The organism is Streptomyces sp. NPDC044063 (assembly GCF_056434285.1).
In genome coordinates this window covers 347,961-700,874 of record NZ_JBWKFM010000001.1, presented here as the reverse complement: position 1 = coordinate 700,874, position 352,914 = coordinate 347,961, and the positions used below count along the sequence as shown (strand labels likewise).

Here is a 352,914-nt window from a genome sequence, read left to right as displayed (position 1 = left end):
GGCGTGGGTGGGCGGGAGATGCGAGCGGCGCCGCAGCCGCCTTCGAAGAGCTGCTTGCTGACCAGGAGCGGGTGCTGGGGCTGGACCATCCTGACACCCTCACCACCCGCCACAACCTCGCTCGCTGGCGTGGGTGCGCGGGAGACGCGGCTGGCGCCGCAGCCGTCTGCGAAAGGCTCATCCCCGACCTGGTGCGGGTACTGGGCCCAGATCACCTCCGCACCCTCACCATCCGGAGCAACCTCGCCCACTGGCGTGGAGAGGCGGGGGACGCGAGCGGCGCCGCAGCCGCCTACGAGCAGCTACTGGTCAGCGAGGAGCGGGCGCTGGGGCCGGACCACCCCAACACCCTCACCACCCGGAGCAACCTCGCCCACTGGCGTGGAGAGGCGGGGGATGCGAGCGGCGCCGCAGCCGCCTACGAGGAGCTACTGGCCGGCCAGGAGCGGGTGCTGAGGTCGGGCCACCCCGCCACCCTCACCACTCGGCGTTTCGTCGCCCGGTGGCGGTGGGAGGCGGGGGACGTGGCCGGCGCCGCCGGGGTCTACGAGAGGCTCGTCCCCGCTCTGGTGCGGGTGCTCGGTGAAGGCCACCCCGATACCCTGATCGCCCGGGCCAACCTCGCCAACTGCCATGGAGCGGCGGGGGACGCGGCCGGCGCCGCAGCCGTCTGCGAGGAGATCGTCCCCGCTCTGGTGCGGGTGCTCGGCGAAGACCACCCCGACACCCTCACTGTCAGGGCCAACCTTGCCCTCTGGCGTGGTGAGGCGGGGGACGCAGTAGGGGCCGCCTACGAGCAGTCGCTGGCCGGCCAGGAGCGGGCGCTGGGGTCGGACCATCCCGACACCCTGATCGCCCGGGCCGACCTCGCCAACTGCCATGGGGTGGCGGGGGACGCGGCCGGCGCCGCAGCCGTCTGCGAAAGGCTCATCCCCGACTTGGTGCGGGTGCTCGGCGAAGACCACCCCGACACCCTCGCCGCCTGGAGGAATCTCGCTCGCTGGCGTGGGGAGTCGGGGGACGCGGTAGGCGCCGCAGCTGCCTACGAGCAGCTCCTGGCCGACCAGGAGCGGGTGCTGGCGCCGGACCACCCCGCCACCCTCACCACCCGGCGATTCGTCGCCCGGTGGCGTGGGGAGGCCGGGGACGCGAGCGGTGCGGCCGCCGCCTACGAGCAGCTGCTGGCCGGCCAGGAGCGCGTGCTGGGGGCGGACCACCCCACAACCCTCACCACCCGGCGTTACGTCGCTCGGTGGCGTTGGGAGGCGGGGGACGCGGCCGGCGCCGCCGAGGTCTACGAGAAGCTCGTCCCCGCTCTGGTGCGGGTGCTTGGCGAAGGCCACCCCGATACCCTGATCGCCCGGGCCAACCTCGCCAACTGCCACGAGGAGACGGGGGGCGCGGCCGGCGCCGCCGGGGTCTAGGAGGAGATCATCCCCGCTCTGGTGCGGGTGCTCGGCGGAGATCACCCCGACACCCTCACTGTCAGGGCCAACTTTGCCCACTGGCGTAAGGAGGCGGGGGACGCGGTAGGCGCCGCAGCCGCCTACGAGCAGTTGCTTGCCGACCAGGAGCGGGTACTCGGCAAAGGCCACCCCGACACTCTCACCACCCGCCACCACCTCGCCACGTGGCGTGGGCATGTCGCTCATCAGTGAACCTCTTTCATCCTGAATAGTCGCGGGTCAAGAGTGTCTGGATGGCCCTGGACCGTGCGGCTGATGCGGTTGGTGGAGCATCTGGCCCGGCGGAGGATTCGCCAGGACTTGAGGCGGGCGAAGGCGCGTTCGCCGGGGGCGTGCGGGCGGGTGTGGTCCCGGTTGAATTCCTGGTAGTGCTCGGGTTGTTCACGGTGACGGTAGTAGGGGGTGCGGACGGTGGCGCCGGCGCCCTGGTAGGCCCGGTCGGCCAGGACGAGGATTTCCCTGGTGGGGCAGGCCTGGACGATGCCGTGGGCGCGGGCCGCGGTCAGGTCGTGGGTCCGGCCCGGCGTTGCGCGGGAGAACCAGAGCGCAGTGCCGTCCGGTCTTGCGATGACCTGCACGTGCATGCCATGCCGCCGGTGTTTTTGGCTGTAGTACGGCTCGTCCGCCTTGATGCGGTCGGTGGGGACCAAGGTGCCGTCAGCGACAACGAAGTCTCCTTCACCCAGCCCGACGAGCGTCTCGCGCAGACCCGGTGCCCACGCCGCGAGGATCTCGAGGGTCTCGTCGACGTACCGCCAGGCCGTGGACTGCGACACCGCGAAACCGGCACCTACCTGCGCGGACGTCTCGTTCTTCCGTAGATGTGCCAACACGAGCAGGGCCTGCTTGAAGCAGCCCAGCCTCCTCCATGGTGACCTCAGCTCATGCCTGCGGGCGTGGATCAGCCAGGAGACATGCTCGACCAGCTCGTGCGGGACATCGAGCACGGCAGGATACGGAACCAACAGAGCCCCTTGGCGCCGGTGTCGAGTGAGATCAACACCCCAACGACAAGGGGCTCTGCCATGTCACCAACACCCCAACCGACAGACCACTTCACCCCTGCGGAACAGGCTGAAAGAGGTTCATTGACGGCGAAGGAGAAGGTCGACGTCACCCGGGACCTCGCGGCCGATGAGACGGTGGCGGCCTTGGCGGCCGTGGCGCAGTCCTGGGAATTCAGGAAATCCCGCAATGAGCGCTGCCTGCGGTCGGCAGGATGAGCGTATGGGGCATGGGGAAATGAGTCCGGATTGGATGCGGCCGATCGTGGTCAGGTATCCGCAGGGTCCGGTGGAGGCGGTCGTGGAGGCCGACGCGCTCGACGCCGCGCTGGATGTGACCACGGTGCTGGTGCGGGGGCCGCTGTTCGGGGTGGCCGCACAGGATGACAGCGAGGCACCGCGGTGGCGGGTGGTGGTCGCGGTGAAGGCCTGCTGTCCGCAGGAGGCACGGGACAGCCTCAACTCGCTGTTGTGGTTCCGAGCCAAGGACGAGGCACAGGGCGCGGCGGAGCGGCGTGCCCTGCTGGCGGCGGTGGCCCGGCTGGAGGGCGAACGCGTTGATGAGCTCACCGTGCTCCAGACCCGCTACCGGGTGGTGCGTGCCGAGGAGTACGCCGGGCTGGGGCGGGACGGCATCGAGCAGCCCCGGCCGACCGACCCCGAGCCCGCCGTCCCCGACTGGGACCGCGGGACCAGGCAGTCGCGGATCGATGACGGGCTGGTCCTGGACCCCGAAACGCCCATCACGCCCGCCGCGGCCGCGGAGCGGCTGGCGCTGCGCGATCTGCACTACGACGGGGACCGTTTCCCCGAGGAGGTGCGCAGGGACTCCCAGCAGGCGCTTACCACCCATCCGGACGTCATGCTGCTGCCTGCGGTGTTCAGGGTCGTGGAACAGGACGGTCTCGGGTGGAGGGTCGGCGGCGGTGCGAACGCCAGTGCCCACGACGCCCGCAAGTCGCTGGACTTCACCCTGACCTGGTTCGAGCCCCGCCGGCAGGGCCTGATCCCCTGGGAAACCGACGACAGAACGGTCGACGCCCGCACCGTGGCCGCGGAAAGAACCGATCCCGCGGCCGGAGAACTGGCCGAGTACGCGCAGGCAGCCGACCGGCTGCGGACCGAACGCGCGAACCAGCTCGAGGTCGGAGGCACCCTCTACCGGATCTGCCGCGCCCGCCGACTGCTGCGCTGGGGCCCCGACGGGCCCGAAGGACCACGCCCGTCCGACACCAACAGCCACCCTCCCTCCCCGCTTCACCCCCACCTCGATGAAGACGGAAACATCTACTACGACCACGAGAACGACGAAGCCTGACATCACCGGCCTGGACGACGCACAGGGTGGACGTCGTTCGAAAACTGGCTCTGGATCACTTTCCAATGCCGGAGCCACTGTTCAGACGTCGCCGGACAGGCTCTGCTCGAGCGGAGATGGCTGCGCTTCTCCCGCCCGAAGAAGGCCCCGCCCTCGCCCAGTCCCACAGCTCGCCCGCTGTTCGGGGTGACTTCTCGTTGGAGAGCGCTACGCATCGGTCGGCGCAGAATCGATCGCGGGGGGCCAGGGGCCGCTCCGCGTGCTCGATTCCGGCATGAGCCGGGGATGCGAAGCCGCCTGCGCCGTACGCAGGCTGACAAGTGGGCGATGAACACGAGGCCGCCGCCACGCTGATGCCTCGCTGCACAACAGCGCGGCCGTACCCGAGGGCACGCCGGGACGGACGCTGCCCCCGTTGCGTGCCGGGGGGGGCAGCCGGTGAGGGCGACAGCTACGACGAGTCGATCCTGGTGGACCTCACCAAGGTGCCGGCCGCCCGCGACAAGATCGCCTCCCCGTTTTCCATCCATGACGTGGTGGCCGAGGTGGTGGCCACATCTGTGATCACGTTCGCGCCGCCGGTCGCACAGATCTCGGTGAGATGCGCGGCGAACCCCATCCACCGGGTGGCCTGCCCTCGGCGGGCATAGCGGACTGTCAGTTCGTAGAGCGAAACGATCAATAGGAGAGGAGGGCGGCAGCCCGCCGCCAATCGGCGATGCACCAGCGCAGGCGGCCCAAGGCAGGGGCGGCACTACATTGACACCATGATCACCGTCGCAATCCTGGCCCTTGATCAGGTGGTGCCCTTCGACCTGGCCACACCGCTGGAGGTCTTCACCCGTACCTACCAGGCAGATGGCAGTCCCGGCTACCACGTCCGCATCTGCGCCGAGAAGCCGAAGACGGACATCGAAGCAGGTCCCTTCACCCTGCGCGCGAGTTGGGGTCTGGACGGCCTCGGCGACGCCCACACGGTAATCGTGCCAGGCACCACCAGCTTCGCTCCCTTACCGCCGGCCACCCGCGACGCCTTGAAGGCAGCCGCCACCCGCGGCGCCCGGATCGCCTCCATCTGCATCGGCACCTTCCCTCTTGCGTCCACAGGACTGCTCGATGGCCTGCGCGCCACCACACACTGGTCCTGCGCCGATCTGCTGGCCAGCACCTACCCCGCCGTCGAAGTCGACCCTCGCGTCCTCTATGTCGACAACGGGCAGATCCTCACCTCCGCGGGCGCCGCCGCTGGACTCGACCTGTGTCTGCACATGGTCCGCCGCGACTACGGCTCCGCCACAGCGGCCAATACCGCGCGTATGGCCGTGATGCCCCTGGAGAGAGAAGGTGGCCAGGCCCAGTTCATTGACCCCTGCCATACTCCGGCACCCTGTGGCTCGGCACTCGAACCCCTCCTGGCCTGGCTGCAGGAGAACCTCGCGCGTGACCTCACGGTCTCCGACATTGCCGCTCACGCCGGTACCAGCCCCCGTACCCTCATGCGCCGCTTTCGCGAGCAGACCGGCACCAGCCCCCTTCAGTGGCTGCACCGTGCCCGCGTCCGCCAAGCGCAGCACTTGCTTGAGACCACTGACCACACCGTCGAGCGCATAGGTCACCAGACTGGATTCGGCTCCAGTACGACGTTTCGGGACCGTTTCAAGCAGGTAGTCGGCGTAAGCCCTCAGACCTACCGACGGGCATTCAGCACACGCACGGGTGACTGAGGTCCTGAGGCGATTCGCGAAGGACTGTCGTTATCCCGTTGAACACTGTCGCGAACACGGCTGCCCGCATGGGGGTCAACTTCCTTAATTAGCGATTGCAGACCGGAGGCGGCCGGGTAAGCGGCCAGGCAGAGTGTGGACACAGGGGCGGCAGACATGCCTTGCCGAAAAAAATTGATGCCCGAGAGCCGTCAGGCGCAGCTGCTGGCCCGTCAGTCTGTCCGAGGTCAAGCAGGGCCTGCCTGGGTGGTGTCGCCGTCGGGGAGCGGGCATCGCTCGCAGTAGGGCCGTCCGCGGCAATCACGGGCCCGGACCGCGCGTACCTGCCTGCACCAGGCGCACTTCACGGGCTTGTTGAAGCAGGATCCGTGGCCCCAGTCGCGGGCGCGTTTGTGCAGGTACTTCACCAGTTCCCGTCCGCCCGGCCGGGCTCGAACTCCTGCCGGTGGTCGGCAAATGCCTGACCGGCCCGGCCTTCCACCGCTACGTCGCCGCCCTGCAGCGCGCCCTTGCCAAAACCCTTGATGCCGGCGACGTCGGGGTGGTGTACCTGCAGCATTTCGCCTTCGGCACCACCCCCGCACTGCTGCGAACCTTCCCCCACCGCCCCGCTATCGCACTCATGCACAGCTCGGACTACTATGCGCCGATGCGCAACCCGACCAGCACCACGTCCTGATGGAGACCACCAGGCGGGCTGCGTCCATCGTTGCGCCGACCGCAGCCATGGCCGACCGGCTGCTGCGCACCGGACACCGGCCACCGGCCACCGGCCACCGGCCACCGACCGGGATGTGTGGTCAGTGACGGTGGCCGCGCGCAGCCCATCGTCTGGCCGCGCATCGGCGGGCAGGACATCTTCACCAGGCCGTCACGCGCCCACGAACGGCGACTGCCGGACCCCCTCCAGCCGTCGCTCCGGGGAGTTTTCTGACGCTGCTGGGCGGCGGTACCGGCGACTATGCTGATCATCCGCTCGGACAGCGAGGAGGCAGCATGATCGACGTCGACGGATATTTGGCCGTGTTAGGGGTGGCCCGGCCGGCGGCCCCGACCGCCGAGGCACTGCGGGCACTGCACCGGGCGCAGGTGGAACGGGTCGCCTACGAGAATCTCGACATCCATCTGGGGAGACCGGCCAGCATCGACGCCGCGGAATCCGTGGCCCGGATCATGCGCGGGCGCGGCGGCTACTGCTTCCACCTCAACGGGGCCTTCAGCGCGCTGCTGACGGCCCTGGGCTATGACGTCACCTTGCACCGGGCCGGCGTGCAGTCAACCCCTGAGGACCCCGCGGGCGCGACCGGCAACCATCTCGCGCTCACCGTACGGCTCGACGGCGAGCGGTGGCTGGTCGACACCGGGCTCGCCGACGCGATGCACGAGCCGCTGCCGTTGCGCGAAGGCAGCTACATCCAGGGGCCGTTCACCTTCGCGCTGACCTCGTCGGTGGCGGAGCCCGGCGGCTGGCGGCTCACCCATGACCCCCGCGGCGCGTTCATGGCGATGGACTTCGCCCCGGACCCCGTGGAGCTGTCCTCTTTCGCCACGGACCATACCTGGCTGTCCACCTCCCCCGAGTCCCCCTTCGTCCGGGTCTTCACCGCCTTCCTCCGCGACGCCAAGGGCGTGGACATGCTGCGGGGCTGTGTGCTGCAACGGATCGACGCCGGGGGCATGGACGAGCGGACCATCGACTCGGCCGGCGACTGGTACGACGTACTGACCGGCGTGTTCCGGCTGGACCTGACCGACATCGACGCCCCCGCGCGGGCGGAGCTGTGGCACCGCGTCCACACCGGGCACCAGGAGTGGGAGGCCGCGGGGCGGCGGTGAGGGGTGCCCCCTGCCGGAAATCTCCCCGGACCGACGCCGACGACAGCAGCGGCATCAACAACATGGTCATCTTCTGCTTCGACCTGACCCCTTATTCACAGCGTCTCTACGAGGGCGTCGACGAACGGCGCACGAGCCCTCAAGGCCGTCAGGCGGGGATGGCGAGGACCGCGGGGCCGTGAGGGCCGGCCGGAACGCGTGGTGGCGTGTTCCAGCCAGCCCCTGGGGCTTCAGGCCGTCGGGCGCTTGGCGCGGGCGGTGAGGCGTTCCCAGTTGCGGTGGCCGATGTCGGCCTTCTGCTCGTCGGTGAAGGGCGAGTTCTCCAGGAAGGAGCGGGCTTCGCCGTTGCTGGTGTCGACGTAGGGGAAACCGCCGGGGCGGAAGCCGTAGGTGAAGGGGTAGTCGGTGGAGTACAGCATTCGGTCGGTGCCCATCACTTCGGCGGTCCAGCGCAGGTAGCGGGGGCTGTTGGTGCCGCTGCCGGCGACCCAGAAGTTGTGCTTGAAGTAGTCCGCCAGGGGCTGGCGCAGGCGGCCTGCTTCGCCGAAGAAGCCGGTGTGGTCGAGGTAGAACAGCGCGATCTCGCCCCAGTGCCCGGCGATCACCTGCAGGTCGGGGAACCGGTCGAAGACCCCTGAGAAGATCATGCGCAGGTACTGGACACCGAGGTCGTAGTACCAGCCGAGCCCGGCTCCGGCCAGAACGGGGCCCATGGGCTCGGGGAGGTTGGAGTAGTAGGCGTCGATGACGGGCTGGACCGGTGTCTGCGGGTGGAAGTGCAGCGGCACGGCCAGACGCTCGGCCATCGCGTACAGCTCGTCGTTGTCCGGGTGGTCGGCCAGCTTGTTCCCGGTGCGGCCGTACAGCATGGCGCCGGGGAAGCCCAGCTCACACACGGCGCGCTCCAGTTCGGCCGCGGCCGCGGCAGGTGACTGGGTGGGAATCGCGGCGAACGCCTGGAAGCGGTCGGGCCGGGAGGCGACGATCTCGGCGAGCTGGTCATTGGCCTCGCGCGCCACCGCGACGGCGTCGGCCTCGGGCAGGTCCTGCACGCCTGGAGACGACAGGGACAGCACGGCGACGTCGATGCCCTGGTCGTCCATGTGGGCCAGCCGCTGCTCGCCGGCATCGTGCAGGTTCTTCGCGATCGGGCTGTCCCCGAAGCCACGCGAGAAGATCTGCGGTGATCCGGCCCGCTGGTACGCCTCGTAGACGGCCGGTACGACGACGGTCTCTTCCACCCCGATGATCCGTAAACGGTCGGACATGACGGTTCTCCCCACACTGACGTTTCCAGTGAAACTCATTCAACGTTACCGTCGACAATTTCGACGGTAACATGAGATCGATAACAGCGATAGCGCCCCAGCCCCGATGACGCTACCGTTGCTTCCATGCCTGTTGAACCGACCCTCACCCAACGCGCCGCGGAGTCCGGCGCCGCCGTGCGAGAGCAGACGCGCCGCCGGATCATCGACGCCGCGACGGGCCTGCTGGAGGGCGGAGGCCGCGACGCGGTCACCACCCGGGCAGTCGCCGACGCCGCCGGACTGCAGCCGCCGGCCCTCTACCGGCTGTTCGGCGACAAGAAGGGGCTGCTGGACGCAGTGGCTGAGCACGGCTTCACCCGGTTCCTGGCAGCCAAACAGCAGATCGAACCCGCACCGCAAGATCCGGTCAAGGAACTGCGCGACGGCTGGGACACCGTGGTCGAGTTCGGACTGACCAACCCCGCGCTGTACACACTGATGTACGGCGAACCCGCCCGGTCCACGACAGTGTTCCGGATCGGCCTCGAACACCTCATGGATCGAATCCGCCGCATCGCCGCCGCGGGGCTCCTGCGCATGGAAGAGGGACTCGCAGCCCAGATCGTCCACGCCACCGCCAGCGGCGCCGTCCTGACCTGGCAGTCCGTCCCCGAGCCCGAGCGAGACCCCGCGCTCCTTGCCACCCTGCGCGAATCGATGATCACCACCATCACCACCCAGGAACCGGCTGTGGAGGAACCGGGACCGGGCGGTGCTGCCCGCGCCCTGCGCGCAGCACTGCCCGGCCAGAACGCCCTCAGCCAAGCCGAACAGCAACTTCTGACGGAATGGCTCCAGCGACTGTCCTCATAGTCGCTCACCACGACCGGCCTCAAGTCCATGATCGTCGGCTTGGCGTCAACCGCTGTACCGCAAGGCCGATTCCGAAACCACCGCAAACGGCGGTGCCTTGCGTGGGTGTCACTCGTATGGTGAATCCCGGTCCCGGGTCGTAGAGCTGCGCGAGATGAGCCCCGAGAGGACGATCGACAACCGTGGCCGATCATGCATGCAGAACTGACTTCGTCCCTGCGTGGTTCGCGTATACCCCGCCCAGGCACCTGGGCAGGGTGCGGAAAGTCTGTCCAGGAGGTGTGTGATGCGAGTTTCCGTGATCGGAGCCGGTCTGGGAGGTCTGGCTCTCGCGCAGGGTCTGCATAGCGCCGGGATCGAGGCCGACATACACGAGCGCGACCCGGGGATCACCGCACGGTTCCAGGGCTACCGGCTCGTGCTGAACCCGATCGGTTTCCAGGCTGTGCGCGACTGCCTGCCGACGCGCTGGCACCCGCTGCTGGAGGAGATCGCCATGGACGCCTCGGCCGAGCAACTGATCCTGGACCCGCAGCTGAACGAGATCGGCAGGCTCGGCGCGGGCCGGACCGGCATCGTGGTCGACCGGCAGGTGCTGCGCCACCTGCTGCTGACCGGCCTGACCGTGCACACCGATGCCGCGCTGACCGGCTACGACGTGCTGGACGACGGCAAGGTCCGAGCCCAGTTCGCCCGCCGTGACCCGGCCACCGCCGATCTGCTCGTCGGCGCGGACGGCATCGCCTCCGCGGTCCGCCGGGTGTTGTCGCCACAGACCACCCCAACCGACACCGGCGTCCGGTTCGTCATCGGCCGCACCCCGCTGACCGACGAGTTCGCCGGCCTGTCCAAGGCCTACGGCTCGAAGATCGCGGGCGACGACGTCAGCCTGCTGCTCGGTGCGATGCGCTTCCGTACCCCGCCGAAGCAAGCCGCCGAACAACTGGCCCCCGAAGTCACGCTGCCCGACATCGGCGACTACATACGCTGGGCCATGATCCTTCCGGCGAACGGCTTGCCCGGCGCCCCGACCGCGCAGGAGGCCGTGCTGTCCAGGATGGAGGGCTGGCATCCGGACCTGCAGGCGCTCATCGAGCAGGCCGACCCGGACAACAGCACCTTACTGTCCATCCGGGTGGTCGAGCCCCGGGAGCGCTGGGCGCCCGGTCCGGTCACGCTGCTCGGAGACGCCATCCACGCCACCTCCCCGACCGGAGGCAACGGTGCGAACACCGCCTTGCGCGACGCCGACCTGCTGCGCCGCTGCCTGATCGGGGCCGTCGAGTGCCGCCAAGACCTCATCAGCGCGGTCGGCGACTACGAGCGGCAGATGTTCGAGTACGGTGGCGAGGCCGTGCGCCACAGCCTCGCCACGCTACCCGCCTTCGTCCCGCACCCGGAACGACCCGAGCCGGCATAGGTTCATAACCTCCAAGCCACGCCCCCAAGGCCGAACCGCACGTGTCCGGAGTGTTCCGGCTGGCCTCCCTGAAGATGGTCGCCAGCCGGGGTTCCCCCGGCGTGCCGCCTGTCGTCAAACGAATGAATGACGGCAGGCATCGTACGCGTCCGATGAACCAGGACTTTTCGGGGCTCGACGGCGGCGCCGATCCAATCAGATCCGATGGCGGATCATGACAGGGTTTGCTGACAGCTAGGGTCGAATGCGACCACCACAACGGGAGCGGTATGGCCAACCTGGTCCACAAACGGGTGTCAACCGACCAGCAGTCCACCGACCGTCAGAACCTCGTCCTGGACGAGGCCGGGATCGAGGACCCGGTCGTCTTCGAGGAACAGGCCGGCACCTCCAGCCGCCTCCACCCGCTGGAGCGCCCGAAATTCCGCGAAACGCTCGCCTACGCGCGACCGGGCGACACCGTGCACATCTCCGAGATGTTCCGCCTCGTACGCGACACCGGGCACATCCTCGACGTGCTCGACGTGCTGCACCGCGACCATCTCGCCCTGCGCATCCATGACGGCGCTTTTACCGCGATGGACCTCGCCGCCCGTCACCCGCGCACCGGAGGGTTGCTGTCCGCCGTGAAGTTCATGGTGCAGACCCTCGCCGCCGCCGGCGAACCTTAACGCGACCTTCAGCGCGAGCTGACCTACGACGGACTGCGCGCCGCCGAGGCCAAGGGCAGCAAGGGCAGGCGCTGCCCGCCGTCCCGGCCGACTCGACCGACGCCGTGCGCACCGCGTACCTGGAGGGCCGCTCCATCGCCGCCCTCGCCCGCGATCACGGCGTCAGCCGCGCCATCCGCACGGCCGTGGTGGCGGACCTTCTGCCCCAGCACACGGCCGCCGACCCGTTCGCTCCGGCCCTGGAACACTTCGATCGCCCTGGCCGAGGGCGACGATGCGGACCCCATCCGCTCCCTCGGTGTCACTCGATGCGGCGCACGCCGTCACGCACGCCGTCGCGGACGTGGCCGGGGACCGGCTGGTCGCCGACTGCCCGTAGCGTGGGCACGCCCCGCGCCAGGTCTGGCCGTGAGGAGCGTCATTTCCAGGGTTCGAGGTATCCGTGCTGGGTGTACCAGGGGTTGTCGACCAGAGCCCGGTACAGCGCGGCCTGCCAGGAGTTGGGGCCTTCGATGGCCGTCCAGTCCTCGGCGCGTTCACGCAGGTGCTCATTGATCGCCGTAGTCGGCAGGCGGCGCAGGCTGCGGCTGAGGTAGCGCAGTTCGGGCCCGGCCTGCGGGTTGTAGAGCCGGGCGAGTTTGAGGGTAGTGAAGTGGTGGCGGACCCGGGCGGCGAGCAGGGGCGGCATCTCGGGCGGCGGGGAGACGCAGAAGCTGACGGCGGGGGTGGGAGGCCCGACGATCCGTGCGACCAGCCACACGTGCTCGTGGACCTGGCTGTCGTAGTAGGGGTGGAGGGTCTGCTTCTCAGCGTCGACCGGTGCTTGTTCGCCTTTGTAGAAGTTGCAGTCGCGGCAGGCGGGGACGAGGTTGGCGGGGGTGACGGCCAGCAGCGGATAGTGGGTTTTGGGCAGTTGGTGGTCGAGGGTGTCGGCGATCCCCTGCCCGCACAGTGCGCAGCGCCCGTCGGGCGCCGCGGCGAGGAGCTGGTCGTAGACATCCCTTCCGGGGCTCTTCTTGCGGACCATCCGGCTGGTGTAGGTCTTCTTCAGCTGCTTGTTGATGCCGCGGGTCTTCTTCGGCTTGCCGTCGGGCTGATCTTGGAGATGGGTCAGGTCGTGCAGGGCGTGTTCGGTGGCGGCGGTGTCGTACTGGTCCGCTGCTTCGGCGACGGTGTCCTTCAGTGCCTGGAGTTTGATGCGGGCGGTGAGGGGTTTGGCGGTGGCGGTGCAGGTGTCGAAGACCGACCGGGCATCCAGGGCCGGCTTGGGTACAGGGAGCATCAGCGGCCGTCCTCGAAACCGGTGGTGCCGTCGGTGCCGTCGGTGCCGTCGGTGCCGTCGAAGTCGCGGGCGGCGATCAGGGAGCGGGCGATGATGCGTGCCTCTCCTCCGAGCCGACCGCCGAAGCGGCCGAGGATGGCCTCGTAGGAGAGTCCTTCGTCAACGAGGAGGCTCAGGTCTCGGTGGAAGCCGGTGTCAGTGACTTCCAGGCCGAAGACCTCGTGGGTGAGGACGCCGACGTTCTCACCGAAGGTTTCGATGGTGGGCCGGTCGGCGGCGAGGTGGTCGCCGTAGCGGCGCAGCTTCCACACGCAGTGGGAAGGGACTTCCTGCAGGACGACCGGGGAGTGGGTAGCGACGATCGCGAGCCCGTTGCGGTCGGTCAGCAGGTCGGACAGGACTCGTATGAACGCCGACAACAGCGGCGGGTGCAGGTGGGTCTCAGGCTCGTCGATCAGTACCAGGGTGCGCTCACCGACGTGCTCGACAAGCCGCGTCACGCTCAGCAGGACGACCTTGTGGCCGGAGCTGAGGGAGGCGAACAGCTTGCGCGCGGCCGTACGGCGGCGGGCCGTGCTGCCGATGGCGGCGAAGGAGGCCAGCCAGTCCTCCTCCAGCAGCCCGCTGCCGGAGTACGACAGGGTCCGCAGGGCGTTGGTCCAGCGCACGGCCTGCTCACCGTTCAGGCAGGCTTCGATGCTGTCGGCGAAGTCCCGCTTGAGCTGGGACGGCGACTTCATCCGGTGCGTCCCCGTCGAGGAGGGGATGCGCAGGCCGACGTGGACGGTGGGGAAGGTGTCGCTGTCGGGGAGGTGGGGCAGGTCGTCGAAGGCGCTGAAGGAGACGCTGACGAGGTTGGCGAAGGAACGTCGGCTCCCGCGGCCTTCCTCCAGGATCCGCCCCACCTCGGCGGGGTGGGCTTCGAGGTCGGCGACGGCGCGGGCGAGGCGGTTGACCAGCACGGACTTGCCTGCGCCGTTGCGGCCGGTCAGAACGTGGATGTTGCTGGGCGGCAGCACGTCGCGGGTGACCCTGAAGGACAGCGCAAGGCCGTCGCCTCTGCCGAAGGCGGGCGTGAGGTAGGTGATGTCGAACGAGGTCGTGCGGGCGCCGCCGCGGGCGATGCGGCGGAACTGCTCCTCGATCGCGGCCGGCCGCAAAAACCGCCATAGCGCGGTGCGGGTGACCTCCTCGTCCTGGGCGAGCCGAAAGACATCCTCGTCGAAGGCCATGTCGTTGAGGCCCGCGAGGACGGCGATGCGCAGGCCGTCGCCGAGGCGGGCGAGGCGCTCGTAGTAGGTGTCGTCCTGCCCGACGGAGAAATACTCCCCCGGAATCCTGATGAACTCTTCCGGGGGCTGGACGACCGTCGCGGCTCGGCGGCTCATGCCCAGCGCGCCGATCTTCACCGGGCCGATCTCGTGGCGGCCGCGGGCGTCGATGACCCACAGGTGGAACATGGTGCGCCACCCGAAGTCGTCCCATGCATCCCGCACCAGGACCGCGACCGGTCCAGGCTCGTCCGGCATGCGGTCGTCACGTTCGATGATCATGAACCGCACGGCGGCCCCCCTCTTCACGCTGCTGCACCCGCCCTGTAGCCGGACGGCTACGCCGATCCTACGGGCGGCTTTTCAGGACCCGTTCGTGGAGGTCAGGGTCCCGGTGAGGCGGGCGGCGAGGGGCGATGTCGTTGTCGGCGGAGGTGGGGACCAGGTGTCCGGCCCGGCCCGGCGCCGACGCGCGGGGGTGACTCCAGGCTGACGGACCCCAGTCGTATATGCCAGGACCCGCCCGGCAGGCCTTCGGTGCCGGGTGCGATGGTGATCGGATGCATGAGACAGCCGCCGCTCTGGCGACCGCGCGCTGGCCCCTCGCCGCGTCCGGGGAAACCAAATGGCTGCGAGGCCTGACCTCCGATGACGGGCTCACTGGATTCATGCCGCCGGCACTGCCGGACGCGGCCTGGGTGCTCCACTCCATGTACGAGCACGAGATCGGGCCGACCGGCACGTCGTTCGTCGAGTACCAGCGGGCGGTGCTGATGGGTGGTGAATCTGAGATCATCCCGGGCCTTGACCCCGCGGATGGACTCGCCGGCACTCCCGGCGAGCCCCCCGGCCCCCGCTGGCGCCGGCTGCGATGGGCTGAACTGGCGCGTCGGACCGGTGATCCGACGGTTCCCGAGGGACGGCTGCCGGGCCACAGGTGCTTCCCTTCGATCGGGCCGGGCGCGTGGCCGGCCGGCATCCTGGCACCGTCCGAAGGCAGCCTGGACCGGACTGACTGGAACCGCCTGATCGACATCCTCACCGAGCACAGCCCGCAGGGCGCCGACACACCTTGCCTGGCCTACTACAGCCCGTTGCTGCGCGGGGCCGAGGACTTCGACAACCCGCACGTCCGAGCCGGCGCGCTCGCGGACGCCAAGGTGCTGTACGACCACCCCGAAGAGGACTACTGGAGTCCGTCCAACCTCTGGGCCCAGGACCGGTCCTGGGTTCTCTGCACGGACTACGACCTCTGGGCCACCAAAGTGTCCGGCCCCGCACCCCTCGTCGAAGCCCTCCTCAACGACACGGACCTCGAGGCCCTACGACTGCCCTGGGGCACCTGACCCAGCCCACCGGCCGATGGCCAGCATTCCGTACTTGCAACTGGGCACCGTAGTGACCCGTACGGATGCCTACCGTATCGAGTAGGGGCCCATCCTTCGGGTGTTCCAACCGCATGCTGGTGATCACCACATGCCGAAAGCAGTGGGGCCGCTCTGGACAGCCCTGCGTGTACGTTCCAGGCCGCGATCGAGGGCGGTGATTTCCCCTTGGCATTGAGGCTTGGCTCGGTGAGGTTGTGGATGGCTCCATCAGCCTGGACCGCTGCCGGGAAGGGACCCGCTTCCTGTACGGGTACGCGTCCGTACCCTTGGTGGTTGTGGGAAAGAGCATGACGATGCCTGACTCCAACATCCGCCTCCCCGAGGAGGCCAGGACCGCCTCGCCGCGCTCGCGGCCACCGAGGGCCTGCCGCTGCGCGCCTACCTCGCCCATCTGGCCGAAACCCTGCTTGCCCCCGGCCGAGCGTGCCGAGCGCGCCGAGAAGGCCCGCGCAGCGCTGCAGGCATGGAACGGCTACGCGCCCTCAGCCGCCGACGAGCGCGATCTCGACGAGCTGGACCGGCGCCTGGCTCAGGCGACCTGCCGGTGACCGGCCGCACGCACATCCTCCTGGACAGCATCGCAATGACAGCGGCCAGCCAGGGCAACGTTCGCAGACGCAGGCCCGTGAGCGGGGGGGTGGCGCTTGCCGATGCGCCGTTTTGGGCCGACGACGTGGTGGTGAGCCTGCTGCGCCGGGGGCGAGGACACATGCCCCCTGGTCCTGGTCACCAACGCGACCCTGGAGCTGGAGCGTGACCTTGAGTTGATGGGGCTGACTGATCTCGCCGACCACGTCGTCAGCAGTGCCCAGGTGGGGGTGGCCAAGCCCGATCGGGAAATCCATGAAATCGCCGCCGAGCGAGCCGGAGTCGCCGCTCACCGATGCCTGTTCGTGGACAACCTGCTGGAAAACGCCGAAGCCGCCACCACGCTCGGGATGACCGGTGTGCACTACCAGGGGCCTGCCGACCTCCGGAAAGTGCTGGGCTTTTCTCCCCGGCAGCTGAGGAGGTCTCTCCTCTCTCTCACTGCAAAAGCCAAGGTGCGCTCAGAGGACCTGCGTTTCCTCCTGTACCTGCTGAGTGGCCGTTCCCTCTGTCGAGGTGTGCGCGCCATCGGCCGACGGCCTCCGGTTGGCCGCCCAAACGATCAGTCCGCAGGCCGCGAAGCCGGCTCCGAGGAGGCTGGAGCCCGCCCAGCCGTGGGAGGTGTAGACGGAGGTGGTCGCGGCTGCGCCGAGGGCGGAGCCGAGTGAGTAGAAGACCATGTAGCTGCCGATGACGGTGCTGAGGCGGTCCGCGTGCGCGGAGGTGAGTATGTGCTGGTTGCTCACGTGTACGGCCTGGACGGCGAAGTCGAGGGCGATGATTCCGATGACGAGGAGCCACAGGGCCCATGTCAGCTGCCCGATCGCCGCCCAGGAGGCGATCAGCAGGACGAGCGCGAAACCGCTGACCGGGATCGTCCGTCCCGCGTCCGCCCACCGTCCCGCGCGGGCCGCGCCGAGCGCACCGGCGAGGCCTGCGATGCCGAAGAGACCGATCTGGCTCTCGTTCAGGTGCCAGGGCGCGTCCGCCAGGGGCAGAGCCACTCCGCTCCACAGAGTTCCGAACGATGCGAAGAGGAAGAATGTGATGAGCCCGCGTGTCAGGAAGAGGCGCTCTGTGAACACTGCGCCGAGTGAGGCGAGGGTCTCCTTGTATCCCGGGCCCACGTGTCCGCTGGGGCGCTCGTCCGGCGGCAGTACGGCGAGGACGAGGGCCGCGAGCCCGACCGACAGCGCCGCGAGCACGGCGTAGATGCTGCGCCAGCTCCAGACGTCGGCCAGCGCGCCAGTGACGACCCACGCGCCCAGGATGCCGATGACGACACCCGAGGTCACGACACCGATATTGCGTCCGCGTTCGGTCGGCGGTGAGACCGACGCGGCGTAGGCCACCGTGGTCTGTACCACCACCGCGAACACTCCGGCTGCCGCGAGCCCGAGGAAGGCCATCCACGCGGCCGTTGCCGTGGCCGTGAGGATCAGGCCCGCCGCGGTGACGACCAGGTGCACGGCCATGAGCCGGCGCCTGTCGGCCACCACATCGCCGAGCGGCACCAGCAGCAACAGCCCCGCGATATAGCCGAACTGGCCGGTCGAGACGATCCACCCGGAGAGATCCGCCGACAGGCCGAGATCGTGTCCCATCGGCTCCAGAACCGGCTGGGCGGCATAGATGCTCGCCACCGCGACACCGCCTACCACCGCGAGCAGTAAACGCCGCCACACGTTCATTGCGCCCCATCCCCAATTAGTAGCAAATTGCAACCGTTTTGACGGTACGGCATGATGGTTTCAATCCGCAACCCATCGGGAGGTGCAATGTCGCGTACCACCGCGTACGCCCCGGACTCCGGCTGGACCGACCCCGACTGTCCCGTCGCCCGAACGCTCGACCTCGTCGGCGACAGATGGAGCCTGCTCGTCATCCGTGACGCGATGGACGGGGCACGGTCGTTCACCGAGTTCCAGCGACGCACCGGCATCGCCCGCAACATCCTCACGGACCGGCTCCGCAAGCTCACCGCCCACGGGCTCCTCGCCCAGCGCACCGCGCCGTCGGGCCGCCGCCAGGAATACGTGCTCACCGAGGCCGGACGCGACCTCTTCGCGGTCATCCTCACCCTGCGGCAGTGGGGGGAACGCCACGCCTTCAACCCGGGCGAGACCCATTCCACCCTTGTCGACCAGCACGGCACGCCTGTGCCGGGCATCGCGCCGACCGGCGCCGACGGCGCCCTCGTCGACGTCGACAGCACCCATGTGCAAAGGACCCGCTAGAAACCGATAAAAGGCGGTCAGTCACGGTGGCATGCCCGCGCACCATGACCGAATCGCTCGTCGCGCCGCCGGACCAGCCGGCCAGTCCGGCTCACAGCAGGTCCAAGCCCATCGGCCTCACCCTGCATGGTCGCGGCTCTGGCCCTGCCCACAGGCTACGGAAGTGACAGCTCGTTTCCGGACAATCGGGAGCGGAAGAGTGAAAGCTGCCCGACAAGGCAGCCAACCGGATCGCACCCTCCGTCACCGCAGCGCCGCAGGCCGCGAAAGAGGTGCGCTCCGCGCGAGCGGGAGTGAGCTGCACAGCAAGCTCGGTCGGCCGGCCGGGCCGGCTCACGCCAGCGAGGTAGGAGGCCGCTCCTATCCCCGGTGAGGACACACCCGTCGCTGATGAACGTGGCCGGCTGCTGCGCGTGGCCGAGACGCTGCACCACCCGCTGGTGCCCGCGGCCCCGCACGCCTGCCGTCAGACGACGGACCCCGCCGTGCCCTGACCAGGACCAGGACCAGACCGACCAGCGAGCGCCTCGGTCAGACACCACGCGAACATCACAGCGCCAGCGTCCGCACGACGCCCGACCGAGACATCGCGATAGTGTCCCAACACCGCAAAGGATCAACGCAGTTCTTCCGGCTCTAACAACAACGCGGACACCAAAGTCCGCCGAGTGGGGGTTTCATGCGACGAGCAGTTGTCATAGGTGGAAGCTTCGCCGGCTTAATGGCCGCTCGCGTGCTGAGCGACCATGCCGACGAAGTCGTCGTCCTCGAACAAGACGAGATATCCGAGAACGGACTGGGGCAAGGAGCGCCCCACCGGGCCCAGCTCCACGCGCTCCTCGCCATGGGGCACATGCAGCTCGAGCGCTGGTTCCCCGGCATCGTCAAGGAGCTCATCGCGGACGGCGCGCAGCTGGGGACCGGTACAGCCATCCGGTTCTATGTCGACAACCTTCTCAAGGTCCCCATACCGGACACCGAGATGATCGGCGTCACCCGCCCCTTTCTCGAGGCTCATCTCCGAAGCCGCGTTGCGGGGCTGCCCAATGTGGAGTTCAGGACGGCTCAGGCACGCGATCTGATCATCAGCGGTGATCAGGTGCGCGGAGTGCTCTTCTCCTTGGCATCCGACGGCCGGCGTTCCGCCGTGCCCGACGGTGAGCTGGCGGCCGATCTGGTGGTCGACGCCATGGGGCGCTCCAGTCGGCTGGGCAGCTGGCTGGAGCGGCAGGGCTGGGAGCAGCCCGCGCTGCAGCGTGTGCGGGTGGACCTCGGCTATGCGACGGCTTTCTTCGAGCGAGGTGATGAGCTGCCTGGCATCAGGATGGCGCATTCCACTCCGGGCCCGGCGAGTGGCTACCGTCCCCAGGTCACCGAGCCTGGAGCCCTGGCCGCGGTCGAGGGTGACCGGTGGAGCGTCGTTCTGGCCGGTTACACCGACTACCGCCCCGGCCGTGATCCCGAAGAGTTCCTGACCCGCATGCGCCGATGCGTACCCCCTCTGCAAGAGGTCGCGGACAACTGCGTCATGGTGGACAACGAGGTGAGAACCCACCACTACAGGGAGAGCCTCAAGCGTGACTTCACCGGCCTCGCCCGTTTCCCCCGGGGCCTGATGGCCATCGGTGACGCACTCGCCTCGGTGAACCCCATCTACGGCCAGGGCCTCACCCTCGCCACACTGCAGGCCTCATGCCTCTCCGCCCATCTCCAAGCCGGAGGCCGGCCCCAGGACAGCATGTGGGGATACTTCAGACGAGCCAGAGCGGTCATCGACGCCGCCTGGCAGCTGTCCTTGACCGCCGACCTCGCCCAGCCTCACGTCACCGGTCCCTACCCACGGGGCTACCGCCTCCTCCGCTGGGCAGGCGACAAACTCATGGTCGCCTCGATCTTCGACCCGATCGTGAACCAGGCCTACATGGACGTCCTCCACATGAAGGCACACCCCAGAACCCTTACCAATCCACGCCTGCTCAAGCGCGCCGCACGAGCCTTCGCCATATCCGCCGCTTGACGAAACGCTCGCGCTGCTTGCCCTGTACCGAGCACGGCTGCCGGTAAAGCCCTGCCCCTGGCCGGCACCAGGGACGGGGCTCATGGCAAACGGCTCTGCCTAGGGCCTGTCCGGCGGATCATGTGACCGTTTCGGGTCCAGCTCATTGCCATGGACATGGGGCAGGGGGATCTGTCGAACTCGGAATGGGCTCGACTGCGCCCCCATCTGCCGAAGTCCGGTCAGCGAGGCGGACATTGGGCAAGCCATCGCAGGGTGATAAATGGGATCTTCTTCCGGCAGCGCACCGGGGTGCCGTGGCGGGATCTGCCTGCGCGCTTCGGCAAGTGGAAGACCGTGTACGAGAGGCATAGACGCTGGTCGGCGGACGGCACGTGGGACAGGGTCTTCGCGGCCGTCCTGGCCGACGCCGACGCGGAGGGTCGTATCGACTGGTCGATGGTGAGCGTGGACTCCACCTCCTGCCGGGTCCCACCAGCATGCGGCCGGAGCGCGCAGGAGATCGCCGCGGGTGCCAGGAAAAGAGCAACGCCCCGGCAGCACCGCCCCGACGAGGGGCTGGGACGCTCCCGGGGCGGCCTGACCTGCAAGATCCACCTTGCCGGGGAAGGCGGACGCCGGCCCCTGGCGCTGCTGGTCACTCCGGGCCAGTGGGGCGATGCCCCGCAGCTCATCCCTGTCATGGAGCGCATCCGGGTCAGCCGGCCCGGTGGTGGACGCCCGCGCACCCGGCCGGACCATCTCGGCGGCGATAAGGCGTATTCCTCCCGCCGCAACCGCCGCTACCTGCGACGACGGCAGATCAAGCACACCATCCCCGAGCCGAAAAGCCAGCGGGCCAACCGCAAGCGCCGCGGGAGCCATGACGGGCGGCCCACCGGCTTCGACAAGACGATCTACAAGCGCAGGAACGAAGTGGAGCGGACGATTAACGCCCTCAAGAACTTCCGGGCTGTGGCCACGAGATTCGACAAGCGTGCCTACGTCTTCCAGAGCACCGTGACCGTCGCAGCGATCCGGCTCTGGCTCCGGGCATAGATCCATTATCCGGGTTCGGAGAGGCGCCTGTCACCGTTCTCCGGAATGATCTTTACGCCTGATTTGCGCCTTTAGGATTGCGGTCGACGAGCACAACGCACCGACGCAACCAGGGAGTCGAGAGTGGAGCACGACGTTGCCGCACTGGCGGTGGAACTCGCCGACATGGCCGTGGCAGATCACCAGTCCGCAGTCCGCGCGAACAGCGATGACCCGGCCGAGCAGCTGGCGTGGCGGCGGCTGACCGCACGGCACGGCGACCGACTCGGCGAGATCATGGATGAGTACGGCTGGCCGACGGCAGAAATGGTCGGCGATGAGGCCGCACGCGCGGCGTGGCTGATCGCCCAGCACGCCGACCGGCAGCTTGACGTCCAGCGGCGCGCCCTCCAGCTGATGGAGCAGGCGGTGTCGGCAGGCTCGGCCAGCCCGCGCGAGCTGGCCTTTCTACGCGACCGTACGCTGGTCAATGAGGGCCGCAAGCAGGTCTACGGCACTCAGATCGCCGGCGTGAAGGACGGGTCACCCATTCCGTGGCCTTGTGAAGAGCCCGAGCGCATGGACGCACTCCGTGCGGAAGTCGGCATCGAGCCCTTCGATGAGTACGTCGCCAAGTTCGCGATGACCTGATAACCAATCCCCAGTCGCGTCCCGCGGATCATCAATCAAGGCTGACCTGCCGTGACAATGATCCGCCGGACGGGCTCTAGGCTTTCCCCGGTGGCTCACCTCCACCTGCGCCGAGCGAACATGACGATGCCGCCGATCACTGTCGTTTACGGCTTCCAAAGGCAACCGGGGCGGCCGGGTGCAGACGGCCCAAATGTCGTCCCATGGCAGGGGGGCGGTGTAACCGAGCACGGCGGTGGCGGTCCGCGTCCGTCGATTCGTTCCTCGGCGGCTGCAGCGTAACGGACACGGGAGCGGTTACTTCCCCCTCCTCCTCGGAAGCGGGATGGTGCCGCGCCGTCCGCTGGCTCGTCATCGAAGAACCAGGCAAACTCCGCGTCAGATGTTCAGTTCGCTGAACAACACCCAGTGGGGGGCAGCGTTTGATGCGTCCGCGTACGGCAGGGACGGCGAGGACCTCGCGGCTATGGAGCAGTGGCTGGCCGGGCACCGGTGGAAAGTCGACCCGACGGTGTTCGTGGCCAGCGCCCGTGGTCCGGCTGTCCAGGTTCGCCGGATTGGCGCGGACTGCTGATGCGGGGAAGCGGGCCTGGTGATTTTGCCGGGCGAGACAGTGCGGTACGACGGCGCCCGGATGCGCATCGCACCGTGCTCGGTTGCGGCCGCCGCCAATGCCGATACCTAGGCCGGTCCGCGCCGTGTCAGCTACCCGGTGCACGGCTTCATGCACCGTCAACCGCCTGGGCGGCGGAAACAGATCTCCTGTTGGCTGGCGCGGGACCGAGCACAGTGTGGCCATGAGTTACGACCTGGCTGTCTGGGAAGGAGCGCGGCCGGTCGACGACGCAGCCGCACTCACGGTCCTCGAGGACCTCTATGACCGGTTCATGGGGAACCGCGACCTGCCACCGACCCCAGGTATCACGCGATACGTCGATGCACTCCTGGCGCGCTGGCCTGACCTCAGTCCCGATAACGAGGACGAGGACGGCAGTCCCTGGGCGGACGGGCCTTTGATCGACAACGCAAGCGGCCCCCTGTTACCGATCCTGTTCAGGAACCGTTCATGAGAGCCGCAGTCCCTGAAGGAGCAGTTCGATCAGCCTTCGAGGGTCGTAGCGGGGGTCGCTGTCGCGCCCGATGCAGAGGTTGCCGATGCCGCGCATGAGTTCGTAGGGCTGCATGCCCGGCCTGATCTCGTTGGCGCCTACGGCGGCATCGAGCAACTGGGCGCAGACAGGCAGCAGCCGGTCGAGGAAGTGGGTGTGCAGTGTGGCGAAGCGGTCGCTGTCGGACTGGAGGGCGTCGGCGAGTCCGTGCTTGGTGACCAGGAAGTCGGTGAAGAGGTCGACCCACTGGTGCAGCGCGTCGAATGGGGAGGCGGCGTCTGCCAGCAGCTTCGGGCCGGCTTCGGCGCAGGCCTCGATCTGATGGTGGTAGACGGCGGTGACCAGGTCCGCCCGGGTGGGGAAGTGGCGGTAGAGCGTCCCCAGCCCGACACCCGCCCGGGCCGCGATCTGGCGGATCGGTGCGTCGATCCCCGAGGTCACGAACACCTCGGCGGCGGCGTCGAGCAGCGTCTGCTGGTTGCGTACCGCGTCTGCTCGCTTGCTGCGGGCGGACGCTCCCTTGGCTGGGCCTGCTGTGGGCACCACGCTCTCCTTCCGGCGACCGTTGACGAAACGGATCAGCGTTCCATATTTTAAATGGAACAACGATCCGCTTTCAGGTTAGCTGACTGCGGGCACTCCGCCATACCCGCCGCCGCCGTACGCGGCCAGCGGCGGGGGTCATCGAAGGGCATGCTCCTCATGAGTGAACCTGCTTACACAGCCGACATCCTCCACTCGCCCGCCCCTGTCCTTTCGGTCAGTCCGGTGGTGCTGCCGGCCCCCGGCCGCGCCGTGGACCTCCAGGTACGCATCTCCGCGCCGGTGACCGGCAGCGAACTGCCGGTCATCCTTCTCTCGCATGGTCTCGGCTTCTCCAACAACCTCTCCTCGCTGAACGGCTACGCCCCGCTCGCGAACTTCTGGGCCGCACGCGGCTTCGTCGTGATCCAGCCCACCCACTTGGACTCCAGGACGTTGAACCTGGCCCCCGACGCCCCCGGGACGGCCGCGCATTGGCGCACCCGGGCCGAGGACATGACGCGCGTCCTCGACCAGCTCGACGTGATCGAGGACGCCGTCCCGCAGCTCGCCGGCCGCCTCGACCGGAGCCGGGTCGCCGTCGCCGGTCACTCGATGGGCGGGCACACCGCGAGCCTGCTGCTCGGCGCCCGGCTCACCGACCCCCACGACGGAACCACAGCGAACCTGGCCGATCCCCGGATCAAGGCAGGCGTCTTGCTCGCCGCGCCCGGCCGGGGCGGCGAGGCCCTCACCGAGTTCACCGTCGAGAACTACCCCTTCTTCCTGACCACCGACTTCTCCACGATGACGACGCCCGCGCTCGTGGTCGCCGGCGACAAGGACGACTCCGCCTTCCTGACCGTCAGCGGCCCGGACTGGCACACCGACCCCTACGTCCTCTCCCCGAGCCCCAAGTCCCTGCTCACCCTCTTCGACGCGGAGCACGGGCTCGGAGGAGTCTCCGGATACGACGTCGCCGAAACCACGGACGAGAACCCTGAACGGGTCGCCGCCCTCGCCCAGCTCGCCTGGGCCTACCTGCGCAGCGAGCTCTACCCCGGGGACTCCGCCTGGCAGACAGCCCGCGACGCGGTGACGTCCGGTCCCGACCCGCTCGGACGGGTCGAATCCAAGTAGGTCCGTGCGGGTCGGCTCCACAGGATGACCCCGCTTGCTGGTCCCCCGCGCCCGTGCTGGAGTGGGGGCCTGGGCCGACGGCTTCGCCGAGGGATGGCGCACCCCATTGGCTGCTCCGGCGGCCGATGCACTGGCGCACCATGTGGACGATGACCCGCCTCAACCGCCCGCCCATGGCCTGCCACCGGCCCGCAGGCGGGGTCAGCCCAGCAGGGTCAGCAGCCGTACGGCCTGCCATTGCACGGCGCCCGCGGGATTGCGGGCACCGGGCCGGTCGAGCAGCAGCATGACCAGCCACAGCAGCGCGAGCAGCCGCCGCAGCTCCCGCAGCCGCATGGCTTCCTCCGCACCCAGGTCGAAGTGTTCGGGCAGTGCGGGAACGTCCAGGATGCTGTCCACCCAGCCAGACGGATGCTCGGCAAGCTCGGCGAGCTCGAAAGCGCGGTCGCTGCGGCCCGAGTCCTCGGAATCGACCATCCGTACCCGCACGCCGTCGAACAGGTAGTTCGCCAGGTTCCCGTCCGTCAGGCCGAACACCGGCACCAGCTCGGCTTCGACAAGATCATCCAAAGAGGCTGCCGCCAGCCACCGCCGAGCCTCCGCGAACGCCTGCTCCACCGCCGGGTCCGGGCCGAACCGCTGCGGCTGCCCGCACCAGTCCCTCGCCTTCTTCACAGCCTCGACCGCGTTCCACGCGCCCTCAGGCACCGTCTCCAGGACCGGGCGGGGAACCGCGGTGTGCAAGGTGGCCAGGGACTTGCTGCTCTGTACTACCGCTGGTGTTCCATGCGGCTCGGCCGGGGGGCGCCTCGATCGGCTGGTCCGCCACCACTTCATGCTACGAGTTCCCCCCTGGCTCTCCCCGCCCCTTGCTGTCGGCGCGGCACGTTCACCGGGGTGCGTTGCGCCGTGCGGCGGGGCCAGCGACGTGTCGGGCGACCGCGTCGACGCCGGGGCGGACGTAGCGCTTCAGGGAACGGACGAAGGCGTGGCGGGAGCGGGCTGGCAACACCGGGGTGGAGGTCACAAGAACCGGGGCAGGTAGGAGTGTGCCGCGGCCGGCTGGCAATACGAGCAGCGGGATGCACGGGGCGGGCCTCCCCGCTCAGGTGACTCCCAAGGCTGAGGCGCCACCCCGTAGCCTGTAAATAGGTGACGCAAGGCTGCGGCAGTCGCCGACGGTTTGCTAGCTTGGGCTCATGCCGGGCTCGCCCGGTACAGGTGAGGCCCCCGCCACGGCGGTAACCGTGCCGAGGGCCTCGGACCGAAGACGGCCTACCCGTCGGTCCCCACCAGGTATGGGGATCGGCGGGTCACCGGCCGCACAACCACCTCCCGAACTCGCGGATCATCGCGATGATGCGTTCGTGAAGTGGCTTCCTCCGGTGACGCCCCACGGCGCCTCCCTCCAGACCGGCCGCCAGTATTTCCCGGCCGACGGCTGCTCCTTGGATTCGGGCCGGGCCCCGAAGGCAGGGTCCGGAACGGTCCGTGGAGGGAGGCGCAACAAGTACGCCAGAGAGAACAATACCCGTGTGGGGCCGATGAGTTGGGTGCTTGGCTCAGGAACCACCGAACCGGCGGGTTCACCGCAACGCTTGGTGCATGCACAGATCCTTGAGCTGCTGGTGCTCCTGGCGCGGATACGGCGGTTCAGAGCTCGTGGGAGCAGTCGGCTGCGTGGCCTGGCACATGCAACAGTGCCGCTCTGATTGGGCGCGGACCTTCGCCCAGGCGTTCTGGCCGGCCTTCTCGACCCGAAGCGGACGCGAACGGCCGGGAGCCGGCCCGGTGCCTCATCGCCGCAGGTCAGCTCGGAATCGTGCACGAGACCGTTCTGAGGTACTGGCGGGATGATGCAGCACCGGGTCAGCGCTTTGCACCGTGGGTGCGGGCTGGGGAAGCGAATGGGTGAACCAGGAAGCCGCTCCCACGACCGGTTAACGGCACTTGGTACGACCCAGCGCGTACCCCAGCGCGGCCATCCCGCGCCGCACTCGCCCGCGGCGCCCGCCTCGGCCGCTCACCCACCATGACCGACGAACAGGTACGCCACGCCCGGGACCTCCTCACCCGGCCCGAGAGCACGGTCACCGCGATCGCCCGCCTCCTCGGCGTCAGCCCTGTCGAATGCCTGTGGCGTTAGCCATGTGTTGCGAGCGAACATCACACCGTCATGCAGGTTCCTGCGCCGCTTGGTCGGACGAGACGAGAAGCATGTGCGTCCTCAATCGGACCGTTGCGCCACACGGACAGCACGATCCCGTGGGCGGCTGCCCACAGGAGCCCCTCGGGGGAGTTGAAGGCGCCCATCTCATCGAGCTTCCGCCGCCCCCATGTCAGCCTTTCTTGAATCTCTTCAACTGCCACAACGGCATCTCCTCTACTTCAGGCCTGCCCAATACAGGAGATGAGAGTGGCCCCCGGGAAGCGACGATCTGGCGCATACCTGGAGTGAGCTGCCCAGGCGGCGCAGAAACTCGTCTTCATCCAGGACCTCAATTTGGGTCGCCCGCTGGGCGACCAATCTCGTGAACAGTTCGATCCGGTACACGGCGGCTCCTGCCTCCCAAGCCGGTGAACAAGTGCTGCCCATTCTGGGACTCTGTCGTGTGGCTGAAACCAGTGCCATGCTGAAGCAGCGGCGATCTCCCGTCTCCTCCGGCAGAGAGATCTCCATCGGCCCCGTCCACGCGCCCGCATGGACGGGGCCGCGCCGTCCCTCCCGGCCTCCCCGCGGGAGAGCCGGCCCGGGCCCGGAGAGGGGCCCGGCCGATGCAGGTGCAGCTACTGGTCTCCGCCGAGGATGCCGTTGAGGGCATTGTTGAGCTGGCTGGTGAGGCCGCCGACAGTGCCGGTGACGGTGCCGGGCAGGCTGGTGACGGTGCCGGTGACGGTATCGACAGCGCCGTTCACGGTGTCGGTGATGGGGTCGGCTTGAGCGGGGGCCGCGAGGGCGACGGTGAGCAGGGTGAGCAGGGCGGCGGTCGTGAGGGTGCGGCGAATGTACGACAAGGCAGGCCCTTTCTGTCCATGAGCGGGCGGGCGCCCTGAGGTGCGGTGGACCGATCCGCTAAGAGGCTTTCCTGCTTGCCGTACGGGCTAACGCCGTGTCACTCGTACGTGACGCCCGTCGACGGGCAGGGTCTCGGCAGCCCGCAGCCCGCAGCCCGCAGCCCGCAGCCGACATATCGATCTCTCAGGCCCGGCGGACCAGGCGGTTGTCATGGGCGAAGACCACGGCCTGTATCCGGTCGCGGAGTTCGAGCTTGTGCAGGATCCGCCCCAGATGGGACTTCACGGTCGCCTCCGCGAGGTACAGTGCGGCCGCGATCTCGGTGTTGGACAGGCCGCGGCCGACCTCGACGAGCACCTCGCGCTCACGGGTGCTCAACCGGTCAAGCCGCTCGTCGCGGACGACTTCGGCGCCGCCGCCGGGTAGGTGCGGACGGAAGTCTTCCAGCAGGCGCCGGGTGATCCGCGGGGAGAGCACCGCGTCGCCCGCCGCGACGTTTCGGATCGCGGTGAGCAGCTCCTCCGGCCTGGTGTTCTTCAGCAGGAAGCCCGAGGCTCCGGCGGCGAGACCGGCGAAGGCGTACGCGTCCAGGTCGAAGGTGGTCAGGATCAGCACTCTGCTCCGCGGGGACGCCTCGACGACCTGTCGGGTCGCCTCGATCCCGTCCGTCCCGGGCATCCGGACGTCCATGAGGACGACATCGGGCCGCAGCTCCCGGGCGAGGCGGACGGCCTGGGCGCCGTCCGCGGCCTCGCCGACCGGTGTCATGTCGGGCTGGGCCTCCAGGACCGTGCCGAAGGCCATCCGGAGCAGTGCCTCGTCGTCGGCGATCAGGATGCGGATCGTCATGCGGAGGCCGTCCCGCCGCCGCCCAGGAGGAGTCGGGTACGGACGCCCCAGCCGCCGCCCGGGAGCGGTCCGGCCTGCAGCGTCCCCCCGTAGGCGGCCGCGCGCTCGCGCATGCCGGGGATTCCGTGGCCGGGCGGTGCGGTGGCGGGAAGCGCCGGGCGGGGGCCGCTGTCGGTGACGTCCACGCCGATGGCCTGGGCCGAGCACTCGACCAGGACCGTCGCGCGGGTGCCGGCGGGGGTGTGCTTGAGGGTGTTGGTCAAGGCTTCCTGCACCAGACGGTAGACGGTGAGTTGTGCGGTGGCGGGGACCTGGGTGTGGCCGCCGCGGACCTCCAGGTGGGTCGGCAGCCCGGCGGCGGCCATCTGGTTGGCGAGCGCCTCCAGCTGGGCGATGCCGGGCGGCGGGTGGCGCTCCGCGTCCGGCTCGTCGGCGCGCAGGAGGCCCAGCGAGCGCCGCATGTCGGTCAGAGCCTGCCGGCCCGTCTCGGAGATCTGCAGCATCGCGGCGGTGGCCCGGTCCGGGGACCTGTGCTGGGCGTAGACGGCGGCGTCGGTGAGCGCGACCATGACGGACAGGTTGTGGGTGACGATGTCGTGCATCTCGCGGGTGATCCGGGCCCGCTCCTCGGCGACGGCCAGCCGTGCCTGCTGCTCCTGGTGCAGCGCCAGCCGTTCGGCCCGTTCCTGCACGGCGGCGAGGTAGGCCCGGCTGGTCCGCACGTTCACCCCGAGGATGGCGGCGGCGACGACCGTCGCGGAGAGCGCGACGAAGGGGGTCAGGAACGCGCCGTCCGGTGTCCAGCGCAGGCAGGCCAGCACGGCTCCGCCCTCCACTACGGCACCGGCGAGGAGCGTGCCGCGCCGACCTGTGTGCGCGGCCGCCGTGTAGAGGGCCACCAGCAGGGCGATGTCCGCGGGCAGTTGGACGTCCATAAGCCACTGGACGAACGCCGCGGCCGCCACTGCGCCGAACACCGCGAGCGGGGCCCGGCGCCGCCACAGCAGGGGAAGCGCCAGGGCGGCGGTGAGCGCCGCGGCCACCGGCAGCTCCCGCGCCGGGTAGGCGGTCACGACGTTGAGGAGGAGAAGGACCGGCAGCGCCGCGTCCCACACCAGGGGCGGTACCCGGTCCCGGTGGCGCACCGTCACATCTCCCTGTCGATCGGTTGTCGTGGCGGCCCGACCGGGACCGTCAGCGCGTACAGCCGGAGCCTAGGCCGCGGGGGCGGCGGCGCGCATGAGCCCGTCGTCCGACCGCATCCTGCCGGGGTACGACCGCAGGAGGAGACCCACCACCTCCTGCGGTCGCAGACCGGCCGGCGGTCCGGGGGTGCCCGGTTGCCACTGCGGTCGCAACCGCGCCCGCCCAGGTTGCGACCCCGGTCGCAGTCGGCGGCGACCCGGGACCGATGCGGCGGCGCGGACCCGGCGTCGAGCATGGCCGGGTGACCGAAACCATCACGGGGCTGTCGATGTCCCTTCCGGAAGTCCTCGTCCTGCTGGGCGCCGTCGCACTCGTGGCGGCGCGCTGGCTCCCCCCGGCCGCCCGCCGGCTCGTCACGATCGGGGCGGGGGCGGTGCTCGTGGCGTCCGCGAGCGTGCTGGGCGTGGTGGGGATCCGCTGGCAGCTGCTGCCGGTCCTGGCCGGCGCCGCCCTGGCGTCGGCGTTCGCCCTCCCGCCCCTGCTGCGACGCCGTACCGGCCGGCCGGCATGGCGGGCCCGCTGGTGGCTGGCCCTGCCGGGATCACTGGCCTGCGCCGGCCTGATCGCCATTGGCCCGGTGGCGGCCTGGGCCTTCCCCGTGCCCGTCTTCCCCGAGCCGTCGGGCGGCTTCGCGGTCGGCACCCGGGTGGTGCAGTGGACCGACCCGCTCCGCCCCGAGAGCTTCACCGCCGATCCGGACGACCGGCGCACGGTCGTGGCCCAGCTCTGGTACCCCGCGCGGAAGAGCCCCGCCGGCACCCAGCGGGCCCAGTACCTGGGACGCACGGAGCAGGAGGCGCGCACCGTCGCCGAGGCCCTCGCCGACGGGGTCGGCCTGCCCGGCCTCCTGGTCGACGGCGTCCCCCGGGCCCGCAGCCGCGCGGTCGTCGACGCCCCGGTGGCCGGTCGGGGAGAACGGTTCCCGGTCGTCCTGTTCTCCCCGGGGTCGGGCGGGGTGCGGACCCAGAACACCGCCTGGGCGGAGGAGCTGGCCAGCCACGGCTACCTGGTCGCCGCCCTCGACCACCCGTACGACTCCGCCGTCGTGGTACTCGCCGACGGCCGCACGATCCGCGCCACGACCGCCTCCAGCGGGGACCGGGGCCGGGACGAGGAGCTGGCGGCGGGCTGGACCGCCGTCCGGGCCGCCGACCTCGGCTTCGTCCTCACCCAACTGGAACGGTTGGACCGGGGCGAGAGTGCCGACCCGCTGACCGGACGCCTGGACACCGGCCGCGCCGCGGTGGCCGGCCACTCCCTGGGCGGTGCCGCCGCCCTGCAGGCGGCCCGGCAGGACCACCGGTTCGACGCCGTCATCGACCTGGACGGCTACCCCCACGGCCCCACAGCGCCCGCCCTCGAGCAGCCGGCGCTCGCGCTCACCCAGGAGATCACCGCCGGCACCGACTCGCGCTACCTGCCCCGCCTCACCAACGCCCTCGAGCACACCACTGCGACGAGCTACCGGCTCGCCGTCCCCGGCGCCGGGCACCTCACCTTCATGGACGGCCCGCTCTACCTGCCGCCGCTGCCCTCGATCGTCGGCACCCTGGGCCGCACCGAGAGCCCGCGCGTCGTCGCCGGAGCCACCCTCGCCTTCCTGGACGCCGTCCTGCGAGGCCGCCCCGGCGACCCGGCCGAAACCCTCCGGTCCTACGGGAAGGTCTACACGGTCTCACCATCAGGGGCTCGAGGAACTGAGAGGCCGACCCCGTGACTGGCCGAACATGCGCGCCCTGGCCGTAGAGGCCGCCACTACCCTGTGGCCCTTCTACATCGAGCGCGTCCGCACCTGGCTCACCACGCCCCAACTGTCCATCACCGCGCGCGGAGCCCGATTTGACCGATACCCATCAACGGCTCGTCCGCTGGATCACCAACGAGACCACTCTCCAGGAGATGACCCCGTGAACACGACCTCCGCCTTCCAAGCGTTCGCGCTCGAGCCCTTCCCCGAGATCAAGGAAGGCGCCTCGATCTCGAAGGCCATCGCCAAAACACTCCACGACCAGGACCAGGTCCTGCACTCCGGTGACATCGTGGTCATCGCTTCCAAGCCGGTCTCCGTCGCCGAGGGCCGCCACGTCAGCCTCGACACCGTCACGCCCACGCAGGAGGCACTCGAGCTCTCAGCCCGTACGGGGAAACCGGCCGAGGTCATCCAGCTCATCCTCGACGAATCCACCAGCCACTTCCTCGCCACCGACCGCGGCCCGATCATCGCCCAGCACCACCTCGGCTACCAGCTCACTTCCGCCAGCGTCGATCGCGCCGACCCCAGCGGCGCCGGAGCATCCCCGCATCGAGCTGATGCAGTAGCCGACGGGGGCCTGTCCGACGGGTCGTCTTTACGGCCCCCTGGCACCGATGTCACTGCCTCGGCGGGCCTCTCACACCCTTTACCCGCCCCTCCGCCTGCCCCCCAACTCCTGTGATGGCACAAGATTGAGCCGCCCGATCGCCTCGTTGACATCCTTCGGCCAGAACCACAGTCGGTATACCGGTGGTACCCGGAAGTAGTCCTCGGGCCCGAAGAGTTCTCTGGTGCGCAGGTCAGCGCAGTAGCGCTCGCGCCAGGAGAAGGATTCGCCGGGGCGAAGAGGCTTGCCTTCGACGATCTTCTGGGTGACCTTATGCAGCCTCTCCAGGGACCGGTACTCGTACGCCAGCAGGGTCGCCGGCTCCTTCCAGATGCCCTTTTTCCCGTTCACGGCCTTGTCGGCGTCTTTCAGGAGCAGTGGAAGGTCGAGTTCTCCGGGAATGGAGGGATAGATGATGAATGTTGCGGCCCAGCCGGAGGCGATGAGATCGAGGTTGAAGGTGGAGCGCTGCTGCCGCGTGAGGACGGCCCGTTCCTCCTTCGAGTAGTCAGGGGCGACGTAAGCCAGCAGCCGGTGGTGGTCGTCGAAAGGTGAGTCGGCCGTACGGATGAAGATCTTCCGTGGCTTGTCGCGCGGAGGGGTGCCCTCCGGCACTCCCTCGATCAGCCGCTTGTTGATGTTGGCCGTGTTGAACTTGGCCGCTGCGGTGCCCTGCTCGAATTGCAGAGTGCCGGCGTGGCCGGTCCGGACCTTCGGCAGCAGGAATTCGGCGAGCTCGGACGAGATAGGCGCCTTGCCCTCCTCGATCCACCCGGCGAGCTGCTTGAACTTCTCGTCCACATGAGCGGCGCCCTTGGCGGATTTCGCCGTCACCTCGGGGGTGTCGACGGACAGCATGCGGACGGGCATACGGATGTTCGGCGTGTCGCCGTCGTGTACATCGACCAGAGCGTCGGAGCCCAGGCTGGGCATGGACTCCCCGGCCGGTGACCACAGCACCTGTACAGGGTCGATCACGACTTCGGTCCTTTCGGAGCTCCACGCCACCGCCTCCGCACAGAGCGTCACATCGCTCTCACGGCTCCGCAACCAGAGGATCCCTTCATCACGGGCGAATGGGGCGCCGTTCTGCTGGGACCGACTGTGCGTCGACGGTGACTGCTCACCGTCGCATGGCGTCCGGCCGCTCCCTCTACGACGAGGCCCTGGCCGCCGCCCGCCTGGCAGCAGACGTCGGTCTCGAAGGTCACGCCTTTGACTGCCTCACACTGCTCACCAAAGCCTCCGGCCGACCGCAGGAGGCCATCCCAGCGGCCCAGGCGGCGCAGAGCGCTGTCCGTACCGTCGACTCCCCCACGCATGCTCGCCCTGCTCGCGATCCGCGAGGCCGGCGGCTGGGCCTTGCCGGGCGACCGCGCCGCCACCGACGCTGCCGTGGTGCGCGCCCAGCACCTCTACGTCGAGGGACCGCGCGCCGCCGATCCGGTCTGGCTGGAGTTCTTGCCTCCACCGAGCTGGCCGACCTCGAAGCCCTCTCATCCGATCGAGACGTTGCTCAGCGAACCCAGTCGTGCAAGGCGAAGCGGGGGGAAGTTCGAGCGGGCGGGTCCCGGAAGTGTGCCGCCAACGAACACGCGGAGCCACTCCTTACAACCTTTCGCCGGGGTACCCGCCGCGGCAAGCCCTTCCCCACCCGCTCGCCCACCCTACGAGGTCTCGCACAGCGCCGCGTCGGCCACTTTGTACATCTTCTTGATGGCGGAGGCTTGCGAGTTGTAGGCCCCCGAGTTGGTCATGATCGACGCATGGCGGCCGTCGGCGGTTACCACGGTCAGCGACATGTAACCGTTGACTATGCCGTTGTGCCCCAGGGCCAGGCCGCCGCAGGACAGAGGGGCGGCTTGCAGACCGAGGCCCACGCCGGTGCCCGGTCCCTGGCCGACGTCCCACATCTTCTTCATCTCGGCCAGGCTCGTCTGCGACATGACCTTCCCGCCGATGAGCGCCTGGTAGAACGTGGTGAGGTCCTGTTCGGTCGAGACCACCGCCCCCGCACTACTGAAGAAGGACGGTTCGAAATCGGACGTGACGTCGGTCCAGAAGATGGTCGGGCCGATGCGGAGAACCCTGTAGCCGCGCACGTACGGGTCGGGGAGGGTGCGGGCTCCTGCCACGGGGAAGAAGGTCCGGTTCAGGCCTAGCGGCCCGATGATCCGGATCGTGATCGCCTCGCCGACCTGGACCCTCGTGATGCGCTCGATGAGCATGCCGAGGATCTGGTAGTTCGCGTTGGAGTAGATGAGAGTGGTTCCCGGTGCGGCGGCCGGGGGGTGGGCCAGCCCCTGGCGTACCAGCTCGGCGAGCGTGTACGTGGACTGCTGGGGCACGCTGAGCAGACTTTCCGGGATGCCGCTGGTGTGCTGCAGGAGGTGTCGTACGGTGATGGTGTTGCCGTCGTAGCCGTTGCCGGCGACCACGCCGGGCAGGTACCGCTCGATCGGGGTGTCGAGAGAGACCTTCCCCTCGTCGACGAGTTGCATGACCACGGCCGCGGTGAAGGTCTTGGTCTGGCTGCCGGCGCGGAAGTGGTCGGTGGGCTGGATGGGCCGGTTGGCGTTGGCGAGGCCCGTGCCGGCGGTGAGGTTCCACGAACCGGTGCTGTCCCCGGCGTAGACCCCGGCACCTGGGCCGGTCTCGGCCTGGAAGGCATTCAACGCGGACTGTGTGACCGCGTGGCCGTCGGCGGCGGGCCGGGCCTGTGCCGGGGACGGCGACACCAGCATCGCCGCGAACACCGCGCCGAGCGCGGCCGCCAGTCTCCGTCTGCGTCTGTTCTTCGCCACTGGGCCTCCTCGATGTATGCGCTCTGCTCGCCATCCTGGGTACGACTCCGCGAGCCGCGACCGCCTCGGCACATGCCGGAGGCGGGGGAAGACCCGGCGTTCCGTCGGTCCCAGAACAGCTTCATGGGCCGAGTATGGGGCGGACGAATACTCGTTGTAGAGACTGTTTCTAGATAATTTCTCTAGATCGGCTCCGGGCCGGCGGGCGCCCACCGGCCTTCGACAAGGCCAAGTACCGCCGTCGCAGTGCCGTCGAGCGACGCGTCAGCAAGTGGAAGCAGCACCGCGCTGTCGCCACGCGATTCGACCAACGCGACTACATCTTCAATGGCACCCTGACCGTCACCGCGATCGTCATCTGGCTCCGCGACTTCGTCCAAGAGTCATCAGAAACTGCCTAGCCGGCCATGACCGTTCTCGGCGCCAACGGCTGTACCGGTGTTCCCCCGAGGCCGTGGAAGCGCACACCTATCGAAGCCGAAGGCACGTGGGCCTGATACTCCCCCGGCGACCACACACGGTGACACTCAGACCGGTCTTACCGAGGAATTCGCGACACCTCAGCATCCGGGCCCACCAGTCCGAGGGCCGACTTCACCGGCGGCGACGGCATGAACGACGACCAAGCCGTCCTCATCCTGACCGCCACCGCCCACGCATCGGCACCAGCCTCCGAGTGAGTCCCCCTGGGACCGTGTCCTACGTATCGACCCAGCCCAAGGCGGGGGTGGCCGGGAGTGCGTCACATCAGGCGCTGCGCCCGGAGGTCAGACACATACTTGGTGATCAGGGTCGGTGACAGACGAGGGATGTCGTTCTCCTCGTCGAGGGCAGCGGCCCGTATCGCCGCACGAAACCGTTCCGCCGGCAGGGCGGACCCGGGCAGTGGCTTCTCCGGCTCGGTGAAGGCGTGCAGCAGAGGGAGCAGCGAATGCTGTTTCTGGTGGTCGGGCAGGCCTCGCAGGGCGGTCTCGAAACGGTCGAGCCACTCGGCGTGGTCCTGGACACGTGTCAGGGGGTGCCCGGCTGTGACCAGCCAGTCGACGAACGTGTCGAGGGAGATGCCGTCCTCGTGAGGGTTGACAACGTTGTAGGTCCGGTGGCCTTCTCGTGCATCGTCACCCAGGAAGGTGATGGCCCGCGCGGTGAAGTCCACGGGGAGGGCGTTATAGTGTGCGCTGCCGTCCCCGGTTCCCCGGGCGTAGAAGCTGCCGGGTGCGATGCCTGTCGCCAGCAGGCTCAGCAGGAGGCGGGTGAAGACGTCCGGGATGTTGAGCTGGCCGCGGTAGCGCGGGTGCGCGAGGATCAGGTTCGAACGGAAGACGGCCACCGGCAGCCCGAACGTTTCGTGCGCTTCGCGCAGCAGCACCTCGCCGGCCCATTTGCTGGCCGCGTAACCGTCGGCGTATTCACCCTCGAGGTCGCGTGTCCGGCAGGCGGTGCGGATGTCCGCCGACTCGTCGGCCGCTGCCTCGTTCCCGAAGACTACGGCGACCGTCGACAGGTAGGTGAACTGCTTGATTCGGGAGGTGACCGCGAGCCTGATCAGTTCGGCTGTTCCCCGTACGTTGGGACCGAACAACTGGTCGTAGGGCAGGACGTGGTTGACCAGTGCCGCCGGGTGGACGATCAAGTCGACGGTGTCGGCCAGTCGCTGCCAGGTGTTGTCATCGAGTCCGAGGTTCGGTTCCCCGATGTCGCCGGCGATCACGTGGAGATGCCGGGCGGCGGACTTGCGGTAGCGCTCCATGAGTTCCGGGTCGCCGCTGTCGAAGGCCGCGTCGAGCCGTGCCCGGGCTGTCTCGGCGGAGGAGCCGCGGACCACACACACCAGCGTTCCACCGCGCTCTGCCACGCGCTCCAGCCATTCGAGGCACAGGAAACGGCCCAGGTAGCCGTTGGCGCCAGTCAGCAGTACGGTCCGGGCCTCGGGCAGCGGACCGGCCGGCCTTTCGGCCCGCGCGATGGTCCGCGCGTCGAGGAACGCGTCCAGCCGTAGGTCGGCCGCCTCGAGTCGTGTCGCGTCAGGGCCGTGGAGGCTGTCGGCGGTAGGGCGGCGGTGTTCCGAGGCGAGCGCCCGCTCGATGTGGCCGGCCACCCGCCGCAGCGTGTTGACCGGGTTGATGACCACGTCGACAGGAACATCGACGCGGTAGATCTCTTTCAACAGCTGGGAGAACGACAGTGCCGTGAGGCTGTCGCCGCCGAGGTCGAGGAAACGTGCGCCGGGTTCCACGTCACCCTTTCGCTGCCCGAGAAGCGCCTGTGCGGCCCGGAGCACGGTCTCCGGTACCGGCTGGTCGGGGCCGAGCCGGCGCAGTGCCCGCAGTTCGTGGGCCTCGCGGTCGGACAATTCGGTGTACAGCGCTTCGAGATGCTCGCCGTAGCGCTTCGTCAGGGCGGGCCGCAACGGCTTGCGTACTCCGGAGAGCAGTCCGTTCTCCTGTGTGAACGGCTCGCTCTCGATGAGGAAGTCTCGTGGGATCTCGTAGGAGTTCAGTTGCGCCTCGGTGGCGAGTTTCCGCAGGGACTCCCGCAGGACCGGCCTGATGCGCCGGGGGTCCCCGTCGGCGCGGTCGAGGGCGTCCTTCGTCGGCACGACGACCGCGAGCAGGTAGGCACGGGCGCTGTTGCCGTACAGGAAGATCTGCCGGACGCATGGACTGCCGCTGAAGAGCGCCTCCAGGCGGGAGACGGTGACGAATTCGCCCTGTGACAGCTTGAGGACGTTGGAGCGGCGGTCGACATATCTCAGTGCGTCAGGGCCGACGCGGGCCATGATGTCGCCCGTGCGGTAGAAGCCGTCCTCGTCGAAGGCCTCGGCGGTGGCGTCCGGGCACCGGAAGTAGCCGGGCACGAGCCTGTCGGACCTGATCAGCAGTTCGCCCCTGGGGTGCGGGGAGTCGGTCGCAAAGTATCCCAGCTCGGGGACGTCGGCCAGCTTGTGGTCGGTCACCGGCGGGCGCAGCACCCGGCCGTCGAGGGAGACGATCCCGGCTTCGGTCGACCCGTAGCCGTCGAACAGTCTGACGTGGAGGCAGTTCTCGACGAACGCTGTCAGCTCGTCGCTCGGCGGAGCGGAGGCGCTGACGGCCCACAGGAGGCGGCCGCCCATGACCTTCTCCCGCAACTCCTCCATCACCTGCTCTGTCGCATCGCCCTCCGGCTCGACCCAGCGGGACAACTCGGCCCGGTAGTACTGGAAGAGCATGTCGCAGATACGGGGAACCATGAGGAACTCGGTGGGCCGGACCAGCGAGAGGTCTTCGAAGAGCGTCGACAGGTCGCTGGACGCCGTGAAGCAGGCGAGGCCTCCCTTGGCGAGCGTGCCGAAGAGTACGCCCCTGCCCATCATGTGACTCAAGGGCAGGTAGTTCAGCACGATGGAGGGCCGAACCGCTGGGCCGGGTACGAAATCGATCCAGAACTGCCTGACCAAGCGCTCGGTGTATAGGGCGCCCTTGGGGATGCCGGAACTGCCCGAGGTGTAGACCAGTGCGCTGAGCGCGTCGGCTGCCGACCCTTCGGGAACCTCGGCGAGCGACGGCAGCGTCCTTCCCCGGTCGATGACCGATGCCAAGGTGTCCAGGGTGACGCCCCGGTCCTGCGCCGCGAGCCGGCCGCGCGCGGAGTCCAGCTCCTCCTGGTGGGCGGTGATCTCGGAGCGGTGGCCGATGACGATGATCCGGCCCAGCGAGGGTGCGTTCTGCGCGACCTCGGTCGCGACCTCCAAGTGGTGGACGTCCACCACCAGCAGGCGCGGTCCGGTCTGCTCGACGATGGGGGCCAGCTGTAACGCCGAGGCACCGGCCTGGAGGGGAACGGACACCACGCCGGAGCGGATGCAGGCCAGCTCCACCACGGTGTATTCGGCGCTCGTGGACCCGAGAACGGCGACGAGGTCACCCGGTCCCATCGCGTGTTCGGGGTGGTGCCGCCACTCGGAGGCCACCGCACCCACCCGCTCCCAGAGTTCGCCGTAGGTCAGTGTGTCGAACCTCTTCAGCAGGCGCAGCGTGGTGCGGCCCGTCCGCGGGTCGGTGACCGGTTCCGTGGCGCGCTCGCCCAAGGCGGGACGGTCCGCGTATCCCTTCATCACCGTGGCCACCAGGGCGGCGAGCGGCAGTCCGGGCCGCCGGATCGCCTCGGTGATGGTGTCCAGGGGCGCGGTGTCGCGAAACTGCGCGTCGGTCGCGTACAGGTGGGCGTTTCGCCGGTCGGTACGTGCGTCGAGTTCGACGGCTGGGGGTCGGGAGTGGGACACGATTGTTCTCCTTTGTGGTCGTGAAATCCCGTTCGGGTGGGCGGCGTTGCCGTGTGGGCGGGGTGCTCGTGTCAGCGGGAGGGCTGACGCGGGTGGTGGTCCTGTCCCCGCCGTGTCGGGCGACGGTCGTGGCGGTGCCGAGGACAGCCCCGTACGGTGAGCGGAAGCGTTCAGCTGTGCGCGGTGTCGTGCAGGATGCCGAGGAGTAGGGGCCGGCCGCCGCCAGGGGGTAGTCGATGGACTGCCCCATGCCTGCCGGCGTGGCGGCGCTGCCGGCGGGCTGGCTCTGGAACGTCAGCGCGAGGACGAGGCACGTGCTGCCGCCGAGCCCGAGCAGGGCGCACGCCAGGACGGACAGCGCGGGAGCGGCGATCAGTACGGTGAAGCCGGCTGCCACGAGGAGCGCGGCCCCGGCCGCGGTCCAGCGCTGGTCGTGTCGGCTCCGGGTGAGGAGGGGCAGGAGGGGCAGGAGGCTGCTGGTCGCCAGAGACACGACCTGGTAGGAGAACAGCGTCCATCCGGCTGCGGTGCTGCTGCTCGTACCGCGGTCGGTCAGGATGCCGGGCAGCCACTCGACGGTGGTGTGGAAAGCCAGGAACTACAGGCCCATGAAGAGGGTGATCTGCCAGGCGAGCTGGGACCGTCACGGCACTGGGCTGCAGGTCCCGCCGATGGAGGCCTGCCGCCGGTCACCCCGTATCCGGGGCGCAGCCAGGCGAGGAACGCCGCGGCGGTGAAAGCGACGTCCCAGGCCAGCACGGTGCGGTGCGGTGTGGTGCGCCAGGACCCGGCACGGTGTGGGCCAGCGGAGCGGAGATCCTGGAGGAGACCGCGGCCATGAGGCCCATGACGGTCACGTAGAGAGCGCTGATGCCCTGGACGCGGTGTGCGGGCACGCTCCTTCTGATCAGAGCGGGCAGCAGCACTTTACCGAACGCGATGGCCGTGGAGAGGATCGCCGTTCCGGCGGACAGGCAGATCACGGAGGGACGGGAGCGGATCACCGTTCCGATGGCCAGCACACCGAGCGTCGCCACCAGTGGGCGAGCGCTGCCGAACCGGTGGGGAGCCTGGGCGACCAGGGCCGACGTCGCGGCGAACGTCAGCGGCGGGAGAGTGCTCAGCAGCCCGCCCCAGCTCGATGTCAGGCCGCTGCCGTGTTCGGTCTCCGGCTAGCAGTGCCGCCGACACCGGTGAGAGTGGTGCGCAGGTTCGCCGCCACGACGCGGACGCGATGACGAACCCGGCCGACACGGCGGGGCGGGCCGGTGGCCGGCGGCCCGGAGGCGGAGTGCTGACGGGAGATGGAAGCCGGCCGCGCATTCACTGGTCCTCCGCTGCTCGTGGTGTGCCGGTCTCGTGGTCGCGCGTGAGCTGGACGATCGCGGCCGCCGCGGCACGGGCGCCGCCCGCGTCCCGGGCCTCGATCGCGTCGACGAGCCGCCGGTGCAGGCGGGCGTGCTCCTCGGCGTGGACGGCGTCCCAGGGCAGGCCCCCCAGGGACGAGGTGAGTGCCGTACCGAGGTAGTCGTACACCTCGATCAGCAGGTCGTTCCCGCTCGCCCGGACCACGGCCCGGTGGAACAGCGCGTCGACGTTCGTGGCCGCGGACGTGTCCTCACCGGCGCAGGCCGCGTCGGCGTCGGCCAGCAGCTCCCGCAGCTGCTGCAACTGGCTCTCGTCGCGGCGCAGGGACGCGGCTCCGGAGGCGTACTCCTCCAGAACGGTCCGCAGCTCCAGCACCTTGTCCCGCTGCGCGGAACTCGCCCGCCGCACCATGACCGACTGAAGCTCGCTCGATGAGCGGACATAGGTGCCGTCGCCGGCTCGGGGCTCCAGCAGACCCAGGTGCACCAGCGCACCGATCGCCTCCCGCAGCGTGCTGCGTCCGACGCCGAGTTCCTCGATGAGGGCCTGTTCCGGCGGGATCCGCGTCCCCACCGGCCACCCGCCCGACTCGATGTGGGAGCGGAGACTGTCCACGAGCTGAGCGGAGAGGCTGGCGGTCCGCCGCGGTGCGCTGATGCGTTTCATGGAAGCACTCTACACAAACATCAGACATTTGAACATCATGTAATTCCTCGTCAGACCGCCACGTCCACACGCCGTTTGGCCGGCTCCCTCGCCGCGGAAGCACCAGCCGACGCCCTCCCTCACCGGACTCACCACGCCCGGTCAGGGCAGACGACGGATGTCACCCCGGACCCGGTAGAAGCCGCCTGCCGGCGAGTGGAGGGCATCCACGACGGAACGGGCACCGGGCCTCGCATATTGCGCGAGGGAACTGGACGTTCCAGGAGGCGTCGCGGCCCTCGCAGACGACGTGGACACGTAGCCGACCGGCGTCCTGGACGCACTTGACGACGATCGATCCGGCCGGGACCGCGTGCACCGCGGCCACCACCGTCGGTGCGGTCGCCGGCGTGTACGTGATCAGGGCGGCGGCGAGCTCAACCTCACGGGCAGGCGGCACGATGCCCTGCTCGGCCGCCGTGACGGCCCCCTCGCCCACGTCCACGCACACCAGCGAGCCGTCCGTGGTCACCACATGCAGGCGCTCGTCGCGGTACCGCTCGACAGCGCCGAGCCACCGCCCGTGCCGAGTTTCCGCAGCCACGTGCCGTCCCGAGGGTTCCCGGCACCGCCGGCCCTCGAGTTCCGCCAGTCTCCTCTTGGCGTCGGCGAGCTGGGGACCGTAGGTGGCGGAATCCGAGGCGTTGAGCGCCGTGTGGAGGGCGCCGGCGGGGCCGAGTCCGGGCGCTCCAGGCGGAGGATCGGACGAGCGGGGCAATTCGGCGCCGGGCGAAATCACGCTTATCAGCCCCACGATCGCACATATGATCCCCATCGCTTTCTATTCGTCAGATCTTCAATGGGGGACTCTGCCCAGTGGGCACATCTCTGCGCGCCCTACGGGCTCTCACCCTGCTGGCCGGGCTCCATCTGCTCACGCCGGCCGTGCGCAGCAGCCCGCTGTGGGGCGTGCTCGCGCCCGCGGGGAGTGACACTGTCACCGGCCTACGGGCCGGGCGCCGACGATCCGGCGGAGTTCCTCGACGCCGTCGGCTGCAGGCGACTGCGGTAAATCGCCGGCCACCTGCCCAAGGCCTTGGAGACCGCGCGGGCAACGAGCCGGGCCGCCTGCGAGCACCTGCGCCCGGCGCTGTACCCCGGGCTGTACCACCTCACCGAGCCGGCCCTGGTCGAAACTGCGCCGGCCCGGCAGGAACTGCTCCGGTCCGAGTCCGCCCGCCTGCCGCCATCGGCCACCCGGACGGATGCGGCGGTGGCGCCACTGCCGGCCGTCGCCAACGTCCCCTGCACGGCTTCGCCGCGCGGACTGCTGCGTAGATCCCGCTCACTGTCCCTTACCACTGAAACCCGATCGGATTCCTTCCCGCATGCTGTTGTCCATCATCGTCATTGCCGTCTCCGTCTTCCTCTGGTTCAGAAGGAAGCGGCGCGCCGCGCCATCCGCCGCCCAGCTGGCCGCCGAGGGCTGGCTGCCGCCGGAGCAGCAGAACACGGACCGGTCCTTCGCGGACCATGAGGCGATAGCCCTGGTGGCGGCCCTTGAGCGGGGCGACTGGCAGCCCGCTGCCCAGGCGCTCGAGGCGACGGGCACCGACTGGGAACGGCGTTCGGCGCTGGCCGGCATCATCGCCCACGAGGCGGCCAAGGACGACGTCTGGCTGCGGGCCTGGCAGGCCGCGCGCCCCGACGACCCGGCCGCGGCCCTCGTCAAGGCCAAGGCGAAGGTGACCGCGGCCGGGCAGGCCCGCGGCACGGCCTGGGCCAAGGACACCACGGCCGAGCAGTTCGCGGGCTTCCACCGGTTGCTGGAGGAGGCGCGGGAGGACTTCACCCGCGCCTTCGCCCTGGCCGCGCCCGAGGACCCCACCCCGTACATCGCCAAGATCCCGCTGTACACGGGCACGGGCGCGTCACACGAGCAGATGCGCGAACTGTGGGCCGAGATCACCTCCCGCACCCCCTACCACTTCGGGGCCCACTCGAGCGCGCTGTGGTACTGGTTCCCCCGGTGGCACGGCTCCGAGGAACTGGCCCAGGAGTTCGCGTGGACCGCGGCGCGCACGGCCCCGCCCGGCAACCTGATGACCATGCTGCCGCTGCACTACTGGTACCACCACCTGGACGACGACGCCCCGGACGTCGCCTACCGCTCGGTCGACCTCACCACCATGATCAACGCCGCACTGATGGACGTGGCGGCGTGCCGCCCCGGCCACCCCTGGCTGGCGGACGCCCGTCATCTGCTGGCATACCTGCTGACGAAGCAGGAACGGTACATGGAGGCGGTGGAGCAGTTCCGCCTGCTGGACGGCTGGATAGCGGCCACACCCTGGACCCACTACACCAATCCCGCGCTGGCCTACTGCGCGCACCGTAACAAGGCCATCGGTGGCGCACGCCGGGCGAGCCGCTGACGGAGGGCGGGGCGAAGCCCGGGGTACGGGCTGACCCGGCATTCTGCCGATCCCCGGCATCTGGTCAGCCCTTGGTCCACGAAACTTCGCACCAGGTGGCCATCCTCACGCTGGGCCGCAAAGAGGTCGGCGGCGCCGACGAATCCAACTACTTCGAGGACTGGCGCGGTCACGTGACTGAGCGTTCCGGGGACCCGGCCGTCGTACGGTGTCGGCGACGCGCGAATCGTTTTCAGACGACGCCCACAGTACGGCCGGGCCCCGGCACATTAGCGAGGGCTGATCACCCGCGACGGTCGGCGTATCGTACGCGAGGCCGCCGGTCGCCGCACACAAGGGCTATCGGGTCCTGAAGTGGCGGAAGAGGTTTCGGGCGACGTACACGCCCGGGCCGCCGAAGCCGACGATGTCGACGCGTCCGTCACCGGTGACGTCGGCGAGGAAGCGGGGGTGACGGTCGACCCGCCAGGCGCCCGCGTCGTCGTTGTACCCGAACCCGCGGCACACCAACTGGGCCTGGTCGAACCGGCCGTCGCCGCGGTTGTGCGACACCCAGACCCCTTCGTCGCCGAAGCCGACGATGTCGGGGTTGCCGTCGCCGGTGACGTCGGCGAGGAAGCGAAGGTGCTTCTTGCTCGTCCACCCCTGGGCGAGCCCGAAGTCGTTCAGGAGAAGCTTCGAAGCCTCGAACGTGCCGTCGCCGCGCCCGCGTGAGACGACGACCCCCTGCGGGCCGAAGCCGACGATGTCCAGTGCTCCGTCACCGGTGGTCCTGACCAGGAACCGGGGGTGTTCCTCGACCGAGGTCCACCCCTGGTCGGCCCCGAAGTCGTCGAGGACGTACAGGGGCTCGGCGAATGTGCCTTCCTCGTCCTGGAGTGACACCCAGACGCCGTCGTCGTGACACCCGACGATGTCGAGCCTGCCGTCACCAGTAGTGTCGACGAGAAAACGGGGATGCTTGTCGGCAAACCACCCACCCGCCTTCTCGTCATGGCCGAACGCCCGGAGAACGGGTTCGTCGGCCAGTGGTGCGAACTTCCCTTCCTCGTCCTGGAGTGACACCCAGACGCCGTCGTCGTGGCAGCCGACGATGTCGAGCCTGCCGTCACCGGTGGTGTCGGCGAGAAAACGAGGGTGCTTGTCGGCATGCCACCCGCCGGCCTGCTGTCCGTGTCCGAACGCCTTGAGGACCGGCGCGCTACCCACGGGCGCGAACGTCCCGCCCTTGTCCTGCAAGGACACGCGGACACCGTCGGCGGCCAGCACGACGACGCCGGGCCTGCCGTCGCCCGTCGTGTCCGCGAGAGTCCACAGGTCCGCGGGGCTCGGAGAGGGCGCGAGCTGATACAGGACGCGCTCGTCGTCGTCGAACGTGCCGTCGCCTCGGCTGGACGACGTCACAGCCCCTTTCGCGGGTTTGAGCCCTACGATGTCCGCCCGTCCAGCTCCCGTGACGTCGGCGAGGAACCGTTCGCCGAGCCCGGCCCACCGGCCCGGTTGCCCGCTGCACGAGCGGTTGGTTCCGGCGATCTTCCATCCGCCGGCGTCCTGGTCGCTCCCGAAGCGCTCGAGGACCAGCAGCATGTCGCTGAAGGAAGGCGCCGCGCCGGGTACCGGCCGCAGTGCGGTCGAGCGGGCCAGCCGCCAGGACCGACGGCCGTTCCAGTGGTCCAGCGATGCCCAGCGCAGCACGGGGTCGCTGGTGCGCTCAGGCTCGGCCGGGACGAACCGCCACCGCTGGCTCTCCGCGCCGTCGTCGTACTCGCGCAGGACGACCCGGGTGTCGTCCGGGCCGGGGTCGGCGAGGTCGAGTACGGCGCTGTCGGTCACGCCCTCGATGAAGTAGAGGCCCGCTTCGCCCTCGACGGGGACGACGCGCCACTGCTGGCCCTTCTTGCCAGCGGCGGCGTCCCATTGACGGACGCCACGGTCCGAGGCGGCGGGATCATCGAGCACCTTGCCGCTGACCGCGTTGCGGATCACATATGCCTGGTCGCCCTGCGCGGGCTGCACGGGGGTGAGCTGCCACTGCTCCGGGCTCGGGCCGCCGTCGGGGAAGTCGCGGACGACGAGCGCCCCGTCCGTGCTCGGCGCGGCCCTGGCGCCGAGAGTTTTCCCCGTGGCGGCGTTGACGATCTCCAGCTTCAGTTCTTCCATGGGCACGGGCATCGTGGTGCCTCTTCCGGACGGTGCGGGCGTCGGCTCGGGACGGGTGTGGCGTGGTGGTGGCCGCGGATCACGTGAAGACGTGGTGGTAGGGGACGCTCCACTCGTTGGGCAGCCGTGGGTAGAACGTGTTGATGACCGTCCCGGTGAAGTCCCCGCCCCAGTTGTAGGTGACACGCGCCTCGGCGTCGGTCGCCACCGCGTAGTCCTTGAACCCGAGGATGGCGTCGGGGTGGGTGATCGGCACGAAGGTGATCCCGCCCCATGGCGTCACGGTGACGACCCAGAGCTGGGTGTCCTCGGGTGCGCCGTTCTTGCCGCGCCACTTGTCGCCGACCTTGTCGGGGAGGCCGAGCTGGACGGTGTCGGCCGTGCTCTTGGGGGCCTCCTGGTGGACGGTGATGCGCCGGCGCTGCGGCTTCGGCGCGCCGTCGTCACCGCGCCCGTCGTCGGCTCCTCCCGCACCGGAGGGCTTGGGCGGCGGCACCTGGCCCGCGGCGCTCTCGATGAAGTACAACGGTCGTTGCCCGAAGAATCCTGCGGGGGTGATGTGCCAGAGGTGGCCTTGCGCCTCCTTGGTGGCCGGATCGAGCGCGGTGGCCAGTTTGACCCCCTTGTCGTGGCTGTCCTCCTTCAGTTCGGCGGGTCGCAGGTAGCCGCCGTTGAAGGCGTGGACGAGCATGACCGGCCGATTCTCGAGCAGCGCTGCCACGATGGCGTTGTCGTAGCTGTTCACCGCCACCGGGCCGCCGACCACCAGATTCGCCATCGCTGTGCGTTCTTGGGTGTACATCGCGGAAACCTCACCTGTTCTGGATGTGGAGAACAATGGGCCGGACGCTCAGTGCAGTGCTCCGGCACGCGGAAGCACCTCAAGCTCCCGTTGGATCGGGAGAGTTGAGCAGCCACCGACCTTGGCGACTCGATTGAGCGCGATGAGGGGCGGCCTCGCCCCGACGCCTCGGAACCCGTGCGTCAGCTGGAACGAGGTGGGGCCTCGGCGGCCGCCTTGGGAGCCTTGGCGGCCTCCGCCTTGGGGGTCTCCGGGGCCTTGGGGGCCTTGGCGTAGTCGCTCTTCTTCGGCTTGTCCTCCAGGTCCTCGTTCTTTTGCAGGCCGTCGGTCTTCTTCACCGTCGTACTCGACTCCTTCATGCCGGCAGCTGCTGCCGTGGACACCGAGCTGGGGTCCTGCGCGTACTGCGCCTGCGCACCGGCCGACGCCTGGGTTGTCTGGATGAAGGAGCCGAGGAAACCCAGGATGGCGCGCGCTTCGGGTGACTGTTCCTGCACGACCTTCGCCCGGGAGGAAGCCCCGTGGATCGCGTTGCTGAACAGGCTCGTGCTCGTGTCGTCGTACGTGTCGTCGTCGGCGTCCTCGAAGTCGACGCCCGCGCCCGGCTGCGGCTTCGCGCCGTCGGTGGTCACCGAGAAGAGTCCGGCGCCCTTGCTCGCGAAGCCGAAGACGTTGTCGAACACCATGGTCGTCACTCCTCGTCATCCGGTGAAGGGTGCTTGTGCAGCGCTCGGTCGCTGTCGATCAGGCTCTCGCCGTCGAACATCGTGTGGTGCACGTCGAGGGCGGAGACGACCTCGGCCCACCCGTGCATCAGGAAGCCGCCGCCGAACAGATCGATGTCGCTGATGGGACGGGCGACCACCTGGTCGAGACCGGGGTGGTTCCCGGGCTGAGGAGGAGAGAGGACCGCGACCGGCACGTCGTACTTCACCGCGAGAAACCCGGAGAAAGTCACTGGAATCTCGTACCTGTAATGCTTACAGCAACGCCGCTGCGTGACGATGGTCTCCACGCGGGAACCCGGCGGGACCTGGCCGGAGATCTGCGATTTCGAGGCCCAGCTGGTGGTCAGGGAGCCGCCGACGGACGCCGTGATGCCCAGCATCAACTGGGCGGTGAGCGTCGCGGTGCCGGTGGCACTGCCCTGCGTCGTGAAGGCGACCGAGTTCGTCACCGAGTTCGCGGCGGAGTTCGTCGCCGCGTTCCTCGTGGCCGTCTCGGTGGCGTTGGCGTTGTCGACCCCGACGTTGTCCTTGCTGTTCTTGTTGGTCACCGTGTTCGCGTTCTTGTTCGACACCTCGTTCTGGCACTGCGTCTGGAGCTGTGTCTGGAGGTCCATCTTGAGCTGGTTCTGCAGCTGCAACTGGAGCTGTGCGCTGACACTGCCACCGAAGGTGAGCTGGGCCGTCCCTTGGAGCGACCACGTGACCCCGTTCGACACGGTGAAATCGACCGAGTCGGTGAAGGTCATCGAGGACGTCTGGCTGCGGTTGACGTAGGCGCGGCAGGAGAACGTGTCGGGCGGGGGCTGGTCGACGTCGCACCGCTCCTCGATCAGCGGCTCCCCGAGGTTCATGTAGGCGAGCCAGCCCAGTTGGAACGCGGAGCCGGGAAAATCACCGAAGCTCGACTTGTTCACGGAGAACCCGACGGGCTTGTGCCGCACGCCGTAGTCGTCGACGTAGACCAGGTTGGGGTGGTCCAGGATGGACTGCCAGGTCTGCGCGATTTTCAGTTCCCGCAGGTTCTTCTTCGTCAGCGGCTGACGCTTGGTCCGGGCCAGGTTGTACGCGTTGGAAGGCATTCACCGTCCTTGACTGATCCGGTCGGACCGCGCCCGGCGAAAACGAAACAGGCATCTGCGCGCGTTCCGACACATCGAAGTTGTTGCGGGGCTCCATTGCCCGGGAAGGCGTTTCCGTGGACCACTCGTGCGTCACACGGGGAGCAGTTGCCACTGCCGGTCCCGGTGGTCGCCCTCCGCCTGCTGCTGCTTGATCACCGTGCGGGCGTTGGTGTCGACCCGCAGGAGCAGACCGCTGTTCCGGTTCGCGATCTCGTACACCCGCGGGGTGTCGGTCACGGAGCCCACCGGGATCAGCCGCCAGTGCTGGTGGTGCGCGTCAACCCCCTCGTAGGCGCGCTGTGCGACCACCGCCCCGGCGGCCTCCTGCGCTCCGACGACTTCCAGGACCTTGCCGCTGCGCACGTTCTCGATCCTGTACAGGACATCGCCGTTGGCCTGGCCCGCCGCGACCAGCCGCCACCGCTGGTGATCCCTGGCGACGGCGAGCGACTGGTGGATCTCGGCCCCGTCCTTGGTGGACTCACGAACGACCGCCATCCGCAACCTGCTCCGGACGTTGGCCCAGGAGACCACCGTGCCCGAATCGGGCAGCCCGGCCATCCTCGCCGACGCGACCTTCCGAACACGGTTGTTGGCATGGTCGGCGATATAGAGGGTGTCGACGCAGTCCACAGCGAGCCCGAACGGGTAGTTCACCTGGGCGGAAGCAGCCGGGCCACCGTCACCGCCGAAGTTCGCGGCGCCCGTGCCGGCGACCGTACTGATCTTCCCGTCGACCGCGACCTTCCGGACCCGGTGGCCACTGTAGTCGGAGATGTAGAGGTTGCCGGCGCTGTCCACCACCACCCCCACTGGGTTCAGCTGGGCCGAAGTTGCTGGGCCACCGTCACCACTGGAGTTCGCGGCGCCCGTGCCGGCGACCGTACTGATCTTCCCGTCGGCCGCGACCTTCCGGACCCGATTGTTACCGTGGTCGGCGATGTAGAGGGCGCCCGCGCCGTCCACCGCCAGTCCGTGCGGGCCTTTCAGCCAGGCGGCGGTGGCGGGCCCGCCGTCACCGCCGAAGTTCGCGGCGCCCGTGCCGGCGACCGTACTGATCTTCCCGTCGACCGCGACCTTCCGGACCCGATTGTTGGAGTAGTCGGAGATGTAAAGGTTGCCGGCGCTGTCCACCGCCACCCCCGTCGGGAGGTTCAGCCAGGCGGCGGTGGCGGGCCCACCGTCACCGCCGAAGTTCGCGGCGCCCCTACCGGCGACCGTACTGATCTTCCCATCGGCCGCGACCTTCCGGACCCGATGGTTGCCGGCATCGACGATGTAGAGGTTGCCGGCGCTGTCCACCGCCACCTCACGCGGGCAGTTCAGCTGTGCCGAGACGGCAGGTCCACCGTCTCCCCCGGGTCCAGCGGTTCCGGTGCCCGCGACCGTGCTGATCTTCCCGTCAGTCGCGACCTTCCGGACACGGTGGCCACTGTAGTCGGAGATGTAAAGGTTGCCGGCGCTGTCCGCCGCGACCCCGTACGGACGGTTCAACTGGGCCGAGACAGCAGGCCCGTTGTCTCCTTGGGATCCCGCGGCTCCGGTTCCTGCGACTGTACTGATCGGAGGGGCGGAGTGCTCGTCACCGGTGGCTGTTGCCTGGGCAGTGCTCATCGCCATCCCTTCACCATTCACCCGACCGTCAACTACAGACAGTTTCCGGGCGACTCCAGAAAGCCATGATGGCGTAAGGGTGGGCAAGGGTCACTTCTAAGCCATTCCCGTGGAGCGCATGACGAGACATCGAGGCGTCGGCCCAGGTGGGCTGGACGAGGTGATCTGATGCCGATCGCCGTCGACATCGACATCGACATCGACATCGACGTGATGCCGGCCAGGCGGAAGATGTCCGTGGGCGAGCTCGCGGACCGCGTAGGGATCACGCCCGCCAACCTGGCGGTACTCAAGAACGGCCGCGCCAAGGCGGTGCGCTTCGCGACGCTCGCCGCGCTCTGCGAGGTACTCAAGTGCCAGCCGGGCGACCTGCTGCGCTGGGAGGCAGAGGCAGAGGACACCGCGGGCGAATGAACCGTACCGGCCGACACGTCATCGCCGATCCCGCCCGTCTTTGACCAACTCCGCGAGCATCCCAGGGCCGTACCGACGACACCGAGCTGTACTACCGCGTCCTGCTGCACGGCCAGTACGACAAGCGGTGCCGCCGCGAGTTCCCCGCCCACCGGGCGCCGGTGATGCGGATCAGCTGGTCCAGGGTGGTGGTGCGGGTGGGGCAGAGTAGGCGATACAGCAGGAGACCTCGTACGACCGGCTCACGCTGCGGCGGGCGATCACCCAGGGCTGCCGGTCCTCCCGGTGCCAGGGACGGACCTCGACGCGGGCCCAGTCGAAGACACGGGGTCCGTGGGCACCCGTCCCGCACGAGCGTCGCTTCCATTTCTACCGCGGCAGGCCGTGGAACAGATGAACGGGATGGTCCACGGCCCAGCGGGTCACGACCGTGTCATGCCGCATGATGCCCATGACATGGAAGACATCGGCCCGCTCCAGCTCAGTGCGCCAGCTCTTGGAGAAGCCGTAGGCGGCGTCAGCGGTCACCCACTTCAAAACGGGATCCTCTCCTCGATCGCCCGGCGGACCATGGCCTTGGCGATGGCCATCCCGGTGGCGAAGCCGACCTCATCGTCGATACCGGCCTGGTTGCACCGTCCGCGATCACCGGTCCACGACGCCGGGAGATACAACCTGCGGTCGATGAGGGTGCGGCCGCGGTCGATGGCGTACGCGATGAACGCCCCGGCCTGGTAGTTCTCCGTCCGGCCGGCCGTCCCGGAGTACTGACGCTGGACCCCGGCCGAACGATCGCCCTTCTTCAAAAACCCGATGTCGTCCACGATCAGGACCGCCCCCGGATCACCGAGATGCTCCATCACATGGCCCCGCACACCGTCCAGGACCTCGTCCGCGTCCCAGTCGGTCCAGTTCAGCAACCGGCGCATCCGGTCCGGACCGGCATGCCCGGCCTCCTCTGCAAGCGTCCAGCCGTCCTTACGCCCCAGCGGAGCGAGCAGCCCCCGCATATACGCAAGCGTCGGCTCACGCGGCTCCGACCTGGAGAAACGATGCAGGCCGGGCATCCCTCCGGGTGATCCACCGTGCCAGAATTGATCGCCATGAGCGACTGGTTCTTGCAGCAGAAGCACGGCATCCGGTTTGAATGGGGTCCCACCGGAGCCCGGCGGATGGCGGCGGACGCCGCCTGCCTGGTGGTGGTCGACGTACTGTCGTTCACAACTTCGGTGACCGTCGCCGTCGAGGCAGGAACCCAGGTCTTTCCCTATGCCTGGCGTGATGAGACGGCGGCCGCCTTTGCCAAGGACAAGACGGCGGCGCTGGCCGTGGGGCGGCGGGCTGCCACCCCAGCCTCACCGTGGTCGCTGTCTCCGGCGGCCCTCCGGCAGGCCCCCTTCACACCCCGGCTCGTCCTGCCCTCACCCAACGGTTCCGCCATCACCGCGGCGGCCGGCGTTTCGACGGTGGTGGCGGGCTGTCTGCGAAACGCCCCGGCTGTCGGGCGATGGCTGGCCCAGCACGGTTACGGGAGGGCCGAACGTCCCGTCGTGGTGATCGCTGCTGGTGAGCGATGGCCGGACCAAAGCCTGAGGCCGGCGCTGGAGGACTTGTTGGGGGCCGGAGCGATCATCGCCGCACTGGAGTCGCAGGGCGGAGGCCCGCTGTCTCCCGAGGCATCTGCCGCAAGGGCCTGCTTTATGCAGACTCCTGATGTCGTCAGTGCCGTGACTGCCTGTTCCTCGGGCATTGAACTGGCCCGCAGCGGGTTCGCCGACGACGTCGCCATCGCAAGCGAACTCGACACCAGCACGATGGTGCCCGTCCTCACCGACGGAGCCTTCAACCACAACGCCGCGCCCCAGCCGAACCCGTGAAGTCTCGTGCCGCTCGGCACGGGTGTGTCAATTTAACGACTGACCTTGGTTGTTGAGGTGTCAATGGCCGGCGGGGGTCAGACGTCCTTCGAATGCTCTGTCCCGCGTCCGAAAAGCGACTGCGCGCACTCGGAGGATCTCGTCGTGACCCGCACCTCGCCCTCGACGGACACCCAGGGAGTACGCCCTACTTCGGTGCCTGGAAGCCGCCGATCTTCTGCTCAAGCAGTTCGGCCAGCCGCAGCGGGGTGCGGTCCTCGAACATCGGCCCGATGAGCTGCACTCCCACCGGCAGACCCTCGGGCGACCGGCCCGCTGGTACAGCGGTGGCGGGTAGACCGGGCATAGTGGCCAGACCGGCCCAGACGAGCTGGTCGAAGTACGGGTATTCGGCGCCGTCGATGTCGATCCGGCGTTCCCTCGGATCGGGGTTGTGATCGTGCGGGAACGCGGGAGTGGGCGTGATGGGACACACCACGGCGTCGAACTCGGCGAAGAATCGGCGCCAGCCGTGGCGGTGGAGCTCACGACGGCTGTTCGCCTCGATCCAATCGCGGTGGCTGGACACCATGCCGCGCAGCAGCGCCGCATCGAGACTCTGGTCGTCTGCGCTCAGTGCGGCGGCGCGGGTCCGCAGCTGCTCGTACGCTTCGACAGGAAATCGTGCGACGGAGCCCGAAAACAGCAACTGCCTGTAGAGCATCGCGGCTTCGGTCAGATCGGGCAGCAGCGGACTGTGCCATTCGACGCGGGCGCCGCTGTCGACAAGCGCGTCGGCCACTTGGTTCACACCCGCCCGAACGGCGGAACTGGTCGGAATGAGCGGATGCTCGTCGAGGACCAGTACCCGGAAGTCGCGGAGCCGTTCGTGACGCGCGGACGGCAGCGTCAGGTGGTACGCCATACCGAGCGTCAGCGGGTCCGGGCCGGCCATGACGTCGAGCAGGAGCGTGAGGTCGCGAGCGGTGCGCGCCATCGGACCGACGACGGCGAGGTCGTGCTCGACCGGCAGGGCCGGCCCGGGCGGCGGGACCATGCCGCGGGTCGCCGCCAACCCGAGTGTCGGCTTGTGCGCGTAAATGCCGCAGAAATGCGCGGGGGTGCGCAACGAACCGGCGAGGTCGGAGCCGATGGACAGCGCGCCGAATCCGGACGCCAGGGCCGCCGCCGAGCCGCCGGAGGATCCGCCCGACGTACGACGGTGGTCCCACGGGTTGTTGGTGGTGCCGTAGATCTCGTTGAAGCTCTGTATGTCTTGCAGCCCAAAGGGCACATTCGTCTTGCCGAGCACCACCGCGCCGGCGGCCTTGAGCCGTGACACCTGTACCGCGTCCTCGGCCGGCACGAAGTTCCGGTGCGGCGGCATACCCCAGGTCGTGGGCAGCCCCGCAATGTCGAACGACTCCTTGACCGTCACCGGAATGCCCAGCAGGGGCCGGTCCTCACCGCGGGCGCGCGCCTGGTCGGCATCGTGCGCGGCGGCCCGTGCACGGTCGAAGTCCGGCACACAGATCGCGTTGATCGCATCGTCGTCCCGTTCAATAAGGGCGATCGCGTCGTCGGTCAGTTCCGCCGAGGTCACTTCACCGGCACGCAAGGCAGCAGCGAGTTGTTCGGCCGTCGAAAAATTCCACTCCATGAATCGGACCGTATGGGCATGTGGAAGTAGGCACAAAACGCCGCTTCACACAACAGGGTGGATGTCTCAATACTCGTCTTCCTGCCGGCCCTCGACCCGATGGTCGTAGTGCTGGCGGGACTCGTTCGTGCTGCCCACCACGCTCTTCGGCCTGCCCGTCATCGCGCCCTTGGTTCCCTGTGAAGGGAGGCGGGTGACACGGCTTGAGGCGTCAGCAGCCCCGCGAAGGTGGGCGCCGCTGCTTTCCTCGTCGTTCTCCGATGTGCTTCCGAAAAGGAGATCCGCAGCCGACGAGAGACCAGGTCTCCTCCCCTCACGGTGAACGAAGCCCGGAAGATCCGGAACCGCATCGTGCAACACCGAAGACACCCCCACAACAGGCAGAAGTGGTCGATCTGTAGCTCGCATGGGGGAGGCGGATCCTCCGCGCGGATGACACACGGCCGTCGCGGTGCGGACCATGATCGAGTCATGTCAGTCATGCATTCCCTGGACGACACCGCGCCTCCCGTCCCGCTCCAGACAATCCGCCTCCGCCTGGACAAATGGCCTGGATACGCCGCTGCGGCTTGGGGAGCCCTGTTCGCGGTACCCAGTTTCGTCTGGGCGACGGGCAGTACGCTCGGCGCGCGGTCGACGGTGTCGCCGTCGTTGGTGAAACTCGCTCGCGACGGCGTGCCATGGTTCGTGGCCGTCCTGGTGGTGACCGGCTTGCTGAAGCTCTTCGGGGCACTGGTCGGCATCGGCCTGACGCGACCGCGGGGCTCGCGGATCAGCCGATTCGTAGTGTTCTGCGGCGGCGGCGCGGCGACCCTGCTCACGTGGCATGGCGGCCTCTTCGTCATCCACGGCGTGCTGGTCAAGGCCGGGGCCGTCTCTGTTGAGCCGGATCTGGCTGCGCTGACCGGTTGGTACCTCTACCTGTGGGGGCCGTGGTTCATCATCGGTGGGCTGGCCTTCGCCGCGGCCACGGCGCTGCATGTCCGCCAACGCGATGACCAGTGCCGGCTGCGCCTCCACGGCGCTGTGGGCGCACTCGGAGCCCTGGTCCTTTCGCTGGCCTCGACGGCTACCGGAATGGGCTGAGAACTGTCACGCAACCGCTGGTCACGAGCGAGATGATCCCGCAGTGGCTGGTGCGATCACCGCGTCGGAACCGTCCTGGACAACCACGTTCACAGGGCTCAGCCCGCGCCGGTTCCGCAAGCTGGTGACCGCGCTGCGGCGTGAGGAAGCCGACAGGGTCCGCCCGGGCGGCTGCGGCTTCTGCGTGGAGGACCGACCGCAACTCGTCGCGGCTGTGGCGTTGAGTGATAGATGGCCAGCAGTCTTCGCTTCTCCGCACATCAGCCGGCAGGGTGGATCCGTGGTTGGCCAGTTTGTAGCGGGATAGTTGACCGCTCACCATTCGAGTCTTCTCAGGCCACCACGGGGCTCAAGCCGCCGCGGACCCCCGGATCGCACGGTTCATGAGCTCGGTGCGCCGGTCGGGCGGTCCGCATAGTGACGGCGGAGGTGGGCGATCAGGGTGGGCGATCAGGACGACGCGGTGGCGGACGACGCGGTGGCGGAGGAGTGGGACGCCGGCGCGTCCTGCCATGAGGCTTTTTTTGTAGTTTGACGTCGGTGATGCGGCCTTCGTTGACACCGGCGTTGCAGGAGGTGGCGATTCCCTGGGCGACGGCATGCCGGCCTTCGCGCAGGGCTCCGGCAAGGGCGCGGCATCACGGTGGTCGAGCATGGCGGCGAACCGGCGGACAAGCTCGTGGGTGAGCCTGAGTTCTGGGCAGTGCTCGAGGAGCCGGGGGCAGGCGGTGGTTGATGTGCGGGCTGCGGCGGTCCGGTTGAGTGGTGATCCAGCGGGCGGCCTCGTGTGGGGAGGGCGGACGTTCGCGTGGCTGGTCCAGGGGCAAGTTCAACAGGGCCCACCGGAAGGCTGCCCACTATGCGGACCGGCCGACCGGCGCACCGAGCTGATCTCCGGCTACGAAATCTTGCCAGGACCAGCCGAAAGCAATACGCCGACACCTGCACCAGAGCGGCGGCGTCCGCGTCGCCCCGCAGCAGCGATCCGTGGCCTGCTTGGGCCGGCGCCCACGCGCGTAGGCGGCCGCATCGGCGAACGTGGCACGGTAGTGGTCCCGGCCGCCGTTGCGGGCGATCTCGCGGGAGACCGTCGAAGGCGATCTGCCCATCCGCCTGGCCAACTGCCGGGCGGATTTTCCGGCAGCGATGCCGCGGGATATCTCTTCGCGCTCGCTTCCGGTCAGATGCCGTTCAGCGGTGATGCGCCGACCGCTTGAGCTCACCATCGTTTGACCGCATGATCAGATGCTTCCCCCTATGGATCAACGCCCATCTCACCTACGGGCCTCAGACGTGGAGCTCCTGCGGGAAGCCGGTCCAGCGGAGCTCGGCGGGGAGGTGGCCGGTGTCATTGAACAGGAGGACCGCCGGGGGGCGGCCGGGTGCGTAGCGGATGACGGTGAGGGCCGCGTTGGCATGGTTGATGCCCATCCAGCGCCACTTCGGTGCGTCGAGGGCGGCTCGGACGAGCCAACCGACGAGGAAGTTGTGGGTGACGACGAGTTCGTGGCGCGGCTCGTCGCCGGGGACAGGTCCGGTGAACTGCGCGAACGCCGCCGCCGCGAGCCGGGGTCCGTCCTCGCGCTCCTGGGCCGGGAACTGGTCCAGGAACCCGAGCATGGCGTCAGCCGTCTCGGGCGGCAGCTCCTCACGTGCCGGCAGGTACGGGATGTAGTCGCCGGCCGCAGCGGAGAGCTGAAGGGGGACGCCGTCGAGCTGTTCGCCGACCAGCCGGGCGGTCTGTTCGGCACGGGCGAGTGGTCCGTGGTGGATCGCCGCCAGCGGAATCCCACGGAGCCGCTCCCCCAGCAGGGCGGCCTGGCGGCGGCCCGCATCCGTCAGTTCGCTCTCGTCCGGGGATGCCTCGCCGTGGCGGGTGAGATAGAGATAGCGGGCGGCCGTACCGGTCATGGGTGAGCCCTCCAGTGCAGTTGATCTTGCGGGCTGATGGAGGGACGCCGACACGCGCGGACTGGTTCCACGAGGGGTGAAGTCGGGCATCATGCCGGATCAGCGCGTCGCCAGGTTTGGACGACGGGTCCTAAAGCGGTCTTGGTGATGTGTGATGTGTGATGTGGTTTGGTTTTCTGTGATGCTGGGAGGGGGTTGGCATGGCGGGACCGTTGTGGGTGGAGCTCTCCTCGAAGCAAGAAGCCGAGCTGGTGCGGCGGTTAAGGGTCCGGGACCTGACGCTGAACGAGCGCAGGCGGCTGGAGTGTGTGCGTCTGTCGGCGCAGGGCTGGACGGCAGCTGAGATCGACTCGATCACCGACCGGCATGTCGTCACCGTGCGCAAGGCACTGCACCGGTTTCTCAATGGTGGCCTGCCGGCCTTGGCGGATGCACCGCGTGCGGGGCGTCCGCCACGCTGGACGTACGAGGACCTGGACGCGCTGGAAGGAATGCTGGATGTCTCCGCGGCAGAGGGGGTCACCTGCTGCCGGCACTGACCAAGTGGTTGCGGCGTGAGCGTGATGTGGACCTCGACTCCTCGCGGCTGTCAGTCCTGCTGCACCGCGACGGCTTCCGCTGGAAACGTACCCGCGACAGCCTCCGACACAAGGCCGACCCGGACCTCCATGCTGCCGTGTGGGAACGGCTGGAGGGCCTGCGGCACTGCGGCTGAGGGCCGAAGCGGGTACGGAAGACCTGTCCTACCTGGACGAATCCGGGTTCTCCCGGACCCCCTGCTCTACCTCCCTCCCAGGTCCTCTGAGGAGCTGAACCGCATCGAATGCGTGTGGCGCTCGGTCAAATACCAGGACATGCCCGTCCGCTCCTACACCAGCACCCAGGAACTCCACACCGTCGTCGACTACGCGATGACACGACGAGCCACGGCCCTGACAACCACAGCCGACTTACTCAAGACCGCTTGGCTAGGGCACGGTGAAGAGGACCTTGTCCCCGTCCGCGGAGGGGTCCGCCCGTTTGAGCGTGGCCCTGACGCTGGATCCGAGCTGGAGGTCCAGGCCGTTGGTCGACTCGACCTTGGCCAGCACGGCGGGGTCGGCCAGGAACACCTTGCCCTCGCGCGGCTTGCCCCGCTCGGCGTCGGTGTCGACAACCGCGGCGTCGAACACCTCGCCCACGCGGTGCATGAGCACCGCGGCCTCGGCCAGGTCCACGGTCTGCCGGTCCGCCAGGCCGCTCTTTCCCCGTGCCGTGTCGCACGGGATGCAGTACAGGGCGTCGAGCACCCAGCTCGGCGGGGCCTTGTCCGAGCACGCCGCCACGCACAGCTCACCGGTGTACCGATCGACCAGGCGCCGCAGCGGAGCCGTGCAATGGGTGTACGGGGCCGCGATCGCCGCGTGCATGGTGTACGCCGGCTTCTGGTTGTCGCGGAAGACGGTGTACTCCGCCTTGAGCATCGTGCTGGTGGCCTCGCTGAGGAAGGCCATGTGGGTCTGCTGGTCGGGATCGAGCTTGCGGGCCAGCGTCGCGTACGAGATACCGGGCCGCCAGACGATTCCCAGGGCCTTCGCGATGTCGTGCAGGCGCTTGATCACGTTCTGATCGGCCTGCTCCTTCTGGGTCCGCAGGATCCCGGTACCGGTGTCGAGCATGATCTGGGCCGCGGACATGCCGGTCATGAGGGAGACCTGCTCGTTCCAGCCCTCCACCGGAAGCGTCGCCACATAACTCAGCCGGAACGATCCGTCTTCGGGGGTGACCTCCTGGTCCGGCAGGTTCACCGAGATGCCGCCGCGCGCGATCTCGACGGCCTCCCGCAGCTTGCCGATCTCACGCAGCAGGGCGAGGGACTCCTCAGCCGTGCCGTTCTCGATGGCCTGCTGGGCGGCCGCGTAGTCGTACTGGGTCTGGCTGCGGACCATGGCCCGGCTCACGGACGAGTCGGTCAGGTTGCCGTAGGCGTCGAGGTCGTGCTGCCACAGCAGGGCGGGTCGGTCCTGGTTCGGCAGCAGGCTGGCCGCGCCCTCGGAGAGGACGGGTGGGTGCAGGGGCACCTTGAGGTCGGGGAAGTACAGCGTCTCGATCCGGTCGTGCGCCTCGACGTCCAGCGGGCTGCCGGGCCTGACGAACGCCGCCACGTCCGCGATCGCGTAGTACACGCGGTAGCCGCCGCCGGGCCGCCGCTCCAGGTGCATGGCCTGGTCGAGGTCCTTCGAGGTCGGCGGGTCGATCGTGAAGAACGGCAGGTGCCTGGCGTCCTTGTCGGGCAGGTTCGGCTCGGCCGCGGCCTTGTCGGCCGCTTTGAGTACGCGCTTGGGGAAGGCAAGGGGGACCTTCAGTTCCGTCCGAAGTTCCACCAGCGCGGTACGCAGGGTGTCCAGAGCCTCGTCAGACATGTGCATCGGGCGGCGTCTCATGCCCCGAGCGTAGGGCGGCGGTCACGGACCGGCTCGGTGAGCGGGTCAGGGTGGGGGAGGCGGATTACGGAGAAGCACCTGATCACGATGATCCACCCGCTACCCTGCCGGCCAACTATCGCGCTCAGTCACAGCGAGCACCTCCGGGAGGCCATCCGGTCGGGTGAGCGTGGGCCTCAACCGATGCGGCGCTGCCGCGCGGCTTCCACGTGGCGTACGTAGGATATGGCGCCGGGGCCACAGGTGGTGCCGCGTTGACCGAGCCGGGTGGGATACGGGCACGGCAGGCGTCCGCCGCTGGGTACGTGGGGACATCGCTGCCCCGGCCGACCAGTTCCACGCTCTCGCACCCGCCGTACGCCGCTCGCGGGTGACCCCCCGCTATATCAGCTGGCTGCGCCGACTTCAGCTGTGGCGCGCCTTCGCAGGTCACGACGTGCTGGTCATGCCGTCGACCACGCTCGAGGCCATGAGCCTGGTCGCCCTCGAAGCACAAGCCTGTGGTCTGCCCGTCCTCTGCCGGCCCGTCCCGGGCCTGACCCAGGCCCTGGACGGCTCCGCAACGGCGACCGACTTCACCCGCCCCGCGGTCCTGGTCCGTGACATCGAGCGCCTGCGTACCACCGACGGCCTCCTGGCAGCCCTGGCGAGCGGGAGGGGGCGAACGCGCCCTGCTATCGGCTGAGCGCCAACGCCGTGGCGCTGACCGAGCTCGGTCACCGGATCGGCTGCCCCGACCGCCACGTTCTCCGCCCCGGCCGCATGCTCTTACTACGCTGACGGCCGGGGCCCCACACCGCGAAAATCGGGGATGTTCATGGACGACCACACCGAGGAGGTCACCCAGCTCGTCGCGGACGGCGCCCGCTAGGACGTCTACCCCAGCGCCGCGTGGGCGATGCCACCGGCACCACCGCTTCAGGCACCGCCGGCTTCCTCGGCCCCGACCGGCCCCAGGAGGCGATGCGTGTGGACAGCATCTTCGCCGCGCTTACGTCGTAGCTCCTATACACCGAGAGTTGCGTGACTTATTCACCCTTTCGGGTGACCTTAAATCAAGTCATTCCAAAATGACCCCATTCGAGGGAATCCTTTCCTTGGGACGTCGACTCGTTGAGAATCGGCGCCCGAGCAGGAAGGGGGACCTCTCTCATGCCCGCACTCGCCCGCCTGATCAGGATCGGCCTGGCATCCGGCACTGCAGCAACGCTGATCACTGGCCTTGCCACCAGCGCGCAGGCCGCCACGGGAACAATCCGGTACTTCGACGTCAACCAACGGGAGTTCCGGATCGACAGCCCGCCGGACAACGTCTGCATCAACCTCCAGGCCCGGGCAGATGAGATCGTCAACGAGACGAACAAGACGGTGCGCATCTACCTCAACGCGGACTGCGTCACCCGCGTCACGGACGTGCCCCCTGACGGGGCACGGTCCCACATCGGGGGCCCTCGATCGGTTCGGGTCCTCCCCTGATCAGGCGATAGGAGCCGGCCTTCCGGCGCATCACCGAGCAGAGGCCGCCCCTGACTTCCCGAACCTCAGCCGACGCACGGTAGTTGTCACATAGGCAGGTTTGTGGTCACTGAGCCTGGACGTCGACGGCTCCACGACAGCGCCGCCGGGCCGACGACATCCCGACCGCTGTGGCTGGGACGGCGACGGTTCGGGCTCCCCCAGCGGTGAGGTCATCGGGACAACGTACCGCTCATCCTCTCCGTCGACGGCGGAGCGAACAAAGGACCGGCGGGAGGCACCTGGTGGCACACCTTCCACTCCCAGTACTCGGAACTTCGCGCTGCCGGCTTCTCGCCGGCCGGTCGCACCCTGGCAGTCGCCACCAGCAGCGACCTCGCCCTCTGGACTCGCCCAGAACGCCCCATCCAGGGCTGAGCGCGCCTACCGGCTGATGGCGGGGGCGACGTCGGCGAAGAGCCCACCTGGCACTACGGCTATCCCGGCGTCCTGGCTCTCATCGTCGTCATCCGTTCCGTGGTCCACCACGCCCTGTGTCGGAACAAGTGGCGCTGACCAGCCACCTGTCGTGAGCCGGAGGAGTGGAATCCTGATGGTTCCGTTCCTCGCCGCGATCATCACCAACGCCCGCCCGACCACCTTTCCGCCGTGGCGTCTGCCGTGCGATCGCCGCCACGAACGTGTGGGCGGTTCTGCGCGCCCGCAGCATCGCGATGGGCACATTCGTTCCTATCGGGAGCCGTAAGGGATCAGGGCCATCTCCCGGGCGTTCTTGATGGCTCGGGCGATCTGCCGCTGCTGCCGGCTCGTCACATGGGTGACACGGCCGCTGCGGATCTTGCCGCGGTCGGAAATGAACTTCCGCAGCAGGTCGGTGTCCTTGTAGTCGACATACGTGATGCCCGCGGCCTCCAGAGGGTTGGAGCGGTTGCGCTTGGCCGGCTTGCGCCGGGGATTGATGCGAGGGGACATGGTGGGGGTCCTTCCTTACGGTCAAGGGGTCCGCGGGCGTTCAGGCGACCGGGTCGAGCAGTTCATCGAAGGCGTGGGAGAGGTCCTTCCACGCCTCCGGTCCGGCCTCGTATTCGGCGTCGGTGAGCAGGCAGGAGTCGAGCAGGTTCAGCAGACCGTCGCGGTCGAGGCCGGGTGAGGTGAAGGTGAGGTACTGGCAGCGGTCACCGTGGTCCGGGTGCCAGTCCAGGGAGGCGGCGACGCGGCGCTCGGCGGGCACCATCTCCCAGGCGGCGTCCGGTAGTGCGGCCAGCCAGGGGCCGGCGGACTCCACGCACAGCGCACCGCCGGCGGCGTCCCAGGACAGCAGCGTGTCGGGACGGTCCGCGAGCCAGAACCGGCCCCGGCCGCGGGCGGCGGCGCAGGTCAGGTCCTCCAGTGCCGCGTACAGCCGCCCGGGGTGGAAGGGCCGGTCGCGCTGCCACACCAGGGTGCTCACACCGTGTTCGTCGGCGTCCTGGGGCAGCAGCGCGCACGAGGGATGCTGTCGTGCCGCGGCGGCATGAAGGTCGAAGCCGGCCAGCATGACCTCGGCGAACGCGCCCTCGCCCAGCTTCACATGCCGTGCGGCGGGGGTGAGTTGGGCGAGCAGCGCGAAGTCGCTGTCGTGCGAGGGCTCGTCGCTTTCGGCGAGGGCGAGCACGGTGGGGTACTCGATCTGCCGGGCGAAGGTGTCACCGATCGTGCGCTGGTCGGTCGGGGCGGCGCTCAGGCCGGCATCGGCGAGGTCGTCGCCGTTGGCCAGGCAAGCCAGGACGAGCGCCGGGTCGACCGCCGTGGCCACCCCCATCAGCTCCAGGGCTTCCTCTGCCGCGATGACCGTGACCATGGCCTGGGGTTCGACCGAGTCCCACAGTTCCACGACGGCGAGCCGGTACGTTCCGGTATCGGCGAGCCGCAGCAGTTCGGGGACGAGGTCATCGCGCAGGGCGCAGCACGCGCAGTCGTTCACCAGGGGCGTGTCGCCGCTGGAGAGGAGGCCGCCGGCGTCTCGTGCGGTGCGGTGCACGGCGCTGTCGGTCGCGGCCGACAGGTCGTGATGGAGGACGACGGTGCCGGCAACGGTTCGCAGGATCTCCTCTACGGCGCTCCGGCGGGCATCGGCATGCAGTCCGGCGATGACTGCTACGGGCAATCGCGCCTGGCCGCCGCTCATGCGTTCCTCTCTCCGCGCCCGTAACGCCGTTCGAAGCGCTCGACGCGGCCCGCGGTGTCCAGGACCCGCTGAGTGCCGGTGTAGAAGGGGTGGCTTTCCGAGGAGATCTCGACGTCGATCACGGGGTAGGTGTGGCCGTCCTCCCAGTCGATCGTCTTGTCGCTGGTGGCCGTGGAGCGGGTGAGGAAGGCGAAGCCGGCGGCTCGGTCACGAAAGACGACCGGCTGGTACGTGGGGTGGATTCCGGGCTTCATGGGTCAGCGCTCCTCGCGGAAGTCGACGTGGCGGCCGGCGACGGGGTCGTACTTGCGGAGGGTCAGCCGGTCGGGGTTGTTACGGCGGTTCTTGCGGGTCACATAGGTGTAGCCGGTTCCGGCGGTGGACCTCAGCTTGATGATCGGGCGCAGTTCGTTACGGGCCATGACCTCACTATACACAAATGGTTTTCATTTTCATCAAGCTGGTACGGTGGTCACCGCCGCAACCACGACACTCACAGGAGGAGCCATGTCCGCCTACTGCCAACTCACCGGTCGGCAACCGGGCTTCGGCAACACCATCTCCCACTCGCACCGCCGCACCAAGCGCCGGTTCGACCCCAACATCCAGCGCAAGCGCTACTGGCTGCCCAGCGAGGGCCGGCACGTCCGGCTCACGCTCAGCACCAAGGGCATCAAGACCGTCGACACGATCGGCATCGAGGCCGCGGTGGCCCGCATCCGCGCCCGAGGAGGAAAGATCTGATGGCGAAGAAGAGCAAGATCGCCAAAAACGAGCAGCGGCGCGCGATCGTCGCGCGCTACGCCGAGCGCCGCGCCGAACTCAAGGCCATCGCCGCCTCCGCCGACGCCACCGACGACGAGCGCGCCGCCGCCCAGCGGGAGCTGCGCCGTCAACCGCGCGACGCCAGCGCCACACGCGTGCGCAACCGCGACTCCGTCGACGGCCGCCCCCGCGGCCACCTGCGCGCCTTCGGTCTCTCCCGCATCCGTATGCGCGAGATGGCCCACGCGGGCGAACTCCCCGGCGTGACCAAGAGCAGCTGGTGACCTTCACCAAACCCGCCTGACGCCCGGGCGCGCACCCGCTTCCGACGAAGCGGGGACCCGGCTCGGATGCGGACCCCGTGCCGTCCGGGCGTGCCGGCCCGCGTACATGACCCCGGTCCCGGTAGAACACGCGGGAATCGCACAGGGTGCCGCCCGTGACGTCGGCGTAGCTGGAGGCGTGCTTCCCCCGGTCGGGATCTGCACACGGGTGACCGCGACGGGGAAGAGCCTGAGACCGTCGGCCCCGGACTTCCCTGCTCCGGCCGGACAGGGCTCGGCTCCGCCGAAGTCCTCGTAGCCTGCCCGGCTCCCTCACGGACGCCGGCCTTGCACCGCCGCGCCGGCACCTCGGCGAAAGCAACGAGGAGCTCCAGGCCCCGGACGCCTACCCCCCTGCTTTCCGCCCGGGGACCCGCACAGCGGATCGCAGGAACACTCATCGGCGACAGCTGAGGTTCAGCCGTCCGCCGCCGCCCAACCCCGCCCGGGCCGGGCGACAATCCACTCCCCCAAGCCGCTGACCGGTCCTCCATCCGTCCGCTGACCGACTCGCCCTGTCGGCGAACGTTCGCTTGACGACATACGCCGGACGCATCCGATGGACCCGACATTCCGGGGCGCCTGGGCGGCTGTCCCGTCGGACCACCGTCATGACCGATCACGCTGAGCCTCCCACCAGTGACGGAACCCCAGGTCACAAGGTGAGACGGACAAATGTCCCGATCACCTACCGGACACGGCCTACGTAGCACGGTGACCGCATGGGTTCGCCGGTTCAGTGGTCGCTTGGTTCAGCCTGGGAACAAGCCGTGCATCTCTTTCCGCGTGGCGACGTCAACCTGAGGAAAGGGATTGCCTCGGGGCCATAGCTCACGTTGGCTGGGCAGCATGACTGAACTACGCACCGATCGCCTCACCCTCCGTCGATGGCGTGCCTCTGACCTTGAACCCTGGGCGGCGATGAATGCCGATCCTGAGGTTCGGGAGCACTTGGGCGACCTGCTTACCCGCGATCAGAGCGATGCCTCCGTGGCACGGTTCCAGACCGAATTCGACCAGCGAGGTTACGGGTGGTGGGCGGTCGAGGTGCAGGCCACGGGTGAGTTCATCGGCTTCGCGGGCTTGGACCAGGTGGATGACGGTATGCCGTTCACTGGAGTGGAGATCGGCTGGCGGCTCGCCCGCTCGGCCTGGGGCCAGGGCTACGCCACCGAGGCCGCGCTGACAGTCCTGGCGTACGGCTTCGACTCGCTTGACCTTCCCGAGATCCTCGCCGTGACAACGGCCGACAACCTCCGCTCACAGGCGGTGATGCGCCGAATCGGCATGACCCGGGATCCGGCCGGCGACTTCGACGATCCGACCGCGCCCGAAGGGCCACTGCGTCCGAACGCGCTCTACCGCATCCCCCGCAGTGCGACGATCCGGCTATTCCGCTGCAGCGCTTGATCAGGCCGCGGCGACGAGGCCCAAAGAGCGTTCGGCTCCGCCGGCGGGCCGACTCCATGACGCATCATTCCGTGGGGCCGGCCGCCACACCGTAGGCCGGCCGGTGTGCTCAGACCGTCCGGCGCGCCGCAGGCACACCCTTGAGGTAAGCGGAGAAAAATTGGACTGCCGGCAAGGCCGCGCACCGTCACCCACTCCCGTTGGGAAGCGTGTACGACGGAGATTGTGTACGACGCCATCAATGGTGGCGGGCTTTCGCCCTGTCGACGACCCCAACACCTATTGCCGCGAGGGCGATCTGGATCAGCCACTCGATCCAGTCGATGCCGCCCGTGACCGACACGTGCAGTGCCCGCGCGATCGCGGTTCCGGCGAGAGCCGCGGCGATGCCGATGAGGATCATCAGCCATACGGGGACATGCTGGCGTCCCGGGAGCACCAGCCGACCGAGCAGGCCGATGACCAGTCCGATCACCAGCGCGCTGAGGATGCCCGATATTTCCATGGGACTCACTTCCACCCGTGGTGCGGTGCCTGGGAAGCCCGCGCCCAATTAAATAGCGTAATACCGTTCGGCCCGCATTTACGGCTTCCCCACTCAGGGGATGGGAGGGATAATTGCGATTGAAAGCGTGAGGAAGTGAAGATCACGAACGACCGTGAGCCGAAGGCTGCCAAGACCCCGCGCGAGCACGGAGCCCCGAGGGACCGCGTGTCCGCGACGGAAGCGCTGCGCAGCGCGGCCGAGCAGCTGACCGAGCTGCTGGGGCGCCCGCCGGAGTCCGTCTCCGCGCTCAAACCCACCGAGAACGGCTGGGAGGCTCGGATCGAGGTGGTGGAGGTGGAGCGGATTCCCGAGACGACCAGTGTGATGGCCAGCTACGAGGTCGTTCTGGACCCGGCCGGCCAGCTCCTGGCCTACGAACGTGGGCACCGCTACACGCGGGCCCAGACGGACAGGGACGACCGCGACCGGTAGCCGTGGCCTTCGTCGCGGTACAACCGCGTCACGACGTGACGTCGTGAAGGGAAGAGATCATGACTGTCACTCCGCAGGGCGGTGGGCTGCCGGTCGGAGGCGGCGGCCGGTCGGGGAACCTCTATGACGTACTGGATCTGGTCCTTGACCGCGGCTTGGTGATCGACGTCTTCGCCCGTGTCTCCCTCGTGGGCATCGAAATACTCAAAGTGGACGCCCGCGTCGTCGTGGCCAGCGTCGACACCTACCTCCGCTTCGCCGAGGCGTGCAACCGGCTCGACCTCGAGTCCGGCCGAAAGGCCCCGGCGCAGCTTCCCGACATGGTGCAGGGAGCCGTCGAAGGGGGTGCCAGGAGCAAGAGCAAGGGGGTGCTGACGGGCGCGGTCGAGGCCATCACGGACTCGCTGCACAAGGGTGACGACGAGGACGCGGAACGTGAGCGGGCCCCGCGCGAAGCCGCTCACCGCGGAGAAGCGGAGCGCAAGCCCCGCCGCTCGTCACGGCCGAGGGAGGAATGAGCGATGCCGGTCTACGTCTACGCCATCACCTCGGAGTCCCACCCCCTGCGCTTCGACGACGTAGGCGGCGTCGGCGAACCGCCGGCGAGGCTCTACACCATCGGTGACGGTTCATTGCGCGCAGTGGTGAGCGATGCCCCCGAAGACCTCGCGGCGGGGCGGCGCGACCTGGAGGCCCATCACACCGTCCAGGGACGTCTGTGGGCCGAGGGCACTACGCTCCCCTTGAGCTTCGGCTTCGTCGCTCCCGACGAGGACACCGTGCTCGCGGTGCTGCAGGAGCGCGGCGAGGAGTTCAGCCGTGCCCTCGAGGAGCTGTCCGGGCGGGTGGAGTTCAACGTCAAGGCCGTCCAGAACGAGGAGGCGCTGCTGCGCGAGGTTCTGGCCGGCTCCGAGCAGGCTCGCAGGCTCAACGAGGCCACGCGCGACGGCGGCGGCGCCTACGAGGACCGGCTGGCCCTCGGCCAGCTCGTCGCCGAGGAGGTACAGGCGCGGCAGGAGTCCCTGGCGGCTGAGATCGTCGAGGCGCTGCGCCCGCTCACCCGCTCCGAACAGCTCTCGCCGCCGTCACAGCAGTACTTCCTCAACGCCTCGTTCCTCGTCGACGACGACAAGGCCGAGGAGTTCTCACAGGCCGGTACCGAACTCGCCGAACAGTACGGCGAGCTGGCCGAGCTGCGCGTGCGCGGCCCCCTGCCCCCGTACAGCTTCGCCTGAACAATCCGAGAGGAGCAGCCGTGGGACTGGTCATGGAGATTCTGACACTGCCGCTCGCTCCGGTGAGGGGCGTCGGATGGGTGGTGGACAAAATCCGCCTCGCGGCGGAGCAGGAACTCAACGACCCGACGGCCGTTCAGGAGGAACTCGCCTCCCTGGAGCGGGCGCGCGAGGAGGGCCGCATCGAGGAGGAGGAGTTCAGGCAGCGGGAGGACGCCCTGCTGGCACGGCTGATGGCGGCACGGCAGCCATGACCCCCGCACGGCATCTGACGGGAAGGCGGAGACGATGAACAACGCCAAGATGGGCGCTGCTGTTCTTGGGGGGTACGTGCTGGGGCGTACCAAGAAGGCGAAACTCGCGATCGGGCTCGGCACCCTGCTGGCAGGCTCCCGCATCAAACCCGGACAGCTCGGCAAGACCCTCGCCCAGTCCCCCTTCCTCAGCAACGTCAACGATCAGGTGCGCAAGGAGCTGCTGTCCGCGGGCAAGGCCGCGGCGACGTCCGTTCTGACGGCCAAGGCCGAGCACTTGGCCGATTCCCTGCACGAGCGGACCACCGGCATGCGGGAGAAGGCGGCCGTCACGAGCGAGAGCGGGGAGAAGGAGAAGGAGAAGAAGGCTCCCGCGGCACGCGGGTCCGGGCACGGGACCTCTTCGCATTCCCGGGGCGGGACCGCGGCTTCCGCCCACCGCACGTCCCGGTCCGGTGGGACGTCCGGCCAGCAGGAGGCCAAGCACCAGGAGGAGACGCACGAGGAGAGCGCTCACGGCTCGGCTCGTGGCCGTTCCTCCGGCGGCGCCCACAGGACGAGGAGGTCGGACGATGGCTGAGCGCAGGGCGACGGAGCGCGGCGCCGAGGTGGCCGGCGGCCTGCGGGAGCGGGTACAGGCCAATCCGGGCGCGAACCGGCTGGTGGAGGAGGCCGAAGCCTACGTCGAGGCGCGGCTTGAGCGTGTCCTGCAGGAGATGGTGCACCGCGTGGAGGAATCGGCGACCCGCCTCGGCGAGGCCCACATGGGGCCGCACGAGCTGGCCAACGCCGTCGCGAAGGGCGGCGAAAAGTTGAAGGCCGGGGCCTCTCCCAGCGCGGCCGTGCTCTCCGCCGCCGCCTCGCACGCCAAGGACGTGCTGTGGGCGAAGGTCAAGGAGGCCACCGGCAAGCGGCGTGACCAGAAGCGGTCGGGTGGGCCGGCCGGCGGCAAGAGCCTGACAGTAATCGAGGACGTGGAGGTCGGCGTCCCTGTGCGCGAGGCGTACGACCAGTGGACGCAGTTCCAGGACTTCGGTCGCTTCGCCAAGGGCGTGGTGAACGTGGAGCGGGAGGACGAAACGACGTCCCAGTGGCACGTCAAGATCGCCAAGGCGAACCGCCACTGGCAGGGCACGGTCACCGAGATGGTGCCCGACGAACGCATCGCGTGGACGTCCGAGGGCGCCAAGGGAACCACCAAGGGCGTGGTCACCTTCCACGCGCTCGACAAGAACCTGACCAAGGTGCTGCTGGTGATGCAGTACTTCCCCCAGGGGCTGGTCGAGAAGACCGGTGCGCTGATGCGGGCCCAGGGCCGCCGTGCCCGGCTCGATCTCAAGCTCTACCGTGCGTTCCTGACCGTTCGGGGCGAGGCCACCGGCGGATGGCGTGGGGAGATCCGCGACGGCGAGGTGGTCGCCGAGCCCGAGGACGAAGCCCAGGCGGGGGACGCCGGCGATCGGGAAAGGGGCCGGGAGCGGGAGCGGGAAGAGGACGAAGAGGTGCGCCCCGGCGATCCCGAGTACGCGGAGTACGAGGACTCGGAAGAGGGCCTCTACGACGAGGACGACCGGGACGAGGGGCGACGCGAGCGCGGGCGCGTGGGTGAGGCCGAGGAGCCGTACGAGGACGAGGAGCTGTACGAGGACGAAGGTGACACCCGGTACGCCGAGGACAGGGCATGGGAGGACGAGGAGGAACCCGAGGGCACGGCATCACGCGGCGAGGAGCCCCGCCGCTCCAGGCGGTGACCCCCGAACGATGACCGGAGACGACCCGAGGCCGAGGAGGAGGTCGAACCCGCCATGACCGAACCCGTTCTCCCCTCCGCCGGCCCGGCCCGCTCGCTCTCCGCATACGGGCAGCAGGGCAGCAGCGCGAACCTCGCCGACATCCTGGAGCGTGTCCTGGACAAGGGAATCGTCATCGTCGGCGACATCAAGATCAACCTGCTCGACATCGAGCTGCTCACCATCAAGCTCCGGCTGCTGGTCGCCTCCGTGGACAAGGCGAAGGAGATCGGCATCGACTGGTGGGAACACGACCCCGCCTTGTCGTCCCGTGCCGGCGACCGGCGCGAGCTCGAAGAGCAGAACGAGCGTCTGCGGGCCGAGGTGCGGTCGTTGCGGCAGAAGGCCGCCCAGTCCTCGACGAGGGACCTGACCGAAGCGCCAAAGGGCCTGGCCGAGGGCCGGTTGGAAGAAGCCAACCGCCCGCGGCGCACCGACACCGAGCGGTCCCACGCCCCGGTGCGCTCCCGCGAGACGGAACGCTCACGCACCACGGGGCGCGCCCGCGGCGCCGAGCCCGCCCGCGGAAGGCGGCGGCCCGGCGATGAAGAGGACCGCGGCTGACGGGACGGCGAGAAGGAGGAGCGATGCCCGGCAACCTCAGCTACGCCTATGCCGTGGTGCCGTTCTCCTCGTCCCTGGAACGCACCGCGCTGGCGGGTGTACATGGCGTGGCGGGCAACCCCGTCACCCTCGTTCGCTCCGGCGAGGTGGCGGCGGCGGTCAGCGCCGTCCCGGAGGCCGACTTCTCCCAGTCAGCGCTCACCGCACACCTGGAGGACCTCGATTGGCTGGAGCCGACGGCCCGTGCGCACCACTTGGTCGTCGAGTCGCTCGCCGCCCACACCACCGTCCTGCCACTCCGTCTCGCCACCGTGTACCTCGACGACACGCGCGTCGCGGAGATGCTGCACGAGGGACATCCGGTGTTCGCCGCCTCGCTCGCCCGGCTGTCCGGTCACGCGGAATGGGGTGTGAAGGTCTACGTGGACGCGGCCGCCGCGCCGCCCCCACCGGCCGCCGCACCGCCTGACGCACCCGATGCGGGCCGCGCCTACCTGCGCCAACGCCGCCATCAACACCAGACACGCCGGGACGCCTGGCGGCTGGCGGAGGAAGTGGTCCGCCGGATCGACGCCGAGACCCGTGACCTGGCAGCCGAACGCGCCCGCCACCGCCCGCAGCAGGGCCGCCTGGCCCAGGCGCCCGGCGAGAACGTCGCCAACGACGCCTACCTCGTCCCCCACGACCTGGCCGAGGAGTTCCGTCGCCGCGTCCTCCGTGCCGCCGAGGGCTCCTCGGGCGTCCGCGTGGACATCACCGGCCCCTGGGCCCCCTACTCCTTCGCCGACCCCCGTGCGCGGGAGGGAGCACCCCCGTGACGGCCCCCTACGCGGACGAGGACCGTCCGCTGGCACAACGGCAGGTGGCCTTGATCGACCTCCTCGACCGTCTGCTGAGTGGTGGTGTCGTCCTCACCGGCGATCTCGTCCTGTCGATCGCCGACATCGACTTGGTGCGCATATCTCTGCGCGCCGTGGTGGTCGCCATCCGCGAACAGACCGAAGAGCAGTGGGGAGTCGTGGTACCGGGTAACGCGCATCCACCGGTCGAGGGCGGTGACAACCATGCCGAACCATGGTGACCCGCCCCGCCCCGACCGCCTGCAAGAGGTCGCCCGGGCGGCGGCCTGCGCCCTGTCGGTGGCCCCGGCCCACCCCGACGAGCTCCCTCCCCCACTCGGCACGGCCCGCCGCACCGCCGCCGAACGCCTGCACACCGATCCCGACACGGTCGAACGGGACCTCGTCCGCCTGGTGCTGACCATCGTCGAACTCCTGCGCCAGCTCATGGAACGCCAGGCGCTCCACCGCGTCGACGAAGGAGACCTCACCGAAGAGCAGGAGGAACGGCTCGGCCTCACCCTGATGATCCTGCATGACCGGATGACCGAACTCTGCGAGCAGTACGGGCTGACGTTGGACGACCTCAACCTCGACCTCGGTCCTCTCGGCACGCTCCTCTGACCCGGCCGGAGAGGACGTTACGTGCTCCGTCGTGGTCGCGGCCGTGCACGGTGGCGCACTCGCCCGTGGGCGTCGATGAGGGCCCCGAGCGCGGGGGGGGCACAGTGCCGACATGTATTGCCGCGTCGACCGGCGACTCAGCGCAGGGGGACCGCCGCGCCCGTTCGCTCGGTGGCGATCCTGACGGCGAAGCCCGCCAGTGCGGTGCCCATCACATAGCGGTGCAGGCGCTGCCAGAGCGGGTGCCGGCCGAAGAACCCGGCGACGGAGCCGGCCGTTACGATGAAGAACGCATTGCCCGCGACGCCCACCGCAATCTGGGTCAGGCCCAACAGCACCCCCTGCAGGCCCACATGGCCGCGCTCCGGGTCGACGAACTGCGGCAGCAGCGAGATGTAGAGGATGGCCACCTTGGGATTGAGCAGGCAGGTGAGGAAGCCCATCAGGAAGAGCTTGCGTGACCCGTCCTGCGCCAACTCCTCCGTCGCAAAAGCGGATCGGCCGCCCGGCCGGACGGCCTTCCAGGCCAGCCAGAGCAGGTAGCCCGCTCCGGCCAGCTTGATGGCCAGATAGATCTCCGGTACCAGCGCGAAGACGGTGGCGATCCCGGCGGACACCGCGAAGAGGTAGATCAGGAAGCCGAGGGCGACCCCGGCCAGCGAGATCAGCCCCGCCCTGCGGCCCTGGGCGATCGAGCGCGAGACCAAGTAGATCATGTTCGGCCCCGGCGTCAGCACCATGCCGAGCTCCACCAGTGCGATCCCCGCTATTGCTCCCAGCCCGATCACAGCACTACCCCCGTACACACGTTCGCCTGGCTGCAACCTAGCAGCCCACGGCCATGTGCCAGGCAGCGAGGAGGAGGCACCCATGTCCGCTCCATCGCCGCTCACTGAGGAGGTCGCGGGGAAAGGAACCGCCGTGGCTTGTGCCGGACGGCCCGCGGGGCCGGGTCGAGCCGTTGCTGCCGGTCGGGGCAGCAACGGCTTCGCGAGCTCGGCCGTCCACCGCTCGACGAACGGGATGCCTGCAGGGCCCTGTCCGTGCTGCACGGGGATTCATTGGGAGTGGCTGTCGCAGGAGCTCGGCTCGGGCATGACCTGCCGGCGCCGGCTGGGGGACTGGCACCGGGGTGTGGGACCGGCTGCGCCAAACGGGGCGGAGCCCGGTCGACCGCGCCCGGCCCGACTCGATGCGCCACATGATCACAGACCGCCGGGGAACCCCTCTGACCCTCGAGCTGACCGGCGGCAATCGCCACGACGTCACACGCATTCCGTCGGCCCCCGTGGCCGCTACCGCGTCGATGCCGGCCGCTTGGCGCACCTCGCTGCGGGTGCCGTCACAGCCCACCACCCAGCGGGCTCGCACGGTCCGGTGGGTGCCGCCGTCCCGGATCACCGTCTCGACGGCGTCCGGCCCCTGGGTGAGGTAGACGGCCTCCTGCCCGCGCAGCACTCGGGTGCCCGCGGCGACCGCGTGCTCCTCCAGGAGCTGCTCGGTGACGGACTGGCAGAGCGCCAGCATGAAGGGTGCACCGCCCCGACGGTGACCGGGCCGGCCCCGGCGATGAGCGCGTCTGGCACGACAACCGCTTCCGCTCACTTTTTGGATGATGCGCCATGACGGGATGGTGCGCCCATGCGGACCGGGGCGGCCTCGTGGCGTCAGGTGGGCGATGGCGATGTGGCTCAGCGGGCGCTGCCGAGGTTCCGGTCGGCGTCGGCGCCTTCGAGCATGAGGGTGGTCTCCTCGATGCGGCGGAAGCGGCCGTCGGGGGCGAACTCGGCGAAGAGGTAGACCTCCATGCGGACGGTGGAGCCGTCGGTCTTGATGACCTCCATCGTGTGGCGGTCGGCGTAGTGGTCGCCGGACGAGAGCTCGTCGTGGACCTCGACCGAGCCGCCGGCGACGACCGTGCGCAGGTGGGCGATGTGGGCGAGGAACTCGGTGCGGTCGTCCCAGCGTCCGTCGGTGCGCTGGCGGTAGTCGGGGGCGAAGTGCCGGTCGGCGGCCTCGTCGAGGTCGAGCCCGGGGGTGAGGAGCAGGTCGGTGATGGCGGCGCGGATGTCAGTGGGATTCATGAGGATTCCTTCGGTTGGGTGCGGGAATGGCCCGCCGTACGTCGACGAGAGATGCGTGCCTGGAGCACGCTTATGACCGTACAGCAAAAGCGTGCGCTGCGCACGCTAATCTGGAGGTGTGAAGAACTCGACGGGACACGACATCGCCGACGCACTGGGCCTGCTCCTGCGGCGGAGCACCCGCGCACGCCTCTACCACCAGCTGACCGAGGGGCTGGGGGAAGCGGTCGACGACCTCACTTACCCGCTCCTCAGCGGCCTGGCCCGGACCGGGGCACGCAGCGCCGCCGACCTCGGCCGCGAGATCGGACTGGACCGCACCACCGTGACCCGCCGCGCCGACCGACTGGAGCAGGCCGGCCTGCTCCAGCGTCAGCCCGACCCGACCGACGGCCGCGCGACCCTCCTCGCACTCACCGGGCAAGGGCACGACATCGTGTCGGTCACCCGCGAGCGACTGGCGGCCGGCATCGAGTCCTCACTCGCCACTTGGCCCCAGGCGGAGGCCCAGGCCTTCGCACGCCAGCTGCGCCGCTTCGTCGACGAGGGCCCGTTCGCCGCCGAACACCCCTGACGGCCGCCGCCGTCCGGGCTGAAGACCGCCGCTGCGTGGCGACCGGTCCGGCGCGGCGCCGTGCCGGCGGGGCGTGTGGCGCTGCGAGGTTCCGTGACGAACAGAGCCCCGTGGCCTGGTCGACCCAGACGCAACTTCTTCGCATTAAGCTGTGGGCATGAGTGCCCGAGCGACCACACGCCCCGGCGGGCGCAGCGCCCGCGTCCAGCAGTCCGTCCATCAGGCCGTCCGCGATCTGGAGGCGGAGGTGGGGCGGGACGCGCTCACCGTGCCGCTGATCGCCGCCCGCGCGGGAGTGACGCCGTCCACCGTCTACCGGCGCTGGGGAGACCTGCGGGAACTGCTGTCCGACGTGGCCGTCGAGCGGTTGCGCCCCGATGGGGCGCCGGCCGACCACGGCAGCCTGCGGGCGGACCTGGAGGCGTGGGCGGTGCAGTTCGCGGAGGAGATGTCCTCGACGGCGGGCCACACGTACATCCGCGACGCCCTCCTGGGCGACCCCGAGCAGGGCAATGCGGTTCGCTGCTCCGATTACGCCGTCGAGCAGTTGAAGGCCATCGGTGTGCGCGCGGCCGGGCGCGGGGAGGCCGTGCCCGATGTGGAGACCCTGCTGGACATGGTCGTCGCCCCCCTGATGTATCGCATCCTGTTCCGACCCTCCGAGCTGTCGGAGGCCTACACCGACCGCCTCGTGGCGACGGCGCTCGGCCAGAGGCCCGCCCCCTCCGAACCTAAAAGCTAAATGTTTGCGTTTTGACTCGCGTAGGGCCTACTCTGCCTAAAGCAAAACGTTTGCCTTTAGGCATGAGAGGTACTCCATGCTCAGCGTCTTAGCCCCGCCGTCCCCTCCCCGCCGCCTGCCCGTGCTGGGCCGCCGCAGCGCCTTCCCCCTCCACGCCTCCGTCCTCGTCGCCCTGTTGGCCGCCTCAAGCGCGCCGACCCCTCTCTACACCCTCTACCAGGCCGAATGGCACTTCTCGGCGATGACGCTCACCGTCGTGTTCAGCGCCTACGCGCTCACCCTGCTCGGGGCACTGCTGACGGCGGGCACGCTCTCGGACCACCTGGGCCGGCGCCCGGTCCTCACCGGTGCGCTGCTCGTGGAGGCCGCCGCGATGGCCGTCTTCGCCACCGCTCAGGGCGTGACGGCGCTGATAGCCGCCCGGATCCTTCAGGGCCTGGCCACCGGCGTGGCCACCAGCGCCGCCGGAGCCGCCCTGCTCGACTTCGAGGACCCCGACCGCCCCGGACGGGCGACGCTCGCCAACGGCATCACCCCCGTGGCCGGCATGGCGGCCGGCGTGCTGGCGGCCACTGCCCTCGTGCAGTACGCCCCGGCTCCCACCCGCACCGTCTACCTCCTGCTGCTCCTGCTGTTCGCCGCGCAGGCGGCCGCAGTGCTCCTCACCACCGAGACCGCACACCCCCACCCCGGCGCGTGGCGCTCCCTGCGTCCCGGCATCGCCGTCGCCCCGGCCTCCCGCCCGGCCATGAGACTTCTCGCCCCCGGCGTCGTCGCCGCCTGGGCACTGGGCGGCTTCTACTCCTCCCTCGGTCCCTCGCTCGCCCGGCTCACCGCCCCGCACACGTCCCGGGCCACCGGCGGCCTGGTCTTCTTCACCCTGACGGCCGCCGCCGGCCTCGCCGTCCACGCCTCGCGGCGACTGCCCGCCCGCACCGCGAGCTCCGCCGGCACCGCGGTCCTGATCCCGGGGGCCCTGCTGACCCTGAGCGGGCCCCACCTGCACAGCCTGCTCGCCCTGTTCGCCGGCACCACCCTGGCGGGCATCGGCTTCGGCGCCATCACCCAAGGCGCCCTGCGCCTGCTGCTGTCCCCGGCCGCCCCGGACGAACGCGCCGGCACGCTCGCCGCCTACTACGTCCTCAGCTACCTGGCCATGAGCGTCCCCGCGGTCCTCGCCGGTCTGCTGACCAACCTGTACGGCCTGCAGAGGGCCGTCTCGCTCTACGCCATGACGGTCATCCTGCTGGCCCTGACCGGCCTCGCCCGCGCGGTGCGGCGGCCGAACACCGGCTGACCGAGTCCTGCCTTCCCGCACCGCACCGCCCGGCCCCGCCCCATCCGAAAGGTTCCACCGATGAGCACCGCCACGCCCCGTCAGGCCACTTTCTCCACCAGCACGGGATGGAGCCTCGGCGACATCACCGTACGCCGCGTCGACGAGATCGAACTACCGCGCCAGACCGGACCCTGGCTGCTGCCGGACGCCACCAAGGAGGTGCTGGACGAGGCATCGTGGCTGCGCCCCGACTTCGCCGACGCCGACGTCCCCCGCCTGGCGAGCCACAGCTTCGCGGTGGAGGCGGGCGGGCTGCGGATCGTCGTCGACACCGGAATCGGCAACGACAAGCCGCGCGCCAACCCCGCCTGGAACGGTCTCGACACCGACTTCCCGCAGCGCCTGGCGGCGGCCGGCTTCCCGCCCGAGTCCGTGGACCTGGTGATCACCACCCACCTGCACACCGACCACGTCGGCTGGAACACCCGCCTCGCCGGTGAGGACTGGGTCCCCACCTTCCCCAACGCCCGCTACCTCACCAGCCGCACCGAATGGGACCACTGGGCCGCCACCGACCTGGAGGAGGCCCGCACCCAGATGTTCCGCGACTCCGTCACCCCGGTCCGCGCCGCCGGACAGTACGACCTCGTGGACGTGCCCGAGCAGGGGCACGAGGTGGCGCCGGGCGTCATCCTGATCCCTGCCCCGGGCCACACCCCCGGGCAGGTCGCCGTGGAACTGCGCGGCAGCGACCGCCGCGCGCTGATCACCGGCGACAGCATCCACCACCCCGTGCAGCTGTCCCACCCCCACGTGAACAGCTGTGTCGACATCGACCCCGCGCAGGCCGTCCGCACCCGCTCCCGGCTGCTCGACGCCCTGGCGGACACCGGTGCACTGCTCCTGGGCACCCACTTCCCGCAGCCCACGGCCGGCACCGTCCGCCGGGAGAACGGCCGTTACCGGCTGCTTGCCGAGCACGGCAGTGAGATCCCGGCCACCGCGGCCTGACCACGCGACCGGCCCCGCCCGACCGCCCCCACGGCCATCGAGCAGACGCGGCGCCCGCAGTCACCTCAAGCAAACCCTTGGCCTTTAGGAGCCTCGGCCACTCCGATGCTCCAAGCCCCACCGAAAGGGAGAACATCCATGTCCGCCGTCGAACTCACACCGCCGGAGGCCGCCCGCTGGGCCGCCCGCGCCGGACTTGCGCTACCTGCCGAGCGCCACGCCGCGGTCGCCGCGGTCGCCAACCACATCCACAGCGTCGTCTCCGTCCTCCGCGAGCTGGACTTCGCCGACGTCCCGCCCGCCGCCGCCTACCGCGCCGGAGAGGAGAAGCACGATGCGGCCGTATGAGCTGTCCCTCGCCGCCGCCGCGGACGCGATTCGTACCCGGCGACTGTCCCCCGTCGAACTGGTCGACTCCGTCCTCGATCGCATCGAGAAGGCGGATCCGCACCTCGGCGCCTACGTCACGGTCACCGCGGAGCAGGCGCGCCGGGCGGCGGCCGAAGCCGAACACGAAGTGGCGCAAGGCCACTACCGGGGACCGCTGCACGGCATCCCGATGGGGCTCAAGGACCTGATCGATGTCCGCGGGATGGCCACCACGGCCAGCTCCCGGGTCCGCGCCGACCACCGCGCGACGGCGGACAGCACGGTCGCCGCGCGCCTGAGCGCGGCCGGCGCGATCCTGCTCGGCAAGACCCACACCCACGAATTCGCCTTCGGCCTGACCACCCCGCAGACCCGCAACGCCTGGGACCACGGCCGGGTCGCCGGTGGCTCCAGCGGCGGCTCCGCGGTCGCCGTCGCGTCGGGCACCGCGACCTTCGCCCTGGGCACCGACACCGGCGGGTCGATCCGGGTGCCCGCCGCGCTCAACGGGGTCGTCGGCCTCAAACCGACCTACGGTCTCGTCCCCCGTCACGGCGTCACCTCCCTGTCCTGGTCGCTGGACCACGTCGGCCCGATCACCCGCACCGTCGAGGACGCGGCCCTGGTCCTGACCGCGCTGGCCGGACACGATCCGCGCGACCCCGCCTCGCTGTCCGTGCCCGCCACGGACTACCGGCCCGGTGCCGGCACGGACCTGACGGGGCTGCGCATCGGCCTGCCGCGCACCTTTTACTTCGACAACGTCCACCCGCAGGTGGCGACCGCCGTCCGGCACGCCATCGAGCAGCTGGAAGCCCTGGGCGCACGGCTCGTCGAGGTCGACATCCCGATGACCCGCTACATCCAGGCCACCCAGTGGGGCCTGATGGTCCCGGAGGCCGGCGCCTACCACGAAGGCAGCCTGCGCACGGTCCCCGAGCTGTACCAGGAAGACGTCCGCATCCTCCTGGAGGCAAGCGAGTTGATGAGCGCGGGTGACTACATGCGCGCTCAACGCTCCCGCACGCTCATGCGCGCCGAGTGGGCACGGATGCTGGAGGAGGTCGACGTGATCGCCGCCCCGAGCGTCCCGATGCCCGCGGCCGGGGCCGACGAGGAGACGGTCACCTGGCCCGACGGCACGACCGAGAGCGTCTCCGACGCCTACGTGCGCCTCTGCGCCCCCGCCAACATCACCGGAGTGCCCGCCCTGACCGTTCCGGTCGGCCATGACACGGCAGGCATGCCCATCGGCATGCAGCTGCTCGGGCGGCCCCTCGGTGAACCCGCGCTCCTGCGGGTCGGCCACGCCTACGAGCAGACCCAGCCCGCCCTGTGGTCATGGAGGTAGCGTTGCACCCGGACAGCGATCCGCTACGGCGCATGGGGTATTCATGAACCAACAGGTGAACCTGGTGACCTTGGGTGTCCAGGACGTGAAGGTGAGCCGTCAGTTCTACAGCCAGGGCCTGGGCTGGACACCGCTGCTTGACATGGAAGAGGTCGTCTTCTACCAGATCGGCAACGGGCTGGCCCTGGCACTGTTCCCTCTGGCTGACCTCGGCACCGACATCGGACATCCGGCAACAGGCGGCACTCCTTTCACCCTCGCCCAGAACCTCGGCTCGCCCTGCGAAGTCGACGAGGCAATGCGGCAGGCCAGTGCGGCGGGAGCGACTGTCCTCAAAGAGGCGCAGCGCGCGGCGTTCGGCGGCTACCACGGCTACTTCGCCGACCCCGACGGCCACCGCTGGGAGGTGTGCCACAACCCCGGCTGGTTGGTCGCAGACGACGGGACCGTGACACTGGTAGCTGTGGAGAAACCCGACGTCGAGGATTGACACCGCTTGCTGGATTACATCCAGGTCGAAGAGGTTCGGGCCGCGTTGGAACGAGGTGCCCAGGCCAACGGGTTCGAGGCCGACCTGTGGACCCTGGAAGGGGTCCTGGCGGTTCCGCTGTAGCGCAGGCGCATCGACATGACCAGTTCGCCACGGGCCGTATTGCCCCTCCGAGGCCAGCCGCGCATCCTGCTGGGATGCGCTTCTCCATCAACATCCCCAACTTCGGTGATTTCGCCGACCCCCGCAACGTCGCGATCGTCGCGGCTGCCGCCGAACAGGCCGGCTGGGACGGGTTGTTCGTCTGGGACCACGTCCTGCATCGACAACACCAGAGGCGTCCGTTCGCAGACCCCTGGATGCTGCTGACCGCGGCCGCGCTGGCGACCTCCCGGATCCGACTGGGTACCCTGCTGACGCCGGTCCCCCGTTACCACCCACAGCAACTCGCCCGCCAGGTGGCCACCCTGGACCACCTCAGCGGTGGCCGGGTGATCTTCGCTGCCGGCTTGGGTGGTCCGATCAAGGACGAATACCGCAGCTTCGGCGACGCCGCCGAGCCGCGCCTCCTGGCCGAGCGGCTGGACGAGGGCCTGGAGCTGTTGAGGCGCTTCTGGTCCGGCGAGCCGGTGAACCACCACGGCCGGCACTACGAGGTCCGGGACGTGACACTGCTGCCCGCCACCGTACAGCGGCCCCGTCCGCCGGTGTGGATCGGCGGGTACTGGCCGCGTCGCCGGCCCATGCGGCGGGCGGCCCGGTGGGACGGCGCGGTGCCGCTCTTCGAGACAGCCCCGCATGGTCACGTACCGGATGCGGCAGAGGTGCGGGATCTGGTCGGCTATGTACGCAAGCACCGCACAGCCGGGGCCGAGCGTCCCTTCGAGTTCGTGCTCGGCGGCGCCACACCTCCGGCCGTGGCGAAGGCGAAGGACGTGATCGGTCCGCTGTACGACGCCGGCGCCACGTGGTGGGACGAGCGACAGGTCCAGACCGGACCCGACCTGGACCGGCTGCCGCCAGTACTTCGCCGCATCGAGGCGGGGCCGCCGCCGATGGCCTGATTGGCCGTTCGAAGATGAGATCGTGGGGATTTGCGTGACCTCTGACAGCAAGACGATGGGCTCGTGCTCGCCGCGATGCAGTTCCTCGGGCGGGTCTATCGCCGCCCCCATCCAGCCCGAACGGGGTCACCGGCGGCCTGCCAGCTGAGGCAAGCCGGCCACGATGCCACCCGCTGCAACAGAAGACCGGGGCGGGCAAGATGTCACCTACTGCGGAGACAGGCCGAGGATTCGGCTGCTCATCAATCGACTGGGCCCGTTGACGGGGCGATCAGACCATCGGCCATGGCCTGGTGGGTGTGACCCACGTGACCCCTTCGGGTGATTATCACCGATTGTCGCGATGAGGTGATTTCCTGCCGCTACGGTGATCGGGTCAATGGGGGCCGGGGTCGGGGGGTGGGTATGGACCTGGAGTACTGGCTCGGGCGGGGCGCCGAGGCCTTCCGGGAATGGGCGTGCACGTACGGCGAGTTCCAAGCGCATACCTCGATGACGGTCGACGAAGCAGCCTATGAGGTGGCGTTCAAGGAGCTGACCGCCCGGCTGCGTGGCAGTTACCCCTTCTTCCACCCCTGCTACGCGGGGCAGATGCTCAAGCCACCGCACCCGGTCGCGGTCGCCGGCTATGTGGCCGCCATGCTGGTCAACTCCAACAACCACGCGCTGGACGGCGGTCCGGCGACCTCCGTCATGGAGGAGGAGGTGGTGGAGCAGCTCGCCGAGATGGCCGGTTTCGCGGCTCACCTGGGGCATCTGACCAGCAGCGGCACTCAGGCGAACCTTGAAGCCCTGTTCGTCGCCCGCGAGAGCCGCCCCGGCTCGGGGGTCGCCGTCAGCGGTGAGGCGCACTACACGCACGCCCGGATGTGCCATCTGCTGGGCGTGCCCGTATTCACGGTGCCGATGGATGCTCGCGGACGCATGGACATGGGCGAGCTGGATCGGCTGCTGTCCGCCGGGACCGTCGGGACGGTCGTCGTCACCTTGGGCACGACGGCGCTGGGTGCCGTCGATCCGCTGCACCGCATCGTCCCGCTGGCGCGCCGGTACGGGACGCGCGTCCATGCCGACGCCGCCTACGGGGGTTTCTTCCGGCTGCTGACGGATGGTGGACAGGCGCCCGTCGCGCCGGAGACCGGCGATGCTCTGCGGGCGATCGCGCAGTGTGATTCGGTGGCGATCGATCCGCACAAGCACGGCCTGCAGCCGTACGGTTGCGGAGCGGTGCTGTTCGGGGACCCTGACGTCGCCCGGTTCTTCCGGCACGACTCGCCCTACACCTATTTCACGTCCCGCCGACCTCATCTGGGCGAGATCAGCCTCGAGTGCTCCCGCTCCGGCGCGGCCGCCGCAGCTCTGTGGCTGACGCTGAAACTGCTGCCGCTCACCCCTGACGGGCTCGGCGCGGTGCTCGCCGCCGGACGGCGGGCCGCCGTCCGCTGGGCCGAGCTGATCGGCGCCTCTCCCTATCTGGAGCTGTACCAGCCTCCCGAACTCGACATCGTGACCTACTACCCGGCTGCTCAGGGGGGTTCGCCACCGTTCCTGTCCCGTATCGGCGTGGCGAGCGAGGAGGTGATGCACCGGGGGATGAACGCCAAGGAGGACCCCGTCTTCCTCAGCACCGCCCGTGTCACCGCCGGCGCGTTCACTGCCCGCCACGCCAATGCTGTTGCGGACAGCGACGCCACGCAGGTGCTGCGCAGCGTGCTGATGAAGCCGGAGAGCGAGCTGAATCTGGAGCGCCTGCACCAGCGGGTGGAGCAGCTGGCCAAAGCATCGTGGCCTGTTCCTCGGAGGTACGGTCCATGACCAGCGGGATGCCGCCGAGGCCCGCACCGTCGTCCCCGCTGCCCCTGGCCACCGACTCGCGCATCCCCGTCCGGGCGGTGGCCTGTGCGACGACCGCCGATTACGACCGTTACTTCCACCTCGAGCGTCACACGCCGGACCTGGCGTCCTGGACGTGCGGCGTGCTGCGACTCCAGGCGGCCGTCCTCGCCGATCTTCCGCACACCGGTCTGGACGACTCCCAACGTGCCTCGGTCCTGACCGGCCTGTTGCACGCCTCCCACGCCACACTGGCCGCGTGGCTACCGTCCGCGCCGGGATCCGCACCGAGCGATGACAGCCCGGGTGACGCACTGCGCCGCTGGAAGCTCGGCCATCAGCTCTTCCATCTCCTGCTGACCACCATGAACAGCGCCTTCGACGACACCTTGGCCGCGGTCGACGAAGCGCGGTGGACGTCCGTCCGCCACGGCCTGGAGCGGCTGCGGACGCTGTACGACGCGGCCACCGCCGCCATGGCCTACGCCTCGGACTTCCCCGCCTCCGCCTACACGGACGACGTACGCCCCACGATGGAACCACCGCTCACCGCACCGGGCTTCTCCGGAACCCTCAATCAGGAGCACCGCGTCATGACCGAGCGGGCGCACACCCTAAGGGCGGCGCTCGGAAACCTGTCGGCGCCGGCGCCTGCCCTCGCCGCGATCCGCCGCGAGGAGGCCCTGCTACGGGCAGCACAGCGGCAGAACCGTAAGGCGCACGCGGCGATCTGCGTGCGCTGCGTACCGGACGGCGTCTCGCTCCTGCTGGCGGCACACCAATCAGCACAGGAGCGGCAGTGCGGCAGGTGAGTGAGCGCTTGAGCCCTGCCTCGCGAGGGGCCCTGGGGGACATCGAGGGAATCGACGCGGGGACCGGTCTGCGGCTGCTGGCCGGCCTGGTCGACGAGGTCGTGTGGCTCGACCACTGCCCCGCCGTGAGCGCCTCGTTCCAGCCGGCACCCGCCTGGCTCCGGCACGAACCGGTCTCCGCCTGGCAGCCCGTACCGGAACCCCCGCCCGGCCTCCAGCCGAGCCCGCCCGATCCACGCCGCGTCTGCGTCTCCTTCGCTCCCGAGCACGGGGACAACGCCCGTACCTGGGCTCGTACGCACGGCTACCGGCTCCTGGCCCCGGACGCCGGTGTCACCGCGTGGGCCGCCGACAAGATCAGCGCCACTCGGCTGTTCGCCGAGGCCGGGGTTCCCGTCCCGCCCTTCCTGGTGATCCCCGCGACGGGTCGCGAGCGGGCGGAGGCGTACTGGAGCGGCCGGTGGCGGCGGGCCGTCGCCCAGCGGGCGGACAACAACCTCATCGGCCGCGGGACCGTACTCGTCGACGGGCCGTCGGGGCTGCGCGCCTGCCTGGACGCCTGGCCGGACGAGCCCGTCAGGCTCAGCCGCTTCGCTTCCGGGATCTCCCTGACCGTCACCGCGTGCGCCGGGCCGGACCGGACCGTCGTCTCGGCGGTCTCCCACCAGCTCGTCGGGCTGCCCGAGCTGGCCGCCTCCTGGGGCGCGCACTGCGGCAACCAGCTCGTCGGCCCGGACGACCTGCCCGAGGGGCTGTACGGGCAGGCCCGAGTAGCCGCGTACCGTGTGGGCGAGGTCCTGCGGGGGCGCGGCTTCCGCGGTGTCTTCGGCCTGGACCTGGTGGAGGAGGGTGGCCGGCCGCTGGCCGTCGAGGTCAATCCGCGGTTCCAGACGGTGGTGTCCCTGGTGCAGGCCGCCGAGGGCGCGGCCGGACTTCTGCCGTCCCTGGGCCTGCACGTGCTGTCCTTCCTCCTCCCCGCCCTGCCCCGGTCGGCCGCCGGGTCGGTGCCTCCCGGGATGCGCCACAGCCAGCTCGTGGTGCACGCCCGTGCCGACGCCGTGGCGCACCGCCTCTCCCCCACGGGGCGCTATCGCCGGGACGGTCGCACGGTGACCGGGCCTCTTCACGGGCCGCCCGTGGTGTCCCGGCTGGCCGAGGACGAGACCTTGTGGTGGGCTGTCGCCGGCTCCGGGGCGGTCACCGCGGGCCAGGAGCTGGCGCTCGTCCAGTTCCCGCGGCCCGTCGCCGGGCTGCTGCCTCGTCCACGACTGCGGCCCGGCGCGGCGGCCTGGATCGAGGCCCTCGCCCCGGACGCGGCCGAGACGGTCTCGCACGCCGAGGAGGAGCCGCCGCCGCTACGGATGGACGAGCGGCGGATGCGTGAGGCCGGGCGCCACGCCGTCGATCTCATCATCGACCGGATGACCACCCCCGGCTCCCGGCCGCCCTGCCACGTCCCCTCGCCCGGTACTCTCCAGGCCGTCCTCGACGAGCCCCTCCCCGAGCACGGCACCCACGACCTGCCCGGCCTCCTCGACCACGTCACCGAGCGGGCACTCGCCGAGGCGACCCGGCTGGACCACCCGCGCTGCTTCGCCTTCGTGCCCTCCACCGGCAACTTTCCGGCCGTCCTCGCCGACGCTCTGGCCTCCGCGTACCTCTCCGTCCCCGGCGCCTGGCTCGTCGGAGCGGGCCCCACCCAGATCGAACTGACCACCCTGCGCTGGCTGAAGACTCTCCTCGGCCTCCCGGACAGCCACGGCGGCCTGTTCGTCAGCGGCGGTTCCCTGGCCAACCTCACCTGCCTGGCCGTCGCCCGCGACCACCTGCTCGACGGCGGAGCGCAGCCGCATGCCCGGCTGTACTGCTCCTCCCAGGCCCATCCCTCCGTCGCCCAGGCGGCACATCTGCTGGGCCTCGCCCGCGAACAGCTCACCGTCCTGCCCCCGGACGAGGACCTGCGCCTGGACGCCGGCGCGCTGGCCGAGCGCGTCGGCCGTGACCGCCGCGCGGGACTGCGCCCCTTCGCCGTCGTCGCCACACTCGGTACGACCGGCACGGGGGCCGTCGACCCCCTCGACCGCGTGGCCGGCCTGTGCGGCGAGGAAGGCCTGTGGCTGCACATCGACGGTGCCCACGGCGCGGCCGTCGCCGCCACCTCACGCGGCCGACATCTGCGCGGCGCCCTCGGCCGGGCCGACTCCCTCACCGTCGACCCGCACAAATGGCTGTTCCAGCCCTACGAGATCGGCTGTGTCCTGCTACGGCGTCCCGAGCTGCTCCCGGAGACCTTCGGCGTGGCGCGCCACGCACTGGACCAGGGGTACCTTCGGCCGGCCCACCCCGCCGCCCCGGCATCCAGGGAGATCAACCTCTCCGACTACGGTCCTCAGCAGAGCCGCGGTCTGCGTGCCCTGAAGCTCTGGCTCTCCCTGAAGGCCTTCGGCGCCGGAGCCGTCCGGCAGGCCATCGAGCGGGGAGCGGACCTGGCCGAGTACGCGGCCGGACTCATCACGGCCCACCCCGAGCTGGAGCTGGTCACACCGCCCAGTCTCGCCATCCTCACCTTCCGCTACCGGCCTCGGGACACGCCCGCCTCCTGGGACGCCGACGCGGCGCAGGCGCACATCAGCCGGAGGGTGTGCGCCGACGGCGGGGCCGTCCTCCTCACCACCACCGTGCGGGGCGCCACCGTGCTACGCATGTGCACCATCAACCCCACCAGCACTCGTGCCGACGTCGCGTACGTGTTGGACCTGGTCGCCCGCTACGGCCGCGACACCTGACCCTCAGCCGCCTCCCCATCAGACGATCACCAGCGTCGACGGTCCGGTGATCAGCTCCACCCCGCGCTTCGACGCACACGTCAGCGGATCGGCGGTGACTTGAAGCCCCGGCGAAGCCACCGTTCGACCCTTGAACCTGCCCTCCACCACCCGGCCCATGACCAGGACGACCGCCTGCCCGGCCACCTGCTGCACGTTCCCCAAGTGGTAGATGACCGTGGTCCGCTCCCCCGTGTTCCAGGTGATCCGCTCGATGGTGGTCGCATCGGAGAAGAAGCAGCCGTTCCGCCCGCCGCCGCTGATCGTGGACGTCCCCGAGCGCAGCGCCGGATCCGTGGAAAGACAGCTGTACGCGCCACTGCCGCTGATCCGGGTCGGCTGTGCCGTCAACGACAGACCGGGCGAGAACGAGATGGTGTTGCTCCCCGCACAGCTCACGGAAGCAGGCAAGTCGTGCGCCGACGCCTCAGGCGCCGCGTGCATCAGGGCGGCCAGCGACGCCGCCACCATGCACCCGAGCCTCCTGCCCCACAAAAACCGTCCGCCCATGCCTGCCCAACCCCTCCCCGCAAAGCCACCCCGCACCGACGGCCGACATCCTCCCGTCCCGGACCGGGCCATGTCCCGCGGCACCACGGAATCGGACGACCAGCGGCAGCACGGGGTTACCAGGAGGCGCGGGAACCCCCGAACGCGCCCGGCGCCGCGCCTCTCACCAGGCGGAGCGGCTTTGACCTGTCCATCAGTCAGAACGAACACCGTTGCAGTACTAACGCGCTCCCGTGAGGTTGTACTGGGCGTCCAGAGTCAGGGTGAGGGTGTATGAGGGCGAGCCCGTGGTGCCGTTCTTGATGTCTCCGCTCAGCGTGTACGGGCCCGTCCTGGTGGTTCCGCCCGGGTTGGTGTCGGTGTCCGTCGTGGTGCCGGAGCCCCGGATCCGTCCGTCATGGAAGAGAGATGCGTCCATGGGGCCGAGAGTTTCGTTCAGCTTGCTGGCCACCCCGGTGATGGCCGGAGTGTAGTTCACCTCGGTAATGGTGACCGTGATGTGCCCGGCCTGATCGGAACCCGGACCGGACGGGTCACTCTGTTTCGCGATGGTGACGAAGCATTCCGGCGCGCGCCCAGCCGCTGGGTGTCCGCTCGATGACCTGCACTTGCTCCAGGGGAAAGGTGACGACAACGACGGCACTCGCGGGGAAGCTGCCCTTCCGCCTACTCGTCGATATGCGCGGCCACAGGGGTACAAGAGCACGAAAGGGCGCACTGCAACAAGAGTGATCCCTCTCCACGTGCCCGCGCCGGGCCGCCGGGGGTCCCAGCGAGCCGCCGAGCAGATCCAGCCCGATCTGATCCCCCACTGTGGGAGCCCCACCCCCAGGTTTTCATCAAGGAATGCAGCAAGCCCCGTCTGCGGGGCAGTATCCGGGGATGCCGAACCTCGGCTTGCAGCGACCTCCGCCGAGCACGGGCAACCTGATACAGCCATCAGCTGAGTTGGCATTGCCAGCCTCGGAGAGCTTGAGCGAGCCTGGGCCGGACACCCGTTGCGGCGATCCTTGGAGGCAACCATGCGGAAATACACCCGCGGTACGGCCAGATACGCCGTCCTCGCCCTGCTGTCCCTGGCCGCCCTGACCGTCTCACCGGCGGCGCAGGCCGAGGAGAAAGTGACCACCAACGGCTTCGAAGGCTACGACATCGACAGATGGGACCGTCTGACGGGCGGTGACGGCGTGAGCGGATTTGAGATCGGCGCCGGAACCGCCCGATCCGGCCGGGTCAACGGCTGGCTGAGCACCACCCGAGGATGGGCTCGCGAGGGCACCTGGGCGTCGTTCGGCACGAACATCTGGCCCAAGACGGTGTGCACGGCCGAGATCTACGTCAAGCCCGTCCAGGACCTCCAGTTCGAGCTCAGGGTCTGGAACCCCCAGGGCACCAAGCTTGCCACCAACGCGCCCTGGCTCGTGGCCAACGGCAATTACCAGACCGTCCAGGTCACTTGGCTCGCGGAGTACCGCAATGATTCCTTCGTCGAGGCGATCCTCGGCTCCGACGGGACACCCAGGGCCGTACGCCTTGACGACCTGGTGGTCCGCTGCAACAGCTGACCTGCTCGGCGACCACGGCGAAATGCGTCGCCACTCCCCCGCCACTCGGCCCGGCCATGAGCCCAAGCACCGAAGACGATCAGCAGTCGCCTTCGCCGTACCCGCCGACATGCCGTAAGGGGTAGCCGTAGCACCACCCCCACGGGAACGATCCTGCCTCAGCCGGCCTGGCCGTCCAGCCGGTGTGGCGGGCCGTCCGCCACGGTGCGGACTATCGGCCCGGCCGGGCTGCCAAAGCACGGTGAGCACCCGGGGGCCTGGGCTTCCGGCCAGGCCCCCGCTGCCGTGTCCTCGCAGGCCAACAGCTAGCTGCTGGTTGCTTGCAGGACAGACTTCATCGCTGTGTTCCGCGGATCTCTACATCGTAGTCGTAGCTGCTGAAAGGCGGGGCGTAGAACTGCAGCGTCACGAAGTCGGACCCGACACCACCTTCGACCACGGTTGCCATGGAGTAGGAGTTGTCGAGATTGTCAGCGATATTGATGTGGCTGATGGGCACGGGGTACCCCCCAACAGCCGGATACCTGACCTTCTTCGACTGCCACATCCCTTGCCAGGCGGACTTGGAGAACAGGTTCCCCGTGTTGAGGACGACACCGTCGGGGGTGCCCGCTTCGTGTACGACTGTTGTCTGCGTGCTGGCAGTGGTCTTGGCAGTGGGCGGGACGGCGGCGGAGGCCGTGACGGGCGCCAGAGCGGTAACAGCCAAGGCCACGGCGGCGATGAACGGCAGGCCGGTACGAATACCTCGCATCAGAACTTCCTCCTTCATGATCACATCAAGATCAGCTGGAGGGTACAGCGGTCGGCCGCGCCGCGTAACGGTGAAATCGCGTCACGTCGCGAACCCTTGGCGGGTCGTCCTCGTTGCCCTCGGACATGCAGGCCTGTGGCCCGCCTTCCTGGCCACCAAGGCGGCTTCGGGCAAGCTGCCGGGCGTCAACTCGCCTCTTGTCCCCGAGCAAACGGCAGCGCCACCACCTGCGGCAAGAGTCCTGTTCGGCGATCTCGAAGCCCGGCCGCCTGCCTGCTGCTTCCCGGGTCCGCCTCGAGTTGCGGGCGCCGACGCACGGGCGAAGGGTGGGCGGGGTGATGTGGCCGTCAGGCCGACCGACGCGAGTGGAAGGAGGGTGGGAAGGACACGACGCCCGGCTCTCCCGTGATCGAATCCCTTCCAAACGCACCCTCGACCAGCCGCGCCAATACCACGGAGGTTCAAACTCGAACTGACAGACGTTATGCGCCGCCCCAGCCTGCCGCCTATGAGCACGGCCCGCTCGTCGCCGTAGAGGCGCACGGGCGATCAGGGCGCTGTGCCGGTCGCGGCTGCGCAGTTCCGGGGTCCACCCCGGCCAGTGGCGTCAGCGCCTGCCCCGCGCGGACCGCGGCGGGGGCGTCGACCTGCTCCTTCGCCGCGGCAAGTAGCAGTAGGTGCGGCGGTCCGGCACCGAAGTGAGCCGCGAGGAAGGCGGCGGCCCGGGTGGACTGCGCGTCGGCCGGGGGCCGGCTGCCGGAGGGCCAGCCGCTCACCGACCCCGTACCCGCCCGCAATGGCCGCCAGGACCAGCAGGAGCAGGGAGGGCGAGGGCGCGGCGGGACGTTCCGTAGACCGTTCCCGCCAGGAACCTTCGGCGTGACGGCGGCTAGCCGGGCACTCGCGAGACAGTGACGGTATGACCACTTGGGCCATCACTGAACTCGGGCCACACGACCGGCAGGCCGTAGCGGACGCCATCCGCTTGACCGACGCCATTTTGGGGCGCGGCACGTTCACCGTCGAACAAGTCCTTGAAGGCCTCCGCGACGAGGACCTGCTCCTCCTGACCGCATACGCAGGAAAGCCGCCCGTTCTGGTGGGCGTGGCGACCGCCCGTGTGCTGGACGACGACGGCTACCGCGATCTCATCGCCCCCATGCCACCCAGCACCCTCCCCGCCACCCTGCCCTCAGCCGGCGGCCGCCGGATCGGCCGACTGAACACTTCGGTCGTGACTGCGCCGATGCGCGGGCGTGGCCTTGGCAGTGCCTTTGCCGCACACCGCACCGAATGGTTGCGGGAACGATGCAGCGAGGCGTACACGATTTCCTGGCTGCACAACCGACAGGGCCGCAGCGAAGGCCTGCTCAGGGCGCTCGGCTGGCAACCGGTCACCATCCTCCACGACTACTGGCTGCAGGCCACAACGACCGGCGAGCAGTCCTGCCCCCAGTGTGGCCGCCTCTGTCGGTGCGCCGGCCTGCTGCTACGCCTGCCCATCCCTTCGTCGGGGGGCTGACGTACGGAAGAACGCGCCGGGTAAAAGTCACGCTGAGCTCCTTCGGAACGACGCGCCGACGGTGCCCGTTACTCGAAGGCCTTAAAGCCCGCCAGGTGGCCTTGTTGGGGCAAACGAGTGAGCGTTCGGAACTTCCTTGGCGGCACCGAGTTACTCAGGTGACTTCTCTCCAGGACATTCGAAAGGCCGGGACGTGTTCAAGAAGGTTCTCGCGACAGCTGCCCTCACGGCATCGGCAGTGGGTTTCGTCGCCAGCCCCGCGGTCGCGATCGGCAACGAGCGGGATACCGCCAACGGCAACGACTCGACGTCCTCGTACGGCAGGACCGAGACGGGCGGCCAGGAGAGCCCGCAGATGACCGCCATTCAGGGCTCGCTCGACAAGCTGTGCATCGGCGTCGGGAAGATCAACGCCCAGTCCCTGCTCGGCTTGCTGCTCGACGTCGGTGTCCAGGACGTTCCGGTACTCACCTCGCAGCAGCAGCAACAGTGCACCGACAACTCCACGATCAATGATGGCGACGACCCACTGTCGCACATCCTGAACGACCTCGAGCTCATCGCCGGGAACGGTTCTGGGAACGAGGGCGGCCATCACTGAGTGATGCCCTGAATGGGGACTGCAAGGAGAACGACCCCGTCCCACATTCGGTGGTGACAGAGAGTAGCGAGGCGTTGTTGACACCTGTTTGACGGGTGTCAACACGCTTGCATGGACCATGTTTCCGGGGCTGAGTTCGTCGAGGCCGCGGACGAAGAGCAGCCGACCAAGACCATGGTTTGTTGCGGCTGAAAAGCCCAGGCAGACAAATCAGCAAGCTGATGGCCAGGCCAGGCGGTCCGATCAGTCGTCATCGAAGGCCGCGGTCGACGTGAGGCCCTCGATGAACGTCCTGAAGTCCGCAGCCAGGGTGAGCTCTGTGCCCGAGTCCGTGTCGAACCACGTCACCGACGGCTCACCCTGCCGACCGGACAGCCGGTAATCGAGGGCGATCCAGTAATGCCCATCACCAGAGATGAGCACGACCAGGGATGGCAGGCCCCACTCCTTCACCAGATAAGGCGTGTCCAGCAGCGACAACTGGCTCTCGCAGCGGCCGATGCCCATCAGTGCGTCCAACGGCACATGGCTCTCACTCCACGATGTCGGCGCTTCGGTTGGGAAGGCGTCCCAGTCGGACGCCACCGGGCCACCGTTCTGCAGCTGCAAGATCTCCAGCAGTGAGGCCGGGATACGCACCCCGAGCTGACGCTCGGCATCCTCGACAGCCACGTCGGTCAACGGCTCGTGCACTCCATAGGGGCCCTCGCCCCAGAACGTCGCCTTGATGTCATCGAACCGCGTCACCCCACGCATCCTACGGCCCTCCATCCTCAGATCCGGGGCCCATCAAACTGATGGGCGACATCAAATGTCAGGCTCTGGTCCACTTCTCGTGGTCGCGTACGTGCGACTGCCGATCTTCGCGTGACGGGGGTCGAGGTCGCCCGAAAATCCCCCGGCTGTTACGCGCTGGTGGGGCGATCGTACTGCGCCGTGAACGACACGCGACCGCAGCTGCATGAGTCGGTTTCGGTCCGTCCGGATGGTCAACCGTGCCCGGCCGGTCGCGCACCGGGCTCCGGAGCGTCACTCTCGATGGCACTGGCCAGGACGGGCGGGGCCGGTCGCCGGGCTGGTAAACGCCCATTGCTTCTTCTCCCCATGCCGGGCTTACTTGAGCAGGGAGTCCGAAAGTTCGCCGCCGTGACACGGCCATCACCGGTCAAGGGGAGTTGCTGTGGACGAGACACGCTTCACCGGCAAGGTCGTCATCGTCACCGGCGGCGGGTCCGGTATCGGCGCCGCCACCGCGTACCGCTTCGCGCGTGAAGGCGCCACGGTGATCGCCGCCGGACGGACCGAGGACACACTCAAGCACGCTGCCGCTGCCGCACCCGCCGGTTCGACCATGGTCACGCGGGTCGCGGACGTCTCCGACGAGTCCGCGGTCAACGCGCTGATCGCGGCTGTGGCCGAGGAATACGGCCGACTGGACGTGCTCGTCAACAATGTGGGCGTCGGTGCGCCCGGAACCGTCGAGCACACCGACACCGCCACGTGGCGCCATGTGATGGCCATCGACGTCGACAGTGTCTTCTTCGCCTCGCGAGCCGCGCTGCCCCATCTGCGTCGCGTCGGTGGCTGCATCGTCAACGTCGGCTCGGTGTCCGGGCTGGGTGGGGACTGGGGTCTGGCCGCGTACAACGCCGCCAAGGGGGCGTTGGCCAACCTGACCAACGCCATGGCACTCGACCACGGCCACGAGGGAGTACGGGTCAACGCCGTGCACCCGAGTCTCACCCGTACCCCGGTGGCCGCGCCCGTCATCGAGAACGCAGACTTGATCGCCGCATTCCGGCAGCGCATCCCCATGCGGCGCCCCGCCGAGCCGGACGAAGTGGCCGACGTCATCGCCTTCCTGGCCGGCCCCGACGCTCGCTTCGTCAACGGTGCCCACATTCCCGTGGACGGCGGGCTCAGCGCGTCCAACGGTCAACCGCGTATGTTCTGACGCGCATGTTCTGAGCACTTGCATGCGGTTGTCCGTTTCCGGCCTCGACCGCCCCGCTGGTCGACTGTGCCGCGCGCCAGTCACGTCCGCGCCGACAAGGCCCTCGCACCCGGCGGCCTCCTTCCGCCCCGCCGGCCACGCCACTACCGTGACCTTCCGCACCATCGCACCGCTGCTACGACCAAATGCTGAACGCACGGGGAGGCGGCGATGACGACCGTGGAAGGTAGCGACACGGGAGCCGGATTGCGGCGGGATGCCGTGGGCGGGACCGAGGTGCTGTTCCAGAGCGTGACGGCGATGGCGCCCGCGGCGGCTGTGGTGGCCTCGATCCCGGGCGGAGCGGTCTTCGCCGGAGGCAGCCTGCCGCTGTCCGTCCTCCTCGCCCTCGCCGCGTCGCTGCTCACAGCCTCCGCCCTGGGCGAACTCGCCCGGCATCTGCCGGCCGCCGGCTCGGTGGCGACCTACACCGCCCGGGGCCTGCACCCCGCGGCCGGCTTCCTGGTCGCCTGGGGGTACGTCTTCGCCGAGGTGCTCGTCCCACCGCTGGTGCTGCTCCAGCTCGGATTCACCATGGCGGGCACGCTGCACCGCCAGTGGGCCGCATACCCGGCGAACCTGTGGTGGCCGTGGATCCTGGCCGGTGCGGCGGCCGTCGCCGCCACCGGGTACCGGGGCATCCGGGCCTCCGCACGGCTCGGCACCGTTCTGGGCGCCTTCGAGGTCGCCGTCCTCGTCGTGTTCGCGGCACTGCTGATCGTCCAGGCGGGGAAGGCCAACACCTTGTCCGTCTTCACCCCTTCGCATACCGCCCCCGGCCAGTCCCCCGCCGGAGGGGTGCTCGCCGGATCGGTCTACTGCATGCTCGCCTTCGCAGGGTTCGAGGCCGCCGCCCCGCTGGCCGAGGAAGCCCGCCGGCCCCGGCGGACAGTACGGCGAGCCGTGGTCGGCGCGGCCCTGGGCGTGGGCGCGTTCTACGTCCTGACCACTTACGCCATGACCGTCTACTACGGGCCCGGCCGGTTCGCGGGCTTCGGCGCGGACGGTGACGCGTCGTGGGACGGGGTGGCCCGCGGAGCCTTCGGCCTGATGTGGATCCCCGTATTCCTGGCGGTGGTCAACTCCTGCGTCGCCAACGCCAATGCCGGCGCCAACGCGGCGACGCGCACGGCCTACGCGTTCGGCCGTGCCGGACTCTTCCCGCGGTTCCTGGCCACCGTCCACGCCCGGCACCGTTCCCCGGTGACGGCCCTCGCAGCACAGACCGTCGTGACCATCGCGGTGGCCCTGGTGCTGGGCTTCGCGTATGGCCCGGTCACGGCCTTCTACCTGATCGCCACGGGGGTCGTCATCGTGGTCGTCGGCGTGTACATCGCCGCCAACCTCGCCTGCGCGGGATACTTCCTGCGCCATCCGGGGCTCCTCCGGCCCGTACGCCACCTCCTCGTCCCCGCCCTGGCGAGCGCCGCCCTCGTACCGGCCCTGCTCACCGCCGCCGGGCTGCCGGTGTTCTCCTTCGTCACCCAGCTCAAGCCACCGGTCTCGTACGCCGGCGCGGCCGTGGGCGCGTGGGTGCTACTGGGGGTCGGCGTACTGCTGGTGCTGCGACGACGGCATCCGGATCGGCTGACCGGATCAGCCTTTCAGGGCGTAGAAATGGATGGGTGAGTTCGGTTTGAGCCCGATGCGCGGGTCCACCGGGGCCCCGGATGCGGTCGCCGGCGTCGAGCCGCTACCCGCACCCGGCCGCCCCGGCACCCGAAGGGCTCACGCCATGTGAGGCCGCCGACGGGACGGTGGGATACCCGGTCCCGCTGGAGCGCCTGGACGCGCACGCCGCGCACGCGGTGCCGTTGGGCTGGCGTGGAGACGCAGGGCTGCGTACGGCGAAGCCACGCGCGGTTCGGATCCGCGCCTCTCAAACCGCCCCGGCACCTGCCCTTCTTCGGTGCGTTCCGGCAATGTTCCAGGGCACGGGCTGGGCTCTGCCCCGACCGGCGCTTGATGCCGCCCTACTCGTTGATCTTGATCTTCTTCATCGTCAGGTGGGATTCAAGGCGGAGTACAGCGGGCAGGCCGCTGAGCTTCCCGGTGAGGAAGGCTTCGTACGCGGCGTGGTCGGCGACCGCGACGCGGATGAAGTAGTCGGGGCGCCCGTACATGCGGCGGAACTCGATGACCTCCTCGTAGGAGGCCACGGTGTCCTCGAACTCCTGGAAGCTCTTGCGGTCCTGAGCGTAGATCTCCACGTCGATGAGCACCTCCAGGCCGCGGCCCAGGGCCTCTGGGCTGATGTCGGCCCGGTACCCGGTGATGACGCCGGCATCTTCCAGGCGCTTGACCCGCCGCAGGCAGGGCGGCGGGGTCAGGCCGATCCGCTTGGCCAGCTCGACGTTGGTCAGCCGCCCGTCCTGACGCAGATGAAACAGAATTTCGCGATCGACGGCATCGAGGGTGATTTCATTGCGCATACCCCGATCATACGGCGCCAAGTGGCAACCATATGAGGTGAGATCCTTTCTAAGATTTCCCCATGGAAATAACCTCTGCCGTCACGGCGGGCCGGCCCCGTCCCGCCCCCGCCCTTCCGCCCCCGTCACGGTCCGAGGCACGCGCGGCGTTGAAGGACTCCGCCGGCGTGGGCCTGGGATTCCTCCCGCTCGGGCTCGCCTACGGGGCGCTCGTGACGCAGTCGGGCCTGGACTGGTGGTGGGCGGGGCTGTCCGCGGCGCTCATCTTCGCCGGATCGTTGGAGTTCCTGCTCATCGGCATGGTCACCGCTTCCGCCCCGCTCGCGGCGATCGCGGTCTCCGCGCTCCTGGTGAACGTCCGGCACGTCTTCTACGCGCTGTCCTTCCCTCTGCACCGCGTGAGTGGCCGTCTCGGCAAGATGTACAGCACCTACACGATGTGCGACGAGGCCTACGCGCTGATCACCGGTGAGCAGGCCCGCACCTGGTCCGGCCGCCGCATCCTGTGGCTCCAGCTCTTCCTGCAGCTGTACTGGGTGGGCAGCTCGACCGCCGGAGCGCTGCTCGGCTCCCTCATCCCCGACAGCGTCACCGGCCTGGACTTCGCCCTGACCGCCCTCTTCGCCGTCCTCGCCCTCGACGCCGTCCGAGACCTGCGGGGCGACCTGCCCACCCCCGTCCTGGCCGTGCTCAGCGCCCTGGCCGCCCGACTCCTCTTCCCCGGCCAGATGCTCATGGCCGCCTTCACCCTGTTCACCGCTGCCCTCCTGGCCCGCCACCTCACCACCTCCAGGAAGCCCCACCATGCCTGACACCGGCTACACCATCGCCGCCGTCCTCGTGGCCGCCGCCGTCACCTGGGGCCTGCGCGTCCTGCCCTTCGCCGCCCTCACCCCCCTGCGCGAAAGCGGCACCGTCCAGTACCTCAGCACCCGCATGCCCACCGGCGTCATGGTGATCCTGCTCGTCTACTGCCTGCGCGACCTACCGGTGACCGAGGCCCGCGCCGCGGCCCCGCTCGCCGCCCTGGCCGTCACCACCGGCCTGCACCTGTGGCGCCACAACGCACTGCTGAGCATCCTCGGCGGCACCGCCACCCACGTGATCCTGGCCAGCACGGTCTTCGCCCGCTGACCCTGCCTGACACGGAGCCGGTGCTGTCGCTTCTCGCGGACAACGCCTGCGAGCCCCTGAACGGAACCTGATGGGGCACGATTCGCGAACTGCCGCCCTCGGTCACAGCCGGGTAGCCGGGGACCAGCAATGGGCTCCGGCCACCCGACCACACCCCCTCCGTGCAGACCCCGTGGTGGCTGAGCGCCGTAGGTGACCCCGGCGGGCAGGCACACGCTCATCGACCGCTCGGCAGACGCAGCTCTCGGCGTACCGAGGTCGTGACACCGGCGAGCGGCCACGTGGGCCGGGTTCCGCTACGTGCCTTCGCCCAGCCTGCCCACTCGCCTACGAGCCCCGGCCGGCTCTCCAGTAACGTCCGTTCCATGATCACCCTCGATGCGCTCGTCCGTCTCTGCCCGCCGCCCGCCGATCCGCCACCCGCAGTGGACTGGGCCCGGGCCGAGCGCGCCCTCGGTACGGCACTGCCCGCCGACTACAAGCAGCTCGTCGAGACATACGGCGACGGCATCTTCGACGAGACGATCTGGCTGCTCGTCCCCGGCTCCGCCTACGCCGACTGCGACCTGCACGCGCAGACGACGGAACGCGATGAGATCCTGCGCGACCTGTGGGAGTTCGAGGACAAGCCCGCCGGCCTCCAGGAGGCAGGAGCGAAGATCTTGCCGTGGGCATTCGAGGAGGGCACGGGGGCGTTCCTGTACTGGCTGGCGCGGCCCGGTCAGCACCCCGACGAGTGGACCGTGCTCTACAACGAGGGGCGCGGACCCCTGTGGGAGCACCATGACATGGGGTGCCTGGCCTTCCTGTCCGCGGTGCTCACGGGAACGGCGAAGACGGACTACTTCGGCTACCTCTACGAAGTGCTGAAGCCGACGAAGCACCACTTCGCAACGGCCGATCAGACCCTGGCATCGGCATGATGCCCCCGGCATCGACATCCCCCTGCCCGGCCGCCATATCTGCCAAGGGCGTGCCCTCACCGGCACCGTGATGGGCTCCGTCCGCACCCGCGCCGATGTCCCCGGCTACGCCCAGATGCTGCAGCCGGCGCATGCGGCCAGCTCCACACCGCCCCACTGATCACCGCATCGCTGCCGCTCAAGGACATCAGCGAAGCGATCCGCCACGCCCAGACCCGCCAGGGCGCACGAACCGTGATCACCTTCCAGGCGTCGGTGAAGGCGCCTTGGACCTCGTCGAGATGCCTCGTCCACCAGTCGAGAAGCCGGGACGCCGGGACGCCGGGACGCCGGGACGCCGGGACGGACAAGTGATCGCATGAATGGTCACTCCGGTCATAGTGGAACACCAGGTGCCAGAAATCGCACATGCGCTTCCACCACAGCCGGTGCACCGAGTCCGCCAGATAACCCGTCCTCACGTCCACGACAGACCGGTAGCCACGAACAAACGCTCCGTCTCGGCAGACAACCTTGGCTCCGCGATACTCCCGCAGCCAGGCGGTGACCGTCTCCATCCTCCGGTCGGGTTAGACCTCTACGCGCTTCCCGCTCTCCGCGTCGATCAGAATCATCGCGTAGCGGTGGCCCCTGAGCAGGGCGAATTCGTCGATCCTCAGCATCCGCGGCACCGGCCGCTGTGGCAGGGGGATCCGTAGCAGGCAGGTCAGTACGGTGGCCCAGCTGATTACCTGATGCAGATGCAGCAGCAAGCGGGACGGCCTTGCCCGCCAACGCCGTCCCGCCACCTCAGCGATGTTCTGCAGAGCAGGTGTCCGGCGTTGATAGCGCACCGTCAGGCCCTCGACCTGCTCGACGAACGTCTGCTTCGCGCAGGCCGGGTTCTCACCGTACAGTCGCCGCACCGACAGATCGATCACGACCGGACAGCTGCCGACGGCCTCGTCCGCGATATGCCGCACGTACCGCCTGTGTTCCCAGCTCGACGCCAGCCCGTATCCCGGGCAAACGGCCGGAACCTCGCCATGCGTCCGTGCCGTGATCCGTACCAGCTCTTCATCGCCCTCAACTCCGCTCGACCTGCACCGCGGCCAGCTGCGCTTACTGCTCCCGGCGCAGCCGCCACGGGAACCGGTACGCGGCACGCTACGCAGGCCTGCTCAGGGCACCACATGCAACAGGGAACTCCAATGCGTCGTCCATGGCGCCAAGGATGCTCCGCCGCCGACATCGCGCACGCCGCGTACGGCGGCACGACCGAAACGCATCCGTCTGCGGCTTCCGGTGGTGCCGGTGGCACCGATGACCAGAGTGGTGCCGGCGGTGGTCATCGGCTGCTCCCGGTGAAGTGGGCGCCGGGCTCCTGGACGGCGAGGGGGTTCCAGTAGTCGCGGTAGGAGGTGATGCGCCCGTCTCGAACGGTCACGACGGCGATGTAGGTCATATCGAAGGGAGCGTCAGTCTCCACCAGGCGGCCGACGCCGCGCATCTCGACCACGATGGTCTGTGGATCGGCGGTCTGGTGGATCCGTAGGTCGGGGAAGTCGTGCAGATCGATGCGGTCGGGGTAATGGCGCATGTAGGCGGCGACGGCCTCCTTGCCCTCCAGACGCCGGGGCCAGCCCTCGGGGGCGAAGGGGAACTGCATGAGGCCGTCCTCGGCCCACAGAGCGACCCACGCGGGAATGTCCTTGTCCAGCAGCAGTCGCAGGCTGTGGCGGTAGAGATCCGCCGGGGAGATCGGTGCGGACATGAGTATCCTCCAGTCACAGAATCCGGACCCTGGGTCCGATTCAACGATATGGACCACGGGTCCGTTTTACAAGTGGAGGGAGCGGCATGCCCGGACGCCAGTCGTCTCGCAAGGACGCCATTGGCGACCGGGAGGCCGTGCTCGCGGCTGCCGACGAGCTACTGCACAGTACTGAGCTGTCGATCGAGCTGGGCGAGGAAGGACCGGACGCCGGTGGCGCGCGGAGCGTGTTCTTCGAGGTCTCCGCGCAGGCGCCACAGGAGTCCGGTGGCCCGGGAGGAGGTGACGGAGGGGAACCGGTCGAGGGCGCGTTCGCCGAAGGTGATGGCCTGCTCGAATTGGCCGCGCTGGGTGTGGGCCAGAGCGAGCCAGGCACTGTGGCGCAGGGCTGAGCGCTGGAAGGCCGGGTCGTCCTCCAGGGCACGGGCGTGCAGCAGCTCTTCGGCTTGAGGGAGGAGGCGGTCCTGGCGGGCGGGGACGCGGCGGGCGAGGATGACCAGGCTGCGGCCGGCGATGGCGTCGAGCTCGGCGGGGCTGACGTAGTAGGCCCCAGCGTGGTCCGGGTTCGGTGGGGTGGCGGGCGATGGTGTCGAGCTGGGTGAGGGTGTCATCGCGGGTGTGGCGGAAGGCTCCGATGTCGCCGGCGGCGGCGTGGGCGAGTCCGCCGCGGGCGTGGACGAGGGCCTGGACATCGGGGCGACGAAGGTCGCTCTGGGAACTCTGGCCGAATCCGGGGCGCAGGTGCGGGCGACAGTAGCCACGCCGCTGTCGCCGGAGGGGCTGCTCCCGTGACTTCGCTCGCAGCTTCCGCGCCGGCTCGACGGGCTGGGGGGCGTTCCCGGCGGGCTGGACGGTCACGAGCGGGTGACGTCGTGGCCCAACCGTCCGGCCTGGGACGGATTCCCGCTCGGCGAAGAGCTCGGGCAGCTCGTCTCCGCGGTCGTGATCCGCGACGACGGGCGACGCCGCAGCGCTGGGCGAATGCCGGCAGGGCTTCACGGCCGGGCGCAGGGACGTGATGGTCGTCGTCCTGGGCACGGATATCGGGGGCGCGGTGGCCATCGATGACCGTCCGGGCCGGGGCAGCGGGTGATCCCCCGCACCTTGGGGCACGTACGCATCCTGGACAGCAACGGGTGCGTGTGCGGGGGGGACGGGCTGTGCGCAGACGGCGTTGCGGTCGCTGCCACACGATGACGGCCTGGGTCCACGGCTGGCCGCGTGGCCGGACGGTCAGCGCCTGACCGACTTCGTGGTCGACCTGGCCCGGCTGACGGACGTACAGGTTGTGCTGACCGGCGGGCCGATGGAGCGCCCGGTCCTGCGCTACGAGACGGTCGCCCGGCTCAACTCGCTCGGCCTCATTCCCCTGGTGCCGGAGCACCCGGGGCGATCGAGCCTGCTGGGGGCCACGGGCTTGGAGCGTGCCGCGTGACCGGGGCGGTGCAGGCGGCGCTGTTCGACCTGGACGGCACGCTGGCCAACACCGAGGCGATCACCGCCGCCGCGCTGCGCGGGGCCTGGGCCTGCACGGGACAGGCAGGGCCCGTGCCGGTGGAGCGGTTCTTGGCGATGTCCGGCCAGCCTCTGGAGACCATCCTCGCCCATCTGGGGATTCCCGAGCATCTCGCCGAGCTCTACCGGCAGGAGGCCGCCACGCTGACCGGCCGGGCGCGGTCGTTCGACGGGGCCCTGACGTGGCTGACCATGCTGCGCTCACGGCGGGTACCCGTTGGGGTGATCACCGGCAAGGAGCGGGCGCGCACAACCGCGCTGCTCGAGCAGCTATGTATCGCCGATCTGGTCGGCGCGGTGGTCACCCCGAGCGACCCACCGGCGGCCAAGCCGTCGCCCGACGGGGTGCTGTGGTTGTGCGACCAGTTCCGAGCCCATGTCCGACGGACGGTGCTGGTCGGGGACGCGGTCGCCGATCTCCAGGCCGGTCAGGCGGCCGGGGCACATCCGGTCGCGGTGCTGTGGGGCACCGGTCGGCGCAAGGTGCTGGCCGCGCACCGGCCCTGGCTCATCGTCGAGCAGCCCGCGCAGCTGACCGTCCTGCTCGACGCCCTGACCACCGAAAACCCGGCGGCGCCGGGCCTGTCCGGGGCCGCACAATCCGCCCCACCCGAACCCGTGTGGCACGTCGCGCCACTGGGGGCCGTTCACTGGCGCGGTTGTGCCAGTCCAGCACCTGCTCGCGGGTGAGCTCCTCGAGCACCAGCTCCTGGTCCTCGACCACGTCGGCGGGCTCCGGGTCCGAGGCAGAGGCGATAGGGGCCTCGCGGATAGCGGCCATCATCGAGCTCGCGCAGAATCGAACCGCGCTGAAGCCATTCGGCGACGAGGGTGCGCACTTCCGCGGTGCGACAGACGGAAGCCAGCCCCCCCCTCGTGTAACGAGGGTCAGGTGCCGCGGGAGGTGTGGGAGCCCCCTCTTCCACCGCATCAACGTCGTGATCACCGCAGCCTGGGCACTCGCCTTCACCCTGACCGCCACCGCACTGGCCATCGCCGACGCTGCGGATCTCGGCACCGGGCCCTCCATAGCGATCCAGGTTGCCAGCTTCGCCCTCCCCGCTGCCTTCATGGCCCGCTACCCCGAGCGCGCCCGCGCCCGCCACGCCCAGTAGGTCCGAACGGCAGCCCGGCCGTCACCGGCGCACCCGACCCTACGGCCGGAGTGCCGTGCGATCTTCACCCCTTGGCCGCCGGAGCAGTTCGATGCAGCCCCTCGCGTACGCGCGCCGGTCACATCCGGGCGCGGCGCGCCGGGCGGGGGCTTTCGGAGGGGGACTCCAGGTCACCTTCGACGAGTTGCTTCAGGACGCGCAGAAGGTCCTGGCGGTCGGTGGCCGCGAGGGAGGCGAGGGCGTCGGCGTGGACCTGGTCGACGATGCGCTGGCTCTGGACGGCGACGGCGGCGCCCTGGTCGGTGACGGCGATGATGCGGGCCCGGCGGTCCTTGGCGGAAGGCCGCCGCTCGGCCAACCCTGCCTTCTCCAGGGCGTCGACGGTGACGACCATCGTCGTCTTGTCCATGTCGCCGATCTCGGCGAGCTGGATCTGGGTCCGCTCCTCCTCCAGGGCGTGCACGAGAACGCAGTGCATGCGGGCGGTGAGGCCGATCTCGGCGAGGGCGGCGGCCATGCGGGTGCGCAGGACGTGGCTGGTGTGGTCCAGGAGGAAGGACAGGTCGGGTTCGGTCCGAGTGGGCGCCATCGCAGTCATGCTCCCAGCCTAGCAATTCGATCCGCAATAAATCGTCTGCAACAAAACTATCTGCTACGGTCAATGGTCCTCACTGACTGGAGAAGCCCATGCCTGTGGCTACGGATGCCCCTGCCCCCCTCGTCACCACCCGCCCCACCGCCCCGGCGGCAACGCAACGGCTGCGCTCCCGCTGGACGGCGCTCGCCGTGCTCTCCACCGGCATGCTGATGACGGTCCTCGACGGCAGCATCGTCACCGTTGCGATGCCCGCCATCCAGAACGACCTGGGCTTCACCCCCGGCGGCCTCAGCTGGGTGGTCAACGCCTACCTGATCGCCTTCGGCAGTCTGCTGCTGCTCGCCGGTCGCCTGGGCGATCTGATCGGTCGCAAGCGCATGTTCCTGGCCGGGACCGCCGTCTTCACCGCTGCCTCGGTACTCGCCGGCTTCGCCGCCTCCCCCGCGGTGCTCATAGCGGCCCGCTTCCTCCAGGGCGTCGGCAGCGCGATGGCCTCGGCGGTCAGTCTCGGCATTCTGATCACCCTGTTCACCGACCCCCGCGAGCGCGCCAGGGCGATTGCCGTCTTCTCTTTCACCGGCGCGGTCGGAGCCTCCCTGGGTCAGGTGCTCGGCGGCATCCTCACCGACGCCCTCGACTGGCACTGGATCTTCTTCATCAATCTGCCCATCGGGCTCGCCGCGCTGCTGCTGGCCGCGCCCGCACTTCCCGCCGACCGGGGCCTGGGGCTGCGCTCGGGGGCCGATGTAGTCGGCGCGCTCCTGGTCACCGCCGGACTCAGTCTGGGCATCTACACGGTGGTCGAGGTGGAGCAGTACGGCTGGATCTCCGCGCACACCCTCGGCCTCGGGACGCTCTCCCTCGCCTTGCTGGCCGCCTTCACCCTGCGTCAGGCCAGGACCCGCACTCCGCTGATGCCGCTGCGGATCTTCCGCTCGCGCACCGTGGTCGGCGCGAACCTCGTCCAGATGCTGATGGTGGCCGCGCTCTTCTCCTTCCAGATCCTGGTCGCCCTCTACCTCCAGAACGTCCTGGGCTACAGCGCCGCCGCAACGGGCCTGGCCATGCTCCCGGCCGCCGCCGTCATCGGTGCGGTCTCGCTGGGGGCTTCGGCCCGGCTCAACGCCCGCTTCGGCGAGCGCCGTGTCCTGCTGGCCGGTCTTACCCTGCTGGTCCTGGCGCTCGGCCTGTTGACCCGGCTGCCGGTGCACGCCGACTACGTCACCGACCTGCTGCCGGTGATGCTGCTGGCCGCCGGCTTCGGCCTGGCCCTGCCTGCACTCACCACACTGGGCATGTCCGGCGCCGACGAGCAGGACGCGGGGCTCGCCTCCGGCCTGTTCAACACCACTCAGCAGATCGGCATGGCGGTCGGCGTCGCCGTCCTCTCCACGCTGGCGGCCTCGCGCACGGAGACCCTGGAGTCAACCGGCCACACCGCGGCCGCCGCTCTGACGGGCGGCTACCACCTGGCCTTCGCGGTCGGCGCCGGCCTGCTCCTGACCGCCGCCGCCGTCACCGCGACCCTCCTGCGCAGCCCGCGCCGTCCGAGTTAGAGGGCAACGATCTAGATGGCGGGTAGTGAGGGGTGTTTGCGACTGGTGGCGTTGATGGTCGCTGCATGGCATGTGAATGCTCGTCGTCCGTACCGCAGTGATGTCTCCGACGCCCGCTGGGCCTTGATCGAACCAGTTTTCACCGCCTGGCGAGCCAACCTGGTGGGGACGGGAGTCCTGCCGTTGCGATTCCCTGACGGGCAGGACGCGGCCACCTGCGGCATCGACGGATCGGAGGAGATCGATCTGGCCGGTCTGGACGGCCTGCGTCCCCACGGTCCGGTCACCGTTCAGTTGCGGCGCGCCGACGGTTCCGTTCTCGCCTTCGATACGGTCGCCGAGGTGGAGACCGCCCGTGAGGTGGCCTATCTGCGTAAAGGCGGGATCCTTCCGTACCTGACCGAAACGCTCATCACCTCACACGCGCGTCCGAACGGCGGCGACACCCCATCAACTACGCTCTGACGACGCCGAATCACCCCGTACCCACTTCGCGGCAGGCGTCCCGCGACGCCTTCCGCACAACAGCAACCGCACCACCGTTTTCCTTCGGAGGCACCGCATGACGAAGCAGCTCGACCCCGATTTCGGACTCACCGCGCAGGACTACAGCCGCCACCGTGCCGGGTTCCCGCCCCAGCTGGTCGAACGGCTCGTCGCCGCCGGACTCGAGCTGCCCGGCAAGGACGTGCTCGACATCGGCACGGGAACCGGCAGCCTGGCGCGACTGTTCGCACAGGCGGGAGCCACGGTGACCGGCCTCGACCCAGCCGCGGCGCTGCTGGAGCAGGCGAAGGAGCTGGACCGCGCGGCGGGCGTGAAGATCGACTACCGGATGGCGACCGCGGAGGCCACCGGTCTGCCGGAGGCGTCGTTCGACGTGGTGTCAGCCGGGCAGTGCTGGCACTGGTTCGACGCCCCCAAGGCGGCGGCCGAGGTGAGCCGGCTGCTGCGCCCCGGCGGACACGTCGTCATCGCCCACTTCGACTGGCTGCCCCTGCCCGGCAACATGGTCGAGGCCACCGAGTCCCTGATCACCGCCTACAACCCGGCGTGGACGATGAGCGGCGGCACGGGTCTGTACCCGCGGTGGCTGACCGACCTGGCGACCGCCGGGTTCACCGGCATCGAGACCTTCTCCTTCGACCTGGCCGTCCCGTACACCCGGCAGGACTGGGTGGGCCGCATCCGGGCCAGCGCCGGGGTGGGGGCGAGCCTGCCGTCGGAGGACATCGCCCGCTTCACTGAGGATCTCCACCGTGTCCTGCGCGAGCAGTACCCCGGCGAGGTGCTGGCGATCCCCCACCGCACCTGGGCGGTGACGGCGACAACACCCCCCCACTAGCGACTGTCTGAGGTTGTGATCAACCGGTCTGTAGGAGTCGCTGATCCAGATCATCGAGGCGCGTAGATGTAGGCCGGCGAGGTAGCGTTCGGGGGTCTTGTCGTAGCGGGATTTCCGGCAAGGGCAACTCACCGTGCCGTAGCCTCGGGACGCCTGGCTTTGTTCACGTTCAGCAGCAGCGATTGTCTGCTGGTTTGAACAGCAGCTGCCGATCGGAAGTGGCGGGGATGTTCATGAGAAATGACGTCAGTGTGTGGTTGCCCTGTGGGACTCAGTGAATCGTCGGTCGGTCATCTCGACGACGTCGGGCTGAGGGGCCGCCTTGATCAGCTAGGGTCTGGGGTTCTGGGCTGAGCCTCGTTCGGTTGAGTGGCCCGTTCGGTTTGGGGGAGGTTGTCTTGGCTGTTCCGTGGGAGCTGGTGATCTCGACCGCGGGGGGTGTTGCCGCCACGGTCGTAGGTGTTGTCGCTGGTGGTGTTGTCGGACGGCGTGGCCAGAATGAGCAGTGGATCAGGGACAACCGGACGAAAGCGTATGCGGACTTCTTGCAGGCGTTCGCCACGCTGGAGATGGAACTTCGAGAGGCGTTCCTCGAGGATCGGCCCCACACGGCTGACTGGGTGCCGTGGCACTCGGCGTTGACCACGATCAGTCTGGTTGCGCCGCGTGAAGTGGCGGCGGCTGCTTCGGAGCTCACGGGGGCCGTGGGACGCTTCTGTGAACTGGTCGACAGCTCGCCCAAGACGCGCGAGGACCTGCGGGGGATCCACGCCGTCCTGGTTGAGGGCCAGATGCGTTTTGTCAATGCGGCCCGCGGTTCGCTGGACGGATCGCAGTCGCCGCTCGAATGGCAGCTTGGTGGTCCGCCGGCGTGGCATGAGATCGAGCCGTATGCCCCAGCGCCGTCGGTGGAGGGATCTGCATAGGTCAGAAGCCGTCAGGTCTGCCCTTCGTTGCGGGGGATGGCCTGCCGCCCTCCGGGCGGCAGGCCATCGAGTGGGAAGCCGCAGGTGTCAGCCGGCCTTGGCCGGTTCCTCGGCTCGGGCTCGGGTGCTGGCGAGGCGGTAGGAGTCGGTGCCAGTCTCGATGATGGTGCCGTTGAAGGTGAGGCGGTCGACGATGGCCGCGCAGAGGCGGGGATCGGTGAACGTCTTGGTCCAGCCGCCGAACGACTCGTTCGAGGCGATGGCCATGCTGTTCTTCTCCTCGCGCTCGGTCAGGACCTGGAAGAGGAGTTCAGCGCCGCGGCGGTCGAGTTCCATGTAGCCGAGCTCGTCGATGCACAAAAGATCAACACGTCCGCAGCGGGCGATCGTCTTGGAGAGCTGCTTCTCGTCGGAGGCTTCGACGAGCTCGTTGACCAGCTTCGTCGCCAGCACGTACGTGACCCGGTAGCCAGCCATCGCCGCCTCGGTTCCCAGCGCGATGAGCATGTGCGACTTGCCGGTCCCGGAGTCGCCGATCAGGCAGAGCGGCTGACTCTTCTTGATCCACTCGCAGCTGGCGAGCGTGTGAATGGTGGCCGCGTCGATGTTGGGGTTGGCGTCGAAGTCGAAGGTCCGCAGGACTTGTCCCGTGGGAATCCGGCCGCTTTGATCCGCCGTTCCGAACGGCGCCCGGCCCGGTCGTCGCACTCGGCCATCAGCAGCTCGGCGAGGAAGCCGCGGTAGGTCATCTGGCCCTTCATCGCCCGGTCGGCGATGTCGGAGAACTCGTTCCTGATCGACGGAAGCCGCAGCAGGCGGCAGGCGGTGTCGATGGCCGTGGTGGCGGCCTGCTCGGTCAATCCTCGCTGGCGTGGCAGGGTCACTGTGCTTCTCCCTCGCGGTGTTCACCGCCGCTGGCGCGACGACGTCGGAGCAATTGGTCGTAGTGCGTCACTGAGGGCAGTGGCCTGGTGTCCGGGGGAAGGTGAGCGAGCCGCCACTCGTGCAGAAACGTCACCGTCGCCTCACCGGCCGCCCCTGTCGGCGAAGCATGGCCGGGCGGCTCGTCCTCGGCCTGGGCGACCTTGCGTGCCTCCAGCGCGACCGCGTCCGCGGTCAGGGCCCCGGCCCGCAGAGCCATCGCGAGGCCGGCGACCAGGTGCTCGTGAGAGACGTGGCGCCCAAGCAGCAGCACCTCGATCAGCGCCCTCGTCCCGGCGGTGTCACCGTGAGCCTTGACCGCGGCCGCCCACCAGGCGTCATGGACCGGGGTGAACTTGCCGGCGGAGCGGGCCTGCTCCAAGGCGGTCGCGCCGGGGAAGGCCCCCGGCTTGCGGATCAGGGCCTCCAGGTAGTGGTCCAGATCCAGGCGGCAGCCGCCCTTCGCGATCAGCCGCTCATGCCGGGCCACTTCCACGTTCCTGTCATAAACCACCAGGTGAGAAGCGTGCAGCATGACCCGAACCCGCTTCCCGATCAGCCGGACCGGCACCGAGTACCGGTTCGTGCGGACAGCGATCTGGCTGTAGCGGTCGACCCTCGGAGCGAACAGCCGGCCCGTCTCGAACGACTCTTCTGGCAGCGGCATCAGCAGCGGCCGCTCGGCTTCGAAGTACTCGTCGATGGTCCGCGGCCGCGAACCGATCCGACGCCGCCCGTCATGAAGATCCCACTGGTCAACGAGTTCGTTCAGCTCGGCCAGCGAGTCGACCTCGGGCACCGGGGTGAAGTGGTTGCGGCGGAAGTAGCCGATCTGTCCTTCCACTCCGCCCTTCTCGTGGGCGCCTTCGATGCCGGGCCGGCAGTAGAAGCTCTCGATCCCGAAGTGCGACCTGAAGGCGATCCACCGGTCGGCCTCCACCCTCGCCCGGCTCAGCCCCAGAACCCGGGCGACGGCGGCCTTCAGGTTGTCGTAGCGGACCTTGCTCGTGGGACCCCGCCCAGAGTGCGAAGTGCGTGCACGTGCCCTTCGAAGAAGGCTTCCTGGCCGCAGGACGCGAAGACCCGGTGGACGGCCTTGCCTGAGTAGGACAGCCGGAAGGAGAACAAGTAGCAGGTCACAAGCTCGCCGGCGAGCCGGACGGTCACGTCGCCGAAGTCGACCTCGGCTTCCATACCGGGCTGGTGGGTCTGCGGCACGAACGCTTCGACCGGCGCCTTCCCCGACTCGACGAGGATCTGCGGCTTCCGGTCCACGACGTAGCGCCGGACCATCTGGTAGGAGACGTCCGCCGCGTGTTCCTCGAGCAGGCGGTGGAAGATTCGCGTGATCGTGTGACGCTGCTTGCGCGGCGTGTCCAGATCCGCCCGGAGCATCCCGTCGATCACCGGCTTGTACGGATCCAAGGCCGTCGGCCTCGGCGGAAGCTTCTTCCTCGGCTCCGGCCAGACAGAGTCGACGGCCTTCCTGACGGTCCGCCACGACACGTTGTACTTGCGCTCGATCTCCCTGTGATGGTGTGGCGCCGATCAGGACGATATGGTCGCCGCCGAGTGCATCGGGTGGGAGCGTGAAGTGACGGCTGGTATATGTGACGTTGGTCCGTGGGCGCTCTTCCGGGGCCCGCTGGTAGCCCATGTGTTCCAGCCAGGCTCCGCTGCGTGCGCCACGGCGCCCATGGCGTCGACCACGAGGTCAGCCTCCAGTGCGTTGCCGTCGGCTGTTGCACCACGTGGATGCAGGCGCACCCCTCGTACGGTCTTTTCTCCTTTGCGACCTTCGGTGAGTAATCCTGTGACCTCTACGTCCTCGCGGAGAGTGAGGGATGGAAGCTGCAAAATGCGTGCCCGGAGCTGGGCTTCCAGGAATGGCCGTGAGGCGAAGATCGCGTGCACTCCCGCTGGAGCCCGGTGGAACGTGTGGCCGTGATAGGTGATGCGGCTCTGGCTCCCCAGTTCGGAGCTCAGGGCGCCATCGGCCTGGCACTGGTGGATCAGTCCGGGAAACAGCTGTTCCATCTGCTGCGCGGCACGGAGCAGGACAAGATGGATGTGCGGACTCTGCGGTACCCCGCGTCGGCCTTGTCTGTCTGTGATCTCCCCGCTGATCTGGTCGCGTTCCACCAGTGTCACTCGGTCGAAATGGCGGGTGAGTACGGCGGCGGCGCACAGTCCTGCAATTCCCGCGCCCAGTACGGCGGCGTGGCCACGGGCGACAGGAGCATCAGCACGAGTCATTCATATCACCTTTCAAGCGGGTCGGTGTGGCCAACCTGAAGGGCGATTGAGGATCAGGTAGGGCCCTCCTTGGTGGCTGTGTTGGGCAGCAGCCGGACGACGACCGAGAACATCCCCAAGGTGAGGGCCATGCTCAGCACACCGAGCAGATTCGTGACCACCGGCGGGAGAGCTACTGCCACCGCGAGCACGACTGGCCACGACGAGAACACCAGCCCTGCCAGGGTGATACCTCCTGCCATGGGCAGAAGGAACATCTTCTGGTATCCCTTGAGGCGCGCGTGCAGGTAAGACAGGATCAGAGCAGTCGCGAGGCATGCTGCCGCCATGTACACCGTCAGGTGGAACGGGATGCGGCCGAACACCCTGAACGGCCAGGGCTCGTAGTAGGTGTAGATGCCGGCGTGCATGAGGAGGAGCTCGCCGATGATGTCGGCAGCCGAGGATGCCGCGAGCAGCTTCCACATACGGGCCCTGGGGCTCCTCCCACCGGTGACCGCGAAAACGGTGAAGCCCATGGAGCAGAACCACGCGATCCACGCGGGAAACAAGAACGGCAATTCGTTGTGCCCCCAGAACACGTAGACCTTTGAGGTGCCCGCAGCGGGGAAGAATTGAACGGACGTGAGCGCGTCGTAGATGACTTCGGTGAACGCGCCGACGAGCGCGGATGCCACCATCCAGAGGTGGAGTCCCGATCGTTTCTTGATCAGGACCAGCAGTGCCCGAATGATAAAGGCCAGGGCGGTCACCGTCAGGATCGCGGTGACGACGTAATAGGCCGATGAAGGCACGAGCGGTCCTTGAGGCGGAGCGGTCATGGGGTCCTTCCGGCCGCGGGCTGTGTTGTGGACAGCTGCTGCGGCGCTCCCGCCCACCGATTCATGCCGTCGGCGAGGTGCCATCTGTCCCTGACCTGGCTGTACTGTCGTCAGTGCACCTTGCCGACGATCCACGCGGCCGGCGAAGACGGGTCGTCGCCGGCCATGTACTCGGTGGCGCCGCGCAGGAAGTCGTCGTGGGTGATGTGGTGGTCGCCGTCGGTGTCGAGGTAGCGGAACACCTCATGGGAGGTGGCCTCGGGCACGAGGAAGCCGCACAGCATGCCGTGGGCGTACTCGGCCTCGCTGATCAGCCCGTCCTGGTCGCGGTCCATGAGCGTGCAGGCGAGCTCACCGGTGCGCAGAACAGCCGCGAGTCCGGGGTGGTCGGGAGTGGCCAGCATCTTGTGCCAGCTGTGGATCACGTTGGCGGGTGTCGCGCCGGTCTCGTCGTAGAGGCCCTGGGGCGAGATGACTTTGTCCCATACCTCGCGGAGCGTGGCGCGCAGCCGGATGGCGAGCTCGTGATCACCGGCGAGGCTGACGGCTGCGCTCCAGCGATCGGCGGCCAGGGCGAAGTCGTTGCGGGTGATGAGGAAGTCGCGGTCGGCGTCAAAGCAGCCGAACCACTGCTGGATCTTGCGCGCGAAAAAGCCCGCCTGCTGCACTGATGGATCGGCGGTGTTCCGGTGCGTGTCCATTTACTGGCCCTTTCGCCGAAGAAGGATGATGCTGGCCGCGGTTGTCCATGCGCACGTGGGCACGACTTGAAGGAGAAATGACCCCACTGAGGTCGGGGACCATGGTCCTTTGTGGACGAAGATGAAGGCGATCTCGCTGACGTTGATGACGGCGACGATGGAGGATCCCCAGCTGCCGAGCCAGGGTGGCAGAATGCGGTGTTCTCGATTCGTGACTGCGATGGCTGCCCAGGCGAATCCGAGGGGCACCAGGCTGATGGCGTAGGTCAGCTGAAGGGAGTTCCAGGAGCTGGTCGCGATCAGAAGTCCTGCGTGATCCTCACGGAATCCTGGATACGACTGACCCATCATGACGATGTTCAGGTAAGAGCCAACCCACACGATGCACGTGATGGCGAAAGCCATGCCACCGCCGATCATGGTGAGGGACGGAAGGCAGATCTTTCCCTTCCTGGAGATGATGGCCAGGGCGAGGAGCCAGAGGAACAGCGTGATGGACAGCTCGAAGACGAGCGCGAGGATGGACTGGATCTCTCCTCGGGGGACGGCGTAGTCCACGTACGTTCGTCCGTCGAGGTTGTCGTCCGGGTAGGGGAACCCGTTGCCCAGAGCAACACACGGGATGATGGCCAGGGGGAGAAACCCCATCATCCCCGCCCATCGCAGGTAGCGGTTCTCGGCCATGGGTTCCCTCCGTGGGTGGCGGCCGGTTGTGTGCGGGAGGCGGGGCTAGTGGTTGTGCACCCGGCCTACGAGGGAGGCGGCCGGCGAGGTGGGGTCGTTGGTGGAGAGGAATTCGAGCGAGACTCGCAGCAGGTCCCCTGCGGTGATGCGTCCATCACCCTTGGTGTCGGCATAGCGGAAGGCCGCGATGGCCGGCTCGCGGGCCACGAGGAGCCCACGGTGCCAGGGCGTGACGAATTCGGCTTCGCTGATGTAGCCGTCGCCGTCCCTGTCGCACATCAGGAAGGACAGGTTGACGAATTCGATGAACGTGCCCGTGGCCGGGTGGTCAGGCGTGGCCAGTACCTGGCGCATGCTGTCGACGACTTCGTCGATGTCGGCGCCGCTGTTGTCGTAGCGGCTGTCGGGCGACACCGCGGTGTCCCAGACCTTTCGCAGAGTGTCCCTCATCCGCACGGTGAGTTCGGCGTCGCCGGGCAGGCCGACGGCGACGCTCCAGCGATCGGCGGTGCGCGCGAAGTCATCGCGGGTGAGGTGGAAGTCGCGGTCGGCGTCGAAGCAGCCGGCCCACAGCCGGAACTTGCGGGCGAAGAGGTCCGGTTCGTGTGCTGAGGACGTGCTGATGGCGTTCATGGCGTTCATGGCGTTGCCTCCAGCTTGATGTGGCGGCGTTCAGGAATCGAGCGGTTCACCGTCTCCGGGCACGGGCTCATCAGCAGGGTTGTGGCCCATCTGTTCCAGGATCCAGTCGGTGATGCCGGCGGCGGTGGGCTTGGTCCACAGCACGGCGGTGTCGATGGCCAGGCCGAGTGTGTGCTGCAGGCGCTGGCGTAGCTGCATGGCGGCCAGCGAGTCGAGGCCGAGCATCACCATGGAGGTGGTCGGTGTGATGTGCTGCCTGGGTGCGTTGAGGATGTCCCGCAAGGTGTCGATGACGTGTGCGTGCAGCAGTGGCCTGCGGTGGGCGTCATCGGGAGCAGCCAGCAGGTCGGCCAGGCGGTCCGGGGTCTGGTCACCGGAGGTCGAGCTGATGGTGCTGTCGGCGAAGAGGGCAGACGCCGCGGCCTGGGGGTAGGGGGCGAGCCACTGGGCGGGGTCGATGGGCGAGTAGCTGATGTGGGTGTAGCCGGCGGAGAGGATGCGGTCGAGGGCGTCGATTCCGTCGGCCGGATTGATCATGGCGAAGCCGCGGCGTTCCATGCCCTGTCCGGCTCCGACATGGGACCAGGCCCCCCACTGGATGGCGGTGGCGGGCAGGCCTTGGGCTTGCCGGTGGGCGGTGAGGTCGTCGAGGAAGGCGTTGGCGGCGGCGTAGGCGGCCTGGCCGGGAGATCCGATCAGTGCGGCGAGGGAGGAGTAGAGGACGAAGAAGTCCAGTTCGTGGTCGAGAGTGGCCCGATGGAGCTCCCACGCCCCGGTGACCTTGCCTCGCCAGACCCGGTCCAACAGGGCCTCGTCGAGGTTGTCAAGGAGGGCGTCTTCGACCACGCCGGCACTGTGGACGATTCCTCGCAAGGGCATATCGTTGCTGGTCGCGGTCGTGATGGCCTCCATTGTCGCCTTGGGCTCGGCGATGTCGCCCAGCACTACGTGCACATCGCACCCCTGCTTGCGCAGGGCCTCGACCTGGGCAGTGGCTCCAGGAGCCGGAGCGTGACGTGAGCACAGCACGACTCGGCCGGCACCCTTGTCGGCGAGGTACCGGGCGGTCAGCAGTCCGAGACCGCCCAGACCGCCGCTGATCAGGTAGGCGCCGTCTGCCCGTATGCCGGCTGCGTGGTCCTGTGCTGGTGGGGGTGATGCCAGGGTCAGTGTGCGCAGTTGCCGCTGTCCGCCGTGGAGCCGTACTTCGCGGATGTCGGGATCGTCGGCCAGGAGTTCCAGTGCGGCCTTCTCCGGTTCGTCGGCTTCGAGGAGACTGGTGGCGAGCTGGGGGTATTCGAAGGCGGCGGTGCGCAGTACCCCGCGCAGTCCGGCGATGCCCAGCCCAGCGCGTGGGGTGAGGGTGGCCAGCCACAGTCGTGGAGGTGCGGGGAGGGAGGCGAGCTGTCGCAGCAGGGCGCACAACCGGCCTACCCGGGCACGGGCGGTGCGTTCGGCCTGCCCCGGAGCCCCGCCGCCGGGGACGTGGACCACCGTCGGATTCTTCCGTGCTGTCAGTAGCTTCTCCAGCGTCGACGGATCAGCGTCGGGCATGGGCAGCAGGTGGCAGGCGGCGCCCTTGCCGATCAGCGCGTCGGCGAGGGCTTGGGCCCTCATGTGGTCCTCGGTCAGCAGCACGAACAGGCCTGGGGCACCCGTGATCTGAATGGGCTGGTGTTCACTCCAGGTCAGGTGGGCCAGCCGCGAGGCGAACCGTTCGTCTGGCGTGGTGATGTTGGCGACCCGCAGTCCCTCGACGCGGGCCGCCACGGTGCCGTCGTCCGTGGCCAGCAGCAAGTTCGCGGTGCAACCCAGATCATCAGCCCCGGTGAGCTCAGCGTGGCAGGTGCGCACCGCCCAGGTGGACCCGTAGATCTCCACGTGGTCGAAGCCGGTCACGACGATCGGGCCGCGGGTCAGCTGGTAGTGGTGGCGCCAGACGGCGATGGCGGCCTGCACGGCGGAGTCCAGCAGCGCGGGGTGGATGCTCGTCATCCACGACGAGACCCGTGCCGGGTCGGGGATGCGCAGCCGCACCCGGGCTCGGTCTTCTTCGCGATGGATGTGGAGGGATTCCAGACCACGGAAGGCGGGACCGTGTACGACTTGGTGCCGGTCGCGGAAGTACGCGTAGAGGTCTGACGGTGCTAACGGCTCCCATGCCCGCACATCAGGGTGCGGGCATGGGGGCGCTGCTCCGTCGGGTGCGGCGATGGTTGCCCGGCCATGGACGATGTGATCGTTCCCGGCCTGGGAGAGCACCTCGATCTGGACGACGCCTTCGGTGTCGGCTTCGGCGCGCACGCTCACGACGGGTTCGGGTTCGAGGAACAAGGGGGCGAGCAGCCGCAGCCCGGTGACGGCAACGTGATCGGTGCTGAAGACGGTGGTGGCGGCCGCGAGCATCATCTCGCACAGTCCGGCCCCGGCCATGACAGGGGCACCGGCCACCCGGTGGTCGTCCAGCCACGGCAAGCGCTTGGGGCTGAGGGGGGTCTGCCACAGGTGACGGCCGGGGTGTTCGGGGTCGTGAACATGGCCGCCCAGCAGGGCATGTTGCGTGGCGCCGACCAGCTGGGGAGCGATGAGCTCATACGGCGGATCGAAGCGCTGATGAACACGGTGCCAGGTGGCGGTCGGTACATCGACCAGTTCCCCCCGGTACTGGGCGGCCCAGTCCACGGCGGCGCCCGCGCAGTGGGCAGCGCCCACGCTTTCCGCAAACGCAAGCTCGTCGTCCGTATCACGGCGCAGGGTGCCGATCGCGATCACGTCATCGATGCCGGCGGTCCGGGCGGTGTCCTGGATGGCGCGCACGGCCAGGGGGTGGCTGGTGCATTCGATGAACAGCCGGTGCCCGTTAGACAGGGCCGCAGCGACAGCCTGCTCGAACCGTACCGGGGCCCGCAGGTTCGCCGCCCAGTAGGCGCCGTCCAGCCGTACCTGTGCCCGGGGATCGTCACCGACAGTGGTGTAGAACCGTCCCTGCGGCTGTTGCGGGTTGAGATCGGTCAGGGCATCGGTGATGGGGGCCACGAGCTTTTCCATGTGTGGGCTGTGCGAGGCGTAGTCGACCCTCACCAGGCCCGTGCCCTCCCCACGCTTCTGCCACCGGCACACCAGGTCCTCCACTTGATCCCGGTCACCGGCGACGACTACTGAGGAGGGAGAGGTGAATACCGCGATGTTCACCCGGTCCGCACCAGCCGCGGCAAGGTCCGCGGCGACGGTTCGCGCGTCACAGGTCACCGAGGCCATCAGCCCGCCGGTGGCATCCCGCAGCAACCGCGCCCGGCGGCAGATCACCCTCACCCCATCGCGCGTCGACAACCCTCCGGCCACCACAGACGCCGCGACCTCGCCCAGGGAATGACCGATCACCGCCGCCGGTTCGATGCCCCATGCGCGCCACAGGGCGGCGAGCGCGACCTGCACGGCGAACAGCACCGGTTGGATCCGCTCCACCCCGCTCAGCTGGTCCGGATCCTGCAGCACCGCTCGCAGGGAAAACTTCCCTTCGGCGGCCATCAGCGGCTCGATCTCATCAATTACCGCCGTGAACACCGGATCCCGGTCCAGCAGCTGCCGGCACATGCCCGGCCACTGCGATCCCTGCCCGGTGAACACCAGCACCGGACCCGGCTGCCCCGGCCCCAGCACCGGGCGGCCCAGGACCGTTCCCTCCTCGTTGCGGCCGTCGGCAAAGGCCCACAACCGGCCAGCCAGCTCGCTCCTGTCGCGGGCAATGACCGCCAACCGCTCATTACTGGCAGAGCGGCGCACCGCCAGCGTGTGCGCCACATCCCGCAGCGCAGCCCCTGGGTGGGCATCAACCCAGTCCGCCAGGCGCCGCGCCGTCTCAGGCAGCGCCTGAGGAGAGAACGCCGACACCGGGAACACCCGGTACCCGCGCTCACGCCTCCGGGCCGAACTCCGCCGACGCGGTGCGGGTGCCGGGGGTTCTTCGACGAGGAGGTGCGCGTTGGTTCCGGCAATGCCGTACGAGCAGACGCCTGCCAGCCGCGGCACGTCGTGTACCGGCCAGTCGGTAACCGTCTCCGTCGGCACGAACAGCCGCGACTTCGGATCCACCGGGATCGACGGATTCCACCCCGTGAAGTGCAGGTTCGGCGGGATGACCCCGTGCTGGACAGCCAGGATCGCTTTGATCAGGCCCGCCACTCCGGAGGTGGGCTCGCTGTGTCCGACATTCGTCTTGACCGACCCCAGCGCACACCGCCCCCGGCCGCGCCCGTAGACCGCGTTGATGGACGTGTACTCGATCGGGTCCCCGTGAAAGGTGCCCGGCCCGTGGGCCTCCACGAAACCGACATCCCCCGCATCGACCCCAGCACCCTTCAAGGCCAGACGGAAAGTCTCCTGCTGCATCAACGACGACGGTGCGGTCATCCGCTCCGACTGGCCATCCGCCGTGACCGCCGACCCGCGCACCACCGCCAGCACCCGGTCCCCATCAGCGAGCGCGTCCTCCAACCGCTTCAGCAACAGCATGCCCGCGCCCTCGCCACGCACATAGCCGTCGGCACGCCCATCGAAAGCAAAGCACCGGCCGCGCGCCGAAGTCAGCCACTTCGCCTCGTAGTGCAGTGTCTCCGGCGACACCATCAGCAGCACCGCGCCCGCCAGCGCCATCTCGCACTCGCCACCGGCCAGTGCCTGGCATGCCTGATGGACGGCCACCAGCCCCGAGGAGCACATCGTCTCGATCGCCATCGCCGGACCCCGCAGATCCAGCGCGAACGTGATCCGCCCCGGGGCGTTCCCCGCCAGGTTCCCGAACAGATACATGCCGTCGACCCAGTCCCGCACCGGCCGGGCCGAACGCAGCAGACCATCCGGCGCGTACAACCCCAGATACACCCCGGTACGCGACCCACGGATCCGGCCTACGGGAATCCCCGCGTGCTCGACCGCCTCCCACGCCACCTCCACAGCAAGGCGGTGCTGCGGATCCATCAACATGCCCTCACGCGGCGCCACCGACAACGCGGCCGGCTCCCACGCCCAGACATCTCCCTCGATGAAGCAGCCCCGGTCGTAACGCTCCGCATCATCAGGATGCTGAAACTCCTTCAACCACTGCGCGTCCCACCGGCCCGGGGGAACCGTTCCCACCGTGTCCCGCCCCTCAAGGAGCAGCTCCCACAAGCCCTGGGCGGACTGCACCCCTCCAGGGAACCGGCATCCCACACCGATCACCGCCACCGCAGAGCCACGCCGTGCTGACATCGCTCCCCCAGCCCCTACTCGGCGATCGCCGTGCTGTAGCTGAACCGGAACACCGGTATCAGCCGCCCCTGAACCAGACACATCTCGCCTGTACTTTCAAAGTGCTGATGTCGCCCGTAATACGCCACGGTCAGCCGGGCTGATCCTGAAGCACATCCCAGCGGCAGCCGGTACAGACTCGGCAGACCAGACGGCCCACCCAACAGCACCGCCAGCCTGTCCGTATCAGTCACGTGGTTGTCGGCCATGAGGCACACCTCCTCCGATGCCGCGGCGAACAACAGCTCCCGCGGACCCGGGAAGCAGGCTGAAAAGCGACCCGCGCTTTTAGTGAGCTCCCGGGCACCGTTTCCCGCCAGGGCACGCGAAATGGCGCTCGAAGTGCACAACGAAGCGACCCACACTTCATGCGCCCCCGCGCACGCACCGGAGTGCAGCCAAGGCGCTCTTCATCCGCCGTGGGAACCCATCCCGCAGGTTCGGATATCCGTGTCGGCTGGGGTGTTGGTGACATGGCAGAGCCCCTTGTCGTTGGGGTGTTGATCTCACTCGACACCGGCGCCAAGGGGCTCTGTTGGTTCCGTATCCTGCCGTGCTCGATGTCCCGCACGAGCTGGTCGAGCATGTCTCCTGGCTGATCCACGCCCGCAGGCATGAGCTGAGGTCACCATGGAGGAGGCTGGGCTGCTTCAAGCAGGCCCTGCTCGTGTTGGCACAACTACGGAAGAACGAGACGTCCGCGCAGGTAGGTGCCGGTTTCGCGGTGTCGCAGTCCACGGCCTGGCGGTACGTCGACGAGACCCTCGAGATCCTCGCGGCGTGGGCACCGGGTCTGCGCGAGACGCTCGTCGGGCTGGGTGAAGGAGACTTCGTTGTCGCTGACGGCACCTTGGTCCCCACCGACCGCATCAAGGCGGACGAGCCGTACTACAGCCAAAAACACCGGCGGCATGGCATGCACGTGCAGGTCATCGCAAGACCGGACGGCACTCCGCTCTGGTTCTCCCGCGAGACGGCCGGACCCACGACCTGACCGCGGCCCGCGCCCACGGCATCGTCCAGGCCTGCCCCACCAGGGAAATCCTCGTCCTGGCCGACCGGGCCTACCAGGGCGCCGGCGCCACCGTCCGCACCCCCTACTACCGTCACCGTGAACAACCCGAGCACTACCAGGAATTCAACCGGGACCACACCCGCCCGCACGCCCCCGGCGAACGCGCCTTCGCCCGCCTCAAGTCCTGGCGAATCCTCCGCCGGGCCAGATGCTCCACCAACCGCATCAGCCGCACCGTCCAGGCCATCCACACGCTCTTGACCTGCGACTATTCAGGATGAAAGAGGTTCACTCACCCCCGGCGGGTTTGCTGGAGTCGTCGCCACGGTGACGGACGACAACGCCGGCATGGACGAGGCTACGACGGCCCGCATCGTGAAGGAAGCGATCAAGTTCGTGACCGCCGCCGCGCGGTTCCCGGACGCGAGGATCGCTCCGTCCCGCGTCGTCGATGAGGGATGGCACGCCTTGATCCTGCACACCGCGCTCTACGCCGACCTGTGCAGGCAGCTGGGGCGCTTCATCCATCACTACCCCGAGCGGCCCGACCCCACCCGCTACGATCCATTCAGGGTGACCAGGACCATGGCGCTCATCGAGCAAACCGGGCACCGCGTGGACCACGAACTCTGGACCGCCCCGAACAGTCCCCGGATCGCGGTCGCGGCGAACTGCCAGCACACTCCGGGCGGGCCCGGAGGCTGTGGACCGATCGACCCCGGAAACTGCGCCACGCACGGCGGGGGTGGCGAAGGGGAGGGCAGCTAGTCTGCCCGCACACACGGCAGAAGGGTGAAGGCACGAACGCCGAAGACGCTCGCCAAGTAGATGCCACGCTAAGGCGCCTGGGAATCCCCGGTGTGGTGGCGCCGGACGACCCTGACCACCCGGAAGGTCCATGGCGGGTGTACGACCAGGCCGACCCCGAGAAGCGGAAGGACGTGACCGCAAACGCCCTCGCAGGCGTTGCGGCAAAGGTTCAGGAACTCAGTGCGCAGCCCAACCGGCGAGACAGTGACGGACCGACCCGCGGTTTCGTCTGGTGACGGTACCCAGGGCGGCCTCACCTCGCTCTGAGTATTGCGCCCATTGACCAGAGTCCCTCTGGCCAGTTCGCCGGCGGGGAAGCCGTCGACTTCCCCGCCCGGTCGAACACCCACCGCCGACGCGTGATCGCCCCCCCCCCCGCGGAAACAGCTTCGGCCACGTCACGATCCTCACCCGTCCGGTTATCGCCGACCGCAATGACGACCCACCGTCGCCATGCCGCCCGCCTCTTCGACGCCCAGGAGGCCGGCGCCAGCGGCCTCGAACTCCAGCAGATCCCGCACCTTGCGGATCTGCTCCACATCCTGCCAGTGCTTAGCGGTGGCCCGGGGCCCGTAATTGGTCGGCATGCACCGAGCCCATGGTCCGGAGCTGGCTGACCTTGCCGCCAGGTCGCTGCCGAACCGGTGGCTCTGCCAGCGGTTCGGCAGCAGGCATAGTCCACCTGCCGCCTCTGTCACCCGCGCATCCTCGCAGGGAGAGTGAAGGTCCGGCCTGACCACCCAAGGGTCTGCCCTATGTGGTGTCAGGCCAGGATTTCGCGTAGCCAGGACCGTTCCGCGCGGCTGGTGGCGCGGGCGATGGTGAGCATGCCGCGGCGGTAGGGGTCGCCGGTTTCTTCGGCGCTGAGTGGGCGGTCGCCGTCGTGGAAGAAGCTCGCGGGCTGTTCGAGGAAGGCCAGTCGCCGGCGCAGTACCGCGTGCTGGTCGGTGACGTCGGGGAGCCGGGAGAGGAAAGCCAGGATGGTGAAGTATCGGGTGCTGTCGCTGATGTCCAGGCCGTCGGCTTCTCGTAGCCGGCGCAGGAGCTCGGTGCGGCCGGTGGCGGTCAAGCTCAGGGTGTGCCGCTGGGCGGCCGAGGCACCCGGTTCGGTTTGCCGGTCCAGCAGCGCGGCCTTGACCAGGCGGTTGATGGCCGGGTAGAGGCTGCCGTCGCTGACGGGCCGGGTGTGGCCGGACAGGTGCGCGATGCGGCAGCGCAGTTGGTAGCCGTGCAGTGGCCCCTCGGCGAGGAATCCCAGGATGGCGAGTTCGAGCATGCTGCTACTCTCGCACATCGAAGCGAGGTACATCGAATCGATGTACCGATGTGAGAGGCGGGGATGATGTACACCGAGGAATGGGTAACCGAGCGGGCGCGCAACGCCTACGAGCACGGCCAGGCATCGTTCGACATACAGCCCGAACGGACTGCGCTGCTGGTCATCGACATGCAGGACGAGTTCGTCCGCCCCGGCTGGAGCCCCTACTGGGTGCCTGCGGCAACACGGATGGCACCCCGGCTGCGGCAGCTGGTCGACGAGTGCCGGACCGCCACCATCCCCGTGATCTGGACCATCTTCGACGACACCCATCTGGGACTGGACCGGCCACACGCCCTGCGCCACCTCCCGCACGCCGACACCGACTGGCGCCGGCCGGGCCCCGCCGCAGTATGGGACGAGATGGGCTACCGTCCCGACGAGCCCCTGATCCGCAAGCCCTCCTACGGCGCGTTCTACGACACCCCGCTCGACACGATGCTGCGCAACCTCGGCCGCGACACGGTCATCGTCACGGGAACGCTCACCAACTACTGCTGCGGCACCACGGCCCGCCAGGCATACGAACGCGGCTACAAGGTCGTCTTCGGATCCGACGTCACAGCCACCGACGACCCGTCGCGGCAGGAACCAGAGCTCGCCGTCCTGCGCAAAGGCTTCGCGCTCGTACTGACCGCCGAAGAGATCACCAACCGGCTGACCACAGCCACTCCCCCATCAGAGAATGGGGACCGGGCGAAGATTTCCTGACTCGACGCCGACGGGTGTTGATCAGGCGCGATGACTCAGCTGAGCCGTACGGTCCTCTGCTCGGACAAGGGGTAGGTGCCACGGCCCCGAGAGCGAAAATTGCCCTCATCCATCGGGACGAGGGCTTACGTCTCATACCTTGCTGCAGTCAGATGAAGCCGAATGGGATGGTCTTCGCGACTGCATCGGAGAGGCCGGCGAACACGCTGAATTCGCCGCCATTGCTGACGTACTGCCGCGGCAGTGTCACCTCCACCCAAACCGTGCGCTTGGAGGTCGTGCAACGGACGCTGCCGTCCGGCTGCTGCTCAGGCAGCCACTCAACGCCGTTGATCTCCACCGTGTGCGAGTAGGGGGCGTAGTGGCCGCCCGCAGGGCCTACTTGAGGCCGGCGCGGCCCCACCCCGGTCGTGGCCGTCAGAACACGGCGCTCGGGAAGCCTGTCGGTAGCCGGGCTGATCGCCTGGCTGCCTGCTCTTGCCGCACCCGGCTGTGCCACCGCCGGCTCACTCATCCCGCGGGCAAGGGCACACGACGCGGCATGAGCGAGCCCGACTGCATCGCCTTCCTGGACGGCCTCCATCAGCTCGTCAAGGGCCGGCCACCCCGGCCGGCGCAGCCGTGACCGTGGAACCCGGCGCACACCCGACGTGTCAGCCGGGCGCTCGGTCCGCCCGGACTTCGGGAATCCCCATCACTGCCCACCACGAAGGGCCCGTCAGCACGCTGACGGGCCCTCGTGAATGCTGGAGGTCAGAGCTCGGTCAGGGCCGGGGGTTCGGCGATCGATGTGCCGTAGTGGCGGTACCCGTCGTCCATGTTGATGTTCGGCGCCTTGTCCTTCTGGAACAGGAGGATGATGTCGGAGCCGCCGAAGAGGAAGTAGCCGAACTCTTCACCCTTCGGCGCCTGGGCATCCTTGGTCATCGTCATGTGGACCGACGAGACCTGTGCCATGCCCACCGGGATGACCGCGACCAGCCCGACGTCACCGTACGGGGAGTTGGCGGTGTCAATCACGATGACTCCGCGTGCCTGGGTGAATTCGTAGCCGTCGCGGCTGCTGTCCGGGGCGTCGAACTGCCCGTCAGGGTCGATGTGGACGTCCAGGTACACCTTTCCGTGGATGGGGAAGCACTCTTTCACTTCCCCGGCCACGGGGGTGTGGAAGCGGTGGTACGAGTACGGAGTGAGGAAGTAGTGCACGAACGTGCCGCCCGCGAAGCTTTTGCCGTACGCGCTTTGGGCACTGAGGAGTTGTGGGATCGAGGTGACCTCGTGCGTGAGCTTGAGTCGTAGCGGACCGGCGGTCGGGTCGATGGTGGAGTCGTCTTCGATGGGGTACTGCATCTTGTAGATGCAGTCGGCGGGCATGGTCACCGTGCTGTTGTCCGCTGGGTCGGCGATCGGCCGCAGGCCGGGGTTGAGCTCGCGGGCGAAGAACTGGTTGAAGGTGAGCCAGCCGCTCGGCTCGTTGGGCTTGTCGCCGATCATCGAGTCCTCGACGCGGTAGCGCGGCGCGAGACTCTTGAACGACTCGAGTTGCTCGTCACTGAACGACGCCGTCGTGTCGAGGAAGCTCCCCCACGCATCGGCGTATCGCCCCAGCCAGTCCTTGAACCACGGATCGTTCTGCACGATCTTGCCGTCGATCTCCTGATCGACGAGGTAGTAGAAGTGACACAGCCGGTCGTAGACCTCCTGCTGCCCGTTCTCATCGGCGGACCAGGCATCGCCGGGGTCCTGCCTCGGCGCCCACCTGGCGAATGTGGCCAGGTAGTCGAGATAGGCGGGGACCTCCCGCGGCCATTCCAACGCTTCGAACAACACGCCTTTGAGCTTTCCCTCTGCGTTCGAGTACGCCTGCTCGAGCGAACCCGTCAGCAGGTCGGACAAAACCTTGTCCTGGTCCAGCTTTTCCTTGAGGTCTTTGATCACGTCGGCTGAGGCGAACGAGGCAGTCATGGTCAAGCTCCTGTGGTCGAGGGGATTTCCCGCCCTGTCGGCCGCAGTGGCCGCGCCTGCGGGATCCGTCGCGGTACTTCCGTCGGTGATGCCGGCTACGTTCCGGGTGGGAAGGTCTCCCAGGTCGCGCCGGGCGGGCGGTGGTTCATGTGGACGCGGAACTCCTCGTACTGCGGGTATTGGTCGCAGAAGGTGTCCGGGTTGAACTCCTGGCCACACGAGTTGCCCCAGATACCCTGGAATGTCGGGTTCGTGGGGTCGGCGCCGGCATGGTAGACCTTGCCGTCGTTGGCGCCCCACGGGAAGAACGGTGGCTGGCCGTGGTTGCCGTACTTGCCGTCGTCGCGGTCGAGGTGCCCGCACACCGAGCGGGAGCTGCCGGTGTCCTTGTCACCGGTGTAGACATCGGTGTGGTCGGAGATGATTGTTTTGGCGCGGTCCAGGTCCACCCTCTCCTGCTTGATGAGCCGGTCGAGGGTGATACGCCGCGCTCCGTTGCCCCGGATGTCGTAGTGCTGCATCGGGTCTTTGCACTCACGCAGCCGGATCTCCTGGGACTGCGCGACGTTGTAGCCGGCGAAGTATCCGTCGGTCTTGAACTCCAGGTGCGCGAGCTTCGGGTCGCTGCCCAGCTCGTAGCAGGCGATCGCGGTCTCGCCGTGGTTTCGCCCGGACGGACCGCCCAACAACCAGGTGTTCACGTAGCCCGCGTTGTTGTTCTCGGCGAACCGGGATGTCCAGTCCATGATGGAGTCGGCGAACTGGGTGGCGACGCGGGATCGCACGAACTCGGGATTGCCGCCAGGGATGTAGTCGCCGTCGAACGACCCGATCGTGGTCTCCGTCACGATCAGGCCGGCGCCGGTGAGCATCCAGTCCGTGTTCGAGCTCACCCAGCCCGGCGCGGCCTGCATCAGCACCCGGTGTCCCTTGCCCATGGGTGGCCTGATGTCCAGGACCACGTTGTAGGCATCACCGCTGGCGAACCTGTCCCACGAGTTGTGCGCGGCCACGATCCGACCGTCGGTGGTCGCCGAACCGATGGCCATGAACGCCGAGCACCGCGGCCGGGCCTCCCGACGCCTCCGTGCGCCACGTTTGTGGTGCTTCTCCAGGTGCCACGGCCACCAGGAGTCGATCAACTCCTCAGCGCCGTTGAGCGCGACAAGCCGGTCGAACGTGACCTCGGTCTTCCCCTTGTTGTGACAGCCTTCGACGATGCCCTCCAGCTCACGCTGGACCTCTTCGTGCAGACCCTTGAGGTCGAACGCCTCGTGCACCTTCGAGACGAAGAACTCGAAGGGCTGGCCGGTGTCCTGCCTGGACATGAAATCGGCACGCTTCAACGACTCCACGATCCGGTCGGCCAGCGCCTCGCCGTGTGCCACGCCGCGCGTTTTCGCCTCACCTTCCATCACGACGTAGCGCCACCTGGACGGATTCCCCATCGGCTTCTCCTCAGCTCGATCCGGGTAGTCCTCTACCGCTCACTCCTCGGGCAGCGCCGCCGAACCGACAGCCGGCACCTTCACCCCGCCGCCGCGGCCTAGCGCCCGAACAGGTCCGCTCACTCGTGGGGCGGCCTGTAACTCCTCGACGTCACCGAGCCATCCGTGAATACGGTTTCCTGCGTGCGGTCGGATCCTGGATTATCCATACCGAGCAGGCCGGCACTCCGGTCTGATGGGCATGAGACGTCTCCGATAGTCGGACGCCAGACTTCATGCCGTGAGCGAAGCCGTGGCTGCCCCGAGGGTGACGTGTTCCCGTTCGTCGTTGTGCGGTTTCCGGGTCCCACCAAACTACCCGTGGACGTTTCGGCGCGTCAGTGGGGAACCGGCCGTCTCAGAAGTCGGCACAGAATCAGCCAAAGAGTTTGTCCGGCAGCGCTCTGCGACCTCCTTGGAAGGCCGACGCGCAGGCTTGTACTTTTGGACTGTCATTCGAAATGCCCCTGGGTGACCAGGCCTGGTTGATCTGCTCTTCTGCCCGGTGTGCAGGCCGGGGCATATGTGACGCGGCGCCTACAAATTTCGGCATGCAGTTGAAGGATGGAACGTGCGCAGATACCAGCGGGTTCTTCAGCAGCTCTGGGGCGCGAGTGTGACACCCGATACTGCCAACGGAAATCATCAGGCCAATGAGCTCCGCGTCCCCCTGGCCCCTGAGTGGCAGGACGCGATCTGCCCTCCCCTTGATCAAGGAGCAGGACGGCCGCAACGGCTCGTATCGCGCGAACCGCGGTCGCGCTGCCCGATGTGAAGGGCCTGGAGCGGACGGTATCCGGGGCGAGTCTCAGTGGCCGGCCTGGCCCGGGACGCCGGGACGGCCTTGACGGCCTTTGGGGCGTGTGAGCGAAGGCGCACATACGACAGCTGCTGGAGAGGATCGAAGCCCGGGAGGCGGCAGCCCCCGTTGGTGGCCCTTCCCGTCCTCGAGTCAGATTTCTACCTGCTGGGTGAAGTTCAGCAGGACCTTGATCGGCGTGCGGTCGTGGTTCACCGCTAGTCGGCCTAGGCGCAGGTTTTCCTGGGCACGGTCGATGTTCTGATGCCACATCTCGTGCCAGCTCAACGGGCTGCCAGTGTATTTCATCTTCTCGGCCTTGCTGTTGCGGATGGCGAACGGAACCTGCTGGGAAATACGGACGACGCGCATACCGTAGGCCTTGGCCCGGTCCACCAGGTCGCTGTCCTGGCACCCCATTGGAAGCAGCTGTTCGTCGTATCCACCGAGCGCGTCGAAGTGTGCACGGGGCAGGCCGATGCGCCCGTACGAACCGTTGCCAGGGTCGAGTCTACCGTCCTCGTTGGGACTGAAGCCCCGGATCATCAGGTCCGGATCATCCGTCCAGAGGGTGCGCCAGGTGGGGATGGTGTCGCCGATGTAGTTGTCGGCGTCCAGGTTGACGAGGTAGCGGCCGGTGGCGGCGAAGTGGGCGAGATTCTTGGCTTTGGAGGCGTGGAAATAGAGTTCGGTCTGTTCGTGCAGGTAGCGGAGGATGCCGGTCTCCATATGAGACCGGAATTGACGCACCCAGATATCGAGCTCATCATCCGAGTTGTAGTTGACGAGAACGATCTCACAATTTCCCGCCTCTGTGACACGTTCCAGGTTGCCGGGCAGCGTCTCGGAGAGTTGCCAGAGGCGGTTCTTGCACGTCGTGCAGTAAGAGATCTTCCCTTGCGAGGACGGCGCGTTCGACATCAGAATTCTGTCTCCTCGATGAAGTTCAGCAGCACCTTCACCGGAGAGCGGCCAGGGTTGGCGGTGAGTCTGCCGAGCCGGAGGTTCTCGGCCGATCTCGCCTTGTTCAGCTCCCTTGCGTCCCACCAGTCCAAGGGAATCCCCGAGTACCGCATGGTTTCCCGATGGCTGTTGCGGATCGCGGCCCGCCCGGGCTGAGGGCTGCGCACGATGGGCAGTCCGGTCGCGGCGGCCCGGTCCATCAGGTCCTGGTCTTCGTGCGCCGACGGCAGGAGGTGCTCGTCGTAGCCGCCGAGTGCGAGGAAGCTGGTGAGTGGCAGCCCGATCCGCCCGTATGTCCCGTTGCCACTGTCCGGACGGGACCGGGCCGACTCCTTCTCGGAGCGTTGCTTGCGGTTCTTGTCGGGGCTGAAGCCGTGGATCAACGTGTTCTGTTGTGACTCCCAGAGGGTGCGCCAGGTGGGGATGGTGTCGCCGATGTAGTTGTCGGCGTCCAGGTTGACGAGGTAGTGGCCGGTGGCGGCGAAGTGGGCGAGATTCTTGGCTTTGGAGGCGTGGAAGTGGGGTTCGGTCTGTTCGTGCAGGTAGCGGAGGATGCCGGTCTCCATATGAGACCGGAATTGACGCACCCAGATATCGAGCTCATCATCCGAGTTGTAGTTGACAAGGACGATTTCACAGTTTCCCGCGCCCGTGACGCGCTGCAGATTGTCGGGCAGCGTCTCGGAGAGTTGCCAGAGGCGGTTCTTGCACGTCGTGCAGTAAGAGATCTTCCCTGTGGAACCCGGCATCTCCCCTGTCCTTACGCGCCCTGTGGTTCAGCGGTACATGAACTGCTCGGCCAGGCCCTGAGGAACAGCCCCATCCTGGCGCGACAGGCGCAATAGGCGCTCCCCCACGTGGTCGAGCACCTCCCGCCACGGGGCCGTCCTCCCACTCCGGACCGTTCCGACCTTGAGCGCACGGCCGATCTGTAGCGCGAACTCCTCCGGAACGGTGCTCTCCACCAGCTCACAGGCACTGTCGGCTGCGAACTGTTCGATCCGGGCGCGCTGATTGTCGAAATTCCGCTGGGCAGGACTGGCGAGGACCCGGGCGCCGCCCGCTGTGGCCTCGTGCAATGACCCATAACCGCCGCGGCAGATCACAAGGTCAGCCGCGTTCAGGATGTCCGGCAGCTCACGGGAGCCGCGCAGCACGGTGAGATGGTGCGGGAACGCGGAGGGGATATCGACCCGGGAACGAAACATCGGACCGAGCACCAGCAGCACCGCCAGCTCCGGTTCGGTCACCCGGGAGAGGGCGGCGAGGCTGTAGGCGAAGTGCTCGCGCGCCTCGTTTGCGATGCCGCGGCCACCGCCGGACATCACCACCACCAGTCGCGCCTCGGGGGAAGCGCCCAGCTTTTCGCGGGTCTCCGCCGCATCGGCCGTGGCGGCCCGGAACACCGGCCCGGTCCAGACCGCCTGGATTCCGGCGGCTTCGAGCTGGTGCTTGAACTGCGGGTGGCGGGCCGGATCGTCCGGAACGAAGACGAAGTCCATCTGCCGCAGCGGGCAGTCAGGCCGGGCGAGCTGGTCGGCGAGATCCCGGCGCGGTCGCAGACAGATCGCCTGGCGCGCGCCGACCAGCGACGCGGCGCGCTGGACCGTCGGCCACACCAGGGTGTCGTGCACCACGACCCGGGGCCGCAGGCCTGCCAGCGCGGCGTGTGTCATCGCCGTGATGGCGGCCAGCATGTCGGGGTGGGCCGGCTCGTCGCGGTACCGTCCCGCCCGTCCCATCGACGGCAGTTCGATCACTGGCATCTCGCCACAGATCTCGTCCACGGCGGGGCCGGAACCGAGAATGACCGGGTCCAGCTCCGGCCGCCGCGACCGCAGATGTCGCGCCAGCGCGGTCTGCCGGGCCAGGTGACCGGCTCCGACGCCGTTGATGGCGTGAAGCACGATACGGGCCGGTGGCTGTGGTTCCTGTGGGCGGGAGGGGCTCTGCGCATCGGGCCCCGGCGAGGGGGAATTGCCGACCATGGCCGTCAGCATGGCAGACCGCCGGGCGGTGTACACCGGGGCCTCGGATGCCCGTCCTCCTGCCGGTCGGCGGACCGGCAAGAACCGGCCATGAGGGCGGGTGGGGCGTTGAAGCGGCAGAGGAACGGGAAACGCTGACGGCGAAGGACGTCAGCCGATCATGTCCTGCGTCCTTGTCAACCGGAGCGCCGGAGGTCCATCCCGTGCCATCGCTCGTACCGTACCTCCTGGCCGGCGCACCGCCTGCCGCCCTCGCCGCCCTCGGGTGGGCGGTGAACGCGGCCCACCGACGGGTGGGCCGACGCTACCGGCCTGTCACGACCGTGTACCGCCGGCCGCTCGCCATTGTCTCGCCCGTCTACCGCGAGGATCCGCTGCTCTTCCAGCGGGCTCTGGAGTCGTGGCTGTCCAACGACGTTTCCGAAATCGTCTGTGTGATCCACGAGGACGACCGCGCCTGCCTGGACGTGGCGCGCCGCTTTCCCGTCCGTGTCCTCACGACTGACAGGGCGGACAAGCGCGAGGCCGTACGGAAGGGATGGCAGGCTGTTTCCGCGGAACTGGTCGCGCTCGTCGATTCCGACGTCGTCTGGGCGCCCGGCGTGGCGGACGCGGTTCGCGCCCCGTTCGCCGACCCCCGGGTGGGCGGCGTCGCGACCGCCCAGCACGCCCTGGACCCGGACGGCGTCTGGGAGTTCGCGGGAGAACGTTTCAAAGGGCAGGGCCGGTTGCCCGCGTTCACGGTGGCGGGCCGGGCCATGATGTGTCTCATCGGGCGCACGGCGGTCTATCGGCGGACCGTGTGCGCGGCGGTCGCCGATGCCTTTGCCAACGAGTCCTTCCTCGGGCGCCGGTGCGTCGTCGGGGACGACACCCGGCTCACCGAGCTGACCTTGCGGGCCGGTTACCGCACCGTCTTCCAGCGCACTGCCACGGTGTGGTCTCGATACCCGGGAACCGGCAGGGACTTCTTCGGGCAGCGGCTGAGGAACGCCCGTAACTTCTGGCGGGTGAGGCTCACGGCCCTGATCACCGGCTGGGTCTGGCGGTATCCCTACCTTGCTCTCGGCACGCTCACCGATGTCATCAGCCGCGCAGGGTTCTGGCTGTGCGAGATCTACCTCGTCGTTCTGGCCGTCATCGGGCATGTGTTCGTGCCGGCTGCCGTGGCGGCGTGGTACGTCCTCCGCCAGGTTGGCATGGCAGCCAAGTTCGTACGCAGGCATGATCTTCCCCCGCGGCACGTCGCTGCTCAGGTCGCCATCGATTTCGCGCTGAAGAACCTCGATCTCGTCGGGCTGCTCACCATGCGACGCCAGACGTGGCTGACGCGCCGGGCGTCTCATGGGTCGATCAAGACAATGGGGTGACGCCCGAAGAGGGTGCTCGGTAGGGAATTTCCCCCGACTGCCCGATACCCGCCGATGGTGGGAGGAACTCTGTTCCGTGATCTCGTAGCGGTGGGCCGCTGTGGGGACGGGACCCGCTGTGTCCATTCGGAGCGGTGCTCGACAGGGCCCCGCCCCCGTGGCCGTGCCGCGTGCTCGACGGCTGGACCCGGGGGCGGCGGGACTCGATGGATCACCGGCGCCCTCGACCGGCTACGCGGCCGAGCCGGCGTCAGCCGACACGCGCAGGAACAACCCGAGGAGCAGCCGCCTGTCAGCGGCGGCGTCGCCCGGCCGTCTGACCGCGCGAGCCCGCGACGCGGCTCAGGGCGACGGTCCGGGTCCGGTGGTATGCCAGCTCGTAGCGGTTCCGGTGCTCGGACGGGAGGTCGGGGTCGGCCAACGCGGCGGGCAGGGTGACGACGCGGACGGGCTCGGTCAGGTCGATGAGCGTCGGGATGAAGCCCAGGCGCCGGACCCGCCAGGAGCCGTCAGCCCGGGCGAACCGGAACCAGGACAGCAAGCCCTCCTCAGTAGTGCCTCGTGAAATGCGGTGGCGGGCAAGGAGATTGCCGTGACCGTAGACCACCCAGGTGCCGTTGATCCGTTCAAGCGGCTGGACCGCGTGGGCGTGGTGGCCGAGGATCACGTCGATCGACGAACCGGCCGTCAGTTCCACCGCCCGGGCAAGCTGGCGCGGGCTGGGTTCATGCTGGTGCTCCCGCCCCCAGTGCATGCTGAGGAGTACCACTTCGGCACCCGCGCGGCGAGCCTGGAGGGCCTCGTCGAATACGCGTTCGCTAATCGGGTTGGCCAGCCATGGCTTGTCCGCCGGCCGGAGTGTGCTGCCGAAGCCGTAGCTGTAGGACAGGTGCGCGACCGGGACGCCTCTGACCTCGAGGATGTTCGGCCGGTCCGCCTCCGCCCGGCTCCGTGCCGAGCCAGTGTGCCGCAGGCCGGCCAAGTCCAGGGCGTCCAGGGTCCGCCGCACACCGGCCTCGCCTTGGTCGAGCGTGTGGTTGGACGCTGTCGAGCAGCTATGGAATCCCACATCCGCCAGGGCTGTGGCGATCTGCGGCGGGGCGGCGAAAATCGGGAAGCCGGAGAACGGTCCCTCTGCCGACGCGAGAGGTGTCTCTAGGTGGCAGATCGCCAGATCGGCCCGGGACACTGCCGGCCTCAGCCCGGCCAGCATCGGCCCGAAGTCGAGCCCCTGGCCGCCGGCTGCCTCGGCATCCCGGGCGGCCTGCTCGATCAGCGGAGGATGGATCAGGACATCGCCACCGGCGATCACGGTGAAGGACACGTCGCTATGATCGCTCGGGGCCGGCGGAGCGGGAAACCAGTAGCGAGCCGTACAGGCCGGTGTCGTAGGGGAGGTGCACGAGCGCGGTGTCCTCCGCGTCGTACTCAGCGCCCGGTGCCGCGCTGGCCGAGACGGTGGCGAGGATGCGGTCGGGCAGGCCGAGGTACCAGATCAGCAGGTCGATGAGGTGATAGCCCATGTCGGCCAGGCACCCGCCGCCCGCGAGCTTCGCGCGGCCGCGCCGGCCGGCGGCCGGGTCGCGGCAGTGGAAGGTGTACCGGCCCTCGACGAGGTAGGGGTCGCCGATCCGTTCCAGCAGCTGAAAGGCCGGCGGGGGTGGACGGGGTGGAAGCGGCGCTGGACGGTGACCATCAGCTCGATCTCCGCCTTGTCGCACAGGGCCGCGATCTCGGCGGCCTCGTGCGCATCGGTGGCGAACGGCTTCTCTTTCATCGCGTACACCCCCGCCTCGGCGCACGCGGCGACCACTTCTCGCCCGGCGTGGTGCGGCACCGCGACGATGACGAAGTCCGGCCGCACCCGCTGAAGCAGCTGCTCGACGTCGGTGAGGCCCGGCACCCGGTGCACGTCGGCCACGGCAGCGACCCGGTCGGCGTCCACATCGCACACGCCGACGAGCTCGGCGAGGTGGCACTGGGGCAGGCCGGGCAGGTGGTCGCTGGTGGCCTGATGGCCCAGGCCCACCACGGCGGCCTTCTTGCGTACGGTCATCGCTGACATCCCCCCGTCAGCCATGCGCACTCCGGCGTCGCGACGTCTTTTCAGGCGAATGATGGTTGCGACACTCACTTTCCCGCGGACGTCGGACGATAACTGAGATCGAAAGATCCAGAGACCCGTTCCAACACCTTCGGAGACACGATGGCCCACCCAGCCGACCATTCTGCCCCGGATTTCGTCTCGCAGGCCGCCGATCCTGTCCGGGAACACCTGGCCGCCTCCACCGGCCTGGCCGACTTCCTCGCCGGCGCCGGCACCCTGACGCTGGACGAACGCCGACTGATTGTGGACCAGGCAAAGCTCATGCTGGAGCAGAACTACGTCCACCTGCCGCTCAAAACGGCGATGCACGCTGTCAACCCGGTGCAGCGTCTACGGGTACTGCGCCGCCGGCTGGAGCGGCAGACCGAGACGACAAAGCCCCCGGAATGGGTGTTCCACGCCGAGATGTCGGAGATCTTCCACTCGGTCAGGGACCTTCACACCAACTATCTGCTCCCCGAGCCCTACGCTCGCAAGGTCGCCTTTTTGCCGTTCCTCGTCGAGCGGTACGAAGACGACCGGGGCGAGCATTTCATGGTCACTCATGTGACCCAGGGATTCTCCGCTCCGGGCTTCGAACCCGGCGTCGAGATTACCCACTGGAGCGGCATCCCCATCGCCAAGGCCGTTGATCTCAACGCCGCCCGTTTCGCGGGCAGCAACACCGCCGCCCGCCGCAGCCGAGGTACTCAGTCGCTGACCGTGCGGTCGCTCGTCACGCATCTTCCCCCGTTCGAGGAGTGGGTGACCGTCAGCTACATCGACGGCTCCGGCACCCAGCGCGAGCTGCGGGAGATCTGGCGCATCGTGGAGAACCTCCCACCCTTCGTCAAGGAGCAGGCGCCGATGGGCACCGCGTTGGCCGAGGGCTTGGACCTCGACATGGACGAAGCGAACCGTGCCAAGGTGATGCTGTTCGCGCCGCACGTCGTCGCCCAGAAGAAGGCTCTCGAGGCAGGCGAGGCCGCCCCCGAGGTACGCGCTGGTGAGACGGTCACCTCGATGCCGGGTGTGTTCCGGGCGCAGGAGGTGCGGACTTCCTCCGGTACCTTCGGCTATATCCGGATCTTCACCTTCCTCGAGCGCGATGTGGAAGGGTTCGTCAGTGAGTTCGTCCGCCTGCTCGGCCTGATGCCGGACCGAGGACTGATCCTGGACGTCCGGGACAACGGCGGCGGCATCATCTTCAACGCCGAGTTCGCCCTGCAGACGCTCACCCCGCACCCCATCACCCCCGAGCCGACACAGTTCATCAACTCCCCGCTCAACCTGCGGATCTGCCGCAAGCACCAGGATGAGCTGGGCGCCTGGGTGCCCTCCATGGAGCAGGCCGTCGAGATCGGCTCCACCTTCTCCAGCGCTGTCCCCATCACACCCGAGCAACGCGCCAACGCGATCGGCCAGCAGTACTTCGGCCCGGTCGTCCTCATCACCAACGCCCGCTGCTACTCGGCCACCGACATCTTCGCCGCCGGCTTCCAGGACCATCAGATCGGCCCTGTCCTCGGCACCGACGAAAACACCGGTGCCGGCGGCGCCAACGTCTGGGACCACGAGCGCCTCGTAGCACTCCTCGCGGACGAACCCGACACTCCGTACGTACGGCTGCCGAAGGGAGCCGGCATGCGAGTGGCGATCCGCCGTACACTGCGGGTCGGCGCCAACTCCGGCACGCCGGTGGAGGACCTCGGCATCACCCCTGACGTGCCCTACCAAATGACCCGCCGGGACCTGCTGGAGGCCAACTCCGACCTCTTCGAGCGTGCTGGGCAGATCCTCAAGAGCCTGCCGCCACACCCTGTGGCCATCACGGAAGCGACCATGACCGACGGTGCTCTGCGGCTCAAGGTCAAAACCACCAACATCGACCGGTTGGACGTCTATGTCGACCAGCGCCCACGCAACTCCGTCGACGTCACCGACGGCCAGGCCGACATCACCATCCCCGACGCCTCCACCGCTCGATCGGCCCGCGTGGAGGGTTTCGCCGACAGCCGACTCGTCGCCAGCAGAACCGCGCAGCTCGGCTAAAGGGGCTGCACGGTCACCGATTCTGTCCGCAATCGGCGCAGTTTCGGCAGGGGTGTACCGGCAGGTGGCGGAGTTCGGCAGCCAGGGGCCGCCGAGGAGCGATGGCCGCCGGGTGACGGTTCGGCGCAGGCTACTGCAGAAAGCGGCGACCCCGTTGCCGAGTTCGGTGACGACGCGAACACCGCGCTTGCGGAATGGCGCAAGGGCGCGGGGGCATGTGCACCGCGCCCCGCACCAGTTGGTGACGGGTTCCAGGCGAGGTCCACGACCGCCCGGCTCGCAGCCATCCAGGTACGCGAACCCCCTGACCTCACACGCCCTGCTCAGCCACGCCCTCAGCCCCCTACGCGATACCGCCGCCAGAGGCGTGGACGGCTGGACGGACTTCCTCGACGCGTCCGAGGAATGGTCCCTGCGCCGGTGGCTGATCGAAGGCTAGCAATGGACGGAGAACACCTGCGAACTCGTCGGCACCCTCGAAGGCATCAGCATCAGCACCCGCACGCCCACGGCGTTCCTGCACTCCTACCTCACCGCCACGGCGCTGGCGCGCCAGGGGTGAGTCTTTACGAGATCACCGGGGGCATGGACCGCCTGCCGCCCTCGCCCAGCACACAGTCGCGGTGCGGCACGGCCTGCGCCTGGTGAGCTGGGAAGACCGCGCCGCCGGCTCCGGAGGCGCGGACGTCACCGACTCGCCGCTGCGCACCACCGCCTACTCCTCCCATCCCACGGCCCGCGGCGGCATCATCCTCGCCTCCTACACATGGGGCGACGACGCTGAGCTGTGGGACGCACTCCCCGAAGAACAACGAGCCAAGCGCGCCCTCGGCCCGCTCACCGACCTCCACGGACCGATCGTCAAGCGCATCTACACGGGCCGCTACGCATCCCAGTCGTGGCTTGAGAACCCGTACAGCGCGAGCAAGGCCGCGATCTACCCGCCCGGCCAGGCCGTCGCCCTCGGCCCGGACACCCGCACCACCGAGGCCGAACGGCCGCCTGGTGTTCGCCGACTGCTCGACCTCGACCGCCGGACGGGCCTGCATCGAAGGCGCCCTCGAGTCAGCCTGCCGCGCGGTCACGCAACTCGGGCTCCGCCCGCAGCCCGGGGACGGGCGGTCAAGCTGAACGGCGACTTCTGCTGCCGGTGCTGTGCCTGCGTCCCGCAGCCACCCTGCACCCCGGTCCCGACACCGCCCGCACCTTCGCCGTCGGTCCGCCCACCGCTGCGACCGGCCCGATCGTGTCCAAGACACACCGGCCCCGCACGCCTCATCAAGCCCCCGCCCCCGCCCGCCGACCGCGCACACCAGTCCAGAGTCACGACCACTCACCACACCCGCCCACACCTGCCGCCAGCCGGTGCCTCACCGCACACCAGCGCGATGGCCTTGCTGCCGGCCCCTCCCTGCGCGCGCAGGACTCAACCACCGCACGCCGCAGACCGCCTCTCCCCGGCAGGCGCAGACCGTCACCACAGGGCACGGCGCAGTTCGTCCTGCTGCTCCTCCTCGGGTCCTGGCGCCTGCCGTCCTCGCCGCAGCCCTCACCTCGTGGAGGAGAAGTCCTTGAGCGTCACCACGATCCCCGTGCTGGCGGCGACTGCCGGCGCCATCCTCGCGGTCGTCGCACTCGCTGCCCGCCGCGCTCCCGACGACACCACCACGCACCGTGCGCTGTCCCCGTGGGCTCAGGGGTCCTGACTGTGTTCGTGCTCCTCAGGGGCTTCCTCGTCGCGGCCGGCTGGGCACTGGGAGGACCCCACCACCCATCACCACGCCGCTTCATTGGGTCTGTACTACGCCGATACGGCGGCGGCCGTCATCGTTGTGACCTACCCGGCGCTCGCCTCTTGCCGTTCAATCTTCGCCATACAGCCGCCGTCGCCGAATTTGAGGCATTGGTCTGCTACGTCCTCGCGATCGCCTGGCAACTCAAAGCCACCTGACCGAATCACGCACGGTCGAACAGCACGCCCTTGGGCCGGAAACCGCCCAGTGTGATTGCCCCGCTGGCCAACACCTGCTCGCTGGCCCCTCCTCGTACCTCTTCAGCTCCCAGCTCGATGGGCCCATCAGCCTGAACGACATGGCCCGCCCACACCGGGAGGACAAGTACACGTCTGCTACTACGTCATGGTCTTCTTCGCCCTCGATATTGGCCTAGCCAGGGGTCAGCGTGGCCAGTCGGGCGCGGGGTCGGTAAGCAGGAGCGGGCGAATGGCGCCGAGTAGGCCGCCGATGCACACGTCGCGAAGTTCGACGCGAGTGCAGGTTTCCTTGGTGAGCCAATCGACGACGAGTACCCGGACAAACACCAGCCAGCTCGCGAGCACCTGGGACGTGGCCTCGCGGGCGGCGTCATCGGCGAGGGGGAGCACGTCCAGCAGGCGGGTGCGGAGGGTGTCGAGCTCGTTCGCGATGATCGTCTGAACGACGGGGTCGCCCGCGAGGATGCGGTTGCCAGCGAGGACGGCGTTGCGGTTCGCGATGAAGTAGTCGAGGTGAGCGTCCATGCCCTCGACAAGCTGCTCGACCAGGCTGTGAGCGGGGTCGAACCGGCTCTTGACGAGCAGTTGGTCGGCCGCTTGCCGGTAGACAGCCGCGAAGAGGTCGCGCTTGCTCGGGAAATGACGGTAGAGCAGCGCACGGGACACGCCGGCCTGCCCAGCGACGTCTTCCATCAGCACCTCCTCATACGGGCGGGCTGCGAAGAGCTGCGCGCCGACGGCGAGGAGCTGGGCGCGGCGGCCGGCGGGAGTGAGGCGTTGACGGGGCGGCATGGACGAAGGTTACTTGACAGCCGTCTACTAACGAGCGCTACCTTAGTAGGCACGTGTCAACTAAGCGGGGGGTGGGGCGGGCTATGGCCAGGGCTCTGCGGGCACTCACATGGACGATGGGAATCGCCTGTGTGGTGATCGGGCTGTTCCACATAGCCGCCGGAAACACGGCGATTCCGGGCACCCGAGACGTAGGTGCGACGTTCGACAGCTTCGGCCGGTTCATGGGCGCGATCTTCGCCGGGTACGGGCTGGCCTGGCTGCGGGCCGCACGACAAAGGCCCATCCCGGCGGTGACCGTGCGCCTGCTGGCCGGAGTCTTCCTACTGGGCGGACTCAGCCGGGTGCTGTCCATCGCGCTGGAGGGACGGCCGGACGGGTTCCAGATGGTGCTGATGGCGCTCGAACTCGGGCTGCCGCCGTTGTACTTCTGGCTCGCGGACGCGGAGGAGCGGGCAGTACGAGCACCGGCCTGACCCCTTTCCGCCGTCACAGGGGAACGGCGGAACGAGTCGGCCGGGAATACGCCTGTCATGCGTCGCCGGCCGCCCTGGCGTGCGTGACAGCAATGGGCGGCGCCTCTCTGGCCCCTGGCGCGGGCCAAAGAGGCGCCACTGCCGCATACACCGCACGAAGCCCCACTCTCGCGATCCCCGGTCCCAGCACCTACCGCCCACGCGTCAGCAGTCGACACCACGACGACAGCAAGGACCACTGCACCAACGCCACCCCACCGTGATCTGGTCGTGATGGGAATAGTTGCTCGTCATGGGCATAAGTGCTGACGAGTTCACACAGCTGCACTCGATGAGCGAACGTCAGTAACCGGGTGCCAGCACCATGGCCACCCCAGTGGGCGAGAGGCTCCCGCCGGGGGGTTGCTACGCTCCCGTCGTGATACTGCCGACGATCGATGACATCCGTGCGCTGCACGAGAAGTACGCGCCGACGCGTGAGGTGTTCGACGTCGTGTACACGCACTGCGAAATCGTCTGGCAGGTCGCCGAGCAGCTGCTGTCCGCCGACGGCCACCACCTCGACGCCGACCTCGTCCGTGCGGGTGCCCTTCTGCACGACATCGGCGTCTACCGGCTCTACGACGACGCCGGCCGGATCCGTCCCGGCGACTACATCCGCCACGGAATCCTCGGGCACGAGACCCTCCGCCAGGAAGGCTTCCCCGAGCGGCTGTGTCGCTTCTGTTCCTGCCACACCGGCGTCGGCCTCACACGGCACGACATCGCACAGCAGCAGCTGCCGCTCCCGATGGCCGACTACCTGGCGGAGACCGGCGAGGAACAGCTCGTGATGTACGCGGACAAGTTCCACACCAAGACCACTCCCCCGGCCTTCCTCTCCTTCGACACCTACGCCACACACGTCAGCCGCTTCGGCACGGAGAAGGTCGCCGCCTTCCACACCCTGCGCAGCCGGTTCGGCGAACCGGACCTCACATCGCTCAGCGCCCGATACGGACACGCAAAGGCCTGATTCCTAGGGCGTGTCCGCAAAGTCAGGGGAGCCAGAGTCGTAGGCAGGCAAGGGTGGCCATGGCCTGGTAGTGGCTCGCGCGCTTCTCATAGCGGGTGACCAGGGCTTTGTTCTGCTTGAGGCGGTTGAAGCAGCGTTCAATGACGTTGCGGCGCCGGTAGACGCCGGGGTCGAAGCCGCAGAGGCGTTCGCCTCTGCGGCGGCGCCCTGCCACCTGGTCGATGCGTTCGGGGATCGTGACGGCGATACCGCGCTGTCGCAGGTAGGCCCGAAGCTGCCTGGACGAGTAGCCTTGTCGGCCACCACCCGCACGGGCCTGGTCCGTGGCCTGCCTGGTCCGTGGCCTGCCTGGTCCGCGCCGTGGGCCGCCATGACGGGCTCGAGCTGGGGCAGTCGTTGACATTGCCGCCGGTGACGGTAGAGGCCGGCGGCCGACCCTGCTCGTCGCAGGCCAGGTGGATCTTCGTATTCAGCCCGCCACGGGACCGACCGAGTGCCTCGCCTGTCAACGGACCCCTTTTCGGGCACCCGAGGCATGCCGATGAGCCCGCACCACGGTGAAGTCAACGCATACGACCGGGTGCCGTCCGCCGACCAGCGAGAGAAGCGTTCGTAGACCGTTTTCCACGGCCCATACCGTTCCGGCAGATCCCGCCAGGCTGCCCCCGTGGACAGCTTCCACCGCCGGAAGGACATAGGCCCGGTGAGGTGTCAACGGTGCGTTCCGGCGTCAGGCGCCGACGCGCGCTCGGGCTTCGCCGCCACGCTGGTCACGGGGCGGGTGGTGTCAGGTAGTGAAGGTCTGGTGGCCGAGGACGCGGAGGAATTCCAGGCGTTCGGCGGCGCCGGTGCCGGGCTGGGGCCGGTAGAGGAAGAGGCGGTTGCCGGTGCTGGGGCTCAGGACGACGTCGCATTGCAGGTCGAGGCGGCCGACGTGCGGGTGGAGGAGGGTCTTGCGGGCGGAACGGACGGCGGCGACCTCGCCCAGTTCCCAGATGGTTGAGAACTCCTCGCTGCGCTCGAGCAGGTCGTCGACAAGCTGCTCGCCTGCCGGGTGGGGGCCGTGTCGGAACACGGCCGCGCGCAGGTCGGCGACGATGACGCGGCCGAGCGCCTCGTGATCCTCCCGCGGGTAGAGCCGGCGGCCTTGGGGGTGGGTGAACCAGAGCCAGGCGCCGTTGCCCTCCCGGCCCGGGCGGTTGGCCAGCGGTCCCAGCAGAGCGACGGCCGCGGCGTTCTGCACGATCACCGTTCCGAGCTCGTCGACGATCTGCGCGGGGGTCTCGGTGAGGGCGTCGACGATGTGCATCAGCCCGGGGTCGGCGTAGCCGTCGGCGGAGCGGTGTCGCGGGGTCTGGTAGCCGGCGACGGCGTAGAGGTGGTCGCGTTCGTCGGTGGACAGGCGCAGGGCGCGGGCGAGGGAGCCGATCAGGGCTTCGGAGGGGTTGACTCCGCGTGCCTGTTCGAGGCGTTCGTAGTAGTCGGTGGAGATGTTCGCCAGCATGGCCACTTCCTCGCGGCGCAGGCCGGGAGTGCGGCGCCGTCCGCCGGGGATGAGGCCGACGTCGGCGGGGCGCAGGGCCTCGCGGCGGGCGCGCAGGAAGCGGCCCAGCTCTCGGCGGTCGGTCATGATCGGTGCTCCCTGGCGGTACGGCGGGCGCTGCGAGCAGATCGGGGCGGGGCCGGCTTGCAGGCGCTGATATGACCAGCTTGATACGTCCGCCTCCGGTTATCCACGTACTGCCGGACCGACGATAGACGCACCGTGGATACATGCTCGTGCCCGCGGCAGGCTGGGAGACAGCCGCCGGGAGACCTCCTCCCGGACCGGTGTTTTCGCACGTAGACGGCGCCTCGAAGGCAGCCGTCGAGCACTGCTGAGGAGCCTCTCCCATGGCCAAGTGGACCAGCGCCCGCATCCCCGACCAGAAAGGCCGCACGGCTGTCGTGACCGGGGCCAACAGCGGCCTGGGCTTCCAGACGGCCCGCGAGCTGGCCCGCCACGGCGCCCACGTCGTGATGACCGCCCGGGACCGTAGCCGCGGCACCGCCGCCGTGGACCGGCTCCTGGCCGAGCAGCCGGGGGCGAGCATCGAGCTGCGCCTGCTGGACCTGTCCGACCTGGAATCGGTGGCCGCCTTCGCGCAGCAGATCTTGGACGGCGGCCTGCCGGTGGACGTCCTGGTGAACAACGCGGGCGTCATGTGGCCCCCGCACCGGCTCACGCGGCAGGGCTACGAGCTGCAGTTCGCCACCAACCACCTCGGCCACTTCGCACTCACCGGCCTGCTGCTGGGCCGGCTGGCGGAGTCCGCCGCCCAGGGCCGCGACGCCCGCGTGGTGACGGTCAGCTCCGTCGAGCACCGCGGCGGCACCATCTTCTTCGACGACCTGCACGGCGAACGCGACTACGCCCCGCGCGCCTACTACTCCCAGTCCAAGCTCGCCAACACCCTGTTCGGCCTGGAACTCGACCGGCGGCTGCGCGCGGCCGGATCGACGGTGACCAGCGCCCTGGCCCATCCGGGCTACGCCAGCACCAACCTGCAGTCCAGCGGCCCGACCGGCTTCCTGCGGTTCTTCTTCTCCAAGATCGCCAATCCGCTGATGGCCCAGCCCGTCGAGAAGGGCGCCTGGAACCAGCTCTACGCGGCCACCGCCCCCGAGGTGAAGAGCGGCCAGTTCATCGGCCCGGACGGCTTCGGCGAGTACCGGGGCCACCCCACCGTCGTCCAGCCCGACAAGGCCGCCCAGGACCTGAACGTCGCCCGACGCCTGTGGTCGGTCTCCGAGCAGCTCACCCGGGTCCGTTACCCCTTCCGCTGACCACGGCCCGATGCCGTCGCACCCAACAAGGTCTACGGTGGCGACACCGGTTCGAACGAGCGGCTGCTCGGTGAGGCCGTCAGGGGCTTCCGCGACGAGGTGGTGCCGCCCACCAAATTCGGCTACGACCTCGCCGACCCGGGCGGTCTCAACAGCCGGCCGGACAACATCCGCAAGGTCGCCGACAACAGCCTGCGCTACCTCGGCACCGATCACATCGACGTCCTCTCGCTGGCAGGGCGAGAACTTCGACGCCAACGTCCAGGCCGCCGCCACCCTCACCGAGCTGGTCGCTTCCAAGGGCATCACCATCGCCCAGCTCGCCCTCGCCTGGCTGCTCACGCAAGGGGACGACATCGTCCTCATCCCCGGCACGCGCAACCCCGAGCGCCTGGCGAGGACGTCGGCGCCACCGACGTCACGCTCACCGGCCACGACCTCGCGCGGATCAAGGAAATCCTGTCGAGCGACGTCTTCGGCAACCGCTACGCAGCCCCCTTCACGCCCAAGGGCTGGCGCCGACCCCGACCCGCCTAGCCGACGAGGGGCTCTTCCGCTTCGAGTCGGCGGGCGGTGTCGTGGATGAGGGTGCGGAACCAGCGGTGGCCGGTGTCGTGGGTGTGGACGGGGTGCCACCACAGGGCCTCGTTGATCGGCCCGGCGTCGAAGGGGCAGGGGAGCACGCGCACGGTCGGTGGGAGGGGTACGGCCCTGGTCAGGCGTCGTTGAATGACGGCGACGCGGTCGGTGCCGGCCACGTACAGGGGCAGGGCCAGGAAGCTGTCGGTGACGGCTTCGGGCTTCAGCTGAAGGCCGCTTTCAGCGAGGCGGTGCAGCATGAAGCGGGAGTCGCGCGGCTCGAACTGCCCCAGCACCCAGCGAAGTTCACCGATGTCGTCCGCCTCGGGGGCGGTGCTGGTGAGGGGGTGGTGCTGGTCGGCGATGAGGACCCATTCGTCGGCGAAGAGCGCCAGGCTCGGCAGTCCGCTCACGCCGCTGTCCCGGGGCGCGATCATCCCGTCCGTCGAGGAGGAGCCGGCTTCACTGTGCATGGCTTCGGGAGTGCCGAACTGGCGGAACCGCAGCCGGGCGTGCGGTGCCCGCTCCTGGAAGGCGGTCAGGAGCCGGGGGCCGAGGACGGCCATGGCGTAGTCGGAAACGTGGAGGGTGAACTCCCGCTCGGTGGTGGCGGGGGCGAAGTGGGATTTGGTGGCGAAGAGCCGGTCGGAGAGCTGCAGGACGCTGCCGGTCTGTTCCTGCAGCTGCTGCCCGAGCGGGGTGAGGCGGTAGCGGTTGCCCTCGCGTACGAGCAGGTCGTCGCCGAAGTGCCGACGCAGGCGCGCGAGCATCGCGCTGGCCGCCGGCTGGCTGACCCCGATCCGCTCGGCCGCGCGGCTGACGTGCCGCTCTTCGAGCAGGGCCTGCAGGGCGATGAGCAGGTTGAGGTCAGGACGGGTCACATCCTCAACACTATCAGTTGGACTGATAGACACATACTGATCATCGATTTCCCTTATGCCTGGCGCGGCAGAAGACTCGAGGGCATGAACCAGCACGAACCGAGCCTCGCGCTCACCAACGCCATGCTGATCGACGGCACCGGTGGACCCGCGGTCGACGGCGCGACCGTCGTCGTCTCCGGCAGCCGGATCGCCGCCGCCGGGACCGGCGTACCGGTCCCTCCCCACGCGACGATGGTCGACCTGGCGGGCAAAGCGGTCCTTCCAGGGCTGATCGACGCCCACGTGCACCTGGGAGGACTGGGGTTCCGCAGCATGCCCCCGTTCGGCGGCCGGGCCGCCACCGACGACTACGCCGCGGCCCGCGAGGGGGCCTTGCGGTACGGGGTCACCACTCAGCGCAGCCTGGGCGACTTCCTCCACGACAGCATCGCCGTGCGGGACGGCGTCGAGAACGGCGCCCTGGCCGGGGCCCGCATCGTGACCAGCGGGCCGAGCTTCCAGGTCGAGGGCGGCCACCCCAACGCCACCGTCTGGGGCAGCGAGCCGGCGGCCGTCCGGGAAGGCGCCCGCATGCCGAAGACGGCCGAGGAGGCCGCCCGGATGGTCGACGAGCTCGCCGTCGCGGGCGTCGACCTCGTCAAGATCATCATCTCGAACAACGCGATCTTCGGGCCGGCCCGTCCCGAACTGAAGATGCCCTGGCACCTCACCGAGGCCATCACCGGCGCCGCCCACGCCAACGGGCTGCGGGTCGCCGCCCACACGGAGACCGTCGAGGACGCCAGGGCCGCGGTCGAGCGGGGCGTCGACGACATCGAGCACCTGGTGCTGCGCGCGGAGGAACCGCAGGAAGAGGCGGCCGCCGAGGAGCTGTTCGCCCTCATGGCCGACCGCGGAACCTACCTCGTACCCACGATGGTGGCGCACCAGTTCGAGGCGACCGCCGACGGGGACGCCCGTACCCTGCGCTACGGCAACCACCTGGTCCGCCGCGCCTACGAGGCGGGCGTACGGCTCGGGGTCGGCTCGGACGCCCACTCCCCCGGGCTGCACGGCTGGAAGCTGCGCGACGAGCTGGTGATGATGGTCCACGACCAGGGCATCCCGGCCCTCGCGGCCCTGTCCATGGCGACCAGGACCAATGCCGAGTTGCTCGGCATCGCCGACCGCCTCGGTACCGTCGCGCCGGGCAAGCTCGCCGACCTGCTGATCGTCTCTGGCAACCCGGCCCAGGACATCACGGCCGTCGGCCGCATCCACCAGGTGATCCGGAACGGCCGGGTCGTCTTCGAGGGCGAGGGGGCGTGACCACTCGTAATCGGCCTCACCTCGGCCGCACTGTTCGCCTGCATCAGCGGGTCCAGCTTCGTCTTCGAGCACCTGAACGGTGTCTCGTCCACGGCCTACTCCCTGATCTTCGCCACCAACGCCGTCGGCATGCTGATCGCGGGCTTCGCCTTCAGCAGACTCTCCCGGAGGGTCGGCCTCAACACCGTGCTGACCACAGGCGTCGCACTATGCGGCCTCGGGGTGACCGGCCCAGCTGGTCATCCTCGGCACAGCCGGTGAACCCTCGCCGGCACCTGGGCAGGCCTCTTCGTCGCCCCCTCGGCGTCGGACTGATCTTCCCCGCCGCCACCACCCTCGGCCAGGCCCTCGACCGCACCGCCCCCGGAGCTGCCTCGGCCGTGCCCCGCCTCCGGGCACCGCGGCACATGCGCGACCGCGGCGGCGTCATCATATTTCATAGAAAGCCAGACACCGGTGGGACCCGGCTGGTTCCGAACCGAACCGCATGGCGAACGTGAGTGGTCTCGCGGACCACCGATACGTCCGTGCGTAGGCTGCCCCGAGACGGTCAGCCGAACCGATGGTCACTGCGTGGGCGGGCCCTGCCGATCACGGCTCGGGGCACATCCGGCTTGATGCCCATGCGTTCACCCAGGTCGGTTGCGGTACACATGCATGCGGCGTCCGGCTCACAGCCGGGCGACGAACGCGCCGATGTGTGCAGCCACCTGGTCCGGTACCTCGAGCGGCGAGAGGTGGCCGGTGTCCTTCAGGACGGTCAGCGAGGCGGTCGGGATCAGCGGCAGCAGGTGGTCGGCGAGCACGGTGGGCGGGTCAACCTTGTCGTGACTGCCCGCGAGAACCAGCACCGGCACCTCGATGGCTCCTACGCCGGCCGACACGTCCTGGACGATGCCCTGACACGGCCAGGCGAGTCGGGCCCGGTCAACGCCGCGCAGACTGTCCTCGACCACTTGTCGGCGCAACTCGGGGGCCAGCCCGCCGTGGGTCAGCATCAGGTCGATGCTACGGAGAACCGTCTCCTCATTGTCGTAGGCGTGGGAAACCCCTTCCCGCACCTGCTCGGTCATCCCGACCGGCGCGGGCGGCGCGGGCGCCACGAGAACTACTCCGGCCAGCCCCTCGGGCTTGGCCGCAGCCAGCATCTGGGCCACCTTGCCCCCCATCGAGTGCCCGACGAGCACATGGCGGGGGTGTCCGAGCGCCTCGACGACCCGTTGCGCGTCGTCCACGAGCTGCTCCAGGCCGTAGGGCCCCGGCAGGCTCGTGGACTCGCCCCATCCGCGCTGGTCGTAGGCCACGAAACCCTGGCCGGGGGCCAGACGCTCCAGCACCGGGGTCCAGGTGCGCCGTGAGCCTCCCCAGTAGTGCAGGAAGATCAGTGACGGGCCGTCGCTTTCGCGTACATGGGCGTACACCTGGCCGCCCTGTACGTCGAAGAAGCGGCCCCTCACATTCTGCGGAGTCATGGTCAGTTCCTTGTTCCTTGTTCTTTGTTCGTGACCGGCAGCTTCGAACCGCTCCACCGGTGTGGAGCCGGTTGTCCCGAGCTCGGTATCGATCCTTCCCGGTACGCCGTCTCCGAGCCACGGCTCATCTGCCACTGTTCGCATTTTTTGGGCCATGAAAGTGAGGTGGGTCGTCGTTCTTCCGCCGACACAAGCCGCGGGATGAAACAGGGAATCCGTCGAGGATTCCCGTGAACCCGACGCTCAGGGACGTGACCGGCCTCCCTGCGCGACACGCGCCGTCCGTAACATTGCGGCCATGGACAAACACCGGGTCGCCGTTCTGGCTCTCGACGGCGTGCTGCCCATCGATCTGGGGATCCCCACTCAGATCTTCAAGGGCAGGCCGGACATCCCCTATGAGCTCACCGTGTGCGGGGATACCGAGGAGGCCGTGACCACCAGCGCCGGTTTCACCCTCGGGCTGGCCGCGGGACTCGACGCGCTGGCGGAGGCCGACACGATCATCGTCCCGGGCTTCGAGGACTTCAGGCGTCCCCCGCTGCCACGGGTGCGGGCCGCTCTCAAGCTCGCCGGCCGTGCGGGGATCCGTATCGCCTCCATCTGCACCGGCGCCTTCGCCGTCGCGGCGGCCGGACTGCTCGACGACCGCACGGTCACCACCCATTGGGCCAGCGCGGACGACCTCGAGGAGCTCTACCCCAGAGTGCGCGTCGACCGGAACGTGCTCTACATGGACGACGACACCATCCTGACCTCCGCGGGCGTGACGGCGGGCATCGATCTATGTCTGCACATCGTCCGCAAGGACCTCGGCGCGGCCGTCGCGAACGACATCGCCAGGGAAATCGTCGCCGCCCCGCACCGTGACGGTGGGCAGGCCCAGTACATCGCGAGGAGTCTCCCCACCTCCCGGGCCACCACCCTCCGCGACACCCGCGAGTGGGCCCTGCACAGCCTCGGCGAAGACCTCACCATCCCCCGGCTCGCCAGGCACGCCGGTGTCTCTCCACGCACCCTGACCCGCCTGTGGCGCCAGGAAACCGGCGTCAGCCCCCACCAATGGCTCTTGACCGCCCGCATCGCCCGTGCGCGAGAACTCCTGGAGGCCACCGACCTCCAGGTGGAACAGATCGCCACCCGCTGCGGCCTCGGCAGCGGCGCCAACATGCGTGCGCGCTTCCGTGACACCCTCGGTGTCACTCCCACCACGTATCGTCGCGCCTTTCAGCACCGGGCCGGCTGACGGAGGCCTGGCCGACGCCGGGCGCCGGGCGTCGGGCGTCGGGCGTCGATGCCCGGCGCAGTCGCTGGATCTAGTCGATGAACCGCACCTCCGGGAAGGCCGGCGAGGGGCCGTCGAAGAGGCCGTGATCCGGCCGGTGCAGCAGGTGCGCGTCGAGGAAAGCGCTGAGGTAGGTGCGTTGGACGTGCAGGCTGCGGGTGGGGGCCACCGTGCCGACGGCGTCGACGAGTCTGCCCGTCGGCATCGCGCCCGCCTCCGCGATCCGGGGGAGCTGGGCTTGCAGGTCCGTGTAGGAGTAGTGGGCCGCCGAGAGCATCTGGATGTTGCGGTGCCAGCCGCGCAGGTGTTGCCAGAACGTGGCGTGGACGGGGTGACGGCTGTTCCCCAGAACACTGCTCACCAGCAGGAACGGGCGGTCGAGGCCGTCATCGACGACAGTGCCCACGGAATCGGGGCCCGAGCCCATTCCCCCGTCGAGGTTCGCTCCGGCGACGACCCGGGGGTCGTCGTGCATCACCTGCGCGGTGGTGGCCCCGCCGAGCGAGTGGCCGAACATGCCGATCGCGGACAGGTCCAGGTTACGGGCCAGCCCCGGCGGCAGCGGACGCCGGGACGCATCCGGGGAGCCGCCCGCGTTCAGCGCCTCCAGGCAGTCGAGTACGAACCGCATGTCGGCCACGCGGACGTCCACCAGCGCGCGCAGTCCCCGCGTCTCCGTCGCCGGCTGCTTCTCCTCCAGCCGGCCGCCGGGGAACTCCACCGCGAGCGACTCGTAGGTGTGGTCCACGGCCACCACGACGTAGCCCCGGCTCGCGAGGTCCTCCGCCAGGACCGTGCCGAAGCCGCGCGGCACGTCCTTGCCCGGCGAGTACAACACCACGGGCAGACCACCGCGCCGCCGCAACGCCGGCGCGCCGACGGCGCTGTGCGTACGGGTGGCCGCCCAGTCGACGGCGCCCGCCCCGATGGAGAACTCCTTCTCCGCCAGCGCCCCGAACCGCGCCGCCGTCCCGGCGGGCAACTGAGCTGCCACGCCCCTCCCCTGCTCCGGCCGGGCCGGGTACCAGAGGCTGACCATCAGCTCCCGCGAACGCCCCGAGGGCACCCAGGGGTCGCGGCGCGACCTGTCGACCAGATGCATCGACGTCGTACCGACGCGGTACGGGCCGGTGGGCGCCGGCAGAGCCGGGGTGAGAGGCGCGCGGCCTCTCACCCGAAGCCTCGGGGTGGTCGCCGCCCGCGCGGTGCCGGCCGCCACGGCGGGAGCCAGCAGGGCAAGGCCGATCAGGCCGGCAGCGCGGCGGCGCGTGGGCTTCCGGGACTGGTTGTTTTCCATGGCTCGACGCTATGGGCGGGCCCACCGGCACCACATCGTTCCTGGGGCGCGGTCGCCTCCGCCGCACGGCGGAGGCGACCGTCATCCGCCGGACATATGTCTTGGCCATGCCTGTCGACGCCGTGGAATTCAGGGCTACTTGGGCCACAGAGTATCAGACCCTCGGCGCTGATGGGCTCGCCTGATTCGACTGTCGGCTGATCTCCGTCGCATTCGGCCTGCTGGTGGCCGTGTGGTTTCCGGGGGCGACCGGTTCCGGGGCCCTCCGGCCGCGGACGCGGGGTAGGTCGTGGGCGCTGCTCAGGCAGTGCCACGCCGGGATCAGGGCGTCGCTGGTGGGCAATCAGCCGAGCCAGACGATGTCGATGACGTAGAGACGCGCGGCCGCGCGGTTGATGAAGTAGACGGCGCTGAGCTGTCCGATCGAGGCGGCGCGTATGTCTTCGCCTTCGGGGTCGCCACGGTCGAAGGCCGGGAAGGACCACGGGTCGCGGGAAGCGATGGTCAGCACGCCCCGGAGTATCTCGCGGGCGTGGTCAGGAAGAGCGTCCAGGACGTCCAGAGCTTTGGGCGACAGGCGCACCTGCCAGGCCGCGTCACTCACGGACGGTCTCCGAACACATCGTCAAGGGCGATGCCCTCGGGGTCGTCCCTGCCCGCGGCGGGGAAGAGGCTCACGGCCGACGCCCAGCGCGCGGCGCAGCGGTCGGTGCGGATCCGCGCGAGCAGCTGCGCGGCCGCGGTGGAAGCGGGGGCAGGCGGCGGGACGGCCGCGTGCCCGGGCTGAGCGCTCATGGAATCCTCCCAGCGGGTCTGGTCCTCACCGTACGCGCAGCGGCGTAACCGCGGGCGTCGCTCGGCAAGTCGGTGGTCCGCTGCCGGCGCCGTCACCGGAGCCGCGTTCAGGCGCTTTGGGTCCGTCGGAGGTCAGCAGCCCTCGTGGCTCGCTTGATCGCCGCGCGCAGCAGATCGGCCATCGATCGGCCAGCCACCCGAAGCAGCTCCGGATCGCACCCCGGGCTCTCACTGCCGCGCCCCTTTGGTACCGGCTTCGGTGATGCCCAGGACCTCCGGACCTCCGCGACCTTTCGGGTGCCGGGCCCGAGCCCCGTACGCTAGTCCCCGTCCAACCGGCTGGGCCTGCTGCCTGGGATCCGACTGGGTGCATGCCGTTCCGTATGGGTCAGTCGGAGGTGGCTGGGTAGGCGCGTACACCTGCTGGACAGTGCCTCCGATTGGTCACCTTGGGCTTGCCGGGGCCGGCCGCGCTCACCAGTTGCTCGGTTCTGTGACCGAGGCCGAGGATGCCGTGCAGGCTGCCCACTGGCACGGGCCGGGCTGCCGCGGAGCCGCCGGGGAAGAGCTCCTCTCCCCCGGCGGCCAGTAGGACGTCCGCCCGACTCGTGCCGGTCACGAGCCGACGGGTTCGAGTGCCTGGGCGGTGTGCGGGACGTCGGCGGCCGGTCACTGTGCCAAGGCCGTCAGAGCACGTTGACCACCTCGCATGGCGACGTAGTGGTTGAGTCTGAACACTGGCCTTGCCATGGGCATCCAGCGTCGGAATGCGGCCTTGCGGATGGTGACACGCTCTCCGCTGCGAGCTCGGACTCGTTCAGCAAGCCGACGCCGCGCGGCGGGGTGTGCGTCATCGATTCTCTGCCCCGTCCAGTTGTCCATCGTGACCGTCTCGGCCCGTCAGCTCACATAAAGACGACGCCGATCACGGGTTCCGGCCCCGGAGCGAACGGCCGGGGTCGGGCCACTGCCGGCAGCTCTCGAGATCGGGCGCGGCGTGGTCGAGAAGCCTCAGGCTGACATGGGCGACACGGCGGCGGCCGACCGTGCACAACCGCCGGGGGGTACCAGTTGCTGCGTGTCGGTCTCGGTGAGGGGGGAGGGCGCCATGCTCGGCCCAACGAGCTTGCGAAATTAGAGATTTGGAGTTCCCGCATTCCGTTACTGCGCTGGGCGCAATACGGCTAAGCTGCCGCGTGATGACGACGTGACGTGCCGGTCTTTCCGGGGCGCCCGCAACGGTCAGCCACCCGTACGGGGGGCTGTTTGGGGCGCGGCCACCCCGGGAGCCTCCGGGTGGCCGCGCCCATGGTCAGCCCTCCGTCGAGAGGGACGACCGGCGGGCGATTGCCCACCCCGGGAGAAAGGCGCAGCACGTGCGCCATCGCAAGAAGAAGGACCGGTCTCGCCTGCGGGCCCGGCTCTACCAGATCTACCGCTGGACAGCTCCCCTCGTGGGCGCCGTCATCGTCGCGGTGTTCCGGTGGTGGCTGGAGGTGAGGCACAGGCTGTAGCCCCTCGCCAAACATACTAGCGAGGGACCACCAGCTGTGTGGTTCCTTCCAGGAGTCCCGCCACCGTGCCCGCGGTGGTGGGCTCCGCTACGTCCATCGGCCGTGCCTGGCTGGCCCGGCCCCCGGTTGTCGACCGGGTGGACATCGCGCTCCCACGGTACCGGTTTCGAGCGTGCCCAGCGAGGTCATGTGATGGGTTGCCGTCATCTGCAGAACCGGCCGTGACCTTCAGGCGGCCAGGCAGACGATGCCCGAGCGAATATTCGAGCGTCCGTACGACGTGCCGGCCGCGCGGTGGCCTGGTGAGCGCCGCATGCCGTCCTAGCGCCATCGCCGCCGACCACCGCGGCCACCACCTGTCACCCGTCCCCACGCGCCACTCATCGGCGAGTTCGCCGCCCACTAGCCAGGTTTCCCGCCATCCGTGATTATTTCGATTGGCTCGTCGAACGACCGGCCGTCGACAATGGGCCGATGGACGAGTCAATGATCAGATCAGGCCAGCAGGTGGGGTACGTCGGTATACCGGGCAGCGGCACGACCACGTTGATCGACGCGGTCGCCCGGGCCACGGGCCACGTCCCCAGGACGCGGCACTTCACGACACTCGACTGGCCGCCCCGCACGAGCGGCGCCATGAAGCTGACCCGGGGTCAACACCACGCCGTGGTGCTCGTGATGTCGGCGACCGACGGGCCGACCCCCGCCACCGGGGAGCTGCTGCGGCTCGTCAGGGCGGTCGGCGTGGAGCACGTGGCCGTGTTCGTGAACAAGACCGACCTGCTGCCGGACCGCGAGCTCCAGCAGGTCCTGGCACTGGAGATCCGCGAGCTGCTGCGGCGGCACGCGTACCCGGCCGACGACGTGCCGATCGTCTTCGGCTCGGCACACCAGACCTCGGCCGTCGAGGAGCTGCTGGCCGTCACGGCGCCCGCTTCCCGGCTCCACCCCGCGAGCGCGACATGCCCTTCCTCATGCCGGTCGAGGACGTCTTCACCCTCACCACGCCCCGCCCGCGCACGGTCCTCACCGGCCGGATCGAACGCGGCGCCCTCCGGGTGGGCGACGAGGTGGAGTACGTCGGCCTGAGCACCTCGGGCACCGCCACCGTCACCGCCATCGAACGGTACCGCGGCGAGCGCACCGAGCGGGCTGAGGCCGGGGAGAACATCGGCCTCGAGCTGCGCGGTCTCACGCGCCGGAACATCGAACGCGGCCAAGTCCTCGCCGCCCCCGGCACGGCAACGGCGCACAGCGCTTCGAAGCAGAGGTGTACATCCTCCCCGAGGACGACGGCGGTCGCGAGGTGACCTTCGCGCGACGCGAAGCCCAGTTCTACTTCCGCACGACGGACATCACCGGGCGGATCACGGTCCTCCGGCAGGCCGGCCAGGACATCGACGCGTCCCGGGGCGGCCCGGCCTTCCTGACGGTTCGGCTGGCCGAACAGATCGCCATGGAGAAGGGCCTGCGGTTCTCCATCCGGGAGGCGGGCAAGGCGGTCGGCGGCGGGGTGGTCACGGCGATCCTGCGCTAGGACCTGTGTGACTATGGTGGGACGCCCGCGTCTTCACCGCGCTGCTGGAAGGTCTGACCTCCGAATCCGTTCGCCGGGGGCGTGGAATCCACGGCAGTCCGCGCCCATCACGACATCGAGCCGTGGCCACCGGGCACAAGAGACTCGCGGTCCGCTACGAAGCTGCCGTCCCCGTTGCCGGCATCAACGAGTGGTGGTGACGTACTGGTCCGACCGCAACTCGAACACCCGTACTCGCCGACGGTAGTTGGGATTGACGTTCTCACGGACCGGACGCATCCCCAAGCCATGGGCGCGATGTCCTCCTCGGGCCAGCGACGCAGGATCAAACGGGGAGTCTCCAGCGTGACCATCCGATCATTCTGGATTACACATGGGCTCTCCGCCATCCTCACCAGGCGCTTTGGATCCGGAGCTCCCCGACGCCGGGACGCCGGCCGAGCTCACCGCTCTCGGCAAGCCAGCCGCTTTCATCCAGCTCGCTACTCCGGCGGGAAGCGAGCAGGCGCGCAATGCCCGCCATCCGGAGGAGTTCGAGGCCACTGTCGCACCTGCTCGCCCGCTCTTCACCGATGGCGCAGCGGGGCCCGGCCCCACAGGCGGCCGGACGCGGCCGACACGTTCGCGGAGGTGATCCTGTCCGCCGCCTCCGGCTGACCGGCACGGGATCAGGAGAGGTTCCGGCCGATGTGCGGCGCCGTGCCGGCTTTTAAGCGGCTCCACCGCCTTTCCATAGTTGGCGGGGGTCGTCGCTGTTGCAGGTGGTCACCAGCACTTGGTCGGCGCCGCTGACCGGCTGGGGGGCGATCGCCAGGCAGTGACCGGTATCGCTGTTCTCCAGGGTCTCGCCTGCTGTGGTCCTGTTCCCGACGCGCCAGTGGTCATTGCCCGAGCCGCAGGGCTTGAGGCCGGCTTGGTAGTCGTTGTTGGCCGGTGCCGCCAGGCAGTTGCCGCTGGCGCGGTTGACCAGGGCGAAGGTGTTGCCCTCGGCGGGGCGAAGGGTCCAGGTGTCGCTGTAGGCGGCGTTGCAGGGGCCGTAGGAGGGGAAGAATTCGTCGCCGGACACGCACTGGTGGTTGGCGATGTTCTCCAGATGAGATCGGGAGCCTGGAGAGAGCGTCCCGGCCGGGGGAGCCTGCGTATTTCGCGGGCCGGTCCGCGCCGTGGGCCCAGGATTCTTCTCCGGGGCCGGTGGCGGTCTACCGGCATCGTGCGAGCGCGGGTCCGGCGTACGCGTCGCCGAGGGGAGCGCGGAAGACAGGGGGGCCACGACTGCCGCTGAGGGCGCGGAGGAAGGTACTGCGGGAGACGCAGAAGAAGACGCCTCGGCGGATGGTGTGGCTGGTGCCTGCGGTCGTCTTTCCGGGGTGGACTGGTGTGGTGTGAGCGTGCTGGTCAGGAAGGCGCCACCGGTCAGGACGACAGGCAGGACAACGAGCAGGACGCGCGTGCGGCGCTCCCGGACGATCTTCTGGATGAAGGTGCCGACACGCCCGACCACCGTGCTGCCGTGCGTGCCGGTGACGACGTACACGGCGTCGTCGGTGCGCAGGGTTTCTGCCGGCTGGGCATCCCTCAGGGGCTGGCGGGTCACAGAGTGCGCTCAGCCCTGGTGCGCGCCCGGCCGGGGAGGGTTTGCCGGCCTCATGACTCCGACGATCCCGACCCCTGTGCCGTTGCGGACGTTGACGTTCACGTCGCCGCGGAGAGCGATGCTTCCCGAGCCGTGTGCCGTCGTAGCCGCCGGGTCGTCGGCACGTTCCCGCGCAGCCTGTGCACGCTCGATGGCCCGTTCCAGGGCCGCGTCGAAGCTCGGGTTCCGCTCGGCTGCCTCCCGCAGAGCGTGTTCGATCTGCTGGCGGACGGGGCCGCTGAGGACAGCGGCTTCGCTCCCGGTTTCTTGGGCCCTGGCCGTCAATTCCCGCAGCGCGGGCTCATCGCCCAACCGCGCGCTGACAATCTCATGCAGGTCGTCCAGCGCTCGGTCGACCTCCGTATCGGCCTGCTCGGCCACACGCCTGACCTGCTGGACCGCCCAGGCGCCCAGGAAACCGACTGCGAGTTCAATGCCGGACATACACGCTCCCCGTACCGTTGTTCAGAGCAGCCGACGCTATCCACCACGGTCGGGCCCCGGAGACTGAACGGGGAAGGCTGCCTCCGTACGGGGGGAGGAACGAAAGCACTTCCGGACGGATGACTCAGTCCATACAACTCCTGACTCCCCCAAACAGGCATGCCGGATGCGCACCCGGACCGGCACCACGGGCGGCATCTCTCGCCCGGCCCGGGATGATGCACTCGCCGACGGCTACGGCTGATTCCCCTGTCGACGCCCCCCACGCCGATTGCCGCGGGGGCGATCTGCGCGGGAGCGAGCACCCCCGTGACGGCCCCCTACACGGACGAGGTCGGTCCGCGAGCACAAGGGCTACCGTTGGTCTGTGCGACGTCACTTGTGGTGGATAGCCGCGTTGGCCCTGGTGACGGCGGTTTCCGCCGGGGTCATTGGCTCGGAGGTACGTGACAGGGCTGAGCGGCGTGACAAGGCCGAGACCTCGCCTGCGGCTCTCGAGCGCTATATGGCGCGTTTTGGGTATCAGCGAGTACGGGCGGATGAAGGGGATTACGTGCATGTGACGCTGAGCGCCGTCCACTTCGCCTACTGCCCCAGCCCGCACGAGTGCAACACGCCGGGTGGCAACGCCGAGCATCCTCCGGTCGACATCTGGGGCTGGTCGGTGGTCCAGATCTCGATATGGCCGACGCCGTCGTCCGTACCCGGCGGCCGTACGACAGGCAAGAGGAGCGGGAGCTGCTGGTTCGGGCGGAACAATATGGTCGTGGTGGGCGTGAAGGACGAGCAATGGCCGCGGACCGTGGCGGATCTCGCCGGCAGGGCCCGCCTCTACCGGGGTTACTTCACCGACTCCGTTCTCGGTTCGATGTGCCTGATGCTGCCCGTCCCCGTCCAGCCCGTAGTACCGCGCCAGTCAGCGGGACCCCGGCGATGAGGGCCCCGAGGGCGATGGCCACACCGCCTCTCGGCCACACCGCCGTCATGTACTGCCGCAATGCCTCGGTCGGGCCCGTCGTTGACGGGTGCTCGGCCAGGGACCAGTACAGGACGCGGCGGGCGGCGGTGAGCGGCAGCCACGCCGTCAGCAGCACGGCGGCGGCGGCCGCGCCGACGTACGGCCCGGTCCTGCCGGGCGGCCAGGCGAAGGCGCACAACAGGAGCCAGAGTGTCAGCAGCCCGACGCCCAGGACGAGCACACCGGCGTAGCCGAAGCGCAGGCCGGAAGGCAGCCGGCCGAGCCATTCCTGGGATGCCTCCTGGGGGACGATGAGTTCGCCCGCGGCCAGTCCCGCGCCGCAGGACCAGCCGGCCGCGAGGGTCCGGCGCAGGGCAGGGGGTCCCCAGGTGGCGGACAGCTTGCGCCACAGCGTGTAGGCCAGCGTGAATCCCAGGGGAACGGTGACGATGGCCAGGGCGGGAACCGCCAGGGCCGGCAGGTGGAGGCTGGTCGGTACGAGATGCGCGGTCTTGAGCAGATTGGTCGTCATCGATGTCATCGGGGTGAGGGAGAGCCCCACGACCAGCCCGCTACCGAGCTCCGTCAGCGGCTTCTGCCGCAGCAACACCGCCGGCTCGGCAAGCACCCGGGCACGGTAGGCCGCCGACGGGTGCAAGGCGACGAAGCGGCGGAGCCGCCATCCGGTCACGGTGTGGACGGGCCTGTCCCGCTCGGCCGGCTTGTCCCGCTCGGCGAGAACCCGCGCCAGATCCTCTGCGGCTCCCCACTGCGCACAGCGTGCGTCGGCCAGCAGTTCCCGTTCGCGCACGATGGCATGATGGTTGAGGAAGATCAGCACCGCCAGGCTGCCGAGCTGGATCCACGGGCCGTAGCCATTCCTCGGCTTGAGGTCGTTGGAGACGAGCAGCAGGGCCGGGATGACGAACATGGCGAGGTAGACCCGCCACATGATCACTGTCATGTGGGCGACGTCCACGTCCTTGTTCCGCACATGGGCCAGCTCGTGCAGAACGATGGCCCGGAAGGCGGCGCGGTCGGTGTGGAAGAGCCGCACGAGCCCGCGCTCGAGCACGACGTACCGCCGGCCGGCGTGGCCGAACGCCATGCCGCCCGCCCGGGGGTGCACCGGATCGACGAGGAACCGCACACGGACGCCCGCCCGGCGGCGCAGGCTCTCCAGCTCCGAGCCGATGCCGGGCAGGGGTTCGGCCCGGACCAGACGCCGCAGCCGCATCCTCACGTACGGGCTGACGACATAGGCGGTCAGGCAGACGCCGAGCAGCACCAGGACGGCGAACAGCTCCACCGGCACAGGCAGCGGGTTCCCCGGGCGGAAGCACTCCGGACGCTCCCGCATGGCCCGGAAGTACTCATCGAGCCAGGTCGGCGACCGGGGGTCGGGAAAGCGACCGTGGAAGAGGTTCCAGCACACGGTGCCGGGCAACGCCTTGTCGATCGGCTTGGGCAACGTCTGGAACCAGATCGCCACCAGATCGCTGACGCTACTCGTCACCGCCGTGACCGTCACGACGAACCGCAGCCACAAACCCGACGAGACCACCGGTGGACGGTCGACGGCAGACGGCGCTACTGCGCCCGGCATCACGCCAACAGGCGGCCGACGATCGCGTCGGCTATCAGCTCCGCCTGCTCAGCGCTCACCCCCGCGGCCCGGGCCCGGTCACGGGCAACCTGCCGGACCACCCGCAACTGCTCGCAGGACAACGGCTCGACGGCCGGTGTGCCGTCGCCGTTGGGCGTGCCATCGCCGGCCGGAGTGCCGTCCGTCAGCACACCGCGCCGCCGGCGGGACCTCCTGCCGATCCACCTCCGTATTCCGGAGGAAGCCTCGCCGGTCACGGCATCGACGACGGCCGAACCGAACAACTGCACCACGGCCTGCGCTGCGGTCACCGCGGCGATGGACGCCACGGCAACGACAGTCTCCAGACCGAAACCCAGCAACTCGTCCTCGTCGCGGCCGGCCCGGCGCGGCCACGCTGCGGCTGTGGCCTCCAGCAACGGCAGCTCCTCCGGAGCCACCGCGTCCACGGCCGGACGCGCCAGCGCCAGCACCGCTGCCCGGTCTCGATGTGACATCACAGGACCCCCCCAACCCCGTGGCAACAAAAGAGCCATCACGCCCCGCCCCAACCCGGCGACCCGGCTCTCTCCAGCCATACTGCCAGGGCTTTGGCCTGATGCGGAGGCAACTCGTCGAGCCGCTACCGTGAGCGGCCGCTCCTCCAGCGGAACCGCACGCGGCCTCGCCCGCACATCACGCGTGAACTCATGGTGATGCGACCAGGTCGTTCGGTCTTTCCCCTACACGAGGGAAGTCACCGTCGGTCACTCATAACCCCGTCTGCCGCTGGGAAGGGGTGGGCTGACAGGCGGTGGGTGGGCGAGCGGGCGGCATGCCGCAGGGGGCGGATGTGAATGGCCGGTAAATGCGGGGCTGTCCTGCCTCCGGCGAACGGCCCCGTGCCGTCACTGGGCTACGCGCTGTTCGCGACCCGCTGGCTCCAGGCGCCCTTGTACTTCGGGCTCGTGACGGCGCAGGCCGTCTACGTGTGGGAGTTCTTCGGCGAGCTGCGTACCCTGGTCCAGGGTGTGATCACCGGGGTCTCGGACGAGAACATGGTGATGCTCGGCGTTCTGAAACTGGTCGACGTCGTCATGATCGCCAACCTGCTGATCATGGTGATCGTCGGCGGCTACGAGACGTTCGTCTCCCGCATCGGGCTCCAGGGCCACAAGGACCAGCCGGAATGGCTTTCGCACGTCAACTCCAACGTGCTCAAGGTCAAACTCGCCATGGCGATCGTCGGCATCTCCTCCATCCACCTCCTGCAGATGTTCGTCAACATCCACCACACCCCGCGCCAGGAACTGCTGTGGGGCACGATCATCCACATGGCCTTCATCCTCTCGGCCTGCCTCCTCGCGTACATGGCCGGTCCCATGGAAGCCAAGGCAGTCCTGCTGGAACGCCGAAGTCACCAAATCCCCGCGCAGCAACATCACGACCCGACCGGTAATCCCGCGCACCCGCCTCCCGGCGACCATCCCTCTTGAGCGCCGGCAACCGCATGCCCCGCCGAGCCGTCGGACACGCCCGCCACGCCTCCCGGAACGGGCCATGTCCCACGGCACCGTACCGATCGCGCCGCGGTTGTCCGTCGATCGTGTCCTGATCGACAAGGATCATCGGCCGGTGTCCAGGAGGTGCGGCAGGCCCAGCCGCCACCGCTGCTTGTCCACCTGTCTGGCCAGGGCGAACTCCGGTGCCTCGTACCCCTTGAAGGTGCGCACCCCGGCACGGCCCCGGACACCTGCGGCCGCCAGGACGCCGGCGGCGGCCCGGCGGCCCGCCTCGTTCGCCGTCTCCATCGTCACGAAGTCGATGTTGCTGTAGGTGCGGACCCAGTCGCCGGCCAGGAAGAGGTTGCCCACGGCGGTCACCGCTTCGGGGCGCAGGTCCCAGGATCCGGTGGTGTTCAGCAGATACGGGTCGTCGTTGCGCAGCGCGTTGGCGCCCTGGGTGATCGCTTCGTCCAGGTACCAGGAGTGCAGCAGGGAGTCGCCGAGAACGGAGGTCCCGAGGTGGGCCTGCATCTGGGCCCACACCTCACGGGCTACCTCGGCGCGGGTGCACTGCCGGGCAGGTCTGCCGTAGAGGATGCCCGGGGTGTCCCAGTCGGAGATTTCCACGGACAGCGACTCCTGGGCCTGGCCGTCGCCCCAGGTGCGGGCGAAGGGGGCGCGCCAGAGCTTGGACTGGTTGATCGAGACCAGTTGCCAGGGCGAGTCGACGTGGGCGATGTGGCCCTCGATGACGGCGGCGGGGCGGCGCAGGAAGAACTGGATACCGTTGCACCAGGTCTGCTGGAGCCCGTCCATCGCCGCCAGCCGCGGGTCGGCCGCGCGCAGCGCACCGTTCCACAGCCGGACGGCGCGGTCGGACGGTACGGCCACCACGAACCAGTCCGCGTCGATGCGTTCGGTCTCGCCCCGCGCGGTGCGCGCGAGCGCCCATGCGATGCGGCCCTGGCCCGTTTCCAGCCGCTCCACGCTGCGGCCGTAGGCGAAGCGCACGCCGAGCGTGCGCAAGTGGGCGACCCAGGGGTCGATCCACGCTTCGCTGGTGGGGCCGTCGAAGATGGCGTCGGCTGGGCCGTCGGTGCCGCGCCCGAGCGCGTTGTAGAGCAGGGCCTCGTAGCCCTGGCCGCAGGTGCGGGTGCTGGCGGTGGTCGGGCGCAGCGCCTGGAGGATCTGGACGTTGCCACCCAGCAGCCGCTGGTACTCCTGCGACATCCGGCCCGCCTGGATGTAGTCCCACCAGGGGACGTATTCCCACTGCCCGAAGTGGCGCTCGCGGCAGCTGGTGAAGGCGATCACCAGCTGCCGTGCGTAGAAGACGGTTTCCGCGGGCGGGAGCTTGAGGCTCTCGTGCAGTACCCCGGCGAGCGAGGCGATCAGCAGCCCGGGATCGGAGAGGGATGACGCCCACGGGCGCAGGGGCAGCGGGATGGAGCCGCGCCCTCCGGCGCGGGCGAACTCGACGCGGGTCACGGTGGTGAGGTTGTCGTGCACCGTACCGCCGCCGGGGAGCGGGATGCGCCGGAGAGTGTCCGGGAGGTTGTGGTAGAAGCCGAAGACCGCGCGGTGGCCGTGCTCTCCGGGCAGGTCCCGGCGGCCGCCGGTGCCGCTGTGCGGGACGGGCAGCGAACGTGCCTTGCCACCGGGGACCGAGCGGCGCTCGTAGACCGTCACCTCGAAGCCCCGCTCGGCCAGTTCCTGCGCCGCGGTCAGCCCGGCGACCCCCGCGCCGAAGACCGCCACCCGTCGCCCGCCGCCGCGTCCCGCGGCCGCCGCCTTCCGAGTGCGGACCAGGCCCAGACCGGCCGCGCCGGCCGCCGCCCCGCCGGCCAGCACCGCGCGCCGAGGTACCCCCGTGCGCTCCGCTGCTTCCACCATGTCCCCGCCCTTCCGTCACCGCCTCGACAGCGACGCTACGGCGAACCTCCTGCATGCGGAGCCGGATCCTCACCCGATCCATCGGATGAGTTCTCACGGCCGGGGGCGCCGGCTGGGCGAGGTGTTCGCCGTCCTCGGCAATGCCGCCTCGGACCCGGCCGAGGCGCGGCACCGAGCGGGCCGGACCGCGCTCGCTGCCCAGACCGGCTCCGAGCCCCGGATGCGTGCCCTGGTCGGCGCTGACACATGGCCGGCCCGGCGGTTGCTCCTCCCCGCGATGGGCACCGGGACCGGCGGCCAGGAGGTCTTCGGCCCAAGCGCTACGAGCGCGCCACGCGGTAGCGAAGGTGGACGACTCCCGAACTGAAGCTGCGGGTCTCGACAAGTTCGAGATCCACCCGGCGCTCGCGCCGGGGAAAGAACGGAATGCCACCGCCGACCAGCACCGGGTAGGCCCTGGGCCGGTACTCGTCGATGAGATTCGCCGCGGCCGCCTGGGCGGCGAGCATCGCGCCGCCGATCGCGATGTCGCCCTCCCCCGGCTCGGCCCGCAGCCGCTCGATCTCCTCCGCCAGGCCGCCGGAGGCCAGGCGGGCATTGCCCTGCACCGCCGACAGCGTGGTGGAGAACACCACCTTCGGCAGCGCCTTCCAGATCGCGGCCCACTCGAGCATGGAGTCGTCGAGCGACGGGTCCTGGTCGGCGGTCTCCCAGTACAGCATCGTCTCGTACAGCCGTCGTCCCAACAGGTGAACGTCGACCTCACGGATCTCGTCGGTGACGAAGCGGAAGACCTCCTCGTCGGGCACCGTCCAGCCGAAGTCGCCGTCCGGCCCGACGATGTAGCCGTCGAGCGAGACGCCCATCGAATAGGTCACGCTGCGCATCAGAATTCCTCCACAGTGACGGGTTCGACGGTACGACCGCCGAACGCCGCAGACTCATCGCGCCTCGCGGGATCCTCCCCAGGAAAGTCGCGTCCGCTGCCCGGGGCCGTCACGCGGGGCACCGCGGCCGGTAGCAGGCGGACCGGACCGGTTTCGCCGTTTTCGCCTGCCGTGACCGGCAGGAACGGCACACTGGTGCGGGGGTTTTCCGGCGCCGGGGTCTGCCGACCGGTGCGCCGTCCCGGTGGGTGGGGGCGTGCCCTGTGGAGGGGTGCGTGTCGGCGAACGGGGGATGCAGCAGTGACGCAGTCGCTTCCCGGGCAGCATGCTGCCCCGGCCCGCGCGAACAGCGGGTCTCAGGGCCTGGTCGTGGTGATCGGAGCAGGACCGTACGGATTGTCGGTGGCGGCGCACCTGCGGGCCGCCGGGGCCCGGGTGCGGGTCTTCGGGGAGGTCATGGGCAGCTGGCGGCACGCGATGGCCACCGGCATGTTCCTGAAGTCCGCTCCCGCCGCCACCGACCTGTCGGCACCGGTGCCCGGCGGCCGGCTGGCCGACTTCCGCAGGGATCAGGGTGATGCGGAGCTGACGGAGCTGACTCCGATCCCCTGCGAGGTGTTCGTCGCGTACGGGATGTGGTTCGCCCGGCGGTTCGCCGGCGAGGTGGAACCGATGCGGGTCGCTGCCGTCGAGCGTGGCGGGGCCGGTTTCACCGTGCGGCTCGAGGACGGTGAGCGGGTATCGGCCTCGGCGGTGGTCGTCGCCACCGGCCTCGCCCCGCTGGCTCACATCCCGCCCGCCCTGCGACCCCTGGCCCCGCAGGGCCCGGGGCCCGATGCCGCGTTGTCGCACACCAGCCAGCACACCGACCTGTCCCGCTACGCGGGGCGGCGGGTGGTCGTCGTCGGGGGCGGGCAGTCGGCGCTGGAGAGTGCGGCCCTGCTGCACGAGGCCGGCGCCCAGCCGCGGGTGCTTGTGCGGGCCGCGCGCGTGCGGTGGGGAGCGGTCCCGGTGCTCGAGCGGTCGCTTACCGAGCGTCTGGCGCGGCCGGCGTCCCCGCTGGGCACGGGATGGCCGCTGGCGGGCATGTGCCGGGCCCCGGGCGCGGTGCGGCGGCTGCCCGCGCCGGCACGGCTGTGGGTCTTCCGCCGGGCACTGGGACCGTCGGGCGGGTGGTGGCTGCGCGAACGCGTCGAGGGCATCGTCCCCGTCCACACCCGCAGGCACATCGAGCACGCGCGGCTCCACGGCGAGGAGGTCCGGCTGCGTCTTGGCGGGCAGGGGGACGGGCCGGCGGAGATGCCGGCCGACCATGTGCTGGCCGCCACCGGCTACCGCATCGACCTGGACGCCCTCCCCTTCCTCGACCCACGTCTTCGCCAGGCGGTGGCCCACATTCCCGGCTCCCACGCTCCACGTCTGTCAGCAGCGTTCGAATCTTCGGTCGACGGGTTGTACTTCACCGGCTCCCTGGCGGCCCCCACCTTCGGGCCGCTGCTGCGCTTCGTGGCCGGTACATCCTTCGCCGCCCGGCACATCACCGCCCGTCTGGCCCGCCCCGTAGCGCACCGCGGGCGGTAGCCCGACAGCAGGCGGGCCAAGGGTGAAGGTCTGACCGTCACCTTCCGATCGATCGAGCCGCCGGGCTTCTCGGAAGGCTCTGGGTAGCGGCGGTTCGGGCCGACGCCACGGTGTTGGTAGAGGCACCCCCCACCGTCTCGGCGACACGGCCGGCCAGGTCCTCCCACGGACGCGGAGCGACGACCGGCACGCCGGCCGCCCGCGCCTGCGCGGCGAGCCACCGGCCGTACAGCACGCTGACGCGTGCGCGATGGCGCTGCGGTCCGGCCTCCGGTTCCCGGCGCAGGTAGTTGGCCGCCACCTGCTCCTCATCGTCCTCGTGGAGGAAGACGGCACGGACCGGACCGTGGGGTGTCGCCGGTCGGGGCAGGACGTAGTCGCCTTCCAGGATCACCGGGGTGTCGGTGCCCACGTGGTTGGCCACCACCGCCTCGATCGCCGGCGCCAGCGCCTCGGCGATCGCGATCTGCCGCTCGACCACCGACTCCGGCGTCCGGCGGGCGGCCTCCGGGTGAGTGCGCCAGAAGTGGACCTCCGGCAGGTGCTCGGGCAGTGTCACCGCGAGGAGGGCCTCCACGATGTCATCGACCTCCACGACGGGGACGTCGTACCGCCGTGCCAATGCCCGCCCGACACCGGTCTTCCCCATCCCCGACGCGCCCCCGACGACGAGCACCCGCCACCCGGGAAGACCCCTCACCTCACCCGTACCGTCCACACAGGCAGAGTACTGGAGCCGCTTCTTTCACCTGGGCCACACCAGCCGCAGCGGTTCCCGTTCCGGGCGGCGACACCATGGCGCGCCGCACGAGCGCAAGGCCCGCCGGACAGCCTCTGGAGCATGCCCCCATGGGGTCGCTCACGAGGTCTATCGGTACGCGGGCACCTGTCGCTACCTTTGCCTCGCCTCCGGGCGACGGCGCCCGGACTCTCCTGGGAGGTTCGACGATGAGGAACAGGCGAGAGGTACTGAAGGCGGCCTCGGCCGCCGCGGGTTTAGCGGCACTCGGCTCCCTGGCCGGTACCGGTACGGCCGGAGCGGCACAGCGTACGGCGTGGCGCGCAGCGGTGGCCGGGCCCGTGGAGAGAGCAGGCAGACAGGTGGCCGGATACCGGGACGCGTCGGGGCGGGTGACCGTCGCCGTGTTCTCGTACCGCGGGAATCCGGCCCAGCAGCACTGGATCGACCAGACCGTCCGGGTGGGCGACGGGGACATGATCGCCATCGGTGGTGGTGCCACCGCCGTGGAGAGCCCCTACGGCGCCCTGCTGACGGCCTCGTACCCCAATGACGACCTGACGGGGTGGACCGTCTCCTCCAAGGACCACCTCGACGCCCAGCCGCACGAACTGACGGCCTACGTCATCGGTTTGAAGATCGCCGGCATGACGCGCGACCAGCTGCTCCGCTCAGTGCACGTCTCGCGGGCGGACAGTGGTACGGCCCCGCACCCCGAGGCCGAGGCGGGCATCCCCTCGTCGACGGACTACGCGCTCGTCGGCGGCGGGTTCAAGGTCAACTGGCATGGCGCGGGCAACCTCGCCACGGCCTCCTTCCCGTCGACCGACTACTCCTGGAAGGCCCGTTCCAAGGACCACCTCGTCTCCGACCCGGCGAGCATCCGCTCCTTCGCCATCTCGCTGCGCCGCGACCTGCCCGTGGGACGGGTGCTGAGCACCATCGCGCACGCCGACTCCGGCCAGGCCCAGCACCCGGCCGCCGTGGCCACGCTGCCGCCCGGCTACGCCCTCACCGGTGGTGGCGCCGAGGTGCACTACCGCGGGGCGGGCAACCTGTTGTGGCGGCTGGAGCCGTCCACCACCTGGACGCCCAGCTTCAGCGCCGCCTCCAAGGACCACCGCGTCGCCGACCCGGCCACCATCACGGCGTACGCGCTGGGCATCCGGCTCGTCTGATACGTCCCGTGCGGGCGAGGGGCGGTCACTGGTCTCCCTCGCCCGCGTGGGCGCTCCTGGGTCCTCAGCGGGCCAGTTCCAGGGCGAACCCGTCGTCGACGGTGAAGATCATGACGTCGCCGCCGGTCCTGGTGCCGCCGCGGCCCGACTCGGTCGCGGTGGCGGGGTGGAGGTCCCCGGAGGTGGTCCTGCCGTGTCCGGTCTCCGTCAGCCGTCCCGCGTCGTCCGTGACGAAGGTGCGGGTGACCGAAAGCCTTGTCACCCGGCCTGTGTCGAGGGTGAGGGTGTCCTCGGTCTCGGTGGTCACCTCCGGGCCCCGGCCGGAGAACGAGCCGCGCATGCGCAGCGTGGCGGATACCGGACCGGGCCGGCCGGGGACGGCACAGGTGAGGTCACCGTTCCCCTCGGCCGCACCGGTGAAGCCGCCGGCCGTCATGGTGAAGCCGCCGGAGCAGCGTAGGGCCGTGGTGGCCGGCGCGGGGGTGTGGGAGCCGGCCGGCGCCGCCCCGAGGGTCAGCATCGCGGCGGCGCAGGCCGCGCCGGCGTACCGCCGGCGGGCCGCGAAGGTGGGCATGGTCGAGCGCCTCCCTCTCGTTGGTAGGGAGGACGGTGCACGCCATCCCTCCCATGGAGTGTGCTCTGGCGAACAATCAGCCGGAATCGCTCGTTCGGGTGAGGGCCGCCCGGAAGGCGTACCGTCCCGGCTCCTGACGGCGGGCGGACGCGCTGACACGCTGCCGGAGTGCATCCGGTACCGCATACGTCACCCAGCGCATGACGCCGCCGAACACCGCACGGTGGATACCGCCCGGACCGCCGTCGACGTCTACCCATCGACCGGCGTGCTGGTAAGGTCACGCTCTTCACCGGCGCCGGCCGTGCGGAGTCCCTTGGCAGGCCCTGACATGTCCGAACCCCTCACCATCACCCCGTACACGATGTGGCGCGGCGCACTCGCCGAGGTGGACGAGGCCTTCGCATCGCCACCTGAGCTCGACCGTCCCGTCGGTGGGTGCACATACTGCGTTGCGGAGTCGGAGCTGCGCGTTCTCGGTGGTGACCCTACCGACGTGCCGGACGATCTCCTCGGGCACTTCGTGCGTGAGGTCGCCAGCCACTGGGACGAGGACCAGTACTCCGTCCTGTGGCGCCGCTTCATCCCTCGTGCACTGCGCCGCTGGGGCCCGGACGGGAGCGGCACCGACCCCTCGGGGGAGATGGGGCGCCTCGGCTGTCACGATGCCCGGCTCGCGGACTGGCCCGTGGCCGAGCGCGCCGCGGTCGAGCGGGCCTTCCGGGCGCTGCTGCACATCGCTGTGACTGACGGCCGGCCGTACTGGGAGATCACCGATCTGGTGGAAGGTGTCGCCCATGCGACAGATGGCTTGGAGCCGTGGTTGCTCCACATCGCCGGGCTCACCGGTCCGAAAGCGGACGCCGGCGTGGTCCGCCTCGCCTTGGGCTGGGCCGACGACCTCCTCCTGGACGAACTGAAGTTCTCCTGGTGGCACGACGGTGACCCGCGGCTCATAGCCACCTGGCTGCCCACCCTGCGCGCCCGGATCGAAGCTTTCGCCGCGCGGAACCCGCGCTGCAAGAACACATCCGACGCGCTGATCGCGATCGACGCGCTCGAGGCCGGCACCCCGCGCCCCTGGCTCTACCCCTACGACATCCGCGCACTCAGCGGCCCCGCGCTCATCCACCAGGGCTGAGGCAATGAGGTGGGGGGAAGATCGCGGCAAGGAGGGCGGGTCAGCGGGCAGGGCCCTGCCCCAGTTTCCTGGCCCAGTCCTGCAACTCGGGTTCGGCCAGACTGGTGCCCAGCCAGTCGTGGTCGGGGGTGACTCCTGGAAGGGAAGGGACGACCGCGACGTAGAGCCCGGCGGCACGCGCCGAGGCGATGCCCGTGGCCGAGTCCTCGAAGGCGACGGAACGCTTCGGGGCCACACCGAGTGTCTCGCATGCCGTGAGGTACAGCTCTGGTGCGGGCTTGGGGGAACGTACCTCGTCAGCGGCGAACGAGTGGGTGAAGCAGCCGGCGAGACCGGCCGACCACAGTGCCGTGTCCAGCAGTTCCCGGGGGCTGTTGCTGGCTACGGCGATGGGTACGGCTGCCCGGCAGGCGCTCACCAGTTCCGCCGCGCCGGGGAGGGCCGCGGCGCCTCGCGACAGTTCCTTGCGGACCCTTTCCAGGAGTTCGACGGCGATGTCGGCACCGGCGCCGGGGCGCCCCAGGTACTGCGCCATGGCCTCTGCGGCAGCCTCCACGGTCCGGCCGATGACGAGGGCTTTCTGTTCGGGACCGAAGGGGTGGCCGTGCTCCGCGAAGATGGCCGCTTCCACGACCGTCCAGCACGCTTCGGTGTCGACCAGCAAGCCATCGCAGTCGAAGATCACGGCCTCGGTGTTCGTGGGGAGCGAGCGCATGCAGGTGTCCTTTCGCTTCGGGTGATGCCCGGGTCGCTCGTGCGACGGCTGTCGATGGTCTTGCGGTCGCGTCGGGGTAACCGCCTCACTGCCCGAGTGCGAGCCGGACGCCGAAGGCGGCGATGACCGTGCCGGTGACGCGGTCGAGGCAGCGGCGGGCTGAAGGCCGTTGCAGGCGGTCTCGGAGCACGTGCGCGAGGGCGATCAGCGCGCAGGCCCAGACGACGGCCAAGAGGATGTGGACACCGGCCAGGAGCACGCCTGAAGCGATGTGCGGAGCCCCGGTGGGGATGAACTGCGGGAGCACCGCAACGTAGAAGGCGCCCATCTTCGGGTTGAGGAGGTTGGTCACGACCCCTTGCCGCCAGCCGCCGATCAGGGTGTTGCCGGCGGCTCTGTCGGCTTCGGTCCCGGCTCCGGCCCCGTTCCTGCCCCCGGCCCCTGCTGTCTGTGGGCTCTCACTCGATGAGCGGCGCCAAGTGGCCCACAGCAGCCTGCCGCCCATCCACACCAGGTATGCGGCTCCGACCCAACGAAGGGTCTCGTAGGCGAGGTGAGAGGCCGTCAGCAGCGCAGTCACACCGAGCGAGGTGAGTGTGCCCCACGCCAGCGTGCCGCTCTGGATGCCGAGAACCACGCCCCAGGCGCGACGCCGGTGCCCCAGCGCCGCGGTGCGCAGGATGAGTGCGGTATCCAGTCCGGGAGTAAGGGTGAGGAGTCCCACCATCAGGGTGAATGTCCCTATCGCGCCCAAGGTGATCATGAACGGTCACCTTAGGTCGGCGAATGGAGAACGTCTATATTCCTGCCCGAAATCGGGCAGGAATCGCGCTGTTCGCACGTGCTCTCGCGCATGACGCCGAACCCCGCGCGACGGGTTCCGCCCGGGGCCGCCGTCGACGTCACCCGAGGAGCCGCCGCGCCGCGCTCAGGACGCCGTCAGCAGGTAGGCGGGCGCCCACCAGTAGTCGTACAGCCGGCGCGGTTCGACGGTGGTGAAGCCGGCCCGCTCCAGGTCCTCCGCCCACCGGGCGACGGGCTGCTCGTGGTGCCGCTGGTGCTCCTCGCTGCCCAGCAGCCCCAGGAGTACGGGCATGAGGAATCCCTGCGCCACCAGTTCCCGGTCGGGGCCGTACTCGCGAATCCCGCGGTCGTAACGGGAGACCAGGTGGCGGAACCGGTCGGGTGCCAGGCCCTCCCCCAGGTCGGGGACATCGAACTCGACGAGTACCAGCCGCTCGGCACGCGGGCGCAGCGCGCGGAGCAGGTCCACACGCTCCTCCCGCTCCAGGGCGAGCAGGGTGAAGGTTTCCTGCACCAGGTCCCAGGGGCCCGCCCCGTTCACCACGGACTGCGCGGTGGCGGCGTGTCCCCGGTGGGGCACCCCGCGCCTGGCCAGCTCGGCCGTCACCAGGGCCAGGCGCCGGTCCGAGGGTTCGATCAGCTCGACGTGTCCGACGTCGGCGGTGAGGGCGGGCAGCAGAGCGTGGCCCTCACCGCAGCCGATGTCCAGCAGGTGGGCGGGGCGGTGCGCGGCGTACTGCTCGCGCAGGGCCTCGTGAACGGCGCGGTACAGGCCCACATTGCCGCCGCCGCGTACGAACGCGCTGAACGCCTCAGGCTCGGCGTACACGTCCTCGTCCTCGTGTCGTCCGGTACGCAGGCTGCGCGCGGCCTCGACGTAGACGACGTGCCCGGGGTCGAGCGCCGCGGCCCGGTCGGCGAACTCGGCGGCGGTCCCCGCGTCGCCGGTGCGACAGGCCGCCATCGCGAGGTAGAACCATTCCCCCGCGTCGGTGGCCAGCGGCGCGAGTGCTTGGGGCGTCTCGCCGTGCCGGATCTTCTCCCATAACTGTTCGATCGTCATGGGAGAACCCTCGCCGATGCCGGCCGCATGATCCAGTACCTTCGGGCCGGCGGCGGACGGCGGGGCGTACGAGGCGCGCCGTCACAGGCCGCCGGGTACACCGTCGCCGATTGTTCTGGGGCCTGGGTGACCGCGGTCAGTGCTGGGTCCGGGCGAGGAAGGCGCGGTACCAGGCGAGGGTGTCGTCCAGGTTCGTGCCGAGGCCGACCGGCTTGATGCCGAAGGTCTCCTGGATCGCGGTGGAGTCCATCACCTGGGGTTCGGTGTGCTGGTAGAACAGCTCCGCGTAGGAGTCCATGAACACCTCGTCGAACGGCCCGAAGGGGCGCGGCTCGCTCATGATGGTGGTCTTCAGGGGCTGTCCGAGTTTCCGCTCGATCCGCTGGAAGACCTCGCGGGTGGTCCGGGCGTGGTCGGTGGGCAGGTGCCAGACGCGGCCGTCGCCCTCGGGATGTTCTCCCAGGGTGGCCAGGCCGGCGGCGACGTCACGGATGTCGGTGTAGCTGTGCGGCAGGTCATCGTCGGCGGGGGATCGATCTCCGACAACCCCAACCGATTCATGATCAACCCGTCCCACCCGGTACCGGGCAGCGAGGGCGGAGTCGTCCTCGCCTCCTACAGCTGGGCCGACGACGCCTCGCGCTGGGACTCCCTCGACGACGAGGCCCGGTATCCGTACGCGCTCAGGGGCCTCCAACAGGTCTACGGACAACGCGTCGAGGTCTTCTACACCGGTGCCGGCCGCACCCAGAGCTGGTTGCGCGACCCCTACGCCTACGGGGAGGCGTCCGTGCTGCTGCCGGGCCAGCACACGGAGCTCCTCGGCGCGATCCGCGCTCCCGAGGGACCACTGCGCTTCGCCGGCGACCACACCTCGGTCACGCCCTCTTGGATCGAAGGCGCGGTGGAGTCGGCGGTCCGCGCGGCGCTGGAGGTGCACCTGGCTTGACGCATGGGCGGTACACCGGCCGCACTTCGCTGTTGCCGCCGGTCAGAGGCGTGATCTCGTGTACAGCGACTGGCACCGGCCGTTGGGCATGGGCCACCGCGCCCCGTGGGCGCTGATCCGACGTCACCGGGGCCTTCGTGCTCCTGCCCGCCGGAGCAGTTCGCTCACCGACCCGGTGAAGCGGTTGCCCTCGACGATGCGGCAGCCGATGGTCCACGCGCCGGGGTCGTCGCCCAGGTGGTGATCGGCCAGCTCCGTGATGCCCCGGAGCAGCCGCATCGCCCCCTCCTCGTCCTGACGTGTGATCACGCACTGCCTCGGATGCCGTTTCACGATGCCGGGCAGCCCTGCCGCGTCCCGCAGCACGAGATCGGCGGGGTGCGCCGTATCGAGGATGTCGCCCACGCCGACGCCGCCCTCACTCACGTACGAGAGGGGGACGGCGAGGGAACGGTCCGACCGCATCGGCAGGGTGCGCAGCAGGTGCAGGCCCGTGGGGCGATCCGAGAGGAGCCGCGACCATACGAACTGGTCGGACCACTGGGTGGCCAGCAGGACACGCACGTCCAGGGGGCATTCCGGGTGGGACGCGAGCTCGGCGGCTCGATCGCGCAGTGGCTTGCCGTCGGCGTCCACGGCACGCCGGACGGCCTGCCAGTCGACCGTGACCCACCGCTGGTCGGGTTCCGGGTCGGGCTCCGCGGCGTATGCGCCGAACACGTGGTCGCGGCGGCGCCGGTCACGTGCCAGGGCCTCGCGCAGGGCCTGTACGCTCCTCTCGCGCAAGGAGTCCTCGAAGGCCGGACGCACGTCGTCCAGGAGCGCCCGGCCACCTGCCTCCACGACCTGCCCCAGCACGTCGTACCGCTCGCTGCGTGCCAGCAGGAGCCCGGCGGCCAGTTGCTCGCCCGCGTCGAGGTGAACGCGCTCGCGCGTGTAGCCGGGGTCGGGCCAGTCGGGCAGCAGGGCGCGCAGCCGCAGCAGTGGATCGTCGGCCAGGAGGAAGTCGCGGGGGAAGGGGGTGCCGCCAAAGGGCCAGTCGGCAGCGCCGTCGCGCCAAGCCACCATGAAGGGCGGCCAGTCGGAGCGTGTGAAGAACCCGGCCAGGGAGCCGGGGGTGAAGCTCGTGGCCTTGCGCGCGTACTCCTGCCGGGGGTCCCACAGCAGGTCGTCGAGCCAGTTGCCTCGCCGGCCCGCCTTCTCCTCTTCCTCGGCGGCTTCCTGCGCGTATCCGCGTATGGTGCGGTTCTTGTCCCGCAGACCCTCGGGAAGAGGCTCGCCGGGTGCGATCAGACGCAGCCGGGCGGCGACTTCCTTCAGCAGGCTGTACGAGCTCGCGTAGTACAGGAGAGAGGGGATGCGGTGGGCAGGAGACATGCGCACACCGTAGATCGACGGTCCGACGGAGCGTCAAGCGACTGGCGCGCCTGCTGATCGTGCCGGGCCGGAATACCCCGAGCGGTGTCGGGGCTGACCTGATCATGAGGCCGGGTACCGGAAGAGTACGGCGGGCGCCCACTCTTGGCCAGCGCCGAAGCGCGGCCGGCATCGAACTTGATCACCACCACGGTGGAAGAGATCACCGGAGCGCCGGCGCGTACGTTCCGCGCATGGGCGCGGGAGCATGCGGAGGACTTCCGCTGAATGAACGAGTCCCAGGGGTCCCGTCGGGATCAGTGATCCAAGTCGACCAGTGATACGGCCCAGGCCCCGGACAGTCGCTCCCGCGCGGCAGCGGCTTGCCGCTGCCCCGCCCGGAAAGCGGGCACCCACGCCGACGAGTCCGCCGGATCCGTACCGAACGCCGCTGCCGAGGCCTCGTCCGGGAACAGCGAAACCACCGTCTCCGCGCCCAGCGCGGCCAACGCTTCCTGCCCGGGAGCCTGACGCGCCATGGGCTCCACGACGACCACCGTACGCGCGCCGGCCGCGAGGTCCACGTTGGTACCTGCCCGCAGCGCACCGTCGAGGTAGTGGCGCCCACCGATCGAGATGGGAGGCGCCACGCCCGGGAACGCGCTGGAGGCCGCGACAGCAGCCGCGAGGGAGACGCCGCTGTCACGATCCCAGACCACCGGTTCGCCGCTTCCCGCCTCCACGGCAGGGATGAGCAGGCGGCGCTCGGTCGGCCAGGCGTCCGTGCCGACGAGTCGGCGTCGCACCGCGACCACAGCTTGCTCGGCCTGCGGATCGGCCGTGTCGAGGGCGATCCGCCCGACCCTGCGGCGGGCTTCCTCCGGTGGCAGGCCGGCACCGAGGACCGCGAACACCTCACCCATGCGCCGCGGGTCGGCCTGCGGCGGCCGGGGACCGTCGCCGTGGCTGCCGACGGGGTCGGCGAAGTGCGCGAGGTCCTGTCCGGTGGCCAGCGCGGCGCCCACGATCGCGCCGGCCGAGGTGCCGACGACCAGATCCGCCGCGCCCAGGTCGACGCCCAGGCCGCGCAGGCCATGGGCGAGTCCGGCTGTCCAGGCGGCACCAACATGCCCGCCCGGGCCGAGCACGAGCGCGCTGTCCAGTGAACGCATCGTTCCCCCATCCGTCACTCTGGTGATCTCCACCCTAAGGCGAATGACGGCGAATGACGTCGAAGGGATCGGCTGCGGGCATGAGGCCAGAGCGCACCCGTTCAGGCCACCGCGGCAGACCATCGACAGGCGCGGACACAGCCCTCATCTCACCGTACCCACGATCGCCATCACACCCGGATGTACCACCCACGCGACACGAGCAGCCGAGCGAGCGGCACATAGAACAGCAACAGCCACAGCAACGCCCACACGATGCTCGCCAGCGACGCCGGCATCCATGGGGCGAGGCCGATGTCAGCGCACACACTCCATGCCGACCCCTCCTTGCCGTGGTACCGGATCGGAATGTAATCCAGCGTGTCGATGACGAGCTCGGACAGGACATAGAAGAACAGGGGGTTGCGGCCGAGAGCCACCAGTGTGTCGCCCACGGGCACGATCCCCCGGCGAACAGCGGCGGTCATGCCCATGCGGGCCGACGACAACCGGAGTCCGAGGCGACTCGCCGCGCCGGACCTGTCACCACTGGCCGGGCCGTGGGCCAAAGGCCACAGCCCTCCGTCGAACGCCAGGAGGACCACGCCAAAGCCGATCGTCATGATCCCGATGGTCACGAGGGCATACGACGGGGTCCACAACTGCTTGCCGATCGGGATCACCAGGCCCAGGGCGAGGCCGGCGCCGGCGCACATCGCGCCGACGGCGATCAGCGAGGACACACGCCTGCGAACGCCACCCATCGCGTTGTAACGCTGCTTGTTCCGGATGATGTCCATGCCGACGGCAAGGCCTGCCCAGCAGTTGACCATTGCCACCAACGTCGACAGGAGGCCTTCCGGGTCGAACTTGCCGCCATCGAAATTGTGGTCAACGCCCCACATGTTCGTGTCGATGTAGGCCTCGAGCGAGCAGTCCCGCGCCAGTCCATGGACGCCGGCGCATTCGGGCCACGGGTTCTGGAAGGTGTACGTCGCCACGATCCAGAGGGCGACACACATGAGTGGGAACCCACCCAGCAGGCACACCCGGGCCAGGAATCGGACGACACGGCGGACACCACGAGGGTGCGCGCCGACAGGCAGCAGGGACCAGGCGCATGTCAGGTACAGCAGCGACACCGCCACGTACACGACGGCCAGTCGCTGCAGCACACCGACGAAGCGCAAGTGCTCCCATACCTCGGGCAGGAACGGGTACGCGTTGAGAAACATGCCGATCGCATACAGCAGGACGGTTCGGCGCGCGATGCGCAGCAGATAGGGCCGTCTGTCCGGTCCGCCCGGATCATCTGCGGCCGTCGTTCGGAGAAACGCCGACATGGACACCGGAACGGCCATGCCCATGATGAACAAGAACCCGGGCAGGACCAGGTCGGCGACCGTCAGCCCGAACCCGTCCGCGTGCAGCAGGGCAGGAGCCGCGATCTCCGCCACCTGGCTGCCGATGAAGACGCGCAGAACAACGAGGGAGCCGCGATACGCGTCCAACGCGTTGAGACGCCTGCGGGCAGGTACGGCTTCCGACCCCTTCGTGCCGTAGGCGTCGGTCCGCGAAACAACGCGGCCTCCCGCGGTCCCGCTCATCCAACCCATTCACGCCTCCAATTCATGCCGGGCTTCCCCACGGTGTGGCACCTGAGCTGCCGGATCGCGGATCAGGGCCGGGCTTCCGGCGTGCCGGCCCGGATGGTGGCGCCTGTCGTCACGAAGTAGAAGTCTTCGTCCTCGATGTCGGCCCGGGTCTGCTCGCCGATGTACAGGTCGAGGTGTTTGGCATCGTCGCAGCCGATGCTGCACAAGTCGTCGACGCGCCAGTGCGCGGATTTCACCCGCGCGCAGATCTCGCCGGGCACTCCAGGGCCGCAGTCGGTGACGCGGATCCGCGTGCCCGATGGCAGATGGTTGGCGGCGACGGACTGCCAGGGCACCAGGGCGTTGTCGTGGGAGCCCGCCGGAGGACCACTGGTCGCGAAGTAGCAGTGCCGGTCGAAGTCCCAGGCGAGGTAGTCCCCACGGGACGTCTTGCCGAAGCCTTCCAGGCCGACGCGCTCCAGGTAGTCGGCGGGGAATCCGTCCGGCAGGTTCTGTCCGGCGCAGGCCTGGTCGTGGATACCGCGTCGCGGGCCGTGGTAGTACGCCTGGCTGGGAGTGAAGTAGACGGTGAGGGTGTATCCGCTCCGGGGGGCCTTGTCCGTCCGCGGCGGGTCGATGGTGTTCAGCCGGTGGTGCAGCCGCAGGCCCGCGTAGCCGAGAACGGCGAGGGCCAGCAGGACGCACGCCAGCCCCAGCGGGATCCTGCCGCGCGTGATGCGCGGGCGGTGTCCGGGCGGTGCGGGCACGGTGGGTGGGGTGGTGTCCAGATGTGCGGCCATGAACAGCGGTCTACTCCATGCGAGTTGCAGGGGCAGTGGGTCGCGGCATGTGCTGTACCCGCGGAAAGACCGGCACTGTTCCTGCCAGTGCCGCGGCGGCCTCGTACGTACCGGACGCTCATGGATTTCCCTCGCCTCCAGCCGGTCGTGGGCTGCCCGCCATCACACGGGCATGAGCATGCGAACCATCGGCGTCAAAGTGAGCACAGTAGCCGAAGTCGCCCCGTTCGCCGCATCAGCCGTCAAGCCGCGTGTATGCGACTCGTTCCTGCGGGGGAATGTCTCGCGCGCCACGGGAAACGCTCGCATACGATCTTCCTAGCATCCGGTGTGTGAGCAACGAGCTTCTCAGCCCGCCGCGTCCCCAGCCCTCCCCACCCGTGTTCGACGACCCGCGCGGCCACCGCCGCAGAATCGTGACCGCCATGGGAATGGTGGTGTGCTTCGTGTGTCTGTGCGTCCTCGCGGTGGGCGGCAGCCTGCTGTACGCCGATCCCAAGGCTCCGGCGACGCGCCCGGCCGAGGCCGTCGACACGTCCCCCTTGCGATGAGGACGGTCTCGCCGCGCGGGCACTGGTGGGTCCTGGCCGGGGTCCTCACGGTGTTCCTGGCGGCCCTGTTCCTGGCGACCTCGATCCTGCGCGGCGTCGGTGGACCGGGCACCGCCCAGGACCGGGAGCCGGACGGCCTCGTGCCGCACTCCGTCTCGGGCGGCGGACCGGTCGTCGACGCCCGAAGCGGCACCCCGGTCAGCCTGGACGTGCGCCCGGGCACGGTGGCGCTCACCTTCGACGACGGGCCGGACCCCACGTGGACTCCACAGGTCCTCCAGTTGCTCGCCGCCAAACAGGTACCGGCGACGTTCTTCGTCATCGGTCGGCACGTGGCCGAACACCCCGAGCTGGTCCGGGCACAGACTGCCGCGGGACACGAAGTCGGCCTCCACACCTTCACCCACGTCGATCTGGCCACCGCTCCGATCTGGCGGATGCGCCTGGAGCTCGCCGCCAGCCGTGCCGTCCTGGCCGGAGCCACCGGAAAGAGCACGACGCTCCTGCGGCCCCCGTTCTCCTCCATGCCCGACGCGGTCAGCGACCGCGACTGGCACGCCGCGCTGCGCACCGGTGCGCTCGGCTACCTGACCGTCCTGTCCACCCAGGACGGTCTCGACTGGGAGGCAGGAAACGCCCAGGACATCGTGCGCGGCGCCGCGCCGCGGGACGGCCGGGGAGCCGTCGTCCTCCTGCACGACGGGGGCGGCGACCGGTCCCGGACCGTCGCGGCCCTGGGACAGCTCATCGACACCCTCAAGGCACGCGGATACCGCTTCACCACACTGACTCAGGCGGTCGGTCTGCCGCCCCAGACAGCCCCGGCCGCACGGCTCGACCGCTGGTACGGGACCGCCCTGATCGGTCTGATCCAAGCAGCCGTCGCCGTGCCCCCGGCTGTCGCCTGGCTGCTGTTCGCGGTGGCTCTGCTCACCACCGCCCGCCTGCTCCTGCTCGCCGTGGCCGCGGCAACCCACCGAAGGCGCACTCACCACCGGGCATTGCCCCAAGCGCTGCCCCGCGTCTCCGCCGTCATCCCCGCCCACAACGAGCAGGCGACCATCGCCTCGTGCGTACGTGCCCTGCTGGACGGCGGCTGCCCCGACATCGACGTCGTCGTGGTCGACGACGGTTCCACCGACGACACCGCGGCAGCGGCCCGCGCGGTGACGGACCCCAGGGTGCGCGTCGTGACCCAGCCCAACCAGGGCAAGCCCGCCGCCCTGAACGCGGGGATCGCTCACGCGACGCATGACGTGATCCTCATGGTCGACGCGGACACCATGATCCTCCCAGGCGCGGTGGCACGCCTGGCCGCCGCCATCGCCGACCCGTCGGTCGGCGCGGTGGCCGGGAACACGAAGGTCGCCAACCGCGAGGGCCTGCTGCCCCTTTGGCAGCACCTCGAATACGTCATGAGCTTCGGCCTGGAACGCCGGCTGTTCGACCTGGCCGGCGCCAGCCCGACCGTTCCCGGAGCCATCGGGGCCTTCCGGCGATCAGCGCTCGCCTCCTGCGGCGGCATCAGCGCCGACACTCTCGCCGAGGACACCGACATCGCCATGGCCCTGTGCCGGGCCGGCTGGCGCGTCGTCTACCGAAGCGACGCACACGCCCGCACCCACGTGCCCACGACCTTCCCGCACCTCTGGCACCAACGCCACCGATGGGCCTACGGAACCCTGCAGTCCATCTGGAAGCACCGGCACGCCGTCAAGGAATCCGGCATCGCCGGCCACCTCGGCCGCCGTACCCTCCCCTACCTGCTGCTGTTCCAGCTCGTCCTGCCGCTCGCGGCACCCCTCATGGACGCCGCCGCCCTGTACGGGCTCGCCTCCGGCACCACACCCGTGCCGGCGTTCACCTGGGCCGCCTTCAGCCTCGCCCAACTCGCCCTCGCCGCCTATGCCCTGCACAGGGACGACGAGAGCCTGCGCCACGTGTGGCTCATCCCGCTGCAACAGGTCCCCTACCGTATGGTCCTGTGCTTGGTCACCATCCATGCCCTGGTCACCGCCGCACTCGGGGCCAGCCCTCGGTGGCGGAATCCCTCGACACCCCGTGCGGAGGAACGGGCACATCCCGCGACGGTGTGACCGCCGGACCCGAGGCGCGTACGCAAGGCCCCGGCCAACCGGCCGAGGCCTGCCGTGCGAGATCCAACCGGGAGCGGGCCGTTGCGAAATCCCGTTTGGTGCGGCAGCCTCGGCGCTGACAGCATGCCGTCGTGATCGCTTCCCGAATCCACGTCCCCGACGCTCTGGCCGCATCTCACCGTGCTCATTTCGGGGCGGCGGGTGAAGCGTGGATCGCGGGACTTCCCGCCCTCGCCGCGGACTGCCTGGATCGCTGGGAGTTGCGGCTCGACGGGCCACCGAGCCATGGGGCGGTAGCTCTTGTGCTTCCCGTACTCCGTGCCGACACCACGCCGGCGGTGCTCAAACTCCAGCCCGTGGACGACGAGACGCGAGGTGAGCCCTTGGCCCTCTCCGCTTGGGCGGGACAGGGTGCGGTCTCGCTCCTGGAAACCGCGCCTGATACGGGCGCGATGTTGCTGGAGCGCCTTGACGCCGACCGTTCGCTGGCCGCTGTCGATGACGACATGACCGCCGTTCAGATCCTGTCCGAGATCTTGTCCCGCCTGGTTGCTCTTCCGGCCCCGGAAGGAGTGCGTCGCCTGGCCGACGTCGCCGCGGCCATGCTCGATACGCTGCCTGCGGCGATGACATGTCTCGCGGACCCCGAGGACCGCCGGCTGGTGGCCACCTGCGCGGCGGCGATGCGGGAACTCCTCGAGGAACCGGGCGATCGCCTCCTGCACTGGGACCTCCACTACGACAATGTCCTGGCTCCTCTGCGTGCCTCCGCGGAACGGGAACCCTGGCTGGCCATCGATCCCAAACCGCTGGCCGGAGATCCTGGTTTCGACCTGCTGCCCGCCCTCCAGAACCGATGGGATGAGGTGGTGGCCTCAGGGGATGCCGCACGATCGGTCCGCAGACGCTTCGACCTGATGACCGAGGTCCTCGGCCTCGACCGTCGGCGCGCTGTGGGGTGGACGCTCGGTCGTGTGCTGCAGAACGCCCTGTGGGACGTGGAAGACGGCGAGACCTGTGTGGACCCCACGCAGAAGGCCATTGCCGGAGCACTGCTGGCCGCTCATTGAATCGACCCTGAGCCGGACCTGAGCCGGATCGACGCTGCCGAGGCTTGGACCAGCGCCGGTGACGGTCATGCGCCGTCGCAGCCCCGGCAGCGTGGGCCCACCGGTGGGACCCGGAGCCCGATCCGGGCCCCGGGTCCCCCTCATGCCAAAGGCGGGGTGCGGGAAGACCTTCAGGCGTTCCAGACCCCCGTGGGCGCCGTCGCCCCCACATAGTCCTCGAAGGACCGCGCGTCCCGGCCGAGTGCCTCCTGTACGCCGGTGCTGACGTAGTCGTCCTCGCCGCGGCGGATGCCGTCCAGGAAGGCGGCGATGGCCTCGGCGTCCGCGGGGGCGAGGCCGGCCGCGACCTGGGCCGCGGTGTAGGCGGCCGGGTCCTGGTGGCGATGGTGCAGCTCGCGGCCCACGGCGGTGCCGATGAGGGTGAGGGCCTCGGTGAAGGAGAGGGCGCGGGGGCCGGAGAGTTCGTAGGTACGGCCCGCGTGGCGGGTGTCGGTCAGGGCGGCGGCCGCCACGTCGGCGATGTCCTCCACGTCGACGAAGGGTTCGCGGCCGTCCCCGGCGGGGGTGGCGAGCTCGCCGGCCAGGACGGCGGGGAGGAAGAAGTCCGGTGCGGAGAAGTCCTGCGAGAACCAGCAGGGCCGCAGCATCGTCCACTCCAGGCCCGATGCACGGACCGCCGCCTCCGTCTCCGGTACGCCGCCGTCAGTGTCGATGCCGCGTACCGACAGCTGGACGATCCGCCGGACCCCGGCCGCCTTCGCCCGGTCCACCAGTTCGGCGCGCTCGGGCAGGCCGAGGGTTTCGGTCGGGACGAAGTAGACCGCCTCGATGCCGGCCAGGGCGGGGTCCCAGGTGGAGCGGTCGGCCCAGTCGAAGCGGATCGGGGCCGAGCGGGAGGCGGAACGGACGGTGTGGCCGAGGGACTCGAGGCGGGGGACGACGCGGCTGCCGGTCTTGCCGGTGGCGCCGAGGACGAGGATCTGTGTCATGCCGTCAGTCAACCGGGAGCCGGCGGGACGATCCATGGTTGATACGACCATATCCATGTGTGATCGTTCCAGAATGGATCTTCTTGACGACTACCTCGCCGGGGTCAGGGCGCGCGGGGCGGTGTTCTGCAACACCGTGAGCGCGCCACCGTGGGGCATGCGGTTCACCGACCCCGCGCCGCTGACCCTCAGCGCGATGCTGCGCGGCGACGCCTGGCTCCTGCCCGCCGGACGCGAGCCGGTGGAGCTGCCGGCCGGCGCTGTCGCGCTCGTACGGACGCGCTCGGCCTATACCGTCGCGGACCGGCCGGACAGTGCGGTACGGGTGCTCGTGGACGGCGACGACCGGTGCACGCTCGTGGACGACCCGGCCGAAACGGGCCGCAATTGGCGGGTGACCGGCCGTACGGTCGGGGACGCGGCGGACGGCTCGACGGACGGCGCGACGGACCTGCTGGTCACCGCCGGATACCGGGTCGGCGGCGACCTGTGCCGGCCGCTGCTCGACGCGCTGCCGCCGGTCGCTGTGGTGCGTCCGGATCCCGGGCTGTCCGCGCTCCTCGACCTGATCGACGCCGAGGTCGAGCACGACGAGCCGGGGCAGCAGGTCGTCCTGGACCGCTTCCTGGACCTGCTGCTCGTCCGGGCCCTGCGGACGTGGTTCGCGCACCCGGGCGCCACCCCGCCCCCCGGCTACCGGGCCCTGGCGGACCCGGACATCGGGCACGTACTGCGTCGGCTGCACGAGGAACCGGCCCGGCCGTGGACGGTCGCCTCGCTCGCGGACGAGGCCGGCATGTCCCGTACCGCGTTCGCGCGCCGCTTCTCGGCACTGGTCGGCAGGCCGCCGCTGGCCTACCTAACCGACTGGCGGATGGCCCTGGCCGCCGACCGGCTCCGGGTGCCCGGGGCGACGGTGGCGTCCGTGGGCAGGGAGGTCGGCTACGCGGACGGGTTCGCGTTCAGCGCGGCCTTCAAGCGGGTGCGAGGGGTGACACCGTCGGCTCATCGGGACGCGGGGGTGCGCCCCAAGGACAAGTGTCCGCATTCCGCAGGCGCGTAGGCCATGACATGCCGCGATGGCGACGACGAGAGATGGTGGAGGAGGCGAACGACACGGGCCGACGCCCGGTCCGGGATACCGGTGCGGTGACGAGGCGGTGCGGTGGTGAGGCGGTGAGCACGATGGAACGTCCCGTGGTCGTGGGCGTCGACGGGTCGGACGGCAGCCTCGCCGCCCTGGACTGGGCCGTGGAGGAGGCCACGCGACTCCGGCTTCCTTTGCACGTCGTCTACGCGTCGCTGTGGGAGCGCTATGAGGATTCGATGCCGTCGTTCACTCAACGGACGGCGGAGGAGGTGGCGACCCAGCACATCGTCGCCTCCTCCGAGCAACGGGCTCGGCAACTCTCCCCGGACCTGCGGGTGACCACGGCGACCATGCCGGAGGACGCGGTGGACGCGCTGGTGGAGGAGTCGCGCGGTGCGGCGGTCCTGGTGACCGGTTCGTCGGGGCGTGGCGCTGTCAAGACCTTCCTGCTGGGCTCCGTGAGCCTCGCGGTGGCGGGACGTGCCGAGTGCCCGGCCGTCGTCGTGCGTGGCGAGGAGCGCAACCTCAAGGGCATGAGCAACCGGGTCGTCGTCGGCGTGGGCGAGGCGGACGAGGCCACCGGTGCCGTGCGGTTCGCCCTGCGCGAGGCCGAGGCCCGCGGCTGCGAGCTCCATGCCGTACGGACCTGGCGCAGCCCCCCGCCACCGGCGGATCCCCTGATCGTGCTCGATTCCAGCGCCCAGGCCTACGAGGAACAGGCCAATGCCGTCCTGGACGACGTACTGGAGGAGGCCGTGGCCGAGTACCCGGCGGTGTCCGTCACCCGCGCCGTGCTGGAAGGGCCCGCGCACCGGATGCTGCTCGATCCGGCGGTCGACGCCGATCTGCTCGTACTCGGCGCCACCAGGCGGCAGGGCCGGTTCGGCCTGCAACTCGGACGGGTCAGCCACACCGTCTTGCATCGGGCGGCCTGCCCTGTCGCGGTGGTACCGCATCAGTGAGACCCGTGAGGAAGCCACGGGCGGCGGGGCCTTCGTTGACGACTTCGTTGACGACTTCGTGTACGCCTTCGTTTACGACTTCCTGTACGAACAGGCGGACCATGGCGGATTCCCCCCGCGTCACGGTCGTCGGAGTCGGCAATGAGTTCCGGCGGGACGACGGCGTGGGGCCCATGGTCGTCGCCCGGCTGCGGGAGCGTGCGGCCCGCGGCGGCCTGCCGGCCGGAGTCCGGCTGGTGTGCTGTGACGGGGAACCGGGTCGGCTGATCGGGCTGTGGGAGGGCGCCGGGATGGCCGTGGTCGTGGACGCCGCCCATGCCCACCCGGGGCGTCCGGGCCGTACCCACCGGCTGGAGCTGGACGGGTACACCGCGTGGCGGTCGGGGACGGCGAGCAGCCATGGGCTCGGCCTGGGCGAGGCGGTCGAGCTGGCCGGTGCGCTCGGCAGGTTGCCCCGGCGCCTGGTCGTCTACGCGGTCGAAGGAGCCGACGGGGCTCTGGGGAGGGGCCTGGGCATGGGCCTGTCCTCCGCCGTCGCCGCGGCGGTCGGCCCTCTCGCGGATCGGGTGGAGCAGGAGATCGTCCACTACCTCTCCGGCCCTGGAGGCGAGACCGGGCCGCCACGGAGCGTACGGCGGTGAGGGTGGCGTCGGTGCCCGGATGGCCCGCCCCCTCCCGGCGCACTCGGCGTGCGGCCCGCCAGGGGTGTGGTCAGGCTGAAGGGAGCACCGCCACCGAGCGAGCAGGAGACGTCATGCCCTCCGCGACGGCACCGCCGGACGCCGACAGCACGGCTGCCTGTGTGCTGGACCTGGAAGGCATCGAGGCCCTCGTGCGGGAGCTGCGTGCCCGGGGCAGGACGGTGATCGGCCCGACCGAGCGGGACGGCGCCATCGTCCTGGCCGAGATCGAGTCCGCCGCCGAGCTGCCCTACGGCTGGGGAGTGGAACTGGAGGCCGGCCACTACCGGACCAAGCGGCGGAGCGACGCCGCCGCGTTCGCCCACAGCGCCGGGCCCCAGTCGTGGAAGAACTTCCTGCACCCCGAGCGGGTCCGGCAGTGGACCGCTGACCGCGCTCCCGACGGCGGGATGACGGTCCGTGCCGACCGCCCCGAGCCCACCTCGTACGCCTTCCTGGGCGTACGCCCCTGCGACCTGCGGGCCATCCAGATCCAGGACCGCGTCATGATCGGTGGCCGGCACCGGGACGACGCCTACGAGGAGCGCCGGACCGGCGCCTTCCTGATCGTGGTCGAGTGCGTCGAGCCGGGCGCCACCTGCTTCTGCGTCTCCATGGGCACCGGCCCCGCCGCGCGGCCCGGCTACGACCTGGCGCTGACCGAGGTGCTGGACGACAGCGGGCACCGCTTCCTGGCCCGCGCCGGCACCGAGGAAGGCGCGGAGGTCCTGGCGAGCGTGCCGAGCCGCCCCGCCGACGACCTGACGCGCACCCGGGCCCGCGAGGGCGTCGAGGCCGCCGCCGGGCGGATGGGCCGCACCATGCCGGAGGTCGACCTGCGCGCGCTGCTCGCCGGCACGCTGGAGGCCGAGCGCTGGAACGACGTCGCCGCGCGTTGCCTGACCTGCGGCAACTGCACCATGGCCTGCCCGACGTGCTTCTGCACCACCACCGAGGACGTCACCGACCTGACCGGTGACCACGCCGAGCGCTGGCGCCGCTGGGAGTCCTGCTACGACCTGGACTTCACCCACCTGCCCGGCGGCTCGGTCCGCAGCAGCGGGCGCAGCCGCTACCGCCAGTGGCTCACCCACAAACTCGGCACCTGGTGGGACCAGTTCGACAGCTCCGGCTGCGTGGGCTGCGGCCGCTGCATCGTGTGGTGCCCGGTCGCCATCGACATCACCGAGGAAGCGCACGCCCTGCATCAGGAATCCCTCGGCCGGCAGGCCGGGAGGAAGGACGGGACGCCGTGAAAGGCACTGGTCTGTTCGAGGCCATCCCGGAGGGTTCCCGCGAGCGGCTCATGGAACTGGGCCACGAGGTGTCGTTCCCCGCGGGCGCACGGCTCTTCGAGGAAGGCCAGCGCGCGGCCCGCTTCTGGGTCGTCCGCACCGGCGGCGTCAACCTCGACGTCCATGTGCCGGGCCGCCAGGCCGCGATCGTCGAAACCATCGGCGCGGGCGGACTGGTCGGCTGGTCGTGGCTGTGCCCGCCGCACCAGTGGCACCTGGGCGCCGAGGCGAGGACCCCGGTGGAAGCCTGGGAATTCGACGCGACCGAGGTCCTCGCCCTCTGCGAACGCGACCCCGAGCTCGACCACGCCCTGCTCACCTACGTCATGGGGGTCATCGGCGAGCGTCTGCGGTCCGCCCGCACCCGTCTGCTCGACCTCTACGGCCCGTACGGGAGCGGGCAGGGCTGGTGACCGCGGCTCCGCTCCCCTGTCGGGTGGTGAGCAACCGGCCCGAGACCACGGACACCCGCACGATCGAGCTGCGACCGGTCGGCGGGGAGCTGCCGGCGTTCGCTCCGGGGCAGTTCGCCATGCTCTACGCCTTCGGGGTCGGTGAGATCCCGGTGTCCGTCGCCGGTGTGCGGGACGGCACCCTGACCCACACCATCCGCGGCGTGGGTGCGGTGTCGCGTGCGCTGTGCGCCGTTCGCCCGGGCACGCAGGTGGGGGCCCGGGGGCCCTTCGGCACCGGCTGGGGCCTGCCGGCCGCCGCCGGTCGCGATCTGCTCGTGGTGGCGGGTGGCATCGGCCTGGCCCCGCTGCGGCCGCTCATCCGGGCGGCGTTGTCCCTCCCCCGCGACCACGGCCGGCTGAACGTCCTCATCGGCGCCCGGACGCCCGAGGACCTGCTGTACCGATCGGAACTGGACGGCTGGGGGCGACCGTACAGCGGGGTGACGGTGGACCGTGCGGGTCCGGAGTGGACCGGGCATGTCGGCGTCGTGACCACCCTGCTGAACGAGGCGACGTTCACCCCGCACGAGACCACGGCCTTCGTCTGCGGCCCCGAGGTCATGATCCGCGCCACCGCCCGCGAACTGCTGCACCGCGGCGTACCGGCGCGGCACATCCGCGTCTCCCTCGAACGCAACATGCACTGCGCGACCGGCCACTGCGGCCACTGCCAGCTCGGCCCCCTGCTGCTGTGCCGGGACGGGCCCGTCATCGGCTACGACCGCGCCGAGCCGCTGCTCGCCGTACGGGAGCTGTGAGATGACCGAGCCCGTGCGCTCCCGTCCGCGGCTCGGGGTGTTCAAGTTCGCCTCCTGCGACGGCTGCCAGCTCACCCTGCTGGACTGCGAGGACGAGCTGCTGCCGCTGGCCGCCGAGATCGACATCGCCCACTTCGTCGAGGCGTCGGGCGACATCCAGCCGGGCCCGTACGACCTCTCCCTCGTCGAGGGCTCGGTCTCCACCCCCGAGCACCTCGAACGCGTCCGGCGCATCCGCGCAGAATCCCGCCATCTGGTGACCATCGGCGCCTGTGCCACCGCGGGCGGCGTCCAGGCCCTGCGCAACTTCGCCGACGTCGCCGAGTTCCGCGCGACCGTCTACGCGAAACCCGAATACATCGAAACCCTCGCCACCTCCACCCCCATCTCGGCCCATGTCCCCGTCGACTTCGAACTGCGCGGCTGCCCCATCGACCGCGGCCAGCTGATCGAGGTCATCACCGCCTTCCTCGCCGACCGTCGCCCCGACATCCCCGACCACAGCGTGTGCTTCGCCTGCAAACGGCGTGGCATCACCTGTCTCCCCGTCGCCCACGGCACCCCCTGCCTGGGGCCGGTGACGCACGCGGGATGCGGGGCGCTGTGCCCGGCCTACGGGCGGGGATGCTACGGCTGCTTCGGGCCGTCCGGCTCGACGAACATGCCCGCGATGATCCCATTGCTGCGCAGCGACGGTATGAGTGACGAGGACATCCTCCGTTTCCTGCACACCTTCAACGTCCACGACTTCGCCGCGATCGAACCACCGGGGGAACTCGGCGGCGCAGAGGGAGCGCCCTCATGACGCACCGCGGCTCGCGCGTCCTGCACGTCGGCGCCCTCGCCCGCGTCGAGGGCGAAGGAGCACTGCGCCTGCGGATCGACGACGGCACCGTCACCCAGGCCCAGCTGAGCATCTACGAAGCGCCACGCTTCTTCGAGGCCTTCCTGCGCGGCCGCCGGCACACCGAACCACCGGACATCACCTCGCGCGTGTGCGGCATCTGCCCCGTCGCCTACCAGATGAGCGCCTGCCACGCGATCGAGGACGCCTGCGGCGCCGGTGTCGACGGGCAACTGGCGGCGCTGCGCCGCCTGCTGTACTGCGGCGAGTGGATCGAGAGCCAGAGCCTGCACATCTACCTGCTCCACGCTCCCGACTTCCTCGGCCGTGACAGCGCGATCGAGCTCGCTCGCACCCACCGCGCCCACGTCGAGCGGGGGCTACGGCTCAAACAGGCCGGCAACAGCATCATGGAATTCCTCGGCGGCCGTTCCATCCACCCCGTCAACGTCCGTGTCGGCGGCTTCCACCGCGCCCCCGCACGTACCGCATTCCGCCCCCTGGCCGAGCGCCTGCGGCAGGCACGCGACGACGCGTACGAGACCGTCGCCTGGGTGGCCGGCTTCGACTTCCCCGAGGCGACGTGCGATGCCGACTTCCTCGCCCTGGCCGAACCGGGAACGTACGCCATCGAGACGGGCACCCCCACCGTGCTGCCCCACGGCGACGGGCACGACACCAGGACGTTCCCTGTCGCGGACTTCACCACCCACGTGGTCGAGGAGCAGGTCCCCCACTCCACCGCGCTCCAGGCCCGGCTGGACGGCGGTCGGCACCTCACCGGCTCCCTCGCCCGGTACGCCATCAGCGGCCACCTGCTTCCAACCGCCGTCCGGGAAGCCGCCCGGGCGGCCGGCCTGGCCGACCCGGCCTCCGGAGAGATCTGCCGCAACCCCTTCCGCAGCATCGTCGTCCGCGCGGTCGAAGTCCTCTACGCCGTGGAGGAAGCGCTGCGCCTGATCGACACCTACGAGCGCCCGCCGCACCCCGCCGTGGACGTACCCCCGCGAGCCGGAACGGGCCACGGCGCCACCGAGGCGCCACGCGGCACCCTCTACCACCGCTACACGCTCGACGCCGAAGGACTCGTCACCGACGCCCGCCTCGTCCCGCCCACCTCCCAGAACCAGGGCGCCATCGAGGAGGACCTGCGCCGGGTCGTCCAGGACCGGCTGCGGCAGGGCGAGGTCACCGACACCGAGCTGACCCGGCTGTGCGAACGGGCGATCCGCAACCACGACCCCTGCATCTCCTGCTCGGCCCACTTCCTCGACCTGGCCGTCGAACGGACATGAGCCTGCTCGACGGCGTACGACTCCGCTGAGCCGCGGTCCCGAGGGACCATGGAGGAAAGACACCGGGGCGCACCTGCCCGGGACCCCGGATGACCTGGGGAAGTGAATCGACGATGTTCTGGTACGACCATGGTGGCGGCTGGGGCCTCTTCGCGATGACGGTGAGCATGATCCTGTTCTGGGCACTGATCATCACCGTCGCGGTCCTGCTCGTCCGAGCGTTCGCCCGCCCACCGCGAGGCGGTCAGCACACCGGCTGGCAGAGCGGCCCGGCACCCGGCCACGCCGAACAGATCCTCGCCGAGCGGTACGCCCGCGGCGAGATCGACGAGGAGGAGTACGCCCGACGCCTGGCCACCCTGAGAGGCTCACCGCCCGGCCCGCCGAAACAGTGACACGCCACTCTGCCGCCGTGGACGAAAGCGGCTGGTCAGAGTAGTGGCGGGGGCTTCTTGAGCGTGGTGTGACCCTGGGCGTGTCCCGGGGTGCCAAGACCGTCGGCGGGACCGTGCCCGATTGAGCTCGATGGCGCCGGCCGCCTCGCCGGATCCTCCCCCTTTTCCCGGGTGCGGCAAAAACATCGCCGGCATCCAAGGACGGGCTCGCCCATAAGGCATACAGGCATCGAGAACGCAACCTGCGATATACGGAACGGCGGAATATTGCCACGCCGTAAGTCCGGCCGTAAGGACATGACTTCAACAGGTAAGTCAAGACTTACCCTTCGAGAACTTTGATCGTATGGTATGGCTCGAATCGAAGGAGCCACCTGTTGTCAAAAATGAATGATCCTGCTGTGCGTGCGGTGGAATCGGAGCAGGATTATGTGTCCTCGTTGTACGCGTTGCTCACCGAGCGGCTTTCCGAGGCACGAGTACACCGGGCGAGTGTGCTGAAGGCCCCGGCGGACAGCGCCGGTGAGGCATACGAGAGAGAAATCGCCGCCGAACGCCTGGCCAAGGAAATCGGTCGGCTGGAGGGCGCCGAAAAGGGGCTGGTCTTCGGGCGCATCGACTGGACGGATGGCACGGCCCTGCGCATCGGGCGGATCGGACTGCATACGGAGGAGGACGACCTGCCTCTGCTCGTGGACTGGCGCGCGAACGCGGCGCGGCCCTTCTACGAGGCGACACCCGTCCACCCGATGGACCTGCGGCGGCGCCGGCACCTGCGCCTCGAGGAGCGCACGGTCATCTCGGTGAGCGACGAACTGCTGGACGGGACCGCCCCGACCGACGAGGACGTCGTGGGGGACGGCCCGTTGACCGAGGCTCTGTCGGCACGGCGTACGGGCAGGATGCACGCGGCCGTCGCGACGCTGCAGGCCGAGCAGGACGAGATCGTCCGCTCCGCCCACCGTGGGGTGACCGTGGTACAGGGCGGGCCCGGCACCGGCAAGACGGTGGTCGCCCTGCACCGGGCGGCCTATGTCCTGTACGCGTTCCCGCGCGCCGCGGAGGAGGGTGTCCTGGTGGTGGGCCCGAACGCCCGGTTCCTGGATTACATCTCCCAGGTCCTTCCCTCTCTCGGAGAGAACGATGTCGTTCTGGCGACCTGCCGGGAGCTGGCCGGAGTGTCCACGGACACGGTGGACCCGTTCGATACGGCGCGTCTCAAGGGCAGCTCCGACCTCGCCGACGCCTTGGCCGGCCTGCTGCGTGTCCACCAGGCCCCCGCCGGTGACTTCACCGTGCGGGTCGGACAGGAACTGGTTCACCTCTCCAGCGAGGAAGTCGCCACGGCACGCGACGCCGCCGTGGCAGCCGTACAGGGGCACAACCCCGCGCGCCAGGTGTTCAAGGAGCTCTTGGTCGACGCCGTCACCGACGCGATGCAACGGGACATGGGCGACCTCTTCGAGCGGATCGACGCCGATTCCGAAGCGATGACGGGCATCAACCTCGACCGGTTCACGGGAGCCGCCCAGCGCCGTGCCGAAGGTGCGGCCGACTCGGGTCCGGCCCACGAGCTGGACCTGGACGCCATCCGAGCCGATCTCCTCGACGACGCCGGCGTCGACCGAGCGGTCGAGGCGTTGTGGCCGCGACTGATACCCGGTGACCTCGTCAAGGCGCTCCTGACGAACGCCGACGCGCTCGCCGAGCGGCTGCCCCGCCTGACCGCGCGGGAGCGGTCCCTTCTGCTGCGCGGCCCGGACGACCCGTGGAGCGATGCCGATGTGCCGTTGCTGGACGAGGCGGCGAGCCTGCTCGACGGTCCCCCCGAGCGGACGTACGGGCACGTCGTCGTCGACGAGGCACAGGAACTGACCGCCATGCAGTGGCGGATGATCGTCCGCCGCTGCCCGGCGAGGGCGATGACGCTGGTGGGTGACTTCGCCCAGGCAGGCCCGGTCGCGACAGCACGCGACTGGAAGGAAGCACTGAGCCCCCACGTCGGACCGCGGTTCGCACTGCACCACCTGACCGTCAGCTACCGCACCACGCAGGAGATCCTGGAGAGCGTCCGGGACCTGCTCACGCGGATCGCTCCGGACCAGAAGCCCACACGGTCACTGCGAAACGGTGAGAGCCCCCGCACCGTGACCACACCTCCGGACGGGTTGGTCACCGCCCTGGTTCAGGAACTCCGCGCCCAGAGCACCGCGCACCCGGGTGAGCTTCTGGGAGTGGTCTGCGCGGACGCCAGGGTGAGCGAGCTGACGGCCCAGGGCATCGCTCACCACGCACGCATCGTGCCGGCGTCCGAAGCACGCGGCCTGGAATTCGACGGAGTCGTCGTCATGAACCCGGAGGAAATCATCACGGCCCGCCCCGGTGGGGAAAGGGACCTGTACGTAGCCCTGACCCGGGCCACCAAGCGCCTCTGCACACTCACCGTGCAGGGCCAAACAGGGCGCTGATCCACTCGGACGGCCCGCACCTGGGCCGAACGGGTCCAGGTGCCCTCCGATCAGCCCCTGGCGGCAGCCCCGCGGGAAGGCCAGGCTGGGAAGAGCTACTGACAGGGCTCCGTCCAACCCTTCGGAGGCAGTCATGCGGGACGCCACGACGCCGGCAACAGCAACCGCTCCCACCGACGAGGAACTGCGGGCCCTGGACGCCCACTGGAGGGCCGCGAACTATCTGGCCGTCGGACAGATCTATCTGATGGCCAACCCGCTCCTGGCCCAGCCGCTGCGCCCCGAGCACATCAAACCCCGGCTGCTGGGCCACTGGGGCACCTCGCCGGGCCTGAATCTCGTCCACACCCACCTCAACCGCGTCATCCGCGCCCGCGACCTGGACGCCCTGTGCGTCTGGGGCCCGGGGCACGGCGGCCCGGCGGTGCTGGCGAACTCATGGCTGGAGGGGACGTACGCGGAGACGTACCCCGATGTCACCCGGGACGCGGCGGGCATGGAGCGGCTGTTCCGGCAGTTCTCCTTCCCCGGTGGCGTGCCCAGCCACGTCGCCCCCGAGACCCCCGGGTCGATCCACGAGGGCGGTGAGCTGGGCTATTCCCTCTCCCACGCCTACGGAGCCGCCTTCGACAACCCGGACCTGGTCGTCACGTGCGTCATCGGTGACGGCGAGGCCGAGACCGGACCGCTGGCCGCGTCCTGGCACTCCAACAAATTCCTCGACCCCGTCCACGACGGCGCGGTCCTGCCCATCCTCCACCTCAACGGCTACAAGATCGCCAACCCCACCGTCCTCGCCCGCCTCCCCGAGCACGAGCTCGACGAGCTCCTCAAGGGCTACGGCCACCACGTCATCCACGTGACCGGCGACGATCCCCTCCAGGTGCACCGCGACATGGCCCACGCCATGGACACCGCACTCGACCACATCGCGGCCGCCCAGCACGCCGCACGCGACGACGGCGTCACCGACCGCCCCCGCTGGCCGGTGATCGTCCTGCGCACCCCCAAGGGCTGGACCGGCCCCGCCGAAGTCGACGGTCTGCCCGTCGAGGGCACCTGGCGCGCCCACCAGGTGCCGCTGGCCACGGTCCGCGACAACCCGGAGCACCTGCGGCAGCTGGAGGCATGGCTGCGCTCCTACCGCCCGGAGGAGCTCTTCGACGAGCACGGCCGGCCCCGGCCCGAGGTCCTCTCCCTCATCCCCGCCGGCACCCGCAGGCTCGGGGCGACGCCCCACGCCAACGGCGGCCTGCTGCTGCGCGAGCTGCCCCTGCCTCCTCTGGAACGCTTCGCCGTACCGGTCGACAAGCCCGGCATGACCCTGCACGAACCCACCCGGGTGCTGGGCGAGCTGCTGGAGGACGTCATGGAGGCCACCGGCGAGCGGCGCGACTTCCGTCTCGTCGGCCCCGACGAGACGGCCTCCAATCGGCTTCAGGCCGTCTATCGCGCGAGCGGGAAAGCCTGGCAGGCCGCCGCCCTCCCCGTGGACGAACATCTCGACCGGCACGGCCGCGTCATGGAAATCCTCTCCGAACACACCTGCCAGGGCTGGCTGGAGGGCTACCTCCTCACCGGCCGGCACGGCCTGTTCTCCTGCTACGAGGCGTTCGTCCACATCGTCGACTCCATGGTCAACCAGCACATCAAATGGCTCCGGGTCACCCGCAAGCTGCCCTGGCGCCGCCCCATCGCCTCCCTCAACTACCTGCTCACCTCGCACGTGTGGCGCCAGGACCACAACGGCTTCTCCCACCAGGACCCCGGCTTCATCGACCACATCCTCAACAAGAGCCCCGAAGCCGTAAGGGTCTACCTCCCGCCGGACACCAACACCCTGCTGTCGGTCGCCGACCACGTGCTGCGCAGCCGCGACTACGTCAACGTCATCGTCGCGGGCAAGCAGCCCTGCTTCGACTGGCTGAACCTGGAGCAGGCGCGAGCGCACTGCGCCCGGGGCGCCGGCATCTGGGAATGGGCGGGGACCGAGGACAGCACCCGGGAACCCGACATCGTCCTCGCCTGCGCCGGAGACATCCCCACCCAGGAAGTACTCGCCGCCGCCCAGCTCGTCCGGCACCACCTCCCCGACCTCGCCGTACGGGTCGTCAACGTCGTCGACCTGGCCAGGCTGCTGCCCGCGCGGGAACACCCGCACGGGATGACCGACGCCGAATACGACGCCCTGTTCACACGGGACAAGCCGGTGATCTTCGCCTACCACGGCTACCCCTGGCTCATCCACCGCCTCGCCTACCGCCGCACCGGCCACCACCACCTCCACGTACGCGGCTACAAGGAGATCGGCACCACCACCACGCCCTTCGACATGGTCGTCCGCAACGACCTCGACCGCTACCGCCTCGTCATGGACGTCATCGACCGCGTCCCCGGCCTCGCCGTCCGCGCCGCGCCCGTACGCCAAACCATGGAGGACGCCCGCACCCGTCACCATGCCTGGATCCGCGAGCAGGGCACGGACCTCCCGGAGGTCGCCGACTGGACCTGGACGGGCTGAGGACGTCGTCGCCTCGTTCCGGAGACCGCGTCGCATCATCGTCACGGTCCGTCGGTGTGGACCGGCGGTCGACGGCGGTGTACTGCTCGCCGCGGTGCGAGATGAGGGCCAGCTGTACGGGCGGCACGCGCGGAACGGGGCGCGCGGGCCGGGCGCGTACGTCGCTCACGGGCGCCCGGCACCCGCGGGAGGCGGATCAGGCGGCGACCGCGGCGCGACCGGCGGCGTACACCGCGGCCTGGGCGGCGACTCGCCGGCCGAGGTGTTCGGCGGTGGCTATGTCGGCCTTGTGGACGCCGTCCGGGCCCCGGTCGGTGTCGGTCTGCGCGCCAGCGCCCAGGTAGAAGCCGAGGCGGTTGAGGTCGTTCTCGGAGGAGGTGGTGGAGTGCCAGCCGGACGGCAGGCCGAGGTTGATCCAGTGCATGCCGTGCTGGGCGGCCAGCACGGAGAAGAACTGCAGGGTGTGCAGCTTGTCGCCGCTCTTCGCACCGGAGTTGGTGAAGCCCGCCGCCAGCTTGTCCTGCCAGGCGCGGGTCGCCCAGCGCTTCGAGGTGGCCTCGGCGAAGACGTGGAAGGCGCCGGACGCGGTGCCCATGTAGGTCGGCGAGCCGAAGACGATCGCGTCGGCGGTGTCGAGCAGCGCCCACTGCTCCTCGGTGATCTCGTCGACCTTGACCAGGTGGACGGTCGCCCCGGTGTCGGCGGCGCCCTCGCGCACCGCCTCGGCCAGCACCGAGGTGTGGCCGAAGCCCGAGTGATGGGCGATGGCGACGACCGGCGGGACGGCAGCGGCGGAAGAAGCGGCCGGGGCAGGCGTGGTCATGATGGCAGGGCTCCTCAGGATCGTGCCGCGTGGCGCGGCGCGAGGTGGTCGATTCACCAGGGAGACGAGGTAGCCCCTCCAGGTGTGACAGCTCAGACGCGCACGAGTTTGTCGGGATTGATGACCCTGCGGTACGCGGTGATCAGACCGTCTGTGATCTGGACCGTGTCCACGGATTGGACCCGGCCTTCGCAGTAGAGCACCAGGGCGAGCTCGCCGCCGACTTCAGCGAAGGCGATACGGTCCGGACGCCACCGGCGTCCCACACGCACCATGACCTCGGCAACGCGCTCGCCGCCGTGGATGAGCTTGCGTGCCGCGAATGCCTTGCCGCCGCCGTCGGTGACGAAGACGGCGTCCGGGTGCAGGAGCCTGACCAAGCCGGCCAGGTCCCCGGCCTCGTAAGCGGCGCGGAAAACCGCGAGGACGCGTTCGCGCTCCGCCTTCGACGCCTGCGGCATGGACTGTTTCGCCTTGGCCACCCGCCGTCGCGCCCGCGAGGCGAGCTGCCGGGCGCCCGGCACGGAGACGTCCAGCACTTCGGCGATCTTGCCGAACTCAAGACCGAAGACATCGTGCAGGACGAAAGCCACCCGCTCCGGCGGACTCAGCTCTTCCATGATCAGCAGCATCGCCGAGCTGACGGATTCATCGACGAGTACCGGCTGCGACGCGTCCGGCCCCGTCAGCAGCGGCTCCGGCAGCCACGGCCCGACATAGCTCTCCCGACGGAAACGGGCACTCTTGAGAATGTCGTACGACCGCCGCGCGGCCACCGTCACCAGCCAGGCCCGCAGATCACCGATGTCCCGCAGATCCGCTCCGGCCGCCCGCAACCACACATCCTGGGTCACGTCCTCGGCATCAGCCACACTCCCCAGCAGCCGGTAGGCCACACCGAAAACCGCAGGCCGGTGTCTCTCCCATCCGGCTCCGAGCGCCTCCTCCTGCTCAGACCGTCCGGGCCCGGGCCCATCACCCATACCGATCGCAACCTCCTCCAGCATGCGGACCCAGCGTAGCCACCCGAACTCGGGATCTTCGAAGACAGCCCCGCAGAAGCGAGCAAGCCCGCCCGGACCGACGACGTAAGACGGCGGTATCTCATAGCGGGACTCCACGAACCACTCACCCGCGCCGACCTCGCGGCCCATGCCCGCACCAGCATCCGCACCCTGACCCGCAATTTCCATGCGGAAACCGGCCTCAGCACGCTCCAATGGCCACTCCATCAGCGCTTTCCGGTCCGCCGGCATGCGGCCCTTCTACCGCGTGAATACCGGAAGCGATTCCAGTCCCCTCATGAGTCGCGTGCGGCGCCACCGGAGCTCTTCAGCCGCTACGGCGAGGCGCAGTCCGGGGAATCGGGTCACAAGCGCGCGGAGGGCGATCTCCGTCTCGGCCAGGGCCAACGGCGCACCCAGGCAGCGGTGGATTCCGTACCCGAATGCCAGGTGCCCTCCGGCGTCGCGCTCGGCGTCGGGGCAGGCGGGAGTCGGGTACTGGACCGGGTCCCGGTTGGCTGCTCCGGGAGAGATGAGCACGGGGACGCCGGCGGGGATTTCGGTCTCGCCGAGGGTGACCGGTCGAGTGGTGTATCGGAAGGTGGCGATACCGACCGGTGAGTCGTAGCGCAGCAGTTCGTTCAACATGCCGCTCACCTGATCAGGCCGGGTTCGTGCGCGGTCGAGGAGCTCCGGGTGCCGGAGGAGGGCCAGGACGGCGTTTCCGATGAAGTTCGTGGTGGTCTCGTGGCCGGCGACGAGCAGGAGGACGGCCAGGGAGACGAGCTCGTCCTCGCCGAGTTGTTCGCCGTCCTCCCGAGCAGCGATGAGGTCGTGCAGCAGGCTGTCGTCCGGTGTGCGTCGCTTGGCCTCGATGAGATCGGCCATGTAGCCGGCCATAGTGTGCGAAGCCTCGTCGATCCGCTGGGGCTGTCCAGCGGCGAAGAGGTCGTTCGACCACGTGCGCACCTGGGCTCGGTCGGCCTCGGGCACTCCGAGCATCTGGCAGATCACCATGACCGGCAGCGGGATGCCGAGACCGGCGACGAGGTCGGCTTCACCGTTGTTCGGGAGGGCATCGAGGAGGCGGTCGGCTGTGTGCTGGATGTACGGGCGCTGGCGGGCGACGGCACCGGTGGTGAAGGCTTTCGTCACCAGACGGCGCAGTCGGGTGTGCTCGGGAGGATCGGTGGCGAGCATGGTGTGGGCGACCGCGGGGTGGAGACCGCGGCCGGAGGAGCGGCCGGCGAAGAACCGGGCGGTGTCCTTGGACAGTCCCGGTTCCGTGAAGGCCGCCTTCGCTTCGGCGTAGCCGGTCACGAGGTAGCTGGGCCTGCCACCGGAACCGGTGATCACCTGCTGCACTGGGGCTGCCGCCCGGAGTTCGTCGTAGAAGGGGTAGGGGTTCTGGAGGAACTCCGGGCACGACAGCGGGTCACTCATGGTGTGGGGACCGCTTCCCTCTCGTTCATCAGTGCCGGGTGCGGGCCGGGCGACATCACCGTTCGGCTTCGGGCCGCCGGGTCAGAATACCGTCGCTGATCTCAACGACGCGGCGGTGGAGGAGGAAGAGGTCGGGAAGAACTCAGCCCTCGCATCCGTTCCACCCACGCAGTGAACATGCCTAATGCTGGACAGAAGGGGGAGACCATGTCAGTGGTGTTCAACGAGGCGACGCGCAAGCTTCTGGACGGGCGGAACTTCGCCACCGTCGCGACGCTGAACCGGGACGGCGGGCCACAGACCTCGGTGGTCTGGATAGCGAGGGACGGAGATACGGTGCTCTTCTCCACCACGGCGGGGCGGCAGAAGGCACGCAACCTCGCCCGGGACCCGCGGATCAGCCTCACTGTCTTCGACACCGGGAATCCGTACCAGACCGTGGAAATCCGCGGCACCGTCGAACTGATCGAGGACCCGGAGAAGTCGCTGCCGCGCGAACTCTCGCAGAAGTACCTCGGCGAGGACCCGCCCGCCGAGTCCGACGATGTCCTCCGGCTCATTGTCCGGGTGACGCCGCAGAAGATCACGGGCTTCTCGCTCTGAAGCCGGCAACCACCTGTGCCGGAACGGTCCCGGCGCAGGCGCTGACCCGGGCGGGGCAGCCGCGAGCCGGCTCCCCCCCCCGGGTGCGCGGTCGCGCCGGCAATCGGCTCGCACGTTGCACTCAGACGAGCGTGGTGATGCAGAAGGGGTGGCCCGCGGGATCCAGCAGGACCAGCCATCGGTCGGGGGCCGGTTGGAATTCGGGTTTGACGGCCCCCAGAGCGATCAGGCGAGCCTGAGCGGTGTCCACGTCGTCGACGCCTATTTCGATGTGGGCCTGCTTTTCCTGGGAAGGATCCGGCCAGGTGGGACGGCGGTAGTCGGCGAGCCGGTTGAATCCCAGGCCGGCAGCGCCGTCCTGGCCGAGCAGGACGAAGTCGTCGCTGGAGAAGACCACGGGCAGACCGAGGGCTTCCCCATAAAAGCGGGCCAGTTCGGCGGGGTCGGGGCAGTCGAACGTGACAGCCGAGTAGCGGAATACGGGCGCTGACGTGTTGTCGTGGCTCATGGAAGGACCGTAGGGGGGAAGTAGGACACGCCGGGTCCTACAGTCTCGTCCCTCGCCACGGCCGGGCGGGTCAGCCGTCGTTCATCACCGTCCGCTGGAGGTTGCCCGCGAAGTCGGTCAGCAGCTCGCCCAGGTCGTCGGCCATGTCCCGCGCCTCGGCCGCGGTGATGAACGCGCCGCGGTGCGCAAGGGTGATGGTCAGGTCGCCGTCGTGTTCCGTGAGCGTCACCGTGAGGCCGAACTGCTTGTCGTGCGCGGCCAGCGCGTCGGTGTACACCGGTGTCAGCTCGGCTTCGCCGAGGCGTGCCCGGCGGTTGGTGCGCGAGTTCATGTTGAGGATCACGTCGGCGAAGGGTGTGCGGCCCTCCTCGCGTTCGACGCCGAGGTGGTCGAGCACCTGGTCGAAGGGCGCGTGGGCGTGGTCGAACGCGTCCTGCGCCGTGGACCGCATCTGTCGCAGTACGTCCGCCACCACGGCACCGGAGGGGACCGACGACCGCAGGATCACCGTGCCGAGGCAGGGGCCGAGGACATCGGCGACCTGGCCCTGTCCCCTGCCGCGGTTGGCGACGGGGACTTCGAACGTGACGTCGTGGCTGCCGCTCCAGCGGTGCAGTACCACGGCCAGCGCGGTCGCCGCCACGACGAACCAGGAGACGCCGTGGTCCGACTGGACCGGATGGAGCCGGCCGAGCAGGCCGGTGCCCGCCCGGACGCTCACGCCGCCCTCCTCCTCCGGCGTCGCGGAGGCCGACACGTCGAGGTACGGCGGTGCGCCGGAGAGCGCGCGGGCCCAGTGGGACACGTCCGACGCCCATGTCCCGTTCGTCTCCTGGTCCCGCTGTGCGGCGACGAAGTCGCGGTACTGGACGGCGGCGGGCGACACCAGGTCTCCCGTACGGGCGGCGGCATGGCAGCGCTCGAGTTCGGACAGCAGGATGGGGACGGACTCGCCGTCGATGACGAGGTGGTGGACGCACAGCAGCAATGCCTGGCCGTCGGGGCCGAGGTCGGCCAGCGCGACCCGTAGCAGGCGGCCCGAGTCCAGGGGGAACCGGCTCAGCGCGGCGTCCTCCAGCCAGGCGGTGATCGCGTCGTCCGGGCGTACCCCCTCCCCCGGGCTCAGTCGTTCGACCTGCGGCCGCCAGGGCTCGGTGACGTGCTGCACCAGGGCACCGTCGCGCCACAGGAATCGGGTGCGCAGGATCTCCTGGCTCTCGACGAGCAGGGCCAGCGCCTCGCCCAGCGAGTCCGCGTCCAGGCCTCCGGGTGTGCGCCAGGCGAGGCAGACGTTGCCGCGCGCGGACGGGTCGGACTGCTCGATCAGCCAGATCCGCTGCTGGAAGGCGCTCGCGGGCAGCTCGTCCCCGTAGGACCCGTAGGACCTGTAGGACCCGTAGGACCGTGCGAGGGCCTTCGGTGCGGGCCGCACGGGGGCCGTGGTGCGCCGGGAGAGGACGTTGCGGGTGAAGTCGTGGAGGCGGGGGTGGGTGAAGAGGTCGCGTACGGGGATGTCGAGGCCGAGGCGCTCCCCGGCGAGGACCGTGAGCGTCTCGGCGAGGAGGGAGTGTCCGCCGAGCTCGAAGAAGGAGTCGTGGGGGGTGATTCCTTCGATCCCCAGGACCTCCTCCCACACCTCCGCCATCACGGCCAGCTCCGGCGCCTCGCCGTTCGGGGGTTCCGGCTGCTCTGGTGCGACGGTCGGGCAGGGCTCGTTCACCGGTCGGGAGGCGGCGTGTGCGAGCACGGGTGCGATGAGCGTCTCGGGGGCGGCGGCGAGCGTCTTGAGGATGGCCAGGTAGTCCTCGGCCATCTCCGCGACGGCGGTGGGGCCGACCGCGCCCGTGGGATCCTTCCACAGCACGTGCGTACCCGTGCTGTCCTCGCGGACCATGACCGCCAGCGTGTACCCGGCCGTGCTCTCCAGGTCGAGCAGGCTCAGCGTGCACGACGCCGCGTCCCGGCGCAGTTCGAGGTTCTGGACGTCGACGGTCTCATGTTGACCCGCGTTCCAGTACTGGAACAGGGACTGGTGGGTACGGGCGCGGGCCTCGGGGCCGGTGAGGCCGCCGGCCCGCATGATGGCGGCCAGCGGCAGCTCGCCGTGGAGCAGCCGCTCCTTGACGGCCGACCGCAGTGCGAGAGCCAGATCCGCGTAGCGGTCGGTGGCGCGCAGCCGATGCCGGACCGGGAGCGGGTTGACGAAGTAGCCGACCTTGTCATGGAGCTCCGGGTCGTTCCGGCCGTGGAACGGGAGGGACACCATGAGGTCGTCCACACCGCTGTGGCGTCGCAGCAGCGCGAAGTACGCCGTGAGCAGCACGGTGACGTACGAGCAGCCCAGTTCCCGGGCGCGCGCCCGGAGGTGGTCCGCGAGGTCGGAGGGCAGGTCGGCGCTGAACATGGTGTAGCGCGGCGGTGTGTCGTCGTTCGCCGGCAGGGCTGGGGCGGGGAGGCCGTCACCCAGCGCGTCCTTCCAGTACGTCCGGAGCGCGTCTCCGGCGTCGGTGCCCGCGAGTTCTCTGGAGCGGTGGGCGAACGCGGTCAGCGCTCGCGCGTGGTCGGCCGGGCTGAGGGGCTCTCCCGCGTAGGCCTTGCGGAGGGCGTCCAGCATGAGCAGGACGGAGGCGCCGTCGAACACGAGGTGGTGCACGGCGAACAGCAGGACGGTCCACTGCGGTCCCCGCACCACGTAGACCCGTGCCAGAGGTCCGGTGCGCAGGTCGAACGGGACGTGCCACGTCTCGCGCACCGCCTCGGTCATCGGGGCCGTCACGGTCCGCTCGGTCACCGGGATGGCGGATGCCTGTGCCCAGCTCAGCACCGGTCCGTCGCCGGTGCGTACGACCCGTGCGCGCAGCTGGGGATACGCCTCTCCGACGGCTGCCACGGCCTGTCGCAGGCGTGGGACGTCCAGGTCTCCGCTGACCCGGAAGGCGAGGGGGATGATGTGGGTGAGCTGGTCGGGTTCGAGTTCCCAGCCGATCAGCATCGTCTCCTGGCCTATGGACAGGGGTATGGCGTCGTGCGGTGCTTCCATGGCGTGGTCTCCTTGGCTGGTCGGCGGGCGTCAGGTCCGGGTGGTCTGCCCGGGCGCCCCGGCCGGGTGGGTCGCCGGGCTGATCGCCGAGGTGGTGCGGGCCGGCCCGGTGGCCGCCGTGTCCAGTTCGGCCAGCGCGCGCCGGTCGGTCTTGCCGGACGGGCTCAGGGGGAGTTCCGACAGGGGGACGAAGCGGGCCGGGACCATGTGGGCGGGGAGGGCGGCACGGGCCTGTGCGGCCAGTACCGCGGCGGTCAGGCCCGTGTCGGTGGTGTAGTAGGCGGTCAGGATGTGGTCGCCGGCACGGCCGCGGGTGCGGACCACCGCCAGGTCACGGACCTGGTCGAGGGGGCGCAGGGTCGCCTCGACCTCGCCGAGTTCGATCCGGAATCCGTTGATCTTCACCTGGTCGTCGGCTCTGCCCGCGTAGCAGTAGGTGTCGGAGGCGGTGCGGGTCGCCAGGTCGCCGCTGCGGTAGAAGCGCCGCGCGGGTTCTCCGGGCAGGGACAGCGTGCGGAACCGCTGCTCGGTGGTTTCGGGGAGGTTGACGTAGCCGACGGCGACGCCTTGTCCGGCCACCCAGATCTCCCCGGTCGCGCCGCGTGCCACCGGCCGGCCCTGTTCGTCGAGGACCCGCACCTCCCAGCCGCGCAACGGTTCCCCCAGGTCCGTGGCGAAGTCCCCGCCGGTCCCGGTGTCCAGTTCGGCGTCGCTGATCACTCTGGTGCTGACGAAGACGGTCGACTCGGTGATGCCGTACGTGTTGACGAACTCGCATGTTCCGGGCACCGCGGCGCGCCAGGCGCGGAGGTCGGCGACGTCGATGGACTCCCCGCCGAAGATGATCCGGCGCACGGTGACGGGCGGCTCCGGGGCGCGCCGCAGCGCGGCGGTCAGATAGCGGAACACCGACGGCACGACGCTCATCACCGTGACCCGCTCGCGCACCAGCAGCTCCGCGGTGGCCCGGGGTGACACGGCGGTCTGCGCCGGCACGACGACCAAGGTGGCGCCGGTGGCCAGCGCTCCCCACATCTCCCAGACGGAGAAGTCGAAGCAGTAGGAGTGGAACAGCGTCCACACGTCGCCGCCGTCGAAGTCGAAGCGCTCGCGCACCGCCTCGACCATCGCCTCCACGCTGCGCCGCCGGACCTCCACCCCCTTGGGGCGGCCGGTCGACCCGGAGGTGTAGATGATGTAGGCGCTCGCGTCCTCGTCGGCCGGGGCGGGCTCCCACGCGGGCGGTGTGGCCGACCGGTCGAGGTGGTCCACCCGGATGGCGGCCTGGGGGGACAGGCCTTCGGGCAGCTCCCGGTCCGAGATGACGGCCGCGAGGTCGCTGTCGGTGGCGATGTACTGAAGGCGCTCCGCCGGGTAGGCCGGGTCGAGCGGTACGTAGACGTGGCCCGCGGCGGTCACCGCGAGCACGGCCGCCACAAGGTCCGCCGTCCGTCCGAGGTGCAGGCCGATCCTCACCGGCCCCTCCGGGCACCGTTCGCGGATGGCCGCCACCAGGACGCCGACCCGGTCCGCCAGCTGGGTGTAGGTGAGGGTCTGCCGTTCGTCGCGTACGGCCGGGCGGTCCCCGGCCGCGGCCACCTGGTCGCCGAACAGTCGGTACATCGTCGTCTCCTTCCTCGTGCCGGTCACAGGCCGACACGTACGCGCAGCCGGCGCAGCCAGGCGTCCAGTTGCAGGACCATCTCCGCGTTCGCCCGGCCGTACCATCCGCCCTGATCCAGGAGGGAGGGGTCGTGTGCCACCCGCCGCAGGCCGGGCAGGTCGACCAGCGGGCGGACGGGGGCCGTCGTGTCGTCGAGCAGGGTGCGCAGCCGCTCGGCCAGCGCCGTCTTGTAGCTCTCGGCGTACGTGATGGGGTAGGGCACCTTGGGCCGCGTAAGGACCGATTCCGGTACGAGGTCCTTGGCGTTGGCGCGCAGCAGGCTCTTGCCGCGGCCGTCGGACCATTTCATGCGGACCGGCACGTTGTAGAGGAACGTCACCAGGCGGTGGTCGAGGAACGGGAACCGCACCTGCAGTCCCGCGGTCGTGGCCAGCCGCTCCGAGTGGTGGACCCCCTGTTCCAGCAGCCAGTTGATGGTGAGGTGGTCGGCCTGCCGGCCCAACCGGTCCAGCTTCGAGTCCCCGGGCAGGAGCGGCACGCGCGCGATCGCGTCCCGGAACAGCCGGTCGCAGTGACCGGCGACGTCCACGTCGCGCAGCAGCCGCTGGTCGAACAGCGCGGTGCCCATGCCGTGCTCCAGGCCCCATGTGCGGGTGCGCTCGAGCCAGGGGAAGGTGGTGAACTCGTGGTTCTCGTCGACCTTGCCGCCGAAGCTGCCGAAGACCGTGTCGGCCGCCTCGCCGCTGAGGGCCACCGGGACACGGCCCGCCACCCGGCGGCTGAACAGGAACGGCGTGATGTTCTTGTCCCCGAACGGCGAGGGGTAGTCCTTGGCCGCCAGGACGGCCGCCAGCGTCACGGGGTCGGACAGCTCCTCCGGCCGGACGGTGATCTCCTCGTGCCGGCACGCCCACAGCCGCACCACGTCCTGGGAGTACGGCCGGTCCGGCACCGCCGCGGCGGTGTCGCCGAAGGTGACGGTGAACGTGCGCGGCGACGTCCCGGAGGCGAGGGCGGCCAGCCCGGTCAGCGCGCTGGAGTCCAGCCCGCCGGAGAGCAGTACGGCCGGCTCGGTTCCGTCGAGTTCATCGGCGACCACCTCGTCGAGCAGGTCGCGCACCCGCCGGACGGTTCGGTCCAGGTCCAGTTCGTGCGGCCGGGCCTCGATCGCCCAGTAGCGGTGGCTGCTCTCGCCGTCGGTGCCCAGTCGCACGATGTGGCCGGGCGGCACTTCGCGTATTCCGCGCAGTGCCGTGTGCCCCGGGCGGCGCAGCTGGGTGAGCAGGGCGCAGAATCCTTCCGCGTCGATCTCGGGTGTCACCAGGGGGTGTGCCGCGAGGGCGGCCAGGTCGGAGGAGAAGACCACTCCGTGGTCGGTGGGCGCGTAGCTCAGGGGTTTGATACCGAAGCGGTCGCGGCCGAGGACAAGTTCGCGCCGGCGCTCGTCCCAGACGGCGAAGGCGAAGGTGCCTTCCATGTGCTGTGGGGCCGCACTTCCCCACCGGAGGTAGGCGTGGAGCACCACTTCGGCGATGGACGGGTCGCCGGGTGGGAGCCGTTCGCCGGTGCCGACCTCTGACCACAGCGCCGCGGAGTTGCGCAGGTATCCGTCGCAGACGGCCACCGTGACCGCGTCGTCCTCGTGCCGTACCCGCGCGGGTTCGGTGCTGCCGCGCCAGGCCGCGTCGGTGCGCTGGGCCAGCATGGCGTGCGCGCTGTCCCACACTCCTGTGCCGTGCCGTCCACGGGCCGTCAGGCCGGCGGTGAGCCGGGCGGCGACCGCGTCCGCGTACCGCAGGTCGCGGACCCTGTCCACCCAGCCGGTGATTCCGGACATCCTCATCCTTTCCGGTCCGACGACGCGTCGTCGGACGGGTCGTCGTCTGTCGTCCGTGCCCGGGCAGCCTCGTCCTCGGGCCGTGCCTCAACCCCGGGCCGTGGCCCGTCCCCGGACCGTGGCCCGCACATCACGCGGATGGGCGGATACCGCGCACGGCGTGGTGTCAGGCCGTGCCGTCGGCCCCGGCGAGGCGCAGCAGCAGTGCCTTGACGTCCGTGGCGGCGATGCGGTCGCGGGCGAGGCCGGCGTCGTCGCAGAGCAGGACCGGTCCGTCGGCGGGGTCGTCCGGGAGCCGTCCGTGGCTGCCCCGCACCGGGGCGGGGTCGAGGGGGACGACGTCCATCCGGTAGCGCATGCCCAGCCGCTTGCGCAGCAACGCGCCACCGGCGCGCAGCTTCACCAGGGGGTCCTGGGGGTCGAAGAAGAGCTCCGCGGGGTCGTAGCCGGGTTTGCGGTGGATGTCGACCGTCCGGGCGAAGTCCGGGGCGCGGGCGTCGTCCAGCCAGTAGTAGTAGGTGAACCACGACCGTGCGTCGGCCACGGCGACCAGGTCGCCGGAGCGCTCGTGGTCGAGGCCGTGGGCGCGTTTGCCCTCGGCGTCCAGGACCTGCGCAACGCCGTCCGTCCTGGCCAGCAGCTCGGCCACGTGCTCCCTGTCCCGCGGCGAGCGGACGTAGACGTGCGCGAGCTGGTGGTCGGCGACGGCGAAGGCGCGGGAGGTCCAGGGGTCGAGGTACTCCATGCCGTCCTGGGTGTGGACGTCGAGCAGCCCTTCCCTTCGCAGCATGCGGTTGATGTCCACCGGCCGGTCGACCGCCGTGATGCCGTATTCGCTGAGGGCGACCACTTTCACGCCGGCGGCGGACGCGTCGCGCAGCAGCGGCTCCAGGGCCGTGTCGAGCCGCGCGGCGGCGGCGGACGCCTGCGGCGACGCGGGGCCGAAGCGCTGGAGGTCGTAGTCGAGGTGCGGGACGTAGACCAGGGTCAGGTCGGGGCGCCTGTCCCTCATCAGGTGGCGTGCCGCGGAGATGATCCACTGGGAGGAGGGGAGTCCCGCGGTCGGTCCCCAGTAGGTGAAGAGCGGGAAGGGGCCGAGGCGTCCGGTCAGCTCGTCGTGCAGGCCGGGCGGGTAGGTGTAGCAGTCCGGTTCCTTGCGGCCGTCCGCGTAGTAGACGGGGCGCGGGGTGACCGTCCAGTTCACGTCGGCGCCCATGGCGTACCACCAGCAGACGTTGGCCACGGTGAAGTCCGGCCGGTGGCGGCGTGCGGTCTCCCACAGTTTCTCCCCGCCGACCAGGGCGTTGTGCTGGCGCCAGAGCAGGACGTCGCCGAGCTCGCGGAAGTACCAGCCGTTGCCGACGATTCCGTGGCCGCTGGGCATCTCGCCGGTGAGGAAGGTGGATTGCACGGAACAGGTGACCGCGGGCAGCACGGTGTCGAGCGTCGCGCTGAAGCCCCGCTCGGCCAGCGCCGCGAGGCGGGGCATGTGGGTCAGCAGTCGTGGGGTGAGTCCCACCACGTCGAGTACGAGCACGCGGCTCATCGGTCCAGCTCCTTGAGCCCGTTGGCGGTCAGCAGGTCGCGCATCCAGGCCAGTTCGTCGGCGATGCCCTCGACGATGGCGTCCCGTCGCGGGGTGTCGGGGAGCACCGGCCAGGTGTAGGTCTCCACCTCGACGTGGCCGGTCCTGGCGATGGGCCCGGCGAACAGGTGCTCGACGGTGTCCTCCAGTACGGGCCTGGTCGTGGCCAGCGGCTGGGGCGGGTGCGAGCCGAGGGGCATGTGGAAGTGGATCCGCCATGGTTCCCTGCCCGGCAGTCCGGGCCGGACACAGTCGCCGGGGCCGCCCACCCCGCCCGGGGCCATGGCATCGCCGAGGTCGTCGGTGCCGAGCAGTCCCGCGGGCGACGGTTCGCGGGTCTGGTGGAGGAATCGCGGTTCGGCGAAGGGGGCGAGCGCGGCGCGGTTGGTCGCGCTGTGCGGTTGCGGGGCGACGAGGGCGGCGGAGGCCTGCAGCTTGACCACGTCCAGGCCGGCGTCCGCGAGTCCGGCCAGCGCCGGCCCGGGCCGCTCGTGCGCCACCGCCAGGTGGCAGGCGTCCAGGCAGACGCCGAGGTGTGCGCCGGCCGCGCCGGCCAGGTGGCGCGTGGCGTCCTCGGTGCTCTCCACCACGCATCCCGGCTCCGGCTCGAAGGCGACCCTGATGACCCGGCCCGTCCGCTCGGACAGTGCGGCCAGCTGCCGGGTGAGGTCCTCGAGGTGGCGGCGGGCCTGGTCGGCCCGGTGGGCCGACCAGTGAGCGCGCCAGCCGAGCGGCAGCGTGGAGACGCTGCCGTAGGCCGCGTCGTCGGGCATCAGCGCGGCCAGCAGCCGGGCCAGGTCGAGGGTGTGGTGCAGGCGCCGGGGGTCGGCCCAGTCGGGGGTGTAGACGCGGTGCTTGACGACCGACTCGCCGAACCCCTGGTAGGGGAAGCCGTTGAGGGTGACCACTTCCAGGCCCCTGGCGTCGAGTTCGGCGCGCAGCGACCGGACCGCGGCGGGGTCGGCCATGAGCTCGCCGGCCACCTCCCGGGCCAGCCACAGCCCCACCCCCAGCCGGGGTGCTCCCAGGCGCTCGCGGATGGGTTCGGCGTAGTGGCCGAGTTGGTCGCGCACCCCGCGCAGGTCTTCGGCGGGGTGGACGTTGGTGCAGTAGGCGAGGTGGACGGTGCTGCCGTCGTCGTGGCGGAATCGCATGGTCAGCGCACCGCCGGCACGGCCGGTCGCGGGCCGCGTTCGATGGAGTTGCCCTCGTGCAGGGCGCCGGCGTCGTCGCGCGCCGGCTCGGACAGGTCGAGGCGTCCGCTCTGGCCGTAGAACTCCACGGGGTTGCACCACAGCACCCGGTCGACGTCGGCGGCGGTGAGGCCCGCCGCGAGCATGGTGTCCGCGGTGGTACGGGTCTTGAGGGGGTCGCTGCGTCCCCAGTCGGCCGCGGAGTTGACCAGCGTCATCTCCCGGCCGTACTCGCGCAGGATCACGGCCATGCGGTGCTCGTCCATCTTGGTGCCGGGGTAGACCGAGAAGCCCGCCCAGCAGCCGGCGTCGCGGACGGCGGCGACGGTGACCTCGTTGAGGTGGTCGACGACCACGCGTTCCGGGGCGATCCCGGACTCCCTGATCACGTCGAGCGTGCGGCGGGTGCCCGCCGCCTTGTCCCGGTGCGGGGTGTGGACCAGGACGGGCAGGTCGTGCTGGACGGCGAGGGCGAGCTGGGCCGCGAACGCCTCGTCCTCCTCGGGCGTCATCGAGTCGTAGCCGATCTCGCCCACCGCCACCACCTGGTCCTTGACCAGGTAGCGGGGCAGCACGTCCAGGACCTCCCGGCAGCGGGGGTCGTTGGCCTCCTTCGGGTTCAGGGCCACGGCGCAGTGGTGCCGGATGCCGAACTGGGCGGCACGGTAGGGCTCCCAGCCGATCAGGGCGTCGAAATAGTCGACGAAACTGCCGACCGATGTCCTCGGCTGACCGAGCCAGAACGAGGGCTCGACGACGGCCTTCACGCCCGCGTCGCTCATCGCCGCGTAGTCGTCGGTGGTCCTGGACGTCATGTGGATGTGTGGGTCGAACAGACGCATAGCCCTTCCTCAGGGTCGAGTGGCGTGGATCGGGTTCCCCGGGTGGTGGCCGTGGGTCGGGTTCCTCGGCCGGTGGCTGTGGATCAGGTCCATGACGTCGGCGGGCACCGGCCGGCCCGCCGCGCCCCGCTCGGCCGCGAAGTCGGACAGCATGCGCAACAGTTCCGCGTCCACGCGCCGGGGCATACCGACGACGACGGACAGGGGCAGCCCGTTGAAGACGCACTTGAGGACCGCGTGGCGCCAGGCGGGGGCCGGCAGGTGGCGGGCGGCGTAGTCGCCGACGGCGGTGGTGACCAGCCGCAGGTCGTTGGTGCGCAGAGCGTCGTGGACCAGCGGCAGGGCGCCCGCGCCGAGATCGTGGCCGGCGGGCCGGGCGTCGAGGAGGTCCAGCGACCGGAGCACCGCACGGCGCTCGGCGGCGTCCCCCGTCCCGTACAGCCCGCTCAGCTCGGTCAGCAACGGCTCGCCGCGCAGGGGCAGCTCGGCCAGCAGGAGCGCTCGCGCCGCGTCCTCGGTTCGCCAGCCGGGACGGGCACCGCTCGCGGGGATCAGCTCCCCGCGCCCGACGGCCCGGCCGGCCTGGGGAAAGATCGCGCGAACGGCCGCGGGGTCCGCGGCGATGTGCCGGAGCCACTGGTCGAGCCGGCCGGCCGCCGTCGCGGAGAGCCGCTGTGCCAGCGCCGCGCGCAGTTGCGTGATCATGGTGTGCCTCCCGCTGCCGCCGCCCGGAGGAAGTCCAGGGACCGGCGGGCCACGCCGGGCCCGTCGTGGCTGTGGCGTGGGAGTTCGACGCTGATCAGGCCGGTGTAGCCGCTCGCGGTGAGCGCCCGGAGCACCGGTGGGAAGTCGATCTCGCCCCGGCCGAACTCCAGGTGTTCGTGGCGGCCCCTGACCATGTCCTCGATCTGTACGTTGACCAGCCGGTCCGCGGATCGCGCGACACAGTCGGGGATGGTGCGGACCTCGAGGCACCGGCAGTGGCCGACGTCCAGGGTCAGCCCGATCGCGCCGGGTTCCGCGATCCGGCCCAGGAGCGCGTCGTAGCGGTCCAGGGTGTCGACGAACATGCCGGGCTCCGGCTCGAACCCGAGCACCACCCCGTGCTCGCCGGCCACCGCGGCGACCGCCTCGCAGCCCTTCGCCAGCCGCTCCCACAGGACGTCCTCGGGGACGTGGGCGGGTGCCGTGCCGCTCCAGAAGGACAGGGCCTCCGCGCCGAGGTCGGCGGCGATCCGCGCGGCCCTGGTCAGGAGGTCCACGCGGCGCTCGGCGCCGTCGTCGCTGAGCAGTGTCGGCTGGTGCTTGCGCCGGGCATCGAGCAGGTAGCGGGCGCCGGTCTCGACAACGACCGCCAGGCCCAGTCGTTCCAGCAGCAGCGCGGTGTGCTCGACCCGCCGGACGACGTCGGGCGCGTACGGGTCCAGGTGCCCGTGGTCCAGGGTGAGCGCGACCCCGTCGTAGCCGAGGTCGGCCAGCAGGTGCAGGGCGTCGGGGAGCCTGTGGTCGGTCAGCCCGTTGGTGCCGAACCCGAAGCGGTGAGCGCCGGGTGCCGGGGAGAGGACGGAGGTCATGTCGGTGACACCTTCCGGGCCAGCCTTCGTGCCAGGGGCAGCCCGAGGGCGAGCGGCACGGCCGCCGCCCCGCGGCCGGCTCCCGCGCACAAGGTGGCCTGCAACGGCAGCAGCGCGTGGATGCCCGCCGCGACCGCGCCGCGGATCCGTCCGGCCGTCGGCTCGCGCACCGCGGCCAGCTGGGCCCGGCCGGCGCTGCCCAGATAGGCCGCGGCCAGGGCACCGGCGAACAGCCGGCGGCGGGACGGCTGCCGGCGGGCCAGGGTGAGAGCGGCCGCGGCGACCGCGCCGGAGGCGGCGAGCGCCACGCCCGGCACCGCGCGCCCCGTGCCCTCGACCTCGCCCCGGCTGAGGACAGTGACGGCGGCCGTGTGCGCCGCGACCGACAGGGCGGCCGGGGCCGCGGCACGGGCCCGGCCCGATCCGCAGGCTCCCATCAGCACGTCGAGTCCCCGGGCGCAGGCCATGGCCGCCGGTCCCGCCGGTGTCCCCTTGAGCACCAGGTCGTACGCCCATACGGTGCCGGCCAGCGGGAGGGCGACGGCGAGCGCGGGCCTGCCGCCGCTGACCGCCGCGAGCCCCAGGCCGAGTCCGGTCAGCCCGCACGCGATCCCCAGGGCCACGCCGGCCGGCACCGCGCCGGAGGGGATGGGCCGCTCCGGCCGCTCCACCGCGTCCACGTGACGGTCGGCGTAGTCGTTGAGGGCCATGCCGGCCCAGTACAGGCACACCGAGGCGCCGGCCAGGCCCGCCGTCGCGGGCCGCAGCGGCGTGCCGGCCGCGCTCGCGCCGGCCAGCACGTCGCCGGGCACCGTCAGCGCGGCGGGCGCGCGCACCAGCCGCACCAGGGATTCCGTCCGCACGGCCGTCATGAGCCGCTCCCCACGCTCAGGGCCCACTCCCGGAGCAGCCGGAACTGCTCCTCCAGGCCGTGCGCCGTGCTGTCGACGGGGTCCTTGAAGAAGAAGCCCAGTTCGCCGACCGGGCCCGCCACGTGCGCCCGGTGGGCGAGGGCCGTGAACCGGGCGAGGTCGAGCACCAGAGGAGCGGCCAGCGCCGAGTCGCAGCCCTGCCACACGAACTGCAGGGACATCCGCACGCCCAGGAAGCCGTCGAAGGTGATGTGGTCCCAGGCCGTCTTCCACTCCCCCAGCGCGGGGACGTGATGGATGTGCACGTCCCCGTCGACCGGGTAGCCCAGGCCCTCCTGAAGGACCCTGCCCTTGGACTCGGTCTTGCTGCGTGCCCGGTCCGGCTCGGCGAGCGCGGCTCCGTCACCGCCGCCCAGCACATTGGTGCCGGACCAGGACCGCACCCGCAGCGCCCGGCGGCCGAACATGGGGCCGAGGACGGATTTGACCAGCGTCTCACCGGTCTTCCCGTCACTGCCCGCGTACGGCAGCCCCGCCGCCACGGCGATCTCGTGCAGAGCCGGCAGCCGGGCGCCCGTGGACGGGGTGAAGTCGACGTAGCCGCAATCGGCGAGGAAGGCGGCGTAGGCGTGGACCGAGCTGTACGGCAGGGGGGCTCCTCCCGCGGCCAGGTCCGACCGCAGGGCGGCGGCCGTCGCCCACGCGGGACGGGGCGCGGTGTACGGCTCGGTGGTGGCGACGTTCACGACCACCACCCGGTCCAGACCGGCCCGGGAGCGGAACGCCGCGATGTCCTCGGCGAGCGCCACGACCAGCTCCGCCTGGCCCACGCCCTCGGGGACCGGCCGGATCTCGCGGTCGGCGGCCTCGAGGTCGTCCGTCACCAGGGGCAGGAGAGCCGCCGGGAAGACCCCCTCGTCCGCCAGGAGTGCGGCCCGTTTGGTCAGCGCGGTCGCCGTGATGTCGTGTCCGCCGAAAACGAGCCCGTCGATGCCGGGCAGGTCCACCCCGGCGAAGGCGGGGAGCTCGCCGACGCAGCCCGTCGGCGGCATCAGGCCGGCGCGGATCGCGGCGGCGCCCACCACCACGGTGGTGGCCACCGATCCCCGGGCCCCGACGAGCCACACTCCGGTGCGTACGGTGGCGCTCATCGCGCATCCCCCGCCTCGGTGTGGACCTCGGCCTTCAGCGGCACGGTGAGGGTTCCCTTGAGGTAGCCGCACATGACGTCGGGGTCCCAGCAGCCCATCCAGAACTCCACCGTCCAGGGCGTGTCCGTGTCGGCGGACAGCCCGTCGGGCAGTGCGCCGTCCGCGACCGCCCTGCCGGACAGCGGGAAGCGGAACTCCTCGATCGCCGTCATGTTCACCACGCGCTCGTCGGCGGGGTCCGCCAGGCCGATCTCGAGTTCGCGGATCCTCTTGCGCAGACCGGCACGCCGTGCCCGGTCCGTCTCGCGGGCGAGGTCGTCGGTCAGCAGGCGGTGGCGCTCGGCGCGATGGGCCAGTGGGTCGTCGATCCCGGTGACCTCCCGGATCAGCTCGGGAGCGGTACGGAAGGCGTGGGCGCCGAACTCCTCCAGCCGGGACCGGGGGATCAGATGGACCGGTGGGTCCTGCTCACCGCCCTCGGACCACATGAGCATCTGCCGCTCCAGGAGCATGCCGGCGCCGCTGATCCTCAGGTGGAAGGGGACGATCGGCTCCCGGGCCGCGAAGGTGAGCACCGTGTTGCGGTTCTCGAAGACCGGCTCGCCGAGCAGGTCGACCTTGGCGCCGGCCAGGGCCGGGACCTCGGCCCCGTCGAGCACGGCACGCCTCACGCTGACGCCGACGGGCGGCATGTGGCTGCGCCGCACGGCGGGCGCCGGGTCGTTCAGCACGATGATCCGGTCCAGGTCGGGCTCGCCGGCCAGGGCGAACGTGCTGCCGCTGACGCCGCGCGGCTCGTCCGTGGGGTCGGGGTCGGTGGCCAGCCGGCACAGGAACCAGCCCTCGAACTCGCATGTCAGGTCATGCCTGGGCACGGGAAACTCCTTCGTCGTTCAGCTGGTCCGTGTTCAGTTGGTCCGTGTTCAGCTGGTCCGTGAATTTGTCCGCCATGAGCCGCACGTTCTCCGCGATGAAGGCGATGCGCCTGCGCACCATGGGGCTGACGCCATCGGACGCCTCGACCCGGTCGGCGAGATCACGGCCGCGGGCCGCCAGGTCCTCGAGCCGCTCGGCGAAGACCCGGTAGGCGACGGCACGCTCGGGAATGAGCTGCAGGCCCCGGCTGAACTCGAAGGGCGCGCCGGCGGTCGAGCGATGTGGACCCGACACCGCGGGCAGTTCGGTGAGCACCTCGCCGAGCGGGCGGACGAACATGGTCATGAGGGGGAAGAAGACGACTTCCTGAAGCAGCTTCATCTGCGCCGGAGTGTCGTCGGTGCGCCCGTAGAACCTCAGCAGCATCAGCACCATGAGGCTGTAGCCGGTGTTGAAGACCTCCGCGGCGGCGTGGGCCAGCGGCTCGGTGATCAGGACGGCGCCCTGGGCGTCGGCGGGGTCGCGGACCACCGGGTTGGACAGGGCCGGGCGCGCGGGTTCGAAGGCGCGGCCGTCCGCCGCCGCGGCGCGGGTCTCCTCGTCCAGTTGCGCGCGGATCGCCAGCAGGCGGTTGTAGTGCGATCGCGGGGCGTTCGCGTCGGCTCCTTCGCCCTGTTCGACGATGAGATCGACGGCCCGCAGCGCGGAGGCCCTGTCGGTCACGGGGAAGGGCTCGACTCCGTAGCCGGTGGCGATCGCGTCCTCGAAGGCGCCGTCGGGGTCGATGACCGCCGCGGTGTCGATCTGGCGGTGGTCGGAGCCGATGAACAGCTCTTTCTCGTCGACCTTCGTGAGGATCGCGCGGATGCGTTCGTAGAGCATGCCCACCGTCATCCGGTCGCCGTCGTCCATCCTGCCGCCGCCGTCGGTGCGCGGTGCGCGGGTGACGTCGCCGAGCAGGGCGGACGGCATCTCGTAGAGCAGGAAGCGCTCCACGGTGGCGGCGGAGAACGGTTCCAGGGCCGAGACCACGCCGATCGGGTAGTAGCGCTCGGGCTGCGGGAAGTTCGGCCGCTGGAGGTAGGGAGCGCCGCCGACCGCGGTGAGCAGGTTGAGCACCAGGCCGAGGTGGAGCATCTCCTCCCGGCTCAACAGCAGCAACTGGCCCTTCCACTCACGGATCTGTTCGATCCCGGCCTCGTCGACCCCGCCTTCGTCGGCCCTGGTCTTGAGGGAGAACGCGGCGTAGAGGTACTGGAGGCACAGCGAGTGTTCCAGCTCGGCGGCCTCGCAGAGGTGGTCGATCAGCCGGGCCCGCAGCCGCGCCGTGCCCCCCGCGGGTACCGCCGGTACGGGCAGCGGGCCGGCCGCCAGGTCAGTGCTGGACATGTGCTCCCTTTCCCTCAGGCAGGCCGAGGACCCTGGTGGGCAGGTCCGCGATGCCGGTGAGGACGACGTCGGCGGTGGAGTAGTCGAGGGAGCGGCACAGCGCGGAGGGCACCGCGGCCACCCTCAGGCCCGCCGCGCGGGCGGCGGCGACGCCCGTCAGGGAGTCCTCCACCGCCACGCAGCGCGCCGGGGACAGTCCGAGCCGCGCGACCGCCGTCAGGTACGCGTCGGGCGCGGGCTTCCTGCGTTCGACGTCGTCGGCGGTGACGACGGCCTCGAACCGGTCGCGGACGCCGTGGTGGTCCAGGCAGCCCAGCACCCACCCCCGGGGCGCGGCGGAGGCGACGGCCAAGCGCACGCCCGCCTCCCGCAGGCGGTCCAGGGTCTCGCGGACACCGGGCATGAGGGACACGGAGGCCGGCAGCAGGGACAGGTCCCACAGCTCGGACAGCCGCTCGTGCATCCGGCCGGCGTCGGCCGGCCGCCCGGTGCTCTTCGCCAGAGCGGCGAAGAGTCCGCGGTATCCGTCGGTGTTCCCGCAGACCTTCTCCGCCCAGGTGTCGGCGGGCAGTTCGGCGCCGTACTCCCGGAATACCTGGGAACACGCCTCGAAATCGGGCGTGACGGAGTCGACGACGACCCCGTCGTGGTCGAGTATCACCGCACCCACGTCGTCGTCCGGGGTGTATCCGATGCGCACGCCGCCGTCCCTCCCGCTGGCTCCGAGGGGCCGCCGCGCTGTCGCGGCCGGCCCCGCCTCACAGCCATGCATGCTCGTCTCCGTACGGGCCGGCCCACATCCCCCGGGTGGGCGGGGGCCCGGGACGCCCCGCGCGGGGACGTGCCGCTACCCGACCGGGTGATGTGGCACCGGCCGGTCCGGGGCCACGATCTCCTCCACGCGACATCGAGCGGACTTCTCCGGGTGGGCCATGGCCGGCCGGAGAACGCGTGAGGACGAGCGAGGTGCGGCACATGACGGTTCATCGATCGCGGCCCAACCCCCCGGTGGGATCCGCCGAGTGGGTCGGCGAAGCCCTCGCCGCGCACTGGGACGCATCCCTGAGCAACGGTCCCCCGGTGCCGTTCACCAACGGAACCGAAGCACCCCTCAGCCACACGGCGGGACTGTGGCGGACCTCGTACGGCGGGCGGGACCACGTGTTCAAGGTCCAGCTCGACGCCGACGCCCTGCGCGACGCCCGCTTCCACTCGCTCAAGCAGCGGATACTCCAGCGCTGCCGGAGCGCCGGCGTCCCGGTACCCCTCGCGGTGCCGACCACCACCGGCGAGGCCGTGGCGCTGCACGACGGACACGTCTGCGAGCTCATCCCGCTCATGCCCGGAGCAGCGGCCGGCCGTCCCACGGCCATGCAGGCCCGCGCCGTGATCTCCACCGGACTACGGTTGCGGACCGTCCTGGACGCCCTCCCCCGCGAGCTGGCGGACCGGTTGGCGCCGCTTCCGGTCCCCTCGCTCGTGGAGGAGCCGGACTGGGCCCGCGCCCTGGACGACGGCGTGGACCGTCTGCTCCCGCTGGCGATTTCACGTGACGACCCGTGGGCGAGGACGGCCCGCGATGCCCTGGAGGGGCTGGCGGCGGCACGGCCCCTGTTGCTCACCCTCCGCGCGGACCCGGCCGCGACGGCCCGGGAACGGCCGGGGGTGATCCACGGCGACCTCCACCGGCACCATTTCCTCTTCGACACCGGCGGGCGGCCCGATGTCGTCGCTCTCCTCGACTTCGACAACATGACGGTGGGCGACCGCCTGCTCGACCTCGCCTGGACCGCGGACACCGCGGGCCGGGTCGAAGGCGGCGCGACGGCGCGACGGGCGACCGTCGACGCGTTCGTCTCCCGCGCGCTGCGGCAGGGCCTGCTGGCCCCCGGCGAACAGCGGCTGCTGATGCCCCTGCTCATCGCCCACGCCGTTCCGGTGGTCGTGGACATCGCCAAGGACATCCTCGAACGCGACCTGCTGAGTCCCGCCTGGACCGCCTATCTGGACCTGCTCGACACCCACCGGCGGCTCGCCCTGCACCGTCTGCTCACCACCACCTTCCCCGATACGACCCGACCTTCCAGGACTTCAGATGACCATTGACATGCCCAGCGCACCGACCTGGCCCGCCGACCTGTCGTCGTTCTGCTTCGAGGTGCCCCACTCGGAGGACTCCGTCCTCTTCGAACGCGGCGAGGGGATCCGGCTGTTCGACACCGCCGGACGCGGCTACCTCGACGCCATGTCCGGGGTCTTCGTGACCTGCTTCGGCTACGACTGCGAGCCGATCCGCGCCGCGATCGGCTCGCAGCTCGGCCGGATGGCGTTCAATCCGCCGCTGCACGGGACCAACCCCAACGCCCTCGCCCTCGCCGAGGCCCTCACCGCGCTGGCCCCGCCCGGGATCGTCACCGCCAAGCTGGTCAACGGCGGCTCGGAGGCGGTGGAGGCGGCCCTGCGGCTGGCCCGCCTCTACCACCGCGAGAGGGGCAACGCCGGCCGTTACAAGGTGCTCAGCTACTACCACGGCTACCACGGCGCGACCTTCGGATCGCTCTCGGTGACCGGGCGACCGGACGTCAGCCGCTTCGGGCCCGGCCTGCCCGGCACCGTGCATGTGTGGTCGCCCGACGCCGTCGAGGAATTCCTGGGCGTGCCGGCGGAGGACGCCGGCCGGCTCGCGGCGGACCTCATCGAGCGCACCATCGAGGCCGAGGGCCCCGACTCCGTCGCCGCGATCGTCGTGGAGCCGGTGATCCACCTGCGGGGCATGGCCATCGCCCCCGACGGCTACCTGGCCCGGCTGCGGGAGATCTGCGACCGGCACGGCATCGTGCTGGTCTTCGACGAGATCGTCACCGGCTTCGGCCGCACGGGCGCGCCCTTCGCCGCCCAGGCCTTCGGCGTCACCCCGGACCTGATGTGCGTGGGCAAGGGCATATCCGGCGGGTACGCGCCGCTGGCCGCGGTGCTCATCCACGAGCGGATCAGCGCCGTGCTCGGCGACGGATCCGGACCCGTCTCCTTCGCCCCCTCGCACACCTACGCGGCCAACCCGCTGGCCGCCGCCGCGGGCCTGGCGGCCGTGCGCCTGTTCACCCAGGACGACTACCTGAAGCGGATCGCCACGCTCGGCGAACGCTTCACCACGGCCCTGCGGGAGGCCGTGGGAACCCGCGGTACCGTCCGCGCCCTCGGTCTGCTGTACGGCGTCAAGCTCACCGGACCCGCCGGCGGTGCCGACGGCAGCCTCGGTGAGCGCGTGGCACGGGCCTGTCTGCGCCGGGGGCTGATCATCCGCGGCCAGGACGACTGGGTGGTGCTCGCCCCCGCCTACGTCACCACCGAACAGGACGTCGAGACCGTCCTGACCACCCTCGCCGAGGCACTCGACGAGATCTGCGGAGCCCGGTGATGGACCCCCGAACGGACGACTTCGAACAGGCCCTCGCCACCGCCGCCCCGCACCTGACCCCGCGGGAGAGCTCCACGATCCGGCGCGAACTGGCCCAGTTGCGCGGCATCGAACTGCGCGACGGCCTCCTCGCCGGCATGCGCCGGGTGGCCGCCGCCGTACCCGAGCGGCTCTACCGGGACAGCGCCGAGGTCCTGCTGCGGATGCACGAGATCGCCGGGTCCGGCAACCACCAGAGCTGCCTGTCCTCCCTGCCCACCGTCCGCGCCTGTTTCGAGCTGGGGCTGGTGCCGTCCGACGGCGCTGCGGCGCCCGCCGATCTGATCGTCGGGCGCGGGCACATCGCCCCGAGCTTCTACGCGGAGCACTACGTCCGCGGCACTCTGCCGTTCCTGCCCCTGGCCACCTTGCACCAGGGCGGCATGACCGGGGTGGTGCACCGCCAGTGGGGCTTCGAGAACACGATGCGCTACAGCCTGGGCGTCGGGACGGCCCAGGCGGTCAGCCGGGCGTGGGAGCTCTCGCGCCGGGGCGACGAACGCAAGGTCGTGTGCCTGGCCGGCGACGGCGAACTGCACGAGGGCGTGACCTTCGAATGCGTGCGGTTCGCCGACGAGGCCGAGCTCGGGAACCTCGTCCTGGTCGTCGACGCCAACGACAAGGGCATCGAGCCGCTCCTCAAGCCGCTCAACCGGGACTACCTGCGCGGCTACTTCCGTTCCGTCGTCGAGGTCGACGGCCACGACACCGAGGCCGTACGGGCGGCGCTGGCGGAACAACTGTCGGCCCCGGGGCCGACGGCCCTGGTGTGCCGCACCCGCAAGGAGGGACACAGCTACCGGCGCCCGGGCACCGCGCCCCCGGCCGAGCCGTCCTTCGCCGCCACCGGCGGCAGGCTGCTGGCGGACCTCCGGGACCGCTCGGGGCGCGAGATGTCGGTCTTCACGCCCGACCTCGCCGCGCGGTTCGGGCTGCCCGGCCAGGTGCCGTACCAGAACGTCGGACTGGCCGAGACCCTCGCCGTCGGCCTGACGCTGTCCCTGCCACCGGAACGCCTCAAGGTCGTCGCCACCGACGCGATGTACTACATGGACTCGCTCGGCATGCTCACCGAGGCGTCCACCGGCGTCCGCAACCTCCTGGTGCTGGCGGGCCGCAGCTGGGGGGCCTGGGGCGGCTCGGCCAACGCCTTCAACCTGCTCGGCCTCATCGACGGCACCCGCGTCTACGAACCGGTCACCGCCGCCGAGTTCCGCGCCTGCACCGACCGTCTGGAGCGGGACCCCGACACCGTCCATGTACTGAGCATGGTCGACGCCCGCTTCGAGGAACCACCCGCGGACTGCTCCCCGGACATCGACGGCGGGGTCTGGGTCACCGCCCCGGACGCGGCGCGGGACGATGTGGCCGTGGTCAGCTTCGGATACGCGAGCACGCTGGTCGCCCAGGCCAACACCGACCCGGCCCTGCCCCACCTCCACTGTGCCGCCCTCAAGCCGGCACTGCGCCAGGAGACCCTGCGCGAGCTCTCACGGTTCCGGCACATCCTGTCGGTCGAGTACAACGGCGTGCACGGCGGATTCGGCGAATGGCTGCGCCACCGCTACCTGCTTCCCGTCGCGGTGCACGGCGTCGAGACGGACATCCACAACTGCGTCCACGACGTCCAGCTGCGCCGCCACGGCATGAGCCCTGACCGGCTGCGCGACCTGCTGACGTCCTTCCGCACCAGCCAGGAGGAGCGCCATGCGATTGCACGTACATGACTACAGCGGGGCGAGCCTCGCCGGCATCCTGGACGGCGCCGTGCTGATGCACCGCCAGATGGCCGAGGTGCTGTCGGCCCGCGGTGACGTCGTCCTGCACGACCAGACGCGGGGCCGTGCGTGCCTGTCCGAGGTGGGCGACGGCGACGTCGTCTACGCCGGGAACGGGCCCTACGCGCATCTCTACCACCTGTGGAGGGAGGAACACGGCGCCGACTTCCGGATCGTGCGGGAGGTGCACACCACCTTCTGGTCCGGCTACTGGACCCAGGAGGAGCTGTGCGCGCCGCTCACCCGGCCCGGCGACGTCGTGCTGTTCCCCAGCGAGTTCACCCGGCAGGTCTTCCTCCGCGAGTTCCCCGGCTGCCAGCCCGGCGACTCCGCGGTGGTCTACCCCATGCTGGCACGCACCCCGCACGCCCCTCAGGCACCGGTGCCCGTGCCGGGCGCGGGCTTGCGGATCGGCTACCTGGGCGCGCTGTCCGAGGCGAAGAACTTCGACCAGGTGCTCAGCGTCTTCCGGCGCTGCCACCGGGAGAGCGGAGGGCGGGCCGAACTCGTCTTCGCGGGCAAGCCCAACGCCCCCCGCTGGGAGACCGACCGCGTCCTCGCGGCGCTGGCGGCCGAAGGCGTACCCGCGTCGGCGGTCACCGCGCTCGGGCTGATCGGCCCCGACCGGCTGCCCGACTTCCTCTCCCGGATCGACGTCCTGCTCTTCCCCAGCACCGCCTCCCGCGAAAGCCTCGGCAGAGTCGTCGTCGAGGCCCTCGCGTACGGGATACCCGTGCTGGCCGCCGACATGGGGCCCGCCGTCGAGCTGCTGCCCGCCCGTAACCTGGTGCCCACCGCCCTGCGCACGGGGACCACGTTCACCATGGACCGGATCGGACCCCTGGGAGCCGTCGACGAGGACGTACTGGTGGCCCGGCTCCTGGAGCGCGACTTCGAGCCCGCCCGGCTGCCCGGGGACACCACCCCGTTCGAGGACACGACGCTGTGGCACGTGATGGCCGGCGACGTGCCCCGCACAGTGGCGCCCCACGACTCCACCACGGTCGCACGGGTCCGGGTGCGCCCACGGCCGGAGGGCCACCACCACGACCTGCTCGCCACGACCGAGCAGGTGTTCCTGGAGTACTTCCACGGCCGCGACCGGGCGCTGCTCGAGCGGATCTCCGCCGTCGAGGAGGCCACCGGCGGTCCCCGGCCCGCGCTGCGCGCCATGGTCACCCGCCGGGAGCGCAACCTCGCCGACTACCGCTCGCTGCCGGCCCTGGTCGACGCGCTGGCCGTGCCCGCGCTGGCCTACTCCCTGGCCACCTCGGCCGACGCGGGCTGAGCCCGACGCCCGGCCCCGGGCGGTTCAGGGAGCCGGGCACCACAGCCAGACCGCCGTGTCCACCGGCAGCACCCCGTCCTCAAGGGGACCGCTGGACAGCAGGACCTCCTGGCCGGGGTCCAGCCGCAGCCCTTCGGGCCCGAAGTTCACCACACAGCGCAGGCTCCTCCCCCGCTGGAAGGCCAGCCATTGCCCGGACTCGGGACCTGACAGCGGGCAGGGGTCACCGTCCGCGACGGGATGCTCCCGGCGTATCCGCAGCGCCTCGCGGTAGAGCGTCAAGGTGGAGTCCGGGGCCGCCCGCTGGGCTTCCACGGTGAGCTCCGCCCAGTCCTCCGGCTGAGGGAGCCAGCACTCCCGGGGCGGGGCGTCACCGAAACCGTAGGGTGCCCGCGTCCCCTCCCACGGAAGCGGCACGCGGCAACCGTCACGCCCCGGGTCACTGCGGGCCGACATCTCCCACAGCGGGTCGCGCCGCCGGTCCTCCGGCACCCACGCCTGGGGCAGGCCCAGTTCCTCGCCCTGGTAGAGGTAGACCGCCCCGGGCAGCGCCAGTGTCAGCAGAGCGGCCGCCCGGGCCCGGCGCAGCCCGGTCCGACCGCCCCCGAAGCGGGTGACCGGCCGCACGACGTCGTGGCTGGAGAGCATCCAGGCCACGGGGGAACCGACGGACGCCGTCGCCGCGAGCGATTCCCCGATCAGGTGGCGCAATTCCCGGCCGTCCCAGGGGCAGTCCGCGTAGGGGGTGTTGAGGACGTGGTGGAGTTCGCCGGGACGCGCGTACCGCGCCAGGCGCCGCTGGTCGGTGAGGATCACCTCTCCGACGAGCAGTCTTTCGCCCGGTGACGCGCCGCCGCTCGCGCCGGGGTGCTCCTCCAGCAGGGCCCGCCACCGGCGGTAGAGCGGATGCAGCTCCTCACGGTCGTAGTAGGGCGTCAAGTGGTAGCGGTCCGGGTCCCGGTGCTGTCCGGGGCCTGCGTCGGGCAGCCCCGGAGCCTTGAACAGGGTGTGGGCGACGTCCACCCGGAAGCCGTCCGCGCCGTGGTCGAGCCAGAACCTCATGATCCTTTCGTACTCGGCCACCACCTCCCGGTTGCGCCAGTTCAGGTCGGGCTGGTCGGGGGTGTGCAGGTGGAGGTACCAGCTCGGCGGGCCCGCGGTGTCCCCGCCGGCGGGCACCCGGGTCCAGGCGGGGCCTCCGAAGGCGGACCGCCAGTCGTTGGGCGGAATCATCCCGTCGGGCCCCCGTCCGGGGCGGAAGACGAAGCGGTCCCGCGCCCTGGCGTCGTGCGGTGCGGCGAGCGCGCGGCGGAACCACGGGTGCGCGACCGAGGTGTGATTGGGCACCAGGTCGACCAGGACGCGCAGCCCCAGGGCACGGGCCCCGCCGACCAGCGCGTGCCAGTCGTCCAGCGTGCCCAGCTCGGGCGCGACGGCGGTGTGGTCGCTGATGTCGTAGCCGCCGTCCGCCAGCGGCGACGGATAGAAGGGGGTGATCCACACCGCGTCCGCGCCGAGCCACGCGATGTGCTCCAGCCGGGCGGCGGCACCGCGCAGGTCGCCGATCCCGTCTCCGTCGCCGTCGGCGAACGCCCTCGGGTACAGCTCGTAGCAGACCAGACTCACAACCGTCTCCTCGTAGTCGTCGCATCACCGCGCACGTCGGGCCCGATGCTCACGGGCCGGGTCCGCACGGCGCATCACCCAGGCGGGCGATAGGTGGCGGCCCGGCCGCGCCGGGTGGCCGGATCGTCGGCCTACCCGACCGAGCGATGTGGAAAGGGACTCCGCGCGGCGAGGCTTGGCACGTCAACCACGGCAGCCACGGCGCCGATGCCCGCGACGACGGCCGGACGCCGCTTCCCGCGGACGGTCCGGCCGTCGCCGCTCCTGCCGTCACGCCCCGACTGGGAGGTCGTACGGGTATGCACACCCGACTGGACGAATCGCCGGAAACGACAGGCGAGCACCACGGCAAGGTGGTCCTGGTGGTCGGCGGCGGCCGCGGCATGGGACGCGCGGTGGTGGAGGCCTTCGCGCCACGCGGCGCCCGGGTCGTCGTCGCCGACGCGGACCGCCTGACGTCCGCGTACAACCACTACCGCTCCACGGACGTCGGTGGCTTCACCGCCGCCCGGCAGCTCGCGAAGGATCTGTGCGACAAGGGCCTGGACGTCACCGCCCTGGAGGCCGACGCGGCCGACGAGACGTCGGTGCGCGCGCTGCTGGCCGCCGTCGAGGAACGCTACGGACGGCTGGACACGGTGGTCAACGCCTTTGGCGTCACCCATGTCAGCCCGGTCGGGCAGATGGAACTGACGGAGTTCACCCGGGTCGTGGAGGGCAACCTCAACGGAGTGTTCCTGGTGTCCAAGCACGCCCTGGAACTGCTGCGCGCCGACGGCGGCGGATCGATCGTCAACTTCTCCTCCGTCTCCGGCCGCAGCGGCTTCGCCAAGGTGGCGCACTACTGCGCGGCGAAGTTCGGCGTGATCGGCTTCACCGCCGCACTGGCGCAGGAGGAGGCGCGCAACGGGGTACGGGTCAACGCCGTCTGCCCGGGCATCGTGCGCACCAACATGTGGAACTACCTGCTGGAGGAGTTCACGCGCCCCGGCGAGACCCAGGACGAGTGCTGGGAGCGGATGCGGACGACGATCCCGCAGCGCGAGTTCCAGCAGCCGCAGGACATCGCGGACCTGGTCCTCTACCTCGCCTCCGCCCGCCGCGTGACCGGGCAGGCGATCGGCGTCGACGGCGGGATGTCGGCGCCGTGACGCCGGTGGCGGCCGTGCCGGCGTTCGGCGGGCTCTGGACGTGGTCGGGCCACGGCCCGCCGCCGGACGGAGGGGAGGAGCGGCTGGAGCTGACCGCTCCGGCCCGCTCCGACCTGTACCGGGCGCCCGGGCTACGGGTGATCGACACGGTGCCGGAGCTCTCCCGCATGGTGGAGGGGGACTTCACGTTCTCCGTCCACGTCGCCGTGGACGGCGACCGGTTCGCCGACGCGGGCGGGCTGCTCGTCCACACCGGGGACGGCTGGGTCAAGGCATGCGTCGAGCGCGCGCCGGACGGCCGCTGGTCCGTCGTCACCGTGGTGTCGCGGCCCGAATCCGACGAGGCGGCCGGGCCCGCACTGGCCGGGCCGGCCACGGAACTCACCGTGGTGCGCGAGGGCCGCCGACTGGCCTTCCTCCACCGCGAGGAGCCGGACGCCGCTCACCGGTTCGTCCGCACCCTGTGCGTGCCCGTCGGTCCGCTGCGGGTGTCGCTGTTCGCCCAAGCACCCTTCTCGCGACGGTGCGCGTCGGTCTTCTCCGGCCTTCGCCTCGGCCCGGAGCCGCTCCGTGACCGCCGTTGACCCCGCGGTGCCGAGTGCTCCCGCACCCGCCCGGGAACGGGATCTCGTCGGCCACGTGACACGGATGTCGCGCCGGCTCGCCCGGCTCGGCGAGCCCCTCGGCGCCGAGGCCGCCGTGGCCGCCACTCGCCACCGCGCCGCCGGACTGGGCCTGTCCCCGGCCGACCTGGACGCGCACCTGCGGACAGGCCTGGAGCAGACGGGCACGCTGGGACCGGACGAGGTGGCCGAGTACCGCCGCAACCTGCGCGCGCTTCTCCACGCGACCGGCGTCGCGGACCCGCTGCGGCCCACCCCGGCCGAGCTGTACGCCGCCTTCCACCGCATGGGACGCGAGGTGGCCTCGTCCCTGGCCTCGGCACTGCCGCCGCACCTGCACCGCACCGTGGTGTTCCTGGGCACCGACGCGGAGTTCCTCAAGACCGTCCACGACGTCCTGGCGGGCGACCCCGAGGCGTCGTCGGTGTTCTACCTCAGCCGGCTGTCGCTGCTGGGCGACAACGAGCGTGCCGTGCTCTCGCGCACGAGCCACGCCGTGTTCGGCGCGGACGAGGTGACGGCACGCGACCACGAGGGACGCCACCGGGCATGGATGGACAACGGTCTGGTCGCCTCGCAGCTGGCCCGCCTGGTGTCCGGCGCCCGCGAGCGGGCCCGGCGGGCGGCCGACGGGACGACCGGGGCGAGGACGGCTGATGCGGGGACGACCGGGCGGGACACCTTCGAAAGGCTGTTCCTGGCACGATTCGCCGACGAGGTCGCCCATCGCACGGACCAGAGGACGCGCATGCTCGAAGGGCCGCTGACCCTGTACGGCACGGCTCTGCCGGAGACCGACGCGGTGGTACGGGAGGCCATCGCGGACGGCCTGTTCGCCGAGCGGTGCCTGAACGCCGGTCGCCGCCTGCTCGCGGGCCCCTGGGGAGAACACCGGCCGTTGACCGTGGTCGACATCGGCGCGACCGGCACCCAGCCCGCGCTGCTGATGGGCGCGGCGCAGGTGCTGCGACCGGCGGCCGACGTCTCGGTGTGCTTGTTCACCCCGCACCCGGACCGCTGGGGAAGACCGGGCCGGCGCTTCCGGCTCGCGCAGGCCACCTCGCTGTTCGCACTGGGCGTGGAGACCGTGAAGACCTTCGCCACCGACTACCGCGGCGCCGCCCGCGGCACCGGTCACACCCTGGTCCGGGTGCCCCCCGACCAGGAACTCCTCGCACACCTGAAACACCTCGCCTTCCACAGGGCCGCGTCGGAGATCCGTGCGGAGTCGCGGTGAGCGGGCATGGGAAGCACCGGAAAGGCTGGACCGGAACATGGATGGAGTGTTGCGAACACACATGAGAAACCCATCGGCCGGCGTCCCGGGACATCCTCCCCGGCGCCCTCTGCCGCCGCGATTCGGATTCAGCGCCGCCGGCCTCGCGGAACACCGTCTGCCGGACGCGCTGGCGGTCCTGACGGACCTCGGGTACGACGTGGTGACCCTCGCCGTGGGGCACTGGCCCATCGACCCCTGGTCCGACGAGTCACGGCGCGAGGTGGAACGCCTCTCCCACCGGCTCAACCGGCTCGGGCTGGGCGTCGTGGTCACCACCGTCTCCCGCTACCTCCTCGACTCCTGGCGGGCCGACGTGCCGGGCCTGCTCTCCTCGGACGACGGCCGCGAACGAAGGGTCGGGCTGCTGCTCCGCACGATCCGGGTGGCGGCGGAACTGGACGCGGCGGCCGTCGTGTTCCGCAGCGGCCCGGCTCCCTCCGGCCTGTCCGCCCGCACCGCGTGGCGACGGCTCACCGAGAGCTGTGCCCGGCTGCTGGAGGCGGCCGAGCACGACGACGTCATGCTCACGCTGGAGCCGTCACCCCTGATGTTCATCCGCACATGCGGTGACTTCGAAGAGCTGGCGGGCCGCCTCGGTCACCCCCCGCGCCTGGGACTCCTCCTGGGCGCCCCGGACGAGAGTCGGTCCCCGCAAGGGTCCTCGGCGGCGGAGGTCCGGCGCGTACTGCCCTCCCTCGCCCAGGTGGACGCCATCGAGGCACCCGCCCGGCCGGGGAGCGCCGCGGCGGGGCTGACGCCGATCCTGCCGGTGCTCCTCGACAGCCCGCGCCGCCTCGTCGTCTCGGTGAGGCCGCCGGAGCGCGGCCCGCTCACCCCGCAGTACGCCGAACACGCCCTGGCCGGACTCCGCGCGGCCTTCGCCGCCCCCGGCCACGACACCGGAACGGACAGGTGAACCCGGCGATGACCACCCACACGGTGATGTTCTGGAACCTCCACACCGTCGGCATCGAGCGGCACAACGGCGACCACAGCCGATGGGAGCTGCAGCGCGACCTCATCAGGGACCGTCGTCCCAGCGTCCTGATGGCCGCCGAGGGCTGGTGCTGGGACCTCGACGACCGGGCGCTGTTCGAGGACACCAAGCGCGGCCTGGACATGGACGGCGCGCTCTTCGAGGCGAAGACGGGATGTCACCAGGCGATCTTCTGGCGGCGTGACGCCGCCCTGCTGAAGTCCGCGGCGCAGCCGCACGATCTGGCGCAGTGGCACGGATACGGCAGCGCGGTCCTGCGGCTGCCCGGCCGTGGCGAACCGATCCGCTTCACGGTCGCCCACCTCGACCCCTACAGTCCGACGAGCCGGTGGATCGAGTCCGACCGGCTGCGCGGCCTGCTGGCCTCGGACCCCACGACGCCGACGGTGCTGGCCATGGACGCCAACACCGTGCCGCCGGGCGACCCCGAGCCCGACTGGTCGGGCCTTCCCCCCTACCGGCTCGGCAACCACGTACTGCCGGGACGAACGACGGCCGACCGCGTCCCGGTGGAACGGCTGCTGGGACCGGCGCACGCGCCGGCCCTGACCGACGTCGCCGCGCACCTCGGTGACCGGCGGCCCACCTTCACCGACCCGGCCGCCGGGGATCCCCCGCGCCGCATCGACCTCTTCCTGGTCTCACCACGACTGCTGCCCGACGTGGTCTCCTACCGCGTCGTCGGCGATCCACGACCGGACCCGGACCACGGACGCGCCGCATCGGACCACCGGCCGGTGGAGATCGACCTCGCGTCGTAGGCGCACCGGCGGCGCGCTCCCGGCTGAGCGGCAGCCTCCGCTCCGGCAACACCCTCAGGATTCACCCTTGTGGGTGATTCTGCGCGGTAAGTACCTCGATATCGTAAGAAGGTCTGTTTATTCACCTTGCGAGAAAGCGGGGGGGGAGCAATGGGTGAGAACGTCTCGGACGGCGCCACACTCGTCGACGACCCGTTCGATATCGATCTGCGCGTGTTGAATCCGGACGCCGGACTTGATGTGTGGTTGTCCCGCTGGCCGTCACAGGGTTGTCCCACCAGGCCGATTTGCGGCCCGACCGAGTCGCCCACCTGGGCGCCGACGTGTGGCGGTGGCCCCCAGTCCGGCAATCCCTGCAAGTGCTTCTGATCTCGGCTCGCACGGCATGGTGATGGGGGAAGGCCCATGAAGAAGTTGCTCGGAGTGCTCGCGATGCTCACGGCGGTCGCCGGGGTATGGCTGTACGTGCCCGGTGGCCTCGCGCCCGTCACGGCGTGCGTCGGCCTCGTGAACTGCCAGCACGTCCACTGACCGGAGCCGGCGACCTGTGTACGTGCCCGGCACAGTGGCCATGGTCCGGCTGCCCCTCATGCCTGCCGACTGCCTGCTGACGACCCGCTCGGGAAACTCGTCGGCCGCACACAGCACGGATGCCGGAGGGGAATGGCCGGATGACTGGCCCCGTGTCCTGGCCGGGCGGCTGTGGAGCGACGCGCGTCTGCGTGAGGCTGTCCGGATCTCCAGTCCGGCCCTGGCCGGTTCCGCCGACCGGCTGGTGGCCGGGCGGATCGCCGGGGCCGCTCGCAGTCGACGCGTGGCCCTGGCACTGACCCGCTACGCCGTGCGTGCCGCCGGACGACCCACGCCGTTCGGACTCCTGGCCGGCGTGTGTGCCGCCCGTTTCGGTGACACGGCGGACGTACGGATCGGGGAGGACCACCGCCGGTCCGTCCAGCCGGACGGCACGTGGCTGGCGGCTTTCGTCGGGCGCCTCGAGCAGGACGCCGACCTCCTGTGCCGTTTACAGCTGTTGATCAACGACCAGTGCCACGTACGGGGAAACCGTCTGGTCCTTCCCACCGGGCGGCAGACGCCGCCCGGTGCCGGTTCCGAGGCCGGTCGGCTGCCCGCAGGAGCGTCGGCGTTCTGCGAGAAGTCGGTCCGTCTGACCAAGGTCGTGGAGGAAGTGCTGCGGATCGCCGTCAGGCCGGTCGCCGGCGGTGAGCTGCTCGATGCGCTGGTGGTCTCCTTCGGGAGCCGGCATCGCGAGGCGGCCTTGGACGTGATCCACACGCTGATGGACCAGGGGTTCCTCGTATCCGAGCTGAGCCCGGCCCTTCTGGCACCCGATCCGCTCTCCCGTCTGGACGAGTTGCTCTCGGCCGTGGGCGATGCCGCTGCCCGGCAGCGCGAGAACCTCGGGCGCGTACAGGAGCGCGTGACGGCCTACCGGCTCAGCGGACCGGGTAGCCGGGAAGCGGAGCTGGAGGCGCTGCTCGCGACGCTGCACACGGTGCAGGAGACACCGGCGCGTGACCGTCCCCCCGTCCAGGTGGATCTGTTCCTCGATGCCGACATCACGCTGCCCGCGGAGGTCGGCCACGAGGCCGCCCGGGCTCTGGAGGTGCTGTGGCGCGTAGCTGCCCCTCATGCCCAGTCAGCAGGCGGGACGTATCACGCCGCTTTCGTCGAGCGGTACGGCACGCAGCGCCTCGTCCCGCTGGGTGAACTGCTCGATCCGGAACGCGGGCTGGGCCCTCCTGAGCACTTCGGCCCGGCCCGTCGCGCGGTCGCCCGGACGCCTGCCGAGGGTGTGGAGAGCAGGGCCGCGCGGGAGGTGCTGCTCGGCGAGCTCGTCCAGGCCGCCGGCGTGGGACCGCGCCGGGAAGTGGTGCTGACCGATGCCCAGGTCGAACGGCTTGCCTCGGCCGTGCGGCGCCGCCCGGCTCTCCTCACCGCGCCGACAGCCGAGATGTGCGCCCGCCTGCTGGCGGCTTCGGTGCCCGACCTGACGGCGGGTCGTTTCCTCCTCGTGCTGTCGGGCACGGGAGGCAGCACGCAGGCCGGGGCCCACTTCGGGCGCTTCGCCGGTCAGGTACCGGAGTTCGCCGGAGAGTTGGGCCGCATGCTGTCGGCCGGCCGGGAAGACCGTGGTGCGGTGCCCGCGCAGCTGGTGTACGCGCCGTCCGACGCCCGTCTGACCAACGTCTGCCGGGTGCCCCGGGTACTGGATCACACCCTGGTCGTCGGAGGCCACGCCGATCCCGCCGACCCCGGCGTGATCCGCCCCGATGACCTGCTGATCGGCGCCGACGAAGACAGGATGTACGCGGTCTCCCATCGCCTGGACCGTGAGGTGACGGTCCTGGTACCCCACATGCTGAACCCGCACGGCGCCGCCCCGCACCAGGCGAGGTTCCTCCAGGAGCTGGCTTTCCAGGAGCGCCGCGTGCACTGGACCTGGTCGTGGGGCGGGCTCGAGGTCCTGCCGTTCCTGCCTCGCGTACGACACCACCGCACCGTACTCGTCCCCGCACGCTGGCGGCCGGACGCGCCCCTGCGCGATGACTCCGGCCCCCATCAGCGCTGGGAAGCCTCCCTCGACCGATGGCGAGCGACGTGGCACGTCCCCGACCACGTCGCCCTGGTCCGGGGAGACCACCGACTGGCCGTGCACCTCGGGGACGCCTGGCACCGCCGCCTGGTCCGCGACGAGCTGCGCCGGCACCCCGACACGGTGATCGAGGAGGTCCCCCTGATCGACGGGAATCCCGGCAGAGGCTGGTCGGCCGGCTTCGCCGCGGAGGTCGTCATCCCCCTGCTCCCCTCCTCGCCCCCGTATACCGCCCGGCGCCGGCCCCGCACACCGGTACGTCCCGGCACCGTTCCATGCCACCTCCCCGGCGGGGAGTGGCTGTCGGCCAAGCTCTACGCCTCCGCGGAACGACACGACGAAATCCTCGTCGATCACCTGCGGCCCTTCGCCCGCACGCTGCCCGAGGCAGTGGACCGGTGGTTCTTCCTGCGCTACGCGGATCCGGCACCGCACCTGCGCCTCCGCTTCCACGCGCCCCCCGCGGTGCTCAGCAGTACCGTGCTGCCGGCGTTGCACGCCTGGGCACGGATGCTGCGGGAGCACGGCCTCCTCCAGGACCTGACCCTGTGCTCCTACGAGCCGGAGATCGAGCGTTACGGTGGCGCCGAGGCGATGGGGGCGGCCGAGGAGGTCTTCCGCGCCGACAGTCTCGCCGTCCTGGAGGTACTGCACGCCCGGACGGCCGGCCGGTGGCAGGTGCCCGGACCGGAGCTCGCCGCGGCGAGCATCATGCGGCTGGCGCGGCAGTTCGCCGGCGTTCTGGGAGACGGCTATGCCCTGCACCTCACCACCGGCCCGGGCTACCACCACACGAGCACACAGCAGCGGGCCCGAGCACGATCCTTCCTCGACCCGGCAGACGGCCAGGAGGGCGTACGCGAGCGCGGACCCGGCGCCGCCGTCGGCCTTCTGCTCGTCGCGCGGCACCCCGCCGTCAGTGCCTACGGGCGGCTCCTGCGGCACGCGGGACCGCGGCAGGGCTCGTCGGCGGCGGTGCTGCGCAGTCTCGGGCACATGACGGCCAACCGGCTCGGTCTCACCCACGAAGAAGAAAGGGCCGCTCACGAGCTGGTCCGGTACACGCTGCTGGCCGACTGTGCCCGCCACCGCGCCCACCGCGCGAGAGCGTCGGTATGACCGCTCGGAACAGCCCGCACCGCAGGGGCGCCCGCGCAACCCGCGAACGCGCGGCCGAGGCGGTGGCCCACGTCGCCGCCCGACTGGCCGACCCGGCGGAGGTGGCGGCCCGCTGTTCAGGAGCGGAAGAGCGACTGTGGCAGCCGCTGTCCCTGTCCGACGGTCACCCGGGCGTGGCCCTGCTCTTCGCCGAGCTGGCGGCCCACGACCCGGCGTTCCTGCGCACGGCTCACCGGCACCTGACGGCAGCCGCCCGCGGACCACTGCCTGACGGGGGGCTGTTCAACGGCGTGACGTCCCTGGCCTTCGCGGCAACGGCGTCAGCCGCCGCCCACCCCGGCCACCGTGCCTACAGGACGCTGCTGCGGCAGCTCGACGAGCGCGTCGTGAGGTACAGCGCGCTGCTGACCGGCCACGAGCGTGAGCGACGCGCCGGCACCCCCTTCTCCGGGCCGACCGCCTGGCACGTGTACGACGTGATCACCGGGCTGTCGGGCGTCGGGCGGTACCTGCTGCTACGAGGCGACTCAGCCGCCGCGAGCCGGGCGGCGCGCGCCCTGGTCTCGGTGTGCGCACCCGTACAGGGCGGCCGGGGCCCGGTGCCGGGGTGGTGGGCCGGCCACAGCCCCGGGGCGGACGCCGATGCCTATCCCCAAGGCCACCTCAACCTGGGACTGGCCCACGGAGCACCGGGCATTCTCGCCTTCCTCGCCCTGGCATGGCGGCAGGACTGCCGCGTGAACGGCCAGCGGCAGGTGATGGGCACCATCGTGGACTGGCTGCTGGACCGCGCGGGAACCAACGACGCCGGCCCCTACTGGACCTACGCGGTAGCGCCGGACGACGCCGCACCAACCGGTGCGAGCGCGACGGCCGGTCCGCCTGCCCGTACCGCCTGGTGCTACGGCAACCCGGGAATCGCCCGCGCCCTGTGGCTCGCCGGCCATGCCCTGGGAGAAACCTCCTGGCGACGGCACGGCGTAAAGGTTCTGCTGGCAGCACTCGAACGCCCGGGCACCGAGTGGGGCGTCCACGACGCTTCCCTGTGCCACGGATGGGCAGGGCTGTTGCAGATCGTCACCCTCATGGCGCGCTGCTCCCCGGACGCGGGACTTGAACCCGCGATCGACCACCTGGCCGCACAGACCCTGAGCGCTTTCGACACGGCCCTGCCCTTCGGCTTCCGCCAGCACCTGCCCAGCGGCGTGCCCATCAGTCGTCCCGGCTTCCTGGAAGGCGCTTCGGGCACGGCCCTCGCACTGCACGGGTACGCCTGCGCAGCACCACCTCGTACCCCTTGGGAAGCAGCGCTCCTGCTGAACTGACGGGCTTGGCCACGCCCGGCAAGCGGATCTTGACGTTTTCCTGACGCCCCTCCCCGGACAGGGCCAAGAGCTCATTGCTTACGCTGGCTCGGCTGTCCCCACGATGGCCGAATTCCGACCTCAGCAGAAGCACCAGGAGCACCACATGGCCACCCCGACCGACACGCACACGAGTCGTCTACGGAGGTGGATGCTGGAGGGGCTCTCCGACATGGGCAAGGGCCGTCCTTCGCAGGCCGCGCCGGCGCCCGAGCACAAGGGCCAGCCCTGGTACCGGGTGATGTGCCTGACCGGTGTCGACTATTTCTCGACACTCGGCTATCAGCCGGGCATCGCCGCCCTGGCCGCCGGTCTCCTCTCCCCTGTCGCGACGATCGTGCTCGTGATCGTGACCCTGGCCGGCGCGCTGCCCGTCTACCGGCGCGTGGCCGAGGAGAGCCCGCACGGCGAGGGTTCGATCTCGATGCTGTCGCGGCTGCTGTCCTTCTGGAAGGGGAAGCTGTTCGTCCTCACCCTGCTGGGCTTCGCCGCGACCGACTTCCTGATCACGATCACGCTGTCGGCCGCGGACGCCTCCACCCACCTGGTGGAGAACCCCAATCTGGCAGCGGCCCTCCACGACAAGCAGGTACTGATCACCATGATCCTCATCGCGCTGCTCGGCGCGGTGTTCCTCAAGGGCTTCATGGAGGCGATCGGCGTCGCCGTCGTCCTGGTCACGGTCTACCTCGCGCTCAACGCGGTGGTCGTGGTCACCGGCCTGTGGCACGTCCTCACCGAAGGTCACGTCGTCACCGACTGGACCGCCGCCCTCACCACCGAGCACGGCAACGTCTTCGTCATGATCGGCGTCGCTCTGATCGTCTTCCCGAAGCTGGCACTCGGCCTGTCCGGCTTCGAGACCGGCGTGGCCGTGATGCCGCACGTCAAGGGCGCCCCGGACGACAGCGAGGACAAGCCCGCCGGGCGGATCCGCGACACCAAGAAGCTGCTCACGACCGCCGCGGTCATCATGAGCGTCTTCCTGATCCTGACCAGCTTCATCACCACGGTGCTCATCCCGCACAAGGAGTTCGAGTCCGGCGGCGCCGCCAGCGGCCGCGCGCTCGCCTACCTGGCGCACGAGTACCTGGGCAACGCCTTCGGCACGGTCTACGACGTCTCGACCATCCTCATCCTGTGGTTCGCGGGCGCCTCCGCCATGGCCGGGCTGCTCAACCTGATGCCGCGCTATCTGCCCAAGTACGGCATGGCCCCGCACTGGGCCCGCGCCGTGCGGCCCATGGTGATCGTCTTCACCCTCGTCGCCTTCCTCGTCACCTGGCTCTTCGACGCCGACGTCGACGCCCAGGGCGGCGCCTACGCCACCGGCGTCCTCGTCCTCATCTGCTCCGCCGCCATCGCCGTCACCATCGCCGCCCGCAAGGCCGGCCAGCGCGGCTGGACCATCGCCTTCGGTGTCATCTCGGCCGTCTTCCTCTACACCACCGTCCTCAACGTGATCGAGCGCCCGGACGGCGTGAAGATCGGTGCCTGCTTCACCGCCGGCATCCTCCTCGTCTCCCTTCTCTCCCGACTCGGCCGCGCCTTCGAGCTCCGCGTCACGCATGTGGAACTCGACGAGACGGCCGAGCGGTTCATTCGCGACATCTCCCAGCGCCCGCCACGCTTCATAGCCAACGAACCCGACGAGCGCGACATCACCGAATACCGCGAGAAGATCGAACAGATCCGCGCCGACAACGACATCCCCACCACCGAGGACCTCGTCTTCGTCGAGGTCACGGTCACCGACCCCTCCGAGTTCGAGGCCGGCCTGACCGTACGCGGCGAGATCATGCACGACCGCTACCGCGTCCTCACGATGGAGAGCTCCTCCGTCCCCAACGCCCTCGCGGCCTTCCTCCTCCACGCCCGCGACCTCACCGGCACCCGCCCCCACGTCTTCTTCGAGTGGACCGAGGGCAACCCCTTCACCAACTTCGTCCGCTTCTTCCTCTTCGGCCAGGGTGAGGTCGCTCCGGTCACTCGAGAGATCCTGCGCGAGGCCGAACCGGACCGCGACCGCCGCCCTCGCGTCCACGTCGGCTGACCGGCCGGGTGCGGCCGCCCGCCACCTGCGGTCGGGTGGCCCCCGCGGAAGGCCGCCGGGAACCATGACCGCCGTGCCTGTGATCAGCTGCAGGCCTTGCTGCCGTGGTTGGCGTTCTTACAGGCGCGCTTGGACGAGGTCAGGCCGTCCGGGCGACCAGCTGGCCGGCGAGCTTGCACAGCCGGCGCACCGTTCGTTCCTCCATGGCCACGGGCGCGGCCGGGGACAGGGCGGTGCGGTCGTAGTAGGCGCCGGGGACGAGCTCGGCGACCGGGTCGCACAGTCGTACGATGCGCTCGGCGCCCTGCAGGGCGGAATCACCTTCGTGCGCGTACAGCGGCAGCAGTGCGGTGTCACACACGCCCGGGTGCACACTGACCGACGTCCACGGCGCCTGTTCACGGGCGAAAATCGTCAGCGCGAGCTGGGACTGGGCGTAAGCGGCCAGGCGGGAGTACCGCTTGGCACGCTGCGGGTCGTTCCAGGAAATGGACGCCGTGCGGTGCATCGAGGACGAGACGTTGACGACACGGGCGCCCGGCCGGGCTCCAAGAGGGCCCGCGAGCTCGTGGGTGAGCAGGTAGGCGGCCAGAAAGTTGACCTGGAACGAGAGCTCATTGCCGTCGACGGTCACGGTGCGCCGCTCGGGCGCGGCGACGGCCGCGTTGTTCACCAGGACGTCGAGGACGGGGTGCTCCTCGGCGACGCGGGCCGCCATGGCCCGTACCTCGTCCAGCCGGGAGAAGTCGGCGACGACGAGGCGCAGGCGCAGGGTGTCGGCACCGGTCGCGACCAGACGGGCGATGGCGTCGTCGCCGGAGACCTGGTCGGGGGCGTGCACGATGACCGTGTCCCCCCGGCCGGCGAGCAGCCGGGCGGTCTCCCAGCCGATGCCGGAGGTGGCACCGGTGACCAGAACGGTCCTGGGAGCGGGCGAGACAGCAGAAGACATGGGAATCCACTCCGGGAATTCGAGCAGAGCGGCAGCCGGGGTCGCCTCGTGGCGGGCTGCCGTGCGAACGAAAGGCGACGTCAGCGGCGGCGCACGGGAATGTGCGCGCCGACGGGCCGGATGGTGTGCGACAACATCACGACAACGCGCCGGGCGCTGTCGCGGTGTCGCGGAAGGGAAATGCGCTCAGCGCGCGGAAAGCGAACAACGCGCGCTGCCGGGCGGCGCCGTATGAGGCGGCCGGTCGTCGTGGCGCAGATGGCTGTTCACGGCCACCATTCAAGGAGCCGGGACGGCCTGGCGCAAGCGCCGCGCCACATCCCTGACGCCGTTCTGACACGCCGGCCGGAGAGGCCGGAGCCTCGCGGACGACGGGGCGTTCGAACCGCGTCAGGAAGCAGGCGCCCCGTCTTCCCCGCCCCGTCCTCCGTAGTTCTACTAGTTGGCGAACAAGTGGAGGTAGTCCCATGCCGCAATCGCCGCAATCACAGCCCGCGTCCGTCAGCGCCCGCCGCGTCCTCGTCGCGGTCGTACCACCCCTGATCGCCGCCGCCACCGTCCTGGCGACGTACCTGTCCGCCCATGACCGACTCGCCGACCGGATGGCCGTCCACTTCGGAGGGGGAGGTGACGCCGACGGCTTCTCCGGGCAAGGCGCCTTCCTCGCCACCGCGTTGGGCGTACTGATCGGCGACGGAGTGCTCTTCGGCGCACTCGCCTACTGGATACGGACGACTCCCGGTGTCCAGCGCGTCCTCGCCGTCATCGGCGGCTCCGTCGCGGTACTGACCGGATGGCTGATCGTCGCCGTGCTGCTGGCCAACACCGACGTCGACGACGCCTCGTCCGTGACCCTGCCCGGCACACAGGCCGCCCTCGCCTTCGCGGCAACGGCGGTCTACGCGGCAGTGGGCTGGCTGATCTGCGGCAAGGCCGAGGAGGCCGAGACCGTCTCCGGCCCCTCCGCCGGTGCCGAGCGTCTCGCGCTCGGAGACTCCGAGGCCGCAGGCTGGACCCGCGTCGCCGGATCCCCGGTGCTGACCGTCACCGGTGTCCTGGTGATGGCCGTCGGCCTCGTCGTCGGGCTCACCACCGGCTGGGTGCCGGCGCTGCTCTTCCTGATCACCGGAGCGCCCATGGCCCTGCTGACGGGCGCCCGCGTCACCGCGGACCGGCGTGGCATCACCGTCACGCCCTCCCTCGTACCCTGGCCCCGCCTCAACGTGCCGCTCGGGCGGATCGCCGAAGCCGGCCACCGCACCGTCGACCCCGTGCGTGACTTCGGCGGCTGGGGCTACCGCGCCCGCCCCGGAGCCAGCGGCATCGTGCTGCGCTCCGGTGACGCCATCTCGGCCCGGCTGACGACCGGGAGCGAATTCGTGGTGACCGTGGACGACGCCGCCACCGCGGCGGCCCTCCTCAACACCCTCGCCGATCGCGAACGCCGCATCGCCGCCGGAGGGTGACCGTGCTTTTCCGCGTCGATCCCTCCTCGCAGATCCCCCTCGGTGACCAGATCGCCGCCTGTGTCCGCGGCGCCATCGCCGACGGCACCGTGCGCACCGGCGAACGTCTGCCCTCCGCCCGTGACGTCGCCGCGTCCCTCGGCGTCAACATGCACACCGTCCTCCGCGGCTATCGCCGACTGCGCGAGGAAGGGCTGCTCGAAGTGCGCCGCAGCCGGGGCGCCGTCGTCACCGCGGGACGAACCGTCGAGGGGGCCCGGCTCGCGGCCCAGGCCCACCAGCTGGTGGCCGACGCACGCAGCCTCGGGATGGCCGACGATGACGTGCTCGCCCTCGTCAGGGTCTCCCTGGCCGACGGAACCTGAACCTCCGCTGTTAAGGCGGTAGTTCCCCGTCATCAAGATCGCATAAGGAACCCTCGCCGGACGGTGACCTGACCCACCGGTAATGGAAACGTTCCGGCCCGAAGATCGCGAGTCCCGCGGCAGGCGCCCTCTGTCCCTGCCGTGGGATCGCCAGGCCCACATCCGAGGGGGAACCTCCATGAAGATCAACCCGCGCACCGCCGGCATCATCGCCGGTCTGACCGCCACCGCGGTCTGCGTCACCGGCGCCACGGCCGCCGCGGCGCCGAGCTCCGCCGGCCACGCACACACCGTGCGGGCCGCGGCCGCCAAGCCGGCCCCGAACACCGCCGAGGACGGCAAGGCCGTCTTCAAGGGCCTGTTCTTCGGCCAGGGCGAGGTCGGTGCCGAGCTCGCCAAGAACCCGCTGTTCAGCGACATGCGCAAGGAACTCGCCAAGGGCGACGCCAAGGACTCCGCGCGCGTGGCCCGGATCGTCACCGACGCCGTGGACGCGAAGTACCCCGGCTTCTTCGCGGCCTTCGGCAAGAAGGCCCGCAGCGGCGACCCGCGCAAGGTCGAATCCGCCGTCAACGACGCGCAGGCCAAGCTGCTGTCGACCGTGAAGACGACCGGCGCCAAGAGCTCCGCCCAGCCGGTCCAGAACGGCCAGATGTGCGGCACCTTCGTCGCCGTCGCCGGCGCGGTCGTCCACATCGCCGCCGCCGTGACGGCCGCGGCCGCCGCGGTCACCGTGACCGTCGCGGTCGGCGCCAACTTCGTCAAGGCCAAGAACTGGTTCTGGAGCGTGGCGCCCAAGGACGACACCACCGCCCTGGGCCACGACGAGGCCGTCGCCACCGTGACGAAGATCCTCAAGACCGCCTGACCCGGGCGCGTCCTCACCAGAACGCACCCCTGATCGTGGGCCGGGCCACGCCGGCCGCCCGGCCCACGCACCAACTCAGCCGAAACAACCGGGAAGACGACGTGATACCCGCCCGAAGCACCGCAGGAGAACGGCCCGAACGGACATCAGGAGTCCGCCGCTTCCTCCGCTCAGCCGCACAAGGCCCCGCGCCTCACCGCGTCCACGTGTCCCGGCGCTCGGTGCTGGCCGTCACCCTGGCCTGGAGCGTGGCGGTCCTCTACGTGGCGCAGGTGCACGTGCCCAGGAATGTGCTCTCCCTGCCCGGCCAGAAGCAGGTCCGCTCCACGGTGGCCAACGTCGCACCGCAGGGGTGGGCGTTCTTCACCAAGTCTCCCCGGGACGTGGAGGTCCTGCCCTACCGGCGGACCACGGACGGCGACTGGGCATCCTTGGCACTGACGCCGCATTCCAGCCCCCGCAACGCCTTCGGCCTCGACCGCGCCTCCCGCTCGCAGGGCATCGAGATCTCCCTCCTGCTCAACCTGGCGGAGAAGAAGGAGTGGAAGGAGTGCGAGGAGGCCGGCCTCGCCGATTGCCTGACGAACGCCCGGTCGTCCCGGAAGGTCAAGAATCCCTCGCCCGAGCCGACCGTCTGCGGGCGCGTCGCACTCGTCCAGGAAAAGCCCGTCCCGTGGGCCTGGCGCGACCTCGTCGACGAGCGTGCCACTCCCGAGCGCTACCTCGCCATGGACGTCACATGCTGAACACCCCGATGCCCCGCCGCGCCCGCGGCATTCCCCTGCCCTGGGGCAACGTCTTCGGCCTCGCCCGCACCCTGCTCGCCCTCGGCACCGCCGGCACTCTCGCCTTCAGCAGCTCGGCGACCCTCTTCCGGCCCGTCGTCACCATCGGCGAGTACCCGCTGTGCCAGGGCATGACGGCCGGCGGCGCCTTCTGCCTCGTACCGCGCGGGCAGTTCGACCTGCTGCGCTGGCTCTGCGTCGCCGTCCTGCTGGTCGTCGCGTCGGGCTGGCGGCCACGGCTCACCGCCCTCCCCCACGCCTACATCAGCTTCAGCGTCTTCTCCGGCATCGCCATCGGCGACGGCGGCGACCAGATCACCTGGATCCTCTCCCTGCTCCTGGCCCTCGTCGCCATCGGTGACGGCCGCCGCTGGCACTGGCAGACGCACCGTTCCGATACGAAGGACGAGCCCGCGTCCCGCGCCACGCGCCTGTGGGCCCTGCTCGGTGTGAGCGCGTGGACCATCGCCCGCCTGCAGATGGCCCTCCTGTACTTCCAGGCGAGCGTGGCCAAGCTCCCGCACACCGAGTGGGCCGACGGCAGCGCCATGTACTACTGGGCCAACAACTCCTCCTTCGGCTTCCCCGAGTGGATACGGCCCCTCACCGACCACGTCGTCTACTCCCCCGTCGGCATCGCCGCCCTGACCTGGCTGCCCATCGCCCTCGAACTCGCCCTCGCGGCCTCCCCGCTGATGTCACAGCGCGCCCGCTGGGTGCTCCTGCCGCTGGGCATCGCCTTCCACCTCGGCATCGCCGTGCTGATGGGCCTGTGGAGCTTCGCCCTGGCCATGGGGGCCGGTCTCTTCCTCCTGCTCAGCCCCATCGGTCACAGCTTCCCGTCCCTCTCCACCGACCGTTCGCGAAAGAAGCAGACCTCGTCATGCCGACGATCCCCGCGCGCCGGCAGGCGAAGGTCATTCGCCCTCCGCGTCCCGCCTCATGCGGGCCAGCTCCACACGCGAACCGATGCCGAGCTTCCGGAAGATCTGCCGCAGGTGGTGGTTGACCGTGTGCGGGGATAGGAACATCTGCCGTGCCGCCTCCCGGTTGGTCAGCCCGGTCGCCACCAGGTCCGCCACGGCCCGCTCGGTGTCGGTGAGGCTTTCCCAGCCCGTGGCGGGCCGCTCCGCGTACGTCCAGTGCCTGCTGCGGATGCCCAGCCTCCGCAGCACGCTCCGGACGCGGGCCGTGTCCGGGGCCGAGCCGGCCTCGCGGTAGCCGCGGAGGGCGGCCTGGAGGTGCCGGGCCGCGGCCGTTCGATCCTCGTCGGCGATGTCACCCCCGGCGCGGGGCGCCTCCGCGAGCAGCATCAGGCCCAGGTCCTCCGCGGCCTGGGCCCCGGCCCAGGGATCGCGATGGCCGGTCATCGCGCGCCGCAGCTCCGGCTCCGATCCGCGCAGGACGGCATCGGCGTGCGCGGCGGCCTCGGCCAGGGCGCCGATGCCGGGGTTGCGCTCGGCGGTCCGCCGGGCGAACGCGACGACTCGCCGGGCGAGGTCGTGGTCGCCGGTGCTCCGCGCGGCCCGCGCCAGCCATGCCGGGACGGCCGGCCCGGCCAGCGACACCGCCCGCACGGTCGTGTCCCGGTCCTGCCCGAGGCCGGCGAGCTCCCGCAGCACGGCGTCCGGTCCCCCTCGGGCCTCCGCGATCCTGAGCAGGGTCAGCAGTGCGTGGCCCGCCGCCGCGTCGCAGCCGGACGTCTCCGTCAGCGTCCGCAGGCGCCGGGCGCACTCCGCCGCCCGGTGCTGGTCGCCCCGGCGCAGCGCGACCTCGGCCCGCACCGACAGGGCCAGCAGCACGGCGCCACCGGTCCGGGCGCCCCCGTCGGAGTCCAGCACCGCCTCCGCGTGACCGGTGGCCTCGTCCAGAGCGCCGGCCACGAGGGCGAGCAGCGCACGCGGAGCCAGGAACAACGGGTTCCAGGCCGGCAGGTCCGTGCCGCTGATCTCCTTGTCGAGTTCGTCGACGACCGTCTCGGCCTCGTCCAGCTCACGCAGTTGCGCGAGCATCACGGCGAGCTGCGGCCGGGCGTCCCAGAAGTACCCCGCGGTCGCGCCGGAGCCGGTGGCGTCCTGGACCGCGCGGATCTCCGTCAGTGCCTCGGCGGCCAGGCCCTCGTGCCAGCGGGCGACGGCACGCAACAGGCCTCCCGACGCTACGGCCTCCGGCTCCCCCGTGGCCCGCAGCGTCTCCGCTCGCGCGTCGGTGCCCCCCAGGTCTCCGGGGCGGTAGGCGGACCGGGCCCCCAACGCCTCGATGCCGCTCCGGTGCCGCCCGGTCCGTCCCGGCCAGGCCGGAGCCGGCCGGCCCGCCGCCGGAACGCTCGGGGTGGGGTCCCCGGTCATGAGGTCGACGGAGGCGAGGGTGTAGCGCAGGTCGGCCGCGGCGGTCGGACCGCAGGCGTCGGCCAGGGCGTCGCGGGCGATGTCCGCCGCGTGGGCAAGCCGCCCCTCGGCGGCGAGTCCCAGGGCGGTGATGGCCTGGAGACGGGAATGGTCCGCGGTGCGGGTGGCCGGGTCGAGCGCGGCACTCACCAGGTCGACGGCCCGGCGGGGGTCGGTCTTCAGCAGTTCCCTGGCGGCACGGTCGAGGTCCTCGACAGCCCGTGTCTCACCGGCGCGCACGGCATCGGCCAGTCGTTCGGCCGCCGCCCGGATCTCGCCCCCGCGCATCAGCGCCCCGCCGAGCTCCCGCAGGAGCGCCGACCTTACGGGCGGCGGGAGTTCGTCGCGCAGACAGCGCCAGACCAGCTCGTGGCGGAACCTCAGGCGATGGTTCGTGCTCTCCAGGAGTCCGGCGGCCACCGCTTCCTGGACCACCGGCAGCAGGTCCAGCGCCGTCCGGCCGAAGAGTGCGGTGATGTCCCCCAGGGCGAAGGACCTGCCGGCGACCGCGGCCACGTCCAGCAGGGACCGGCAACCGGCCGACAGCCCGGCCAGCGGTCCCAGCACGAGCCGTCGCACGGGCCCGGGCACGGTCCGTCCCACAGCGCCCGCCCGCTCCTGGCCGGTCGACGCCCATCCGGCGTCCCGAAGGGCCTTCACCAGGGTCAGGACCGTCGCGGGTACTCCCTGAGCGGCCGAGACGAGATCGAGCAGCTCCGCCGAGGGCCGCTCCCCGAGTTCATCGGCGACGAGCTGGGACACCGCACGGTCGCACAGGGCGTCGACGGCGCATGACACCGCGCCGAGATCCCTGAGCGCGGCGAACAGTCTGTCCGCCGCGGGGTTCCCATCGCCGGGCCGCCGGGCGAGGACGAACGCCAGGGGCAGTCCCGGTGCCGTGGCCAGTTCACGCAAGGCCGCCACCGTGTCCGGCACGGCCCACTGCACGTCGTCCACGACGACGAGCACGGGGCGCGGATCGCGGCCGGCTCCCAGGTGCCCGACGAGTCGCCTCAGCGGATCACCCGGGCACGCCACGGATCCGCGCGGGGCGTCCGGGGGAAGCCCCAGCGAGATCCGGAGCCGGGGATCACCCGGGTGGTCCGCCTGCACCAGGGCGACACGGTGGCCCCGCTGCCGGGCCTCCTCCATCACCGCGGTGATCAGCGCCGTCTTGCCGCTGCCCGCACCGCCCTCGACCAACGCGACCCGGCCCCGGCCCGTGACGGTCGCGTCGAGGAATCCACTGAGCAGGGCCGACTCCGCCTTGCGCCCCCGCAACAGGCGCCCTCCCCCGCCCCGGACGGAGTTCGCGGGCAGGTGATCCGCCGTGAACGCCATGGGAAACGGTGCCGACAACCGTGGTGCCGATCGCTCGATGACCACTCGGGGAGGACCCACGGCCGCGATATCGTCCGGCTCGGCGACGGCCGTCGCCGCGTCGCGACGCGGTCGTCGTGCGGGGGGTTGGTGAGTTCCTTGCAAGACGGGCTCCGATCGGTACATCGCGCTCGTGCAAAGTGGTGATCGTCCGGTCCGGTCGGCAGGAAGCGACGCTGTGCCGATACAGGTCGCCGGAGTGAACGAGGCCCGTCCGACACCAGGGACATCACCGTACGAGCCGCTGCTTCCGCTCGGACCGTTCCGGGTGTTGTCCGCGGTTGCCAATGTTCACGGCAACCGGCGAGTCCGATCCGGTGCGGCCGCCGCTGCTCAACGCCAGGACGGGCCTCAGCGGCGGCGTCGCTCAGTACGTCAGGACGGGGCTGTCCTGGGTTTCGAAGTCGCCGGCGCCGTTCCAGTAAATGCGAACGAAGGCGACGTATTCATGACCGGAGGTGGGGTTCGACAGGGCGTTGCCGATGTGCTGGTAGCCGTTCTTGCACGAGACCGTCTGCCAGACGGGGAACTGCCGCGTGGTCTTGTCGAAGATACCCTGCTGCATTTGGCAGTTGGGGTTCACATTGCCAAAGTTCAGGTAGGCGTCGGAACCGATGGCACCGTCGCCGTGGTCGCTCACGCACACGTTCTTGTACGTCGGCCCGGCGCAACCGCCGCCGCTCGACGCGGAGGCAGTGCCCGCACCGGCCACGGCCGTCGCGGTGAGCACCGCCGTCGCCAGCGCCAGGGTCGCGCCGTGCTTGATTCCGGGTACACGCATGGAAATACTCCTTGACTCGAAAAGTGCTGTTGTCTCGGCCTGCTGACAGTGATGGGCCGGGCGGAGAGCACCTCCGCCCGGCTGACGTGCAGCGCCCTGTGCACTCCCGCGCGCACAGGCCACTCGTCATCGTGTGCTTCAGGAGCAGCGGCCGCCGGTGTTGGTGCTCCAGATCGGCTGCCCGCCGGGCCGGTAGATCACCAGGTTGCCGTCGTTCTGGACCTGGAGGTAGGCACCCGGGTTGCCGTCGGTGCCCGAAGCCCACAGGGCGCGGCCGCTGGAGTCGTAGACGACGAAGTTTCCGTCGCCCTGCATGGTCGCTCTGTAGCCGTTGGGCCAGGTGTTCGATGCCTGCCACAGCCCCTGGCTCCCGCAGTAGAGCACCAGGTTTCCGTCGTCCTGGAGGATGATCTTGGTGTTGCCCGCCTGCATGTAGCCGCCGCGGTAGAGCGACGACTGGCCGGGGAGGGAGAGGTCGTCGGTGCTCGGCGGGGCGACGGTCGCGCTGGTGACCGACGTGCCCGCCGAAGGCGCGGCGGAAGCGGTGGCGGCCGTGGTGGCGACCGTGGAACCCGCCAGGGCGAGTGCTGCCAGCGCGAGAACCGCGCGCTGCCTTCCGGTTCGCTTCATGGTGTCCTCCATCGTCTGCACAGGCAGGGCCTGCGGCTGTGACTGTGGCTGTGACTGCGACTGTGGTTCGGGGAGTTGCCCGCGCCGTTGGTGCGATGCCGTGGCGCCGGCGTGTTCACAGCCTGCCGGTGAGGGGACGGAGGCCACTACGACAAATGGCGCGTTCACGGACGGGACATGCGGGATGGTCCGTTGTGGTCGCCGTCGTCGTGTGCGGCGTCGGTGAGGGCGTCATACGACAGGACCGTGATCCCGCGGCGCCGGGTGGTCACGGCGCCGTCGGCGCGCAGCTGTTCCAGGGCGCGGGCGACCGAACGCAAGGAGGTGCCGAGGTGGTCGGCGAGTTCGGCCTGTGACAGCGGGATCGGGCGGACCGGGGAGGCCTCGGAGCCGACGGGGATGAGATCGAGCAGGAGCAGCGCCAGGCGCTGGTGGACGGTGTGGGCGGCGGCGTCCAGGCGCCGGTGGTCGGAGGTCCGCAGCCGGTCGGCGACGGTGCCCAGCAGGGCGAGGGCGGCGCCCGGGGTGTCCCGTAAGTAGCGCACGAAGTCGTCGGCGGGGATGGTCACCGCCCGTACGGCGTCGGCGGCGGTGACGCGGGCCAGGCGGGGGCGGCCGTCGATGGCGGCGAGTTCCCCGACGACGCTTCCGGGGCCGCGCAGGGCGAGCAGGATGCTGCGGCCGTTGTCGGCGCAGAGTGTGATCTTCAGGTAGCCCTCGTGGACGAGGAGGACGTGGCGGGAGGTGTCGTTCTCGTGGAGTAACACGTCGCCGGCCGCGTAGGTTCTGGCCGTGCCCATCGCGAGCAGTCGCCGACGGGCCTGCTCGTCGAGCCGGTCGATGTAGGCGTGGCGGTCGGTGAAGGTGTGCTCCATCTGTCCTCCGTGTGCAGTGCGGCTGGCGTGTGCAATGCGGCCGGCCGAACACGCCATCGGTCGTGGTTTTCACGGCCGCCGTCCGGCATCCTGAACCGAACACAAGTGCAGCACCGATCAGCCCGTTCCCATGGCCCGTACACACGGCCATGCGCGGCGGCTTTGCGTCACGGAGGTTGTTGATGATGGCCGTACCGGCCCGGCGGACCATGCTCCTGTTCGACATCGAGGACTCGCAGCGTCACCACGACGCCGGTCAGCAGGCGATCCGGCAGACCTTGTACGACGTCGTGAGCGCGCTCCTCGAGGAGTCGGGCGCCGATGAGGCCGCGTGCCGGACGGAGTACCGGGGTGACGGGCTGTTCGTCCTGGTGGACCCGGCCGTCCGGCTGCCCGCGCTGTTACGGCAGTTGCTCATCACCCTGCCCGAGGAGCTGGCCCACCGCCGGCAGAACCACGGCCACGGCGCCCCCGTGCGGCTGCGGACCGTGCTGCACCGGGGCACGGTCATCGAGGAGGAGAACGATGTGGTCGGCTCCACCCTGAACTCGGCCTTCCGCCTGCTCGACAGCGATCCGCTCAGGTCGGCCCTGCGTGGGGCCGGACCGGGGACCGACTTCGTCCTGTGCGTCTCGGAGAGCGTGTACGACGACGCGGTGTGGCCGGGGCACAAGGGCGTCGACCGGGAGGCGTTCCAGCAGGTGGTCGTCCCGGCCAAGAACGGCAGCCGGGTGCTGACCGGCTGGGTCTACGCACCGGACAGACGGGGGCAGGGGGGCGAGTCCTCCGGGTCCGGACCGGATGCGGCGGCTCGGCCCGCGCGGACGGCGGACCCGGCGGCGCCGGGCGACGCGGGCGTGTTCCACGTCAAGGGGGCCCAGGTCAGCGGCGGTCACGTCGACACCCTCACCAACAACTTCAACGGCTGAGGGCGCGAAGGCCACAGGAGATCACACGCATGGACCGACAGCAGGCCTCGGGGCGCCGTTCCCTGGCCCAGCGCAGACGACAGCGGGCGGCGGCCGGCCACCAGGACCTCTCGCAGAAGGTCAGGGGAGCCCAGGTCAGTGGTGGCCATGTCGGCACGCTGACCAACAACTTCCACGCGGCGGCGCAACACCACCACTACCACGGGCCCGCCGACACCACGCTGCCGCAGGCCGGCAGGGTGCCCCCGGAGCGGCTGGAGCAGCTGGAGCGCGTGTACGTACCCGGTCCGCAGCATGCCACGGCGCTCCAGCAGCTGATCGCGCAGCGTTACGTGGTGCTGCGCGGGCAGCCCGGTACCGGCCGCTCCACGGCCGCGGCCAGGATGCTCGCCGAGGTGGCCGGCTCCGACGTGTACCGCCTCGCGGAGACGACGGAACCGGAGAGGATTCCCGACCGGGAATCGAGGACGGGCGGCTTCATCCTGCCCGTCGCGTCGCACGGCCGCGTACTGAGCCGCGGCGCTCTGGAGACGACGGCCTCGCGGTTGCTCGAGAACGAGCAGTACCTCGTGCTCGTCGTCGACCACAACGTCCGCCTCGGCGGCGTGGAGCCGGTGGACTGGGAGCCCGCGCCGCCTTACGACGTGCTCGCCCGGCACCTCGAGTGCCTGCTCGGCGACGACGACTACCGATCCTTCGGCTCGGAGCTGATGGAGCTGGCGGCGACCGACCGTTTCCTCGCCTCCCCGCCGGTGCCGCGCGAATGCCCCGCGTACGCCCAGCTCCTGGTCGACTACCGGCGCGGCACGGTGTCGGAGGAGGAGCTGGAGAACTTCGACTCCGAGGCCGACCGGCGCCGGGTCTCGTCCGCCCTGGGCAACGCCGATGTCTCGCTGTGGGACAAGGCGTTCCTGGTCGCCCTGTCGCTCCTGGGCCCCGCGCCGTATCCGCTGCTGATCCAGTGCGGTGACCGGCTCGCGGAAGGGTTGTACGCCGTCGAGCAACCCGGCGCGGCCGTGGGCCGGCCGGTGTTCGACCCGGAGCGGATGAGCAGGCTGCTGGGGCTGGCGCACGCCTTCCTGGGCGAGTCCGACGGGACACGGTTCGACGGCGCCGAGCGGCCCGTCGTCCGCATGTACGACGAGGACGACCGCCTGCACGTGCTGGGGCAGGTGTGGTGGCAGCATCCCGAGACCCGTACTCCGTTGCTCGAATGGCTGGACGCGCTGGCGTACGACGACGAGGACAATCCCATCCCGCTGAGCCAGGTGGTGCCGGGGGAGGACGCCGTGGCGGAGGGAGCGATGCTCCTCGGCCTGGTGGACTTCCCCGGCGTCTTGGACGACCTGCTGACCGTATGGGCGATGTCCTCGGACGAGTCGGCCCGCCGGATCGCCGCCACGGCGATGAACTACCTGGCGGAGTACGACACGTCGGCCGACGACGTGCACGACGCGCTCGCCGGCTGGAGCAGCGGCCCGGAACCGGAACTGTGCTGGGCCGCGGTGCACGCCTACAGCAGCCGCACCGACACGCTCGGCGCCCGCACGCCGGCCGAGGCTCTGACCGTCGTCGAGAACGCGCTGCGAGCGACCATGCCGGACGACGCGGCCGAGGACGAGAACGAGGACGAGCCCGAAGGCGCGGACGAGGGTGACGGCCAGGGCGAGGGCCAGGACGACGGCGAGGCCCAGGGCGACGAGTCGGATGTGCTCGGCGAGTGCGGCGACGCCCTGTGGTGGATCGCCGAGGTGGGCGACGCCCCCGCCATCCGGACGGTGACCGAGCACCTGCACTCGTGGGTGTTCGGCAGCGGCGAAGCCGGCGAGCGGAGCGAGGAGGACCAGGCACGGTGGCGACGCCTGGGCCTCACGCTCTTCCTGCGCGTCAACCACACCGCCGACGCCGACGAGGACACGCTCATGGGCGTCTCCCTGCTCGCCCTGCTGGCCGACGACCGGCCCGGCGTACCGCGGCGGACCCGCGACCAGGTCCGCGAGCTGTGGGCCGAAGTGCTCGGCGCCCCTGACAGTGCCGACGACGTCCGGGAGTTGCTGGACACCTGGCTGGCCTGCGCCCGGACGCACAAGCCCTCTCGCCAGTACCTGGCCGAGCGGCTGCTGCCCGAGCTGACCGCCGATCACGACGGCAGCGAACGGCTGCGCCTCCTCATACAGGAGAGCGCCGCCGCATCGGGCCGACCCGACGACGCCCGTCTCCTCACACCATAGGAAGCGCCATGACGGCAGTCCTCCCTCCGGCAACTCCGCCCTCACCGCCCTCTCCGCCGGCCGGCATCACCACCGACCTCGCACTCCGGCTCCTGGCGGAGAGCCGGAGGGAGATCGGCCAGGCCGACACCAAGGCGGCCACCCTCCTCACCGTGGCGGCCGCGGCCGTCGGCATCACCGTCACCGTCCTCGCCGGCCGCCCTTGGCGCCCCGTCGTGCTGTCCGCCCCCGCCCAATCGCTGTGGTGGACCGGTTGCATCGTCTGGACCGCCGCCGTGATCCTCCTGCTCGCCGCCATCACCCCCCGCCGCCTGCGCAGCCCCTGGCGGCGGGGACACCCGCTCGCCTACTTCGCGGACATCCCCCGGGCACCCGACGCCCGCGCGCTGCGCCAAGCGCTCGCCGACACCGCCCGGGACCCCCTCACCCCTCTGATCGGCGAACTCGTCGCCGTCGCCCACATCGCCACCGCCAAGCACCGCTGCGTCCACGCGGGCGCGTTGTGCCAGATGACCGCGATCCTGCTCATCGCCACGGCTCTGATGGCCGGGTGAACCACCGGAGATAAATGGGTTGGGGCGACCGGCCCCCGCCTGATACCGTCCGGTCAGCCGTGCAAGAGAACGAGGAGGTGAGACCCATGAAGGCTGTATCCATGTGGGTGCTCCCCCTTTTCGTCACGGTGGGCGATTGACGTAGGTGTCGCCGGGAGCGCCTCAGAGAAGGCACTCCTGAGAGGCAACACCAATGAATTCTTCGCATTCCCCTTCGTACGCGGGCAACCACGCCGCCGTGGTCACGCGGGTTTCCGACACGCAGTGGCACGCTGTCGAGGACGACCGGGTGATCGGTTGCGGCGACGCTTCGCGTCGGCCCGACGGGCGGCTCTTCGTCAGCGTCGACGCATGGCACGACGCGGTCTTCGACCGCATCGTCGGCGCGATGCTGGCGGACCTGCCGACGCCGCCGCTGTACACCGTCGTCGACGAAACCGACCACGACGCGAGGTCCGCCTGGGAGCGGGCCGGGTTCACCACCGCACGCCGCGAGTGGGGCTATCTCCTATCCACCGATCCGCAGGTCACCGGCCTCGGCTCGGCGCAGGCCCCGTCGGGCGTGACGATCGTGCCCGCCGGTGACGCGGTCCAGGGCCCGCTGCGGGCCCTGGACCGCGTCATCCGCGACGAGGTCGAGGCCTCCGTCGGCTGGCGCACGATGCCGGCCGAGGTGCTGCCCCGCCCGGCGGGGGACACCGTGGTCGACCCGTCGAAGTACGCGGTGGCGCGGCAGGCCGACCGGTACGTCGGACTGATCCGGGTGGCGGCGCTGCCCCAGCGGCCGCGGATCGGGCTGATCGCCGTCCGGGCCGACAGCCACCGCCGCGGCATCGCCCGGGCGCTGCTGGCCCACACGCTGGGTTCGCTGCACCGCTCCGGGACCGCCACGGCATGGGCCGAGGTGGACGAATCCAACGCGGCGGCCACTGCCCTGTTCGAAGGAATCGGCGCCCGGCGCGCCGCCAGCACCTTGGAACTCGTACGCCACTGACACCGCGCCATCCGCACGGTCACAGAACGAAAGAAGTGAGAGAGCATGACGAAATCAGCAGGGGGCATCGACGTCGAGGGCACTGTCGTCGAGTGCCTTCGCAATGCCACCTTCAAGGTTGAACTGGAGAACGGGCACACGGTGCTCGCCCACATCAGCGGGAAGATCCGGAAGAACTACATCAAGATCCTCCCCTACGACCGGGTGCTCGTGGAGCTGAGCCCCTACGACCTCACCCGCGGCCGGATCCGGTACCGGTACCGGTCGTAGCGGAAGGAGCCGCCCCGGCGGCCGCCAGATCGTGCGTGGTGTCGGCTCGCTACGATCTCATCGTGATCATTTCCACCGCCCGCACCACGGTCTTCGACATCGACGGCACGCTCTGCTTCGATGGAAGGACGATCGACAGCCGGATCCTCGAGGCCATCGAAGGCTGTGAACGCGCCGGCCACCAGTTGGTCTTCGCCTCCGCCCGGCCGGTCCGCGACCTCCTGCCCGTTCTCGACGGGGCCTTCCCCACCGCCACGCTGATCGGCGGAAACGGCAGCCTCGTCTCCGTCGGTGGCGAGGTCCGGGCACGAGCCGCGTTCGAGGCCGGTGACCTCGGCAAGCTGCTGGTCGAGGCCGATCGGTTCCGGGCGGGCTACCTTGCCGACGGCCCATGGGACTATGCCTACACCGGGCCGGCCGACCATCCGATTCTCGGCCGCGTCGATCAAGGCCGCCTCGCCCGCCGGGTCGACCTCGCCGACCTTCCCGCCGTCGTGAAGTTCCTCGTGGTCGACGCGACCGACATGGCAGCCCTGGCCGAAGCCGGCCGCGTCCTCGGGATGACCGTCAACCACCACCTCGACGAAGCGATCATCGACTTCGCCCCTGGTACGACGAACAAGTGGGAAGCCCTGGCCTCGCTGGGCATCGACCAGTACAACGCCTTTGGCAACGACATCAACGACCTCGACCTGCTGCGCAATGCGCGGCACTCGGTCCGGGTCGGGGCCCACCCCGGTCTGGACGGCGTCGCCCGTGCCACAGTGGCCCCCGAACCGGGCACCGTCGCCGCCGAGATCTCCAGGCTTGCCGCAGCGACGGCCTCGGTCTGACCCCGTAAAAGTGCCCGCCCGGCGAGAGGCGGGCACTGTCGTCACACCGTGGCGTCAGGGCTTGCGGTACTCGCCCTTGGCGGAAACGGCCTCGAAGCTGCACTCCTCGCTGATCGTGGTGGAGCCGCGGGCACTCAGCGACTCCCACGCCGTGGTGTGCCGCACGACCTGCCCCAGCACCCGGCAGGAGTAGGCCATGCGGACCTGGCTGGCGGACCCCTTGCCCTTGCAGGTGACCCATACGGCGGTGTTGGCCCGGTGGCCCTGACAGCTCGGCGGGGTCCAGGCCTTCTCCGTACCGCTCGTGCCGGCTTGCGCGGCGGGGGCGAGGGTGAACCCCGCCGCACCGAGGGCGAGGGCGGCGACGGCGGTGGCTACGTGTCTGAACACGACGGCTCCTCATGTGTCGAGTGGAAGGTGAGCCTCGGCCCCCGACCGTTCCTGGGGCGGCCCGGGACGAGCTTGTGAGCATGGGCGAAACCGGGTCAATGACGTGCTCCGTCCCGGACACGGAAAACCGTGTCCGGCCTGGTGTCCGGGCCTTGTCCGGGCAGCTTGGCCGGTTCGCGGATTGCTGCCCCGGGCCACCACCGGAACCATTCCGGCTGCGCAGAGCACGCGATGCGGGCGAATTGCACTGATTCAGGCGGCGTCGGGACGGCCGGCGGAGCCATCGACGCACTCGGCGAAGCCGTCGGAATGCCGGCCGATGACGGACCGGGCGCTCTCGAGTAGGCGGATCCCGGTCGGATCAGCGTCCGGCGTCCACCCCTCGTACACCTCGGGGTCACCGGTGCCGGCAGCCCGGAGAGCTCCCGTCGTCACAGGTCACACGGCACGTCTTCGTCGTCAAGGCGTTCGCGAGTGGTCACCGATCGATCGATCCGGCTTCAAAGCTTGAGCACAAGTTGCACACGCCCCCTCTTCATACGAGCCCCGATGGTCTAGATTGACCGTGCTTCACATGGTGGACACGGGGCGACAAATAGTGATCCATGGGTTCGGTGCTGCGCACAGCCGGCAGTCGTGTGACCGGCGCCGTAACGTGGGGATGATCATTCTTTGGCGCCCGAGGGGGGCCTTGGGTGCGGGGAACTCCCGAGGTTTCGACGGTTCCCGCGCACCTCGGGAATCCGGCAGGACATGGCAGGACGTGCGGGCCCGCTGCCGCCTGTGTGAGGTGTTGAGGTAGCGCTGCGACAGCCAGGATGTTGTTCGCGGGGGGCGGGGGCCTCCCGGGGGGAGAACAGTGCGGCGCGGGGGGCGGGGGTTGCCTCCCGGGGAGAAACAGTGTGAGGCGAGCACGTCGAACCACTGGTGATCTGGGGGTCCTGTGCAGCAGGGGGAATTAGTCAGCCCGTTGCCGTCGGCGCGAAGACGTCCGGCGAACGGGGAAATCAGACGGCCCACGATCGACTGGGAACAGCGCTACCGCCGCGCCGTGATGACCAGCGATACCGTGGCCACCGCCTTCGTGGTCGCGGCGATCGGCGGTTTCTTCGGGGTCCGCGACGCTGCCAACTGGCATGAGAAATGGGGAATTCTCGCCTTCGGCACCGAGCTGCTGGTGCTGGGGGCGCTCGCGGTGAGCCGGGCGTGGGCGCCGGCCGTTCTCGGCCAGGGCGCCGAGGAATTCCGCCGGCTCGGACGCTCACTGTTCACGGCGGCCGTCGTGCTGGCGCTCGGCGGGATCGCCCTCACCTCGCGCAACATCAAGCTCTGGATCTTCGTCGCGATCCCGGCGATCGCGCTCGTCACCATGACCGAGCGGTATCTGCTGCGTCTCGGGCTGCACAAACAGCGGAAGGAAGGGCGGTGTCTGCGCCCGGTGCTCGCTGCCGGCAGCCCGGCCACCGTGCGTGATCTGATCACGCGGACCCGCAAGTTCCCGCACATCGGCTGGCGGGTGGAGGCGGTGTGCACGCCCGAGGGCCCCGTGCTCGACGATGACCGACTGGACGGGGTGCCGGTCGTCGGCCGGCTGACGGACGTCGCCGATCACGTCCTGCTCGACGGCTACCGTGTCGTCGCGGTCACACCGGACCCGCACTGGTCCCCGGACCGGTTGCAGCGCCTGGCGTGGAACCTCGAGGGCAGCGAGGCCGAGATGGTCGTGGCCCCGGTGCTGATGGAGGTGGCCGGCCCGCGGCTGCACGTCGACGCGGTGCTCGGGATCCCGCTGCTACGGGTCAGCATGCCGACCTTCACCGGGGCTCCCCGGGCGGTCAAGGCGGTCGTCGACCGGATGGGCGCGGCGGTCCTGCTGGTGCTGTTCGCGCCGCTGATGGTGCTCGTCGGGCTGCTCGTGCTGGTGGACAGCCGGGGCGGGGTGTTGTACCGCCAGCGCAGGGTCGGCAAGGACGGCCGGGAGTTCATCATCTTCAAGTTCCGCACCATGGTCGCCGGGGCCGACAGGGCGCGTGCCGAGCTGGCCGATCTCAACGAGGGCGCCGGCCCGCTGTTCAAGGTCCGCCGCGATCCGCGGCTGACCCGGGTGGGAGCGGTGCTGCGCCGGTATTCGATCGACGAGCTCCCGCAGCTCTTCAACGTGCTCACCGGCTCGATGTCGCTCGTCGGTCCGCGGCCTCCGTTGCCGGAGGAGTGCGCGTCGTACGCGCCGGACATCCGGCGGCGGCTGCTGGTCAAGCCCGGGCTCACCGGTCTGTGGCAGATCAGCGGGCGCAGCGACCTGCCGTGGGAGGAGGCGGTCCGGCTGGACCTGCGGTACGTGGAGGACTGGTCGCTCGCCCTTGATTCGGTGATTTTGTGGAAGACGCTGCGTGCGGTGCTCCAAGGGCAGGGGGCCTACTGATGAGGATAAGCGTATTGGGGCTCGGCTACGTGGGCTGCGTGTCGGCCGCGTGCCTGGCCGGCATGGGGCACGAGGTCATCGGGGTGGACGTGAACCAGGCGAAGGTCGATCTGGTCAACGACGGCAAGGCCCCGGTGGTCGAGGAGCGGATCGGCGAGCTCGTCGCCGAGGCCGTGCGGAGTGGGGCGTTGCGGGCCACCAACGACGTCCATGAGGCGATCATGGGCAGCGAGGTGTCGCTGGTCTGTGTGGGCACGCCGTCGGAGCCCAACGGCAGCCTGTGCACTACGTACTTGGAGCGGGTCACCGAGCAGATCGGTGCCGCGGTGGCCGAGCGGGGTGGGCGGCACACCGTCGTGTTCCGCAGCACCATGCTCCCGGGCACCTGCCTGAACCTGCTGGTGCCGATCCTGGAGAAGCACATCGGCGGCACGGCCGGGGTGGACTTCGGGGTCGCGGTCAACCCGGAGTTCCTGCGCGAGGGCACGAGCGTGCGGGACTTCTTCGACCCGCCCAAGACCGTCATCGGCGAGCTCGACCCGGCGAGCGGCGATGTGGTGGCGTCGCTGTACGAGGGCTTGCCCGGCGAGGTGTTCCGGGTGCCCGTCCCGACGGCCGAGGCGATCAAGTACGCGGACAACGCGTTCCACGGCCTCAAGATCGGCTTCGCGAACGAACTGGGCGCGGTGTGCCAGGCGCTGGGGGTGGACCCCCACCAGGTGATGGACGTGTTCCTGGCCGACCGCAAGCTGAACATCAGCCCCGCCTATCTGCGGCCCGGCTTCGCCTTCGGTGGCTCCTGCCTGCCCAAGGACCTGCGCAGTCTGGTGTACGCGGCGCGGCGGGCCGACGTCTCGGTGCCCATCCTCTCCCATGTGCTGCCCTCCAACTCCGACCATCTGCAGCGGGCGGTGGAGCTGGTCGAGCGCACCGGCAAGCGCCGGGCGGGCCTTTTCGGGTTGTCCTTCAAGCCCGGCACCGACGACCTGCGCGAGAGCCCGCTCGTCGAGCTGGCGGAGAGACTCATCGGCAAGGGGTACGACCTGCGGATCTACGACGCCAACGTGAACCTGTCCCGGCTGCTCGGCGCGAACCGCGAGTACATCGAGACCCGGCTGCCGCACATCGCGCAGCTGCTCGTGGACTCCGTCGGCGAGGTGCTCGACCACGCCGAGGTGTGCCTGGTCGGGACCAGGGACCCCGCTGTGCTGGAAGCGCTCCCCCATGGCGACGGCCCGGTGCTCATCGACCTCGTCCGCCTTCCCGACGCCGAGGCGCGCCGGACCGAGCCGGGGTACGTGGGCCTTGTCTGGTGACGCGACGAGCGGCGGCCGGCGGGGCCGGCGCGCGCTGATTCTGGTGGAGAACCTGTCGGTGCCGTTCGACCGGCGGGTCTGGCAGGAGTGCACGACCTTGCGCGACGCGGGCTGGGAGGTGCACGTCATCTGTCCCCGGGGGCGTACGCGGGACACGGAGGCGGAGGCGGTGATCGACGGGGTGCGGATCCACCGCTACCCGTTGCGCGCGGCCACCGGAGGTCCGGCCGGCTATCTGCGGGAGTACGGATCGGCGTTGTGGCATACGGCCCGGCTGGCCCGCAAGGTCGGACCGGTCCACGTGGTCCACGCCTGCAATCCGCCCGACCTGCTGTTCCTGCCGGCGCTGTGGCTGAAGCGGCGCGGCGCGCGGTTCGTCTTCGACCAGCACGACCTGGTGCCCGAGCTGTATCTCTCCCGGTTCGACCGCGGCCAGGATCTGCTCTACCGGGCCGTGTGCGCGCTGGAGCGGCTGACCTACCGGACCGCGGACGTCGTGCTCGCGACGAACGAGAGCTACCGGGACGTCGCGGTGCGCCGTGGCGGCCGGCGGCCGGATGACGTCTTCGTGGTGCGCAGCGCGCCCCAGACCGACCGGTTCCAACCGGTGCCGGCCGAGCCGGAGCTGAAGCGCGGCAAGCCTCATCTGCTGTGCTACCTCGGCGTCATGGGCCCTCAGGACGGCGTCGACTACGCCTTGCGGGCCCTCGCCACGCTGCGCGACGAGCTCGGGCGGACCGACTGGCACGCGGTGTTCGTCGGCGCCGGGGACGCCTTCGACGCGATGGTGGAGCTGTCCGGGCGGCTCGGGCTCTCCGAGCAGGTGGAGTTCACCGGGCGCGTTCCGGACGCCGATCTGGTGCGCTACCTGTCCACGGCGGACGTGTGCCTCTCCCCCGACCCGCGTAATCCGCTCAACGACGTGTCGACCATGAACAAGGTCCTGGAGTACATGGCGATGGGCCGGCCGATCGTCTCGTTCGATCTCCGGGAGGCGCGCGTCTCCGCCGGTGACGCGGCCGTCTACGCGCCCGCCAATGACGAGGCGGAATTCGCCGGGCTCATCGCGCGGTTGCTGGACGATCCGGAGCAGCGGGCCCGGATGGGCAAGATCGGCCAGGAGCGGATCGGCGGTCAGCTCTCCTGGCGGCATTCGCAGGCGTCGCTGCTCGCCGCCTACGAGGCCGCTTGCCGTGGCCGCGCTCCGGTGTCGGCGGATGATGCGGTCCGGGCAGGAAGAGGCCGCACAGTTGAGCGATGAAACGATACGCCTGGCTACGATCGGGCGGATCCTCCGTCGGCGCCGGCGGTTCCTCGCCGTCCTCGCCGTGGTGGGCGCGCTCGTCGGCTTCGGCGTCTCGGTGCTGTTCCCGCCCCGGTACACGGCGTCGGCATCGGTCCTGCTACCGGGGCAGTGGGATGATCGCGGGCTGCTGACCCAGGCGGAGATCGCGACCAGTTCGGCGGTGGTCGACCGCACGGCCGCCGCGCTCGGCGGGAAGGGTGGTGGCGGCGAGCTGCGGGATCGGGTGAGCGCCAAGGTCGCCGACGGGAACATCATCAAGGTCTCGGGTACGGCCGACACTCCGGAGCAGGCGCAGCGGCTGTCCGACCAGTTGGCCCGGCAGTTCGTCTCCTTCGCCGCGCGGATCGCGGGCGACACCAGCGACCCCGACGCGGCGACGGGGCCCGAGGCACTGCGCAAGAAGGTGGAGCAGACCACCCGTCGCATCGCCGATCTGGCCAACGCCGCCGATCCGGGGCGGACCGTGGAGAGCGTGCAGGCCCGCACCGAACTCGAGAAGCTGCGCACCGCGCTGCTGGAGGCCATGAAGAAGCTGGACCAGGCCGACCCGGCGGCCAAGAAGGCCGGCCCGGTCGTCATGGGTCCGGCGGCCCGGCCGACCGGCGAGGCCCCGCCGACCAGGACGCAGCTCATCGCCGGCGGGGCGCTGCTGTCCTTCCTGCTCGCGGTCATCGGCCATCTCGCCGCCGCACGGGGAGATCGCCGGCTCCGCACGGAAGCGGAGATCGCCGCGGCACTGGGCTCGGTGCCGCTGGGTACCGTCGACGTACTGGCTGAGCGGCCCGCGCACCGGCCGAAGGGCCGTGACCCACGGGGCCGGATCCGCCGGCTGCTGGGCGTCGACACCCCATGGGACGTACCGGCCCCGCGGATGTCCGGCGACGAGGCCGGCAGGCGGATCCGCTACCGGCGGGTGTGCGATCGCCTCCGGGACCGGCTCCCGGCCCCCCGGCGGCTGCTGGTCGTCGTACCGGACGGCGACGAGATCGCCCACCGGGCGGCCGAGCGGCTCGTCGCCGAGGCCGAGAGCGGCCCGCTGCTGCGGGTGGTGGGGGTGCCGGTGGACCGGCCGATGGTGCCGGACCGCGACACCGAGTCCGGTGCCCTGGTCGTGCTCAGCGCGGGCAGCTGGACCGCTGAGGAGCTCGTCGGCATCGCCGGGGCGTGTACGGACGCGGGGCACGAGGTCGTCGGCGTCGTCGTCGCCGGCACGGTCCGGGCCCGTCCGGCGCGGTCCGCCGACCGTCCCGCGGACGACGCCCCTTCGGAGCTCGCGGTTCGCGGCCACGCGAGGGGAGGTTCCGCGTGACGACGAGCACGACGTCGGAGTCGTCGGCCGCCGCTCCGCTGCTCGACCTCCAGGCACTGGTGGTGGCGGTGCGCAGACGCCGACGCCTGTGGTACTCCCTGGGGCTGCTGGGGCTGCTGATCGGCGCGGTCGTGGCGGTCCTGCTGCCGCCGCCACCGACCGCGGTGACCAAGGTGCTGGTCGCGCATCAGGAGGACCAGCCGAACGACACGGGAACACTGATCCGCACCGACGTCGAAGTGCTGGGGACCTCGCGGGTCGCCGAGAAGGCCCTGCAGTCCCTCAAGTCCCGGGAGAAGCCGGAAGACTTCATGCGGGCCTACCGGGGTACCGGCCTGACCAACAACCTGCTGCGGATCGATGTGACGGGCGACAGCGACGCGCAAGCGGTGGCCCGGGCCAAGGCGCTGGCCGACGCGTTCATCGCCGGCCATGTGGGACGGATGCGGGAGGCCGCGAAGGCCGAGGCCCAGGCCCTGCTCGACCAGCGTGACCGCATGCGGGCCGAGCTCGACCAGGTCAACAAGGCGATCGGGGACCGATCACCGGGGAGCGACCAGAAGGGGTCGGCGAGCAACGAGTCGCTCTTCTCCCGCCGGGCCGAGCTCACCTCGCGGATCACCGATTTCGACCAACGCGCCGCGCAGGCGCGCACCGGCACGCCCAGGATCGTCTCCGGCACCCAGATCGTGGACGCCCCGCACGCGGTGCACCACTCCCTGCCCAGGACCGCTGCCACGAACGCCGCGATCGGGCTCGTCCTCGGGCTCGTCCTCGGACTCGCCCTGGCCGCGGTCGGCACGGTGGTGGCGGACCGGCCCGTGCTGCGCCGGGAGATCGCGGCGAACCTGGGCGCCTCGGTCATCGCGGAGCTGCGCGGCGCGCCCCGCCTGCCGACCGCGCCGTGGCAGCGCCGACGGGCCCGGACGGCACGCGAACGGCTCACCACGACCCTGGCCCGCGCCGTGCGCGGCTCCACGGAGCCGGTGTCGCTGCTGGAACTGGGCTGTGCGCGCGACATGAGCGCGATCGCCCTGGACCTCGCCGAGGCGCTGGCACCGGACGGCCCCGTGGTGATCGTCGACGATCTGCCCGGCCCGCGGCTCGCCGACCACACCCGCACACCCGACGGCACGACCGTGGTCGGCGGCGAGCGGGCGGCGGAGGTGTCGCACGAGGGGCGCCGGTTCGGCGTCGGCTCGGTCGCGCCCGGCACGGCGTGGACCGACCTCCCGTACCTCGGTGGCCGGACCGTGCTCGTCGTGCGGGCCGGGCACGGCGGCACCGCATGGCTGCACACCGTGGCGCGGCAGCTCGCGGACCTGAGCATCGCGGTGATCGGAGTGGTGCTGATCGACCCCGATCCGCGCGACCGGACCGACGGCACGCTGTGGGACGGTCCGCACACCGCGCCACGCGGCCACGACCAGCGGCCGGCCCGGCCGAAGGGGACGGACCGGCGGCGCACGGAGCAGCCGCCGATGTGGGCCGCACGGGTCCCGGACAGCGACCAGGAGGCGCGGTAGAACATGTGTGGCATCACAGGCACGTACCGGTGGCCGGACGGGAAGGCGGTGACCGACCGGCTCACCGAGACCCTCGCCCACCGCGGCCCGGACGGGGCGGGCCGCTACAGCCACCCCGCCGGTGACGGCGAAGTGCACCTCGGGCACCGCCGGCTGTCCATCATCGACCTGTCCGAGACGGGCGCCCAGCCGATGGTCTCGGACGGCCTCGCCCTGACGTACAACGGCGAGCTGTACAACGCGCCCGAACTGCGTGCCGAGCTGGCAGCCACCGGCGTGCGCTTCCGCGGCACCTCCGACACCGAGGTGCTGCTGGAGGCCTGGCGGCGCTGGGGTACGGACTGCCTGCCCCGGCTGCGCGGCATGTTCGCGTTCGCCGTCTTCGACGAGCGCACCGGTGAGCTGGTGCTCGCCCGCGACCAGCTCGGCATCAAGCCGCTGTTCCTGCTCCGGCGCGGTGAGGGTCTGGTGTTCGCCTCCGAGCTCAAGGCGCTCGCCGCCGCGACCGGCGGGTCGCTTCAGGTGGACCACGCGGCGCTGGTGGCCTCGCTGCTGTACTACTGGGTGCCGGACTCGCGCTGCGCGTTCCGCGAGGCGGAGAAGCTGCCGCCGGGGAGCTGGCTGCGGTGCCGGGCCGACGGCCGGGTGGAGCGCGGCCGGTTCTGGCACCTGAAGGACGTCGCCGCCGAGGGCCGGGAGCGCGCCCGGGCCGGCGAGCGGCCGGACCTGGCCGCCATCGTCGAGGAGTCGACCCGGCGCCACCTGCTCTCCGACGTTCCCGTGGCGACCTTCCTCTCCGGCGGTCTCGACTCCAGCTATCTGACCGCGCTGGCGGCCCGCCACCGACCCGGGATCTCCGCCTACACCATCGGGTTCCGCGCCGAGGACGCCAAGTTCGAGGCGATGCCCGACGACCTGCGCTACGCCCGGCAGGTGGCCCAGCGCTTCGGCGTCGACCTGCACGAGATCGAGATCGCTCCGAACGTGCTCGACCTGCTGCCGCGGATGACGTACCACCTGGACGAGCCGATCGGCGACCCCGCCGCGATCAACACGTTCCTGATCTGCTCAGCCGCCCGGGAGGCCGGCATCAAGGTGATGCTCTCGGGGATGGGCGCCGACGAGCTGTTCGCCGGATACCGCAAGCACCTGGCCAACCTGATCGCGCTGCGCTACCAGCGCGTCCCGCGGCCCCTGCGGCGCGGGGTGTCCGCGGTCGTGGACCGGCTGCCGGTCGCCACGGCCCGCCGGGGGTACCGGTCGGTGCGCTTCGCCAAGCGGTTCCTGTCCTTCGCCGACCTGCCGGAGGAGACCGCGTTCCGGCGCAGCTACACCATGTACGACCAGGACGAGCTGCTCGCCCTGGTCGATCCGGACCTGGCCGGGACGGTCGAGGACGTGCTGACCGAGCACGCGGACGTCTACGAGGACAACGACCTCGACGACTTCGTCAACCGCATGTGCCTGGGCGACGCCCGGATGTTCCTGCCGGGCCTGAACCTCGCGTACACGGACCGCTCCAGCATGGCCGCGTCGACCGAGGTACGGGTGCCGTACGTGGACGTCGAGGTGGTCAAGGCGGCGTTCGCGATACCCGGCGACCGCAAGATCGTCGGACGGCAGGGCAAGGCCGTCCTCAAGGAGGCGGCCACCTCGATCCTGCCCCGGGAGATCGTCTACCGGCCCAAGGGCCTGTTCAGCGCCCCGCTGCGCGCCTGGATGAGCCGGGACCTGGCACCGCTGGTGCGCGAGGTGGTGCACGAGGGTGTGCTCGTCGAATCCGGGCTGCTGCGCCGCGACGCGCTGGCGCGGATGGTCGCCGAGGACGCCGCCGGGCAGCGGGACTTCTCCAAACATCTGTGGCATGTGCTGACCCTCGAGTACTGGTATCGCGACGCGACCTCTGGGTCCGGCCAGAGCACTCGGTCAACGGCTTAGGAATTCAGAGGAGTTTGGGTGAAACAGGTTGTGCAGAACTACAAGAGCGGCGAGCTGGCGGTGCTCGACGTGCCGGTGCCGGGGTGCAAGCCGGGCGGTGTGCTGGTCCGCAGCGCCTACTCGCTGATATCCACCGGGACCGAGCTGATGAAGGTGTCCGAGGCCGGCATGTCGATGCTGGGCAAGGCCCGCTCCCGGCCGGACCAGGTGGCCAAGGTCATGCAGAGCGTGGCCACCAACGGGGTGCCCGCCACCTACCGCAAGGTGATGGGCAAGCTGGACTCCTACACGCCACTGGGCTACTCGCTGTGCGGGGTGGTCGAGCAGGTCGGCGCCGGCATCGACGATGTGGCGGTCGGCGACCTGGTGGCCTGCGCCGGCAACGAGCACGCGTTGCACGCCGAGCTGAACTGGGTGCCGAAGAACCTCTACGCCCCGGTGCCCGACGGCCTCGCGCCGCGGCACGCCGCCTTCGGCACCGTCGGGTCGATCGCGCTGCAGGGCGTCCGCCAGGGCGAGTCGCGGCTCGGCGAAGTGGCACTGGTCATCGGCCTCGGGCTGATCGGCCAGCTGGTGGTGCAGCTGCTGACCGCCTCGGGAGTGCGCGTCGTCGGGGCCGACCCCGACCCGGTGCGCTGCGGGCTCGCCGAGCGCCTGGGCGCCGCGGCCTGCGGTGATCCGGCGTCCGCGGCCGTGGAGACCGCCGTCGCCGAGCTCACCGGCGGTCACGGCGTGGACCAGGTGTACCTGGCCGCCGGCGGCGGCAGCAACGAGCCCGTCGAGCTGGCCGCCCGGCTGTGCCGGGACCGCGGCCGGGTCGTCGACATCGGCAAGTGCCGTCTGGACCTGCCGTGGAACGCGTACTACGAGAAGGAGCTCGACGTCCGGTTCTCCCGCAGTTACGGCCCCGGGCGCTACGACCCGGCGTACGAGCTGGAGGGCCGGGACTACCCGATCGGCTATGTGCGCTGGACCGAGCGCCGCAACCTGGCGTGCTTCCTCGACCTCCTCGCCCGCGGGAGCGTCGACGTGGAACCCTTGATCTCCCACATCGCCGACTTCGACGACGCCGTCGAGACGTACCGGAGCCTGAAGGACGGCGACCTGAAGGCCGTGGCCGTACTGTTCCGCTACCCCGACCACAAGGGGGAAGCGGAGGCCCCGGCGGTGGCCGTGCCGGCGGTGACGCGCAGCGGCGGAGCAGCGTCCACCCCGGTCCGGACCGCCGGGACGCCGGTGCGCCTGGCGTTCGTCGGCGCGGGAAACTACGCGACGTCGATGCTGCTCCCCCATCTGGCACAGCGCGACGGCGTTCAGCTGTCGACCGTCGTCACCACGACGGCGCTGTCCGCGACCAACGCGCAGCGGAAGTTCGGCTTCGCCGAGGCGACCACCGATCTCGACGCCGTGCTCGGCGACCCGTCCATCGACGCGGTGTTCGTGGTCACCCGCCACAGCTCGCACGCCGACCTGACCCGCAAGGCGCTGCTGGCCGGCAAGGCGGTGTTCGTGGAGAAGCCGCTGGCGCTCGACCAGGACGAGTTGGCCGGCGTGCTCGCGGCGGTGGAGGAGTCCGGCAACGACCGGATCCAGGTGGGCTTCAACCGCAGGTTCGCACCGCTGCTGCGGGAGGCCCGGCAGCGGTTCGGCGCCCGGACCGGTCCGGCGAACCTCCGCTACCTGGTCAACGCGGGCCGGCTCGATCACGGCAGCTGGTACCTCCGGCAGGACACCGAGGGCTCGCGGTTCGCCGGCGAGGGCGGGCACTTCATCGACACGGCGAGCTGGCTGCTCGACGCCGACCCGGTCTCGGTGTACGCGTCCTCCACGTCCGGCAACGAGGACCTGCACGTCGTGCTGCGCTACCCGGACGGGTCCACCGCCACCATCAGCTACGTCACCACCGGCGCGCCCGGCTTCCCCAAGGAGACGCTGGACCTCATCGCGGACGGCAAGGTGCTGCGGCTCGACGACTTCGTGCGGGCCTCGGTGTATTTCGAAAGCACAGCCGGCCGCAAGCGGTGGGTCAGTTCGCGGCTGCCGAAGGCCCGGGACAAGGGCCAGTCCGCCGAGCTGGCCACGTTCATCAAGGCCGTGCGGACCGGTGGCCCGATGCCGGTGCCGCTGGAGTCGCTGGTCGCCACCACGGCTGCCACCCTCGCTGTGCGGACGGCACTGGCCGGCGGCGCGCCGGTGACGTTGGCGAGCGCGCGATGAGCATGAGCGCGAGCTGGTACCTGCGCCGGCTGTCCCGGATGGGACCGCGGGAGGTCGGCGGCCGGGTGGGCGACACGGTGCGCCGGCGGCGGTGGCGGTCGGCGCGGCCGGCCTGCCCGAGCGTGACCGACGCCCGGTTCACCGCGGTCCTGCCCGCCGGGACGATCGCCGCGGTGCCGCCGGACGCCGCGAAACGTCTCGTCGCCGAGGCGGACCGGCTGATGGAAGGGCACGCCGAGTACTTCGGGGTGGCCCGCGACGACCTCGCGGCGCCGGACTGGTGGTACGACCCGAAGACCGGGCGCCGGGCTCCGGCGGGCTACGCCTTCGACGTGCCGTACCGCGACGAGGACGCGGTCGGGGACATCAAGCAGATCTGGGAGCTGTCCCGGCATCAGTACCTGACCGTGCTCGCCGCCGCCTACGCGATCACCGGGGACGAGCGGTACGCCGAGCGGGTGGCCGACCATCTGCGGTCGTGGTGGGCGGTCAACCCACCGCTGCGGGGCGTGCACTGGATCAGCGGCATCGAGCTGGGCATCCGGCTGCTGTCCTGGGTGTGGATCCGCCGGCTGCTCGACGGCTGGCAGGGCGCGGCCGGGCTGTTCGAGGGCAACCCGGTGGCGTTGAGGCAGATCTGGCACCACCAGCGCTGGCTGGCCGCCTTCCCCAGCCGGGGGTCCTCGGCGAACAACCACGTCATCGCCGAGGCCGCCGGGCAGTTCGCCGCCGCTTGCGCGTTCGGGTGGTTCCCCTCCTCGGCACGGTGGCGGGCCGACGCGCTGCGGTCCCTGGAGCGGCATCTGCGCGGCAACACCTTCCCCTCCGGGCTCAACCGCGAGCTGGCCACCGAGTACCACGGACTCGTGCTGGAGCTCGGCCTGGCCGCGCTGGCCGAGGCCGATGCGGCCGCCGTGCCGGTCCCCGCGTCCGTCCGGCTGGTGCTGCTGCGCATGACCGACGCGCTCGCGGCCGTCGTGGACAACCGGCTGCGGCCGCCGCGCCAGGGGGACGCGGACGACGGGCACGGTCTGATCGTGGACGGCGCGGGCACCGACCGCTGGGCCTCGCTGCTGGCCACCGGCGACGCCGTGTTCGGCCGGCTCGCCTGGTGGCCGGAGGTGACCGGCACCGATGTGCGTACCCCGCTGCTGGCCGCGCTCATCCGGCCGTACGCGAAGGACGGAACCGCACCGGCCGTGCCCCGCCCGGCGAGCCGGCCCGCCCACTTCGCCGACGCGGGCATGACCATCCTGCGCGGACCGGAAGAGATCTGGTGCCGCTGCGACGGCGGTCCGCACGGCTTCCTGTCCATCGCCGCGCATGCCCACGCGGACGCGCTGTCCATAGAGGTCCGGCACGACGGGGTCGACGTGCTCGCCGACCCGGGGACATTCTGCTACCACGGGCAGCCCGAGTGGCGGCAGTACTTCCGCTCGACCCTCGGCCACAACACCCTCCAGCTGGACGGCGGTGACCAGTCCGTCTCCGGCGGCCCGTTCCTGTGGACCCGGCATGCCCACAGCCGCGTCCTGGTCGCGGACACATCCGATGCGGGGGTGGCCCGCTGGTGTGCCGAGCACGACGGCTACCAGCCCTCCGTGCACCGCCGCCGGGTGGAGCTGACGGCCGCGAGCCGGGAGCTGCGGGTCATCGACGAGGTACGCGGCCCGCGCCGGGCCGTGCACCTGGCGTTCCACCTCGGCCCGGCGATCACCGCGGAGCTGGTGGGGAACCGGGCGGTGCTCACCTGGAACCACGACGGCGAGGACCGCTCGGCGGAACTCGACCTGCCGGGCGAGCTGTCCTGGCGCGCGCATCGCGGCGAGAGCGACCCCTCCCCAAGCTCTTCGAGCAGGGGATACCCCATGCTGGGCTGGTACTCCGCGGGCTTCGGGCGCAAGGAACCCACCACCACGCTGGTCGGCACCGGTACGGCCGACGGCGTGGAGGGGTTCACCACCGTGCTCAGGTTCCGCGGCCGGGGGTGACGCGTGGTGATCAAGAGGCTGCACCGGGCGGTGCCGGCGGCACCGCTCGTCCTGGTCCTGCTGGCGGCGACCGGCTGCACCAGCGCGTCGGACGCCCCGGCGAAGCCGACCGGTGCGCCCTCCGCGTCCGGTGCGCCCGCCGCGTCCGTGGCCCGGGTGTGCGCCGAGCCCGCGGCCGGGCCGGCCCAGGCGCCGGAGGGCGCCGTGACGGTCGACCCGGCGGTGGTCGGTGACCTTGCCGAGAAGACCAGGAGCAGCCCACCGAACACCACGTTCTGGCTCCGACCGGGCAAGCACAGGCTCGAACCGGACCGCTACGCCCAGGTCATGCCCAAGGAGGGGAACCGCTATCTCGGCGCGCCGGGCGCGGTGCTCGACGGCCGGAAGACCAACCAGTACGCGTTCGGCGGCACCGCCCGCGATGTCACCATCGGCCACCTGACCGTGGAGGGATTCGTCGCACCGAACAACGAGGGCGTGGTCAACCACGACATGGCCGACGGGTGGGTGATCGAGCACGCGAAGATCCAGTACAACTCCGGCGCCGGGCTGATGGCCGGTGCCCGCCAGCGGGTCCGCGCCAGTTGCCTGCGCGGCAACGGGCAGTACGGAATGAACGCGTACAAGACCGGCGACTCCATCAAGGGCTTGGTGGTCGAGGGCAACGAGGTCGTGGGAAACAACACCGACGACTGGGAACGGCGGCAGCCGGGCTGCGGCTGCACCGGAGGCATCAAGTTCTGGGCCGTCGACGGCGCCGACATCCGCGGCAACTGGGTGCACGACAACCGCGGAGCCGGGTTGTGGGCGGACAACAACAACAATGACTTCCGCATCGAGGGCAATGTGCTGGAGGCCAACGACGGCGCCGCCCTGATGTACGAGACCAGCTACAACGCGGTCATCCGGAACAATACGATCCGGCGGAACAACTGGGTCGAGGGCCGCAAGTACGCCGACCGCGGCGACGACTTCCCGTACGCGACCATCTACGTGTCGGAGGCCGGCGGCGAACCACGGGTCCGGGCCCGCACGGACAAGATCGAGATCTACCGGAACGTGCTGGAGAACAACTGGTCCGGGATCACTCTGTGGGAGAACGCCGACCGGTTCTGCAACAGCCCGGCCAACACCTCGACCGGATACTGCACGCTGCTGGTGAAGGACACCGGCCGCTGCGCGCGGCCGGCGATCGCCACCGCCCCGCTCAACGCCGACTGCCGGTGGAAGACCCAGCGGGTGGACATCCACGGCAACCGCTTCCTGCTGGACACCTCCGTCGTCAAGTGCACGGCGGAGTGCGGGCGCATGGCCGTGCTGGCCAACTACGGCACCTATCCGGACTGGTCGCCGTACCAGGGCCAACGGGTGGCCGAGGCGATCACCCTCCAGCAGCACAACCGCTGGCACGACAACGCCTACGTCGGACCGTGGGAGTTCATCGCCCACGACACGAGCCGCAAGCTCGACTCCGACCAGTGGCAGGGCACCCCGTACGGGCAGGACGCGGGCAGCACCTTCGCCCCACGGGCCGGTGGTTGAGATGAGCGAGGACCTGATGCGCGGCGGGCCGCCGGGCGGAACGGACACGGCGGGCACGCGGCCCGGCATCGAACCCCGCCCCACCGGCACACCGAAGGCCGTCGGGATCGTCTGGGCGTTGCTGGGCCTGAACACACTGGGCTCCGCCGGGGCGAAGACCATCGTCCCGCTCCCCCGCTCCCTCATCCAGATGGCCACCATGGGCGCGCTGCTCACCGCGTTCGCGCTGGCGCTCGCGCTCAACCTCCGGCTGCGCATCCGGGCCAGTGCCTTCGTCTTCCTGCTCACCCTGCTGCTGGTGCCGAGCGTGATCTCCAGCCTGCACCTGGAGGTCGGGCTCGGCGCGCTGTTCCGCTGCACCCGGCTGGCTCTCTTCGTCGGCACGCTGTGGCTGATCAGCCGCTGGTGGGACGGCGGCCTGACGTTCGTCCGCCACCACATCCGGATGTACTTCGCGGTGCTCGTGCTGGTGGCCGCCGGCCTGGTCCTCTCACCGGGCACGGCCATGCCCGAGTACTACGGCGGGCGGCTGGTCGGCGCGTTGTGGCCGCTGACCCCGCCGCAGATCGGACAGTACTCCGCGGTGATCATCGGGCTCACCGTGCTGCTCGTGCTGGGCCGCAGGACCACCGGGGCCAACGCGGCGGTGATCATCGTGCCGTCGTTCGTCCTGCTCGCGATGACCCATACCCGGACGGCCATGCTCGGCCTGATCATCGGGTTGGTGCTGGCCATCGGCTCGCTCCTCCTGACCAGCGCCGCCGCCCGCCGGTTCTTCGCCGGGACGGTGCTGTGCGCCACGGTGGCCGCGGTGGCGTTCAGCGCCGCGCTGCAGGCGTGGTTCCTGCGCGGACAGGACAAGGAGAACTTCTCCAACCTCACCGGCCGGGCCAAGGTCTGGGACGCCCTGCTGTCGGCTCCCCGGACGACCGGGGAGAAGGTGTTCGGCGTGGGCCTGGGCGACAAGTCGTTCGGCGGGCTGCCGATCGACAACAGCTGGCTGGCCGTCTACAACGAGCAGGGTCTGATCGGCATCGCCATCGTGGCGTCGATCCTCGTCGTGCTGGGCGGCGTCGCACTGCTGAGGCCACCGTCGCTGCCGAGGGCCTGCGCGATTTTCCTGATCAGCTACGTCGCGATCTCGTCGTACACCGAGGCCGGGCTGGGCGACGCCTCGCCGTATCTGCTGCATCTGGCCCTGGCCGCCTCGCTGCTCGTGGCACCCGCCGCGGCCGCTCCCCTCGCGACGGCCGCGGTTCCTCGACGACGCGTCCCGCCATGGGCCCGGAGGTGACCTGACCATGCATGTCCTTGTGGTGCACAACCGCTACTCCTCGGCCCAGCCGAGCGGGGAGAACAGGGTCGTCGACGAGGAGGTGGGACTGCTGCGCGCGGCCGGCCACCGGGTCGATGTGTTCGAGCGGCGCAGCGACGACATCGCCGGGCGGTCCCTGCTCGCCAAGGCCGCGGTGCCGCTGCTCGTGCCATGGAACCCGGCGGTCCGCTCGGAGCTCGCCGCCCGGCTGCGCACCGACCGGCCGGACGTGGTGCACGTCCACAACGTCTTCCCGCTCCTGTCGCCCGCGGTGCTGGCCGCCTGCGCCGACACCGATGTGCCCGTCGTCGCCACGCTGCACAACTACACCCAGGTCTGCCCGCCCGGCACGCTGCACCGCGACGGCCGGCCGTGCTCCGAGTGCGTCGGATCGGCGACGGCGCTGCCCGCCGTCCGGCACGGCTGCTACCGCGACTCCCGGTTGGCGACGGTGCCGCTCGCGGTCAGCCTGTCGGTCAACCGGCGGCGGTGGTGGTCCGGTGTGGAGCGGTTCTTCTGCATCTCCGCGGCGCAGCGCGACGTCCTGGTGCGGTCCGGCATGCCGGCCGAGCGGCTGGCGGTGAAGCACAACTTCGTGCCCGACCCGGGCGTCCGCCGCACGGGCGACGGCGAGCATCTGCTCTTCCTCGGCCGGCTCGCGGAGCCCAAGGGACTGCGGCTGCTCATGGCCGCGTGGGACGCGGTCGCGGCGGGTGGAGGGGTGGGCGTGCCGCTCGTGCTCGCCGGCGCGGGGCCGCTGGAGGGAGAGGTGATCGCCTGGGCGGCGGGCCGGGACGACGTGCGCTACGTCGGCCTGTACGACCCCGCCCAGTGCCGGCGGGCCGTCGCGCGGTCGGTCGCCGTGGTGGCTCCCTCGACGGCCCGGGAGACGTTCGGGCTGGTGGTCGCGGAGGCGATGGCGGCGGGGGTCCCGGCCGTCGCCGCCGGTCACGGCGCCTTCGTCGAACTCGTCGAGGACGGGGTGACCGGGCTGCTGCACGAGCCGGGCGATGCCGCCTCGCTCGCGTCCCGGATACGCCGGATCGCGGCCGGGCCGGGCCGCAACCGGGAGATGGGCCAGGCGGCCCGGCGCCGTTACGAGCAGGGCTTCAGCCCGGCCGTCGGGCTGGAGCGCCTGGTGGAGGGGTACCGCACCGCGATCGCGGGTCGGTCAGCACTGGCTCGTGGTGGGGACACCCGCGCGAGCGGAGATGGGGGCAATGGATGACAGGATGCCGACTCTGCGGTTCGACGGCGCTGGCGAGCGTCGTCGACCTTGGGGCGACCCCGCCGTGCGAGAGCTTTCTCGCCGCGGACCAACTGGACCAGCCGGAGCCGGCGTACCCGCTGCACCTGCGGGTCTGCACCGACTGCTGGCTCGCGCAGATCCCGCCGCTGATCACGCCGGAGGAGACGTTCAGCGAGTACGCGTACTTCTCCTCCTACTCGACCTCCTGGGTGGAGCACGCGCGCGCCTTCGTCGCCGACGCCGTACAGCGGGTGGGACTCGACGCCAAGGGCTCCGGTGCCTTCGTGGTCGAGGTCGCGAGCAATGACGGATATCTGCTCAAGCACGTGGTGGACCGCGGGATCCGCTGCCTGGGCATCGAGCCGTCGGTGAACGTCGGTGCCGCGGCGCGGGAGGCGGGTGTGCCCACGCTCACCGAGTTCCTGGATCCTGACACCGGCTCGGCCGTCCGCGCCGAGCACGGCCCGGCGGACCTGGTCGTGGCCAACAACGTCTACGCGCACATCCCCGACGTGGTCGGGTTCACCCAGGGGCTGCGTTCCCTGGTCGCCGACGACGGCTGGGTCTCCATAGAGGTGCAGCACCTGCTGACCCTGATCGAGGAGAACCAGTACGACACGATCTATCACGAGCACTTCCAGTACTACACGGTCGCGTCCGCGGCCCGGGCGCTGGCGAGCGGCGGCCTCGCGCTCGTGGACGTCGAGCTGCTGCCCACGCACGGCGGCTCCATCCGGCTGTGGGCCCGGCCGGCCGAGGTGGCCGGCGAACCGAGCCGTCGGGTGGCCGAGGTGCTGGACCGGGAGAAGGCCGCCGGACTGCGGGAGCTGTCCGGGTACACCGAGTTCTCCGCCCGGGTGGCCAAGGTGCGCCGGGACCTCCTGCGGTTCCTCGTCGAGGCGGCCGAGCGCGGCGAGACGGTCGTCGGCTACGGGGCCCCGGGCAAGGGCAACACCCTGCTCAACCACTGCGGCATCCGGTCCGACCTGCTCGCGTACACGGTCGACCGCAACCCCTACAAGCACGGCAGGTTCACCCCGGGCACCCGCATCCCGATCCTGCCGCCCGAGCGGATAGCCGCCGACCGACCGGACTACGTCCTGGTCCTGCCGTGGAACCTGCGGGCCGAGCTGACCGAGCAGCTGTCCTTTGTCCACGACTGGGGCGGCCGGCTGGTCTTCCCCATTCCGGAACTGAGCGTTGTCGAGGTCGCGTCGTGAAAGGGCACAGCATGAAGGTCGTACTTTTCTGCGGCGGTTATGGGATGCGCATGCGCGACGGTGCCTCCGACGACCTGCCCAAACCGATGGCGATGGTCGGCCCGAGGCCGCTGATCTGGCACGTCATGCGCTACTACGCGTACTTCGGGCACACGGAGTTCATCCTGTGCCTCGGATACGGGGCCCACCACATCAAGAACTTCTTCCTCAATTACGAGGAGACGACGTCCAACGACTTCGTGCTGCGGCACGGCCGGACCGAGCTGCTGTCCACCGACATCGCCGACTGGACGATCACGTTCGCGCAGACCGGCATCGAGTCACCGATCGGGGAGCGGCTGCGCCGGGTGCGCCACCACCTGGACGGCGACGAGATGTTCCTCGCCAACTACGCCGACGTGCTCACCGACGCCCCGCTGCCGGAGATGATCGACCGGTTCGCCCGGCGCGACGCCGGTGCGTCGATGATGGTGGTGCCGCCGCAGTCCTCGTTCCACTGCGTGGATCTGGGCGAGGACGGCCTGGTGGGGGGCATCACCCCGGTGAGCGAACTGCCGCTGTGGGAGAACGGCGGCTATTTCGTGCTCCGCCAGGAGGTCTTCGACCACATCCCGGAGAACGGGGACCTGGTCGCCGACGGATGCGCCCAGCTGGCCAAGCAAGGCCGGCTGGTGGCGCACCAGCACCGCGGCTTCTGGAGGCCGACCGACACCGTGAAGGAGCGGGCCGCGCTCGACGCCGCCTACGCCCGCGGCGACCGCCCCTGGGCCGTGTGGGAACGCGACGGCGCGACCGGTGTCACGGCGAGGACCGCGTGATCCGGCTCAGCACCGGGCACCTGGACCGGATCGTCGCGGTCGGCGCGCACTGCGACGACATCGCCATCGGCGCCGGCGGCACGCTGCTGACGGCGTGCCTCGCCCGGCCGGGCATCCGCGTCGACGCGCTGGTGCTCTCCGGCGGTGGCGGCGAGCGGGAGCAGGAGGAGCACGCCGCGCTCGCCGCCTTCTGCCCGGGCGCCGAACTGCGCCTGACCGTGCTCAAACTGCCGGACGGCCGGCTGCCCGCGCACTGGGACGAGGCCAAGGCCGCGGTCGAGGAGCTGCGCGAGCGTACCGAGCCCGATCTCGTCCTCGCCCCGCGCACCGATGACGCGCACCAGGACCACCGCGGCCTGGCGAAGCTGATGACCACCGCGTACCGCGACCACCTCGTGCTCGGCTACGAGATCGTCAAGTGGGACGGCGACCTCGGCCGTCCCACCGCGTACCAGCCGCTGACGCCGGAGACCGCCGAACGGAAGGTGCGGCTGCTGCAGGAGCACTACCCCTCGCAGCGGCACCGGCCCTGGTACGACCGGGAGGCCTTCCTCGGCCTGGCGCGGATCCGCGGCATCGAATGCCACGCGCGCTACGCCGAGGCGTTCACCGTCACCAAACTCACTCTCAACCTGGGGGGATGAACCTTGCGCGTACTGCTGACCGGACACCAGGGCTACCTGGGCACCGTGATGGCCCCGGTCCTCACGGCCGCCGGGCACGAGGTCGTCGGGCTGGACTCCGGCCTGTTCGCCGACTGCGTGCTGGGCCCGCCGCCCGCGGACCCGTCCGGGCACCGGGTGGACCTGCGCGACGTCACGGCCGAGCACGTGGCCGGGGTGGACGCCGTGATCCACCTGGCCGCGCTGTCCAACGACCCGCTGGGATCGCTGGCGCCGGAACTCACCTACGACATCAACCACCATGCGTCCGTACGGCTGGCCCGGCTGGCCCGCGACGCCGGAGTGCGGCGCTTCCTCTACGCGTCGACCTGCTCGGTCTACGGTGCCGCCGGTGGTGGCGACCTGGTGACCGAGGACGCCCCGCTGCGCCCGGTGACCCCGTACGCGGAGTCCAAGGTGCGGGTGGAGGACGACTTGCACGCACTGGCCGACGGCGACTTCAGCCCGGTGTTCATGCGCAACGCCACCGCCTTCGGCTACTCCCCCCGGCTGCGCGCCGACATCGTGCTGAACAACCTGGTGGGCCACGCGCTGCTGTCCGGCGAGGTGCTGGTGCTCTCCGACGGCACCCCCTGGCGCCCGCTGGTGCACGCCGCCGACATCGCACGGGCCTTCACGGCCGCGCTGACCGCGCCACGGGAAGCCGTGCACGACCGGGCGTTCAACATCGGCAGCGAGACCAACAACGTCACGGTCGCCGAGATCGCCGAGCAGGTCGCCGAGGCGGTGTCCGGCGCCAAGGTGGTCATCACCGGGGAGACCGGTGCCGATCCGCGCTCGTACCGGGTGGACTTCTCCCGCTTCCGCGCCGCGATACCCGGCTTCGACTGCGAGTGGACGGTCAAGCGGGGCGCGCTCGAACTCGTCGACGCCTACCGCGAACACGGGCTGACCCGCGAGGACTTCGAGCGGCGCTTCACCCGGCTGGCCGTGCTGCGCGCGGCGTCCGACGCCGGCGCCGTCGACGACACCCTGCGGTGGCGCCGGTGACCGCGGCCGGCTCCGGCGAGGAGATGCACGCGTTGGTGGAGCGGATGTATCCGCTCTGCCGGTCCATCACCGGCGACGGTGTGCGCGCCACCCTGGAGATCGTCGACGAGTACATCCCGTTGCAGGTGTACGAGGTGCCGACCGGGACCCAGGTGCTCGACTGGACGGTGCCGCAGGAGTGGAACATCCGGGACGCCTACATCGCCGACGCCGCGGGCAACCGGGTCGTCGACCTCGCCGCGTCCAGCCTCCACGTACTCGGCTACAGCGTGCCGGTGTCGGCGACCATGCCGCTGTCCGAGCTGCGCGGACACCTCCACACCCTGCCGGACCACCCGGCCTGGGTGCCGTACCGCACCAGCTACTACAAGCCGGACTGGGGGTTCTGCCTGGCCCAGGAGACCCTGGACGCGCTGCCGGACGGCGACTACGAGGTGCGCATCGACTCCACACTCGCCGACGGCCACCTCACCTACGCCGAGCACGTGGTCCCCGGACAGGTCGCCGACGAGGTGATCGTCTCCTGCCACGTCTGCCACCCGTCGCTGGCCAACGACAACCTGGCCGGCATCGCGGTGGCGACGTTCCTGGCCCGGGCCCTGGCCGAGCGGACGCCGTACTACACCTACCGGTTCATCTTCGCGCCCGGCACCATCGGGGCGATCACCTGGCTGGCCCGCAACGCGGAGCGGATCGATCGGGTCAAGCACGGGCTGGTGCTGGCCTGCGCCGGCGACCCGGGCCGGCTGACGTACAAGCGGAGCAGGCGCGGCGACGCGGAGATCGACCGGGTGTTGCGGCACGTACTGACCACGTCCGAACGCCCGCACCACGTCGTCGAGTTCACTCCGTACGGCTACGACGAGCGGCAGTTCTGCTCACCCGGGTTCGATCTCGGCGTGGGCTCGCTCAGCCGGACACCGTACGCCGGCTATCCCGAGTACCACACCTCGGCGGACAACCTGGACTTCGTCTCCCCGGAGGCGATGGCGGACACCCTGGCCGTCTGCCGCGAGGCGTTCTCCGTACTGGACCGCAACCGGCGGTACGTCAACCTCAGCCCTTACGGCGAGCCTCAGCTCGGCCGGCGCGGGTTGTACGACGCGCTCGGTGGCCGCAGCGACACCAAGCAGGCGCAGATGGCCATGCTCTGGGTGCTCAGCCTCTCCGACGGCGAGCACGGGCTGCTGGACGTCGCGGAGCGGTCCGGCCTGCCGTTCGACACCGTCGCCGGCGCGGCCGACGCCCTGCGGGGCGCCGGGCTGATCAAGGCGTGACGCCGATGACCACCGAGAAGGAGAAGTCGACGACACCGGCCGGGGCCTCCAAACGCGCCATGGCCGGCCGGCTGTCCTGGGGACTGGCCGACCAGGCGGCCTCCAGCATGACCAACTTCGCGGTGGGCATCTACGTGGCACGCTCGCTCGGGCTGGCCGCGTTCGGCGTGTTCAGCCTGGCCTGGGTGACCTACGGCGTGGTGCTCAGCGTCTCCCGCGGGCTGGCCACCGACCCGCTCATGGTGCGCTTCAGCGGCGTGCCGGACGCCTCCTGGCGCGGGGCGGTGGCCCGGTCCTCGGGCGCCGCGCTCGGCGTCGGCGCCGCCACCGGCGCGGCGTGCCTGGTGATCGGCCCGGTTCTCGGCGGCCATGTGGGGCCCGCGTTCGCCTGCCTCGGCGTCATGCTGCCGGGACTGCTGCTGCAGGACGCCTGGCGGTTCTCGTTCTTCGCCGCGGGCGCCGGGCGCAAGGCGTTCGTCAACGACCTCGTGATGGGCGTCGCGCTCGTCCCGGCCATGGTGGTGGCGGCCCGCGTGGGCAGCGTGGCCGCCTTCGTGCTCGCCTGGGGCGCGTCCGCCGCGGTCGCCGCGGGCTACGGCCACCTCCAGTCCGGCATCCGGCCCCGGCCCACCGGAGCCCGCCAGTGGCTTCGCGAGCACCGCGACCTCGGCTACCGGTACCTCGTCGAGAACGTCGGTGTCAGCGGCGCGGGCCAGCTGCGGGCGTACGGGCTCGGCGCGATCGTCGGAGTCGGCGCGGTCGGTGTGGTCCGGGGCGCCGAGCTCCTGCTCGGCCCGTTCCTCGCCGTACTCATGGGCCTTTCGCTGGTCACCGTCGCGGAGGCGGCACGGGTGCTGCGGCGGGCCCCGCACCGGCTGCGCGCGTTCTGCCTCCTGCTCGGCGGCGGGCAGGCCGCCGCCGCGCTGCTCTGGGGCGCGGCTCTGCTGCTGGTCCCGGACCGGTACGGGGAGCTCGTGCTCGGCAGCGTCTGGCACTCGGCGTCGGAGCTCATCGTGCCGGCCACGCTCGGCGTCGCCGGCGCGAGCCTGGGCACCGGCGCGGCGGCCGGGCTGCGCGCGCTCGCCGCGGCCCGGCGCAGCCTGCGCTGCCAGCTGATCGCCTCCACCTTCTATGTCGGCGGCGGCCTCGGCGGGGCGGTCCTGGCCGGCACGGTCGGCTCCGCCTGGGGCGTCGCCGCCGCCACATTGAGCAGCTCGGCCGTGTGGTGGCTCCAGCTGCGGTCCGCCCTGCACGAGCGCCACCACACCCCCATCCCCGAAGTGAGGACACCGTGACCGCCCAACCCCGGCTGAGCATCGGCCTGCCCGTGTACAACGGCGAGGAGTACCTGGCCGAGTCGCTCGACGCCCTGCTCGGCCAGACCTACGACGACTTCGAGCTGGTCATCTCCGACAACGCCTCCACCGACGGGACCCAGGACATCTGCCGCGAGTACGCCGCGCGGGACTCGCGCATCCGCTACATCCGGCTGCCCAGGAACATCGGCGCCGCGCCCAACCACAACTATGTCTTCACCCAGTGCCGCGGCGAGCTGTTCAAGTGGGCCTCGCACGACGACCTGTACGCCCGCGACCTGCTGCGGCGCTGCGTGGAGGCGCTGGACGAGCGGCCGGACGTGATCCTCGCGCACGCCGACCAGGCGGTCATCGACGGCGACGGCAAGGTGAAGGTCCCGTACGAGTACACGCTCGCCACCGCCTCCCCGCACGCGCCGGAACGCTTCCGCAGCATGCTGTTCGAGCCCGGCGGCGACGACTTCTACGGGGTGATGCGGGCCGACGTGCTGCGCAGGGTGAAGCCGCACGACAGCTACCACCACGCGGACCGCACGTTCGTCGCCGAGATCGGCCTCAACGGACCCTTCCACCAGGTGCCGGAGCTGCTGTACTTCCGCCGCGACCACCCCACCCGCGCCGAGCGGGCGAACCCCTCCAAGCGGTCCCGGTGCGTCAACCTGGACCCGCGCCGGGCCGGCCCCCTGCACCCGACGCCCCGGCTGCTCGCCGAGTACGTCTGGGGCTTCGTCTCGGCCGTCCAGCGGGCGCCGTTGTCCGCGGCCGACCGGCGCGCGTGCTACCGCCACCTGGCCGCGTGGATGGCGAGCCGGTCCCGGCCGGGCGCCGGCGAGCGGGTCGAGGACCGCGCCCCGGTCGACCCCGCCCGGCTCACGGTCTCCGTCGACGCCCTCGTCGCAGGACGCGAGGGGCGGCAGAGGTGACGTCGTTACGGGTGGGGGTGTTCGGCCTGCTCGGCTCCGGCAACCTCGGCAACGACGGGTCGTTGGAAGCCGTTCTCGGCCACCTCCGCGCCGAGCACCCGGAGGCGGTCGTGGACGCGCTGTGCGGCGGACCCGAGGTCGTCGCGAGCCGGTACGGGATTCCCGCGACGCGGCTGCACTGGTACCGCGGGGAGTACCGGACCGCGTCACGCGCGGGCGCGATCGCGGGGAAGGGTCTGGGCAAACTCGTCGACGTCGTCCGCACCGCCGCCTGGGTGCGCCGGCACGACGTGGTGATCGTGCCGGGCATGGGCGTCCTGGAGGCCACGCTGCCGCTGCGGCCGTGGGGCTTCCCGTACTCGCTGTTCCTGCTCTGCGCGACCGGCCGGCTGCTGGGCGTCCGGGTCGCGCTGGTCGGCGTCGGCGCCGCCCCGATCGGCGACCGGCCGACCCGGGCCCTGGTGCGCTGGTCGGCGCGGCTGGCCTCGTACCGCTCGTACCGGGACACCCTGTCCCGCGACGCGATGCGGGCGATGGGCGTGGCCACCGCGCGCGACGAGGTCTACCCGGACCTCGCGTTCGCCCTGCCGGCGCCGCCGCCCGTCCCGACGGGTGGCCGGGTCTGCGTCGGCGTCATGGACTTCCACGGCGGCAACGACGACCGGGCCCGGGCCGAGGAGATCCACCGGCGCTACCTCGAAGGGACGACCCGTTTCGTGCGTGCGCTGGTCGAGGAGGGCAGACAGGTCCGGCTGCTCACCGGCGACGCGTGCGACGCGCCGGTGGTCGCCGCGATCCTCGATGCGGTGGATTCGCCGCTGGTCACCGCCGCCGAGACGGCCTCGCTGGCCGACCTGATGCAGGAGGCGGCGGCTGCCGACGCCGTGGTGGCGACCCGCTACCACAACCTGGTCTGCGCGCTGAAGGTCGGGACACCGACGCTCGCGATCAGCTATGCGGCGAAGAGCGACGCGCTCATGGATCGGATGGGGCTGGGCGCGTACTGCCACCCGGCCCGCGAGGTCGAAGCCGACCGGCTGCTGGAGCTGTTCCGGGAGTTGGAGAAACGATCGGAGCAGTTGCGGCGGACCCTCGCCGAGCGGAACGAGGACGCCGCGCGACAACTCGCCCAGCAGTTCGCCGCCTTGACGAGATCCCTGTTCACGTCGACCGCCCGTCAGGAGGCAACCCGATGAAAGCGACCGAAGTCCCGGAGATCTCCGGCGCATACCTCTTCGAGCCGACCCCGCACGCCGACGAGCGCGGCTTCTTCTGCCGCACCTTCGACGCCGACGTGATCCGCTCGGTGGGCCTCGACCCGAACGCCTTCCTCCAGGACAGCGTGTCCCGCTCGGTCCGGGGCGTGCTGCGCGGAATGCATCTGCGCTCCGGCGCCGGCGAGGCCAAGCTGGTGCGGTGCTCGTACGGCAGGATCTTCGACGTCGTCGTGGACCTGCGGCCGGACTCGCCGACGTACCTGGGCCGGGCCTTCTTCGAGCTGTCCGGCGAGACGCAGGCGACCCTGTACATCCCGGCGGGGTGCGCGCACGGCTTCCAGGCGCTGACCGAGACCGCCGACACCTCGTACCGGATCGACCGCCCGCACGACCCCAGCGAGGACGTGACGATCGCCTTCGACGACCCGGAGCTGGCGATCCCGTGGCCGCTGCCGGTCACTTCGATGTCCCAGCGGGACCGGGAGGCGCCGAGCCTCGCCGAGGTCCTGAAGCACGAGGAGAGGTGAGGTCGACGTGAACACCGAAGGCACTGAAGAGTTCGCTCTACCTCTTTCGCGGCAGGCCAACGAGCGGCTGCACGCCCTGGTCCCCGGTGGCGCGCACACCTACGCCAAGGGCGACGACCAGTATCCCGAGGACCTGGCGCCGGTCATCAGCCACGGCCGCGGTGCCCATGTGTGGGACGTCGACGGCAACCGCTACATCGAGTACGGGTCCGGCCTGCGGTCGGTCAGCCTCGGCCACGCCCACCCACGCGTGATCGAGGCGGTGCGGCGGGAACTCGACCGCGGCAGCAACTTCGTCCGGCCGTCCATCGTGGAGGTCGAGGCCGCGGAACGCTTCCTGGCCACGGTGCCGACCGCCGAGATGGTGAAGTTCACCAAGAACGGCTCCGACGCCACCACCGCCGCGGTGCGTCTCGCCCGTGCCGTCACCGGGCGCCCGCGGGTGGCCATCTGCGGCGACCATCCGTTCTTCTCCGTCGACGACTGGTTCATCGGCACCACGCCGATGTCCGCCGGCATTCCGGCGGCGACCACCGAGCTCACCGTGACGTTCCCCTACGGGGACCTGGCCGCCGCAGAGGAGCTGCTCACCCGTTACGAGGACGAGGTCGCCTGCCTGATCCTCGAACCGGCCGGCCACACCGAGCCGCCGCCCGGGTACCTCGCCGGCCTGCGCGAGCTGGCCGACCGGCACGGCTGTGTACTGATCTTCGACGAGATGATCACCGGCTTCCGCTGGTCCGAGGCGGGCGCCCAGGGCCTGTACGGCGTCGTCCCCGATCTCTCCACCTTCGGCAAGGCGCTGGGCAACGGGTTCGCCGTCTCCGCGCTGGCCGGGCGCCGCGACCTGATGGAGCGCGGCGGGCTGCGTCACTCCGGCGACCGCGTGTTCCTGCTGTCCACCACGCACGGCGCGGAAACGCACTCCCTGGCGGCGGCGATGGCCGTGCAGAGCACCTACGTCGAGGAGGGCGTCACCGCGCGGCTGCACGCCCTCGGCGAGCGGCTGGCCGCCGGTGTCCGCGAGGTCGCGGCCGGCATGGGCGTAGGCGACCACGTCGTCGTGCGGGGCCGGGCCAGCAACCTGATCTTCGCCACCCTCGACGAGAACGGACAGCCGTCGCAGCGATACCGCACCCTGTTCCTGCGCCGGCTCCTCGCGGGCGGAGTGCTGGCGCCGTCGTTCGTGGTGAGCAGCGCGCTCGACGACGCCGACATCGACCGCACCGTCGAAGTGGTGGCCCAGGCGTGTGCGGTGTACCGGAAGGCGCTGGACGCCGGTGACCCCACACCCTGGCTGTCCGGGCGGCCGGTGAAGCCGGTGTTCCGCCGCTTGGCGTGACATGACGTGACGTCAGCGCTGCTCCTGCGGAACGGCGTCGGCCACCCGATCGACCAGCCAGGCGGTCGCCGGCACCACCGCCAGCGCGGTGCAGCAGCCACCCAGGGCGTCGGTCGGGTAGTGCGCGCCCAGGGCGACCTCCGCCCAGCCCATGGCGGCGCCGGCGACCAGCGCCGCGGCGAGCACGAGCAGCGTGCCGGCCGTCCTGCCGAGGCCGAGCCGGCCGGTCACGAGCAGCGCCACCACGAGGGCGAGCGCGGTGAGGAAGGCGGTGTGCCCACTCGGGTAGGACAGGTTGTCGCCGTGGATGGTGCGTCCCGCCACGAACTTGATCAGCGTCGCCGTCCCCACGGCGATGCCGACCCCCGCGACGACGAACACCGCCGCGCGAGGAAACCGCAGCAGCAGACAGCCCGTCACAGCGGCCACGACCAGCATCGCCGCTCCCCCGGGCTCCCCCAGGAAGTCCATGGCCAGAGCGACGTCCCGCCACGGCGGCCGCACACTGTCCGCCGTCGGCCGGACGATCCACGCGTCCACGCGCCCGGGCTCGCTGTGGCCGGCGTACAGGACCCCGAGCACGACGACCACCAGCGCGGCGAGGACGGCGATCAGCCCGAGCCGTACGCGTAACGCCGAGGGCAGCAGACGATCCAACGTAAGCCCCCCGTCGTGTCCGACCCATCCCCTCGGGATCGGCCTCTCCTTGTCACCCTAACCCCGGCCTGGCGGTTCCCGGCCCGTCCGGCCGTGGTCACCTGATCGCGGCTGCCGGCCGGTCGACCTGGAGGTGGAGGGCGGGCTCGCCCGTGCGGCGGAGGCGGGTCCGTTCTCGCGGGTGATGATCGGAAGCGACACGGCGGCCAGGATGGATCACGTCGAAACAGCGAACAACTCCCCAGGAGCCAAGGTGTTTTCCTCCCGCCACAAGACCGCTGCCGTGCTCGCCGCCCTCGCCGTGACCGTCACTCTGGCCGGTGTCTCCACCGCTTCCGCCGCCCACCATGAGGCGCGCGAACCCGCGGTGGCGAGCGTGACCGGGAGCGCGACGTTCGAGCTCCCCTACTGGAAGGACGAGGACGTCCGCTCGTTCAGCTTCGACGCGCACGGCGCCCCGTACACCCACTCCGTGCCGCGGGCGCCCCAGGGTATGCCCTTCGACGCCGAGGGCACGGTCAAGGTCTCGCACCACTTCGCCGACCGGAACGTCACCCACACCGCCGAGGGCCGGGTGGACTGCCTGGTCACCTCGCCGCACACCGCGACCCTGACGGCGGTCATCACCAAGGTCAGCCCCGGTGGGCCGGACTGGCTGGGCAAGCGGATCGGCTTCAGCGTCCACGACGGCGGCAAGGGCGAGCGTGACCGGGTCGGCTTCTCCTGGAACGGCCTGAACCGGGACGACAAGGGTGAGGACCTCCCCGTCGGCACCTGCATGGCCCCCGCGCCCTACGCTCCCGTCGTCAAGGGCGGCTACACCGTCAAGCACGCCGAGCTGCCGTCGCCCCCGTGGAAGAAGTGACCGCACGGAACATTCCGGGCGTACGAGAACCTCAGGAGCTGTTGTCAGCCGTGCTGAGCCCCGGCTCGGAGCGATCCACCAGTTTCGCGTGGTCGGTCTCGGGGAGCCAGTCACGCTGCGGCGAGTAGTCCAGCCAGCGCCGGGTGCGGCCGGCTTCGGCGAAGCCGCGCAGCAGGGTGTCGAGCAGCGGGTGGCGGTAGGACTCGCGCCAGGCCAGCGACCACGCGTACAGCGGGGTCGGCTCGACGAGTGGGATGGAGCGCAGACCGGCGTGGTCGGGCAGCGGCGCGTCGGCGGGGAAGAGGGTGAAGCATGTGGCGTCGGTGCGGATGTGCTGGGCGAGGTGGTCCAGCCCCAGGTTGGGGCCGTCCTGGCGCCGGGTGATCCGGAATTCGTCGGCGAAGCGGCGGAGGAAGTCCAGGCGGGTCAGTTCGGCCGGGCACCACAGGGTGCTGTCGCGCAGGTCGGCCGGGCGTAGTGCGTCGGCGCCGGCCAGCGGGTGAGACGGGCCGACCACCGCGTCGACGGGTTCCAGCCGCACGAGCCGTTGGGTGAGTTCCGTGCCGCGACCGCCCGGCAGCGGATGCACCCGGCCGAAGCCCAGGTCGGTGTCGCCGCGCAGCAGTGCTTGGGCGACCGAGGGCCAGTCGCGGCCCGGGCCGGGCTCCAGCCTCACCGGGCCGAGCTCCCGCACCGCCTGGGCGACGGTGCGCAGCGGCGTGTACAGGTGCCCCCACGTGTCGACGCGTACGACCGGCCCGGCGCCGGTGACCGCCGCGAGCGCGCGCTCGCCCGCCGCGAGCGCCTCGCGGGCGGCCGGCAGGAACCGCTCGCCCGCGTCGGTCAGCCTGACGCCACCCTCGCGCTCGAACAGACGGACGGCCAGCAGCTCCTCCAGGCGCGCGATGCGCTTGGACAGCGCCTGCTGGCTGGTGTTCAGCTCCTCGGCGGCCCGGCCGAAGTGCAGCGTCCCGGCGGTCGTGGCGAACGCGCGGACCTGGGCAAGGTCAAGATCCATGCCGCTGACCCTATGCGACAGCCGCTCGTTGTCGGCCAGGTGGATTCGTTGTTGGCCGGGCCACGACCCCGCACGGTCAGATGTTCCCGAGCGCCGCACCAGGCCGAACGACCGGGAAACACCCACCACCGAAGGAGTGCGACCATGACCGGCACCGACCCCAGGACCATCGTCATCCGCTACGTCGAGGCCGTCCGCGACGGCGACGCCGACGTCATCCACGACAGCTTCGCCGAGGACGCGACCTGGCACTACCCGGGCGACCTGCCCATCTCCACGGTGTGGCGCGGCCGCGACGCGATCATCAACGACTTCCTGGGCGGCATGGGACCGCTCCTCGTCCCCGGCAGCATGGAGGTCGAACTGGTCAGCACGATCGCCGAAGGCGACCGCGTGGTCGCCGAATGGACCTCGAGGGCCGAGACCGTCCACGGCGGCATGTACGACAACCGCTGCATCGGCATCTATACCGTCCGCGACGGAAAGATCACCTCCGTCATCGAATACGCCGACACCCGGCACGTGGCCGCGGCCCTCTTCCCGGACCTCGGCACCCACCGGACCACCGACACCGAGTGAGCCGTGCCCGGCCGGACGAAGCACCCGTCCCACCTGGCTCGGCAAGGCCCTCACCTACTCGTCACTCCACAACCTGGCCGACGACCGGTGGTCGCGCAGGCAGCGGCGGCGGCGTCCGGGGCGACCGGCAAGCACACCGGCGGGTCCTTGCAGTACGAACGTGCCGCGGAACGCTCCGACGCGCCCCTCAACACGCCCGCGCATGCGCCCCCGCGCTTCCGCGGGGTGTTCCCCGGTGCTTGTCTCCCCGCCCCGCGCCCACTGGAATGCACAGCGACGGAACGCTCCACTCCGACCACCGCGAGAGGTGTGAGTCACGACGTGATCCACATGACCGAAACGCTGGCCGTGCACACCATCGAGGGGTTCCTCACCCCGGACGAGACCTCCCACGTCATCAAGACGCTGGACGAGCACCTCGACGCGACGGGATGGGTTCCCACGCGACCCAGCGATGGCATGACGCCACCCGAGGAAGTGCAGGACATCCTCGACGACGCCGTCGAACGGGCCCTGCCTGCCATCCGACGGGTCTTCCCCTCCATCGCCGGTGCCACGCCGTGGGACTACCACGACCTCGGCCCCGGGGACGAGATAGCGCCGCACCTACATGGCGTGGACGACCCCTACGCGCGGCCACAACGGGTCGCGCGGGTGGCCTTCCACCTCCAGGAGGCGGAGCACGGCGGAGAGTTCTTCGTCGACACCTCCTCCTCCGAAGCCCTGTGGACCGACCGCACCGCCGAACCGGGCAGCGGCTTCCTGCCGGGCACCCGGTTCGCCCGCGAGATCTCGCACCACGCGCCACCCGAGGCCCTGGCCGCGCTACAGCGCCTCCCCCGCACCCGCTGGACCAGCGCACCGCCCGCCGGGACCGCTGTGGTCTACGGCGCGCAGCTCGTACATGGCGTGCAGCCGGTGATCGAAGGGCGGCTGCGCAAGCTCATCACCAACCTGCTTGACACGCCTCCCCGTTGGTGACCTGAGTCAGAGTTTCTTCACCGGCTCCCTGGCGGCCCGACCTTCGGGCCGCCGCTGCGCTTCGCGGCCGGTACCTCCATCGCCTCCCGGCATATCACCGCCCGCCCGGCGGGCTACGGGAACGAGCCCGGGAAGCCGTACGCCGCCGACCCGAGCCGGCAGTCGTCGACTCCTGAGAGGCGGCCCAGGAGGCCACCCACCCCTCCACGATCGGGCGCTGAGCGATCCGGCGGAGTAGAGCGCTGATCCCCGCTCGATGCCCGAGACTCGGCATCCGAGCCTTCGCCCAACCCGAACAACGGAGGGTCGGCGGCACACTTCACCGCATCCATTGAGGCCGATTCGTTCGGATCATCTGTGCGTTCTCGGGCGTCCTCGACCAGATCCACCGCTCCCGCTGCGCGCCAGGAAGCCGGTGCACAGATGACGGCCGCGCAGGACCATCGAGCGCGGCTCGCCCGTCCCGGTCGCCCTCCAGCGGCTCCCATCGGTCCAGCAGCTCCGCGTGGGCCCGCCGGAGAAGCCGGTACTTCCGAAGGAATTCACATCCCTCGGCTCAAGATCTCTCCGCCGAGCATTTTCAGCCGGGCCCTTGACCTCTCCGAAGGTGGCGGACAATGATCACGGTGCGCCGCGCGCGAGAGAACTTTCCAGAGGCGAGCAACTTTTCGTTCTCACACTTCAGGGAGGTGCAGGGCTGTGCGTTCCATCACCGCTCCCGTGGCGGCCCCCGTCGCATCGGGCCGCTTTCCCCTACTCGGCCACCTTCCGCAGTTGGCCGTCAAGCGGGTGGGCTTCCTGCAATCGGTCAGGGCGCAGGGCGACATCGTCAGGATATTCCTGGGGAATCGGCCGGTGTTCGTCCTGAACTCACCGGAGGCCGTACACGCCGTTCTTGTGACGGAGAGCAGGAAGTTCGGCAAAGGGCTGCTGTTCGACATCGCGCGGCCTTTCATCGGGAACGGCATCATCACCTCCGAGCGGGATGTCCACCGGCGTCAACGGCGCGCTCTTCAGCCGGCTTTTCACCGTGACAGCATCGCCGCGTGCGTCGGCACGATGACGGACATCGCCGAGGAACAGGTGTCGTCCTGGAACCCGGGCGAGGTGATCGCCATGGATCTGGTGATGCGCCGGATGATGACGGTCATGCTCGTCGCGACCCTGTTCAGCACCGAACGCCCGGACGGCGCCGCCGCCGTGGCCGAGCTGGGGGAACGGGTCTCCGAGCACCTGACCACGGTGATGCGCGGGGTCTTCGTGGGCACCGTCCTGCCCGAGCCGATCGCGTCCTCGCCCGCGCTGGGGCACCGCGGGTTCCTGTCCGCGGCCGCGGCACTGCGCGAACTCGCCGACACCGCCGTGCGGCAGGCTCGGCAGGAACCTGCCGACCGCGGCGATCTGCTGTCGATCATGTTCGCCGGCACCCCCGGGAATCCGCGGGGGATGACCGACGTGGAGGCCCGCGACGAGCTGCTGTCCATGCTCATGGCCGGCGCCGAAACCACGTCGACCACCTTGTCCTGGGCGCTGCACGAACTGGGCCGACGACCGGAGATCACCGAACGGATCAAAGCCGAGTGTGATGCGCTGCCCGTCGGAGCACTGCCCGGCGCGGCGACGCTTCCTTTCACCGACCGATTCCTCCGGGAGGTGCTCCGCCTCCACCAGCCCAACTGGCTGCTCATGCGGCGTGCCCTGGAGCCGGTGCGGATCTTCGGCGTCGAGATCCCGCAGGGGGCCGAGCTGATCTACAGCGCGGTGACGATGCACCGGGACCCGGCCTACTTCCCGGATCCCCTGCGGTTCGACCCGGACCGGTGGCTCAGCCGCGCCGAGAAGGATCTTCCACCCGGAGCCTACGTTCCGTTCGCCCTCGGCAACCGGAAGTGCATCGGGGACCACTTCGCGATGACCGAGATGCTGGTCGTCCTCCGCTCGATCGTCTCGCGGTGGCGACCGCGGCCGGTCGAGGGGCACCGGGTCCGGCCGGTGGTCCACGCGCTGATCCGGCCCAACGCGCTGCCCATGCGCGTCTCACGCTGGCCGACCGGCTGAACCGGCCCCGCTCCTGGAGGTGCGCCACACCATGGCATCGAGCACAAAGCCTTCCGCGCCCGAGGTCGGTTCCCTGGCCGAGGACGACCACGCTCCCCCGACTCCGGTCCCCATCCCCTTCCCCCGCCGGATCAGCCCGGACTTCCGAGCCGCCCACGACCGCCACCTCGCCTGGCCGAAGTCCTTCGGCTTCCTCTCCTCGGAAGCAGCGGAGGCCCACCACCTCAAGGGACAGTTCCCGCTGATCGCGGCCATGTTCTACCCGAACGCGACCGGAAGCGAACTGGACCTCGGAGTCGACCAGCAGAGCTGGTACTTCCTGTTCGACGACGCACTCGACGAACAGTGGGGCCGATCGCCCGAGCGGGTCCACCACCTCGTCGAACTGGTCAAAGAGGGCACCACCGGCGAGGCACCCCCGTTGCCGTTGGCCAGTGCCTTCGCCGACATGCGACGCCGCAGCTGCCAGGACATGCCCGAGGAATGGATCCGACGATCGGCGGCCCACTGGTCCTGCTACCTCGACCACCACGTCCACGAGGCGCGCAGCCGGCAGGCCGACACCCCCATGTCCCTTGGCACATATCTGCGCGTCCGGCGCCACACCATAGGTGTGGCACCGGTCATCGACCTCGCCGAGCGTCTGTCCTCGTGCGTCCTCCCGGACCACCTGTACGCGCTGCCGCACCTGTCGGTCATGCGCGAGATGACGAAGACGTTCATCATCTGCGACAACGACATCGTCTCCCTGGAGAAGGACGCGGCACTGGGAGAGCGGAACAACCTCGTGCTCTGCCTGGAACGCACACACGGACTCTCCCGGCCGGAAGCGACACGAAGGGTCCTCCGCCGCCAGAGCGAAGCCCTGGAACTGTTCATCAGCGCCCAGCGCGTCCTTCTCGGCGCGACAGCGACGAGCCATCTCGACCGGGCCGAACGCGACCTGCTGCGGCGCTACTGCACGGAGGCTCTGCAAACCACCATCCGCGGCGCCCACGACTGGCACCACGCCTCCACCCGCTACCGCGTGTAGGCCGGCGCCCGCCATCGCCACAAGACGGCGTTCCCAAGTTCGACACAGCTATCGACACAGCTGAGGAGCACGCACCATGCCCGATCACCGCTCAGCGTCCTTCGTAGCCTCCGAGCGGGACCGCACCTGCCCGTTCGACCCGTCGCCGGACCTCCTCCGCATGCGTGAGGAGGACGGTCTGCCGCGGCTGCGCGTCGTCCACCCGGTGCGCGGCGAGATCGACGCCGTCGTCCTCACCAGATACGCCGACGTCCGGGCCGCCTTCGCGGACCAGCGCCTGGTGACGGGCAACGGCATCGACCCCACCCTGCCGCGCACCCTGTACAACCACCCCGGCTTCCTGCCCGCCTACAGCGGTCCGGAGCACACCCGCCTCCGCCGCATGCTCACCGGCAGCTTCACCGTGCGTCAGGTCGAGCGACTGCGGCCCGCGTTGGAGGCGACAGTCTCCGACCACCTCGACGCGATGGCGGAACACGGGCCCGTGGTCGACCTGGTCGAGGCGTTCGCCCTGCCCATCCCCTCACTGGCGATCTGCGAACTGCTCGACGTCCCGTACGGGACACGGTCCATGTTCCAGCGCTGTTCCCAGGTGATCATGGACGGGACGACCGACGCCGACCGTCTGCTGGCCGCCTCGGCCGAACTGAACGCGGCCATGGCGGACATCGTCGCCCGCAACCGGGCCACCCCCGGGGACGGGGTGCTGGGCACGGTGGTGCGGCAGCACGGCACGGAGCTCACCGACGACGAACTCATCGGATTCGGAACCACCCTCCTCGTCGGGGGACACGAGACCACGGCGACCATGCTTGCCCTGAGCGTGCTGGCCCTGCTCCGCGATCCGGACCAACTCGCCGCCCTCCGTGACGACCCCACGGTCACCGACACAGCCGTGGAGGAACTCCTGCGCCATCTCGCCATCCCCGCACCACTCCTGCGCACGGCCATGGCCGATATCGACCTCAACGGCAACAGGATCGCCGCGGGCGAGCACGTACTGCTCTCTCCCCTGACCGCGAACCGAGACTCCGACCTCGTCCCCGAGCGACCCGACGACCTCGACCTCCGCCGCCGCCCGGTCGCCCAGCTGTCCTTCGGCTTCGGCGCCCACCAGTGCCTGGGCCAGCAACTGGCCCGACTGGAACTGAGGACCGCCCTGCCGGCCCTGCTCCGCCGCTTCCCCACCCTCCGGCTCGCCGTCCCCGAAGCCGACCTCCGCTTCCGCCAGGGCTCGACGGTCTACGGCGTCGAGGCGCTCCCGGTCACCTGGTGACCGGTCGGCCACCGGAAGCACTGCCCCATGATGGTGAGCGGAGTCACCGTCACATCGTGTGAGATGTGAGTGATCCTATGTGTCATGAACATCCATCGCGCCTCGCCGCTGGAACCCGACCGAGACACGATGGTCGACATGGCGAACCTGGTGACACAACAGGTCGCCACCTTCCTCACGGCACTGGACCGACGGCCGACGCACGACATGACCGCTCCCGAGGTCGAGGAGCAACTGACGGCCTCCTTCCTGTCCGGGCCGCCGGAGAACGGTGCCCCCTTCGAGTCGCTCATGGACCGGCTCGGGGCAGCTGCCGAGAGCGCCATCGAATCCGCCGGTCCGCGGTTGATGGCCGTGTTACCCGGGGGCGGACTCTATTCGTCGGCACTCGCCGAGTTCTTCACCAGGGCCCTCAACCGCTACGGCACCCTCGCCGCCGCGGCACCCGCCCTGACCGCCATGGAGGAAGGTGTCCTGCGCTGGATGGCCCAGGACGTGTGCGGGCTTCCGCCCGGCAGTTCGGGAATCCTCACCACCGGCGGGTCCATGGCCAACCTCTCCGCCGTGGTGACGGCCCGTCATGACCGACTGGGAGAGGACATCGGGCGGGGCACCCTCTACGTCAGCGAACAGGCGCACTACTCCGTCGCGAAGGCTGCCCGTATCGCCGGGATCCGGCAGCAGAACGTTCGCGTCATACCGGTCACCGAAAACCTGACGATGGACCTCGGCGTGGCCGCCGAACGGATACGTGCCGACCGCCGTGCGGGATTGCGTCCGTTCCTGCTGGTCGCGACAGCGGGAACCACGGACACCGGGGCCATCGATCCGCTGACGGAGGCGGGCGACCTGGCTGATCGCGAAGATCTCTGGTTCCACGTGGACGCGGCCTACGGGGGCTTCTTCCGGCTCACCGCACGCGGCCGCGAGCGCACGGCGGGCATCGAGCGGGCGGACTCCGTGACCCTGGATCCCCACAAAGCCCTGTTCCTGCCGTTCGGCACCGGTGCCCTCGTCGTCCGGGAACCGGCCCGCCTGCATGCCGCGCACGAAGGTTCCGCCCCCGCCCTGCAGGACGTCGGCGCGTCCGACACCCTTCCGGACTACGCGCAACGGGGAATCGAGCTGAGCAGGGAGAACCGGGGGGTGAGGGTATGGCTCCCGCTGCACCTCCATGGGCTGTCCGCCTTTCGCGACGCGCTCGACGAAAAGCTCGACCTCGCGGAGCACATCCACAGCAGGCTGAGTGCCATTCAGTGTCTCGATGTCCCCTGGCAGCCCGAGTTGACCGCTGTCGCCTTCGCGGTCCGGCCGAGGCATCCCGGGGAGACGGCACGACGTGATGCCGAGGCCGCCACCCGGCAGCTCCTCGACAGGATCAACTCCGACGGCCGTGCGATGGTGCACAGCACCACCATCGGGGGACGGCAGCTGATCCGCATCTGCGTGCTCGCGCATCGCACGCACAAGGAACACGTGGACGAAGTACTCGACGCGATCACCGCCGGGACCGCCGAGCCGTGAGCTCGAGCGTCATCGAGAACAACTGCGCGCGAAACACCGGCCCCGAAGAGGGCGGTGTCGACACACACGGAAAGTCAAGCAAGTCATGGCACCTCGATATGCAATCTTCGATGCGAGCGACCAGTCATTCGGTGAGTTCATATGCCACCAGTGGGAAACCGCCGCAAGCGCACTTCGCCTTCCTCATGAGGGCATGAGGCAGATGGAATCAATTCTCCGCGAGGTCCTTGCCGAGTGGTTCGACACGCCCATCGGACACGAATGCCAAATGCCCTCGTACGTTGCCGCGGACGGCTTCCCGGCCGAATTCTCGATCAACTGGTCAGGAGCCCAACCGGAGCTCCGGATCCTCTTCGACGCCGGATTCTGCTCATCCCGGCCCAGCGAATCGGCCATGGAGGTGTCGCGGAAACTCGCGAGCCGGCCGGGCGTCGGTCTCGACCGGTACCTGAGTGTCGAGGACCTTTTCCTCGGCGACGCCGGCCACGAGCCCGCGCCCCTGTGGCATGCGATGGCCTGGCGCCCTGGTGAGGGGCTCGTCTTCAAGGCGTACTTCGGGCTCTACCGATGGGATCACCGATGGCGTGAGGCCGTGATCGGGCAAGCCATGGAGCGGCTGGGCATGGGCTCCGCATGGGCGAACACGGTGCGATCGCAAGGCCTGGTCCCCGGCGACAGGGAGCTCGAGTTCTTCGCCCTGGACCTGTCCCACGGACCCAAGGCACGAGCCAAGATCTATTACCGCAATCGCGTCGTGGACCTGGAAACGGTCAATGCTTTCGCCTCGACAGCACGGGCCCACGATCCGCTGCACGCGTCGAAGGCGTTCGGCATACTCGCCGGTCCGGACAGGAAGGACGCGGGTGAGTCGGCGTGGACGTGCCTGGCGTTCCGGGGCGGCGCGGACCGGGCGGACGAGGCGACCACCTACCTGCGGATGCCGGATCTTTGTGAAGACGAACGGGAGGTGGTCCGTCGCGTAGAAACGGTTCTCCTCGATGAGGGCGTGCCCACGGGTCCCTACCGGACTCTTATCAATTCGCTGGCGCCCAAAGCACTGGATTCGTTCACGGGCCTTCAGGAGCTCGTCAGCTACCGAACGGGGCGCGGCCGCGGCGACGTCACGACCTATCTGCGCTTCTCGGTCTACCCGGGCCCTTGCCCCGAGGACCACGCGTTCCAACAGGTCGGCGCGACAGCGTCCCCGAACCCGTGAGCCGCGCGGCCTTCCTTCCTCTTCGGCCGGATGCCCACCGGCGGATCACGCCGGGCGGGGCGGTGGATCCGGCTGAGCGCGACCAGTCAGCGATCCCGGCGGGCGTTGAGTCGGGCGGCCTGGCGTGTCAGGTGGTCGCGCTCGGCGAGATTGGGTGCCTTGTGGGCCGCCTCGGCGTACAGCCGTGCCGCCGTCGCCAGGTCACCGTCACGCTCATGGAGGTACGCGGCCACCGCGGCGTAACGGGGTAGTGAGGCGTCCAGCGTCGCGAGTGCCGCCAGGCCGGCGCGCGGCCCGTCGGCCTCGCCGACGGCCACGGCGCGGTTGAGCCGGACGACGGGGTTGTCGGTCAGGCGCGTGAGCTCGTCGTACCACTCGACGATCTGCGTCCAGTCTGTCTCCTCCGCGGTGGGCGCGTCGGCGTGGAGGGCTGCGATGGCGGCCTGCGCCTGGAACTCGCCCAGCCGGTCGCGGGCGAGGGCCGCCTGGAGGATCGCGATGCCCTCGGTGATCGCCTCGGTGTCCCATCGGCCGCGGTCCTGTTCGGCGAGGGGTACCAGGCTGCCGTCGGGCGCGGTCCGGGCGGCGCGCCGGGCGTGGTGGAGCAGCATGAGGGCGAGCAGCCCCGCCGCCTCGGGGTGGTCGACCCGGGCCGCGAGCTGCCGGGTGAGCCGGATGGCCTCGGCGGCGAGGTCGACGTCGCCGGAGTAGCCCTCGTTGAAGACCAGGTAGAGGACGCGCAGCACGGTGGCGACGTCGCCGGGCTGATCGAACCGTATGCCGGCCACGGTGCGCTTGGCCCGGCTGATGCGCTGTGCCATGGTCGCCTCGGGTACCAGGTAGGCCTGGGCGATCTGGCGGGTGGTGAGCCCGCCGACGGCACGCAGGGTGAGCGCGACCGCGGACGACGGCGTCAGCGAGGGGTGGGCGCACAGGAAGTAGAGCTGGAGCGTGTCGTCCACCGCGGGCGTGGGCCCGGGTGCCGGCTCCTGGTCGACGAGGTCCTCACGCCGATGGCGGGCGGCGTTCGCGCGGGCCTGGTCGAGGAACTTGCGCCAGGCGACGGTGATCAGCCAGCCCTTCGCGTCCCGTGGGGGGTCGCTGGGCCAGAGGCGGACCGCCTCGATGAGCGCGTCCTGCACGGCGTCCTCGGCCGCCGCGAAGTCGGCTCCGCGGCGGACGAGGACGGCGAGAACGTTCGGGGTGAGGCTGCGGAGCAGGGCCTCGTCCATCAATGGAAGCACTCCGTGATGGTGGGCGGCGCGGTCAGGAACGGGCGCACCTCGAGCCACTCGTGGATGGGCTTGCCGCCGGCGCCGGGGGCGGCCGACAGTTCCCCGGCCAGCTCGACGGCGCGCTCGTAGGTGTCGACGTCGATCACCATCCAGCCGGCGATGAGGTCCTTGGTCTCGGCGAACGGGCCGTCGGTGACCGGTGGGCGCCCCTCGCCGTCGTAGCGGACCCACATCCCCTCGGGGGCGAGCGCCTGACCGTCGACGAACTCGCCGGTCTTCTCGAGCCGGGCCGCGAAGTCGTTCATGTACTGCACGTGCGCCGAGATCTCCTGCGGCGTCCACTGGTCCATCGGCACGTCGTTGACCGCGGCCGGGGCGCCGCGGTAGTGCTTGAGCAGCAAGTACTTGGCCATCGTGTTCCTCCTCGCTGGTGCGACCCATTGTGGTCGCGTTCATTGCGGGGACGGAGCCGGTCACAGGTTCTCGACATCGCCGTCCGAATTTTTTGGGATCTCGTGGATGAGCCCGGGTGAGCCGGGGGAACGGCGGTCTCGTCTCCACAGGAGGCTTGTGCTGAACTGTGCGACACAGTCCGTAAGCGACAAGGGGGTGCCCGCGATGCCTCTTGAGGGCGAGTACGAGCCGAGTCCGGCGCAGTGGGTCCGCGAACAGGTCGAGCTGTACGAGAGCTCGGGCGGCACGCAGGGGACGACGCTGTGGGACACGGGCCTTCCGGTCGTCATTCTCACGACGCGCGGCGCGAAGAGCGGCAAGATTCGCAAGATTCCACTGATGCGCGTGGAGCACGAGGGGCGGTATGCGGCCGTGGCCTCGAAGGGCGGTTTCCCGCGTCACCCGGTCTGGTACTTCAACCTCAAGTCCGATCCGCACGTGGAGCTCCAGGACGGCTCGACGCTCCAGGACATGACGGCCCGCGAGATCAGCGGGGAGGAGAAGGCCCGGTGGTGGGAGCGTGCGGTCGCCGCCTACCCGCCGTACGCCGAGTACCAAGAGGCGACCGACCGTGTGATCCCCGTCTTCGTGCTGGAACCCATGTTCGAGGTAGGGCCGTCGGACGCCTGACGACACCGCCCCTACCCCTCCGGTCCCGCCGGCCCGGGAGCCACGTCACGGCGGCCCACGTTGTTGTCGAACCGGACCAGGATGTCGGGGTCGATCTCGCCCGGGTAGACATCGGGAAGGGCGTGGTCGGAGGGGGCCGACGCGATCGCGAACATGACTTCGTGATCCGTGGTCTGGGGTGTCCATACGAACGGCCCGACGCGCACCGAGCCGCCGGGTGGGATCATCTGGCCGATCACCAGGGTGCCGATCTGCTGGAAGCCGGTCGGCCAGATCGTCCCCGCGACCTGCTCACATCGGTAGGCGCGGACCCGGGCGACGCCACCGTCCACGGCGGCCGTCCCCCGGTTGTGCACGCGTACGTACAAACGGTTGGGCACACCGCTGACGGGCGCCTGGTGGCCGAGGTCGGGGTCGTCGCCGGCGCCGATGTCGCCGTTACGGACCCAGATGTCGGGAGACGGCCCGTCCGGCGCGGGGCTCGGCTGGGATCCGGTGTCGGCCAGGCTGTCCCGGATGTACAGGTCCACGGCCGTACCCGCTTCGTCGGTGACGTCCAGCGCTTCGGCGAGCAGGGTCGCCAGTACCGTCCTGGTGACGGCGGCGAGGTAGTCGTAGTCGAGGGTCTCCGGCTTGTCGGTCGTCCGGTGGTAGTGGGGGTTCCCCTCTCCTTCGTAGGCGCCGACCGTGACGTCGCCGCGGGCTTCGAAGGGCATGTAGTCGCTGTCATAGATGGGGCCGAGCCTGACGGGCAGCGTCGTATAGGACGCGGCGGCCTGCGCCATCACCGCGCCGAGGGCCACGGACGCGGCGTCGTTGCCCGGTACCGCGTTTCCCAGGTCGCGTTCCACCGTCACGGAACCGTCCGCCGGCGGCCGACCGATCATGTCGAGGTTGATGACCCGGTGGACATCGGCACCCGCGACGCGGAGCTCCGCGGCGTACGCCGTGGAACCCCACAACCCCTGCTCCTCTCCGGAGAAGGCCACGAAGCGGACCGTGGCGGAGAGGGCGACCGGCGCGAGCAGGCGTGCGATTTCGAGGATCGCCGCGACGCCACTGGCGTTGTCGTCGGCTCCTGGAGCGCGAGCGGTCGCGTCGTGCAGGTCTTCCATACGGCTGTCGTAGTGGGCGCACACGATGATGACGGGCGCGCCGCTGTCCGTCCCCGGCTTGGTGCAGACGACGTTGTCCGCGCTGTGGCCGGCGTGGGACCAGGTATGTCTGACGACGTCCGGGTATCCCGACGCCGTGAACCGGTCCGCTATGAGTGTGGCGGCCTCAGCGAGGTGCGGTGAGAACGTGTGCCGTGTGGGGATGGCCGCGAGTGCCTCCACCGTGTTCCGGAGCGCCTCGGCCGAGACCAGTTCGACGAGCGTCGCGATGAACTTGTCCGGCAGCGTACCGGCCCACTTGCGTGTGGCCGGCGTGACCCAGACGCCCGCGCTCGGTGGTCGGCGTTTGTCGGGGACGGCGAAGGCGTCGGGGAAGGCGAAGGTTCCGGGGATGGCGAGCGGCTGCCCGGCAGGCATACCGTTCCCCCGCGTCGCGGGCTGGCCATCGCCGCCCGGGGCGTTCTTCCGGCCCCTCCGTCTACGCGGCCACATCGCGCAGTCCCATGTTGTTGTCGAAACGAACGATCTTCTCGGCGGGCACCGGACCGTTGAGCGTGGCGGTGAGGGCCGGGTCCGGTGCGCCGTGCACAACCGCTGCCAGGAACGCGCCGTCCACCGACTCGGGCGTCCACCCCAAGGGCCCGACACGCAGCGCACCGCCGGCCGGGATCGGCTGGTCGATCAGCAGCGTGCCGATCGACTGGAAGTGCGTCGGCCAGATCATCCCGGAGTCCCCGTCGCACCGGAAGACTTCGAGCTGGAACGTTCCGGCCGAGACCGCCTGTGTTCCACGGTTGTGCACACGCACGTACACCTGGTTCGGTTGGCCGCTGACGGGCGTCTGGTGCCCGCCTTCGGGATCGTCGCCCGTGTCGGCGGCGTTGTTGCGGACCCAGATGTCGGGCGAGGTCATGTGCGCCCGCGCGCTCGGCAGGGCCCCGGTGTCGGCCGGGGTGTCCGCGACCCAGACGTCCACCTCGCGCCGCGCCCACAGCCCCTGGCCGGTGAAGGCCTCGTCCATCATCTTGCTGAACAGGCCTCCGGTGAGTGTCGTGTCCGCGGCGATGCAGCCCTGGGCCAGGCTGACGGCGTGCGCCGCCTCGGTGGACTGGTCGTCCGGCACGATGAGCAGCATCTCCATGATTGTTTTGATCATGGTGTCGGCCGCGGTCACTCTCTCGGCGGGGTCCGAGGAGTCCCCGCCCATGCCCAGGTAGCACCGCCACAGGGCCGTGCCGAGCATCGAGGCGCGGAGATCGTGTCCGTAGGTACTGAACTCCGCGTCGTCGAACCGCTCGGTGCGGTCGAGCCGGCGCTCCGAGCTCCACCGGTCGGTGGCGTTGTTGTCGAACGGGAACGTCTCGGTGCGCCTGTTCCCGGCGGGGTTGAAGCGGTCCCGGTAGATGGCGGGCAGGGCGTCGCAGATGCTGTGTTCGTAGGAGGACGATCCGCCGTGGTCCGCCCCGAGCCATTGGCAGACTCCGTGCGTGTATTCGTGGATGATGACGCCGAAGTCGGCGGCGTCCGGTGTGCCGCCCTCGCCGAAGCGGATCTTCGGGGGTGGCGTGGATCCGAACCACTGGCTGTTGTCAGCGCCGTCGAACGCCTGGGCGTCGATGTCGACCTTCGCCATGTTGGCGTTCAGCGTCGTGTTTCCCAGGCCGCGGAGATAGCGCGCGGCGGAGTCGAGCCAGTAGTAGGCGTTCACACTCAGAAAGGCGCGATTACTGGGAAAGGTGTTGTATTGGAATGCCGGCGTTGTTTCCTGCGGCTGCGCGAAGGTAGGGGTGTCCCAGTCCTTGCACCGGAACCAGTCGCCGTCGAGCCGGAATTTCCCGCCGGTGGCGGGAGCGATCTCGACCTGGACGTCGTGCCGGAAGGCGTCGAGCGTCGCCGCGCTGGTTCCGCCGTGCAGCGTGTCGCTGTCCGACTCCGTCACCGGGTCCGGTGAGAAGACCTTGAGGTCTGCTGTCACGTATTTGCTGGCGAGCGCGATCCAGAGCAGTTCGCCGGACACGGCATCCACGACGACGCGGAAGTGCTCGAAGGGTCCGGTGGTTTCCACCAGGAGGTCCCGGACGAGATGCAGTGCGCCGTCGGGCGGACTACCCTGCGCCAGCAGTTCGGTCGAGGCGCTGGGATAGTCGGTCGCCGGCAGGGCGGGCCGGGCGTCGTCCCGCAGGTAGACGAGGTCGTCCTTGACCACTTCCGCGGCTTCGAAGTCCCTCGCGAAGGGCGCGAGGGCCACTCCTTCGAGAACGTCGAGAGGGCGAGCGGCGTCCGGGCCGGGCGCCCCTGTCATATCGAGCTCGCCACCGTGGTCGACCTGAATGACGCCGGCCTGATTGACGTCGGCAACGGCCTGCAGGGTCGCTCCCGAGACGGGTATGCCGTCGTGGAACTGCTGGAACCGCACCCGCAGCGTCGCCGCGCCTTCACTCGCATCGACCTCGCGCAGATCGATTCCGCCGGATCTCATGTCGCCCTGGCGTGCCTTAATGAATTGTTCAATGGCTTTCCGGGCGGTCGGCGCACTCGTCAGCGTCGCTCCCGGATCGACGTATTTCCGCAGCACGCCCTCGGTATCGGTGTGCTCCCCCACGCCGGGAACCATCCGCAGTGGCTTCTCGGCTTCGGGTCCGGGCTGATTCCGCTGCTGATCGCCGTAGTGCTGGGCCATGATGATGCCCTCCTCAACACGCGTGGAGGGGAGACTCGCCGGGATAAAACGGCGACACCGGCCGCCGAGGGGCGCCCGTGAGCTCGCGATACACCCATGAACAGGCTAACGCGGGGCAGGCCGACCCGCGCCCCGGACAACGACGCTTCCAGCGGGCCGTTTGCCCGCGGCGTCGAGGGCCCGCGGCCGCTTCGACGCGAAGGTGGCCGGACTACGCGCGGCACCGGAGGGGGACTCATGTAAGGGAGCGTTGTGCGGCAAGGGGCGGAGGAGAACGGCATGGATTCCACGAGAACCACGGGTGCACAGCCCGCACCATCCGGCCGGAGGGCCTTCGCCGTGCGCGGCCTCGGCGTACTGGCCGGCCTCGTCGCCGTCGGGACGAGCGGCGCCGCGGCCCATGCGGCGCCTGCCCGGCGCGTCCGCGTCGAGGAGAACGGCTGGAGCTTCTGCGACCGCTGCTACGGCATGGTCCACCTGTACTTCGGGCTGGGCGTCGGCCGCTGCGCCGGCGCCAGTGCCGGTCACTATCTGGCCGGGTACTCCTTCATGATGCCCCACGACGTACCCGAGACAGCGAACGCGCAAGCCAACTGGCGCGCCTGCAAAAGGTGCTACGGCCTCTTCTTCTTCGGCTACCCGAGCGGCGGCTGGTGCCCGGCGGGCGGCTCCCACTACGCGGAGGGCTTCAACTACGTGCTGCCGCACGATGTGGTCGAGACCTCCAGGAGCCAGGCCTACTGGCGGTTCTGCGGCAAGTGCTTCGGCCTCTTCTTCTGGGGCTACCCCACCAAGGGCGCCTGCCCGGCGGGTGGCGCGCACGAGGCGGTCGGGTACAACTTCGTCATCCCGCACGCCTGAGGCGAGGCCCATGGACCGGCTCCGGGATCACGGGGCGCCGGGGCACCCGTGCGCCGGCGCATCTCCGACCTGCGGTGGATGACCAGGCCGTGCCGTACACCCTATTTTCATGATCATGTTCTGGACACCGCGGAATCAGACACAGACGCACGCACCGGCACACGAACGGATACGGACACCGCAGACACCCGCGCAGCGGAACACGCGGAGGCGAGCCCGCGGCAAGGCGGCACGAAGGGCCACCGGCGCTGCCGCGCTCCTCGTAGCCCTCGCAGTCCCCCAGGCACCCGCCCTGGCAGCGGCGGCGACACCGGAAGTGGCCGCCGCGGCCGGGCGCTCCACGGCGCCCGCCGGAGAGGCCCCTGCCCAGGTGCCCGCCCCGACGGGCCGTGAGGCGGTGGGCACGCGCACCCTCCACCTGGTCGACACCTCCCGGACCGACCCCTGGAAGCCGTCCGCGGGCCACCGCGAGGCGATGGTCTCCCTGTGGTACCCGGCACGCCACCAGGACGGTCGCGGCCGCACGGCGCCGTACATGTCGCCGCAGGTGTCGAAGGCGACGGCCGGCCGGGAGGACCTCGCCCGCGTCCGGACGAACGCCGTCGAGGGCGCCCGCCCGGCGGCCGGGCCACGGCCGCTCGTCGTCCTCTCCCCCGGCTTCGGCATGAGCCGTCTGACGCTCACCGCGCTCGGCGAGGACCTCGCGTCCCGCGGGTACGCGGTGGCCGCGATCGACCACACCTACGAGGCCCCCGTGCAGTTCCCGGGCGGCCGCGTCGAGCAGTGCGAGATCTGCGGCACGCTCCCGGAGGCCGGAGGCGACGTCGTCCGTCATCGCGCCAAGGACATCAGCTTCCTCATCGACCGGCTGACCGGACCCCGCGGCCCCCTGCCCGTCGACCGGACCCGGATCGCCGTGGCCGGCCACTCCATCGGCGGCGCCAGCGCGGTCCAGGCGCTGCGCACCGACCGGCGCGTGGACGCGGCCGTCAACCTCGACGGCGACTTCACCGTCGACCCGCCCGCGGAGGGGCTGCGCAAGCCGGTGCTCCTGCTCGGCGCCCGCCGCGCCGGCGATCCGGACTCGGAGCCCAACTGGGAGCGGACGTGGCAACGGCTCACCGGCTGGAAGCGCTGGCTCGACGTGCCCGAGGGCGGCCACTTCACGTTCACCGACGCCCCGTGGATCACCGACCGGTTCGGCGTACCCCCCACGATCCCGCCGGACGAGATCCCCGGCAGCTTCGGCACCGTGGACGGCGCCCGTTCCACCGCGCTCACCCGCGCGTACGTGAGCGCGTTCCTCGACCGCCACCTGCGAGGCGTCCCCAGCCCGCTCCTCGACCGGCCGTCCCCGTCCTTCCCGGAGGTCACCTTCCTCCGTAAGCCCGCCGAGTAGGACGTACGAGGCGGTGAATGTTCCGGGGGCGGCACGTGGTTCCAGTGCCGCCCCCGAAACGTCGGCACAGACCTCACCAGGTGGCGTTCAGCCGCGCCGGCCCGCGGGTGAGGGCGTTGAGCGGCCAAGGCTCACTGTTTTCCACGCCTTCTTCGACGAGTTCGGTGAGTACGAGGCCGGGGCATGCCCGGGCGAGGGCAGCCAGGGCATGGCGGGCCAGCCGCAGGCTGTAGGCGGCGCCGGGCCAGTTGTGGACGCCGGTGCCGAAGGCGGGGGTGGGCGTCGCGGGTGGGACGTCCTGGCAGGCGGAGCCGAGGAGCAGCAGAGTTTGGCGTGTGCGGGGACGGGGGTGCACAAGGGCCGGGCGTAGTCGGCGACGAGGTCCCCCGTACGCGAGGGGCGCTCGGCGAAGGCGGTGGCGTGGACGGTCGTCACGTCGGACAGGACGTCGTCGAGGGCGTCGACGCGGCGTTCGGTGGTGGGGAAGGCGGCGTTGATGGCGCGGGTGAGGGGCCGCATGCTCTGCTCGCGGTCCAGGTGCGGCTCGACGGTCGTACAAGCGCCCAGCCTGGCGGTGATCTCCTTGACGACCGCGCCGGTGCCGCCGCCGATGTCGAGCACCCGGGTGTTGCCCGCCAGTCTGTCGGCGACGAGGGTGATGTCGCGGCGTTCGAAGCGGGCCTCCATGCCCAGCCAGCCGTCCTGGCCGAGTGCGTGCGGCCCCCGGTAGGCGGTGGGCAGCGGATAGGGACCGGCCAGGGTGTGCGGCGGGACGTCGGGGCCGCCGGGTTTGAGCCAGGCGCCGATCCGCCGCCCGGTAGCGGCGATGTCGGCCCGGGACATCTGCAGCAACGGGAAGAACGCGGTCACCGCGTCCCAGGCACCCGGATTCTCCGGCAGGTCACGGAGGTCGATCTGCTCGAAACGGGCGGCGGGGACCTGGCTACGGGCCAGCTCCACCATGGTGACCGACACATCGCACCCGAACACCTCGTGCCCGGCCTCGGCCAGCCGCGCCACCAACCAGTCGAGGGCCTCCAAGAGTTCGGGGATCCGTCCGTGGGTCCCCTCATAGGCGCTACCACTCTGTTTCGGGCATCTCACTCCCACCGGAACGCATCTTCTCGTTCTGGCACGGGTACGCGGGCAGGCCTCGTGGTCCGTTCGGACACGTGCGGTCTCGGTGCTGGCAGCTCCTACTCGATTGCGGTGCTTGAATGGACCGTCGTTCCTGGTCTGGCAAGGAGAAGCGCTGTGCCCCTGGTGTCTGTCGTGATGCCCGTCTACAACTCGGCGGCCACCCTCGGCGCAGCCGTCCGATCGGTGCTGACGCAGACCCACAGCGATCTGGAGCTGCTGATCACCGACGACCAGTCCTCCGATGGGTCCATGGACCTGCTCCGCGAGTTCGCCGAGCAGGACGAGCGCGTCCTGCCTCAGTCGGCACCCGAACGGGGCGGTGCGGGCCGGGCCCGCAACCTCGCGATCGAGCGGGCCCGCGGGGACTACATCGCCTTTCTCGACAGCGACGACATGTGGCTTCCGGAGAAGACCGAGAAGCAGCTCGCCTTCGCCGCGGAGGGCACCGCGCCTTTGACGTTCACCTCGTACTTCAAGATGGACGCCGACTACGACGGCGAGAGCACCGACTGGGTCCCGAACGGCCGGGTGGTCCGTGCGCGGGAGCACGTGGACTACCGCGCGATGCTGGTCCGGGACTACATCGGTGCTCTCACCGCCATGTACGACCGCAATGTCCTGGGCACGAGGCTGATGCCGGAGATGCGCAAGCGCCAGGACTACGCCCTCTGGCTGTCGATCATGCGGGACGGCGCCGACGCCCGGGGCCTGGCTGAGCCGCTCGCGGTGTACAGGGCCCACCAGGCGGGATCGCTGTCCTCCAACAAGCTCTCGCTCGTGCAATACAACTGGGCCCTGTACCGCGAACACGAGCACCTGTCGGTGCCGCGGGCGACACGGGCGCTGGCCGGCGCTGTGTGGCAATCGCTGCGCAACTCACGGATCTAGCGGATCTAGCGGATCTAGCGGATCTAGCGGATCTAAGGGTTGTCCACCCAATGCTGGACGAGATCGACTGTCCAGTCACGGGCCTCCGCGAAAACCCGTTGGCGGATCACGGCGACCACTGCTACCTTTCCGGAAGCCGTGCAAGAGAACGAGGAGGTGGTACCCGTGAACGCAGTATCGACATGGGTGCTCCCCTCCGGGGTCACGGTCGGACGGTAGACAGGTCGTCCGGGAGCGCCATTCCTGAGCACTCCCGAAAGGCACGACCATGCATTTCACTTCTGAGAAGCGTCTCGACGACGGCGTCATCGAGCGCGGCTTCACCCTCGGCCACATCCCCGGCATCCTGTGGATGCCCGCCTCCGCATCCGCGTCCGCACCGGTGCCGCTGATCCTGCTCGGCAACCCTCCCCTCGGGCTGCACAAGATGTACCCCCGGCTGGTGGCCCGAGCCCGGCACTCCGCGGCAAAGGGTTTCGCCACGGCCACCATCGAGCTCCCCGGAAGCGGTGAACGGCCCCGCTGGGATGCCCTCGAACAGGCCCGAGCCGACCTGCGGCGGGCGATGGGGGCCGGCGAGCCGGTCAGCGACGAGATCGTCGACGCCCTCGTCCTCCCGCTCGTCGACAAGGCGGTCCCGGAATGGCAGGCCGCCCTGGACGCCCTCCTTTCGCTGCCCGGGATCGACGGCCCGGTCGGATACTCGGGGGGAGTGATCTCCATCGGCATCCGGCTGGCGGTGGTCGAACCGCGCATCGCGGCCGCCGTTCTGTTCGCCGGGAGTCTCGTGCCCCGCGCCATGTTCGAGGAAGCCCGCCAGGTCACCATTCCGCTGCACGTCCTGCTGCAGTGGGACGACGAAGGGAACGACCGGCAGGCGGCCCTGGACCTGTTCGACACCTTCGGCTCCAAGGAGAAGACCCTGCACGCCAATATGGGCGGGCACACCGGCGTCCCGCAGTTCGCGGGGGACGCCGCGGACCAGTTCTTCACCCGGCATCTGAGCTGACCGCTGGCCGCCTCTGCCGTCAGGCCGACAGCAGACGGTAGGCCGACAGCAGGGCGGTAGGCGGCGCTGGCGAGGACGCCACAGATGCGCAATCGCCCCGACCATCTGGTCGGGGCGATTGCGCATCTGCAGTACGGCGCGACCTCGGCGCGCTCGTGACCAGGGCTGATGCCGATTTGGCGGGTACCGCTACAGGCCCTCGCTCTGCCCTCGGCGAATCTGCCGGGGGCAGAGAAAGCTGTCGCGGGGCCGCCGACGGCCGGAGAGTGGTGGAGACCCAGCCACGCCACTGACCGGCCGAGGAGACCTCATGTCACCACTCATGTCACCCTGCTTCTCACCCCTCGCCCTCGAACCGCGCGCCACAGACGGCGACACCTCCCCGACCCGCTTCGACGACCACCTCGCCTCGCTGCTGCTCATGCAGCGCATCGTCTTCCTCGGCACGGAAGTCAACGAGGCCTCCGCCAACCGCGTCTGCGCGCAGCTGCTGCTCCTGTCCGCCGAGGACCCCCGCACCGACATCGCCCTGTGCATCAACAGCCCCGGCGGCTCGGTCACGGCCGGGCTGGCGATCTACGACACGATGCGGCTGATCCCCAACGACGTCTCCACCCTCGCCATGGGATTCGCCGCCAGCATGGGACAGTTCCTGCTCACCGTCGGAACGCCGGGCAAGCGCTACGCCCTGCCGAACGCGCGGATCATGATGCACCAGCCGTCGGCAGGTATCGGCGGCACCGTCGCCGACATCGCCATCCAGGCCGAGAACCTCGAATTCACCAAGAAGGCCATCGAGCGCATCACCGCCGAACACACCGGCCAGTCCGAGGAGACCATCTCCCGCGACGGCGACCGCGACCGGTGGTTCACGGCGCAGCAGGCGAAGGACTACGGCATGATCGACCGCGTCGTGGAGTCCCTGGAGGACGTCCGCCCGGCCGGCACCAAGCGACGGATCGGACTCTGAACGACATGAGCCAGTACACCATTCCCACCGTGGTCGAGCGCACCTCGAACGGTGAGCGGGCCTACGACGTCTTCAGCCGGCTGCTGTCCGAGCGCATCATCTTCCTCGGCACGGAGATCGACGACGGCGTCGCCAACGTCGTCATCGCCCAGTTGCTCCACCTCGAATCGTCCAGCCCGGACAGCGAGATCGCCCTCTACATCAACTCCCCGGGCGGATCCTTCACTTCCCTCATGGCCATCTACGACACGATGTCCTTCGTCCGCGCCCCGATCTCCACGTTCTGCGTCGGCCAGGCCGCCTCCACCGCGGCCGTACTTCTCGCCGGCGGCGACCCGGGCCGGCGCTTTGTCCTCGAACACGCGCGGATCCTGCTCGGACAGCCGGCGAGCGGGGGCCGGCAGGGGACCGTCTCCGACCTCACCCTGCAGGCCAAGGAGATGCTCCGCATCCGCTCGGAGGTCGAAGAGGTCCTCTCCCGGCACACCGGCCACGACGTCGCGTCCCTGCGCGCCGACATGGACCGCGACAAGGTCTTCACCGCGCAGGAGGCGGTGGACTACGGCCTCGCGGACGCGGTCCTCACCCGCCGGGTCCTGCCGACGGCCGCGTAGCCGCCGGGGGCGGGTGGCCGCGCTACGGGGGTGGGCGGCCACCCGACGAAACGACGTCAGCCGGTCGGGCAGGCGATCAGGCGGCGAGGCGCACTTCGCCCTGACGAGGTTGCGCCTGCGACGCTGCCAGCCCGACCGAGCGGACGTGCGTACGGCTGGCCAGGCGGATGAGCTCCGCCTGGACCAGGGCGAGCAGCTCGGCCAGGCTGAGCCCGAGTGCCGTGGCGGCGGCCGCGAGCACTTCGGAGGACGCCTCCTTCAGCCCACGCTCCACCTCGGAGAGGTAGGGCATGGAGATCCGCCCGGCGTCGGCCACGTCCTTGAGCGTCCGCTTCTGCGCCAGCCGCTCGCGGCGCAACACCTCCCCCACGACGTTCCGCCAGAGAGGCTCTCGGGCGGGGCGGAGGGGGATGACACGGGCGGGCGCGGATGCGGGCGCGGATGCGGGCGCGGGCTTCGACACTTCGGTACTCACCCTTCCAGCGTAGAAGGACGAGGGCGGCCGGAGGCCGGTTGAGCGTTCTGCCGCCCGCGAAACCGCGGCGTTTCTCGTGCGCCAACACGACCCCACGACCGCCGCGATCCTCAGCCTCGGCAGCCCAACGGCCAGACTGCGCTTGCGGGACCCGCCCATAGGCGCATATCAGGACCGCCGGCTCGGTCAGCCGACGAAGTCCTGCGCCCACCAGTACGTGCCGTTGGAGTCGATCGTGACGCCGACGCCGGTGTACTTGTGCCGGTCGTCGAGGATGTTCCGCTCGTGCAGCGGCTCCTTGATCCACGCGTCGACCACCGACCGGGCGTCCTTCCAGAAGCCGGGGTGACCCGCCGCGTTCTCGGCGACCTCGCTGAACGAGCGCGGGTAGCCGTACTTGCGGAGTGAGTCCATCGTCCCGATGAAGTGACCCTGCTGCTGCCGCCGCGCCTCTTCGTCGGCCTCGTCCTGGGCGGCGCGCTCGACGATGGGGTCGTACTCCAGGCGCGCCTTGCCGTGCTGCGCGCGGTAGTCGTTGACGAGGTCGAAGACCTGGCGCTGGAGCGACCCGGTGCCCGGGTTCGGGTTCGGGGTGCCGCCGTCGGAGAACTTCCAGACCTGGGACGCGGTGTAGTTGCAGGTGTAGATCTGTACCGGGGTGCCGTCGTTGACGTTGCCGGCGCGGACGTCCAGGCACTTGTTGGACTGCGGGTTGACCAGGACGTCGCCCTGGTAGCGGACCCACTTCTGGGCGCCTGTGCCGTTGCAGTCCCACAACTGGACGGGGGTGCCGTCGGCCGTGCCGCTGGACGCGACGTCCAGGCACTTTCCGAACGCCTTCATCGTGGCGCCGATCTCACCGGGCTGCTCGACGTACGTCCATCTCTGGGACTCCGTGCCGTTGCAGCCGAAGAGCTGCACCGGGGTGCCGTTGTCACGGACGCCGCCACGCACGTCCAGGCACTTCCCGGCGAGCCCGACTAACGGCCCGGCCTGTGCGGCCGCCTGCGCCGTCGCCGGCAGGGCGGCTATGCCGAAGGTGGCCAGGGCGAGAGCGCCCCATATGTGGGACTTCTTGAGCGGCTTGGTGGACGACTTCTTGGTCAATGCCTGCACGGGAACGTTTCCTCACTCCTCGAGTGGCCCCGGGACGTGATCCGCCCGGGGTGGCTGCCTCGACGAGGCTAGGAACCGGCGCTCAACAAACGATCAACGCTTGTTTGATGAATCGTCAATGTCTGCCTGGCAAGTTGTTGAACCGCTCAGGGTGGACGACCTCCCCCAGAGGATCTCCGACCGTCCACACTCGGCGCCGAGGACGTTGCCGCAACGCTCGTCGAGCGGACGAGTGCCTCGCCGACTCGCCCCGCACGGCCGGCGGGGACGCCATCGCGCCACGGGCCCGGCCGAAGCGGCACTGCCGGAGTTTCCGTGAACGATCTTGAGCTTGATGTAATGCCAGGGTGATGTCGAGCGCCGGGAATCGAGGCGGCTCGGCATGCGGACGGCAACGGGGACGGGAATGGAACGGGTGGAGAGATGCCGGCAGCAGAGCTTCGAGGTGCCGCGAAGGGGCCGACGCGGTTGGACTGGGAGCTGACGCCCCTGGAAGGCGTCGGGCCGCTGTGCTTCGGCATGCGCGTCGATGAGGTCACCGCAGCGCTGTCGGGCATGACCGAACTGCGTCGGTTCCAGGCTGATCCCTCGTTCGAGGAGACCCTCGGCGTGGAGTTCGGCACAAGGCGTGCGGAGCCTGCCGTGCACGTCTACTTCATCGACGGTCGGTTGTTCTGCGTCGCGGTCGACGCGATCCACGGCCCGCAGGTGACGCTCTGGGGGCGGGAGTTGACCGCCTGTGCCCCGGCCGATCTGGAGAGGTTCCTCCTGCACGCTCACGGGAGTGAGGTGCTCGATGTGTCCTACGGTCCGCGGGGGAACCCTGGAGTCAACGGGCTCGGTCTGGTGCTACGGGTGCAGGAGGCCGCCGGCGACCTGGCGACCCGGCCGGTCATGGTGGGCAGGGCCTGGGCCGACCGGTGCACCGACGACTGGGAAGGCGCGATCCCCGAGTGTGAATGGGTGGGCCGCCTGTGGCCGCAGGGGCGAGGTTCGGACCACTCGCGGAGTTGGTGAAGAGCAGCCGGGACCGGGGATGACGCGTCGGCGGGCACGGTCTTCCACTCGGATCACGGGGCGTCGAGAACTCCATGATCTTCGAAGCCCGTGCCCGGGGCTGGCCCCTGGCTCCGGTGACGCGCAGCGCGCCTGCGCGAGCTGCCTGGCCCCCCTCGGCCAACAGCGCCGGGGGCAGGTCGGATGACGCCTGGGTCTGTACCTAACCGAGTGCTGGAGCGTGCTCGGCTGGACGGCGTCCCCAGGCCGAGATCAGTGGCGCGAGTGTCAGGTCGAGTTCGCCCGCGTCGATGGCGGCCAGGTGCGCGTCGATCTCGGCGTCGTCGGTCAGGCCGGCCGCGAGCAGCTCGCCGCGCACGTGCCGGATGGTCGCCGCCTCCAGCCGGTCGCAGGCCGGCCCGCCGACCGGGAAAGAGCCCGCCGCGGCGACATCTACCAAGCCGGCCTCACGCAATGCCCGCGGCAGTGTCCGGCCGTAACGCAGGTCCGCGCCGCGGCGCGTCAGCAGCTCCCGGACCGCGTCGCGCAGCCGGTTGGCCCGCCGCTGCGCGGGGCCGCTGTCGTCCAGGCATGCCAGTGGCTGCAGAGCGGTATCGGCGTCCTCGACCAGCAGCCAGCCGCCGGGCCGCAGCGCTGCCGCCATCGTGGCCAACGCCCGGGCCCGGTCGGGTACATGGACCAGCACGAGCCGGGCGTGCACCAGGTCGAACGTCCCCGGCTCCGGGGGCGGATCAGCGGCGACGTCGTGCCGGCGCACCTCGTACCCGTCGCCTGCCTTCAGCCACGACGGGTCGATGTCCGTGGCCAGCACGTGCCCGGTCGGGCCGACCGCCGCCGCGAGCGCCTCCGGGAGACCGGGGCCACCGGCCCCCACTTCCCAGCAGCGCCAGCCGGTCCCGACCCCCAGTCGATCGAAGTGTCCGCGCGTCACACCGTCGAACAGTTCGGCCAGCCAGACGAATCGTTCGCCCGCCTCGGCGCGCGCGTTGTCCAGCAGGTACCCGCGGGCGGGAGCGGACTCCCCACCGAGCGCGATAGTCCCGACTGTCGGATCCGGTCGGCCACCGACGTGCGGCGGGCGGGGCGAGGAGGTCATGACTACATGGTCAACCTTCCCGGGCCACCAACGCCACGACGACGGGAGAGGGATGTCTCACACAGCCGGCGAACCCCCGCAGGCCCTGCGGCACGTTTCCGCACCGTGCGCGGTTCGGATGTACGGGCCGTGTCGGCCGGTGCGGGACGGAGGAGCCGTCCCGTAAGGCCCCGGGCTTCCTGAGACCACACAGCACCGGATCGCGCCAATCCGCTGCGGAACGCTCCCCTCCGACCCTTCGCTACAGGACGCTCTGTGTGCTTCTCGGACGCCTCACGCACCACCACGGAATCGGGAAACAGAATCGGGGATCGGGAATCGGGAATCGGGAGGGCTCATGGACAGACAGCCGGTGCCCCGGCGCACCATCATCAAGGTCGCGGGCGGAGCGGCACTGGCCGCCGGGGTGGCGGGGCTGGGCAGTCCCGCCTTCGCCGCGGCCGGCCACCGGAGACCCCCGGCCGACCAGGCCATCACGACCACCACAACCACCACAACCGACCCGGCCGGCAAGGCCGGCAAGGTCGCGGCGAAGCCGGAGGTGAGCGCCGCGTTCGTCGTCACCGTGGGCGCCGATGGCGGGCTCTTCACGAACTACGTGCTCGACGGCCCCACCTCCGTGGGGACCTACACACCGCCCCTGCCGCTCGGCGCCTCGGGGCTCGCCCCGGACGGGGCCGGGGTGGCCGGCGCGCTCCAGGCCGAACGGCAGGTCGACGCGTTCGTCGTCGACAACGACGGCAGGCTCCGGGTCGTCCGGTGGGTCTTCACCACGGCCTCCGACACCCACCGCGCGGAGCTGACGCCGACCGACTTCGCCCCGCGCGGCGCCGGGTTCGCGACCGGGTCCCAGGCGAACGACCAGCGCGACGTGTTCGTCGTGGGCAATGACGGCACCCTCTACGTCCTCTGGGAAGTAGTCTTCCTCCGCGACCTCGACCGCGACACCGTGCGGAGGGTCAGCGAGACACAGGACGGGAAGCCCGCGAACCGCGAATCGCACGGCGGGATGGCCATCAGCGCCGACGGCCGCAAGGTGTTCTTCTCGTCCTACGCCTCGAACCTGGTGCCCGGCGACACCAACGAGGAGAACGACGTGTTCGTCCGTGACATGGACACGGGCACCGTCGAACGCGTCAGCGTCGGCAAGGGCAATGTGCAGGCCGACGGCTGGTCCGGCGCGACCGCGGCCGACCGTACCGGGTCCGCGGTGCTGTTCGACAGCACGGCCGGCAACCTGGTGTCCGACGACACCAACCGAGTACAGGACGTCTTCGTGCGTCGGCTGCGCTGACGGGTCGGAGCGGACCCGCTGCCGGGCAAGGCGGGCGCCCGGCCGCGGGTGGGCACACCGGCGTCGTCACCCGCTGGCAGGCAGGTGTGCTGAATGGCGCACCGCGGAGTTCCGAGCACGGCGGCCCGGGGTAGGAATGGATCCCCATTTCGATCCGGCAGTCCAACGGCAACGAACCGGGAGGGTTCATGCTGTACGCCTTCGGCTTCGAGCGTGTCGGTGTGGTCGTGAGCGATCTGTACTTCATCGATCCGGACCCGATCCCGGGGCAGGAAGGGCCCGAGCGAGGAGTACGCCTGGAAGTCCGCCTGCTGGAGCGGGGCCCCCTGACAGGGACGATCTACGCTGCCCGGCCCATCGTCGTCGATCGGCCCATCTGGCGTGCGGACCTGCTGGAGTCGGTGTCGGGCCCCGTCGGCAGCCTGGACCGTGCCCACCACCATCCGCGCTTCGACGGCTGGGATCCCGGTGAGCGCGTATTCGTGGACGAGCTGTCGGCCGACCCGTTGAAGTGGGTGGCAGAGCAGTTGTCGGACCTCCGGTCACTGCTGGCGGAGGCCGGTGTCGCCGACAAGGAGGTCGGCCCGGACGATCCGGCGCAGGTGCGCGACGCCGTAGCGGAGATCACGAGTGCGGTGCGCAGGCTGCTGGACGGTGTGGCGCGTGGAGAGCTGGCGCTTCCACCAGTCGGGGAAGCGAACGGCGCGCCGACCTCGGCCCGGGAAAGCTGGCTGTGATCGTTGGCGGATCGGGCAGCGGCCCCGGCTTCGGGGGCCGCCCCAGTCACCGAACGGCTGCCTCCTCGACCGATTCGAGCTCCTGTACCCGCGCCGACGTGCATGACGTGAGCGTCGGCGAAAAGCCCCGCGCGCCCTGCAGGTAGAACCCGCTGTGTTACGAGCACGGCTCGGTGACCGCAGCGATCGCCCAGTGCGCCCGCGGTGAACATCAAGGTGGCGAAGGGCCGGCCAGGTCGGTGTATGCCATCCATGTGGCCAACGGCCACTGGCAGCCGGAGCCGGGGCCTGGGACCGTCCCACCCAACCCCCACAGCGGGCGACGTCCCAGCTGGTCAGGGCGTGGGACATCCCACGAGTACGTCATTTCCCCGGCAACCGTGGCAACTCCTGCCCCTCTTCCCGCAATCTCGTTGGCGAGCCGACGTCGCGGTCGGCCCCACCCATCGGAAGGGAAGAAATGCGAGTCCTGACCAAAACGCTCGTCAGTGTCGCCACCGCCGCCGCAATAGCCGCCGGCACCCTCGCGACCGCGGGCACCAGCCTCGCCGCGGACACAACGGCCATCAAGCCGGCGGCAAGCACCACCCAAGCCGCCGCCCTGCAGGCCGAAAACCTCGGCCTCAGTACCGGTGAGGCCAAGAAGGTCCAGCAATGGCTGAAGGAGGACTGGGGCTACAACGGCCCGATCAATGGGCGGCTCGATCGCACCAGCTGGAGCGCGATACAGCACTTCCTCTGGAAGTACTGGAGCTACAACGGCCCGTTCGACGGAAACCTCGAAGGGTACACGGTGGCGGCGCTGCAGCGCTGGCTGGTGACCTGGGGCTACCACGGCGGCGCCGACGGAATAATCGGCCCGAGCCTCAAGGCCGCCTTCAAGCGGTTCGCCGACTCGCTCTAGGGAACGTGGCGACCGGCAGCGTCATACGCGTCACGGTGGCGGGCGGGGCAGGGCTTCGGCGTAGTCGCGTGACGTCCGTCTCGGCCCCAGCACGCCGGTCGGCCGGCCAGCGGCGCATCGCCCGGTCCAACTCATCGCCGTCGATGCGGCCCAGCATGCGCCGCACCGTCGCCTCGCCTCCGCCGGCAGGCATCGCTTCGGGGACAGGGGATCGGGATCGGGCCGTACGCCGAGGTGATCCACTCAACCACCGCCAGCAGGGAGGGCTTCATTCGCCCGCGGTGTCCTCTGCCTCTGCCTCCCAGCGCAGCAGGTCGCCCGGCTGGCACTTGAGTACCTCGCAGAGCGCGGCGAGCGTCGCGAAGCGCACCGCCTTGGCGCGGCCGTTCTTGAGTACCGCCAGGTTGGCGGGCGTGATCCCTACGCGGTCCGCGAGCTCGCCCACGGACATCTTCCGCCTGGCCAGCATCACGTCGATGTCGACGGCGATCGGCATCAGATCACCTCGTCCAGCTCGGCCTGCATCCGCGTCGCCTCGCCGTCGCGGGCGACGGCCTGGGCGAGCAGCATCCGCAGCACGAGCACGATGAGCGCGACCCCCAGGATGGCCACACCGACCCCGCCCATGATGACGGTGACGCCCGGGTCGTCACGCTGGCCCGGCGCGTTGATGACCGTGACCGCGAACCACAGGAGGGCCGCCGCCACGATCGCGCCGATCACGCCGTCCACGTACCGGAAGGCGGCGTGGGAGAACACCGTTCCCCGTCGCACCATCGTCACCAGCCGCCATACACAGACCAGGGCGACCTGAGCCGACACCATCCCCAGGATCGTGACCACGCGCAACGCGGTCAGCGGGAGCGACCCGCCCTCCGGGTCGCTCCCGCTGACCAGCACCCACGCCATCAGTACCTGTACGAACACGGTGCCGGTGAGCACCACCACGAGCACGGCGCGCAGCGCGCGCACTGCCAGCTTTCCCACGACTCTTCCTCCCATCGACCTACGATGGAAACCTATCGAATTTCGATAGATGAAGCAAAGGGAAGGGTGGGTCGGAGAGCAGGTGGCACTCGCCAATGTCGACCTCGCTAAGTGGTCGGCTCCGGAAGACCTTCGGGGGTTGACTCCGGGTGGCTGCGCGACGTCGCGCAGTCGACGTCTTGAGCGGCGGCGGGCGAGATGGTGCGCTCCCTTGATGCGCGACGTTGCGGCGATGGGGCCGGCTCCGGTGTCACACGAAGATGCAGTGCGGCGAGCAGTAGGCAGAACGCGGCCATTGCCGACCATAGTGCGGTCGTCCCCGCGTGGGCGAGCAGCTGGGTGCCGAGGACGGGTGCGAGCGTCGCGGCGATGCCCCAGCTGGTGCCGAAGACGGCCAGGTAGCGTCCGGTTCCGCCGGGTGGCGCGAGGTCGGTGACGAGCGCGTAGATGCGGCCCATGACCAGCAGATCGCCGAGGCTCTTCACAGCGGCTGAGGCGAGCAACGCCGGCAGGGTGCGGGTGAGGGCGTAGCCGGTCAGCCCCGCGGCCAGGAGGAGGTGGGCGAGGGCGAGCGCGACGGGCGTGGTGAGCCTCGTCGCGCAGGGCAGGCGGATCAGTGGTTGGGCGAGCACGGTGGTGGCCGCGGCGGCGGTGAACAACAGCCCGGCGTCGGCGGCGGGCAGACCCTGTCGCGCGAGTGCGAGCGGCAGAGTGATCACGGCCTGTTGGTTGATCAGGGCGTAGGCGGTTCCGGTGGCCAGGACGCTCAGCAGTGCTCGGTCGCGCAGCGGCTGTACGGCAGTGCCGTCCTGGTCCGCTCCGGGCCGTGCCGGGCGGTCGCGGGGCAAGGCCGGCCGGATCAGCAGTGCGCAGGCCAGGCAGGTGGCGGCGTCGGTGACGAAGAGCCAGCGCAGGTCCCAGCGGCCGAGGAGGGCGGCGAGCAGCCCGGCGCCCATACCGCCTGCCGCGAGCGCGGCGCTGAACAGGCTGAACGCGCGCACCCGGTGCTGCTCCGGCACGGACTCGCCGATGATCGCCTGGCTCGGGGGCTCGTGGAGCTCGAAGGCCAGTCCGAGCAGCACCGCCCCGGCGACCGCCCAGGTGAGCGACGCGGAGGCCGCGATCGCCAGCTGTGCGGCGGCGCATCCGACAAGGCCGAGCACGATGGTCGTGCGCCGGCCGATCCGGTCGGCCAGGTGTCCCCCGGCCAGCCGCGAGGGGATCGTCGCGAGCCCGAAGGCGGCGCTGACCAGCCCGGCGGCGGTCAGGCTCGCACCGTGGTCAGTACAGATCAGCGCGGTGAGAAAGGGTAGCGAGAAGGCCCCGAGCCGGTTGACGACCTGGGCGAGTAACAGCAGGCGGACGGTGCGGGGCAGTGGTTCGGAGCGCGACGCGGCGCCTCCTGTTCTCGTGAATCGTCAATGTCAGTGATCAGCGAGGGGTACGTGCGCCGACGCCCGTCTCGTCCTCGTGTGACCTGCGAGCCCTGCCCGACGCCTTCTGCGCCGGCCGTGGCATCGGTCTGCGCTACCGGGTCGCTGATCCATCGTCAGGTCGGATCGACGCCGCGGGCGAAGTGCGACAGCACCATCGAGACCAGGGCGTCGACATCGGCATCGACCATGGGTTCGCCGGTCATGCCCATCCGGTGGAGCAGGGTGCCGACGACAGCATCGATGAAGAACAGAACCCTGTTCTCCGGCTCGTCGAGCGCGTCCTGGAGGGCGAGGCGGTAGGGGTCCTGCAAGCGTGCGGAGAGGATCTCGCGCAGGGCCGGGTCGCTGACGGCGTCGCTGAACACGCCCGCGAACGCGTCGCCCACCCCGGGCTCGCCGATCTTCGCCGCGATCCAGCGGATGGTCGAGGACATGAGCTCGGCCCGGTCGGCGCCCTCTTTCAGCGGCGCCGGGCCGAACGCGTCGAGGAGGCAGTCCACGATCAGCGCGCCCTTCGACGGCCAGCGACGGTAGATCGTCGTCTTCGCGATGCCGGCCGCGGCGGCGATGCGCTCGACCGTGGCACGCGCGTAGCCGATTTCGTGGACCGTGCTCAGGGTGGTGGCAAAGACCTCGGCATCGATGCCGGTGCGCGGGCGTCCGGGCGGTCGGGCGGGAGGCGGCGTTCGAGTCATTCCCTCACCATAACTAGTTCCGCTACCTTAGGTATCGATACCTGAGGTAGCGAAACCATTCGGGGAGGAGAAGGCATGAGCGGGGACAGCGGTGCGCGGCAGCCGTCGGCGAACAGCAGCGGGTTGCGGCAGCAGGCATTGGGGGGCGAGCCGGACTGGGCGGCGATGACCGCCGACGAACTGGCCGCCTACCGCGAGACGGAGAACCGCAGGCGGGCGTCGCCTGCGATGCGGGCGATCACCGGGATGCCGGACCCCGGCGCCGCAATCGACTGGCAGTCGCTGGCGCTGCCCGGCCGCCGCCTGCCGGTCCGGGTCCACCGGCCGGTGAGTGAACGCGGCGCCGGCTCCGCCGACCAGGCGGCGGCCCTGCCCCTCGTACTCCACGTCCACGGCGGCGGGTTCGTGGGCACAGCGGTACAGAGCGACTGGATCAACAGCCATCTCGCCGCCCAGTTGCCGGCCCTTGTCGTCTCGGTCGAGCACCGCCTCCTCACCCCGGACGCCGCACTGTCGGCCGCCGCCGACGACGGCTGGGACGCGCTCGACCACCTGGTGCGGCACGCCGCCGACTGGGGCATCGACCCGGCGCGCATCGCTGTGTTCGGCGAGAGCTGCGGCGCACTGATCACCGCCCTGGCCGCCATCCGCGCCAGGCAGGCCGACCTGCGACTGCGGGCGCAGGTGCTGGTCAATCCCGTCGCGGACGTGACCGAAACGATGTTCGACCACCCCTCGGTCGCCGAGTACGCCCACAGCCCGACCCTGACCGTTCCCCAACTGCGGCTGTTGCACCGGCTCGCCGTCCCCTCGGGAACCGATCCCCGTGCGCTGTCTCCGCTGCACGCCGACCATCTCACCGGGCTCGCCCCGGCGCTGGTGGTGGTGCCGACCCATGACCCGCTGGCCGACCACGGCCGCCGCTACGCCGAGCGCCTGCGCGCGGCCGGGACACCCGCGCGGCTGACCGAGTTCCCCGAGACCACGCACGCCTTCCTCAGCATGCCGGCCGTAGTGCCGCAAGCCGAGGCGGCACGGGCGGAGATCACCGAGTTCCTCCGCGATGCCCTCGGTCGCCCTGGCGGCCGCTGACCATGTGAGTCCGACGGACGGGCCGCGGCGTCCGCCGACGACCTGCGGCCCGAACCGGGTGGGTCAAAGTCGCCTGTCAAACGGTCATGATCACTTGTCAGAGGACCATCGGTACCCCAGGCGGACACAACCTGCGGGCCCTCACGACATACAGGCATCGCGTGCGGGTACTCGGCTGCGGCCCAGCGGTACGGGCGTGCCCGCATCCTGCCGGACGGTCCGGGGAGAGGCCACGGCAGGCTACGGCCTATCGTGATCCACTTCTCCCGATCGGCCCTTGCCCCATGCCCGTTGCCCCGGCCCGTCCGATGGCCCCGGCTACCGCCGAGCGCGAGCGGCTGAAAAAGTTGGCCTACGGCCACAAGACCGAGTACCGGCTGCGGGTGGGGGCGTAGGTCGTGCTGCACGCGGCGCACGGACACTCCGACGCGCGCATCGCCCGCGAGACGGGGTCGCATCTGGACACGGTGCGCAAATGGCGGGGACGGTTCGCCGAGCTGGTCTTGCGGACCGCCTAGCCGATCGGAACCGCACCGGCCCCCAGGCGTCCTTCACCGCACTGCAGGCCGCCCGGGTCATGGCGCCGGCCTGCCGACTGCCCGCCGAGACCGGGGTGCCGCTGTCGCGCTGGTCGTGCCCGGAGCCGGCCCGCGAAGCCATGGCCCGGGGCATCGCCACGTCCGTGTCGGCCTCCACCGTGCGCCGATGGCTGGCCCGGGACGGACGAGAGCGATGCGCGTCAACCACACCTACGGACGCGGCGGAGCACTGGCCTACCTGGCCGCCCACGCGAAGGTGTTCCGGCCCACCACCTCCGACCTGGACGATCCGCTGGCCAGGCTCGACCGGCACACCGCCGATCATCAGGAAGAATCCTCGTTCCGCCTCGTCGCATGATCAACCCCCGAAGGACTTCCGGAGCCGACCGCTAAGCCATATCGCAGGCCCGACTCGCCATGGGCGGGGCAGGCCCGGGCGGTGGTACCGGCCGGCAGCTGAACGAACCGACCCGGGACACCCGCACCGACCGATCAGATGTGCGAGAGTGGCCACATGATCAACAACGTGCCATCAACTGAAACGCCCAGCTGCGACGCTCTCGGCCCTGACTCCCGTATGGACCACTTCGGATGGCCGAAGTGCGACCTTCCCGCCGGTCACCCCGGGGCGCATCACGACCAGGCCCGAGACATGAGCTGGGTCGGAGAAGACTGACTTTCACGAAGTTCGCGAAGGCCGCTCGCGTCAACGCCTGCCTCCAAGACACGCAACCAGTGGTACTCAGTGCGGCTCGGTTGGCGCAAGCGGTCGATGGGGGGCCGCGATATCGCGCTGGACCCGGTCCACGGTGGCCTGCACGACGTCGCGGCCGAACGGACGCGCGTGCCTGAGCTTGAACTCGTGGTGTCATCCGTGACCCGACGGACACACTCCGAGGGGACCCGGCAGCCGGCTGACGCCGTTCACACCAACGGGGCATATCGAGATCAGTCGAACAAGTGGGGCTACATCACCTCACCGACCCACTGGAGCCCGGTCCACCTGCCCGAGCCGGGCCATACCAAGGGGTCGCAGATCGCCTTGGCCGAGGTTGTCGGCTCCAACGGCAAGGGCATGTGTGGGCCAACATCGCTGAGAGTCGATCGTTTCCCGCACGGCCGCTCGGCCCCGCCGGACGCGTCGGCACGCTCCTGCGACCGAAAGGGCACCCCATGCTGACGTCCACCCATGTCCCCGGCGGGCCGGCCTGGCTCGACCTCGGCACCCCCGACATCGACGGCGCCATCGCCTTCTACGGCGCGGTCTTCGGCTGGGAGTACGCCTCGACGGGCCCCGCCGCCGGCTACGGCTTCTTCCGGCTGGCCGGCAGCACCGTCGCCGGCGTCGGACCACTGGCGGACGAGGACACCGGATCGGCCTGGACGGTGTACTTCCACACGGAGGACGCCGATGCCACGGCGAAGACCGTGGAGCAGGCGGGCGGCACGGTCCGTATCCCGCCGGGCGATGTCACCACCGCCGGCCGGATGGCCGGTTTCACCGACCCCACCGGCGCCGAGTTCGCGGTCTGGCAGGCCGGTGACGTGCGGGGGCTGGACCTGGTCAACGCCCCCGGATCGGTCAGCTGGGTCGAGCTGTACACGACAGACCTGGCCGCGGCGAAGGAGTTCTACCGTTCCGTCCTGCCCTGGGACACCCGGGACCTGCCGGTGGGCGGCGGCCTTGAGTACAGCGTCGCAGGACCCTCGGGCGGAGGCGTGGAGACCCTGCACGGCGGCCTCATGCAGCTGCCCGAGGAGAACCTGGCCGCGGGTTCCCTCTCCGAATGGCACCCCTACTTCGAGGTCGCCGACTGCGACGCCACGGTGGCCGCGGCGACGGAGCGCGGCGCCGTCGTCCTCATCCCGGCCATGGACACACCGGGCATCGGCCGCGTGGCCATGTTCCTCGACCCCTTCGGAGCACCCTTCGCGGTCATCAGGAGCGAGGAGTCCTGAGCACGCGATTCCCGCGACCACCGCACCGATCATCACCGATCATCACCGATCCTTCCGATCCCTCGTGGCCGGCGTCCGCTGAACCCCGGAGGAATAGCCTGGGAGCAGAGGTGGACACGATGACCCGTCCCAGCCATGGCCCCAGCCACGACCCCGACCCCGGCCCCGAGCAGCTGGTCCGGGCTGCTCGGGCCTTGGGCGTGACGGACGAGCGCGTGCTGCGGGCGCTGCGCGCGACCCCGCGCACCGCCTTCGTCCCCGCATCGCAACGGGCTGTGGCGTACGCGGACGTGCCGATCCCCATCGATCACGGCCAAGTGACGACGCAGCCCTCCCTCGTGGCCATGATGGTCGCCGCGCTCGGCCTCTCGGGCGACGAGCACGTGCTGGAGATCGGCAGCGGTCACGGCTTCCAGACCGCGCTGCTGGGCCGGCTCGCCGCGTCCGTCGTCAGCATCGAGCGATGGCCGGACATGGCGGAGCGGGCCCGGGCCAACCTGGCCGGCCACGGCATCGAGAACGCCGAGGTCGTCGCCGGCGACGGCACCCTCGGCATGGCGGACCGCGCTCCCTACGACGCGGTCATCGTCTCCGCCGCCTTTCCGCAGGTCCCGCCGCCGCTGGTCGAGCAGCTGCGAGCGGGCGGCCGTCTGGTACAGCCGATCGGGCCCGGCGGTCAGGAGCACGTCGAGCTCTACGAGCGCACGCGACACGGGCTCGTGCGCCGCAGAACCATCGTGCCGGCTCACTTCGTCCGGCTGTACGGTGCGTACGGATATCCCCCGACGGCACCGTTCGATGACGCGGGCTGACAAGACCACTCTCGGTGGTGACGGGCTCAGGCGCCGGCCTGTCTTGCCCTGAGGAGATGCACAGCCTGCTCCCGGCTCAGTCCGGCCGCCAATCGCAGGGGCAAGGCCGCGACATCACAGCCCTCCCTGTGACGGCCACGCTCCATACGCAGCAGCCGGCGAACCAAGGTCGGGTAGGCCACCTCACAGAACGGGCACTCGTCCGCTGCCCCTGAACGGAACCGGCTGGGAGGTGGCGCGGGCGCGCTGGGAGGCGGGGGAACGCCACGGGGCAGGGGGCCCTTGGCGTCGCGTCCGTTTCGGCCCGGTGGCACCGGCCGATCCCCTGGCCGTGACGTTTTTCCTGTCGGCTCATCGGTCATCCGGATGTACCTCCCCCTGTTCCCCTGAACTGCGCGCGGCGAAGCCGCAGGCGCTGCTCGATCCCGCGGAGTACGAACTCGCCCCATTCCAGTAGTGACCAGAGCAGTTCCACTGCCGTGGCGACTGATACTCCCCAGCACGCCGCCCATCGCCAGCCCGATTGTGCGTCGCCGGTGCGCGGGGCCAGGACGAGCGCGACTCCCGCGCCCAGTGTGATCAGGCCCGTCGTGTAGCTGAAGGCGGCCAGCGCCGTTCCGTGCCGCCAGCGGATGAGATCGTCCTCCCGCTGCCGCTCATAACGGGCACGTTCCGCTTCGGTGAGCGAGCCGCTGCCGTGCCACCCTTCGATGTCGGCCATGGAGTACATGTACGGACGGGCGCGGAAGCCCCATTGCACGCACGCCACGAGCGAGACCACGGACAGCGCCAGCAGGAAGAGGGCCGGGCCGGGAAGACGGAACTTGTCCGTATCGGCAGCGACGACACCGAGCATCGCCACCCCACCCGCGGCCAGCAGCGGTGCGGCGACCGCGGTCACCGAATCGACAGCTCGCCCGTACCGCATGTCGTGCACACCACGCTGCGACGGTCTCGTTCCCGGCTCCGGCATCACGCACCCCGTTCAGCAACGTAGCGCCCAGCAGGGCCCCCAGTCTTCCCGAACGGCGAATCAGGGCAAGAACAGAGAAGCGCGATGCGCCTGCCCCCGCGTGGGACGGTGGGGACCGCTACTTCGCGGCCTTCTCAGCCTGTTCCGCGGTGGTGGCCGTCGCCGGCTTCCCGTCCTGGACCTGCTGCAGACGCTTCAGCGTCGTGGCGACCATGTCCTCGACGCCCGCCGGGTCCTTCGACATCCCATCGGCCTTCAGCCGGATGGTGACGACACCCGAGCGGGCGTACGCATAAATGGAGTCGCTGCTCAGGCCGGGGTTCATGACGAGCGTGGACTCCTCCCCCAGCTGCTTCTTGGGGGCCTTCTCCTTGTCCTTCTCGGTGCCCTTCCACGCCGAGTAGGCGGTCTTCGCGTTCTCAGCAGTGTCGAACAGGCAGACGGTGACCTCCATCATGTTGGTGGTGGACCCGTTGAAGAGGTAGTCGGCGTCACCGGCTCGTACGAAGCCCTGGGGAGAGGAGTCGTCCTTGGGGTCCGACTTCTTGCAGAAGCTCCCCGCTTGCTGCTGCTTCTCCTTGTACGGCTGCCAGCCCTGGAGTATGTCACCGCTGCCCGGCAGGGCCTGGAGGATCTGGCCCTCCTCGAGCTGCTTGGTGACGGGCTTCCCCGCCTTGTCGTCCGAGTCCCCGGAGGAGCAGCCGGTGAGGGCGGCGAGGCCCGCGAGAGCGGCGAAAGCGGTGGCAGTGATACGTGTGCGCGACATGTTGCCCACCCTAGATGATGTCGATCTACTGGCGGACGGCGTTTTGGCGGACCGAAACGCGAGGTCAGCGGCCCGCCGTGACGCTGTGCGACGCCTGCGAGGTCGGCTGCTCGGTGTTGTCCGGTCCATGACCAGCCAGCGGGTAGGCTCACCCGGGCAAAGAGTAAACGTCGTTGTGGGGGCGCTGTGAAACGCCGAGCAATTGCTGTCGCCGCTGTAGGGCTGCTGGCCCTGACCGGGTGCGCCGATTCCGGTCAGTCGATGAAGTTCGGTGAGAAGGCGACCGTCGCCGGCGAGAGAACCGGCACCATCGGCGTGACCGCCGTGCGGGTGGAGAAGGGCAGCAACGCCGACCTCTCCGGGCTCAAGGACGCGTCGAAGTACGCCGACAAGACGCCGTACTACCTCCGCTACAAGCTGACGAAGACCGCCGAGGGGAACGACAACGACGAGGCCGAGCACTTCGAGGTGTTCGACGGCGACAAGCAGCTGACGGAACTGATGGTCCTCACCTCCCTCGACCCCACGGGAGATCCGTCCAGTCCCCTGGTCGCCAGCCGCTTCGACAAGTGCCAGGGCGCAAGCCACACCGCGCTCAAGGAAGCCGCCGAGGGACAGAGCGTCGACGGCTGTGCGGTCTTCCTCGCGGCCAAGGGGACCGGAGCGCCGTCGACCGTGACGTGGACGCGCCGCAGCGAGACCCTCGCCACCTGGAAGTGAGAGGCGGATGGGGCCGGTGACCTCCTTCCGGTTCGAGCCGGCCCGCGCGCAGAAGTACGTCCGCCACCCGGCGGTCGTGTTGTGTGCTGTCCTCCTGGCCACTGGCTGCGGCGGTGGTGGTGGCGGTGGCAGTGGCAGTGGCAGTGGCAGTGGCGAGACAAAAGCCGAGGATGCCGAACCGAACCCACGCGCATCCCGCCTCGACGAGCCGGCGCCGCGTGTCGACAAGGGCCCCTTGTGCGACGGCGACCAGGACGGCAGCCCGCGCATCGAAGGTATCCGCATCCTCAAGGGCGGCACCGCCGATCTGCCCGGCGGGGCGACGCTCGCGTACGCGGAGGCGCACGCGGACGGCAAGGCGCGCAAGGCGGTCCTGGCCGAAGGGCCACCCCGGCGGACCGCCGTGACGGGCAGCACTGGACGATCGCCCCGGGAGACGCCCTGACCGTCAGGGGCCAGGACTACACCGTCCGTCAGATATGCACCCACCGCGTCGTGCTCACCCCGCGGCATCCCGACGGTGACACCGCCACGCCGACGGGGAGCGACGTGACCACGTGACCGACGACGCTTGACGGTCGCTGGCGTCTGCGCCGGCACGTACCGGACACCCAGAACGGTGGTGACGGGTACAGCGCGGTGCTGACGGATGTCCACGGCGAGCCGGAGCGGGCCGACATCGCCATCGGCTCCCTCCGCGGACAAAAGGCGTCCTACGACGACGTCCGTGTCGGGGACACCCTCGAAATCGCCGGCCGTCTCTGGAAGGCCGAGGCCATCACCTCCGGCCATGTGGACCTCCGGCTCGCCCAGCGCTAGCCGTTGAGCCAGTCTCCCGGCATCAGGTCTCGGATGCGGTCCAGATCGTCCTCTGTCCGGCCACGGGCCAGGACGGCCATGCCGTCGTCATCGCGCAGAAGGACGTCCGGCCCCAGGAACCAGCGCGTCGCGTAGTCCTCCTCGCCGACGGGATAGGCCGGGAACGGCAGCTGGACGCACTTCTCCTGCAGCCATTCGATGCTGTCCTCGTCGGGGTCGAGGAAGTCGCAAGACGTCTCGTCGGCGCTCACCGACTCGGAAAGAGCGATCTCGACGAAGCAGAGGGACAGGCTCTCCAGCCAGCCCACCCACCGCTCGGCCGACTTGTCCGCCAGGTCCTGCCGGACGAGCACCGCGGGATCGTCGTCGTGGAGGCTGTCGAGGAGGATGCCCCAGGAGGCGGCTCCCTGGTTCTCGTGCCGGAAGACCAGTGCCTCCTGGGCGTCATCCACATACAGCTCTGCCGGGCCGAGCAGCACATCGTGGTTGCTGGTGAGGTCCTTGCGGCGTCCGAACAGCAGATACGCCTCGCGCAACGCCACCGGCAGCTGGAGGCCCAGTCGTTCCTCCGCCGCGGCCACCTCGGCCTCCGGCCACCCGTCTCCGTCCTGGAGCGGGCTCACCCAGTGGGCGGCGAAGCCACGGATGAAGTGCCACGCGCCACTGCGGCTCTCGACGCCCCTGGCGAGAGACTCGGCGAGATCGAACCCTTGTGTCATGCGAGGACGATACCGTCCCGCCGAGCAGCTCTCCGCGGGCTCCAACAGACCCGGCCAAGGCATGAATCAGAGGCAAGATCACGATTCAACCTTCGAAAACAAGACGCCAGGGCGCAGCACCGCCTTCACATCACCGCTTTCACATCACCGCTTTCACATCACAGCACTCAACGCGGGCAGGTCGTGTCCTTGGCCGGCAGCGTGCCGTCCAGCAAGTAGGCGTTGACCGCCTTCTTCACGCAGGGGCTGTGCGAGGACTCGTACACGACGTGGGTACGGACCGGGACGGTCACGAGGCGGGAGCCGCGCATCCGGCGGTGCATGGTCAGGCCCCCCTCGTAGGGGGTGCGGGTGTCGCCGGTGGCCTGGAGCTGGAGCGCGGGGACGGAATTGCTGATCTTCGTCATCTCCTCGCGGGGCTCCGCCTTCCAGAACGCGCAGGGCACCGGGCCGTTGAGCATCGGGCCGAACACCGGCTGAGTGGGCCGGGCCCGCTCGACGGCCTTGCGGTACCACTCGGGGTCGCGGGGTGCGCTGACGTCGCCGCAGATGATGGCCATCGTGGCCGCCAGGTCGACATTCGCGCCGGTGCCCTGCGGCCGGAGCATGACGGTCAGCCACTCACGAAGCGAATCCGTGATCTCGACCGGTTTGCCGTCGGCCGCATTGAGCAACTGCCGCAGCGCACCCGCGTACTCCTCGTTGTCGGCCTCGTCCATCCCGAGCGCGTAGAGCATGAGTGGCAGCATGTGGTCGTCCAGCGGGAAGCCGGCGAGCTCGATCGGCTTCGCTTCCGCCCGCCGGATCAGACCCTCTACGGTGGCGCGGACGGCAGCGGGGCTGGTGCCCAAGCCGTACTTCTGGTCGTGTCGAGCCGCCCAGGTGGCGAAGTCGTCGAGCGCCCGCTCATTGGCCGGGCCCATGGCCTGCAGCATCCCCACTCCGTACGTGGCGGGGTCGGGCGCGCTGTCCAGTACCAGGCGGTCGACCCGGCGCGGGAACATCTGCGCGTACGTGGCGCCCAGTACGGTGCCGTACGACTGCCCGACGAACGAGGTCTTCCGCTCCCCCAGCACACTGCGGACGAGGTCCACGTCACGGGCGATGTTGCGGGTGGAGATGTGCGGGAGGACGTCGGGGTACTTCTTCCAGCAGGCGTCGGCGTCGTTCTTCGCCAGTCGCCAGCTCTCGTCGAAGCCCGCACGGTCCCTGCCCACCGACCGCAACCACGTCGCCCGCGTCAGGCCGCAGTCCAGCGCACTGCTCTCGCCGAGTCCCCGGGTGTCCATGCCGATGATGTCGTACGCCGCCGCGACCTCGGGTGTCATCTGCGCCCGTACGGTGGCGGGCGTCCCGAGGCCGCGCCCGCCGGGGCCGCCGGGGTTGGTCTGGAGGATGCCGCGCCGCTTCGCCGGGTCGGCTGACCGGATCCGCGAGATCGCGACATCCAGGGTGCGGCCTTGGGGCGTGCCGTAGTCCAGCGGCACCTTGAGCGTGGCGCACTGGATGCCGGCATCGGCCGGTTTCGGGTCTTTGCAAGTGGTCCACGTGAGCGGCTGGTGGCGGAACCGGTCGAGGCCGTCGTCGGTGGCAGCGGACGCGGAGGCCTTCGTGGCTGTACCCGGCATTAAGCCGATCACGATGGTGGCCGTGGCCATGGACAGGGCGAGAGCGGCGCTTGCCGCGGTGTGTCTCATGTCGCTCACGCTAGGGAGGGAACAATCTCCGTTCCAGGGTGTGGACTCCCCGGTTGGACTACAGGTAGCCCCATGCCGAGCGATGGGGGGTAGCCCCCCCGTTGCACGAGAAGCGGCAGGTGCACAAGGAGTCCGGCGAGTGGCACCCGGAATGGTGATCCACGGGTTCCCCGGCGACCAAGGAGCGCGGCCCTCTCTTCAGGTTGCCGGATTCCGGGCAGGGCATTCCCAGTCGGCCGCGTCGATCCCGTTGCCTTCCATGTCCCTGAGGTGGAAGCAGCTGCCGTTCGCCCACACCGTGACCGAATCGGGCCGATGAGCGACCTGGAACGGCTCGTCCCCACGCGACGTTCCGGACCAGGAGCCGTCTCCTGCCGGCGAGTGGGTGACCACAACGCAGGTCTGCTTCGGCGGGATCCGGTGGACGTCCGCCCAAGGCTCCACGGACAACACCAGCGGCTCCTCGCCGTCATTGCTGACCAGCAGACGCGCTGTTCTCCCTGCAAACATTTTCCTCGCCGGCTCGCATGAACTCACGACTCGATCCTCACATACGCGATCGCCTGACCATACGCCCGTCGAACACCGAGTTAGGATTCGGCGCATGACACAAACGGGGGACAATCCACGACGGCTCGCAACACGTGGGCAACTGGCGGCATCGGCGTTGCTGCTCGCCGGCATTGCCGTTCTGGCGAGATGGCACGAAGGGCCCGTCTTCTGGGGCGGCGCCGTGCTGGGAATCGCGGGCGTCGGCGGGTATTTCGTGCAATTCGATACGCCTCGTGGCGTAACGCAGTGGCTCCTCGCCGCAGTCGGCCTGTGCATGATGTTCATGTTCGGCCTGCAACTCCTGATCGGCGTCTTCGCCTGACCGCAGGCGGAACGGTACACCGGCACCGTGCCCCCGACTCCGATGGAACGATCACCACGACTACGGCTTGACCACACTCTCGCCGCGATTTCCCCCATCCGCCCCACTCGCCTTCCGCAGCGTCTGCGCGGTGGCCAGCTCGCGATAGGCGGGGCTTTGCCGCAGCAGTTCGTCGTGGGTGCCGGAGGCGATCACGCGTCCGGCGTCCAGGACGTAGATCTGGTCGGCGTTCTGAACCGTCGAGAGCCGGTGGGCGATGACGAACAGCGCGCACTCCTGGGCTGTCTCGCGCATCACCTGGCTGAGCGCCGCCTCGTTGATCGCGTCCAGGTGGGAGGTCGGCTCGTCCAGCAGGAGCAGTGAGGGCCGGGTGAGCAGGGCGCGGGCCAGGGCGACGCGCTGGCGCTCGCCGCCGGAGAGGGTCGCGCCGCGTTCGCCCAGGACGCAGGACAGACCTCCGGGGAGGCGTTCGACGACGTCGGTGAGGTTGGCCAGCCGCACCACGCGGTCGACTTCGCGGGCCGGGGCATCGGGCATCGCGTAGGTGATGTTGTCCCGGAGGGTGCCGTGGACGACATGGGTGTTCTGGTCGACCAGGGCGATGCGCTCACGGCACTGGCGGCGCGTCAGCCCGTGCGCGGGTTGCCCGTCGAAGAGCAGCAGGCCCGCCTGGGGGTCGTAGAAGCGCGCGGCCAGGGAGAAGACCGTGGTCTTGCCGGCTCCCGAGCGGCCCACCAGCGCGACCTGGCCGCGGTGCGGCACGGACAGTGACACGCCGCGCAGTACGGGCCGGCCAGGGTGGTAGCCGAAATGGACGTCTTCGAGGGCCAGGGCGACGGGGACGCCCGCCGGCTCGGCCGTCGCGACGGATTGTTCCCGGCCCGCCCCGGCGCCGTTCGTCTCCCTGGGCAGTGCCAGTGCCTGGTCGACGCGCTCATAGGCGCCCATGCCGCGCTGGAGGAGGCCTACCGCGCGGAAGACCGACGAGAGGGGAACGACCAGGTAGGAGGCGTAGAGCAGGAAGGCCACCAGTTCGCCGAGCGAGTCGGTGCCGCCCACGCGCATGCCGCCGACGACCAGGACGACGAGGAACGACCCCTGGACGGCGAGCTCGACGGCGGAGCTCATGAAGGAGGCGAGCATGGCGGTGCGCACCCCGGCGTTGTACGCGCCCTCGACGCGGGTGCCGATCCTGGCGGCCTCCCGGTCCTCGGCGCAGTGGACACGCACCATGGGCAGGGCGCCGAGCGCGCGCTCGAGGTCGGCGGCGATGTCGCCGACGGCTCCCTGCGTACGTTCGGAAGCGGATCGGATGCCGGACAGCAGCGAGGTGACGACGACGGCCGCCGCGGCCACGGTGGCGGTGACCAGCAGGAGGAGGAAGGGGTCGAGCCAGGCCATCAGGGCCAGGGCCCCGGCGGAGACGATGAGCCCGGTGGCCAGGTCGACCAGAGCCTGGGCCGTGGCCTCGCGCAGAACGGTGGTGTCGGTCGTGACACGGGAGATCAGATCGCCGCTGCGGTGCCGGCCGTACTCGCGCATGTCCAGGCGCAGCAGATGGGAGATCAGGCCGTGCCGGAGGGTGCGGATGACGCCTTCGCCCATGCGTTCCAGCAGGAAGCGGCCGATGCCGCCGGTGACGGCCTCGGCTATGAACAACCCTGCCAGGAGCAGCAGTGGGGTGGCGACGCCGGCGTGGCCGGCGGTGTCCACGATGCGGCGGGCCAGCAGCGGCTGGGCCAGCCCCATGGCCGAGCCGAGCAGGGTGAGGACGGTGGCGGCGGCGATGGCGGGCCGGTGCCCGGCGGTCAGGCGCAGCATGGTGGACACCGCCCCCGGGGACCGACCCCGGCGGCGGGCGGCTGTGCCGTGCGCCGGAGCCTCCTCTGCGCCTTGGCCGGGTGCGGTGTCAGCGGTGAGCTGCCCGCTCATGGCGTGTTCCGGCCGACGGGGGCCACCACCAGCAGGCGGCTGAAGTACTCGTCGGGTACGCCTTCGTCCACGGGGTGGCCGTCGGCCTCGATCCAGGCGTGGGCGGCGAAGGGCGGCAGCATACGGACCCCGGTGCACCAGGTGGGCCACTGCCCCCACAGCCGGCACAGCAGCGTCGCGCCCAGCGAGCGGGGCAGACACCCCCGGGGGCCGGCGCAGGCGAGGCTGACCGCGCACACCGCGTCGCGGGCCGCCTTCGCCCGGGACGCGGAGGCCGGCGCGGCGCCTCGGCGCAGGAAGGTCAGCACGGCGTGGATGCGCTGCGGACCCAGCCGGGCCAGCAGGAAGGCGGGTGGCAGGACGGCCCAGGCGGCGAGGCGGTGCCCGAGAGGTACGCCGGCCGGGCGGGCCAGGGCGCTGGGGGTGCTCATGAGGCCAGCCCACTGGCACGCAGTTGCTCGGTCAGCGCGGCGACGTCCCGGGTCGCCTGGTCGCGGCCGATGTCGAACTCGGCGACGAGGGCGTCGACCGCGTCCTGCTCGTCGCCGCCCTCCAGCAGGGTGCGCACCACGAGGGTGCCGGTGGGGTTGAGCTCCCAGTAGTCCCCGCTGCGCCGGTCGAGCAGGACGGTGCCGTACTCGGTGGTGGCGGTGCAGACGTCGGCGCCGAGCCGCAGGCCCATGTGCCGTACCCCCTTTGTCTTCTGGCGTTTCAGGTGTCGGACGTTGTGAGCCCGGGATCCGAACCGGCGGACCCGGCCGGGTTGCCGGTGTTGGGGCCGGGCCTGCGGCTCGGCCCCCCGGTGGGTCAGCCGGCGCGGGCCAGGCTGCGCAGCCATACCTCGCAGGCGATGGTGGAGTAGAGGATCGCGTCCTTCAGGCCGGGGCTGTTGGGCCGGCAGGCCAGGGCGCGCAGGGTCTGGGCGTCGATCAGCCCCATCCGGGCCAGGTGGGAGTCCTCCCACAGGGCCAGCAGGTCGCCGCGGTGTTCGCGCAGTCCGTCGGCGGCGTCCATGGTCGCCTGGGCCTTGCTGGTGCGGCGGAGGCACTCGTCGGGGACGATGCCGCGCATCGCCGCCGTCAGCAGAGGTTTGTACGCCCAGGGGGTGACGCGGTCGGCGGGTCGTACGGCCAGGGACGCCTCGATCACCCGGTCGTCGAAGAACGGTGAGGCCATGGGCAGGCCCGCCCGGGCGGCCGTCGCGTCCCACTGGCGCACGATCCGGGTGCAGGTGCGAATGGCCTCCAGGTCGGTGTGCAGCCCTCGGTCGGGGTGCAGCGGTCGTGCGCGGGCGGCCGACTCGGTCAGCGCGTCGCGGACGAGCCCGGCCGCCTCGTCGGTGACCCAGTCGAACAGCCGGGGCGCGGCGGACCAGCCCAGGGTCCCCGCCACCGTGGTCGGCAGGGGATCGCGCAGCCCGTCGGGGGTGGCGGCGAGCCACCGGTCGTAGGGGCGGGAGTCCGCCAGGGCACGGGCCATGGCCGGCGCCCGCCAGTCGAACAGGACCTTGAAGCCGCGCAGCCGGCCCAGGGCGAACAACGGCCGGCGCCGCAGCAGCCTGTGGTAGTACGCCTCCGAGCACCAGGCGATGTGATCGCCACCGATGCCGGTCAGATGCAGCCGGCTGCCGCGTTCACGCAAACCGGGCAGGTGATGCAGGACCCGGGCCCGGTCCATCACACCGATGGTCGGCTCGTCCATGGAATCGTCGATGTCCAGCAGGTCGGTGTAGACCAGCGGGGAGGCGTGCGCGTCCCACACGACGTGCTCGGTCCGCGGCATATGGGCAGCGGCGCGCTTGGCCCAGAGGAGGTCGTCGTCGGCCGGGTCGCGGCCCGGCCAGGTGTTCGCCACCACGCGGGCGGGTGAGCGGTCGGCCAGGAAGCACACGGATGTGGAGTCCAGCCCGCCGGACAGGTCGCAGCTGACCACGCCACCTTGCCGGGTGCGGGCGTCGACCGCGTCGGACAGCGCCTGGCGCACCAGCGGCGCTCCGTCGGCGAGCGTGCGCACCGGCTCGGGCGGGTTCCACCACCGTGAGGTACGTGCGGTACGCCCGTCGGCCGACAGGTGCAGGGCTTCGCCCGGGGGCACGGCACTGACGCCCTGCCAGAGGGAGGTCTCGTAGAGGGGGTGGGGGACGGGCCACAGCAGGCGGACGGCCAGTTCGCGCCGGTCGACGCCGGCGCCAGTAGCCCGGGCGAGCACGCCGGCGTCCGAAGCGGCCACCTGTACGCCGTCCATGGCGGTGTGGAACACCAGGCGCAGGCCGGAGGCCGTACCCCACACCTTGGTGCGGCCGTCGAGGCACGCCACCAGGTGGAAGCTGCCGGGCAGGGTACGGGCGAGGGTGTCGAGGTGGGCGAGGTCGGTCAACCGGTCCGCGTGACGCCGCAAGTCGTCGGCGCGGACGGGGCAGCAACCCAGTACGGCCAAGGAGGCCCGGGCGGTGGTGACGGCGACGCATTCGTCGTCGGCCCAGTGACCGGTGATCCAGGGGCGGCCGGAGGGGTGAGGGAGGGTACGGGTTCCGGAGTGGCGGGGCAGACGACGGGCCGCGGCGAGCGCGCCCTCGCAGTCCGGAAGGACCACGAAGTACGCGCTGCCGAAGCCCGCCGCCGCGCGATCACGCGATGACGCCATGGCGTGCGATCAGCTGCCCTGCCTCAGTTCTTGCTGAGGACCAGACGGTCGTTGCCGTGGAACTGCAGCAGACCGGTCTGCGTCCGGAAGTCGCCGCGCCGGACCAGGGTGGGGGCCTCGTACGCCTTCTTCATGAGCTTCTCCTCATTCACTGGGAGGAAGAACCAGCCCTACAACAGACGTAACTCCCGCCTGATGCAGGGAGGTTCGTTGCTACGGAAAACGTAGCAGCGCACCGCGGTGGTCCGACAATACGTCTATCTGCGTATCCATCAAGCCAATCGCATACATATCCACAGTGACTACGTTCGACAGCGGGCCGGTCGGGCCTGCGGCAGCTTCCCTCACAGCCCTTCCTCAGCCCCCGACAAGCAGCGAGCCTGATCGCCAGGAGGGTGACCCCCTCCACGGCAACGTCGCCTGATTCGGGGGAGACCGAAGGATGGATGTTTTAGCCTCGACCAACACCGCTTTGCCGCAGGCCGGACGGCTCCCGGAGCTGCTCCGCCTGGCCCGCGTGGGGCCCGCCGGCCCCGAGACGGCCGCCCGGCGCATCGTCGCCTGGCTGACCCACGCCGTACAGGGAACCGTCGACGTCACGGACGCCGACGCCCACCAGGACGCGGCCGCGAGCGCCACCGGTCGGCTCACCGAGCAGGTCATGGCCGTGACCCTGGGCAGGATCGACTCGGCCGCGGTCGCCGAAGCGGACCGCCACACGCGGATGTACCGCTTGGGCGACCAGGCGCCGTACCGCGTCCTCGTCATCACCAGAGAGTTCCCCTTCGACCCGGAGTCGGCCCGTCTGTGCGAGCACGCAGCTGTCGTCCTCGAACTCCTGCTGCGAGTAGCGCGGGCGGATGCCGCCCGCTGAGAAGGGGAGGCGAGCAGCCGGCATCTGCGGCTCGCTGTGCTCCAGTTGCTGATGGGTGGTGACGTGGTTCTCGCCCAGCGCACGATGGCCGCGTCGAGCCCTGGGCTACTGGACGCGGAACGGGTCTGTGTCGCCATTCTGGAAGTCGCCGTGAGCGCGCGGGAGGAGGTGGCCCGGGAGTGCGGGGAACGCGTCGCCGGTCGCGCCCTCGTCGTGCCCTGCCCCGCGTACGACAACCACGTGATCGTGATCGTTCCGGTCACCGACGGGTGGACGGCGGACGGCGTGATCTCGGGGTTGTCCGACTGCGTCGCCGCCCGCACCGACGTGTTCATGGGGCTGAGCCGGCGCCATGCGCTGGCGTCCGTCGCGATGGCCTACGAGGACGCGGCCCGGAATCTGACCGCGGCCCGGTACATGCCCACCCGGCTCGCCGGGAACACCGCGCACACGAGCCTGACGGACATCCTTCCCCCCGCCGAGGCCGCGCTGTGGGCCTCCCGCACACTGCGACCGCTCGACGCGATACCCCCGAACCGCCCGGGGGCCGACGGCCCCCGGGCGGGGCCACTCTCCCAGCCCCGGTCCGCGACCAAAGAGATCGCTACCGTCAGCCGCGCCCCAGGAAGTCCGCCCATGCTCGTGCCGCGCTCGTCATGGCCTCGATGTGTGGCACCCCATGCGCCAAGTGATGCTCCCAGCTGCGCGCTTCCGCCTCCGCGAGCACGCGCAGTGCCTGGCGCGGTGCCTGGTGGAAGGCGGGAACGCGAGAAGCCCATGCGTACGCCTCGTCCGGCTTCTGCTCGCCGTCGGCGATGAGCCGCATGCCCCACAGCACGGTATCGGCCCAGGCCGGGCCCTCCGCGGTCCAGGCCCAGTCGATCAGGCGGGCGCGACCGTCATCCACGAGGAAGTTCACCGCGGCGGGGTCGGTGTGCAGGATCTGCCTCCCGACCAGATGAACCGCGTCGTCAGGGGAGCAGTAGTAGCCCCAGCGGTCCCAGGCAGTCGGCACGCGGTCCGGAGCCGCGCAGCCGCTCAGAGCCGTCAGCACACCGACGACCAGCTCCAGGTCCGCCGAGCCGGTCGCGTAGTCCGCCCACGTCCCTGTCACCCCCTCGAACCCGAGCAAGGACCACCCACCGGCCTCTACATGCCACAGCAGCCGCGGCGCACACGCGGGCAGATGCGCGTTGACGCGCCGCTCCAGCTCCAACTCGCCGATCTGGCCATGGTCGCTGGGCATGCCCTTGACGAAGACCCTGCGGCCGTCGGCGAGAAGGAACAGCACCGCGACGGCGCTGTTCCCCCCGCTCGCCATGTCCTCGACGGAAAACGCTCCAGGGAGTCTGTCGATCACACAGGAGCGGACCCCGGCCGGCAGCTGCTCCCAGGGGAGGCGCTCCATCGGCATGTCAGTCTCCTGGGTGCACGTCCCCGGGGGATTTCGGTCCGCTCGGGGGCCGCGGTGAGATCGGACGCGAAGGCGGCGTCGACGCTGTACGTGTCGGCATCATGCCGCGAACCGTAGAGGAGATCCAGCCGCTGCCACCAGGGGTCGCCGTCTCCCAACGCTGAGAAGAACAAGCGTTGTTGGAAACGGACACAGCGGCCCGGACCGGCAGGGTCCGGGCATCGAGAAGAGCCACTTCTGGTCGGTCGGGTTGCCAGCGCCTACGCTGGCAACCCACCTTCTCCGCTAGGGGCGACATGAGCACCACTCCTCATATCGGCAAGCGCATCCGTGAGCACCGCAAGGTCCGGCAGATGACCGTGCAGCGCCTCGCGAGCAAGGTCAACGTTTCACCCAGCCTCATCCAGAAGATCGAATCCGGGGGCCGCAACCCAGCCCCTGGTCTCATCGCTCAGCTCGCCCGCGCACTCGGGGTCGGCCCCGACCGGCTGACCGGCCAGCCTTACATCAACGGGGTCGAGAGCGAGGAACAGGTCCAAGCGGTCATCCCTGAACTGCGCCGCATCCTCCTGACCTACGACAACCCGGACGATCTCCTGGTCGGACCGCGGCCGCTGCCGGTGCTCGCGGCAGAGATGGACCACGTCGCCCGAATGCGGCAGGACGGCAAGTACGTACCCATGGGCCCCCTGCTTCCGGGACTCCTGTCCGAACTGACCCACGTGGCGTTGAACAGCAGCGGGCGCGAGCAGCAAGAAGCCTTCGGGTGGCTCGCGCGGGGGTACCGGGCGACCAACTCGCTGGCGCACAAGCTCGGGTATCACGACCTCTCGCTCACCGCCATCGAGCGGGTCCGCTGGGCCGCGCGCCAGTCCGCCGATCCGCTCATGCAGGTCACCGCCAGCTACCTAAAAGCCGGCGCCATGGTGCGCATGGGTACGTACTCCTCGGCGCGCCGCGTCCTGGAAGGGCTCCTCGCAGAGATCGAACACCTCGCGCCGGAGTCCTCGCTGACTGAGGGACACATCGCGCTTCAAGGCGCCGTCCTGCTGAAGCTCGCCATCCTGGAAGCTCGTGACGGCAGCCCCGAGCGTGCCCAGGGACGCCTGGCGGAGGCCCGGTGGCACGCCCAGGCTCTTGGCCGTGACACCTCCCACTACGAGATGAGCTTCGGGCCGACCAACGTGCGGATTCACGAAGTGGCCACCTTGATCGACTCGGGTGATACGGGCAGGGCGCTGGCGAAGCTGCGGGAGTGGGGCGCCGAAGAGGACCGGGAGGAATGGACGGTCCCCGACGCTCTTCCCGGAGAGCGGGCCAGCCATCACTACATCGACGTGGCGGCAGCACGTCTGGCAGAAGGAGACCGGACCGGAGCGCACCGAGATCTCCTGCTCGCGCGTCAGGCCTCACCGAACCACGCACGCTTCCACCCGACGCTCCGCACCACGGCGGCCACGCTGGTGCGCCTGGACCGGAACCAGGATGATTCGATCGCAGGTCTGGCCCGGTGGGCCGGGATGTGACAGCTGGTCAAGCGATTCTCTGAAAATCATCCCCACACTTTGTGCGTAAGGACATCCCTTGCGCGCGGCACGATCCCCTCAACCAACCCCGAGGGGATCGTGCCATGTCCACCACTCTCCACGCGGCCCGAGCCTGGCTGGCCCAGGCCGATCCAGACCCCGACCACGCCGACCGCTGGCTGTCGCGGGCCGGCATCGTCGTACTCCCGCTCGGCCGGAGATGGGCAGCGGTACGGACTCCTGAGGCTCGAGGTCTCGCGGCTGTCGACCGCGGAATCGCCGGACCCGTGATCCACGACCCGGACGCCTTCCTGTATTTTCTGGTACCCATTGAGACCGCCGCGATGTGGCACGTTCCTGGGACTGTATGCCTCAGCAGCGGCTGGCTGACGATGCCAGTCCCGTCGGCGGAGGAACCCGACGGGATTCGTTGGCTCCACTTGCCTGACGGCACACTCGTCGATGCAATCCGGCTGCGTGCTGCCCTCGAAGAGGAAGCGGCATGAACCACCTCTCCTCGGACCTTCCCGATCACGCAGAAGTCCAGCGCTGTATCGACCGCGCCAGGCTCCTGCGGTCCAGCAGACCGGACCCTGACGAGCTGACCGATCTGGAGACAGAGCTCCGGCAGCACATGCAGGCGCTGTTGCCCATCGCCTGCGAGGCGCTGGGGCACTTCCGCAAGCAGAGCATCGAGTGGTACCACGCGCGAACAGCACTCGAATCCCTCGAAAACGATCTCCACCATCCATGCCCAGAGCAGACACTGGCCCGGATCACGCACATCCGCCGGCTCGCCGCGGGCTGCAGCTGGCTCCTCGCCTGCCGCGAGCTCGCCGACTCCGCTGGGCGCGCCGACCATTCCGTGAGACACGCGAGGCCTGCCAGTGACTGACCACCACCGTGAGGTGCAGTGGCTGCTGTGCCGGGAAGCGAGTCCGTGGCGGGCTCGGGAGATGTGGGAGTGGGGACGGCCGGCGGGGATCCGGGTCGGCAGGCACTTTGACGTCGTCCACGTTCCGGCGGCCCTCATCGGCGGCGGCCCGATGCCGGATCTGCAGGTGGCGCGGGAGCGCTTCCGCTCGTCCGGGATCGGCAGCTCGGTGATCTTCTCGCCGCAACCAGGCCGGTACAGCGTGCTGGTGCCACCCGGCACCTACCGGCAGTGGACCCACGCCGGGACCGAATGCCTCGGCGCTGACCCGTACCCCAGCTACCTTTCCGTCCCCCACCCAGCGAGGCAGACAGCAGGCATCCTCTGGCTCCTCCCGACCCCTCGCGCATCGGACATGCTCTGCGACCCCACCGCACTCCGATACCTCCTTGAGAAGGAAGCACTCAGTGGCCTTCACCCCCAATGAACCGGCTGTCACCCGGCACCGGCCCGTCCGCCCGCGAGCCACGGACCGTCGTGTTCCTCCCCGAGCGGCAGGGAAACCTTCGCTGAGACGGTGAGACGGTGAAACGGTGCGTCGGCCGGGAGGCATGCATGCGGCGGCGGAGCGGTCTGAGAGTCCTCATCATCGTGGTGGCACTGCTCGCCACGGCGTCGACGCCCTTGTTCTGGCTGCTCGACGGCCCCGACGCGGGTCAGTTCGTGGGAGCGTCCATCCAGGCGGGCGCGGGCATCGCCGCGTTGGTCTGGGCTCTGCTTCAGCCGCCGGCCGCTCCCCCGGCGGGGCCGGACGACACGGTCGTCGCCACCGGGCGGGCCGAGGGCACGGACGGTGGCGCGGCCCGTACGGGGATACGGCGCTGCGGAGCCGCCCGCAGAGTCGGTACCGCGCGGGCCGAGCGAACCGGTGACGCCACCGCGCACGGGCCGGGCAGTTCCGCCTCCACCGGCATCGAATACGACTGAGGGCCGGTGCCGCGATGGGGGCCCACGAACAGCATGATGCCGACGTGTCCATCGAGGTGGCGGACACCGGTGACGCCCATGCCTCCGGCGGCGGGGAGGCGACCACCGGCTACCGGGGGCCGGAACCGTCCGGCGTCGTACGTGTCTCGGCGACCGGGAACGCCACGGCTTCCGCCCGCGGAGCCGTCGCCAACAGCGGCTACATCCACTCGCTGACCGTCGTGCGCCAGGAGGCGCCGCCGGCGGCGAAACCACTCCCCCACCAGGTCGGCGTCATTCCTCCTCGGGCCCTGGCCTTCCAGCCGCGCGCCGTGTCCGAGCGGCTGCGCGCGGCCATGACGGAGGGCCGGACCGCGGTGCTCAACCAGGTCCTCACCGGGCTGGGCGGTGTCGGTAAGACGCAGCTCGCCGCCGACTTCGCCCGGCAGGCCTGGCGGGAGCGTGCGGTGGATCTGCTGTTGTGGGTGACGGCGAGCAGCCGCGCGGAGGTCCTGTCGGGTTACGCGCAGGCCGCCGTCGATCTTCTGTGTGCCGACCCCGGCCGGCCGGAGCAGGCCGCGCGGGGGTTCCTCGCCTGGCTGGAACCCAAGCCGCACGCCTCGCCCTGCCGGTGGCTGATCGTCCTGGACGACCTGTCCGACCTCACGGACCTGCGCGGACTGTGGCCCCCCGACAACCCCTCGGGCCGTACGCTGGTCACGACCCGCCGTCGGGACGCCGCCCTCAGCGGCTACGGGAGACGGATGGTGACCGTGGGCCTGTTCACCCCGCAGGAAGCCGTGTCGTACCTCACGGAGGTACTGGCCGCCCGCGACCGGCGGGAACCTCCCGGCGAGCTGACCGCCCTGGCCGAGGACCTGGGGTTTCTGCCCCTGGCGCTGTCGCAGGCCGCCGCCTACCTCGTCGACGAGGGCCTCGACTGCGCCGCGTACCGCGAGCTGCTGGCCGCGCGCACGACGAAATTGCGCGACACCATGCCCGAGGAAGGCGGCTCCCTCCCCGACGACCAGGCGACGACCGTCGCCGCCACCTGGTCCCTCTCCATCGAGCGCGCGGACACGATGCGGCCCAAGGGGCTGGCACGCCGTGTCCTGCACCTCGCCGCGATGCTCGACTCCAACGGCATCCCCGGCTCCGTCCTGAGCGCGCCACCGGTGCTGGCCCATCTCGGCACCGTCGCCGAGCCGCTGCCCGCCCACCATGTCACCGGCGCGCTGAACGTCCTGAACCGGCTCAGCCTCCTCGACCACACACCCGACACGCCCCACCACGCGGTGCGCGTCCATCAGCTCGTGCAACGCGCCGTCCGTGACACGTTGCCGGACGAGCGCCGCGACCAGGTGGCCCGTACGGCCGCCGACGCGCTCGCCGCGACCTGGCCGGAGATCCAGCGGGACACCGTTCTCGCGAGCACATTGCGCACGAACGCGGACGCGCTCCTGAGACACACATCCGACGCGCTGTGGCGCCCCGGAGTCCATCCCGTGCTGTTCCGACTGGGCACGAGCCTCGGGGAGAGCGGCCATGTCTCCGCCGCCGCTCGATACTTTCACCAGCTGGCCCGGGCCGCCGCCGAACGCCTCGGATCCGACGACAGGTCGACGTACACGGCGCGCTTCGAGTACGCCTCGTGGCGGGGGCAGGCGGGCGACGCCGCGGGGGCCGCGGCCGCGCTCGCCGGCCTCCTGCCCGACTGCGAACGCGGCCTGGGGCCGGAGAGCCCGCGGACGCTCGCCGTCCGCAGTCACCTGGCCCGTTGGCGCGGCGAGGCGGGCGACATGGCCGGCGCGGCGACGATGACGGCCGAGCTCGTGCGTACGATGAGCCGGGTCCTGGGCCCCGACGCCGCGGACACCCTCGCCGCCCGCGGGAACCTCGCGCGATGGCAGGGCCGCTCGGGTGATCCGTCGGGCGCCGCCGACGCGTTCACGGTACTGGTCGCCGACCGCGCACGCGTCCTGGGTCCGGATCACCCGCTGACTTTGGCCGCTCGCCACGGTGTGGCGTTCTGGCGCGGGGAGGCGGGCGACGCCGCGGGGGCCGCCGCGGCCTTCACCGACATCCTCGAACACCGCCGGCGCGTGCTCGGGCCGGACCACCCGCATGTCCTCGCCACCCGCCACGACCTGGCGCGCTGGCAGGGCAGAGCGGGAAACGCGGCAGGCGCCGTCGCCGCGCTCACGCGGCTCCTGGCCGACCGCGAACGCGTCCTGGGCACCGACCATCCGGCCACCGCGCTGACCCGCGCCGAACTCGTCATGTGGCGTGATCGGCTGGAGGGTCAGGAGGGCACCTGAGGCCCGCTATCCCGCAGGCGTTCGAGACCTTCCGGGGTGCTGACGAGAGGGGTGTATCCGAGGAGGGTGCGGGCAGCGGTGATGTCGAACCAGTTCGCGTAGGCCGCTCCCGCCACCAGGCAGCGGTCGAGAGGGGGTCCTCCGGGCAGGTGGAGGAGGCGCCAGCCGCCCTCGCAGAGGCGGCCCGCCGCGCGGGCGGCCGGTACGGGGACGGGTTGCAGGCGCGGGCTCCGGCCCAGGGCGCGGAGGAAGACGGTCAAGGTTCGGGCCACGGTGCACGGCCTGCCCTGGGTGATGAAGTACGGTCGGCCCGCCGCCGGGGAGCCGGGCCGTACTCGGTCGAGGGCCAGCAGGTGGGCGTGGGCGGCATTGTCCACGTAGACGGTGTCGACGCGTTTGTGCCCGCTGCCCGCCAGGGGGAGGACGCCGAGGCGGGCGGCGCGCAGGAGGCGGGGGGCGAAGTGCGGGTCACCGGGGCCCCAGACGCAGTGCGGGCGCAGGGCGACGGTGGCGAGGTCCGGCCCGTCGGCGGCCAGGACCAGGCGTTCGGCGGCGCCCTTGGTGGCGGCGTAGGGGCCGAGGGGCCGGCGTGGGTAGGGCAGGGATTCGTCGCCTCCGTCGATGTCGGTGTTGTCGAAGACGACACTGGGGCTGGACGTGTGCACGAGGGTGCCGATGCCGTGGCGTCTGCAGGCGTCCAGGACGTGACGCGTACCGGTGACGTTGACGTCGTGGAACAGCACGGGATGCCCGGACGTACCGACGTGGGCGGCGGTGTGGACGACGGCGTCGCGGCCGGCGGTGGCGCGGTGGACGGCGTCCGGGTCGCGGACATCGCCCAGGTGCTGATCGACGCCGAGTGCGGCGAGGGTCCGGCTGTGGCGGCGGTGCAGTGATCCGACCTCGTGCCCGGCCTCGGTCAGCTGTCGGCACACGGCGCTGCCGAGGAAGCCGCTGCCTCCGGTGACCAGGACGTTCATGGCCGCCCTCCCGTCGTGTCGAGGAAGTGCCGGATGGCCGGGACGAGTTCGGCGCGGGCGTCCTCCAGGACGTAGTGGCCGGCCTCGGGGAACCGCAGCACGCGCGCGTGGGGGAAGCGCTGTTGCCACGCGTCGGCCAGCGCCGGTCGCAGGACCGGGTCGCGCATGCCCCAGCCGACGAGCATCGGTACGTGCTCCAGGGCGGGCAGCATCCGTTCGACGACGGCCAGCAGCGCCCAGCCGGGGTCGCCGCGGGTGAGCGGGACGTCGCGGATGAAGCGGGCCAGGGCGGCGCGGTGACGCGGGCGGCGGTAGGGGGCGCTGTAGGCGCGGCGGACCGGCGGGGGCAGCGGTGTGGTCACGCCCAGCCGGGGCGCTCCGCGGGCCCAGCCGGGTGTGCGGTGGGCGGCCAGGGCACTGACGGCGGGCAGCCGCAGCAGGCGAAACCACCAGGGAGGGAGGCCGTTCTCGGGGAAGCGGAAGACCGCGGTGTTCAGCACGACGACGCGGTCCACCTGCTGCGCGTTCAGGCAGGCCCAGGCCAGTGCGATGGGCCCGCCCCAGTCGTGGGCCACCACCGTCCATCCGCGACGCGGGGCTCGGTGTTCGTCGGTCAGGTGGTGGACCAGGTCGTCGAGCGCGGCGATCTGGTATCCGGCCAGGAGGGCGGGCAGCGGCGGGGCGAGGCGGTCGGAGAGGCCCATGCCGAGCAGGTCCGGGGCGATGCACCGGTAGCTGTCGCGCAGTTCCGCTATCAGGTGGCGCCAGACGTAGCTCCAGGACGGGTTGCCGTGCACCATGAGGACCGGGGGGCCGGTGCCCTCGTCCACGTAGTGCTGACGGCCGTCGGCATGCGCGAACCACCGTGAGGTGAAGGGGTAGTCGGGCCAGCGGGGGGAGTCGGCTGCGCGCACGGGACGGCCTTTCGGGGCAGTGGTCGCGTGGATGCCGCGTATCCGGCTGTGGGGTTCATGCCCGAGCGGTGGTCGCCGTGCCCGGTGACGCGCCTGATTCACTCATGTAGGTGATGCCGTGGCGGTGGCGCCGTCCGCATGCTCGTAAGGTCGGCCCGTACCGCACCGGAGGTATTCGCCATGGCCTCGCTGGCCCGTACCGTCCTGTGCGCTCTGCGGGAGGCACCCGGTGGCGCGTGTCTGCGCTATCCGCGGGGACGGCGGGAGTTCGCGACGCTCACCAACGGCGAGGCCGCTTCACTGAGCCTGTCGACCGCCGCGGCCCTGGCCCGTGCGGGGATCCGGCCCGGGCACCGTGTGGCCGTGCTGACCCGTGACCCGGTGGAGCTGGGGACCTGTGTGCTGACCCTGACCGGCATGGGGGCCGTGCCGGTGCTCGTCGACGGGTCCCTGCCGCTGCGGGTGATGGGGCGGTGTCTGACGGCCGCGGCGCCGGACGCCCTGCTGGCCGAGCCGCTCGCCCACATCGCGGGGCGGCTGCTGGGCTGGGGCGGGAACGCCGTGCGCCACCGCGTGGTGGCGGGGCCCGCGCTCTGGCCCGGCCGGACCCTGCGGCGGCTGCGCGGGGCCACGACGCCCTGGCAGGAGATGACCGTCATGCCGGACGACGCGCCGGCGATGGTGGTGTTCACCTCCGGTGCGACGGGGTCGCCCAAGGGGGTCGTCTACCGGCACGGCACGGTGCGGGCGCAGGTCCGCGCGTTGTCGGAAGGTGTGTCCCTGGCCGGGCGGACCGTGGTGGCCGCGTTCGTGCCGGCCGCGGCGCTCGGCCCGTTGCTCGGTGCGACCACGGTGGTGCCTCGCGTCGATCTGACGCGTCCCACGCGGCTCCGGGCCCGGGATCTGGCGCACGCCGTGAACGCTACGGAAGCCGGGGTACTGCTGGGCTCGCCCGCGCTCCTGGACCGCCTGGCGCGCTACTGCATCCGTACGCTGACGCCTCTGCCGACACTGCGGCAGGTGCTGTGCTTCGGCGCGTCGCTGCCCTACCCGGTCCTGGACCGGCTGCGGGTGTGCCTGTCCGCCGACGCGACGGTGTGCAGCGTGTACGGCGCCACCGAGGCCCTGCCGGTCAGCCTGATCGACCACCGGGAGCTGCTCCCGCTGCGGCCGGCCACGGTCCGTGGACAGGGCGTGTGTGTGGGCCGACCGCTGCCGGGCATCACCGTCCACGTCCTGCCGCTGGACAGGCCGTTGGACAGGCCGTTGGATACGCCGTCCTCGGTACCGGCGGCCATGGATCCCCCCTGTGGCACCGTCGGTGAACTCGCCGTCGCCGGACCGAATGTCAGCCCCGCCTATCTGGACCCGGAGGCCACTCGGACCGCGAAACCGTACGGGCCGGACGGCGGGGTCGTCCACCGTACGGGCGATGTCGGCCGGCTGGACGAGCAGGGACGCGTCTGGCTCTACGGCCGCCTCGCGCACCGGTTGCGCACGGCGGACGGCCCGCTGTTCACCGAGCAGGTGGAACCGGCCCTCGACGCCGTGCCCGGTGTACGCCGCACGGCACTGGTCGGCGTCGGTCCTGATGCCGCGCAGCGGCCTGTGGTGGTCGTCGAGTTGGAGCCTACGGTGTCGCGTCCCGACCGCATGGCCGTACTCCGCGGCGTCCGGGAGGTGCTGGACGGACTGCGTCTGCCGGTGACGGGGACGGCGCCCGTCCTGTTCCGCCGGTCGCTGCCGGTGGACCACCGGCACGCGGCGAAGATCGACCGCGCGCGGCTGGCCGGTTGGGCCGCCGCGCGGCTGGACCGGCCTTTCCACCGCCCGAGCCGGTGACCATGTCACGGCGGCGAGGGAGAGGCGCCCGACGGTGAAGCGCCCGAGGGCGAGTGGATGCCCAGGCGTTCATGGATCAGGCGGGCGAAGTGGATCAGGGTGCGACCGCCGCCCATGAGTTCGCCGGGCGGGATGTGGATGCCGAAGTATTCCCGTGCCTGGAGGATGAATTCGGCCCCCATGAGGGAGTCGACCCCGAAGTCCTCCAGGTTGCGGTCGGGGTCCAGGTCGGACGGGTCGATGTGCAGGACGCCCGCGAGGTGGCGGGCCAGGACATCGGTGATGGCGCGGACGGCGTCCTCTGGGGTCATCGCGGTCAGGGAGCGCAGGATTTCCTCGCGGCTCTCGTCCGCGTCCGCGATGCCGGCGGGGACGAGTGTGCTGTAGCGGGGGCCGGACAGTGCGGGCAGCAGACGGCGGGCGCGGGCCCAGCGGTAGCGGCCGACGCCGGCGACATGGGTACCGGTGGCCAGGAGATGGTCGGCGGCGGTGAACGCCTCGGCGGAGGCGACGGGTTCGAAGCCGAGACCGGTCATCGTGGCCGCCAGGTTGCCGCGGGCGACGTATCCGGTGTCGGCGATCGGCCCCCAGGCGATGGCGGTGGCGCGGCGTCCGGCGCGCTGTCGGGCCCGTGCGAGGGCTTCCAGGTAGGCGTTGGCGGCGACGTAGGGGGCCTGTGCGAGGTTGCCGATGGCCGCGGTGACCGATGAGTACAACAGGAACACGTCGAGGTCGCGGTCCGCGGTGAGGCGGTCGAGGATGTCGGCGCCGGCGGCCTTGGGTGCGAACACGGCGGCGAAGCGGTCGTCGGTGAGGTCGGACAGCGGTGCGTCGTCCAGGTGCATGGCGCAGTGCACCACACCGCGCAGCGGGTGCCCGGTGGCGTCCACGGCGGCGATGACCTGGCGCATCGCGGTCTCGTCGGTGACATCGGCGGCGTACGCGGTGGCCCGTACCCCTCGCCCGGTGAGACGTTCGAGTACGGCGGCGGCATCGGGCGCTTCGGCTCCGCGGCGGCTGACCAGGGCGAAGTGGCGAGCGCCTCGGTCGGCGAGCCAGTCGGCGGTCGCGGCGCCGAGTCCGCCGAGCCCGCCGGTGATCAGGTAGGTGCCCTCCGGGTCCAATGCCGGGGTGGCGAGGGCGGGTTCGACGGGGACGGGTTCGTCCAGCGGGTCGAGGGAGACGACGACCTTGCCGACGTGGCGGGAGTGCTGGAGCAGCCGGAAGGCCTCGTCGACGCGCGCCGCGGGATGGATCGTGTGCGGGAGGGGGCGGTACTGGCCGCCGATCACCCGCATCCCGGTGTCGACCAGCAGGCGGGGGCCGCGTACGGGGTCGAAGACGATGCTGTCGAGGTTGAAGCCGATGAAGGTGAGGCTGCGGTGGAAGGGGCGCAGCAGGAGCGGGTTGTTGAGGAAGATGTCGCGTTTGCCGAGTTCGATGAAGCGGCCGTTGGGGCGCAGCAGGTCCAGGCTCTGGGCGATGGCTTCGCCGCTGAGGGAGTTGACGACGATGTCGACGCCCTTGCCGTCGGTCAGTTCGCGGACGCGGGGGGCGAAGTCGAGGCTGCGGGAGTCCAGGACGTGCTCGACGCCGAGCGTGCGCAGGAGATCGCGCTTCGTCTCGGTGCCCGCTGTGGCGATCACGCGCAGCCCCAGGGTCCGGGCGCACTGGAGAGCGGCGAGGCCGACGGCTCCGGCTCCGCCGTGCACCAGCAGCGTCTCGCCGGGCATCGGCCTGGCCTCGTCGACGAGGGTGCGGTGGACGGTGAGGAAGGCGACCGGGAGGGTGGCCGCCTCGGCGAAGCCGATGCCGTCGGGGATGGGGCCGACGGCGGCAGCGTTCGTCACGGTGTGGGAGGCCAGTCCCGCGCCCATCAGTCCGCTGACCCGGTCACCGACGGCGTACCCGGTGACCTCGGAGCCCACGGCGCTGACAACGCCCGCCGCGTCGGTGCCCAGTCCGCGGCTCAGGGGTGTGCCTTCGACGGCCTCGGGGGGCAGCAGCCCGTTGGCGCGCATGGGGTCGCGGAAGTTCAGTGCGACGGCCCGCACCTCGACCACGATCTCGTCGGGCCCTGGTCGGAGGGGTTCCGTCTGCCGCCACACCAGGCGGCGGGAGAAGCCCGGGTCGCGTACCTCCAGGATGAAGGGTGTGCTCGCGGGAGCGGGAGCGGGAGCAGGAGCGGTGGCCGGCTGATCGGCCGGGCGCTGGGTCTCACGGGGGACGAACCGCCCGCTCCGGGTGAGGACGATCTCGTCCTCGTCGGTGGGCGCGAGCAGTTCGCCGGCCAGGCGGCGGGCGTCGGCCGCCGGATCGCCGCTACGGTCCAGGGAGACCCGGCGCACCCGCAGGTCGGGCTGTTCGTTGGCGAGGGTGCGGGCCGTCCCCCAGGCAGCCGCGTCGAGGGGGTGGGCGGGGCGCTCGGGTGCGGGGAACAGTCCTGTGGGCCGGGTGATCAGCCACACCGGCGGGCGGGCTTCGTCCGTCCGGTCGGTGCAGGCGGCGGCCAGGGCCCGTAGGACGGCCGCGCGGTACGTGGCCCGGGAGACGACGTCCTCCGGAGCACCGGTGCCTTCGGGCGTGCTCAGCAGGAGGACGATGCCGGATGTTCCGGCGGGCAGCGCGGCGGTCCAGGCGGAGGGGTCGTCGGTCGCGGTGACGGTGCGCGCGGTGCCCAGGAGGCCGGCGAGCGCCCGCGCGGTCGGTGTCTCGTCGGCCGTCTCGGTGGCGATGACCCAGACCATGCCCGGCTCCGCCTCCTGCGCGGGCAGGTCGGGTTCGGTGGCGGGGAGGCGGTCGGCGGCGGTCAGGAGGACCGAGCGGTCGTCGGTGCCCGTCTGTACGGTGCCGGTGAAGCCGCACTGCTCCAGGAGCGGCTTCCACCGGTCCCGGTCCGGCAGAACGGTTTCGGGGCGCAGCGTGCGGTCGCGGCGCTGCCAGAAGTCCTCGCTGCCGCCGAGGAGGAGGGCGCGGTGCCGGGTGTCGTGCGATGCGACGGCGAGCAGGTGTCCGCCGGGGGCGAGCAGGGTGCGTACGCGGCGCAACGCGTCGGCCAGGTCGGCGGCGCTGTGCAGTACGTCGTCGGCGAGCACCAGGTCGAACCGGCTGTCGTGGAAGCCCTGGGCCGCGGGGTCGGTGTCCAGCTCGAGGGTGCGGTAGTCGACGAAGTCGTGGGAGGCGAAGCGGTGGCCGGCGGCGGCGAGGGCGGTCTCGGACCTGTCGGTGCAGGTGTAGCGGGTGCGGTCCGCCGGCAGCAGGGGTAGCAGGGCCGCGGTGAGGGCGTGGGGCGCGGCGCCGAGTTCCAGGACGCGCAGGGGGCGGTCCTCGGGCCAGTGGTGGACGATCTCGCCGAGCAGGCTCTGGGCGACACGGTGGGTGAAGCGGTGGGCGGGTGCGGCGGCGTACATCTGCTCGTACGTCGTGGCACCGGTGTCGAGGAGTTCCTGTGTGCCCGGGGTGTCGCGCAGCAGGGCGGGCAGGTGCCGCAGGTGGGCGTTGAGGTGGAGGGTCTCTGCGACGAAGGCCGGGTGGTCCTCGACCAGGGCCTTGAGATGGTGTTCGGGACGGGGTTCGGTGCCGGTCAGCTGCCAGCGGTCGCCGGCGACGGTCCGGGCCAGTCCGTGCCGGACGAGGAGCGGAAGCATCAGCCGCACCAGCCGCCGGTGGCGCGGTTGGAGCCCGCCGTGGACGAGGTCGGGCAGGGCGAACGTGGCGGAGGGGTCGTCGAGCAGCCCGGCCAGGGCCGCGGCCCAGCAGTGGGCGGCGGTTTCGTCGACGACGGCCCGGAAGCGGTCGTGGCCGGTCTCCCGCAGGGCGTCGTGCAGCCGGCCGATCCGGTCGTGGACGGCGTTCGCCACGTCGGCGGGGGACGGCAGGGGGGAGGGGGCGGCCGGGGCCGCGGGGTGCGGTGCGGCGCGCAGGACGGTGTGCTGGACGGTGAGCGGGACCAGGGTGGTGTTGTAGGCGCGCCGGGTACGGAACCCCTCGATCGTCGCGGTGACGGTGCCGTCGGCATCGGCGTAGGTGACGTCCCAGCAGAACTCGGTCTCGGTATGGCTTCGCCGGCGCAGGTGGACGACGCCCCGCGGTGAGGGCGTGCTCCATACCTGCACCGAGTCGAAGGTCGACGGAAGATAGGCGTGGCCGTCCCGCATGTGCCGCTCCACCAGGGCGACGGTGGCCTGGAAGGGGCCGTCGAGCAGGACCGGGTGCACCGTCCAGCCCTCGGCCGGGTGCTCGTTCCGGTAGTCGGCCAGCAGTTCGCCCTCGCCTACATGGAGTTCTTCCAGCAATTGGAAGGCGGGGCCGAGGGTGAGGCCGACCCTGTGGCAGGTCCCGTAGAAGTCCGGGCCGCCGACGGTACGGGGGCAGCGGGCGCGGATCGCTCCGGGATCGATCGGAGCGGGGGCCGTGCCGAGCAGGGGGCGGACCTGGGCCCGGACGACGGGATGGCATGTGGTGCCGCGGCCTTCGCTGCTGCTGACGGTCAGCGCTCCGTCCTCCAGGGTGACCGCGGTCTGCAACCGGGCGGTGCCGGGATCGGGCCAGGCGATCGGGAGGGGGTTGGCGATGCCCAGGTGCCGTACCTCCACCGGCCCACCCAGTGCCCGTCGCCCTGCCGAGAGCGCCATCTCGACGTATGCGGCGGCGGGCATGAGAACGGTGCCGCCGACCTTGTGGTCGCCCAGCCAGGGCGCCAGCTGGGGTTCGACGGCGCCTTCCCACACCGGGTGCGGGGCCGGGAGGCGTTCGCCGAGCAGGGGGTGGTCGAGCAGCCCGGTGCCGCTGGTGCGCAGGACCACGTCCTGGGGGCCGCCGAGCCAGTGGCGTTGTCGCTGCCAGGGGTAGGCGGGAAGGTCGGCCACCCTGCCCGGGCTGGGGAAAAACGTCTGCCAGTCGACGGCGGCGCCCGACGCGAGCAGGGCGGCGACAGCGGCGGCGGTCTCACGGGGGCCGTCGCCGTCGCGGTGCAGGGTGGGGATGTACGTGGCGTCGGTACGCCGCAGGTAGGGGCGCAGGACCGGGTGGGGACCGATCTCGACGAGGATGCCGGCGTGGTCGGCGAGGACGCGGGTGACGGCCTGGTGGAAGCGGACCGGTTCGCGGATGTTGCGCCACCAGTAGTCGGCGGTCAGGGCCTCGCCGGGAAGTGCCGTGCCGGTGACCGTGGAGAGGAAGGGGACGCGGGCGGCGGTGGGTGCCAGTCCGGTCAGCGCGGTCCGCAACGGGTCCGCGACCGGGTCCATGGCGGGGCTGTGGAAGGCGTAGTCGAGGTCCAGTTCGTGGAAGAAGACGTCCCGGGCCGTCAGTTCCGCGCCGAGGGCCGCCAGGGCTTCCGGATGACCGGCGACGGTGACATCCCGGTCGCTGTTGATTCCGGCGATCTCCAGTCTGCCGGCGTACGGGACGAGTGCCTCCCGGGCCGCGGCCTCGGTCAGGCCGACGGCGGCCATCCGTCCGCTGCCCGCGGTGGTGCCCTGGGCGCGGCTGCGTTCGGCGATCACGCGGGCGGCCTGGTCCAGGGTCAGGGCCCCGGCGGTGTGGGCGGCGGCCACTTCCCCGACGCTGTGCCCCACGACGGCCGCGGGGCGCACCCCGTGGGCCGCCAGGACGGCCACCAGTCCCACCTGCACGGCGAACAGGGCGGGTTGAGCGATCTCGGTACGCTGCCAGCGGTCGCCGGCGACGGTCCGGGCCAGCTCCTCGGTCACCGACCAGCCGAGGTGCGGGACGAGCGCGGCGTCGGCCTGTTCGACCGCCGTACGGAAGGCCGGGTCACCGGCCAGGAGGCCGGCGGCCATGCCGGGCCATTGGGAGGCGTTGCCGGAGAAGACGAAGGCCACCGTGTCCCGTTCGGCCTTACGGACCCTGGCCCCGTGGGCGGGCGCGTCCGTGAGGAGCCGGTCGAGCCGGTCGGCGGCCTCCTGGGGGCCGTCCGCCAGGACGGCGGCGCGGTGCGGGTGGGCGCTGCGGCGCCGGGTCGTCGTGTGGGCGAGGTCGTAGAACTCCTCGGGTGCCGCGTCGCGGAGGCGTGCCGCGACCCGCGCGGCCAGCTCGCGCAGCGCCTCGGCCGAACGGGCGGAGACCACCACGGGCAGCGTACCGGCCGGGTGGTGATCGCGTGGGGGTGGTGCCGGTGGCGTGGTGAGGACGGCGTGGGCGTTGGCCCCTCCGAAGCCGAAGGAGTTGACGCCCACGGCCGCTCGACGCGGGCGCGGAAGTTCGACGGAAGTCGCGGTGGGTGCCAGGCCCAGCCCGGTGAAGTCGATGTCCGGGTTGAGGGTGCGTGCGTGCAGGGTGGCGGGGGCCACGCCGTGCCGGAGGACGAGCATGGCCTTGAAGAGGCTCGGCATGGCCGAGGCGGGTTCCAGGTGGCCGAGGTTGGATTTGACGGAGCCGATCGGCAGGGGGCCCACGGTGCGGCGCTGACCGAGGGCCCGCCCGATGGCCTGTGCCTCGGCCGGGTCCCCGACGAGGGTTCCGGTGCCGTGGGCCTCGAAGTACACCAGCTCGTCCGGATCCACCCCGGCCCGCTCGTACACGGCGCGCAGGAGGGCTTCCTGCGCCCTCGTGCTGGGCAGGGCGAGGCCCTGGGTCCGGCCGTCGCAGTTGGTGCCGGTGCCGGCGATCACCGCGTGGACGCGGTCGCCGTCGGCCACCGCGTCGGCGAGCCGCTTGAGGACGGCCACTCCCCCGCCCTCGGCCCGGACGAAGCCGTCGGCTTCGGCGGAGAAGGCGGCACAGTGCCCGCTGGGTGAGAGCATGCCGGCGTGCGAGAAGCCACTGAAGGAGTACGGGCTTCCCAGCACATTGATGCCGCCGGCGAGCGCGGTGCGGCTGGTGCCGTCCAGCAGGGTGCGGCAGGCGCGGTCGAGGGCGACGAGTGCGGAGGAGCAGGCGGTGTCGATCGCCATGCTCGGTCCGTGCAAGTCGAGGCAGTACGACAGGCGGTTCGCGGCGATGGACAGGGTGGAGCCGCTCATCGTGTAGGGGTTGGCGTACTGCTCGACGGTCCCCTGGACCGTTCCGTAGAAGGGGTCGGAGATCCCGACGAAGACGCAGGTATCCGATCCGGCCAGCGACTCGGCGGGGATCCCGGCGTCGTCCAGGGCTTCCGCGGCCATTTCCAGCAGCAGCCGCTGCTGCGGGTCCATGGCCTCGGCCTCTTTCGGGGCGATGCCGAAATAGGCCGCGTCGAAGCCGGTCACATCGTCGAGGAAGCCTCCGGCCGCCGTATAGCTCCGGCAGGCGCGCAGCCCACCGGGGTCCACGAAACGGTTCTTGTCGAACCGGTCCGGCGGGATCTCGCCGACCGCATCCCGGCCTTCGCACAGGGCCGTCCACAGCTCCCGCAGGTCCGAGATCCCGCCGGGCAGCCGGCAGCCGACGCCCACGACGGCCACGGCACGGTCATCGAACTCCATCTCCATCATGAGCCCCCGTCCGTCCACCAACTCGACCTGTCCCGGAGCTGGTTGCCATCTCTACCCCGTGTGGGACCGGTTAGTGTGGACGGAACGGGCCGGTTATGGCATGAACCGCCCTTAAAACGCGGAAAGCATGGACACTTGGTGATTGTGCTCCGCTGGTGTAGCCGTGCCCGGACCGTCGCCGTACGGTGATGCGGTGCCGTCCTCCCGCCGTGCCCGACTGCTGTCGAACGCCGTGCACCTGCCGCCGCGGTACCGGACCATGGAACAGATCCGGGCGGGTATGGTCGCGGTGGGCAGTCCCTTCGTTCCCCCGCCCGGCACGCTGGAGAACCTCACCGGCGTCCAGGGCGTGCACGTCCGGGCCGATGACGTACAGGCCTCCGACCTCGCGGTGGCGGCCGCCGTCAAGGCGCTGGACATGGCGGGGGCGAGCGTCGGCGAGGTGGATCTGCTGCTCTTCGCCTCCACGTCACAGGACCTCGTCGAGCCCGCCACCGGCCATATCGTGGCGGCGAAACTCGGCGCCTCCTGCCCGGTGTTCGATGTGAAGAACGCCTGCAACAGCGTACTCAACGCCGTGGAGACGGCGGCGGCCCTCATCGAGACCGGCCGGCACCGCACCGTGCTGATCACCTGCGGGGAGACGACGACGCTCACCACCCGCTGGCACGTGCCCGATCAGGAGACCTTCATGCGTCACCTGCCCGGCTACACGGTCTCCGACGCCGGTGCCGCCCTGCTCCTGACCGCCGGGCCGGCGGGCCCGGACGATCCCGGAGTGCTGCACGCGGTGTTCGCCGCCGACTCCACCGCCTGGGAAGCATGTACCGTCAAGGCCGGCGGCTCGATGTATCCGCGCTCCACGGACGACGACCACTACTGCCTCCGACTCAACGAGAACCAGTTGTCCCGGACGGGCCACGAGATGGCCCGGCTGGTGCTGGAGCACGCGCCGGACCAGATGGCACTGCTGCGTGAGAGCGCGTTCGTCGCCGTCCACCAGATCTCCATGCCGCAGTTCCACGAGGCCTGCGCCCTGATCGGACTACCGCGAAGCCGTTTCCTGGCCACGGTGGACCGGTACGGCAACGCGGCGTCCGCCTCCCTCCCGCTGCAACTGGCCCTCGCACAGCAGTCCGACCGTGTCATGCCGGGGGACCTAGTCGCCCTCGTCGGTCTGGCCAGTGGGTTCAGCATGGGGCTGGTGCTGATCCGGCTCTGAGGGCGGTACGGCCGTCACTCGCCGAGCGAACATCGTTGAAAGCCGCGTTAGGTCCCTTCCGCCCACGGGTAGCCTCGGGCTGAGGCCCAACAACCGGAACATGACCCACCACCCGACCAGGCCGCGCCCAGCGTGGGCGACCGTCCACGCGTTCCGTCGGCCGTCCGTTCGCCATCGCACTCCATGCCGGCCATGGCCAGGCCTCCTACGAGGTGGCGGCGACCACCACAGCGACGATCCCCAAGGGGTCACCATGACCACCGATGCGTGTGGACGGCGTGATGAAGCCCAGTCTCTCGTCCCCCACCAAGCGACAGGAACCCCCGACGTCGACACCGGAGACGAGTCGCGGACACCATCGATGTGTCCTCCCGTCTACAGACCGCCCGACATCCCCGGGCTGGAGTTCGACCCGTTCCTGGCCCAGGCGCTGGCCCAGGGCCCGGTGATGAAGATCCGGTTGCCGCAAGGGGAGGCACTGGCGGAGTGCTGGCTGGTCACCGGCTATGAGGAGACCCGGTTCGTGACGTCCGACCCGCGGTTCAGCCGGGAGATCACCAAGCAGGCCTTCCCCACGATGAACCGCCACCTCATCCCGATGGGTGCCAGCGTCAGCTTCATCGACCCACCCGACCACACCCGGATCCGCTCCGTGGTCACCCCGGCCTTCTCCCCCAGCCGGATGCAGGCGCTGCGCCCCCGGGCGGAGGCCCTGGTGGCCGAGCTGCTGGACGGCCTCGAAGCCGGCGGACCGCCGGCCGACCTGATCGAACAGGTCATCTCCCCGTTGCCGCTGACACTCATCGGAGAGATCTTCGGCATCGACCCGGCCGACCGCCCGCGACTGCGTCGCTGGGCGGAAGGCATCCTCGTACGCCCACGCACCGAGCAGGACGCGGTGCGGGCGCGCGCACTGCGCGACGAGGCGGCCGTGTTCTTCCGCGACCTGCTCGACCGGCGCCGTGGCTCGTCCGGCGGTGACCTCATGACAGTCTTCGCGCAAGCGGTCGCGGACCGGCAGATCAGCGAGGACGAAGCCCTTGCCATGGCCTCTCTCACGGCGTTGAACGGCTGGCACCCGGTCCGCAACAACCTCGCCAACATGGTCTTCACCCTGCTGTGCCGGCCGCACCTCGCCGCAGCGCTCAGCGACGGACACATCCCCGTCGCACAGCTGGTCGAAGAACTGCTGCGCTGGATTCCCCACAAGAACGGCATCGGACAGCCCCGGGTGGCCACCGAGGACGTGGCACTGGGCGAGGCCACCATCAGCGCCGGTGACTACGTCTACGTCCAGTACTGGGCCGCCAACCGCGACCCGGCCGCCTTCACCCGCCCCGCCGAGATCGACGCCGACCGCTCCGGCCCGCCCCACCTCTCCTTCGGGCACGGCCCCCACTACTGCGTGGCCCCGCACCTGGCCCGCCTCCAGGCCCAGCTGCTGCTGCCCGCCCTCTTCAGCCGCTTCCCGGCACTGCGCCTGGCGGTGCCCGCCGCCGACGTGGCCTTCCAGCTGGACGCCCTGATCCGCGGCCCCGTCGCGCTCCCGGTCGCCTGGTAGTTTCCCGGCGCTTCGCGAACAGGCCGGCGAGCCGAGCATTCCCGCCAGGAGTGCCGATCCCGAATGCCCTCTCAACCGTTTCTCCAAGCACGCCCTCCTCGTTGAGCGCGACAGCGTGAACGTCCGTGGGCGGCCGCCCCAGGAGGCGGCCGGCACCGATCGGGGAGGTACCGCTTGGCACGCCGCAGCTTCCGCATGCTCACCCTGTCCGCACTCGCGGTCTCCGGCCTGCTCACCGGCGTGGCGGCAGACCCCGCGACGGCCGCTGCCCCCTCACCGGTGCTCAAGCGTGCGAACCTGATCATGCGAGTGACCTACAGGCAGTTCCCTGCCTACGCCCAGGCTCACGAAGTCCCGTTCGACTGGAGCACCGACGGCTGCTCACCGCCGACGCCGAGCGACTGGGCCCAGGAATTCAGAGCGGCCTGTGTGATGCACGACTTCGGTTACCGGAACTTCGGCAACCATGGTGGGGCGGCCCATCTGCGTCTCGACCCGACCGAGGCGCGCCGCGAGTGGATCGACAACCGATTCCTCGAGGAGATGAAGCGCATCTGCGACGACAGCGGTCAGGGCTCCTGGTCCGCCTGCCAGAGCCATGCGCAGATCATGTACCGGGCTGTGCGCGCCGGCGGCGAATCGGCGTTCTTCTGAACCTGCCGCCCGCGGCGATGGCCGGCACGACCGCACGCCCTACACTTTTGGGCGGGTTCATCCCTGGTCATGGAGATCGGATCCCACCCTGGCCTGCGGAGAGAAGATCGTGCACTGGCTAGGGTGGGTGCCAGAGCACATCGTGAGACGGAACAAGGAGCAGTCGTGAGCGAGCCGGTGTCCATAGCCCTGCAGCAGGAGATCGCCCGGGAGCTCCAGGTCGCCGAGACCTTCGAGGCCGAGCGGGAGATCGAACGCCGTGTGGCCTTCCTCACCGAGCGGCTGACCTCCACCGGTCTGCGCTCCCTCGTGCTCGGCATCAGCGGCGGCGTCGATTCCACCACCGCCGGACGGCTGTGCCAGCTCGCCGTCGAGCGGGCCCGGGCCGCCGGCCACGAGGCGCGGTTCTACGCGATGCGCCTGCCCTACGGGATCCAGGCCGACGAGCGCGACGCCCAGCTCGCGCTCTCCTTCATCCAGGCCGACCACGTACTGACCGTGGACATCAAGCCCGCGAGCGACGCCGCGTCCGACGCCGCGCTGGCCGCCGGCGTGAGCTTCCGCGACGCCCACCACCAGGACTTCGTGCACGGCAACATCAAGGCCCGCCAGCGCATGATCGCCCAGTACGCGGTGGCCGGCGCGCACGACGGTCTGGTCGTCGGTACCGATCACGCCGCCGAGGCGGTCTCCGGCTTCTTCACCAAGTTCGGCGACGGCGCCGCCGACCTGGTCCCGCTGACCGGCCTGACCAAGCGCCGGGTGCGCGCCGTCGCGGAGGCGCTGGGCGCGCCCGCGGAGCTGGTGTGGAAGACCCCGACGGCCGACCTGGAGACCCTCGACCCGGGCAAGGCCGACGAGGACGCGCTCGGGGTCACGTACGACGACATCGACGACTTCCTGGAGGGCAAGCCGGTGGACGAGCGGGCCTTCGAGACGATCGTCAACCGCTACCGCCTCACCGACCACAAGCGTCAGCTGCCCATCGCTCCGTAGTGCCGTGCCCGTGCTGTGCCCCTCGACTCCTCCGGGGTCGAGGGGCACGCCGCTGTCCGGCGCGGGCCGCGCGGAGCGTCCGACGGGTCGTTCCCCGTCCCGCAGCCGGAAGGCCGGTCCGGCAGACCGGTTCGCACCCTTGCGCCGAAGAGGTGACGTTTCCCCCACCCGGCGCCGCCTGCCGCGCTGCTAGGTTCCGTTGCCGTTGCGACTCGTGGGTAGCCCGCGACCCGTGGGCCCGAGTGCGCGGTCAGGAGACCACAGTGAAGGGCAGCGTCCACATATCCGGCGCCGTGTGCACGGCATTACTGGCAGGAACGGTCCTGACGGGTACGGCGCAGGCCGCGCCGAACACTCCCGTCGTCCCGGAATGCACGGTGGCCGACCACGGGGACTGGTCCCTGGGGCCGGCCACGCTGCCGGTCAAACCGCCGGTCGGTCCGCTCGTCAAGGGCTACGACAAACTCGGCGGGTCGGCCGGCGCCAAGGCGTTCCTGGACAAGTGGAAAAAGGCCGACTGGGATTGGGACTACCCCGGCAACGACGGTTTCGCCGGCACCCCGAAACCCGTCACGGTGAAGTACGACAAGCGGCACGAGGTGTACCTGGACCGCTTCGGCGGCACGGGGGGTTCGTTCGTTTCGCCCGACGCGAGATCCAAGCCCGCGCAGTACGCGCAGCGGGCCATTCCGCCGTCCAATCTGCAGACGTACCGAAAGGGCGACGGATCGTACGACGCGGCGTGCAACTATCACGTCTACCGATTGCTTCCGGGCCAGTCCTTCAGCGGGAAGCGGGGCGCCATCGCCGCGTGGTTCGGGCAGCCTGGCGGCGGGACCCAGATCAAGCTCGACAAGCCCGTCAAGGACCTGCTGGCCACCAAGGTCCTGGAGGAGGTCCTGCCCGGAGGCAAGGCCCGCACCCCCCGGAGCGTGGCGAGGCCCGCGCGGGGGACGATGACCGCCGCCTCCGTCCGTACCGCGCTGGCCCGTGCGGGAGTGCCCGACGCGTACTACCGCATCCCCGGCGTGCACACCCCGCGCCTGCCCGCCTCGGAGTACTACGTGCTGCGGCAGGCAGGCGGACAGTGGGTCGTCGGTCTGGTCGAGCGGGGCGAGGAACGGGTCGTCGCGCGCCATGCCGATGAGGCGTCGGCCTCCGATCGTCTGTACACGGAGCTCGTCGGCCTCTGAGTGGCGTACGGGAGTGGCGGGCCCAGCCTCAGTGGGGACGGTCCGCCAGTGCCTGGGAGACGCGCTGGATCGCCTCGCGGATCGTGGGCTCGTCGAAGGCGGTGAAGCACAGGCGGAAGTAGCCCTGGTCGTGGGCGGAGAGCGTCTGCCCCGGGAGGAGCTGCACATGGGCCGTGTCCTTGATGTACTGGAACAGCTCGCTCTCCGCGCTGCCGATCTCGGTGAAGAGCACCGGCAGGTGGAGGTCGCCGGACCTGCCGGCCTCCGCACCGCCGTTCCCGTTGTGCGGGAAGTGGGGACCCCGCCCGTAGGGGAGCTCCGGGGCGTTCGTCGACAGGTACTCCCGCAGGTCGAGCCAGAAGAACTGGGCGGAGTTCTGGCCATCGTGGAAGACGTACGGGATGTTCTTGGCCTCGTCGAGGGCGGTCCTGGCCGACTCGAAGGCGTTGGTGAGGACCGTGCGGTACTCCTCCATGAGCTCGGCGGCGAAGCTCCTGCCCGTCTCCTGGGTCTCGAGGAGGCTGCCGATGACGTAGTGCTTGAGGGAGTCGAAGGGGCTGAACCAGGAGTACGGTTCGCCGGCCGTGCCGTTGAGCACGTCCTGCACTTCGGTGTTGCGGGTGAGGGCGACCCCTGCCTTGAAGCCCGAGAGGCCGAAGTCCTTGGCGAAGCCCCAGACGACGTGGACCCGCTCCCGGGCGTCCGGGACATCACGGTAGGCGTCCAGCGCGAAGGCGCTCACGAAGGGCAGGCG

At 70.4% G+C, this 352,914-nt stretch carries 322 protein-coding genes and 18 pseudogenes (1 of these 340 cut by a window edge); 199 read left to right on the top strand and 141 right to left on the bottom strand.

Annotated elements, in window-relative coordinates; genetic code table 11:
- Together AC07BS_RS03245 and AC07BS_RS03240 are read left to right on the top strand one after the other, a co-directional pair.
- Positions 1–1,424, top strand: a 1,424-nt coding sequence (locus AC07BS_RS03245) for a tetratricopeptide repeat protein (RefSeq protein ID WP_478929797.1), incomplete at its 5' end; no start/stop codon positions are given.
- Positions 1,425–1,445: 21 nt separating this feature from the next.
- Positions 1,446–1,658: a hypothetical protein gene (locus AC07BS_RS03240; RefSeq protein ID WP_478929795.1), complete on the top strand. Its 213-nt coding sequence runs from the start codon at positions 1,446–1,448 to the stop codon at positions 1,656–1,658.
- A gap of 7 nt (positions 1,659–1,665) precedes the next feature.
- On the opposite strand, the pseudogene AC07BS_RS03235 reads toward AC07BS_RS03240, so the two are convergent.
- Positions 1,666–2,434: pseudogene (locus tag AC07BS_RS03235) on the bottom strand (transposase family protein).
- Between the two features lie 120 nt (positions 2,435–2,554).
- Between AC07BS_RS03235 and AC07BS_RS03230 the strand changes: the two are divergent.
- The 6 genes and pseudogenes from AC07BS_RS03230 (at position 2,555) to AC07BS_RS03205 (ending at position 7,348) form a co-directional block, all read left to right on the top strand.
- Complete coding sequence (locus AC07BS_RS03230; protein ID WP_478929793.1) at positions 2,555–2,689, top strand: hypothetical protein; 135 nt, start codon at positions 2,555–2,557, stop codon at positions 2,687–2,689.
- A 34-nt stretch (positions 2,690–2,723) separates the two neighbouring features.
- On the top strand, positions 2,724–3,788 hold the full coding sequence (locus AC07BS_RS03225) for a DUF5954 family protein (RefSeq protein ID WP_478929791.1): 1,065 nt from the start codon (positions 2,724–2,726) through the stop codon (positions 3,786–3,788).
- A 437-nt stretch (positions 3,789–4,225) separates the two neighbouring features.
- Positions 4,226–4,321: pseudogene (locus AC07BS_RS03220) on the top strand (chemical-damaging agent resistance protein C); the annotation flags it as partial.
- Between the two features lie 234 nt (positions 4,322–4,555).
- Complete coding sequence (locus AC07BS_RS03215) at positions 4,556–5,512, top strand: GlxA family transcriptional regulator (protein ID WP_478929789.1); 957 nt, start codon at positions 4,556–4,558, stop codon at positions 5,510–5,512.
- A 445-nt stretch (positions 5,513–5,957) separates the two neighbouring features.
- On the top strand, positions 5,958–6,191 hold the full coding sequence (locus AC07BS_RS03210) for a hypothetical protein (RefSeq protein ID WP_478929787.1): 234 nt from the start codon (positions 5,958–5,960) through the stop codon (positions 6,189–6,191).
- A gap of 317 nt (positions 6,192–6,508) precedes the next feature.
- Complete coding sequence (locus AC07BS_RS03205) at positions 6,509–7,348, top strand: arylamine N-acetyltransferase family protein (RefSeq protein WP_478929785.1); 840 nt, start codon at positions 6,509–6,511, stop codon at positions 7,346–7,348.
- A 230-nt stretch (positions 7,349–7,578) separates the two neighbouring features.
- Here AC07BS_RS03205 and AC07BS_RS03200 read toward each other — a convergent pair whose 3' ends face one another.
- Complete coding sequence (locus AC07BS_RS03200; RefSeq protein WP_478929783.1) at positions 7,579–8,616, bottom strand: amidohydrolase family protein; 1,038 nt, start codon at positions 8,614–8,616, stop codon at positions 7,579–7,581.
- 126 nt (positions 8,617–8,742) lie between these two features.
- Here AC07BS_RS03200 and AC07BS_RS03195 point away from each other — a divergent pair, with 126 nt between their 5' ends.
- The 3 genes from AC07BS_RS03195 to AC07BS_RS03185 all read left to right on the top strand — a co-directional run bounded on the left by AC07BS_RS03195 (position 8,743) and on the right by AC07BS_RS03185 (position 11,562).
- Complete coding sequence (locus AC07BS_RS03195) at positions 8,743–9,471, top strand: TetR/AcrR family transcriptional regulator (RefSeq protein WP_478638079.1); 729 nt, start codon at positions 8,743–8,745, stop codon at positions 9,469–9,471.
- A gap of 286 nt (positions 9,472–9,757) precedes the next feature.
- Positions 9,758–10,891, top strand: a complete 1,134-nt coding sequence (locus AC07BS_RS03190; protein ID WP_478929781.1) for an FAD-dependent oxidoreductase — start codon at positions 9,758–9,760, stop codon at positions 10,889–10,891.
- 269 nt (positions 10,892–11,160) lie between these two features.
- A complete protein-coding gene (locus AC07BS_RS03185) occupies positions 11,161–11,562 on the top strand; it encodes a recombinase family protein (protein ID WP_478929780.1) in 402 nt (133 codons plus the stop codon).
- 418 nt (positions 11,563–11,980) lie between these two features.
- Here the strand turns inward: AC07BS_RS03185 and AC07BS_RS03180 are convergent, their stop codons facing one another.
- Complete coding sequence (locus AC07BS_RS03180) at positions 11,981–12,844, bottom strand: HNH endonuclease (RefSeq protein WP_478929779.1); 864 nt, start codon at positions 12,842–12,844, stop codon at positions 11,981–11,983.
- Complete coding sequence (locus AC07BS_RS03175) at positions 12,844–14,397, bottom strand: AAA family ATPase (RefSeq protein ID WP_478929777.1); 1,554 nt, start codon at positions 14,395–14,397, stop codon at positions 12,844–12,846. Before AC07BS_RS03175 ends, AC07BS_RS03180 begins: the two co-directional genes overlap by 1 nt.
- A 278-nt stretch (positions 14,398–14,675) precedes the next feature.
- Between AC07BS_RS03175 and AC07BS_RS03170 the strand changes: the two genes are divergently transcribed.
- The 3 genes and pseudogenes from AC07BS_RS03170 to AC07BS_RS03160 all read left to right on the top strand — a co-directional run.
- A complete protein-coding gene (locus AC07BS_RS03170; protein ID WP_478929775.1) occupies positions 14,676–15,461 on the top strand; it encodes a hypothetical protein in 786 nt (261 codons plus the stop codon).
- Between the two features lie 335 nt (positions 15,462–15,796).
- A pseudogene (locus AC07BS_RS03165) lies at positions 15,797–16,051 on the top strand (hypothetical protein).
- 86 nt (positions 16,052–16,137) lie between these two features.
- Positions 16,138–16,495: pseudogene (locus tag AC07BS_RS03160) on the top strand (HAD family hydrolase); the annotation flags it as partial.
- A 57-nt stretch (positions 16,496–16,552) separates the two neighbouring features.
- On the opposite strand, the gene AC07BS_RS03155 reads toward AC07BS_RS03160, so the two are convergent.
- Complete coding sequence (locus tag AC07BS_RS03155; RefSeq protein WP_478929774.1) at positions 16,553–17,782, bottom strand: MFS transporter; 1,230 nt, start codon at positions 17,780–17,782, stop codon at positions 16,553–16,555.
- Positions 17,783–17,869: 87 nt separating this feature from the next.
- Between AC07BS_RS03155 and AC07BS_RS03150 the strand changes: the two genes are divergently transcribed.
- The 5 genes from AC07BS_RS03150 to AC07BS_RS03130 all read left to right on the top strand — a co-directional run bounded on the left by AC07BS_RS03150 (position 17,870) and on the right by AC07BS_RS03130 (position 23,083).
- The gene (locus AC07BS_RS03150) at positions 17,870–18,328 is read left to right on the top strand and encodes a winged helix-turn-helix transcriptional regulator (protein WP_478929772.1); all 459 of its coding nucleotides are present in this window, start codon (positions 17,870–17,872) and stop codon (positions 18,326–18,328) included.
- Positions 18,329–19,061: 733 nt separating this feature from the next.
- Entirely contained in the window at positions 19,062–20,345 is a 1,284-nt protein-coding gene (locus tag AC07BS_RS03145; RefSeq protein WP_478929770.1) for an NAD(P)/FAD-dependent oxidoreductase, read from the top strand.
- Between the two features lie 150 nt (positions 20,346–20,495).
- A complete protein-coding gene (locus AC07BS_RS03140; RefSeq protein ID WP_478929769.1) occupies positions 20,496–21,383 on the top strand; it encodes an IS5 family transposase in 888 nt (295 codons plus the stop codon).
- 123 nt (positions 21,384–21,506) lie between these two features.
- On the top strand, positions 21,507–22,013 hold the full coding sequence (locus tag AC07BS_RS03135; RefSeq protein ID WP_478638095.1) for a DUF6624 domain-containing protein: 507 nt from the start codon (positions 21,507–21,509) through the stop codon (positions 22,011–22,013).
- A gap of 797 nt (positions 22,014–22,810) precedes the next feature.
- Complete coding sequence (locus AC07BS_RS03130; RefSeq protein WP_478929766.1) at positions 22,811–23,083, top strand: hypothetical protein; 273 nt, start codon at positions 22,811–22,813, stop codon at positions 23,081–23,083.
- Here the strand turns inward: AC07BS_RS03130 and AC07BS_RS03125 are convergent.
- Positions 23,078–23,665, bottom strand: a complete 588-nt coding sequence (locus AC07BS_RS03125; protein WP_478929765.1) for a TetR/AcrR family transcriptional regulator — start codon at positions 23,663–23,665, stop codon at positions 23,078–23,080. The genes AC07BS_RS03130 and AC07BS_RS03125 overlap by 6 nt on opposite strands.
- 159 nt (positions 23,666–23,824) lie before the next feature.
- Between AC07BS_RS03125 and AC07BS_RS03120 the strand changes: the two genes are divergently transcribed.
- Positions 23,825–24,784, top strand: a complete 960-nt coding sequence (locus tag AC07BS_RS03120) for an alpha/beta hydrolase family protein (RefSeq protein WP_478929763.1) — start codon at positions 23,825–23,827, stop codon at positions 24,782–24,784.
- Between the two features lie 201 nt (positions 24,785–24,985).
- Here the strand turns inward: AC07BS_RS03120 and AC07BS_RS03115 are convergent, their stop codons facing one another.
- From AC07BS_RS03115 to AC07BS_RS03100, 4 genes are all read right to left on the bottom strand, one after another.
- The gene (locus tag AC07BS_RS03115; RefSeq protein WP_478929761.1) at positions 24,986–25,528 is read right to left on the bottom strand and encodes an aminoglycoside phosphotransferase; all 543 of its coding nucleotides are present in this window, start codon (positions 25,526–25,528) and stop codon (positions 24,986–24,988) included.
- Between the two features lie 2,043 nt (positions 25,529–27,571).
- Positions 27,572–27,799: a hypothetical protein gene (locus AC07BS_RS03110; protein ID WP_478929759.1), complete on the bottom strand. Its 228-nt coding sequence runs from the start codon at positions 27,797–27,799 to the stop codon at positions 27,572–27,574.
- A 184-nt stretch (positions 27,800–27,983) separates the two neighbouring features.
- A complete protein-coding gene (locus AC07BS_RS03105; RefSeq protein WP_478929757.1) occupies positions 27,984–28,649 on the bottom strand; it encodes a response regulator in 666 nt (221 codons plus the stop codon).
- Complete coding sequence (locus AC07BS_RS03100) at positions 28,646–29,800, bottom strand: sensor histidine kinase (protein ID WP_478929755.1); 1,155 nt, start codon at positions 29,798–29,800, stop codon at positions 28,646–28,648. The genes AC07BS_RS03105 and AC07BS_RS03100 overlap by 4 nt, the downstream gene beginning before the upstream one ends.
- A 260-nt stretch (positions 29,801–30,060) precedes the next feature.
- Between AC07BS_RS03100 and AC07BS_RS03095 the strand changes: the two genes are divergently transcribed.
- Together AC07BS_RS03095 and AC07BS_RS03090 are read left to right on the top strand one after the other, a co-directional pair.
- Positions 30,061–31,572, top strand: coding sequence for an alpha/beta hydrolase family protein (locus AC07BS_RS03095; RefSeq protein WP_478929753.1), 1,512 nt, complete (start codon positions 30,061–30,063; stop codon positions 31,570–31,572).
- Between the two features lie 190 nt (positions 31,573–31,762).
- A complete protein-coding gene (locus tag AC07BS_RS03090; RefSeq protein ID WP_478929752.1) occupies positions 31,763–32,290 on the top strand; it encodes a coenzyme F420-0:L-glutamate ligase in 528 nt (175 codons plus the stop codon).
- Here the strand turns inward: AC07BS_RS03090 and AC07BS_RS03085 are convergent.
- The 5 genes and pseudogenes from AC07BS_RS03085 to AC07BS_RS03065 all read right to left on the bottom strand — a co-directional run.
- The gene (locus tag AC07BS_RS03085; RefSeq protein WP_478929750.1) at positions 32,255–33,193 is read right to left on the bottom strand and encodes a nuclease; all 939 of its coding nucleotides are present in this window, start codon (positions 33,191–33,193) and stop codon (positions 32,255–32,257) included. The two genes, AC07BS_RS03090 and AC07BS_RS03085, sit on opposite strands and share 36 nt — an antisense overlap.
- 689 nt (positions 33,194–33,882) lie before the next feature.
- Positions 33,883–35,019: a serine hydrolase domain-containing protein gene (locus tag AC07BS_RS03080; RefSeq protein ID WP_478929748.1), complete on the bottom strand. Its 1,137-nt coding sequence runs from the start codon at positions 35,017–35,019 to the stop codon at positions 33,883–33,885.
- Between the two features lie 742 nt (positions 35,020–35,761).
- The gene (car, locus tag AC07BS_RS03075) at positions 35,762–39,283 is read right to left on the bottom strand and encodes a carboxylic acid reductase (RefSeq protein ID WP_478929746.1); all 3,522 of its coding nucleotides are present in this window, start codon (positions 39,281–39,283) and stop codon (positions 35,762–35,764) included.
- A 1,323-nt stretch (positions 39,284–40,606) separates the two neighbouring features.
- On the bottom strand, positions 40,607–41,317 hold the full coding sequence (locus AC07BS_RS03070) for a FadR/GntR family transcriptional regulator (RefSeq protein ID WP_478638137.1): 711 nt from the start codon (positions 41,315–41,317) through the stop codon (positions 40,607–40,609).
- A 141-nt stretch (positions 41,318–41,458) separates the two neighbouring features.
- Positions 41,459–41,911 (bottom strand): annotated as a pseudogene (locus AC07BS_RS03065) (WGR domain-containing protein); the annotation flags it as partial.
- A 773-nt stretch (positions 41,912–42,684) separates the two neighbouring features.
- Between AC07BS_RS03065 and AC07BS_RS03060 the strand changes: the two are divergent.
- A complete protein-coding gene (locus AC07BS_RS03060; protein WP_478638139.1) occupies positions 42,685–43,731 on the top strand; it encodes a hypothetical protein in 1,047 nt (348 codons plus the stop codon).
- A 339-nt stretch (positions 43,732–44,070) separates the two neighbouring features.
- Here AC07BS_RS03060 and AC07BS_RS03055 read toward each other — a convergent pair whose 3' ends face one another.
- From AC07BS_RS03055 to AC07BS_RS03035, 5 genes are all read right to left on the bottom strand, one after another.
- Positions 44,071–45,903 carry an FG-GAP-like repeat-containing protein gene (locus tag AC07BS_RS03055; RefSeq protein WP_478929744.1) on the bottom strand — a complete coding sequence of 611 codons (1,833 nt, stop codon included), beginning with the start codon at positions 45,901–45,903 and terminating at the stop codon, positions 44,071–44,073.
- 67 nt (positions 45,904–45,970) lie between these two features.
- Positions 45,971–46,693, bottom strand: a complete 723-nt coding sequence (locus tag AC07BS_RS03050) for a hypothetical protein (RefSeq protein ID WP_478929742.1) — start codon at positions 46,691–46,693, stop codon at positions 45,971–45,973.
- Between the two features lie 182 nt (positions 46,694–46,875).
- On the bottom strand, positions 46,876–47,379 hold the full coding sequence (locus AC07BS_RS03045) for a hypothetical protein (protein ID WP_478929740.1): 504 nt from the start codon (positions 47,377–47,379) through the stop codon (positions 46,876–46,878).
- 5 nt (positions 47,380–47,384) lie between these two features.
- Positions 47,385–48,500: a hypothetical protein gene (locus AC07BS_RS03040; protein ID WP_478929738.1), complete on the bottom strand. Its 1,116-nt coding sequence runs from the start codon at positions 48,498–48,500 to the stop codon at positions 47,385–47,387.
- 132 nt (positions 48,501–48,632) lie between these two features.
- On the bottom strand, positions 48,633–50,156 hold the full coding sequence (locus AC07BS_RS03035) for an NHL domain-containing protein (RefSeq protein WP_478929737.1): 1,524 nt from the start codon (positions 50,154–50,156) through the stop codon (positions 48,633–48,635).
- 186 nt (positions 50,157–50,342) lie between these two features.
- Here AC07BS_RS03035 and AC07BS_RS03030 point away from each other — a divergent pair, with 186 nt between their 5' ends.
- Positions 50,343–50,570 carry a helix-turn-helix domain-containing protein gene (locus AC07BS_RS03030; RefSeq protein ID WP_478930059.1) on the top strand — a complete coding sequence of 76 codons (228 nt, stop codon included), beginning with the start codon at positions 50,343–50,345 and terminating at the stop codon, positions 50,568–50,570.
- A 145-nt stretch (positions 50,571–50,715) separates the two neighbouring features.
- On the opposite strand, the pseudogene AC07BS_RS03025 reads toward AC07BS_RS03030, so the two are convergent.
- Positions 50,716–51,628: pseudogene (locus AC07BS_RS03025) on the bottom strand (IS701 family transposase); the annotation flags it as partial.
- 45 nt (positions 51,629–51,673) lie between these two features.
- Between AC07BS_RS03025 and AC07BS_RS03020 the strand changes: the two are divergent.
- The gene (locus AC07BS_RS03020; protein ID WP_478929735.1) at positions 51,674–52,447 is read left to right on the top strand and encodes a 2-phosphosulfolactate phosphatase; all 774 of its coding nucleotides are present in this window, start codon (positions 51,674–51,676) and stop codon (positions 52,445–52,447) included.
- 187 nt (positions 52,448–52,634) lie between these two features.
- Here AC07BS_RS03020 and AC07BS_RS03015 read toward each other — a convergent pair whose 3' ends face one another.
- Positions 52,635–54,086 carry an amidase gene (locus AC07BS_RS03015; RefSeq protein ID WP_478929734.1) on the bottom strand — a complete coding sequence of 484 codons (1,452 nt, stop codon included), beginning with the start codon at positions 54,084–54,086 and terminating at the stop codon, positions 52,635–52,637.
- A 471-nt stretch (positions 54,087–54,557) separates the two neighbouring features.
- Here AC07BS_RS03015 and AC07BS_RS03010 point away from each other — a divergent pair, with 471 nt between their 5' ends.
- Together AC07BS_RS03010 and AC07BS_RS03005 are read left to right on the top strand one after the other, a co-directional pair.
- A complete protein-coding gene (locus AC07BS_RS03010) occupies positions 54,558–55,172 on the top strand; it encodes a DUF3995 domain-containing protein (RefSeq protein ID WP_478929732.1) in 615 nt (204 codons plus the stop codon).
- A gap of 43 nt (positions 55,173–55,215) precedes the next feature.
- Positions 55,216–55,386 (top strand): annotated as a pseudogene (locus AC07BS_RS03005) (IS5/IS1182 family transposase); the annotation flags it as partial.
- A gap of 643 nt (positions 55,387–56,029) precedes the next feature.
- Here AC07BS_RS03005 and AC07BS_RS03000 read toward each other — a convergent pair.
- Positions 56,030–56,398 carry a helix-turn-helix domain-containing protein gene (locus tag AC07BS_RS03000; protein ID WP_478929731.1) on the bottom strand — a complete coding sequence of 123 codons (369 nt, stop codon included), beginning with the start codon at positions 56,396–56,398 and terminating at the stop codon, positions 56,030–56,032.
- A 61-nt stretch (positions 56,399–56,459) separates the two neighbouring features.
- Positions 56,460–57,083 (bottom strand): histidine phosphatase family protein, encoded by a 624-nt coding sequence (locus AC07BS_RS02995; protein ID WP_478638152.1) that lies wholly within the window; start codon positions 57,081–57,083, stop codon positions 56,460–56,462.
- A gap of 200 nt (positions 57,084–57,283) precedes the next feature.
- On the opposite strand from AC07BS_RS02995, the gene AC07BS_RS02990 reads away from it, so the two are divergent.
- Positions 57,284–57,622 carry a helix-turn-helix domain-containing protein gene (locus tag AC07BS_RS02990; RefSeq protein WP_478638154.1) on the top strand — a complete coding sequence of 113 codons (339 nt, stop codon included), beginning with the start codon at positions 57,284–57,286 and terminating at the stop codon, positions 57,620–57,622.
- 26 nt (positions 57,623–57,648) lie between these two features.
- Complete coding sequence (locus AC07BS_RS02985) at positions 57,649–57,798, top strand: winged helix-turn-helix domain-containing protein (RefSeq protein ID WP_478929728.1); 150 nt, start codon at positions 57,649–57,651, stop codon at positions 57,796–57,798.
- A 253-nt stretch (positions 57,799–58,051) separates the two neighbouring features.
- Here the strand turns inward: AC07BS_RS02985 and AC07BS_RS02980 are convergent, their stop codons facing one another.
- Positions 58,052–59,506, bottom strand: a complete 1,455-nt coding sequence (locus AC07BS_RS02980) for an RNB domain-containing ribonuclease (protein ID WP_478929726.1) — start codon at positions 59,504–59,506, stop codon at positions 58,052–58,054.
- Positions 59,507–59,876: 370 nt separating this feature from the next.
- Here AC07BS_RS02980 and AC07BS_RS02975 point away from each other — a divergent pair, with 370 nt between their 5' ends.
- From AC07BS_RS02975 to AC07BS_RS02965, 3 genes and pseudogenes are all read left to right on the top strand, one after another.
- Entirely contained in the window at positions 59,877–60,191 is a 315-nt protein-coding gene (locus AC07BS_RS02975; RefSeq protein ID WP_478929724.1) for a glycosyltransferase family 4 protein, read from the top strand.
- 467 nt (positions 60,192–60,658) lie between these two features.
- Positions 60,659–60,982, top strand: a complete 324-nt coding sequence (locus tag AC07BS_RS02970; RefSeq protein WP_478929722.1) for a hypothetical protein — start codon at positions 60,659–60,661, stop codon at positions 60,980–60,982.
- A 231-nt stretch (positions 60,983–61,213) separates the two neighbouring features.
- Positions 61,214–61,399 (top strand): annotated as a pseudogene (locus AC07BS_RS02965) (hypothetical protein); the annotation flags it as partial.
- 312 nt (positions 61,400–61,711) lie between these two features.
- Here AC07BS_RS02965 and rpsR read toward each other — a convergent pair.
- From rpsR to rpmG, 4 genes are read right to left on the bottom strand one after another with little or no spacing between them, the layout of a single operon-like run.
- Positions 61,712–61,954: a 30S ribosomal protein S18 gene (rpsR, locus tag AC07BS_RS02960; protein WP_478638162.1), complete on the bottom strand. Its 243-nt coding sequence runs from the start codon at positions 61,952–61,954 to the stop codon at positions 61,712–61,714.
- Between the two features lie 40 nt (positions 61,955–61,994).
- Positions 61,995–63,149, bottom strand: coding sequence for a GTP-binding protein (locus AC07BS_RS02955; protein WP_478929721.1), 1,155 nt, complete (start codon positions 63,147–63,149; stop codon positions 61,995–61,997).
- Complete coding sequence (locus AC07BS_RS02950) at positions 63,146–63,403, bottom strand: type B 50S ribosomal protein L31 (RefSeq protein ID WP_478929719.1); 258 nt, start codon at positions 63,401–63,403, stop codon at positions 63,146–63,148. Before AC07BS_RS02950 ends, AC07BS_RS02955 begins: the two co-directional genes overlap by 4 nt.
- A gap of 3 nt (positions 63,404–63,406) precedes the next feature.
- Entirely contained in the window at positions 63,407–63,571 is a 165-nt protein-coding gene (rpmG, locus tag AC07BS_RS02945) for a 50S ribosomal protein L33 (protein ID WP_014150502.1), read from the bottom strand.
- A gap of 85 nt (positions 63,572–63,656) precedes the next feature.
- Between rpmG and rpmB the strand changes: the two genes are divergently transcribed.
- The 3 genes from rpmB (at position 63,657) to AC07BS_RS02930 (ending at position 65,647) form a co-directional block, all read left to right on the top strand.
- Complete coding sequence (gene rpmB / locus AC07BS_RS02940) at positions 63,657–63,893, top strand: 50S ribosomal protein L28 (RefSeq protein WP_478638171.1); 237 nt, start codon at positions 63,657–63,659, stop codon at positions 63,891–63,893.
- On the top strand, positions 63,893–64,198 hold the full coding sequence (rpsN, locus tag AC07BS_RS02935) for a 30S ribosomal protein S14 (protein WP_478638172.1): 306 nt from the start codon (positions 63,893–63,895) through the stop codon (positions 64,196–64,198). The genes rpmB and rpsN overlap by 1 nt, the downstream gene beginning before the upstream one ends.
- An 888-nt stretch (positions 64,199–65,086) precedes the next feature.
- On the top strand, positions 65,087–65,647 hold the full coding sequence (locus AC07BS_RS02930; RefSeq protein WP_478929716.1) for a GNAT family N-acetyltransferase: 561 nt from the start codon (positions 65,087–65,089) through the stop codon (positions 65,645–65,647).
- Between the two features lie 238 nt (positions 65,648–65,885).
- Here the strand turns inward: AC07BS_RS02930 and AC07BS_RS02925 are convergent, their stop codons facing one another.
- On the bottom strand, positions 65,886–66,152 hold the full coding sequence (locus tag AC07BS_RS02925) for a GlsB/YeaQ/YmgE family stress response membrane protein (protein WP_478638177.1): 267 nt from the start codon (positions 66,150–66,152) through the stop codon (positions 65,886–65,888).
- A gap of 141 nt (positions 66,153–66,293) precedes the next feature.
- On the opposite strand from AC07BS_RS02925, the gene AC07BS_RS02920 reads away from it, so the two are divergent.
- The 10 genes from AC07BS_RS02920 to AC07BS_RS02875 are packed head-to-tail and all read left to right on the top strand — an operon-like array spanning position 66,294 to position 71,932.
- Positions 66,294–66,626, top strand: coding sequence for a gas vesicle protein GvpO (locus AC07BS_RS02920; protein WP_478930057.1), 333 nt, complete (start codon positions 66,294–66,296; stop codon positions 66,624–66,626).
- Between the two features lie 59 nt (positions 66,627–66,685).
- Positions 66,686–67,144 (top strand): gas vesicle structural protein GvpA, encoded by a 459-nt coding sequence (locus AC07BS_RS02915; protein ID WP_478638182.1) that lies wholly within the window; start codon positions 66,686–66,688, stop codon positions 67,142–67,144.
- A gap of 3 nt (positions 67,145–67,147) precedes the next feature.
- Positions 67,148–67,861 (top strand): GvpL/GvpF family gas vesicle protein, encoded by a 714-nt coding sequence (locus AC07BS_RS02910; RefSeq protein ID WP_478638184.1) that lies wholly within the window; start codon positions 67,148–67,150, stop codon positions 67,859–67,861.
- A 32-nt stretch (positions 67,862–67,893) separates the two neighbouring features.
- Positions 67,894–68,115 (top strand): gas vesicle protein GvpG, encoded by a 222-nt coding sequence (locus AC07BS_RS02905; protein WP_478638186.1) that lies wholly within the window; start codon positions 67,894–67,896, stop codon positions 68,113–68,115.
- A 34-nt stretch (positions 68,116–68,149) separates the two neighbouring features.
- Positions 68,150–68,695, top strand: a complete 546-nt coding sequence (locus AC07BS_RS02900; RefSeq protein ID WP_478929714.1) for an ABC transporter substrate-binding protein — start codon at positions 68,150–68,152, stop codon at positions 68,693–68,695.
- Entirely contained in the window at positions 68,688–69,866 is a 1,179-nt protein-coding gene (locus AC07BS_RS02895) for an SRPBCC family protein (RefSeq protein WP_478929712.1), read from the top strand. The genes AC07BS_RS02900 and AC07BS_RS02895 overlap by 8 nt, the downstream gene beginning before the upstream one ends.
- A 54-nt stretch (positions 69,867–69,920) precedes the next feature.
- The gene (locus AC07BS_RS02890; protein ID WP_478638191.1) at positions 69,921–70,469 is read left to right on the top strand and encodes a gas vesicle protein; all 549 of its coding nucleotides are present in this window, start codon (positions 69,921–69,923) and stop codon (positions 70,467–70,469) included.
- A 23-nt stretch (positions 70,470–70,492) separates the two neighbouring features.
- On the top strand, positions 70,493–71,287 hold the full coding sequence (locus AC07BS_RS02885; protein WP_478638192.1) for a GvpL/GvpF family gas vesicle protein: 795 nt from the start codon (positions 70,493–70,495) through the stop codon (positions 71,285–71,287).
- Positions 71,284–71,550, top strand: coding sequence for a gas vesicle protein (locus AC07BS_RS02880; protein WP_478638195.1), 267 nt, complete (start codon positions 71,284–71,286; stop codon positions 71,548–71,550). Before AC07BS_RS02885 ends, AC07BS_RS02880 begins: the two co-directional genes overlap by 4 nt.
- Positions 71,534–71,932: a gas vesicle protein K gene (locus tag AC07BS_RS02875; protein WP_478638198.1), complete on the top strand. Its 399-nt coding sequence runs from the start codon at positions 71,534–71,536 to the stop codon at positions 71,930–71,932. Before AC07BS_RS02880 ends, AC07BS_RS02875 begins: the two co-directional genes overlap by 17 nt.
- Positions 71,933–72,069: 137 nt before the next feature.
- Here AC07BS_RS02875 and AC07BS_RS02870 read toward each other — a convergent pair whose 3' ends face one another.
- The 3 genes from AC07BS_RS02870 to AC07BS_RS02860 all read right to left on the bottom strand — a co-directional run bounded on the left by AC07BS_RS02870 (position 72,070) and on the right by AC07BS_RS02860 (position 74,016).
- Complete coding sequence (locus AC07BS_RS02870) at positions 72,070–72,720, bottom strand: LysE family translocator (protein ID WP_478929709.1); 651 nt, start codon at positions 72,718–72,720, stop codon at positions 72,070–72,072.
- Between the two features lie 37 nt (positions 72,721–72,757).
- Positions 72,758–73,459 carry an FAD-dependent monooxygenase gene (locus AC07BS_RS02865; RefSeq protein WP_478929707.1) on the bottom strand — a complete coding sequence of 234 codons (702 nt, stop codon included), beginning with the start codon at positions 73,457–73,459 and terminating at the stop codon, positions 72,758–72,760.
- A gap of 164 nt (positions 73,460–73,623) precedes the next feature.
- Complete coding sequence (locus tag AC07BS_RS02860; protein ID WP_478929706.1) at positions 73,624–74,016, bottom strand: nuclear transport factor 2 family protein; 393 nt, start codon at positions 74,014–74,016, stop codon at positions 73,624–73,626.
- A gap of 118 nt (positions 74,017–74,134) precedes the next feature.
- Between AC07BS_RS02860 and AC07BS_RS02855 the strand changes: the two genes are divergently transcribed.
- The 11 genes from AC07BS_RS02855 to AC07BS_RS02805 all read left to right on the top strand — a co-directional run bounded on the left by AC07BS_RS02855 (position 74,135) and on the right by AC07BS_RS02805 (position 86,327).
- Positions 74,135–74,590 carry a MarR family winged helix-turn-helix transcriptional regulator gene (locus AC07BS_RS02855; RefSeq protein ID WP_478929704.1) on the top strand — a complete coding sequence of 152 codons (456 nt, stop codon included), beginning with the start codon at positions 74,135–74,137 and terminating at the stop codon, positions 74,588–74,590.
- A gap of 157 nt (positions 74,591–74,747) precedes the next feature.
- The gene (locus AC07BS_RS02850; RefSeq protein ID WP_478929702.1) at positions 74,748–75,332 is read left to right on the top strand and encodes a TetR/AcrR family transcriptional regulator; all 585 of its coding nucleotides are present in this window, start codon (positions 74,748–74,750) and stop codon (positions 75,330–75,332) included.
- 76 nt (positions 75,333–75,408) lie between these two features.
- On the top strand, positions 75,409–76,629 hold the full coding sequence (locus AC07BS_RS02845; RefSeq protein ID WP_478929700.1) for an MFS transporter: 1,221 nt from the start codon (positions 75,409–75,411) through the stop codon (positions 76,627–76,629).
- Positions 76,630–76,689: 60 nt separating this feature from the next.
- Positions 76,690–77,622, top strand: coding sequence for an MBL fold metallo-hydrolase (locus tag AC07BS_RS02840; RefSeq protein ID WP_478929699.1), 933 nt, complete (start codon positions 76,690–76,692; stop codon positions 77,620–77,622).
- Positions 77,623–77,760: 138 nt separating this feature from the next.
- Entirely contained in the window at positions 77,761–77,970 is a 210-nt protein-coding gene (locus AC07BS_RS02835; RefSeq protein ID WP_478929697.1) for a hypothetical protein, read from the top strand.
- On the top strand, positions 77,957–79,342 hold the full coding sequence (locus tag AC07BS_RS02830) for an amidase (protein ID WP_478929695.1): 1,386 nt from the start codon (positions 77,957–77,959) through the stop codon (positions 79,340–79,342). The genes AC07BS_RS02835 and AC07BS_RS02830 overlap by 14 nt, the downstream gene beginning before the upstream one ends.
- Positions 79,343–79,385: 43 nt before the next feature.
- The gene (locus tag AC07BS_RS02825) at positions 79,386–79,832 is read left to right on the top strand and encodes a VOC family protein (protein ID WP_478929694.1); all 447 of its coding nucleotides are present in this window, start codon (positions 79,386–79,388) and stop codon (positions 79,830–79,832) included.
- A 197-nt stretch (positions 79,833–80,029) separates the two neighbouring features.
- Complete coding sequence (locus AC07BS_RS02820; protein WP_478929692.1) at positions 80,030–80,896, top strand: LLM class flavin-dependent oxidoreductase; 867 nt, start codon at positions 80,030–80,032, stop codon at positions 80,894–80,896.
- Between the two features lie 405 nt (positions 80,897–81,301).
- The gene (locus tag AC07BS_RS02815; protein ID WP_478929691.1) at positions 81,302–82,711 is read left to right on the top strand and encodes a pyridoxal phosphate-dependent decarboxylase family protein; all 1,410 of its coding nucleotides are present in this window, start codon (positions 81,302–81,304) and stop codon (positions 82,709–82,711) included.
- Positions 82,708–83,541: a hypothetical protein gene (locus AC07BS_RS02810; RefSeq protein WP_478929690.1), complete on the top strand. Its 834-nt coding sequence runs from the start codon at positions 82,708–82,710 to the stop codon at positions 83,539–83,541. The genes AC07BS_RS02815 and AC07BS_RS02810 overlap by 4 nt, the downstream gene beginning before the upstream one ends.
- 8 nt (positions 83,542–83,549) lie before the next feature.
- Positions 83,550–86,327 (top strand): pyridoxal-dependent decarboxylase, encoded by a 2,778-nt coding sequence (locus AC07BS_RS02805; RefSeq protein ID WP_478929688.1) that lies wholly within the window; start codon positions 83,550–83,552, stop codon positions 86,325–86,327.
- Positions 86,328–86,345: 18 nt separating this feature from the next.
- Here AC07BS_RS02805 and AC07BS_RS02800 read toward each other — a convergent pair whose 3' ends face one another.
- Both AC07BS_RS02800 and AC07BS_RS02795 read right to left on the bottom strand, forming a co-directional pair.
- A complete protein-coding gene (locus tag AC07BS_RS02800; RefSeq protein WP_478929687.1) occupies positions 86,346–86,837 on the bottom strand; it encodes a hypothetical protein in 492 nt (163 codons plus the stop codon).
- A 259-nt stretch (positions 86,838–87,096) separates the two neighbouring features.
- Complete coding sequence (locus AC07BS_RS02795; RefSeq protein ID WP_478929685.1) at positions 87,097–87,354, bottom strand: hypothetical protein; 258 nt, start codon at positions 87,352–87,354, stop codon at positions 87,097–87,099.
- Between the two features lie 544 nt (positions 87,355–87,898).
- On the opposite strand from AC07BS_RS02795, the gene AC07BS_RS02790 reads away from it, so the two are divergent.
- Positions 87,899–88,441: a hypothetical protein gene (locus AC07BS_RS02790; protein ID WP_478929683.1), complete on the top strand. Its 543-nt coding sequence runs from the start codon at positions 87,899–87,901 to the stop codon at positions 88,439–88,441.
- Positions 88,442–88,775: 334 nt separating this feature from the next.
- On the opposite strand, the gene AC07BS_RS02785 is transcribed toward AC07BS_RS02790, so the two are convergent.
- Positions 88,776–89,213 carry a hypothetical protein gene (locus tag AC07BS_RS02785; RefSeq protein WP_478929682.1) on the bottom strand — a complete coding sequence of 146 codons (438 nt, stop codon included), beginning with the start codon at positions 89,211–89,213 and terminating at the stop codon, positions 88,776–88,778.
- 901 nt (positions 89,214–90,114) lie between these two features.
- Between AC07BS_RS02785 and AC07BS_RS02780 the strand changes: the two genes are divergently transcribed.
- Complete coding sequence (locus AC07BS_RS02780) at positions 90,115–90,717, top strand: GNAT family N-acetyltransferase (RefSeq protein ID WP_478929681.1); 603 nt, start codon at positions 90,115–90,117, stop codon at positions 90,715–90,717.
- 193 nt (positions 90,718–90,910) lie between these two features.
- The gene (locus AC07BS_RS02775) at positions 90,911–91,318 is read left to right on the top strand and encodes a rodlin (protein WP_478929679.1); all 408 of its coding nucleotides are present in this window, start codon (positions 90,911–90,913) and stop codon (positions 91,316–91,318) included.
- Positions 91,319–91,561: 243 nt separating this feature from the next.
- Here the strand turns inward: AC07BS_RS02775 and AC07BS_RS02770 are convergent, their stop codons facing one another.
- Positions 91,562–92,065 carry an SMI1/KNR4 family protein gene (locus AC07BS_RS02770; protein WP_478929677.1) on the bottom strand — a complete coding sequence of 168 codons (504 nt, stop codon included), beginning with the start codon at positions 92,063–92,065 and terminating at the stop codon, positions 91,562–91,564.
- Between the two features lie 433 nt (positions 92,066–92,498).
- Between AC07BS_RS02770 and budC the strand changes: the two genes are divergently transcribed.
- Together budC and AC07BS_RS02760 are read left to right on the top strand one after the other, a co-directional pair.
- Entirely contained in the window at positions 92,499–93,272 is a 774-nt protein-coding gene (gene budC / locus AC07BS_RS02765; protein ID WP_478929675.1) for a meso-2,3-butanediol dehydrogenase, read from the top strand.
- A gap of 210 nt (positions 93,273–93,482) precedes the next feature.
- On the top strand, positions 93,483–94,940 hold the full coding sequence (locus tag AC07BS_RS02760; RefSeq protein ID WP_478929674.1) for an APC family permease: 1,458 nt from the start codon (positions 93,483–93,485) through the stop codon (positions 94,938–94,940).
- Between the two features lie 344 nt (positions 94,941–95,284).
- On the opposite strand, the gene AC07BS_RS02755 is transcribed toward AC07BS_RS02760, so the two are convergent.
- A complete protein-coding gene (locus tag AC07BS_RS02755) occupies positions 95,285–95,743 on the bottom strand; it encodes an Lrp/AsnC family transcriptional regulator (RefSeq protein ID WP_478638238.1) in 459 nt (152 codons plus the stop codon).
- A 62-nt stretch (positions 95,744–95,805) separates the two neighbouring features.
- Between AC07BS_RS02755 and AC07BS_RS02750 the strand changes: the two genes are divergently transcribed.
- The 3 genes from AC07BS_RS02750 to AC07BS_RS02740 all read left to right on the top strand — a co-directional run bounded on the left by AC07BS_RS02750 (position 95,806) and on the right by AC07BS_RS02740 (position 97,800).
- Positions 95,806–96,555, top strand: coding sequence for an AzlC family ABC transporter permease (locus tag AC07BS_RS02750; protein WP_478929671.1), 750 nt, complete (start codon positions 95,806–95,808; stop codon positions 96,553–96,555).
- The gene (locus tag AC07BS_RS02745; protein WP_478929669.1) at positions 96,548–96,877 is read left to right on the top strand and encodes a branched-chain amino acid transporter permease; all 330 of its coding nucleotides are present in this window, start codon (positions 96,548–96,550) and stop codon (positions 96,875–96,877) included. The genes AC07BS_RS02750 and AC07BS_RS02745 overlap by 8 nt, the downstream gene beginning before the upstream one ends.
- A gap of 365 nt (positions 96,878–97,242) precedes the next feature.
- Positions 97,243–97,800 (top strand): SMI1/KNR4 family protein, encoded by a 558-nt coding sequence (locus tag AC07BS_RS02740; RefSeq protein ID WP_478929667.1) that lies wholly within the window; start codon positions 97,243–97,245, stop codon positions 97,798–97,800.
- 569 nt (positions 97,801–98,369) lie between these two features.
- On the opposite strand, the gene AC07BS_RS02735 is transcribed toward AC07BS_RS02740, so the two are convergent.
- From AC07BS_RS02735 to AC07BS_RS02725, 3 genes are all read right to left on the bottom strand, one after another.
- On the bottom strand, positions 98,370–98,762 hold the full coding sequence (locus AC07BS_RS02735; RefSeq protein WP_478929665.1) for a hypothetical protein: 393 nt from the start codon (positions 98,760–98,762) through the stop codon (positions 98,370–98,372).
- 365 nt (positions 98,763–99,127) lie between these two features.
- Complete coding sequence (locus tag AC07BS_RS02730) at positions 99,128–99,553, bottom strand: nuclear transport factor 2 family protein (RefSeq protein ID WP_478929663.1); 426 nt, start codon at positions 99,551–99,553, stop codon at positions 99,128–99,130.
- A gap of 158 nt (positions 99,554–99,711) precedes the next feature.
- Positions 99,712–100,164, bottom strand: a complete 453-nt coding sequence (locus AC07BS_RS02725; RefSeq protein ID WP_478929662.1) for a hypothetical protein — start codon at positions 100,162–100,164, stop codon at positions 99,712–99,714.
- Positions 100,165–100,171: 7 nt separating this feature from the next.
- On the opposite strand from AC07BS_RS02725, the gene AC07BS_RS02720 reads away from it, so the two are divergent.
- The 4 genes from AC07BS_RS02720 to AC07BS_RS02705 all read left to right on the top strand — a co-directional run bounded on the left by AC07BS_RS02720 (position 100,172) and on the right by AC07BS_RS02705 (position 102,183).
- The gene (locus AC07BS_RS02720; RefSeq protein WP_478929660.1) at positions 100,172–100,345 is read left to right on the top strand and encodes a hypothetical protein; all 174 of its coding nucleotides are present in this window, start codon (positions 100,172–100,174) and stop codon (positions 100,343–100,345) included.
- Positions 100,346–100,727: 382 nt separating this feature from the next.
- Entirely contained in the window at positions 100,728–100,988 is a 261-nt protein-coding gene (locus tag AC07BS_RS02715; RefSeq protein ID WP_478929658.1) for a hypothetical protein, read from the top strand.
- Positions 100,985–101,758, top strand: a complete 774-nt coding sequence (locus AC07BS_RS02710) for an HAD family hydrolase (RefSeq protein WP_478929656.1) — start codon at positions 100,985–100,987, stop codon at positions 101,756–101,758. The genes AC07BS_RS02715 and AC07BS_RS02710 overlap by 4 nt, the downstream gene beginning before the upstream one ends.
- Before the next feature lie 248 nt (positions 101,759–102,006).
- The gene (locus AC07BS_RS02705) at positions 102,007–102,183 is read left to right on the top strand and encodes a hypothetical protein (RefSeq protein WP_478929654.1); all 177 of its coding nucleotides are present in this window, start codon (positions 102,007–102,009) and stop codon (positions 102,181–102,183) included.
- Between the two features lie 118 nt (positions 102,184–102,301).
- Here the strand turns inward: AC07BS_RS02705 and AC07BS_RS02700 are convergent, their stop codons facing one another.
- Entirely contained in the window at positions 102,302–102,781 is a 480-nt protein-coding gene (locus AC07BS_RS02700; protein WP_478929652.1) for a MarR family winged helix-turn-helix transcriptional regulator, read from the bottom strand.
- Between the two features lie 89 nt (positions 102,782–102,870).
- On the opposite strand from AC07BS_RS02700, the gene AC07BS_RS02695 reads away from it, so the two are divergent.
- From AC07BS_RS02695 to AC07BS_RS02680, 4 genes are all read left to right on the top strand, one after another.
- The gene (locus AC07BS_RS02695) at positions 102,871–104,337 is read left to right on the top strand and encodes an MFS transporter (protein ID WP_478929650.1); all 1,467 of its coding nucleotides are present in this window, start codon (positions 102,871–102,873) and stop codon (positions 104,335–104,337) included.
- A gap of 45 nt (positions 104,338–104,382) precedes the next feature.
- A complete protein-coding gene (locus tag AC07BS_RS02690; protein WP_478930077.1) occupies positions 104,383–104,802 on the top strand; it encodes a hypothetical protein in 420 nt (139 codons plus the stop codon).
- 97 nt (positions 104,803–104,899) lie between these two features.
- Entirely contained in the window at positions 104,900–105,682 is a 783-nt protein-coding gene (locus tag AC07BS_RS02685; protein WP_478929648.1) for a class I SAM-dependent methyltransferase, read from the top strand.
- 398 nt (positions 105,683–106,080) lie between these two features.
- Complete coding sequence (locus AC07BS_RS02680; RefSeq protein WP_478929646.1) at positions 106,081–106,608, top strand: hypothetical protein; 528 nt, start codon at positions 106,081–106,083, stop codon at positions 106,606–106,608.
- Between the two features lie 87 nt (positions 106,609–106,695).
- Here the strand turns inward: AC07BS_RS02680 and istB are convergent.
- The 3 genes and pseudogenes from istB to AC07BS_RS02665 all read right to left on the bottom strand — a co-directional run bounded on the left by istB (position 106,696) and on the right by AC07BS_RS02665 (position 108,954).
- Positions 106,696–107,492 (bottom strand): annotated as a pseudogene (gene istB / locus AC07BS_RS02675) (IS21-like element helper ATPase IstB).
- The gene (locus AC07BS_RS02670; RefSeq protein WP_478929644.1) at positions 107,489–108,469 is read right to left on the bottom strand and encodes a Mu transposase domain-containing protein; all 981 of its coding nucleotides are present in this window, start codon (positions 108,467–108,469) and stop codon (positions 107,489–107,491) included. Before AC07BS_RS02670 ends, istB begins: the two are co-directional and overlap by 4 nt.
- A gap of 41 nt (positions 108,470–108,510) precedes the next feature.
- The gene (locus AC07BS_RS02665) at positions 108,511–108,954 is read right to left on the bottom strand and encodes a hypothetical protein (RefSeq protein ID WP_478929642.1); all 444 of its coding nucleotides are present in this window, start codon (positions 108,952–108,954) and stop codon (positions 108,511–108,513) included.
- Between AC07BS_RS02665 and AC07BS_RS02660 the strand changes: the two genes are divergently transcribed.
- A complete protein-coding gene (locus tag AC07BS_RS02660) occupies positions 108,941–109,063 on the top strand; it encodes a hypothetical protein (protein ID WP_478929640.1) in 123 nt (40 codons plus the stop codon). The two genes, AC07BS_RS02665 and AC07BS_RS02660, sit on opposite strands and share 14 nt — an antisense overlap.
- Before the next feature lie 14 nt (positions 109,064–109,077).
- On the opposite strand, the gene AC07BS_RS02655 is transcribed toward AC07BS_RS02660, so the two are convergent.
- The 7 genes from AC07BS_RS02655 to AC07BS_RS02625 all read right to left on the bottom strand — a co-directional run bounded on the left by AC07BS_RS02655 (position 109,078) and on the right by AC07BS_RS02625 (position 118,131).
- Positions 109,078–109,785, bottom strand: coding sequence for an FAD-dependent oxidoreductase (locus AC07BS_RS02655; RefSeq protein ID WP_478929638.1), 708 nt, complete (start codon positions 109,783–109,785; stop codon positions 109,078–109,080).
- Positions 109,786–109,838: 53 nt separating this feature from the next.
- Complete coding sequence (locus tag AC07BS_RS02650; RefSeq protein ID WP_478929636.1) at positions 109,839–110,606, bottom strand: hypothetical protein; 768 nt, start codon at positions 110,604–110,606, stop codon at positions 109,839–109,841.
- Positions 110,607–110,716: 110 nt separating this feature from the next.
- Positions 110,717–111,307 (bottom strand): EF-hand domain-containing protein, encoded by a 591-nt coding sequence (locus tag AC07BS_RS02645; RefSeq protein WP_478929634.1) that lies wholly within the window; start codon positions 111,305–111,307, stop codon positions 110,717–110,719.
- A complete protein-coding gene (locus AC07BS_RS02640) occupies positions 111,308–111,991 on the bottom strand; it encodes a hypothetical protein (RefSeq protein WP_478929632.1) in 684 nt (227 codons plus the stop codon).
- Positions 111,992–112,036: 45 nt separating this feature from the next.
- Complete coding sequence (locus AC07BS_RS02635; protein WP_478929630.1) at positions 112,037–112,633, bottom strand: EF-hand domain-containing protein; 597 nt, start codon at positions 112,631–112,633, stop codon at positions 112,037–112,039.
- Positions 112,634–112,663: 30 nt separating this feature from the next.
- The gene (locus AC07BS_RS02630; protein ID WP_478929628.1) at positions 112,664–117,883 is read right to left on the bottom strand and encodes an SDR family NAD(P)-dependent oxidoreductase; all 5,220 of its coding nucleotides are present in this window, start codon (positions 117,881–117,883) and stop codon (positions 112,664–112,666) included.
- A gap of 14 nt (positions 117,884–117,897) precedes the next feature.
- Positions 117,898–118,131: a DUF5988 family protein gene (locus AC07BS_RS02625; RefSeq protein WP_478638277.1), complete on the bottom strand. Its 234-nt coding sequence runs from the start codon at positions 118,129–118,131 to the stop codon at positions 117,898–117,900.
- A gap of 323 nt (positions 118,132–118,454) precedes the next feature.
- On the opposite strand from AC07BS_RS02625, the pseudogene AC07BS_RS02620 reads away from it, so the two are divergent.
- Both AC07BS_RS02620 and AC07BS_RS02615 read left to right on the top strand, forming a co-directional pair.
- Positions 118,455–119,218 (top strand): annotated as a pseudogene (locus tag AC07BS_RS02620) (transposase).
- Positions 119,219–119,264: 46 nt separating this feature from the next.
- The gene (locus tag AC07BS_RS02615) at positions 119,265–119,705 is read left to right on the top strand and encodes a glycine-rich domain-containing protein (RefSeq protein WP_478929626.1); all 441 of its coding nucleotides are present in this window, start codon (positions 119,265–119,267) and stop codon (positions 119,703–119,705) included.
- A 461-nt stretch (positions 119,706–120,166) separates the two neighbouring features.
- Here AC07BS_RS02615 and AC07BS_RS02610 read toward each other — a convergent pair whose 3' ends face one another.
- A complete protein-coding gene (locus AC07BS_RS02610; RefSeq protein WP_478929624.1) occupies positions 120,167–120,334 on the bottom strand; it encodes a hypothetical protein in 168 nt (55 codons plus the stop codon).
- A gap of 176 nt (positions 120,335–120,510) precedes the next feature.
- Positions 120,511–121,023, bottom strand: a complete 513-nt coding sequence (locus tag AC07BS_RS02605) for a PadR family transcriptional regulator (RefSeq protein ID WP_478929622.1) — start codon at positions 121,021–121,023, stop codon at positions 120,511–120,513.
- Between the two features lie 63 nt (positions 121,024–121,086).
- Here AC07BS_RS02605 and AC07BS_RS02600 point away from each other — a divergent pair, with 63 nt between their 5' ends.
- Positions 121,087–121,776 (top strand): cysteine hydrolase family protein, encoded by a 690-nt coding sequence (locus AC07BS_RS02600; RefSeq protein ID WP_478929620.1) that lies wholly within the window; start codon positions 121,087–121,089, stop codon positions 121,774–121,776.
- Between the two features lie 148 nt (positions 121,777–121,924).
- Here AC07BS_RS02600 and AC07BS_RS02595 read toward each other — a convergent pair whose 3' ends face one another.
- Positions 121,925–122,116 (bottom strand): hypothetical protein, encoded by a 192-nt coding sequence (locus AC07BS_RS02595; protein ID WP_478929618.1) that lies wholly within the window; start codon positions 122,114–122,116, stop codon positions 121,925–121,927.
- Positions 122,117–122,162: 46 nt separating this feature from the next.
- On the opposite strand from AC07BS_RS02595, the pseudogene AC07BS_RS02590 reads away from it, so the two are divergent.
- Positions 122,163–122,371, top strand: a pseudogene (locus AC07BS_RS02590) (IS630 family transposase); the annotation flags it as partial.
- A gap of 158 nt (positions 122,372–122,529) precedes the next feature.
- Here AC07BS_RS02590 and AC07BS_RS02585 read toward each other — a convergent pair.
- The 5 genes from AC07BS_RS02585 to AC07BS_RS02565 all read right to left on the bottom strand — a co-directional run bounded on the left by AC07BS_RS02585 (position 122,530) and on the right by AC07BS_RS02565 (position 128,978).
- Positions 122,530–123,741, bottom strand: a complete 1,212-nt coding sequence (locus tag AC07BS_RS02585) for a phosphatidylserine decarboxylase (protein WP_478929616.1) — start codon at positions 123,739–123,741, stop codon at positions 122,530–122,532.
- A 95-nt stretch (positions 123,742–123,836) separates the two neighbouring features.
- Positions 123,837–125,189 (bottom strand): C45 family autoproteolytic acyltransferase/hydolase, encoded by a 1,353-nt coding sequence (locus tag AC07BS_RS02580; protein WP_478929614.1) that lies wholly within the window; start codon positions 125,187–125,189, stop codon positions 123,837–123,839.
- A 991-nt stretch (positions 125,190–126,180) separates the two neighbouring features.
- The gene (locus AC07BS_RS02575) at positions 126,181–126,948 is read right to left on the bottom strand and encodes a glycosyltransferase family 2 protein (protein ID WP_478929612.1); all 768 of its coding nucleotides are present in this window, start codon (positions 126,946–126,948) and stop codon (positions 126,181–126,183) included.
- Positions 126,948–127,739 (bottom strand): glycosyltransferase, encoded by a 792-nt coding sequence (locus AC07BS_RS02570; RefSeq protein WP_478929610.1) that lies wholly within the window; start codon positions 127,737–127,739, stop codon positions 126,948–126,950. The genes AC07BS_RS02575 and AC07BS_RS02570 overlap by 1 nt, the downstream gene beginning before the upstream one ends.
- Positions 127,740–127,766: 27 nt before the next feature.
- The gene (locus tag AC07BS_RS02565) at positions 127,767–128,978 is read right to left on the bottom strand and encodes a glycosyltransferase (protein WP_478929608.1); all 1,212 of its coding nucleotides are present in this window, start codon (positions 128,976–128,978) and stop codon (positions 127,767–127,769) included.
- 203 nt (positions 128,979–129,181) lie between these two features.
- On the opposite strand from AC07BS_RS02565, the gene AC07BS_RS02560 reads away from it, so the two are divergent.
- Positions 129,182–130,348 carry a glycosyltransferase gene (locus AC07BS_RS02560; RefSeq protein WP_478929606.1) on the top strand — a complete coding sequence of 389 codons (1,167 nt, stop codon included), beginning with the start codon at positions 129,182–129,184 and terminating at the stop codon, positions 130,346–130,348.
- A gap of 292 nt (positions 130,349–130,640) precedes the next feature.
- Here AC07BS_RS02560 and AC07BS_RS02555 read toward each other — a convergent pair whose 3' ends face one another.
- The 3 genes and pseudogenes from AC07BS_RS02555 to AC07BS_RS02545 form a co-directional block, all read right to left on the bottom strand.
- Positions 130,641–131,672, bottom strand: coding sequence for a CapA family protein (locus tag AC07BS_RS02555; RefSeq protein ID WP_478929604.1), 1,032 nt, complete (start codon positions 131,670–131,672; stop codon positions 130,641–130,643).
- A gap of 4 nt (positions 131,673–131,676) precedes the next feature.
- Positions 131,677–132,069 (bottom strand): Gfo/Idh/MocA family protein, encoded by a 393-nt coding sequence (locus tag AC07BS_RS02550; RefSeq protein WP_478929602.1) that lies wholly within the window; start codon positions 132,067–132,069, stop codon positions 131,677–131,679.
- Positions 132,051–132,404, bottom strand: a pseudogene (locus tag AC07BS_RS02545) (Gfo/Idh/MocA family protein); the annotation flags it as partial. The pseudogene AC07BS_RS02545 and the gene AC07BS_RS02550, both read right to left, overlap by 19 nt.
- 150 nt (positions 132,405–132,554) lie before the next feature.
- On the opposite strand from AC07BS_RS02545, the gene AC07BS_RS02540 reads away from it, so the two are divergent.
- The 4 genes and pseudogenes from AC07BS_RS02540 (at position 132,555) to AC07BS_RS02525 (ending at position 136,192) form a co-directional block, all read left to right on the top strand.
- On the top strand, positions 132,555–134,486 hold the full coding sequence (locus tag AC07BS_RS02540; RefSeq protein ID WP_478929601.1) for a S41 family peptidase: 1,932 nt from the start codon (positions 132,555–132,557) through the stop codon (positions 134,484–134,486).
- A gap of 623 nt (positions 134,487–135,109) precedes the next feature.
- Positions 135,110–135,457, top strand: a pseudogene (locus AC07BS_RS02535) (FAD-dependent oxidoreductase); the annotation flags it as partial.
- Positions 135,390–135,617, top strand: a complete 228-nt coding sequence (locus tag AC07BS_RS02530) for an FAD-dependent oxidoreductase (RefSeq protein ID WP_478930055.1) — start codon at positions 135,390–135,392, stop codon at positions 135,615–135,617. The pseudogene AC07BS_RS02535 and the gene AC07BS_RS02530, both read left to right, overlap by 68 nt.
- Positions 135,618–136,057: 440 nt before the next feature.
- A complete protein-coding gene (locus AC07BS_RS02525; protein ID WP_478930075.1) occupies positions 136,058–136,192 on the top strand; it encodes a hypothetical protein in 135 nt (44 codons plus the stop codon).
- Positions 136,193–136,662: 470 nt separating this feature from the next.
- On the opposite strand, the gene AC07BS_RS02520 is transcribed toward AC07BS_RS02525, so the two are convergent.
- Positions 136,663–137,271 (bottom strand): TetR/AcrR family transcriptional regulator, encoded by a 609-nt coding sequence (locus tag AC07BS_RS02520; RefSeq protein WP_478929599.1) that lies wholly within the window; start codon positions 137,269–137,271, stop codon positions 136,663–136,665.
- An 83-nt stretch (positions 137,272–137,354) separates the two neighbouring features.
- Between AC07BS_RS02520 and AC07BS_RS02515 the strand changes: the two genes are divergently transcribed.
- Positions 137,355–137,747, top strand: coding sequence for a DUF4345 domain-containing protein (locus AC07BS_RS02515; protein ID WP_478929597.1), 393 nt, complete (start codon positions 137,355–137,357; stop codon positions 137,745–137,747).
- Positions 137,748–138,165: 418 nt separating this feature from the next.
- Entirely contained in the window at positions 138,166–138,762 is a 597-nt protein-coding gene (locus tag AC07BS_RS02510) for an HD domain-containing protein (protein WP_478929595.1), read from the top strand.
- Between the two features lie 22 nt (positions 138,763–138,784).
- Here the strand turns inward: AC07BS_RS02510 and AC07BS_RS02505 are convergent.
- A pseudogene (locus tag AC07BS_RS02505) lies at positions 138,785–139,443 on the bottom strand (IS5 family transposase); the annotation flags it as partial.
- A 106-nt stretch (positions 139,444–139,549) separates the two neighbouring features.
- Positions 139,550–140,392, bottom strand: a complete 843-nt coding sequence (locus AC07BS_RS02500; protein ID WP_478929593.1) for a helix-turn-helix transcriptional regulator — start codon at positions 140,390–140,392, stop codon at positions 139,550–139,552.
- 263 nt (positions 140,393–140,655) lie between these two features.
- Here AC07BS_RS02500 and AC07BS_RS02495 point away from each other — a divergent pair, with 263 nt between their 5' ends.
- The 3 genes and pseudogenes from AC07BS_RS02495 (at position 140,656) to AC07BS_RS02485 (ending at position 142,174) form a co-directional block, all read left to right on the top strand.
- Positions 140,656–141,588, top strand: coding sequence for an oxidoreductase (locus AC07BS_RS02495; protein WP_478929591.1), 933 nt, complete (start codon positions 140,656–140,658; stop codon positions 141,586–141,588).
- 42 nt (positions 141,589–141,630) lie between these two features.
- A pseudogene (locus tag AC07BS_RS02490) lies at positions 141,631–141,810 on the top strand (aldo/keto reductase); the annotation flags it as partial.
- A complete protein-coding gene (locus tag AC07BS_RS02485) occupies positions 141,800–142,174 on the top strand; it encodes an aldo/keto reductase (protein ID WP_478930053.1) in 375 nt (124 codons plus the stop codon). The pseudogene AC07BS_RS02490 and the gene AC07BS_RS02485, both read left to right, overlap by 11 nt.
- On the opposite strand, the gene AC07BS_RS02480 is transcribed toward AC07BS_RS02485, so the two are convergent.
- Positions 142,122–143,048 carry a LysR family transcriptional regulator gene (locus tag AC07BS_RS02480; RefSeq protein WP_478929589.1) on the bottom strand — a complete coding sequence of 309 codons (927 nt, stop codon included), beginning with the start codon at positions 143,046–143,048 and terminating at the stop codon, positions 142,122–142,124. The genes AC07BS_RS02485 and AC07BS_RS02480 overlap by 53 nt on opposite strands.
- An 84-nt stretch (positions 143,049–143,132) precedes the next feature.
- On the opposite strand from AC07BS_RS02480, the gene AC07BS_RS02475 reads away from it, so the two are divergent.
- Positions 143,133–144,359: an amidohydrolase family protein gene (locus tag AC07BS_RS02475; RefSeq protein WP_478929587.1), complete on the top strand. Its 1,227-nt coding sequence runs from the start codon at positions 143,133–143,135 to the stop codon at positions 144,357–144,359.
- Positions 144,360–145,030: 671 nt separating this feature from the next.
- Here AC07BS_RS02475 and AC07BS_RS02470 read toward each other — a convergent pair.
- Positions 145,031–145,966: an alpha/beta fold hydrolase gene (locus tag AC07BS_RS02470; RefSeq protein WP_478929585.1), complete on the bottom strand. Its 936-nt coding sequence runs from the start codon at positions 145,964–145,966 to the stop codon at positions 145,031–145,033.
- Positions 145,967–146,129: 163 nt separating this feature from the next.
- Here AC07BS_RS02470 and AC07BS_RS02465 point away from each other — a divergent pair, with 163 nt between their 5' ends.
- A complete protein-coding gene (locus AC07BS_RS02465; protein WP_478929583.1) occupies positions 146,130–147,077 on the top strand; it encodes a GlxA family transcriptional regulator in 948 nt (315 codons plus the stop codon).
- A gap of 70 nt (positions 147,078–147,147) precedes the next feature.
- On the opposite strand, the gene AC07BS_RS02460 is transcribed toward AC07BS_RS02465, so the two are convergent.
- The 3 genes from AC07BS_RS02460 to AC07BS_RS02450 all read right to left on the bottom strand — a co-directional run bounded on the left by AC07BS_RS02460 (position 147,148) and on the right by AC07BS_RS02450 (position 149,208).
- The gene (locus AC07BS_RS02460; RefSeq protein ID WP_478929581.1) at positions 147,148–148,413 is read right to left on the bottom strand and encodes an alpha/beta hydrolase family protein; all 1,266 of its coding nucleotides are present in this window, start codon (positions 148,411–148,413) and stop codon (positions 147,148–147,150) included.
- Positions 148,414–148,756: 343 nt separating this feature from the next.
- Positions 148,757–149,017: a type II toxin-antitoxin system RelE family toxin gene (locus tag AC07BS_RS02455; RefSeq protein WP_478929579.1), complete on the bottom strand. Its 261-nt coding sequence runs from the start codon at positions 149,015–149,017 to the stop codon at positions 148,757–148,759.
- Positions 149,014–149,208, bottom strand: a complete 195-nt coding sequence (locus tag AC07BS_RS02450) for a hypothetical protein (RefSeq protein ID WP_478638352.1) — start codon at positions 149,206–149,208, stop codon at positions 149,014–149,016. Before AC07BS_RS02450 ends, AC07BS_RS02455 begins: the two co-directional genes overlap by 4 nt.
- Before the next feature lie 1,376 nt (positions 149,209–150,584).
- On the opposite strand from AC07BS_RS02450, the gene AC07BS_RS02445 reads away from it, so the two are divergent.
- The 4 genes from AC07BS_RS02445 (at position 150,585) to AC07BS_RS02430 (ending at position 152,259) form a co-directional block, all read left to right on the top strand.
- Positions 150,585–150,722 (top strand): hypothetical protein, encoded by a 138-nt coding sequence (locus AC07BS_RS02445; RefSeq protein WP_478929577.1) that lies wholly within the window; start codon positions 150,585–150,587, stop codon positions 150,720–150,722.
- A gap of 474 nt (positions 150,723–151,196) precedes the next feature.
- Entirely contained in the window at positions 151,197–151,811 is a 615-nt protein-coding gene (locus AC07BS_RS02440) for a GTP-binding protein (RefSeq protein WP_478929575.1), read from the top strand.
- Positions 151,697–152,032 carry an EF-Tu/IF-2/RF-3 family GTPase gene (locus AC07BS_RS02435; protein WP_478929574.1) on the top strand — a complete coding sequence of 112 codons (336 nt, stop codon included), beginning with the start codon at positions 151,697–151,699 and terminating at the stop codon, positions 152,030–152,032. The genes AC07BS_RS02440 and AC07BS_RS02435 overlap by 115 nt, the downstream gene beginning before the upstream one ends.
- Positions 152,029–152,259: an EF-Tu C-terminal domain-related protein gene (locus tag AC07BS_RS02430; RefSeq protein WP_478930052.1), complete on the top strand. Its 231-nt coding sequence runs from the start codon at positions 152,029–152,031 to the stop codon at positions 152,257–152,259. The genes AC07BS_RS02435 and AC07BS_RS02430 overlap by 4 nt, the downstream gene beginning before the upstream one ends.
- A 709-nt stretch (positions 152,260–152,968) precedes the next feature.
- Here AC07BS_RS02430 and AC07BS_RS02425 read toward each other — a convergent pair.
- The 4 genes from AC07BS_RS02425 to AC07BS_RS02410 form a co-directional block, all read right to left on the bottom strand.
- A complete protein-coding gene (locus AC07BS_RS02425) occupies positions 152,969–153,325 on the bottom strand; it encodes an RICIN domain-containing protein (protein ID WP_478929572.1) in 357 nt (118 codons plus the stop codon).
- A gap of 537 nt (positions 153,326–153,862) precedes the next feature.
- The gene (locus AC07BS_RS02420) at positions 153,863–154,336 is read right to left on the bottom strand and encodes a hypothetical protein (RefSeq protein WP_478638363.1); all 474 of its coding nucleotides are present in this window, start codon (positions 154,334–154,336) and stop codon (positions 153,863–153,865) included.
- Between the two features lie 845 nt (positions 154,337–155,181).
- Complete coding sequence (locus AC07BS_RS02415; RefSeq protein ID WP_478929571.1) at positions 155,182–156,810, bottom strand: M48 family metallopeptidase; 1,629 nt, start codon at positions 156,808–156,810, stop codon at positions 155,182–155,184.
- Between the two features lie 89 nt (positions 156,811–156,899).
- On the bottom strand, positions 156,900–157,397 hold the full coding sequence (locus AC07BS_RS02410) for a hypothetical protein (RefSeq protein WP_478638368.1): 498 nt from the start codon (positions 157,395–157,397) through the stop codon (positions 156,900–156,902).
- Positions 157,398–157,781: 384 nt separating this feature from the next.
- On the opposite strand from AC07BS_RS02410, the gene AC07BS_RS02405 reads away from it, so the two are divergent.
- The gene (locus AC07BS_RS02405) at positions 157,782–158,375 is read left to right on the top strand and encodes a TIGR00645 family protein (RefSeq protein WP_478638370.1); all 594 of its coding nucleotides are present in this window, start codon (positions 157,782–157,784) and stop codon (positions 158,373–158,375) included.
- A gap of 129 nt (positions 158,376–158,504) precedes the next feature.
- Here AC07BS_RS02405 and AC07BS_RS02400 read toward each other — a convergent pair whose 3' ends face one another.
- Both AC07BS_RS02400 and AC07BS_RS02395 read right to left on the bottom strand, forming a co-directional pair.
- Complete coding sequence (locus AC07BS_RS02400; protein WP_478929569.1) at positions 158,505–160,277, bottom strand: hydroxysqualene dehydroxylase; 1,773 nt, start codon at positions 160,275–160,277, stop codon at positions 158,505–158,507.
- A 320-nt stretch (positions 160,278–160,597) separates the two neighbouring features.
- Positions 160,598–161,164: a dihydrofolate reductase family protein gene (locus AC07BS_RS02395; RefSeq protein WP_478929567.1), complete on the bottom strand. Its 567-nt coding sequence runs from the start codon at positions 161,162–161,164 to the stop codon at positions 160,598–160,600.
- A 300-nt stretch (positions 161,165–161,464) separates the two neighbouring features.
- Between AC07BS_RS02395 and AC07BS_RS02390 the strand changes: the two genes are divergently transcribed.
- Positions 161,465–162,745: an FAD-dependent oxidoreductase gene (locus AC07BS_RS02390; RefSeq protein ID WP_478929565.1), complete on the top strand. Its 1,281-nt coding sequence runs from the start codon at positions 161,465–161,467 to the stop codon at positions 162,743–162,745.
- A 37-nt stretch (positions 162,746–162,782) separates the two neighbouring features.
- Here the strand turns inward: AC07BS_RS02390 and AC07BS_RS02385 are convergent, their stop codons facing one another.
- Positions 162,783–163,394 (bottom strand): hypothetical protein, encoded by a 612-nt coding sequence (locus AC07BS_RS02385; RefSeq protein ID WP_478929563.1) that lies wholly within the window; start codon positions 163,392–163,394, stop codon positions 162,783–162,785.
- 452 nt (positions 163,395–163,846) lie between these two features.
- Here AC07BS_RS02385 and AC07BS_RS02380 point away from each other — a divergent pair, with 452 nt between their 5' ends.
- Positions 163,847–164,662, top strand: coding sequence for a hypothetical protein (locus tag AC07BS_RS02380; protein ID WP_478638378.1), 816 nt, complete (start codon positions 163,847–163,849; stop codon positions 164,660–164,662).
- 64 nt (positions 164,663–164,726) lie between these two features.
- Here the strand turns inward: AC07BS_RS02380 and AC07BS_RS02375 are convergent, their stop codons facing one another.
- Positions 164,727–165,236, bottom strand: a complete 510-nt coding sequence (locus AC07BS_RS02375; protein ID WP_478638380.1) for a hypothetical protein — start codon at positions 165,234–165,236, stop codon at positions 164,727–164,729.
- Positions 165,237–165,732: 496 nt separating this feature from the next.
- On the opposite strand from AC07BS_RS02375, the gene AC07BS_RS02370 reads away from it, so the two are divergent.
- Positions 165,733–166,377, top strand: coding sequence for a hypothetical protein (locus tag AC07BS_RS02370; RefSeq protein ID WP_478929561.1), 645 nt, complete (start codon positions 165,733–165,735; stop codon positions 166,375–166,377).
- Between the two features lie 40 nt (positions 166,378–166,417).
- Here AC07BS_RS02370 and AC07BS_RS02365 read toward each other — a convergent pair whose 3' ends face one another.
- The 4 genes and pseudogenes from AC07BS_RS02365 to AC07BS_RS02350 form a co-directional block, all read right to left on the bottom strand.
- Complete coding sequence (locus AC07BS_RS02365; protein WP_478638383.1) at positions 166,418–167,092, bottom strand: HAD family hydrolase; 675 nt, start codon at positions 167,090–167,092, stop codon at positions 166,418–166,420.
- Between the two features lie 85 nt (positions 167,093–167,177).
- Positions 167,178–167,855, bottom strand: a complete 678-nt coding sequence (locus AC07BS_RS02360; protein WP_478929558.1) for a LysE family translocator — start codon at positions 167,853–167,855, stop codon at positions 167,178–167,180.
- A 165-nt stretch (positions 167,856–168,020) separates the two neighbouring features.
- Positions 168,021–168,959 (bottom strand): class I SAM-dependent methyltransferase, encoded by a 939-nt coding sequence (locus AC07BS_RS02355; RefSeq protein ID WP_478929556.1) that lies wholly within the window; start codon positions 168,957–168,959, stop codon positions 168,021–168,023.
- A 136-nt stretch (positions 168,960–169,095) separates the two neighbouring features.
- Positions 169,096–169,482 (bottom strand): annotated as a pseudogene (locus tag AC07BS_RS02350) (Rossmann-fold NAD(P)-binding domain-containing protein); the annotation flags it as partial.
- Here AC07BS_RS02350 and AC07BS_RS02345 point away from each other — a divergent pair.
- Positions 169,477–169,908: pseudogene (locus AC07BS_RS02345) on the top strand (flavin monoamine oxidase family protein); the annotation flags it as partial. The pseudogenes AC07BS_RS02350 and AC07BS_RS02345 overlap by 6 nt on opposite strands.
- Positions 169,909–170,031: 123 nt before the next feature.
- Here the strand turns inward: AC07BS_RS02345 and AC07BS_RS02340 are convergent.
- The 4 genes from AC07BS_RS02340 to AC07BS_RS02325 all read right to left on the bottom strand — a co-directional run bounded on the left by AC07BS_RS02340 (position 170,032) and on the right by AC07BS_RS02325 (position 174,810).
- Positions 170,032–171,285 carry a hypothetical protein gene (locus AC07BS_RS02340; RefSeq protein ID WP_478929554.1) on the bottom strand — a complete coding sequence of 418 codons (1,254 nt, stop codon included), beginning with the start codon at positions 171,283–171,285 and terminating at the stop codon, positions 170,032–170,034.
- Between the two features lie 296 nt (positions 171,286–171,581).
- A complete protein-coding gene (locus AC07BS_RS02335; RefSeq protein WP_478929553.1) occupies positions 171,582–172,436 on the bottom strand; it encodes a patatin-like phospholipase family protein in 855 nt (284 codons plus the stop codon).
- A gap of 170 nt (positions 172,437–172,606) precedes the next feature.
- Positions 172,607–174,022 carry a hypothetical protein gene (locus tag AC07BS_RS02330; protein WP_478929551.1) on the bottom strand — a complete coding sequence of 472 codons (1,416 nt, stop codon included), beginning with the start codon at positions 174,020–174,022 and terminating at the stop codon, positions 172,607–172,609.
- Between the two features lie 71 nt (positions 174,023–174,093).
- Positions 174,094–174,810, bottom strand: a complete 717-nt coding sequence (locus tag AC07BS_RS02325; RefSeq protein ID WP_478638398.1) for a hypothetical protein — start codon at positions 174,808–174,810, stop codon at positions 174,094–174,096.
- 332 nt (positions 174,811–175,142) lie between these two features.
- On the opposite strand from AC07BS_RS02325, the gene AC07BS_RS02320 reads away from it, so the two are divergent.
- The 3 genes from AC07BS_RS02320 to AC07BS_RS02310 all read left to right on the top strand — a co-directional run bounded on the left by AC07BS_RS02320 (position 175,143) and on the right by AC07BS_RS02310 (position 178,527).
- Positions 175,143–175,361: a hypothetical protein gene (locus tag AC07BS_RS02320; RefSeq protein ID WP_478929549.1), complete on the top strand. Its 219-nt coding sequence runs from the start codon at positions 175,143–175,145 to the stop codon at positions 175,359–175,361.
- A complete protein-coding gene (locus tag AC07BS_RS02315) occupies positions 175,358–177,457 on the top strand; it encodes a glycosyltransferase (RefSeq protein WP_478929547.1) in 2,100 nt (699 codons plus the stop codon). Before AC07BS_RS02320 ends, AC07BS_RS02315 begins: the two co-directional genes overlap by 4 nt.
- A 131-nt stretch (positions 177,458–177,588) precedes the next feature.
- Positions 177,589–178,527 carry an aminoglycoside phosphotransferase family protein gene (locus tag AC07BS_RS02310; protein ID WP_478929545.1) on the top strand — a complete coding sequence of 313 codons (939 nt, stop codon included), beginning with the start codon at positions 177,589–177,591 and terminating at the stop codon, positions 178,525–178,527.
- A 170-nt stretch (positions 178,528–178,697) separates the two neighbouring features.
- On the opposite strand, the gene AC07BS_RS02305 is transcribed toward AC07BS_RS02310, so the two are convergent.
- Positions 178,698–179,516: an NAD(P)H-binding protein gene (locus tag AC07BS_RS02305; RefSeq protein WP_478929543.1), complete on the bottom strand. Its 819-nt coding sequence runs from the start codon at positions 179,514–179,516 to the stop codon at positions 178,698–178,700.
- Positions 179,517–179,589: 73 nt separating this feature from the next.
- Here AC07BS_RS02305 and AC07BS_RS02300 point away from each other — a divergent pair, with 73 nt between their 5' ends.
- The 11 genes from AC07BS_RS02300 to AC07BS_RS02250 all read left to right on the top strand — a co-directional run bounded on the left by AC07BS_RS02300 (position 179,590) and on the right by AC07BS_RS02250 (position 192,279).
- Complete coding sequence (locus tag AC07BS_RS02300) at positions 179,590–180,579, top strand: AraC family transcriptional regulator (RefSeq protein ID WP_478929541.1); 990 nt, start codon at positions 179,590–179,592, stop codon at positions 180,577–180,579.
- A 122-nt stretch (positions 180,580–180,701) separates the two neighbouring features.
- Positions 180,702–181,568: a universal stress protein gene (locus AC07BS_RS02295; protein WP_478639396.1), complete on the top strand. Its 867-nt coding sequence runs from the start codon at positions 180,702–180,704 to the stop codon at positions 181,566–181,568.
- 101 nt (positions 181,569–181,669) lie between these two features.
- On the top strand, positions 181,670–182,209 hold the full coding sequence (locus AC07BS_RS02290; protein ID WP_478929539.1) for a hydrogenase maturation protease: 540 nt from the start codon (positions 181,670–181,672) through the stop codon (positions 182,207–182,209).
- Positions 182,210–182,322: 113 nt separating this feature from the next.
- A complete protein-coding gene (locus AC07BS_RS02285) occupies positions 182,323–183,504 on the top strand; it encodes a 4Fe-4S dicluster domain-containing protein (RefSeq protein ID WP_478929537.1) in 1,182 nt (393 codons plus the stop codon).
- A gap of 50 nt (positions 183,505–183,554) precedes the next feature.
- Positions 183,555–183,956: a Crp/Fnr family transcriptional regulator gene (locus tag AC07BS_RS02280; protein ID WP_478930049.1), complete on the top strand. Its 402-nt coding sequence runs from the start codon at positions 183,555–183,557 to the stop codon at positions 183,954–183,956.
- The gene (locus tag AC07BS_RS02275) at positions 183,953–184,756 is read left to right on the top strand and encodes an FAD/NAD(P)-binding protein (RefSeq protein WP_478929535.1); all 804 of its coding nucleotides are present in this window, start codon (positions 183,953–183,955) and stop codon (positions 184,754–184,756) included. Before AC07BS_RS02280 ends, AC07BS_RS02275 begins: the two co-directional genes overlap by 4 nt.
- Before the next feature lies 1 nt (position 184,757).
- A complete protein-coding gene (locus AC07BS_RS02270) occupies positions 184,758–185,561 on the top strand; it encodes an NADH-quinone oxidoreductase subunit B family protein (protein WP_478929534.1) in 804 nt (267 codons plus the stop codon).
- Positions 185,558–186,895 (top strand): Ni/Fe hydrogenase subunit alpha, encoded by a 1,338-nt coding sequence (locus AC07BS_RS02265; protein WP_478929532.1) that lies wholly within the window; start codon positions 185,558–185,560, stop codon positions 186,893–186,895. Before AC07BS_RS02270 ends, AC07BS_RS02265 begins: the two co-directional genes overlap by 4 nt.
- Before the next feature lie 89 nt (positions 186,896–186,984).
- Positions 186,985–187,290 carry an SHOCT domain-containing protein gene (locus tag AC07BS_RS02260; RefSeq protein ID WP_478929530.1) on the top strand — a complete coding sequence of 102 codons (306 nt, stop codon included), beginning with the start codon at positions 186,985–186,987 and terminating at the stop codon, positions 187,288–187,290.
- Positions 187,291–187,721: 431 nt separating this feature from the next.
- Complete coding sequence (locus AC07BS_RS02255; protein WP_478930047.1) at positions 187,722–189,758, top strand: HelD family protein; 2,037 nt, start codon at positions 187,722–187,724, stop codon at positions 189,756–189,758.
- Between the two features lie 133 nt (positions 189,759–189,891).
- The gene (locus AC07BS_RS02250) at positions 189,892–192,279 is read left to right on the top strand and encodes a phosphoketolase family protein (RefSeq protein ID WP_478929528.1); all 2,388 of its coding nucleotides are present in this window, start codon (positions 189,892–189,894) and stop codon (positions 192,277–192,279) included.
- Between the two features lie 196 nt (positions 192,280–192,475).
- Here the strand turns inward: AC07BS_RS02250 and AC07BS_RS02245 are convergent, their stop codons facing one another.
- The 3 genes from AC07BS_RS02245 to AC07BS_RS02235 all read right to left on the bottom strand — a co-directional run bounded on the left by AC07BS_RS02245 (position 192,476) and on the right by AC07BS_RS02235 (position 195,549).
- On the bottom strand, positions 192,476–193,102 hold the full coding sequence (locus AC07BS_RS02245) for a flavodoxin family protein (RefSeq protein ID WP_466317481.1): 627 nt from the start codon (positions 193,100–193,102) through the stop codon (positions 192,476–192,478).
- 92 nt (positions 193,103–193,194) lie between these two features.
- Positions 193,195–194,085, bottom strand: coding sequence for an RNA polymerase sigma factor SigJ (gene sigJ / locus AC07BS_RS02240; protein WP_478930046.1), 891 nt, complete (start codon positions 194,083–194,085; stop codon positions 193,195–193,197).
- Positions 194,086–194,367: 282 nt separating this feature from the next.
- Complete coding sequence (locus tag AC07BS_RS02235; protein ID WP_478929526.1) at positions 194,368–195,549, bottom strand: cytochrome P450 family protein; 1,182 nt, start codon at positions 195,547–195,549, stop codon at positions 194,368–194,370.
- Between the two features lie 207 nt (positions 195,550–195,756).
- On the opposite strand from AC07BS_RS02235, the gene AC07BS_RS02230 reads away from it, so the two are divergent.
- Positions 195,757–196,152 (top strand): PPOX class F420-dependent oxidoreductase, encoded by a 396-nt coding sequence (locus tag AC07BS_RS02230; RefSeq protein ID WP_478638435.1) that lies wholly within the window; start codon positions 195,757–195,759, stop codon positions 196,150–196,152.
- Positions 196,153–196,273: 121 nt separating this feature from the next.
- Here the strand turns inward: AC07BS_RS02230 and AC07BS_RS02225 are convergent, their stop codons facing one another.
- The 14 genes from AC07BS_RS02225 to AC07BS_RS02160 form a co-directional block, all read right to left on the bottom strand.
- Positions 196,274–196,660 (bottom strand): VOC family protein, encoded by a 387-nt coding sequence (locus AC07BS_RS02225; protein WP_478638437.1) that lies wholly within the window; start codon positions 196,658–196,660, stop codon positions 196,274–196,276.
- A 70-nt stretch (positions 196,661–196,730) separates the two neighbouring features.
- Positions 196,731–199,700 carry a condensation domain-containing protein gene (locus AC07BS_RS02220; RefSeq protein ID WP_478929524.1) on the bottom strand — a complete coding sequence of 990 codons (2,970 nt, stop codon included), beginning with the start codon at positions 199,698–199,700 and terminating at the stop codon, positions 196,731–196,733.
- 30 nt (positions 199,701–199,730) lie between these two features.
- Positions 199,731–201,323, bottom strand: coding sequence for an amino acid adenylation domain-containing protein (locus tag AC07BS_RS02215; RefSeq protein ID WP_478929522.1), 1,593 nt, complete (start codon positions 201,321–201,323; stop codon positions 199,731–199,733).
- Positions 201,324–201,346: 23 nt separating this feature from the next.
- Positions 201,347–203,161: an asparagine synthetase B family protein gene (locus AC07BS_RS02210; RefSeq protein ID WP_478929521.1), complete on the bottom strand. Its 1,815-nt coding sequence runs from the start codon at positions 203,159–203,161 to the stop codon at positions 201,347–201,349.
- Between the two features lie 166 nt (positions 203,162–203,327).
- A complete protein-coding gene (locus tag AC07BS_RS02205; RefSeq protein ID WP_478638446.1) occupies positions 203,328–204,707 on the bottom strand; it encodes an alkaline phosphatase family protein in 1,380 nt (459 codons plus the stop codon).
- Positions 204,704–205,900, bottom strand: a complete 1,197-nt coding sequence (gene eboE, locus AC07BS_RS02200; RefSeq protein ID WP_478929519.1) for a metabolite traffic protein EboE — start codon at positions 205,898–205,900, stop codon at positions 204,704–204,706. The genes AC07BS_RS02205 and eboE overlap by 4 nt, the downstream gene beginning before the upstream one ends.
- Positions 205,901–205,902: 2 nt before the next feature.
- Positions 205,903–206,781, bottom strand: coding sequence for a TatD family hydrolase (locus tag AC07BS_RS02195; protein ID WP_478929517.1), 879 nt, complete (start codon positions 206,779–206,781; stop codon positions 205,903–205,905).
- A 9-nt stretch (positions 206,782–206,790) separates the two neighbouring features.
- Positions 206,791–207,486: an EboA domain-containing protein gene (locus AC07BS_RS02190; protein WP_478638453.1), complete on the bottom strand. Its 696-nt coding sequence runs from the start codon at positions 207,484–207,486 to the stop codon at positions 206,791–206,793.
- On the bottom strand, positions 207,483–208,355 hold the full coding sequence (locus AC07BS_RS02185; protein ID WP_478929515.1) for a sugar phosphate isomerase/epimerase family protein: 873 nt from the start codon (positions 208,353–208,355) through the stop codon (positions 207,483–207,485). Before AC07BS_RS02185 ends, AC07BS_RS02190 begins: the two co-directional genes overlap by 4 nt.
- Complete coding sequence (locus tag AC07BS_RS02180; RefSeq protein ID WP_478929513.1) at positions 208,352–209,227, bottom strand: SCO3242 family prenyltransferase; 876 nt, start codon at positions 209,225–209,227, stop codon at positions 208,352–208,354. The genes AC07BS_RS02185 and AC07BS_RS02180 overlap by 4 nt, the downstream gene beginning before the upstream one ends.
- The gene (locus AC07BS_RS02175) at positions 209,224–210,378 is read right to left on the bottom strand and encodes an inositol-3-phosphate synthase (RefSeq protein ID WP_478638459.1); all 1,155 of its coding nucleotides are present in this window, start codon (positions 210,376–210,378) and stop codon (positions 209,224–209,226) included. The genes AC07BS_RS02180 and AC07BS_RS02175 overlap by 4 nt, the downstream gene beginning before the upstream one ends.
- Entirely contained in the window at positions 210,375–211,253 is an 879-nt protein-coding gene (locus AC07BS_RS02170) for a hypothetical protein (RefSeq protein WP_478638460.1), read from the bottom strand. Before AC07BS_RS02170 ends, AC07BS_RS02175 begins: the two co-directional genes overlap by 4 nt.
- Positions 211,240–212,643 (bottom strand): ferritin-like domain-containing protein, encoded by a 1,404-nt coding sequence (locus AC07BS_RS02165; protein WP_478929510.1) that lies wholly within the window; start codon positions 212,641–212,643, stop codon positions 211,240–211,242. Before AC07BS_RS02165 ends, AC07BS_RS02170 begins: the two co-directional genes overlap by 14 nt.
- Positions 212,630–213,343, bottom strand: a complete 714-nt coding sequence (locus tag AC07BS_RS02160; RefSeq protein ID WP_478638464.1) for an HAD family hydrolase — start codon at positions 213,341–213,343, stop codon at positions 212,630–212,632. The genes AC07BS_RS02165 and AC07BS_RS02160 overlap by 14 nt, the downstream gene beginning before the upstream one ends.
- A 275-nt stretch (positions 213,344–213,618) precedes the next feature.
- Here AC07BS_RS02160 and AC07BS_RS02155 point away from each other — a divergent pair, with 275 nt between their 5' ends.
- Genes AC07BS_RS02155 through AC07BS_RS02140 form a run of 4 tightly spaced genes read left to right on the top strand, consistent with a single transcriptional unit; the run spans position 213,619 to position 219,166 of the window.
- Complete coding sequence (locus tag AC07BS_RS02155) at positions 213,619–214,749, top strand: phosphotransferase enzyme family protein (protein ID WP_478929508.1); 1,131 nt, start codon at positions 213,619–213,621, stop codon at positions 214,747–214,749.
- The gene (locus AC07BS_RS02150; RefSeq protein WP_478929506.1) at positions 214,739–216,061 is read left to right on the top strand and encodes an aminotransferase family protein; all 1,323 of its coding nucleotides are present in this window, start codon (positions 214,739–214,741) and stop codon (positions 216,059–216,061) included. Before AC07BS_RS02155 ends, AC07BS_RS02150 begins: the two co-directional genes overlap by 11 nt.
- Positions 216,061–217,827, top strand: coding sequence for a 1-deoxy-D-xylulose-5-phosphate synthase N-terminal domain-containing protein (locus AC07BS_RS02145; protein ID WP_478929504.1), 1,767 nt, complete (start codon positions 216,061–216,063; stop codon positions 217,825–217,827). Before AC07BS_RS02150 ends, AC07BS_RS02145 begins: the two co-directional genes overlap by 1 nt.
- A complete protein-coding gene (locus AC07BS_RS02140; protein ID WP_478929502.1) occupies positions 217,808–219,166 on the top strand; it encodes a glycosyltransferase in 1,359 nt (452 codons plus the stop codon). The genes AC07BS_RS02145 and AC07BS_RS02140 overlap by 20 nt, the downstream gene beginning before the upstream one ends.
- Positions 219,167–219,190: 24 nt before the next feature.
- On the opposite strand, the gene AC07BS_RS02135 is transcribed toward AC07BS_RS02140, so the two are convergent.
- Entirely contained in the window at positions 219,191–220,792 is a 1,602-nt protein-coding gene (locus AC07BS_RS02135) for an alpha-amylase family glycosyl hydrolase (protein ID WP_478929500.1), read from the bottom strand.
- Between the two features lie 299 nt (positions 220,793–221,091).
- Between AC07BS_RS02135 and AC07BS_RS02130 the strand changes: the two genes are divergently transcribed.
- The 9 genes from AC07BS_RS02130 to AC07BS_RS02090 all read left to right on the top strand — a co-directional run bounded on the left by AC07BS_RS02130 (position 221,092) and on the right by AC07BS_RS02090 (position 232,753).
- The gene (locus tag AC07BS_RS02130; RefSeq protein WP_478638477.1) at positions 221,092–221,943 is read left to right on the top strand and encodes an SDR family NAD(P)-dependent oxidoreductase; all 852 of its coding nucleotides are present in this window, start codon (positions 221,092–221,094) and stop codon (positions 221,941–221,943) included.
- Positions 221,940–222,527, top strand: coding sequence for a DUF1349 domain-containing protein (locus AC07BS_RS02125; RefSeq protein WP_478929498.1), 588 nt, complete (start codon positions 221,940–221,942; stop codon positions 222,525–222,527). The genes AC07BS_RS02130 and AC07BS_RS02125 overlap by 4 nt, the downstream gene beginning before the upstream one ends.
- 55 nt (positions 222,528–222,582) lie before the next feature.
- The gene (locus tag AC07BS_RS02120) at positions 222,583–223,803 is read left to right on the top strand and encodes a hypothetical protein (RefSeq protein ID WP_478929496.1); all 1,221 of its coding nucleotides are present in this window, start codon (positions 222,583–222,585) and stop codon (positions 223,801–223,803) included.
- Positions 223,804–223,864: 61 nt separating this feature from the next.
- On the top strand, positions 223,865–224,761 hold the full coding sequence (locus tag AC07BS_RS02115; protein WP_478929494.1) for a sugar phosphate isomerase/epimerase family protein: 897 nt from the start codon (positions 223,865–223,867) through the stop codon (positions 224,759–224,761).
- Positions 224,762–224,769: 8 nt separating this feature from the next.
- Positions 224,770–225,603: an endonuclease/exonuclease/phosphatase family protein gene (locus tag AC07BS_RS02110; RefSeq protein WP_478929492.1), complete on the top strand. Its 834-nt coding sequence runs from the start codon at positions 224,770–224,772 to the stop codon at positions 225,601–225,603.
- Positions 225,604–226,008: 405 nt separating this feature from the next.
- Positions 226,009–226,134, top strand: coding sequence for a hypothetical protein (locus AC07BS_RS02105; protein ID WP_478929490.1), 126 nt, complete (start codon positions 226,009–226,011; stop codon positions 226,132–226,134).
- 22 nt (positions 226,135–226,156) lie between these two features.
- On the top strand, positions 226,157–229,336 hold the full coding sequence (locus AC07BS_RS02100) for a lantibiotic dehydratase (protein WP_478929489.1): 3,180 nt from the start codon (positions 226,157–226,159) through the stop codon (positions 229,334–229,336).
- Entirely contained in the window at positions 229,333–230,661 is a 1,329-nt protein-coding gene (locus tag AC07BS_RS02095) for a lanthionine synthetase C family protein (RefSeq protein ID WP_478929487.1), read from the top strand. The genes AC07BS_RS02100 and AC07BS_RS02095 overlap by 4 nt, the downstream gene beginning before the upstream one ends.
- A 145-nt stretch (positions 230,662–230,806) precedes the next feature.
- Positions 230,807–232,753: an APC family permease gene (locus AC07BS_RS02090; RefSeq protein ID WP_478929485.1), complete on the top strand. Its 1,947-nt coding sequence runs from the start codon at positions 230,807–230,809 to the stop codon at positions 232,751–232,753.
- A 139-nt stretch (positions 232,754–232,892) separates the two neighbouring features.
- On the opposite strand, the gene AC07BS_RS02085 is transcribed toward AC07BS_RS02090, so the two are convergent.
- Positions 232,893–233,705 (bottom strand): SDR family NAD(P)-dependent oxidoreductase, encoded by an 813-nt coding sequence (locus tag AC07BS_RS02085; protein ID WP_478638491.1) that lies wholly within the window; start codon positions 233,703–233,705, stop codon positions 232,893–232,895.
- A 467-nt stretch (positions 233,706–234,172) separates the two neighbouring features.
- Between AC07BS_RS02085 and AC07BS_RS02080 the strand changes: the two genes are divergently transcribed.
- The 5 genes from AC07BS_RS02080 (at position 234,173) to AC07BS_RS02060 (ending at position 238,214) form a co-directional block, all read left to right on the top strand.
- The gene (locus AC07BS_RS02080) at positions 234,173–235,171 is read left to right on the top strand and encodes a hypothetical protein (RefSeq protein WP_478929483.1); all 999 of its coding nucleotides are present in this window, start codon (positions 234,173–234,175) and stop codon (positions 235,169–235,171) included.
- Positions 235,172–235,173: 2 nt separating this feature from the next.
- Complete coding sequence (locus AC07BS_RS02075) at positions 235,174–235,536, top strand: GntR family transcriptional regulator (protein ID WP_478929481.1); 363 nt, start codon at positions 235,174–235,176, stop codon at positions 235,534–235,536.
- Between the two features lie 178 nt (positions 235,537–235,714).
- The gene (locus tag AC07BS_RS02070) at positions 235,715–236,404 is read left to right on the top strand and encodes a sporulation delaying protein family toxin (RefSeq protein ID WP_478638497.1); all 690 of its coding nucleotides are present in this window, start codon (positions 235,715–235,717) and stop codon (positions 236,402–236,404) included.
- 206 nt (positions 236,405–236,610) lie between these two features.
- A complete protein-coding gene (locus tag AC07BS_RS02065; RefSeq protein WP_478638499.1) occupies positions 236,611–237,150 on the top strand; it encodes an SdpA family antimicrobial peptide system protein in 540 nt (179 codons plus the stop codon).
- Complete coding sequence (locus tag AC07BS_RS02060; RefSeq protein ID WP_478638501.1) at positions 237,144–238,214, top strand: sporulation-delaying protein SdpB family protein; 1,071 nt, start codon at positions 237,144–237,146, stop codon at positions 238,212–238,214. Before AC07BS_RS02065 ends, AC07BS_RS02060 begins: the two co-directional genes overlap by 7 nt.
- Here the strand turns inward: AC07BS_RS02060 and AC07BS_RS02055 are convergent.
- The 4 genes from AC07BS_RS02055 to AC07BS_RS02040 all read right to left on the bottom strand — a co-directional run bounded on the left by AC07BS_RS02055 (position 238,107) and on the right by AC07BS_RS02040 (position 243,242).
- Positions 238,107–240,857 (bottom strand): helix-turn-helix transcriptional regulator, encoded by a 2,751-nt coding sequence (locus tag AC07BS_RS02055; RefSeq protein ID WP_478929479.1) that lies wholly within the window; start codon positions 240,855–240,857, stop codon positions 238,107–238,109. The two genes, AC07BS_RS02060 and AC07BS_RS02055, sit on opposite strands and share 108 nt — an antisense overlap.
- 466 nt (positions 240,858–241,323) lie before the next feature.
- Positions 241,324–241,737 (bottom strand): hypothetical protein, encoded by a 414-nt coding sequence (locus AC07BS_RS02050; RefSeq protein ID WP_478638504.1) that lies wholly within the window; start codon positions 241,735–241,737, stop codon positions 241,324–241,326.
- A gap of 138 nt (positions 241,738–241,875) precedes the next feature.
- Positions 241,876–242,367, bottom strand: a complete 492-nt coding sequence (locus AC07BS_RS02045; RefSeq protein WP_478929476.1) for a hypothetical protein — start codon at positions 242,365–242,367, stop codon at positions 241,876–241,878.
- Between the two features lie 164 nt (positions 242,368–242,531).
- Positions 242,532–243,242, bottom strand: a complete 711-nt coding sequence (locus AC07BS_RS02040) for a Crp/Fnr family transcriptional regulator (protein ID WP_478638507.1) — start codon at positions 243,240–243,242, stop codon at positions 242,532–242,534.
- 182 nt (positions 243,243–243,424) lie between these two features.
- Between AC07BS_RS02040 and AC07BS_RS02035 the strand changes: the two genes are divergently transcribed.
- The 6 genes from AC07BS_RS02035 (at position 243,425) to AC07BS_RS02010 (ending at position 249,053) form a co-directional block, all read left to right on the top strand.
- A complete protein-coding gene (locus tag AC07BS_RS02035) occupies positions 243,425–244,171 on the top strand; it encodes a hypothetical protein (protein WP_478929474.1) in 747 nt (248 codons plus the stop codon).
- Positions 244,172–244,200: 29 nt separating this feature from the next.
- On the top strand, positions 244,201–246,402 hold the full coding sequence (locus AC07BS_RS02030) for a hypothetical protein (RefSeq protein WP_478929473.1): 2,202 nt from the start codon (positions 244,201–244,203) through the stop codon (positions 246,400–246,402).
- 8 nt (positions 246,403–246,410) lie between these two features.
- Complete coding sequence (locus tag AC07BS_RS02025; RefSeq protein WP_478929471.1) at positions 246,411–246,956, top strand: Pycsar system effector family protein; 546 nt, start codon at positions 246,411–246,413, stop codon at positions 246,954–246,956.
- A gap of 193 nt (positions 246,957–247,149) precedes the next feature.
- Complete coding sequence (locus tag AC07BS_RS02020; protein ID WP_478929469.1) at positions 247,150–247,950, top strand: GNAT family N-acetyltransferase; 801 nt, start codon at positions 247,150–247,152, stop codon at positions 247,948–247,950.
- A gap of 45 nt (positions 247,951–247,995) precedes the next feature.
- The gene (gene infA, locus AC07BS_RS02015; protein ID WP_466729178.1) at positions 247,996–248,220 is read left to right on the top strand and encodes a translation initiation factor IF-1; all 225 of its coding nucleotides are present in this window, start codon (positions 247,996–247,998) and stop codon (positions 248,218–248,220) included.
- A gap of 62 nt (positions 248,221–248,282) precedes the next feature.
- Positions 248,283–249,053: an HAD hydrolase family protein gene (locus AC07BS_RS02010; protein WP_478929467.1), complete on the top strand. Its 771-nt coding sequence runs from the start codon at positions 248,283–248,285 to the stop codon at positions 249,051–249,053.
- A 54-nt stretch (positions 249,054–249,107) separates the two neighbouring features.
- Here AC07BS_RS02010 and AC07BS_RS02005 read toward each other — a convergent pair whose 3' ends face one another.
- Complete coding sequence (locus AC07BS_RS02005) at positions 249,108–249,443, bottom strand: hypothetical protein (protein ID WP_478638520.1); 336 nt, start codon at positions 249,441–249,443, stop codon at positions 249,108–249,110.
- A 943-nt stretch (positions 249,444–250,386) separates the two neighbouring features.
- On the opposite strand from AC07BS_RS02005, the gene AC07BS_RS02000 reads away from it, so the two are divergent.
- The 21 genes from AC07BS_RS02000 to AC07BS_RS01900 are packed head-to-tail and all read left to right on the top strand — an operon-like array spanning position 250,387 to position 277,887.
- The gene (locus tag AC07BS_RS02000) at positions 250,387–251,865 is read left to right on the top strand and encodes a sugar transferase (RefSeq protein ID WP_478638521.1); all 1,479 of its coding nucleotides are present in this window, start codon (positions 250,387–250,389) and stop codon (positions 251,863–251,865) included.
- Positions 251,865–253,181, top strand: a complete 1,317-nt coding sequence (locus AC07BS_RS01995; protein WP_478929465.1) for a nucleotide sugar dehydrogenase — start codon at positions 251,865–251,867, stop codon at positions 253,179–253,181. The genes AC07BS_RS02000 and AC07BS_RS01995 overlap by 1 nt, the downstream gene beginning before the upstream one ends.
- The gene (locus tag AC07BS_RS01990; protein ID WP_478929463.1) at positions 253,171–254,442 is read left to right on the top strand and encodes a glycosyltransferase family 4 protein; all 1,272 of its coding nucleotides are present in this window, start codon (positions 253,171–253,173) and stop codon (positions 254,440–254,442) included. Before AC07BS_RS01995 ends, AC07BS_RS01990 begins: the two co-directional genes overlap by 11 nt.
- Positions 254,432–255,796, top strand: coding sequence for a Wzz/FepE/Etk N-terminal domain-containing protein (locus tag AC07BS_RS01985; protein WP_478929461.1), 1,365 nt, complete (start codon positions 254,432–254,434; stop codon positions 255,794–255,796). Before AC07BS_RS01990 ends, AC07BS_RS01985 begins: the two co-directional genes overlap by 11 nt.
- Positions 255,793–257,322 (top strand): Wzz/FepE/Etk N-terminal domain-containing protein, encoded by a 1,530-nt coding sequence (locus tag AC07BS_RS01980; protein ID WP_478929459.1) that lies wholly within the window; start codon positions 255,793–255,795, stop codon positions 257,320–257,322. Before AC07BS_RS01985 ends, AC07BS_RS01980 begins: the two co-directional genes overlap by 4 nt.
- A gap of 3 nt (positions 257,323–257,325) precedes the next feature.
- Entirely contained in the window at positions 257,326–259,260 is a 1,935-nt protein-coding gene (gene asnB, locus AC07BS_RS01975) for an asparagine synthase (glutamine-hydrolyzing) (RefSeq protein WP_478929457.1), read from the top strand.
- Positions 259,261–259,278: 18 nt separating this feature from the next.
- Positions 259,279–261,477, top strand: coding sequence for a bi-domain-containing oxidoreductase (locus tag AC07BS_RS01970; protein ID WP_478929455.1), 2,199 nt, complete (start codon positions 259,279–259,281; stop codon positions 261,475–261,477).
- Positions 261,474–263,468: an alginate lyase family protein gene (locus AC07BS_RS01965; RefSeq protein WP_478929453.1), complete on the top strand. Its 1,995-nt coding sequence runs from the start codon at positions 261,474–261,476 to the stop codon at positions 263,466–263,468. Before AC07BS_RS01970 ends, AC07BS_RS01965 begins: the two co-directional genes overlap by 4 nt.
- Positions 263,469–263,471: 3 nt before the next feature.
- Entirely contained in the window at positions 263,472–265,010 is a 1,539-nt protein-coding gene (locus AC07BS_RS01960; RefSeq protein ID WP_478929451.1) for a right-handed parallel beta-helix repeat-containing protein, read from the top strand.
- A 1-nt stretch (position 265,011) separates the two neighbouring features.
- Positions 265,012–266,304 carry an O-antigen ligase domain-containing protein gene (locus AC07BS_RS01955; protein WP_478929449.1) on the top strand — a complete coding sequence of 431 codons (1,293 nt, stop codon included), beginning with the start codon at positions 265,012–265,014 and terminating at the stop codon, positions 266,302–266,304.
- Between the two features lie 7 nt (positions 266,305–266,311).
- Positions 266,312–267,553, top strand: coding sequence for a glycosyltransferase (locus AC07BS_RS01950; RefSeq protein WP_478638541.1), 1,242 nt, complete (start codon positions 266,312–266,314; stop codon positions 267,551–267,553).
- Positions 267,550–268,794: a class I SAM-dependent methyltransferase gene (locus AC07BS_RS01945; RefSeq protein ID WP_478638543.1), complete on the top strand. Its 1,245-nt coding sequence runs from the start codon at positions 267,550–267,552 to the stop codon at positions 268,792–268,794. Before AC07BS_RS01950 ends, AC07BS_RS01945 begins: the two co-directional genes overlap by 4 nt.
- Positions 268,795–268,805: 11 nt before the next feature.
- Positions 268,806–269,612: a sugar phosphate nucleotidyltransferase gene (locus AC07BS_RS01940; RefSeq protein WP_478638545.1), complete on the top strand. Its 807-nt coding sequence runs from the start codon at positions 268,806–268,808 to the stop codon at positions 269,610–269,612.
- On the top strand, positions 269,609–270,256 hold the full coding sequence (locus AC07BS_RS01935; RefSeq protein WP_478929446.1) for a PIG-L deacetylase family protein: 648 nt from the start codon (positions 269,609–269,611) through the stop codon (positions 270,254–270,256). Before AC07BS_RS01940 ends, AC07BS_RS01935 begins: the two co-directional genes overlap by 4 nt.
- 3 nt (positions 270,257–270,259) lie before the next feature.
- Entirely contained in the window at positions 270,260–271,285 is a 1,026-nt protein-coding gene (locus AC07BS_RS01930) for an NAD-dependent epimerase/dehydratase family protein (protein WP_478929444.1), read from the top strand.
- Positions 271,273–272,562, top strand: a complete 1,290-nt coding sequence (locus AC07BS_RS01925; protein ID WP_478929442.1) for a DUF4910 domain-containing protein — start codon at positions 271,273–271,275, stop codon at positions 272,560–272,562. The genes AC07BS_RS01930 and AC07BS_RS01925 overlap by 13 nt, the downstream gene beginning before the upstream one ends.
- A 5-nt stretch (positions 272,563–272,567) precedes the next feature.
- Positions 272,568–273,857, top strand: a complete 1,290-nt coding sequence (locus AC07BS_RS01920) for a hypothetical protein (protein WP_478929440.1) — start codon at positions 272,568–272,570, stop codon at positions 273,855–273,857.
- Positions 273,854–274,801 carry a glycosyltransferase family 2 protein gene (locus AC07BS_RS01915; RefSeq protein ID WP_478638554.1) on the top strand — a complete coding sequence of 316 codons (948 nt, stop codon included), beginning with the start codon at positions 273,854–273,856 and terminating at the stop codon, positions 274,799–274,801. The genes AC07BS_RS01920 and AC07BS_RS01915 overlap by 4 nt, the downstream gene beginning before the upstream one ends.
- Positions 274,798–275,997, top strand: coding sequence for a polysaccharide pyruvyl transferase family protein (locus tag AC07BS_RS01910; RefSeq protein ID WP_478929438.1), 1,200 nt, complete (start codon positions 274,798–274,800; stop codon positions 275,995–275,997). Before AC07BS_RS01915 ends, AC07BS_RS01910 begins: the two co-directional genes overlap by 4 nt.
- Positions 275,994–276,545, top strand: a complete 552-nt coding sequence (locus AC07BS_RS01905) for a dTDP-4-dehydrorhamnose 3,5-epimerase family protein (RefSeq protein WP_478929436.1) — start codon at positions 275,994–275,996, stop codon at positions 276,543–276,545. Before AC07BS_RS01910 ends, AC07BS_RS01905 begins: the two co-directional genes overlap by 4 nt.
- A 7-nt stretch (positions 276,546–276,552) precedes the next feature.
- Positions 276,553–277,887 (top strand): glutamate-1-semialdehyde 2,1-aminomutase, encoded by a 1,335-nt coding sequence (locus tag AC07BS_RS01900; RefSeq protein ID WP_478929434.1) that lies wholly within the window; start codon positions 276,553–276,555, stop codon positions 277,885–277,887.
- A gap of 12 nt (positions 277,888–277,899) precedes the next feature.
- Here AC07BS_RS01900 and AC07BS_RS01895 read toward each other — a convergent pair whose 3' ends face one another.
- Complete coding sequence (locus tag AC07BS_RS01895) at positions 277,900–278,544, bottom strand: phosphatase PAP2 family protein (RefSeq protein WP_478638565.1); 645 nt, start codon at positions 278,542–278,544, stop codon at positions 277,900–277,902.
- A gap of 253 nt (positions 278,545–278,797) precedes the next feature.
- On the opposite strand from AC07BS_RS01895, the gene AC07BS_RS01890 reads away from it, so the two are divergent.
- Entirely contained in the window at positions 278,798–279,409 is a 612-nt protein-coding gene (locus AC07BS_RS01890) for a hypothetical protein (protein WP_478638567.1), read from the top strand.
- 31 nt (positions 279,410–279,440) lie between these two features.
- On the opposite strand, the gene AC07BS_RS01885 is transcribed toward AC07BS_RS01890, so the two are convergent.
- Positions 279,441–280,427, bottom strand: coding sequence for a LysR family transcriptional regulator (locus AC07BS_RS01885; protein WP_478929431.1), 987 nt, complete (start codon positions 280,425–280,427; stop codon positions 279,441–279,443).
- Positions 280,428–280,571: 144 nt separating this feature from the next.
- On the opposite strand from AC07BS_RS01885, the gene AC07BS_RS01880 reads away from it, so the two are divergent.
- The 7 genes from AC07BS_RS01880 (at position 280,572) to AC07BS_RS01850 (ending at position 289,094) form a co-directional block, all read left to right on the top strand.
- Positions 280,572–281,006, top strand: coding sequence for a nuclear transport factor 2 family protein (locus AC07BS_RS01880; protein ID WP_478929429.1), 435 nt, complete (start codon positions 280,572–280,574; stop codon positions 281,004–281,006).
- A gap of 330 nt (positions 281,007–281,336) precedes the next feature.
- Positions 281,337–281,987 carry a hypothetical protein gene (locus AC07BS_RS01875; protein WP_478929427.1) on the top strand — a complete coding sequence of 217 codons (651 nt, stop codon included), beginning with the start codon at positions 281,337–281,339 and terminating at the stop codon, positions 281,985–281,987.
- Positions 281,988–282,686: 699 nt separating this feature from the next.
- Positions 282,687–284,045 (top strand): cytochrome P450, encoded by a 1,359-nt coding sequence (locus AC07BS_RS01870; RefSeq protein ID WP_478929425.1) that lies wholly within the window; start codon positions 282,687–282,689, stop codon positions 284,043–284,045.
- Positions 284,046–284,076: 31 nt separating this feature from the next.
- Complete coding sequence (locus AC07BS_RS01865; RefSeq protein WP_478929423.1) at positions 284,077–285,078, top strand: terpene synthase family protein; 1,002 nt, start codon at positions 284,077–284,079, stop codon at positions 285,076–285,078.
- A gap of 76 nt (positions 285,079–285,154) precedes the next feature.
- Entirely contained in the window at positions 285,155–286,354 is a 1,200-nt protein-coding gene (locus tag AC07BS_RS01860; RefSeq protein WP_478929421.1) for a cytochrome P450, read from the top strand.
- An 84-nt stretch (positions 286,355–286,438) separates the two neighbouring features.
- The gene (locus tag AC07BS_RS01855; RefSeq protein ID WP_478929419.1) at positions 286,439–287,878 is read left to right on the top strand and encodes a pyridoxal phosphate-dependent decarboxylase family protein; all 1,440 of its coding nucleotides are present in this window, start codon (positions 286,439–286,441) and stop codon (positions 287,876–287,878) included.
- Positions 287,879–288,071: 193 nt separating this feature from the next.
- Positions 288,072–289,094 carry a hypothetical protein gene (locus tag AC07BS_RS01850; RefSeq protein WP_478929417.1) on the top strand — a complete coding sequence of 341 codons (1,023 nt, stop codon included), beginning with the start codon at positions 288,072–288,074 and terminating at the stop codon, positions 289,092–289,094.
- 86 nt (positions 289,095–289,180) lie between these two features.
- Here the strand turns inward: AC07BS_RS01850 and AC07BS_RS01845 are convergent, their stop codons facing one another.
- The gene (locus tag AC07BS_RS01845; RefSeq protein WP_478638584.1) at positions 289,181–290,326 is read right to left on the bottom strand and encodes an RNA polymerase sigma factor; all 1,146 of its coding nucleotides are present in this window, start codon (positions 290,324–290,326) and stop codon (positions 289,181–289,183) included.
- Positions 290,326–290,742 carry a YciI family protein gene (locus tag AC07BS_RS01840; RefSeq protein ID WP_478638586.1) on the bottom strand — a complete coding sequence of 139 codons (417 nt, stop codon included), beginning with the start codon at positions 290,740–290,742 and terminating at the stop codon, positions 290,326–290,328. Before AC07BS_RS01840 ends, AC07BS_RS01845 begins: the two co-directional genes overlap by 1 nt.
- 205 nt (positions 290,743–290,947) lie before the next feature.
- On the opposite strand from AC07BS_RS01840, the gene AC07BS_RS01835 reads away from it, so the two are divergent.
- Entirely contained in the window at positions 290,948–291,412 is a 465-nt protein-coding gene (locus AC07BS_RS01835) for a nitroreductase family deazaflavin-dependent oxidoreductase (RefSeq protein WP_478929415.1), read from the top strand.
- An 11-nt stretch (positions 291,413–291,423) separates the two neighbouring features.
- On the opposite strand, the gene AC07BS_RS01830 is transcribed toward AC07BS_RS01835, so the two are convergent.
- A complete protein-coding gene (locus tag AC07BS_RS01830) occupies positions 291,424–292,944 on the bottom strand; it encodes a M20/M25/M40 family metallo-hydrolase (RefSeq protein ID WP_478929413.1) in 1,521 nt (506 codons plus the stop codon).
- 61 nt (positions 292,945–293,005) lie between these two features.
- Positions 293,006–295,207, bottom strand: coding sequence for a hypothetical protein (locus AC07BS_RS01825; protein ID WP_478929411.1), 2,202 nt, complete (start codon positions 295,205–295,207; stop codon positions 293,006–293,008).
- A gap of 279 nt (positions 295,208–295,486) precedes the next feature.
- On the opposite strand from AC07BS_RS01825, the gene AC07BS_RS01820 reads away from it, so the two are divergent.
- Together AC07BS_RS01820 and AC07BS_RS01815 are read left to right on the top strand one after the other, a co-directional pair.
- Positions 295,487–296,068 (top strand): hypothetical protein, encoded by a 582-nt coding sequence (locus AC07BS_RS01820; protein ID WP_478929409.1) that lies wholly within the window; start codon positions 295,487–295,489, stop codon positions 296,066–296,068.
- Positions 296,069–296,438: 370 nt separating this feature from the next.
- Complete coding sequence (locus tag AC07BS_RS01815; RefSeq protein ID WP_478929407.1) at positions 296,439–297,467, top strand: alpha/beta hydrolase family protein; 1,029 nt, start codon at positions 296,439–296,441, stop codon at positions 297,465–297,467.
- A gap of 87 nt (positions 297,468–297,554) precedes the next feature.
- Here AC07BS_RS01815 and AC07BS_RS01810 read toward each other — a convergent pair whose 3' ends face one another.
- Complete coding sequence (locus AC07BS_RS01810; RefSeq protein ID WP_478929405.1) at positions 297,555–298,508, bottom strand: class I SAM-dependent methyltransferase; 954 nt, start codon at positions 298,506–298,508, stop codon at positions 297,555–297,557.
- Between the two features lie 213 nt (positions 298,509–298,721).
- On the opposite strand from AC07BS_RS01810, the gene AC07BS_RS01805 reads away from it, so the two are divergent.
- The 4 genes from AC07BS_RS01805 (at position 298,722) to AC07BS_RS01790 (ending at position 302,088) form a co-directional block, all read left to right on the top strand.
- Entirely contained in the window at positions 298,722–299,495 is a 774-nt protein-coding gene (locus AC07BS_RS01805; RefSeq protein ID WP_478638596.1) for a glycosyltransferase family 2 protein, read from the top strand.
- Between the two features lie 268 nt (positions 299,496–299,763).
- On the top strand, positions 299,764–300,504 hold the full coding sequence (locus tag AC07BS_RS01800) for a dienelactone hydrolase family protein (RefSeq protein WP_478929403.1): 741 nt from the start codon (positions 299,764–299,766) through the stop codon (positions 300,502–300,504).
- Positions 300,505–300,814: 310 nt separating this feature from the next.
- Positions 300,815–301,474, top strand: a complete 660-nt coding sequence (locus AC07BS_RS01795; RefSeq protein ID WP_478929401.1) for a ClpP family protease — start codon at positions 300,815–300,817, stop codon at positions 301,472–301,474.
- Positions 301,475–301,479: 5 nt separating this feature from the next.
- On the top strand, positions 301,480–302,088 hold the full coding sequence (locus AC07BS_RS01790) for a ClpP family protease (RefSeq protein ID WP_478929399.1): 609 nt from the start codon (positions 301,480–301,482) through the stop codon (positions 302,086–302,088).
- A 76-nt stretch (positions 302,089–302,164) separates the two neighbouring features.
- Here AC07BS_RS01790 and AC07BS_RS01785 read toward each other — a convergent pair whose 3' ends face one another.
- Positions 302,165–302,563 (bottom strand): helix-turn-helix domain-containing protein, encoded by a 399-nt coding sequence (locus tag AC07BS_RS01785; protein ID WP_478929397.1) that lies wholly within the window; start codon positions 302,561–302,563, stop codon positions 302,165–302,167.
- Between the two features lie 186 nt (positions 302,564–302,749).
- The gene (locus tag AC07BS_RS01780) at positions 302,750–303,679 is read right to left on the bottom strand and encodes a ricin-type beta-trefoil lectin domain protein (RefSeq protein ID WP_478929395.1); all 930 of its coding nucleotides are present in this window, start codon (positions 303,677–303,679) and stop codon (positions 302,750–302,752) included.
- A 468-nt stretch (positions 303,680–304,147) separates the two neighbouring features.
- Between AC07BS_RS01780 and AC07BS_RS01775 the strand changes: the two genes are divergently transcribed.
- Complete coding sequence (locus tag AC07BS_RS01775) at positions 304,148–304,696, top strand: hypothetical protein (protein WP_478638607.1); 549 nt, start codon at positions 304,148–304,150, stop codon at positions 304,694–304,696.
- Positions 304,697–304,898: 202 nt separating this feature from the next.
- On the opposite strand, the gene AC07BS_RS01770 is transcribed toward AC07BS_RS01775, so the two are convergent.
- Positions 304,899–305,792, bottom strand: coding sequence for a methyltransferase domain-containing protein (locus AC07BS_RS01770; RefSeq protein ID WP_478929393.1), 894 nt, complete (start codon positions 305,790–305,792; stop codon positions 304,899–304,901).
- Positions 305,793–306,129: 337 nt separating this feature from the next.
- On the opposite strand from AC07BS_RS01770, the gene AC07BS_RS01765 reads away from it, so the two are divergent.
- From AC07BS_RS01765 to AC07BS_RS01755, 3 genes are all read left to right on the top strand, one after another.
- Entirely contained in the window at positions 306,130–307,086 is a 957-nt protein-coding gene (locus tag AC07BS_RS01765; RefSeq protein ID WP_478929391.1) for a TolB-like translocation protein, read from the top strand.
- A gap of 188 nt (positions 307,087–307,274) precedes the next feature.
- Positions 307,275–307,823: a hypothetical protein gene (locus AC07BS_RS01760; protein ID WP_478929389.1), complete on the top strand. Its 549-nt coding sequence runs from the start codon at positions 307,275–307,277 to the stop codon at positions 307,821–307,823.
- A 460-nt stretch (positions 307,824–308,283) separates the two neighbouring features.
- Positions 308,284–308,727 carry a peptidoglycan-binding domain-containing protein gene (locus tag AC07BS_RS01755; RefSeq protein ID WP_478929387.1) on the top strand — a complete coding sequence of 148 codons (444 nt, stop codon included), beginning with the start codon at positions 308,284–308,286 and terminating at the stop codon, positions 308,725–308,727.
- A gap of 268 nt (positions 308,728–308,995) precedes the next feature.
- Here AC07BS_RS01755 and AC07BS_RS01750 read toward each other — a convergent pair whose 3' ends face one another.
- From AC07BS_RS01750 to AC07BS_RS01735, 4 genes are all read right to left on the bottom strand, one after another.
- A complete protein-coding gene (locus AC07BS_RS01750; protein WP_478929385.1) occupies positions 308,996–309,223 on the bottom strand; it encodes a helix-turn-helix domain-containing protein in 228 nt (75 codons plus the stop codon).
- Positions 309,223–309,714 (bottom strand): DUF2975 domain-containing protein, encoded by a 492-nt coding sequence (locus AC07BS_RS01745; protein WP_478929383.1) that lies wholly within the window; start codon positions 309,712–309,714, stop codon positions 309,223–309,225. Before AC07BS_RS01745 ends, AC07BS_RS01750 begins: the two co-directional genes overlap by 1 nt.
- Before the next feature lie 107 nt (positions 309,715–309,821).
- Positions 309,822–311,069 carry an MFS transporter gene (locus AC07BS_RS01740; protein WP_478930044.1) on the bottom strand — a complete coding sequence of 416 codons (1,248 nt, stop codon included), beginning with the start codon at positions 311,067–311,069 and terminating at the stop codon, positions 309,822–309,824.
- A 194-nt stretch (positions 311,070–311,263) separates the two neighbouring features.
- Positions 311,264–311,845: a TetR/AcrR family transcriptional regulator gene (locus AC07BS_RS01735; RefSeq protein WP_478638624.1), complete on the bottom strand. Its 582-nt coding sequence runs from the start codon at positions 311,843–311,845 to the stop codon at positions 311,264–311,266.
- A gap of 165 nt (positions 311,846–312,010) precedes the next feature.
- Here AC07BS_RS01735 and AC07BS_RS01730 point away from each other — a divergent pair, with 165 nt between their 5' ends.
- The 5 genes from AC07BS_RS01730 (at position 312,011) to AC07BS_RS01710 (ending at position 316,247) form a co-directional block, all read left to right on the top strand.
- Positions 312,011–312,937 carry an alpha/beta hydrolase gene (locus tag AC07BS_RS01730; protein WP_478930042.1) on the top strand — a complete coding sequence of 309 codons (927 nt, stop codon included), beginning with the start codon at positions 312,011–312,013 and terminating at the stop codon, positions 312,935–312,937.
- A 398-nt stretch (positions 312,938–313,335) separates the two neighbouring features.
- On the top strand, positions 313,336–313,455 hold the full coding sequence (locus tag AC07BS_RS01725) for a hypothetical protein (RefSeq protein WP_478929381.1): 120 nt from the start codon (positions 313,336–313,338) through the stop codon (positions 313,453–313,455).
- Positions 313,456–313,669: 214 nt separating this feature from the next.
- A complete protein-coding gene (locus tag AC07BS_RS01720; RefSeq protein WP_478929379.1) occupies positions 313,670–313,834 on the top strand; it encodes a hypothetical protein in 165 nt (54 codons plus the stop codon).
- Positions 313,835–314,649: 815 nt separating this feature from the next.
- Positions 314,650–315,435 (top strand): VOC family protein, encoded by a 786-nt coding sequence (locus AC07BS_RS01715; RefSeq protein WP_478929377.1) that lies wholly within the window; start codon positions 314,650–314,652, stop codon positions 315,433–315,435.
- 119 nt (positions 315,436–315,554) lie between these two features.
- Positions 315,555–316,247 (top strand): protein-L-isoaspartate(D-aspartate) O-methyltransferase, encoded by a 693-nt coding sequence (locus tag AC07BS_RS01710; protein ID WP_478929375.1) that lies wholly within the window; start codon positions 315,555–315,557, stop codon positions 316,245–316,247.
- Between the two features lie 358 nt (positions 316,248–316,605).
- Here AC07BS_RS01710 and AC07BS_RS01705 read toward each other — a convergent pair whose 3' ends face one another.
- Positions 316,606–317,148: a hypothetical protein gene (locus tag AC07BS_RS01705; RefSeq protein WP_478929373.1), complete on the bottom strand. Its 543-nt coding sequence runs from the start codon at positions 317,146–317,148 to the stop codon at positions 316,606–316,608.
- A gap of 190 nt (positions 317,149–317,338) precedes the next feature.
- Positions 317,339–317,986: a hypothetical protein gene (locus AC07BS_RS01700; RefSeq protein WP_478638636.1), complete on the bottom strand. Its 648-nt coding sequence runs from the start codon at positions 317,984–317,986 to the stop codon at positions 317,339–317,341.
- A 186-nt stretch (positions 317,987–318,172) separates the two neighbouring features.
- Between AC07BS_RS01700 and AC07BS_RS01695 the strand changes: the two genes are divergently transcribed.
- The 3 genes from AC07BS_RS01695 (at position 318,173) to AC07BS_RS01685 (ending at position 319,525) form a co-directional block, all read left to right on the top strand.
- Entirely contained in the window at positions 318,173–318,706 is a 534-nt protein-coding gene (locus AC07BS_RS01695) for a hypothetical protein (protein ID WP_478929371.1), read from the top strand.
- 16 nt (positions 318,707–318,722) lie between these two features.
- Entirely contained in the window at positions 318,723–319,151 is a 429-nt protein-coding gene (locus tag AC07BS_RS01690) for a hypothetical protein (protein ID WP_478929370.1), read from the top strand.
- A 194-nt stretch (positions 319,152–319,345) separates the two neighbouring features.
- A complete protein-coding gene (locus AC07BS_RS01685) occupies positions 319,346–319,525 on the top strand; it encodes a hypothetical protein (protein WP_478929368.1) in 180 nt (59 codons plus the stop codon).
- On the opposite strand, the gene AC07BS_RS01680 is transcribed toward AC07BS_RS01685, so the two are convergent.
- The 3 genes from AC07BS_RS01680 to AC07BS_RS01670 all read right to left on the bottom strand — a co-directional run bounded on the left by AC07BS_RS01680 (position 319,522) and on the right by AC07BS_RS01670 (position 322,478).
- Positions 319,522–320,244 (bottom strand): SMI1/KNR4 family protein, encoded by a 723-nt coding sequence (locus tag AC07BS_RS01680; protein WP_478929366.1) that lies wholly within the window; start codon positions 320,242–320,244, stop codon positions 319,522–319,524. The genes AC07BS_RS01685 and AC07BS_RS01680 overlap by 4 nt on opposite strands.
- A gap of 167 nt (positions 320,245–320,411) precedes the next feature.
- Positions 320,412–321,941, bottom strand: coding sequence for an alpha/beta hydrolase (locus AC07BS_RS01675; RefSeq protein WP_478929365.1), 1,530 nt, complete (start codon positions 321,939–321,941; stop codon positions 320,412–320,414).
- A gap of 198 nt (positions 321,942–322,139) precedes the next feature.
- On the bottom strand, positions 322,140–322,478 hold the full coding sequence (locus AC07BS_RS01670; protein WP_478929363.1) for a hypothetical protein: 339 nt from the start codon (positions 322,476–322,478) through the stop codon (positions 322,140–322,142).
- A 67-nt stretch (positions 322,479–322,545) separates the two neighbouring features.
- On the opposite strand from AC07BS_RS01670, the gene AC07BS_RS01665 reads away from it, so the two are divergent.
- Positions 322,546–322,815: a hypothetical protein gene (locus AC07BS_RS01665; RefSeq protein WP_478929361.1), complete on the top strand. Its 270-nt coding sequence runs from the start codon at positions 322,546–322,548 to the stop codon at positions 322,813–322,815.
- A gap of 60 nt (positions 322,816–322,875) precedes the next feature.
- Here the strand turns inward: AC07BS_RS01665 and AC07BS_RS01660 are convergent, their stop codons facing one another.
- The 5 genes from AC07BS_RS01660 to AC07BS_RS01640 form a co-directional block, all read right to left on the bottom strand.
- Positions 322,876–324,636, bottom strand: a complete 1,761-nt coding sequence (locus tag AC07BS_RS01660; RefSeq protein ID WP_478638653.1) for an ABC transporter ATP-binding protein — start codon at positions 324,634–324,636, stop codon at positions 322,876–322,878.
- A 107-nt stretch (positions 324,637–324,743) separates the two neighbouring features.
- Positions 324,744–325,178 (bottom strand): lasso peptide biosynthesis B2 protein, encoded by a 435-nt coding sequence (locus AC07BS_RS01655; RefSeq protein WP_478638655.1) that lies wholly within the window; start codon positions 325,176–325,178, stop codon positions 324,744–324,746.
- Entirely contained in the window at positions 325,175–325,429 is a 255-nt protein-coding gene (locus AC07BS_RS01650) for a lasso peptide biosynthesis PqqD family chaperone (protein WP_478929359.1), read from the bottom strand. The genes AC07BS_RS01655 and AC07BS_RS01650 overlap by 4 nt, the downstream gene beginning before the upstream one ends.
- A 125-nt stretch (positions 325,430–325,554) precedes the next feature.
- On the bottom strand, positions 325,555–327,390 hold the full coding sequence (locus tag AC07BS_RS01645) for a lasso peptide isopeptide bond-forming cyclase (RefSeq protein ID WP_478638659.1): 1,836 nt from the start codon (positions 327,388–327,390) through the stop codon (positions 325,555–325,557).
- 23 nt (positions 327,391–327,413) lie between these two features.
- Positions 327,414–327,524, bottom strand: a complete 111-nt coding sequence (locus AC07BS_RS01640) for a keywimysin-related RiPP (RefSeq protein ID WP_478929357.1) — start codon at positions 327,522–327,524, stop codon at positions 327,414–327,416.
- A 308-nt stretch (positions 327,525–327,832) separates the two neighbouring features.
- Between AC07BS_RS01640 and AC07BS_RS01635 the strand changes: the two genes are divergently transcribed.
- Together AC07BS_RS01635 and AC07BS_RS01630 are read left to right on the top strand one after the other, a co-directional pair.
- Positions 327,833–328,264, top strand: coding sequence for a hypothetical protein (locus tag AC07BS_RS01635; protein ID WP_478929355.1), 432 nt, complete (start codon positions 327,833–327,835; stop codon positions 328,262–328,264).
- Between the two features lie 51 nt (positions 328,265–328,315).
- A pseudogene (locus AC07BS_RS01630) lies at positions 328,316–328,648 on the top strand (PucR family transcriptional regulator); the annotation flags it as partial.
- A gap of 226 nt (positions 328,649–328,874) precedes the next feature.
- Here the strand turns inward: AC07BS_RS01630 and AC07BS_RS01625 are convergent.
- On the bottom strand, positions 328,875–329,678 hold the full coding sequence (locus AC07BS_RS01625) for a protein kinase family protein (protein WP_478930073.1): 804 nt from the start codon (positions 329,676–329,678) through the stop codon (positions 328,875–328,877).
- 296 nt (positions 329,679–329,974) lie between these two features.
- Here AC07BS_RS01625 and AC07BS_RS01620 point away from each other — a divergent pair, with 296 nt between their 5' ends.
- The 5 genes from AC07BS_RS01620 to AC07BS_RS01600 all read left to right on the top strand — a co-directional run bounded on the left by AC07BS_RS01620 (position 329,975) and on the right by AC07BS_RS01600 (position 335,362).
- A complete protein-coding gene (locus tag AC07BS_RS01620; RefSeq protein WP_478929353.1) occupies positions 329,975–331,204 on the top strand; it encodes a helix-turn-helix domain-containing protein in 1,230 nt (409 codons plus the stop codon).
- 104 nt (positions 331,205–331,308) lie between these two features.
- Positions 331,309–331,710: a hypothetical protein gene (locus tag AC07BS_RS01615; protein WP_478638670.1), complete on the top strand. Its 402-nt coding sequence runs from the start codon at positions 331,309–331,311 to the stop codon at positions 331,708–331,710.
- On the top strand, positions 331,707–332,099 hold the full coding sequence (locus AC07BS_RS01610) for a DUF6415 family natural product biosynthesis protein (RefSeq protein ID WP_478638672.1): 393 nt from the start codon (positions 331,707–331,709) through the stop codon (positions 332,097–332,099). The genes AC07BS_RS01615 and AC07BS_RS01610 overlap by 4 nt, the downstream gene beginning before the upstream one ends.
- Before the next feature lie 594 nt (positions 332,100–332,693).
- Positions 332,694–333,065, top strand: a complete 372-nt coding sequence (locus AC07BS_RS01605; protein WP_478638673.1) for a hypothetical protein — start codon at positions 332,694–332,696, stop codon at positions 333,063–333,065.
- Between the two features lie 44 nt (positions 333,066–333,109).
- Positions 333,110–335,362, top strand: a complete 2,253-nt coding sequence (locus AC07BS_RS01600; RefSeq protein ID WP_478929350.1) for a tetratricopeptide repeat protein — start codon at positions 333,110–333,112, stop codon at positions 335,360–335,362.
- Here AC07BS_RS01600 and AC07BS_RS01595 read toward each other — a convergent pair.
- Positions 335,347–336,342: an NAD-dependent epimerase/dehydratase family protein gene (locus AC07BS_RS01595; protein ID WP_478929348.1), complete on the bottom strand. Its 996-nt coding sequence runs from the start codon at positions 336,340–336,342 to the stop codon at positions 335,347–335,349. The genes AC07BS_RS01600 and AC07BS_RS01595 overlap by 16 nt on opposite strands.
- Positions 336,339–337,256 carry an alpha/beta fold hydrolase gene (locus AC07BS_RS01590; protein ID WP_478929346.1) on the bottom strand — a complete coding sequence of 306 codons (918 nt, stop codon included), beginning with the start codon at positions 337,254–337,256 and terminating at the stop codon, positions 336,339–336,341. Before AC07BS_RS01590 ends, AC07BS_RS01595 begins: the two co-directional genes overlap by 4 nt.
- Positions 337,257–337,436: 180 nt before the next feature.
- On the opposite strand from AC07BS_RS01590, the gene AC07BS_RS01585 reads away from it, so the two are divergent.
- Positions 337,437–339,098, top strand: coding sequence for an AMP-binding protein (locus AC07BS_RS01585; RefSeq protein WP_478929344.1), 1,662 nt, complete (start codon positions 337,437–337,439; stop codon positions 339,096–339,098).
- Positions 339,099–339,103: 5 nt separating this feature from the next.
- Here the strand turns inward: AC07BS_RS01585 and AC07BS_RS01580 are convergent, their stop codons facing one another.
- Positions 339,104–346,525, bottom strand: coding sequence for an SDR family NAD(P)-dependent oxidoreductase (locus AC07BS_RS01580; protein WP_478929342.1), 7,422 nt, complete (start codon positions 346,523–346,525; stop codon positions 339,104–339,106).
- 202 nt (positions 346,526–346,727) lie between these two features.
- On the opposite strand from AC07BS_RS01580, the gene AC07BS_RS01575 reads away from it, so the two are divergent.
- From AC07BS_RS01575 to AC07BS_RS01555, 5 genes are all read left to right on the top strand, one after another.
- Positions 346,728–347,756 (top strand): 3-oxoacyl-ACP synthase III family protein, encoded by a 1,029-nt coding sequence (locus AC07BS_RS01575; RefSeq protein WP_478929340.1) that lies wholly within the window; start codon positions 346,728–346,730, stop codon positions 347,754–347,756.
- 361 nt (positions 347,757–348,117) lie between these two features.
- A complete protein-coding gene (locus AC07BS_RS01570) occupies positions 348,118–349,317 on the top strand; it encodes a cytochrome P450 (protein WP_478929338.1) in 1,200 nt (399 codons plus the stop codon).
- 174 nt (positions 349,318–349,491) lie between these two features.
- Positions 349,492–349,971 (top strand): phospholipase A2, encoded by a 480-nt coding sequence (locus AC07BS_RS01565; protein WP_478929336.1) that lies wholly within the window; start codon positions 349,492–349,494, stop codon positions 349,969–349,971.
- 165 nt (positions 349,972–350,136) lie between these two features.
- The gene (nadE, locus tag AC07BS_RS01560; protein ID WP_478638693.1) at positions 350,137–350,967 is read left to right on the top strand and encodes an ammonia-dependent NAD(+) synthetase; all 831 of its coding nucleotides are present in this window, start codon (positions 350,137–350,139) and stop codon (positions 350,965–350,967) included.
- Positions 350,968–351,230: 263 nt separating this feature from the next.
- The gene (locus AC07BS_RS01555; RefSeq protein ID WP_478929334.1) at positions 351,231–352,160 is read left to right on the top strand and encodes a TNT domain-containing protein; all 930 of its coding nucleotides are present in this window, start codon (positions 351,231–351,233) and stop codon (positions 352,158–352,160) included.
- A gap of 28 nt (positions 352,161–352,188) precedes the next feature.
- Here the strand turns inward: AC07BS_RS01555 and AC07BS_RS01550 are convergent, their stop codons facing one another.
- Positions 352,189–352,914, bottom strand: the 3' portion of a protein-coding gene (locus AC07BS_RS01550) for a pyridoxal phosphate-dependent aminotransferase (protein WP_478929332.1). It continues 699 nt past the right edge of the window; the window shows 726 of its 1,425 coding nt (coding positions 700–1,425); its start codon lies beyond the right edge, outside the window; its stop codon occupies positions 352,189–352,191.

Excerpts from the sequence above, each read along its gene's own strand:
- AC07BS_RS02500 (WP_478929593.1), bottom strand. The coding sequence starts at position 140,392 with ATGACCGACCGCCGAGAGCTGGGCCGCTTCCTGCGCGCCCGCCGCGAG.
- AC07BS_RS02810 (WP_478929690.1), top strand. The coding sequence starts at position 82,708 with ATGACCAGCGGGATGCCGCCGAGGCCCGCACCGTCGTCCCCGCTGCCC.
- AC07BS_RS02915 (WP_478638182.1), top strand. The coding sequence starts at position 66,686 with ATGACTGTCACTCCGCAGGGCGGTGGGCTGCCGGTCGGAGGCGGCGGC.
- AC07BS_RS02395 (WP_478929567.1), bottom strand. The coding sequence starts at position 161,164 with ATGCGCAGCGTGACCTATTCGATGGGCGTCTCGCTCGACGGCTACATC.
- AC07BS_RS02630 (WP_478929628.1), bottom strand. The coding sequence starts at position 117,883 with ATGTCAGCACGGCGTGGCTCTGCGGTGGCGGTGATCGGTGTGGGATGC.
- AC07BS_RS01645 (WP_478638659.1), bottom strand. The coding sequence starts at position 327,390 with ATGGCGTCATCGCGTGATCGCGCGGCGGCGGGCTTCGGCAGCGCGTAC.
- AC07BS_RS03000 (WP_478929731.1), bottom strand. The coding sequence starts at position 56,398 with ATGGTGAGCTCAAGCGGTCGGCGCATCACCGCTGAACGGCATCTGACC.
- AC07BS_RS01790 (WP_478929399.1), top strand. The coding sequence starts at position 301,480 with ATGAGCCAGTACACCATTCCCACCGTGGTCGAGCGCACCTCGAACGGT.
- AC07BS_RS02645 (WP_478929634.1), bottom strand. The coding sequence starts at position 111,307 with ATGGACACGCACCGGAACACCGCCGATCCATCAGTGCAGCAGGCGGGC.
- AC07BS_RS02210 (WP_478929521.1), bottom strand. The coding sequence starts at position 203,161 with ATGTCCGGAATCACCGGCTGGGTGGACAGGGTCCGCGACCTGCGGTAC.
- AC07BS_RS02440 (WP_478929575.1), top strand. The coding sequence starts at position 151,197 with ATGGACGAGTCAATGATCAGATCAGGCCAGCAGGTGGGGTACGTCGGT.
- AC07BS_RS02040 (WP_478638507.1), bottom strand. The coding sequence starts at position 243,242 with ATGGAGCACACCTTCACCGACCGCCACGCCTACATCGACCGGCTCGAC.
- AC07BS_RS02640 (WP_478929632.1), bottom strand. The coding sequence starts at position 111,991 with ATGGCCGAGAACCGCTACCTGCGATGGGCGGGGATGATGGGGTTTCTC.
- AC07BS_RS02495 (WP_478929591.1), top strand. The coding sequence starts at position 140,656 with ATGGCCAAGTGGACCAGCGCCCGCATCCCCGACCAGAAAGGCCGCACG.
- AC07BS_RS02900 (WP_478929714.1), top strand. The coding sequence starts at position 68,150 with ATGAACAACGCCAAGATGGGCGCTGCTGTTCTTGGGGGGTACGTGCTG.
- AC07BS_RS02790 (WP_478929683.1), top strand. The coding sequence starts at position 87,899 with ATGCGGAAATACACCCGCGGTACGGCCAGATACGCCGTCCTCGCCCTG.
- AC07BS_RS03175 (WP_478929777.1), bottom strand. The coding sequence starts at position 14,397 with ATGATCATCGAACGTGACGACCGCATGCCGGACGAGCCTGGACCGGTC.
- AC07BS_RS02835 (WP_478929697.1), top strand. The coding sequence starts at position 77,761 with ATGTCCGCCGTCGAACTCACACCGCCGGAGGCCGCCCGCTGGGCCGCC.
- AC07BS_RS02845 (WP_478929700.1), top strand. The coding sequence starts at position 75,409 with ATGCTCAGCGTCTTAGCCCCGCCGTCCCCTCCCCGCCGCCTGCCCGTG.
- AC07BS_RS02410 (WP_478638368.1), bottom strand. The coding sequence starts at position 157,397 with ATGTCACATCGAGACCGGGCAGCGGTGCTGGCGCTGGCGCGTCCGGCC.
- AC07BS_RS02725 (WP_478929662.1), bottom strand. The coding sequence starts at position 100,164 with ATGACACCCTCACCCAGCTCGACACCATCGCCCGCCACCCCACCGAAC.
- AC07BS_RS01845 (WP_478638584.1), bottom strand. The coding sequence starts at position 290,326 with ATGGACGAGGCCCTGCTCCGCAGCCTCACCCCGAACGTTCTCGCCGTC.
- AC07BS_RS02400 (WP_478929569.1), bottom strand. The coding sequence starts at position 160,277 with ATGGTGGAAGCAGCGGAGCGCACGGGGGTACCTCGGCGCGCGGTGCTG.
- AC07BS_RS01755 (WP_478929387.1), top strand. The coding sequence starts at position 308,284 with ATGCGAGTCCTGACCAAAACGCTCGTCAGTGTCGCCACCGCCGCCGCA.
- AC07BS_RS02035 (WP_478929474.1), top strand. The coding sequence starts at position 243,425 with ATGATGGCCGTACCGGCCCGGCGGACCATGCTCCTGTTCGACATCGAG.
- AC07BS_RS02375 (WP_478638380.1), bottom strand. The coding sequence starts at position 165,236 with ATGCCCACCTTCGCGGCCCGCCGGCGGTACGCCGGCGCGGCCTGCGCC.
- AC07BS_RS02575 (WP_478929612.1), bottom strand. The coding sequence starts at position 126,948 with ATGTCGAACGCGCCGTCCTCGCAAGGGAAGATCTCTTACTGCACGACG.
- AC07BS_RS02250 (WP_478929528.1), top strand. The coding sequence starts at position 189,892 with ATGCGGGACGCCACGACGCCGGCAACAGCAACCGCTCCCACCGACGAG.
- AC07BS_RS02840 (WP_478929699.1), top strand. The coding sequence starts at position 76,690 with ATGAGCACCGCCACGCCCCGTCAGGCCACTTTCTCCACCAGCACGGGA.
- AC07BS_RS02925 (WP_478638177.1), bottom strand. The coding sequence starts at position 66,152 with ATGGAAATATCGGGCATCCTCAGCGCGCTGGTGATCGGACTGGTCATC.
- AC07BS_RS02245 (WP_466317481.1), bottom strand. The coding sequence starts at position 193,102 with ATGACCACGCCTGCCCCGGCCGCTTCTTCCGCCGCTGCCGTCCCGCCG.
- AC07BS_RS02825 (WP_478929694.1), top strand. The coding sequence starts at position 79,386 with ATGAACCAACAGGTGAACCTGGTGACCTTGGGTGTCCAGGACGTGAAG.
- AC07BS_RS02315 (WP_478929547.1), top strand. The coding sequence starts at position 175,358 with ATGAGGACGGTCTCGCCGCGCGGGCACTGGTGGGTCCTGGCCGGGGTC.
- AC07BS_RS02820 (WP_478929692.1), top strand. The coding sequence starts at position 80,030 with ATGCGCTTCTCCATCAACATCCCCAACTTCGGTGATTTCGCCGACCCC.
- AC07BS_RS03140 (WP_478929769.1), top strand. The coding sequence starts at position 20,496 with ATGGACATGGGGCAGGGGGATCTGTCGAACTCGGAATGGGCTCGACTG.
- AC07BS_RS03095 (WP_478929753.1), top strand. The coding sequence starts at position 30,061 with ATGCGGCGGCGCGGACCCGGCGTCGAGCATGGCCGGGTGACCGAAACC.
- AC07BS_RS02465 (WP_478929583.1), top strand. The coding sequence starts at position 146,130 with ATGGACAAACACCGGGTCGCCGTTCTGGCTCTCGACGGCGTGCTGCCC.
- AC07BS_RS02355 (WP_478929556.1), bottom strand. The coding sequence starts at position 168,959 with ATGACGATCGAACAGTTATGGGAGAAGATCCGGCACGGCGAGACGCCC.
- sigJ (WP_478930046.1), bottom strand. The coding sequence starts at position 194,085 with ATGGGTGATGGGCCCGGGCCCGGACGGTCTGAGCAGGAGGAGGCGCTC.
- AC07BS_RS02145 (WP_478929504.1), top strand. The coding sequence starts at position 216,061 with ATGGACCCCCGAACGGACGACTTCGAACAGGCCCTCGCCACCGCCGCC.
- AC07BS_RS02230 (WP_478638435.1), top strand. The coding sequence starts at position 195,757 with ATGTCAGTGGTGTTCAACGAGGCGACGCGCAAGCTTCTGGACGGGCGG.
- AC07BS_RS02755 (WP_478638238.1), bottom strand. The coding sequence starts at position 95,743 with ATGCGCAATGAAATCACCCTCGATGCCGTCGATCGCGAAATTCTGTTT.
- rpsN (WP_478638172.1), top strand. The coding sequence starts at position 63,893 with ATGGCGAAGAAGAGCAAGATCGCCAAAAACGAGCAGCGGCGCGCGATC.
- AC07BS_RS01835 (WP_478929415.1), top strand. The coding sequence starts at position 290,948 with ATGCCTCTTGAGGGCGAGTACGAGCCGAGTCCGGCGCAGTGGGTCCGC.
- AC07BS_RS02585 (WP_478929616.1), bottom strand. The coding sequence starts at position 123,741 with ATGACTGCCTCGTTCGCCTCAGCCGACGTGATCAAAGACCTCAAGGAA.
- AC07BS_RS01765 (WP_478929391.1), top strand. The coding sequence starts at position 306,130 with ATGGACAGACAGCCGGTGCCCCGGCGCACCATCATCAAGGTCGCGGGC.
- AC07BS_RS02460 (WP_478929581.1), bottom strand. The coding sequence starts at position 148,413 with ATGGAAAACAACCAGTCCCGGAAGCCCACGCGCCGCCGCGCTGCCGGC.
- rpmB (WP_478638171.1), top strand. The coding sequence starts at position 63,657 with ATGTCCGCCTACTGCCAACTCACCGGTCGGCAACCGGGCTTCGGCAAC.
- AC07BS_RS02050 (WP_478638504.1), bottom strand. The coding sequence starts at position 241,737 with ATGCGTGTACCCGGAATCAAGCACGGCGCGACCCTGGCGCTGGCGACG.
- AC07BS_RS01825 (WP_478929411.1), bottom strand. The coding sequence starts at position 295,207 with ATGGCCCAGCACTACGGCGATCAGCAGCGGAATCAGCCCGGACCCGAA.
- AC07BS_RS02330 (WP_478929551.1), bottom strand. The coding sequence starts at position 174,022 with ATGAGCGGGACCGCGGGAGGCCGCGTTGTTTCGCGGACCGACGCCTAC.
- AC07BS_RS03060 (WP_478638139.1), top strand. The coding sequence starts at position 42,685 with ATGCTGTTGTCCATCATCGTCATTGCCGTCTCCGTCTTCCTCTGGTTC.
- AC07BS_RS02325 (WP_478638398.1), bottom strand. The coding sequence starts at position 174,810 with ATGGCCGCACATCTGGACACCACCCCACCCACCGTGCCCGCACCGCCC.
- AC07BS_RS02995 (WP_478638152.1), bottom strand. The coding sequence starts at position 57,083 with ATGACCGGTACGGCCGCCCGCTATCTCTATCTCACCCGCCACGGCGAG.
- AC07BS_RS02030 (WP_478929473.1), top strand. The coding sequence starts at position 244,201 with ATGGACCGACAGCAGGCCTCGGGGCGCCGTTCCCTGGCCCAGCGCAGA.
- AC07BS_RS02225 (WP_478638437.1), bottom strand. The coding sequence starts at position 196,660 with ATGAGCCACGACAACACGTCAGCGCCCGTATTCCGCTACTCGGCTGTC.
- AC07BS_RS01625 (WP_478930073.1), bottom strand. The coding sequence starts at position 329,678 with ATGCCGATGGAGCGCCTCCCCTGGGAGCAGCTGCCGGCCGGGGTCCGC.
- AC07BS_RS02750 (WP_478929671.1), top strand. The coding sequence starts at position 95,806 with ATGGAAATAACCTCTGCCGTCACGGCGGGCCGGCCCCGTCCCGCCCCC.
- AC07BS_RS03015 (WP_478929734.1), bottom strand. The coding sequence starts at position 54,086 with ATGGAGTGGAATTTTTCGACGGCCGAACAACTCGCTGCTGCCTTGCGT.
- AC07BS_RS03045 (WP_478929740.1), bottom strand. The coding sequence starts at position 47,379 with ATGGTGTTCGACAACGTCTTCGGCTTCGCGAGCAAGGGCGCCGGACTC.
- AC07BS_RS03105 (WP_478929757.1), bottom strand. The coding sequence starts at position 28,649 with ATGACGATCCGCATCCTGATCGCCGACGACGAGGCACTGCTCCGGATG.
- AC07BS_RS02540 (WP_478929601.1), top strand. The coding sequence starts at position 132,555 with ATGGCCCACCCAGCCGACCATTCTGCCCCGGATTTCGTCTCGCAGGCC.
- AC07BS_RS02190 (WP_478638453.1), bottom strand. The coding sequence starts at position 207,486 with ATGATCACGCAACTGCGCGCGGCGCTGGCACAGCGGCTCTCCGCGACG.
- AC07BS_RS02090 (WP_478929485.1), top strand. The coding sequence starts at position 230,807 with ATGGCCACCCCGACCGACACGCACACGAGTCGTCTACGGAGGTGGATG.
- AC07BS_RS02305 (WP_478929543.1), bottom strand. The coding sequence starts at position 179,516 with ATGACACAGATCCTCGTCCTCGGCGCCACCGGCAAGACCGGCAGCCGC.
- AC07BS_RS01760 (WP_478929389.1), top strand. The coding sequence starts at position 307,275 with ATGCTGTACGCCTTCGGCTTCGAGCGTGTCGGTGTGGTCGTGAGCGAT.
- AC07BS_RS02205 (WP_478638446.1), bottom strand. The coding sequence starts at position 204,707 with ATGAGCCGCGTGCTCGTACTCGACGTGGTGGGACTCACCCCACGACTG.
- AC07BS_RS02215 (WP_478929522.1), bottom strand. The coding sequence starts at position 201,323 with ATGTACCGACTGTTCGGCGACCAGGTGGCCGCGGCCGGGGACCGCCCG.
- AC07BS_RS01770 (WP_478929393.1), bottom strand. The coding sequence starts at position 305,792 with ATGACCTCCTCGCCCCGCCCGCCGCACGTCGGTGGCCGACCGGATCCG.
- AC07BS_RS03170 (WP_478929775.1), top strand. The coding sequence starts at position 14,676 with ATGCATGAGACAGCCGCCGCTCTGGCGACCGCGCGCTGGCCCCTCGCC.
- AC07BS_RS01950 (WP_478638541.1), top strand. The coding sequence starts at position 266,312 with ATGCATGTCCTTGTGGTGCACAACCGCTACTCCTCGGCCCAGCCGAGC.
- AC07BS_RS01735 (WP_478638624.1), bottom strand. The coding sequence starts at position 311,845 with ATGACTCGAACGCCGCCTCCCGCCCGACCGCCCGGACGCCCGCGCACC.
- AC07BS_RS03215 (WP_478929789.1), top strand. The coding sequence starts at position 4,556 with ATGATCACCGTCGCAATCCTGGCCCTTGATCAGGTGGTGCCCTTCGAC.
- AC07BS_RS02155 (WP_478929508.1), top strand. The coding sequence starts at position 213,619 with ATGACGGTTCATCGATCGCGGCCCAACCCCCCGGTGGGATCCGCCGAG.
- AC07BS_RS02610 (WP_478929624.1), bottom strand. The coding sequence starts at position 120,334 with ATGCCGACCAATTACGGGCCCCGGGCCACCGCTAAGCACTGGCAGGAT.
- AC07BS_RS02265 (WP_478929532.1), top strand. The coding sequence starts at position 185,558 with ATGACGCACCGCGGCTCGCGCGTCCTGCACGTCGGCGCCCTCGCCCGC.
- AC07BS_RS02335 (WP_478929553.1), bottom strand. The coding sequence starts at position 172,436 with ATGCGTTCACTGGACAGCGCGCTCGTGCTCGGCCCGGGCGGGCATGTT.
- AC07BS_RS01955 (WP_478929449.1), top strand. The coding sequence starts at position 265,012 with ATGAGCGAGGACCTGATGCGCGGCGGGCCGCCGGGCGGAACGGACACG.
- AC07BS_RS01865 (WP_478929423.1), top strand. The coding sequence starts at position 284,077 with ATGGCATCGAGCACAAAGCCTTCCGCGCCCGAGGTCGGTTCCCTGGCC.
- AC07BS_RS02360 (WP_478929558.1), bottom strand. The coding sequence starts at position 167,855 with ATGATCACCTTGGGCGCGATAGGGACATTCACCCTGATGGTGGGACTC.
- AC07BS_RS01655 (WP_478638655.1), bottom strand. The coding sequence starts at position 325,178 with ATGAGCACCCCCAGCGCCCTGGCCCGCCCGGCCGGCGTACCTCTCGGG.
- AC07BS_RS03050 (WP_478929742.1), bottom strand. The coding sequence starts at position 46,693 with ATGTACACCCAAGAACGCACAGCGATGGCGAATCTGGTGGTCGGCGGC.
- AC07BS_RS01605 (WP_478638673.1), top strand. The coding sequence starts at position 332,694 with ATGCGGCGGCGGAGCGGTCTGAGAGTCCTCATCATCGTGGTGGCACTG.
- AC07BS_RS01610 (WP_478638672.1), top strand. The coding sequence starts at position 331,707 with ATGAACCACCTCTCCTCGGACCTTCCCGATCACGCAGAAGTCCAGCGC.
- AC07BS_RS03155 (WP_478929774.1), bottom strand. The coding sequence starts at position 17,782 with ATGAACGTGTGGCGGCGTTTACTGCTCGCGGTGGTAGGCGGTGTCGCG.
- AC07BS_RS02695 (WP_478929650.1), top strand. The coding sequence starts at position 102,871 with ATGCCTGTGGCTACGGATGCCCCTGCCCCCCTCGTCACCACCCGCCCC.
- AC07BS_RS02365 (WP_478638383.1), bottom strand. The coding sequence starts at position 167,092 with ATGCGCTCGCTCCCCACGAACACCGAGGCCGTGATCTTCGACTGCGAT.
- AC07BS_RS01650 (WP_478929359.1), bottom strand. The coding sequence starts at position 325,429 with ATGGGCCTGCGGCTCGGCGCCGACGTCTGCACCGCCACCACCGAGTAC.
- AC07BS_RS02830 (WP_478929695.1), top strand. The coding sequence starts at position 77,957 with ATGCGGCCGTATGAGCTGTCCCTCGCCGCCGCCGCGGACGCGATTCGT.
- AC07BS_RS01615 (WP_478638670.1), top strand. The coding sequence starts at position 331,309 with ATGTCCACCACTCTCCACGCGGCCCGAGCCTGGCTGGCCCAGGCCGAT.
- AC07BS_RS03055 (WP_478929744.1), bottom strand. The coding sequence starts at position 45,903 with ATGCCCGTGCCCATGGAAGAACTGAAGCTGGAGATCGTCAACGCCGCC.
- AC07BS_RS02270 (WP_478929534.1), top strand. The coding sequence starts at position 184,758 with ATGACCGAGCCCGTGCGCTCCCGTCCGCGGCTCGGGGTGTTCAAGTTC.
- AC07BS_RS03205 (WP_478929785.1), top strand. The coding sequence starts at position 6,509 with ATGATCGACGTCGACGGATATTTGGCCGTGTTAGGGGTGGCCCGGCCG.
- AC07BS_RS03070 (WP_478638137.1), bottom strand. The coding sequence starts at position 41,317 with ATGAAACGCATCAGCGCACCGCGGCGGACCGCCAGCCTCTCCGCTCAG.
- AC07BS_RS01940 (WP_478638545.1), top strand. The coding sequence starts at position 268,806 with ATGAAGGTCGTACTTTTCTGCGGCGGTTATGGGATGCGCATGCGCGAC.
- AC07BS_RS02060 (WP_478638501.1), top strand. The coding sequence starts at position 237,144 with ATGCTGAACACCCCGATGCCCCGCCGCGCCCGCGGCATTCCCCTGCCC.
- AC07BS_RS02195 (WP_478929517.1), bottom strand. The coding sequence starts at position 206,781 with ATGCGTCTGTTCGACCCACACATCCACATGACGTCCAGGACCACCGAC.
- AC07BS_RS01715 (WP_478929377.1), top strand. The coding sequence starts at position 314,650 with ATGCTGACGTCCACCCATGTCCCCGGCGGGCCGGCCTGGCTCGACCTC.
- AC07BS_RS01995 (WP_478929465.1), top strand. The coding sequence starts at position 251,865 with ATGAGGATAAGCGTATTGGGGCTCGGCTACGTGGGCTGCGTGTCGGCC.
- AC07BS_RS03185 (WP_478929780.1), top strand. The coding sequence starts at position 11,161 with ATGGCCAACCTGGTCCACAAACGGGTGTCAACCGACCAGCAGTCCACC.
- AC07BS_RS02280 (WP_478930049.1), top strand. The coding sequence starts at position 183,555 with ATGGAACTGGGCCACGAGGTGTCGTTCCCCGCGGGCGCACGGCTCTTC.
- AC07BS_RS01840 (WP_478638586.1), bottom strand. The coding sequence starts at position 290,742 with ATGGCCAAGTACTTGCTGCTCAAGCACTACCGCGGCGCCCCGGCCGCG.
- AC07BS_RS01920 (WP_478929440.1), top strand. The coding sequence starts at position 272,568 with ATGACCACCGAGAAGGAGAAGTCGACGACACCGGCCGGGGCCTCCAAA.
- AC07BS_RS02290 (WP_478929539.1), top strand. The coding sequence starts at position 181,670 with ATGGCGGATTCCCCCCGCGTCACGGTCGTCGGAGTCGGCAATGAGTTC.
- AC07BS_RS03035 (WP_478929737.1), bottom strand. The coding sequence starts at position 50,156 with ATGAGCACTGCCCAGGCAACAGCCACCGGTGACGAGCACTCCGCCCCT.
- AC07BS_RS02130 (WP_478638477.1), top strand. The coding sequence starts at position 221,092 with ATGCACACCCGACTGGACGAATCGCCGGAAACGACAGGCGAGCACCAC.
- AC07BS_RS02655 (WP_478929638.1), bottom strand. The coding sequence starts at position 109,785 with ATGACTCGTGCTGATGCTCCTGTCGCCCGTGGCCACGCCGCCGTACTG.
- AC07BS_RS03195 (WP_478638079.1), top strand. The coding sequence starts at position 8,743 with ATGCCTGTTGAACCGACCCTCACCCAACGCGCCGCGGAGTCCGGCGCC.
- AC07BS_RS02850 (WP_478929702.1), top strand. The coding sequence starts at position 74,748 with ATGAGTGCCCGAGCGACCACACGCCCCGGCGGGCGCAGCGCCCGCGTC.
- AC07BS_RS02300 (WP_478929541.1), top strand. The coding sequence starts at position 179,590 with ATGGATCTTCTTGACGACTACCTCGCCGGGGTCAGGGCGCGCGGGGCG.
- AC07BS_RS03180 (WP_478929779.1), bottom strand. The coding sequence starts at position 12,844 with ATGCTCCCTGTACCCAAGCCGGCCCTGGATGCCCGGTCGGTCTTCGAC.
- AC07BS_RS01850 (WP_478929417.1), top strand. The coding sequence starts at position 288,072 with ATGAGGCAGATGGAATCAATTCTCCGCGAGGTCCTTGCCGAGTGGTTC.
- AC07BS_RS02095 (WP_478929487.1), top strand. The coding sequence starts at position 229,333 with ATGACCGCTCGGAACAGCCCGCACCGCAGGGGCGCCCGCGCAACCCGC.
- AC07BS_RS02175 (WP_478638459.1), bottom strand. The coding sequence starts at position 210,378 with ATGAGCGCCACCGTACGCACCGGAGTGTGGCTCGTCGGGGCCCGGGGA.
- AC07BS_RS01710 (WP_478929375.1), top strand. The coding sequence starts at position 315,555 with ATGACCCGTCCCAGCCATGGCCCCAGCCACGACCCCGACCCCGGCCCC.
- AC07BS_RS02955 (WP_478929721.1), bottom strand. The coding sequence starts at position 63,149 with ATGAGCGGCGGCCAGGCGCGATTGCCCGTAGCAGTCATCGCCGGACTG.
- AC07BS_RS02580 (WP_478929614.1), bottom strand. The coding sequence starts at position 125,189 with ATGGGGAATCCGTCCAGGTGGCGCTACGTCGTGATGGAAGGTGAGGCG.
- AC07BS_RS03150 (WP_478929772.1), top strand. The coding sequence starts at position 17,870 with ATGTCGCGTACCACCGCGTACGCCCCGGACTCCGGCTGGACCGACCCC.
- asnB (WP_478929457.1), top strand. The coding sequence starts at position 257,326 with ATGTGTGGCATCACAGGCACGTACCGGTGGCCGGACGGGAAGGCGGTG.
- AC07BS_RS02340 (WP_478929554.1), bottom strand. The coding sequence starts at position 171,285 with ATGTCTCCTGCCCACCGCATCCCCTCTCTCCTGTACTACGCGAGCTCG.
- AC07BS_RS02700 (WP_478929652.1), bottom strand. The coding sequence starts at position 102,781 with ATGACTGCGATGGCGCCCACTCGGACCGAACCCGACCTGTCCTTCCTC.
- AC07BS_RS02885 (WP_478638192.1), top strand. The coding sequence starts at position 70,493 with ATGCCCGGCAACCTCAGCTACGCCTATGCCGTGGTGCCGTTCTCCTCG.
- AC07BS_RS02650 (WP_478929636.1), bottom strand. The coding sequence starts at position 110,606 with ATGACCGCTCCGCCTCAAGGACCGCTCGTGCCTTCATCGGCCTATTAC.
- AC07BS_RS01965 (WP_478929453.1), top strand. The coding sequence starts at position 261,474 with ATGAGCATGAGCGCGAGCTGGTACCTGCGCCGGCTGTCCCGGATGGGA.
- AC07BS_RS01570 (WP_478929338.1), top strand. The coding sequence starts at position 348,118 with ATGTGTCCTCCCGTCTACAGACCGCCCGACATCCCCGGGCTGGAGTTC.
- AC07BS_RS02520 (WP_478929599.1), bottom strand. The coding sequence starts at position 137,271 with ATGCCGCCCCGTCAACGCCTCACTCCCGCCGGCCGCCGCGCCCAGCTC.
- AC07BS_RS01885 (WP_478929431.1), bottom strand. The coding sequence starts at position 280,427 with ATGGATCTTGACCTTGCCCAGGTCCGCGCGTTCGCCACGACCGCCGGG.
- AC07BS_RS02785 (WP_478929682.1), bottom strand. The coding sequence starts at position 89,213 with ATGAAGGAGGAAGTTCTGATGCGAGGTATTCGTACCGGCCTGCCGTTC.
- AC07BS_RS03225 (WP_478929791.1), top strand. The coding sequence starts at position 2,724 with ATGCGGCCGATCGTGGTCAGGTATCCGCAGGGTCCGGTGGAGGCGGTC.
- AC07BS_RS02565 (WP_478929608.1), bottom strand. The coding sequence starts at position 128,978 with ATGGTCGGCAATTCCCCCTCGCCGGGGCCCGATGCGCAGAGCCCCTCC.
- AC07BS_RS02165 (WP_478929510.1), bottom strand. The coding sequence starts at position 212,643 with ATGTCCAGCACTGACCTGGCGGCCGGCCCGCTGCCCGTACCGGCGGTA.
- AC07BS_RS02685 (WP_478929648.1), top strand. The coding sequence starts at position 104,900 with ATGACGAAGCAGCTCGACCCCGATTTCGGACTCACCGCGCAGGACTAC.
- AC07BS_RS02600 (WP_478929620.1), top strand. The coding sequence starts at position 121,087 with ATGATGTACACCGAGGAATGGGTAACCGAGCGGGCGCGCAACGCCTAC.
- AC07BS_RS02115 (WP_478929494.1), top strand. The coding sequence starts at position 223,865 with ATGAGAAACCCATCGGCCGGCGTCCCGGGACATCCTCCCCGGCGCCCT.
- AC07BS_RS02070 (WP_478638497.1), top strand. The coding sequence starts at position 235,715 with ATGAAGATCAACCCGCGCACCGCCGGCATCATCGCCGGTCTGACCGCC.
- AC07BS_RS01875 (WP_478929427.1), top strand. The coding sequence starts at position 281,337 with ATGACCGAAACGCTGGCCGTGCACACCATCGAGGGGTTCCTCACCCCG.
- AC07BS_RS02450 (WP_478638352.1), bottom strand. The coding sequence starts at position 149,208 with ATGAGCGCTCAGCCCGGGCACGCGGCCGTCCCGCCGCCTGCCCCCGCT.
- AC07BS_RS02385 (WP_478929563.1), bottom strand. The coding sequence starts at position 163,394 with ATGGGGAAGACCGGTGTCGGGCGGGCATTGGCACGGCGGTACGACGTC.
- AC07BS_RS01700 (WP_478638636.1), bottom strand. The coding sequence starts at position 317,986 with ATGTCGCGCACACGTATCACTGCCACCGCTTTCGCCGCTCTCGCGGGC.
- AC07BS_RS02080 (WP_478929483.1), top strand. The coding sequence starts at position 234,173 with ATGCCGCAATCGCCGCAATCACAGCCCGCGTCCGTCAGCGCCCGCCGC.
- AC07BS_RS02875 (WP_478638198.1), top strand. The coding sequence starts at position 71,534 with ATGCCGAACCATGGTGACCCGCCCCGCCCCGACCGCCTGCAAGAGGTC.
- AC07BS_RS02515 (WP_478929597.1), top strand. The coding sequence starts at position 137,355 with ATGGCCAGGGCTCTGCGGGCACTCACATGGACGATGGGAATCGCCTGT.
- AC07BS_RS01855 (WP_478929419.1), top strand. The coding sequence starts at position 286,439 with ATGAACATCCATCGCGCCTCGCCGCTGGAACCCGACCGAGACACGATG.
- AC07BS_RS02220 (WP_478929524.1), bottom strand. The coding sequence starts at position 199,700 with ATGGAAGCACCGCACGACGCCATACCCCTGTCCATAGGCCAGGAGACG.
- AC07BS_RS02140 (WP_478929502.1), top strand. The coding sequence starts at position 217,808 with ATGCGATTGCACGTACATGACTACAGCGGGGCGAGCCTCGCCGGCATC.
- AC07BS_RS01750 (WP_478929385.1), bottom strand. The coding sequence starts at position 309,223 with ATGCCGATCGCCGTCGACATCGACGTGATGCTGGCCAGGCGGAAGATG.
- AC07BS_RS01820 (WP_478929409.1), top strand. The coding sequence starts at position 295,487 with ATGGATTCCACGAGAACCACGGGTGCACAGCCCGCACCATCCGGCCGG.
- AC07BS_RS01800 (WP_478929403.1), top strand. The coding sequence starts at position 299,764 with ATGCATTTCACTTCTGAGAAGCGTCTCGACGACGGCGTCATCGAGCGC.
- AC07BS_RS01880 (WP_478929429.1), top strand. The coding sequence starts at position 280,572 with ATGACCGGCACCGACCCCAGGACCATCGTCATCCGCTACGTCGAGGCC.
- AC07BS_RS01595 (WP_478929348.1), bottom strand. The coding sequence starts at position 336,342 with ATGAACGTCCTGGTCACCGGAGGCAGCGGCTTCCTCGGCAGCGCCGTG.
- AC07BS_RS02285 (WP_478929537.1), top strand. The coding sequence starts at position 182,323 with ATGCCCTCCGCGACGGCACCGCCGGACGCCGACAGCACGGCTGCCTGT.
- AC07BS_RS01665 (WP_478929361.1), top strand. The coding sequence starts at position 322,546 with ATGACACAAACGGGGGACAATCCACGACGGCTCGCAACACGTGGGCAA.
- rpmG (WP_014150502.1), bottom strand. The coding sequence starts at position 63,571 with ATGGCCCGTAACGAACTGCGCCCGATCATCAAGCTGAGGTCCACCGCC.
- AC07BS_RS02150 (WP_478929506.1), top strand. The coding sequence starts at position 214,739 with ATGACCATTGACATGCCCAGCGCACCGACCTGGCCCGCCGACCTGTCG.
- AC07BS_RS02950 (WP_478929719.1), bottom strand. The coding sequence starts at position 63,403 with ATGAAGCCCGGAATCCACCCCACGTACCAGCCGGTCGTCTTTCGTGAC.
- AC07BS_RS03040 (WP_478929738.1), bottom strand. The coding sequence starts at position 48,500 with ATGCCTTCCAACGCGTACAACCTGGCCCGGACCAAGCGTCAGCCGCTG.
- AC07BS_RS02895 (WP_478929712.1), top strand. The coding sequence starts at position 68,688 with ATGGCTGAGCGCAGGGCGACGGAGCGCGGCGCCGAGGTGGCCGGCGGC.
- AC07BS_RS02045 (WP_478929476.1), bottom strand. The coding sequence starts at position 242,367 with ATGAAGCGAACCGGAAGGCAGCGCGCGGTTCTCGCGCTGGCAGCACTC.
- AC07BS_RS01720 (WP_478929379.1), top strand. The coding sequence starts at position 313,670 with ATGCGCGTCAACCACACCTACGGACGCGGCGGAGCACTGGCCTACCTG.
- AC07BS_RS03190 (WP_478929781.1), top strand. The coding sequence starts at position 9,758 with ATGCGAGTTTCCGTGATCGGAGCCGGTCTGGGAGGTCTGGCTCTCGCG.
- AC07BS_RS02235 (WP_478929526.1), bottom strand. The coding sequence starts at position 195,549 with ATGAGTGACCCGCTGTCGTGCCCGGAGTTCCTCCAGAACCCCTACCCC.
- AC07BS_RS02180 (WP_478929513.1), bottom strand. The coding sequence starts at position 209,227 with ATGACGGCCGTGCGGACGGAATCCCTGGTGCGGCTGGTGCGCGCGCCC.
- eboE (WP_478929519.1), bottom strand. The coding sequence starts at position 205,900 with ATGCGATTCCGCCACGACGACGGCAGCACCGTCCACCTCGCCTACTGC.
- AC07BS_RS02635 (WP_478929630.1), bottom strand. The coding sequence starts at position 112,633 with ATGAACGCCATGAACGCCATCAGCACGTCCTCAGCACACGAACCGGAC.
- AC07BS_RS02105 (WP_478929490.1), top strand. The coding sequence starts at position 226,009 with ATGAAGAAGTTGCTCGGAGTGCTCGCGATGCTCACGGCGGTCGCCGGG.
- AC07BS_RS02025 (WP_478929471.1), top strand. The coding sequence starts at position 246,411 with ATGACGGCAGTCCTCCCTCCGGCAACTCCGCCCTCACCGCCCTCTCCG.
- AC07BS_RS02110 (WP_478929492.1), top strand. The coding sequence starts at position 224,770 with ATGACCACCCACACGGTGATGTTCTGGAACCTCCACACCGTCGGCATC.
- AC07BS_RS01730 (WP_478930042.1), top strand. The coding sequence starts at position 312,011 with ATGACCGCCGACGAACTGGCCGCCTACCGCGAGACGGAGAACCGCAGG.
- AC07BS_RS02435 (WP_478929574.1), top strand. The coding sequence starts at position 151,697 with ATGCCGGTCGAGGACGTCTTCACCCTCACCACGCCCCGCCCGCGCACG.
- AC07BS_RS02860 (WP_478929706.1), bottom strand. The coding sequence starts at position 74,016 with ATGAATCCCACTGACATCCGCGCCGCCATCACCGACCTGCTCCTCACC.
- AC07BS_RS02910 (WP_478638184.1), top strand. The coding sequence starts at position 67,148 with ATGCCGGTCTACGTCTACGCCATCACCTCGGAGTCCCACCCCCTGCGC.
- AC07BS_RS02760 (WP_478929674.1), top strand. The coding sequence starts at position 93,483 with ATGACGACCGTGGAAGGTAGCGACACGGGAGCCGGATTGCGGCGGGAT.
- AC07BS_RS01585 (WP_478929344.1), top strand. The coding sequence starts at position 337,437 with ATGGCCTCGCTGGCCCGTACCGTCCTGTGCGCTCTGCGGGAGGCACCC.
- AC07BS_RS01830 (WP_478929413.1), bottom strand. The coding sequence starts at position 292,944 with ATGCCTGCCGGGCAGCCGCTCGCCATCCCCGGAACCTTCGCCTTCCCC.
- AC07BS_RS01675 (WP_478929365.1), bottom strand. The coding sequence starts at position 321,941 with ATGAGACACACCGCGGCAAGCGCCGCTCTCGCCCTGTCCATGGCCACG.
- infA (WP_466729178.1), top strand. The coding sequence starts at position 247,996 with ATGACGAAATCAGCAGGGGGCATCGACGTCGAGGGCACTGTCGTCGAG.
- AC07BS_RS02890 (WP_478638191.1), top strand. The coding sequence starts at position 69,921 with ATGACCGAACCCGTTCTCCCCTCCGCCGGCCCGGCCCGCTCGCTCTCC.
- AC07BS_RS03200 (WP_478929783.1), bottom strand. The coding sequence starts at position 8,616 with ATGTCCGACCGTTTACGGATCATCGGGGTGGAAGAGACCGTCGTCGTA.
- AC07BS_RS02780 (WP_478929681.1), top strand. The coding sequence starts at position 90,115 with ATGACCACTTGGGCCATCACTGAACTCGGGCCACACGACCGGCAGGCC.
- AC07BS_RS02970 (WP_478929722.1), top strand. The coding sequence starts at position 60,659 with ATGCCCGCACTCGCCCGCCTGATCAGGATCGGCCTGGCATCCGGCACT.
- AC07BS_RS02260 (WP_478929530.1), top strand. The coding sequence starts at position 186,985 with ATGACCTGGGGAAGTGAATCGACGATGTTCTGGTACGACCATGGTGGC.
- AC07BS_RS01660 (WP_478638653.1), bottom strand. The coding sequence starts at position 324,636 with ATGCTGCGCCTGACCGCCGGGCACCGGCCCGCCATCGCCGCCGCCACC.
- AC07BS_RS01945 (WP_478638543.1), top strand. The coding sequence starts at position 267,550 with ATGACAGGATGCCGACTCTGCGGTTCGACGGCGCTGGCGAGCGTCGTC.
- AC07BS_RS01860 (WP_478929421.1), top strand. The coding sequence starts at position 285,155 with ATGCCCGATCACCGCTCAGCGTCCTTCGTAGCCTCCGAGCGGGACCGC.
- AC07BS_RS02605 (WP_478929622.1), bottom strand. The coding sequence starts at position 121,023 with ATGCTCGAACTCGCCATCCTGGGATTCCTCGCCGAGGGGCCACTGCAC.
- AC07BS_RS03020 (WP_478929735.1), top strand. The coding sequence starts at position 51,674 with ATGAGCGACTGGTTCTTGCAGCAGAAGCACGGCATCCGGTTTGAATGG.
- AC07BS_RS02185 (WP_478929515.1), bottom strand. The coding sequence starts at position 208,355 with ATGACCTCCGTCCTCTCCCCGGCACCCGGCGCTCACCGCTTCGGGTTC.
- AC07BS_RS01905 (WP_478929436.1), top strand. The coding sequence starts at position 275,994 with ATGAAAGCGACCGAAGTCCCGGAGATCTCCGGCGCATACCTCTTCGAG.
- AC07BS_RS02085 (WP_478638491.1), bottom strand. The coding sequence starts at position 233,705 with ATGTCTTCTGCTGTCTCGCCCGCTCCCAGGACCGTTCTGGTCACCGGT.
- AC07BS_RS02800 (WP_478929687.1), bottom strand. The coding sequence starts at position 86,837 with ATGGTGGCGGCGTCGCTGGCCGCCCTGATGCACGCGGCGCCTGAGGCG.
- AC07BS_RS01635 (WP_478929355.1), top strand. The coding sequence starts at position 327,833 with ATGGATGTTTTAGCCTCGACCAACACCGCTTTGCCGCAGGCCGGACGG.
- AC07BS_RS02295 (WP_478639396.1), top strand. The coding sequence starts at position 180,702 with ATGGAACGTCCCGTGGTCGTGGGCGTCGACGGGTCGGACGGCAGCCTC.
- AC07BS_RS02905 (WP_478638186.1), top strand. The coding sequence starts at position 67,894 with ATGGAGATTCTGACACTGCCGCTCGCTCCGGTGAGGGGCGTCGGATGG.
- AC07BS_RS02020 (WP_478929469.1), top strand. The coding sequence starts at position 247,150 with ATGAATTCTTCGCATTCCCCTTCGTACGCGGGCAACCACGCCGCCGTG.
- AC07BS_RS01580 (WP_478929342.1), bottom strand. The coding sequence starts at position 346,525 with ATGGAGTTCGATGACCGTGCCGTGGCCGTCGTGGGCGTCGGCTGCCGG.
- AC07BS_RS01795 (WP_478929401.1), top strand. The coding sequence starts at position 300,815 with ATGTCACCACTCATGTCACCCTGCTTCTCACCCCTCGCCCTCGAACCG.
- AC07BS_RS02420 (WP_478638363.1), bottom strand. The coding sequence starts at position 154,336 with ATGTCCGGCATTGAACTCGCAGTCGGTTTCCTGGGCGCCTGGGCGGTC.
- AC07BS_RS02625 (WP_478638277.1), bottom strand. The coding sequence starts at position 118,131 with ATGGCCGACAACCACGTGACTGATACGGACAGGCTGGCGGTGCTGTTG.
- AC07BS_RS01640 (WP_478929357.1), bottom strand. The coding sequence starts at position 327,524 with ATGAAGAAGGCGTACGAGGCCCCCACCCTGGTCCGGCGCGGCGACTTC.
- AC07BS_RS02475 (WP_478929587.1), top strand. The coding sequence starts at position 143,133 with ATGAACCAGCACGAACCGAGCCTCGCGCTCACCAACGCCATGCTGATC.
- AC07BS_RS02745 (WP_478929669.1), top strand. The coding sequence starts at position 96,548 with ATGCCTGACACCGGCTACACCATCGCCGCCGTCCTCGTGGCCGCCGCC.
- AC07BS_RS03130 (WP_478929766.1), top strand. The coding sequence starts at position 22,811 with ATGAGTTACGACCTGGCTGTCTGGGAAGGAGCGCGGCCGGTCGACGAC.
- AC07BS_RS02865 (WP_478929707.1), bottom strand. The coding sequence starts at position 73,459 with ATGCTGGCGCTCTGCCAGTCCGTCACCGAGCAGCTCCTGGAGGAGCAC.
- AC07BS_RS02930 (WP_478929716.1), top strand. The coding sequence starts at position 65,087 with ATGACTGAACTACGCACCGATCGCCTCACCCTCCGTCGATGGCGTGCC.
- AC07BS_RS02740 (WP_478929667.1), top strand. The coding sequence starts at position 97,243 with ATGATCACCCTCGATGCGCTCGTCCGTCTCTGCCCGCCGCCCGCCGAT.
- AC07BS_RS01680 (WP_478929366.1), bottom strand. The coding sequence starts at position 320,244 with ATGACACAAGGGTTCGATCTCGCCGAGTCTCTCGCCAGGGGCGTCGAG.
- AC07BS_RS02730 (WP_478929663.1), bottom strand. The coding sequence starts at position 99,553 with ATGTCCGCACCGATCTCCCCGGCGGATCTCTACCGCCACAGCCTGCGA.
- AC07BS_RS02815 (WP_478929691.1), top strand. The coding sequence starts at position 81,302 with ATGGACCTGGAGTACTGGCTCGGGCGGGGCGCCGAGGCCTTCCGGGAA.
- AC07BS_RS03010 (WP_478929732.1), top strand. The coding sequence starts at position 54,558 with ATGTCAGTCATGCATTCCCTGGACGACACCGCGCCTCCCGTCCCGCTC.
- AC07BS_RS02570 (WP_478929610.1), bottom strand. The coding sequence starts at position 127,739 with ATGCCGGGTTCCACAGGGAAGATCTCTTACTGCACGACGTGCAAGAAC.
- rpsR (WP_478638162.1), bottom strand. The coding sequence starts at position 61,954 with ATGTCCCCTCGCATCAATCCCCGGCGCAAGCCGGCCAAGCGCAACCGC.
- AC07BS_RS01620 (WP_478929353.1), top strand. The coding sequence starts at position 329,975 with ATGAGCACCACTCCTCATATCGGCAAGCGCATCCGTGAGCACCGCAAG.
- AC07BS_RS02980 (WP_478929726.1), bottom strand. The coding sequence starts at position 59,506 with ATGAGACGCCGCCCGATGCACATGTCTGACGAGGCTCTGGACACCCTG.
- AC07BS_RS03120 (WP_478929763.1), top strand. The coding sequence starts at position 23,825 with ATGAGTGAACCTGCTTACACAGCCGACATCCTCCACTCGCCCGCCCCT.
- AC07BS_RS02990 (WP_478638154.1), top strand. The coding sequence starts at position 57,284 with ATGGCGGGACCGTTGTGGGTGGAGCTCTCCTCGAAGCAAGAAGCCGAG.